Origin of the sequence: Actinomyces sp. 432, assembly GCF_009930875.1 — a bacterium.
Lineage (GTDB): Bacteria > Actinomycetota > Actinomycetes > Actinomycetales > Actinomycetaceae > Actinomyces.
Map to the genome: position 1 here is coordinate 173014 of NZ_CP025249.1, position 461373 is coordinate 634386.

Annotated in this window: 347 protein-coding genes, 12 tRNA genes, 3 rRNA genes, 19 pseudogenes, 1 CRISPR repeat array and 2 riboswitches (2 of these 384 cut by a window edge); of the genes and pseudogenes, 196 read left to right on the top strand and 185 right to left on the bottom strand. The window is 68.9% G+C overall.

Annotated features, from left to right (window positions below):
- From CWT12_RS00755 to CWT12_RS00770, 4 genes are all read left to right on the top strand, one after another.
- Positions 1-1428 carry the 3' portion of a DNA/RNA non-specific endonuclease gene (locus tag CWT12_RS00755; protein ID WP_161923306.1) on the top strand. Its footprint begins 999 nt before the window's first position, so 1428 of the gene's 2427 nt are visible here — the last part of the coding sequence; the start codon falls outside the window, past its left edge; it ends in the stop codon at positions 1426-1428.
- Positions 1429-1462: 34 nt separating this feature from the next.
- The gene (locus tag CWT12_RS13610) at positions 1463-1960 is read left to right on the top strand and encodes a hypothetical protein (protein ID WP_237564228.1); all 498 of its coding nucleotides are present in this window, start codon (positions 1463-1465) and stop codon (positions 1958-1960) included.
- Positions 1961-2506: 546 nt separating this feature from the next.
- Positions 2507-2932 carry a hypothetical protein gene (locus CWT12_RS00765; protein WP_161923307.1) on the top strand — a complete coding sequence of 142 codons (426 nt, stop codon included), beginning with the start codon at positions 2507-2509 and terminating at the stop codon, positions 2930-2932.
- Positions 2933-3269: 337 nt separating this feature from the next.
- A complete protein-coding gene (locus tag CWT12_RS00770) occupies positions 3270-3527 on the top strand; it encodes a hypothetical protein (RefSeq protein WP_161923308.1) in 258 nt (85 codons plus the stop codon).
- 32 nt (positions 3528-3559) lie between these two features.
- On the opposite strand, the gene eccCa is transcribed toward CWT12_RS00770, so the two are convergent.
- From eccCa to CWT12_RS00810, 8 genes are all read right to left on the bottom strand, one after another.
- Complete coding sequence (eccCa, locus tag CWT12_RS00775; protein ID WP_161923309.1) at positions 3560-7561, bottom strand: type VII secretion protein EccCa; 4002 nt, start codon at positions 7559-7561, stop codon at positions 3560-3562.
- Positions 7558-7782 (bottom strand): hypothetical protein, encoded by a 225-nt coding sequence (locus tag CWT12_RS00780; RefSeq protein ID WP_161923310.1) that lies wholly within the window; start codon positions 7780-7782, stop codon positions 7558-7560. Before CWT12_RS00780 ends, eccCa begins: the two co-directional genes overlap by 4 nt.
- Entirely contained in the window at positions 7767-8555 is a 789-nt protein-coding gene (locus CWT12_RS00785) for a hypothetical protein (protein ID WP_161923311.1), read from the bottom strand. The genes CWT12_RS00780 and CWT12_RS00785 overlap by 16 nt, the downstream gene beginning before the upstream one ends.
- Positions 8552-9859, bottom strand: coding sequence for an EsaB/YukD family protein (locus tag CWT12_RS00790; RefSeq protein WP_161923312.1), 1308 nt, complete (start codon positions 9857-9859; stop codon positions 8552-8554). The genes CWT12_RS00785 and CWT12_RS00790 overlap by 4 nt, the downstream gene beginning before the upstream one ends.
- Entirely contained in the window at positions 9856-10170 is a 315-nt protein-coding gene (locus CWT12_RS00795; RefSeq protein WP_161923313.1) for a hypothetical protein, read from the bottom strand. Before CWT12_RS00795 ends, CWT12_RS00790 begins: the two co-directional genes overlap by 4 nt.
- A gap of 72 nt (positions 10171-10242) precedes the next feature.
- On the bottom strand, positions 10243-11103 hold the full coding sequence (locus tag CWT12_RS00800; protein WP_161923314.1) for a hypothetical protein: 861 nt from the start codon (positions 11101-11103) through the stop codon (positions 10243-10245).
- Positions 11104-11310: 207 nt separating this feature from the next.
- A complete protein-coding gene (locus tag CWT12_RS00805) occupies positions 11311-12510 on the bottom strand; it encodes a PTS transporter subunit IIC (RefSeq protein ID WP_161923315.1) in 1200 nt (399 codons plus the stop codon).
- Positions 12511-12824: 314 nt separating this feature from the next.
- Entirely contained in the window at positions 12825-13325 is a 501-nt protein-coding gene (locus CWT12_RS00810; protein ID WP_161923316.1) for a transcription repressor NadR, read from the bottom strand.
- A 637-nt stretch (positions 13326-13962) separates the two neighbouring features.
- On the opposite strand from CWT12_RS00810, the gene nrdH reads away from it, so the two are divergent.
- The 4 genes and pseudogenes from nrdH (at position 13963) to CWT12_RS00830 (ending at position 20230) form a co-directional block, all read left to right on the top strand.
- A complete protein-coding gene (gene nrdH, locus CWT12_RS00815; protein ID WP_161925218.1) occupies positions 13963-14208 on the top strand; it encodes a glutaredoxin-like protein NrdH in 246 nt (81 codons plus the stop codon).
- Between the two features lie 30 nt (positions 14209-14238).
- Positions 14239-14633, top strand: a pseudogene (nrdI, locus tag CWT12_RS00820) (class Ib ribonucleoside-diphosphate reductase assembly flavoprotein NrdI).
- Positions 14618-16783, top strand: a complete 2166-nt coding sequence (gene nrdE, locus CWT12_RS00825; protein WP_161923317.1) for a class 1b ribonucleoside-diphosphate reductase subunit alpha — start codon at positions 14618-14620, stop codon at positions 16781-16783. The pseudogene nrdI and the gene nrdE overlap by 16 nt, the downstream one beginning before the upstream one ends.
- A 2175-nt stretch (positions 16784-18958) precedes the next feature.
- Positions 18959-20230 (top strand): annotated as a pseudogene (locus CWT12_RS00830) (IS256 family transposase).
- Positions 20231-20535: 305 nt separating this feature from the next.
- Here the strand turns inward: CWT12_RS00830 and CWT12_RS00835 are convergent.
- Positions 20536-21678, bottom strand: coding sequence for a bile acid:sodium symporter family protein (locus CWT12_RS00835; RefSeq protein ID WP_161923318.1), 1143 nt, complete (start codon positions 21676-21678; stop codon positions 20536-20538).
- 224 nt (positions 21679-21902) lie between these two features.
- Between CWT12_RS00835 and CWT12_RS00840 the strand changes: the two genes are divergently transcribed.
- Positions 21903-22781, top strand: a complete 879-nt coding sequence (locus tag CWT12_RS00840) for an SMP-30/gluconolactonase/LRE family protein (RefSeq protein WP_161923319.1) — start codon at positions 21903-21905, stop codon at positions 22779-22781.
- 35 nt (positions 22782-22816) lie between these two features.
- On the opposite strand, the gene CWT12_RS00845 is transcribed toward CWT12_RS00840, so the two are convergent.
- Positions 22817-23425: a DUF1269 domain-containing protein gene (locus CWT12_RS00845; RefSeq protein ID WP_161923320.1), complete on the bottom strand. Its 609-nt coding sequence runs from the start codon at positions 23423-23425 to the stop codon at positions 22817-22819.
- A gap of 281 nt (positions 23426-23706) precedes the next feature.
- Here CWT12_RS00845 and CWT12_RS00850 point away from each other — a divergent pair, with 281 nt between their 5' ends.
- Positions 23707-25023, top strand: a complete 1317-nt coding sequence (locus CWT12_RS00850; RefSeq protein WP_161923321.1) for a hemolysin family protein — start codon at positions 23707-23709, stop codon at positions 25021-25023.
- Here the strand turns inward: CWT12_RS00850 and CWT12_RS00855 are convergent.
- Together CWT12_RS00855 and CWT12_RS00860 are read right to left on the bottom strand one after the other, a co-directional pair.
- Positions 25008-25529, bottom strand: coding sequence for a TspO/MBR family protein (locus CWT12_RS00855; RefSeq protein ID WP_202616231.1), 522 nt, complete (start codon positions 25527-25529; stop codon positions 25008-25010). The genes CWT12_RS00850 and CWT12_RS00855 overlap by 16 nt on opposite strands.
- A 210-nt stretch (positions 25530-25739) precedes the next feature.
- Positions 25740-26495 carry a phosphoribulokinase gene (locus tag CWT12_RS00860; protein ID WP_442862536.1) on the bottom strand — a complete coding sequence of 252 codons (756 nt, stop codon included), beginning with the start codon at positions 26493-26495 and terminating at the stop codon, positions 25740-25742.
- Positions 26496-27038: 543 nt separating this feature from the next.
- On the opposite strand from CWT12_RS00860, the gene CWT12_RS00865 reads away from it, so the two are divergent.
- The 3 genes from CWT12_RS00865 to CWT12_RS00875 all read left to right on the top strand — a co-directional run bounded on the left by CWT12_RS00865 (position 27039) and on the right by CWT12_RS00875 (position 30988).
- The gene (locus tag CWT12_RS00865) at positions 27039-28439 is read left to right on the top strand and encodes an amidohydrolase family protein (protein ID WP_202616232.1); all 1401 of its coding nucleotides are present in this window, start codon (positions 27039-27041) and stop codon (positions 28437-28439) included.
- Between the two features lie 242 nt (positions 28440-28681).
- Positions 28682-29269: a hypothetical protein gene (locus CWT12_RS00870; protein ID WP_161923323.1), complete on the top strand. Its 588-nt coding sequence runs from the start codon at positions 28682-28684 to the stop codon at positions 29267-29269.
- Between the two features lie 282 nt (positions 29270-29551).
- Positions 29552-30988: an amidohydrolase gene (locus CWT12_RS00875; protein ID WP_161923324.1), complete on the top strand. Its 1437-nt coding sequence runs from the start codon at positions 29552-29554 to the stop codon at positions 30986-30988.
- Positions 30989-31101: 113 nt separating this feature from the next.
- On the opposite strand, the pseudogene CWT12_RS00880 reads toward CWT12_RS00875, so the two are convergent.
- Both CWT12_RS00880 and CWT12_RS00885 read right to left on the bottom strand, forming a co-directional pair.
- Positions 31102-32852: pseudogene (locus CWT12_RS00880) on the bottom strand (DUF885 domain-containing protein).
- 395 nt (positions 32853-33247) lie between these two features.
- Positions 33248-34048, bottom strand: coding sequence for a TrmB family transcriptional regulator (locus tag CWT12_RS00885; RefSeq protein WP_161923325.1), 801 nt, complete (start codon positions 34046-34048; stop codon positions 33248-33250).
- A gap of 348 nt (positions 34049-34396) precedes the next feature.
- Between CWT12_RS00885 and CWT12_RS00890 the strand changes: the two genes are divergently transcribed.
- A complete protein-coding gene (locus tag CWT12_RS00890) occupies positions 34397-34813 on the top strand; it encodes a DUF2000 domain-containing protein (RefSeq protein ID WP_161923326.1) in 417 nt (138 codons plus the stop codon).
- A gap of 927 nt (positions 34814-35740) precedes the next feature.
- Here the strand turns inward: CWT12_RS00890 and CWT12_RS13615 are convergent.
- The 3 genes and pseudogenes from CWT12_RS13615 to CWT12_RS14490 form a co-directional block, all read right to left on the bottom strand.
- Positions 35741-35884, bottom strand: coding sequence for a hypothetical protein (locus CWT12_RS13615; RefSeq protein ID WP_237564229.1), 144 nt, complete (start codon positions 35882-35884; stop codon positions 35741-35743).
- A 78-nt stretch (positions 35885-35962) separates the two neighbouring features.
- Positions 35963-36064: pseudogene (locus CWT12_RS14235) on the bottom strand (Na+/H+ antiporter NhaC family protein); the annotation flags it as partial.
- Between the two features lie 101 nt (positions 36065-36165).
- Positions 36166-37527 (bottom strand): annotated as a pseudogene (locus tag CWT12_RS14490) (Na+/H+ antiporter NhaC family protein); the annotation flags it as partial.
- A gap of 35 nt (positions 37528-37562) precedes the next feature.
- Here CWT12_RS14490 and nrdF point away from each other — a divergent pair.
- Both nrdF and CWT12_RS00905 read left to right on the top strand, forming a co-directional pair.
- Positions 37563-38537: a class 1b ribonucleoside-diphosphate reductase subunit beta gene (nrdF, locus tag CWT12_RS00900; protein WP_161923327.1), complete on the top strand. Its 975-nt coding sequence runs from the start codon at positions 37563-37565 to the stop codon at positions 38535-38537.
- A gap of 34 nt (positions 38538-38571) precedes the next feature.
- Complete coding sequence (locus tag CWT12_RS00905; protein WP_161923328.1) at positions 38572-39660, top strand: hypothetical protein; 1089 nt, start codon at positions 38572-38574, stop codon at positions 39658-39660.
- Positions 39661-39760: 100 nt separating this feature from the next.
- On the opposite strand, the gene CWT12_RS00910 is transcribed toward CWT12_RS00905, so the two are convergent.
- The 5 genes from CWT12_RS00910 to CWT12_RS00930 form a co-directional block, all read right to left on the bottom strand.
- A complete protein-coding gene (locus tag CWT12_RS00910) occupies positions 39761-40939 on the bottom strand; it encodes an ABC transporter ATP-binding protein (RefSeq protein ID WP_161923329.1) in 1179 nt (392 codons plus the stop codon).
- Between the two features lie 112 nt (positions 40940-41051).
- The gene (locus tag CWT12_RS00915) at positions 41052-42800 is read right to left on the bottom strand and encodes an ABC transporter permease (protein ID WP_161923330.1); all 1749 of its coding nucleotides are present in this window, start codon (positions 42798-42800) and stop codon (positions 41052-41054) included.
- 137 nt (positions 42801-42937) lie between these two features.
- The gene (locus CWT12_RS00920) at positions 42938-44002 is read right to left on the bottom strand and encodes an ABC transporter substrate-binding protein (RefSeq protein WP_161923331.1); all 1065 of its coding nucleotides are present in this window, start codon (positions 44000-44002) and stop codon (positions 42938-42940) included.
- A 222-nt stretch (positions 44003-44224) separates the two neighbouring features.
- Entirely contained in the window at positions 44225-44947 is a 723-nt protein-coding gene (locus CWT12_RS00925) for a response regulator transcription factor (RefSeq protein ID WP_161923332.1), read from the bottom strand.
- Complete coding sequence (locus CWT12_RS00930) at positions 44947-45831, bottom strand: sensor histidine kinase (RefSeq protein WP_161923333.1); 885 nt, start codon at positions 45829-45831, stop codon at positions 44947-44949. Before CWT12_RS00930 ends, CWT12_RS00925 begins: the two co-directional genes overlap by 1 nt.
- Positions 45832-46399: 568 nt before the next feature.
- Here CWT12_RS00930 and CWT12_RS00935 point away from each other — a divergent pair.
- On the top strand, positions 46400-47245 hold the full coding sequence (locus CWT12_RS00935) for a glycosyltransferase (RefSeq protein WP_237564231.1): 846 nt from the start codon (positions 46400-46402) through the stop codon (positions 47243-47245).
- A 99-nt stretch (positions 47246-47344) separates the two neighbouring features.
- On the opposite strand, the gene CWT12_RS00940 is transcribed toward CWT12_RS00935, so the two are convergent.
- Positions 47345-49648 carry a hypothetical protein gene (locus CWT12_RS00940; RefSeq protein WP_237564232.1) on the bottom strand — a complete coding sequence of 768 codons (2304 nt, stop codon included), beginning with the start codon at positions 49646-49648 and terminating at the stop codon, positions 47345-47347.
- Positions 49649-49710: 62 nt separating this feature from the next.
- On the opposite strand from CWT12_RS00940, the gene pheA reads away from it, so the two are divergent.
- Positions 49711-50667, top strand: a complete 957-nt coding sequence (pheA, locus tag CWT12_RS00945; protein ID WP_161923334.1) for a prephenate dehydratase — start codon at positions 49711-49713, stop codon at positions 50665-50667.
- An 82-nt stretch (positions 50668-50749) separates the two neighbouring features.
- Here the strand turns inward: pheA and CWT12_RS00950 are convergent, their stop codons facing one another.
- Positions 50750-51928 (bottom strand): diacylglycerol/lipid kinase family protein, encoded by a 1179-nt coding sequence (locus CWT12_RS00950; protein ID WP_161923335.1) that lies wholly within the window; start codon positions 51926-51928, stop codon positions 50750-50752.
- A gap of 262 nt (positions 51929-52190) precedes the next feature.
- Positions 52191-53138 carry a hydrogen peroxide-inducible genes activator gene (locus CWT12_RS00955; protein ID WP_161923336.1) on the bottom strand — a complete coding sequence of 316 codons (948 nt, stop codon included), beginning with the start codon at positions 53136-53138 and terminating at the stop codon, positions 52191-52193.
- Positions 53139-53296: 158 nt separating this feature from the next.
- Between CWT12_RS00955 and serS the strand changes: the two genes are divergently transcribed.
- The 3 genes from serS to CWT12_RS00970 are packed head-to-tail and all read left to right on the top strand — an operon-like array spanning position 53297 to position 57288.
- On the top strand, positions 53297-54571 hold the full coding sequence (gene serS / locus CWT12_RS00960; protein ID WP_161923337.1) for a serine--tRNA ligase: 1275 nt from the start codon (positions 53297-53299) through the stop codon (positions 54569-54571).
- A gap of 60 nt (positions 54572-54631) precedes the next feature.
- Positions 54632-55645 (top strand): HAD family hydrolase, encoded by a 1014-nt coding sequence (locus CWT12_RS00965; RefSeq protein ID WP_161923338.1) that lies wholly within the window; start codon positions 54632-54634, stop codon positions 55643-55645.
- Entirely contained in the window at positions 55642-57288 is a 1647-nt protein-coding gene (locus CWT12_RS00970; RefSeq protein WP_161923339.1) for an ABC transporter substrate-binding protein, read from the top strand. Before CWT12_RS00965 ends, CWT12_RS00970 begins: the two co-directional genes overlap by 4 nt.
- Positions 57289-57320: 32 nt before the next feature.
- On the opposite strand, the gene CWT12_RS00975 is transcribed toward CWT12_RS00970, so the two are convergent.
- Positions 57321-57869, bottom strand: a complete 549-nt coding sequence (locus tag CWT12_RS00975; RefSeq protein ID WP_161923340.1) for a nitroreductase family protein — start codon at positions 57867-57869, stop codon at positions 57321-57323.
- Between the two features lie 293 nt (positions 57870-58162).
- Between CWT12_RS00975 and CWT12_RS00980 the strand changes: the two genes are divergently transcribed.
- From CWT12_RS00980 to CWT12_RS01055, 15 genes and pseudogenes are all read left to right on the top strand, one after another.
- Entirely contained in the window at positions 58163-58654 is a 492-nt protein-coding gene (locus CWT12_RS00980; protein WP_161923341.1) for a MerR family transcriptional regulator, read from the top strand.
- A gap of 342 nt (positions 58655-58996) precedes the next feature.
- Positions 58997-59887, top strand: coding sequence for an IS5 family transposase (locus CWT12_RS00985; protein ID WP_202616233.1), 891 nt, complete (start codon positions 58997-58999; stop codon positions 59885-59887).
- 238 nt (positions 59888-60125) lie between these two features.
- Entirely contained in the window at positions 60126-60587 is a 462-nt protein-coding gene (locus CWT12_RS00990) for a hypothetical protein (RefSeq protein WP_161923342.1), read from the top strand.
- Between the two features lie 302 nt (positions 60588-60889).
- Positions 60890-62859: pseudogene (locus CWT12_RS14600) on the top strand (DUF6571 family protein).
- A 61-nt stretch (positions 62860-62920) separates the two neighbouring features.
- Positions 62921-63550, top strand: coding sequence for a hypothetical protein (locus tag CWT12_RS01005; protein WP_161923345.1), 630 nt, complete (start codon positions 62921-62923; stop codon positions 63548-63550).
- 50 nt (positions 63551-63600) lie between these two features.
- Positions 63601-64308: a hypothetical protein gene (locus CWT12_RS01010; protein WP_161923346.1), complete on the top strand. Its 708-nt coding sequence runs from the start codon at positions 63601-63603 to the stop codon at positions 64306-64308.
- Positions 64309-64464: 156 nt separating this feature from the next.
- Positions 64465-65373, top strand: a complete 909-nt coding sequence (locus CWT12_RS13620; RefSeq protein ID WP_237564233.1) for a hypothetical protein — start codon at positions 64465-64467, stop codon at positions 65371-65373.
- A gap of 264 nt (positions 65374-65637) precedes the next feature.
- Positions 65638-66090 carry a nitroreductase family protein gene (locus CWT12_RS01020; protein WP_272927770.1) on the top strand — a complete coding sequence of 151 codons (453 nt, stop codon included), beginning with the start codon at positions 65638-65640 and terminating at the stop codon, positions 66088-66090.
- A 94-nt stretch (positions 66091-66184) separates the two neighbouring features.
- Positions 66185-67543, top strand: a complete 1359-nt coding sequence (locus tag CWT12_RS01025) for an AGE family epimerase/isomerase (protein ID WP_161923348.1) — start codon at positions 66185-66187, stop codon at positions 67541-67543.
- Positions 67544-67671: 128 nt separating this feature from the next.
- Positions 67672-67757, top strand: a tRNA-Ser gene (locus CWT12_RS01030).
- A 108-nt stretch (positions 67758-67865) separates the two neighbouring features.
- A tRNA-Ser gene (locus CWT12_RS01035) sits at positions 67866-67955 on the top strand.
- Positions 67956-68187: 232 nt separating this feature from the next.
- A complete protein-coding gene (locus CWT12_RS14245) occupies positions 68188-71796 on the top strand; it encodes a S8 family serine peptidase (RefSeq protein WP_272927759.1) in 3609 nt (1202 codons plus the stop codon).
- A 217-nt stretch (positions 71797-72013) separates the two neighbouring features.
- Positions 72014-72086, top strand: a tRNA-Arg gene (locus CWT12_RS01045).
- 198 nt (positions 72087-72284) lie between these two features.
- Complete coding sequence (gene aqpZ / locus CWT12_RS01050) at positions 72285-73016, top strand: aquaporin Z (RefSeq protein ID WP_161923349.1); 732 nt, start codon at positions 72285-72287, stop codon at positions 73014-73016.
- A gap of 154 nt (positions 73017-73170) precedes the next feature.
- Complete coding sequence (locus tag CWT12_RS01055; RefSeq protein WP_161923350.1) at positions 73171-74616, top strand: GuaB1 family IMP dehydrogenase-related protein; 1446 nt, start codon at positions 73171-73173, stop codon at positions 74614-74616.
- Positions 74617-74717: 101 nt separating this feature from the next.
- On the opposite strand, the gene CWT12_RS01060 is transcribed toward CWT12_RS01055, so the two are convergent.
- The 3 genes from CWT12_RS01060 to CWT12_RS01070 all read right to left on the bottom strand — a co-directional run bounded on the left by CWT12_RS01060 (position 74718) and on the right by CWT12_RS01070 (position 78765).
- Positions 74718-75794 carry a trans-sulfuration enzyme family protein gene (locus CWT12_RS01060; protein WP_442862537.1) on the bottom strand — a complete coding sequence of 359 codons (1077 nt, stop codon included), beginning with the start codon at positions 75792-75794 and terminating at the stop codon, positions 74718-74720.
- 249 nt (positions 75795-76043) lie between these two features.
- A complete protein-coding gene (locus CWT12_RS01065; protein WP_161923351.1) occupies positions 76044-77420 on the bottom strand; it encodes a MalY/PatB family protein in 1377 nt (458 codons plus the stop codon).
- A gap of 538 nt (positions 77421-77958) precedes the next feature.
- Positions 77959-78765: a TetR/AcrR family transcriptional regulator gene (locus CWT12_RS01070; protein ID WP_161923352.1), complete on the bottom strand. Its 807-nt coding sequence runs from the start codon at positions 78763-78765 to the stop codon at positions 77959-77961.
- 215 nt (positions 78766-78980) lie between these two features.
- Here CWT12_RS01070 and CWT12_RS01075 point away from each other — a divergent pair, with 215 nt between their 5' ends.
- The 5 genes from CWT12_RS01075 (at position 78981) to CWT12_RS14250 (ending at position 90042) form a co-directional block, all read left to right on the top strand.
- Positions 78981-79511 carry a YhgE/Pip domain-containing protein gene (locus CWT12_RS01075; protein ID WP_161923353.1) on the top strand — a complete coding sequence of 177 codons (531 nt, stop codon included), beginning with the start codon at positions 78981-78983 and terminating at the stop codon, positions 79509-79511.
- Between the two features lie 2 nt (positions 79512-79513).
- Positions 79514-81889 (top strand): YhgE/Pip domain-containing protein, encoded by a 2376-nt coding sequence (locus CWT12_RS01080; RefSeq protein WP_161923354.1) that lies wholly within the window; start codon positions 79514-79516, stop codon positions 81887-81889.
- A 208-nt stretch (positions 81890-82097) separates the two neighbouring features.
- Complete coding sequence (locus CWT12_RS01085; RefSeq protein ID WP_161923355.1) at positions 82098-83981, top strand: ABC transporter transmembrane domain-containing protein; 1884 nt, start codon at positions 82098-82100, stop codon at positions 83979-83981.
- A complete protein-coding gene (locus tag CWT12_RS01090; RefSeq protein WP_161923356.1) occupies positions 83978-85753 on the top strand; it encodes an ABC transporter ATP-binding protein in 1776 nt (591 codons plus the stop codon). Before CWT12_RS01085 ends, CWT12_RS01090 begins: the two co-directional genes overlap by 4 nt.
- 1052 nt (positions 85754-86805) lie before the next feature.
- The gene (locus CWT12_RS14250; RefSeq protein ID WP_272927760.1) at positions 86806-90042 is read left to right on the top strand and encodes an alpha-amylase family glycosyl hydrolase; all 3237 of its coding nucleotides are present in this window, start codon (positions 86806-86808) and stop codon (positions 90040-90042) included.
- 324 nt (positions 90043-90366) lie between these two features.
- On the opposite strand, the gene CWT12_RS01100 is transcribed toward CWT12_RS14250, so the two are convergent.
- A complete protein-coding gene (locus CWT12_RS01100; protein WP_202616235.1) occupies positions 90367-91482 on the bottom strand; it encodes an ABC transporter permease in 1116 nt (371 codons plus the stop codon).
- A 115-nt stretch (positions 91483-91597) separates the two neighbouring features.
- Between CWT12_RS01100 and CWT12_RS01105 the strand changes: the two genes are divergently transcribed.
- Together CWT12_RS01105 and pulA are read left to right on the top strand one after the other, a co-directional pair.
- Positions 91598-92155, top strand: a complete 558-nt coding sequence (locus CWT12_RS01105; protein WP_161923357.1) for a TetR/AcrR family transcriptional regulator — start codon at positions 91598-91600, stop codon at positions 92153-92155.
- A gap of 200 nt (positions 92156-92355) precedes the next feature.
- Positions 92356-95195 (top strand): annotated as a pseudogene (gene pulA / locus CWT12_RS14605) (pullulanase-type alpha-1,6-glucosidase).
- Between the two features lie 765 nt (positions 95196-95960).
- On the opposite strand, the gene CWT12_RS01115 reads toward pulA, so the two are convergent.
- The 3 genes from CWT12_RS01115 to CWT12_RS01125 form a co-directional block, all read right to left on the bottom strand.
- Positions 95961-96143 (bottom strand): HepT-like ribonuclease domain-containing protein, encoded by a 183-nt coding sequence (locus tag CWT12_RS01115; protein ID WP_161923358.1) that lies wholly within the window; start codon positions 96141-96143, stop codon positions 95961-95963.
- Between the two features lie 190 nt (positions 96144-96333).
- Positions 96334-96819 (bottom strand): nucleotidyltransferase domain-containing protein, encoded by a 486-nt coding sequence (locus CWT12_RS01120; protein ID WP_161923359.1) that lies wholly within the window; start codon positions 96817-96819, stop codon positions 96334-96336.
- A gap of 83 nt (positions 96820-96902) precedes the next feature.
- Positions 96903-98390, bottom strand: coding sequence for a replication-associated recombination protein A (locus CWT12_RS01125; protein ID WP_161923360.1), 1488 nt, complete (start codon positions 98388-98390; stop codon positions 96903-96905).
- A gap of 389 nt (positions 98391-98779) precedes the next feature.
- On the opposite strand from CWT12_RS01125, the gene CWT12_RS01130 reads away from it, so the two are divergent.
- Positions 98780-99739: an SPFH domain-containing protein gene (locus tag CWT12_RS01130; protein WP_161923361.1), complete on the top strand. Its 960-nt coding sequence runs from the start codon at positions 98780-98782 to the stop codon at positions 99737-99739.
- Positions 99740-99765: 26 nt separating this feature from the next.
- Positions 99766-100008, top strand: a complete 243-nt coding sequence (locus CWT12_RS01135; protein ID WP_161923362.1) for a hypothetical protein — start codon at positions 99766-99768, stop codon at positions 100006-100008.
- Positions 100009-100540: 532 nt separating this feature from the next.
- Here CWT12_RS01135 and CWT12_RS01140 read toward each other — a convergent pair.
- The gene (locus tag CWT12_RS01140) at positions 100541-103087 is read right to left on the bottom strand and encodes an ATP-binding cassette domain-containing protein (protein WP_161923363.1); all 2547 of its coding nucleotides are present in this window, start codon (positions 103085-103087) and stop codon (positions 100541-100543) included.
- A 73-nt stretch (positions 103088-103160) separates the two neighbouring features.
- Here CWT12_RS01140 and CWT12_RS01145 point away from each other — a divergent pair, with 73 nt between their 5' ends.
- The 3 genes from CWT12_RS01145 to CWT12_RS01155 all read left to right on the top strand — a co-directional run bounded on the left by CWT12_RS01145 (position 103161) and on the right by CWT12_RS01155 (position 109562).
- Positions 103161-103397 (top strand): helix-turn-helix domain-containing protein, encoded by a 237-nt coding sequence (locus CWT12_RS01145; RefSeq protein ID WP_161923364.1) that lies wholly within the window; start codon positions 103161-103163, stop codon positions 103395-103397.
- A complete protein-coding gene (locus tag CWT12_RS01150; protein WP_237564436.1) occupies positions 103328-103618 on the top strand; it encodes an antitoxin in 291 nt (96 codons plus the stop codon). The genes CWT12_RS01145 and CWT12_RS01150 overlap by 70 nt, the downstream gene beginning before the upstream one ends.
- Before the next feature lie 130 nt (positions 103619-103748).
- The gene (locus tag CWT12_RS01155; RefSeq protein WP_161923366.1) at positions 103749-109562 is read left to right on the top strand and encodes a DEAD/DEAH box helicase; all 5814 of its coding nucleotides are present in this window, start codon (positions 103749-103751) and stop codon (positions 109560-109562) included.
- A gap of 344 nt (positions 109563-109906) precedes the next feature.
- Here the strand turns inward: CWT12_RS01155 and CWT12_RS01160 are convergent, their stop codons facing one another.
- The 5 genes from CWT12_RS01160 to CWT12_RS01180 all read right to left on the bottom strand — a co-directional run bounded on the left by CWT12_RS01160 (position 109907) and on the right by CWT12_RS01180 (position 114433).
- Positions 109907-112477, bottom strand: coding sequence for a (Fe-S)-binding protein (locus tag CWT12_RS01160; RefSeq protein ID WP_161923367.1), 2571 nt, complete (start codon positions 112475-112477; stop codon positions 109907-109909).
- A 565-nt stretch (positions 112478-113042) separates the two neighbouring features.
- Positions 113043-113243, bottom strand: coding sequence for a hypothetical protein (locus CWT12_RS13310; protein WP_202616236.1), 201 nt, complete (start codon positions 113241-113243; stop codon positions 113043-113045).
- Positions 113240-113581: a winged helix-turn-helix domain-containing protein gene (locus CWT12_RS01170; RefSeq protein WP_161923368.1), complete on the bottom strand. Its 342-nt coding sequence runs from the start codon at positions 113579-113581 to the stop codon at positions 113240-113242. Before CWT12_RS01170 ends, CWT12_RS13310 begins: the two co-directional genes overlap by 4 nt.
- Complete coding sequence (locus CWT12_RS01175) at positions 113578-113997, bottom strand: hypothetical protein (protein ID WP_161923369.1); 420 nt, start codon at positions 113995-113997, stop codon at positions 113578-113580. Before CWT12_RS01175 ends, CWT12_RS01170 begins: the two co-directional genes overlap by 4 nt.
- Positions 113998-114094: 97 nt before the next feature.
- Complete coding sequence (locus tag CWT12_RS01180) at positions 114095-114433, bottom strand: hypothetical protein (protein ID WP_161923370.1); 339 nt, start codon at positions 114431-114433, stop codon at positions 114095-114097.
- Between the two features lie 216 nt (positions 114434-114649).
- Here CWT12_RS01180 and CWT12_RS01185 point away from each other — a divergent pair, with 216 nt between their 5' ends.
- The 3 genes from CWT12_RS01185 to CWT12_RS01195 all read left to right on the top strand — a co-directional run bounded on the left by CWT12_RS01185 (position 114650) and on the right by CWT12_RS01195 (position 117184).
- On the top strand, positions 114650-115024 hold the full coding sequence (locus tag CWT12_RS01185; protein ID WP_202616237.1) for a hypothetical protein: 375 nt from the start codon (positions 114650-114652) through the stop codon (positions 115022-115024).
- A gap of 19 nt (positions 115025-115043) precedes the next feature.
- The gene (locus CWT12_RS01190; RefSeq protein ID WP_237564236.1) at positions 115044-115271 is read left to right on the top strand and encodes a phospholipase D-like domain-containing protein; all 228 of its coding nucleotides are present in this window, start codon (positions 115044-115046) and stop codon (positions 115269-115271) included.
- A 323-nt stretch (positions 115272-115594) separates the two neighbouring features.
- Positions 115595-117184 (top strand): hypothetical protein, encoded by a 1590-nt coding sequence (locus CWT12_RS01195; protein ID WP_161923372.1) that lies wholly within the window; start codon positions 115595-115597, stop codon positions 117182-117184.
- A gap of 31 nt (positions 117185-117215) precedes the next feature.
- On the opposite strand, the gene CWT12_RS01200 is transcribed toward CWT12_RS01195, so the two are convergent.
- The 4 genes from CWT12_RS01200 to CWT12_RS01210 all read right to left on the bottom strand — a co-directional run bounded on the left by CWT12_RS01200 (position 117216) and on the right by CWT12_RS01210 (position 121047).
- Positions 117216-118106 (bottom strand): Fic family protein, encoded by an 891-nt coding sequence (locus tag CWT12_RS01200; RefSeq protein WP_161923373.1) that lies wholly within the window; start codon positions 118104-118106, stop codon positions 117216-117218.
- Positions 118107-119519: 1413 nt separating this feature from the next.
- A complete protein-coding gene (locus CWT12_RS13315) occupies positions 119520-120143 on the bottom strand; it encodes a hypothetical protein (protein WP_202616238.1) in 624 nt (207 codons plus the stop codon).
- A gap of 297 nt (positions 120144-120440) precedes the next feature.
- The gene (locus CWT12_RS13320; RefSeq protein WP_202616239.1) at positions 120441-120776 is read right to left on the bottom strand and encodes a hypothetical protein; all 336 of its coding nucleotides are present in this window, start codon (positions 120774-120776) and stop codon (positions 120441-120443) included.
- A gap of 127 nt (positions 120777-120903) precedes the next feature.
- Positions 120904-121047, bottom strand: a complete 144-nt coding sequence (locus tag CWT12_RS01210; RefSeq protein ID WP_161923374.1) for a hypothetical protein — start codon at positions 121045-121047, stop codon at positions 120904-120906.
- Between the two features lie 27 nt (positions 121048-121074).
- On the opposite strand from CWT12_RS01210, the gene CWT12_RS01215 reads away from it, so the two are divergent.
- A complete protein-coding gene (locus CWT12_RS01215; RefSeq protein WP_161923375.1) occupies positions 121075-122274 on the top strand; it encodes a helix-turn-helix domain-containing protein in 1200 nt (399 codons plus the stop codon).
- Positions 122275-122345: 71 nt separating this feature from the next.
- Here CWT12_RS01215 and CWT12_RS01220 read toward each other — a convergent pair whose 3' ends face one another.
- Positions 122346-122639, bottom strand: a complete 294-nt coding sequence (locus CWT12_RS01220; RefSeq protein ID WP_161923376.1) for a DUF4235 domain-containing protein — start codon at positions 122637-122639, stop codon at positions 122346-122348.
- 437 nt (positions 122640-123076) lie between these two features.
- Here CWT12_RS01220 and CWT12_RS01225 point away from each other — a divergent pair, with 437 nt between their 5' ends.
- The 3 genes from CWT12_RS01225 to CWT12_RS01235 all read left to right on the top strand — a co-directional run bounded on the left by CWT12_RS01225 (position 123077) and on the right by CWT12_RS01235 (position 127215).
- The gene (locus CWT12_RS01225; RefSeq protein WP_161923377.1) at positions 123077-124264 is read left to right on the top strand and encodes a thiamine ABC transporter substrate-binding protein; all 1188 of its coding nucleotides are present in this window, start codon (positions 123077-123079) and stop codon (positions 124262-124264) included.
- A gap of 79 nt (positions 124265-124343) precedes the next feature.
- Positions 124344-126089, top strand: coding sequence for an ABC transporter permease (locus CWT12_RS01230; protein ID WP_237564237.1), 1746 nt, complete (start codon positions 124344-124346; stop codon positions 126087-126089).
- A gap of 28 nt (positions 126090-126117) precedes the next feature.
- Complete coding sequence (locus tag CWT12_RS01235) at positions 126118-127215, top strand: ABC transporter ATP-binding protein (RefSeq protein ID WP_161923379.1); 1098 nt, start codon at positions 126118-126120, stop codon at positions 127213-127215.
- Positions 127216-127332: 117 nt separating this feature from the next.
- On the opposite strand, the gene CWT12_RS01240 is transcribed toward CWT12_RS01235, so the two are convergent.
- The gene (locus CWT12_RS01240; protein ID WP_161923380.1) at positions 127333-128814 is read right to left on the bottom strand and encodes a hypothetical protein; all 1482 of its coding nucleotides are present in this window, start codon (positions 128812-128814) and stop codon (positions 127333-127335) included.
- Positions 128815-128905: 91 nt separating this feature from the next.
- On the bottom strand, positions 128906-130471 hold the full coding sequence (locus CWT12_RS01245) for a hypothetical protein (RefSeq protein WP_161923381.1): 1566 nt from the start codon (positions 130469-130471) through the stop codon (positions 128906-128908).
- A 178-nt stretch (positions 130472-130649) separates the two neighbouring features.
- On the opposite strand from CWT12_RS01245, the gene purD reads away from it, so the two are divergent.
- The 6 genes from purD (at position 130650) to purQ (ending at position 135474) form a co-directional block, all read left to right on the top strand.
- The gene (purD, locus tag CWT12_RS01250; RefSeq protein WP_161923382.1) at positions 130650-131903 is read left to right on the top strand and encodes a phosphoribosylamine--glycine ligase; all 1254 of its coding nucleotides are present in this window, start codon (positions 130650-130652) and stop codon (positions 131901-131903) included.
- 58 nt (positions 131904-131961) lie between these two features.
- Complete coding sequence (locus CWT12_RS01255; protein WP_161923383.1) at positions 131962-132918, top strand: phosphoribosylaminoimidazolesuccinocarboxamide synthase; 957 nt, start codon at positions 131962-131964, stop codon at positions 132916-132918.
- Entirely contained in the window at positions 132915-133520 is a 606-nt protein-coding gene (locus tag CWT12_RS01260; RefSeq protein ID WP_161923384.1) for a hypothetical protein, read from the top strand. Before CWT12_RS01255 ends, CWT12_RS01260 begins: the two co-directional genes overlap by 4 nt.
- Positions 133517-134386, top strand: a complete 870-nt coding sequence (locus CWT12_RS13650) for a PsbA protein (protein WP_237564239.1) — start codon at positions 133517-133519, stop codon at positions 134384-134386. Before CWT12_RS01260 ends, CWT12_RS13650 begins: the two co-directional genes overlap by 4 nt.
- 104 nt (positions 134387-134490) lie before the next feature.
- On the top strand, positions 134491-134778 hold the full coding sequence (purS, locus tag CWT12_RS01270; RefSeq protein WP_161923385.1) for a phosphoribosylformylglycinamidine synthase subunit PurS: 288 nt from the start codon (positions 134491-134493) through the stop codon (positions 134776-134778).
- On the top strand, positions 134779-135474 hold the full coding sequence (purQ, locus tag CWT12_RS01275; protein WP_161923386.1) for a phosphoribosylformylglycinamidine synthase subunit PurQ: 696 nt from the start codon (positions 134779-134781) through the stop codon (positions 135472-135474). It abuts the gene before it with no gap.
- A gap of 466 nt (positions 135475-135940) precedes the next feature.
- On the opposite strand, the gene CWT12_RS01280 is transcribed toward purQ, so the two are convergent.
- Positions 135941-137359 (bottom strand): glycosyltransferase, encoded by a 1419-nt coding sequence (locus CWT12_RS01280; protein ID WP_161923387.1) that lies wholly within the window; start codon positions 137357-137359, stop codon positions 135941-135943.
- A 299-nt stretch (positions 137360-137658) separates the two neighbouring features.
- Here CWT12_RS01280 and CWT12_RS01285 point away from each other — a divergent pair, with 299 nt between their 5' ends.
- From CWT12_RS01285 to purL, 3 genes are all read left to right on the top strand, one after another.
- The gene (locus CWT12_RS01285) at positions 137659-138111 is read left to right on the top strand and encodes an NINE protein (RefSeq protein ID WP_161923388.1); all 453 of its coding nucleotides are present in this window, start codon (positions 137659-137661) and stop codon (positions 138109-138111) included.
- A gap of 143 nt (positions 138112-138254) precedes the next feature.
- Positions 138255-138974, top strand: coding sequence for a 2'-5' RNA ligase family protein (locus CWT12_RS01290; RefSeq protein WP_161923389.1), 720 nt, complete (start codon positions 138255-138257; stop codon positions 138972-138974).
- A 249-nt stretch (positions 138975-139223) separates the two neighbouring features.
- Positions 139224-141605 (top strand): phosphoribosylformylglycinamidine synthase subunit PurL, encoded by a 2382-nt coding sequence (purL, locus tag CWT12_RS01295; RefSeq protein WP_161923390.1) that lies wholly within the window; start codon positions 139224-139226, stop codon positions 141603-141605.
- A gap of 868 nt (positions 141606-142473) precedes the next feature.
- Here purL and CWT12_RS01300 read toward each other — a convergent pair.
- Complete coding sequence (locus tag CWT12_RS01300; RefSeq protein ID WP_161923391.1) at positions 142474-142911, bottom strand: hypothetical protein; 438 nt, start codon at positions 142909-142911, stop codon at positions 142474-142476.
- 333 nt (positions 142912-143244) lie between these two features.
- Between CWT12_RS01300 and CWT12_RS01305 the strand changes: the two genes are divergently transcribed.
- The 10 genes and pseudogenes from CWT12_RS01305 (at position 143245) to purM (ending at position 158653) form a co-directional block, all read left to right on the top strand.
- The gene (locus CWT12_RS01305) at positions 143245-143682 is read left to right on the top strand and encodes a cupin domain-containing protein (RefSeq protein WP_161923392.1); all 438 of its coding nucleotides are present in this window, start codon (positions 143245-143247) and stop codon (positions 143680-143682) included.
- Between the two features lie 228 nt (positions 143683-143910).
- Positions 143911-145248 carry an NADP-specific glutamate dehydrogenase gene (gdhA, locus tag CWT12_RS01310; protein ID WP_161923393.1) on the top strand — a complete coding sequence of 446 codons (1338 nt, stop codon included), beginning with the start codon at positions 143911-143913 and terminating at the stop codon, positions 145246-145248.
- Between the two features lie 387 nt (positions 145249-145635).
- The gene (locus CWT12_RS01315) at positions 145636-148029 is read left to right on the top strand and encodes a bifunctional metallophosphatase/5'-nucleotidase (protein WP_161923394.1); all 2394 of its coding nucleotides are present in this window, start codon (positions 145636-145638) and stop codon (positions 148027-148029) included.
- Positions 148026-148397 (top strand): sterol carrier family protein, encoded by a 372-nt coding sequence (locus CWT12_RS01320; protein ID WP_161923395.1) that lies wholly within the window; start codon positions 148026-148028, stop codon positions 148395-148397. Before CWT12_RS01315 ends, CWT12_RS01320 begins: the two co-directional genes overlap by 4 nt.
- Positions 148398-148865: 468 nt before the next feature.
- Positions 148866-149636: a DeoR/GlpR family DNA-binding transcription regulator gene (locus tag CWT12_RS01325; protein WP_161923396.1), complete on the top strand. Its 771-nt coding sequence runs from the start codon at positions 148866-148868 to the stop codon at positions 149634-149636.
- Positions 149633-150664, top strand: coding sequence for a 1-phosphofructokinase family hexose kinase (locus CWT12_RS01330; RefSeq protein ID WP_161923397.1), 1032 nt, complete (start codon positions 149633-149635; stop codon positions 150662-150664). Before CWT12_RS01325 ends, CWT12_RS01330 begins: the two co-directional genes overlap by 4 nt.
- A 131-nt stretch (positions 150665-150795) precedes the next feature.
- Positions 150796-152856 carry a PTS fructose transporter subunit IIABC gene (locus CWT12_RS01335; protein ID WP_161923398.1) on the top strand — a complete coding sequence of 687 codons (2061 nt, stop codon included), beginning with the start codon at positions 150796-150798 and terminating at the stop codon, positions 152854-152856.
- Between the two features lie 393 nt (positions 152857-153249).
- A complete protein-coding gene (locus tag CWT12_RS01340) occupies positions 153250-155571 on the top strand; it encodes a bifunctional metallophosphatase/5'-nucleotidase (RefSeq protein WP_161923399.1) in 2322 nt (773 codons plus the stop codon).
- A 228-nt stretch (positions 155572-155799) separates the two neighbouring features.
- Positions 155800-157493, top strand: a pseudogene (purF, locus tag CWT12_RS01345) (amidophosphoribosyltransferase).
- Positions 157490-158653: a phosphoribosylformylglycinamidine cyclo-ligase gene (purM, locus tag CWT12_RS01350; protein WP_161923400.1), complete on the top strand. Its 1164-nt coding sequence runs from the start codon at positions 157490-157492 to the stop codon at positions 158651-158653. Before purF ends, purM begins: the two are co-directional and overlap by 4 nt.
- A 155-nt stretch (positions 158654-158808) precedes the next feature.
- Here purM and CWT12_RS01355 read toward each other — a convergent pair whose 3' ends face one another.
- The 9 genes from CWT12_RS01355 to CWT12_RS01395 form a co-directional block, all read right to left on the bottom strand.
- The gene (locus CWT12_RS01355; RefSeq protein ID WP_161923401.1) at positions 158809-159024 is read right to left on the bottom strand and encodes a DUF3073 domain-containing protein; all 216 of its coding nucleotides are present in this window, start codon (positions 159022-159024) and stop codon (positions 158809-158811) included.
- A 223-nt stretch (positions 159025-159247) separates the two neighbouring features.
- Complete coding sequence (locus CWT12_RS01360; RefSeq protein ID WP_161923402.1) at positions 159248-159658, bottom strand: hypothetical protein; 411 nt, start codon at positions 159656-159658, stop codon at positions 159248-159250.
- Entirely contained in the window at positions 159651-160115 is a 465-nt protein-coding gene (locus CWT12_RS01365) for a phage holin family protein (RefSeq protein WP_337247902.1), read from the bottom strand. Before CWT12_RS01365 ends, CWT12_RS01360 begins: the two co-directional genes overlap by 8 nt.
- 216 nt (positions 160116-160331) lie before the next feature.
- Positions 160332-162068: an ABC transporter ATP-binding protein gene (locus tag CWT12_RS01370; protein ID WP_161923403.1), complete on the bottom strand. Its 1737-nt coding sequence runs from the start codon at positions 162066-162068 to the stop codon at positions 160332-160334.
- A complete protein-coding gene (locus tag CWT12_RS01375; protein ID WP_237564240.1) occupies positions 162068-164188 on the bottom strand; it encodes an ABC transporter transmembrane domain-containing protein in 2121 nt (706 codons plus the stop codon). Before CWT12_RS01375 ends, CWT12_RS01370 begins: the two co-directional genes overlap by 1 nt.
- 196 nt (positions 164189-164384) lie before the next feature.
- Positions 164385-164996 carry an NAD(P)H-dependent oxidoreductase gene (locus CWT12_RS01380; RefSeq protein WP_161923404.1) on the bottom strand — a complete coding sequence of 204 codons (612 nt, stop codon included), beginning with the start codon at positions 164994-164996 and terminating at the stop codon, positions 164385-164387.
- Positions 164997-165180: 184 nt separating this feature from the next.
- Entirely contained in the window at positions 165181-166395 is a 1215-nt protein-coding gene (locus tag CWT12_RS13655; RefSeq protein WP_337247915.1) for an FtsX-like permease family protein, read from the bottom strand.
- Positions 166325-167731 carry an ABC transporter ATP-binding protein gene (locus CWT12_RS01390; protein ID WP_237564242.1) on the bottom strand — a complete coding sequence of 469 codons (1407 nt, stop codon included), beginning with the start codon at positions 167729-167731 and terminating at the stop codon, positions 166325-166327. Before CWT12_RS01390 ends, CWT12_RS13655 begins: the two co-directional genes overlap by 71 nt.
- Positions 167732-167795: 64 nt before the next feature.
- Entirely contained in the window at positions 167796-168185 is a 390-nt protein-coding gene (locus tag CWT12_RS01395; protein WP_161923406.1) for a metallopeptidase family protein, read from the bottom strand.
- A gap of 264 nt (positions 168186-168449) precedes the next feature.
- On the opposite strand from CWT12_RS01395, the gene CWT12_RS01400 reads away from it, so the two are divergent.
- From CWT12_RS01400 to CWT12_RS01410, 3 genes are all read left to right on the top strand, one after another.
- Positions 168450-168522: transfer RNA gene (locus tag CWT12_RS01400), tRNA-Glu, on the top strand.
- A 25-nt stretch (positions 168523-168547) separates the two neighbouring features.
- Positions 168548-168621 (top strand) — tRNA-Asp (locus CWT12_RS01405).
- Positions 168622-168668: 47 nt separating this feature from the next.
- Positions 168669-168741 (top strand) — tRNA-Phe (locus CWT12_RS01410).
- A 346-nt stretch (positions 168742-169087) separates the two neighbouring features.
- Here the strand turns inward: CWT12_RS01410 and CWT12_RS01415 are convergent.
- From CWT12_RS01415 to CWT12_RS01450, 8 genes are all read right to left on the bottom strand, one after another.
- Complete coding sequence (locus CWT12_RS01415) at positions 169088-169606, bottom strand: LacI family DNA-binding transcriptional regulator (RefSeq protein WP_161923407.1); 519 nt, start codon at positions 169604-169606, stop codon at positions 169088-169090.
- Between the two features lie 23 nt (positions 169607-169629).
- A complete protein-coding gene (locus CWT12_RS01420) occupies positions 169630-170100 on the bottom strand; it encodes a LacI family DNA-binding transcriptional regulator (RefSeq protein WP_161923408.1) in 471 nt (156 codons plus the stop codon).
- Positions 170101-170119: 19 nt separating this feature from the next.
- Entirely contained in the window at positions 170120-171556 is a 1437-nt protein-coding gene (locus tag CWT12_RS01425; RefSeq protein WP_161923409.1) for a GH1 family beta-glucosidase, read from the bottom strand.
- Positions 171553-172485: a carbohydrate ABC transporter permease gene (locus CWT12_RS01430; RefSeq protein WP_161923410.1), complete on the bottom strand. Its 933-nt coding sequence runs from the start codon at positions 172483-172485 to the stop codon at positions 171553-171555. The genes CWT12_RS01425 and CWT12_RS01430 overlap by 4 nt, the downstream gene beginning before the upstream one ends.
- A complete protein-coding gene (locus CWT12_RS01435; RefSeq protein WP_161923411.1) occupies positions 172482-173573 on the bottom strand; it encodes a carbohydrate ABC transporter permease in 1092 nt (363 codons plus the stop codon). Before CWT12_RS01435 ends, CWT12_RS01430 begins: the two co-directional genes overlap by 4 nt.
- Before the next feature lie 107 nt (positions 173574-173680).
- Entirely contained in the window at positions 173681-174967 is a 1287-nt protein-coding gene (locus CWT12_RS01440) for an ABC transporter substrate-binding protein (protein WP_237564243.1), read from the bottom strand.
- A 1001-nt stretch (positions 174968-175968) separates the two neighbouring features.
- Positions 175969-176368: direct repeats of the CRISPR family, unit length 36 nt; unit sequence GCCTCAATGGAGCCCGGTCGTGGAGACCGGGAAGAC.
- 459 nt (positions 176369-176827) lie between these two features.
- Positions 176828-177781, bottom strand: coding sequence for a permease prefix domain 1-containing protein (locus CWT12_RS01445; RefSeq protein ID WP_237564244.1), 954 nt, complete (start codon positions 177779-177781; stop codon positions 176828-176830).
- A 98-nt stretch (positions 177782-177879) separates the two neighbouring features.
- Positions 177880-178233 (bottom strand): PadR family transcriptional regulator, encoded by a 354-nt coding sequence (locus CWT12_RS01450; RefSeq protein ID WP_161923412.1) that lies wholly within the window; start codon positions 178231-178233, stop codon positions 177880-177882.
- A 275-nt stretch (positions 178234-178508) separates the two neighbouring features.
- Between CWT12_RS01450 and CWT12_RS01455 the strand changes: the two genes are divergently transcribed.
- The 4 genes from CWT12_RS01455 to CWT12_RS01470 all read left to right on the top strand — a co-directional run bounded on the left by CWT12_RS01455 (position 178509) and on the right by CWT12_RS01470 (position 182809).
- Positions 178509-180116, top strand: a complete 1608-nt coding sequence (locus CWT12_RS01455; RefSeq protein ID WP_161923413.1) for a mechanosensitive ion channel family protein — start codon at positions 178509-178511, stop codon at positions 180114-180116.
- Positions 180117-180250: 134 nt separating this feature from the next.
- On the top strand, positions 180251-180703 hold the full coding sequence (gene msrB / locus CWT12_RS01460; protein ID WP_161923414.1) for a peptide-methionine (R)-S-oxide reductase MsrB: 453 nt from the start codon (positions 180251-180253) through the stop codon (positions 180701-180703).
- A gap of 62 nt (positions 180704-180765) precedes the next feature.
- Positions 180766-181755 carry an endonuclease/exonuclease/phosphatase family protein gene (locus CWT12_RS01465; RefSeq protein ID WP_161923415.1) on the top strand — a complete coding sequence of 330 codons (990 nt, stop codon included), beginning with the start codon at positions 180766-180768 and terminating at the stop codon, positions 181753-181755.
- 19 nt (positions 181756-181774) lie between these two features.
- A complete protein-coding gene (locus CWT12_RS01470) occupies positions 181775-182809 on the top strand; it encodes an AEC family transporter (RefSeq protein WP_161923416.1) in 1035 nt (344 codons plus the stop codon).
- Between the two features lie 72 nt (positions 182810-182881).
- On the opposite strand, the gene CWT12_RS01475 is transcribed toward CWT12_RS01470, so the two are convergent.
- Positions 182882-183598 (bottom strand): FadR/GntR family transcriptional regulator, encoded by a 717-nt coding sequence (locus CWT12_RS01475; protein WP_161923417.1) that lies wholly within the window; start codon positions 183596-183598, stop codon positions 182882-182884.
- A 217-nt stretch (positions 183599-183815) separates the two neighbouring features.
- Between CWT12_RS01475 and CWT12_RS01480 the strand changes: the two genes are divergently transcribed.
- From CWT12_RS01480 to CWT12_RS01570, 20 genes are all read left to right on the top strand, one after another.
- Positions 183816-184337, top strand: coding sequence for a gluconokinase (locus CWT12_RS01480; protein ID WP_161923418.1), 522 nt, complete (start codon positions 183816-183818; stop codon positions 184335-184337).
- A 50-nt stretch (positions 184338-184387) separates the two neighbouring features.
- Complete coding sequence (locus CWT12_RS01485) at positions 184388-185797, top strand: GntP family permease (RefSeq protein ID WP_161923419.1); 1410 nt, start codon at positions 184388-184390, stop codon at positions 185795-185797.
- Between the two features lie 414 nt (positions 185798-186211).
- Positions 186212-186469, top strand: coding sequence for a GlsB/YeaQ/YmgE family stress response membrane protein (locus CWT12_RS01490; protein ID WP_161923420.1), 258 nt, complete (start codon positions 186212-186214; stop codon positions 186467-186469).
- Between the two features lie 389 nt (positions 186470-186858).
- Positions 186859-187107 carry a hypothetical protein gene (locus CWT12_RS01495; RefSeq protein WP_161923421.1) on the top strand — a complete coding sequence of 83 codons (249 nt, stop codon included), beginning with the start codon at positions 186859-186861 and terminating at the stop codon, positions 187105-187107.
- A 945-nt stretch (positions 187108-188052) separates the two neighbouring features.
- Complete coding sequence (locus CWT12_RS01500; protein ID WP_161923422.1) at positions 188053-189348, top strand: DDE-type integrase/transposase/recombinase; 1296 nt, start codon at positions 188053-188055, stop codon at positions 189346-189348.
- Positions 189349-189732: 384 nt separating this feature from the next.
- Positions 189733-189978 carry a hypothetical protein gene (locus CWT12_RS01505; RefSeq protein ID WP_161923423.1) on the top strand — a complete coding sequence of 82 codons (246 nt, stop codon included), beginning with the start codon at positions 189733-189735 and terminating at the stop codon, positions 189976-189978.
- A 242-nt stretch (positions 189979-190220) separates the two neighbouring features.
- Positions 190221-190421, top strand: coding sequence for a hypothetical protein (locus CWT12_RS01510; protein ID WP_161923424.1), 201 nt, complete (start codon positions 190221-190223; stop codon positions 190419-190421).
- 92 nt (positions 190422-190513) lie between these two features.
- On the top strand, positions 190514-190663 hold the full coding sequence (locus tag CWT12_RS01515) for a hypothetical protein (RefSeq protein WP_161923425.1): 150 nt from the start codon (positions 190514-190516) through the stop codon (positions 190661-190663).
- A gap of 50 nt (positions 190664-190713) precedes the next feature.
- Positions 190714-191091, top strand: a complete 378-nt coding sequence (locus CWT12_RS01520; protein ID WP_161923426.1) for a hypothetical protein — start codon at positions 190714-190716, stop codon at positions 191089-191091.
- 11 nt (positions 191092-191102) lie between these two features.
- Positions 191103-191762, top strand: a complete 660-nt coding sequence (locus tag CWT12_RS01525; RefSeq protein WP_161923427.1) for a single-stranded DNA-binding protein — start codon at positions 191103-191105, stop codon at positions 191760-191762.
- Between the two features lie 12 nt (positions 191763-191774).
- On the top strand, positions 191775-191954 hold the full coding sequence (locus CWT12_RS01530; protein ID WP_161923428.1) for a hypothetical protein: 180 nt from the start codon (positions 191775-191777) through the stop codon (positions 191952-191954).
- Positions 191951-192121: a hypothetical protein gene (locus CWT12_RS01535; protein WP_161923429.1), complete on the top strand. Its 171-nt coding sequence runs from the start codon at positions 191951-191953 to the stop codon at positions 192119-192121. The genes CWT12_RS01530 and CWT12_RS01535 overlap by 4 nt, the downstream gene beginning before the upstream one ends.
- Positions 192118-192900 carry a ParA family protein gene (locus CWT12_RS01540; RefSeq protein ID WP_161923430.1) on the top strand — a complete coding sequence of 261 codons (783 nt, stop codon included), beginning with the start codon at positions 192118-192120 and terminating at the stop codon, positions 192898-192900. The genes CWT12_RS01535 and CWT12_RS01540 overlap by 4 nt, the downstream gene beginning before the upstream one ends.
- Positions 192897-193268 (top strand): hypothetical protein, encoded by a 372-nt coding sequence (locus tag CWT12_RS01545; RefSeq protein WP_161923431.1) that lies wholly within the window; start codon positions 192897-192899, stop codon positions 193266-193268. Before CWT12_RS01540 ends, CWT12_RS01545 begins: the two co-directional genes overlap by 4 nt.
- Positions 193269-193455: 187 nt before the next feature.
- Positions 193456-194295, top strand: a complete 840-nt coding sequence (locus CWT12_RS01550) for a tyrosine-type recombinase/integrase (protein WP_161923432.1) — start codon at positions 193456-193458, stop codon at positions 194293-194295.
- Positions 194296-194911: 616 nt separating this feature from the next.
- The gene (locus tag CWT12_RS13325; protein WP_202616240.1) at positions 194912-195112 is read left to right on the top strand and encodes a hypothetical protein; all 201 of its coding nucleotides are present in this window, start codon (positions 194912-194914) and stop codon (positions 195110-195112) included.
- Between the two features lie 109 nt (positions 195113-195221).
- Complete coding sequence (locus CWT12_RS01555; protein WP_161923433.1) at positions 195222-195671, top strand: helix-turn-helix domain-containing protein; 450 nt, start codon at positions 195222-195224, stop codon at positions 195669-195671.
- Positions 195668-195901, top strand: a complete 234-nt coding sequence (locus tag CWT12_RS01560) for a helix-turn-helix transcriptional regulator (RefSeq protein WP_161923434.1) — start codon at positions 195668-195670, stop codon at positions 195899-195901. The genes CWT12_RS01555 and CWT12_RS01560 overlap by 4 nt, the downstream gene beginning before the upstream one ends.
- 119 nt (positions 195902-196020) lie before the next feature.
- A complete protein-coding gene (locus CWT12_RS01565; protein WP_161923435.1) occupies positions 196021-196440 on the top strand; it encodes a hypothetical protein in 420 nt (139 codons plus the stop codon).
- A 185-nt stretch (positions 196441-196625) separates the two neighbouring features.
- Positions 196626-197186, top strand: a complete 561-nt coding sequence (locus CWT12_RS01570) for a recombinase family protein (protein ID WP_161923436.1) — start codon at positions 196626-196628, stop codon at positions 197184-197186.
- A 399-nt stretch (positions 197187-197585) separates the two neighbouring features.
- On the opposite strand, the gene CWT12_RS01575 is transcribed toward CWT12_RS01570, so the two are convergent.
- Both CWT12_RS01575 and CWT12_RS01580 read right to left on the bottom strand, forming a co-directional pair.
- Positions 197586-198017, bottom strand: a complete 432-nt coding sequence (locus CWT12_RS01575; protein ID WP_161923437.1) for a hypothetical protein — start codon at positions 198015-198017, stop codon at positions 197586-197588.
- 26 nt (positions 198018-198043) lie between these two features.
- Positions 198044-198661: a hypothetical protein gene (locus CWT12_RS01580; RefSeq protein ID WP_161923438.1), complete on the bottom strand. Its 618-nt coding sequence runs from the start codon at positions 198659-198661 to the stop codon at positions 198044-198046.
- A gap of 466 nt (positions 198662-199127) precedes the next feature.
- Between CWT12_RS01580 and CWT12_RS01585 the strand changes: the two genes are divergently transcribed.
- The 3 genes and pseudogenes from CWT12_RS01585 to CWT12_RS14260 all read left to right on the top strand — a co-directional run bounded on the left by CWT12_RS01585 (position 199128) and on the right by CWT12_RS14260 (position 203276).
- Positions 199128-199679, top strand: coding sequence for a hypothetical protein (locus CWT12_RS01585; protein ID WP_161923439.1), 552 nt, complete (start codon positions 199128-199130; stop codon positions 199677-199679).
- Between the two features lie 5 nt (positions 199680-199684).
- A pseudogene (gene mobF, locus CWT12_RS14255) lies at positions 199685-201445 on the top strand (MobF family relaxase); the annotation flags it as partial.
- A 136-nt stretch (positions 201446-201581) separates the two neighbouring features.
- Positions 201582-203276 (top strand): AAA family ATPase, encoded by a 1695-nt coding sequence (locus CWT12_RS14260; protein WP_272927761.1) that lies wholly within the window; start codon positions 201582-201584, stop codon positions 203274-203276.
- A gap of 2 nt (positions 203277-203278) precedes the next feature.
- Here the strand turns inward: CWT12_RS14260 and CWT12_RS01600 are convergent, their stop codons facing one another.
- From CWT12_RS01600 to CWT12_RS01680, 18 genes and pseudogenes are all read right to left on the bottom strand, one after another.
- Entirely contained in the window at positions 203279-203470 is a 192-nt protein-coding gene (locus CWT12_RS01600; protein ID WP_161923442.1) for a hypothetical protein, read from the bottom strand.
- Between the two features lie 47 nt (positions 203471-203517).
- A complete protein-coding gene (locus tag CWT12_RS01605) occupies positions 203518-203913 on the bottom strand; it encodes a hypothetical protein (RefSeq protein ID WP_161923443.1) in 396 nt (131 codons plus the stop codon).
- A 116-nt stretch (positions 203914-204029) separates the two neighbouring features.
- On the bottom strand, positions 204030-204617 hold the full coding sequence (locus tag CWT12_RS01610) for a hypothetical protein (protein WP_161923444.1): 588 nt from the start codon (positions 204615-204617) through the stop codon (positions 204030-204032).
- A complete protein-coding gene (locus tag CWT12_RS01615; RefSeq protein ID WP_202616241.1) occupies positions 204614-204943 on the bottom strand; it encodes a glutaredoxin family protein in 330 nt (109 codons plus the stop codon). The genes CWT12_RS01610 and CWT12_RS01615 overlap by 4 nt, the downstream gene beginning before the upstream one ends.
- Entirely contained in the window at positions 204933-206792 is a 1860-nt protein-coding gene (locus tag CWT12_RS01620) for a type IV secretory system conjugative DNA transfer family protein (RefSeq protein WP_161923445.1), read from the bottom strand. The genes CWT12_RS01615 and CWT12_RS01620 overlap by 11 nt, the downstream gene beginning before the upstream one ends.
- Entirely contained in the window at positions 206785-208287 is a 1503-nt protein-coding gene (locus tag CWT12_RS01625; RefSeq protein WP_161923446.1) for an ATP-binding protein, read from the bottom strand. The genes CWT12_RS01620 and CWT12_RS01625 overlap by 8 nt, the downstream gene beginning before the upstream one ends.
- Positions 208288-208289: 2 nt before the next feature.
- Positions 208290-209744: an SCO6880 family protein gene (locus CWT12_RS14265; protein ID WP_161923447.1), complete on the bottom strand. Its 1455-nt coding sequence runs from the start codon at positions 209742-209744 to the stop codon at positions 208290-208292.
- 13 nt (positions 209745-209757) lie between these two features.
- Positions 209758-210135 (bottom strand): hypothetical protein, encoded by a 378-nt coding sequence (locus CWT12_RS01635; RefSeq protein ID WP_161923448.1) that lies wholly within the window; start codon positions 210133-210135, stop codon positions 209758-209760.
- A 131-nt stretch (positions 210136-210266) separates the two neighbouring features.
- A complete protein-coding gene (locus CWT12_RS01640) occupies positions 210267-210557 on the bottom strand; it encodes a hypothetical protein (RefSeq protein WP_161923449.1) in 291 nt (96 codons plus the stop codon).
- On the bottom strand, positions 210554-212845 hold the full coding sequence (locus CWT12_RS01645) for a hypothetical protein (RefSeq protein ID WP_161923450.1): 2292 nt from the start codon (positions 212843-212845) through the stop codon (positions 210554-210556). The genes CWT12_RS01640 and CWT12_RS01645 overlap by 4 nt, the downstream gene beginning before the upstream one ends.
- Positions 212842-213657 (bottom strand): hypothetical protein, encoded by an 816-nt coding sequence (locus tag CWT12_RS01650; protein WP_161923451.1) that lies wholly within the window; start codon positions 213655-213657, stop codon positions 212842-212844. The genes CWT12_RS01645 and CWT12_RS01650 overlap by 4 nt, the downstream gene beginning before the upstream one ends.
- A gap of 110 nt (positions 213658-213767) precedes the next feature.
- On the bottom strand, positions 213768-214790 hold the full coding sequence (locus CWT12_RS14270) for a C40 family peptidase (protein WP_161923452.1): 1023 nt from the start codon (positions 214788-214790) through the stop codon (positions 213768-213770).
- Positions 214791-214956: 166 nt separating this feature from the next.
- Positions 214957-215832, bottom strand: a complete 876-nt coding sequence (locus tag CWT12_RS01660; protein WP_161923453.1) for a hypothetical protein — start codon at positions 215830-215832, stop codon at positions 214957-214959.
- Positions 215829-216299 (bottom strand): hypothetical protein, encoded by a 471-nt coding sequence (locus tag CWT12_RS13675; RefSeq protein WP_237564245.1) that lies wholly within the window; start codon positions 216297-216299, stop codon positions 215829-215831. The genes CWT12_RS01660 and CWT12_RS13675 overlap by 4 nt, the downstream gene beginning before the upstream one ends.
- A gap of 786 nt (positions 216300-217085) precedes the next feature.
- Positions 217086-217274, bottom strand: a pseudogene (locus CWT12_RS14610) (helix-turn-helix domain-containing protein); the annotation flags it as partial.
- Positions 217271-217558 (bottom strand): hypothetical protein, encoded by a 288-nt coding sequence (locus CWT12_RS01670; protein ID WP_161923455.1) that lies wholly within the window; start codon positions 217556-217558, stop codon positions 217271-217273. The gene CWT12_RS01670 and the pseudogene CWT12_RS14610, both read right to left, overlap by 4 nt.
- Before the next feature lie 29 nt (positions 217559-217587).
- On the bottom strand, positions 217588-217950 hold the full coding sequence (locus CWT12_RS14615; RefSeq protein WP_161923456.1) for a helix-turn-helix domain-containing protein: 363 nt from the start codon (positions 217948-217950) through the stop codon (positions 217588-217590).
- A 364-nt stretch (positions 217951-218314) separates the two neighbouring features.
- Positions 218315-218388: transfer RNA gene (locus tag CWT12_RS01680), tRNA-Lys, on the bottom strand.
- Between the two features lie 310 nt (positions 218389-218698).
- Between CWT12_RS01680 and CWT12_RS01685 the strand changes: the two genes are divergently transcribed.
- From CWT12_RS01685 to CWT12_RS01695, 3 genes are all read left to right on the top strand, one after another.
- Positions 218699-219388, top strand: coding sequence for a hypothetical protein (locus CWT12_RS01685; RefSeq protein WP_161923457.1), 690 nt, complete (start codon positions 218699-218701; stop codon positions 219386-219388).
- A 215-nt stretch (positions 219389-219603) separates the two neighbouring features.
- The gene (locus CWT12_RS01690) at positions 219604-222234 is read left to right on the top strand and encodes an RNA degradosome polyphosphate kinase (RefSeq protein ID WP_161923458.1); all 2631 of its coding nucleotides are present in this window, start codon (positions 219604-219606) and stop codon (positions 222232-222234) included.
- A 17-nt stretch (positions 222235-222251) separates the two neighbouring features.
- On the top strand, positions 222252-223271 hold the full coding sequence (locus tag CWT12_RS01695; RefSeq protein ID WP_161923459.1) for an NUDIX hydrolase: 1020 nt from the start codon (positions 222252-222254) through the stop codon (positions 223269-223271).
- Positions 223272-223674: 403 nt separating this feature from the next.
- On the opposite strand, the gene CWT12_RS01700 is transcribed toward CWT12_RS01695, so the two are convergent.
- The 3 genes from CWT12_RS01700 to CWT12_RS01710 form a co-directional block, all read right to left on the bottom strand.
- Positions 223675-223748, bottom strand: a tRNA-Pro gene (locus CWT12_RS01700).
- A 122-nt stretch (positions 223749-223870) separates the two neighbouring features.
- A complete protein-coding gene (locus CWT12_RS01705; protein WP_161923460.1) occupies positions 223871-224824 on the bottom strand; it encodes a metallophosphoesterase in 954 nt (317 codons plus the stop codon).
- Positions 224825-224831: 7 nt separating this feature from the next.
- Positions 224832-227072, bottom strand: a complete 2241-nt coding sequence (locus CWT12_RS01710; protein ID WP_161923461.1) for a transglycosylase domain-containing protein — start codon at positions 227070-227072, stop codon at positions 224832-224834.
- Between the two features lie 277 nt (positions 227073-227349).
- Here CWT12_RS01710 and CWT12_RS01715 point away from each other — a divergent pair, with 277 nt between their 5' ends.
- Together CWT12_RS01715 and CWT12_RS01720 are read left to right on the top strand one after the other, a co-directional pair.
- A complete protein-coding gene (locus CWT12_RS01715) occupies positions 227350-227673 on the top strand; it encodes a WhiB family transcriptional regulator (protein WP_092534064.1) in 324 nt (107 codons plus the stop codon).
- Positions 227674-227819: 146 nt separating this feature from the next.
- Positions 227820-228008 carry a DUF4177 domain-containing protein gene (locus CWT12_RS01720; RefSeq protein WP_161923462.1) on the top strand — a complete coding sequence of 63 codons (189 nt, stop codon included), beginning with the start codon at positions 227820-227822 and terminating at the stop codon, positions 228006-228008.
- Between the two features lie 246 nt (positions 228009-228254).
- On the opposite strand, the gene CWT12_RS01725 is transcribed toward CWT12_RS01720, so the two are convergent.
- A complete protein-coding gene (locus CWT12_RS01725; protein ID WP_092534071.1) occupies positions 228255-228932 on the bottom strand; it encodes a Crp/Fnr family transcriptional regulator in 678 nt (225 codons plus the stop codon).
- Between the two features lie 116 nt (positions 228933-229048).
- Between CWT12_RS01725 and nth the strand changes: the two genes are divergently transcribed.
- Positions 229049-229771 (top strand): endonuclease III, encoded by a 723-nt coding sequence (gene nth, locus CWT12_RS01730; protein WP_161923463.1) that lies wholly within the window; start codon positions 229049-229051, stop codon positions 229769-229771.
- Here the strand turns inward: nth and CWT12_RS01735 are convergent.
- Positions 229677-230795 (bottom strand): alpha/beta fold hydrolase, encoded by a 1119-nt coding sequence (locus CWT12_RS01735; RefSeq protein WP_161923464.1) that lies wholly within the window; start codon positions 230793-230795, stop codon positions 229677-229679. The two genes, nth and CWT12_RS01735, sit on opposite strands and share 95 nt — an antisense overlap.
- 1007 nt (positions 230796-231802) lie before the next feature.
- Between CWT12_RS01735 and CWT12_RS01740 the strand changes: the two genes are divergently transcribed.
- Positions 231803-232201 carry a class Ib ribonucleoside-diphosphate reductase assembly flavoprotein NrdI gene (locus CWT12_RS01740; protein WP_202616243.1) on the top strand — a complete coding sequence of 133 codons (399 nt, stop codon included), beginning with the start codon at positions 231803-231805 and terminating at the stop codon, positions 232199-232201.
- Between the two features lie 135 nt (positions 232202-232336).
- Here CWT12_RS01740 and CWT12_RS01745 read toward each other — a convergent pair whose 3' ends face one another.
- The 5 genes from CWT12_RS01745 to CWT12_RS01765 all read right to left on the bottom strand — a co-directional run bounded on the left by CWT12_RS01745 (position 232337) and on the right by CWT12_RS01765 (position 235599).
- A complete protein-coding gene (locus tag CWT12_RS01745) occupies positions 232337-232660 on the bottom strand; it encodes a branched-chain amino acid transporter permease (protein WP_161923465.1) in 324 nt (107 codons plus the stop codon).
- On the bottom strand, positions 232660-233373 hold the full coding sequence (locus CWT12_RS01750) for an AzlC family ABC transporter permease (RefSeq protein WP_161925232.1): 714 nt from the start codon (positions 233371-233373) through the stop codon (positions 232660-232662). The genes CWT12_RS01745 and CWT12_RS01750 overlap by 1 nt, the downstream gene beginning before the upstream one ends.
- 151 nt (positions 233374-233524) lie before the next feature.
- A complete protein-coding gene (locus CWT12_RS01755; RefSeq protein WP_237564246.1) occupies positions 233525-233980 on the bottom strand; it encodes a hypothetical protein in 456 nt (151 codons plus the stop codon).
- On the bottom strand, positions 233965-234381 hold the full coding sequence (locus CWT12_RS13330) for a hypothetical protein (protein ID WP_202616244.1): 417 nt from the start codon (positions 234379-234381) through the stop codon (positions 233965-233967). The genes CWT12_RS01755 and CWT12_RS13330 overlap by 16 nt, the downstream gene beginning before the upstream one ends.
- Positions 234382-234582: 201 nt before the next feature.
- On the bottom strand, positions 234583-235599 hold the full coding sequence (locus tag CWT12_RS01765) for a hypothetical protein (protein WP_237564247.1): 1017 nt from the start codon (positions 235597-235599) through the stop codon (positions 234583-234585).
- 408 nt (positions 235600-236007) lie between these two features.
- Between CWT12_RS01765 and CWT12_RS01770 the strand changes: the two genes are divergently transcribed.
- Positions 236008-237513 carry an alpha/beta hydrolase gene (locus CWT12_RS01770; RefSeq protein ID WP_237564248.1) on the top strand — a complete coding sequence of 502 codons (1506 nt, stop codon included), beginning with the start codon at positions 236008-236010 and terminating at the stop codon, positions 237511-237513.
- Positions 237514-237611: 98 nt separating this feature from the next.
- Complete coding sequence (locus CWT12_RS01775) at positions 237612-239150, top strand: hypothetical protein (protein WP_161923467.1); 1539 nt, start codon at positions 237612-237614, stop codon at positions 239148-239150.
- A 309-nt stretch (positions 239151-239459) separates the two neighbouring features.
- Here CWT12_RS01775 and CWT12_RS01780 read toward each other — a convergent pair whose 3' ends face one another.
- The gene (locus tag CWT12_RS01780) at positions 239460-240755 is read right to left on the bottom strand and encodes a DDE-type integrase/transposase/recombinase (RefSeq protein WP_161923422.1); all 1296 of its coding nucleotides are present in this window, start codon (positions 240753-240755) and stop codon (positions 239460-239462) included.
- 393 nt (positions 240756-241148) lie between these two features.
- On the opposite strand from CWT12_RS01780, the gene CWT12_RS01785 reads away from it, so the two are divergent.
- The 12 genes from CWT12_RS01785 (at position 241149) to CWT12_RS01830 (ending at position 263185) form a co-directional block, all read left to right on the top strand.
- Positions 241149-242189 carry a Fic family protein gene (locus CWT12_RS01785; protein WP_161925235.1) on the top strand — a complete coding sequence of 347 codons (1041 nt, stop codon included), beginning with the start codon at positions 241149-241151 and terminating at the stop codon, positions 242187-242189.
- Positions 242190-242456: 267 nt separating this feature from the next.
- Positions 242457-243599, top strand: coding sequence for a cellulose synthase operon protein YhjQ/BcsQ (locus CWT12_RS01790; protein WP_237564250.1), 1143 nt, complete (start codon positions 242457-242459; stop codon positions 243597-243599).
- Complete coding sequence (locus tag CWT12_RS01795) at positions 243593-244909, top strand: TadA family conjugal transfer-associated ATPase (protein WP_161923468.1); 1317 nt, start codon at positions 243593-243595, stop codon at positions 244907-244909. Before CWT12_RS01790 ends, CWT12_RS01795 begins: the two co-directional genes overlap by 7 nt.
- Entirely contained in the window at positions 244906-245550 is a 645-nt protein-coding gene (locus CWT12_RS13680) for a hypothetical protein (RefSeq protein WP_237564251.1), read from the top strand. The genes CWT12_RS01795 and CWT12_RS13680 overlap by 4 nt, the downstream gene beginning before the upstream one ends.
- A gap of 44 nt (positions 245551-245594) precedes the next feature.
- Positions 245595-246146 carry a type II secretion protein F gene (locus tag CWT12_RS13685; protein WP_237564350.1) on the top strand — a complete coding sequence of 184 codons (552 nt, stop codon included), beginning with the start codon at positions 245595-245597 and terminating at the stop codon, positions 246144-246146.
- A 37-nt stretch (positions 246147-246183) separates the two neighbouring features.
- The gene (locus CWT12_RS01805) at positions 246184-248001 is read left to right on the top strand and encodes a DUF7059 domain-containing protein (protein ID WP_161923469.1); all 1818 of its coding nucleotides are present in this window, start codon (positions 246184-246186) and stop codon (positions 247999-248001) included.
- 541 nt (positions 248002-248542) lie between these two features.
- The gene (locus tag CWT12_RS13335; protein WP_202616357.1) at positions 248543-248764 is read left to right on the top strand and encodes a type II toxin-antitoxin system Phd/YefM family antitoxin; all 222 of its coding nucleotides are present in this window, start codon (positions 248543-248545) and stop codon (positions 248762-248764) included.
- Between the two features lie 1670 nt (positions 248765-250434).
- The gene (locus CWT12_RS01810) at positions 250435-258348 is read left to right on the top strand and encodes a DUF5979 domain-containing protein (RefSeq protein WP_161923470.1); all 7914 of its coding nucleotides are present in this window, start codon (positions 250435-250437) and stop codon (positions 258346-258348) included.
- 69 nt (positions 258349-258417) lie between these two features.
- A complete protein-coding gene (locus CWT12_RS01815) occupies positions 258418-260076 on the top strand; it encodes a SpaH/EbpB family LPXTG-anchored major pilin (RefSeq protein ID WP_161923471.1) in 1659 nt (552 codons plus the stop codon).
- A 419-nt stretch (positions 260077-260495) separates the two neighbouring features.
- A complete protein-coding gene (locus tag CWT12_RS01820) occupies positions 260496-261524 on the top strand; it encodes a class C sortase (protein WP_237564252.1) in 1029 nt (342 codons plus the stop codon).
- Positions 261487-262584, top strand: a complete 1098-nt coding sequence (locus CWT12_RS01825) for a phosphatase PAP2 family protein (RefSeq protein ID WP_161923473.1) — start codon at positions 261487-261489, stop codon at positions 262582-262584. The genes CWT12_RS01820 and CWT12_RS01825 overlap by 38 nt, the downstream gene beginning before the upstream one ends.
- An 85-nt stretch (positions 262585-262669) precedes the next feature.
- Positions 262670-263185, top strand: coding sequence for a PH domain-containing protein (locus CWT12_RS01830; RefSeq protein ID WP_161923474.1), 516 nt, complete (start codon positions 262670-262672; stop codon positions 263183-263185).
- Between the two features lie 49 nt (positions 263186-263234).
- On the opposite strand, the gene CWT12_RS01835 is transcribed toward CWT12_RS01830, so the two are convergent.
- Complete coding sequence (locus CWT12_RS01835; RefSeq protein ID WP_337247916.1) at positions 263235-264830, bottom strand: sensor histidine kinase; 1596 nt, start codon at positions 264828-264830, stop codon at positions 263235-263237.
- A gap of 198 nt (positions 264831-265028) precedes the next feature.
- Entirely contained in the window at positions 265029-265760 is a 732-nt protein-coding gene (locus tag CWT12_RS01840) for a response regulator transcription factor (RefSeq protein WP_161923476.1), read from the bottom strand.
- Positions 265761-265971: 211 nt separating this feature from the next.
- Between CWT12_RS01840 and CWT12_RS01845 the strand changes: the two genes are divergently transcribed.
- Positions 265972-267321 (top strand): PAS domain S-box protein, encoded by a 1350-nt coding sequence (locus tag CWT12_RS01845; protein WP_161923477.1) that lies wholly within the window; start codon positions 265972-265974, stop codon positions 267319-267321.
- A 163-nt stretch (positions 267322-267484) separates the two neighbouring features.
- On the top strand, positions 267485-270439 hold the full coding sequence (gene topA, locus CWT12_RS01850; protein WP_161923478.1) for a type I DNA topoisomerase: 2955 nt from the start codon (positions 267485-267487) through the stop codon (positions 270437-270439).
- A 240-nt stretch (positions 270440-270679) separates the two neighbouring features.
- Here topA and CWT12_RS01855 read toward each other — a convergent pair whose 3' ends face one another.
- On the bottom strand, positions 270680-271432 hold the full coding sequence (locus CWT12_RS01855; protein ID WP_161923479.1) for a CPBP family intramembrane glutamic endopeptidase: 753 nt from the start codon (positions 271430-271432) through the stop codon (positions 270680-270682).
- A gap of 1184 nt (positions 271433-272616) precedes the next feature.
- Between CWT12_RS01855 and tmk the strand changes: the two genes are divergently transcribed.
- From tmk to CWT12_RS01865, 3 genes are all read left to right on the top strand, one after another.
- On the top strand, positions 272617-273294 hold the full coding sequence (gene tmk / locus CWT12_RS01860; protein WP_161923480.1) for a dTMP kinase: 678 nt from the start codon (positions 272617-272619) through the stop codon (positions 273292-273294).
- Between the two features lie 343 nt (positions 273295-273637).
- Positions 273638-273841 carry a hypothetical protein gene (locus CWT12_RS13690; protein WP_237564253.1) on the top strand — a complete coding sequence of 68 codons (204 nt, stop codon included), beginning with the start codon at positions 273638-273640 and terminating at the stop codon, positions 273839-273841.
- A complete protein-coding gene (locus CWT12_RS01865; RefSeq protein WP_237564254.1) occupies positions 273838-274902 on the top strand; it encodes a DNA polymerase III subunit delta' in 1065 nt (354 codons plus the stop codon). The genes CWT12_RS13690 and CWT12_RS01865 overlap by 4 nt, the downstream gene beginning before the upstream one ends.
- Before the next feature lie 37 nt (positions 274903-274939).
- Here the strand turns inward: CWT12_RS01865 and CWT12_RS01870 are convergent, their stop codons facing one another.
- Positions 274940-275869 (bottom strand): helix-turn-helix domain-containing protein, encoded by a 930-nt coding sequence (locus CWT12_RS01870; RefSeq protein WP_161923481.1) that lies wholly within the window; start codon positions 275867-275869, stop codon positions 274940-274942.
- Positions 275870-276032: 163 nt separating this feature from the next.
- Between CWT12_RS01870 and CWT12_RS01875 the strand changes: the two genes are divergently transcribed.
- On the top strand, positions 276033-277643 hold the full coding sequence (locus CWT12_RS01875; protein ID WP_161923482.1) for an alpha/beta hydrolase: 1611 nt from the start codon (positions 276033-276035) through the stop codon (positions 277641-277643).
- Positions 277644-277738: 95 nt separating this feature from the next.
- Here CWT12_RS01875 and CWT12_RS01880 read toward each other — a convergent pair whose 3' ends face one another.
- A complete protein-coding gene (locus tag CWT12_RS01880) occupies positions 277739-278821 on the bottom strand; it encodes an asparaginase (RefSeq protein ID WP_161923483.1) in 1083 nt (360 codons plus the stop codon).
- Positions 278822-278943: 122 nt separating this feature from the next.
- Between CWT12_RS01880 and CWT12_RS01885 the strand changes: the two genes are divergently transcribed.
- The 3 genes from CWT12_RS01885 (at position 278944) to CWT12_RS01895 (ending at position 280397) form a co-directional block, all read left to right on the top strand.
- Positions 278944-279016: transfer RNA gene (locus CWT12_RS01885), tRNA-Thr, on the top strand.
- Positions 279017-279182: 166 nt separating this feature from the next.
- Positions 279183-279515, top strand: coding sequence for a histone-like nucleoid-structuring protein Lsr2 (locus CWT12_RS01890; protein ID WP_136194231.1), 333 nt, complete (start codon positions 279183-279185; stop codon positions 279513-279515).
- Positions 279516-279659: 144 nt separating this feature from the next.
- Positions 279660-280397 carry a phosphoglyceromutase gene (locus tag CWT12_RS01895; RefSeq protein ID WP_161923484.1) on the top strand — a complete coding sequence of 246 codons (738 nt, stop codon included), beginning with the start codon at positions 279660-279662 and terminating at the stop codon, positions 280395-280397.
- 181 nt (positions 280398-280578) lie between these two features.
- Here the strand turns inward: CWT12_RS01895 and phoU are convergent, their stop codons facing one another.
- Positions 280579-281238 (bottom strand): phosphate signaling complex protein PhoU, encoded by a 660-nt coding sequence (gene phoU / locus CWT12_RS01900; RefSeq protein WP_161925237.1) that lies wholly within the window; start codon positions 281236-281238, stop codon positions 280579-280581.
- 74 nt (positions 281239-281312) lie between these two features.
- Here phoU and CWT12_RS01905 point away from each other — a divergent pair, with 74 nt between their 5' ends.
- The 5 genes and pseudogenes from CWT12_RS01905 to CWT12_RS01925 all read left to right on the top strand — a co-directional run bounded on the left by CWT12_RS01905 (position 281313) and on the right by CWT12_RS01925 (position 286300).
- Positions 281313-282620, top strand: a complete 1308-nt coding sequence (locus CWT12_RS01905) for a sensor histidine kinase (protein ID WP_161923485.1) — start codon at positions 281313-281315, stop codon at positions 282618-282620.
- Positions 282617-283321 (top strand): response regulator transcription factor, encoded by a 705-nt coding sequence (locus tag CWT12_RS01910; protein ID WP_161923486.1) that lies wholly within the window; start codon positions 282617-282619, stop codon positions 283319-283321. Before CWT12_RS01905 ends, CWT12_RS01910 begins: the two co-directional genes overlap by 4 nt.
- 109 nt (positions 283322-283430) lie before the next feature.
- Positions 283431-283925, top strand: coding sequence for a CarD family transcriptional regulator (locus tag CWT12_RS01915; RefSeq protein ID WP_161923487.1), 495 nt, complete (start codon positions 283431-283433; stop codon positions 283923-283925).
- A gap of 92 nt (positions 283926-284017) precedes the next feature.
- Positions 284018-284800 (top strand): IspD/TarI family cytidylyltransferase, encoded by a 783-nt coding sequence (locus CWT12_RS01920; protein WP_161923488.1) that lies wholly within the window; start codon positions 284018-284020, stop codon positions 284798-284800.
- A gap of 10 nt (positions 284801-284810) precedes the next feature.
- Positions 284811-286300, top strand: a pseudogene (locus CWT12_RS01925) (MFS transporter).
- Positions 286301-286582: 282 nt separating this feature from the next.
- Here the strand turns inward: CWT12_RS01925 and CWT12_RS01930 are convergent.
- The 9 genes from CWT12_RS01930 to CWT12_RS01970 all read right to left on the bottom strand — a co-directional run bounded on the left by CWT12_RS01930 (position 286583) and on the right by CWT12_RS01970 (position 300422).
- The gene (locus tag CWT12_RS01930; RefSeq protein WP_202616245.1) at positions 286583-287020 is read right to left on the bottom strand and encodes an organic hydroperoxide resistance protein; all 438 of its coding nucleotides are present in this window, start codon (positions 287018-287020) and stop codon (positions 286583-286585) included.
- A 125-nt stretch (positions 287021-287145) separates the two neighbouring features.
- Complete coding sequence (locus CWT12_RS01935; protein ID WP_161923489.1) at positions 287146-287622, bottom strand: DUF2218 domain-containing protein; 477 nt, start codon at positions 287620-287622, stop codon at positions 287146-287148.
- Positions 287623-287957: 335 nt separating this feature from the next.
- A complete protein-coding gene (locus tag CWT12_RS01940; RefSeq protein ID WP_161923490.1) occupies positions 287958-290141 on the bottom strand; it encodes a hypothetical protein in 2184 nt (727 codons plus the stop codon).
- A gap of 234 nt (positions 290142-290375) precedes the next feature.
- Positions 290376-292682, bottom strand: coding sequence for an AAA family ATPase (locus CWT12_RS01945; protein WP_161923491.1), 2307 nt, complete (start codon positions 292680-292682; stop codon positions 290376-290378).
- A gap of 1272 nt (positions 292683-293954) precedes the next feature.
- On the bottom strand, positions 293955-294239 hold the full coding sequence (locus CWT12_RS01950; protein ID WP_161923492.1) for a putative quinol monooxygenase: 285 nt from the start codon (positions 294237-294239) through the stop codon (positions 293955-293957).
- A 191-nt stretch (positions 294240-294430) separates the two neighbouring features.
- Positions 294431-296437 carry an ABC transporter ATP-binding protein gene (locus CWT12_RS01955; RefSeq protein ID WP_161923493.1) on the bottom strand — a complete coding sequence of 669 codons (2007 nt, stop codon included), beginning with the start codon at positions 296435-296437 and terminating at the stop codon, positions 294431-294433.
- Between the two features lie 2 nt (positions 296438-296439).
- A complete protein-coding gene (locus CWT12_RS01960) occupies positions 296440-298191 on the bottom strand; it encodes an ABC transporter ATP-binding protein (RefSeq protein ID WP_161923494.1) in 1752 nt (583 codons plus the stop codon).
- Between the two features lie 155 nt (positions 298192-298346).
- Positions 298347-298943, bottom strand: coding sequence for a TMEM175 family protein (locus CWT12_RS01965; RefSeq protein WP_161923495.1), 597 nt, complete (start codon positions 298941-298943; stop codon positions 298347-298349).
- Between the two features lie 237 nt (positions 298944-299180).
- On the bottom strand, positions 299181-300422 hold the full coding sequence (locus CWT12_RS01970) for a PucR family transcriptional regulator (RefSeq protein ID WP_161923496.1): 1242 nt from the start codon (positions 300420-300422) through the stop codon (positions 299181-299183).
- Positions 300423-300577: 155 nt separating this feature from the next.
- On the opposite strand from CWT12_RS01970, the gene CWT12_RS01975 reads away from it, so the two are divergent.
- Positions 300578-301186 carry a DUF1269 domain-containing protein gene (locus CWT12_RS01975; RefSeq protein ID WP_161923497.1) on the top strand — a complete coding sequence of 203 codons (609 nt, stop codon included), beginning with the start codon at positions 300578-300580 and terminating at the stop codon, positions 301184-301186.
- Between the two features lie 48 nt (positions 301187-301234).
- Here the strand turns inward: CWT12_RS01975 and CWT12_RS01980 are convergent, their stop codons facing one another.
- The gene (locus CWT12_RS01980; protein ID WP_237564256.1) at positions 301235-303208 is read right to left on the bottom strand and encodes a prolyl oligopeptidase family serine peptidase; all 1974 of its coding nucleotides are present in this window, start codon (positions 303206-303208) and stop codon (positions 301235-301237) included.
- Positions 303166-303660, bottom strand: coding sequence for a hypothetical protein (locus CWT12_RS13695; protein WP_237564257.1), 495 nt, complete (start codon positions 303658-303660; stop codon positions 303166-303168). Before CWT12_RS13695 ends, CWT12_RS01980 begins: the two co-directional genes overlap by 43 nt.
- 622 nt (positions 303661-304282) lie before the next feature.
- On the opposite strand from CWT12_RS13695, the gene CWT12_RS14275 reads away from it, so the two are divergent.
- Positions 304283-304837: a nucleoside hydrolase-like domain-containing protein gene (locus tag CWT12_RS14275; protein WP_161923498.1), complete on the top strand. Its 555-nt coding sequence runs from the start codon at positions 304283-304285 to the stop codon at positions 304835-304837.
- Positions 304795-305856, top strand: a complete 1062-nt coding sequence (locus CWT12_RS01990; RefSeq protein ID WP_272927771.1) for a nucleoside hydrolase-like domain-containing protein — start codon at positions 304795-304797, stop codon at positions 305854-305856. The genes CWT12_RS14275 and CWT12_RS01990 overlap by 43 nt, the downstream gene beginning before the upstream one ends.
- An 8-nt stretch (positions 305857-305864) precedes the next feature.
- Here the strand turns inward: CWT12_RS01990 and CWT12_RS01995 are convergent, their stop codons facing one another.
- The 8 genes and pseudogenes from CWT12_RS01995 to CWT12_RS02015 form a co-directional block, all read right to left on the bottom strand.
- A complete protein-coding gene (locus CWT12_RS01995) occupies positions 305865-307139 on the bottom strand; it encodes a glycoside hydrolase family 1 protein (protein ID WP_161923499.1) in 1275 nt (424 codons plus the stop codon).
- Between the two features lie 164 nt (positions 307140-307303).
- Positions 307304-308164 carry a CocE/NonD family hydrolase gene (locus CWT12_RS14280; RefSeq protein WP_161923500.1) on the bottom strand — a complete coding sequence of 287 codons (861 nt, stop codon included), beginning with the start codon at positions 308162-308164 and terminating at the stop codon, positions 307304-307306.
- The gene (locus CWT12_RS14285; RefSeq protein ID WP_161923501.1) at positions 308161-309249 is read right to left on the bottom strand and encodes a CocE/NonD family hydrolase; all 1089 of its coding nucleotides are present in this window, start codon (positions 309247-309249) and stop codon (positions 308161-308163) included. The genes CWT12_RS14280 and CWT12_RS14285 overlap by 4 nt, the downstream gene beginning before the upstream one ends.
- 94 nt (positions 309250-309343) lie before the next feature.
- Positions 309344-309601: an alpha-L-rhamnosidase C-terminal domain-containing protein gene (locus CWT12_RS13340; protein WP_202616246.1), complete on the bottom strand. Its 258-nt coding sequence runs from the start codon at positions 309599-309601 to the stop codon at positions 309344-309346.
- Between the two features lie 5 nt (positions 309602-309606).
- Positions 309607-311154 (bottom strand): family 78 glycoside hydrolase catalytic domain, encoded by a 1548-nt coding sequence (locus CWT12_RS13345; RefSeq protein ID WP_202616247.1) that lies wholly within the window; start codon positions 311152-311154, stop codon positions 309607-309609.
- 2 nt (positions 311155-311156) lie between these two features.
- Positions 311157-311531, bottom strand: a complete 375-nt coding sequence (locus CWT12_RS13705; protein WP_272927772.1) for an alpha-L-rhamnosidase N-terminal domain-containing protein — start codon at positions 311529-311531, stop codon at positions 311157-311159.
- Positions 311483-312289 (bottom strand): annotated as a pseudogene (locus CWT12_RS14495) (glycoside hydrolase family 78 protein); the annotation flags it as partial. The pseudogene CWT12_RS14495 and the gene CWT12_RS13705, both read right to left, overlap by 49 nt.
- Positions 312290-312836: 547 nt before the next feature.
- Complete coding sequence (locus tag CWT12_RS02015; RefSeq protein ID WP_161923502.1) at positions 312837-313871, bottom strand: endonuclease domain-containing protein; 1035 nt, start codon at positions 313869-313871, stop codon at positions 312837-312839.
- Positions 313872-314127: 256 nt separating this feature from the next.
- On the opposite strand from CWT12_RS02015, the pseudogene CWT12_RS14620 reads away from it, so the two are divergent.
- Positions 314128-314235: pseudogene (locus CWT12_RS14620) on the top strand (DUF5605 domain-containing protein); the annotation flags it as partial.
- Between the two features lie 270 nt (positions 314236-314505).
- Here CWT12_RS14620 and CWT12_RS02025 read toward each other — a convergent pair.
- The 3 genes from CWT12_RS02025 to CWT12_RS02035 all read right to left on the bottom strand — a co-directional run bounded on the left by CWT12_RS02025 (position 314506) and on the right by CWT12_RS02035 (position 320450).
- Complete coding sequence (locus tag CWT12_RS02025; RefSeq protein ID WP_161923504.1) at positions 314506-316080, bottom strand: glycoside hydrolase family 43 protein; 1575 nt, start codon at positions 316078-316080, stop codon at positions 314506-314508.
- Positions 316081-316238: 158 nt separating this feature from the next.
- Positions 316239-319334, bottom strand: a complete 3096-nt coding sequence (locus tag CWT12_RS02030) for an alpha-L-rhamnosidase (protein ID WP_161923505.1) — start codon at positions 319332-319334, stop codon at positions 316239-316241.
- Positions 319335-319841: 507 nt separating this feature from the next.
- Complete coding sequence (locus CWT12_RS02035) at positions 319842-320450, bottom strand: TetR/AcrR family transcriptional regulator (RefSeq protein ID WP_237564258.1); 609 nt, start codon at positions 320448-320450, stop codon at positions 319842-319844.
- A 419-nt stretch (positions 320451-320869) separates the two neighbouring features.
- On the opposite strand from CWT12_RS02035, the gene CWT12_RS02040 reads away from it, so the two are divergent.
- Together CWT12_RS02040 and CWT12_RS02045 are read left to right on the top strand one after the other, a co-directional pair.
- Positions 320870-322126 (top strand): MFS transporter, encoded by a 1257-nt coding sequence (locus tag CWT12_RS02040; protein ID WP_161923507.1) that lies wholly within the window; start codon positions 320870-320872, stop codon positions 322124-322126.
- A gap of 94 nt (positions 322127-322220) precedes the next feature.
- Positions 322221-323528 (top strand): glycoside hydrolase family 1 protein, encoded by a 1308-nt coding sequence (locus CWT12_RS02045; protein ID WP_161923508.1) that lies wholly within the window; start codon positions 322221-322223, stop codon positions 323526-323528.
- Between the two features lie 567 nt (positions 323529-324095).
- Here CWT12_RS02045 and CWT12_RS02050 read toward each other — a convergent pair.
- The 3 genes from CWT12_RS02050 to CWT12_RS02060 all read right to left on the bottom strand — a co-directional run bounded on the left by CWT12_RS02050 (position 324096) and on the right by CWT12_RS02060 (position 330238).
- The gene (locus CWT12_RS02050; protein WP_161923509.1) at positions 324096-326990 is read right to left on the bottom strand and encodes an alpha-L-rhamnosidase; all 2895 of its coding nucleotides are present in this window, start codon (positions 326988-326990) and stop codon (positions 324096-324098) included.
- 92 nt (positions 326991-327082) lie between these two features.
- The gene (locus CWT12_RS02055) at positions 327083-328627 is read right to left on the bottom strand and encodes a carboxylesterase/lipase family protein (RefSeq protein ID WP_161923510.1); all 1545 of its coding nucleotides are present in this window, start codon (positions 328625-328627) and stop codon (positions 327083-327085) included.
- 105 nt (positions 328628-328732) lie between these two features.
- On the bottom strand, positions 328733-330238 hold the full coding sequence (locus tag CWT12_RS02060; RefSeq protein WP_237564352.1) for an MFS transporter: 1506 nt from the start codon (positions 330236-330238) through the stop codon (positions 328733-328735).
- 236 nt (positions 330239-330474) lie between these two features.
- Here CWT12_RS02060 and CWT12_RS02065 point away from each other — a divergent pair, with 236 nt between their 5' ends.
- The gene (locus tag CWT12_RS02065) at positions 330475-331533 is read left to right on the top strand and encodes a LacI family DNA-binding transcriptional regulator (RefSeq protein WP_161923512.1); all 1059 of its coding nucleotides are present in this window, start codon (positions 330475-330477) and stop codon (positions 331531-331533) included.
- A gap of 80 nt (positions 331534-331613) precedes the next feature.
- Here CWT12_RS02065 and CWT12_RS02070 read toward each other — a convergent pair whose 3' ends face one another.
- The 7 genes from CWT12_RS02070 to CWT12_RS02100 form a co-directional block, all read right to left on the bottom strand.
- On the bottom strand, positions 331614-334751 hold the full coding sequence (locus tag CWT12_RS02070) for a glycosyl hydrolase (protein WP_161923513.1): 3138 nt from the start codon (positions 334749-334751) through the stop codon (positions 331614-331616).
- Positions 334752-334973: 222 nt separating this feature from the next.
- Positions 334974-335789: a class II aldolase/adducin family protein gene (locus tag CWT12_RS02075; protein ID WP_161925240.1), complete on the bottom strand. Its 816-nt coding sequence runs from the start codon at positions 335787-335789 to the stop codon at positions 334974-334976.
- A gap of 102 nt (positions 335790-335891) precedes the next feature.
- The gene (locus CWT12_RS02080) at positions 335892-337004 is read right to left on the bottom strand and encodes an alpha/beta hydrolase (RefSeq protein ID WP_161923514.1); all 1113 of its coding nucleotides are present in this window, start codon (positions 337002-337004) and stop codon (positions 335892-335894) included.
- A gap of 76 nt (positions 337005-337080) precedes the next feature.
- Positions 337081-338646, bottom strand: a complete 1566-nt coding sequence (locus CWT12_RS02085; protein ID WP_161923515.1) for a rhamnulokinase — start codon at positions 338644-338646, stop codon at positions 337081-337083.
- A 14-nt stretch (positions 338647-338660) separates the two neighbouring features.
- Entirely contained in the window at positions 338661-339851 is a 1191-nt protein-coding gene (gene rhaI, locus CWT12_RS02090) for an L-rhamnose isomerase (RefSeq protein WP_161923516.1), read from the bottom strand.
- Positions 339852-339941: 90 nt separating this feature from the next.
- Positions 339942-341231: an MFS transporter gene (locus tag CWT12_RS02095; protein ID WP_161923517.1), complete on the bottom strand. Its 1290-nt coding sequence runs from the start codon at positions 341229-341231 to the stop codon at positions 339942-339944.
- Between the two features lie 43 nt (positions 341232-341274).
- Positions 341275-341679: an L-rhamnose mutarotase gene (locus tag CWT12_RS02100; RefSeq protein WP_161923518.1), complete on the bottom strand. Its 405-nt coding sequence runs from the start codon at positions 341677-341679 to the stop codon at positions 341275-341277.
- A gap of 226 nt (positions 341680-341905) precedes the next feature.
- Here CWT12_RS02100 and CWT12_RS02105 point away from each other — a divergent pair, with 226 nt between their 5' ends.
- From CWT12_RS02105 to CWT12_RS02120, 4 genes are all read left to right on the top strand, one after another.
- Positions 341906-342622 (top strand): hypothetical protein, encoded by a 717-nt coding sequence (locus tag CWT12_RS02105; RefSeq protein ID WP_161923519.1) that lies wholly within the window; start codon positions 341906-341908, stop codon positions 342620-342622.
- 2 nt (positions 342623-342624) lie between these two features.
- Positions 342625-343167 (top strand): hypothetical protein, encoded by a 543-nt coding sequence (locus CWT12_RS02110; protein ID WP_161923520.1) that lies wholly within the window; start codon positions 342625-342627, stop codon positions 343165-343167.
- Between the two features lie 252 nt (positions 343168-343419).
- Positions 343420-344133, top strand: coding sequence for a hypothetical protein (locus CWT12_RS02115; protein WP_161923521.1), 714 nt, complete (start codon positions 343420-343422; stop codon positions 344131-344133).
- A gap of 614 nt (positions 344134-344747) precedes the next feature.
- Positions 344748-345206: a hypothetical protein gene (locus CWT12_RS02120; RefSeq protein ID WP_237564259.1), complete on the top strand. Its 459-nt coding sequence runs from the start codon at positions 344748-344750 to the stop codon at positions 345204-345206.
- A gap of 50 nt (positions 345207-345256) precedes the next feature.
- On the opposite strand, the gene CWT12_RS02125 is transcribed toward CWT12_RS02120, so the two are convergent.
- From CWT12_RS02125 to CWT12_RS02160, 8 genes are all read right to left on the bottom strand, one after another.
- Entirely contained in the window at positions 345257-346066 is an 810-nt protein-coding gene (locus tag CWT12_RS02125; protein ID WP_237564260.1) for a transposase, read from the bottom strand.
- 220 nt (positions 346067-346286) lie between these two features.
- A complete protein-coding gene (locus CWT12_RS02130; RefSeq protein ID WP_337247917.1) occupies positions 346287-347327 on the bottom strand; it encodes a DUF6571 family protein in 1041 nt (346 codons plus the stop codon).
- A gap of 212 nt (positions 347328-347539) precedes the next feature.
- The gene (locus CWT12_RS02135) at positions 347540-348358 is read right to left on the bottom strand and encodes a DUF6571 family protein (protein ID WP_337247918.1); all 819 of its coding nucleotides are present in this window, start codon (positions 348356-348358) and stop codon (positions 347540-347542) included.
- A gap of 504 nt (positions 348359-348862) precedes the next feature.
- Entirely contained in the window at positions 348863-349858 is a 996-nt protein-coding gene (locus CWT12_RS02140; protein ID WP_161923525.1) for a DUF6571 family protein, read from the bottom strand.
- 257 nt (positions 349859-350115) lie between these two features.
- On the bottom strand, positions 350116-351273 hold the full coding sequence (locus CWT12_RS02145; RefSeq protein WP_337247919.1) for a DUF6571 family protein: 1158 nt from the start codon (positions 351271-351273) through the stop codon (positions 350116-350118).
- Positions 351251-353344 carry a DUF6571 family protein gene (locus CWT12_RS02150; protein WP_161923527.1) on the bottom strand — a complete coding sequence of 698 codons (2094 nt, stop codon included), beginning with the start codon at positions 353342-353344 and terminating at the stop codon, positions 351251-351253. The genes CWT12_RS02145 and CWT12_RS02150 overlap by 23 nt, the downstream gene beginning before the upstream one ends.
- 53 nt (positions 353345-353397) lie before the next feature.
- Positions 353398-353772 carry a hypothetical protein gene (locus CWT12_RS02155; protein ID WP_161923528.1) on the bottom strand — a complete coding sequence of 125 codons (375 nt, stop codon included), beginning with the start codon at positions 353770-353772 and terminating at the stop codon, positions 353398-353400.
- Positions 353773-354005: 233 nt separating this feature from the next.
- Positions 354006-354524 carry a flavodoxin gene (locus tag CWT12_RS02160; protein ID WP_161923529.1) on the bottom strand — a complete coding sequence of 173 codons (519 nt, stop codon included), beginning with the start codon at positions 354522-354524 and terminating at the stop codon, positions 354006-354008.
- 224 nt (positions 354525-354748) lie between these two features.
- On the opposite strand from CWT12_RS02160, the gene CWT12_RS02165 reads away from it, so the two are divergent.
- Positions 354749-355771: a LacI family DNA-binding transcriptional regulator gene (locus CWT12_RS02165; protein WP_161923530.1), complete on the top strand. Its 1023-nt coding sequence runs from the start codon at positions 354749-354751 to the stop codon at positions 355769-355771.
- 84 nt (positions 355772-355855) lie between these two features.
- Here CWT12_RS02165 and CWT12_RS02170 read toward each other — a convergent pair whose 3' ends face one another.
- Together CWT12_RS02170 and CWT12_RS02175 are read right to left on the bottom strand one after the other, a co-directional pair.
- Positions 355856-356185 (bottom strand): putative heavy metal-binding protein, encoded by a 330-nt coding sequence (locus tag CWT12_RS02170; RefSeq protein WP_161923531.1) that lies wholly within the window; start codon positions 356183-356185, stop codon positions 355856-355858.
- A gap of 129 nt (positions 356186-356314) precedes the next feature.
- Positions 356315-356833: a SprT-like domain-containing protein gene (locus CWT12_RS02175; protein WP_161923532.1), complete on the bottom strand. Its 519-nt coding sequence runs from the start codon at positions 356831-356833 to the stop codon at positions 356315-356317.
- 118 nt (positions 356834-356951) lie between these two features.
- Between CWT12_RS02175 and CWT12_RS02180 the strand changes: the two genes are divergently transcribed.
- Both CWT12_RS02180 and cls read left to right on the top strand, forming a co-directional pair.
- The gene (locus tag CWT12_RS02180) at positions 356952-358004 is read left to right on the top strand and encodes a hypothetical protein (protein ID WP_202616249.1); all 1053 of its coding nucleotides are present in this window, start codon (positions 356952-356954) and stop codon (positions 358002-358004) included.
- 84 nt (positions 358005-358088) lie between these two features.
- Entirely contained in the window at positions 358089-359606 is a 1518-nt protein-coding gene (gene cls, locus CWT12_RS02185; protein WP_161923533.1) for a cardiolipin synthase, read from the top strand.
- On the opposite strand, the gene CWT12_RS13710 is transcribed toward cls, so the two are convergent.
- The gene (locus CWT12_RS13710) at positions 359564-359770 is read right to left on the bottom strand and encodes a hypothetical protein (protein WP_237564261.1); all 207 of its coding nucleotides are present in this window, start codon (positions 359768-359770) and stop codon (positions 359564-359566) included. The genes cls and CWT12_RS13710 overlap by 43 nt on opposite strands.
- Positions 359771-360295: 525 nt before the next feature.
- On the opposite strand from CWT12_RS13710, the gene CWT12_RS02195 reads away from it, so the two are divergent.
- Together CWT12_RS02195 and CWT12_RS02200 are read left to right on the top strand one after the other, a co-directional pair.
- On the top strand, positions 360296-360634 hold the full coding sequence (locus tag CWT12_RS02195) for a hypothetical protein (RefSeq protein ID WP_161923534.1): 339 nt from the start codon (positions 360296-360298) through the stop codon (positions 360632-360634).
- A 172-nt stretch (positions 360635-360806) separates the two neighbouring features.
- Positions 360807-361286: a hypothetical protein gene (locus tag CWT12_RS02200; RefSeq protein WP_161923535.1), complete on the top strand. Its 480-nt coding sequence runs from the start codon at positions 360807-360809 to the stop codon at positions 361284-361286.
- 143 nt (positions 361287-361429) lie between these two features.
- Here the strand turns inward: CWT12_RS02200 and CWT12_RS02205 are convergent, their stop codons facing one another.
- From CWT12_RS02205 to CWT12_RS02255, 12 genes and pseudogenes are all read right to left on the bottom strand, one after another.
- On the bottom strand, positions 361430-364969 hold the full coding sequence (locus tag CWT12_RS02205) for a DUF3418 domain-containing protein (protein ID WP_442862538.1): 3540 nt from the start codon (positions 364967-364969) through the stop codon (positions 361430-361432).
- A 431-nt stretch (positions 364970-365400) separates the two neighbouring features.
- A pseudogene (locus tag CWT12_RS14625) lies at positions 365401-366243 on the bottom strand (hypothetical protein); the annotation flags it as partial.
- 120 nt (positions 366244-366363) lie between these two features.
- Positions 366364-368274: a BglG family transcription antiterminator gene (locus tag CWT12_RS02210; protein ID WP_161923536.1), complete on the bottom strand. Its 1911-nt coding sequence runs from the start codon at positions 368272-368274 to the stop codon at positions 366364-366366.
- A 6-nt stretch (positions 368275-368280) separates the two neighbouring features.
- Complete coding sequence (locus tag CWT12_RS02215) at positions 368281-368922, bottom strand: AAA family ATPase (protein ID WP_202616250.1); 642 nt, start codon at positions 368920-368922, stop codon at positions 368281-368283.
- 23 nt (positions 368923-368945) lie between these two features.
- Positions 368946-369791, bottom strand: a complete 846-nt coding sequence (locus CWT12_RS02220) for a class II fructose-bisphosphate aldolase (protein ID WP_161923538.1) — start codon at positions 369789-369791, stop codon at positions 368946-368948.
- Positions 369792-369877: 86 nt separating this feature from the next.
- On the bottom strand, positions 369878-370315 hold the full coding sequence (locus CWT12_RS02225) for a hypothetical protein (RefSeq protein WP_161923539.1): 438 nt from the start codon (positions 370313-370315) through the stop codon (positions 369878-369880).
- A gap of 10 nt (positions 370316-370325) precedes the next feature.
- Positions 370326-371618: a PTS sugar transporter subunit IIC gene (locus CWT12_RS02230; protein ID WP_161923540.1), complete on the bottom strand. Its 1293-nt coding sequence runs from the start codon at positions 371616-371618 to the stop codon at positions 370326-370328.
- Positions 371615-371923 (bottom strand): PTS sugar transporter subunit IIB, encoded by a 309-nt coding sequence (locus CWT12_RS02235; RefSeq protein ID WP_161923541.1) that lies wholly within the window; start codon positions 371921-371923, stop codon positions 371615-371617. The genes CWT12_RS02230 and CWT12_RS02235 overlap by 4 nt, the downstream gene beginning before the upstream one ends.
- Positions 371924-371981: 58 nt before the next feature.
- Complete coding sequence (locus CWT12_RS02240; RefSeq protein ID WP_161923542.1) at positions 371982-372437, bottom strand: PTS sugar transporter subunit IIA; 456 nt, start codon at positions 372435-372437, stop codon at positions 371982-371984.
- A gap of 191 nt (positions 372438-372628) precedes the next feature.
- Positions 372629-373453, bottom strand: coding sequence for an alpha/beta hydrolase family protein (locus CWT12_RS02245; protein ID WP_161925242.1), 825 nt, complete (start codon positions 373451-373453; stop codon positions 372629-372631).
- 214 nt (positions 373454-373667) lie between these two features.
- A complete protein-coding gene (locus CWT12_RS02250) occupies positions 373668-374528 on the bottom strand; it encodes a PspA/IM30 family protein (RefSeq protein WP_161923543.1) in 861 nt (286 codons plus the stop codon).
- A gap of 268 nt (positions 374529-374796) precedes the next feature.
- Positions 374797-376989, bottom strand: coding sequence for a TPM domain-containing protein (locus CWT12_RS02255; protein ID WP_161923544.1), 2193 nt, complete (start codon positions 376987-376989; stop codon positions 374797-374799).
- A 178-nt stretch (positions 376990-377167) separates the two neighbouring features.
- Between CWT12_RS02255 and CWT12_RS02260 the strand changes: the two genes are divergently transcribed.
- Positions 377168-378085: a type 1 glutamine amidotransferase gene (locus CWT12_RS02260; RefSeq protein WP_161923545.1), complete on the top strand. Its 918-nt coding sequence runs from the start codon at positions 377168-377170 to the stop codon at positions 378083-378085.
- A 124-nt stretch (positions 378086-378209) separates the two neighbouring features.
- On the opposite strand, the gene CWT12_RS02265 is transcribed toward CWT12_RS02260, so the two are convergent.
- Together CWT12_RS02265 and CWT12_RS02270 are read right to left on the bottom strand one after the other, a co-directional pair.
- On the bottom strand, positions 378210-379184 hold the full coding sequence (locus CWT12_RS02265) for an NADP-dependent oxidoreductase (RefSeq protein WP_161923546.1): 975 nt from the start codon (positions 379182-379184) through the stop codon (positions 378210-378212).
- Positions 379185-379722: 538 nt separating this feature from the next.
- Positions 379723-381434: pseudogene (locus CWT12_RS02270) on the bottom strand (DNA repair helicase XPB).
- 157 nt (positions 381435-381591) lie between these two features.
- On the opposite strand from CWT12_RS02270, the gene CWT12_RS13715 reads away from it, so the two are divergent.
- From CWT12_RS13715 to CWT12_RS02325, 13 genes and pseudogenes are all read left to right on the top strand, one after another.
- Positions 381592-382056, top strand: a complete 465-nt coding sequence (locus CWT12_RS13715; RefSeq protein WP_237564262.1) for a hypothetical protein — start codon at positions 381592-381594, stop codon at positions 382054-382056.
- Between the two features lie 5 nt (positions 382057-382061).
- Positions 382062-382379 carry a hypothetical protein gene (locus tag CWT12_RS13720; protein WP_237564263.1) on the top strand — a complete coding sequence of 106 codons (318 nt, stop codon included), beginning with the start codon at positions 382062-382064 and terminating at the stop codon, positions 382377-382379.
- Positions 382316-383953: a helicase-associated domain-containing protein gene (locus tag CWT12_RS02275; RefSeq protein WP_237564264.1), complete on the top strand. Its 1638-nt coding sequence runs from the start codon at positions 382316-382318 to the stop codon at positions 383951-383953. The genes CWT12_RS13720 and CWT12_RS02275 overlap by 64 nt, the downstream gene beginning before the upstream one ends.
- A gap of 80 nt (positions 383954-384033) precedes the next feature.
- Positions 384034-385287 carry a DUF3027 domain-containing protein gene (locus tag CWT12_RS02280; protein ID WP_237564265.1) on the top strand — a complete coding sequence of 418 codons (1254 nt, stop codon included), beginning with the start codon at positions 384034-384036 and terminating at the stop codon, positions 385285-385287.
- Between the two features lie 112 nt (positions 385288-385399).
- Positions 385400-386872 carry an NCS2 family permease gene (locus tag CWT12_RS02285; RefSeq protein ID WP_161923547.1) on the top strand — a complete coding sequence of 491 codons (1473 nt, stop codon included), beginning with the start codon at positions 385400-385402 and terminating at the stop codon, positions 386870-386872.
- 186 nt (positions 386873-387058) lie between these two features.
- Positions 387059-388386, top strand: a pseudogene (locus tag CWT12_RS02290) (MFS transporter).
- A 168-nt stretch (positions 388387-388554) separates the two neighbouring features.
- Complete coding sequence (locus CWT12_RS02295) at positions 388555-389232, top strand: metal-dependent transcriptional regulator (RefSeq protein WP_161923548.1); 678 nt, start codon at positions 388555-388557, stop codon at positions 389230-389232.
- Positions 389233-389408: 176 nt separating this feature from the next.
- Positions 389409-389554, top strand: a riboswitch (cyclic di-AMP (ydaO/yuaA leader).
- Position 389555: 1 nt separating this feature from the next.
- Positions 389556-390323 (top strand): C40 family peptidase, encoded by a 768-nt coding sequence (locus CWT12_RS02300; RefSeq protein WP_161923549.1) that lies wholly within the window; start codon positions 389556-389558, stop codon positions 390321-390323.
- 367 nt (positions 390324-390690) lie between these two features.
- A riboswitch (cyclic di-AMP (ydaO/yuaA leader) is annotated at positions 390691-390842 on the top strand.
- Between the two features lie 5 nt (positions 390843-390847).
- A complete protein-coding gene (locus tag CWT12_RS02305; protein ID WP_161923550.1) occupies positions 390848-391651 on the top strand; it encodes a C40 family peptidase in 804 nt (267 codons plus the stop codon).
- Between the two features lie 154 nt (positions 391652-391805).
- Positions 391806-392747 carry a universal stress protein gene (locus tag CWT12_RS02310; RefSeq protein ID WP_161923551.1) on the top strand — a complete coding sequence of 314 codons (942 nt, stop codon included), beginning with the start codon at positions 391806-391808 and terminating at the stop codon, positions 392745-392747.
- A 100-nt stretch (positions 392748-392847) separates the two neighbouring features.
- Positions 392848-392920, top strand: a tRNA-Arg gene (locus tag CWT12_RS02315).
- 92 nt (positions 392921-393012) lie between these two features.
- Positions 393013-397188 (top strand): DNA helicase, encoded by a 4176-nt coding sequence (locus CWT12_RS02320; RefSeq protein ID WP_161923552.1) that lies wholly within the window; start codon positions 393013-393015, stop codon positions 397186-397188.
- A 35-nt stretch (positions 397189-397223) separates the two neighbouring features.
- Positions 397224-397421, top strand: coding sequence for a transcriptional regulator (locus CWT12_RS02325; RefSeq protein WP_161923553.1), 198 nt, complete (start codon positions 397224-397226; stop codon positions 397419-397421).
- Positions 397422-398101: 680 nt separating this feature from the next.
- On the opposite strand, the gene CWT12_RS02330 is transcribed toward CWT12_RS02325, so the two are convergent.
- From CWT12_RS02330 to CWT12_RS02345, 4 genes are all read right to left on the bottom strand, one after another.
- Positions 398102-398815: a transposase-like zinc-binding domain-containing protein gene (locus CWT12_RS02330; protein WP_442862539.1), complete on the bottom strand. Its 714-nt coding sequence runs from the start codon at positions 398813-398815 to the stop codon at positions 398102-398104.
- Positions 398816-399083: 268 nt separating this feature from the next.
- Entirely contained in the window at positions 399084-399470 is a 387-nt protein-coding gene (gene mscL / locus CWT12_RS02335) for a large conductance mechanosensitive channel protein MscL (protein WP_161923555.1), read from the bottom strand.
- A gap of 117 nt (positions 399471-399587) precedes the next feature.
- Positions 399588-400286: an RcpC/CpaB family pilus assembly protein gene (locus CWT12_RS02340; protein WP_161923556.1), complete on the bottom strand. Its 699-nt coding sequence runs from the start codon at positions 400284-400286 to the stop codon at positions 399588-399590.
- Positions 400287-400459: 173 nt separating this feature from the next.
- Positions 400460-401128 (bottom strand): 5-formyltetrahydrofolate cyclo-ligase, encoded by a 669-nt coding sequence (locus tag CWT12_RS02345; protein WP_161923557.1) that lies wholly within the window; start codon positions 401126-401128, stop codon positions 400460-400462.
- A gap of 173 nt (positions 401129-401301) precedes the next feature.
- On the opposite strand from CWT12_RS02345, the pseudogene CWT12_RS02350 reads away from it, so the two are divergent.
- The 4 genes and pseudogenes from CWT12_RS02350 (at position 401302) to CWT12_RS02365 (ending at position 404772) form a co-directional block, all read left to right on the top strand.
- Positions 401302-402512: pseudogene (locus tag CWT12_RS02350) on the top strand (molybdopterin molybdotransferase MoeA).
- Positions 402513-402629: 117 nt separating this feature from the next.
- The gene (locus CWT12_RS02355) at positions 402630-403247 is read left to right on the top strand and encodes a GNAT family N-acetyltransferase (protein ID WP_237564266.1); all 618 of its coding nucleotides are present in this window, start codon (positions 402630-402632) and stop codon (positions 403245-403247) included.
- Between the two features lie 129 nt (positions 403248-403376).
- Positions 403377-404603 (top strand): hypothetical protein, encoded by a 1227-nt coding sequence (locus CWT12_RS02360; protein WP_161923558.1) that lies wholly within the window; start codon positions 403377-403379, stop codon positions 404601-404603.
- A gap of 96 nt (positions 404604-404699) precedes the next feature.
- Positions 404700-404772: transfer RNA gene (locus CWT12_RS02365), tRNA-Ala, on the top strand.
- Positions 404773-405724: 952 nt separating this feature from the next.
- Here the strand turns inward: CWT12_RS02365 and CWT12_RS02375 are convergent.
- A complete protein-coding gene (locus tag CWT12_RS02375; protein ID WP_161923560.1) occupies positions 405725-406108 on the bottom strand; it encodes a hypothetical protein in 384 nt (127 codons plus the stop codon).
- A gap of 432 nt (positions 406109-406540) precedes the next feature.
- On the opposite strand from CWT12_RS02375, the gene CWT12_RS02380 reads away from it, so the two are divergent.
- The 3 genes from CWT12_RS02380 (at position 406541) to rrf (ending at position 412256) form a co-directional block, all read left to right on the top strand.
- Positions 406541-408106, top strand: a 16S ribosomal RNA gene (locus tag CWT12_RS02380).
- Between the two features lie 423 nt (positions 408107-408529).
- Positions 408530-411770 (top strand): 23S ribosomal RNA (locus tag CWT12_RS02385).
- 366 nt (positions 411771-412136) lie between these two features.
- A 5S ribosomal RNA gene (gene rrf, locus CWT12_RS02390) occupies positions 412137-412256 on the top strand.
- The 16S, 23S and 5S rRNA genes sit together here, the layout of an rRNA operon.
- A gap of 671 nt (positions 412257-412927) precedes the next feature.
- Here rrf and CWT12_RS02395 read toward each other — a convergent pair.
- Complete coding sequence (locus CWT12_RS02395) at positions 412928-414904, bottom strand: dolichyl-phosphate-mannose--protein mannosyltransferase (RefSeq protein WP_161923561.1); 1977 nt, start codon at positions 414902-414904, stop codon at positions 412928-412930.
- 9 nt (positions 414905-414913) lie between these two features.
- On the opposite strand from CWT12_RS02395, the gene rsmI reads away from it, so the two are divergent.
- The gene (gene rsmI / locus CWT12_RS02400; protein WP_237564267.1) at positions 414914-415870 is read left to right on the top strand and encodes a 16S rRNA (cytidine(1402)-2'-O)-methyltransferase; all 957 of its coding nucleotides are present in this window, start codon (positions 414914-414916) and stop codon (positions 415868-415870) included.
- Positions 415871-415925: 55 nt separating this feature from the next.
- Here rsmI and CWT12_RS02405 read toward each other — a convergent pair whose 3' ends face one another.
- The 3 genes from CWT12_RS02405 to CWT12_RS02415 form a co-directional block, all read right to left on the bottom strand.
- Entirely contained in the window at positions 415926-416684 is a 759-nt protein-coding gene (locus tag CWT12_RS02405) for a hypothetical protein (protein WP_161923562.1), read from the bottom strand.
- A gap of 177 nt (positions 416685-416861) precedes the next feature.
- Complete coding sequence (locus CWT12_RS02410; protein WP_161923563.1) at positions 416862-417503, bottom strand: hypothetical protein; 642 nt, start codon at positions 417501-417503, stop codon at positions 416862-416864.
- A gap of 128 nt (positions 417504-417631) precedes the next feature.
- Entirely contained in the window at positions 417632-418180 is a 549-nt protein-coding gene (locus CWT12_RS02415) for a hypothetical protein (RefSeq protein ID WP_161923564.1), read from the bottom strand.
- A gap of 132 nt (positions 418181-418312) precedes the next feature.
- Between CWT12_RS02415 and metG the strand changes: the two genes are divergently transcribed.
- From metG to CWT12_RS02455, 7 genes and pseudogenes are all read left to right on the top strand, one after another.
- The gene (gene metG, locus CWT12_RS02420) at positions 418313-420163 is read left to right on the top strand and encodes a methionine--tRNA ligase (RefSeq protein ID WP_161923565.1); all 1851 of its coding nucleotides are present in this window, start codon (positions 418313-418315) and stop codon (positions 420161-420163) included.
- Positions 420160-421091: pseudogene (locus CWT12_RS02425) on the top strand (TatD family hydrolase). Before metG ends, CWT12_RS02425 begins: the two are co-directional and overlap by 4 nt.
- A gap of 80 nt (positions 421092-421171) precedes the next feature.
- A pseudogene (locus CWT12_RS02430) lies at positions 421172-422112 on the top strand (G5 domain-containing protein).
- Between the two features lie 344 nt (positions 422113-422456).
- Positions 422457-423299, top strand: coding sequence for a resuscitation-promoting factor (locus tag CWT12_RS14295; RefSeq protein WP_202616252.1), 843 nt, complete (start codon positions 422457-422459; stop codon positions 423297-423299).
- 184 nt (positions 423300-423483) lie between these two features.
- Positions 423484-424461, top strand: coding sequence for a 16S rRNA (adenine(1518)-N(6)/adenine(1519)-N(6))-dimethyltransferase RsmA (gene rsmA / locus CWT12_RS02445; RefSeq protein WP_161923567.1), 978 nt, complete (start codon positions 423484-423486; stop codon positions 424459-424461).
- 56 nt (positions 424462-424517) lie between these two features.
- Positions 424518-425489, top strand: a complete 972-nt coding sequence (locus CWT12_RS02450; RefSeq protein ID WP_161923568.1) for a 4-(cytidine 5'-diphospho)-2-C-methyl-D-erythritol kinase — start codon at positions 424518-424520, stop codon at positions 425487-425489.
- Positions 425489-427336 (top strand): ABC-F family ATP-binding cassette domain-containing protein, encoded by a 1848-nt coding sequence (locus CWT12_RS02455; protein WP_161923569.1) that lies wholly within the window; start codon positions 425489-425491, stop codon positions 427334-427336. Before CWT12_RS02450 ends, CWT12_RS02455 begins: the two co-directional genes overlap by 1 nt.
- Before the next feature lie 103 nt (positions 427337-427439).
- On the opposite strand, the gene CWT12_RS02460 is transcribed toward CWT12_RS02455, so the two are convergent.
- Positions 427440-427952: a hypothetical protein gene (locus CWT12_RS02460; RefSeq protein WP_237564268.1), complete on the bottom strand. Its 513-nt coding sequence runs from the start codon at positions 427950-427952 to the stop codon at positions 427440-427442.
- Between the two features lie 234 nt (positions 427953-428186).
- On the opposite strand from CWT12_RS02460, the gene CWT12_RS02465 reads away from it, so the two are divergent.
- The 4 genes from CWT12_RS02465 (at position 428187) to CWT12_RS02475 (ending at position 431873) form a co-directional block, all read left to right on the top strand.
- Positions 428187-428816: an FHA domain-containing protein gene (locus CWT12_RS02465; RefSeq protein WP_161923570.1), complete on the top strand. Its 630-nt coding sequence runs from the start codon at positions 428187-428189 to the stop codon at positions 428814-428816.
- Positions 428817-429064: 248 nt separating this feature from the next.
- Positions 429065-430024: a hypothetical protein gene (locus CWT12_RS13735; protein WP_237564269.1), complete on the top strand. Its 960-nt coding sequence runs from the start codon at positions 429065-429067 to the stop codon at positions 430022-430024.
- Positions 429943-430401, top strand: a complete 459-nt coding sequence (locus CWT12_RS13740; protein ID WP_237564270.1) for an FHA domain-containing protein — start codon at positions 429943-429945, stop codon at positions 430399-430401. Before CWT12_RS13735 ends, CWT12_RS13740 begins: the two co-directional genes overlap by 82 nt.
- Positions 430398-431873, top strand: a complete 1476-nt coding sequence (locus tag CWT12_RS02475) for a serine/threonine-protein kinase (protein ID WP_442862540.1) — start codon at positions 430398-430400, stop codon at positions 431871-431873. Before CWT12_RS13740 ends, CWT12_RS02475 begins: the two co-directional genes overlap by 4 nt.
- Before the next feature lie 12 nt (positions 431874-431885).
- Here CWT12_RS02475 and CWT12_RS02480 read toward each other — a convergent pair whose 3' ends face one another.
- The 11 genes from CWT12_RS02480 to CWT12_RS02520 all read right to left on the bottom strand — a co-directional run bounded on the left by CWT12_RS02480 (position 431886) and on the right by CWT12_RS02520 (position 447889).
- Entirely contained in the window at positions 431886-432506 is a 621-nt protein-coding gene (locus tag CWT12_RS02480; protein ID WP_161923571.1) for an FHA domain-containing protein, read from the bottom strand.
- A 32-nt stretch (positions 432507-432538) separates the two neighbouring features.
- On the bottom strand, positions 432539-433162 hold the full coding sequence (locus CWT12_RS02485; RefSeq protein WP_161923572.1) for an RDD family protein: 624 nt from the start codon (positions 433160-433162) through the stop codon (positions 432539-432541).
- Between the two features lie 298 nt (positions 433163-433460).
- Positions 433461-435437 (bottom strand): transglutaminase domain-containing protein, encoded by a 1977-nt coding sequence (locus CWT12_RS02490; RefSeq protein WP_237564271.1) that lies wholly within the window; start codon positions 435435-435437, stop codon positions 433461-433463.
- Positions 435434-435988, bottom strand: coding sequence for a DUF58 domain-containing protein (locus CWT12_RS13745; RefSeq protein WP_237564272.1), 555 nt, complete (start codon positions 435986-435988; stop codon positions 435434-435436). Before CWT12_RS13745 ends, CWT12_RS02490 begins: the two co-directional genes overlap by 4 nt.
- On the bottom strand, positions 435928-436722 hold the full coding sequence (locus CWT12_RS13750) for a hypothetical protein (protein WP_237564273.1): 795 nt from the start codon (positions 436720-436722) through the stop codon (positions 435928-435930). Before CWT12_RS13750 ends, CWT12_RS13745 begins: the two co-directional genes overlap by 61 nt.
- An 18-nt stretch (positions 436723-436740) precedes the next feature.
- Positions 436741-437703 carry an AAA family ATPase gene (locus CWT12_RS02500; RefSeq protein WP_161923573.1) on the bottom strand — a complete coding sequence of 321 codons (963 nt, stop codon included), beginning with the start codon at positions 437701-437703 and terminating at the stop codon, positions 436741-436743.
- Positions 437704-437812: 109 nt separating this feature from the next.
- Positions 437813-438538 carry a hypothetical protein gene (locus tag CWT12_RS13755; protein ID WP_237564274.1) on the bottom strand — a complete coding sequence of 242 codons (726 nt, stop codon included), beginning with the start codon at positions 438536-438538 and terminating at the stop codon, positions 437813-437815.
- Between the two features lie 257 nt (positions 438539-438795).
- Positions 438796-443610, bottom strand: coding sequence for a fibronectin type III domain-containing protein (locus CWT12_RS02505; RefSeq protein ID WP_237564275.1), 4815 nt, complete (start codon positions 443608-443610; stop codon positions 438796-438798).
- Between the two features lie 5 nt (positions 443611-443615).
- Positions 443616-444056, bottom strand: a complete 441-nt coding sequence (locus CWT12_RS02510; RefSeq protein ID WP_161923574.1) for an adenylyltransferase/cytidyltransferase family protein — start codon at positions 444054-444056, stop codon at positions 443616-443618.
- Entirely contained in the window at positions 444056-445531 is a 1476-nt protein-coding gene (locus tag CWT12_RS02515; protein ID WP_237564276.1) for a sugar transferase, read from the bottom strand. The genes CWT12_RS02510 and CWT12_RS02515 overlap by 1 nt, the downstream gene beginning before the upstream one ends.
- Positions 445532-447244: 1713 nt before the next feature.
- On the bottom strand, positions 447245-447889 hold the full coding sequence (locus tag CWT12_RS02520; RefSeq protein ID WP_202616301.1) for a TetR/AcrR family transcriptional regulator: 645 nt from the start codon (positions 447887-447889) through the stop codon (positions 447245-447247).
- A gap of 459 nt (positions 447890-448348) precedes the next feature.
- Here CWT12_RS02520 and CWT12_RS02525 point away from each other — a divergent pair, with 459 nt between their 5' ends.
- From CWT12_RS02525 to CWT12_RS02535, 3 genes are read left to right on the top strand one after another with little or no spacing between them, the layout of a single operon-like run.
- Complete coding sequence (locus tag CWT12_RS02525) at positions 448349-451159, top strand: helix-turn-helix transcriptional regulator (RefSeq protein WP_161923576.1); 2811 nt, start codon at positions 448349-448351, stop codon at positions 451157-451159.
- A 46-nt stretch (positions 451160-451205) separates the two neighbouring features.
- Positions 451206-451952 (top strand): CDP-alcohol phosphatidyltransferase family protein, encoded by a 747-nt coding sequence (locus tag CWT12_RS02530; RefSeq protein ID WP_161923577.1) that lies wholly within the window; start codon positions 451206-451208, stop codon positions 451950-451952.
- On the top strand, positions 451949-452836 hold the full coding sequence (locus CWT12_RS02535; protein WP_237564277.1) for a hypothetical protein: 888 nt from the start codon (positions 451949-451951) through the stop codon (positions 452834-452836). The genes CWT12_RS02530 and CWT12_RS02535 overlap by 4 nt, the downstream gene beginning before the upstream one ends.
- Before the next feature lie 72 nt (positions 452837-452908).
- Here CWT12_RS02535 and CWT12_RS02540 read toward each other — a convergent pair whose 3' ends face one another.
- The 3 genes from CWT12_RS02540 to CWT12_RS02550 are packed head-to-tail and all read right to left on the bottom strand — an operon-like array spanning position 452909 to position 456262.
- Entirely contained in the window at positions 452909-454087 is a 1179-nt protein-coding gene (locus tag CWT12_RS02540; protein WP_161923579.1) for a glycosyltransferase family 4 protein, read from the bottom strand.
- Entirely contained in the window at positions 454084-455271 is a 1188-nt protein-coding gene (locus CWT12_RS02545) for a DUF1972 domain-containing protein (RefSeq protein ID WP_161923580.1), read from the bottom strand. The genes CWT12_RS02540 and CWT12_RS02545 overlap by 4 nt, the downstream gene beginning before the upstream one ends.
- The gene (locus tag CWT12_RS02550; RefSeq protein ID WP_161923581.1) at positions 455261-456262 is read right to left on the bottom strand and encodes a glycosyltransferase family 2 protein; all 1002 of its coding nucleotides are present in this window, start codon (positions 456260-456262) and stop codon (positions 455261-455263) included. Before CWT12_RS02550 ends, CWT12_RS02545 begins: the two co-directional genes overlap by 11 nt.
- Before the next feature lie 165 nt (positions 456263-456427).
- Here CWT12_RS02550 and CWT12_RS02555 point away from each other — a divergent pair, with 165 nt between their 5' ends.
- Positions 456428-457387 (top strand): glycosyltransferase family 2 protein, encoded by a 960-nt coding sequence (locus CWT12_RS02555; RefSeq protein WP_161923582.1) that lies wholly within the window; start codon positions 456428-456430, stop codon positions 457385-457387.
- A 6-nt stretch (positions 457388-457393) separates the two neighbouring features.
- Here the strand turns inward: CWT12_RS02555 and CWT12_RS02560 are convergent, their stop codons facing one another.
- Positions 457394-458074: a YveK family protein gene (locus CWT12_RS02560; RefSeq protein ID WP_161923583.1), complete on the bottom strand. Its 681-nt coding sequence runs from the start codon at positions 458072-458074 to the stop codon at positions 457394-457396.
- Positions 458075-458659: 585 nt separating this feature from the next.
- Between CWT12_RS02560 and CWT12_RS02565 the strand changes: the two genes are divergently transcribed.
- The 4 genes from CWT12_RS02565 to CWT12_RS02580 all read left to right on the top strand — a co-directional run.
- A tRNA-Gln gene (locus CWT12_RS02565) sits at positions 458660-458731 on the top strand.
- 141 nt (positions 458732-458872) lie between these two features.
- Entirely contained in the window at positions 458873-459877 is a 1005-nt protein-coding gene (locus CWT12_RS02570; RefSeq protein ID WP_161923584.1) for a bifunctional UDP-N-acetylglucosamine diphosphorylase/glucosamine-1-phosphate N-acetyltransferase GlmU, read from the top strand.
- 77 nt (positions 459878-459954) lie between these two features.
- Positions 459955-460929: a ribose-phosphate diphosphokinase gene (locus CWT12_RS02575; RefSeq protein ID WP_161923585.1), complete on the top strand. Its 975-nt coding sequence runs from the start codon at positions 459955-459957 to the stop codon at positions 460927-460929.
- Positions 460930-461322: 393 nt separating this feature from the next.
- On the top strand, positions 461323-461373 hold the 5' end (the start) of the coding sequence (locus tag CWT12_RS02580) for a LamG-like jellyroll fold domain-containing protein (RefSeq protein ID WP_237564278.1). Its footprint extends 3045 nt past the window's final position; the window shows 51 of its 3096 coding nt (coding positions 1-51); its start codon is at positions 461323-461325; its stop codon lies off the right edge, out of view.

Genomic DNA, 461373 nt, shown 5'->3' on the forward strand with positions numbered 1-461373 from the left:
AGGGCCGCGCGCTGGGCTGCTGTGGTGGGCAAGGTGCTGAACTACCTGGACCCGCTTGGCATAGTGGTGGACATTACGTTGGGCAAGGGCTTCAAGGTTGTTCTGGGCAAAGTTGATCTGGACTTTACTGATCTTGACCTGCCTGGCCGCAGGGGTAGGGCGGACGGCGCCACCGACGCCAGTGTCGACGTCGACGCTCGCACCGATCTGCCTGACACGGGTGTAGATGTTGACGGTGGAGTGCGGAGCTCACGTACCCACGGTGATGGGAGTAATCAGACTCCGGATCTGGACGGGATTGATCTGGGCCGCAGCGACGTGGATGCGCCCGGCACGCGGCGTACCCCGGACATGGACGCCGCTCCTGATGCGCCCGATGCTCCGCATGCACGCGGTGGTGATGGGGGCGACGTGCCGGAGGGCGGCCGTAGGCCGGATGCCGATGCGACGCCCGACGGTGGCAGGGGTCCTGATGGGGATGTGAATCCGGACGGGCGCACCCCCGATGCGGATGCGCCTGATGGGGTGCGTCGGACGCATGACGGTGATGCGGCTTCTGATGGCGGCCGCACGCCGGACGGGGATGGGGCCGCGTCGGATGGGGAGCGCTCGCCGGAGGTCAAGGACTCGCCCGACACCGAGCAGCGCACGCCGGACTATGACCCGGATAAGGATGCGTTCAACCGGGAGCATCGTCCCAGCACGGAGCAGACGGTAAAGGTTGATGCCGACAGTCCGCTGGTGCCTAAGCCGACTAAGCCCTTTGCCAAGGGTGTGGACTTGGAGCCGAACACCTGCTACGAGGTAGAGGGACGCGGAAAGTACTACACCAACGACGCCGGTGAGATTGTGCATGTGGAGGCGGACTCGGCGGTGCAGCGGCAGACGTGGATGGGTCGGACGTCCACGACGATGAATCCGGATTTGAAGGATCCGTTGCCGAATGCGACGTATACGGTGGATGGGAAGTTCCACTATACGACTGATGATTGGGGTCGTACGGTGCGTCTTCAGGTGGATCGTCTGGATGTGGTTGATGCTGATGCGACGTATGAGTCGAGGGCGGTGCAGCGGCGGATAGGCCATTATGGTGATGGTCTGGGTGGTGGCTTCCAGGGTGGTCACCTTGGTGGTAAGCGGTTCGGTGCGCCGCCGGAGGACATTAACGTGGTGCCGATGAAAGAGTCGGTGAACGGTAATCATCCGGGTAGCTTCTATGAGTTGGAGCAGAGGATCGCTGACAACCCGGGCAACTACCGGAACATCGACATCCGTATCGAGTACGACGGACCGCCCGCAAACGCCGACTCAGTGACCAGGCTGGGGGACGTGAACCCGGTAGACAGAGTACCGACGAAGTTTGCGGTTGAGTGGCTCGATGGGAATGGGATGTTGCAGTCAAAGGAGTTCGGAAACGCTAATTCGTAGCCACGTGAGTTAGGCGTAGAGAAAGGTTGAGGGCATGAAGAAAGTCGATCCGGATGAACTCTTTAAGCGCGTTGAACTTGAGTTCCGAGCTTGGCTCGACGAGACTGGCGCGAACAATGCGAGTATTGAGACTAACGGGATTGGTCTCACGCAATCCAAAGTTGCTTGGCTTGTTCGCGACGGTGCCAAAGAGTCGGCGAGGATTCCTTGGGAGTTAAGCTCGCCGCAGGGCGATCTTCGCCGCGCTCAGGTTGTTCCTGGTCGTGGGGCGTGGACGTGGTGTCACTTGTGGATGGATGCGTCTGATGGGGTGTTGCATCAGGAGTGTGATTGGATGCGTGAGCCGGATTTTGGTTCGGTGCCTGCGGGTGCGGGTGAGTACGCGATTGAGCTGGACATCTATCCGCGTGATCCTGAGTATATTCCGGAGTGGCTGGCTGAGCGTGCTGCGGCGTATGAGAAGCGCAAGGCGCGTAATGCTCGTCGTCGTGAGGCGCGTCGTCGTAAGCGTGAGCAGGAGCGCGGCGAGTGAGCTGAAGCGGCGGCGGAATCCTGGTGTGTCCAAATCCATGACAAACACGCTCGGGGGCGTTGACTTCCTGGGAGGAAACGTTGGAATCATGCGGACGCCGGATTGGCTTCGGTGGGTGTAGACGGTGTTTGTCATAGATTGTGACAGGCTCCAGGCGCACACGCCTCCACGGCCACCCACCCTAGGACGGTAAGTCTCGTTGGAGGTGACGGGGGCCAACGCGACCGCGGACCCGATTTGGTGTCCGGATTCGGGACAAGCGGCGGTGCCGGCCTCGGCCGGCGGCAGCAGAACCGCAGAACCGCGTGATTTCAACTACTTCTGCGCAGGGGCCAGGTGGCAGGTGTCTAGGTGTCCCGGAGTCGTTTGTCCGGGTCCCGGACACAAGCTCGGCCCGGAGCGGCTGGAACGCAGCTTGGAAATCGTTTCGGACGATCGTGACGCATGTGACCCCGCTCTGGGATGCGGTGCGTCTTCGTTCGCGGTAGTGTCGTTTTGGTAAACGCCGATGCCAGTTTGACCCGAGCAGAGTAGAGGCAGGAACTCATGACCGAGTGGTCCTTCGAAGCACAGATGCAGGCCGTCGAGGCGCTGTCTGACGCCTGCGCACGCTGGATGCGCTCCGCCCACGTGGAGGAGATGTCCATCGAGGTCCAGGCCGTGGGCACCCGCGCCGGCGTGCGCAGCCGTGCGCTGCGCTCCTCCGGGCTAATGCGCCGCGGCGGTTGGGAGGACAACATCGTGCCACGGGAGGTCGTCGAGCCCGCCGTCAAGGTGCGCATCGCCATGGCCCGGCCCGGCGGCGGAGCCTGGACCAGGGGCGTGTTCACCATGAACAAGCAGGACTACCAGCTGATCTCCGACTTCGACTACGACCACGAACCCGTCCTCAACCCGCCCTACACCCCCGAGGATGTCGCCCAAGAGCTTCAGCTCTTCCCCGCGACCCCAAAGCGACCCCGGAATGGATGAAGCAGAGCCGGTGAGCAGCCCCTACCCTGACTATCCCGTCTCGCCACAGTTTCCCCAGCAGCGGGCCTCGGTGCCGCCCACACAGGCTCAGCCCGTACCCGGCGGCCCATACCCAGCGAACCAGGTGCCGTACCCGGTCCCGCCCGGGACACCGCAGCAGGTGCCGCCCCCGCCCTATGGCGGGCCGTACCACCCGCAGGCGCGGCCCCGGCCAACGGCCGCAATCGCTTGGTTCATGGGGCTATTCGTATTCGGCTTCTATCCCGGCGTCGGAGCGATCATAACGTCGGTCATTATGATCGCCGTTGGCTTGAACTGCCGTAAGGATCCCGAACCTGTGCGGACGAATGGCACGGCCGCCGCGAGCTGGGGAATCAACTATCTACTGGCTACCATCGTGTTCCTCGGTAGCTTCCTTGTGTACTTGTTCGCCTTCATGCCTGATGACGGTTCAGACGACTTCCTACCGTGGGGGCTGCCGGTTCTGGCCTGGCTGCTCATCTCCCTGATCCACGTGATCATCTGCATCGCCTTCGGCGTCCGGGCGAGCCGCGGCAAGGTCGTGCCGTTCCGCGGCATCCCCTTCATCAAGTAGCCGGGCACCCCGGCCTCGGGTCGGCATGAAGCTCACTCGCCGGTCGGCGTGAAGTCGCCGACCTGAACCAGGCGCGGCTTGCGTCCCCGACGCACCCACCAGCCGCGCCCGGGCCGCAGATGCTCCGCCCGCACACCGCCGATAAGCGCGCCCTCGCCGCGGTCACCGTCCATGATCAGGCCGGTCGCCCCGGTGTCCCGCAGCGCCTGCAGCAGCTGGTCGTACAAGGCCCGCGAGGCACCGGCCACCGGCCGGGCCAGCACCACATTCAGGCGCAGATCCCGCGCCGAGGACAAGAACGGGATGACCGGCCCCAGTGGCCCGTTGCCGCCTGAGGACAGGATGTCATAGTCGTCCACCACCAGCACGATCCGCGGCCCTTCCACCGCCTCACCCGCCGCCAGGGCATCGGAGCGGCGCTGCAGCTCCTGCGCGATCGACGCCGACAGCCCGCCGGCCAGCGCCGTCGACGTCGCGTGCCCACCCAGGAACGCCTCCGGGCAGGCCCCGGCCGTCGTCCGCCGCACGTCATAGACGCCCACCACCAGCTCATCGGGCGTGTGCCGCTCCACCAGCGACTCGATCACGCCGCGCAACACAGTGCTCTTGCCGCAGCCCGGATCGCCCAACACCAGTAGATGCGGGTCACGCCCTCCAAGGTCCAAATTGATCGGCGTCATCGTGTCCTGGAACAGTCCCAGCGGCAGTAGCTCCGGTTCCTGCTCACCGTCGGGCAAGTCCGCCGGGTCAATACTCTCCGGCAGCATGCGCACGGGTGCCGGCAGCGGCCCCGACCACGCATCGCCGATCTGCTCCGCCAGCGCCTGCAGGGCCGCACCGACGCCGTCCGACAGGTCGGCATCCTCGACCACCGGCAGCGCCACCTGGGCGAACAGCCTGTCCGTGCGCAGCACCCGGCCCGGCGTATCCGCCCGCAGTGTGGCCGAGAGCTTGCGCGCCACCAGCGAATCCGCCGGATCGTTCAGCCGCAGCTCCAGGCGGGTGCCCACCAGCGACTGCTGCGACATGCGCAGGTCGTTCCCGCGCGACAGCGTCATCACCGCATGCACCCCCAAACCACCGCCACGCCGCAGCACCTCATCCAGCGGGTCCTCCAGCTCCGGGAAGTCCGAGCGCAGCAGCCCCAGACCGTCCACCAGCAGCACCACGTCCGCGCTGGCCAGCTCGGGCAACTCGCCCGCGGCGTGCCGGGCGCGCAGCACCTCCAGGGAGTCGATGTGACGGGCGGCCAGAACCCGCTCGCGCTGGTCCAGCATCGCCACCACCTCCTCCAGTACGCGGCGCATGCGCTCCCGGTCCCCGCGCGTGGCCACCCCGCCCACATTCGGCAGCGCCGCCAGCCGCGACAACCCGCCTCCGGTGGCATCCACCCCGTAGAAGGCGAGCCGATCCGGGGCATGGGTCAGTGCTGCCGCCGTGGCGAGCGTCCACAGGAACGTGGTGCGGCCGCTCTGCGGCGCCCCAACCACGGCCACGTGCCCGCCGCCCACAGTCAGGTCCGCCAGCCACGGCTGCTGGCGCTGGCGGGCGGGATCATCCACCAGCCCCACCGGCACCCTGGGTCCGGGACCTAGAGGGGCGGGCGCCCGCAACCCGACGGCGTCGCGCCGCAAAGGTCCGCCAAGCACGCTCGTCAGCGGCAGACGGGCAGGCAGCGGCTGCAGCCATACCGGCGCCATGGGCTCAGCGGTCCGGCTCAGCTGAGCCACCACGGCATCCACCACCGTCTGCCGTGTGGTGTGCCCCTCCGGGACGACGGCCTGCGCCGCCGTCGGCTCCTCGGCCTCCAGGCCGTTGTACACCGGCAGCAGCAGCGGCACCTGCTCCTCACGGTCGGCAGGGGCGGGCTCGGCCTCCACCTCCTCCACCGGGCCGGAGACGTAGCCGGCCCGGAAGCGCGTGAACACGCTAGTGTCCACCTTCAAGTACCCGTACCCGGGGGAGGCGGGCAGGTGGAATGCATCCGGCACCCCAATCACCGTGGAGGACTCCCCCTCGGTGAAGGTACGTAGGCAGATCCGGTAGGACAGGTAGGTGTCCAGACCCCGCAGCTTGCCGCCCTCAATACGCTGGCTTGACAGCAGCAGATGCACGCCTATGGACCGGCCGATGCGCCCAATCGTCAGCAGCAGGTCCACGAAGTCAGGATTCGCCGTCAGCAGCTCCCCGAACTCGTCGATGATGACGAACAGGTGCGGCATGGGCGCCATCTCCGGATGCTCCTCGCGCAGCCGCCGATAGTGGGCGATATCGGGGGAGGAGCCAGCATCCCGCAGCTGCTTCTGCCGACGCACCACCTCACCGGCGATCGAGGCGCGCGCCCGCTCGATGAGCCCGGCGTCGTCGGCCAGGTTATCCATCAGCCCCACCACGTGCGGCAGGGAGGCGAAGGGCGCGAAGGCGGCGCCACCCTTGTAGTCAACCAAGATCATCGACAGGTCCTCCGGGCCGTGGCCGACGGCGAGCGCAGTCACCAGGGTGCGCAGCAGCTCGGACTTGCCAGAACCGGTCGCGCCCACGCACAGCCCGTGCGGCCCGACCCCCAGCTGGGCCGACTCCTTCAGGTCCAGCAGCACCAGTTCATGGTTGTCATCGGTTCCCAGCGGCACCCGCAGGAAGTCACGGGCCGAGCGGGGCCGCCAGGCCGCGGGCACATCAATGCGCCTGGGATCGTCCACTCCCAGCAGGTCAGCCAGCGAGGTGGCGGAGGTGTCTTCCACTTCCCGCTCGGCGGCCGCCCCCAGCGACAGCGGCGCCAGCGCCCGGCACACGCCCTCAGCGGCCGCCGGGCCCAACTCGTCGGGGGTCACCACGGTGGGCGGGATCGGGGCGGCGTCATTATCGATCCTGCCTGAGGCGTCAGTGACCGGCCGCAGGTCCTCCACCAGCACCGTGCCGTCCTCACGCACCGTCAGCCGCAGCGACGGGTCGGAGGGCTCATCCAGACGGTCGGTGACCAGGTGAAGGACGGTCGCCCCCACGTCCTGCGCCCGCAGGGAGGCGTCGGGGATCGCCAGGGACTGGGCCGGCCCCTCGGCGTCGACGACGGCGAGCAGCCGGGTCCGACGCCGCTGCGCGCCGCCCGTCCCGATTCGCGCCACCTGCGCAGCGGCCTTCGCGGCGGCGGCGATCTCGGGCCGCAGCACCCGCTCCAGGTCCTGCTGGTCCGCCCCCACTCGACGCATCGCCACCGGACCGTCGAAGGCACCATGAATGCGCAGGTGGGGGAGCCGGGCCACGCCCTCCCACACCCGCGCCACGGACTTGTCATAGGCGAGCGCGATGTGCAGGTCCTCCGGGGCGTGATGCACCGCCGCCTGCACCAGCAGGGTGCGGGCCAGGGCGCGGGTGACCTCCCGGGGACCGATCAGTGACACCTCGCCGGCCGCGTCAAGATCAACGGTGGCGGGCATCGCGTACTGCACCGCGTAGCTGTCCACCAAGGTCTGCGCCTCCCGCACCAGCAGGGGATCAGCCTGGGCCACGGCGTCAGAGCGGGGCATGGCTGCGAGCGGATGAGGCAGGTCGGCGGTACCCAGCCGCAGCCGCAGGAAGTCACTATCGGTGCGACGTCGCTCCCAGCGCCGGTCGGGGGAGATCGCCCAGGAGGCCAGCGCCTGCGGGGCGGGGTGGGCCTGGTAGGCGTGCTTGCGCAGCTGACCGGCGGCGGCCTCCAGGACGCCCGCGGCGTCCGCGAGCGAGTCGAGGTAGCGCTCGCGGTGCTCACGGCGTTGGCGGGCCTGCCCGTTACGGCGGGACAAGGTGGCAGCCAGCATGCCGATCATGGTCACGAGCATCACCACCGAGCCGAGGATCGCGAAGATCAGGTTGGACCGCAGCAGCGTCATCATCAGCATGGATGAGCCGGCCCCGGCCAGGGGCAGCATCATCTGGAACGGGAACCCCTGACCCGCGCCGGTATCGGACAGCTGCGGGGGCGCGGGCAGCACCATCGGCTCGGGCAGCTCCAGCGGGCGGTGCAGGCGCCCGGGGCGGTGGACGGTGCGGATCATGCCTCACCTCCCGCAGCGGTTCGTGCAGTGCCTTGCGCAGACCGGGCAGCCGCATCCACTGCGCGCGCGGCCAGTGAGGAGAAGGCGAAGCTGGTAGGACGCCGCAGGGGAGTGGGACCGGGACGCCCCAGCGCGGTGTCATACGGGACTAGCACCTCGTCGGGGTGCAGGCGTGGGATGAGCGGGTGCCCGGGGGAGGTGGCGACTACTGCGTGCAGCACGACGGGAGACCGGCGCTCCAGGCCGGGGCAGCGGGGGCCGTGCCGGGTAGACCGTCAGCGGCGTCGGCCTCAGTGCTCATCACACCGGCCGGGCGGTTGGGCAGGGCATCGTTGAGCACCTTGTTGAGCCTCCCTACGAGTATGCGGCTGCGCTCGACCTCGCGGCGCCGTGCCGGGGACACCAGCACAATCGCGTGGTGAAGCTGGGCAATCTCCGCCAGCGCGGCGGGGGACAGGAGACCGAACTCGGTCAGGCAGGTATCGAAGAAGTGCCCCAGCTCGCGCCGTGCCCTATGCCACGCCTGTAGCGGTGCCATGTCCGCCGACGTGGCCCGCAGGCAGGAAGTCAGGCCATCCGGCCCGCAGCCAGCCGCGCCGCGTAGCACCGGCCCGCTCTCCGCTGGAGGCACCGCGGCGGGCACAGGATCCGCCAGGGGCCAGGAGCGGGAGAAGGGCAGCTGGTCGGCGGCGGAGTCAGGGCCTGGCGATGCGGACAGCAGCAGCGCCGGCGCCCGCCTGGCGCGGGTCAGCGCCCCGGTCAGCTGCAGGGCCACGGTGGTGGCCCCACATGCAGGCACCAACGGCACCACGGCAATACGGCAGGTCAGCGGCAGCGGCTGCGTCAGGTCCCGATGTGTCTGCGCAGCGGCGCGGCGCCACGCAGGCGCCCCGGTCAGCACCAGGGCGCACAGGTCAAGTGGGCGGCGCAGGCGGTCCATAAGGGCGGCGTCTGCGCGGCGCTTTAGCGCGCTCCGCAACTCCGGCGCGGTCATGAGAACAGCCCCAGGAGGTGGGTGAAGAGCCCGTCGAGGCCGCAAAGCAGCGGCACCGTGGCGATGGTGGCCGCCGCCTCCAGCATGTCACCCAGGCGGCGCAGGCGCACGCGGGTCTGATCGGCGCTCTGGTAGAGGGCGGCTGCCGCCAGCACCAGGACGACGACGGCCAGCAGCGCGCCACGCTGCGGCCACGGCAGCGGGGAGGCCAGTATCAGCGGCGCCGGCAGGCAGGCCAGCCACAGCGCAATGACCTCTGCCCGCAGCGGGAAGGCGCGTGAGCGCAGAGCTGCGGCAACCACCACGGCCACGGCCAGCCAGTGAGCCCACGGATCCTCCTGCCGCGCCAGGCTCGCCGTCGCCCATGCCAGCGCGGCTGCTGCCACCAGGCAGGAGACCAGCAGCGAGTCGTGGGCGGCGGACAGGCTGCGCCGGGCACGATCGCGTGGTGGCAGCACCCCGGTCAAGGCCGTGTCATCCAGCCGGGCCGCACCGGAGACCAGCAGCGCGACCCACGGCAGGCAGCCTGCCAGTACCAGCGCGAGCACCGCCAGGACGCCGTGGGCCAGCTTCGTGGTGGGGCTCAGGGCGGCCACAAGCATCCAGACGCCCTCGGCGCCGAGCCCGATGGCGGCTCCCGCGATCCAACCGGGGCGGTCGAGCGCCAGTCCCAGGGCGGCCGTCACCAACAGGACCAGGGCCAGGGCTGCGAGCACCCCGGATTCGGTTCCGATCCTCGCCAGGGTGAGGCTCTGCGCCGCCAGCAGCCCCAGCAGCAGGCAGGCGCCCAGGACGTCGGCGCCCGACGGGCCGGTACCGCCACGCCGGAGCACGACTACGGCGGAGAGCAAAAGCAGGCTCACAAGCGCCACCCAGGTGTGCGCCGTCGGCGTGAGTGCTTGGAGCTCGGGCCAGGTGGCGAGCGCGGTTAGAACGCCGATGAGGATGCCGACCCCGAGCGGACGGTCCGTGCGCCGCCACCTACCGGGATGCGCCTCGGTGAGATCTGCCATGGCCTCGCTCAGGTCGGACACGCGCGCGGGTGGCGGAATCTCGTCGTCGGCCACAACGCGCAAGACCTCGCCGTCGAGCACTTCCTGGGCGGCCAGGTCCAGCTCGGGGTCCACCAGGCGGCCGTCGGCGCGCACAAGGCGCAGCGCCAGCGGGGTGCCGGAGTGGCTGGACTGGTCGCCCAGGAGGGACAGCAGCGTCGGCATCTGAGTGCCGACCGGCTCGGTGGAGGGCACAACCAGCTCGGCCCGCGACCGGTCTGCCACAAGGGTAATGCGGGTGTAGGGGATCATTGCTCTGCTTCCTGGGATGCCTGTGCCGCTGCATCCGTCGGCTGGGGAGGTGCGGGCGCCACGGTGGCGCTGTCCGTGGGGGTACTTGTGCTTCCGCCCGGGGTACTGCGGATCGAGTCCAGGTGCGTGGAGACGTAGGCGTAGCCCACGCAGCCACTGCACGCAAGGGCAGCGACCACGAGTGACGCGATCAGCCGGGGCGCCTGAGCCCGGCTCCTCCCCGGCGTGCGGCCACGTTCCAGGGCGTCGCGCAGGCGCGCATGGTGCACGCGCGCGGAGTCGAGGACCGCCTGCTCGTTCTCACGCGGCATGGGCGTTGTCCACCTGACTGGGTCGGCTGGGCGGCGTCACCGCGCCGCATGCGGTTGGGGCTGGTGCCGGGTTCATCCGACCATCCTTGAGGGGGTTTCGGAGTCGGGGTCCGTGAAGCCCAGGTCTTGCCGGGCGCGCGCACGCTCCCGCTCCCTCTCCTTGGCCCTGAGCGCCTTACGGGTGACGCGGGGTGGGGCGGGTGCCTGCGGCAGGGGCTCGGTGACCGGTTGCTGAGCGGGCTCGGGAGGCGGTGGGGGTGGAGGTGCCGGCTGCGGTGGCACAGCGGGCGGCAGCGGCATGGATGTCGGCTGGGTTGCTTGCGCCGGCACTGCGCGCAGCGCAGGCGGTGTCTTGGCGGGTGAAGGTGCGGTCGTGGCTGGCTCGGCCGGCGTCGGCGTGATCATGGGAGATGCCGGGGGAGCTGCGATCCGCTGCGGCTCGGCGGGCGTCGGCGTGATCATGGGAGATGCCGGGGGAGCCGTGATCCGCTGCGGCTCGGCCGGAGGCTGCGGGGGCGCAGACGCCGCACTCGCCTCCAGGGCTCGGGCGGCCGACGCGTCAAGGTCGTCCAGGGTCCCGCGCGACGGATCCGGGCCCTGCCGGACGTCCAGCACAGCGGCGCCGGCCGCTGCGCCTAGGCGCGCAAGTGGCAGCAGGGAACGCGCCGTCCCGGTGGGGAGCCCGGCGTCGGCGTCGACGGTGCGCAGTCCCAGCAGGCGGCCGCCGACAGCTCTGCCGTACAGGCAGTGGCTCACGAGCTGTGCCAGGAGCAGGCCGAGCGCCCCCAGTACGAGCGCAAGCCTGAGCAGTGCCGGCCCCGGCACAACTAGGCCGACAGCCAGGGGTAGCAGCACGATGGCAAGGTCAATCGCAATACTCTCCGCAACCACCTGCCGCGGTGCCGGTCGGCAGCCGACAGGGAGTGGCGGCATTGCCGCGTATGGAGTCTGTGAGGCCTGTGAGGTCAAGTTCTACCTCCTTCACCCGGGTCAGGGCTGTTTCGGGTGACGCGGGGGCCGCCACCGAATGACAATCGCGTTTCGATTACGAGTATGGCACGGATGTGCTCATAGTCGTATGTGGGGTTGCATGCATTGCCGACGGCGAGCGCGTCGCAGGGTGACGGGGTAGTGGAGAACTCAGGCTGCGGCCAGCGCCATATCGCCGGGGCGGATCCAGCCGCGGGCGCGCATGAACTCGCTGATGGCCAGGGTGAGCACCGCCGGGGCCACGAACTGGAACAGCACGATCGTGGCCAGCAGCTGTCCTGTGGGCATGGCGCTGCTCATGGTCTGCCAGGTCATGATCTGACCGACCAGCCCGGCCGAGCCCATCCCCGAGCCGACGGCGTTGGACTCCAGGTGCAACAAGGCGGTCGCCACCGGCCCGAGCAGCGCCGACGCCAGCGTGGGCGGCACCCAGATAAGTGGTCGGCGCAGGATGTTCGGCATCTGCAGCATGGAGGTGCCCAGGCCCTGCGCCAGCAGCCCGGACCAGCGGTTCTCCCGGAAAGAGGCGACGGCGAAGCCCACCATCTGGGTGGTGCAGCCGATCGTCGCTGCCCCGGCGGCGATGCCGGACAGTCCCAGGATCACGCCGAGGGCCGCCGAGGAGATCGGCAGGGTCAGCACCATCCCCATGATGACGGCGACGATCACGCCCATCAGCAGCGGCTGCCGCTCGGTGCCCCAGTTGACCAGCTGCCCCAGCGCCGTCATGGCGGAGGAGATGGGCGGGCCTACCAGCAGCCCGACGCCGCCGCCCACGACGACGGTGGTCAACGGCGTCACCAGGATGTCCACCGGCGTCCTGCCGGAGACCAGGCGGCCGACCTCGATGGCCACGCACGCCGCCACGAAGGCGCCCAGTGGCTCACCCGGGCCGCGCAGCAGCAGGGCGGTGCTGACGTCGTCGGTCAGGATGGCGCTGCCGGACAGCAGGCCGGACGCCTGGGCGCCGACCTGCCCGACGGCGGCCGCGGAGATGGTGACGAAGGCGTCGGCCCCCAGGCGGCGGGCCGTGCCCAGGCCGATGCCGGCGCCGGTGATTGAGGAGGCCACTCGCCCCATCAGCACGATGAGGCCGCCGACCGTCCCGGGGATGAAGGCTCCGATCTGGGTGAGGATCGTGCCGATGATCAGGGTGGCGAACAGGCCGTGCGCCATGCCGGTCAGGCCCTCGATGAAGAAGCGGTTGCCGAAGGCGCGCAGCCAGTCCAGCGGGCCGTGCCCCTCGGCGGCGGCAGCTGAGTAGGGGGCCGTGGCGGCCTTGCCCGTGGCGGTGTTGTTGCTGGTGGCGGCGGACTTGCTGGCGGGGATGGGCTTGGAGGATGCGGACATGGGGCCTCCCCTGGATGGCGGGACGGCGTGGGAGCGCGCGTCCGCGCTAGGTGTCAAGACACTCAAAGGATAGCCGAGAGCCGTCAGGTGTCATGACACAAGTTGCGTGAGCCGCCTCTCCCGTGCGCGTGGCTAGGGCGTGCGGCTGGGCCAGCGGGGCGGAAAACTGTCCGAAAACGGCACAAACGTCCCGGGGCTACCGTGTCTTACCTCGTGAAACCGCACGATCTCAACGAATCGCCGCCGTCGAACAAGGGGGCGCCGACGCGTTTATGCCGGATTCGGACATTCGCCCTGCGGAGTCAGCCGGGGGATCAGCGCAGAATGCCGAGTTCGCTCAGGCGCGACTCGATGGTGTCCAGCTGTGCCTCGGTGTCGGCCTCGATGGTGTGCGCGTGCCAGCCGTTGGTCAGCTCGGACAGGGTGGAGGACTCGGCCATGCGCTCGAGGAAGAGATCCAGCTCGGCGTGGTTGTGTATGAGCAGGTCCACGGTGATCTGGCCGTACAGGCGGTGCTCGATGATCGTGTCCAGCGCGGTGCCGCCGGCGTCGATGATCGCGGCGAGCTCGGCGGCCACCTGGTCGCGTCCGTGCTGGACGTGGAAGACGCGGCGCGGGCGGGAGCTGGGGCGGGCCAGGACGTAGCCGCGGTTGGTGGCGCGGATGGCGTGGCCGGCGGCGCGCAGCAGGGCGACGTCGCCGACGACGATCTGCCGGGAGACGCCCAGTTGCTCGCCCAGCCAGGCTGCGGCCAGCGGGTTGGTGGCGTCCTTGAGGCGGGCCAGGATCGCCTGCCGGCGCTCGGTTGCGTCCATGGTCGTCTCGCGGTCCTCTCCTTGGTGGGCTCGCTGCCGTGCGGTCGGCCTGTGTGAGGCGGCTCATGGGAACGTAGCACGGTTGAGGGGAAGTTGTGGGGGAGACGGAATGGACTGGGGTGATGAGCGGCGTCGGCGCGGCGGGCAGGCAGTCGCGACACGCCGGGCGCGGGTGCGGTCCGCGAGATTTTTTCTCCGGCCAGTCCCCAGGCTGGGGACTGAGGGCGCGGTGTGACGCAGGGGTGCCTGTGGGTAACTCGGGCCAAGGGGGCGAATTCGTGTCAGACCCCGCGAGACCATGAACTAGCCGATCCGGCGTCGCGTTGCCGCCGTGGCGCCGGGGCGGCGGGCGGGGCGGCTGTGCCCGCTCCACAACCGCATCCACAGCGTCAGGCGCGCTGTCCACAGCTCCGGAGGGTCTATGCACAACAACACGTCAGACACATCATCTTGGGGTGGTGGCGCTCCTCGACCCCCAGGGGTAGTGTTTTGAGCAGCAGGGGCGCTTGCCCTCCCGAGAACTACATGGGTGTGATTACAACCGGGTAGGTTCCCGTCCGCTGGGGCCGCCGGAGTGCACGCGCACCCGAACCATCAACCAACCGCTCCAACTACTCGCTGCCAGGAAGTGACCGACATGGCCATCACCGTCTACTCCAAGCCCAACTGCGTCCAGTGCTCCGCGACCTACCGCGCCCTGGACAAGGCCGGCCTGTCCTACGAGACGGTTGACATCACTCTCGACGCCGAGGCCCTGGAGCAGGTCCGCTCCCTCGGCTACGCGCAGGCTCCCGTGGTCATGGCTGGCGGCGAGCACTGGTCTGGCTTCCGCCCGGACAAGATCAAGGCCCTGGCCGCCGCCGTCGAGGCCGCCGCCATCTGAGTGGGGCCAGGCGTTCGTGAGTGACCGCCCCTGCTCGTCTACTTCTCCTCTACCTCGGAGAACACCAGTCGCTTTGTTGAGCGGCTCGGCTACCCCAGCGCACGCATTCCGCTGCGCCCGGGGATGAGCCGCTGAGCGTTGACGAGGACTACATCCTCGTCGTCCCCACCTACGGTGGTGGCGCCATCAAGGGCGCCGTGCCCAAGCAGGTCATCAAGTTCCTCAACGACCCGCACAACCGGTCGCTGTGCCGCGGCGTCATCGCCTCGGGCAACACCAACTTCGGCGAGGCCTACGGCATCGCCGGCGACATCATCGCCAGCAAGCTCAACGTCCCCTTCCTCTACCGGTACGAGCTGCTCGGCACCCCTACCGACGTCGAACGCGTCAAAGAAGGATTGGACAAGTTTTGGCAGAAACGCTGACGGCCCCGGCGAGCACCGCACCGAAGACCACGGTCTCCCCGGACCTCGACTACCACGCCCTGAACGCCAAGCTGAACCTGTACGACGCGAACGGCATGATCCAGTTCGACGCCGACCGTGAGGCCACGCGCCAGTACTTCCTCCAGCACGTCAACGACAACACCGTCACCTTCCCGTCGCTGGAGGAGAAGCTGGACTACCTGGTGCGGGAGGGCTACTACGAGCAGCAGGTGCTGGACCGCTACCGCCCCGAGTTCGTCAAGTCCGCCTTCAAGGCCGCCTACGCCTACGACTACCGCTTCGAGACCTTCCTGGGCGCCTTCAAGTACTACACCTCCTACACGCTCAAGACCTTCGACGGCAAGCGCTACCTGGAGCGCTTCGAGGACCGCGTCACCATGGTCGCCCTGGCTCTGGGCGACGGCGATGAGTCGCTGGCGCTGGACCTGATCGGTGAGATGATGTCGGGCCGCTTCCAGCCGGCCACCCCCACCTTCCTCAACGAGGGCAAGGCCCAGCGCGGCGAGCCCGTCTCCTGCTTCCTGGTGCGCATCGAGGACAACATGGAGTCGATCTCCCGCGGCATCAACTCCGCCCTGCAGCTGTCCAAGCGGGGCGGCGGCGTGGCTCTGTTGCTGAGCAACCTGCGGGAGATGGGCGCCCCCATCAAGCGCATCGAGAACCAGTCCAGCGGCGTCATCCCGGTGATGAAGCTGCTGGAGGACTCCTTCTCCTACGCCAACCAGCTGGGTGCGCGCCAGGGCGCCGGCGCCGTCTACCTGCACGCCCACCACCCGGACATCCTGCGGTTCCTGGACACCAAGCGGGAGAACGCGGATGAGAAGATCCGTATCAAGACCCTCTCGCTCGGCGTCGTCATCCCGGACATCACCTTCGAGCTGGCCCGTGCGAACGAGGACATGTACCTGTTCAGCCCCTACGACGTCGAGCGCGTCTACGGGATGCCCTTCGCGGACATCAACCTCACCGAGAAGTACCGCGAGCTGGTGGCCGACGAGCGCATCCGCAAGGACAAGATCAACGCCCGCCAGTTCTTCCAGACGCTGGCCGAGATCCAGTTCGAGTCCGGCTACCCCTACGTCATGTTCGAGGACACGGTCAACCGGGCCAACCCGATCAAGGGCAAGGTGGTCATGTCCAACCTGTGCTCGGAGATCCTGCAGGTGTCCGAGCCCAGCGTGCTCAATGAGGACCTGTCCTACGCGCACGTCGGCAAGGACATCTCCTGCAACCTGGGCTCCCTGAACATCGCCAAGACCATGGACTCCCCGGACTTCGCCCGCACCATCCGCACGGCCGTGCGCGGGCTGACCGCGGTCTCCGACCAGACGGAGCTGGAGTCCGTGCCGTCGATCAACCGCGGCAACCGCGAGTCCCACGCGATCGGCCTGGGGCAGATGAACCTGCACGGCTTCCTGGCGCGCGAGCGCATCCACTACGGGTCGGAGGAGGGGCTGGACTTCACCAACGTCTACTTCGCCTCCGTGCTGTTCGCGGCGCTGACCGCCTCGCATGAGCTGGCCGTGGAGCGGGGAGAGACCTTCGTCGGATTCGAGGACTCCAAGTACGCCTCCGGCGAGTTCTTCGACAAGTACCTGACCCAGGACTTCGTCCCGGTCACCGAGCGGGTTCGGGAGGTCTTCGCCGCGTCGTCGGTGCACGTGCCCACGCGCGCGGACTGGGCGGAGCTGGCGGAGAAGATCAAGCGGGACGGCATCTACAACCGCAACCTCCAGGCGGTGCCGCCCACGGGGTCGATCTCCTACATCAACCACTCCACCTCCTCGATTCACCCGATCGTCGCCAAGATCGAGATCCGCAAGGAGGGCAAGATCGGGCGCGTCTACTACCCGGCGCCCTACATGACCAATGACAACCTCGAGTTCTACGAGGACGCCTACGAGATCGGGCCCGAGAAGATCATCGACACCTACGCCGCCGCCACCCAGCACGTGGACCAGGGGCTGAGCCTGACGCTGTTCTTCCCGGACACCGCCACCACCCGCGACGTCAACCGGGCGCAGATCTACGCCTGGCGCAAGGGCATCAAGTCGCTGTACTACATTCGCCTGCGCCAGGCGGCGCTGACCGGCACCGAGGTGGAGGGCTGTGTCTCCTGCATGCTGTAAGGCTGTGCCCGAATGAGGCCGTTGAGTTGAGAGCGCTCCGGTGGTGGCGATTCGGACGTGAAGGCGGCTATCGGGCGAATCCGGTACGCGAAACCCGGCTCGCCCACCGTCCGGAAGGCTGCCGGGTCCACTTCGCAGAGCTACTGCCCTGAGCGGTGCGTGGCTTACTTCGTAAGCGCCAACCGGCGCAGATGCCAGTTTCGTGGCGGGGCTACTCGTCGGCACCGAGGTGGAGGGCTGCGTCTCCTGCATGCCGTGACGCGCGAGTCGCTAGGCGCTCACATGACCGGGAGAGGTGTCAGTGGCCTAAGCCGGGTGTGTTAACTACGCCGGTTCGCGGTCTGCTACGCCGGTTCACCGTTTACTACGTCGGTTCACCGTTTGCTACGCCACTTAGCCGTTTGCTGAAGGCCTCTGAGGTATTCAGCAGGCCGTTAACTAGCGTTGTTAACGGCGAAGTGGCGTAGTAAAGGCGCGGCGGGGTGGTGGGTGCTCGCGGTCGTTTGCGGCGGTAGTGTCGGTGCGGCGGGGACGCCTGGAGGTGACGAGAGCGGTGGTTGCGAGTGTTGCGTGTGATGCAGTTGGGGTGTGTGGGGTTGGTGTGGCGCCTGCCGGGAGGTTACAATTCGGTCTACGGTACAAAGATAGGTGCATTTTGACCCTGACTTTTCTGCATGACTTCGTTGAAAGTTGGTGGCTGGAGGGGGTCTGAGGGGTGTCGGTGGCGCTTGGCTTGTTTTCAACGAAAGGTGGTAGTTTTGGCCTGGTGCCAGTCGGTTCCGTGGGGTGCTTGCGGAGCCGGTGGCGATCCCGGGCCTGGAAGTGGCGGTATGGCGCGGTTTCCAGGGGTAGGGGTCAGGAAGCACCTCGCACCTCAAGGTGCATTAAGACGACTCTGCGGCGGGCGCTTCGAAATCGAGGATCTTGTCAGGAAGCACCTCGCACCTCAAGGTGCATTAAGACACCTTGTTCATGGTCGGGATGATTCGCATGGGGCTCCGTCAGGAAGCACCTCGTACCTCCAGGTGCGTTAGGACTATTTGCGGGTGGCCGCTGTGGTGTGCGGTGTCAAAATTGATGACAAACGCCGCGCGCACCAGCGGACTTCGGTCCGAGCCTGGCATGGTTCCAACGATTCGTTCGTGGCTGCCGGCGTCGTTGGCGCCGTTTGTCATCGATCCGGACACCGCCGGCCGTTGCCCGGTGGATTTCCGTGGCGATGGCGGGCCACTGCGCTTCGTCAGGAAGCACCTCGCACCCTTGCGGGCCTGTTGGTCTTGGGTCTGTGTCGTCGATGCTCACCAGTCGCTTTCGATGCCGGAGCCCAATGATGCGATGTGCTGCCCATGTGCTGACGACTGGCGAATGACGGGCCGACGTGCTTGAGAGCATGGGATGGACATCCAAGATGTGCATGGGCCCGACCCACGCAATACGAAATACGACCTTGGGGTACGTTTCACGACCACCCCGGGGTCGTGAAACGTACCCCAAGGTCGTAAAACGTCACGAAGGTCGTCGAGTCTCCCGCCACGGTCGTGCGGCACGTCGCCTGCAACCGCCAACCGGGGGCCCGACCCTGCCGGACACGTCGGGCACTTCGCCAAGGCCCCGCACTACCTCCCCAGCCCTTACGGCCCCGAACGACTCATTTGTCCGGATCTTCTGGTTCGTGGGAGTGGTGGTTCATCCGGTGGTGGCAGGTGCGCGTCCGGGTGAGTTGGCCTGCGGGGACCGGCGTTTGTGGCGTGCTGACAACGGCGCTTGTGGCGTGCGGGTGCAGACGGTTGGCCTTCGGGGCTGTGCTGGCGCGGTGGTTGGTAATGTTCCGAGGCAGGTCGGTCCGTCTGTTCCGGCCGACGGTTCGTACATTCTCGCGACGGTTCGTATGTTCTGGTCGACGATTCGTACCCTGTGGTGACGGTTCGTACGGTAGGGGTACGTCGCGTCACCGAAAGGTACGAAGCGTCGGTGCAAAGGTACGAACCGTCATGCGAAGTGCCGAACCGTCGCGGGAAGCGCCGAACCCTCACCCCGGGACGCACGGGTGAACCGCCCCAGGCCGCGGGTGGGTCTCGTAGTGTGGTGGCAATTCCCGCGAGGGGTTCCCTGTGGTAGGGGGCATCGTGGGAGCCCAGATTCTCGACCAAGATTCACCAGGAAGGTTCACCCACGATGCCCGAGAACAAGTCTGCCGTGTCCACACTGATCGCGGAAGTCCTTGCGGACCCCGACCTGGCCCACAATGATGTCTTCCGCCGGCTGCTTCAGGCCGGCCTGCAGGACCTCGTGGACGCCGAAGCCTCCGCGGTGATCGGTGCCGACAGGTACGAGCGCACCGAGAGGCGCACCAACCGTCGTAACGGCACCCGTCCCAGAAGGCTGGCGACCACCGCCGGGGAGGTTGACCTGGCCATCCCCAAACTGAGGCAGGGCTCGTTCTTCCCGTCCCTGCTGTCCCCGCGTAAGCGGGTGGACAAGGCCCTGTACGCAGTGATCTGCCAGGCCTGGATCGAGGGTGTGTCCACCCGGAAGGTCGATGACCTGGTTAAGGCCCTGGGCAACGAGTCCGGGATCTGGCAGGGCGACCGTCTCGCGGGTCTGCAAGGACATAGACGAGGGCGTGCACGAGTTCCTGTCCCGACCGTTGGATCACACCTGGTTCCCCTACCTGTTCGTTGACGCCACCTACGTGGACGTAAGGCTGGGCCACCGGGTCGTCTCCCAGGCCCTGGTAGTGGCCACCGGGGTCTCGGCCCAGGGCAGGAGGGAGATCCTGGGCACGGGGCGTCGGGGACGCGGAGACCACGGACTTTTGGACCGCTTTTCTGCGGTCCTTGCGCGAGCGGGGGCTGAAAGTGCCTACCCAGGAGGACCCACAGGGGGTGGTGCTGGTAACCAGCGATGCCCACTGGGGCATCAAGAACGCGGTCAAGGCGATCCTGCCGGGCGCCTCGTGGCAGCGGTGCCGAGTGCACTTCGCCCGCAACATCGGCCTCCAAGCTCGGCTCGGCCCGCTCCAAGCCCGTAAACGCCCTGATTACGACGATCTTCGCTCAGACCACTGGCGAGGCCGTGAAGGACACTTACAAGCAGGTCACAGCCTCTCTGCGTTCCTCGTTCCCTGAGATAGCCGACATGCTGGCCGAGGCCGAGCCGGACCTGACCGCGTTCGCCGCCTTCCCCAGGGAGCACTGGCCCAAGATCTGGTCCAACAACCCCATTGAGCGTCTCAACCGTGAGACCGGGCGCCGCGCGGATGTGGTCCAGGTCTTCCCCGACCGAGACTCCGTCACCAGACTGGTCGGTGCCGTCCTACAGGAGCAGCACGAGGAATGGCAGTACGGCGAACGCCGCTACCTGTCGGAGACCTCCCTGCGCCACCTCACACGGATCCTCCACGAACAAGCCGAAACCACCCACCCCATCATGGCCATCACCGCCTAGAACATTTACACCACACCAAGAGACTTGACCCAGGCCGCGCCCCCTCGCAGTGCTGCGTGGCCCGCACGGTGCCGTGGGCGTGGTCCGTACGTGGTTGTCTTTAGCAGGCCGTCCCGGTCACGCCCCGCCGGCCCGGTCACGCCCCCCGCCAACACGGCCGGACCCCACCGGCCCGGTCACGACCTTGCCGTCCCGAACGTGACCACCACATCGCGGACCGCCCCTGAACACCACACCCGCAAACTGGAAGAGCCGATAAACCGTGGAAGAGACGGCCCTGCCTCGACCGGAGCAGCGCCGGGAGGCTAGTCGTCAACGTCGGCGCGCTCGCGCAATTGGCGGATCGTGGCCAGCGGGTCCTCACCCTCGGGGAAGCCGCGCAGGCGCCAGTACATGGCGAGCACCGAGCCGGTGATCGTGTGCCAGAAAGTCGCCACCGCGCACGGCGCCGCCACCGCGGCGCCGAGGTAGGCGGCGGCCAGGGTGGAGCCGAGTCCGGCGTTCTGCAGGCCGGTCTCAATGGAGATGGTGCGCCGGTCGCGCCGGGATACCCCAATGAGGCGTGCCACCGCATAACCCAGGCCGTAGCCGATGGCGTTCTCGACGGCGATCGCCACGAACATCAGCATCCCGGCGGTGGCGATCAGTGCCTGGCTGCGCGAGACCACTGCGGCCACCACCCCGGCGATGGCAATCACCGACACCCAGGGCATGATCGGCTGAACCCGCGCCACCTGCCGGTGGGCGAACATGTTGAGCAGCAGCCCCGCCCCCACTGGCAGCAGCACGATCTGCACAATGGACAGCGCCATCGACCCCGCGGGCACCTCCATATAGGTACCCGCCAGCCACAGCGTGAGCAGCGGGGTGACCACGGGGGCGAGCATGGTGGACAGCGCGGTCATTGACACGCTCAGGGCGGTGTTGCCCTTGGCCAGGAAGCTGCACACATTGGACGTCGTACCGCCGGGCACGCAGCCGATGAGGATGATGCCAACCTTCAGCTCGTCCGGCAGCGGGACTACGTGCGCGACCGTCCAGCCGACCAGCGGCATCACCGAGAACTGCGAGAGCACGCCGACCACCACCGGCACCGGCCGCCGCGCGATCAGGGTGAAGTCCGGCACCGAAAGGGTCATGCCCATACCCAGCATGGTCACGGCCAGCAGCGGCGTCATGTAGTTGGACAGGGGCACGAAGGTGCTGGGGGAGAAGAAGGCCGCCAGGAAGGCCGCGAACATGATCAGGGGGAAGACGGTGACCGCGATGCGGGCACTGCGTTCCTGACGCGCATCCTCGACGCCGGTGCGCCGGGCCTCGGTGTGCTCGGCGGCGCCGCGCTGGGCGTCGGCACGGTCGGCCTCGTTTCCACCTCCTCGGCGGAGGCCGAGCTGATCGGTGGTGGGCGGCGCGGGCCGCGTGCTGGCGTCTTTGGCAGAGGGGGTCATGGGATCCTCGGAATGCGGGAGGCGGGGTGGGTATCCGCCTTCACGGTAGGTCCCTCCGCGCGCCGACGGCGCCGCAGTCCAACCGGCGGACGGGCGCCTCGGCGCAGTCAGTGGGCGCCCCCGTGCCGCGGTCCGCCGCAGCCTAGGGACGCGGAGGCTCAACGCGTGGGAGTTCGGGCGCCGTGACCGCCACGCACCCGCCCGCACGCGCATACCCTTGACCCATGCGAGCCCAGCGCATCACCGACACCATCGCCTACCACGCCGAGGGCCCCTGCTGGTGGGAGGCCACCGGCCGACTCCGCTTCGTGGACATGCTCGCCGGCGCCGTCGTCGAACTGGACGAGGCCGCCCCGGGCGGGCACCGCCGCCTGCCGGTCGGGTCCGCCGTCGCCTCCGTGATCCGGCCCCGCGTAGGCGGCGGTGCGATCGTCGCCACCGAGCACGGGATCTCCCTGTCCCGCCGCGAGGACCTGAGTGACCTCGCCCCCGCGGCGACGCTTTTCGCGGACCCGGCCGTGCGCACCAACGAGGGCGGCTGCGACCCGGGCGGTCGCTTCTGGATCGGCACCATGCCGTACGCGAAGACGCCCGGCGCCGCCACCATGTACCGCTGGGACGGCCTGGGCACGGAGCCGCTGACCGCCTGGGGCGGCGCCACCATCTGCAACGGGCTCGGCTTCTCGCCCGACTCCCAAACCGCCTACTGGACGGACACGCCCACCGGCACCATCGTCGCCATGGACTACCGGCCCGACGACGCCGACCGCGGCGGCCTGACCGATCCGCGCCCCTTCGTGTCTATCGACCCCGCCGCCGGTCATCCGGACGGGCTTTGCGTGGACGCCGACGGCGGGGTGTGGGTCGCCCTGAACGGCGGGGCGGCCGTGCACCGCTACGGACCCGACGGCGACCTGGACGCCGTCGTCGAGCTGCCGGTGCGGCAGGTCACCGCCTGCACCTTCGGCGGCGACGACTACACAACCCTGTTCATCACCACCTCCCGCGAGAACCTGCCCGACGACGTCGAACCCGCCGCCGGATCGATCTTCGCCGTCGAGCCCGGCGTGCGCGGACTGGCGCCCCTGCCCTTCGGAAAGTAGGGCAGGGGCGCAGCCGGGCGCCGGGCCGGCCCGGTTCAGCCCTGGCGGTGGAAGCGCTCCTTGAGGCGGGCGACGCGCTCGTCCCAGTTCTCCTTGCGCTCCTGCCGACGCTCCTGGCGCATTACGCGCGTCGCCTCGCGGTGGGCGGCCTTGGCGGCCTCCTGCGCCGCCTCCAGCTCCGCCAGTACCTCAGCGGCGGGACGCCGCACCACCACGCCGTCGAGCGGGGCTACCACCCCGTCCAGCACTTCCTCCGCGTACTCGCGCGCCTCGGCAAAGATGGCCGTCGTGCCCGCGGGCAGGCGCGAGCTGAACTCGCCGATGGCGGTCTCGGCACGGTTGACCCGCTCGACGTCGACGAAGCCGCCCGCCAGGGCGCCGGCGCCCCAGCCGAGCAGCATCCCCAGCGGCCCACCCAGGATGCCAACCACCATGCCGATCAGTCCGCCGGAGAACGCGCCGTCGCCGATGCGGGAGTCCGCGCCCTCAGCCAGGTGCAGGTGGCCGTCCGGCTCCCGCTCAGCAATGATCGCGGCAGGGACCGATACCCTGCCCGCCTGCGCCGCCTGCCGGATGTCGCTGAGGGCCTCGTAGGCCTTACTGGACTCCGCGAAGGTGATGACTAGGAAGTTGTGCGCCGTCATGTTTTCCGTCTCCTGTCCGGTAGTGGTTGAGGATCCCCTGAGGATCGATTACGTAGAAAGTAAACAGCTAATGTTGTGCTAGCGCGCCGGAGTTGGAGCTGAATTCAGGGATCTGGAGTGGTTTTCATAGAGTTGGCTCAGTATTATCCGGGCGGCTTCCCGGCATGCTTGAAGAGCACAGTAAGAGACAGGCGGAGACGGGTGTGGTGCACCTTGTGAATTCATGGGTTCGGTGGGGCCGCAATCAGGTCGTAAGAAGGACTGCAGGTAACTATGCGGGTGTGGATCCACTACTGCGCAACTGTCTGCTCGTACTGGCGTTCGTGCTCATTGGCGCCTGTTTCTCCGCGGCGGAGATGGCGCTGGTATCTCTGCGCCCCACCCAGGTCGACGAGCTGGCTCGGCGCGGCCGCTCCGGGAGCGCGGTGAAACGCCTGACCGCTGATTCCAATCAGTTCCTTTCAGCCGTCCAGGTGGGCGTGACGATAACCGGGTTCTTCTCCGCGTCCTTCGGGGCCGCCCAGATCGCCCCTGCGTTGGCGCCCGCCCTGACCGCCGTCGGGGTGGGCGACGCGACCGCTGCCGCGATTGCCTTCGTTGCGGTCACCCTGCTGATCGCGTACCTGTCGGTTGTGGTGGGGGAGCTGGTGCCCAAGCGCATTGCCATGCAGTCGGCCCGGACCGTTGCCCTGGTGGTGGCGCGACCGCTCGCGGCGATCACCGGGGCTCTGCGCCCAGTGATCTGGCTGCTGGGCGCCTCCACCAACGGCCTGCTGCGGCTACTGGGACGCGACCCGGCGGCCCGGACCGACTCCGTGGGTCTTGGCGAGCTACGCACTCTCATCCAGGCGCAGGAGAGCCTGGGGCGGGAGGAGCGGCGGATGGTGGTGGATCTGCTGTCGGTGGGGGAGCGCACGGTGGCTGAGGTGATGACACCGCGCCCCGAGGTTGAGTTCGTTGACGCGGAGCTGCGGTTGGCGCAGGCACGGGCCGCACTGTCCGGTCTGGAGCACTCCCGCTACCCGGTGCGCCGGGGACGGAATGACGACGACGTCGTCGGCTACGTGCACCTGCGCGACCTGATCGCCCCCGCCGACGAGGCGCGCACAGTCGGCCAGATCGCGCGCGACATTCTGCTGCTCCCGGCTACGGTGCCCGTGGTGTCCGCGCTGACGCAGATGCGCGCGGCCAGTGCGCATATCGCCCTGGTTGTGGACGAGTACGGCGGAACCGATGGGATCGTCACGGTGGAGGACGTGGTTGAGGAATTCACCGGGCAGATCGCCGATGAGTATGACCGGGAGGAGCCCGCGGTGGTGAGCCACGACGGCGTCGTCGTAGTCACCGGGCTCATCTCCCGTGCTGACCTTGCCCGGGAACTGGGCCGTGAGCTGCCCGACGGCCCCTTCGACACGCTTGGTGGCTTCATCATGGCCGAGCTGGGGCGGATGCCGAAGGTGGGCGACGTGGTTGCCTGGGAGCGCCTGCGTCTGAAGGTAATTGCGCTGGACGGCCGCCGGGTGGGCAAGGTCGAGGTCGCCTCGCCCGACCCGCCGGCGGGCCGCCCCACCCGCACGCCCCGTCAGGACGCGTGCTGACCGGGCTCGCGCTCGTTTAGCTTCCAAACGGCGCAGGACAGGACTGTCGCGAAGGCGGTCCAGGCCGCGTACGGCGCCAAGACCGCACCGCGCCCCCGGCTCACCTTGAAGACGCGGCGGGTGAGATCCGCGGAACTGGCGGCGAGCACACCCGCCCAGGCGGCGGCGAGCATCGGCTGCTTGGCTCGGAAGAAGGCCCAGCTCCAGCCACCGTTGAGTGCCAGGTTCGTGACGGTTGCCGCCAGAAACCGATTCGCCTCCTTGTTGCTTCCGGTGAGCTCACCAGCCTGCCACAGGTCCGCCAGGGTGAGGCCGGTGGTCGCTGCGAGGTCCGTGTACAGCGTGGTCCAGACGATCGGGAAGACCTCATTGGGTGGGTTCCAGTCGGGCTTCTTGAGGTCCTTGTAGTACTTGCCCCTCGGGTCCGAGGCGGCGGTTCCGGCCGCGGCCGTCGCCGCCACCAGCGCGGATGTGGTCAGCAGTGCTTTCAGCTTCAGGTGTGCCATTTGGTGGCCCTCCATTGTTCCCGCGTACTCGTTTTTCGAGTACTGCTTCATGGAGGTTATTGAGCCGAGGTGAAGGGGAGCCCGGCATGGGCGAACAAGTGCGTGGGTAGGCGCCCGGCAGTCGCGGAGGACCGCCTGGAGCCGGGCTGATGCGTCTGCGCCCGAACATGGCGCCACGCCGTACGGCCGCGCGAGTCCGCGCCGGACCGGTCATGGCCGGGCGTGCAGCTGCCAGATCTCGTCACAGCGGTGCGCGCAGGCGGTCACCAGGCGGGCGTTTGGCAGGTCCACGGTGCGCACCCAGTGGCCGGCGTCGACGGCGCTGCGGCCGAAGTCCTGGTGCCGTGCCACCAGGCGGGTGGCGATTTCGGCCTCGGGGACGTCCAGCAATATCAGTAGGTCGATCCGGGTGCGGGCTCCGGCCCAGCCGCCACGGTCCATGGCCAGGTAGTTGCCCTCGGTGAGTACGACGCCCGACCCGCGCACCAGCGTGCCGGCCGCGACCGGCTCATGCAGGTCCCGCCGGTAAACCGGCACCAGGACGTCTGGGCAGCCGGAGGCGCGCACCCGGTCTAGCGCGGAGAGGTAGCCGGCGACGTCGAAGGTGTCCGGGGCGCCCTTGCGGCCGTGGCGGTCCAGCTGATCCAGGACGGCATTGGACAGGTGGAAGCCGTCCATGGGGACGGTGCCCGCGAGCATGCCACGGTCCCGCAGCTGGTCCTCCAGGGAGGCCGCGAGGGTGGACTTGCCCGACCCGGGTGCGCCGGTGAGTCCCACGATGGTTCGACCTTTGCCGCCGCAGGCCGTGGGGTCGTCGTCAGTGCCGTCGTCGATGCCGTGGGGATGGCTGTGGTGGTCGGGCGTGATCCCGGCCGTGGCGCCGCGCAGGCGGCGCTCCAGGCGGTCCACCAGGTCCGCGAGCAGCACCTCGGCGGATCCGGTGCGGACGATCGGTGAGGCGGGCACAGATCGATTATGACTGATCGCCGCCCGCCCTCCCCACCGAGGTCGGTAAATATGGCGGTGGGAATGCCCGTACGCCGTTGTGTGCACTGCGGCGGCCCAGACACTGTCGATGCCACGGCGACCGACGTTGCTCATATGTGCGATGTTAGCGGCGGGCGCGGGGTGCTGCGGGGAGCGAGGTCCGCGGAAGCGGGTCGGGGCCGGGCGTTGCACGACCCTGGTCCGCATTCCACGACCCTGGTGCGTGTTCCACGACCCCGGGGTGGTCGTGGAACGTACACGAAGGTCGTGCAACTCGCCCGAAGGTCGTGCAACGCCTGTCGGGAAGAGTGCTCAAGCACCCTAAGGCGCCCAATCGCCCGATCGTTAGTCCTCCAACTCCCCTAAGCGCCAAGTCCCGATCCCTCAGCGCCAGAGAGGAGCACATGAGCTGGATTAATGCTGCCGGTCTCACGGTTGCCCAAGGATGGGCCGGCACCGGCCACACCACCGCAGCGTTAGACACCGCTGCGTCCCTCCCCACTCAAGTACCCAGGAGGTCCCATGACGGACTGGATCACCCCGCCGACCGACGGCGGCGAACGCCTCGATGGAACTGGCGCCGCGCTGCTGACCGCGGACCGTATCCTGACCGGACGCCGCGGCGACGCCGCAGGCAGCCTCGAAAGCATCGGCGAGGATGACCCGCAGGGCGGCGCCGTCTTCATCGACGGCACCCGCATCATCGCGGTCGGCCCCGCGGCCGAACTGACCGCCCGACTCGGGGAGCTGGCCACCGCCGCCGGGACCGCGCCCGCGCAGGTGCGCCGCGTCGACCTGCCCGGCACCACCCTCATGCCCGGGCTCATCGAGACCCACGCCCACCTGCCCACCTCCGGCACGGACGTGGAGTACCCCGACTACGGCGCCCACGACGTCGCCCGACTCACGCTGAACGCCGCCCGCTCGGCGCGCGAGCTGATGTCCCTCGGCGTCACCAGCGCGCAGAGCCTGGGCGCCCGCCACTACGTGGACGTCGCCCTGCGCGACGCCATCGAGAACGGCGACCTGCGTGGGCCTCGCATCACCGCCGCCGGCCCCCAGATCACCGTCACCGCCGGCCACGCCCACCACGCGGGCGGCGAGGCGGACGGACTCGATGAGATCCGCCACCAGGTCCGGATCCACCACAAGCGGGGCGTCGACACCATCAAGGCGATGGCCACCGGCGGATTCACCACCTCCGGCTCGGTGCCCTGGCTGGCCCAGTTCAGCCAGGAGGAGCTCACCGTCATGTTCGCCGACGCCCACCGCCTGGGCAAGTGGACCGCCGCCCACGCCCACGGCACCCAGGGCATCGAGCGGGCGGTGCGCGCCGGCGTCGACTACATCGCCCACGCCTCCTTCATCAGCCCCGCCGCCCGCTCCGAACCCGACCCGCACCTGGCCGACGAGATCGCCGCGGCCGGCATCTACGTGGACTGCACCATCACCGCCGAACTGCCCCGCATGATCGAGCGCGACGACACCTTCGCCCCGCCCGTCCGCATGCTGTGGGAGCACGGCGTCAAGATCGTCGCCGGGCACGACGCCGGTATTCCCGGTGTTCCGAACCGGGGTTACGTCGGCGGCCTGGAGGCGCTGGAGTACGTCGGCCTGCCCCGCACGGAGGTGCTGCTCGCCGCCACCTCCCGCGCCGCCGCCGGCATAGGCCTGGCGGGCGTGACCGGCGTGCTCGCCCCTGACTTCGACGCCGACCTGATCGCCGTCGCCGGGGACCCGCGCGATGGGCTGGGCGTATTGCGCGACCTGCGGCTCGTGGTCAGCCGGGGCCGCGAGTTCATTCCGGACCGCGTGCCCGGGCTCGCGCACGACACCGACCTCGACGCCTTCGCCGGGCCGGGCTCGGTGCTCGGCCAGTGGCGGAACCGGGACGTACTGCGCGCCCGCCACCCGGAGGTGTGAGGCTCACGCATCCGCGGCATCGTGCTGGGCTCGGTGGGACTGGATCTGCTGGAGCGGGAGCTGGTGAGTTGACGCGCATCATTTTGGGTCAGGCGCGTCGACGTCGGGATAGGCTCCGGATGACGGTTTGAGACCCGGATTCGGGTGGAGGCGTGCTGCTCGGCTAGGGGCTTCCCCGCCGAGTTCATGCAGTTCCGGAAGGGAGGGCGACGGTGCGCAGGTCATTGAGCCGAGTTCCCGGCATGACGGTCACCGACCTCGTCCCGGTCAACGAGGACGACCCAGGTGGCTCTAACGGCTCACAGTGGGGGCGGGCGCAGGTTTTGGTCAAGTACAACACGGCAGACAACCCCAACATTGTCGTCAATGAGTACATCGCCAACAGAATCGCGATCGCCCTGGGCATCCCCACGCCCCTCGGTGACCTGTGGTTCGACCCGTCGGCCGGCGAACCGGCATGGGTTGTCGCCGAGATAGGGGAGCCGGGAAACCACTTCCCGCCGCCGCAGGAGGCCGCACTGCGCTCCATTCCCGAGAAGACGCGGGCCCTCATGGAGGCATTTGATGCGCTCATCTACAACACTGACCGCCATGAGGAGAACATCCTGGCCGACAACGATGGCCATGCCTGGGTAGTAGACCACGACGGGGCTCTTTTCGGCGACATCAAAGATGACCGGGCGACGGGGCTGCTGAGTACCAAGGATCGCACCGACTACGACCCAATGGGCTTCTGGGGAAATCTGCCTGCTACTTCGGCAGCCAGGGAACGTGCCATCGCCCACATCCGGGAGGGTAAGGGCGTCATCGGGTGGGCGTCGACGACGTAGGATCATTTGCAACGCCACTTCGGGGTTAACAACGCCTGTTAACGGCCTGCTGAAGGGCTGCGAGGTATACAGCAGGCCGTTAAGTAGCGTTGTTAACGTCCAACCGGCGCAGCAGACACCTCACCCGGCACAACCACCACACCCTCGAACCGGAAGAGCCACTTCGACGGGTCTGTGGAGACGGTCGCCGCGCTGACCCGGGCGTGAGCGCATCCCGTTGATCGCGACCGGTGGCCGGAAGAGCCATGGCGGGGGCGGCCTGGCCGCGGCACAATCGGGCCCATGACCCGTCCCGTCCGCGACCTGTCCCGGCCCACCATGCCCTGCTCCGCTGTGCAGGCGCGCATGGCCGAGGAGACCGCCGCCCGCGCCGCGGCGGCGGGCCCCGCCCCGGCACTGCCCGAGGACGTCGGCGCCGAGGCCGGCCTGCGCGCCGAGCTGGCCGAGGCCGTCGACTCCCTCGCGCCGGAGCTGGTGGCGCTGTCGCGGGACCTGCACGCCCACCCGGAGGTCGGCTACGCCGAGCACCACGCGGTCGCCGCCGTCGCCGAACTGCTGCGCGCCCACGGCATTACCCCGAGTGTGGGCGTGTTCGGCATGGATACGGCCCTGCGGGCGGAAATCGGCACCGTCGCCGCGACCGATGCCGCAGAGCACGGGGAGTCGCGAGACGCCGATGAGGCGCAGCCGCCCGCCACCGCCGGCTCCCACGTCCCGACCATGGCGATCCTGGCGGAGTACGACGCCCTGCCCGGCGTCGGCCACGGCTGCGGACACAACGTCATGTGCGCCAACTCGGTGGGCGCCTTCCTCGCGCTGGCCGAGCTTGAACGCCGCCGCCCTGGAGCCCTGCCCGGCCGCGTCATCCTGCAGACCACGCCGGCCGAGGAGTCCGACACCGCCAAGGAGATCCTCGCCCAGCGCGGCATGCTCGACGGCGTCGACGCCGCCATCCAGACCCACGCCTACGCCCACGACCTGGCCGACCAGACCTGGCTGGGGGTGCGCCGCATGAGCGCCGTGTACACCGGTATCCCCTCCCACGCCTCCTCCCAGCCGTTCATGGGGCGCAACGCCCTGGACGCGGCTACTCTGGTGCTTACCGGCCTGGGCCTGCTGCGCCAGCAGATCCTGCCCATGGACCGGGTCCACGCCGTCGTCGACGACGGCGGGCAGGTCGCCAACGTCATCCCCGAGCGCGCCGAGCTCAACCTCATGGTCCGCTCCAAGTATCCCGAGACGCTCAAGGACCTGGTGGGGCGCGTGGAGGACCTGCTGCGCGGGGCGGCGCTGATGACCGGCACGGGGGTGGAGATCATTACCGACGCCAACACCAATGAGATGCCGGTGCGGTCCAACGCCCCGCTGCTTCAGGCCTGGGTGCGTTCCCAGCGGGAGCGCGGCCGCGACCCGCTGCCCGCCGGGGTGGTGACGGAGACGGTTGCGGCGGGCACCGACTTCGGGAACGTGTCGCTGCGCGTGCCCGGCATTCACCCGCTCATCAAGGTCACCGACCGCGACGACGTCGCCCTGCACACCCGCGAGATGGCCGCGGCCGCGGGCTCGCCCACCGGTGACGCCGCCGCCGTCGACGGCGCCTACGGGCTGGCCGCCGTCGCCCTGGACTGGCTTCACGACGCCGAGTTGCGCGACGCCGTGCGCGCCGACTTCGAGGCCGCCGGCGGGGCCGTGGACGTCGCCGGATTCTGGGAGGAGTGAGTCGGGCGACGTCGCGCCGTGGCGGCCCGCCCCTGGATGGGGCGGCCGAAGCCGGGCGCAGCCGATCTGCCACGGTGCGTGCGGCAGGTCCGGGTCCCGGCCCCGGCGGCGCGTTACGCGGCCAGCGCCTCGCGCATGACGTCCAGGCCCACGCTGCCCAGGCGCAGCGCCCGGGTGTGGAAGTCCTTCAGGGACTCCCCGCGGCCCAGCGCCTCGTCGCGGGTCGCCTCCCACAGACGCTGGCCAACCGCGTAGGAGGGCGCCTGCCCCGGGAAGCCCAGGTAGCGGTCCAACTCGAAGCGCAGGAAGGACTCTGTCATCGCCACGTTGCGGCGCAGGAAGACCCAGGCGGAGTCGGCGTCCCAGGCGCCGTCGCCGACGCCGGGCAGCTCGGCCAGCTCCGGCGGGCGCCGCTTGCCCAGGTGCACGCCGATGTCCAGCACCACGCGGGCGGCCCGCAGCCGCTGGGAGTCGAGCACGCCCATGCGGTCGCCGGGGTCGTCCTGGAAGCCGAGGTCGGCCATCAGCTGCTCGGCGTACAGGGCCCAGCCCTCGCCGTGACCGCTGACCCAGCAGGCCAGGCGGCGCCAGGCGTTGAGTTCGTCGCGCACATAGGTCTGCATGCCGACCTGCAGGTGGTGCCCGGGCACGCCCTCATGGAAGACGGTGGTGCGCTCCTGCCAGGCGGCGAAGGTGTCCGTCCCCTCCGGCACGGACCACCACATGCGCCCGGGCCGGGTGAAGTCGTCGCTCGGGCCCGTGTAGTAGATGCCGCCGGTGGCCGACGGCGCGATGCGGCACTCCAGGGTGCGCAGCGGGGCGGGGATGTCGAAGTGGGTGCCGTCCAGCACCGCAATGGCCTCATCCGCGGTGCGCTGCATCCAAGCCTGTAGGGCGGCGGTGCCGTGGATGGTGCGCGCCGGGTCGGCGTTGAGCCGGTCCATGGCCTCGCGCACGCTCACGCCCTCGCCATACAGCTGCGCGGCGATCGCCCGCTGCTCGGCGTCGATGGCTGCCAGCCGCTCGCGGCCCCACTCGTAGGTCTCATCCAGGTCGACTGTGGCACCCAGGAACTGGCGGCTGAAGCGGGCGTAGCGCTCGCGGCCCACGGCGTCCACCTCACCGGCCAGCGGCGCGATCCGTTCGCCCAGGAAGTCGGCAATGCGGGCGTAGGCGGCGCGGGCCTGCGCGGAGGCGTTACGCAGCTCCGCCTGCAGCGACTCGGACAGGGGTGCGCCGTCGGCGGTGGTGGCGGCGTCGATGAGGGCCGTGTAGGAGCTGGAGGACTCCGCCGCCTGGGCTCGGGACTGGTTGATGCAGGCCTCCACCTGGCGGCGGGCGGCCACGTCCCCGCGGCTGGCTGCCAGGCGCAGCGAGTCGGCGTACTCACGCAGGGCCCGCGGCACATCGCGAAGGCAGGCGGCGAAGTCCGCCCAGTCGGCCTCGATGGCGGTGGGCAGGTTGTCGAACAGGTCCCGCAGGTTCTGGATGGGGGAGTCGATGTTGTCCAGGCGGCGCAGCGCCTCGCCGGCCTCGGCGGACTCAATGCTGACGCCCAGCCGCTCGCGCATAGCGGCAACGGTCACCCGGTCGACCGCGTCAACCGGGGCGACCTGCTCCAGCTCGGTGAGTGTGCGGCGGTCCAGCTCGGTCAGCGTCTCGAGCGCCTCGGGGGAGTAGCCGTCCAGTTCGCCGCGGCGGCCGGGCAGGCCCACGGACACGGCGAACTCGGGGACAGGTCCACCAGGCGCTCCACGTAGCGCTCGGCAACGGCATCCACGGCGGTGGGGCGGCGGGTGGAGCCGCCGACGGGCCGGGCCGCAGCGGGCGGCGGGGAGGGGATGTCGGAGGGAGTCTTGGTCATGCGCTGAGACTAGGCCACAGGGAGGTTGTCTCCAGCTCCGGAGAGCTTCGCGATGCGTGCGGCCGCAGACGAAAACGGTCAGCGCGCGCACGGAACCGGGGGCTCCAGATGCGTTCGAGCGGGGCCCGGGCGCGGCGCACGCTTAAGCCTCTTGCCTATCCGGCTTGTCGGCAAGTTTTGCCTGATATTCCAACGTTCATCTATCCAGGGTGAAGGACACCGATCGGCTCCTGCGTGCGCCGAGGCTGCTGGCGCACGCAGGAGCGGTCTCGCCACTCAAACGGATCATCGGTTTCCGCATATTTCCGCGGAATCGCTGGAGCCCCATCGACTCTAAGCGTGCGCCGCCCACGTCAGGGCGGACTCCCTGCGCGGGAGTCTGGGTGGGATTCGGTTCAGTTCAGGGGAGCGTACTTGTCCCGCAGTTTCTGAAGACCGGGGCCGAAGCTCCGCTCCAGTACGTCCCCGTGGCGTGCCAGCATCTCTAACTTGTACAGGTCGTGCCGTACGAGCTCGGTCACGGGCACCACCAGACCGGGGTGGCTGGTCCAGGCGGCGCGCGAGTGCGCCCCGGCGGAGACGTTCCCGGCAACGAGTTCGCGGTCGTCGATCGAGACGACCACCCACCTGCCGCCCAGCCCGGCTGTGACGGTGTCTGTGGCGGGGTGGGGGTGGACGGTCGCACAGTCGAGGTCGATCTCGCCATAACCGACGATGATGATTTCCACGTCGCGGTCTGCGGCCCGACGCAGACTGTCTTCCAGGGCGGGCACGTCCTGCGCCCACAGTTCCGCGAGGATGCGGTGCTGCGCGGCGGCGATGAGTCGGTTGGCCCTCTCGATGATGGCGGCCCGTCCCTGTAGATCCCAGATGGCGCCATCGTGGACGGCATCGGCCGCGAAGGCGGACAAGGACGCCTCGGCGGCATCGAGGCTGTCGTTGAAGCGAGAGCGCAGACGGGAGATGAGTTCGCGCGGCGGCAGCGGCGCGTACATCTGGGGATTGCCGCGGGAGACCTGGACGTAGTCGTCGGCGGCGAGGGAGGCGAGCACCTCGTAGATCTTGGAGCGGGCGATCCCGGCCCGCTTGGCGATGGCATACCCGGTTGCCGGCGCCTCCTCCAGCAGCGCCAGGTAGGCACGAGACTCCCAGTCGGTCATTCCCAGCGCCTGCAACTGCTCCGCCACTGAAACCATGATCCCCGTCCTCCGATCCTCAACTTGGTGCTGGGGCGGAGACGACGCCGCGCCCGCACGATGGCCATCGGTCACGATGCATCGGCCGCAGTGTCTGCCGGTGCGTGACGCGCCTGAGCTGCTCGGGCGGCATCGAGTACCCCGTCGAGCACCCAATCGGGAGCATAGTCACCCCATAAATTGCTCGCATAGTCACCCAATGGGTGACTACTATGTCCCGCGTGGGGCGAGCCCACCCCGGCCTCAGCCTGAAGTCGAGTTGGTATCCCGCTCTACCCAACCGGTTCGCAGGCGGGGGCAAACGCTGCCCGCCTGTCAAATATCGTCAATGCCGCGAGGAGACCCGCTGTGAGTCAGCAGAACTCGACCGCCCGCAAGATCGTCATTGTCATCGCCGAGGGCACCACTGCCGCCAGGGCCGCGAACGCCAGCGCCCTGTTGGCACTGACCATTGGCGCCCGCCACGCGGACCTAATCGGGCCGGATGTGCCCGACGCCGATGGACGTATGCACGCCGGCATCTCCGACACCCCCGTTCCCGTGCTGGTCGCGCCCGCATCCCAGTTGGCCGAACTAGCGCAGGCGCAACCGCCCATCGAGGTCATCGGCTTCACCAAGACGGCGGCCGGGGCGCACACCTATGACAAGTACACCCGCGCGCTCGCGGCCGTCGCCTCCGCGGACCTGGACTACCTGGCCGTGGCGCTTGTCGGCCCGCGCGCACAGGTCACCTCACTGACCGGCTCTCTCCCGCTGTTCCGCTGAGTAAATGGGCGTCCGAGTTCGGCACATTGCCGTTGGCGATTGCTGGTGCTGATCGCGAGGTCGTGTGATTCCAAGGTTCTGCCCGCGGCTGTCGGCGACGTCGGAGTCGTTAATGCTGATCCTGGACAGCGTTGGGCCGACAGGCACGGGACTCGGCGTCAACGGCAGGCCGCGTGGGCGAACAGGCCTCCCACGCGCCCGACGTCACCCCGGATTCCAGCACCGCGCGCCGTTGCTGGGAGAGCTGGTTTGTGTCTGCGGGGGATGACCCACGCCGCCGGGCACGTGCCGGTTGAGCTGATGGGCGTGTTCTTCGGGCGGGATTGGTGCGTACGCCGGTGCAGGGCGGCGGTGTAGGGCAGCTAGGGGCAGAACGGCGTCGTGGGTCGGCGGCGCTGGGCTGACGGTTCGTACCTTTGCACAGACGATTCGTACTTTCTTACAACGGTACGTACCTCTAAGTGCCGAACCGTCGCAAGAAAGTACGAATCGTTGGCCGGAAAGTACGTACCGTCGCGTCAAGGTACGAATCGTCGGCCCGAAGGTACGCCCCGTCAGACGAGCACCCGAGCGCGTCTGCAAGGATATGCCCACAACCACCACCGGGACCTCACCCGCACACCACCACGCCCACAAACGCGACGACCCCCGATCTGGGGGTGTAGTGATCGGCTGTTGTCATCGGTTCAGGTGTGGGGGCGCGCCGAGTAGGCCGACGAGCACTTGGCGGTGGGTGACGATTTACGACCTTGGGGTGCGTTTTACGACCCCGGGGTGGTCGTAAAACGCACCCCAAGGTCGTGATTCGACATCAAGGGCGTCTTGGCGAGCACCGCCGGGAGGATATTCAGGCAGTGGGCGGCACCTGTGGCGGGAAGATCCGGGTCCGGCCTGCCACCCCGCGGTCGGAACGGCCTGGGGTGAACCTCACCGCCGAGTCGCCTGGCGGCTCTCGGAGACGTTGGCGGGCGCGGACGAGGCGTCTCCCGCCGGGCCGATGGGCGGCAGCCATGCGCGCATGGCTAGGGCGAAGCCGATCAGCGCGGCGACGGTGACCGCAACGCCGAGCACCCCGGATCCCGTCGCCGAGAAGGCCACGTATCCGAGTAGCGCCGCGCCCGCGCTGGCACCCGCATAGGGCAGCTGCGTGTTGACGTGGGTGATGTGGTTGCAGCCCGCGCCCGTGCTGGACAGGATCGTCGTGTCCGAAATCGGGGAGCAGTGATCACCCCACACGGCGCCCGCGAGCACGGCCCGAATGCGGGGACCAGCAACTCACCGCCGCCCGCGACCGCCCCCATGATCTCCCCGGCGATCGGCAGGAGAATGCCGAAGGAGCCCCAGGACGTGCCGGTGGCGAAGGCCATTGCGCCCGCGATGATGAACAGCATCGGGATGAGCCATTGGGGCGGCACCGCCGCCGATTCGACGAGCGACCCCAGGTAGGCGCCCGTGCCGAGCTCGGCGATCAGCGCTCCCAGCATCCAGGCGCACAGCAGGATCTCAATGGCGGGGAGCATGGAGCGGGCGCCCTCAATGACACCCCGCGCGGCCGTCTTCGCCTCGAACACCGGGTCTTCGTGCGTGAAGTGGAAGTAGTAGAAGGCCGCGGTCACCAGGCCCAGGACGCCGCCGATATTCAGCGATAGGGCGACGTCGGTATTGGCGAGCATATCGAGAATCGCCCAGGAGCCGGATGCCCGGTGACCCGTGGCGAGGATTCCGCCGACGACGCCGGCCACCAGGACGGCGAAGGGGACGATCAGGGCCCGCCTCGCGCCCGGCTCGTGCCGCGGCAGCGAATCGGTGAGCTGGCCCGGGATCTGCTCGCCTGGGTCGTACAGGCTACCCGTGGCGACGGCGCGGCGCTCTTCACGTCGCATCGCACCGAAGTCGAGCTCCAGGACGACGGTGGCCCACAACAGGATCAGCGCGGCGATGGCGTAGTAGTTCATCCCCGCGGAGCGGATGAATGCACCGGCGTCGGAGGCCTTGATGCCTAGTCCCGCGACGATCGGACCCATGATGCCGATGATCGAGGCCCCCCAGCTGGAGAAGGGGGCCAGCACGGCCACAGGCGCGGAGGAGGAGTCGATGAGGTAGGCGAGCTTGGCCCGCGACACCCGCTGCTGATCGGAGACGGGGCGGGAGACCTGCCCCACGGCCAGCGCGTTGAAGTAGTCGTCAACGAAGATCACGGTCCCCAGCGCCGCCGCGAGGACCTGGGCGCCGCGCCGGGTGCGGACCCGCGTCATCGCCCACTCGGCGAAGGCCTGCGTGCCGCCGGACATCAGCACCAGGGAGGTGATCACGCCGAGCGTCAGCAGGAAGACAAGAATCAGAACGTAGTAGGAGTTGACCGCCCCCTCAGCCCAGAAGATCTGCGAGAAGGCCTCCCAGACCTTGATCAGGGTCCCGGCAATGCCTCCGTCGGCGATCAGCGCGGCGGCGGCAAGAATGCCCACGGCCAGCGAGGTGATGACCTTCTTCGTCCCGATAACCAGCGCGATCGCCAGTAGCGGCGGGACGAGGGACAGTACCGGGTAGGACTCGATCATCAACAGTTCCGTTCTTTGGGTGCCGGGGTGGCACCAGGCTAGGGCATGGGCTGACCGGGACCAGGGGGAACCCGCGTATTCCACCCATAAGCTGCTCCGGCCGCGGGGCATCTCACGTCGGCGCGAGCGGGCGTGCGGCGCCGTCGTCGGTAGCATGAGGGGCCCCAACTGAGCACACCCGGGAGGATCCCATGCCTGAGCCCATCAAGCTCATCGACCGCGTCCAGGCGATCAACTGGAACCGGCTCGTAGACGACAAGGACCTGGAGGTCTGGGACCGGCTCACCGGCAACTTCTGGCTCCCGGAGAAGGTGCCGCTGTCCAATGACGTCCAGTCCTGGGCCACGCTCAACCAGGCCGAGCAGAACATGACCACTCGCGTGTTCACCGGCCTGACTCTGCTGGACACCATTCAGGGCACCGTCGGCGCGGTCTCCCTCATCCCGGATGCCCGCACCCCCCACGAGGAGGCGGTGCTGACCAACATCGCCTTCATGGAGTCGGTGCACGCCCGCTCCTACTCCTCGATCTTCTCCACCCTGATCTCCACCGCCGAGATCGACGAGGCCTTCCGCTGGAGCGAGGAGAACGAGAACCTGCAGCGCAAGGCCCGCATCATCCTGGACTACTACCGCGGTGACGACCCGGAGAAGCGCAAGGTCGCCTCCACCATGCTGGAGTCCTTCCTGTTCTACTCCGGCTTCTACGCCCCCATGTACTGGTCGGCGCACGCCAAGCTCACCAACACCGCCGACCTGATCCGCCTGATCATCCGCGACGAGGCCGTGCACGGCTACTACATCGGCTACAAGTACCAGCTGGCCGTGCGCGAGTCCTCCCCCGAGCGCCAGGCCGAGCTGAAGGACTACACCTTCGAGCTGCTCATGGAGCTGTACGACAACGAGGAGCAGTACACCGAGGACCTCTACGACGAGCTGGGCCTGACCGAGGACGTGAAGAAGTTCCTGCGTTACAACGCCAACAAGGCGCTGATGAACCTCGGCTACGAGGCGCTGTTCCCGGCCGACACCACCGACGTGAACCCGGCGATCCTCGCGGCGCTCTCCCCCAACGCGGACGAGAACCACGACTTCTTCTCCGGCTCCGGCTCCTCCTACGTCATCGGCACCGCGGAGGCCACCCAGGACGAGGACTGGGACTTCTAGCAGGGGCCAGTGAGATGCATCGGGCGTGGATGAGATGAGCGAACCCGCCGCGTCCGCCGCCGGTTCCCGGCCATGGTGGCGCGCGTGGCGTCTGCCCGGCGGGCGGCGTCGGTGGGTGGCCGCCATCTGCTGCCTGGTGGTGGCGACGGCGGTTACCCTGGCGGTGATCTCGTACAACTCGCCGCTGCGTCGGCTGAGTCGGCAGGTGGAGTCCTGGGCCGGCGGCCAGGACGCCGTGCTGAAGGCGACGACGCAGCTCTATCCGGAGTGGCCTGAGCTCCTGCCGGAGCGCCTCGTGGTGGAGGCGGAGATTTGGCCCGAAACGACCGCGGCCGAGGTCTGCGGACTGGCGGATCAGCTCAACGGGCTATTCGACCCCGAGGCCGGCGACGACATCCGCCGCGATCTCAGCCTGCGCCTGACCAGGAGCGGAACCAGCATCGTCTACGAGGACCAGTTGTTTTGGCCGCGATCGTCTGTGGGGCGCGACTGGGAGGCGCCCCACTGCGCCCCGCTGGAGTACGCCTACGACTTGGCGGGCCCGGGCGTGGAGGAGATCGTCGCCAGCCCCGACTCCCTGCGGATCACGCGCGCCGACGCCGACGCGGTCCCGACGGGCCTGGTTGCGCGCGCCCCCGCCGACGCCGGAACAAGGGCGACGGCCACGGATGATGTACGTGTGCGCGGCTGGCAGGTGGAGGTCAGGGCCGACTCGGACAAGACCGTGCCCACAGAGGTTCTGGGCCCCGTCATGGAGGCGCTTCCGGCGAATGACGACGGTCTGGTCTGGCTGGACTCCCAGGGCGATTCCGCAAGCGTTCGGCCCGCCGATTCGGTCGTCAGTCTGACCGCAAGGCGGCTGGAGGACCAACCGGGCGGGCCGACGGTTGAGGAGCAGGCGGCGGCGGTTCTGGCCGCGGCGGAGGGAACGCCGGGGCTGGAGCTGGTCGCCATCTGCGCTTCTAAGTGGCTCGCCGACACGGCGGACGACCCGGATTCCACCGGCAGCTGCGTGTACTTCGATCTCGACGCCGACGGCGCCATCAACCCGGACACGCCCTACCCGCATGGGCTCGCCGACCCGGACGCCCTGTACGCGGCCGCGCAGGCGCTGCGCGACTGAGCGCTAGCGGCGCAGTTTCACGGCGCAGGCGCCGCTGAAAGCCACCGAGAGGAGCATCAGCGGCGGCCCTGCGCACGTGATGGTGTCGAGGACCAACAACTCACTCGCCGGCGTCGGGCAGGACCCAGGCGCGGGAGGCGGCGAAGCCGACGCGCACGACGTCGCCCTCCGCGTGCACCGCGCTCACGTCGGGGTCGGACTCCACGCAGACGATGGTGCCCACCTGCGTCTCCACCTCGTACTCCACGTGGTCGCCGTAGAACACGGTCGACAGCACCCGGCCCATGTCGCCCACGAGCTCGCCCGCACCGGCGGCGGCATCCTGCGCACCGACCTGCTCCAGGCGCACCGACTCCGGGCGCACCACCACGGTGACGGCGTCGCCGTCGCGCACGGCCTCGTGGCAGGCGGCCTCGACGCCGTGCCCCAGCACCTGCACGCCGCACTTGCCCGCGGACACGCTCTGCGCCGTTGCCTGCAGGAAGTTGGCGCGGCCGATGAAGTCAGCTACGAAGGTGGAGGCGGGCCGCCGGTAGATCTCCTCCGGCGTGGCCACCTGCTCGATCCGCCCCGCGTTCATCACCACGATCCGGTCGGACATGGTCATTGCCTCGGACTGGTCGTGGGTGACGTAGATCGAGGTGATGCCCATGCGCTGCTGCAGGCGGCGGATCTCCAGGCGCATGCGCACGCGCAGCTTCGCGTCCAGGTTGGACAGCGGCTCGTCGAACAGCAGCACCTTGGGCTGGACCACCATGGCGCGCGCCAGCGCCACCCGCTGCTGCTGGCCACCGGACAGCTCATTGGGGGCCCGGTCCGCCAGTGAGGTCAGGTTCATGGACGTCAGCGCCACATCCACCTGCTCGCGCATCTCCTCCGCGGGCACGCGCCGCAGCTTCAGGCCGTAGCCGACGTTGTCGCGCACCGACAGGTGCGGGAACAGCGCATAGGACTGGAACACCATGGACATGGGGCGCCGGTTGGGCGGCAGGGACACCATGTTCTGCCCGTCGAGGATGACCTGCCCCTCGGTGGCGTTCTCGAAGCCGGCGATCATGCGCAGCGTGGTGGTCTTACCGCAGCCGGATGGCCCCAGGAAGGTGATGAATTCACCGGGGGCGACGTCCAGGCTCACCCCGTGCACCGCGTACACGTCTTTGCCGCGGTTCGAGAACACCTTGACGACGTCGCGCAGCTCCAGGTGCCCGGTGGGGTCCTCCCGCTTGGGGGTGGCCTGTGCGGAGGGGGCGGTCGATGCGGGGGTGGAGGAAGTGGTCATGTGGGAGCCTCCTTGGCTCTCGCCCCATTGGTCGGGGCGTGGATGGCTGGGTGGATGAGTTCGGGGCCGACGACGCCGCACGGTTCGGTGGGCGCCTGTCTGTGGGTGCCGCTCAGCGCGGCTCGCGTCCCGCGCCGGTGCCGCGAATGAGCAGGTTCAGGCCGCCGATCACGGTCATCACGATCAGGATCAGGATCGTGCAGAAGGCGAAGGCGTTGCCGAAGCGGCCCGCGTCCACCTCCGCCAGGATCTGGGAGGTCATGATCTTGGTGTGCGGGGTGGTGATGAAGATGATCGGGGACAGCGTCGTCATGGAGCGGGCGAAGGCGTAGACCAGACCGGTCAGGAAGGCCGGCCGGATCAGCGGCAGCGTCACCCTGCGGAAGGTCTGCGCGCCCGAGGCGCCCAGCGACGTCGAGGCCTCGTCAATCGCCTTGTCGATCTGCTGCAGGGAGGCGATGCCGGAGCGCTGCCCGGCGGGCATGGAGCGCGCCACGTACACCATGACGATGGCCATGGCACCGCCCGCAATGGCGCTGCCGCCGGCGAGTGGGGCGATGATGTTGACGCCGAACAGCGCCACCGGACGGTTGAAGGTCACCAGGTAGCCGATACCGATGACCGTGCCCGGCACGGCCAGGCCCAGCATGCCCAGGAAGTCGATCAGGGCGGCGCCGCGGCGCATGCGCACCACCACCAGCCAGGCCACGAGCATGCCTAAAATGCCCGCGATCGGGGTGGCGATCAGCGCCAGGATGGTGGTGTCGATCATCGACTCGTTCCCGATGCCGGACAGCAGGTACTCGAAGTGCCGCAGCGTGAAGGAGTTGTTCACGCCGAGGATCTCCACGAAGGCGCCCACTACCACGGCCGCGTACACCGTGACCACCAGTGCCAGCACCGCCACGGAGACGGCCAGCAGGGGGATGCGGGCCACGTTGGCGCGCAGCAGCTCGAAGGAGCCGGTCGGCTTGCCCGTCACCGTCACCGTGGAGGACCGGCCCGACCAGTACCGCTGCAGCAGGAACACCAGCAGGGAGGGCACCAGCAGCACCAGGGAGTAGGCGGCGCCCGCCGCCGTGTTGTACTCGCCGTTGATGGCGATGTAGGCGCGCGAGGCCAGCACCGTGTAGTCCCCGCCGATCACCAGCGGGTTGGCCAGGTCGGCGATCGCCTCGGTGAACAGCAGCAGGAAGGATGCGCCCAGGCCGGGCACCACCATCGGCAGCGTCACCGTGCGGAACACCGTGAACTTGGAGGCGCCCAGGGAGGCCGCCGCCTCCTCCATGGACGGGTCGAGGCTGCGCAGCATGCCCACCAGGTTCATGTAGGCCACCGGGAAGAAGGACAGCGACAGCACCAGGGTCAGCCCCGGCAGTCCGTAGATGTTCCACTCCTGCCCCAGCAGCTGGGTGGAGATGATGCCGTTGCGCCCGAACAGGGTGATGGACGCCGTCGCCACCGCGAAGGGCGGGGATACCACCGGCAGCAGGCAGATCAGGTGGAACAGGCGCTTGCCGCGGAAGGCCACCCGCACCTGCACGTAGGCCAGCAGGAAGCCGACCAGGGTGCCGACGGTGCCCACCACCGTGCCCAGTACGAGCGTGTTCAGGACCGTGGCCCGGTTGGTGCGGGAGGAGGCGAGCTTGCTGAGCACGGCCAGTCCGTCCGCGGACAGCGCCTCGCCCAGGACGCGGCCCAGCGGCAGCAGGACCAGGAAGACGAGGACTAGGAGGACGACGGCGAGGATCGTCGTCGTCACCGGGTCTTGCTTGACCCGGGTGCGGCCACGGGCGGAGGCCTTGGCGGGAGGGGCTTGGGTGAGGGAGGCGGCGGTCATGGGGGTCGCGCTTGAGGTCATGGGTGGTCCTCGGCTGGGTCGGGCGGGGAGTGATCGACGGCGGCCGGCTCCACTGGGGAGCGGTCGCACGGGGCCGGGACGGCCGGTGCGGCACGCACGCTGGCGCGCCCGCACCGGCCGGACCGGCATGCGCCGGGCTACTCCTTGGGCTCGGCGGCGATCTCCTCGTCGAAGCGGGCGGTCAGGTCGGGCTTGGCTGCGGCGGCCGCGGCGAAGTCGTAGTCGATCAGGTTGATGTCGTCCAGGTTCGCCATCTTGTCGCTGGTGTCGGCGTCGGGGTTGGTCAGCACCTGGTAGGAGCCCACCGTCTGGCCGACGTTCTGCCCCTCGGCGGAGATGGCGAAGTCGATGTAGGCCTGGGCGGCCGCCTTGTGGCTGGAGCCCGCCACCAGGGCCACGCCGCCGACCTCATAGCCGGTGCCCTCCTCGGGGAAGGACACGACCAGGTCCGTCATGCCCTCCTCCTGGTACTTCACGCAGTCGTGGGAGAAGACCAGGCCGACGGCGGCCTCGCCGCGCCCGGCGATCTGGCCGGGGGCGGTGCCGGACTTGGAGTACTGCAGCACGTTGTTGTGCAGCCGCTTCATGTAGTCCATGCCGGCGTCCTCGCCACCCAGGCGGGTGACCTGGGTCCACAGGGTGGTGAAGGCGGTGCCGGAGGTGGAGGGGTGGGCCACGGAGATCTGCCCCTTCAGGGCCGGGTCAAGCAGGTCGTCCCAGGAGGCCGGGGCGTCCACGCCCAGCTTGTCCAGCTGGGACTGGTTGGAGCAGAAGCCGAGCGCGCCGATGTAGACGCCGGTCCAGTTGCCGTCGGGGTCCTTGTACTCGGCGGGGATCTTCTCCGCCTCGGGGGAGGTGTAGGCCTCGATCAGGCCCTGATTGACGGCCTCGCCGTAGCCGTCCACCGGGCCGCCGTGCCAGACGTCGAACTCGGGGTTGTCCTTGGCGGAGGCCAGGCGGGCGACGGTCTCGCCCGAGGACAGGCGCACGTAGGTGGCCTTGATGCCGGTGGTCTCGGTGAACTTGTCGGTCCAGGCCTGGCACAGGTCCTCCATCGCGCCGCAGGCGATGGTGATCGGGCCCTCATCGGAGCCGGCGGCCGAGGAGCCGGAGTCGGTGGAGCCGGCGCAGCCGGAGAGGGCGAGGCCGCCGGCCATGACGGCCGCCAGCATTGCGGTGCCGTACCGCGAGAAAGTACGCATGGGAATGCCTTTCGGGAAGTGATGGCGCAGCTGTGCGCCAAGTCACCCCAATCATGCACGGCGGGGACGACGACGGCGATGGAACGACGGTCGCGAACTGTGACAGAGGTGTCATTTTCGCGGGCTGTTCTGGCCGTGTGGGCTGTGCTGGCCCGCCGAGGTCGGTTGAAGTTACGTGCCGAGGTCGGTTCCGTACGGGGGGCTGGTTGTCCTTCGGCCGACTCAGTCCCGGTCCAGCGGAGGCATGCGGTAGCCGCGTCCGCGCACCGCCACGACGACGTCTGCGGGCACGCCATGCGCCTGAAGGTGTCGGCGCAGCCGGTACACGGTGGTGCGCACCATCTCCCGGCCCCCGGAGTCGTCGCTGGTGCCCCACACGTCGTTGAGCAGCTCCTGCCAGGTGACGACGGCGTCGCGCCGCCTGGCCATGGCGGCCAGCAGGCGGGCCTCGGTGTCCGGCAGGGGGATGCTGCGCCCGGACCAGGAGACCCGGCCGGTCGCCGTCGATACGCGCAGGGGTCCATTGGTGATCGCGTCCGGGCCTGAGCCGGAGCGGCGCGTGACCGCCCGGGCCCGCAGCGCCAGCTCGCGGGGAGAGAAGGGCTTGGTGACGTAGTCGTCAGCACCCGCCTCCAGGCCGGCGATCCGGTCGGGCTCGTCACGCATGGCCGTCAGCAGGATGATCGGCACCGGGTTGCCGGTGCCGCGCAGTCGCCGGCACAGGTCGACGCCGGAGCCACCCGGCAGCATCACGTCCAGTACTACCAGGTCGATATCGCGGCTTGAGGCCAGCTCCCAGGCGGTCTCGGCATCGGGCGCCGTCACGCACTCGAAGCCCTGCGTCTCCAGCGCGAAGGAGACCACGTAGAGCATCTGCGGCTCGTCGTCGACTACGAGCGCAACCAGCTTTGGGGCTGGCAGGGCGGGAGGCGAGTCACTCGTCATCACACTGGTGCTCCATTCGCTGCTGCTCCATTCCTGGGGGCCGCATCCGGCTGAGGCGCGCCGGCCTGCATCGCGTCCGGGCGCAACGGCAGCGTCAGGTAGACGGTCGTGCCCCGGGCGGCGATCGTATCTATGAGCACGCGGCCGCCGTGCGCCTCCATGATCCGCTGCGTCACCATCATGCCCAGGCCTGCGCCGCGGCTCGACGGCGCCGTCAGGGGGTTGGAGGTCGCGTAGGGGGTGAAGGCGCGCCGCCGCTCCTGGCGGTTCATGCCGACGCCGTCGTCCATGACTGTGATGAGGGCGTCGTCGGTGTCGGCGCTGATGCGTACGGTCACCGGCGCGCCGTCGCAGTGCCGCAGCGCGTTGGTTACCGCGTTGGCGACCGCCTGGCGCAGCAGTCCGCGGTCGGCCTCCACCCGGACCGGCCGTCCGTGGTCCTCCAGGCGGATCGGGGTGTGCGCGGTGCGGCGCATCTCCTGGATGAGCTCGCGCACGAGGGCGCGCAGCTCGACGCGCTCGCGGCGCAGGGTGCGGACCTCGTGGTCCAGGCGCGCCTCGGTGAGGAAGTCCTCGGCCATCTGGGAGGCGTCGCGGGCGTTGTCGAGGATCGTGGTCACGAAGCGGCGCTGCACCTCGTTGAGGTCGCCGGGGGTCTCCTCGTCCAGCAGCTCGGCGGAGGCGCTGATCAGGGCCAGGGGCGTACGAATCTCGTGGGCGAGGACGTCGCGCGGGGTGCTGCGCCGCTGGGCCTCCTCCCGTAGACGGGCATTGTCCCGGCGGGCAAGCGTCAGCGCCCGGCGCCAACGCACGGCGAGCACCGTGGATACCACTACGGCCGTGACCAGGACCCAGCCGATGGCCACGTTGAGGAAGGTGCGCATGGGTTCCATCATGCCTGCTCGCCGGTACTGGGAATCTCCGGACCAGTGGTGCGCGTCCCGGCGTCGCGCATAGGCGGGGTACGCGCGGGAGCGGGTGGGGTCCGACGGCAGTCCCCGGGGCCCGCCGGGCGGGCCGGACGCGGGGAGGCCGACGGTGGGGACCCGTCGCCTTTGACGTGCCCTTGGACCTGACCATGCCACCTTCCCTCAAAGCGTTCTGTGGCATGTGTCACTAATATGTCTCGGCTCGGGGTGGCAAGACATTTCTGCCGCGGTTACATGGGCGTGATTGGGACCGAGGTCCTCTGACGTACGTTTGACCTGCGAGGACGCGCAAGGACCTGCCGACCCGGGCGTCTAATGACGCCATTCGCCGCGCCTCGGCCCGGCGGGGCGCGGCCCCTTCCGGCAGCATCCGGGTCGGCGTCGTCGGCAGGGCGCGCGGCCGCGAGGGCGTGGGGGTGGAGGGCTGGCGAGTCCCGCTGCACCGCGCGCCGCGAGACTGGACTGCAACTCCGGGGGCCTGTCTTCCCGGCCGACCCGCCTCCGATATGACTACCCTGGGGCCGTGAGCACGACGCCGCCATCTGAGCCGCTCCCCAACCAGCTCCCTGACCAGCGCGTGGCCGTCGTGATTCCGGCTAAGGATGAGGCCGAGCGGATCGCGGCCACGGTACGTGCCTGCCGTGCCATACCCCGGGTTGATCTGGTCGTCGTCGTCGACGACGGCTCCACCGACTCCACCCAGGAACACGCCCGAGCCGCCGGCGCCGTCACCGTTCGGCACGCAGTGTCCCGCGGGAAGGCCTCCGCCATGGAGACCGGGGCGAGCGTCGTCGCCATGCGGGACTATGAGGACGGTCCCGCCCGTCTGCTGCTGTTCATCGACGCGGACCTGGGTGACTCGGCCGCTGCCTGCTCCCAGCTCGTCCCCCCGATTGTGGACGGCGTGGCAGACATGTCCATCGCCGTGCCGCCCAAGCAGGCGGGGGCCGGTGGCCGCGGCCGGGTTGTGCGTGCCGCCCGCGCCGCAATCGCCGCAGCAACCGGGTGGGCGCCCGTAGCCCCGCTGTCGGGGCAGCGCTGCATCACTCGCGCGGCCTATGAGGCGGCCTCGCCGCTCGCGGAGGGATGGGGCGTAGAAGTGGGGCTGAGCATTGATGTGCTTTCCCAGGGCCTGACCGTGATTGAGGTCCCCTGCGATATCACCCACCGCGTCTCCCTGAATGACCGGGCCGGCCGCCTGCACCGCGCGGCCCAGTACAAGGACGTCATGCGCGCGGTGGCCTCCCGGCGCCTGCGCCGCGTCCGCGTCCCCGCGGACAAGCTCGACGACGCCGCTGTGCACGGCCAGATGCCCTTCCGCGCCTACCGCGCCTGGAAGGGTGAGCAGGCACCGGCGGCCGAGGCCTGACCCGGCCCGGGGCGCACCCCGCCCGCGCCCCTCATCGAGTTCGACACAAGTAGTCACGTACCGAGTCCGGCACGAGTTGCACCAGCGCAGCGGGCGGCATCAGCGTCGGCCGACCCACCTGCTCAATAGCAGCGCTGCCAGGGCCGGCAGCGCCGCTGCCGCCGAGAAGAGCAGCATTGTCAGGCCCGAGTCGTTGACGAGAACCTCAAGTACCACCAGCACCGCCAGCCCCCGCAGCGTCGGCCCCGGCCACGCGGGCGTCGCCGCCACCAGCCAGGCATAGGCGCCCACGCCCGCGCGGGCGTCGCGGACCGTCCGCCGCAACCACCAGGCGGCCGCACTGGCCACGCCCACACCGATGACGAGTGCCAGCAGCGCCAACGGGCTGGTGAGGAACGGGGCGGTTAGCGCAGCGGCCTTGCGGACCAGCGTCGCGCCCGCACGCCCATCCACCACCTGGCTCACGAACCCACCCAGGTGGGTGCGCGAGCCTGCGGCGTAGTCCGCGACCGCGAACGCGCCTACCACGCCCACGGTCACCAGCCCCACGCCTAGCCAGCGTCGCAGGCCGAGCCGTACCCCCGCCAACCCGGCCCCCAGGGCCACCAGCGCCGGCAGCAGGGTGAGCGCGCCGCCCACATCGGCCCCCAGCTGCGGTGCGCCGTCCACGGCGAGCGCAATAGCACCCGGAACCCCCACCGCCACCACCACGGCCGCACGTCGGCGCGTATGCGCTGTGGCAAACCGGTCGGCCCCGGCAGCCACGGCCACAAGCAGCGCCCCCGCCGCCAGCGCGAAGGCCGTGTTCGACACCCCGTAGAAGCGCCCGGCCACCACCGCGTTCATCCCCAGTGGCCCGTTGAACCCCAACGGGGCGCCAGCGGCGGCGTCCACCAGGAGCACCACCGGCGCCGACGCCGTCAGCAGCAGTGCGGCGCCAGGCCGCCCGAGCCGTGGCGCCAGGGCCAGCAGGGCGGCCGCCCCGGTCAGCATCCCCGCCGCAGCGGTCGCGGTCACGGCCGCCGCCATAGGCGCCCAGGCGCCGGCCCGCCACCACGGCAGCAGATTCGACAGCCAGATCCCGGCGGGCAGGGCACTCGCCCAGCAGGCGGCCCAGCCTAGGCGCCCCAGTCGCCCGGACTGCGGGTGGCGCAGGCCGACGGCGACGGCGACCAGCACCGCCCCCGTGGCGGCGAGTAGCGCGAGGGTCATCGGGATCACGGCGCGGTTGGAGGCGACGGCGTGGATAGCGTCGTCGGCCAGGGCATCCACGGCGGCGAGGTCCGCGGCGGAGACGGGGCCGGCCGTGCTCGTGGAGGGAGCGGAGGCGCCGGAGGACCCCGAGGCGGGAAGCGCCAGAACTCCACCGGTCAGCCCGGAGGCGGCTACGGCGTCCTGCCCGGCAACGGCTGCCAGCAGAGTCGGCGCCAAGTCCGTCAGCTGAATCAGGCCCCGCCGGTGCGTGGTCGGACCGACCAGGAGCGTGCCGTCACTGCCCCGCGGGGAGGTGGTGCCGGCGGGCAGGACAGCCAGCTGCGGGGAGGGGTCCTGCGGGTCGGCCACGGATACCACTACAACGCGGGCCGGCGCCGTCAGCTCCCTGAGCGCCTGCGCGAGCGCGTGGACTGCCCGCGCCGGCCCCGGTGGGGTGGTTGATGACGCCGATTCGGTGTCGGTGGCCCCCGCCCCGCCCGGTGAGCCCGCGGTACTCATGAGGTCAACCAGGATCAGGTCCGGCTCCGCTGCAGTGCTGGCCGACGCGCGCTCGCCGGCGCTCTCCGTGCCATCGCCCGCCGGGGCGGGTAGCACGCCCGGCTCGGCCGCCTCCGGCGGTCCGGCGGCATTGGTCAGTGCCAGGACCGCACCATCCCCGACGGCGGCGTAGCCGACCCCGGCTGCGTCCAGTGCCGTGGCCAGCGCTCCCGGTTCGGTCCCGTATCCATCGGCCTGCGCCAGCCGTGTCGCCTCCGCCCAGGAGCCGCCGGAGCATGCGGCTTCGGGCCCCGTATGGGACACGTCGGCCCGGGCGCGCATACCGGCGCCGAGAGTGACCCAGCCGTCCGCGGGGCAGGTGTTCTCCCCGATCGTGCGCTGAACCAGGTTCACCGGTGCATTCGCCGCCGCGTACTGCAGCACGGTGGCGGCATCGGCAGCCAGCTGCGGGTCGTCACCCGCAGCAAGCTCGCGCACCGACGCCCATGACAGCTCACTGACCCCGAGCACGAGGAGCGGCGCGGGAGCGGCGGATGCGGCTGGGCCGGGCGCCGCCGGGGCGGCTGACGGGCCGGGCGGCCCCAGCATCACCCCGGTCACCAGCGCCAGCGCCACCAGCACCAGTGCGCGGCGGACCTCCCAGGCCACGCCGCGCAACGGACGCGACCGGATGCGCATGGGCTCGCTCATGCGAGCAGCCTACGTGGGGTGTTCGGGAGCTTCGCCGGGGAATCGCGGGATAGCCTGGGCCCATGACGAGCCCCGCCCCTATCTGGTCCTTTCTCGGCCCCGGCGGCACCTTCTGCGAAACCGCCCTGCGGCAGGTGGCGCCCGCCGACGTCGTCCTCGACCCCTGCCAGGACGTCCCCACGGCCCTCGACCACGTGCGCGACCGCAGTGCCGTCGCCGCCGTAGTTCCCATTGAGAACTCGGTGGAGGGGGGCGTGAATGCCACGCTCGATAACCTCGTGGTTGGTGCCCCCCTGGTGATCGCCGCTGAAATGGCCGTTCCCATTACCTTCGTGCTGGCAGGACGGCCCGGCACCCGCCTGGAGGACGTGCGCGCCATCTCGACCCACCCCCACGCCTGGGCGCAATGCCGTGGATGGGTTCACCAGCACCTGCCCGGCGCCGCCTACATCGAGGGCACTTCCACCTCCGCTCCCGCCCGAGCCCTGGCTGAGGCCGACTCAGCCAAGGCAGCGGGCCTCGAGTACCAGGCCGTGCTGTGCAACCCGCTCGCTGCCGAGCAGTACCACCTGAGCGTCATCGCCGGGGGAGTGGCGGACAACCCCGACGCCGTCACCCGCTTCGTCAAGGTCTCCCGCCCCGGTCGGGTGGGTGAGCCCACGGGAGCGGACAAGACCACCCTGCTGGTGCAGCTGCCACACAACCGGGCCGGCGCGCTGCTGGACATGCTTGAGCAGTTCAGCGTCCGCGGCGTGAACCTGACACGCATCGAGTCCCGGCCCGTCGGAGACTCCCTGGGCCGCTACCGCTTCTCCATTGACGTAGAGGGGCACATCCGCGACGAGCGCGTGCAGGCGGCCTTCATCGGCCTGCACCGCACCTGCCCGTTCATTCGCTTCCTCGGCTCCTACCCGCGGCTGGACTCCCTGCCCGTGGTAGTCCCGGCCGGAACCAGTGACAAGGACTTCGTGGTGGCTCGCTCCTGGGTTGCCGACGTGCTGGAGGGGCGCACTCTCTGACAGGAGCACCCGCTGCGGGGCGCCGCACCCTGGGCTATGCGGGGCGCCGCACCCTGGGCTATGCGGGGCGCCGCACCCTGGGCTATGCGGGGCGCCGCACCCGTAACGCCCCGGGCTGCACGCGTACCCGAACACCGCGCGTGGGGGCCACCAGGTCGCCGTCGACCTCGACGGCGGCGGGCCGGTCCAGCCACACCGTCGCCTCGCGCCCGCGCCGCAGCAGCACTTGGGCGGCACCACCGGTGGAGTAGGACGCCGGCCGCGGCGGCAGCACCTGCCGGGCCAGCGACGCCCAGCCCCACAGGCCGTACAGCGTGTCGATGGCAGCGACGTCGAGCAGGCCGTCGTCCAGGCGCGCATCGGGCAGCAGCGTGATGCCGGCGGGCAGCCGCCCGCCGTTGGCGATCAGCAGGGAGCGAGCCATCATCCGTTCAGTGCGCGTGGCTTGCGGTGGTGCCGGCAATACCACCTGTGCCTCCGGCACGGCGGCGCTCATGCGGCCATTCGCAATGCCCAGCACCAGATCCAGGCGGCGCCGTCCCAGATTCTCCAGTGCGGCGATCCCGTACGCGCCCCAGCTCAGGCGCTCCTTCAGAGCCGGGCGCGTGGAGGCGACCAGGCCGACGTCGAAGCCGATACCGGCCACCACCAGGCACGCGTGCTCGTCGCCAAGCGTCGGCCGCGCCCAACCCTGCGGTGGCTCGGCGACGTCGGCGGCATGGGTATCGACTCCGGCCTGCTCGGCCGCCGGGGCGGTACCGGTGCGGATCCTAGGCCCGCCGTCGGGACCTTGGGAGTTAGCGCCGGGAGCGACGTCCCCGCCGTGGGCGTGCAGCAGGCCCGTGTGCCCAGCGGCCTCGGTGCGTACCCACAGCAGGTCGGTTGGCGCCGCCCGGCCGGACGCCACGATGCGCGCCAGCTCGGCGTGGCGCCGCAGCGGCAGGTTCAGGTTGCGGGCCGCGAGATTGGCAGTTCCCAGCGGCATGATCCCCATCTCGACGCCGGTACCGGCCAGACCCGCAGCCACGGAGCGCACCGTGCCGTCTCCGCCTGCGGCGACCACGAGCCGCGCCCCGGAGGCCACCGCCAGGCGCGCCTGAATGGCACCGGTCTCCCGGGCAGAGGTCTCCAGCCAGATAGTGCGGTAGCCGACGGCATGCAGCGTCTCGCCGAGCACCCGCCGCACTTCCAACGTGGCGGCAGGCTTAGCGGGATTGATGACGACGGCGGCAACCGGCGCCGGGGCAGTGCCGACGGCCATACAACAAGGCTACCGGCCCGTCCCCCGTACGGCCCTGGTTCGTGCGGGGTGGCTGTTGCGGCCCCGGTCGGCGTGGACGGCCACGGGTCCGCAGCCCGCGCCGCCGCGACCCGCGAAGGCCCGGACAGGCCCACGGTAGTCCTGCTCGCAGCGCCACCTCCCGCCCGCCACTAGCACCGCCGATACGAGCACCGGACGCGCAGGAGGCGTAGACAGTACCCGTACCCGGGCCATCTCCAGCAACCGACCTCGGTGGTTATATCTACCGACCTCGGCGGTTATATCTACCGACCTCGGCGAGGGGCAGGCCGGCCTGTCGGGCCAGGCCGGTGATGATGTCCGCCAGCTGCGCGAAGTCGGCGCCGCGTGAGGAAGAGCTGCGGTGCACTAGGCCGATGTGCCGGGTAGGCGCCGGCGTGGCGAAGCGCACTACGGCATATCCCTCCCCGGAGAGCAGGCGCACCGCCCCCTCTGGGATAACCGTGACACCGGCGCCATTGGCGACCATCTGCACCACGGTGGACAGTGTGGTGGCCACTGCGGAGGGCGGGTTGGTGCCGTAGCGCTGGCACAGGGCCAGGGTCTGATCTCGTAGGCAGTTGCCCTCGTCGAGCAGCAGCAGTCGCTGCCCGTCCAACTCGGAGGGGAGGACGTCGTTGCGGCCCACCCACGGGTGGTCAGCAGGAACGAGCGCTACTAGCGGCTCGTCATACATGGGGATGGCCGTGGAGTGAGGCAGGTCGACGTCGGTGCTGATGATGGCCGCATCAAGGCGGCCCTGCGCGAGCATGTCCAGCAGGTCACCGGTGACCATCTCCCGCAACTCGGGGTTCAGCAGGGGCAGCTCCCGGCCGAGCCCGTCAAGGATGAGCGGTACCAGGTAGGGGGCAAGAGTCGGGATGATTCCCAGTCGCAGGGTGCCGGCCAGAGCGGCACCCTGATTGGTGACCGCCTCGTTGAAAGACTCTGCGGCTAGCACGGCCTCACGCGCATAGGGCAGCAGTGCCTGGCCCAGCGGGGTGACCAGGACGCGGCGGGTGGTGCGTTCGACGAGCTCCCCGTCCACGCGCTTCTCCAGCGCGGTGATCGCCTGCGACAAGCTCGGCTGGCTCACGCCCAGGGCCGCCGCAGCCTCACCGAAATGCTGGTGGTCGCACAGCGCGACGAAGGCCCTCAGCTGGGAGAAGGAGGGAAGAGTGGTGGTGGGCATGAGCGGTCCTGAGTCCGTAGCACGATCCGACCGGATGGGTCGGGGGTAGAAATCGGGGTTGGCTTATTGGTATTGACTGTAGATCACGCCCGCACGGTTCTCATGCTGTTTGCGGTCGAGACCCTCTGTGCTGCGGTTGCCTGGTTAGACTCGCCCCCATGATCGATCTGCGTGCGCTTCGTGAGAACCCCGAGCCCTTCCGTGCCAGCCAGCGTGCCCGCGGCGCCGACGTCTCCCTGGTCGACCGCGTCATTGAGGCAGACGAGGCGCGCCGCACCAGCCTTGCCGCTTTCGAGTCCCTGCGCGCCGAGCAGAAAACGGTCTCCCGGTCGGTCGGCAAGGCCGCCACCCCCCAGGAGCGCGAGGCCGCCCTGCGGGGCGCAAAGGAACTGGCCGAGCAGGTCCGCCGGGCGCAGGCTGCTGCCGACGACGCCGCCTCAGAGCTTGACGAGCTCACCTCCCGGTTCCAGAACCTGATCGAGGGCGCCCCCTCCGGCGGCGAGGAGGACTACGTGGTCCTGCGCCATGAGGGCCCCAAGCCGCGCGACTTCGCCGCGGAGGGCTTCGAGCCGGCGGATCACCTGGCGCTCGGCGAGGGCCTGGACATCATCGACACGCGCCGCGGCGCCAAGGTCTCCGGCGCCCGCTTCTACTACCTCAAGGGCTGGGGCATGCGCCTGGAGCTGGCCCTGATGACCGCCGCCCTGGACAAGGCCGTCGAGCACGGCTTCCTCCCCATGACCACCCCCACCCTGGTCACCCCGCAGGTGATGGGGGGTACCGGATTCCTCGGCGCCCACAGCGACGAGATCTACTACCTGCCCGCCGACGACCTGTACCTGACCGGCACCTCCGAGGTTGCCCTGGCCGGCTACCACACCGATGAGATCCTGGACCTGTCCGCTGGGCCCAGGCGGTACATGGGCTGGTCCACCTGCTACCGGCGTGAGGCCGGCGCCGCCGGCAAGGACACCCGCGGCATCATCCGCGTGCACCAGTTCAACAAGGCGGAGATGTTCTCCTACTGCCGTCCCGAGGACGCCGCCGAGGAGCACCAGCGGCTGCTGGCGATGGAGGAGGAGATGCTCGCCCTGGTGGGCCTGCCCTACCGGGTGATCGACACCGCCGCCGGCGACCTGGGCTCCTCCGCCGCCCGCAAGTTCGACTGCGAGGCCTGGCTGCCCACCCAGAACCGCTGGATGGAGGTCACCTCCACCTCCAACTGCACCACCTTCCAGGCGCGGCGGCTGTCCATCCGGGAGCGCCGCGACGGCAAGACCGCGCCCGTGGCCACGCTCAATGGCACCCTGGCCACCACCCGCTGGATGGTCGCGATCCTGGAGAACCAGCAGCGTGCGGACGGGAGCGTCGTCGTGCCGGAGGGCCTGCGCCCCTACCTGGGCGGCCTCGAGGTCATCGAGCCGGTCGCCTGACGTGCGCACCATGTACGGCGATAGCGGGGCGCGTCCCGCCTCCGTCCGGCTGGTCATCTAATGCCGACCCGGAACGACGACGGCGCCCCCCTGATCGGCTCGGCCGCCTGGAACTCCCAGACGGTTGGCGTATACGGGCCCGGATACGACCGCCCACTGTCTCACGACGACTACCACGCGCTCGTGCGCGCCCGCATGGCCGACCTGGACCGCCTGGAGTCCGACGGCGCGGGTCCGGGCGGTCGGGCCCACCTGTTCCCTGATGAGCGGCTGGTGGTGGCCCTGGATGTGGACGGCACCATCCTGGACCTGGACGGCCGCGTCTCCGAGCGTGTTATGGCTTCGATCTCCCGTATGCGCCACTACGGCGTGCAGGTGGTCATCGCCACCGGGCGCGGCATCACCGCCGCCCTGCCGGTGGCCCGCCGGATCGGGCTGACCGACGGGTGGATGGTGTGCGCCAACGGAGCCATAACGCTGCGGATGAACCCGGCCGCCCCGGGTGGCTACGAGGTCGTGGACTCGCGCACCTTCAACCCGGCAAATGCTATTGACGCGCTGCTGGAGGCGGTCCCGGACGGGATCATCGCGGTGGAGGAGCTGGGCGCCGGCTTCCGCGTCTCGCGGCCCTTCCCCGACGGGGAGCTGATTGAGAAGCAGACGGTGGTTCCCCTGGAGGAGCTGCGCCGAGGGGAGGTCACCCGCGTGGTGCTGCGGGCCCCGGGCATGCCGGTGGACGAGTTCAGCGCCGTCGTAGGGCGGGCCGCCCTGCACTCGGTGGAGTACGCGATCGGCTGGACCGCGTGGCTCGACGTCGCCCCGCAGGGCATTACGAAGGCCTCCGCCCTTCAGGCGCTTGTGACCCGGCTAGGCACCGACTCCGGCCACGCCATCGCTGTGGGCGACGGCACCAACGACGTCGAGATGCTGCGGTGGGCGGGCGTCGGGGCCGTAATGGGCTCGGCGCCGCAGTGGGTTAAGGAGCAAGGGGACATCGTTACCGATACGGTATGGCACGATGGTTGCGCGGCCGTGTTGGACGCAATCGTTGAGAGGACTCGGAGGAGCTCATGAGATCGTCGCGGACCGCCCTGCACCGCACCGCCGCCCACCGCACCGCCGCCCACCTCGCCCCCGCAGCGGCGGCGCTGCTGCTGCTCACAGGCGGCCTGACCGCCTGCTCCACGGGCCACGACGTCGATCCCACCGCGTCCTCCACGGACCCCTGTGCGGCGCTGGCCGGCTACGGTACCTTCCCCGACGGCACCACGGTCACCATCGCCACCGCCTTCACCGGTACGGAGGCGGAGCGCTTCGATGCATCCCTGGAGCAGTTCGAGGAGTGCACCGGCATCGACGTGGTCCAGAACGGCTCGGACGATCTGGAGGCGGTGCTGCGGCAGACGCTGGAGGAGCCGGGAGCCGGTGACGATCCGGAGGCGGACCCGGCCGACGCAACGGGTGCGGAGCAGCCGCCGACCGGCACCCTCCTGCCGGATCTGGCGGTGGTTCCCCAACCCGGATTGGTGAGTGATCTGGCCCGTGCCGATGCGCTCGTTGGTATGCCGGACTCGGTTGGTGCGAATGTGGAGCTGGGCTGGGACCGTTCCTGGATGGAGGCGGGATCGGTTGACGGCGTTCTGTACGCCGCCCCGCTCATGGCGTCGGTCAAGTCCTTCGTCTGGTACTCGCCGGTCGCCTTCGCGCAGGCCGGCTACGAGGTGCCTACGACCTGGGATGAGCTGGTTGCGCTCACCGCGCGGATTGCTGCCGACAATGCCGCCGACGGCGATAGCACGTCCGCGGACGGAGACGGCGAGAAGGCCGAGGACGCGCAAGACAGCAGTGCTGAGGAGAGAGGTACCGACGCCGTCTTCACCCCCTGGTGCCTGGGCGCTTCCGACGGCGACTCTACCGGCTGGGTAGTGAGTGATTGGCTGGAGGATGCGCTGCTGGCGACCGGTGGAGTCGGCGCCTATGACGCCTGGGCGGGCCACGCCGTCGCCCTGGATGATGCCTCCGCGGTGGGTGCCCTGGACGCGGTGGGCGACCTGCTCCTGGCCGACGGGCATGTTCCCGGTGGCGGCGTGCAGGCAGTGAATACCACGGTGGAGGAGGCCGGCGCACAGCTGCTGGATGGGTCCTGCTACATGCTGCACGCCTCCTCCGGGTATGAGAACCTGCTGCCCGAGGGGGCCGAGGTCGTCGCCGTCGGTGGTGCCGCGGGCTCAGGTACCGCCGCGACCCAGGCCACGGCCACACCGACGTACGCGGTGACGGGTGGGGTTGTCTCCGCGTTCCTCGTCCCGGGGGTGGCTGACGACGACGCCGGCGCCCCGGTGATCGTAGGCGGCGACTTCCTGGTGCAGCTGTCCGCGGGGGCATCCGCCGCAGGGGAAGGTGCCGGCGGGGCCGATGCCGTTGCGGCGGTAATGACCTACCTGTCCAGCGCCGAGTGGGCGCAGGCACGGGTTGACCTCGGTGGTGTGGCCACCGCCAACCGGAGCGTGGACGCCTCACGGATGCGCTCCGACGTCGCCAGGCGCGCCACTGTGCTGCTGCAGTCGCGTCAGTCCGTGATCCGCTTCGACGCCTCCGACTCGATGCCGTCGGGAGTGGGCACGGACGCTTTGTGGGGAGCTCTGACCCAGTGGACCCGCGGCGAACTGGACTCCAAGGAGGCGCTTGCCCAGGCCGAGGCCGCCTGGCCCGAGTGAGCGGCACCTGGGTGGCGAAGTCAGACGGAGGTCTAGAACCCCTCGTAATGCACGTCGTCCCAGGGCAGGTCGGAGTCGGTGTAGGCAGGCTTAAGCTCGCCCTTCTCTCCGATAGCCACGAGGTTCAGCACCGTGTAGCCGGACGGCACCCCCAACAGCTCGCGGATCTCCTTGTCGGAGGTGTCGTGACGCCCTGTCCTGTTCCGGATCTGTACCCAGCATGCGCCCAGTCCGTACTGTTCTGCGGCAAGCAGTATGTAGGCCGAGGCGATGGCGCCGTCTTCGATCCAGAATTCGGCTTGGCGTGTGTCGGCTGTCTTGACCATCGTCACGATCACGGCGGCCGCGCCCTCCACTTGAGAGCCGCCCAGTGTCTTGCAGGCACCGACTTGCCGAATCATGTCCGGATCCCTCACAACGATGAACTCCACCGCGTCGTGCCCGAAGGAACTCGGTGCCGTCAGGGCCACGCGCATGATTTCTCGGATCACCTCGTCGGCGACGGGCTCGCCGCGGTAGCGTCGTATAGACCTGCGCCGACGGGTGAGTTCGAATAAGTCGTTATCCAAAGTGTCCTCCATAGTGGGTATCGTGTATTTGTGTGTACTGGGTCGGCTGCAGGAGTGGTGTCGCTTAACGCTTCTACCTGGACGGCGGTGAAATTGTTCGCGTTGAAGTAGTTGCCCGCCTGTTCGCCGAGACGCGCTCGGTCACCATCTCGTCGGTGACCCCGTCCTTGATCCGTGCGATGAAGATCTGCCTGTCATGCTGCTCCTTTAGGTGTTGCCGGGCTTGGTGCCCGGCGTCACAAGGGCAGGTGTACACTTGAGACCATGGTCTAAGGCAAGGTCTTGGGGCGGATCGGAGGTGCTTCATGCCGGACGGCAAGACATACACGGTGAAGGATGTGGCTGAACGGACGGGCGTGCCTGAGACCACTCTGCGGTATTACGGAAGGCGCGGTCTGCTCGACTTCGTGGCACGTAATTCAGCGGGCGTGCGCATTTTCACGGAGAACGATTTTGAGGCCCTGTTCATCATCCATACTCTAAAGGAGACTGGCATGTCCCTCGCCAGCATTAAACATTTCATGGATCTATATTTTGAGGGCGATTCGACAATAGCGGAGCGGCGTCGAATGTATGAGGATCAGCGTCATAAGACGCGCATGAAAATTGCTGCGCTGGAGAGTGCGATCGAGATCCTGGAATATAAGTGCTGGTACATGCAGGAGGCTGAGCGGCGTGGTGATGCCTGGTGGTTCAGGCGTCTGTCGGAGCGGGACGTTCCCCAACGAGTTCGCGATTTCTATGCAAAGGTGGGCGGCTACGCCCACGAATCCGCGAAGGGATGCGCGTATATGTAATTCGGTAGCCAGTGGCCGTCGCGACCCGGGCTGACGGTTCTTAGTTTAGATGCGGGCAGCGGCCGGGGTTTCCGGCTGCGTTAGCGAGCAGGCGCTGCCTCCATCAAGCCCGCTGCAGTTCACTGCCTCGGCCGCCTTGCGCGACACCGCGCAACGGTCAGCAGGTGTGACAAGCTCGCCCCGCTACCAGGTGGCCATCGACGTCGTAAGCGTCGACCACTGTATTAGGGCGTGTTGTGTAAGTCGGGGTGGTGTCGGCGTGGTGTGCGGAACAAGGTGAGGCCTTCGGGGTATCACGGGTGGTGTGAAAACAGACCATGACACCTCGAAGGGCCTCGACCGTTGAGTATAGACGCCTACACCCGTCATGACCTGACCGACGCCCAGTGGGGGCTGCTTGAGCCCCTGCTGCCGCGTGAGTCGGGAAGGGGACGGCCCCGGGTGTATCCGTTGTGGGACATGATCAGCGCCATACGGTGGAGAACCCGGGTCGGAGCGCCCTGGCGCGACATACCACCCCACTACGGTCCCTGGTGGTGGGCCTATGCCCTGTACCGCGCCTGGCAACTGGCCAGGATATGGGAGCGCACCGAGGCCGCCCTGGTCGCCCAGGCCGACGCCGAAGGCAAGATCGACTGGCGAGTATCAGTGGACTCCACCACCTGCCGGGCGCACGTGCATGCCGCTGGGGCCCGCAAGGACAGCCCCCAGCAGGTGGACGGGGAGCCCGAGGACCACGCCCTGGGAGTCTCCCGGGGCGGGTGGTCCTCCAAGGTCCCCGCCGCCGTCGACGCCGCCTGCGGCATGCTGGCCGGGGTGCTGCCCGCCGGGCAGGCAGCCGATGCGTCGCTGATGATCCCCGTCCTAGACAAGATATGTGTCCAGCGTCCTGCCGGTGGGCGGCCCCGCACGCGCCCGCAGATGGTGCTGGCCGACAGGGCCTACTCCTCACGCGCGAACCGGGACTGGCTGCGCGCCCACCACATCAAGGCCACCATCCCCATCAAGGCAGACCAGGCCGAAAACCGCCGCGCCAAGGGATCCCGAGGCGGGCGCCCGCCTTCGACCCGGCCGCCTACAAGGACCGCAACGCTGTGGAGCAGTGCTTCGGCCAGCTCAAGCAGAACCGGGCCATGGCCACCAGGTACGACAAACTCGCCGTCCGCTACCAAGCCACCACCCACATCGCCAGCATCGACCACTAGCTCAAACGACTTACATAACACGCCCTAAGCCGCCCGCACGTGACGAACCCGCTGCTCCGGGTAGGGGTTTAGGCCCTGGGTGGGTGGCTGTGTGCCGGGTGGCAAGGCGGCGCTGGTGGTCGCACCTCGCAGCAGGTGTAAAGGTGTGGTAACGTCGCGGTGTCGTACACGTCCTTGCGTGCTGCTCGCCTCTGTTGGCCGGCGGTGCATGGGGGTGGACTTGCTGTATTGTCCGGGCCCTGTCCCGGGGGAGGGAGTGTCTGGTTATGTCTTTGCCTGTCGACTCTGGCGATAATTCGTTGTTGGGCTTTGGATTGTTGGGTGACTCGTCATGGAATCCTAATTTGCCCGACAGCTCGGGCATGGTGGAGAACTTGAAAAAGCAGGCGATTGAGAAGGTCAGGAGTCGGGCGGATTCGGCGCGGGGCGTGCTGGCTGTGAATCCGTCCACGTCGCCGTTGGCTGGGGCTATGCGTGCGGGTGGCGGGGCTATGTCCTTTCCGTCGTCGCAGGTGTCGCCTGCGGTTGGATTGAGCGCGTTCAGCGGTGGATTGTCCGAGGTGTGGTCCTCGCCCCTGGCCGATGACTTCGGTACTGATATTGATACGAGTGTTTCCGCGGTACGCGATGCTGTGGATGATATCTACGAGAAGGCCAATAACGCCTGGTGGGGCCAGGATGATCGGGTTCCCAAGGGTAGCGATGAGGGCAGTTCCAAGTGGAGGTGACCTGTTGCTCCTTGGCGGGGCTCGGATCGGATCAGGCAATAGCGAATGATTAGGGATTAGTGACTGTGACTTATGTGAGTATGGATGCAGACGGCGTGCAGGGTTTCATTGATGCCTTGCAGTCCTGGGTGGATGACGCCGAGGTTGAGCGGTCTGACCTGTATAACCTCAGTAGTAGCTGGGAAGAGGAGCCGGTGGAGGGGGTTGAGGAAAAACTCTCTGTCACTACTCCCTACGCGCTGGGATACACCCGGGCAGGGTCTGGGGACGCCTTTGCGGCGTTTGGTGGCAGGCCGGCGAGTATGGCCGATGCGTTAGGGTCTCTCCAGCAGCTTGTTAATGATCTGCAGACCCGCCTGGATGAGGCGATCGCCATGAACGACAGTGGCATCACTTTTGGCTCTACCGACGGCAGGGTCTGCTACTACCTGCCCGATGGTGTTGAGGACACCACTGCGAACGTCAAGGCCTACAACAGCGGTTCGCTGGGTGACGGCGCCAAGGACGCGGAAGCGCTGCAGCAGGCGATGGGCAGTAAGGACGGTACTGCGGAGGACGGGCGCACCGTCGAGGAGATCCTTGATGAGATGGCTGAGCATCAGGATGTGCCGACCTACGGGGCTGCCGTCGTTCAGGCTTTCGGTGGTGTGGACGGGTACCTCGACAACCTGTTGGAGTTGCAGTGGGACTACAACTCTGTGGACAAGGATGGCGTCCTGCACGTGGACCGGGATGGCCTGGATGAGGCGGTGGACGTGTTGGGGCGGGTGCTGGCGTCGGCAACGCGGTCGGGCAAGGTGCCCGAGGGTTATGACTCCTGGTCGGATGCGATGTATCAGGCGGTAACGGTCAAGGGGCACCGGGGGCGGATGTCGGCGCTGAACGCCCTGATGGCCGTGGATGGGGCGGTGTATGACACAGACACGCTGGTTGATCTGGCCGACCGGATGGAGGACCTGCCCTTCGATGGATCGGCGGCCAGTGCCACCCCGGACTCCTTGCAAGGTTGGTATGACGACGATTACGGGGTGCTTTATGACGAGGGCAAGGCGCTGCGCGATTACTCGATGGATCCCTTGTATGGGGTGACGATGGCCATGGGTAACAATCCTGAGGCTGCCTTCAAGTACCTCAACCCGGATGGGCAGATGAGTGGCGGGCAGTGGGTGCCTGGGAGCAGTCCGAGAAGCGGTGGGAGTTGTTGACGGGGCGGGAGTGGGACAGTGAGGTCGGCCTGGATGGGTTTACCGCCGTCATGGCGGGTAACTCGGCCATGCGTGGCAGCGAGGATGCGGACACCGCCGCCGCGGCCACCTGGGCCGTGGCCAGGTCCATGGAGTTCGCCGTCGACCAGGTGCCCTTCGCGAACTACACCGAGACCATGAAGGAGAACCTGTCCGTCGTGGTGGCCAACACCGCCAAGGAAGGCGTGAACATTGCATCGAGCGGTTCCACTAAGGGACTGGGACTGTACAGCGGTGATGGCAGCAAGACCGATGATGATGCCAAGAGCCTGTATACCACGCTGATTTACCGGGTCATCGATAATGAGAATGCCGCCGCCACCATCACCTCCGCCTTCACCAGTGCCGCCATGGCCGACTACCCCAATGCTGATGATGTGAACCATCTAAGGGCTAAATACCGGACAGTTGGGAATGTGTATGGGTATCTCAACGCGATCGGTAGTGAGCGTCTGACCGACCTTAAGGCGGCCTCGACGGCCGAGCAGAAGGCCGTCAAGGACGCCATGGGCACCATATTTGGCGTGACGACCACCGTCTTGGGTGCTGGTATTGCCGGCCGTGGGGCGAAGCTGGCCTGGGATGTGGGCAAGACCGTGACCAAGCCGATAATGCTCGACCAGCTCGCCCCCGACGACCTGCCCGACGTCGACGGCCCAGTCACGCCCGAATCGACTCGCAGGACGTTGCAGGCCCAGGCCTACGTCGAGGCGGTCAACCAGGGGCTGATAACCGATCCGGAAGCCTTTAGCCCCGATTACCTCCAGGACAGTTCTGGCCAGCCGTACTCCTGGTACGCCACCGATCCCGACGGCACCACCACCTTCAGCCTTGACAACCCGCCAACCAGCGAACAGAAGGACGGTGTCCACGACTGGGCCAATGCCGTTGGTCCCGAACACGACCCCGAAGACGTACTCGGAGAGGCAGATACTGCCATAAATACGGGTATTGGCGAAGGGCGGAGCCTGATCGAGGGTGACAATAAGGAAGGTGAGGACCGTGCAATCACGATCAAGAAGAGCTAGGCAGCCGGGCCGCAGTGCGCGGAGCCTCGTCCGGTGGTGGGGCGGTCTGGCCGTTGTGGCCTTGTGTCTGGTTACGTCCCTGGCGGCGTGTGGTCTTATTGATGGTTCGGATGATCCGACTCGTGCACCGAGCACTCCGCTGGCGGATGAGACTATCTGTGGTGTCTTCCCCAACCAGGACCTCCAGAATACTCTCGGCTTCGACACCTACTGGTACCAGTACAGCACTGGCCCCATAACGAATGTGAAGACCGGCCAGTCCGGAGACCGCTACGAGTGCTATATGCGATCTAACAGTGCCCCCTTCGGGATTCTTGACGTCGGCTACTATATCGGCAGTCAAGTGCTGCCCAGTGCGCAGCCTGCGGTGGAGTTTGACGATATTCCTGTCGAGTACCCCGACACCGCCCGGGAGGTGGCTTTTGAGGGTGTGGAGGGTGAGGGCTGGGTGTGGACCTTTGATGTCAGTATTTATGTGGCCTGGCGGTACGACGACACCCAGGTGCTGCTGGCTCGCCTGACTTATTGGGGTCCGGATGAGGACCTGGATGAGCAGGTGGACAGGCTCCATTCCGTCCTCGAGCCTGCCCTGGCGCGCATCCCCGAACTGGCCTCCGCAACCCCCACCCGCGTCACTGTTCCCTCCCCTACGCCTGAGGCCGAGGATACGGCCACTGGCGCCGATGGCTGACCCTTACCCCCGTACCTATCGCCCTGCGCTGCTAAGGAGAACCGCTCAGCATGCAACCCTCAATCCGCGTACCACGTCTCCGTCCGTACCGTCCGGCCGCCGTCGTGGTGGCGCTGCTGCTGGCTTGTGCGCCTCTGGTGGCGTGCTCGTCGGAGCCTGATGACAGTCCCTTGAGTATTCCTACCTATGATCCGGAGGCTGCGGCGTCTGCGGAGGCGTCGGAGTCCGCGGCCGCCGCTGAGGCGTCCGCGTCGGCTGCTGCTTCCGCGGAGGCCGCTGGCGTGGTGACAGCCGAGTCGCTGTCCACCGACCGCTACCAGGTCACCTCCATCCCCGAGGACCTGGACGAGCTGCAGACCGAGGTACTCAAGGCCTTCATCAACTACGACCAGGCCACGTGGGATGTGTGGTTCACAGGTGCAGGGATCGAAGACACCGAGTCCTTGCTGACCCCTGAAGAGTACGAGAACTTCGTTAACAATTTCAATGCGGCGCAGGATGAAACCACAGATGGTATGGTAAGGGTGGCTGTTTTCTCCGTGTCAATTAGTTCGATCTACGCCTCTGAGCCTAAAGCCGAGGTACTGATATGCGATGATCAGTCTCGCGTAGTTTCATATGATTCTGCTGGCAATGATATCAGTGACCCTAAGACGCAGCAGGGGCGCTACAAGAAGGCAATAACGATGATCTATCGCGATGGTGCATGGATAAAGTCCGGCGGAGAGGCACTGTCCGCCAACGAGTGCGTGGTGTGAGTGATGAATGCCAAGAACAACTTCCGGTTTGTTGCCTCTGTTGCGGTTCTCCTAACCGCAGCCATAATTACGACTTGTCCGGCATCTGCTGACACTGGTAAGGCGACGGATGTTGGTTCGTCGTCTGGTTCGGTTGTGCAGGGTGGGGATGGTTCGGTGACGATTAGTGTCACGGCGACCTCCACGTCGGCCGCCGCTGACGGCTCGGGCGGCAGCCATGGTGGTGGGGTGGTGTCGTGGTCGCAGTCGGTGACCGCGAGCGTGCATCCGGTGTGCTGGTATGAGCGCAGTGGTACCGGGGCGGAGCGGGTGGAGTGGATCGAGTCGGGGAAGGCCGTTGAGTACCTGCGCTTCATCCATGGCGGCTCCTTGGACGAGTACAAGACTCACTTCCCCGACTACGAGTCCTATGCGGACGATACCGAGGGCCATTGGTATGTCCCGACCTGCTTGGAGCAGTACATGGCTGAGGACGATGACCGCGACTTTGCTGAGATTGAAGATGCCTACATGGCCGAGCATGATCCGGTGTATGTGCCCGCGGGCCAGGCTGCCCCGGAGCCGGTGATCGACGGGGCGGCTCTGGCTCAGGCTGCGTGGGATGCGGTGACGATCCCGACCGCCACGATCGGCTACAACCCCATGGTCGGGGACATACAGGCCACGATCGTGGGCTGGGATACCTGGGTGTGGGCCACCGGCGACACCCCCAGGGAAGTGACCGTGACGGCTACAGCGGGTGCCACCACCGCCACAATCACGGCGACGGCTTCGATGCTGACTTTGCAGCCCAAGGACGGCACTGCCAAGTGCACCGGGTTCGGGATCCCGTGGAGTGAGGACAACGACTCCAGGGGTACGGACTGCATGATCGTCTTCAACCGCTCCAGCGCCCACTTCAAGGACAGCACCACCCCCGTGGATGTCAAAGTGTCCTATGCGATCAGCTACACCGCCAGCGACGGGGCTTCGGGCTCGATGGACACCCACACCACCTCCACAACCACCAGCATCCCGGTAGCGGAGATCCAGGCCATCAACACCAGACCAACCACCGAGCCATGAGTGGCCCTCGCTGCCGCCGGCGCCCTGAGCTGGCAGGCGTCGTCCGGGTGCTTAGGTGGTTGCCCGTGAGTAGGGGACTCGGAATAATCGCCGTGACGGCTCAGTTACCACAGGTATGAGCAGTCATGACGCCGCTGTATCTGACGAAGCCCTCCTCGCAGCGCTCTTCACCGATGCCCACACGGCCCGCTCCTTCCGCGACGAGCCGGCGCCGATAGAGCAGGTGCGGCGCGCCTATGACAACGCGCGCTGGGCCCCACGGCCCTGAACTCCCAGCCCATGCGTCTAGATCTGCTCGCCTCGCCCGAGGCGCGCCAGCGCCTCGCTCCGCTGATGGCCGGAATGAACCAGGAACCGGTGCTCAACGCGCCGCTGGCCCTGATCGTCTCCGCCGACCTTGCCCTGGACAAGTCCATGCGCGAGCTCGGTACCTCCGAGCAGATGCTCGCGCGCCTGGCCGGTTCCCTGGAGATGCGTAAGAGCCTGGCTCGCGACTCCGCACTGATCCAGCTCGGCTACCTGGTTCTCGCCCTGCGCGCCGAGGGCCTCGACGTCGGCGTCATGACCGGCGCGGACCTGGCCGGCGTAGACGCCGAGTTCCACGCCGACCGCCCCTGGCAGGCCATCGCCGTCGTCTGCGTCGGGCACGGCGACGCCGACGCCTTCCACCCCCGCGCCGGCCGCCACGAGTTCGACGCCGTCTCCCAGGTGCTCTGAGGCCAGCGGACCGCCTACAGGCCGCCACCCTGCTAACGTTCAGGGTGGCCCGGAGCCAGCAGGCCCGGCCACGACAACGGGTCGAGGAGGACTCATGGGACTGGGATGGTTCGGCGCCCCCGAGCACAACCGCTGGCTTGCCGAGGAGACGCACGCGCTACTGCGTTACGCGCGGGCGGCCAAGGTGCCCGCCGGCTTCGGCTGGATCGGGGACGACGGCGCAGTCGACACCAGCCACCCAGTCGAGCTGTGGATCACCGGCCGCATGACCTTCGCCTTCTCCCTGGGCGCCCTGCTGGGTATCCCCGGCTGCCGCCGCTATGCCGACCACGGAGTGCGCGCCCTCAGCAAGGTGATGCGGGACCATGAGCACGGCGGCTGGTACTCCGCGGTCCGCCACGATCTCGACGCCGACGGCCACGGCGTCCCGGTAGACGCGGATGCCCGCAAGGAGTGCTACCAGCACGCCTTTGTACTGCTGGCCGCCGCGGCTGCGACGGCCGCAAACCGGCCTGGCGCGCACGAACTGCTGCGCGACGCCATGGAGGTACAGAACCGCTACTGGTGGGATGACAGCTACGGGATGCCCACCGAGTCCTACGCCGCCGACTTCACCGCTCCCGAGGACTACCGCGGCATCAATGCCGCCATGCACACCGCGGAGGCATACCTGGCTACCGCGGACGTCACCGGAGACATCACCTGGCTGACCCGTGCCGTCCAGATCATCGACTACGCCGTCAACGTCCAGGCCCGCTCCCACGACTGGCGCATACCCGAGCACTACGACACCAGGTGGAAGCCCCGCCTGGATTACAACCGCGATGCGCCGGCCCACCCCTTCCGGCCCTACGGGGTCACCCCCGGCCACGGGCTGGAGTGGTCGCGCCTGACCGTGCAGGCTCGCGCCGCCCTGGTGGCCCGGTCCCTGCCCACGCCAGACTGGATGCTGGATGCGGCCGAGCAGCTCTTCGATCAGGCCCGCACCGACGGCTGGCGGGTGGACGGAGGCCCCGGCTTCGTCTACACCACAGACTTCGACGGGCGCCCGATTGTGCACGAGCGCATGCACTGGGTGATCTGTGAGGGCGTGTCCGCTGCCGCCGCCATCCGCCAGGCCCTGCTCGACGACGGCCGCGGCGAGATCGACGTCGAGCACTACGAGCACTGCTACCGCTCCTGGATCGACTACGCCGAGGAATACTTAATCAGGGCGCCCGGCGTGTGGACCCACGAGCTGAATCAGGCCAACGAGCCGTCCACCCGCACGTGGGATGGGCACCCGGACATCTACCACGCCCTCCAGATGACACTGGCCGCCCGCGTGCCCGTGTGGCCCACCGTGGGGCAGGCGCTGAGCGAAGGGCGCCTGGACCAGCCCTCCCGTCCCGCGCGTGCGGTTGAGTCGGCGCGAGGCCAGTCGCGGCGGCGGGGCCTGTTCGGTAGAGGATGATCGACGCCGTGAGAGGAGGCACTCGCCCGCCGAGTGTCATCCTCCTGCGCTCCTGGTGCTAACATGCAACCTGTCCGCGGGCGCGTGTGCCTAGGTGCATGTGCTTAGGCGCGTGTGATTCGCGGGCTGGAGAGGTGACAGAGCGGCCGAATGTGGCGGTCTTGAAAACCGCTGTGCGCCTAGCGCACCGGGGGTTCGAATCCCTCCCTCTCCGCTACGGGCGGTGACGAGCCGTCGTCGGCGATGCCTCGCAGGGCAATCGCGGCCGGTCGTTGCCTCACCCCGTGCGCTGGGGTAGGCTCATCGGGCCGATCCGGCAACTGGAGATGTCGCATAGTGGCCTAGTGCGCCTTCCTGCTAAGAAGGTTGGGGATAAAACCCCTCGGGAGTTCGAATCTCCCCATCTCCGCCACACGTTGGAATCCCAACGAAAAGTCCCTGGATTCCGCCTACTCGCGGGAGTGTTCCGGGCGGCATGCGCCGCCTGCGGCCAGTGGGTGCCGACGGCAAGGTGACATGATCCACACGCCGCTTCCCCGCCAAGCTCTTCACCCACAGGGTCTCGGCTGGATAACGTGGGATACGGAGCTTGCTGCTCTGGTTCCGAAAACGCGTTTGCGCTCCCTACCTCAGGAAGAAGAACAGTGCGCCACCGCCCGCGATCCAAACACCCTGAACACCGCACCCGCCGCCCGCTGACTGTGGCGGCTGCCGCCCTGGCGGCAGTGGCCCTACTCGCCCCGGCAGCAGCCGCCCCCACCGCGGACGGCTCCCTTGCCGCCAGCCCCGCAGTCCCCACGATTCCCGACCCGGGCTCCGCCGGCACCAAGATCACTCGTGACATCACCCTGCCGGACGGGACCGATGCCGAAGCCATCGAGAACCGCTGGTTCGTCGAGCTGGCCTCGCCGGCCGTCGCCGCCGGGGGAGACGCAGCGGCCGTAGCCGCCGAGCAGGACCAGCTGGCCGCGGCCATCCGCGACGCGGGTATTGATGCCGCAGTCACCACCGCATACGGAGAACTGTGGAACGGAGTCGCCCTCACCATTGACGACGCCGACATCGACTCCCTGGCCCAGCTGGACGAGGTGGTCTCTATTCAGCCCGTGGTCCGCATCCCGGAGCCTGCTGAGCAGTACACCGCCGACTCCCGCAGCCAGGCCGAGCAGGCTGAGGGGATGCTAACCCCCCAGATGACAACAGCCCTGGACCTGACCGGCGCCGACCTCACCCACACTGAGCTCGGCTACACCGGCGCGGGCGTCAAGATCGGCATCATCGACTCCGGCGTGGACTACGACCACACCGAGTTCGGTGGCACCGGCGCTCCCGGCGCCGAGGCCGCTGAGGGGGACGGCTCCACCAGCTTCCCCAACGCCAAGGTCACCGTCGGCTACGACTTCGTCGGTGACGCCTACGGCGACCCGACCACCGCGGCCAAGGACATGCAGGCCGCCTACAAGCCCGTACCGGACGCCTACCCCGACGACTGCTCCGGCCACGGCACCCACGTAGCGGGAATCGCCGCCGCCCGGGGGACGGCCGGCACCGCAGAGGTCACCGGCGTCGCCCCCGACGCGCAGATCGGCGCCTACCGGGTCTTCGGCTGCCAGGGCAGCTCCGACGCCGAGGTCATGGCTGCCGCGATGCAGCAGGCCGCAGCCGACGGCATGGACGTCATCAACCTGTCCGTCAGCGCCGACTACATGGTCGTCACCGACTACCCCATCACCGCCTCCGCGGAGGCGCTTGCCGCCCAGGGCGTCATCATCACCGCATCCCAGGGCAACGCCGGCGAGGCAGGCGTGTGGAGCCTGAGCGCCCCCGCCGCTGCCCCCCATGTGCTGGCCGCCGGCAGCGTAGACAACACCATCGCGCTCAGCCACTACCTGACCGCCTCCTCCGACTCCGCCGGCACCAGCCGGCAGTTCCTCTACGCAGTCGCCGAGGGCACATCCGCATCCCCCCAGCGCGACGATGACGTCCACTACCCGCTCGTCGCCTCCGGGGACCTGGCGGCAGACGGCGGTGACGAGGCCACCGACCCCTCCCTGCTGTGCCAAGCCGCAGAGGCTGAGGCCTTCGCCGGGAAGATCGTGCTGGTGCGCCGCGGCGGCTGTGACTTCTACACCAAGGCCGCCAACGCGCAGGCCGCCGGCGCCGTCGGCGTAGTGTTCGACAACTCCGCGCCCGGTCAGCTCGGCGTCAGCCTGACCAGCAGCGACGGCAGTGCCATCTCCATTCCCGCCGTCGCCATTGACCAGGCATCCGGGGACGCACTGCGCGCCGAGCTGCGTGACGACTCACAGCTCACCTTCGCCGAGGAGCCTGCGGAATTCAACATCTCCACCGGTGGCAAGGTGTCCGCCTTCTCCTCCTGGGGGCTGAACACCGACCTCGGCCTGAAGCCTGACGTCGTCACCCCAGGCGGCTACATCTGGTCCACCTGGCCGCTGGAGGACGGCGGCTACCGCTCCTCATCCGGCACCTCGATGGCCTCCCCCTACCTGGCCGGCGCGGTGGCCCTCATCCTGCAGGCGCACCCCGAGACCCGCCAGGCCTCCGGTACCGGACCCGTGGACGAGGTCGCCTGGCGGCTGCGCTCCACCGCCACCCCACTGGCCTGGTCTGGGGCCGACGACGCCGCCACGCTAGAGCCCGTCGCGCACCAGGGTGCCGGGCTGATCGACGTCGACGCCGCCATCCGGGCCACCACCGCCGTCAGCGCCTCCGTCCTCAATCTCGGTGAGTCCGAGCACTACCCCGACGGCAACACCCAGGAGGTCACCCTGACCAACCGGGCGGACACAGCCGTCACCTACGCCCTGTCACACACCGACGCCGTCACGGTCACCGGGCCCGCCTCCGCGCCTGAGCGGGGAACCAGTAGCCCGGCGACCGTCTCCACCGACGGCTCCACGATCACGGTGCCGGCCGCAGGCACGGCCACCGTGGCCGTCACGATCACCGCCCCCGCGGACGCCGCCGACGGCGACCTGTACGGTGGCTGGCTTGAGCTCACGCCCGAGGACGGCGCCCAGGGACAAGCCATCCGCATCCCCTACTCCGGGGTGGCCGGCAACCTCGCCGCCGCACAGGTCTTCGGTGACGCCACCGCGATCGTTGACCTGGACGGCAACGCGGTGAACACCGGCCGCTACGTGTTCGGCGACTCCACCCGTACCGCCGAGGGCGCGTACGAGGACCTCCCAGCCGTGCTTGTTGAGCCGCTGATCCCCTTCCGGGGCGCTGTTATGGAGGTCTCCCGGGTATACAACGACGGCACGGTCTCCTTCCTCGGCCCGGCCGACTACGACACCAGCTGGCGCGTGCGCGGGCGCAACATCGCCTTCGTCTGGTCCGGCGGCTACTACGACGCCGACGGCAGCTACCAGCAGGCCCCCACCGGCGACTACCAGCTGACCATCCGCGTGTGCCCGATCGGCGGAGACGGCACACAGGCCTCCGACTGGGCGGCCTGGACCTCCCCGGAGATCTCCATCGACTGGAAGACCGCCGACTACCTGCCCCAGTCCTCCCTGGCGGTAACCGCGCCCGATACGGCCGCTTCCGCCGTGGATGACAACATCTTCACCACCGCCACCGCCCAGGCCGCAGAATCCGGCTATGTGATCGACCTAGGCGATACCTACGACGTGACCAAGGTTCACTACACCCCCGACCAGGAGACAAGCGCCACCCACGCCACGAGCCTGGACGCGCAGGTGTCCCAGGACGGTGAGAACTGGGAACCGGTCGGCATGGTTGAGATCGACCCCACCCGCTGGGCCCCCGCGGTCCTGGAGCTCGACCAGGCGGTACGCGCGCGCTATGTGCGTGTGGACGTGGCCAACACCCGGTCGGGGGAGGAGAACGGCGTTAGTGTCGCCGAGCTGCGCGTCGCCGGCAACAAGTCCCCGGCGGCGCCGGGCGCCGCTTCCAGCACAGGCCCCGGTGCCGGCACGGGGGCGGATCCGAGTGGAACCCACTCCGGGGCGGTCGCCCCGACGGGTGGGGCCGCTGCGCCGTCGTCATCGGGGGCGGGAGCACAACCGTCGGCGAGCGCGCCGAGCAGTCCCGCTGAAACGCAGGCAGCTCACCAGGGGAGTGGTGCGGGGCAGGCAGCGGCGGCAGGGATCGGTAGCCAGTCGCTGGCCCGTACGGGCGCGTATACCGCCTTCGGCCTGGTGGCCCTGGCCCTGGTGCTGGTCGGCTCCGCCATGCTGTGGCTGCGCCGTCACTACCGGCTCTGAAATTCCCGTGAGGTGACCGGTTGATCCGCGCCCGCCTTGGCCGGGGAGGTACCACCCTCCCCGGCCAAGGCGACGGAAGCAGTGCGGTCCCGCTCCCGCCGGAGGCGCGTCCCGGACGTGAACCGGGCGCGGATCACAGCTGTGCCAAGACTCACGGCCCGTCGATTTGTGAGGCGCCGGTTCGCCGGGTAATGTTCCGGACTGTCCGAACCGGATTGCGCCAGTAGCTCAATGGATAGAGCATCTGACTACGGATCAGAAGGTTGGGGGTTCGAGTCCCTTCTGGCGCACTGACGCCCCGTCATCGGCTGAATAGTCGGTGTTGCGGGGCGTTTTCCATGCCCCCAACGGGCATGAGGCGCCGCCCCGGCGGGCTGCCAGGCAGCACACCGCGAGCGGGAGCGCCGTCGGGAAGCCGCCCTAGCAAGGCTCACGCCCGGCTCCCGACCCAGTTACCTGATTCACTTTCACAACTACGAAAGGCCCTCATGGCACCCCTGTCCAAGCGCCTCGGCGCCGAGTTCATCGGCACCTTCTGGCTCGTCTTCGCCGGCTGCGGTTCCGCAGTACTCGCCGCCACCGCCATCACTGACAGCAACTTCCCCGTAGGCATCGGCTACCTCGGCGTGGCCCTGGCCTTCGGCCTGGCCGTGACCACCATGGCCTACGCCGTCGGCGCCATCTCCGGCGGCCACTTCAACCCCGCCGTCACCCTCGGCCTGGCCGTCGCCGGCCGCTTCGCCTGGAAGGACCTGCTGCCCTACTGGTGCATCCAGGTGGTGGGCGGCCTGGTGGGCGGCGGCGTCCTGTACGCCATCGCCTCCGGCTCCAGCAGCTTCGACGTGGCCGCCAACGGCTTCGCGGCCAACGGCTACGGCGACCACTCCCCGCACGGCTACGGCCTGGCCGCCGGCTTCATCTGCGAGCTGGTCATGACCGCGATCTTCCTGATCGTCATCCTCGGCTCCACCGACTCCCGCGCCCCCAAGGGCTTCGCCCCGCTGGCCATCGGCGCCACCCTGACCCTCATCCTGCTGGTCTCCATCCCGGTCACCAACGCCTCCGTCAACCCGGCCCGCTCCATCGCCGTCGCCTTCGAGGCCGGCAACGGCGCCCCCGGGCAGCTGTGGCTGTTCATCGTCGCCCCGCTCCTGGGCGCAGCCATCGCCGGCTTCTGCTACGCCTTCCTGGTAGGTAAGGACCCCGAGCAGGACGCCTGACCGTACCCGCGAGCCGGCCACCCCGGCCCGCGCGCAACGGCCCCTCATCCCCGGCTACTCGTAGCGAGACGGGCATGAGGGGCCGTTCGCTCCCCCGGGCCTGCCGCAGAAATCCCGGGACCGCCGACGGTCCGGGCCGCCTTAGAATCCTTCAGTGAAGTTCCTCAACGGCATGCAGCCCACCTTCGACCTGACGTACGACGACGTATTCATGGTCCCCTCCCGCTCCGCCGTGGGATCACGCACGGGCGTGGACCTGACCACCGACGACGCCACCGGCACCACCATCCCGCTGGTGGTATCCAACATGACCGCCGTCGCCGGCAAGCGCATGGCGGAGACCGTCGCCCGCCGCGGCGGCATCGCCATCATCCCCCAGGACATCCCGCTCGACGTCGTCACCGACACCGTCGCCCAGGTAAAGGCCTCCCACCTCGTCTACGACACCCCGGTGACGGTCAAGCCACACCACACCTGCGGCTACGCCCTGGGCCTGATCCCCAAGCGCGCCCACGGGGCCGCCGTCGTCGTCGACCCGGGTACCAGCGCCCCCATCGGCATGGTGGACATGCGCGACGTGAGCGGCGTGGACCGCTTCACCCAGGTGCGGCGGGTGATGAGCACCGAGCTCGTGACCCTGCCGGAGGGGATCGACCCGCGCGAGGCCTTTGACCGGCTCAAGGCTGCCCGCCGCGCCCTGGCGCCGGTGGTAGGGGCCGACGGTGGCCTAGTGGGCCTGCTCACCCGCTCCGGGGCCGTGCGCTCCACCATCTACCGGCCCGCCGTCGATGCCGCCGGCCGCCTGCGCGTGGGTGCCGCCATCGGCATGAACGGGGACCCCTCCCGCCGCGCGGCCGAACTCGTGGCGGCCGGGGTGGACGTGATCGTCGTCGACACCGCCCACGGCCACCAGGACCGCATGGTGGAGGTGGTGCGGGCCGTGCGCGCCGCCCTGCCCGACGGCTTCCCGATCGTTGCCGGCAACGTGGTCACCGCCGCCGGGGTGCGCGACCTGGTCGACGCCGGCGCCTCCATCGTCAAGGTGGGGGTGGGACCGGGCGCCATGTGCACCACCCGCATGCAGACCGGCGTGGGCCGCCCCCAGTTCTCCGCCGTACTGGAGTGCAGCCGGGAGGCGGTGCGGCTCGGCGCGCACGTGTGGGCCGACGGTGGGGTGCGTCACCCGCGCGACGTCGCCCTGGCGCTCGCGGCCGGCGCCTCCAACGTGATGATCGGCTCCTGGTTCGCCGGGACCCACGAGTCCCCGGGCGACCTGCAGTACGACGCCGACGGCCGCGCCTACAAGGAGAGCTTCGGCATGGCCTCGGCACGGGCGGTGGCGGACCGCACCGAGGGGGAGGACGCCTTCGACCGCGCCCGCAAGGGCTTGTTCGAGGAGGGCATCAGCGCCGGCCGCATGTACCTGGACCCCGAGCGCCCCGGCGTGGAGGACCTGATCGACTCGATCGTTGCGGGCGTGCGCAGCTCCATCACCTACGCCGGCGCCGCCTCCATTCCGGAGTTCCGCGAGCGGGCGATCGTCGGCATCCAGTCGGCCTCCGGCTACCGCGAGGGCGCCCCGGTGCCGGTCAGCTGGTAGCCCTCCCGGCCAGCTCTCACGCCCCTCCCCGCCGAGACCGGCACTTGTAACGTGCCGAGACCGGTAGATATGGCGGCGCACGGTTTGGTCCGCAACGCCGATCACGCCGCCTGTTTGCTCGCCCGGTCCAGCGCCTGCCGCAGGTCGGCGGTCAGATCAGCGGCGTCCTCAATGCCGACGCTCAACCGCAGCAGCTGCTCCGTCAGCCCGTAGGCGGCGCGCGTGTCCGGGGGCACATCCGCATGCGTCTGCACGCTCGGGCACGTCACCAGCGACTCCACCCCGCCGAGCGACTCGGCGAAGGTGAACACCCGCACCCCCTCCAGGAACGCGGCCACGTCGACGCCGTCGGCCAGCTCGAAGGAAACCATGCCGGACCGTCCTGGATACAGCACCCGCGTCACCCGGGCGTCGGCGCGCAGGAAGTCGGCCACCTTCCGGGCGTTGGTCTCATGCCGCTCCATGCGCAGCGACAGCGTCTTCAGCCCCCGCAGCAGCAAGAACGCGTCAAATGGACCCAGCGTTGCCCCGGTCGTGTTCAACTGATACTGGAGTCGCTCACCCAGCGCCGAGTCATTTACGACGACGGCGCCCGCCATGACGTCGTTGTGCCCGGCCAGGTACTTGGTGGCCGAGTACACGGCCACGTCCGCCCCCAGCTCCAGCGGCTGGCAGATCACCGGCGTGTAGAAGGTGTTGTCCACCGCCAGCAGGGCGCCGACCGCGTGCGCCCAGCCGGCCACCCGCGCAATGTCCAGCTCGGTCATCATCGGGTTGGTGGGGGTCTCGATCAACACCAACGCAGCCGGCCGTTGCAGCGCCTCCCGCAGCCCCTCCTCGCCGACCACGAAGTCCACCTCGTAGGCGCCGTCGTCGGCCAGGCAGCTCAAGTACCTGTAGGTGCCGCCGTACAGGTCCTCCAGGGCAACGATCCGCGACCCGTACGGTGCCAGCGTGGTGACCGTCAGCTGCACCGCCGCCATGCCGGAAGCCAGGGCGAAGGCGGCTGCACCGCCGTCGAGCCGGGCCAGCGCGTCCTGCAGGACGTCGCGGGTGGGGGAAGCGGTGCGCGTGTAGTCGTAGCCGGTGGATGCACCCAGGCCCGGGTGCCCGAAGGCAGTCGACAGGTGGATCGGCGTCGTGATGGCGCCGGTGGCCGGGTCGGTGCCGGTGCCCACGTGCGCCAGAACGGTGTCGAGCCGCCAGGGGGCGGGGGATGCGGTCCAGGAGTGATGGTGCTGGATCGGGGCGGTGCGACACTCGGAATGGTCGACGACGGCGGGCCCGGGGACGGCTGCGGGGACTGCGTGGGGCTGGAATCGATGGACATAAGAGCTTTCGGAGTGGGTGTTGGGCGCACTGTGCGCGTTACTTGTGCCGGTCTCGGCATGTCATTGGTGCCGGTCTCGGTGAGATGGGGCGGTGGGTCAGGCGGCGGCGCTGGCGAGCAGGCCGTGCACGGCGATCTCCAGACGGTCCAGCGCCTCATCCAGGGTGGCCCTGGGGCAGGCGATATTCAGCCTGGTGAAGCCGGCGCCGCCCGCGCCGAACAGGGCGCCGTCGTCGAGCCACAGGCCGGCCTCGCGCGTGATGAAGCCGTCCAGCTCATCCGCCGCCAGGCCCGCGGCTTCCAGTAGCCCGGTGCAGTCCAGCCACAGCAGGTAGGTGCCCTCGCAGGGGGAGACCTCGATGCCGGGCACCCGCTCGAGGCGGCGGATGACGTGGCGGCGTGCATACTCGACATGCCGACGCAGGGCGTCGAGCCAGGCGTCGCCGGACTTGTAGGCCGCCTGGCAGGCGGTCAGCCCCAGCGTGTTCGGCTGGGAGTAGCCGACGGCGCCGAGTGCTGTGCGGAAGCGGTCGCGCAGCTCGGGATCGGCTATGAGGATATTGGCCACCTGCAGCCCGGCCAGGTTGAAGGACTTCGACGGCGAGGTGCAGGTCACGGTGCGGGCGGCGGCGTCGGCGGACAGGGAGGCGAAGGGCGTGGTGCGGTACCCGGGCAGGGCGAGATCGGCGTGCACCTCGTCAGAGACCACGAGTACGTCGTGGCGCTCGGCCACCTCGGCCAGGGCCGCCAGCTCGGCGCGGGACCAGACCCGGCCCACCGGGTTGTGCGGGTTGCACAGGAGCAGCAGGCGGGCGCCGGTGCTCGTGAGCACGGCCTCCAGCGTGTCCAGGTCGCGCCGGTAGACGCCGTCGGCGCCGCGCACCAGCGGTGCTGGGGCCACCACGCGCCCCTGCTGCTCGACGACTTCCCGGAACGGGTAGTAGACGGGCTCCTCAATGACGACGGCGTCGCCGGGCTCGGTGAAGGCCCGCACCGCCGTCGCCAGCGCGGGAACGACACCCGGGGTGACGACGTTCCAGGCCGGGTCGATGCGCCAGTCGTAGCGGCGGGCGAACCAGGCGGTCAGGGTGGCGCCATAGGCGGCGTCGGGCTCGGTGTAACCGAAGATGCCGTGCCGCACCCGCCACAGCAGGGCGTTGACGATGCAGGGGGCGGTGGGGTGGTCCATGTCGGCTACCCATAGTGGCAGGGCGGTTTCGGGGCGGCCGCGGTCGGCGGCGAAGTCCCACTTGAGGCTGGCGGTTCCGGTGCGGTCGTGGATGACGTCGAAGGGCGAGGCGGAGGCGTGCGGGGCGAGGTCGGAGGCATCGGGGGCGACGGCGGAAGTCGCGGCGTCGGCCGACGATGAGGCCACGGCTGTGGGCGAGTTGGCGTGCCGGGATTGGTTCGCTGTTGCGGTTGAGACGGACCCGGCGTCGGTGTCCGTGACGACGGTGGGGGCGAAGATGGTCATGGTGCTTCCTGTAAGGCTTGGGGCCGCCATATCGACCGACCTCGGCACGTCATTAGTGCCGGTTTCGATGCGTTACTTGTGCCGGTCTCGGTGGGTTGGGGTGGTGGGTTGGGGTGGGCGCGGTGCGCGCGGGCGCGTGGCGGCGATGAACGGAGGACTGACGGGGCTTGAACGCGGGCCGGACGGATCAGACGACCGCGGAGTACGACGAGCGCCCGCAGGCGGCTCGGACTCTGACCGTTACTCGTGTAAACAGCGACGGCTGGCGCTGTCAGCGCATCTGCATTCGACGCATGCTCTCGGCGCGCACCATCAGGGTACGGGTCGTTGGCGTCGAAGCGATCATGGGGTGAGGGTAGCGGAGCCGACGCTGTGCATGTCAAGGGCGGTCGGGATACGATTTCCCGTCCGGCGCGGGCCGCGTGATGCGCCGGTGGCCGGCAGGCGGGGCCTTGGGGCAGTCAAGCAATGGCGGCTCGTAGGGGCGAATACATGCCGGAGCGCGGGAGCTCCCTCAGCTCCCTTCCTGGCGGCGGGCCTAGGAGGCGCTGGCGCGGGTAACTGGCGTTGACAGGCGGGCCAGCAGCGTTGGCAGAGTCCGTGCTAGGAAGGCAGTCAGGTCCGGTACTTCAGGATGGGTGCCGACCTCAGCAGCCGCTCCCGCTGAGGCATCATCGAGCCCGTCTGACAGCCCCATACGCATTGACCGCACGGCGGTGGCGAGGATGAGCTCGGTGGTGTCCGCAGGGCTGAGCAGGCACTCGCGGCCGATCGAGGCCAGCCCATCGACTAGCACTCCGACCAGGTGCTGCCGGAAGGCGGCGTAGCCCTCGCGTAGGGGGGAGGCCCCGGACGCGTCCTCGGTGCGCGCGATGTAGGCGGCAAACTCATGCTGCAGCAGGAAGACCTCCCGCGAGATCGGCATCGCCCCAAGCAGCCGAGAGGCGAGTTCCGCCAGCCCGGAGGCGAGCTCGGCGTCACTCTCCGGGGCGGAGGAGTCCAGGTCTACCGGCATTGCCCCGGCCACGGAATCGTCGACGAAGTTGACGATGGCCTCCCACTGCTCCTCGGCCAGGCGCTGCACGAAGTGGTCCATGTCGGTGAAGTTGGAGTAGAAGGCCCCGCGGGTGAATCCGGCTCGGGAGCAGATGTCGCCCACCGAGGTGCCGCCGATGCCCTTGTTGGCAATGAGCTCGCGGCCGGCGTCCAGCAGTAGCGCCTGCGTCTGCGCGCGCCGCTCGGACGGGGTGACGCCGATGAGCCGACGCACCGCGGCCCGGCGGGCAGACAAACGCGCGCCCGCCGCCTCGATCAGCTCCTCGGCCTGCTCCCTGCTCTTGCTCATGTCCGGCTCATCATGTCATTTCGGGCCGCTCTGTGTCATTCGCGACATTCTTCGCGGCGGTGTGGAGAGCGTCGTGGGGGACTCGTTGGGCGTCTCCCCGGGTTTGTCCTCCCGGCATCCGGGGTGTTGTCAGGCCCGCCTGATACAGGTCTGTATTGAAGCTGTCGATACAGATGTGTATCGTTAGTGTCCGTGACTCGGGGAGGCGGCTCAAGATGAAGAAACTCAGTGGCTCTCGTATCGCAAACCTGGTAGTGGTGGTGGCGGTGTCCATCGTCCCGCTGCTCTACGCCGGTCTGCTGACGCTCGCCTACCAGAACCCCACCAACCGGCTGGAAGACATCAAGGCCGCCGTCGTCAATGAGGACAGCGCCTATACGGCCACCCTCGCCAGTGGGCAGACCGAGACCCTCAACCTCGGCGCCGACCTCACCGAGGCCCTGACCCACCCCGACGGCGATGAGAACGTCGGCTTCACCTGGGAGCAGATGGACGCCGCCACCGCACAGGCGGACATGAACACGCAGAAGGTCCGCGCCATCCTCTACATTCCGGCCGACTTCTCCCAGGTCGCCTCCCGCGTCGGCTCCGACGACCCCTCCGACGCCGTCACCCAGGAGCTCAGGCTCGTCACCGACGACGGCATCAACTACCTGGCGGGCACCATGGCCGCCACCGTCGCCTCCGAGCTGTCCAACCGCCTGGAGCAGCAGGGGCCGAACGCGTACTGTCCACCCTGCTGCTGAGCGTGTCCACCATCCGCGAGGGGCTCGTGGAGGCCTCCGACGGCGCCACCGCCCTGGCCTCGGGCGCCGCCACCCTGGAGTCGGGCACCACCGACGCCGCCGACGGCGCGGCGCAACTGGCCGACGGCGCCACCACCCTTACGGTCGGCATAAGCGAATTGGCCTCCGGCGCCGTCACTCTTTCCGACGGCTTGACCGTGCTGGCGACCTCCACCTCCGCCGCAGCCGCCGGCTCCCAGCAACTGGCCGACGGCGTGGCGCAGCTATCGGCGGGAGCCTCCTCGGCCGCCTCCGGCGCGAGCACTTTGGCCGATGGTGCGGGCACCCTGGCCGACGGCACCTCCACCCTGGCCTCGGGCGCGGCCACGGTCGACTCCGGCGCCCAGCAGGTATCCACCGGCGCCACCTCGGCGGCTTCCGGGGCCGCCGAGCTGTCCACAGGGGCATCCACACTCTCCACCGGCGCCTCCACCCTGTCCGCCGGCGTGACCGACTACGTCGACGGCGTCGAGCAGGCATACGTGACCCTCAAGGACCGTATCGACCCCGGCGCCGAGCAGGTATCGGCGGGTGCGGACCAGCTGTCGACCAGCGTCGGCTCGGAGACCGACTCCTACAGCGGCGGGCAGGAGACGCTGTACGGCGCCGCCAATGACCTGGCAGCAGGGGCGCAGACCGCGGTCAGCGGGATCGGAGCGTCTACCGACTCGGCTGCCGCCGGCCAGCAGACCCTGTACGGCGCGGTCAACGACTACACCGGCGGGGTCGCCACGGCGCAGGCGGGGGCCGGGCAAGTCGCCGCCGCACTGGCCGGCGCCTATCAGCAGTGCGTGGCCGACCACGGCGAGACCGACACGACCTGCCAGGCGATCACCCAGGCCGCCGGCGGCCTGGGCACCACCGAGGACACGGCCCAGTCCGGCACCGTGCTCGGAGGCCTGAACACCCTGGCCGCCTCCAGCACCAGCGTGACCGGCGCCGTCGGCCAGGTCGCCTCCGGCGCGGAGCAGCTGTCCAGTGGCGCTACCAGCCTGCGCAGCTCCGTGGGAGACGTCGCGACCGGGGCGGAGCAACTGTCCTCCGGCGCCAGCACGCTGGCCGGGGGGCTGGGGTCCGGCAACGATGTCTACAACGCCTCCACCGGCGCCGGCGCCACCCTGACCGGGGTGCTGGCGACCCTCTCGGCCCAGGGCGCGACCCTGACCGCCGGCGCCAATACCCTCAGCAGTGGCGCATCCCAGGTCGCTGCCGGCTCCAGCGACCTCTCCGCCGGGCTGAATACCCTGTCCAGCGGAGCGTCCACGCTCTCCACGGGTACGTCGCAACTGGCCACGGGCGCCGACTCCGTCAACACCGGGGCGCAGAGCCTGCGCACCGGAGCCGGGACGCTGTACAGCGGCCTGGAAACGCTCTCCTCCGGCGCCTCCACCGCGGCCACCTCCTCCCAGACCCTGGCCGACGGCGTAGGCCGCCTGTCCAGTGGCGCCTCCGCCGCCTCCTCCGGTGCGGGCACTCTTTCCGGTGGCCTGGACACCGCCCGCGCCGGATCCTCCGCGCTGGCCACCGGAGCGGGTACCCTGAGCGACGGCATGGGCCGGCTCCAGGACGGGTCTTCCGCGCTGGCCACCGGAGCGGATACCCTCAGCGAGGGCCTGTCGGACGGCGTCGACCAGATCCCCGACTACACCGCCTCGCAGCGGCGCACCATGGCCGATGTGGCTGCGGATGCCGCCAACGTCGACGCTGTCCGTGAGAACGCTGTAGCCAATAACGGCGCCGGCTTCACCCCGATGTTCATGAGCCTGTCCCTCTGGGTCGGCGCCATCGCCCTGTTCCTGGTGCTGCCCGCCCTGGACAAGCGCGACCACGGTGAGCGCTGGTACGCCTCGGCCGTCCGTCCCGCCACTACGGCCGCCCTGCTCGCCGTCGCCCAGGCCGTGGTCATGATGGTTGCGGTCAACGCCGCCGGTGAGATTCACGCCGCCAACCTGGTGGGCCTGTGCGCCATGGCGATCGCTGCGTCGCTGACCTTCGTCGCCGTCAACCAGGCCTGCGTGGCCACGCTCGCCTTCCGCGGCCGCTTCGTGTCCATCATCCTGCTCAGCCTGCAGATCACCTCCATGGGCGCGACCTTCCCGATCGAGACCACGCCGCGCTTCTTCCAGTGGATCCACCCCTACCTGCCGATGAGCTACACCCAGCTGGCCTTCCGCCGCCTGATCGCCGGCGGCGGCGTGGACGGGATCTACTTGAAGACGCTGGCGGTCCTGGCCGTCTGGGCGCTAATCGCGTGGGCGTTCATCCTGCTGGGCGCCCGCCTGCGCCGCGGCCCCAAGCCACTACCCGCCGACAACGCCCTGGCGCCCACGGCGGCGTAAGCGGCGCTCCGGCCGGGTTAGCAGCCCCGGCGCGTGCGCCCGGGTTCCGAGGCCCCCGTTCGCTCTGATGCGAGCTTTTGCACCCTGGTGTATGGCAAATTGCCGCACACCAGGGTGCAAAAGCTCGCAGTAGGAGGCAAGTGTTCGTGGCCGTGGTGAGGGTGGGTGAGGGTGTCGGCCGCAGCCGGGCCACCTAGGCTAGGAGACCGTGTCGATCCCCGTTGCCCGCGCCCCGCGGCGGTGGCCCGCTTTCCTCTCAGTACAAGCGACCCCGCCGCCCGATCTGCCCACCACCCCGGGTGGTCTGCTGCGCGTGGTCACCCGCATGAGCGGGCCCGCCATCGGCTGTGGCGTGTTGGTGACCGCCGCCTCCTACCTGGCGCAGGCGCTCATCCCACTGGCCCTCGGAGACCTGCTCGACGCCGGTCTGGAAGCGGGCCTGACCACGCGGTTGCTGCCCGGGCTGGCCGCGCTGCTAGGCCTGGTGCTGCTCGGCTCACTCACCGCCGGCCTGGAGGACGCCGCCGGATTCGCCGCCTGGGCCGGCGCCTGGAAACCCACCATGCGCGGCCCCGCCCACCGCCTGGGCCTGCGTTCGCGCGCCGTCACCCGCCGGATCGCCAGCGGCGACGTGATCGCCACCATCACTGCCGACTCCGACAATATCGGCGAGCTGATGTACTTCGGCGTCAATGTCATCGGAGCGCTGGTAAGCGTCGTGGCCGTCGGCGTGCTCATGCTGCGCACCTCCGTGGCCCTGGGACTGCTGGTGCTGATCGGGCTGCCACTCGTGCTGGCGCTGGTGGCAGCCTTCGTCCGCCCCCTGAACCGGCGCCTGTCCCGGCAACGTGAGGAGCAGGGTCGCCTGTCCACCATCACCACTGACGCCGTGGCCGGGCTGCGCGTCCTGCGCGGCATCGGCGGTGAGGACGTCTACACCGCCCGCTACGCCGAGGCCTCCCGCCGGGTGCGCGACGCGGGCATTCGCGTCGCCTCCACCCAGGCGCTCCTGGCCACCGTCAAGGCCGGCGCGCCCATGGTGTTCACCGCCGTCGTCGTCGGCGCGGGCGCCCGCGCGGCCCTGACCGGCGCCATCACCCCCGGCCAACTGATCACCTTCTACGGCTACACCGCCTTCCTAGTGGGGCCGCTGGGCGTGATGGCCGACCTGATCCAGTTCTCCACCCGCGCCTGGGTGGGCGCCCGCAAGGTGGCCCGCATTGAGGCGGTCGAGCCACTCACCGACGACGCCGGCATCGTCCCCGGGACGCACCTGGACCCGACCGGCGACCTGACCGACCTCACCTCCGGGGTGGTGCTGCCAGGCGGGCGGATGACCGCCCTGGTGTGCGCCGACCCCGCCCGGGCCGCCTCCCTGGCCGTGCGTCTGGGCCGCGCCGACGACGCCGACGGCCCCGTCGCGCTCGGCGGCACCGATCTGCGGACGGTTCCGCTGGAGGAGGTGCGCCGCACCATCGTCTTCTCCGGCGCCCACGCCGAGGTCTTCGCCGGGACGCTAGCCGAGGAGATCCTCGGCGACGAGATCCCGCTGTCCGGTCCGCGCTCGACCGCCGACGTCATCCGCTCCGGCGCACTGGCCGGCGCCCACGGCGACGAAGGACCCGCCGCTGGAGGAGGTGCGCCGCCACTGACCCCCGCCCAGCGGGAGCGCGCCGAACATGCCCTCGACGTCGCCGCGGCGGGCGACGCCCTGGACTCCCTCGGCGGCCTGGACGGTCAACTCACCGAGAAGGCCCGCAACGTCTCCGGTGGGCAGCGTCAGCGCCTGGCCCTGGCCCGCGCCGTCGCTCGCCGTGCGCCCGTTCTGGTGCTGGTAGAGCCCACCAGTGCCCTGGACTCCCATACCGAGGATCTGGTGGCCCGGCGACTGCGCGAAGACCGCCGCGGACTCACCACCATCGTCGTCACCGCCTCTCCGCTGCTGCTGGGCCGCTGCGATGAAGTGGTGCTGCTCGACGTCGTCGCGGCGCAGGTGCGTGAAATCGCGCGCGGCACCCACCACGAGCTGAGCGCGCTGGACGCCTACCGGGCCGTCGTCGAACGCGGGGTCGAGGCGGGAGGGAGGCAATGAACCGGCGCCTGCCCGTGGCCGACGCCGTTGCCGTACGCCGTCGCGCCCTCGAGTTGATCAGGGAGCACAAGGGCGCCGTGGCCGCCGTAACCACTCTCCAGCTGTTGGCCGCCCTGGCCGCGGTGGGCATCCCGCGGGTGCTCGGAGACATGGTGGATCTGGTGGCAGGCGCCGAGGGCGCTGCGGCCGCCTCCGTGGCCGGGCGGCTGCAGGGGCTCATCGCCGTCGTCATCGCCCTGGCGATAGGAAACGCCGTCCTGACCGGCTGCGGCGAGTACCTGGCCCGCGTACTGGGGGAGCGGGTCTTCGCCGAGCTGCGTGAGCGTCTGGTCGGTTCTGCCATGCACCTGCCGCTGTCGGTGGTCGAGTCCGCCGGCACCGGTGACCTGTTGGGGCGCACCGGCCGCGACCTGGAGTCCATCCGCAACGTCGTCCAGCGGGGTGTCAGCCAGATCCTGGTGATCGTGCTGACGCTGCTTACGATCGTCGTCGCCGCAGTGATCACCTCCCCAAGGCTCAGTCCCGCCATGATCGTGCCGCTGCTGGCTGTGGTGCCGGTGTGGCACTGGTACCTGCGGCATGCGGTGCCCGCCTACCGGGCCATGAACGCCATGTGGGCCGAGGTCGACGGCGTCATCGCCGAAACCGCCGACCAGGCCGACACCGTTGACGCTCACGCGCTCGGGGCGCGCCGCAACCGCATCCTGGATCGCGCCACGATCGAGGTCTGGTCCACCGAGCAGTACACACTTTGGCTGCGCATCGTCCTGCTAACCGCGTTGGGGCTGGGGTCATTCGTGCCGGTGATCGCCGTCGTCGCCTGGGGCGCCTGGTTGGCCGGCCGTGGTGCCGTCACTCTCGGGGCCATAACCACGGTGGCGCTGTACGCCATCCAGTTGCGCACACCCGTTTCGGAGGTGACTTACTGGATCGACTCCCTGCAGTCGGCGGGTGCGGCCATGTCCCGGATCGTGGGTGTGGAATTGGTACGCCCCGACCGGGATGCCACCAGCGGGGCGGTCACGGGTCGGCCACCGCGTGCGCGCGGCGTCTCATACGCCTACCGGCCCGGACACGACGTCCTGCATGACGTCGATCTGGAGCTGATCCCGGGGGAGCGACTGGCCGTGGTCGGCCCGTCCGGCTCGGGCAAGTCCACGCTCGGCCGCATGCTCGCCGGCGTTCACCCGCCCACCCGCGGGCGGGTTACGGTGGGTGACGGTGAGGACGGCGATGGAATCGACCTGACCGCGCTCACGGAGGACGCCCTGCACCGCGAGGTGGCACTCGTGACCCAGGAGCACCACGTCTTCGCCTGCAGCCTGGCGGACAACCTGCGACTGGCGCGCACCGACGCCACCGACGCCGAGCTCAAGCGAGCACTGGAAGTAGTGGGGGCTGATGACTGGGTGGGGGGTCTGTCCGACGGCTTGGAGACCCTTGTCGGCGCCGGCGGCGCGCAGCTGACTCCTGGGCAGGCCCAACAGGTGGCACTGGCTCGCATCGTGCTGATGGACCCGGCCACACTCGTGCTGGATGAGGCCACCAGCCTGTTGGATCCGAGCGTCGCCCGATCCGCCGAGCGCTCGCTGGATGCTGTCCTGGCTGGGCGTACCGTGGTGGCAATCGCTCACCGACTGGACACGGCCGCGGCCGCCGACAGGGTGGCGGTGGTGATTGACGGGCGGATTGTGGAACTCGGTCCGCATGCGGAGTTGCTGGTGGCCGAAGGGGAGTACACCCGCCTCTGGCGCGCCTGGGCCAGCCACTGAGCCGCGCCCGCCTCCCTTCCCTTCCCTTCCCTTCCCCGCGAGACCGGCACTTGTTACGTGCTGAGACCGGCACTTGTAACGTGTCGAGGTCGGTCGGAATGCGTACGCGTTTGGCTCTCACGTACGCGAGGCGGTGTAGGAGGGTGGTCTCGAGGGCACGGAGTGCTCCATGCGTAGGCGGCCGGGCCACAGGCGGCGCTTACCGGTCTCGGTACGTAACTTTGACCGATCTCGGCGGTAATAAGGCTCTTCCGGTTTGTAGGTGTGGTGGTTGGGGTCGGGGCTGTGGTTTGGGTGGTTGTTGTCGGCAGGCGCCGAGCTGGCGAGTACGACCCCGTGATCCCCAGGCCCTCCACGTTCGGGAGGGTTTGGGGCTGATAAGGACGTTCTCGCTGAACCAAGGACGTTCTCGGGCCGAAGAGGACGTACTCGCCGGACCAGGGGCGTCTCGGGCAGGCGAGGTCGTTCTCGGGCGGGCGGTGCTGACTTGCGACGATTCCTTGGGATCATCTGGGTGCCGGACCGGGGGGCCGCGACCATTGACGATACGCCGGTGATCTTGGAGCCCTACTCGACACGCCCCGGGCCAAGACACGACCGCCCGGGCGCCGACCCGACTTGTGCGCCCATGCGCCCCCGGATGACGATTCGGCACTTGGCACCAACGCTTCGGCATGAACAGCGACGGTACGTACCCCTGGGTGCCGAACCGTCACAAGAAGGTACGAACCGCCGACCAGAACATACGAACCCTGACGCGAAGGCACGAACCGTCGCGCCAGCGCACGAGCCCTCAGACCCACACGCCCTCAAGCACCAAGTACCGGTCTCGATGCGTTACAAGTGCCGGTCTCGGTGCGTTACAAGTGCCGGACTCAGCGTGTCACAAGTGCCGGTCTCGGCGTGAAAGGCGGGTGAAATGGTTGCAGTAGTTGCAGGTTGTGGTTTCGTGCCGTAGGCTCGGCGCATCCCCGTCCGATCGGCTTGGATCCGGACATATCCCGCTCTACCCGCCAAGATGCGGGCAGGGGAACTCAGACGAAGGAGTCCTCGTGCGCTTGCAAGACTTGCATGTCGGGTGGCATCGGCGTTCTCGCGACCTCGGTGCCGTCGCCGCGACCACCCTCACCCTGTCCGCCGGAGCCATAGGCCTGGCCGCGCAACCCGCCGCCGCCGTCGCCGACGAGACGGCCCCCGCATCCGTCGCGCTGGTCGGCTCGCTGCAGGATGAGCTCGGTTGCAGCGCCGACTGGGACCCCGCCTGCGACGCCACCGAGCTGACCGACGTCGACGGCGACGGCACCTGGGAGTACACCGCCACGGTGCCCGCCGGCGCCTACGAGATCAAGGTCGCCCTGAACGACTCCTGGGACACCTCCTACGGCAAGAACGGCGGCGCCGACAACATCCCCCTCACCCTCGCCGGCGACGCCGAGCTCACCTTCACCTGGAACCAGGACAACCACCGCATTGGGCTGGTCTCCACCGACCTGACCGGCGACTACACCGACGCCGACGCCGCCCTGGCCGCCGCCCCGGTGCGCCAGGGCACGGCTGAGCAGTTCTACTTCGTTCTCACTGACCGCTTCGCCAACGGCGACACCTCCAACGACGCCGGCGGACTCACCGGCGGCCGCGACATCACCGGCCTGGACCCCACCGACAAGGGCTACTACCACGGCGGCGACATCCAGGGACTGATCGACCACCTGGACTACATCCAAGGCCTGGGCACCACCGCCATCTGGCTTACCCCCTCCTTCACCAACCAGCCCGTCCAGGGCAGTGGGGCGGACGCCTCCGCCGGCTACCACGGCTACTGGATCACCGACTTCACCTCCATCGACCCCCACCTGGGCGGTAACGAGGCACTCGCACAGCTGCGCGACGCCCTCCACGCGCGCGGCATGAAGCTGTACCTGGACATCATCACCAACCACACCGCCGACCTCATCAGCTACGAGGAGGGCACCTACTCCTACGTCGAGACCGCCGACGTGCCCTACACCGACGCCGACGGCAACGTCGTCGACATCTCCGCCCTGGCCGGCCAGGAAGACTTCCCGACCCTCGACGCCGCCACCTCCTTCCCCTACACGCCCGTGCGCAACGGTGACGTCATCCCCGAGGCCCTCAACGACGTCACCCTGTACCACAACCGCGGCGACTCCACATGGACGGGGGAGTCCACCACCATGGGCGACTTCCAGGGCCTGGACGACCTGATGACGGAGAACCCGATCGTCGAGCAGACCTTCGAGGACGTCTACACCGCCTGGATGGACTTCGGCGTGGACGGCTTCCGCATCGACACCGTCAAGCACGTCAACTACGAGTTCTGGCAGGCCTGGACCGCCGCCATCGACGCCCACGCCGAGGCCACCAACCCGGACTTCTTCACCTTCGGCGAGGTCTACGACGCCGACGCCACCAAGACCAGCCCCTACGTGCGCGGCACCGGCATGGACGCCACCCTCGACTTCGCCTTCCAGGCCGCCGCCCAGGGCTTCGCCCGGGGCCGGCCGACGACGAACCTGAGCACTTTCTTCGCCACCGACGACTACTACACGACCACTCACTCCAGCATCTATGCCGAACCCACCTTCCTGGGCAACCACGACATGGGTCGTATCGGCTACCTGCTGGGCGGCGGGGCCGGCAGCGCGGAGCTGCTCACCCGCTCCGAGCTGGCCCACTCGCTGATGCTGCTGACCCGCGGCCAGCCGGTCATCTACTACGGCGACGAGCAGGGCTTCGCCGGCTCCGGCGGGGACAAGGACGCCCGCCAGGATATGTTCGCCACCCAGGTGGACCAGTACGCGACCGAGCAGCTCATCGACGGCACCGTCGCCGGCTCCACCGACCGCTACGACACCGACTCTGCGCTCTACCAGCACATCGCCACTGTGTCCCAGCTGCGCGCCACCTACCCGGCCCTGTCCACCGGCTCCCAGATCGAGCTGTACTCCCAGGACTCCGCCGGCGTATACGCCTTCGCCCGCGTGGACCGCGACGAGAAGATCGAGCACCTGGTCGCCCTGAACAATGCCGGCGAGGACCAGGTGGTCACCTTCACCACCCTCACTCCCGGGGCCGCCTACACCCCGCTGTACGGCACCGAGCAGGCGGTCACGGCCGACGCCGACGGCACGGTCACGCTGACCGTGCCCGCGATGAGCGCCGTCGTGCTGCGCGCCGACGCCACCGTCGCCGCTGCCGAGAACCCCACGGTCGACTTCACCACCGCCTACGGGACGAACCTGTCCGGCTCCACCGCCGAGATCGCCGCCACCACCGCCGCCGGCCGCTGGGCGGAGACCACCTTCTCCTACCGGCCGCTCGGCACCGAGGACTGGACCGTCGTCGGCACCGCCGAGGATGACACCCCGCGCGTGTACGCGGACCTGTCCGCGGTGCCCACCGGCACCGTCCTGGAGGTGCGGGCGGTAACGACCGACGCCGCCGGCAACCGGGCCGCCACCTCCACCCTCGCCGTCGTAGGCGCCGACCTGACCGGCGCCGAGCCCGAGGCCAAGCCGGATGCCCCCATCGACGGCCTCGAGGTCACCATCCCCGGCGACCACAACACCGAGATGGGCTGCATCTCCGACTGGCAGCCCGACTGCGAGCAGGCGCTGCTCACCCAGGACCCGGTCTCCGGCCTGTACACCGGCACCTTCGACATCCCCGCCGGCACCTGGCAGTACAAGGTCGCCATCGGCGGCACCTGGGACGAGAACTACGGCGCCGATGGCGTCCCCGGCGGCGACAACATCTACTACACCACGGACGGCCTAAAGCCCGTCGCCTTCTACTACGACGCCCGCACCCACCTGGTGTGGCACGAGGTCACGGAGCCGCCCGCAGCCGATCCCACCGCGGAGCCCACTGCCGTCCCGTCAGCCACTTCCACGTCGGTGCCCGGCGCGGATCCGAGTGCCGAGGCGACGGCGTCGGCGCAGCCCGGTGCCTCCGCGCAGAGCACCGCGCCCGCGGCGGTCGGGGGAAGCACTGCGCCCGCGGCGGTCGGGGAGAGCACTGCGCCCGCGGCTACGGCGGCTGCCACTGCCCCCGGTGTAACGGCTACGGTCCCCGCAGGCGGCGGTGCGGCGTCGTCGGCGACCGCGACCGTCCCTGCTGAGGGGGCTTCGCCGTCGTCCTCCGCGACACCCGTCGGCGCCACCGGCGCGCTGGCCCGTACCGGAGCCATCGGGGTCATGCCGCTGACCGTGGCCGCTCTGGCGCTGATCGTGGCGGGGGCGCTCCTGCACCGGCGTCGCCGCGCCTGAATCGCGGCGCGCAACAACGCGGGCGGCGCCCGGGACCGAGTGGCTGGTTCCGGGCGCCGCCCGCATCGTTGCCTGCCGCCCACGTCCGCGCTTGCGGCCGGGGTCCTCTACTACGCCGGTTACTGCTCTAGTACGCGCGTTAGGTGTTTGTTGAAGGGGCCCCGGCCCTTCAACAGAGGTCTAACCGGCGTAGTAGACGCCGAAGGGGCGTAGCAAACGCCGGCCGGCCCCGCCAGCGCCGCAACGCCAGCCGGGACGGTCCCGAAGGCACTCGCCTCCGTACCGTCCCGGCGGGTTTGCGTGATGGCTTGCGCGGTCGAGGACTCAGCTCACGCGATCACCACGACCGCGGCGGGCATTGGCGTACGCGCCGACGGCGAGCAGGGCCAGGCCGCAGACGATCCAGGCCGTCAGCACCCATGGGCTCGCCCCCATGCCGGCGCCGTCGAAGTAGGCGGCGGAGCGCAGCCAGGTGCCGGCCGCCCCGACGGGCAGTAGCTGCCCGAATGCTCCCCACCCGCTGGGGAGCCACTGCCACCCGGTGGCGAGGCCGGAGAGCGGGTTGGCCACAAACAGCATGATTACGGCGCCTAGCCCTATGCCGGCATAGCCCATCAGCTCCTGCAGGCCGATCAGCGTCAGGGAGATCGCCGCGATGCCGAGGGTCAGGCCCGCCCACAGCAGCAGGAAGGAGCCGGAGACGGCGCCGAACCAGGTCTGTAGCACGACGGCGACGCACAGCCCGCCAAGTGCGGCGATTGCCGTCGCCCCCAGCACGCGCTTCCACAGAGAAGTGCGCAGTACCAGGCTCAGGATCACGCCCGAGGCCAGGCCCCCGAACACCAGCGGCAGCGCCACCGAGGACAGGGCCACTCCGGCCGGGTCGTCGGCGGGCAGGGGGGCGACGTCGGTTACGGTGACCGCCTGCGAGGTACTCGCCTCCTGCTGGACCTGTGCGAGCGTGGCGGCGTCGGCGCCCTGCGCCTGGGCGGCGGCCACGGCCTGCGCGTCAATCTGCGCCTCCAGTGCGGTGGCGAGGTTGGTCAGCAGTGCGGAGTAGGGGCTGCCCGCGCCGGAGGCGGTTACCACCTCGACTTGCTGGCCCGACTCGTCGGCGGTGATGGCGATCCCGCCGATGGCCTCACGGTTCTCAACCGCGCTGGTCACCGCCTGGGTGTCCTCGACGACGGTCACGTCGAACACTCCGGGTGCGGAGGTCTCCAGCTGAGTCAGCAACTGGTCCTGTGCGGCCTCCGGTGCCGCGAGCGCCAGGGGCAGGTCCTTGGCGCCGGAGCCTATGGACGGCGCCAGGAACGCCAGGAGCATGAGGATGATGACGGCGGGAATGCCGATGGTGGCGAGCAGGAGCCCGCGGTTGGAACGCCGCGGGTCCTGGGGCGCGGCGGGGACCTGCGCCGGGGTGGTTCGTGGGGTGCTCATCGCTTGCTCGATTCTGTAAGTGGAACGATATGCTCCGGATATGTTCCGGAGCGTATCGCTCCGGATGTAGTCTGGGCAAGCCTGCGGGGACATCCGCGGGGAGAGGAGCATCACTATGCGCGTGGACGCCGCCGCCAACCGCGAGGCGATCGTCGAGGCTGCCAAGAACCTATTCGCCGATGTCGGCGTAGACGTCCCCGTCAGGAGGATTGCGGCTCAGGCGGGCGTCGGCATGGGGACGCTGTACCGGCATTTCCCGGACCGGATGAGCCTGGTGGTCGGGGTTGCCGACGCGGTCTACGAGCGCCTGGACGCGGCCGCGGGGCGCTGCGAGCAGGCCTGGGAAACCGCCCCCGAGGCTGCCTGGGCGGGCTTCGTGCACGAGCTGGCAGCGCTGCGGTTGGGGCGGCTGCTGATGCAGGTCGGCGGCAGCTCCGAGCTGTTCGCGGCGGGTGGTCCCGGGCCCGGCCTGCGCGAGCGCGCCCTCACGCGAATCGCGCAGGTGCTTGAGCGCGCGCACGCCGCGGGGCTTGTGCGTCAAGACGTCGACCCCATCCGATTTCAGGTTGGCGTGGTCGAATTATCCCGGCCGCTGGGGGCGGCCGTCGATGAAATGGCCCCCGGCTGGCAGGACTGGCTGGTCGACGTCTACCTGCGGGGGCTGCGACCCTAGGGGCGGGGCCGGTCGAGTGTGCTGTGAGCACTGTGCTGCGCGGCTGCCCTGCGGCTGCCCTGTGGTTGCCGCGCCGCTGTTGCGCGGTGAGGCTGCTGTGAACGACCACTCGGACCACATCGCCGTGGTGTCTTGACAGATGTTGGCTGTTCCTGGAAGCGTCGGGCTAGACTCGCGCCAACAGGCAGGAAGGTGTTCCTATGGCCATCGTCGTCCCGGTGCATCACGACGCCCCGGTCCGCCACGAGCTTCCCGGCGTTGGGGAGGCGCGCGCCTACTGGGTGGATGAGACCACCCTCGCCTGGCCCGCCGACCTGCTGCCGGCGATGGTTGACGTAGGGGCGCTGAGCGCACCCCCGACGGAGGGGGCCACAACCCGCACACCCGTAACCTTCGGGCTCGTGACGTCCCCCGAAGGGGGCGCGCGCATCGTGGACGGGATTTTGGACCGAGGCCCCGGCGGCACGGAGATCCCCCTATCCATCGTCGGCTCCCTGGAGGATCTGCTCGGGGAGGAGGCCATGGCCGCACACCCCGCCCTGCGCGGCTACCTGGCCCTGTCATTGGAGGACGAGTTCGGTGGCCGCAGCGTCGAGCGCGAGGACATAACACTGCTGCTGACCGGTCAGCTGGCGGTGGTGCAGCGTACCTCGGCCTCCACCGGTGGCTGGATCACTGCCTTCACCGGCGTGCAGACCTGGCCCCTGCTCGACCGCCTGTACGCAGGCGCGGCGGCCCGCGACGGCTCGGCCCCGCTCGGCGCCGGCATCGGCCCCGACGGCGCACCCACCTTCGCCCTGTGGGCACCCACCGCCGTCGACGTCGTCCTGCTCGCCTGGCCCACCGGCGACCCGACCGGCTCCGCCCCGCTGGCGGAGGGGGACCCGGTTCGCGTGCCCGCAGGTCGCGCTGACGCCGAGTCCTGGGACGGCCGCTGGGAGGTGGGTGGCCCAGCCGCCACCGCAGCCGGCATCGACGCCGGCGCGCAATACCTGTGGGAGGTGAGCGTGTATGTCCCCTCCACCGGAAAGGTGGAGACGAACCTGGTCACCGATCCCTACTCGCGCGCGCTGACCGTGGACTCGCGCAGGAGCGTCGTCGTCGACCTGGGGCAGCGCGCGCTCAAGCCCTCGAACTGGCGGGAGAACCTGAGCCCCGTCGTCGCCAATGACGCGGCCCGCGCCATCTACGAGCTGCACGTGCGCGACTTCTCCGCCGCCGATGACTCCGTGCCAGAAGAACTGCGCGGTACCTACGCGGCCTTCTCCCTCGCCTCCGCGGGAACCCGTCACCTGCGCAGTCTCGCTGCCGCGGGCATCGACACCCTCCACCTGCTGCCCACCTTCGACTTCTGCTCCGTGCCCGAGGAGCGTGCCGCCCAAAGCGTCCCGGAGATTCCCGCCGACGCCTCCGCGGCCTCGCGCCGCCCACAGGCCGCCATCACCGCCGTCGCCGATCAGGACGCTTACAACTGGGGCTACGACCCCTGGCACTGGTTGGCCCCGAGGGCTCCTACGCGCGGGCGGGCAGGCAGGACGGCGGGGCGCGCGTATACGAGTTCCGGGAGATGGTCGGCGCCATCCACGGCATGGGCCTGCAGGTGGTGCTCGACCAGGTCTTCAACCACACCGGGGCCTCGGGCCAGGATCCGCACAGCGTGCTCGACCGGATCGTGCCCGGCTACTACCACCGGCTGGATGCCGCGGGGAACGTGGAGATGTCCACGTGCTGCAACAACATCGCCACCGAGCACCGCATGGCCGAACGGCTCATGATTGACGCCTGCGTCTCCTGGGTGGTCGACTACCGGGTCGACGGCTTCCGCTTCGACCTGATGGGTTACCACTCACTGGCAACCATGACGCATCTGCAGGAGGCCCTGGCCGAGGTCGCCGATGACGCGGTCGGGCACCGCATCTACCTGTACGGCGAGGGCTGGAACATGGGGGAGGTGGCGAATAACGCCCTGTTCACCCAGGCCACGCAGGGGCAGGCGGGCCTGCTGGGCATTGGCACATTCAACGACCGTGTGCGTGACGCCGTCCACGGCCGCAGCGATGACACCGACCCGCGCGTGCCGCAGGGGCTGGGTAATGGCGAACTGACCGACCCCAACGGCTATGACGACCGCTCCGAGGAGACCAAGCGCAATGACCTGGCCTGGCGCACCGACCTGGTTCGCCTGGCCCTGGCCGGCAACCTGCGGGACTTCGAGCTGCATGCCGCCGGCGCGCAGTGGGTCAGAGGTGAGGAGATCAGCTACGGCGATCAGCCCGCCGCGTACGGGTACGCCCCCACCGACGCCATCAACTACGTCGATGCCCACGACGACGAGACCCTGTTCGACCGGCTCGCCTACAAGCTGCCGCTGGGCACGTCCATGGCCGAGCGCATCCGCATGAACACGCTGTGCCTGGCCACCGTCACGCTCGGGCAGTCACCGTGCTTCTGGGCGGCGGGCACGGAGCTGCTGCGCAGCAAGTCGCTGGACACCGACTCCTACAACTCCGGCGACCACTTCAACGCCATCGACTGGACCGGGCAGGACAACGGTTGGGGCCGCGGCCTGCCGCCGGCCGCCCGCAACTTCGATGCCTGGGTGGTGCAGGCCGGCATCCTCATGCGCGAGGACCTGCGCCCAAGTGCACAGGACATCGCCACCGCCCGGGCGCAGGCGCTCGACCTGCTGCGACTGCGGCGCTCTAGCCACTTGTTCTCCCTGGGGTCGGCCGCGCTGATACGCGAACGGGTGTCCTTCCCGAGCGGCGACTTCGACACGCCCGGGCTGGTGATCATGCTGATAGATGACGGCGCCGGGGCCAGTGACATCGACCCGGACTTGGACGGGCTGCTCGTGGTGATCAACCCCGCCCCCGGAACCGTCGAGCAGCGGGTGGATGCGCTGGTGGACCGCTACTTCGAGCTGAGCGACATCCAGATGGAGGGCGCCGACCCGATCGTGAAGGACACCCGCTTCGACGCGGGCACCGGCACCATCACCATCCCCGGCCGCACCGTCGCCGTCCTGTACGAGCGCTGACCATGCGCACTGGCCCAAGCGCTGGCCACCACCGCCGCCCTTCACCCCTCGCGAGACCGGCACTTGTAACACGCTGAGACCGGCACTTGTGACGTGCTGAGACCGGTTCTTGGTGTTTGAGGGTGTGTGGGTCTGGGGTTCGTGTGTTGTCGGGACGGTGTTGATGTGACGGTTCGTACCTTCGCGTCAGGGTTCGTATGTTCTGGTCGGCGGTTCGTACTTTGTTGTGACGGTTCGGCACCCGGCGGTACGTACCGTCGTTGGAAGTGCCGAAGCGTTGGTGCGAAGTGACGAACCGTCACCCGGTGCGCCCGGGCGAACCGCCAGGTCCGCGCCCGGGCGGTCATCTGCGCTCCGGCGGTCATGCGTGCGCCCGGGGGGCGTGCCGAGTTGGGCACCAAGATCACCGTCGGGCGTCGTCAACGGTCGCGGTCCCTGTTCGGCACCCAGATGATCCCAACGGTCCCAACGAATCGTCCCCGCGAGCCGACACCGCCAGCCCGAGAACGTCCTTGGTTCGGCGAGTACGTCCGCGTAAGCCCGAGAACGTCCTTGGTTCGGCGAGAACGTCCTTTATCAGCCCCAAACCCTCCCGAGGGTGGAGGGCTTGGGGATCACGAGGTCGTATTCGCCAGATCGGCGCCCACCTACCCCAACCACCACACCCTCAAACCGGAAGAGCCAGTTAACGGTTTTCTGAAGGCCTTTGAAGTACACGGCGGACCGCTAACTGGCGTTGCAAACGAAAACACGGCCACGGTCTGGCTAACCCGCGTTGTTGGTGGCCTGCCTGCAGGTAGCGCGGTCCTTGATGAGGCGCTGACGCAGGGAGGTAAGAGCAGTGACGAGTATCAGGAGATCGCGTCGGGCGGTTGCGGCCACAATCTTGGGATCAACCTCCAGGTAGCCATGCGCAATGCGATTGCGTATCCCCTGAGAACGTGCCACTCGCTCTTGCTAGCCTCGTATCGAATATGGGACGGGAGCGAGCCGAGTGCTTCGATGCCTGCTGCCAGCCGAAGCGATATCGCATCGAGCGTCATCGGGTCTGTGAGGTCGCGCTGTGCGTAGGACTGGGCGAGCTCAAGGTGGTGGAGAGCCTCGTCAATGAGCTCAAGCGGTGTCCGGCTTGTTGGGCTCATAGGGGAACCGCCTGTTGTAGGACCCGATCGCGCATATACGGGGCTATGGCGGAGTCAGGGACGACGTCAACCCCGGTTCCGAGGATGCCTTCAAGGCGTGCTTCAAGCTGCGCCAGTTCCATGAGGCTCATGACTCGATCCATGTGGAAAAGCAGGTCGATGTCTGAGCCTTCATGTTCTGCGCCGCTGGCAACGGATCCGAAGACTCTTACGTGGGATCCACCCGCCTCTTTGATGCAGTTGATGACCTCCGTGCGGTGTTCGCGTAACCGACGAGCAAGCGGGGTTGTGCCATGAAAGCGGAGGAGGCGCGACACCTCGGGTTGAGAACGACCGATTTGGTTGGCAATCTCGGTTTGCGTCATGCCTGCGCGATGGGCGGCACGTACTGCAGAGACGAGACGTGCGCGAGCCTCGCGTACGGTCTCGTCGGTTTTCCGGGCGATTGTTGCGAGCTCGGAGGCATGAGAGGGCGCCGACATGACTAGAGTATAGCAATTCTTATATCAGAAGGTAAGTCGAATGTGTGTGACCTGATCGCGTCCGCGCGGCCGTTGGTGAGGCGTCAGTCGTCTGAGCGCAGCTTGGCGCGCAGGTCGTCCCAGTAGGCCAGTCGCTCGCGGATGCGCCGCTCGTGGCCGTGATCGGTGGGCTCGTACAGGCGCTCGCGCTGCTTACGGGGCGGGAGGTCCGCGGGCATGTAGTCGGCGCCGGAGAATCCCTCCGGGGTGTCCGGGTCGTACTGGTAGCCCTCGCCGTAGCCCAGCTCTTTCATCAGGCGGGTCGGCGCGTTCAGGATGTGCGCCGGCGGCATGAGCGAACCGGTTCGCCGCGCCAGCTTCATCGCCCGACCCAGGGCCCGGTAGACACTGATCGACTTCGGCGCCGTCGCCAGGTAGACGACCGCCTGGGCGATGGCCAGCTCACCCTCCGGGGAGCCCAGCCGCTCGTAGGCGTCCCACGCGGCCAGAGTCATCCGCAGCGCGCCGGGATCGGCCATGCCGACATCCTCGGAGGCGAAGCGCACCAGGCGCCGCACGACATACAGCGGGTCCTCCCCACCGGCGAGCATGCGCGCCAGCCAATACAGGGCGGCATCCGGATCGGAGCCGCGCATGGACTTGTGGAGTGCGGAAATGAGGTTGTAGTGCTCCTCGGAGGACTTGTCATACAGGGGCGCGCGGGAGACGACGACGGCGGCCAGGTCCTCCTCATTCAGGTAAATCTGCCCGGTGGTAGCGGCGCCTGCGCGTATGGCGGAGTCCTCGGCCGCGGCCGGCTCCGTGCTCGCAGATCGACCAGCGGGTGCGGTCGCGGCTGGGCTGGTACCGCTGCTCTCCTGTGAGCCCGTCACCCCCTGGGAATCCGCATAGCCGATGACCTGCTCGACCATGCCCAGCAGGTAGCGGCCGTCGCCGTCGGCCATGGCCAACAGTGCGCGGCGGGCGCCGTCGGTCAGGGGGAGCCGGCGCCCGAGCAGCGCCTCGGCGCGGGTGAGGAGCTCGGCGAGGGCGGCGTCGTCGAGCCGGTGCAGCACCAGTACCTGGCAGCGGGACAGAAGCGCCCCGTTGAGCTCGAAGCTGGGGTTCTCGGTGGTGGCGCCCACGAGCACCACGGTGCCGTCCTCCACGTACGGCAGGAAGGAGTCCTGCTGGGCGCGGTTGAAGCGGTGGATCTCGTCGACGAACAGCAGCGTCCCCTGGCCGACCTCGCGGCGACGTGCCGCAGCGGCAAACACCTTGCGCAGGTCGGCTACGCCGGAGAAGGTGGCCGAGACCTGCTCGAACACCAGGCCGGTGCGGTCCGCCAGCAGCCGGGCGATGGTGGTCTTGCCGCAGCCGGGCGGGCCCCACAGGATGATCGAGGCCAGGCGTCCGGCGGCCGCCATTCGTCCCAGCGGGGCGTCCGCGGCCAGCAGATGGTGCTGACCGACTACCTCGTTGAGCGCACGCGGTCGCAGTCGGTCCGCCAGCGGCCGGGTGGGATCGTCGATGATCGGGCCGCCGGCATCGGCCGCGGCGTCGAAGAGCGAGGGGGCGTCCTCCGTACTCATAGCTCCAGGCTACGGGGTGACCCCCGACACCGTCTGCGCGCGGCTACTGCGGCGTCTGCCAGGTGGTGGCGCTGCCCGCACCCTGTTCGCCGTTGTAGGAGCACGGATCCGGGGCGCGGGCTTGGCCAAGGTGGCACTGAATGCACCACTTTAGGGGCCTGTCCGGGGGCGAGTGCTCGGTGATTCTGTGGAATCTGGCTGTTTCTGACAGTGTGGTGCGCGCGATGCGATTGAAAGTGGTGCATCTGGTGACAGGTGTGGGCCTGCCGGTGGGTGGCAGTACGGGAAGGGGCTTGCCGCTGACCAAAAAATAGCTATCATATTGCTATAGCTGTCGCGGGTGTCTGGAGGGTGTCGCCTCCGCCGCAGCGGCAAGAACTGGAGTCATCATGTCCACGGAGCCCCGCGTCCCCACCGCCCAGCAGGAGTCCAGTGCCGTTAAGGGACGAGTGGACATTGTGGAGCGTTCCGCCGCCAGTTCCGGATCCGGTGTGGCGTTCCTGGTGCTGCTCCTGCTGCTGGGGCTGTTCGGCCTGTCTGTCGCGGTCTTTGTTGCAGGCGCTATCGCCGTGGACCAAGGCAATTCAGGTGGGGTGCTGCGTCTGGGCGTAGGTGCGGTGGGCCTGATCATCCCGCTGCTGCTGTTCACCTCCTTCACCATCGTCTCCCCAGGGCAGACCAGCGTGCGCCAGTTCTTCGGCCGCTACATCGGCACCGTGCGCCGTACCGGCCTGGTCCTGGTGCCGCCGGTGACGTCCGGCAAGAAGGTATCCATCAAGGTCCACAACTTCGAGACCAATGAGATCAAGGTCAACGACCTTGATGGCAACCCCGTGGAGATCGCGGCCATTGTCGTCTGGCAGGTGGCCGACACGGCCCGGGCGGTCTTCGCGGTCGAGGAGTACGAGGCCTTCATCAAGGCGCAGGCGGAGTCGGCACTGCGGCACGTGGCCACCACCCACCCCTACGACGAGCCCGGCCCCGGCGAGACCTCCCTGCGTGGCGGCACCGACCTGGTCTCCGCCGAGCTGGCCGAGGAGGTGGCCGCGCGCGTGGCGATCGCCGGACTGGAGATCATCGAAGTGCGCATCTCCTCCCTCGCCTACGCGCCGGAGATCGCCCAGGCGATGCTGCAGCGGCAGCAGGCCGGCGCCGTCATTGCCGCGCGCGAGCAGATCGTCGAGGGTGCGGTCACCATGGTGGATCAGGCCCTCAAGCGGTTGGAGGCCGACGATATCGTCTCCATGGACGACGAACGCCGCGCCCAGATGGTTTCCAACCTGCTGGTGGTGCTCTGCTCCGACCAGCGCACCCAGCCCGTCGTCAACACCGGCTCCCTGTACGCCTGAGGTCGGCTCGGTGACGGAGGGCGCCGATGACGGGCGGTAAGCGCAAGCAGGTCCTGCTGCGGCTCGACCCGGCGGTCCACGCGGCCATCGCCAAGTGGGCCGCCGACGACCTGCGCTCGGTCAATGCGCAGATCGAGATCATCCTGCGGCGCGCCCTCGACGACGCCGGTCGGGGAGTCAAGGCCGCACCCATGCGGGGGAGGGGTCGGCCCCGGAAGGATGCCGGCGTCGGGGACGGCGGTGTCGAGGAGGGCGGTGTCGGGGAATGACGGCGCGCGTGGAGTCGACCGGTGGAGCGACAGCGCAGTCGAGCGCGGCAACGGGGCCGGAGCGGACTCTCGTGGTGTGCCGGAGCTGTGCCACACTCGATGCGCGTATCCCAACGGCTCTCGCTGAGGAGGACCGCCGCTTTGTGGAGGTCATAGCAGTCGACTGGCGGGGCGCAGCCCGGATGCGTGGTCGGGGGTACCGGAATCATGGGTGTCCGGATCTATGACAAACGGGTCCGGCGGCGTCGGTGACTGCGGACGAATCGCTGGAATCATGCGGGTGCCGGATCGGGGCTGGCGGGCATCGGTGGTCGTTTGTCATCGATTTTGACACCGTGTCTCCGGACAGCCGGTTCGCAGACCGCCGGGCGGACAGTGGGGCAAGGCCTGACCCAGGTGCGTCACCTGGTACCAGATACGTCTCCATATAGGAACCGAATTCCTTGCCGAGCTCGTAGTCGGGGCCTCCGGGTGGCAGTTCGACGCCGCGAAGACGGAAGCCGGACGAGAAGCTGTGATAGTCCATTGGCAGTCAGCGCCCGCCGTCTTGAGCCAGATGCTCCGCCAAGTAGCGTCCCGTGATCGAAGCCGGGTCGGCGACCAGCTGCTCCGGAGTGTCGGCGGCGACCACCTGGCCGCCCGCCTCGCCGCCCCCGGGCCCCATGTCGATGACGTAGTCGGAGTTCGCGATCACGTCCAAATCGTGCTCGATCACCACGACCGTCGCACCGGCTCCGATGAGCCGGTCGAACACGTCCAACAGCTCCTGCACGTCCAGGGGGTGCAGGCCGATCGTCGGCTCATCGAACACAAACACCGCATCCTCCTGCCGCCTGCCCATCTCGCTGGCGAGCTTGAGGCGCTGGGCCTCACCACCGGAGAGCGCGGGAGTGTCCTCCCCGAGCGTCAGGTACCCGAGTCCGAGATCATCCAGGACGGAGAGCCTTTCGTGGATCTTCTTACTGCCCGTGAACACCTCCAGGGCCTCGCTGACGTCCATGCCCATCAGCTGCGGCAGCGAGTAAGACTCCATGGAGTGTCGCGGCGTCCAGAGGATCTCCTCGGCGTCTTCGCCGTAGCGCTGTCCACCGCAGTCCGGGCAGGTGATGGTCACATCCGGCAGGAACTGCACGTCGAGGGAGATCTGCCCGGTGCCGTCGCAGGTGGGGCAGCGCAGTGAGCCGGTGTTGTAGGAGAACGCGCCGACCTTCAGGCCCCGCGCCTTGGCGTCATCCGTGCCGGCGAAGGTCTTTCGGAGATGGTCGAGGATGCCGCTGTAGGTGGCGACGGTCGAGCGGATGTTGGTGCCGATGGGTGAGGCGTCGATCAAGTTCGCCCGGCGAATGCCCTCGGCTTCGATGCGCCTGACATGAGCGGGCAGTGCCTGCCCCTCGCACCGGGCCCGGAGGCCGGGGATCAGGCTCTCCAGCACCATGGTGGTCTTGCCGGAGCCAGACACGCCGGTGACCGTGGTCAACCGTCCCTTCGGCACCTCCACGTTCAAGGCGTGGACCGTGTGTATGGGGGCGGTCTCCAACAGGATCGTCCCCAGGTCGAACATCTCGGAACGGTCGGTGCGGCGCCGGCTCAGCAGCTGCGCGCCCTCGGCCAGGAAGGGGGCGATCTTCGACCGCGGATTGCGGCAGACCTCGTCGATGCTGCCCTGAGTAATGACGGTGCCGCCCTGGCTCCCGGCCAGGGGACCCATTTCGATCATGTGGTCCGCCCGCCTGAGGACGCGCACGTCGTGGTCGACGAGCACCACCGAGTTGCCGTCGGCGATCAGACTGTCCACGACCTCCATCAGTCCGTCGATATTCGACGGGTGCAGGCCGATGCTGGGCTCGTCGAGCACGTAGAGCACGCCCGTGGTCTCGTTGCGCACCGCGCGGGCGAGCTGGACCCGCTGCCGCTCACCGGTGGACAGCGTGCTGCTGGCGCGGTCGAGCGCGAGATAACCCAGGCCGAGGTCGTTCAGGCGCCTGGCGTTGTCCAGGAAGGAGGTGATGATGCTGTCCGCCATCGGCCGCATGTCCTCGGGCAGGGTGGCGGGAAGGCCCCGCACCCAGGGAACCAGCGCGTCCAGCGTCATGGCGGTGGCCTGCCCCAAGTTCCTGCCCGCCAGCGTGGTGGAGAGCACCTTGGGACTCAAGCGGGTGCCGCCGCAGTCCGGGCAGTCGGATGCGTGGAGATACTTCTCCACGCGTTTCATGCCCTTCTCATCCTTGACCTTGGACAGTGCGTTCTCCACGGTGTGCACCGCGCTGTAGTAGGTGAAGTCCATTTCGGCGGCCGTGTTGGTCTTCTCGTTGACGTACAGGAAATGCCGCTTCTCGGCGGGGCCGTGGAACACGAGCTCCCGCTCCTGCTCCGTCAGTTCCCGGAACGGAACATCCGTGCGCACACCCATCTCCCGGACGATGTCCTTCATGAGCGACCACATCAGGTTCTGCCAGGGGGCGACGGCGCCCTCGTCGATGGTCAGCGACTCGTCGGGCACCAGGGTCGACTCGTCCACCGTACGCACCGTGCCCGTGCCCGAGCAGGTGGGGCAGGCGCCCTCGGAGTTGAAGGCCATCGCCTCCGCGCCGGGGCCGAAGAACTCCTCCCCGCAGACGGGGCACTTGGTCGGCACCATCAGGGCGACGTCCATGCTCGGCGGGCAGGGGTGCCCATTGGGGCAGCAGTGGCTGCCGAGTCGGGAGAACATCAGCCGCAGGCTGTTGAGCAGCTCCGAGGCCGTGCCGAAGGTGGAGCGCACGCCGGGGATGGCCGGCCGCTGGTGCAGGGCCAGGGCCGCGGGCACATGCCGGACCTCGTCCACGTCCGCACGGCCCGCCTGGGTGATCCGACGGCGCGTGTAGGTGGACAGCGCCTCCAGGTAGCGCCGGGAACCCTCCGCGTAGAGCACCCCCAGTGCCAGGGAGGACTTGCCCGAGCCGGATACGCCGGCGATGGCCACCAGCTTCCCGAGCGGCACCTCGACGTCGATGTTCTTCAGGTTGTGGACGCGGGCGCCGCGCACACTGATGGTGGTGGGGCTGGACCGAGCGGTGCCGGTGGGGGCGGTGGCGGACATGGGGCTCACGCTACGTTGAGTCGCCGACACAAACACCTCCATCGCTTTAGCATCCCTGCTCGATGCTTGGTGCATGAGGCGCTTCGATACCAATGCGGCGCCCGAGCTCATCCGTGCCGCACGACGTGACGTGGGGTTGACGCAGACTCAGTTGGCCGAACGCGCTGGCCTGCGGCAGCCGAGTCTGGCCCAGATGGAGTCGGGCAGGCGCCCCGTATCCGACGAAATGCTGGAACGCACATGGTTTCCGGCACCTCGCGAGACTCGTTCCATGGCGGCTCGGACGCCTATGACGTCGCATCAATGGTGATCATTCGGCTGGCGGCACTGTTCGAGCGCCCCGAGTTCGTGCCGTATCTAACGGCCGTCACTCGCGAGGAGCGGCTGGCGATTAGCACGACGCGGAACATTGCGGGCAACACGGGTTACCGATCCATGAATGACGACCTGTTCTGGGCTGCGGTGACGCAGCGGGTGCCGGAGATTCTGGACCGCCTGACCGAGGAGTCGGCAGGGCCTGAGGACCGCTGACGGGCGAATGGTTCGTGGGGCGCCGCTCCGCTCGACCCAGAGCTGTCCGCCACCGCCGTCCGAGACGGCTGCGGGGTGCGAGCCGAAACGGGACCGGTTAATGTCGGTGGTCGCGCCTATCCTGGCTTCGATGTTGCCGACGCTGCCAGATGAGTTCGCTCCCGCCACGCGCGCCTGGTTTGACGCCGCCTTCCCGGCCGGGCCGACGCCGGTCCAGCGGCGCGCCTGGGCGGCCATTGGCCGCGGCGAGAACGTCCTGGTCATCGCCCCCACCGGCTCCGGTAAGACCCTGGCGGCCTTCCTGTCGGCCATTGACCGCCTCTCCCGGTCCGCGGCGCAGGTGGTCCAGGGCGATGAGCCCGCCCCGGCTGGCGCTACCCCGGCCGGCGCTACCCCGGCCGACGCCGCCCCGGCCGACGCCGCCCCGGACGGCGCCGTACCAGCCGAGCGCCGTCGCACGCGGCAGCCGCGCGGGCGCGGCGTGCGGGTCCTGTACATCTCCCCGCTGAAGGCCCTCGGCGCCGACGTGGAGCGCAACCTGCGCCGCCCCCTGGCCGGCATCACCGCGGCCGCCGAAGACCTGGCCGAGCCCGTCGCCCCCATCACGGTGGGCATGCGCACAGGCGACACCACCCCGGCCGAGCGCCGCCGCCTGCGCACCCGCCCGCCGGACATCCTCATCACCACTCCCGAGTCGCTGTACCTGATGCTCACCAGCGCCGTGCGCGAGACGCTGCGCAGCGTCGAGACCGTCATCGTCGACGAGATCCACTCCTTCGCCGGCCAGAAGCGCGGCACCCACCTGGCCCTATCGCTGGAGCGCCTCGACGAGCTCCTGCCCCGCCCCGCCCAACGCATCGGCCTGTCCGCGACGGTGCGCCCGCGCGCGGAGATCGCCCGCTTCCTGGGCGGCATCCACCCGGTGACCCTCATCGCCGACGACGACGTCCACGCCACCCCCGACGTGACCGTCGCCGTGCCCGTGGCGGATATGGCGCGTGTGCCGGCCACCTGGGACCGCCGCGAGCGGGCACTGCGGGGCACGCCCCACCGCGGCGGGACGGCGGGGGAGGGGATAGGCGCCGGTGGCCGTCTTGCCGGTACGCCTGCGGGTTCCGGCACCGGCGGCAGAAGCGGAAGGCAGGTCTGGCGCAGCGACAGGGCGCTGCGGGCCGCCATGACCGGCCGGGCCTTCGGAGGCCTGAACGCGCTCGCCGCCGACGTCTCCGCCGGTGCGCCGACTGCCGGGCAGGCCACTACCGAAGGACTTGATGCGGATGCGGCATCCGTCGGTAAACGCGACACCGGTGCGGGCGCCCCGGCCCGCATGACGGCCTCCATCTGGCCGCATATCGAGCACGCGCTGCTGGAGCAGATCCTCGCTCACCGCACCACGCTCGTATTCGTCAACTCCCGGGGCGCCTGCGAACGCCTCACCGCCCACCTGAACGAGGACTACGCCGCCTACCTGGCGGAGCGCGGCGCCGCATCCGCCCTGGCGGTAGGAGACCAGGCCACCGCCCCAGGCTCACCGGCCGCCGAAGCTCCGGCCGTCGCGGAGGACGCCGTCACCGCCGCCGTAGCCGCCCCGCAAGCCCCGGACGTCGCAGCCGACCTCGCCGACTCGCACGCCATGGGCGAACCCGGCTACCTGGGCGACGCCGCGGTCCTGATGGACTCCAACCTGCCCGCCATGGGTGAGCCGGTCCGCCACCACGAGTCCTGGGAGATGGGGGCCTCCCAGCACACCCAGCCCCTGCCCGCGGGGGCGCCCGTGATCGCCAAGGCGCACCACGGCTCCGTCTCCAAGGAGCAGCGCCGCGAGGTGGAGGAGGAACTCAAGTCCGGCCGGCTGCGCTGCGTGGTGGCGACCGCCTCCCTGGAACTCGGCATCGACATGGGTGCCATCGACCTGGTCCTCCAGGTGGCGCCCCCGCCGTCGGTCGCCGCCGGATTGCAGCGCGTGGGCCGGGCCGAGCACCGCGTCGGCGGCAGGCCCCGCGGGATTATCTACCCCATCCAACGCACTCAGCTCGTGGACGCCACCGTCGTCGCCGAGGGAATGCGCGCCGGCAGCATCGAGCACACCGCCCTGGTGCCCAACGCCCTGGACGTGCTCGCCCAGCAGACCGTGGCCGCCGTCGCCGTCGAGGACCGCAAAGCCGACGACTGGTACGCCACCGTCACCCGCGCCGCTCCCTACGCGACCCTGCCGCGCAGCGCATTCGACGCGGTCCTGAACCTGCTCGCCGGCGGCTACGCCTCGGCCGGCCTCGCCGACCTGGTCCCGCGGATCGTTTGGGACCGCGCCACCGGGGCGCTCACCGCCCGGCCCGGCGCGCAGCGGCTCGCCGTCGCCGCCTCCGGCACCATCCCCGACCGCGGCCTGTATCCGGTGATGCTGCCGGAGGGTGACGCCGCCGCCGGCCGCCGCCGCGTGGGGGAACTGGACGAGGAGATGGTCAACGAGTCCAGCGTGGGGGACGTGATCACCCTGGGCACCGCCTCCTGGCGCATCCGCCAGATCGAGCCCGACCGCGTAATCGTCGACCCGGCCCCCGGCCGCAGCGCCCGCCTGCCGTTCTGGCACGGCGAGGGGGCGGGCCGCCCGGCGGCCACCGGTGCCGCAAAGGGCGCCTTCCTGCGTCAGGCCGCCGCGGTCCTCGGCGACGGCGGCCTCGCCGACCCGCCGGAACCGGCCCTGACGCAGCGATTGGCGCGCGCCGGCCTGGATGCGAGCGCCCAGGCGAATCTGGTGGCCCTGCTGCGCGAGCAGCGGGCGGCGACCGGCGTCGTCCCCTCCGACACCACCCTGGTGCTGGAGAGCTGCCGCGACGAGAACGGCAGCTGGCGACTGATCCTGCACAGCCCCTTCGGGCGTCGCGTGCATGAGCCCTGGGCCATGGCCGTCAAGGAGCGGGCCCGCCGCATGCTGGGGGTCGACCCGCAGATCGTCACCGCCGACGACGGCATGGTGCTGCAGACCCCGCCCACCGACCGCCCGCCGGGCGCGGAGCTGTTCACCTTCGACGCCGCGCAGATCGAGCAGCTGGTGCGCAGCCGCGTCGACCATACGGCGGTATTCGCCGCCCGCTTCCGCGAATGTGCCGCCCGCGCCCTGCTCATGCCGGCCTCCCACCCCGGCCGTCGCGCCCCGCTGTGGCTGCAACGCATGAAGGCCGGCCAACTGTTGGAGGCCTCCCGCCAGTTCCCCGGCTTCCCCGTGTCGGTGGAGGCGGCGCGCGAATGCCTCCAGGACGTCTGGGACCTGCCCGCGTTGCGTGGCCTCATGGAGCGCCTCGCCGCGGGCACGGCCACGCTGGTGGAGGCGGTGACGCAAACGCCGTCGCCCTTCGCCGGCCCGCTGCTGTTCGGCTACACCGGCGCCTTCCTGTACCAGGAGGACCTGCCACACGCCGAGCGTCGCGCCCAGCTGCTCTCCCTGGACCCCGACGTCGTCGCCGAGCTCGTGGGGGACGGTGGCATCGCCGACCTGCTGGATCAGGAGGTCATGGCGCGGGTCGACTCCGAGCTGCAGCGCCTGGCGCCCGGGCGGCGGGCGCGGGCCGACGCCGAGGGGCTGGCCGACCTGCTGCGCGAGCTGGGCCCGCTTTCGGTCGGCGAGCTCGTGGCACGCTGCCAGGGCGACGATGACGCCGGCGTGCGCGCCGGGCTCGCGGAACTGGAACGGGCGCGGCGCGCCTTCCCCGTGCGCGTGGGTGGGCGCGAGTGCTGGGCCCGCGCGGAGGACGCGGCGATGCTGCGCAGTGCCCTCGGCGTCGCGGTGCCCGACTGGGCACAACGCGACGGCGATGCGGATGCATCCCTCGCTGCGGGAGCGCGCGCTGATGCCTGCGCAGCCCTGGGCGGGCCGGATGCGGCCGACATTTCGCCGAGCCCCGCCACCGTGCCCCGCACACCACTGGCCGACCTGGTGCTGCGCTACGCCCGCACCCACGCCGCGGTGACTGTTGAGGCTACGGCGGAGGCCTTCGGGCTGGGTCCGGCTGTGGCCATTGAGGTACTGCAGGCACTGGTCGACGAGGGCGCCCTCATGCGCCTGGGCGGCGGCGATCAGGCCCGCTGGATGGCGCCCGGCGTGTTCACCAGGGTGCGCAACCGTTCACTGGCCAAGGCCCGCGCCGCCGTGCAGCCGGTGCCGGCCGCGGCCCTGCAGCGGCTCGTGCTGGAGCGCGCCGGCATTACTGCGCGTGCGGAGGAGGCGGGCGCCGTACCAGTGGCGGCGGGGTCGCCGGCAGCGCCCGGTACCGCCGTCGGCAGCGGTGAAATCGGCGTCGGCGTCGCGCCCGGACACGGCGTGGAGGCGCTCGCGGAGGCCATCGTCGCCCTGGAGGGCATATGGCTGTCGGCCGGACTGTGGGAGGCGGTGGTCTTCCCAACCCGGGTCGCCGACTACCGTCCCGCCATGCTGGATGAGCTCATCGGCTCCGGGGAGGTGGTCTGGGTCTGCCGGACACCGGACGGAGCCGGGGCCGGACGGCGGGCCGAAGCGGATGCCGGGGCGGCGGACTCTGCGACGCCCTCCGCCGGGGCCGCCCCGAGGCCACCGGCGACGACCATTCCCCCGGCGGCACCCCGCGACCTGCCGGCCCCGGGCCGGGGTGGTGCCGCGCTGGGCGAGATCGCCTTCTTCCCCTCCGACTCCCCGCTGGCCCCCATGGTCGGTGATCCCGTGGGCAGGGACGAACTAGCGGCGCAGGAGCAGTGGGGACTGGTGCTCGCCGGGCGGCTCACGACCGAGTCCTTCGCGCCGGTGCGTGCGCTCCTCCAGCCGCGGCCGACCGCCGCCCCGCCCCGGCGGGTGCGCAGTCGTCGCGCCCGCCGCTACGGCGGATACCGCACCGGCTACTACACCGGCCGCGCTCGCCCTGCGGGAGCCGCGGGCTCGCCGCAATCGACGCAGCCAACAGCGCCGCCGTCGACTCCGCCCATAGCATCGACATCGTCGACCCCGCCCGCAGCACCGGCGCCGCCGGAATCGAGTCCCCGGCGACAGTCGGCTTCGAACGGCGGCGCTCCCACCTTCGGCAGCACCACGACCTCCCACGACCCGGCACTCGCCGCAGCGCTCGCGACCGCCTCCTGGCGCCGACTCTCCCCACCGCAGGCCACGGCCGAGGAGCAGGCCGTCGCCGACGTCGAATCCCTGCTCGACCGCTACGGCGTCGTCGGCCGGGACGTGGCGCTCGCCGCCGGAGTGCCGGGAGGCATCGGCCCGCTGCTGCCGGTGCTGCGCCGCATGGAGGATGCCGGCGTGGTGGCGCGCGGAGCATTTGTCGAAGGGCTCGGGCCGAGTCAGTTCGCCGACCGAGAGACCGTCGACCGGCTGCGCGCCCTGGCCGTGCGGGATACGGGTGCTGTCGGCAACGGGCGCTCCGAGGTGGCCGACCACCTCGTTGCGTCCGCCGCTGCTGCGTCGAACGAGCCCACGACCGGACGGGAGTCGGCACCCCCACCCGCCGACCGCCCCGAGCCGCCGGTGGTCTTGGACCTGAAGGAGCCCGTGTGCCTCGTGGGCGGCGTCGTCCCCTGGCCCGAGCCGGTACTGCCGCCAGAGTTGGCGGCACGGGCCAGGGATGTCGCAGGCGCCCCAGATGCCGGCGAGTTGCCGCGCCCGGCGGCGCGGCAGGGCACGCGCGTCGTCCTGATCGGTGGGCGGCCGGTGCTGCATGCGGCCGAGCGGCTGCGCGCCCTGACCTGCTACACCACCGAGACGGCGGAGCTGGAACGGGCGCTGAACGCCGTCGTCGCCGCCGAGACCCGCGCCGCGTTGCGAGACACTGCCCGCCCGGGCAAACGCGTGGTGGAGACGCTCAACGGCATCTCCGCACTCGACCGGGTGGTCGGCGACCTGCTTCAGACGGCTGGGCTGGTGCGTGACCCGCGCGGCATGCGCCTGCACATCGACCCCTACCGGAGGTGAGCCGTGCCCGACCCGTGCCCGCTGACCGGAGCCCTTCTCGACTCACCCGTCCGGCCGGGAACAGGCTGGCCGGAGGACCCCGCCGACGCCGGGGCGCTCTCTACTACGCCACTTCGGTGTTGGGAACGCCAGTTAGGGGTTTGCTGAAGGGTTCTGAGGCCTTCAGCAAACGCCTAAAGGGCGTAGCAGACGTTGAACTGGCGTAGTAAACGAGTTCTTCGTGTTCGTGGCTGTGGTGGTTCGGGCCGACGGTTGCGGTGTTGTGGCCGTGTTCGGGTGCGAGAGGGCGTCGTCGGGCCGGAGGAGTGGACGGTGCTGTCGCCGCATCCCCGGCCGGCGGGTCCTCACACGGGGGTCGGCTGCTGGCCGCGGTGGACGGCTTCCAGCATGAGGGTGGCCACGTCCGTGACGCGCACGTCGGCGCCCTCGGAGGCGACGCCGTCGGAGAGCATCGTGGTGCAGAACGGGCAGGCCGTGGCGACCACCTGCGCGCCGGTGCCAATGGCCTCCCGCGAGCGCTCCACCGCGATGCGCGTGCCGATCGACTCCTCCATGAAGGCGCGTGCCCCGCCCCCGCCACAGCAGAAACCGCGGTCCCGGCTGCGCGGCATCTCCACGGTGGTGGCGCCGGTCGCCTCCAGCAGTTCACGCGGCGGGGAGTAGATGCGGTTGTGGCGGCCCAGGTAGCAGGCGTCGTGGTAGGTGACGGTCGGGGCAGTAGGGGATGGGGCGGCGTCCCGCGGGAGGGCGTCTCGGCTACCATCCGCGGCCCTCGTGCCTCGGGCCGCTCCCGCCAGCCCCGCCACGCCTTCGACGCCCTCCCTCGGAGCGCCGCTGGCCCCAGCCCCTGAGGCGGGCTGCGCCGTCGACCCCGCCTGCGGAGGAACGGGGCGCAGCCGGCCCTCGCGCACCAGCCGACTGAGCAGCTGCGTGTAGTGCACCACCTCGTAGTGCCCTCCCACCTGCGGATACTCGCGGGCCAGCGTGTTGAAGCAGTGGGCGCAGGTCACCACGATCTTCTGCGCGCCGACCTCATTGAGCGCCTCGACGTTCTGCGCCGCCAGCGTCTGGAACAGGATCTCGTTGCCGGCGCGGCGGGCCGGGTCGCCGGTGCAGGCCTCGCCGTCGCCCAGGACCGCGAAGGACACCCCCGCGGTGTGCAGCAGCTCGGCGACCGCCCGCGTCGTCTTCTTCGCCCGGTCCTCGTAGGCGCCCGCGCAGCCCACCCAGAACAGGTAGTCGACCTCTTCGGCCGACTCGATGTCCTCACCGATTACCGGCACGTCGAAGTCCAGGCCCTTGGCCCAGTCCATGCGCTTGCGCGCCGCCAGCCCCCAGGGGTTGCCCTTGGACTCCAGCTTGCGGAACATCTGCCCCAGCTCCTTGGGGAAGGCGGAGGCCATGAGCACCTGCTGCCGGCGCAGGTCGATGATGTGGTCCAGGTGCTCAATGTCCACCGGGCACTGGTCCACGCACGCCCCGCAGGTGGTGCAGGACCACAGCACGTCGGCCGGGATCACCTCGTCGGCCAGGGGTGCCGGACGCGTGGCCACGCCCGTCTCAGTGGGGGCGGCCTTGGCGGCCAGGAGGGCGCCCAGTACGTCACCGGTGTGGGCGGTGCCCGCGGCCAGGCCCAGATCGTCGTCGTCCTCCAGGCCGTCGGTCATGCCGGTCAGCCGCCCGAGCGGGCCGCGGGAACCGCGGCGCTGAGCCAGCATCTCATCGGTGACATCGTCGGGCTCGACCCCGAGCGCGCTGGCCGCCCGCAGGTACGGGGCGGCGGCGGCGTGATGGTCGCGCAGGGCCAGGGTGAACAGCTTGGGGGACAGGGGCTTGCCGGTGTTCCACGCCGGGCACAGGTCCTGGCAGCGGCCGCACTCGGTGCAGGTGGAGAAGTCCAGCAGGCCCTTCCAGGTGAAGTCCTCGATGCGCTCCACACCCAGCTTGACCTCGGTGCCGGCCTCCTCGGCGGCCTCCATGGCGGCGTCGAGGTCGTCCAGGGTGTCAGCGGTCAGCGGCCGGCCGTCCGGCAGCAGCAGCGGCTTGGCGGGGCCGAGTGCCTTGGTGCCGTCGGTGTTGCGGCGCGCGTAGAGGTTCACGAAGGCCAGGAAGCGGTGCCAGGCCACGCCCATCGACGGCTGTCGGCCCACCACCACGAACCAGCTCATGGAGATGACGACCTTGATGGTCGCCACCACCGTGATAGCGGCCGCCAGGGTGTTCGCGCCCAGCGGCGCCAACAGCGGGCCGGTCCAGGCGGTCAGTGGGAAGTGGGTCCAGTGGGCCAGGGCGGCGTCGGCCGGGTCGGCGGACAGTGCGAGCTGGGCGTGCTCCAGCATTCGCAGCACCAACACGCAGATCACCACGCCGGCCACGACCGCCTCCACGAAGTGTGCCTGCCCCTGGCTGGAGCCGGCGAAGCGGGAGGTGCGGGTGCGGGTGCCGCCGGCGGAGTCGGCGTTGAAGGGGGGTGCGGCGGCGCGGCGGCGGGTAAGGCGGCGGCGCACCATGATCAGGTGGACGATGCCCGCCAGGCTCAGCCAGGCGATGAGCTCAACCACCCACGCCCACCAGGCCTGGTGGCCCAGCCACGGCAGCTCCCAGTGCGGCCCGGCCAGCACTTGGCCGTAGCCGGTGACCAGGGTCAGGAACAGCAGCGGGAAGCTGGCCATCACCAGCCAGTGCGCGGCCCGGATCCAGGGGCGACCCTTGAAGGCGGTGTGGCCGAGGACCTCGCCGAGCATGCGCGCCAGGCGACGGCCCACCGGGCGCAGGCGCTCGCGGGGGACGGGCCGGCCCACGCCCATGCGGTTGGCGATGGTGCAACAGGCGCGGCCGAATACGAAGACGCCGATCACCGTCGTGACTGCGACGATGATGGTGCACACGACGCGGATGCCCATCAGCCAACTCATGGCGTCAGCCTACGCAAGTGCGCGGCCGCCGGGGTGCAGGCGTCATCAAGGCGCGGCTGGGATGCGAGTGGGATGTGGGTGAAAGGCGCGCCGGGGCGCGGGTGAGGTGGCTGGGGCGGGGCTGGTGGCGGCTCGGGTGTGGGCGGAGGCTGTCGGCGTGGCGGCGGGGTGTCATTGGATGCACCACTTTCAGCGTCGTGACCGCTGCTCGTGCTAACGGCGATCGCGGAATCCTGCGGCTTCGGCGTGATCCTGATGGCGCCGCGATCCGAAAGTGGTGCATTCTGTGACAGGAGTGGGCGTTCACTCAATGGACGGGACGCGGGAAGGCGTCCAGCGAGGGTGCTGGGGCGAACATGGCCGGGGAGGACGGGCGCTGGTTCGGCGGGGCACAGCAGGTGTGGCGCACGCTTAAGAAATGAGTGTGTTGGCGGAAATGGCTTTATTTTGCGGTTTTGAGCAGGCGGTGTATGGCCCTGTGAGGCCTTCTGCGTGCGGCGGGGACGTCGGCGCACATGGGAGACTCCGCGGCGGATTCGGCAGCCTGGGGCGAAATGGCGGAATTTCAGTGAAAAGTCTGGTATTGCGGGAGTCGTGAAGGCGTCTTAAGCGTGCGGCTGGGCAGGTGGCAAGCGCAGATGCCTTGAGCGACACGGCCGGCGGCCATGAGGCCGCCGGCACGCCAGATGTAGGCGGTGTCGCCGGTGTCCACGCCCCGGTTGATAATCGCCGCGTTGAGGTGTGGGCTGGTTGGGGAGCGGGTCATGGCCCGGCGATCGCCTGGAGCGCGGCGAGGTGGGTCTGCCAGCGTGAGCGGCCCTCCTGGGTCAGGGACATCCAGGTGCGGGGCCGCTTGCCCACGTATCCCTTGCGAATGGCGACGATTCCCAGCTCCTCCAGTTGAGAGGCCTGGCGGCTCAGTACCGAGTCGCTGACTTGGAGGGTGTCGCGCAGCGTGGGGAAGTCGGCCTGCTCCACATTGGCCAGGGCGGCTACCAGGGAGAAGCGCACGGGGTGCATCAGCGCGTCAACAAGCTGGTGGCGCGGGTGCTGGGGCGTGTCCCCGGAGGCAGAGGCTGCGGGGTCTGTGGCAGGGCCTGTCATCGGACCTCCCGCAATGCGCCCCACACGGTCACGGCGATTAGCGCCAGGACCGCAATGATGGTGAACCATAGTTCACCGACCCAAAAGACGGTGCTGCCGAATGCTGTCACTCCCCAGACGGCGACCCACGAGAATATGGAGACGCGCCAGCGGCGGGTGAAACCCAGGCTGGCGGCGCGGGCGGTCATGACCATGGCGGCGATGAGCGCGCCGAGCCAGATCAGGAAGACGGTCAAGGGGAGCAGAATCAGCCTCTCGTCGGTGAGGCTGACCAGGTAGATGGCGACGGCCAGCATGGAGCAGAGCGCGCCAAGGCCGATGAGGAAGAAGGCGTAGGGGGTCCCGGCCCCCGAGGCGGCAGCGGTGCCCAGGTGGTCGGCCTGGCGTAGTAGATCGCGCGCCTGCTGGGGACTCACGCTCTGGAACTCTGCGGGATGGGGGCCCGAGGGGTGAAAGTGAGAGTCCGAGGACCCCAGGCCTGTCTGCTGAGGGTCGGCGGGGTGGAGGTCGTGGTCAGGCACAGGAGGTCTCCTTTGTGGCGGGAGTGGGCGTGACTGCGCGGGTGATGACCCAGGGGGTCACCGCACAGGAGATCGTGACGTGGAGTCCTATGACGCCGACGCTGATCATGTCCGCGGAGCCGTGGACGAGGCCTGTGGCGATGGTGGCCAGCAGCGCGAGGGTGGCAATGGCCAGGCCGGCCAGTACCACAGGATGGTGGCGGGAGGCGCGGGATGAGTGAAGGGGCGGGGTCAACGGGACGTGGGCGGCGCCCGCGCTGCCGGGGGTGCCCGGTGTGTGCGGGCCGACGCTCGCGGCGTGGTCGGATATGAGATTCGATTTGGTTCTCATGGGGCGACAGTAGCAAGTACTTTCCAGATCGGCAAGTAGTAACCGAAGAGCGAGTTGTTTCGCAAGGGTGAGGTGGGTTCCCGCCTGGATGCACCCGTGGCGGATCTCGGAACGGGCTCGGCCTCATTGGGTGGTGCTCGTATGCACGCAGGTGGTGGTGGCCGAGGCTGCAGTGGCCCCGTTCATATCTGGACACCTCGGCATGAACAGACACCGATGACTACGCAGACCTCACCCCAGTCCACGGGCGCGACCGCAAGGTCCGGCCAGGATTCCGGCACTGATGCTGCTCCGGCCCTGCCCGAACCCGGGCAGGGCGTGCAGGTGCGGGGCGCCACCTGGGCCGTCACCGACGTGCGCGAGCAGGGCCTGCCCCACAGCCCCGCCGACGATTCTCGCACCGGCCTGGAGCACCTGGTCTCACTGCAATCGTTGGCCGAGGACCGCATGGGTGAGGAACTCACCGTCATCTGGGAGCTGGAGTTCGGCAACTCGATCGTTCCGGACCGCGGCCTGCCCGAGACGATCTCCACCGATGCCTTCGACGACCCGGACACCCTGGGCGCCCACCACCGCGCAGGTCGCGCGTGAGCTCAGGGGTGCCATTGTGATGCGTACGCGGGCCGGTGAGGACGGGAAGCGACCGCGCAATCACGCCAAGTTCTTGGTGGTGGATCACCAGATCGTGGTCGTCACGAGCGCGAATGTGTCCCGCAGCGCGGAGGAACAGAACGTCGAACTCGGGCTGCGCCTGGACGAGCCGCTGCTCGCCCGCGCCATCGAGGACCAGATGCGCGCCCTGGAGCCGCACGTCAACGAGCAGGCAGCTAGCGGCTGAGCGGGGCAGGCAGACGGGCGCCGCGGTCGTACCGGGGCACCATGTCTTGCGAAAGAGGTAGGGGAGTGAGGCGGCAACGCAATCCCCTTACCTTGGTTGGTCCCGTGAGCAGAGGGTTGCCGGCCGGCCACACAGGTGGCAGAAGGTCTAGGTGGTGGGGTACGAGCGTCGAATGTGCGCGCCGGGCCGCCTCAGGTGGTCAGTAACCGGCCTCATCTCCGTAGGCCTGTAGTTCGTGTCGGACCCCCGTGGCAGTGTGATCGTGGGTGGGAGCCGCCGGCCCCTCCCAAGACCCTGACCAGCCGGCGAGAACCGAGGCGATCATGAGCGAGCGCGATGATGTACGTGGCGGCGAGACGCTGTCGCAGGGCGGGGTGTCCCTGGATGACGGGAGCGATAAGAAGGAAACCGACCAGGAACCTGAGCCGCAGAAGAACGAGCCAATGAATCGTGTCGAGAATGACGCTAAGACAGAACAAGTCGACCGCATGCGGCGCTTTCTGAGGCGGTTGAAGGGCGCATTCGCAGCGGAATATGACTCGGTGATAACCCCAGACAATGTGGGCCGAGATAAGACTTTAAGGGAGAAGAGGAGAAGTAAGAGGGATCGGCTTTATAGCCGAAATCTAACTTGGGAACACGGTGGCGATCTTGCCATGATGACGGTGCCTGGCATGCTGGGCCTCTTGGGGTGGACCATATGGTTGTTGGCGAAGGACCTGCCCGAGTCTTCTCTTGAGGTGATGTTCGCGGAGCTGATGGAGATTCGGAGGATCGGCAGACAGTGCCTGGCGGCCACTCCGGACGTGGGCCTGGAGGGACTTAACCAGTGCCCCTTCGGGATGGATCTATCTGTGCCGGCGGGAATGACGCTGGTATCGGGATTATTTGGCGTTGAGTGCGTAATAATTGCGGTATTCGGCTTCCAGTCACGTGCGTCCGTCGGGCGACGCTATCGACGGGAGACGATTATGAATCATGTGTGGCGCGACCCTGGTAGGGCGTTGGTGTTCTGGCTGGTTATGTACTGTTGTGTATGGCTGCCCATTTTCTATGTCTGCCTGGTGTGGACTCCGGGACTGGAGGTGCATCCTGAACGGCCGCTCGGGGTGGCATTGCTATCGATGTGGCCTATTTGGGTTGTCGTGGCGGCGTCGGTTATTACTCCGATTTGGTTATATGGATACGCTGTTAAATATATGTTGAAAGACGTTGAGCGCCGACGTAGGGCAATACGGTGGGAGTATGAGCGGGCTTACCGATTGATTCGGCGCAAGGTTGCGTCAGACCTGGAAGCGCGTGAGGTGGTGCAGGCGCGCGGCAAGGCGGCGCACGTTGGTCGATGGATTGCTTTCGGGTTGATGCTGCTTATTGTTCCGCTACTAGCGGGGGCGTTCGTGTCGTACTCCCCGATGCGGTTTCTTGGGCTGTTTTCTGTGCTGGCTTTGCTTGACGCCTTTTGTGCATATTTTGTCGCCTACGCCTGGAGCTGGGGTCGAGCTCAGAGCATTTTTCTTGTGATCGTATCTGGATTAGCGGGAGTTTTCTGTGCAGTAGTGACGGTCATGTGTTTTATGGTGTATGGGGTAGTGGCTTCTAGTCCGGCAAGTATTCCTGCCGGACTGGCTGTATTCGTGCTGCTTATGCTCGCCTGGTCAGTGGTGATCATGCGTGGCGTCGATGCGGCCAAGCATCCAGTCACTGTGATTCGTGCGCGTCGAGCGATGCGCCGTAGCGATGAGCTGGTGTGGCTGCGCGCGCAGGAGAGAAGACTTGCACTCATGGGGATGGGTGAGAGTGCTGTGAAAGCGCGGCTCGGAGGGCTCCGCCGTGCCGCGTCGCGCAAGCGCCCGTCAAAGCGCTTGCGTGGTGAACGCGTCGAGAGGACGCGTCGAAATGACAAGCGCTGCTGACGGCGCGTCGGAAGCGCTGTCACTGAATGGATCAGCTCATTGGCTCCCCTGATGGGTCGCGTCGCGGATGAAGGAATGCGGACATGACTTCGACGCGGGGACGCACGCCGCGGCCACGCTGTTTCTCGACCAGCCCCATCTTGACCAGGCCGTTGATGTCGCGCGTCACGGTCTTCGAAGTCTTGCTCCGATACGCCTCGGCTAGACCCCGGTTAAGGATTGTTACGTCATCGACTGGGGTCCAAAGGCCGGCGGGCAGGGCCAGCACGAGGTCTCTCATCCTGGTTCGCGCCTGAGTGTGCTGACCATGGAACCGCTCGTGGACGTAGGACTGCCACATGATGGATAACTGCATCTCCTGCACTTGCACGATCTGCTCGCGCAGACCATCCACAAGGCCCTGTGCTGCGTAGTGGATAAAGTCCTCTGCCGGGTAATCGGGGCGTACGCTGGTCTGCTCCAAGATGGAGTAGTACATGTCGCGGGTTTTGTTGTAGTGGTCGGACAAGAGATGGGCGGCGGGTACTGAAACTCCAGCACGTATGAGTAGCTCAAACTCCAGCAGGCGGGACATGCGTCCGTTCCCGTCGCCGAAGGGGTGAATCCAAGTCAGATGCAGGTGGGCCAGCGTGGCGAGTATGAAGGCCATGGGCGTCCGCAGGGCGGGGGCGTCGCTCAACTGGGACAGCTCGTTGTTCAGCCATTCGCATAGACAGTCGACTAGATACTCGCAGTCTTCCGGTGGCGCGCCGCGGTAGCGTCCGACCAGCACATCGTGCGTACGGAACGCACCGGGAACAACGTCTTCGTTCTCCGGCTGACCTACCATCAGGCGAGCGTGTTGATCCTTTAATCGTGTGGCTGACAGCGGCGGGGCGTTGTCGGGCAGGCACTCTTGAATGATGTCGTTGAACAAAGACACTAGGTTCTCGATCTCCTGGCGTTGATACGCACGCGACGGTGGAGTTCTGGCTCGCCCTTCGACGATGTCGCGTACTTCGGCTTCGGTCAGAGTGTTGCCTTCGATGCTGGTTGTGCCGTACGTGCCACGCTCCAGGCTGATCCGGTTGAGTCCCTCTGCGAACGAGGGGGCATGGCCGATCCGGCCAGGTGCTCACATTTTGAGGTGGCCTCGCCTAGCAGAACCCAGGTCCTGGGATTCACTCTGTCCGCTCTGAACCTGAAGGTGATCCATGGATGAGTGCTGGGATAACGCCGATTGGGTGTGGTTGACACGATTATGACCACCTGTTCTGACCAATGACTGTGTCCACTGTGGTGGATGGCGTAACGGGCTGTGGCTGTCGGCGCATGCGGGACCGAGGTGAGTGCCTGCAGCCCCATGAACGTGGCGGTTGGGATGCGGGTGGGAAGGGATTGGGGCAGAACAGGTGCGGGCGTCGGGCCTCACTGACCTGTCTGGCGCTGGCCGACATGACGGGTGTCATGGGTGGTTCGCGTTTGGAGGTCGGCATCCCCCGTGTCCGATTCTGACGCCGACATTCCCGCGCCCGGAAGCAGGGACGCCTGCAACGCTACTTCGGGGTTAACAACGCCTGTTAACGGCCTGCTGAAGGGCTCCGAGGTATACAGCAGGCCGTTAAGTAGCGTTGTTAACGCCCAACCGGCGTAGTAGACGCTTCAGCCACTGCGCCCCGAACATGAAAGAGTCGGGAATCGGTTCGGCTGTGTGGTTTGCGGGGCTGTTGCCGGTGCTCGTGGCGAGGGGCATTGCGTTGTAGGCGGTGGGAGGGGTGCATGGGGTCGGCGGGGGCCGGGATGAGTTGCGGCGCGAGGTAGCTGGAAGCTGGGGCGGGTCATGGTGCGGGGCCGGTCGAGTGAGTTTGCACGCATGCGGTTCGGGCGCGCGACCGGGATCGGCTTGATTCTGCGGTTTGGACTTTGTTGCGGGATGGTTGAGGGGCCTCCAGCGTGCAACGAGGGGTCCGCTGCACGCTGGAGGCTCAGGACCGGATTCTGCTGTTTTGAAGAGATCGGCGGAATCGCAGGAAAAAGTCTAGGAATGCGGGTTGTGAGGGAGGGGTTGTTGCGTGCAGTGTAGCCCCAGTGCCGTCTGGGGAACACGACCGTGGGCACCCGCCCGGAGCCCGGCCCCCAACGCAGCTCCAGCGGCGTTTGGACACAGGCGAATTTCTCGCCCCGCCGAAGCCGATACGCTGCCTGCGCGTCGGTATCACCCGGGTGTGGGGCGGCCTTCTCGTGTCTGGCGGCGATACGCCGCCTGCGCGCTGGTATCACCGGAGTGCCTCATGTCAAGGTGCCCGCGAAAACTTGTTGGTGCCTCATTTGGGATTGCCCGCGAAACTGGGAGGGTCTAGGAGGCTTTCTTGATGCGGATGCCCTTGTGGACGTCGGGTAGGACGCTGGGGAACTGGGCTAGGTAGAGCTGGTCGGTCTTGTCCTTGGCCAGAGCTATGAGCACGTCCTGGAGTTCGCTGATGCGGCGGGTGATGGCGGCAGGGTTTAGCTGGTTGCGGTAGGCGATCAGCTCCTGCTTCTGCTTGTCGGTGAGCACGTCGGTGTCCAGCAGCCGGTCCAGCGGGGTACGGGGAGCGTCGTACAGGCGCTTGCGCTTGCCCTCCTTGTCGGTCCCCCATCCGATGGGCTTCTTGGTAGGGGTCAGGTAGTTGGCCTGCGCGTCCACCAGCACCCACAACCGGTTCAGAACCTCCCGCTCGGCGTCGGTGTCATAGCGGTAGTAGAAGGCGTGGCGGCGTACCAGGTGGTTGTTCTTGGACTCGGGTGGTGGCCTGGTCGTTCTTCGTGTACGGCCGGCCTCGGGCGGGAGTAGATGTCCAGGTCCGCCGCCCACCCGGCCACCCCGTGGCTGGGTGAACTCGCTGCCGCCTGCGAAGTCCATGCCCGTGATAGGGAAGGGGATATCGTCCACAGCCTGGTCCAGGACTGCCCTGATGTGCTTCTCGGCGTTGTTACGCATGGATCGGGTGAAGGCCCCGGCCGGTGAGCATGTCGGTCATGTTCAGGGTCCGGGCGAACTCGCCCTTGAGCGCCGGGCCACAGTGGGCAACGGTATCGACCTCGAAGAACCCAGGGGACTGCACGGGCCTCGCCCGCCGGCCTTGCGGATCCTGACGGGTGTTGCGCAGCAGCGGGCCGGCCTTCGTGGTGCTCTTGCCGCGCAGTTGGTCCTTGGCCCTGGCCGGTGCGAGATAGCGGTCGATGGCCTGTCGCGCTCATCGACTCCAACTCACGCCGCACGTCCTGGCTATAGCGGTCAGTGCCTTCCGCGAGCTCGCCCGCGCCCCTCCAGCAGGTCCAGCAGCAGCGGCATTGATACCTTCAGGTATTTGCCGCACTGTCCGCCGCTGGCCGCCCACACGCGCTGTAAGACCTTCAACGCGTCGTAGGAGTACTTGCGCGCCCTGGTCCTGGGCTCGGGCCTGCCAGCTCCTGGAGGGCGCTTGGCCACCGCCCGCAGGCGCCGCCTGGCGTTATCCCGGCTCCAACCGGTCACCGCGCACACCTCGTCCAGCATCCTCCCCTTGTCCTTCTTGGACGCCTTGGCATACGCCCCTGCGTACTTCCTAGTGATCTCCGCCCTGGCCTGCATTGACAACCCACTCCCCATGCCCACCACGATCCGCGACTCTCGCGGGCAGTTCTAGATGAGGCACCGAACCACTTTCGCGGGCACCTAAGATGAGTCTCGTCGATCACTGGCAACACGCGGGCGCTCCCTATACGCTGCGAGTGCGCAGGCTGATCACCACCGTCTGGGGATTCCCGTCAGCGCAGAGCTGGGAGCGTGCGAGCGCCTGCCAGCGCGCATTCGGGAGCGCCGCAGGCTCCTCGCCGTTGGTGGCGTTGCCACTGAAAAGCATGATCGCAATGGACCCTGGGGAACCATCATGAGCACACACCGGAAGACCGACGACCACCACGAGCCCGACGATCCCGACATCGCCCAGGCGATGCGGGCCCGCCGCCAGGAACTCGGCCTGAGCGTGCTGGAGATGGCTGCACGCGCCGGCGTCTCCGAGCAGACCTGGCGCAACTACGAGGCCGGCCGCACCCAGGTGCGCGGCGACAAGCAGGCGGGCGTGTGGGAGGCCCTCGAATGGGAGCCGCCCATCCACGTGGCCGCCCTGGACGACCTCCGCGCCGCCCTTCGGGGCGGCGCCACGTCGGCTGGCCCGGGCGGCGCGATGCCAATCGGTCCAGGCAGCTTCGGCCCCGGCTTCGACGGCCCGGGCAGCTTCGGCCCCGGCTTCGACGGCCCGGGCGGATTCGGCACCGGCTCCGACGGCCCGGGCAGCTTCGGCCCCGGCTCCGACGGCCCGGGCGGATTCGGCACCGCCTTCGGCGTCCCTGGGTACGACATCCCTGACGATGCCTACGACCCCTTCGAAGGTCTCGACGCGGAGGACCTGGCCGCCCAGGCCGCGGCCGACCTCCCCGTCCCCGACTGGGACGACATCCCTACCGTCCTGTCCGAGGTCTACTCCCAGCGGCTTGCACGCACACTCGGGGAGGACGCCGCCCGCTGCTTCGCCCTGGGGACCTTCCTGTTCGACATGTCCGTAGCCGAGGACCTCGAAGGCTTGGCCTCACTTCCCCGCGGCGCCCACCTGGGCCAGCTCGACGAGACCCACATCGGCTCCACCCTGCCGCAGCTGTGGCTGACCCGCTACGACTACGAGTTCGTCTTCCAGCTGCGCGGCACCGCCCGGGACATGACCCTGCGCCTGACCGACGCCGGCCCTGCGAGCGCTGAGCCGCTGGTACGCACCATGGCCGACGCCATCGTGCTCCATGACATCTTCAACCTCGGCGGTGTCATCGCCGACTCGCGTGGTGCCGGCATCGACGAGGACCGTTGGGAGGCCTGGGTGGACGCCCTGTCCGGCCCGGACCAGCCCGCTCACGCGCTGATCGCCATGGGCCTGGTCCCGCCCGCCGACGCGCCCGATCACTTCAACAACTGGTTCGCGCCGCTGCCGGCCCCCTTCATCCCTGACTGGGACGGCACGCGCGACGGCTCCAGCCCGACGACGGCGCCGGCCGACCCGGGCGACGCCACCGTCACCCCGCTGCGCCGCAGTCACTGACGGCGTTGCTGCCGTAGTCAATGGTGAAGTGACGCAACCGCAGGGGCGGCGATGGGTGTCACTGCCCGCCCTCAGGCCTCCAGCGCGGTCGCTTCGCCCACACCCGGCACGACTCCGCTGCGGCGGGCGTGGATCTTGGCGGCCTGCCGCAGCGTCAGCTGCCGGGTCAGCGTCATGATCGCGCCGGATACCAGGGCGAAGGCAACAACCTCTCCGAGTCGGTAGCTGAGTACCTGATCCTCGTCCTGCGGCGCCGGCTTGCCGGTGACAGCCTTCCACCCCGCGGCCACGGCCCTCTCGGCGATAGCGCTCGAGGCCAGGAGCGAAAGAGCGGATGCGGCTGTCCAACCGAGACTGTTCTTCATGATGACTACCCCCTGAAATCTGCTTGATGACTGGACACCTGATGGCGGCGACGGTAGGCGGGCCGCTCACCGCCCCGCCCCGATCCTGTCACACGGTATAGGGACCATATGCGTGGACTCACCCCACCTCGGGTTTTGCCCGGGTTTTTGCAGCGGCCTCGCAGGCGCTGTTCCGTGCCCCCGTCGGCTCCGGCCCGGAGCATTGGGCCGCGGCGCCCTGCGCAACGCAGCTGGCCGCCGCGCTAAGCTGGCCCCACAACGACAGGGGAGCGCCCCGTCGTCGGCGGGGCCGCCCCGCCCGCGGCCACGGCGCTGAGAGTGCGGGCAGCCGCAGACCCTCGAACCTGCTCCGGTTCGCACCGGCGAAGGAAGTCGAGATCTCCCCGGGCGCACCGACTGCGCCCGGGCCCTCCGGACCACCATCCAGGAGGAACATTATGAGCACCAGGAAGGCCGCCGTCCGCGCCGCCGTGTCACCTCTAACCGCCCCGTCCAACGGCGTCGCGCTTGCCGCATCGACGCGCAGCGCCCACCGGCTTGCCGCCATCCGCCCCAGCCGCCGCGCGCTGCTCACCGGAGGCGCCACCGCCGCCGTCGGCCTGGCGCTCGCGGCCTGCGGCTCCGGGACAGGCGGCTCCGGCACGAGCTCCACGGCCTCGGACGGTACCGTCACCGTCGTCACCTATGACTCCTTCGACCTGCCCGATGAGCTTATCGCCGCCTTCGAGGCCGACACCGGCTACACCCTGGAGATCGCCCGCTCCGGCGACGGCGGCGAGGTCGCCAACAAGCTGATCCTCACCAAGGACGCCCCGCTCGGCGACGCCGTCTTCGGCATCAACAACACCATGGCCTCCCGCATCCTCGCCGAGGGCGTCATCGACACCGACGTCGCCCTGAACCTGCCCGACGGCGCCGCGGACTACCTGGCGCCCTACATCGTCGATGACACCCCCGCGCTCGTGCCCATCGACTTCGGGGAGGTGTGCGTCAACGTCGACACCTTCTGGCTCTCCGACCACGGCCTGGAGGTGCCCGCCATCTTCGAGGACCTGACCGACCCCGCCTACAAGGACATGTTCGTCGCCATCAACCCCACCACCTCCTCCACTGGCATGGCCTTCCTGCTGGCCACCATCGGCCATTTCGGCGAGGACGGCTTCGCCCAGTACTGGAAGGACCTGGTCGCCAACGGCACCAAGATCGACGAGGGCTGGTCGGACGCCTACTACACCGACTTCACCGCCGGCGGCGGGGACGGCGCCTACCCGATCGTCGTCTCCTACTCCTCCTCGCCCGCCGCCACCCTCAACGACGACGGCATCGCCACCACCGCCGCAATGTCGCGCACCGCCACCCGACAGGTCGAGTACGCGGGCGTGCTGGCCGGGGCCGCCAACCCCGACGGCGCCGCCGCCTTCGTGGCCTGGATGCTGTCGCGCGACGTGCAGGAGGCCATCCCCGACGCCATGTACATGTACCCCGTCGACCCCGACGCCGCCCTCGCGGACGACCTCGCAAACTTCGGTGCCACCGCGGAGGATCCGATCGTCGTCGACCCCGACGACATCGCCGCCCACCAGCAGGAATGGCTGACCACCTGGGCCCAGGCCGTTGGCCAGTGACGGTGGGAATGGAGGCCGGCCGGTGACGACGGCGCGTAACAAGTGCCGGTCTGGGCGTGTAACGAGTGCCGGTTTCGGCGTGTTACAAGTGCCGGTCTCGGCGGGGGCACGGGCGACGGCGGGGGAGCGGATCGGCTGGGCCCTCGCCGTCGCCGTCCCGCTGGCCTTCCTCGGCGTGTTCTTCGCCTGGCCGGTGCTGACGCTGCTGGCCCGCGGCCTGGCCCCCGACGGCGCCCTGGACCTGGGTGGCTTCGGCGAGGTGCTGGCCCGTCCGCGCACCTGGCGGGTCATCGGCCAGACCCTCATTCAGGCCACCGCCGCCACCGCCATCTGCGTGGCCCTCGGCATCCCCGGGGCGCTCGTGCTCTACCGGCGCCGCTTCCCCGGCCAGGGCCTGCTGCGGGGCGTGGTCACGGTGCCCTTCGTGCTGCCCAGCGTCGTCGTCGGCACCGCCTTCCACGCCCTGGTGACCACCGGCGGGCCCCTGGGCGGGCTGAATCTGGACGGCACCCGCACCGCCGTGATCGCCGCCCTGGTGTTCTTCAACTACGGCTATGTGGTGCGCAACATCGGCACCATGTGGTGCCGGCTCGACCCGCGCGCCGTGGAGGCGGCCCGCACCCTGGGTGCCTCCCCGTGGCGGGCGTGGCGCACCGTCACCCTGCCGAGCCTGCTGCCCGCCATCGCCTCCGCCGCCGCCACCGTCTTCCTGCTGTGCGCCACCGCCTACGGGGTGGTGCTGGTGCTGGGCGGCACCGGCGCGGGCACCATCGAGACGGAGATCTACCTGCTCACCGCCCGCTACCTGGACCTGCGGGCCGCCGCCGTGCTGTCGGTGGTGCAGCTGGTGGTGATCGCCGCCGCCCTGTGGGTGGGGGAGCGGGCCCGCCGTGCCCGCCAGGCCCACCTGGCGCTGCGCACGGACGTGCCCGCGACGCCGCTGCGCGTCGCCGACGCCCCGGCCCTGGGAGTCACCGCCCTGACCATTTGCGGTCTCCTGGTGGCGCCCATGGCGGTGCTGGTGATCCGCTCGCTGCGACGCGCCGGGCACTGGACGCTCGCCAACTACGCCGACCTGTCCACCACCGGCGGCGACAACGCCCTGCTCGTCTCGGTCTGGGAGGCGGCCGGCAACTCCCTGCGGGTGGCCGCGGCCGCCACGGCGATCGCCCTGACAGTGGGGGTGGCCGTGTGCCTGGTGCTCTCCCGCAATCCGCGGCGCCGCCTGCTGGCTCGCGGCATCGCCCTGTTCGACGCCGTGTTCATGCTGCCGCTGGGGGTGTCCGCGGTGACGGTGGGCTTCGGCTTCCTGATCACTCTGGCCCCGACCGGGCTGACTCGCAGTTGGTGGATCCTGCCGCTGGCGCAGGCGGTGGTCGCCGTGCCGCTGGTGGTGCGCACGCTGCTGCCGGGCGTGCGGGCGATCGACCCGCGCCAGCGGGAGGTCGCGGCCACGCTCGGCGCCGGCCCGGGCCGAGTACTGGCCAGCGTGGACGGGCCGCACCTGCTGCGCGCCGGTGGCCTGGCCGCCGGCTTCGCCCTTGCCACCAGCGTGGGGGAGTTCGGGGCGACGTCGTTCCTCGCCCGCCCGCAGGGGCCGACGCTGCCGGTGGTCGTCTACCGGCTGGTCGGCTCCCCGGGCGCGCAGAACCAGGGCATGGGCCTGGCCGCCGGGGTGGTGCTGGCGGTCGGCGCCGCCGCCCTCATGCTCGCCTGTGAGCGCCTCCAGGCCTCCGCCCGCCGCCCCACCCGCTCCCTCGCCGAGACCGGCACAAGTAACACACTGAGACCGGCACAAGTAACGCACCGAGACCGACACAAATGACGCCCGTCCACAACCCAGGAGAACCCGCATGACCGCTGCCCCTGCGGTTCCCGCGCCCGCCGACTCGGGCCTGAGCGTACGCGACCTGAGCGTCGTCTACCCGGCCGGGCGCGGAGCGGCGCCCCTGACCGCCGTCGACACCGTCTCCCTCGACGTCCCGCGCGGCCAGATCCTCGCCCTGCTCGGGGCCTCCGGCTCCGGCAAGTCCTCGCTGCTGCGCGCCGTCGCCGGCCTGGAGGACATCGCCGTCGGCACCATCACCTGGGATGGGCACGACGTCGTCCCCGTCCCCGTGCACCGGCGCGGCTTCGGGCTGATGTTCCAGGATGGGCAGCTGTTCCCATTCCGCGACGTCGCCGGCAATATCGCCTACGGGCTGGCCGGGTTGCCGCGCCCAGAGCAGGCGCGCCGGGTGGAGGAGGTGCTCGACGTCGTCGGCCTGCCCGGCTACGGGGACCGGGCGGTGACCACCCTGTCCGGCGGGCAGGCGCAGCGCGTCGTCCTCGCCCGCGCCCTGGCGCCCCGCCCGCGGCTGCTGCTCCTGGACGAGCCACTGTCCGCCCTCGACCGCGCCCTGCGCGAGCAACTCGCCACCGACCTGCGCGCCATCCTGAAGGAGCAGGGCACCACCGCGCTGTATGTCACTCACGACCAGGACGAGGCCATGACTGTCGCCGACCGGGTCGGGGTCATGGAGGCCGGTCGGCTCCTACGAGTGGACACCCCGGAGCGGCTGTGGGCCGACCCCGGCAGCGCGCGAGTCGCCCGGTTCCTCGGGTTCGGGCCGCTGCTCGACGCCGACGCCGCCGCACGCCTGGGCTGGTCAGGTCTCCTGGAGGGACGGCCCGGGGAGTTACTGGCGCTGGCGCCCGGCGCACTGACCGCCTACGCCGTCGGCGGCGCGGGCGCGGGCGCCGACGGCGCAATCGGTGCGAGGGGCGGGGCGAGTGTGCGGGTGCCCGTCACCGCGGTGGGAATGCGCGGCGGGCAGCGTGTGATCGGGGTCGAGCTCGCAGGAGAGTCGGTCGTCGCCGTGCTGGGTCCCGACGGCGCTGAGCCGGTGCAGGCTGGGCAGGACGTGAAGGTGCAGCTGGACTCGCGCCGCACCGCGGTAGTACGGGCGTGAGCGCGCGGCTCCGTCATATCTACCGACTTCGGCGGTTATATCTACCGACCTCGGCGGGGGTGGCGGGGCGGCGCGGGGGACGGAGGTGGGGGAGAGCGGGGAGAGCGGGGAAGAGCGTCAGTCGCCTAGGCGGGCGCGCGGGGCCCGCCAGATGCCGAAACGCTCGATCTCGGCCCGCAGCGCCGGCCGGGCGGCGATCTCATCCCATAGCAGCGTCACGCGTCGCATCCGGTCGTCAATGAGCATGACTACCTGGTGCTCGGTGTCGTAGCCGGTCAGCTGCAGGTGGGACATGTCCGCCCAGCGCACGGAGTCGCTGCCCGTGAGCAGCCAGGTGCCGGTGTGATCCCGCCGCCGTCCATGCCACAGAGCGGTCAGCGTGTGCTCGCCGACGAGCACACGCTCCGGCCTGGAGATGTCGCGCGCTGCCTGCGGGTTCCGGGGGAGCGACACCTCCAGGCGTGCGGGCTCATCGGGAACGGCCCAGATCAGGTAGCCGTAGCGGTCGGCCAGGGACTCCGTCTCACCGTTCAGGGGAACGTGTACCGAGGCACACAATTGATCGTAGGCGCGGCGCACCCCGGCGGTGGTCGGGTGCAGCTCGGCGCTGCGGCCGGTCAGGTGCAGGTGACGGTCGAGCGCAGCCAGCTCATCTGCCCCGAACTCATCCAGAGCGGCGTCGACGACGGCGTCCGGCACGGGCAGCGGGTTGTGGATCAGCTGCTCGATGATGCGGCGCAGCAGCATTGCGGTGGGTTCCTGCTGGCCTAGGTGCAGACAGCAGTAGGTGACATCGCGCAGGTCCACGACGCTCAGACCGAGGTCGTCGTACACGTTGAAGGCCCGCAGGGTCTTAAGTGTTTGCTGCGCCAGGGCGTGCATGGCCACGAGCGTGTTTGCCCCCGGCTCGCCGACCGCGCTCAGCAGCACGCGGCCGTCCTCGTTGCAGGGCAGCAGGGCGGGCCGCCTGTCGAGGTACAGGGGCGGGCGCGCCGGCGCCGTCCCGTAGGCGGGCTGAGCGGTCCAGCCCGCGCCAACCAGGTATGGGTCGTCGGTGTCGAATACGTGCCGTACCTCGCCGCGGCGCGGGTCCAGGCGGGTGAGCAGGGCGCGTACGGCATTCCCGGCCTCCTCGCCGTCGAGCCCGTGGACGCGCAGGTTGCCGAGCGTGTGAGTATTGGTGCCGATATAACTGGCCAGGTCCCGGTCCCAGGTGACGCCGGGGCGGGGTACGGGCTGGGCGTCTGTACTCAGTAGCCGAGGGTCTGCGAACAGCTCACCGAGGTGCGCCCAGGCGCGCAGTACGGCCTCGCGCTGTCCCCGCACGGCGATGGTGAGCCTGACGGCGTCGAAGCCGGCGTGCGCCTCGGGCACGGCGACCTCCCCGATGCCGACCTCCACCGGCCGCTGCAACTCTGCACGCAGCGCCCCGCACAGGCGCGCCAGGGTGTCGAGTGCGGCGGGCGGCTCGTCGGCGCCGCCGTAGTCCAGGCTTAGTCCCAGCAGGGCCTGCCCGGGCTCCCGGTCAGCGCTGCGCACCATCCAGTCATGGCCCGCGAAGGACTTCCACTCGTGCTCGGGCTCGACGACGTCGCTCATCTCGGTTCACCTGCCTGACTGCGTGCCTGGATACTGGTTGCGGCCGGGTGCGGCGGGACAAGTGGCCCCGACCGGTTCCGGCGGGGCGCGGTCATTGGATAAGTCCGAAGGTACCGCGCGGCAGGCGCCAGATGCCGCGGCGTTCCAGCTCGGCGCGCAGCCCGGGTCGGGCGGCGACCTCGTCCCAGTACAGGTTGACGGTGCGCAACCGGTCATCGATCAGCTCCAGGTACTGGTCGGAGGGGTCATAGCAGGCCATCACCAGCCGGGTGGAGTCCACCCACCGGTAGCCCATGGAGTGGTCTGGGTGCCAGCGTCGGGGCAGTCCTCGCTGCTCCCACTTGAACTGGTGCGCCTGTATCTGGTGGGCGGTGAGCTTGATGGCGTCGGGGTGGCCGTCGTCGCGCCGGTGCTGTGGCCCGTCATGGAGGAGGATGACGTCGCCTCCGGGCTCGTCGATGTGCTTCCAGAGCAGGTAGCCGGCCTGCTTCGCCAGCGGCTCGGTCTGATCGCGCAGCGGCAGGTGCACCGAGGCACGGATCTGAGCCAGGGCCCGCCGCACGCCGTCGGCGGTCGGCTGCACGTTGCCGGCCCTACCGCTGGTGCGCAGCCGCAGGGCGTCGTCGACCGTCTCGGAGGGGCCGTAAAGCTCCAGCGCCCGCTCGATGAGCGCCTCGGGCACGGGCTGGGGTCGGGCGACGACGGCGTCGTGGACGGCCATCACCTCCTCACCGCCCAGGCGGCCGTCGTTGGTGTTGAGCGCGAAGCAGCAGTAGAAGGCGTCTCGCAGGGTGATGAACTCGTAGCCGAGGCGTGCCTGCATTCCCATCCGGTCCAGCAGGTCGGCGATCAGGGACTGCATGACGAACCCGGCCACATAGGCGTCGGCGCCCGGGGTGGCGGTGGCGGAGAGCACCACGCCGTCGTCGGGCGGGCACAGCACCAGGGCCGGACGCCGGTCGAGGTAGACGGGCGGGCGGGTCGGAGGCGCCGCGGTGGGCGGGTCGGCCGTCCAGCCGACGCCGACCAGGGTGGGATCGTTGGTGATGAATACGTGCCTGACCTCGCCGCGGCGCGGATCCAGGTGGGCGAGCAGCTCACGCGACAGCAGTCGGCCCGCCTCGCCGTCGGGGCCGTGGATGGGCATGTCCGCCAGGTTCATGGCGGTCACGCCCGCATGGGTGGCCAGGTCCCGGTCCCAGGCGTTGACCTGACGGGGGAGCAGCGGCGCATTGGCGGGCAGGTCCGGGCGGGCGAAGAGCTCTCCCAGATGCGTCCAGGCGCCGAGAACGGCGGCGCGGCGGCCGCGGATGCGCAGCCCCAGCATGGACGGCTCCAGCTCGACGGCGACCTCGGGCACCGAGACCTCGCCGACGCCGACCTCGATCGGGCGCTGCAACTCGGCGCGCAGCGCCCCGCACAGGCGGGCGGCGGCGTCCAGACGGGCGGGCGGCTCATCCACCAGGCCGTAGTCGAAGTAGGCGGCCAGCAGCAGCTGCTCGGGGTCGGGATCGGCGAGTACCAGCCAGTCGTGGCCGGCGGCGCTGGCCCAGGAGCCGACGTCGCCGACGTCCGGGGGCGCGACAGGGCTGGGCGCGGGGGAAGCGCTCGCGGTGGGGGCGTTCGCAGGGCTGATGCCGTATCCGCCGTCGCTCATGGGGGTCCTTCCTGCGCCGCGGCCGGGAACCGCGCACACTCGCAGGCTACTCGGGTGAGCCCGCGCCGCCATGGGCAGCGGTGCCCACGGGCGAGTTGCCGACCTCGGCGGGGAACGGCGGGGCTGCTCCGGGACGGATCGACGCGACGGACGGGCGCCGGACGGCTAGGCTGGAGACGTGAAGATCCTGCTGCTGGGGTCCGGCGCGCGCGAGCACGCCCTGGCCCGCGCCCTCGCTTCCGACCCCGCCACCACCGAACTCGTCGTCGCCCCCGGCAACCCCGGCACGGCCGACATCGCCACCAACATCAAGATCGACCCCACCTCCCCGGAGGAGGTGGTGGACCTGGCCACCCAGATGGCCGCCGACCTGGTCGTCGTCGGCCCGGAGGCGCCACTGGTCGCAGGGGTCGCCGACGCCGTCCGTGACGCCGGCATCCCGGTCTTCGGCCCCGGCGCCGAGGCCGCCCAGTTGGAGGGCTCGAAGTCCTTCGCCAAGCGGGTCATGGCATCGGCCGGCGTGCCCACCGCCGACTCAGTGACCTGCACCACCGAGGCCGAACTGGACACCGCCCTGCGTAACTACGACGCCCCCTACGTCGTCAAGGATGACGGCCTGGCCGCCGGCAAGGGCGTGGTAGTCACCTCCGACCTCGAGGCCGCCCTCGCCCACGGGCGCGCCTGCCTGGCGAAGGAGAACGGCACCGTCGTCGTCGAGGACTACCTGGGTGGCCCGGAGGTCTCCCTGTTCTGCGTCTGCGACGGCGCCACCGTCCGCCCACTCGCCCCCGCCCAGGACTTCAAGCGGCTCGGCGACGGCGACGTCGGCCCCAACACCGGCGGCATGGGCGCCTACACGCCGCTGACCTGGGCACCCGATGACCTGACCGAGCAGGTGCTGCGCGAGGTCGCCCAGCCGGTGGTGGACGAGATGGCCCGCCGCGGCACCGCCTTCATCGGCCTGCTTTACTGCGGCCTCGCCCTGACCGACAAGGGCCTGCGCGTGGTCGAGTTCAACGTCCGCTTCGGCGACCCCGAGACCCAGGCCGTCCTGGCCCGCCTCGACTCTCCGCTGGCGCAGCTGCTGCTGGCCGCCGCCACCGGCCGCCTGGCCGAGGTCCCCGCCCCGCGCTGGTCGGAGCAGGCCGCCGTCGACGTCGTCCTGGCCGCCCCCGGCTACCCCGGCACCGTCACCACCGGCGGCCTGATCACCGGCATTCCCGACGCCGAGGCCCTGGACGGCGTCCACGTCCTGCACGCCGGCACCGCCCGCGACGACGACGGCAACCTGGTCGCCTCCGGCGGGCGGGTGCTGTCCGTGGTCGCCCTGGGGGACACGGTCGCCGACGCCCGCGCCCGCGCCTACGAGGCCGTCGCCAAGATTCACCTCGACGGCGCCCAGTACCGCACCGACATCGCCGCCGGGCGCTGAGCCGGCGCAGTTGGCCGTGCCCATCGCCGTCGGCACCAGGCGGTGGCAGGATGGACTCATGAGCGTAACCAGCAGCCCTGACGCCGCCGCCCCGCCGGGAGCCGCACAGTCGCCGTCGGCCCCCGGCCTGCCCGGCTGGAGCCACGTCTCCTCCGGCAAGGTGCGGGACGTATACGCCCCCGCCGGTGCCGGCCCCTGGGCCGGGCGCGACGTGCTGCTTATTGTCGCCTCCGACCGCATCAGCGCCTACGACCACATCCTGTCCACCCCGGTGCCGGACAAGGGCAAGGTGCTCACGGCACTGTCCGTGTGGTGGTTTGAACAGCTGGCCGACATCGTCTCGAGCCACCTGGTGAGCCTGGACGTGCCGGCCGCGGTAGTCGGCCGCGCCATGATCTGCCGCCGCCTGGAGATGTACCCGGTTGAATGCGTCGCTCGCGGCTACCTCACTGGCTCCGGCCTCGCCGAGTACCGCTCCTCCGGCACCGTGTGCGGCCTGTCCCTGCCCGCGGGCCTGACCGAGGCCTCGCGCCTGCCCGAGCCGATCTTCACCCCCGCCGCCAAGGCCGAGCTCGGCGAGCACGATGAGAACGTCTCCTTCGAGCGCGTGGTGGACATGGTCGGCCGCGAGGCGGCCGAGGCGCTGCGCGAGACCACCCTCGCCCTGTACGCCCGCGCCGCCGACATCGCCCGCGACCGCGGCATCATCCTGGCGGACACCAAGTTCGAATTCGGCCAGGACCCCGCCACCGGTGCCCTGATCCTGGGCGACGAGGTTCTCACCCCCGACTCCTCCCGCTTCTGGCCCGCCGACGCCTGGGAACCGGGCCGCCCCACCCCCTCCTTCGACAAGCAGTACGTGCGCGACTGGCTCACCTCCCCAGCATCCGGCTGGGACCGCCGCTCCGGCGAGGCCCCTCCCGCCCTGCCCGACGACGTCGTGCAGCGCACCCGGCAGCGGTACCTGGAGGCCTATGCGCGCCTGACCGGCAAGCCACTGGACCTGGGCGCATGACTGCGCCGATGAGTTCCGGACCCGCCGTCGATGCCCCCGGCACGACCCGCAGCTTCCACCCCGGCCCCGGCTTCGTGATCGCGCTGGTCGCCGTCGGCGCGGTGCTGCTGCTGGCGCTGGCGGCGGCCGTCTCCAGCGCCTTCGGCGCCCGGGGGCTATCCGCCATCCTCGGCGGCGTGGCGCTGGTGATAGTTGGCCTCGGGCTGCTGCTACTGCTGCGCGTGCCCGCGCGAAGCCTCGTCGTCAACGCGCCCCGGCTACGGCTGGAGCGCAATCGGGCGCGGATGGCGCGGCGGCGTGGGACGCAGCAGGCCGCCGCGCCGGGGCGTCCGGAAGAAAATGCGCCGTTGACGGTGCCCGGCACCGACCTGATCATTCCGGACTCCGGCGGGCGTAGGGAGCTGATCACCCTCGACGTCGTGAGCGGGCCGCTGACCACCGCGCTGGCCGCCACCGGTGCGGGGCGGAAGGCCGACGAGCTGCTGGCTGGAACCACTGCGGGAGAGACGATGATCCGGGTTGCCCAGCTGCTCGCGGGCACGCTCGGCTTCCTGCTGCTCGCCCTCGGGCTCGCCTCGATCCTCGGGCAGGTGATCGCGTGACGCCGCTGCGCGACCGGCGCCCGGAGCATGAGCGCGGCCCCGTCGACTGGGGCACTGGGGCACGTGCCTCGGCCTACGCGGGAGACCGTGGCGGATACACGCATGCGGGCGTCGGCGGGGACACCGCGCCAGACGTGGACTGGGGGTCCCCGATCGCCGATGACGCGCCGCGCACACGTCGGAGCGCTCCCGGGACCGATTGGGGCGTAGGACGCGGCCCTGCACCCGTCACCACCGGCACGCCCGGACGGACTCCCTGGCCGCAGGTGGTGCGCCGACAGCGCCTGGCGGGTGTGCTGTTCGCGCTGGCCGGCCTGGCCCTGGCCACCTGGTCCGCGATGCACCTGGCCACCAACGCCGAGGCGGGGCATCCGTGGCTGCCGCCGTGGCTGGTGGTGGTGCTCGGCGGCGCCGGCCTGGTCTCCGCCGCCGGATACCTGGCCTGGGCGGGCGGTACCGCCGTGCGCAATGAGGCCGAGCGATGGGAACCCACGGTCGTGGACGCCGCGGCGGGACTGACCGACGGAACGGTTGACGTGGCCGACCCGCACCACCTGCTGTCGGCCTCAAGCACTGCGGAGCGCGCACTGCCCCCGGGACGGCAGGGCCCGGGCGTGTCCGGCGCGGACGGAGTGCGCGTGGACTCCGGGCCCAAGCCGGTGATGGGCACCTCGACCATGGACCAGTCGGTGCACGCCCCGGCGGGCGTGGCCGGGGCGGTCGGCGGGTTCATGCTCGCAGCCGCAGTGGTGTGCGCGATCCTGGCGCTGGTGCTGGGGACCGAGTGGCTGCTGGGTACCGTGGCGCTGGCGCTCGGCGGCATCCTCGCCGTCCGCCTGGCCGGCGACTGGCTCGGCACGATCTAACCCGCCGAGATCGGTAGAAGTTGCGGGCGCCGCCGGTTTACGTGGTCGCGGGCGGGTAGGCTGAGCCCGGACCCGCTCCCGCCCGACCGCATCCAGGAGGACCGATGGGACGCATCGTCGTCGAGGTCATGCCCAAGCCCGAGATCCTTGACCCGCAGGGCAAGGCCGTCATGGGCAATCTCCCACGCCTGGGATTCGACCAGTTCACCGGCGTGCGCCAGGGCCGGCGCTTCGAACTGACTGTCGAGGGCCCGGTCACCGAGGAGCATCTGGCGGCCGCCGCCGAGGCCGCGGAGAAGCTCCTGTCCAACCCGATCATTGAGGACGTCGTCTCCGTCAGCGCCGCGCCGGCCGACGGCACGGACGCTACATCCAACTCCGAGGAGGCCTGAGTGACCCGCATCGGCGTCATCACCTTCCCCGGCACGCTCGACGACGTCGACGCCGCCCGCGCGGTCCGGCTTGCCGGGGCTGAGCCAGTCTCCCTGTGGCACAAGGACGCGGATCTTCACGGCGTTGACGCCGTGGTGGTTCCGGGCGGCTTCTCCTACGGCGACTACCTGCGCTGCGGCGCAATCGCCCGCTTCGCCCCCGTCATGGATGAGGTCATTGTGGCCGCCGAGCGGGGCATGCCCGTGCTCGGCATCTGCAACGGCTTCCAGGTGCTGACTGAGGCTCACCTGCTGCCCGGAGCGCTCATCCGCAACAACCACCAGAAGTTCATCTGCCGCGAGCAGCGCCTGCGCGTGGAGTCCACCACCACCGCCTGGACCAACCTGTTCGAGGAGGGGGAGGAGATCGTCGTCCCGTTGAAGAACGGCGAGGGCAACTTCATCGCCTCCCCCGACGAGCTGGACCGCCTGGAGGGTGAAGGGCTCGTCGTCTTCCGCTACCTGGACAACCCCAACGGCTCCGCGCGCGACATCGCCGGCGTACGCAACCAGCGCGGCAACGTCGTCGGCCTAATGCCGCACCCCGAGCACGCCGTCGAGCCCGGCTTCGGCCCGGACTCTCCGGCCGGCGCCCGCCAGGGCGTGGACGGGCTGCGCCTATTCCAGTCCGCCATCAGCGCGCTGGTCGGGGCCTGAGCATCACTCCGGTTCCGTTCGGCTCTCATCCACATTGCCTGTGGATAACTTCTTGTGAGCCAGACCTTGCGGGTCGACTGGCCCGGAGTGCGGACGCCGTCGGCGCGAGCGCCGAGGTTGCGGCCACACCGCCGGTAACCGGCTCACTGCCGCGGATGCGCTGCGATTCACTCGGCTCGCGCGCGGCAGTAAAAACGCGTCATTTCAACGATTTGACGGCGCCGTCGGCGTTGCGGTAGTGGGGCGAAAGCGGAGTCGGAGCGAGGCGCCGGGGCGCTCCCTGGATGCGCGGGCCTGCGCCCAGGAGCCAACCCACAGGTTGATCGGCGTCATTTCCGTCGTCTCCCGGGCTGTGCACAAAGCTGTGGAAAATTTCTGTGGATAACCTTGCGGGCGGCCCTGCGCGAGCCTGCCGGGGCAGTTGTGACAGGGGTCTCCCAGGGCCGCCAAAGCCATGTGCTACTGGTCACTCCAGGGCGCGGGCGATGGCGTCCACCAGCTCCAGCAGGTGCCGGTCGGGCAGAAAATCCCGGCGCACCGACTCGTGCGCCGCCAACCCCATGTCACGCGCCCGCTCCGGGAAACGCAGCACATCGGCGACGGCCTGCGCCCATGCGGCCCCATTGGCGGGGTCCACCAGAACGCCGTCGACGCCGTCGTCGATCTGGTCCTGGATACCTCCCACCGCGGAGGCGACCACGGGTGCCTTCTTCCACATGGCCTCAGCCACCGGCAGCCCGAAGGCCTCCACTAGGGAGCGCTGCGTGACCACATTGGCCACCCGCTGAACAGCGTTCACCACGATCGCGTTGACGTCCCGGTCATGCATGGGGATGGCCGCGATGTGCACGCGCGAGGCCACAGAGTCCGGCAGCAGGTCCCAGCGATCCAGCACCTCCCCCAGCACCGCAGCGGATTCAGCGTCGCGGTTGGGATCCGGGTCCGGCCCTACCAGCAGCAGGTGCGCATCTGCGGGCAGCTGGGCGACATTCTCCGCAAAGGCGTCTACCAGCTCCTTGCCGCCCTTCAGACGGTCCCAGCGGGACACCTGGGCGACCACGCGCACTCCCTGTGGCACAGGCAGCCCCGCGCCCGCCAGCGATGGCAGCTCGCCCAGGGAGTCAGGGCGCCCGTCCTCGTGCACGAAGGCCACGGCGTCGAAGGGGGGCTCGCCGTCGAACACACCCGCCAGGCGCGCCACCGACCAGGCCTCATCCAGGTCCAGCACCCGGTTCTTCGGGGAGTCGGGGTTGATCGAGGGGGCAATCACCACGCAGCGCTCAGGTTCCACGAAGGGCGGGCGGTAGTTGGGGCGGGAGACGACCACGAGGTCGACTTCCTCCAGGTAGCGGTCCAGGAAGGCCCACGCGTGCTGGCCGGTGTCGCCAGTGTCCTGGGCGCCCAGGTGGCAGCGCCAGATGACGGTTGCGCCGGCGGCCTTCAGCGCCTTCGCCAGGCCGGCCGTGGGCGGGTCGTGCAAGATCACCACGTCGCCGTCGCGGATCTCGTCGACGACGTTCTCCGCGTTGGAGGCGATGACGTGCTCGTAGATGTCGCGCTGCTTCTCCGCGAGCTTGCCGCCGTCGCCGCGGTCGCCGTGAATGCCGGCGTGCAGGCGCGCAGCGATCGTGTTGAACTCGCGCGGCGCGTCCAGCACCAGCCAGCGGGCGTCGATCCCGATGTCCAGCGCGTAGCCGACCAGCGGGGCGACGATCTCCGCCGGCCCCGACGCCGCTGCCGAGGTGGGAGTGATGGTCCAGACGGTGCGTCCCTCCAAGAGGGTTTGCGCCGCGGTGACGCCGGCACGCAGGCGTCGGGTAGCGACCTCATCCAGGTGGCTCTCGAGGTCCGACAGGGGGAGCGGGGCGACGTCGATGGTTCTCATGTCCCGATACTGCCCCAAACCCGTGTGATGCGCAGCACTTTCGACGGCGTGCCGTGCGCATCGACTTGTCGTGTGGCGCTCAGTCGCCGCTGTGCCCTTGCGCGGCGGGGCGTGAGGGTAGCGGCATAACAAGTGCACGTGGGCTGCGCCGACCCGCAAACGTGCCCTCCGCCCTCGCCGTTTCTGAAGGGAACCTAGTTATGAGCCAGACTCCGAGTACCCCTTACCCAGGCCAGCCGTATTCCGCGCCGCAGCCTGCCGGATACGGGCCGGCTTCTGGCCCGTACGGGCCTGCCGCGATGCCCGGCTATGCGCAAGCGGCGCAGGCTCCTGCCTACGGCAATGGGCAGCCGGGATACAGCCAGCAGCCGTATGCGCAGCAGACGGCGTACCCCAGCCCCGCCTACAACGTCCCGTATGGGCAGGCGGAGTACATGCAGCCCAAGTCGAAGGCCGCGGCGGCGGTGCTGGCCTTCTTCCTCGGCGGCGCCGGCGTGCACAACTTCTACCGTGGACAGACCCGTCGGGGCATCGCTCACCTGTGCCTAATCGTCGCGATGATCGCGCTGTTCGTTATCGGCGGCATCATCATTGTGGCGAATACGGATGACTACGGATACACGCCGGATGGGCCCTCCATCGCGGCCGGATTCACGTTCTTCTTGTCCTGGACCGTCGTTGCTGCTAACAGCATCTGGGCCTTCGTCGAGTTCATCATGATCCTGGTCTCCAACGACGGCAGTCTCGAGTGAAGGCGCGCCGCGTCGTCTCCGCAAGGTAATCACCGCCGAGGTCGGTGGAAGGTACGTGCCGAGGTCGGTAGATGTGGCTGTCCGGGCGGGTTTTGGCGGCGCGGTGATCCGGGTCGGTTACTCTTCCGCTGAAGGAGCCGATTGTGGAGACACTGCATGGGTTCGACGAGCGCGTCGGGGAGTTTCAGGTCAACTCGGTCCCCGGCGAGCCGGTATTCGGGCTGCCCGCGTCGCTGGAGGAGAAGGTGATGCCGCGCGTCGGCGTGCTGCGGCCCTTCTATGGGGACACGATCGCCTACTTCCTCGACGATCGGGTGCGGGAGCTAGCCGGGGAGATCGCACATGACCTCCACGGTCGTTTCGGCGAATCGCTGTCGCGGCCGCTGCCCATTGAGATGGCGCATGTGACGCTCCACGATCTGCATGCCGGCCCGGACCGGGCGCAGGTGTGGCCGCTGGTGGAGGCCGACGCGGGGAAGGCCGCGGAGCTGGTTGCGCGGGCGCGCGCGGTCGGTCCGATCCGCACCAGGTGCACGACGGTCTTCAATCTGGTGAACACGAGCGTCGTCGTCGGGATCAGAGCGGCGGATGAGGACGAGCACCGCAAGCTGCTTTCGGCTCGTGCCCTGTTTGACGAGATCGTCCCCTCCGGGCCGTTCACGCCCCACATCACGCTTGCCTACTACCGGCCGACGGCGCCCACGCCGCTGGCGCCCGGCGCACTGCGCGCCGCGCTCAGCGAGTTCACCGCACGGGTCACGGGCACGCCCGTCATGCTCGCCCCCGAGCGTCTGCACGTACTGCACTTTGACTCGATGGGCAACTACTGGCCGGCTCAGTTGTTGCCCCTGGCGCCGTCGTAGTCCGCGGCCGGGCGCGTGCGCACCGCGTCGGGGCGCACGGGGGTGCAGCGGTGGCTGCGACCAGGAACCGTTAACTCAGCAGGCGGGCGGGGCCTCAGCGGCAACCGGTCTCGGTACGTAACGTCTACCGATCTCGTCATGTAACGTCTACCGACCTCGGCGGAGCTGGAGGAGATGGAATGGAATAGGTGCGAGGCCGCTCCGCCGGGTAACCTCTAACCCGGTTCCACCGCCCACCCAGGAGCAGCCATGTCCGCCGTCGAGCCCAACGCCGTGACCGAACCCGCCCGCCCCGCCGACCACCCCGACACCGTCGCCCACGCCGCAGCGACTCCCGACCAGGCGATGCCCTACCGCGAACTCGGCCTCAAGGACGAGGAATACGACTCAATCAAGACCATCCTCGGTCGCCGTCCCACCGCCGCGGAGCTGGCCATGTACTCGGTGATGTGGTCCGAGCACTGCTCCTACAAGTCCTCCAAGCTCCACCTGCGCCAGTTCGGGGAGAAGACCACGCCCGAGATGCGCGAGCACCTGCTGGTCGGCATGGGGGAGAACGCCGGCGTCGTCGACATCGGCGACGGCTGGGCGGTCACCTACAAGGTCGAGTCCCACAACCACCCCAGCTTCGTCGAGCCCTACCAGGGCGCCGCCACCGGCGTCGGCGGGATCGTGCGCGACATCATCTCCATGGGCGCCCGGCCCGTCGCCGTCATGGACCAGCTGCGCTTCGGCGCCGTCGACCACCCGGACACCGCCCGCGTGGTGCACGGGGTGGTGGCCGGCGTCGGCGGCTACGGCAACTGCCTGGGCCTGCCCAACATTGGCGGCGAGACCGAATTCGACTCCTCCTACCAGGAGAACCCGCTCGTCAACGCCCTGTGCGTGGGCGTGCTGCGGCACGAGGACATCCACCTGGCCAATGCCTCCGGTGCGGGCAACAAGGTGGTCCTCTTCGGCGCCCGCACCGGAGGCGACGGCATCGGCGGGGCGTCCATCCTCGCCTCGGAGTCCTTCGAGGACGGCATGCCCGCCAAGCGGCCCAGCGTGCAGGTGGGCGATCCCTTCATGGAGAAGGTCCTGATCGAATGCTGCCTGGACCTGTTCGCGGCCGACCTGGTGCTCGGCATCCAGGACCTCGGCGCCGCCGGCATCTCCTGCGCCACCAGCGAGCTGGCCTCAAACGGCGACGGCGGCATGCACGTGGACCTGGAGAACGTGCTGCTGCGCGACCCGACCCTGACGGCCGGGGAGATCCTCATGAGCGAGTCCCAGGAGCGGATGATGGCCGTCGTCGCCCCGGACAAGCTCGACGACTTCATGGCGGTGATCGACAAGTGGGACGTCGAGGCCTCCGTGATCGGCGAGGTCAACGGCTCCGGGCGACTCACCATTGACCACTTCGGGGAGCGGATCGTGGACGTCGACCCGCGCACGGTCGCCCACGAGGGGCCGACCTATGACCGCCCCTACGCCCGCCCGGCCTGGCAGGATGCCCTGAACGCCGACACCTCCGATGACCTGCCCCGCCCCGAGACGGTCGCGGAGCTGGCGGAGCAGGTGCGCGCCGTCGTCACCAGCCCCAACCAGGCCTCTGCCGCCTGGGTCACCGACCAGTACGACCGCTTCGTGCGCGGCGCCACCGCCCTGGCTCAGCCTGACGACGCCGGCGTGATCCGCGTGGATGAGGCCACCGGCCGCGGGGTCGCCATTGCCACCGACGCCAACGGCCGTTTCACCAAGCTCGACCCGGCCACCGGCGCCGCGCAGGCGCTGGCCGAGTCCTACCGCAACGTGTGCACCGTGGGCGCCCGCCCGCTGGCCGTCACCGACTGCCTCAACTTCGGCTCCCCGGAGGACCCCGACGCGATGTGGCAGCTGGTCGAGGCGATCACCGGCCTGGCCGACGCCTGCCGCGAGCTGGGCGTGCCCGTCACCGGCGGGAACGTCTCCCTGTACAACTCCCACGGCAAGGTCAAGGGGCTGCCCGACTCCTCCATCAACCCGACCCCCGTGGTGGGTGTGCTCGGCGTGATGGACGACGTGCGCCGCGCCAACCCCTCGGGCTGGCAGGAGGAGGGGCTGGCCATCATCGCCCTGGGCGAGACCCGCGACGAGCTGGACGGTTCGGCCTGGACGCGCGTGGTGCATGATCACCTGGGCGGCCTGCCGCCGCACGTGGACCTGGAGGCCGAGGCCGCGCTCGGGCGCGTGCTGGTGGCGCTGAGCGAGGCGGACCTGCCCGACGGTTCGCGGCTGGTGCGCGCCGCCCATGACCTGTCCACCGGCGGGCTGGTGCAGAGCCTGGTCGATGCCTGCCTGCGCTTCGGCGTCGGCGCGGCCATCGACTTGGCGGCTGTGCCCGGCGACGTCGACGACTTCACCGCGCTGCTGTCCGAGTCCGGTGCCCGCGCCCTGGTGGCGGTGCCCGAGGGCGCCCTGCCGGCGGTGGCCGCTGCGGCCGAGGCGGAGGACGTGGCCTGGGGACGCCTGGGCACCACCGGCGGGGACATGCTCGTAGCCACCGGCACCGATCTACTGGCCGACGGCGGGTCCGGCCGCCCGCTGGTGCTGGACCTGGATGAGCTGCGCGCGGGTGTGGATGCCACCCTGCCGGCGCTGTTCGACTGAGGCCGCCCGGGAGGGCGTTGAGGGAGAGGGTGTTTCGCGAGGGCGTTTAGAACGCCGGTTCGCGGTCTGTTACGCCGGTTCGGGGTCTACTACGCCACTTAGGGGTTTGCTGAATGGCTCGGAAGCCTTCAGTAGGCCGTTAACCGGCGTTGTTAACGGCGAAGTGGCGTAGTAGATGCCCGGAGTGGGGGTGAGCGTCTACGCGTTGCGCTTGGCGGGGTGCTCGTGGTGCCGGGCAGCGGTTGCGGAAATGGTGGTAGGCGCTGTTTCACGACCTTGGGTCGCATTGCACGACCTTGGTGCGTGTTGCACGACCTCCCCGGGGTCGTGGAATGTGCACCAAGGTCGTGGAACGTGTCCCGGGGCCTGCGGTTCGTACGCCTCCGCCGTGGAAATTGGCGTTTGCTGAGAGCACCACGAATCATCCCGGAGACATGTGTGGAGCATCGCGGCTGGTTTGAAGGCTCTTCCGGCTCAGGGGGGTGTGGTGTTGGATTCCGGGGTGGCGGGCGCGTGGGGTAGCCGACGACGTTGGCTATGACGGTTCTGGTATTGGCGTGCCCTCGGTTGCTTGAGGGGGCCGGCCCGCGGTGGCTCTCTGTTGGTGCTCGTTCCGGTGCGTGGCGGCCCGAAGTGTCCAGATCTATGACAAACGAGGTAGGAGGCGGCAGCGACGGCGAACAGAACGTTGGAATCATGCGGGTGTCAGATCGGTACCAGCGGCCGCGAGCGGTGTTTGTCATCAATTTTGACAACCACAGGAGCATCATTCCGCCCCCGCCGCTGGGCACCCGGACACCACCCGCCAGTACCCAACCCACCAGGCACGCGCCACGCCCACAAACCAGGAGAGCCTGATCGGGTGTGATTACACCTCGTACCTGATGCCGATGCTTTCATTGAGGTTGTTGACCAGGTCTCGGATGGCGCGGAGGAGGACGACGCCGAACACGAGATTGACAACCCATCCGCGCGTCCACCAGACGTATTCAATCGGCCACAGCCCGTAAAGGATCGTCCAGGTAACTAGCGAGGCGGTGAGCGTGACGGCGGCCAAGATCGCTCCCCAAATGGCGGCGCGCAGTGCTTCCGTATCCAGAAGGACGAAGCAGGAGACAAGGCCGAGGATGCACAGAAGAATGGTCGAGTTCGAATACGCCTCCGCAATTAGGGCCACCAGGTCAGTGCCGTCGGAGAACTCCTCGTCAAGGCGTAGGACGACCTGCAGCAGCAGCGCCAGAGACCATGCGGCGACCGTCCACCATTCGGCCCGTCGACGTCGTGGAAGTCGGGTTGGCTCCTGCAAGAGGATTGGGTCGACCGATGGCGATCCCCACCGCTTACTGTCGGTGCGGCCGTGGCTGGACGAGGAGGTCCTGGAGCTCGAGGGAGTGGACCTTGAAGAGTCAGTGGCGCTCATACCGGGATCATGCCAGTCGGCGATGCCGGCGGCAGCGTGGACGTACCGAGTGCTGCCGCAGCCTTGGCCGATCTCGGCACGTAACGTCTACCGACCTCGGCACGTAACGTCTACCGATCTCGGTGGGGGATGGGGAGCCCGCTTGGGGCCTGGCTGGAGCGGGGCGGCGCTCCTAGCCTGAGGGTGCGCGGCCGTCCGGGCCGCGGGAGAGGAACCACCATGACCGCCACCACCGACGAATCCGTCTTCGCCGCCGAGAACGTCTTCGGCAAGGGCGAGCTGAACGCCGCCTTCGCCCAGTACTTCATCGGCGATAGCTACCTGAACAACCTCGTCGACGACCCCGACTGCGCCGTCGGCATCCACAACGTCACCTTCTCACCCGGCTGCCGCAACAACTGGCACATCCACCACGCCACCTCCGGCGGCGGCCAGGTGCTCATCTGCACCGCGGGCTCCGGCTGGTACCAGGAGGAGGGGCGCGACGCCGTCTCCCTCGAGCCCGGGGCCGTGGTATTCATCCGTGCCGGTGTCAAGCACTGGCACGGCGCCAAGGCCGACTCCTGGTTCTCCCACATCGCGCTAGCGGTCCCCGGGGAGAACACCTCCAATGAGTGGCTCGAGCCCGTCGACGACGCCGCCTACGCCGCTCTGTGAACGGCTCCTGCAGTACTCGCGGCCCTGATCTCATCCTGCGTCCAACATGGGGTCGAAGCCCGAGATGTTTCGTCTCAGTTACCCCAGGGGTGCGACGCTAGCGCCCAGCGCGGGACGCCCGCTCTGCTCAACGAGGTGCTCCTGCGCCGCTATCGCAACCACGTCAAGCCCCGAGGGCCGCGGTAGGTGATACTGACTGGTGATTCAGACAGGTGAAGGAGATCCCGCATGCAGGATGTTGTCGAGAAGGTTTATGAGCAGGTTGTGGCCCGCAACCACGGTGAGGCCGAGTTCCACCAGGCCGTCCGTGAGGTGCTGGAGTCGCTGGGCCCAGTCATCGCCAAGCACCCCCACTACGCCGAGGATGGCCTCCTGGAGCGCATCGTGGAGCCGGAGCGGCAGATCATGTTCCGTGTGCCGTGGGTGGATGACGCCGGCGCCGTACACGTCAACCGCGGCTTCCGCATCGAGTTCAACTCGGCACTGGGTCCCTACAAGGGAGGCCTGCGCTTCCACCCGAGCGTAAACGCCGGCATCATCAAGTTCCTCGGCTTCGAGCAGATCTTCAAGAACGCCCTGACCGGACAGGGCATCGGCGGCGGCAAGGGCGGCTCCGACTTCGACCCCCACGGCCGCTCCGACGCCGAGGTGATGCGCTTCTGTCAGTCCTTCATGACCGAGCTGTCCCGTCACATCGGCCCCAACACCGACGTCCCCGCCGGTGACATCGGCGTCGGCGGCCGCGAGATCGGCTACCTGTTCGGCCAGTACAAGCGCCTGCGCAACTCCTACGACGCCGGCGTGCTGACCGGCAAGGGCCTGGCCTGGGGCGGCTCCTTGGCGCGCACCCAGGCAACCGGCTACGGCACGGTCCTGTTCGCCCAGTCCATGCTGGCCACCAAGGGTGACTCCCTGGAGGGCAAGAGGGTTGCCGTCTCCGGTGCCGGAAACGTCGCCATCTACGCCATTGAGAAGGCTCAGCAGCTCGGCGCCAAGCCCATCACCTTCTCCGACTCCTCCGGCTACGTGGTCGACGAGGCGGGCGTGGACCTGGAGCTGCTCAAGCAGGTCAAGGAGGTTGAGCGCGGCCGCGTCGCCGACTACGTCTCCCGCCGACCCGGCGCCCGCCTGGTCACCGAGGGCCGTCCTTGGGACGTCCCGGTCGACGTCGCCCTGCCTTGCGCCACTCAGAACGAGCTCGACGCGGACAGCGCCACCACCCTGCTGCGGAACGGCTGTGCGGTAGTCGCCGAGGGGGCCAACATGCCCTCCACGCCGGAGGCCATCGAGGCGTTCCAGGCCGCCGGCATTCTCTACGCTCCCGGCAAGGCCTCCAACGCGGGTGGCGTGGCTACCTCCGCCCTGGAGATGGAGCAGAACGCCGGCCGCACCCGCTGGGACTTCGCCACCGCGGAGGCCAAGCTCACCGGCATCATGGCCGACATCCACGACTCCTGCGTAGAGGCCGCCGAGACCTACGGTCGCCCTGGTGACTACGTCCTGGGCGCCAACGCCGCCGGCTTTACCCGCGTGGCCGACGTCATGATCGCCCACGGCATCGTCTGAGCCTGGGCGCGTCGTGCGCGCCGCTGCTGTTCTGCCGGAATAGCCTCCTCGGCCATTCTGGTAGGCGGGGGTCACCCAATCGGATGAGCCGATCGGCGGTTGCGGCGAGCTGCCGGATCACCCAGACGTCACGGTTCCGGCCACCCGGAGCAGGGAGACGGCGCCCAGCCGCCTGGTTGTAGGCGGCTGGGCGCCGTCGCGTATTCCCGTAATCGTGCGTAAAAGTGTGCCCGCGTGCGGACTCCACCCGGGGTTCATAGGCGGAGGAGTGTTTAACGTCCCAAATTGTCATCATTACTAATTGGTATGTGCTATGGCCCATGGGTGTCCTGACACTTATGGTGGTGTCAATCGTTCGACCGACTGATGATCACCACAAGGACAACCATGAGGCTGCAGCATCTGGTTCGGGCGTCCGTCTCCCTGACGGCCTTCGCTCTTGCAGTTTTTGCCCCCGTGGCGGTGGCTCCACCGGTAGAGGCGGTTGCCGTCACGCCGATCGGCGGCCCGGTGGTCGTGGCCGCCCCCGCCCCCGGAGCGAACGCGGCGGCAGTCCTCGCGGACGACGGTGCGTCCGCGACGATCAACCTGCTGGGGATTGCCGACTTCGGCGGGCATATCGAGCGCGTCTCCACGCAGGCCGAGGGGGCGCTGCTGGTTTCAGAGCCCGGTGCGGTCACGCTGGCCTGTGAGGTCGCGGCCGCGCGCGCCGCCCACCCGGGCACCCTGCTGGTGTCCACCGGGGATAACGTCGGCGGCTCCGCCTACGTCTCCTCGGTGCTGGATGATCAGCCCACCATTGACGTCCTCAATGCCATTGGCCTAGACGTCACTGCTGCCGGCAACCACGAGTTCGACCGGGGCGCTGGCGACCTCTCCTCCCGGCTGCTGGGCGCTTTCGATGCTCCCGTGCTGGCCGCCAATATCACCGGAAACGACGCGCTTAGGGCCGAGGGTGACGGTAACGGCGTGTGGACCACGCAGGTTGACGGGGTCACGGTGGGCTTCGTGGGTGCGGTGACCGACTCGCTGCCCAGCCTGGTGACTAGCGCTGCCCTGGAGGAGGTGGAGGTCGCGGGCCTGGTGGAGACCGTAAACGCCCGCGCCGCCGCACTCAAAGACGGAAATGCTGCCAACGGTGAGGCCGACGTGGTGATCGTCCTGGCCCACGAGGACGCGGCCGCGTTCAGCAACCAGTTCAACGGCTCCGTCGACGCCGTCTTCGGCGGGCACACCCACGACGCTCACGCCGCCGCCATTACCGGCAAGGACGGCAACCGTATCGCCGTGGTCCAGTCGGGCCAGTACGGCGAGTTGCTGGGGAACATCACCCTGTCGGTTGACCGGGACTCCGGCGCCGTGTCCGTGGTGGCCGCCAAGAACATCGACCTGACCGCCTCCAGCTGCGCCTCCGACGCATACGGCGTGCAGGACATCGTCGATCAGGCCGTCCGCGACTCCCGCGTCGCCGGCGCCCGGGTCCTGACCACGCTGAATACGGGCTTCTACCGCGGTACCAACACCGGTTCCGATCCCGGCGCCAACCGCTCCACCGAATCCACCGCCGCCAACGTCATCGCGGACTCCTACCGCGCCTGGCTCACCAATGAGATCCGGCCGGAGGGCGAGCACTACATCGGGTTGATGAACCCCGGCGGCGTGCGCTCGGACTACCTGCTCGGCGAGTTGACCGAGGGGGAGGCCTACACCGTGCAGCCCTTCGGAAACGAGATGGGATACGCCACCTACAGCGGCGCGCAGTTCAAGGCGGTGCTTGCTCAGCAGTGGCAGCCGGGCACGTCTCGGCCGGTACTCATGCTCGGCGTGTCAGACAATGTGCGTGTCTACCTCAACCAGGACGCGGCCGATGAGCTGGAGGAGTACTGGCGGCGCATCTGCGCGGGCGAGCGCACGCTCGAGGAGCTGAGTGACGCCATTGCGGGCGCCCGCGCACGCGTGATCCGCTCCGTCTACGTGGATGACGTGGAACTCGCTGATGACGCCGACGTGGTGGTGGCCTCCAACTCCTTCATGCTCTCCGGCGGTGACGGCTTCACGGTTCTGCGTGAGACTCCCTCCGCCAGCACCGGTGTGCTCGACCGTACGGTGACCGCCGAGTACCTGCGGGCAGGTAGCGCGGTGGCCGCAGACTTGAGCAAGCGGCAGGTAGGGGTCGACCTGGATACGGCAGCCGCCGGCGGCGCCGCCACGGTCCGCTTCACCGGGCTCAGCTTCACCGCCGCCTCCGAGCAGGCCGCTCCGGGCTCCGCCCAGGAGGTAACTGCGACGGTTGCCCTCGCCGATGGCGCCACCCAGCAGCTCACCAGCGCAGTGGTCGATGCGACCATCACTCCCGAGCGCCCAGAGACCGGCACCGCCACACTGAACATTGCCCTCCCGGATGATGTGGCTACCACGGTCTGCCCCGGTGGCGGCGGGCAGGCGGGGCAGACCGTTGACGGAGTCAGCACCGCAGCGGCCTGCGCAGTGGTCTCCTTCACCCTGGTGGCACGCGACGGCACTACTCGCGGTCTTGAGCTCCAGGCACTGGTCTCGGTGGCTGCGGCGGCGCAGTCGCAGGCGGGTGGCCCTGCCAATGGAGCTCAGGTGATTGTTGCGCCTGCGGATGAGCCGGTGCTGGCCAACACCGGAGTGCCTGACTTCCTCGGCTCCATCGGTGCGATGGCTGGACTTCTCCTCGCCGCCGCAGGGCTGGCGTGCTATGCCGTGATTCGCCGCGGGCTGCGGGGGCGCACCGGTGTCGTACCGTCAGACCTGTGAGACGACGTATTGATCCCCCCGTCGGTGCTCAGGCCGTACGCCGGTGGGCGGCCGACACCGCGGCTGGCAACCGCCCTAAGCGGGCCGACACGGCTACCGCCGTGCGCTACACGTTGGAGGAGCTGACCGCCTGCGCTCCGGGACGCGCTGTGGAGGTGCGGGTACCACCGTTCGGTGTGACGCAGGCGGTCTCGGGCACGGTTCACCGCCGCGGCACCCCGCCCAGCGTGGTGGAGACCGATGCCGCCACCTGGCTGGGTCTGGCCACTGGGCGCCTGGGCTGGGAGGACGCCCTGGCCTCCGGTGCCTTGCACGCCTCCGGTGAGCGTTGCGACCTGTCCGCGTATCTGCCGCTGCTGCGCGCGTAGCGCTCGGCGTGGCTGCAGTGACCGCATAGTGCTCGCCGGTGCGCGTGAGCGGAGGCATGGCCGTCGGCGCGCGTGAGCGCTTGGCGGTTGTGGGCGGTGGCTGCCGTCACTGCGTGAGCCGGCCAACCGGTGAATGTCGCCGGGATGCGTCGGCGCAAAAGTGTCCATCTCTCGCCACTTTGAGCGTAGGCCGCAGCGGTGTCTGTCCATTTGCCCAGGTCAGCGGGGTATCCGTTGGAGGCTTGCGGCGCGCTGCCGGTGAAAGTGTGGAGAGATGGACACTTCGTCCGCGCTCGGCTCGTGGTGGGCGGTGCGGCACGGCGCGGGACTGCTCTGCGGATTGGCGCCGCGTCGGCGCCATTGCGCCCGAGCGGACATGGTTTACGACGAATTTCAAGAAGACTCTTCCCAAGTGCGTCCGTTCGGGCATATACTCGTGTCCGAACGGACTTCATGGGGGAGGTGCGGATGAACGCCGAGCAGCGCCAGCAGGACATCGTTGACGCCGTCGCGCGCGAGGGCCGCGTTGCTGTTGCCGATCTGGCCGCCCGTTATGGCGTCACGGTTGAGACCATCCGCCGTGACCTGACTGCCTTGGACCGGGCCGGCGCCCTGCGCAAGGTCCACGGCGGCGCAGTTCCCGCCACTGTCCTGGCCCTGCCGGAAACCGCCGTTGCCGAGCGCGAGCTGCTCGGCGCCAGCGCCAAGCAGGCCATCGCCGCTGCCGCTGTCAGTGCCCTGAAGCTCCGACCCGGCACCACCGTGCTGCTCGATGCCGGCACCACCGTGGGTTGTCTCGCCCGCCTCCTGCCTGAGGGAATGGACTTGCGAGTCATTACCGACTCGGTCCTCACAGCCGCCCTCCTGGCCGGCCGCAGCGACCTGAGCGTACGCATGCTCGGCGGCCAGGTGCGTGGTATCACCCAGGCCACCGTCGGACCCGAGGCGCTGGAGACGCTCGCCACCCTGCGAGTAGCCGTCGCCGTGATGGGGACTAACGGCCTGACCGCCGAGCACGGCCTGTCCACCCCGGATCCGGAGGAGGCTGCCGTCAAGCGCGCCATGGTTCGCGCCGCCAGCCGTGTTGTGGTCCTGGCCGACTCCACCAAGATCGCTCAGGAGCACCTGGTCTCCTTCGCCGACCTGGACGACGTTGACCTGCTGGTCACAGACGCCGCCCTCCCCAGCCCACTGGCCGCCCAACTAGCCGACACAGGAACCGAGGTACTGCTCGCATGATCATCACTCTGACCCCCAACCCCTCACTAGACCGCACCGTCTCACTGGCAGGCGCGCTTGTCCGCGGCGGTGTCAACCGCTTGCAGTCGGTCACTACGGAGCCCGGCGGCAAGGGGCTGAACGTGGCCCGCGTGCTGGCCCACTCCGGCCAGGATGTAACAGCCATCCTGCCGGCGCCCGAACGCGACCCGCTGGTGGCGGCCCTTGAGGTGCTGGACGCGCCCGGTCTGACTCCTGTCACCGTGGATGTGGCCGGTGCGGTGCGCGTGAACACCGCGGTCACCGAGCCCGACGGCACCACCACCAAGCTCAACGAGCCCGGGGCCGTGCTGAGCGCGGCGGAGGTAGACGCCGTGGAGCAGGCCCTGCTCGAGGCGGTGTCCGGTCATGCGCAGTCCGGCACCACTCACTCCGACGATGCAGGCACGGGAGGGGCGCATTCCTGGGCGATCCTGTCCGGCTCGCTGCCGCCTGGCGCCCCCACCGACTGGTACGCGCGGCTGGTCGGGCTGTTGCGACAGGCGGCCCCGGGGCTGCGCATCGCGGTCGATACCTCCGACGCGCCCCTGGCCGCGTTGGCGGCAGCTCTGCCGCAAGCGGCACCGGACCTGATCAAGCCCAATGGAGAGGAGCTCGGGCAGCTCGCCGGACTGCCCGCACAGCGCGCCACCGCGCTGGAGCAGGGCGCCCTGGCCGGCGACTACGCCCCCGTGGCGGAGGCGGCGCGTGTACTCGTGGGTCTTGGGGTGGGGGCGGTAATGGCCACCCTTGGCGGGGCCGGCGCCGTCCTGGTCACCGCCGATGGGGCGTGGCGCGCCACCGCCCCCGAGGTCCCCGTTATCTCCACCGTCGGTGCCGGAGACTCCTCCGTAGCCGGATACATCCTCGCCGATGTGCGAGGCGCAGACGCGCCGGAGCGCCTGGCCGCCGCCATGGCCTACGGCTCCGCCGCTGCCGGACTGCCCGGAACCACGCTGCCCGGACCGGATCACCTGCCCGACCAGGCGGCAGTGGTTGCCCCACTGTGACAGGCCCCGAATCGAACCGATAGACCCGCACGCAACTACCAGTCCTGCGTGAGCCGCCGGCTTGCGCATCCGACCCCAACCCGCCCCGCAGCGGCGGAGCGGTACTCTCAGGAGACAGCAAGGAAAACACCATGTCCCAACCCACCAATTCAGCGAACACGCCGCTGATCGTCCCAGAACTCGTCCGCCTGGACGCGCCTGCGGGCGCCGACAAGCAGGCAGTCATCAACTACCTGGCGGATGTCGTAGCGGCCGCCGGCCGCGCCGACACCAACGAGGGGCTCGCCGCCGACGCGCTGGCCCGCGAGGCCACGGCGCCCACCGGCATCCCCGGCGGCATCGCCATCCCGCACTGCCGCAGCCCGCATGTGCTGGCCCCCTCGCTCGGCTTCGCCCGCCTGACCGAGCCCGTTGACTTCGGCGCCGCCGATGGGCAGGGCGCCGACCTCGTGTTCATGATCGCCGCGCCCGCCGGCGCCGACGACTTCCACCTGCAGCTGCTGGCCAAGCTGGCTCGCGGCCTGATGAAGTCGGAGTTCACCGACGCCCTGCGCGCCGCCGCCACCCCCGAGGACGTCGCCCGCCTGGTCACCGAGCAGGTCCAGCCCGAGCTGCTCGACGGCGGCGCCGCGGCCTCCGCGGGCGCGCCGGCCGCGGGGGAGTCGGCCGCACCCGCGGACACGGGCCGCGTGATCGTCGGTGTCTCCTCCTGCCCCACCGGCATCGCCCACACCTTCATGGCCGCCGAGGCGCTCGAGCAGGCCGGCAAGGAACGTGGCGTCACCGTGCGCATCGAGGGCCAGGGCTCAGGCAAGATCGACTGGCTCGACGCCGAGCTCATCCAGGCTGCCGACGCCGTGATCTTCGCCCACGACCTGCCGGTGAAGGGACTGGAGCGCTTCGCCGGCAAGCCCGTCATCGACGTCGGCGTGAAGGCCGCCGTCAATGACGCCGGCTCGCTGGTGGACCAGGCCCTGGCCGCCATTGACGACCCGGGCGCCAAGCGCGTGACCGCTGCCGCGGGGGGCGAGTCCGAGAGCGAGGAGGAGCACGTCCACTGGGCGCGCCGCCTGCAGCGCTCGGTGATGACCGGCGTGTCCTACATGATCCCCTTCGTGGCCGCGGGCGGTCTGCTCACCGCCCTGGGCTTCCTCTTCGGCGGCTACGACATCACGAACAACGCCGCCAACATCGTCACCGACTCCAGCCTGTGGAACCTGCCCGACCTGGCCAACCCGGACCTGGCCGCCCCCAACGCACTGGGCGGCTCGCCGCTGATGGCCTACATCGGTGCAGTCTTCTTCATGCTCGGCTCCACCGCCATGAACTTCCTGGTACCGGCCCTGGCCGGGTACACGGCCTTCGGCCTGGCCGGACGCCCCGGTATCGCCCCCGGCTTCGCCATGGGTGCGCTGTCGGTGGCCATCGGCGCCGGCTTCATCGGCGGTCTGATCGGCGGCCTGCTCGCCGGCTACATGGCGGCCTGGCTGGCGGGGCTGGACGTGCCCCGCTGGCTGCGCAGCCTGATGCCGGTGGTGATCATCCCGCTGTGCACCACCCTGGTGGTCGGCTCCCTGATGTACATGGTGCTCGGCAACCCGCTGGCCGCGCTGATGAACTGGCTCAGCAACTCGCTGACCTCTATGGCCGGCTCCGGCTCGGCCGTCCTCCTGGGCGTGATCCTCGGCCTGATGATGTGCTTCGACCTGGGTGGCCCGGTCAACAAGGCCGCCTACCTGTTCGCCACGGCCGGCCTGTCGGCGGCCACTGCCGCCTCCTACGAGATCATGGCCGCCGTGATGGCCGCGGGTATGGTCCCGCCGCTGGCTCTGGCCCTGGCCACTACGGTGCGTCCGGGTCTGTTCACCGACGTCGAGCGGGACAATGGGCGGGCCGCCTGGCTGCTCGGGGCGTCCTTCATCTCCGAGGGCGCCATCCCCTTCGCCGCCGCGGACCCGCTGCGCATCATCCCGCCGTCGATGCTGGGCGGCGCCGTCACCGGCGCCCTGTCCATGGCGCTGCACGTGGGCTCGCGCGCCCCGCACGGCGGCATCTTCGTGTTCTTCGCGATCGATAACCTGCTCGGGTTCTTCATCTCGATCATCGCGGGAACGGTTGTCACCGCCATCGGTGTGCTCATCCTCAAGCAGGCGCGGGCCCGCAAGCTCGTGGCGGAAGCCGCCGCCGCCTGATCCCCGCCCACCACCGAGATCGGTTGCTATAACCACCGAGATCGGTAGAAGTTACGTGCCGAGGTCGGTCGATATGGCCGGCCTCGGCACGTTGCTGGGGGTATCGGCGCTAGCGCGGCGCCGACGGCGCAGGACTCTTTGCTACGGATTCGGCGGGTAGCGGCAGGGTTCCGCCTGGAGCTGCCAACGCTCAGGGAAGAGTGCGTCCCACACCTCGGCGCCCGCCGGGATCCGCCCGCTAGACGGCGGCCTTCGCCAGGCGCTCGCCACTTCCTCAAGCCGGGCATTCGCACCTCCCGGACGGTCTCGAAGCATGGCTGCCGGCCCCGCGACGGTGTGAAGTGCCCTACACTTGGCGGGTCTTCCGTCCCCACTAACCTCCCGAGACTGGTCATGCCACACCTATACCGTCGCCTCGCCGCCTTCGCCGCGGCCCTGGCCCTAACCCTCGTCACCCCGGCACTCGTTACCCCGGCCGCTGCCGCGGATCCCGCAGACGCAACCACCACGCTCAATATCCTCGGCATCACCGACCTGCACGGCCACATCGAGACCACGAGCGATGAGCCCGGCGCGGTCACCCTGGCCTGCGAGGTAGCCGCCGCCCGCGCCCGCAACCCCAGTACGCTCTTCGTCTCCAACGGGGACAACGTTGGCGGCAGCGCCTACATCTCCTCGATCCTTGACGACCAGCCCACCATCGACGTCCTCAATGCCATCGGCCTGGATGTCACCAGCGCCGGCAACCACGAGTTCGACAAGGGCATCACTGACCTCGCCGACCGCCTCCTACCCGCCTTCAACGCCCCGATCCTATCCGCGAACGTCACCGGCAACGCCGCCCTGGCCGCCGAGGGCTCCGGCAACGGCACCTGGATCACCGAGGTCGACGGCGTCAGGGTCGGCTTCGTCGGTGTCGTCACAGAGGAGCTGCCCAGTCTGGTGTCCAAGTCCGCGCTTGAGGGCCTCACGGTGTCCGATGCGACCGCCACGGCCAACACGCGCGCCACCGCACTGAAGGACGGCGACGCCGCCAACGGGGAGGCCGACGTGGTCGTGGTCCTGGCCCACGAGGACGCCGCCATCTACGGCAACCAGTTCAACGGCGCCGTCGACGCCGTCGTCGCCGGCCACACCCACGTGCCCTTCGCCGAGGTTGTGAAGTCGACTGACGGCACGGACATCGCCGTCGTCCAGCCCGACCACTACGGCCTCAAGCTCGGCGAGATCTCCCTGACGGTGACCACATCCGCCGACGGCACGAAGGCCGTCACCGCCGCCACCGCCCGCAACCTCGACCTGGCGGAGTCCGACTGCACCACCGACGCCTACGGCGTGGCCGGGATCGTCGCGCAGGCGAAGACGGACTCCGAGGCCGCGGGCAACGAGGTCATCACCACCCTGGGGTCGAGCTTCCTCCGCGGCACCGACACCGGCACGGACTACGGGGCCAACCGCTCCACCGAGTCCACCGCCTCCAACCTCATTGCCACATCCTTCGCCTCCTGGCTGTCCACGGACATCCAGCCGGACGCCGACTACTCGATCGGGCTGATGAACCCCGGCGGTGTGCGCGCCGACTACCTTGCGGGTGAACTCACCTCGGGCCAGGCCTACACGGTGCAGCCCTTCGGCAACGAGATGGCCTACGCCACCTACACGGGCGCGCAGGTAAAGCAGGTGCTCGCCGAGCAGTTCCAACCGACGACCACGCGTGCAGCACTCATGCTCGGAACCTCTGACAACGTGGCGGTCTACCTCGACCAGGACGCCGCCGACCAGCTCGAGGACTACTTCACGCAGATCTCCACCGCTTCCGAGGAGGAGCGGGGTGCGCTCAGTGCGGGCCTCGCAGGTGCCATCGCCGATGCGCGCTCGCGGGTCATCGACGCCGTCTACATCGACGGCGAGCTGCTCGACGACGCAGCGAGCGTCGCCGTCGCCTCCAACACCTTCCTCCTCGCGGGCGGCGACAACTTCACCACCCTGGGTGAGAAGACGATGATCAACACCGGCATCCTCGACCGCACGGTCACCTCCGAGTACCTGATGCGGATCAACCCGGCCACCGCCTCCTACCGCAAGCACCAGGTCGGCTCCTCCATCGCTATCGACGGCGAAGCGGTGACGGCCCGCTTCACCGGGCTCAGCTACTCGGCAACCGCCGAGCAGGGCAGGGGCGATGCCGCCGTCTCCGTCGCCGCCACCGTCACCATGGCCGACGGCAGCGCCCGGACAATCGCCACGAGCGATGTCGACCAGACGGTCACGCCGGGCCTGCCCGAAACCGGCCAGGCCACGCTGACCTTCACGCTCCCCGACGGCGCCGCCACCCAGGCGTGCACGGTAGACGGCGTGAGCGCGACGTGCGCGGTTGTCTCCTTCTCCGTTACGGGCGCCGACGGCTCCAGCGAGACGCTTGCCGTCGCCGCCGAGGTCGTGCTCTCGGGCTCTCCGGAGCCGACGGCGACGCCGAGCCCGGCGGTGGCGCCCAGCGCGGCGGCCACGGTGGGCGAGTCGGCCGGCGCCCCGGCAGGGCCGACCCCCGTGGCGTCGGCGGTGGGAACCACGCGAGCGGCTCCGGGCTCAGCTACTGGGAGCGGCACGCGTGGGGCGCTGGCCCGTACCGGCGTGCCGCTCGCCCTGGGTGCGCTCGCCCTCGGTCTTATGGGCGGTGGCGCCCTGCTGACCTCCCGCCGCCGAGGTCGGGAGTAGTTACGTGCCGAGGTCGGTAGATATGGCCGGCCTCGACGCGTTGGTGCCAGTCTCGGCGCGTAACAAGTGCCGGTTTCGGCGCGTAACAAGTGCCGGTTTCGGTGAGGGGCGCAGGCCGTGTGACAGAATGCGGGCGTGAGCTTTGGTGACCCCGGCCGGACCACCCCGCACTCCGGTGAAGCGCTCGCCCGCCGACGCCCCGATCCGCCGCTCGCCTCCGGGGAGGAGGTGAACGAGGAGTGCGGCGTCTTCGGTGTGTGGGCTCCGGGCGAGGACGCATCCCGCCTGACCTACTTCGGCCTGTATGCCCTCCAGCACCGCGGCCAGGAGGCCGCCGGCATCGCGTCCACCGACGGCAGCAACATCCTGGTATACAAGGACCTCGGCCTCGTGTCCCAAGTGTTCGACGACGGCGCCCTGTCCAGTCTCACCGGCCATCTCGCCGTCGGGCACGTCCGCTACGCCACCCAGGGCGCGGGCACCTGGGAGAACGCCCAGCCGATGCTGGGGCCGGTGGCAGGCTCCACGCTGGCACTGACTCACAACGGCAATCTCACCAACACCCGCGAGCTCATGGAGGCGGTGCACCGCACCAGCGGGGAGGACCTCACCGGCGAACTCGGCCGCGGCTCCTCCACGGACACCGCCGTCATCGCCGCCCTGATGGAGCTGGTATCCCAGCGCGGGCACCTGGATGCCTGGGACTATGACGCCGTCGACGCCGACTCCTCCCTGTACCTCCCGGTGGCCGACGCCGACGCCGCCCCGCCGCTGAGCATCTCGGCCACGGCCCGGCGCGTGCTGCCGCTGTTGCGGGGAGCGTTCTCCCTGGTGTTCATGGACGAGCACACCCTGTACGCCGCCCGGGACCCGTACGGCGTGCGTCCCCTTGTACTCGGTCGCCTGCAGCGCGGCTGGGTGGTCGCCTCCGAGAGCGCCGCCCTGGACATCGTCGGGGCCACGTTCGTCAGGGAGATTGAGCCCGGGGAGCTGATCGAGATCGACGCCGACGGCGTGCGCTCCTCCCGCTTCGCCACCCCCCGCCGGGCCGGCTGCGTATTCGAGTACGTCTACCTGGCCCGCCCGGATACGCGCATCGCCGGCACTTCGGTGATCGCCGCCCGCAACGCCATGGGGGCGGCCCTGGCCCGCGAGCACCCGGTCGACGCCGACCTGGTGATCGCCACCCCGAGTCCGGTACTCCGGCCGCCATCGGCTACGCCCAGGCCTCCGGCATCCCCTACGGGCAGGGCCTGGTGAAGAACACCTACGTCGGCCGCACCTTCATCCAGCCCACCCAGACCCTGCGCCAGCTTGGTATTCGTCTGAAGCTCAACCCGGTGCGGGAGGTCATCGCCGGCAAGCGCCTGGTGGTAGTCGATGACTCGATCGTGCGCGGCAACACCCAGCGCGCCCTGGTGCGCATGCTGCGGGAGGCCGGCGCCGCGCAGGTGCATGTGCGCATCTCCTCCCCGCCGGTGCTGTGGCCGTGCTACTACGGCATCGACTTCGCCACCCGCGCCGAGCTGATCGCCACGGGTATGAGTGTGGAGGAGATCCGTGACTCCATCGGCGCCGATTCCCTCGGCTACCTCTCCGTGGATGGCATGGTCGCCGCCTCGGGGCAGGACGCCGCGTCCCTGTGCACCGCATGCTTCACCGGTGACTACCCGATCGCTCCGCCTGTGCAGGGAGCTGCTGCCGGCGCCCCGGCGGCTACGCGCGTCCCCGGCGTCTACCGGCGCCGCAATGGTGCAGGAACCGGAGCCCCCGTTTTGCGACGGGTGACGCGCCCGGACCTGAGCGCCGGCAGTCCCCACCGGAACCCGGCCGACGCCGCGGCTGCCTCACCCGCGGCCGCAAGTTCTCCGCCGCATGCTGCTGCACTCACCGACCCCGCACCGGAAGGACCCGCCCGATGAGTCAGAGCACACCCCCCGCCGACGCCTCCGCCGCCCCGATCACTTACGCCGCTGCCGGCGTAGACACGGCGGCGGGAGACCGGGCGGTGGAGCTGATGAAGGCCTCGGTTGCCGCCACCATGACCCCCGCCGTAGTCGGAGGAGTGGGCGGTTTCGCCGGGATGATCGATGTCTCGGAACTGCGTGCCTTCCGCCGCCCGCTGCTGGCGACCTCCACCGACGGCGTGGGCACCAAGATCGCTATCGCGCAGGCGCTCGACGTGCACGACACCATCGGGCAGGACCTGGTGGGCATGGTCATTGACGACATTGTGGTGGTCGGTGCCCGCCCCCTGCTCATGACCGACTACATTGCCTGCGGCAAGGTCGTTCCGCAGCGCATTGCAGACATCGTGCGCGGCGTCGCGCAGGCCTGCGCCGCCGTCGGTACGCCGCTTCTGGGCGGGGAGACCGCCGAGCACCCCGGGCTGATGGGGGCGGACGACTACGACGTCGCCGGTGCGGCCACCGGCGTGGTTGAGGCCGACCGGGCCCTTGGCGCGCAGCGGGTGCGTCCCGGGGACGTGCTTGTGGCCCTGGCTGCCTCCGGCCTGCACTCCAATGGCTACTCGCTGGTGCGACGCGTGGTTGACCAGGCGGGCTGGTCCCTGGAGCGTGAGGTGCCCGAGTTCGGCCGCACGCTTGGTGAGGAGCTGCTGGAGCCGACCCGGCTGTACACGCGCATGCTGCTTGACCTGATTGAGCAGGTGGACCCCGCCGACGCCGACCCCGCCGCTCTGCGCATTCGCGCCCTGGCGCACGTCACCGGCGGCGGCCTGGGGGCGAATCTGGCTCGTGTGCTGCCCGCCGGGACGGTGGCCGACGTCGATCGCGGCACCTGGGTGGTGCCCGCGGTGTTCGACGTCGTGCGCCGACTAGGCGCGGTCCCGTGGGACGACCTCGAGAGCACCCTCAACCTGGGGGTCGGCATGGTCGCCGTGGTGGCCGCCGACGCCGTTGGGGATGTTCTGCGCGGGGCCGAGGCTGCAGGCATGCCCGCCTGGGTGCTGGGCGGCGTCAGTGACGCCGCCGACTACGCGCCGCGGGGCCGACTGGTTTCCGGCACCAAGGGCGTTGACGGCGGCAGCGTTGACCTGCACGGGAGCTACCGGGTCGCCTGAGCGGCATCCGAGCGCACCGGAGAGCGTAGGCGCAGGGCGGGGCGGGTGTAACTGCCTCACCGCCGGGCAAGGACGACCACCGGTGCAGCCGCGCCGACGTGCCGCAGATGTACCCGGCGTCGACGACGCCCCGGGCTCACGGAGTGAAGCCCGGGTCAGGCGTCCTCGGCCTCGTCGTCCCAGTCGTCGTTGACGCCGTATTTGGCGGCCAGCTCCTCGTACATGTCCTCGTCGGTTTGAGTGTCGGGGGATGCCGCGGAAGACGCCGTGGCGAGCTCGCGTTCGAGCGCCGCGTAGTCCGTCTCCGGGCTGAAGTACTTGAGCTTGCGGGCGACCTTGGTCGCCTTGGCCTTCTGACGGCCACGCCCCATAGGCTCGACCCCCTCCAACGTGTCTCTGGGCGCGCCAAGGGCGCGCATCAATTGGGCAAATGTGTCGTGGGGCAACCGTACAACGTTGCCGCGCCGGAACACCATTCCGGTGGCAGCACGTCGGGCGTGGTAAGGCCCACGGATGAAGCCACCGATGACGCGGCACGGGGCAGGACGCCGGTCGCGGGCGGCGTCGTGCAGCGAGCCGTTGCCCCGGGACCGGCTAGCGCCGCAGCGCCTTGACCAGGGCGAAGGCGCTCAGGCCCGCCAGCGCTGCGGCCGCGCCGGTAACAATTGCCAGCGCCTGCGGATCGCCGTCGCGGGCATCGGCGAACAGCCTTTGCGCCCGATCAAGCAGTGACGCGCTGTCAGCCTTGGGCGTACTGGCGAGCGGCAGGGGTGCTTCTTGCCCGCGGGCACGCGCCTTGAGATCGGCGGCGGCCGACTGGGCGCGGTCGCGCAGGTCCGTCATCGTGGCTGCGGCGGTGGTGCGCGCCACGGTCTTGAGGGTGCCGGGAGCCAGCCGGAGAGCGAGCTCCTCGACGTCCTCCACCACCGAGGCGCGCAAGGCTACGAGGCGGGCCTCAATCTCCTCCGGCGTGGGGTCCGCGAGGGATGGTTTCTTCTCACTCACTGCTGGTTGCCCTTCTCGAAGCCGGCGGACGCGGCGGACTTGACGGAGTTGAGGTCGCGCTCGAGGGCCCCCTTAGGATCGGGATGTCTGCCCTGGCGGCCTGGAGGCGCTTGGCGCCGATTAGTGCGGCGATGGCGGCCACGATCAGCAGCACGGCTGCAACGATGAGCTTGGCCGCCCATAGCGGCAGAGCCAGGGCGAGGAGCTCGACGAAGGTACTCAGCAGGAAGCCGACCCCGTACATGGCGATGACTCCGCCGACGGCCAGCAGCGCACCGCCCACCCCCATGGTGGTGGCCATGCGCTTGCCCTTGGCCTTGGCCAGGTCGATCTCCCCGTGCACCAGCGCGGAGATGTTCTCCGAGATCCGGTTGACTAGCTCGCTGAGCGTCGGCGTTGCCGCTGCAGAGTCTTGCCGTGGCGGTGCCGACGGGGGCTGGTTGGGCTGCTGGCTCATGGAACCGACCTTCTTGTGCCTGGCGGATGTAACGGCGCGGGGCGGCGGACCCGCCGTTCCCGTTGCTCGGAACAGAATCTCACATGCCAGGCCTGAGCGGCACCTGACTGGCCCCGTCTAGGTGGCTGATTCACTCGTGGGGCGCTGGCGCAGCCCAGCACTGACACCAAGGTGAGGGGACGGCCTGACGCAATCATTGCCGCCCGTTTGACGGGCCTACTCTTGGCTCCAGGCCTCCCACAGGCTCGCATACTCTCCGCCGAGGGCGACCAACTCGTCATGCGTACCCAGCTCCACGATGCGACCCTCCAGCATCACCGCGACCCGATCCGCGTCCTGAGCCGTGTACAGGCGGTGCGCCACCTCGATCACCGTGCGCCCGGCCAGCGCCGTCGACAGTGTCCTCTCCAGGGTCCGAGCCGCGTGCGGGTCGAGCAACGACGTCGCCTCATCCAGGATCAGCGTGTGCGGATCCAGCAGCACCAGTCGTGCCAGCGCCACCTCCTGCGCTTGCGCCGGCGTAAGCGTCAAGTTCCCCGAACCGACCAGCGTGTGCATGCCGTCGGGCAGCTCATCCACCCACTTGCGCGCACCGATAGCGGCGATCGCGTTGGCGATGGTCACGTCGTCGGCCTCCGGGCGGCCCAGGCGCACGTTGTCGGCGATCGTCCCGGCGAACACGTGCTGCTCCTGCGTGACCAGTGCCACGTGCCTACGCAGCTCCGTTTCGGGCAGATCCGTCAGTGGTACGCCACCCACCGTCACGGAACCGGATGTGGGTGGGTTGATGCCGGCCAGCATGCGCCCCAGCGTCGACTTGCCCGACCCGGACGGGCCGACGACGGCGAGCCGCTCACCAGGCACCAGGTCCAGGTCGATCCCGTGGAGCACCTCCAGCCCCTCCCGGTAGGCGAAGCGGACGTCACGTAGACGCATGTGCGTGTCGGCAGGGACGGCCCCGGTGGGGGTGCGGTCGTCCGGCACCTCCTCCACGCCCAGGATGCGCGTGAGCGAGGCCTGGGACACCTGCACCTGGTCAATCCAGTACATCAGCTGGCCAATCGGCTTGCGCAGCTCCATGGCGTACAAGGTCACCGTGGTGATAGCACCTAGGCTCACCCACCCGCGAGACGCCAGAAAACCTCCCCACAGCAGAATCACCACCACCGGGGCCCGCCAGGCCACATCCAGCACCAGGTACAGGCGCACCCGCAGCCAGGCAGTGAACTTCTCCAGGCTCCAGGCCTCCGCGACTGACGCGGCGATGACCTCCTCCCGCCGACGCCCTATCCCCAGCGCGTCAACCGTGAACACATGGTCCACCGTCTCCGAGACGACGCCATTCACCCGCGCATCGGCGGCTGAGCCGGCACGGTAGGCGGGCACCGAGATCGGCAGGTACCAGCGCATCATCGTCCACACCGGCGGGCCCACCACCAGCAGCCCCGCCGCCAGCAGTGGGTTGGACACCGCCGCCGCGGCGATAGTGAAGACAATCGTCACCGTGCACACCATGATCTGGGGCACGCCCACCCGCACCAGGAACTCGATGCGGGAAACGTCATTAGTGGTGCGACCCACCAGGTCGCCGGTGCCCGCGGACTCGACGGCTGACAGCGGCAGGTGCACCACCCGGTTCATCATGCGCTCGCGCAGGTCCGCGAACACGGACTCCCCGAGAGTGCGCGCACGCATCTGCGCAAAGCGGTTGATCATCGCCCCGACGAGCGTGACCAGCACGATCACCAGGACGATCTTGTCCACATAATCGACCGTGGCGGTACCCGCAGACACGCGGGTCACCAGCCGACCCAGCAGCTGCGGGGCCACCAGGGTGGCCAGCACTGCGGCTATCTGCAGCACCAGCACCCACACGAATCGCATGCGGTAGGCGGCCATGATGCCGAAGGTCTTGCGCATGGCCACCTTGCCGGGGGCTACGGGCAGTGCCATCAGGGCTTCACCTCCTCGGTGGGGACGACGGCGTCCTGCTGGAACTGCGCCGTGCCCGCCCCGTGCCGAGACTGCGCCGTGCCCGCCCCGTGCCGAGACTGCGCCGTGCCCGCCCCGTGCCGAGACTGCGCCGTGCCCGCCCCGTGCCGAGACTGCGCCGTGCCCGCCCCGTGCCGAGACTGCGCCGTGCCCGCCCCGTGCCGAGACTGCGCCGTGCCCGCGTCCTGTCCTATCGCGCGGGCTACGACTCCCCGGTAGGCAACAGCGTCCGGATCGCCGGCGCGCGCACGGGTGAGCAGCTCCCGGTGCGGGGCGCGTAGGCGCTCGCGGCCGGTGTGATCGAGGAAGACGACCTCGTCGCAGGCCTCTAGAACCAAGGGCGAGGCGGTTGTGATGACTGTGGTGCTGCCGGACCGGGCGTCGCGCAGGCGACGTGCCACGCGGGCCTCCGTATGCGAGTCCAGCGCACTGGTCGGCTCAACCAGCACCAGTGTGGGCGCCTGCGTAAGCAGTGCCCGAGCCAGGGCGACGCGCTGGCGCTGACCACCGGACAATGACCTGCCGCGCTCGGTGATCATGCCCGCCAGGCCCAGGTCCAGCGAGGACAGGACGTCGTGGGCGTCAGCCACCTCCAAGGCGGCGAGCAGCCGCTCATCGCCGTCCACATGCGTCACCGCTGCGTGCACGTTCTGGTCTACGTCTGCCACCCCAACCCGATCGCGCTCCGCAGCCACCAGGGCAGCAACATCTACCGGCACGGGGGAGGCGGCTCCGCGCGCGTCCAAAGCCTCACGCAGGGTCCCGGTGAACAGTTGCGCCGTGGCCCCGGAGACCACGACGGAGGCGCGCACCTGCGCCAGGGGAAGTTCCGTCAGCGGGCGGCCGGCGAGCGTGACGGCCGGAGCGGCGTCGTCGAAGCGGCCCAGGCGAACGGCCAGCTCGGCGGATACGTCCGGATCCGCCGCCACGAGCGCGGTCATGCGCCCCGCGGCCACGCGCACGCCGGAGCCGGAGTCCAACAGGTCGCCGGCGATCCGCTCCGGGCGGGCCGGATCGAGGACCAGCCGCTCCTCAACCGTGCCGGCCTCGGGCCTGACCGCAAGCAGGCGGGCCAGGCGCCGCACCCCCACCAGGGCGCGCGTGTAGTCCTGCACCGAGTAGGAGAAGACCATCAGGGGCCAGGACAGGTAGGCGGTATAACCGTAGAAGGTCACCAGCTCGCCGGCGGTGATCGCCCCCGTGATCGCCATCCGGGCTGCCGCCCAGACGACGACGGCGACGAACAGCCCTGGCAGCAGCACCTGCAGGCTCATTAGCACCGACTGGGTTCCGGCCACGGCCACGCCGCGGCGCCGCAACTCCTGCGAGGCCTCCTGGTAGCGACGCGCGAACACGTCCTCCCCGCCGATCCCGCGCAGAATCCGCAGCCCGGCAACAGTGTCGGTGGTGATAGTGGTAAGCGCCGACTGGGCCTCGCGCTGCACCGACTGGCGCTGCTGCAGCGGCCGGATGACGGGAGTAACCGCCCATGCCACCAGCGGCATCCCCACCAGCACGATCACACCCAGCCGCACCGACGTGCTCAGCATCACTGCGGCGACCACCAGGAAGGCGCAGGCCGATCCGATCAGCTCCGGAAGCCGCTCGGCAAAATTACCGATGTACTGCGCATCCGAGGCGACAATCGAGGCGACCTCCCCGGAAGACACCTGTCGGGTCAGGCCGGCGCCGGTGGTGGACACCTGGCGGCCGACCAGGCGGCCGATGTCGAAGTTGATCCGCATCCACGCGTGGATGCGGAAGTAAGACAGCATCGTGTCACCCACGGCGTACACGATGAACAGCCCCAGCAGCGTGAGCGCAATCGCCCAGACCCTGGGGTTCAGGCCATGCTCAATGCCGGCGTCCAAGGCGGCACCCAGGAATGAGGGCACAATCGCCTGAATGATGCTGGAGATGATCGCCGCCAAGGTGGCGACGGTCAGCGGCGCGGCGGCGCGCCGTAGCAGCCAGCGCAATAGCCGCCCCGGAGTAATGCCGGAGGGGGGCTGGGGGAGCGGGGCATTCGGTTGCGGCAGGAGCCGCCGGGCGGCGGCGCGGAAGGAACGGGATTGAGGCATCGTGGCATGAGGTTAGCCGCCCACTGGCTCCCGGGCGCAGTAGCCCCATGTGGGAAGAGACGCCTCCCAATGGGGAATAGGCGAAAACGGCACCTGAAATGCCGACCCACCGCCCCGGCGCCGCCAGGCGGCGCCGGGCATGAGACGGGCGGGATGCCCGCCTCCGGTGGAGGCTCTGGCGGTGCTGCGGAAGGTGCTACTGGTAAGTGTCCAGCACGCGCAGCTTGCGTGAAGTCACATAGCGGGCGTAGGCCTTGGCGCGTGCCTCCAGGTCCGCGGTGTGCATCGTCGTCGCCCCCGGGGTGACGAAGGGCTCGAGGTACTCGGTGCCAATGATCACGCTGGTGGCCTGGAAGGGGCGCAGCACGTCGTTCATGGTGTAGCCGGAGGAGGCGGCGTCACGGTCGCGGCGGCGCCGCCGGAACAGCACATCGGTGACCGAGCGGCGGGTGTCGAAGCGCCGATAGTGGGCCGCCACCGCACCGGCGGACACGGCCAGAAGCAGCTCCTTGCCCTGCAGGGCGTCCCCGTTGGTGCCGTAGGCCCAGCCCCACGTCAGGACGTCGTCCTCCCACTTCTTCAGCAAAGGCGGACTGGAGTACCACTGAATCGGGAACTGCAGCACGATTCGATCCGTGCGCTCCAGCAAGTCCTGCTCGGCCTCGACATCGAAGTTGAAGTCGGGGTACAGCGCGTACATGTCTCGGATCTCGACTCCCTCCAGGCCCTCCGCCGCCTGCGCCAGGCGCAGGTTGATGGTGGACTGGCTGAGATCGGGGTGGAAGATGAAGATGGTTGTCTTCGCCATGGCATTCCTCAACAGGTGCGGGCGGGGCCTTTGCTGCCCGGGGCTGGATGCGGCGGGAGCGGGTGGAGGCCACCCGCCTCGGCGCAGAGGCTAAACGGGCATGTAATTGCATCGTAACGGAATCGGGCGGGGTTATGCAGGTGCCCCGCGAGGTTGTGTGGCCGACACGACTTGCGGCATGGCCTCACCAGCTCGGCTCCGGCGTCGCCCCCGGTGCAGAGGCGCCTGCCCGCCTGCCCGTGGGTATAACAGCAATAACCGCTGCGGACAGTATGCCGACGCCGCAGCCGAGCACCAGCAGCAGTGCCAGCTGCCGCCCGGGAATGGCAGGCGCGCCACCGCCCAGTCCGGTCAGCACGTCCTCGGTGGCCCCGGCCAGGAGCAGGCCGACCGCCGCGCCCAGCACGATGCCTGCGGCAGTAGCGAGTGCGAACTCGCACAGAAGCTGCCCGGCGCGCTGGCCGCGGCTCTGTCCGAGCGCCTGCATGAGCGCACCCTCGCCCGTGCGCGCGCGGGTCCCTGCCGCCAGCGCCGCCGCTGCACACAGGCCGCTGAGCGCGCTCGCGCCCGCCATGAGCGTCGGCAGCGCCTCCAGCTGTGCGGTCACCGGTTCCGGGGAGAGCCCCTCCGCGGCGCCGTGCGCGAGGGCGGTGCGCAGTGAGACTGCCTGGGTTGCGCCCGCGCACGCCGCCATGGCGGTGAGCATCGGGGCCACCGCGATGGCTGCCGCGCCGTGTGGATCGGCTGCCAGGTGGCGCAGTGCCAGCCGACCGCTGGAACCGAGGCGCGCCGGCAGGCCCAGTAGGGCTACCAGGGGCTGCAGCACAGTAGGCAGGCCCACCAGTAGGCCGACGAGCAGCGCCCCGGCAGCGAGGCCCAGTATGCCGACGCGGTGGGGCAGGGTGTCCATGCGCCAGGCGACCCCGGTGCCGACAGCACCGATGGCCAGGAGTGCGATGCCGCCGATGCCGCCGACTCTGGGCAGGTCCGCCTGCCGCGACGCAGCCGGGAGCGGGGATGGCGCCGGCCCCGCCGGGAGGCCGGCCGCGTGCAGAGCAGCCGGCAGGGCGCCGACCAGCGTTGCCAGCAGGGTGGAGCCGATGGCCAGCTCCAGCGGCAGCAGCGCCTCATCGGAGTCCCAGGGCACGGTGAGAACCGACGGGATCTCAGCGGAGGGCAGCCGCGATGCCCCCAAGCCGGCGAGCAGCCCGAGCGCGCCGCCCAGCAACCCGATGGTGAGCGCCTGGGCGACTACCGCCCCCAGCAGCATCGGCGTCGGCACCCCATTCGCCTTGAGAAGCGCAAGCGCCCCGGCGCGTCGCCGCAGGCTACTGCTGAACGTCGCGGCTATGACCAGCGCTACCGCCAGCCCTATCAGGATTGCGAACAGCAGGACCAGGGCGCGTCCATATGCGCCGAGCTGCGTCCCGGCCTCGCCGAGGGCCGGGGCCCCGGTGCCGTGACCGCCCGCCGCCACGGTGAAGGCGCCGGCCATGCAGACCGTCGCCGCGGCGGCTACCACCGCGAGCAGAAGTGAGGGACCCGGTCCCATGCGCACGCCGCGCCAGACCACGCGAATCACTGGTAGCCCCAGGGGTTGTTGCGGTCGGCGTTGTCAGTGCCGCCCGTGTCGGTGGAGCGGCTCGGGCGGCGCCCGCCTCCGCCCCGGCGCTCGCCCGGATCATCCCAGTCGTGGGGGGCCGCGTCGTAGGTGCGTGCGTTCCGCCCGGGGCGGGACCGCTCGCCGGTGTCCTCCCAGTCGCGGGACGGTCGCCGCGGGAACGGGCGGGCCTGCGCGCGCTGAGTGGCTGCGCCCAGGCCTCCTCTACCTGCGAGACCTCCCGCTCACCCCCGCCGACGCCGATTCCAGCCCGGGACGGGTCACCCAGGTCGTGCAGCGCGTCCAGGAGCCGATCCCGATCGGGCTGGTTCATCTCGGCTACGACATTGCCGTCGTGCAGGAACAGGACCGTATCCGCCTGGGCGGCAACCTCGGCGTCGTGAGTGGCGACGACGACGCTCTGCTCCAGCTCGTCGACCGCAGTACGCAGAATGCGCAGTACCTGCATCGCGGCCGCCGAGCCGAGGGCTCCGGTCGGCTCGTCGGCGAGCACTACCGCGGGGGCGCCGAGGAGCGCGCGGGCGCAGGCCACGCGCTGCGCCAGTTCCGGGGTCAGCTCGCCGACGCCGTAATCGAGGCGGCCACGCAGGCCGGCGACGTCGACGATCCGGTCCAGGCGCGCCGTGTCAACCTGCCGTCGGGCCAGGGTGAGTGGCAGGGTGATGTTCTCTACGACGCTCAGGGAGGGGACGAGGTTCTGGGACTCGAAGATCAGTCCGATCCGCTCGCGGCGCAGTTGGGTCAGGCGTCGTTGGTTGAGCAGGGAGATCTCCTCGCCGGCAAGGATGATAGTTCCGGAGGTGGGTGTCTCCAGGCCCGCCAGACAGCGCAGTAGGGTGGTCTTGCCGGCACCGGACGGGCCGAGGATGGCGGTCAGGCGCCCGTGTGCCAGATGCGCGTCCACCGACTCCAGGGCGGTGACGGCGCTCTGCTCATCGCCGAAGATCTTGGACAGGTTGCGGGCGGTGATTACCGGATCCCCCACCGGTCCGTGGGCTACCAGCCCCTCTGGGCGGCGGCGGCTCATGCGCGTCTCGCGGCGAGGCGGCGTTGACGAGGTGCTCAGATGGCGTGCCTCGGGCGATGATGGGTCCCCGGGTGCGGCTGTGGTCATAACGGTAGTGTCACATGTAATAGCGGTGGGAGTGAAGCGCATGTGCCCGCGTGGCTGCCGGTTTTTACTCCCAGCCGAGCTCGTGCAGGCGCGTATCCGAGATGCCGAAGTGGTGGGCAACCTCATGAATGACCGTCACCGCCACCTGCTCGACCAGTTCCTGGCGTGAGCTGCACCAGCGTTGCAGTGGTCCTTGGAAGATGAGGATGCGGTCGGGCAGGACCAGGGACCAGCCGGCGTCGCGCTCGGTCAGCGGTACGCCTTCGTACAGGCCCAGCAGTGTGGGCCTGCCGTCTTCGTCGTAGTCCGCGTCGGTGAGCATCTCCGGATCTGGCTCGTCCTCGACCAGCACCACTACGTTGTCCATCTGAGTTGCGAGTTCCTCCGGGATCATCTCCAGGGCGTCCGCCACGGCGGCTTCGAACTCGGTCTCGGACAGGTGCGTCGGGCTCATGTACGGAAGCCTGCCACGGGGGCGCCGTGCGGGCCGTCATAAGGGCCGTCACGTCATACGTGCCGCGGAGAGGGGTGCCCGCAGTCCGCAGGGAAGCCTGCCGACTCCGCGTTCCGGCGTCGGCGTCGGAGGCGGTATCGGTGGTGCGGTGCCGCCTGCTCGAATGCTGGTGAGCAGGCTCACGCCCCGAAGATTTGCGCAGAGACGGTCCGGCCCAATACCGTACATCCCGGTTCGAGGCGCGACGACGCCAAGGGCAACCGGGCCCCCATCGTCTAGCGGCCTAGGACCCCGCCCTTTCACGGCGGTAGCACGGGTTCGAATCCCGTTGGGGGTACGAGTCACGTACAGTGATGAATATTGGCCTCGTGGCGCAGTTGGTTAGCGCGCCGCCCTGTCACGGCGGAGGTCGCGGGTTCAAGTCCCGTCGAGGTCGCGGATGCGGGTCGCTCAGTCGGAAACGGCTGGGCGATCACGCCTCTAGGCTCTGTAGCTCAGTTGGTAGAGCGTTCGACTGAAAATCGAAAGGTCACCGGATCGACGCCGGTCGGAGCCACGGCGATGGCCCTCGGGACTCACAAGGTCCCGGGGGCTTCGCTCATTTTCGGCCCCGCACCGCGACAGGGGTCGCCGGTGTGGGTGGTGGCCTCCGGCGTCGGGGCTGGTATGGCTTTGCACGACACTGCACGACCTTGGTGTGCACTCCACGACCCCGGGTGGTCGTGCAACGCACCCCAAGGTCGTGGAACACGGCCCGAGGTCGTGCAAGACACGGGGGCGGGTCAGCGGCTCGGGACTCGGACGCGTGGGCCGTGCTTCGTCCCGGCTCTGGCCCGGCGCTGTCCCGGGGTGGATCTAGTGGCGTGGTGGCAATTGCGCGACCCCGAGCCCCAGCCGGCTTGTCAGCAGGACTGCCGTACCACCAGCCGGGCCGGCACGAGCACCGGCTGCCCGTCCCAGGTCTCATCCAGGATTGCGCGCAGCATGTCGGTGGCGGCCCGGCCCAAGACATCGGTGGGGTTGTCCACGGAAGTCAGCGGTGGGTCGGCCAGGGCCGCATCCGGCCCGTTGTCGCACGAGACCAGTTTGACGTTGTCTGGTACCTGCAGTCCCCGCTCCCGCCACGCCGCCAGAGCCGCCAGGGCCATCTGGTCGGAGGACGCGAAGACGCCGTCGATCTCACCCGACTCGATCCGCGGTGCCAGAGCCTCGCCGGCCGCGCGCCCCGACTCGACGGTGAAGGCGCCCTCCCGCAGGACCGGATCGATCCCTGCCCTGCCCAGCACCTCGCGGAAGCCCCGGAGGCGGTCGTGAGCGGCCACCATGTCCAGCGGGCCGGTAATAATCGCCGGGCGCTGTACGCCCCGGTCCAGCAGGTGCTCGGCGGCTAGCCTGCCGGCGGAGACGTTGTCCAGGTCCACCCACGAGGCGGGGGAGTTGTGGGCTAGGGGCGCCCAATGAACACCACCGGTAGCTGCACGCCCATGATGGCCTCCACCTGCCCGCTGAAGCGGTGGTGGGAAATGACGATCGCACCATCGACCGAACCGTTGCGCAGGTACTTCGCCGCGCGGCGGCCGTGGCCGGCCTGATCCCCGAAGACCATGACCAGCTGGATATCCGCGGCGTCCAGGTGGTGGGAGATCTCCTGGACCGTCCGAGTCAGGAAGGGGTCGGAGAAGATCAGCTGATCCGGCTCGGGAATGACGACGGCGACGGTTCCGGTGCGGCGTGAGACCAGGGCGCGGGCGGCAGAGTTGGGAATGTATCCCAGTGAGGCGACCGCCGCCCTGACAGCCTTGGTCTTCTTCTCGGTTACACCGGTGTCCCCGCGGACCACGCGCGAGGCGGTGGCGCGAGAGACGCCGGCGGCACGGGCCACATCCTCCAGCGTGATCCTTTCCGATGAGCGCATGCGTGTCTCCGTCCGCGTGTCAGTCCAGTTCAAAACCGTTGTTGCGTACAACCGCTGAGAACCACTCGGCCGAGGCCTTGGGGATTCGCGCGAGTGTGCTGTAATCAACCCGGACGATACCGAAGCGCTTGGTGTAGCCGCGGGCCCACTCGAAGTTGTCCAGCAGCGACCACACCAGGTACCCCTCCACGCGGGCGCCGGCGGCGATGGCATCGTGCACGGCGGTCAGGTGGTCACGGATGTAGGCCAGACGGTCCAGGTCCTTGACTCGCCCGTGCGCGTCGGGCTCATCGCGGTAGGCGGCTCCGTTCTCCGTGATGACAATCGGGATGCCGGCCGCGTTAGGGCCGGCCGTGGAGGTGTACTCGCGGTCCAGCCGCAGCAGTAGCTCATACAGGTCGCGGGGCTCCACCTGCCAGCCCATGTCCGTGACCGGCAGGTCCTGCGGCTCCGCACGGACGTTCTCGGAGCCCACATGCGGTGAGGGCCCCGCCCCCGCCGCCGGCCCGCCGAACATGCGTCCCGGCTCGGGGCCGGCCACGGTCTGGCCGTTGTAGAAGTTCACCCCCAGCACGTCGATGGGTTCGCTGATGGCCTCCATGTCGCCCGCGCGCACCCAGTCGTGGATGTCCGCCCAGGTAGCCATGTCCGCGACGACGTCGGCCGGGTAGCTGCCGTGTATCAGCGCCTCCAGGAACAGCCGGTTCTGGGTGCCGTCCACCCTGCGGGCTGCATCGCGGTCGACGACGCTAGACGGTTCAGCCGGGTGAGTGGGGGAGAAGTTCAGCGTGATGCCGATGCGGGGTCTGCGGCCCGCGGCGGCTGCGGCCTCCCGCAGCGCGCGCACCGCCAGGCCGTGCCCCAGCATGAGGTGGTGCGCCGCGGCCACCGCCTGTGCCGGCTCGTTGACCGCGGGTGCGTGCTCCGCGCCCGCGTAGGACAGGAAGGATGAGCACCAGGGCTCATTCAGCGTGGTCCAGGTGTCCACCTTGCCGCCCAGGCGTGCGTACACGGCCCGGGCGTAGTCGGCGAAGGCCTCGGCGGTGGAGCGGGCGGTCCAGCCGCCCTCCTCCTGCAGGGCCTGCGGCAGGTCCCAGTGGTACAGCGTCAGCCACGGCTCGATGCCGGCCGCGCGCAGGGCGTCGACTAGGTGCGCATAGAAGTCCAGGCCCTTCGCGTTCACTGTGCGCCCGTCGGGCATGACCCGGGCCCAGGACACCGAGAAGCGGTAGGTGGGGTATCCCAGCTCCTTGATGAGGGCGACGTCGTCATCGACCCGGTGGTAGTGATCGCAGGCCACCTCTATGTTGGAGGCGTCATCGATGGCGCCGGGGCGGCGGCACAGGACGTCCCAGATGGAGTCCCCCTTGCCATCCTCGTGGGCGGCGCCCTCGACCTGCGCGGCGGCGGTAGCCACGCCCCAGCGGAATCCGGGCGGGAAGGTGATTGCGGTCATCCCTTGACAGCTCCTTGCATGATGCCGGAGACCAGCTGGCGGCCGGCGAAGACGAACAGGATCAGCAGTGGCACGGTGGCAACGACCACGCCCGCCATGATCAGTGAGTAGTCCTTGAAGTAGGAGGCCTGCAGCAGCTGCAGGGCGACCGGCAGGGTCGGGTTCTTCGCCCCCAGGACGATGAAGGGCCAGAAGAAGTTCGTCCATGAGCCCACGAAGGTGAACAGGGCCAGCATCGACGCCGCGGGCCGGGCCGCCGGCAGTGCCACCGACCAGAAGGTGCGGAACATGGAGGCCCCGTCCACGCGCGCGGCCTCAATCAGCTCGTACGGCAGGGCGTCGCGGATGTACTGGGTCATCCAGAACACGCCGAAAGCGGAGACCATTGCCGGCACAATCACGGCGATCAACTGCCCGGTCCACCCCAGCCTGGCCATCACGATGAACAGCGGGACCACGCCCAGCTGCGCGGGCACGGCCATGGTGGCGATGACGAAGGTCAGCAGGCCGTCTCGCCCCCGGAAGCGGAGCTTGGAGAAGGCGTAGCCGGCCAGCGTGGAGAAGAACACCACCGACACTGACACGACGCCCGAGACGATCAGGGAGTTGATGAAGGCTCCCCGCAGGTCGATGCCGGAGTTGACCACCCGGGTGATGTTGTCGACCAGCTCCCCCTTGGGGAGCAGTGAGGGGATCGGGTGCTTGGCGATCTCGGCGGCGTTGGAGGTGGCCAGCAGGAACGCGAAGTACAGCGGGTAGGCGCTGATCAGGACGGCGGCGATCAGGAAGACGTAGCCCACCGGCCCCGGACGGCGGTCGGGACCGAATCCCCGGTGCGATCCTCTGGCCCGACGGCGAGCGGCGGCGCGGGCCGCCCGCTTGCCCGCGGTCTGCTCGATCATCGCCACCGACGGCTCGTTGCTGCTCATGACAGGGCTCCTTCCTGGACGCGGCTGTTGCCGGCGCGGCGGGCGGCGGTGCGGTGCTGTGCGCGTCGGGGGCGCCGTCGTCGTCCGGATCTGGCGGGATCGGTGCCGGAGGAGGCAATACGCCGGGTGAGCAGGAAGCTGAGGGAGGCGAACAGCAGGATGATCAGGAACAGGATCCAGGCGACCGCTGAGGCCCGGCCGAAGCTCTTCTGCGGTCCCCAGCCCAGCTGGTACAGGTACATGGTCAGCGTCAGCCACTGGTTGTCGGCGCCGCCGTTGCCCATGGTGTCGAACATGCGCGGCTCGTCGAAGATCTGCAGGCCGCCGATGGTGGAGTTGATGACCACGAACATGATCGTGGAGCGCAGCTGGGGGATGGTGACCGACCAGAACTGGCGCATGCGGCCGGCGCCGTCGACCGTGGCGGCCTCATACAGCTCGCGGGGGATGGCCTGCATGGCCGCCAGGATGATCAGGGCGTTGTAGCCGGTCCAGCGGAAGTTGACCATGTTCGCGATTGCGATGTGGGACCAGAAGGCCGAGGCGTGCCAGCCGATCGGGCCGATCCCGACCTGACCGAGGATGGCATTGACCATGCCGGACTGGTCGGCGAAGAGCTTGGAGAAGATGATGGACACGGCCACGGGGGCCACGACGTAGGGCAGCAGCACGCCCATGCGCCAGAAGGTCTTCGCCCGCAGGTTGGTGTGGAGGACGTAGGCGATGAGAATCGCCAGGATGATCTGCGGAACGCTGGAGAGCAGGAAGATGGAGAAGGTGTTGCGCAGGGCGATCCAGAAGTTCGGCTGCTGCAGCACGTTGACGTAGTTGTCCACCCCGGTGAATCCCTGGTCGCCGCCGATCAGGTGCCACTTGTGGAATGAGACCCACGCCGTGTACAGCAGCGGATACAGGCCCGTGATGGCGAAGACTACGAAGAACGGGGCGATGTACAGGTAGGGAGAGACGACGAAGTCGAGCCGCCCCAGCTTGTCGCGTCGGGACATCGAACCACGCCGCTGCGTACGCGTCGGCGGGTTGGGCGCGGGTTCGCGCGAGGCCTTCAAGGGGGTCGCTGCTGGCGTCATTGCCGGTCCTTTCCGGTCAGCGGTGGGGGAGCGGCGGTGGCGCGGTCCGGCACGCAGTGCGTGCAGCCGCGGGCTGCGCCACCGCCGTTGGCTGGTGCGAGCGAGGACTACTCGATTCCGAGTTGGCGGAACTCGCTCAGCGCCTTGTCCCAGGAGGAGTCGGCGTCGTCGGTGCCGTCCACGTCCACGCGCGTGAGGGCGTCGGTGACGACGGTGGTGATGGCAAAGAAGTTCGTGCCCTTGTACGGGGAGACTGCGATCTTCTTGGACATGTCGGAGTAGATCTGGCCGATCGGGGCGTTGTTGAAGAACTCATTGCTGTACTCCAGCAGGGCCGGGTCATCCAGCGCCGCAGTCTGCGAGGGGAAGTTGCCCTTCGTCTGGAAGGCCGTGATCTGCTGCTCGGGGGCCGTCAGCCAGTCGGCCAGGGCCTTGGCCTCCTCCTGGTGCTCGCCCTGGGTGGGGACGGTCAGGTAGGACCCGCCCCAGTTTCCGCCGCCTCCGGGGAAGACCGGGGCCACGTCCCAGCCCTCAACGCCGGCGGCATTGCCCTCGACGACGCCGAGCATCCACGGCGGGCAGAGCATGGTGGCGAAGCCGTCGTTCTGGAAGGCGTTGACCCAGTCCTCGCTCCACTGCGACAGGCCCGCGGACAGTCCGTCCTCGGACTGGTCGAGGATTGTGTCGTAGGTGCTGCGGATGGTGTTGTTGGACTCCAGGGGGATGACGGTGTCGTCGTCGTTCTCGAAGGGGTTCTCGATCTGATTGAGCATGCCCTGGTAGGTGCCGGTCGCGGAGTCGTACCAGGGAATGCCGGTGGCGTCGACGAACTGCTTGCCGACCTTGAAGTAGTTGTCCCAGTCGCCGTCGAGGAGTTCGGCGACTTCCTCGCGGTCGGTGGGCAGGCCGGCCTGCTTGAACAGGTCGGCGCGGTAGCACACGGCCTCCGGGCCGGCGTCGGTGCCGTAGCCGATGAGCTTGCCGTCGGCGGTGGTGGCCGGGGCGGTCTTGAACTCGGGCCAGCGGCCTGTGACCGAGTCGGAGGACAGGTCGACGAACTGGTCGGAGTACTGCATGAGCTCGGGCAGCCAGTCCATCTCGATGGCCTCGACGTCCGCCAGGCCCGAGCCGGCGGCCAGGCGGGTGTTCATGTTGTCGCGTGCCTCGTTGGAGGTGGCGGCCTTCTTCTCTACGACCTTGATGCCCGGGTTCTGCTCCATGTACTCCTCGAGCAGGGCGTCGTAGCCGAACTCGTTGAAGGTGGCGATGGTGAGGGTGATGTTGCCGTCCGCGTCAGCCCCGGAGGATCCGGAGCCTCCCGATCCGCAGCCGACGAGGGCGAGCGCGCCGACGGCGATGACGCCTAGGCCGGCCATTGCCTGCTTCTTGAACACGATGTCTCCTTTTGTGTGGGATGCGTGGCGCACCCGTGCGCCATAAGTGTTCGCTGAGAGCGCTCTCTATATGGCCATCATTGGGTGAGAGCGCTCTCAAGAGGTGGATTAATCATGACACATCTACGCCGCCACGTCCACTTTGGAGGCGGGACGCCCTTGGCGGCCCGCGGCTTCACGTACGTGATCGGCTCGCGCTGCGGGGCGTAAAGAGCGTGGCGTCAAGTTCCGAGCCGCTGACCCGCCCCGTGTCTTGCACGACCTCGGGCCGTGTTCCACGACCTTGGTGTGCGTTGCACGACCCCGGGGTGGTCGTGCAACGCACACCAAGGTCGTGCAGTGTCGCCCAGGGTCGTGCAGTGTCGTGCAGTGTCGTGCGAAGCCGCCCCAGTCCCCGACGCCGGAGGCCACCACCCACACGAGGACCAGGCCAAAGACCGAGTTATCGGCGCTGATGTGTGTGCGGGATCGGAGTTTTTCATTGAAATAGTAGGCCAAACCAGCAATCCGGCAAACCACCATGCGCCCCAACCACACACATTCAATCCGGCAATCTGCTTGCCTGCGGTCGATCGGCGCGGGCCAGTCTTTCGAACCGCAAACAGCCACATGTCCCAGACGCCGCCAACCCCCACCTCTACAACCTCAAACGGGAAGAGCCACTTACGTTCTCCGTGTCCAAATCGATGACAAACACTGCCTACGGCCGCGGGGGCCGATCTGACACCCGCATGATTCCAACGTTCTGTTCGCGGCCGCTGCCGTCTCCTACCTCGTTTGTCATAGATCTGGACATTCCCTGCCCTCGCCTGCCGGATATGTGCCAGCGGCAAGCTGCCCGGCGTCGACGGCGGTCGGCGAGCAGGCGAGCATCCGACACTGCATGCGCTGGACACCACGCCACAGGCCCCATTCCCATGCGGAGAAGCCTGTTTTGCCGCCGCGCTTCAGTGGAGCCCGGGAAGACGATGGGTGGAAGCTGGCCCGCCGCCGGGGCATCTGCCTCAATGGAGCCCGGTCGTGGAGACCGGGAAGACACACCGACGGCGGCACGCCACCAGGCAGATGGGTCGGCCTCAATGGAGCCCGGTCGTGGAGACCGGGAAGACCAGGCTCGGCGTCGACATCAGCCGGCTCGCCTCGTCGTGCCTCAATGGAGCCCGGTCGTGGAGACCGGGAAGACCTGCTCACAGCGCGGGCAGTGGTCCTTGACGTAAATGTCGCCTCAATGGAGCCCGGTCGTGGAGACCGGGAAGACTGATGGGGGTGAGCGGTGATGAGTAAGGCGAGCAAGGCCTCAATGGAGCCCGGTCGTGGAGACCGGGAAGACCGCATGGGCCGTGACGCCGACCTGCACGACGGCGAGCCTCAATGGAGCCCGGTCGTGGAGACCGGGAAGACAGCTCGCTGTTCCTGCCGCAGCGTACCAAGGATCGTGCCTGATCTCGCGAGCGCTGCCATTGAAACGTACAACTCGGCCACGGTGTCCCGCTCGGGGAATGGTGAGAAAACCGTGTCACGCCGCGAACTCGAGCGCTGCCCAGGGAATCGGTGGACACCGGAGCGCTCGCACGCAGTCGGAGTCCTTCGGTCCGGTGACCCTGCGTGTTGATTAACGAGCATGAGGCGTTCCTCCTTGAACTCGCGGTGCGTACACGCGCCAGGCTACCCTCATCGAAACAGCTTCTACCGATACCGGTGATACGGGGACGCTGCGGTACGCGGTTTGTTAGCGGGAGCGCCAGGAGCGCAGGCCGGCCTCACCGGCAGCAATCGCACCGAACAGAGCGCCCGCAATCGGCCAGATCATCCAGCTGATGTCCCAGCTGGAGCCGATGAAGGACCAGGCGAGGTAGATGGCTATGCACCCGATCCAGTACGGACCGGCGATCGCCTCAATGAACGGGTTCTCCTCGGGTTGCGCCAGGTGGGCGCGGCGTCGGCTGGGCGGCCCTCCTCGGTGACGGTCGTGTGCGTCATGGAGGCCCAGGTGGTCGGCAGGAAAATGCGTAGCCCGGCCGCGACCATGAACAGCGTGAGGACCAGGCCCAGCGGTGGTCCGGAGCGGTCGGCTGACTCCTGGAATAGGATGCCTGCCCCTACGGTGGGGATTGGAGCCATGATCCACAGGGCCACGGCGATGCTCAGTGCACGCGATCGCACTCCCTCGTGCTCCAGTCGCAGTCGCGCGGTCCATGATGACACCATCGGACTGCGCGTGAACTTGCCGTCCGTCAGGTGGGTGAGGCCGGTGAAGGCCCGGTGGCGGCGTATCAGCACGGACACCGCCAGTGCCACTACGACGAGCGTCAGAACGAGTCCGAGCGTTGAAGCCTGGTGCTCGTTCAAGGGGATGAGCCCCAGGCCGTCCTTGCCCTGGGATAGGGATGCGCATCCGAACAGCGGTACCGCCGCCAGCACGCAAAGGGCCACGCCATTGCCGAGCAGGGTGCCTGTGCTGCGTCTCGCCTCGGCGAGCGCCTGGGCCTCCGGTAGCGTAATGACGGGGTACTCCGGCGGTGTCGTATCGGGCATGGTGAGAGTCGCGGCGGGCGCGTCGGCGGCCCCCGCTGCCGATGCGTCGCCGGCGCCGCGAATGTCGGGAAGGATGCCGAGCGCGGGTGCCAGCTCCTCCAGGTTTCCGAAGTCAGTGATTACCGAGCCGACCGCCTCGTTGTGCGACTTCCCGGAGGCGACGGCGTCTGCGTAGGCGTCCTCCATCATGGCGTGGAGCTCGCGCTTGGCCTCCAGCAGGCGCGGGGTGGCCGGGTAGGGGGCGAACATGGCCTCGAGGAAGGTGTCGATGGTGTCCATCAGGGTTCCTTGTCTGTCTGGGATCTGTCTGGGGTCTGGCTGGGCGGCTGCGGGCGGGTTGTCTGGTGTGGCCTCTGTCTGGGGCGTTGATTGTGCGGTCAGGGCGACGTCGACGTATCTGGGTTGTGAGTGCGCTGCGCGAAGCGGTCGATGAGGGCCTTGGTGTCCTCCCACTCGGCGAGCTTGCCCGTCAGGTGGGTGTTCCCGGCCTCGGTGAGCCGGTAGTAGGTGCGGGGCTTGCCCGATTCGCTGGTGTCTGCGAAGGAGCTGACCAGCCCTGCCGACTCCAGGCGCTTGAGGGCCGAGTACAGCGTGGTCTGCTTGATCGTGTACTGCCCCTGCGCCACCTCGGCGATGGTCTTGGCGAGTTCGTAGGCGTAGGAGGGGCGGTCGCGTAGCAGCGTGAGGGCGATCAGGTCGATGTAGCCGCGGATGGCGTCGGCGCTAATCATGACGACCTTCCGCGGGGTGCTCTGGCCCTGGGGGTCGGGGCCGGGGTGCGACGCTTGTTCATACGTTCAACGTACTACGACAGACGTAGTACGTCCAGTGGTGTATGTGGCGTGCTTGGGGCAGCCCCTGTTCTTCGGGTACGGGGCTACCGTTGGTCACCGGTTGACGGTGGTGCGGCCATCGCCCGAGTGACCGGAACCGCAGTGATGTGAATGACGACCGTGTCCCGCACCTGCACAGCTCGGGCACAGCGCCGGGTCCTAGTCTTAGGCACATGGCCTTCGCACCCGCGGCAGCAGCCGCATCGCTTCGCGCACTCACTGCCCTTGACGCCGCCGTGAGTGCCGACACCCCAACGGATTCCGCGACCTCCGCGGCCACTGAGGGTGCCGCCGACGCCGCCGAGGCAGTGGTGGAGGCCACTGCGGACGTGTTCTCCCTGGCCTGGCGGGTCGGCCTCGGGGCGCTCATGGGTATCGCGCTGGTGTTCATCCTCGTCGTCGTCCTGCGCACTATGGGCCGCCGCCGGGTGATGTACGCGGAGCTCATTCGCTTCTGCCGCACCCCGATGTACGCGATGGCGGCCCTCGCCGGCGCTTTCATCGGCGGGCAGGTTGCCTTCTTCGACCTCTCCCAGCCGGACTGGGCGCAGTTCGTGCTGCATGCGCTGCTCATCGGCATCATCCTGTCCGCCACCTGGGTGGTGGTGGGCGTGGCCAAGGCGGTGGAGTCCTCCGTTGTGATCGGGGTGCGCTCCCACGGCGACGTCGACCGCACCAAGCGCATCACCACGCAGGCACAGGTGCTGCGGCGCGTAGCCGAGGTCATCATCGTCGTCTGCGGACTAGTCGGGGTGGCGATGACCTTCCCGTCGGCGCGCGTGGCGATGGCCTCGCTGCTGGCCTCAGCCGGACTCGTGTCGGTGGTCGCCGGCCTTGCCGCCCAGTCCACCCTGGGCAACCTCTTCGCGGGAATCCAGTTGGCCACCACCGACGCCATCCGCGTCGACGACGTCGTCGTGGTAAACGAGGAGCAGGGCTTCATCGAGGAGATCACCCTGACCTACGTGGTGGTGCGCGTGTGGGACGGGCGCAGGCTCATCTTCCCCTCCACCTACTTCACCCAGAACCCCTTCGCCAACTGGTCGCGCCGCGGCAACCAGCTGACCGGCACCTTCACCCTCGACCTGGACTGGCGCGCACCGGTCGCGGCCCTGCGCGCAGAGGTGGAGCGGATCCTGTCCGGCTCGGCCGTGTGGGACGGGCGCGTCGCGTCCGTGGACGTCACCGATACCTCCGCGGGTACCGTCACCGTGCGGGTGGCCGTATCTGGAGCGAATAACGCCGACGTGTTCGCCCTCCAGTGCCAGCTGCGCGAGGAGCTGGTTGCCTGGTTGCAGCGCGAGGCGCCCTACGCCCTGCCGCGCACCCGCGTGGAGGTGGACAACGTGGACGTCGCCCACGACCCTACGCCGGAGAAGGTGGCTCGCCTGGCCGAGGAGCTCGTCACCCTGCAGAAGCCGAGCGCCGACGGCGTCGAGCCGGTAGAGGAGGCCACGTCCGTGCAGCGGCCGCTCGCTGACGACCCGATCGAGGCCGCACGCCTGCGCGCGGTCGCCAAGGGACGGGCGAAGCTCCGCCGCGCGCGCCGGGACAAGGTGCGGCGCCGCCGCATCCTCGCCCGCGACGCGGCGCAGTCCGGTGCTTTAGCCGACGGTTCCGGCGTGCCCGCCCGCCCGGTGGACACCGGTGAAGCGACCGGTGTCATCTCTACCCAGGAGCAGCAGGCCTATGCAGATGCCGCCGAGTCCGTATCAGACAAGCCGGGCAAGCTGGGAAAGCTGGGCATGGGCAAGTCCAGCACGGATGCCGACGACGACTGAAGTTCGCGCGCGCGAGCCGTTGTGGCCGGGCGGTGGAGCGTCGCTGGTATTCCCGGCCCAGGCGTTTTTTCAGGTGAGACTATCCACGCCGATGCGGGGTTGTCGGCCCCTTGCCGCGGGGCCAGTATGGGGCCATGACAGCTGAAGGCATTAGCTCCGCCCCGCGCCTTGACCCCACCGTCATCGCTCGCACCGACGCCGAGTGGCGGGCCGTGCTCAGCCCGTTGGAGTACCACGTGCTGCGCGAGGCCGGCACCGAGCGCCCCTATACCGGGGAGCTGCTTGACGAGCACCGCGAGGGCATCTACAGCTGTCGGGCCTGCGGCGCCGAGTTGTTCCGCTCCACTACCAAGTTCGACTCCCACTGCGGGTGGCCCTCCTTCTACGATCCGTCCCGCACCGACGCCGTGGTGCTGTCCACGGACACCTCTCACGGCATGGTGCGCACCGAGGTGCGCTGCGCGGCCTGCAACAGCCACCTCGGGCACGTCTTCGACGACGCCCCCAGCACTCCTACCGGCCAGCGCTACTGCATGAACTCCGTTAGCCTGAGCTTCGAGCCCGACGTGGACTCCACCGAGGCGTAGCCCGACTCAGTGAGCATCCGCGCCGCGGCCAGATGCCGGTAGCGTCCAGTAGGAGGCCCAACGTGCTGCGCGTGCTCACCCTGAACCTTCAGCACTGTCTGCCCGGTGCCGGCGCGGGGGACGGAACAGCCGCGTCGGGCTCGCTGGCCGGTGCCGACATCCGCGACCCCGCCACCGCCCGCGCCGTGCTGACGGCCCTGGCGGAGCAGATCGCCGAGCTTGCCCCCGACGTGGTCGCGTTGCAGGAGGTCGACCTCGGTCAGGTCCGCTCCGGGCGGCTGGACCAGGCGGCAGTCCTGGCCGAGCTGCTCGGGTGGTGCCACCGCCGCTTCGCCGCCGCCTGGGCGGGCCCGGTCACCGGCCTGCGCCGCCGTCCACTGCACTCGGCACTGGCCCGGCCCGCCGACGACGTGCTCGGCCCCGCCCGTGCCGTGTTCGGTCAGGGCCCGGTCGGCTTCGGGAACGCGCTGTTGAGCCGGTATCCCATCACCGCCTGGAGGGTGATGCGGCTGGGCCGCGGTCCGGCCACGCTCCTGCGCCGCGGCAACCCCATCGACCCGCGCTCCTACCGCCTGTTCACCGCCACCGCGCGCAACCTACTGGTCGGTCGACTGGAGCCGCCGGGGGACGTGCTGCCCGGCGTCGGTGTGCTCAACCTGGGCGTCACCCACCTGGCTACCCGCGCCGAGACCGCGCACCGACAGCTGGACTCCGCCTGGGGCGCCTTGACCACACTCCCCGGCCCGCACCTGCTGGCCGGCGACTTCAACCTGTCCACGGAAACGGTGGCCGCGCTCGGCGTCGGCAGACTGCTGGGGGACGGACCTACCTTCCCCGCAGCCAATCCGGTACGTCGCATTGACCACTTCCTCTCCGACCCCCTCGTCGGCGCTCCGCCCCCGACGGCGGGCGAAGCCGCCGTCCCGGAGGCGGGCGCGCCCGGCGGCAGTCTGCCGGCCGGGCCCCGGCTGCGCGCCGTCGGCGGCGGGACCCGCGCCTTCGTCGTCTCCGACCACGCCGGGACCTGGATCGACCTCGAGCCGGTCGACTAAGAGCGGTTGGGGAGAACCAGTGGCTGACGTGGTTGGGGGCCTGGCGGTCTTCGCCGTCGTCATTGCGGTGGGCTGGGTGCTGGTGCGCACCGGGGCCGTGCCCGTGGGGTCCGACACCGTCCTGACCCGCCTGTGCTTCTTCGCCGCCACGCCCGCCCTGCTGATCACCACCCTCGTCGGCGCCGACCTTGCGGCCGTCACCTCGGTGGGCACCGCCGTCGCCGTCGGGGCCGAGCTGCTGGGACTGGCGACCGCCTGGTGCGTGCACCGCCGCCTACTGCACCGCCCGGTGGCCGAGGCGATGATCGGGGCACTTGCCTCCGCCTACGTCAACGCCGCCAATCTGGGCATCCCGGTGCTGGTACTGGTACTCGGTGACGCCACCGCGGTCGCCCCGATCCTGTTGCTGCAACTGTTGGTCCTCACGCCGCTCGCCTTCACTGTGCTGGATGCCGCGACCCGGCGCGGCAGTCCCTCCCGCTTCGCCACCTACACGCTGCCGCTGCGCAACCCACTGGTGCTCGCAGTGCTGGTCGGCGTGCTGGTGAACCTGAGCGGCATGGACCTGGGTGCCTTGCTGCGCGGGCACCTCGCCGAGCTGCTCGACACGCTGGGGCGGATCGCCGTGCCGCTGATGATGCTGTCGCTGGGCATGAGCCTGGCCGCATCCCGGCTGCGGCCGCCGCGGAGCGTGGCCGGCGCGCCGAAGCCCGGGCCGGTCGGGGAGGACGAGGCAACGGGCGGAGCCGTGCCCCGCGTCGTCAACGTTCCGCCCGAGCCGGCGCACGACGCCGCCAGCCGCACCGCACTGCGCTGGGCGGTGGCGTGGAAGCTGCTGGTCGTGCCCGGTCTGGCGGCGGGTCTGGGGCTGGCGGCCGGCCTGCGCGGTGCCGCCCTGTTGATGCCGGTGACGACGGCGTCATTGCCGACGGCGCAGAACGTGTTCATGTACGCCTCCCGTTACGGGGTGGCCAAGCCCCTGGCCCGGGATGCCGTGCTGCTCACGACGGCGGGGTTCGTGCCGGTGGTGCTGGTGGCCGCGGCGGTGCTGTGAACCGTCGGAGCAGGCCCGGCTGTGCGGGCGGCGAGTACGGGTCGCGGGCAGGCGGGCCGCAGCACGGTCGAATCAGGTAGCGAGGAATCCCCGCAGGCCGCGATCCAGCAGTACCTCGCGCACCTCCGCCACGATCTCGCGCATGTGCTGCTCGGCCTGTTCAACCCTGCCCGCGGCGATTGCCTCGGCCAGGCGAACGTGCAGCTCCAAGGCCTGTGGCTTAGGAGACTGCCAGGGCGCGCCGACCAGCCGCGCGCGGCCGCTGAGCACCTCGGCCACCACCTCGGTGAGGGCGGCGAAGGTGTCGTTCTGGCTTGCCGTGAGTACCAGGCTGTGGAAGGCGATATCGGCGTCGAGGTATGAGGCGACGGATCCGGTGCTTCCCTGTTCGCGGATCGTGTTGGCCAGGCGCAGTAGTTCCAGGCGCTGTGCTTCGGTGGCGCGGCGGGCCGCGGCCGCGGCGGCGACGGGCTCTACGGCGGCGCGCAGCTCGGTCAGTGCTCCGAACTTCGGTCCCTCGGGGTCTGCGTCGAGTTGCCAGCGGATTACCAGGGGTGACAGTGCCGCCCAATCGGCAGGTGGCCTTACCACCGCCCCCACGCGGCGGCGGGACTCCACGAGTCCTACCGACTCCAGGGTGCGTACGCAGTCCCGGGCGAGGGTGCGCGAGATGTCGTGCTGGGACTGGATGTCGTCAAGGGTGAGGGACTCTCCTGGTCTGAGCTTGCCGGAGATGATGGCGCGGCCGAGGGCGTCAAGGATGTCGCCGCGTCGGACTGAGGATGTCATGGCCGCTCCCGGGGCAGTGGGTCAGAACGTGTGCGGAGTTGGCTGCGGCGGCCGTTGCCGCGCCGTCGGGCCGGTACCGCCGGAGACTCAGCGGCTCTGGACAAGATGCATGATGCGACGCCCACATAATCAAGGACCTAAGACCTATATAAAGGTAGCACGTAAACCCGCATAATCGTAGTACCCAACGTAGACGACGGAGTCAAAGGAGCCCGCCATGAACCAACCCGTTGAGCACCTCGTCATCATGGGGGTGGCCGGCTGTGGGAAGACCACCGCAGCAGCGAACCTCCACCGCGCGCTGGGCTGGCCCGTGGCCGAGGCCGACGACTTCCACCCGCAGGCGAATATCGACAAGATGTCCAGCGGCATCCCGCTGGACGACGATGACCGGCGTCCCTGGCTCGAGTCCCTGCGCGACTGGATGAGCGAGCAGGCGGCCTCCGGCACGAAGACCATCGTCACCTGCTCCGCGCTGAAGCGGGCCTACCGCGACTTGCTGTCACAGGCGGACGGGCGCGTCTTCTTCATCCACCTGGTTGCCGAGCAGGAGGAACTGCGTGAGCGCATGGAGCGCCGCGCGGGGCACTTCATGCCCCCGGCTCTCCTGCCCTCGCAATTCGCAACCCTCGAGCCCCTGGAGGACGACGAGGATGGCATCACCGTGGTCTCGCGTGCTACGCCCGAGGCAACCTTCGAGGCCATCCTCGCGGCGCTTGAGGCCGCCACGCCGGCCTGACCGTTCTTGTCCCCCGTTCCCCACCCATCTTCGTCATGGAGACATTGACAATGACGCACACAATCCTGGCCGCTGCGGACGCCGTGCCGCACGCGGGCAATGACTTACAGCTGATCCTCGCCGCACTGGTCGGCATCGCCACGATCATCGTTCTGATCGTCTGGACCAAGGTCCACCCCTTCCTGGCGCTCACGCTCGGATCTGCGGTGCTTGCGCTGGTGGCCGGCATCCCCCTGGCCGACACCTTCACGGCATTCACCTCCGGCCTGGGGTCCACCATCGGCGACGTGGGCACACTGATCGCCTTCGGCGCCATCATCGGCAAGCTGCTGATCGACTCCGGCGGCGCGGATCAGATCGTCGACACGATCCTGGACCACACCTCGGCGAGCCGCCTCCCGTGGGCCATGGCGCTGATCGCCTTCGTAGTCGGTATTCCACTGTTCTTCGAGGTGGGGATCGTCCTGCTGATCCCCGTGGTGATGATGGTGGCCCGGCGGGCCCGCCAGCCACTGGTGCTCGTGGGCGTGCCCGCCCTGGCGGGGCTCTCCGCCCTGCACGGCCTGGTGCCCCCGCACCCCGGACCGCTCATCGCCATTGACGCCGTCGGGGCCAACCTCGGCATTACCCTCGGCTTCGGCCTGCTGGTCGCGATCCCCACCGTGATCGTTGCGGGCCCGCTGTCGGCCCGGCTCATGGCCCGCTGGGTGCCGATCGAGGCGCCTGAGCCGCTTGGTGGGAGCGAGCAGCGCGAGCGCAGCGGTGCACGGCCGTCCTTCGGCGTGTCCATCAGCGTTGTGCTGCTGCCGGTGCTGCTGATGCTCATGCGTACGGTGGTCGAGACGTTGGTTGAGACGAAGTCGCCCGACGGCTCCAGTAACCCGCTCGCCCACTTCGCCCTCTTCCTGGGCCAGCCCATTGTTGCCCTGCTGCTGACCGTGCTGGTGGCGATCCTCGTCTTCGGCGTGCGCATGGGCGACACGGCCGATGAGATCTCCGCCCGCGTAGGCGGCGCGCTTGGGCCGATCGCCGGGATCCTGCTGATTGTCGGCGCCGGCGGCGGATTCAAGCAGACGCTGATCGAGTCTGGCATCGCCACGATCATCGCCGGCTGGCTCGAGCAGGCCGCCGTGCCGGCGCTCCTGGCCGGCTGGCTGGTGGCGGTGGCGGTTCGCCTGGCCACCGGATCCGCCACGGTTGCCACGATTACCGCTGCGGGCATCATGGCGCCCCTGGCTTCTGACATGCCGCCGGTGGAGGCGGCCCTGCTGGTGCTGGCGATCGGCGCCGGGTCGGTGTTCCTCTCGCACGTCAACGACGCCGGATTCTGGCTCGTCAAGGAGTACTTCGGTATGACCGTGGGGCAGACCTTCAAGACCTGGTCGCTAATGGAGACGATCCTGTCAGTGACTGCGCTGGTGGTGGTCCTGGTGCTGGCCCTGCTGCTTGGCGTGCTGTAGCGGTTTCCCGCCCATGTGGCCGGGGCTGCTGGCAGACACGGGCGGGGGAGAGAGCGCTCCGCGGGGTAGCTTCCTGCCCCGCGGAGCGCTTTACGGCCCTGTCGCCCTGTTGCCGGTGTGCCCGCGCGGACCGGTGCGCCGCCGAAATGTACGGGGACCCATCCGGTTTCCGGTCCCAGCTGGCGTTCAGGAATCCCGGGAAATACGTGAGCCGCCCGGAAGTATGATCGGCCTGGCATGAGAAGATGATGAATAAAACATGGGCGGGCGATTGCTGTATTGCAAACCGTTGAGAGGGGTCTCACTCCTAGGCAATTCTGGTGTATGTTGCTTCTAGGCGTATAGGCGCCAGTGCTCTGTGTGGCATTATGCCTACGGGCGCGTCGTTCAACTCGACACGAAGGGAAACGCGTCATGGGTGAACTCATCGGGATGGTCATCTTCGGCGGCATCATCGGTGCCCTGGCCAGGCTGATCATGAGGGGGGACCAGAGTCTGTCTATTTTGTGGACAATTGTCCTGGGCGCTGCCGGCGCCTTCGTCGGCGGCTGGCTGGCCGGGATGCTGGGTGTGGCGGACACCCCGGGGATCGACTGGATCCGTTGGCTGCTCTCTCTGGTGGCGGCCATGGTCGCCATTTACGTGTACCTGGCTGTCGCCCGCAGGCGGTGAGCGGCCCGTCGGCAGACGGGGAAGGCAGGGTCGTGGTGAAGTCGCGGAATGCGGCTTCACCACGACCGGTCGCCGGCCTCACCGCAGCGGAAGGACGTTGCAGTGCTGCCGACGGCACCGGAAGGCGCGGTCGGCAGGTGCAGTCGGCTGTCGCTACCGACTAGTGCTGCCGGGCGATCGCCGTATGTGGCGGGGCGGTGGTTTCCGGTCTTACTGCCGTTGCCTGAATGCCGGTTCAACTAATGGGGCGGCTGAATTGTGCCGGTAGGTTCCGTGGCCCCGGCAAGACGTGTATTCTAAAATAGATTCCTGGTGGGTGCGGCGTGAGAGATATGGTAGTGACATTTGTGCTGAATGGTGTGGGCGTTCTATGCGGACTGCTTTCGCTCATGCTCCTTGAAAGCGCTATCGAGCTGGTTGTTGAGGGAGGCTTTGACTCGGCGGTCGCGCTGCTGCTGCTCACGGCCTCGGTGGTCTTTGCGGGGATGGCGTTGGGGGTGCTGCTCGCCTGTGACCGGTCTTGGCGGCAAGGGCCGTCCCAGGAGCGGAGCGCGGGGGCCGACTGCGTGCCGCGTGGACATGCCGTGCCAGCCCGCAATGAGGCGCTCCCGTGGGGTTCGGGCCGCGCCTCGGACTGAAAGGCGCCTACCCTGAGTTGCAGGAATACGCCGACGTCCGCGACTTGCAGCATCAGCCCCGAAACGACCCGCTGCGCCCGGCCGAGTACGTCCTCGCCGGCCCGAGTACGACCTCGCCAGCCCGAGAACGACCTCGTCATCCCCGAAACGACCCGCTGCGTCCGGTCGAGTACGACCTCGCCAGGCCGAGGACGACCTCCGCGCGGTGAAAATGACCTTGCCAGCCCGAGAGCGTCCCCAGTGCGGCGAAGACGTCCTCGCTGGCCCGAGAACGTCCCCAGTGCGGCGAAGACGTCCTCGTGGGCCCGAAACCCTCCACGATGTAGAGGGTGTGGGGCGTATGAGGTCGTATTCGGCTAGCGTCGGGTGGTCGAATACGACCTCACACGCCCGAGAACGACCCTCGAGCACGATCGCCACACCACACTCCTCACCCGTCGCGCCGCCGGGACACGCACGCTATTAACCACTCGGCGAAGCACCGCCGATCCACCCACCAAACCCCAAACGCGAAGATCCCTGCCACCGATCCCAGGTGCTGCGGGGAGGCGTGCCAATGTGCGCGCAGGTCACAGCAGGCCAGTGCCACACACCAGGCTCAACGGGGAGGTACCCACCACTGCGGGGAGGTGAAAACGCCGCTGCGGGTCCCGGTGGTGCCGCGGGGGCCACACACTACTGCGGGGGCATCCACTACTGCGGGGGCGCGGACCGGGCCGGCTCGCCTGTAGGCCCCGCGCGACGGTTCGGCACTTCGCATGACGGTTCGGCACTTCCCGCGACGGTTCGGCACTTGGCACCAACGGTTCGTACCTTTCGGTGACGCTACGTACCCCTACGGTACTGTGTTGTCTCATGACTTCTGGGACTGTTGGATCTCATGACATCTGGGAGTGTCAGAAGTCGTGAGATTCTGGGAGGCCCTGGGTGGGGTTGGGTTGGGGGATGGGCTATGCAGTTTCGCCGTTCAAGCGTCAGCGCATCATTGAGTTCGACTCGCGGGTTGCGGGTGTGAGCGTGGAGGAGTTCTGCCGGCAGGTGGGGGTCTCGAAGTCCTCGTTCTACCGGATCCGTAAGCGGGCCAAGCAGGAGGGGCCGGGGGCGGCGCTGGTCGCCCGTTCCAGGGCGCCGCTGCACCCGGCGCGCCGTTGGGATGAGCGGGTTGATGAGCGTATCGCCCAGGTACGCCGGGAGCTGGTTGCCGACGGGAAGGATGCGGGTCCGTGGTCGGTGTGGTGGGTGCTGTCCGGGGCGGGGGCAAACCCGGCCCCGTCGCGGGCGACTATTGCCAGGCGCATGCGGGCCATGGGGCTGGTGGTCCCGGCGCCACGCAAGCGCCCGCGGGTGTCTTTCAAGCGGTTCACGCGTACCAGCGCTAACGAGCTGTGGCAGCTGGACGGTATCGAGTGGAGTATCCAGGGGCGTGCGGTGACCATCTACCAGGTCATCGATGACTGCTCCAGGGTGCTGGTGGCGCTCAAGGCGGCCTGGGGCGGGGAGACGCATGAGGCCACACGCCAGATCCTGTCCGAGGCGTTCGACTCCTGGGGGCGGCCCGCAGCCATCCTGACCGACAACGGCAGGGCCTTCAACACTCACCGCACCACCGGATTCGGGCGGACAGAGAGGTGGCTGGCCAGCCTGGGGATCCGTCCGATCAGCGGCGCCATCGGTCACCCACAGACCCAGGGCAAGGTCGAAAGCTCCCATAAGCCCCTCCAGCTGTGGCTGGCAGCGCACCCCTACACCACCCTGGAGGACCTAAACGCCGGACTGGTGCACTTCACCGCCTACTACAACACCGAGCGCCAGCACCAGGGGCTGGGAATATCCATAACCCCCATACGCGTGTGGCACCAGGTCCCCCGGGCCCTGCCCAATCCCTCCCCAATCAACCTTGACGCGCTATCCGGGCCGGTGCCGCTGAGCCTGCCGCAGGCTGCCAGCACCGACCCCACCATCACCAGCAGACAGTCCCTGAGCAACGGGACCGTGACCTACAAAGGCCGCATCATCTACGTCGGATCCTTCATGGCCGGCCAGACAATCGAGTTCCGCCAGTACCCCACCCGCCTGGACCTCTACGACCAGGCCGGAACACACTTCGCCGCGATCCCCTGGCCCCAGCCCACCCAGGCCCAGACCCACAGCCGGGCCACCATCAACGCTTCCAAACCACCCAACAGAATCATCAGCAGGCCACCCCGCTCACCCCGCTCCCAACCGTCCCAAAACCCATGAGACTCAACCGTCCCAGAAGTCATGAGACTCAACCGTCCCAGAAGTGTGGAGACAGCACAGTACCCCTACCGTACGAACCGTCACCGAACGGTACGAATCGTCGACCAGAACGTACGAACCGTCGCGAGAACGTACGAGCCGTCAACCACAGGCGCGCGAACCGCGACCAGAACGTACGAATCGTCGGCTAGGCGAGAGTGCCCACCGCCGCTTAGTCCCTCGACCTCCGGGTCGACATCCTCACCGTCACCCGCGCCTGCGGCTCTCATATCGGTCGCCCGAGCATGTGCATACCCGAGCGCGCCTTAGCTGAGTGAGGATTGTCGGCAGTCGGCACGGTATGTGCCGACCCAGTATGTGCCGGCCCGTCGTGAGGTGCCCCCCGTGGGGCTCGAACCCACGACCTTCGGATTAAAAGTCCGCACCCCGGGCCTCGCTCACCTCCTGATCGCGTGGCTCGAGCACATCAGCGTGCTCACCACCCACTGGCTCTGCACACGGGCGGCAGCGTCCCGGCAGTCGCTGCCCCACGAGCTGCGCGGGCTGGCCCGGCTCACCGTTCCCGAGCCGGCCCCGCCCATGATCCCCGCCCACCGCGACCCGTCCGTCGGGCGCCTCCCCCTGGACTGAGGTGACCAACATGACCCGTAGGAATACGCCGACACCCACGACTAGCCGCACTAGTCCGAGTAACCAAACTAGCGCAACTAGTGCATCTAGCGCCGCTAGTCGCGCTATCGGGCGCATGTCTGGGAAGCCGGCATCCGCCACGGCGCCCTCAACCAAGACGCAGACCGACCCCCACCAGAACCGGCAAACCACCATCTACGACTTCCTCAACGACCCTGCAACGAATTGAAGGAGAACCCGCAATGACCACGACCATCACTCTCAACTTCGACCAGCAACTCCTGCTGATGGAAGCACTCGACCAAATGGCCTACGTCGTGCGCGACCGCGTCGCCGACGGAGAGATTGCCATGCAAGACAACCTCCGCAAGATCGAGAAGGTACAGCACCTACTCGAAACTGCGAGCGACGTCCAGGTACTCACCACGAAGGCGGCCGCCTGACATGCGCACACGACGCCCGCACCCCAACTCCCAAACCATCAACCAGGCTCACCAGGAGCTCACGCTCCTGGACATCTAGGAAGCACCCTCCCATGCGCATTCTCATCGTCCTCATCCTCTGTTTGCTTCGCCGCGACGGTGACGGATGGCTGGCATATGACGAAGAGGGCTGCGTCACCGGCCGCACCAACTACGAGGCAGCACGAAACTATTACCGCACGTATTTGGGAGGCACTATCTGATGCCGCCCAGCTCGACCAACAGACAGCAACAGCCGCCAAGGAGCCTAATCATGACCGCAACAACTACTACCCCTGACCTGGACGCGATCCGCGCCCGCCTCAACGCGGCCACAGCAGGCCCCTGGGCGCCCGACCTCGACGGCTACACCGTCCGCGCCGGCAGCTGGCCCATTGCGATCGTCGGCACCAGCCTGGCCGACCTCAGCGTCGACTACGAGGACGACGAGGTCGTGGTGGAGCACACAACCAGGTCCCAAGCCGCCGACATGGATCTGATCACCCACGCACCCGAGGACATCCAGGCCCTCCTCACCGAGATCGACCGCCTCACCGACGCTCTCGAGCAGATCGACGACGTCCTCGCGACCACCCGGTCTGCCGAAGCAGCGGAAGACATCCAAAGCATCGTCAACTACACGATCTTCTAAGGAGACAAGCAATGGCCGGCGATACCGTCATCACGATTATCGGGAATCTGACTGCGGACCCCGAGATGCGCTTCACGCCCTCGGGGGCGGCGGTCGCCTCCTTCACCATCGCCTCCACCCCGCGCAGCTTTGACCGGCAGGCCCAGGAGTGGCGGGACGGGGAGACCCTGTTCATGCGCTGCCAGGTCTGGCGCGACGCTGCGGAGAACGTGGCCGAGTCGCTGACCAAGGGCACCCGCGTGATCGCGCAGGGCCGCCTGGTGCAGCGCTCCTACACCACCCGTGAGGGCGAGAACCGCACGGTGGTGGAGATGCAGGTGGACGAGATCGGCCCGTCGCTGCGCTACGCCAAGGCTCAGGTCACCCGCCAGCCCCGCGGGGGCGGCCAGGGCGGCTTCAACCAGGGCTCTCAGGGCGGCGGCTACAACGCAGGCCAGCAGGGCGGCGGCTACAACGCAGGCCAGCAGGGCGGCGGCTACAACGCAGGCCAGCAGGGCGGATACAGCCAGGGTGGCGGCCAGCAGGGCGGCTACCAGAGCTCCCAGGGCGGTCAGGGCGGATACAGCCAGGGCGGCCAGCAGGGCAGCTACAACGCCCCGGCCGGCGGCGCCGCGGATGACCCCTGGGCCACTGGTGGCGCCACCAGCTTCGGTGACGAGCCCCCGTTCTGAAAGGCGGTGACCATGATCCCCATCATCCTCATCGCCATCCTCGTCATCGGGTGCGCCGCCGCGAATATCGTCGGCATCCGCACCATGCGGTCCATGCCCGCCGACGAACGCCACAGCGCCACAACAGCACTGATCGTGGTCGACGTCGTGGTGCTCAACGCTATGGTCGGCCTCGCCGCCCTCATGCGATGACCGCCACCATCACGGAGATCCGCGCCGCCCTCGACGCCTGCAACCAAGGCGACGCCCGCACCCGCTGGACAGCCCAGCAGCACCTCCGCGACCACGCCGAGGCCTACATCGACCACCTACTCAACGAGCTCGACCAACTCACCGCAACCGAAAGACAATCAATATGACCCAGATCATCGCAGTAGCCAACCAGAAAGGCGGCGTCGGCAAAACCGCCACCACAGTCAACCTCGCCGCCAGGCTCGCGGCCATGGGCCAGCGCGTCCTAGTGATCGACAGCGATCCACAGGGCAACGCCACGGCAATCCTCGACATCGAGCTCGACCACGACAGCCGCACGCTCAACGACGTACTGGTGGCCGTGGCCACCGGCCAGGCCGGCCCAGGCGCCATCACCGCCGCAATCACACCAGCCGGCCCCGCCTGGCCAGGTATCGACGTAGTCCCCGCCGAGCGAGCCCTGGCCGCCCGCGAGGCCGACACCAGCGCCGGCCGCGAGCACATACTGCGCACCGCACTCGACGGCGCCACCAGCGACTACGACGCCGTGCTCATCGACTGCCCACCCTCGCTCGGCGCGCTCACACTAGGGGCGCTGACCGCTGCCTACAGCGTGCTCATAGTCACCGAGGCACGCACGAGCTCCGTCGACGGCGTCGACCAACTCACGGACACCATCAGCACCGTCCGCAAGTACTACAACCAGCACCTACAGACCGCGGGAATCCTCATCAACAAGTGGAGAAGCGACCGGCTCGACCGCGGCGTTTGGAGGGACATCCTCAAGGACACCTATGGCAGCCAGATCATCGATCACCCGCTCCCCGAGCGGGAGATCGTGGCCACCGCGGCCACCAACCGCGTACCGGTCCCCCGCGACGAGGGCCGAGACTACGTGCTCGCCCTCGACGCCGTCGCACGCCACCTCACCCAGGAGACCAAGTGAAGCCACAACCCAGGCCCCGCAAGCCCATGACCATCCCAAAGGCGGCCGGGCCGGACCCCGCCGCCCTCACCATCGGAAGCGACATGACTAGTCGGACTAACTCCGCTCGCCGGACTGGCCGCACTAGCGGAGCTAGCGGGCGGGCAGGGAAGGAGCAGCTGTCACTCTGGATGGACGCAAACGTGCTCGGCCGCGCCCGCACCGCGTGGCGCGCCGAGAGCGTCGCCGACGTCGACCAGCCCTATAGGCACTTCAGCCAGTGGATCGCCGCAGTCATCGAGGAGGCGGTGATTGACTCCGAGCGGCGCCTCAACGAAGGATTGCCCTACAAGCCGACACCCAAGGGACAGATCGGCCGAAGCCAGTAGCCAGCAGCCGACGGCATGGGGCAGGGCACCGCACGTGTGATGCCCGGCCCCATGCCGTGCCACCTCTAGCCCCTCTAGCCCGACTAGTGCAACTAGCCCGACTATCCCCACTAGTCCGACTAGCCCGAATAGTCATCCAGACTGTACCGGCATTGCCGTCAGCCGACTCGAGCGCGGGAATCCGGCCATGGACACGCACACCAGCATTCCCGACCATCCGTCAGCCACCGACCATGTTGACGAGTGGGTGATCGCCATGCGCGCGAAAGGCCTTGCGGCCCGGACCATCACCGAGCGCGCCCGCGTCATCCGCCAGGCCTCCCACACCGCTGGCACCAACCCGGCTTCGCTCATGCCGACCGACATTGAGCGGTTCCTCGCCCGGGCGTCGAGCCCGGGCACCCGCTACACCTACTACAGCGCCGTGCGAGCATGGTGCAGGTGGCTGATCCGCACCGGCCGGCGTGACGACGACCCCACCGATGCCCTGGAGCGGCCCCGCATGCCCGCAGGCCGACCGCGGCCGATCACCCGCGCCCAGCTCGACCACCTCCTAGACCTCGATCTGCGCCCAGACACAAGGACGAAGATCCTCCTAGCGGCGTTCCAGGGGCTGAGGGTGCACGAGATCGCGAAGATACGCGGCGAGGACGTCGACACGGGCCAGGGCACGCTCACCGTCACAGGCAAGGGCGGCCGCACCGACACCCTGCCCCTGCACCCACGCATCGCCGCCGAAGCTGCCAAGCGGCCGGGGAAGGGGTACTGGTTCCCGTCACCAACCCGGCCAGGCCAGCCCATCACCGGCAAGAGCGTCAGCAAGGTCATTGCCGACGCGCTGCACCGCGCAGGCATACAGGCGACCGCACACCAGCTCCGCCACGCCTTCGCCACAGAACTCCTGACCCATGGCGTCGACTCACGTGTCGTACAAGTGCTCATGCGACACGCCTCGCTGGCCACCACCGCCCGCTACCTCAGCGTGAGCCCCGCGCAGCAGCAGGCCGCAATCGGCACCCTACGCTGACCCCGCCTCCCACACGGGAACAGCTTTGGTTACCACCGAGCCCGGTACAGGTAAGCCACTCACCGGCCCGGACTCACTCGCCGCGCGCTGGGGTCCGGTTCGGGTGGCTGGGGATACGGACGGGATGGATCTATGCGCGAGTTTGCGTTGCCGGCCCGCCGAATCGACTGTCGTGTCAACCGATTCCTCTTGCCAGCCGGCCGCCCGGGAACGCATAATGGTGGGGAGCCACCCGGAGCTAACCCGGATGACTCCCCGAGGCAGACGGGTCAGATGAACCACCTGCCGAGGGCATCCACAAGGACACCAATGGCCCGGACCAGATGAGCGAGAGATTCGAAGACTTCGCTCAGCTGCCGGGCCATTCCCTTGCCCTTGCGGACTTTGACATGCCTACCCTTCGGCTTGGACACGGCCCCCACCTCCTCCCTGGCCTCCCTCTTCCCCGGCAAGGACACTGGGTGTTCCGGGAGAAGGTGCCGGAGAAGGCGCCACCAGCCTAACAGCGGCCACCGCCAACAACGCGTGCCAGCACTACGCGGAGCAAGAACCCCTTACTAAATACATCCCAGCGATGTATAATAAAGGTGTCGCGGGGCAACCGAAAGGAGAAGCTGTGGACAAGGACCTGAAGAAGATCCTCAAGGCGGCCGAGAAGGACGGCTACGACATTCGAACAACCAAGCGCGGGCACATCGTCGTCAGCCGCGACGGCCGGAGGGTAACCACCTTCGCCGGCACCGCCTCCGACCGCCGAAGTCTGCGCAACGGCCTGGCCGCGCTCCGGCGCGACGGCTTCGAGTGGCCGCACAAGTAAAGGCGGGCGGCCCGACCGGGACACCCTCCCGAGCCGGGCCACCCGATTGCTTGCGACACACAAAGTATGTCCCGTATTATCTTGGTGTACGCAAATCGAAAGGCATGACATGGAGTACAACGCCATCCTCACCGTCGCTCCCGGCGGTGCCAGCCCGGTCAACGACGATGACGCCATCGACACGATCATGGACGGCCTGACCGACTTCCACCCGTCGGTCAGCCCTGCCAGTGGAGCCCCTGGCGCGTGGGCCGCGACCATCACCTTAGACGCGGCGGACCTGGGGCAGGCGATCACCATCGCCCGCGCCCTCGCCGCACCGCTCGGCGCCCTCGAAGCCATCGAAGTGGTCCCCACCGAGGTCTTCGACCGCCGCGCCGGCATCGACGCCGTCGACAGCCTCGACGCCGTGGGCGTCACCGAGGCCGCCGACGCGCTCGGAATCACCGGCCAGGCCGTCCGCGACCGCATCGCCGCCGGCACCCTCCCCGCCCGCAAGATCGGGCGGAACTGGGCCATCCCCACCGCCGCCCTGCACCACACAAAGGAGGTCGCATGAGCCCCCGCCAGGGACCCGCCGAGGAGTGGACCGCCTCCCAGTGCGCCGAGCACATCGGCGTCAGCCCGCGCACCTGGCGCTCCTACGCGGCCCGCGGCAACGCCGGCGCCCCCGCCCCGAGGCGGCACGTCGGCCGCACCCCCGTATGGGACGCCGACGAAGTCCGCACGTGGGCCGCCAGCCGGCCCGGCCGCGGCAACTGGGGGGCCCGCCCCAGCCGCCAGCAGTAGACGGCGGGAGTAAATCCGCTAGATCAAGCGCAAATCCCCTTGCGTAATACATCCCCGCAATGTATAGTGGAGGTGTCAGGGGCGGAGAGGCCGCCCCGCGAACTCCGAAGGGGTCTCCAATGTCCTGCTACACGCTCAGCGACGAGCACATCAACGTCCTCATCGATGCGGCGATCCGCTACAGCACCGGAGGGCTCACGGTCATCGCCGGCGACGCCGTGATCGACGTCGACCGCAGTAACCGGGACCGCATGGGGCAGGTCCTGCTCGACACCAACGTCGACTCCGTCAACGCCCGCTACAACGAGGACGACGTGCGCATCTACCAGTACCGCGCCCCCCACCACTTCTGGGAGCCGGTGCACGTACTGAAGGCCATCAGCTGCTACGAGTACAACGCCCGCGAGGCGCCCGGCTGGGAAACCTCGGTCGCCGCCGCGTTCTGCCGCTCGCTCCGCGACACCGTGGTCAGCTACCTGCCCGGATACGACGAGGCCCCGTGGGAGATCGATCCCAACACGGTCCCCACCGAGATCTAGCAGCCGCCCTGGGGCGGCCGGCGCGGGGCCGGCCACCCCAGGGGCAACGCGCCGTCTCAAAACCGGCCGAAAAAGAACACCCCACCCGCCAGCCGCGACACGCCGAGCAAACGCTGTCCAAAACCCGTGACCAAAACCCCGACGAGCAGCCGACCGCACGGCCGCCGCCGGCGCACCATAGATCCATGACCACCATCGGCTACGCCCGCGTGTCCACCCCCGGCCAGTCCCTCGACCTCCAGGTCGACGCCCTCGCCGCCGCCGGCGCCCAGACCATCCACACCGACGTGGCATCAGGCGCACTCACCGCCCGGCCCGGCCTCGACGCCGCACTAGCCAGCCTCACGAGCGGGGACACCCTCATCATCTGGCGACTAGACCGGCTAGGCCGCTCCCTAAGCCACCTAGTGGCCACCGTCGACCAGCTCGCAGACGATGGGATCACCCTGCGGTCGCTGCACGAGGCGATCGACACGTCGACGGCCACCGGCCGCCTCACGCTCACGGTCTTCGCGGGCTTGGCGGAGTTCGAGCGGTCGTTGACTGCCGAGCGGACCGCCGCCGGCCTCGCAGCCGCTCGAGCCCGTGGCAAGCGCATCGGCCGCCCCACCGTCTGGACCCCCGAGCGCGACCAGGCCGCCCGGGCGATGCAGGAGGACGGCGCCACACCCACCGAAATCGCCCGCGCAATAGGCGTCAGCCGCGCAAGCGTCTACCGGCATGTACGCCAAGCCACCGACAGCTGAGCTGTAGCCGGGCGGCGCGGTGGAGCCCCCTGCCCACCTGTGGACGCCGCCGGCTATCGCCGGGGCCGGCGGCGACGCACAGGATGGACAGCGGGACCCGCCCGGGGCCGATGGACAGCCCAGCGCCGCCGCGGGCTCCGCCCACGACGCGGCGGCGCGTCCTGACCACAGCCCCTCAGCCAGCACGCCATCGGCACCCTGGTGGGGCTGGGACCGCCTGCACACAGGCCGCACGTCACCAACGGCTCGCAGGCGGTCACAGTCGCGCTTGTACGGCCTGTGCACAGCCTCCCTGCCGTCACGCTGCACCCACCTTCCGTTGATATCGAACCTTACGCAAAAGGCCGGCCACCCAAGACATAGTTCCCGGCTGGCCGGCCATGATTTCTGCGCTGGCGACTACTCACTCTCGACGGCATCGTCGTCGTCATCGTTCCGGCGGCGTAGCACCTTATCGCGCATGCTTCGGCTGAATATCAAGAGCCGTGCTTTTGCATGCTGCCTACGGACTTCCCGCCATCGCTGTTTTCTGAGTGCTTTCCGGCGCGCAAGGGCGGCCGGCTCACGCACCGGCAGCACCGCGCCGTCCGGCCACACTCTCACCCAATCTCCGTTGAGTCTTACGTCTATCGGTCGTTCCGCTTTTCTGGCGAGTCTCAGGAGTCCCGCCGTACTGCCGTCTGTGCGCTCGATCCAGTGGCCCGACCACGGGTCGGTCACCGACGTTCCGTCGACGACATAAATAGGCGTGACCGGGACCGCGCCTTCGACTTCCGGGACCGCGCCCATGTCTTCAATGTCGAAGTCCAGTGTGCGAACTCTGCGCTTCATCAGTCTCTCCTTCCTCGAATACTGCGTTAGCGCGCCGGGCGCAGTTGGCGACGCAGAAGTGATCCCAACGTCGGCATGATCGCAAACGCCATGCCGAACATCACGCAGATGACTACCGCGTACACGTCAATCGCGGGGACTGGCCCGCTAGGCATGTCCGCAATGAGTAACGTTGCCACGGCAATTGCGCCTGGAAGCAAGTGCCAAGCGTTGAATGCCGATAATAGAAGGCCTGCTACCAGCCGGTAGCCGATCAGTGCCACTGCCAGGAAGCCGAGCAGTACGGTGGCGACGCCGGGGATCGTCATCCCGCTAAGCGCCGCGGCCGCCCACACGACGAAATAGGTCAGGTCGCACACGACCGCCATGGCGCTGCCGGCCGGGACATGCCGGCGGGTCAGCACGCGCGGCACCTCGGTGACAGCCCAGACCGCCGCAAACGTCACCCCGACGGCAACGAGGAACGCGTTGTCAATCGCGCCCAATGGTGCACGCACGATGAATTGCTCGGTCAAGGCCAATACTGCTACGGCCCTTATGGCCGCGACCATGACGCGGACGGCGACGGCGATCACCGCGCGGGGACTAATGCCGGCCAGCGGCCGGCGGATGCCTGGTGAAGTGTTCTCGTGTTGTGTGCTCACAACCCCTATATGCGACACCGTCCCGCACGTGCGCGCGAGGTTATCCACAGACCAGGCGGTCAAAAACGGTCCGCGGCGGGCGCGGCGGTCGGCCGCCCACACCGGTCACCACGCGCGCATCGGTCGCCGCCCGCCGTGCTCGCCCAGGGCGGCCGACCGCCGCGCACTAACCACCACCTCACCTCCCAGCCCCTCCCGGACGGCCTCAGCCCGGACCCTCACCACCCAGCAACACCCCACCTACCAGCCAGTCCGAGCTGAGCCCGCCCTACCCACCTCCGCCCGCCTTCCAGCCCCGCCTCACCGCCGCCGCACGCCCATAAGCCCACCTCCTCCTGAGATAAGCAAGGCACATCTGGCACTGCCACGCAAAGGACGCACTTTGGTAGGGGTCACCCGCGCGCACGTGTGCGGGGAGCCGTCGCATATAGGGGGTGAGCCCGGACCGCACCGAAGGAGCCTAAAAGTGACCTACGTCACCTGTACCTGTGCTGTGTGTGGGCAGGCCTTCCTCGCCCGCCGCGCGGACGCCCTGTACTGCTCGGCGGCCTGCGCCGCCCAGGCCCGCGCCCGCCGCCGCAGCCAGGCACGCGAGTGCGCCGGCTGCAAGACGGACTTCGTGCCAGCACGCAACAGCCAGCGGTACTGCACGCCGGCGTGCCGGCGGCGGGCAGAGCGGCGCCGCCGCTACGCCCGGCGACAAGAGGTCGCCGGTAAGAAGGTCAAGCCGACCGGCGCCAGAAACGCTCACAAAACCGGCCAGCTTGCGCATTGCGTCGCGTGCGGAAAAGTATTCGCGCCCGCGCGGTCTACGCAGAAGTACTGCACCGAGGGGTGCCGGCTCGACGCCCGCAAGGTCGCCCGCACGCGGGCCGCCGCCGTCACGCCGGCCGCACGCGCCTGCCAGGCAATAGCAGAATTGCATGCGCCCGACTTGGAAGACATGTGTGTTGAGTGCGGTCATCAATGGCCTTGTGAAACGCACCGGATTGCCACTAAGGGGGGTGGTCGCGCGTGATCACTATGCGGCAGCTCTACGACCGCGGCCGGCCCGGACAGTCAATCGTCGACTATTTGGTCGAGTCCGTGGCCGACGGTCCCGGCGCGCAGCCGGCGGCCGCCTACGGGTCAAGCCGCTATTACACCGACGGCGGCACGCCACCAGGTAGATGGGTCGGCACCGGCATTACTGGACTCGGAGACGACCCGAGCTCAGCGAACCCGGCGCCGGCGAAACTGAGGCCCGGCGATATTGTCTCCGCCGAGCAACTACGCACCCTCATCGAGAAGGGCCGCGACCCGCTCACCGAAAAACCGCTCGGGCGCGCCTTTCCGAAGCACCTCACGGCGCAGGAGCGTGCAGATATTCTACGGCGCGAGCTGCCGAAGAATCTCACCGAGCAGGAGCGTCAGGCCCGCGAGAAACAGATCGACCGGTCCACCTCTAAAGCCGCCGCCGCCCGTGCCGTGCACGCATTCGACCACACCTTTGCCCCACCGAAAAGCGTATCCGTCCTATGGGCGCTCGGCGACCAGGGAATCCGCGAGCAGGTGGAGGCAGCCCACCACGAGGCAATCGCCAAGACCGTGCAGGTTATGGAGGCCGACACAATCCGCACCCGGATCGGGGCCGGTGGCGTATCCCAGGAACTCACGCGCGGCATGGTGGCCGCCGCATTCGACCACTGGGACTCCCGCGCCGGAGACCCCCATTTACACACTCACTTGATTATAGCGAACCGGGTGCAGGCGGCCGAGGATGGAAAGTGGCGCACGCTCGACTCAAACGGCGCCCTGTTCCCCTCCATCGTCGCCCTGTCGGAGGCCTACGACAACTACTTAATGGACTCCCTCAGCGCCCGCCTGGGCGTGTCATTCTCCGCCCGGACTCTCTCGCGCACGGGCCGCACCCAGTACCAGATCGACGGCATCAGCAACGAGCTGATCGAAGAGTTTTCTCAGCGTCATGCCGCCATTGACGCCGCCCGCGATGACGGGGATGCCTCCGGCCACTGGGACAATGACCGGAAAGCGTGGGCGGACACCCGCATGGCGAAGGAGCACCGGCCCCTGTCCCAGCTCACCGCGGACTGGCGCCGCCGGGCCGTCGAGGTCGCCGGCCCGGACCCGCTGCGCGGCGTCGTCGGCCGCCCCCGCCAGGTGCCGGGCACGCCGGCCGGCTGGCCCGGCATGCTCCCGCCGGCCGCCCGCAGCGGCGACGTCACCGACCAGCGCATCGAGGAGATGGCCGACCACGTCGTCGCCGTCCTGCAAAGCGCTAGGCCGTCGTGGTCGGACTGGAACATCAGGGCCGAGGCAGAGCGCACGCTACGGTCCATCAGGTTCGCCACGGCGGCGGACCGCGACGCCCTACGCGTCAGGCTGTGCGCGGCCGCCACCGCCAAGTGCGTGCGCATCGACAGGGTCGACCGCGCCCACACGCCGGCGAGGTGGCGCCGCCCGGACGGCACCAGCCGGTTCGAGCGCGAGCACTCCGCCCTGTGGGTCACCCAGGACCTCCTGGACGCCGAGGACTACCTGCTGCGCGCCTCCCAGGCCGCCGGCGCACCGGCCATCCCCGGCGCGAGGCAGGCGGTGGCCGCCTGGCGCAGCCAGGACGGCAGGCAGCTGCTGCCCGACCAGGCGGCCGCCGTCGCCAAGGTCCTGTCCTCCACCAGCCCAGTCGACGTGCTCATCGGCCCGGCCGGCTCCGGTAAGACCACCACCATGGCCGCCCTGGCCGAAACCTGGCAGGCCCACTACGGGCAGGTCGTGGGCCTGGCCCCTCCGCGGCGGCAGCCGACGTGCTCGGCCAGTCACTCCGCATCCAGACGGCCAACACCGCCCAATGGCTGGTGGCGCAGCAGCACGGCGCCGCCCCCTGCGGGCCGGCCAGCTGGTCATCGTCGACGAGGCATCGATGGCCGCCACCCTGCCCCTGGCCGAGATCGTCTCCCGCGCCAGCGCCGCCGGCGCAAGGGTGCTGCTGGTCGGCGACCCCGACCAGCTCGGCGCCGTCCAGGCCGGCGGCGCCTTCGGCAAGCTCACCCGCCACCACCCCGACCCCGCCACATTGACCACGGTGCACCGCTTCGCCGACGAGTGGCAGGCGCAGGCGTCGCTGCTGCTGCGTGCAGGCGACGCCTCCGTGCTGCGCGCCTACGACGAGCACGACTGCGTCACATCCGGTGAGCGCGAGGAAGTCATCGAGGCCGCCTATCGGGCATGGCGGGCCGACGTCGACGCCGGAGTCGACTCCATCATGATCGCCGCCGACAACCACACCGTCGCCGAACTCAACGAGCGCGCCCGCACCGACCTGAAGGCGGACGGCAAGGTCGGTGGCCGCGAGGTGGCCCTGCACGACAAGACCCACGCCTCGGCCGGCGACCGTATCGTCACCCGCCGCAACGCCCACCACCTGGGCGTCGGCGACCACAAGGTGCACAACGGGGCCGCCTGGGACGTCGTCGCCGCCCGCGCCGACGGCTCCCTGCTGGTCACCCCGGCCGCAGACCCCACCGCCGCCGCGATCAGCCTGCCGGCCGCATACGTCGCCGCCGACGTCGAGCTCGCCTACGCCACCACCGTCCACCGGTCCCAGGGGCGCACCGTCGACCGGGCACACGCCATCGTCGACTCAACGCTCACCCGCCAGGGCCTGTACGTGGCAATGAGCCGGGCGCGCGGCGCCAACATCGCGCACGTGGTCGTCGACGACCCCCAGCCCGACACCGCCGACATCGGCGATGTGGGCAGCAGCACGCCGACCGATGCGCTGGCCGTCATGGCCGAGATCCTGCGCCGCGACGGCGCCGACCGCACCGCCCGCGAGTCCGCCGCCGACGCCAACGAGCGGGCCAACACGGTGCGCCAGCTCGCCAACGAGTACGACACCATCACCAGCGGCGACGGCGGCCACGTCCGCGAAGATCGCCGCTGGGACCAGCGGCTACCCCGCCTCATCCCGCAAGAGCAGCACGAGCAGCTGCGCAAGGACCCCCACTATGAGGCCCTGCTGGAGCTCATGCAGGCGCGCGACGGCGGCCAGTTCAACCTGCGTGACCTCGTGCCGGCCCTGCTCGCCCAGGCGCCGCTGGACCCCGATCGTCCCGTCCAGGACCTCGCCGACAGGATCATTCAGAACACGCCCATGAGTGAGGAGACCGGCGGCGGAACCTACATCGCCGGGCTGATCCAGCCCGGGTGGGCGCGCACGCCGGACGCCCAGCGCGCACTGCGTGAGCGGGCCGACCGCATCAACGCCCGCGCCGCCCACGTACTCGCCACAGCGCTGCGTGAGCGCCAGCCCTGGACACGCGCCCTCGGCGTACCACCGACCGATCCGCGCCGCCGCGCCGCCTGGCTGCAGGCGGCCACCGCTGTGGCCGCATACCGCGACCTGTACGCCGTCACCGACGGCACGCACGGTGACTCCCCGCACATGGACCCCCTCGGCGTGCGCCCCATCAGCGGCGAGCAAGAGACCAAGTTCCAGGCAACGCGTCGGCAGATCGCCGCCTGGAGGCTTGCGGAGGCCCGCCGTATCGCAGACGAGGCCGCCCGGCCCGACACCGACCCCGCCCCGGCCCCGGACCAGCGGCCCGAGATGTGACCTCAGGCCCGGCGGCGCACCGGCAGGGCCTCGGCGAGGCGCAGCAGCCGGCCCAGGTCATCCGGCACGCGCTCGTCCTCACGCACCCCCTGCTCTGTGGCCAGCGTCGTCGTGGCCACCAGCCGCGGCATACCACCGACCGTCAGCTGCGCCCCGGGCAGCACCCACACCTGCACCGGCTCGGCCGGCTCCATCACCACAGTGGAGCCCGGCCCGGCCACACCACGCCCCGCCCGCGCGATCAGTCGTGCGCGGTCACCGGCCGCAGCCGCGCCACCCGCCAGAACCAGCTGGGCGCCAGGAGCGCCGGCCACACGCCCGCCCGGCTCGCTCCGGCACGCGCCCCAGCATCGCACCGGCTGGTCCGTCCACCCCGCGGCGATCGCCGACGCCCCGGCACCACGCTCACGACCGTGCCAGGGGCATCATCCACCCACTGGATGCGGGCCGGCTCGCGGCCCACGTACTCGATCTCGCGCGCGCCGTGCAGGTCCAGCAGCTCCAGCCACGTCTGCGCCACCGGCAGGCCCGGCGTCACGCGCTCGGCGCCCTCGACGCGCATGGGCCGCAGCCCGCTGCCCTCAGGCAGGGCAGTGCCGACCGTCAGGTGCTCCCAGCAGTGCGGGCAGCCCTGCACCGCCTCCCACTGTGCGCGCCGTTGCCTCAGCCGGCCCGGCACACCCGTCAGGTCAAGGTCCTGGGTGTGGCCGCATTGCCACAGCAGCCGGACCGTCGACCAATCCGGTGCGGCCGTCAGGACCGACCCGGGTCCCAGTCCCGCGCCTGCCGCTGGTAGGCCTGATAGGCCCTCTCCTGCCCCTTGATCCACGTGTCCGCCAGCCTGCCGTGCTCGTCGATGTCCTTCGCCCACGACTGTAGCGCCGCATCATGCGACACGGGGTCATGGCGGGTCCGGCACGCCAGCCCGGCGAAGTACTCGCGCAGCTCCTGCCGGACGAATGCGAGGTCGCGGTGCCAGGCGACCATCACAGACCCGCCCATATCCGGGGACAGCGCCGACCGGTAGGACTGGCGCAGCGCGTCCAGCATCCGGATTGCGGCCTCATGCTGCTCCCAGCACGCCGGCACCGTGCTGGAGTCCCACCTGTAGCATGCGACCAGGCGGCCGACCCACAGTCGCAGTGCTGCGAGCTCGCTCGCCCGCTGCGCCGGCGTCAGTGACCACCAGTCCACCAGGCCCGTGATCGCCGGCGCACCGGCCGGTGGGCCGGCGGGGGCCTGCTGGTCGTCGTCACCGGCCGCCGGCTCCGGGGCCGATGCTACGAGTTCGTCGACCTGCCACTCCCAATCCTCGCCGGGCTCAGACTCGTTGGGGGTCATGCTCTGACCGCCTCCCTGTCCCGGTCCATGGTGCGGCTCATGTCCATCTCCCGCTCCTGCCTCTCGCGGGCGACGGCGTCAATCTGGTCGGGGCGGTAGCCCGACCACACGCGGCCGTCGGCGGCCACGACCGGCAGCTGCCTGGCGCCGATCTGCTCCGCCAGCCGCCTCGCCTCCCGGTCCGCCGCCGCATCCTGGCGCACGTCCAGCACCTGCGCCTCAATGCCTCGCTGCTGCAGCCGCCGCTGCGTGGCAGTGCACTGGAAGCAGTTGGCAGTGCCGTACACAGTCACCATTACCGGGTCCCCTTCCTGATCATCTGACACGGTCCCACTCCGACTGAGGCTGTGGGGGAGGCGGCGGGGGCGCGGCTGTCGCCTGCGCGGGCCGGCGCTGCCGCTCCGCCCGCCGGGTCGCCCGGGTGGTCAGCCACCCCTCGACCCGGCCCATACGGCGTCCATCAGGTGCCCCGGCGGGCGTCAGTGTCGCGGTGTCGACGCGGTCCATGATCAGCGCGGGCGCGCCGGCCTTGATCAGCAGCATCTTGCCGCGCTCCAGCGCGTGCACCTCGCCGCGCGACAGGACCGGCTCGCGCTGCTCGGACAGCGAGGTCGACACCGGGCCGCGGCCGGTCTGCGTGGTGCGCCGCGACACCGTCCGCTCACCCAGGGCGGCGGAGATCTCCGACAGCGTCGACTCCCTCGTGATCCCGCCCATCACGATCTTCACGGTCGCGCTGTCCCAAATAGCAGCGGCGGTCTGGGCACCCCACCGCGCCTCAGACTGTGCTCTGCTTTGCTCGACCACCACGGTGAGGATGCCCGAGCCACCGCCGGCGCTCATCATCGACGGCAGGCTCGGCAGCTCCGCAATGTTATTCAGCTCGTCGAGCACGAGCGCAACCGGTGGGCACAGCCTGTTGCCGGGGGAGTGGTTCGCGACCTGCTGGGCGACTGCGTAGACCTCCTCGATCAGCGCGGCCACAATCGGCGCCGCAGCCGCCCGAGAGTCCCCCACCACATACAGCGTGCCCCGGGCGGCCAAGAAGGCGGCGATGTCGAGCTCCTGACCGGGCGCCGGGGACAGTGCCTCACGCACCGTGGGGTCCATAAGCGGCAGCGCCACGCACGAGCTGATGGTCGCCCAAATGTTGGACACCGTACGCTTGTCGCCCAGCATCTGCGCCTCCAGCTGCTCACCCCATGCCGCAGACGCGCCGCCGGCCGCCTTGAGCACATTCACCGCCGCCTTGGACTGTTGGTGGTCGGCGCACCAGCGTGCGAGCGTGTCCACGCCCGCGCCGGAGATCGCCGCCGCGTGCAGCAGCGCCGCCAGGGCGCTGTGCGCATTCGCCTGCCAGAAGTCCGCGTTTTCCGTACCCTTCGCGGCGTTGGCGACCAGCGCACTGGCGCGGCGCAGCGCCGTGGTCGGGTCCTGGCAGCCCGAGGTCAGCGACCAGCGCAGCCGACCCGACACACCGGTCAAGTCCTCCACGCGGACGGCCGGGGCGAACACGGCCACCGGCCCGAGCATCGCCCGCTCATCCATGGTCTCCACCGCCAGCTCCGTGCGCACCGACGTGGCCACCACCGGCCCCGTCCAACCCAGCAGGATCGGGATGATCAGCTGATGCGTCTTGCCCGACCTCGACGGGGAGGAGATCGCCACCGAGTCCTCACAGGGCAGCCACACATCACCGTACGGTGTGGTGCCGACAATCACGCCCAGGTCCCGGGCGGTCGGGTGCTCCAGGTCCGGGCGCAGCCAGATCATCGCGGCGACCGCCGCCGCCGAGAAGTGCCGGCGCACGTCGCGGGCCGTGGCCAGGCCGTGGCCGCCGGCCGGCCGCAGCCGGCCACCACCCAGCCGCCCCCGCAACCGCACCACCAACGCCACCACACCAGCCACCACGACACCGAAGATCAGCACCGCCAGTGCCCAGAAGGCGCCGGTGCTCATGCCATCGGCATCCCACGCGCGCGCCGGCGGCCGGCCCACCATCATCCACAGTACCGCAGCCACCGGCGACCGCCTGGGCGTGCACGCGCCTCCCAAGCACGCCAAGCGAGCCGCCAGCCACAGCGAGACGCCCGCCGCCACCACCACTCCGGCCAGCACACCGGCCAGCAGTGCGCCGCCCGCATCCTGAGACCTGCCACTATCGCGGTCACTCATCGCGGCCTCCCATTGCATCGTCGGTGTCAGTCAGGGCCGCCTCCCACGGCGTGCGGTAATGGGCAACCGCGTAATACCGCTGCCCGATCATCCACAGCCCCGTCCCCTGGTTGAATCTCGGCACCATCGCCGCACCCACGTGATTCAGCCCCAGACGCTCGGTCGTCCTGCGCAACTGGTCGGCCTCCTGCCGGTACACGACCCGCGTCGACGTGTCTGCTATCAAGCCCTCGGCCAGGGCACGCTCCCGTGAGCCCTCCGGGCCGGCCGCGTCAGAGTCCGACAGCCGATGCAGCACCACGACGTTCGCGATGCCCCACCTTCTGGCGAGCTTCCACTCATCCGCCATCCGTCCCAGCAACCCGGGACTCGACATCAACCTTGACGCCTCGTCGTAGATCATGAACCGCTTGCCCAGGTCCCCGCCGCGTACGGCGGCCTCGACCCAGGCCTGCGCGCAGGTCATCACCAGTGGCACGCCCTTGTCGCCGTCACTGAAACCGGCCAACGACACCGACACCATCGGGGCGGCCGGGTCGAACTGGGACGTCGACGGGCCGTCGAACAGGCCGGCCACATCCCCGCGGATCATGCCCTGCAAGTACAGGCCGGCCCGGCGGCCCATGCGCATCATCTCCGCCCGATCGGGCACGCCCGCGGGCAGCTCGCACCCGTCGGTAGGGGCCAGCAGCTCCTCCACCACCACCGGCAGCAATACCTCGCCGCCGCGGCCGGTGGCGCGGTCCAGCGCGGCCGCCAGGGCGGTCTGGTCCCGCTCATCCAGCCGGCTTCCCGCCAGTGTCTCCAGCAGTGCCTCCAGCAGCTGGAGGCGCTGCTTGCGGACCATCCGCCGCCACCCCTCATCATCCACGATGTGCCCGTTCTCGTCGCGGTCGGGGCGCCGGCCCTCATCCAGCGGATTGATCCTCTCCCGGCTGGCGCCGCCAACCTGGATCACGGTCCCGCCCACCGCCTCCACGACACCCGTCCACTCGCCCTTCACGTCACCGGGGATGAAGGTCCGGTACCCGGCGGCGACACCACGCAGCGCCAGGCACTTCACCAGCGCGGACTTGCCCGTGCCTATCACGCCGGCGACCGTGATGTTCGGATTCGTAAGCAAACCACGCCGATACAACACGAACGGGTCGAAGCTGAACGCCCGGTTGCTCATGATGTCCCGGCCGATCACCAGCCCCTGGGCGCCGAGGCCGTCGTCCACAATGAACGGGTATGCAGTGCGCAGGACCTTGGTAGTGGCCCGCTCGGTCTCCGCCGTGGCCTCGCGCAGCTGCCGGCCGCTGCGCGCCCGCCGCTCACCCAGCCGGGGCAGGTAATCCCCCTCCCACAGTGCCTTCTCCGCCTTGCGCTGTGCGGCCGCGCCGGCCCTCTCCTGGGCGGCCAGGTCCCGGCGGCGGTCACGCTCGGCGGCCACGCGCCGCCGACGCTGCTTCGAGGTCTCCTCGCCAATAACCAGCGATGCAATCCGGGGCATGATCAGCTCACCTTCAGTCCAAGGGGCAAGACTGCTGCGTCGAAGAGCTCATCCTGCTGCCCGATCATCGTGTCCACCCGCAACACGGACCGCCCCGCGGCCGCACGGGTGGCCTCGAAGGCGCGTCCCAGGCCCTCCTTCGAGGCAGCTGCAATCACGACCAGGGCGACGTGGTCGGCGTCCGTCCACCCCGAGTCCAGCTCGGTCAGGTGCTCATCGACAGCCTGCCGGTCGCGGGCCTGGAGCACGGTCTCGGTACGGCCCAGCTTCTGCCGCTCGACGACCGCGTTAGCCTCGTCGTTAGCGTCGTGCTCCGCAGCCCGGACCGCCTTGTCGGTGCGCACCGGCTCATAGATGTGCGTGAGCGTCATCCTGACCCCCGGCACCATCAGCAGGCCGTGCAGGAGCCCAGGTGCTACGGGCCGGCGAGGCCAGCCCACCCGCATCACCTTGTGCCAGCCCGAATCAGTCCTCATATGTGTCCAGTGGGCCTCAACCGCCATAGGGCCCGCCTCGTCCAGCGCTCCGATCATCTCCGGGTGCCGCTCCAGCTGCACGGATCTGGCAGGGTCGTAGGCGGCCCGGATGATCAGGGCCAGCTCGTCCGGCCCGAGCCAGCCCGCCGGCTCCAGGCCCGCCGCCGGCAGAGCCTCCTCCACCACGTGCATGCGCGACCGCATCACGGCGGCAGCACCCGTCATACCGCCCCCGTGGTCACGAATCGCCGTCTTCACCTTCTCCAGGTCCAAGACGATCGTGATCGTGGACCGGTGCACCTCCGTGGCCGCCGACAGGTCCGCCAGCAGCGCCTCATAGGACACGCGGGCCGGGGACCCCTCCGGGGCCTTAGTGGGCCAGCGGCGCCAGTGCTCCCTGGCCCCCACGCTCGCGTCCGGGTCCGACCGCACCGTCGTCTGGATCCGCCTGATCCCGCCGGACTGGCCGACCGTGCCAAGGAACGCCGCCCAACCATTAACCCTGCTGGCCTGCTCGTCGTCGTCGACCACCATGAACTGGCCGTGCGTCACCGCGATCGTCGCCGCCAATGTCTTCGCCGACGGGTCGTGGACGAAGACGGCGCCGGTGGCCTCGTCGACCACCTGACGCAGGCGGGCGCGGGAGCCGGGCAGCGCCAGCGTGCCCGCAGGGCGGGTCCGCCACACCGGCCGGACGTACCGGCGCTGCCCCGCCACCCCGCGCCCCACCCACGCCGCCGCAACCGGCACATAGCCCACCAGCGGCTTGCCGGACACGGGAACGAGTGCCGCAGCCGCCAGCCCCACCCACAGCGGGGACGTGATCAGCGGCCCGGCCGGCAGACCCAGCCCGATCATCCCGCCGACCGCCGCCACACCCGCCGCCAGCAGGCACAAGCACTGGGCGCCGCTCAGGCCCAGCAGCACGCCACGCGTCGACCGCCGTGGGAAAACCTCGCTAACACCGGCTACGTCACTCATCACCATTCACCCATCAGAAATTGGAACCCGCCTCGGCGAAGAAGCCGACCAGCTCGGCCGACCCGCCAATCACCGCTCCTCCGACGAACGCCGCAGCGATGCCGAGCTTCGCCTGCGTCCCACGGTGGCCCAAATCGAACCAATGCCCAACAACCCAAATGCTCGCTGCGCCGATCACCGACATCACCATCAGCACGATGCCGAGCGCCTGGAACCCGCCGACAGCCTCAATCAATGGCCCCATGAAGGGGAAGTAGTCCCAGTTGATCGTGATGTTCGGCGTGTAACCACTGCCGTTGCCCGTGCCCGCAGTAGCGCCGTCCGTGGCCCCGTCCGTCGTCAGGTCCGTCGCCAGCCCGGCTGCCGCCAGACCGATATTCACCAAGCTCATGGGTGCTCCTCCAATGTAGGGAAACTCGTGCCGGCCCGGGCGGGCCGGCCTCAACCCCTATATGCGACGGTGCCCCGCACACGCGCACACACCGCGCATGTGCGGGGCACCCCCCGACTACGCTCGCCGGCTCACCCGCCCGACAGCGTGCCGATGACCCACCCGATCCAGCCCGGCAGCGCCATGGCCACCACCGGCACCAGCAGCGAGCCGGCCACCGCGAGCCTCCCCGCCTTCGCCACGCCACCCAGCCCGGTGGCGTGACCACCAGCCCACAGGACCGCGCCCAGGATCACGCCCGCCGTGGCCGCCACCAGCACCACCGCCTGCACCCCACCAATCAGCGCGAACAGGCCCGTGATCTCCTCCCACAATCCCACGTCCGGCAGCAGCACGCGCGCCGGCACACTCACCAGCATCACGACACCTCCCAGCCAGGGATGTCATCCTCCAGCGCACCGTGCCCGAAGCCACCGCCATACATACGCGGCACCGGGCTCGGCAGCCGCCGGCCGGCCCCATCGCGACGCGTCGACATCGCCCGCGCACGGCCGACGAGGTCATTGAGCTTCTCGGGCACACCACGCCGCCCGGACGAGCTGCTCTGCGCCGGGCCACCGTCCCCGCCGCGCGACGGCACCGAGGACGGTGCCGACGGCGAGGCCGCAGTGCCACCGGACGCGGCCGACGGTGACGGTACTGTCCGGCCCACGCCGGCACCCCTGCGGCCCACGGGCGCAGGCCGACCACGGCCCGCGCCAGTGCCCGCCGGCTGCGCACCCGCCGGGACCGTCTGGCCACTCGCACCCTCCGCCACAGACGGCGCCTGCACCCGGTCCCCAGCAGCAGGCTCAGACTCCGCAGGAGCCTCCGCCGGGGCGGGCTCGGCCGCCCACGCGCCCACCTGCCCGCCAGCGGGCTCACCGACCGACGCTACCGGCGCCTCCGCCGGCGCCTTGCCCTCCCCAGCGGCCGACTGGCTGGCCGGCTCCGCCTGCGCGGCGGCATGACCGGGCGCCTGCCCCGGCGCCTGGGCGGCGGACTGCTCCTGACCGATCGTCTGACCGGCCGCGCCCTCGACTCCCGTGCCGCGTGCGCCAGCCGTCGCAGAGGCAGCCTCCGACGTCGCCCCCGAGGTGGACGAGGCCGACGCCGCGCCGCCAGCCTCAGCACCAGCACCAGCACCAGCACCGGCACCAGCACCGGCACCAGCACCGGCGCCCGCACCCGCGATGCCGCCGACCGCGGCCGCGGCCACGGCAAGCACCGTCTTGGTGGTCTGCCCGACCACCTCGCCGCCACGCTCGACGCCGCCCTGCACCGACCCCTGCATGTACGCGATCGATTCTTCGCCGAGGAAGTCGAGGAACTTGAAGCACACCCACGGCGCGAACATGGCCAGCAGCACCATCGCCACACCCACAGCCAGGTCACCCAACCAGGCGACCACGCCCAGGCCCTCAGCGCCGAAGTCCCCAATACGGTCCGCGAGGATCGTCAGCCCCAGACCCAGGACAACGATCACGCCCAACTTGCACACGACCAGCGCCAGCAGCCAGGAGATCACCTGCCGCGGCCACCGCCGCGACGTGCGCGCCGCCAGCCCGCTCATCGCCAGCGGCAGAACCACCGTGCACGCATACAGCGACAGCTCACGCAGCACCAGCGTAATGACCAGCCCAATGCCCGCGATCACCGTCACGATCGCGAGGATGACGAACACCAGCATCAGCACGCCCACACCAACACCCAGGTCCATCGCGGCCGCAACCGCGCGCAGCGTCGCCGGCGACCACAAGTCCGTGATCGCCGACTCCAGGTCGCTAACCTGGGCCTCCAGGTCCCCGGCCATCGCCACACACAGCCGGTCAACCGCCGTGCTAATCGCGGCCAGGATCGGGATCGCCACCATCGTGCCCGCAGTCGCCGCCGTCGCACCCACAGCCGCCTGCCGCAACCCCTGCAACGGCCGACCACGCACCGCAGACGACGCAAGCTGCCAAAAAGCGAGTAGCAGTGTCAGTGGTATCGCTATCGCGAAAAGCTTGCCCGCCCACGTCCACACAAACTCCGCATCCAAATCCGCGCTCGTCAGTGCAAAGGCGAACTGAACCAGCGCCGACAGCAGCCAGGCCGCCGCAGACCCCAGCGTCGTGACGAGCCAGTCAGCGACCGAGCCCATCACCGCCTCAATCGCCTCCGGGATACTCATCCCAACCAAGTCACCGACCGTGGACACCACATTGCCGACATCCTCGGCAAGATCCTGGACCCCCTCGACCAGGTCCGACGCCTTGTCCTCCAGCCATCCGCCGACACCGCTGAGCGTGTCACCCACGCCGCTGCCGGCATCCTCCGACAGCTCACCCGGCGCACCCGCGGTCCCTCCACCTGCGGAGTCCTCCCCGCTGTCCTTCGGCACCACACCCGACTCGCCCGACCCGTAGGCACCGGGTGTCTTGTCCTCGACCCGGCCCGACGGCTGCCGGTCCTCACCCCACGTGCCCTCGAGCGGCACGCGGTCACCGCCAGACAGGGCATCATCCTCGTCGGCCTTATCGACGACGCCGCCGAACTTGTCTCCGTCCGCCACTTCGTCGGCGTACGCGGGCGACGTCAAGCCCACGCCCACCACCAGCACGAGCGGCACCAGCAGGGGCAGCAGCAACCGCCACCAGAGCCGCGACCGCGAGCCCGTCGTCGTGGTCACGAGCCCTCCCCATCACGGGTCTGCCCGACGATGCCGATCAGGGAGCAGTAGTCGCCGTCCGGGCAGTGCACCAGGATGTGCGCCCCAGTCGTCACCGTCCGCTTCCAGCCAGCCACGTCATCGACCGCCTGCACCTCCGTCGTCAGATCCGCCCACACGTTGTACTGGTAGATCCCCTCCGACCTGTTGCGGATAACCTGCAGGTAGGCGTTGTCGCCGATATCAGCGTGCAGGTCCTCGTTCGACAATGTCTCCACGCGCGTAATGTCGATCGCGTCGTGCTGCCTCGCGTCCACGCGATACGCCAGCTCATCCAGATCCACGGACTTGGACACCGCGCCCCGCAAAGCGTCATGCACCTCGGCACCCAGTGGGCCGTCCGTGCCATCCATGCCGGCCAGCATCTCCGTGGTGATCCGGTCCGCCTCAGCCATCAGATCCTCAGGCTGGTACTCCGAGTAGTCATACCCCAGCGCCGCACGCACAGACGCCGCAAAGACCGCCGGGTCCTTGGTCCTCGCGTACTGCGACTCGCCCAGCCTGGGCAGGCCGGCCCCATAGTCCACGCCCGTGCTGGACCGCACGTCCTGGCTGTCCCCCGGAGGGGCCGACGGCAGCCCCGTCGGAACACCCAGCGTCGGCACAACCGCCGCGCCAGCGGTCGGCTCGTCGCCGCCAGCGACGACGCGCCCGGCCGCCGACCGCTGCCCAATCACCACCCCCAGCGCGAGCACCAGCACCACCGCAAGCAGCCCCATCACCGCCTTACCCCTCCAGGTAAAGCCGTCGAAGAACCTCCTGATAGCACCCATCCGCGGCGCCTCCCTCCAAGTCGCTGATCGCTGGTCGGTCTCGCCCCCTTATATGCGACAGGCCCCCGCACACACGCGGGCGGCGAGCCGTCAGGGAACCCAGCCGGTCACTATTCGATCACGCGAATGTACTTCGGCGCGCCGTACACAGGTATGCGCACCACGCCCTGAGCCGGCGTCTGCGCACCCACCAGCTCACCACCACCCAGGTAGATCGCGACGTGCCCCGGCCACCACATAATGTCCCCAGCCACAGCATCCATCGGCGACACCTCCCGCCCGGCCAGCCGCTGCGCCTCCGACGAGTGCGGCAGCTCCACACCGATCCGCCGATACGCGCCCTGCACCAGCCCAGAGCAATCCCACGCATCCGGCCCCTCAGCACCCCACACATACGCATCACCCACCTGCTGCAGCGCAAACGTCACCACCTCGGTGCGCTTCTCGTCCAGGCCCGCCGGCACACCACCCGACGCCAAGCCACCCGCGCAACGCACCGTCGACAGCACCGACAACAACGACCGCGCCACCGGCTCCCACCGCGCATACGCGTCAGGCAGCGCCGACACCTGCACCGCCTGAGCCGCCCCCGCAACACTCATCGACTCCCAACCAGACACGCCCGCCAAACGGTCGTAGAACGTCGCCGCGGACGTAGCCGGGTCCATGATCTCCTCCACCGACCCCCACCCGGCGCTCGGACGCTGCTGAAACAAACCAATACTGTCCCAGTCCGACCCCACACCATCATGAGGCAGCCTCATCGACTCCACCACCACCGCCCGCGCCGACTCCCACGCCGCAGGCGACATCACCCCACCCGAGTACGAGTAGCTGCCGTCGTTGGCCAGATTGCGTAACGCCGACTCCGTCAGCGCAGTCGCCAGCGCAACGACCTGCGCCTGCCGCCCCATGCCCTGCCCCGCCTGCACCACAACCGCAGCATTACGCACCTGCACCTCATCCAGCGTCACCTCCACGCCCAACGCATCCACCGCCGACACCGACGCCCCACCCGTATCACACACCACCGACGAGCCGCCCGCAGCCGCCGACCGCTGCTGATCACCCAGCAGCGCCACGCCCAGCATGCCAGCCACCGGCACCAAAGGCGCCCCCAGCACCAGACCCACCACCAGCACACCAACCAGCACCCGCCGCCCCGACGACGAGGCCGAGCCCGACGCGGAGCCAGAGGACGCTGACACAGGAGTACTCACGCCCCCTATATGCGACACTCCCCCGCACACACGCAGCCGGGCGGCGCACCAGGCGCACCGCCCGGGCGTCGCGCCAGCACTATGCGGCAGCCACCGCGGCCGTGATCGTAGGTGCCCCCAACAGCACCTCCACCAGCCACGCCTCCTGCGCCGGCGAGAGCTCCCGGCCGTCACGCAGGGCCAGCGTCACCGCAGACCCCGCACCCAGCCGCCGCGACCCCGTCACAATACTCATCCACGCACCCGCCGCCCCCGGCGAGACCCCAAGCTCACGCAGCCGACCGTCCTCAGCGTCCGCCCGCGCCCGCGTATGCCGCCGATCACGCTCACCACCCACCGCCAGCTCCAGGATCCGCCACGTCCCCAGCCACGCAGACTCAGGCCGCACACCCAACGCCACCAGCAGAGCCACCACCGACTCCAGTGTCGGCCCGAGATCCGACGGGCGCACCTCACCAGGCCAGCCCCCATCTGCCCACGCCCACGGCTGCTCAGCCTCCGCAAGCACCGACGACTGATCCAGCTCCTCCGGGACCGCCAGGTCCTCCAAGCCCACAACCGGCCGCACACCAACACGCTCCACCAACCGACGCAGATTGCCATCCCCAGTCAGACCGCCCAGCCGATCCAGCAGCCACTCCCGCTGCAACACGCCCAAAGCGTGCCGACAAACCCAGCCCCACACGTCCGCCCCCGGGTGCGCCCCAGCCCAATCCAGCAGATCCTCCGACCGCGTCAGCACCACCAGCCGCACCGCGTCAGTCATCTCCTCCAAGCCCCACCGCCGTGAGTGCCAGCGCCGCGCGGTCGCCTCACACAGGCCACACGCCACGCGCCAGCCCAGCACCGACTCCCAACCCAGCCGGTCATCCAGCACCACCCGGACGGCAGCCACCAGCCCATCCGAGGCCTCAAGCCCACCAACAGCGCCAAGCTCGTCGACGTCGATCATCATTGCGGCCTCCTCTGTGATCGTCTCGCGCTCCTAGCTACACGCTTTTGTGCCCTGGCGTGCACCCTATCGCGCAGCACCGACACGTCAACACCCGTCTCAAGCAGCTCCCGAGTCGCCTGCGCCTGATCCAGCCGCGACGCATCCGGCAGCTCCGCCACCACCTGCGCCCAAGCCTCCGCCCACCGCGGATCAACGTCGCGCCGCTCCGGTTCGGCGATCGCCTCCGACCGCCGACGCGTCGCGTCCTGACGCTCCGCCTCCGACCGCCGGCCATCGGCGTCAGCCCGCGGAGCCAGCGCCGGATCAACGTTGTCGCGCAACCGGTACGCCACCAACGAGCTCATCCGGCGAACCGGCTCCGACGGAGGCGGAGCATCCAGCACCCCCCGGATCGCAGCCGGCGTCCAACCAGCCCGCAGGCGCTCCACCAGCAGACCCGCCACCAGCGCGGCACCATCAGCGTCCATCGCCCGCATCCACCCCGGCAAGCACGCCGCCAGCAACCGACCCACATCCGCCCGAGCGACATCGTCCGACCGTGCGGCAACAGGTGCCGCACCGGCAGGCTCGGCCATGGGACCATCGTCCCCAGAGGTGGGACTATCGTCCCGCTCTTCGACCGCTGGCGGCGACGATGCGCCAACAGGCACAACCCCGGCCAACTCCCAGGAGACCGCCGAAAACACCTTAGACGGCACCGGCGGCCCGCCGTCGGCCGACCGTGCGGCAACAGGTGCCGCACGGTGCCCAGCACCAGGCGGCGAGCCCACCGACGGAGCCGCCGGCGTCGCCGGGGACGATACCGACCGGGCCGAGGGCGCAGCCCCGGCCCACCCGTCATCGCCGGCCCGCTCCACCCGACCAGACCCGACCCGCACCAGCTCCGAACCGATCGCCGCTGGTGACGTCACCTCATCGGTTAGGTCAGGTCTGGTGGTTCTAATGACGGTTCCTATATGCAACCGGCCAGTACTGGCCGGTTGCGAGCGGCCACTACTGGCCGGTTGCGCAACCGGCCGATCTGGCCTCTTGCGCAACCGGCCAGATTGGCCTGTTGCCGGAATCGCAGGCGAAACCGACTGCCCCGCATTCGGGCCTGTGGAAAACTCCTCCGGCTCATCCTCGCAACCGGCCAGATTGGCCTGTTGCCGAGATTCCAACGAATTCTCCAACCCGACACCAATGTGCAGCCGGTACCCATTCGACCTCCGACCGCGCGTCGACGACCGACGAACAACCGTCAACAACCCGAGCTCCTGAAGCGTCCGAACATGCCGACGCACCGTCCGCTCACCCATCTCGCAACGCTCAGCAATCACGCTCTGAGACGGCCAGCAGTAACCACTGTCATCAGCCTGATCAGCCAACGCAGCCAACACCAGCTTCGGGTAAGGACCAATACCCCTAACCAGCCACGCCCACGTCGACGCCAGATGACTCACGACCGGTCAACTCCGTCCACGTCCAACGCAAGCGACACCTCAGTGCCCGGGTACGGGGCGTCAGGACCCGCCGGCCTAGCCGAAAGCAGGCCCGACTCCGACAACCGAGCAAAGCACTTCGCCAGCGTGTCACTCGACACCTCAACCTGCTCAGCCAAGCGATCCAGGTCGACGATCGCGACGCCGTCAGGCTGGGCGTTATCCGCCACCGACACCAGCACCAACCGATCCATGGGCCTCACGCCCCGAACCTTCATAGCCCACGCCAAAGCCTTGAAACTCATTCAATACACCCCCTTCCATCAACTCGCGCTCACCACGGTAGCTTGTCCTGCCCCGGAAGCTCAGACGATGTAGAGCCCGCCGACGCGGTCGCATGGTCGGTCCGTGCTGGCGACGGCCACGACAACACCGGCTGCCCCGGCGGCGGGCTATCAGCCGACGGCGGCATCGACGCCGAGTCATCCGGCGAGGCGACAGACGGCCGCAGCAACGCCTCAATGGCGGACTTCCGGAAGCGCACTCGGCCGGACGGGTAGCGCACGCACTCGAGGAGTCCGCTGCGCGCCCACCGCCACAGCGTGTTGCGCGTCAGTCCTGAGTCTGGGAACTCCTGCACAACTTCAGCTGCTGATAGCAACGGATCGGTGTGGTTGTGCTCTGACGTTTCACTCATGGATCACAGGATGCATCAGTTCAAGAACCACCGCAAGCATCACTTGAACCGTGGCGTTTCATCAGTTACGCTAGTTCCATGAGTTCACAAGCGCTGCCAACTGTGCTAGACGGCTTTGATGCGGCCGTCGGCTTCACCGTGCAGCAGCATCTCTTCGCGCACGGTCTCACGCGTGCGCAGCTCGGGCAGATGCTCGGCGTGCCTGGTCAGAGCGTCTCTAACCGGCTGCGCGGCAAGGTCCGCTGGACCGCCGGCGATCTCGCCATTACGGCGGCGGCGTGCGGCGTCGACGTTGCCGACCTCTACCCGACCCGTACGGCGGACGGGTGGCAGCCGGCCCCCTTCGTGCCGGCCCGGCGTGAGGTGCCCCCCGTGGGGCTCGAACCCACGACCTTCGGATTAAAAGTCCGCAGCTCTGACCAACTGAGCTAGAGGGGCGCGCCTTCGGCCGGGAGCAGAGCCCGTACGCCGTCGGCGTCGCCAGCATAGCGGATGACGGCCTAAGCGCACCCAGGCCCGTCTGGGTCGCCCGCTGCTGCCTCCCGGTGCGCCCGCTGCGCCTGACGGGCGCCATCTAGGAGTTCCAGGCTCACACTGCACACCGCTGCTCCTTGCGCAACAATGGGACAGGCGCTGCGGCGCCCGCCGACTGCACTGCCAAGTCCGGCACCACTAACGCATACAGTCTGCGTGTCCTGCCGCCACCCGGGAACCGCCCGGAACTCATCCGGAATCGCTAGGAGGTCCTATGGCCCGCCAGTTCCATCGCCCCGCCCGGCTCGACCCCGAGGCCGCCGAGAACATTGAGGGCGGCACGGACACCGCCGTCGCCTCTGAGCTTGCTCACCGTGCCGCGCAGGCCCTGATCGGCGGCTTCCCGGAAGACGCCCCGGAAACAGACGCCTCCGTGGAGCGGATCACTCGCAGCGGCGTTGTCACGGCCGTCGCCTCCCACGGAGTGGACGCGGTCGCCGAGCTCTGGGCGGACTCGCCCGCCACCACCCTGCCGGGCACGCTCTGGCGTCTGTTCCTCGTGCGGGAGTGGATTCGGCGCGACCCGGAGCTGGTCGAACGGCGTTACGTCACCGTCGTGGACCTGGCTGCCATCGCAAATGAGCCCGAGGCGGCCGCCGCACGGCTCCGGCTCGACGCGGCCCTGGAAGACGCCCGGCGCGTTCCCTCCGCGGAGCAGGTGCGGGCCGCGATCGACGCCGTACTCGCAGGTCGCGCCGAAGACTCCGTACCCGGGCTGGTCCCCGTGCTGTCCGGAACCGCCGACTTCTTGCGGGCGCTTGCCGCAGGCAGCGATTCCACCTGGATCGACGACGACGCCGACGAGCTCGCCCACCCGGTTACTCGCCGGGACTCGGCCCTGCTCGCCACCGCTGAAGAACTGACGGAGGCGGCGCGGCGCGCCGGCGCCGGCCTCCTGGACTGACTTGGCGCGTGGCGCCGGGCGGATGAGCCGCAGCCGGGCTCCGGGGCCCGCGCGCGGCGGCGCGGGCCAACCACGGTGCGCGACAGGATCGGGTCCTCCCCGGGGCCCGCGCGCGGTGGGCGCGGGCCAGCGCCCCAGCGCCAGGGGTCGGTGTCCCATGGTTCATTGGCGCGGTTCACTGCCCGATCCGAGGCGGGACGTGGGACGATTCACCTATGACGACGCCAGACCCCGATGCGACCCCCTCCACGACCTCAGCGCCTCTGGCCTCCTTCCTCGGCGGATGGGCCCGCGCGCAGGCGCGGCACGCCGCCGCACCGGGGCCTGCGTCGATGCTTTCAGGAGAGGGCAGCGCCCCGACGAGTCCCTCGGCCGCATCCGCCGACGGCTCCGGCGCCGGGCTCAGCGACCAGGAGATCATTGAGGACCACGTCATCGAGTCCGCCGATCCGCGCGACTTCGCCGACGATGCCGGACCCCAGTACGAGGACGAGGACTTCGACGAGCAGGTTTCCGACGTCGGGGATGCGCGCTCCGCGTCTGGTGGCATCGCGCAGGTCTCACCCCCCGGCGCCAACGACCAGACGGGTTTCCTGGACTCCGACGACGCCGAGGGCGAGCCCGGCCCGGAGCCGACCGCCGTCGCCCCACTCGCCGCGGACGGCGATTCCGGCTCTCCCGGCGTTGCGTCGGCCGACTCAGCGGCGGGCACAGAGGCCGACCCGGAGTCAGAGCTGCCACCCCTGGATTCGTTCACCGATCGCTTCGCCGACCGGGAACTGACGTGGCTGGACTTCAACCAGCGGGTACTGGAACAGGCCGAGGACCAGGAGCTGCAACTGCTGGAGCGCGCCTGGTTCGCGGCGATCTTCTCCTCCAACCTTGACGAGTTCTACATGGTGCGGGTGGCCGGGCTGATGCGCCGCATCAAGGCCGGCATCACGCCGGTGCGTGCCTCCGGCCTGGACGCCCACCAAGTGGTTGCGGCCATCACCGAGCGTGCTAAGGAGCTCACGGCCCGGCAGGCGGCCCTTTTCCAGGAGGACATCCGCCCAAAGCTCGCTGAGCACAACATTGAGATCCTCGACTGGGACCAGCTGAGCCCGGAGCAGGCGGAGAAGATAACCCGCTACTTCCGCCACCAGATCTTCCCGGTGCTTACGCCACTGGCGGTGGATCCCTCCCACCCCTTCCCCTACATCTCCGGCCTGTCGCTGAACCTGGCGGTGCTGCTGCGCAACCCGCGCTCCGGCAAGGAGCACTTCGCCCGCGTCAAGGTGCCGCAGTCGCTGCCCCGCCTGATCACCGTGCCCGGGCGGGAGCTCGACCCCAAGAACAAGCAGGCGGGCACGGCCTTCATACCCATCGAGATTGTCATCGCCCAGCACCTGGATCACCTCTTCCCGGGGATGGACATCCTTGAGCACCACCTGTTCCGGGTGACCCGCAACGAGAACCTCGAGGTGGAGGAGGACGACGCCGAGAACCTCCTGAAGGCCATGGAGAAGGAGCTCGAGCGCCGCCGCTTCGGTGCGAGCGTGCGCCTGGAGGTGGAGGACACCATCAGTCCCTTCGTGCGCCGCTACCTGGTGCGTGCCCTGAACCTGCATGATGACGACGTCTTCGAGCTGCCGGCGCCGCTGGACCTGACCAGCCTCAACCAGCTGCACGACCTGGATATCCCAGAGCTGAAGTATCCGCGCTTCGTGCCGGTCACAGCGGCCGGCCTGGCCCCCCAGGAGTCCAGCACTCCCGGGGATATCTTCGCCGCCATGCGCGAGCACGACGTGCTGCTGCACCACCCTTACGACTCCTTCTCCACCTCAGTGCAGGAGTTCATCTCCCAGGCGGCAGCCGACCCCAAGGTTCTGGCAATCAAGCAGACCCTGTACCGCACCAGTGGGGACTCCCCGATCGTCGACGCCCTGATTGAGGCCGCCGAGGCTGGCAAGCAGGTGGTGGCGATCGTGGAGATCAAGGCCCGTTTTGACGAGGAGAACAACATCTCCTGGGCCCGCAAGCTTGAGCGCGCCGGGGTGCACGTCGTCTACGGCATGGTGGGGCTCAAGACCCACTGCAAGCTGCTGCTGGTGGTGCGCCAGGAGTCTGACGGGCTGCGCCGCTACTGCCACGTCGGTACCGGGAACTACCACCCCAAGACCGCTCGTGGGTACGAGGACCTGGGCCTGCTTACCTGCGACCGGGATGTGGCCCAGGACCTGACCACGCTGTTCAACCAGCTGTCCGGCTACGCCCCCCGCGCCCGCTTCCGCCGCCTGCTGGTGGCTCCCCGCACCGTGCGCGACGGGCTTATTGAGCGCATTGACCGGGAGATCGCCAACAAGCGGGCCGGCAAGCCCGCCTGGATCCGCATCAAGGTCAACTCAATCATTGATGAGGCCTGCATTGACGCCCTGTACCGGGCCAGCCGTGCCGGAGTCGCCGTCGACATCGTGGTGCGCGGCATCTGCGGCCTGCGGGCCGACGTGCCCGGGCTGAGTGATAACATCCGGGTTCGCTCGATCCTGGGCCGCTACCTGGAGCACTCCCGCATCTACGCCTTCTGCAACGACGGTGACACTGACCTGTTCATCGGCTCGGCGGACCTGATGCACCGTAACCTCGACCGGCGGGTGGAGGCGCTCGTGCGGATCACCGATCCCGTCATGATCGGTCAGCTGGAATGGTTGGTCACCCACGCGGCCAGCGACGACGTCTCCTCCTGGTGGCTGGAGCCGGACGGCACCTGGACTCGCCATACCCATGACGCCGAGGGCAACCGGCTCGAGGACATCCAGACGACGCTGATGACCTGGGCGCGCTCGCGGCTGCGGGGCGCCCACTGACGGGCGGGGCGGCTGAGATGGCAGACAAGTCCAACGGGAAGATGACTGTCCGTGCTGCGGGTGCGCTCGTCTGGCGCGAGGAGAACGGGCATCTGGAGGTACTGCTGGTGCACCGCCCCAGCTACAACGACTGGTCCTTTCCCAAGGGCAAGGTGGAGCCGGGGGAGTCGGTGCGCACCTGCGCGGTGCGTGAGGTCGCGGAGGAGACTGGTCTTCAGGTTGCCCTGGGGCAGCCGCTGGACACGGTCCGCTACCGGCTGCCCGACGGCTCCCGCAAGGAGGTCCGGTACTGGGCTGCCCGCGAGCTTGCGGATGACTCCCCGGCGCTGCGCGCGCGTACGCCGGTGACTCCAGCCGACGCGGCGGAGATCGACGGCGTCGAGTGGGTCCGCTCGAAGAAGGCCCGCGCACTGCTCACCCATTCGGCCGACCGAGATCTACTGGGCTCCCTGGTGGACCTGTGGGAGGACGGCAAGCTGGATACGTGGACCTTTGTGCTGGTGCGGCATGCTCGTGCCGTCAAGCGTTCGGTGTGGAATCGCCCCAAGGAGCGGGACGCCGAGGCCGATGAGGCCACTCGTCCGCTGACTAAGGATCAGGGTGAGGTGCGTGCACGTGCGCTTGTGCCGGTGCTTGCCGCGTACGGTGTCGCCCAGGTGATCACCAGCCCATGGCGGCGCTGCTATGACACGGTCGCGCCGTACGCGCAGGCGGCGGGTGCTGACCTGGCTGCCGAGCCTGCGCTGACGGAGGCTGCGCATGCCCTCAAGCCGAAGGCGGCGCGCAAGGTGGTCTCCAAGGTACTGCGGCGTCGCGATGTTCCGGTCGCTGTGTGTACCCACCGCCCGGTGCTGCCCACGGTCATGGAGGCCATTTCCGACTACGCCCCCGGCAAGCTCCTAAGGTCGGTCCCGGATCAGGATCCGTGGCTCAAGACCGGGGAGATTATGGTGGTGCACATGGCGCGTAGGCCGCGTGGCAAGATTCGCGCCGTCGCGATTGAGAAGCAGCGTCCGATGCTGTCTGAGGGCCGCTGACGCCCCTGCCGCATCGGTGCCGGTGGAGAAACAGGCGCCGTGACCTTGAAGGACGTCGGGCCGGAGAGCGCCAGTCGGCGCGATGGCCGCTCGTGGCGGCTTGTGTTGGAGCCCGGGGCCCGTCGCGGCCCGACGCCTTGATAAGGGTAATACATGCGCCTGGCTGAGCGCCGCGCGTACGCCCGCCGCGGATTCCAGGCACTCTTCGTGCTTGAGGGTGTGGCGGCTCGGGTCGGGTGCTACGCCGGTTAGGCGCTTGTTGAAGGGCTGCGGAGCCGATGCAGCCTCGGACGCCTCACGAGCGAGCTCGCGGGCGTCCTCGTCGTCGGGGTATTCGGCCTGGCGGCCTCTTACTCCCTCCTCTGCGAAGGTCTCATGAGCAAGCTCATGGACCTTCTTATCGTCGGGGTGGCGGGATTTGAACCCACGACCTCTTCGTCCCGAACGAAGCGCGCTACCAAACTGCGCCACACCCCGTGTGCGGGAAGACTATATCCGTCGTTCCGCCGGTGTGGGAAATCGTGTGCCTGAGGGGTCGGTCACCTGTTGTACTTCACGGGCGTGGAAGTGCACGTCTCGCGGCTCTCCTCGCAGCAGGTTCAGGCCGCCGGGCGCAGCGTGAGCAGGGTGGCCTCCGGGCGGCAAGCCACACGTACCGGGGTGTACGGGCTCGTGCCCAGTCCGGCGGAAACATGCAGGAACATGCGGTCACCGCCGCTGGCTCCGGGGCGCGCTCCCGGCCAGGAGGACAGGCCCGACGCACGGCCCCGGTCGAGATCGCAGTTCGTCACCAGGGCCCCGTACCAGGGCAGGCACAACTGGCCGCCGTGCGTGTGACCGGCGAAGGTAAGCCCGACCCCGTCGGCCGTCATCGCGTCCAGCACGCGCCGGTAAGGCGCATGCGCCAGCCCCAGCCGCAGTGGCCGACCGGCGAAGTCGCGTACAGCGGCGGCGTCGGGTGCCGGTGCAGGGGCGGGGAAGGCGTCCCGGTTCACGTGCGGATCGTCGACCCCCACCGCTTCAATACGACGCGCGCCTACAGTGATCGTGCCGCGCGCATTGGTCAGGTCGGCCCAGCCGCCTGCCGCCTGCAGGTCGCGCACTTCCTGCCAGGGGAGCCCCTCAATGGCGGCCTCCTGTGCAGGATCATCCCCAGCGCGCGGGTCCCGGCGCAGGTAGCGGGTGGGCAGCTTGAACACCGTGGTGCGGTAGTCGTGATCTCCCATGACGAAGGCCCCGGGCAGGTGCAGGAAGGGCTCCAAGGCGCGCCCCAGTGGCTCCAGCCCGCTGGCGAAGGAGAGGTTGTCGCCGGTGTTGACGACGACGTCGGGGTGGGTGTCCGCCAGGCTCCGCACCCAGTCGACGCGCGCCTCGGTGCGGTCGGTCAGGTGCAGGTCTGCCAGGTGCAGGATCCTGAGCGGCTGCTCTCCTGCTGCCAGTACGGGCACGTCCACGCGGCGCAGCACCGGCATGCGCGCCTCGATCAGGGCATATCCGAGCAGGCCGACGCCGGCAGTCAGACCGCCTAGCAGGGCGGTGCGGGCAGCGCGCATATGTCAGTCAGTCCTCATCGTCGGACTCGTCGTCCGAGTTGTCCCGCGAGTCGTCTCCGCCGTTCTGGTGCTGACTCTGCTGGCCGCTGCCCGAGGTCTGCCGTGTCTGCGCGGAATCATCGGAGCTGCCGCTGGATGCGCTCGGTGCGCCGGAGCCGAGGCTCACCTGGTTGAAGCCCTCAACCGGCTCGCCGGCCAGGGCCGCCTCCATGTACATCTTGAACATGGGCGCGGGCAGGTCGGCTCCGTACATGGTGGCGTAGTAGCGCCCGCCGATGTACTGGTGGTTCATCGCGTAGTAGCGGTCGGAGTGCCCGGCCCAGATAGCGGTTGCCAGCTGCGGGGTGTAGCCGATGAACCAGGCGTTGTCCATTTCGTCGGTGGTGCCGGTCTTCCCGGCCGTGGGGCGCCCGCTCAGCGCTGCGGCCGTGCCGGTACCCTTGCTGGCCAGCACTGACTGAAGGGTGATGGTCACCTGGTCCGCAGCGGTGGCGGTTATGACCTGCTTGCAGCCGGCCGACGGCGTGCTCATCTCGTTGCCGTCGGCGTCGGTGATGGAGTCGATAGCAATGGGCGTGCAGTACACGCCGTGAGCGGCGAAGGTCGCGTAGGCGTTGGCCATGGCCAGCGGGGTGGCCTCAGTGCCACCGAGCACCACCGACGGGTAGGGGTCCACCGGGTCCCCGTTGGCCTTGGTCACGCCCATATCGGCCGCCAGCTGGGTTACGGAGCACACATCCATCTGCACCAGCATTTCCGCGTAGCCGACGTTGATGGACAGGGCCGTGTTGTCCACCACTGAGTGGCGGCCGTTCTCGCCCGGGTTGGCGTTCTTCGGCGTCCAGGGCTCGGGGTGGAGGTCAGGGTCGCAGGAGATGTTCCACTCGTAGGAGCCGAAGGTACGCGGCGTGGTGTTGGTGACTGCGTACCCGGAGCGCCCCTCCTGGTACCACTGGGCCAGGGCGAAGGTCTTGAAGGCAGATCCCGGCTGGAAGCCGTTGGACTCCATGCCGCCGTGCAGGTAGTCCGCCGAGTAGGAGATCTGGGTGGCGGTGGGGTCGGAGCCGGTGGTGTCGCCGTAGTTGGTGTTCTGGGACATGGCCAGGATCCGGCCGGTGCCGGGCTCGATCGATACCAGTGCCGTCTTGACGTCCGACGGGTCACCGGTGGGCACGTAGGCCTGCACCGCGGCGTCCGCGGCCTCCTGCTTGGCGGTGTCCAGCGTGGTGGTGATCTCCAGCCCGCCGCGCAGCAGCAGCTGGCGCCGCTCGGTCTCGGTGGCGCCGAAGATGTCGGAGTTCTCGATCTCGCCCACCACGTACTCGCAGAAGTAGGCGGCCGAGCCGGCGGCCCCGCAGCCGCCCACCGAATCGGTAACCTTCAGCAGGTCCGCGACCTGGGTGTCCAGCCCGGCCTGGTACTCCTCGGCTGTGATGAACTCCTCCTCGTACATCTTCTCCAGCACCCAGTCCATGCGGGACTTCGCCTTGTCCGGGTACTGGACGGGGTCGTACATGCCGGGGGCGTTGGTCAGGCCTGCCAGCAGCGCGGCCTCGGGGATCGACAAGTCCTTGGCCGAGTGGGAGAAGTAGTGCCGTGCGGAAGCCTCCACGCCGTAGGTGGAGGGGCCGAATGAGGCGATGTTTAGGTAGCCCTCGAGGATCTGCTGCTTGGAGTACTTCTGCTCGACGGTGAGGGCGTACTTGATCTCGCGGAGCTTGCGGGCCACGGTCGGTGCCTTGGCGGCTGCGATCGCGGCGTCGTCGTCACTCTGCAGGCCCGCCTCAATGAGGATATTGCGGACGTACTGCTGGGTGAGGGTAGAGGCGCCCTGGGAGCCGCCGCTGGCATTGGAGACGACGGCGCGGACGATGCCCGCAGGGTCGACGCCCTTGTGCTGGTAGAAGCGCTGGTCCTCCACGGCCACGATGGCGTTGCTCATATTCGGGGAGATGTCATCCAGGGAGACGACGATGCGGTTCTCAGCGTAGAACTGCGTGATCTGGCTGCCGTCGGAGGCCTTGATCACCGAGACCTGGCTGGGCTCGAGGATGTTGAAGTCATCGGGGAGCTCATCGAACATCTGGGCCGAGGCCTTGGTGATCGCGGAGGCAACCCCGACCGCCGGCATGGCGAAGCCCGCGGCGAGCACACCGCCCGCGCCAGACAGGAGCAGGAACACCAGCAGCATCGCCACGACCTGGGCGGGGGAGGACAGCGACCTGCCGCGGGAGGATGACTTCGACATGTGCCCACACTACGGCCAAATGGCCTCTCATTGCAGTGGGCCACGACGCTATCTGGCTGGAAAACGTCTTAGAAGCGAAGGCGAGCACCGCGGCTTCGGCCTGTCGCAGGGCTGAGCCGCTTCGGGGTGATGGGCGTCGGATGACGCTCGGGGCGGGGGCGCAGCGCCGGTGGTGCCCGGGGAGGGAGACCGATTTGGCAAATGACCATCGGTTGGCATACCGTCTAGGTGTGATGCGGCTGACATTGTAGTCGGCTGTGGAGGCAGGGAGTGAAAAATGACGAGCGACCAGACCTGGGCGGCACGCGCGGCATGTGCAAGTGTTCCACCTGACCGGCTCTTCGGAAAAGGGGCCGAGCAGCGCGACGCCCGTTCGCTGTGCTTCACCTGCCCGGTGCGCATGGAGTGCCTGGCGGAGGCGCTGGACTCCGAGCTCAGCTTCGGCGTGTGGGGCGGGCTGACCGAGCGTGAGCGCCGCGCGCTACTGCGGCGGTTCCCCGAGGTCACCGACTGGAGTGAATGGCTGCGCCGCGAGGATGACGAGCTCGTTGCGGAGATCCACGCGCGGCGGGCGCCCCGCATCCTGGCGCGCGTGCGCTGAGCCGGCGGCTCCGGTGCAGCCTTATACGGGCTGATACGGGCTTTTACGGGGTCGGTGGCCCGGGACCTGCAGATTGTGCGCACGCTCTGCTGCGTGAACCCGCCGTCGCCGGCGCCCGCCGTGGGTACGTCCGCTAGGCTCGGGGCATGACCGAAGCGAATAGCAGTTCCCCGGGCGTCACCCGGTGGGAGTACGCAACTATCCCCCTGCTCGTCCACTCCACCAAGCAGATTCTTGACCAGTGGGGTGCCGACGGCTGGGAGCTCGTGCAGGTAGTTCCCGGCCCATCCGGTTCGGAGAACCTGGTCGCCTACCTCAAGCGGCCGCTGGCCTGAGCGCCCTGTGCGGGGTGCCGTCCCGACGGCGCCGCTCGGTTGCCCGGGAGGCTGACTTCGCCGGGCTCCCGCACGGCGGTCGTAGCCGTTTCCGCCACCTATCCTGTCGGCGGTGTTCTGGGGTCATTGCCTCAGTCAGGGCAGCCTGAACGCCGGAGCCAACACTTCACCAGCGTTGGCTCCGGCGTTCAGGCTGCCCGGTGCAGGTTGCCCGCAGGTGCGGGGGAGTCAGCGGGCGCGGGGGAGTCAGCGGGCGCGGCGGCGCAGGCGGTCGACGTCGAGCAGCGTGACGGCGCGGCCCTCCAGGCGGATCCAACCGCGCGAGACGAACTCGGCCAGCGACTTGTTGACTGTCTCGCGGGAGGCGCCGACCAGTTGGGCGAGCTCCTCCTGAGTGAGGTCGTGCGGAACGTGTACGCCGTCCTCCGTGGATGAGCCGAAGCGGTCCGCGAGATCCAGGAGGGCCTTGGCGACGCGGCCGGGCACGTCGGAGAAGACCAGGTCTGCCAGTGCCGTGTTGGTGCGACGCAGTCGCTGTGCCAGCGCGCGCAGCATGTCCTTGGCCAGCGTGGGGTGCGTCTCGATGAAGCTCATCAGCTGGGTGTGCTCCAGCGCCAGCAGATCGGTTGGGGCGACTGCGGTGGCCGTGGTGGAACGCGGGCCCGGATCGAAGAGCGTCAGCTCACCGACTACCTCGCCGGGGCCGAGTACCGCCAGCAGGTTCTCGCGTCCGTCGGCGGATGCATGGCCGAGCTTGATCTTGCCGGACAGGAGGATGTACAGGCGATCGCCCGGGTCGCCCTCATTGAAGAGGATCTCGCCGCGGCGCAGGGTGGTCTGCGTCATCATGTTGCGCAGCTCTTCTCGCTCCTGAGGAGTCATGCCCTCGAAGAGCGGAATTCTGGAGATGATGCTGTCTTCCACGAAGGTCCTCCTGTGGTGTCGTCTGGCGGGCCCGGGGACGAACGGGGCCTCATGCCTCATATCCTAGCCACGGCTTGTGACCTGTGGCACGCCGACGTGCATTGTAGTCTCACTGTGTGCCAGGTCAAACTGTTCAGCAGCCGGGGACGCCGGAAGGCGGCGCCTCCGGCACCGATATTTCCCAGGCCCCTGCGCAAGCCCATGCGGCGCTTGCCCAGCGGGCCGCCGCCGTCGACGACGTGCTCACCCGCCTGTACCCAGACGCCGGCTGCACCCTGGACCACGACAGCCCTTTCCAGCTGCTGGTGGCCACGGTCCTGTCCGCGCAGACCACCGACGCCCGCGTCAACACCATCACCCCGGCGTTGTTCTCCCGCTACCCGGACGCTGCCGCGCTGGCCGGTGCCGACCGGGCGGACTTGGAGATGCGCCTGCGTCCGCTGGGAATGCAGCGCACGCGTGCGTCCCGCCTGATCGCGCTGGGCGGCGACCTGGTGGCGGAGCACCACGGGGAGGTGCCGGCCGACCGGGAGGCGCTGGTGGCGCTGCCCGGCGTGGGGCGCAAGACCGCCAATGTGGTGCTGGGCAATGCGTTTGGTATACCTGCGATCACCGTCGATACGCATGTCGGCCGGCTGTCACGCCGCCTGGGGTGGACGACGGCAAGCGACCCGGTAGCTGTTGAGCGCGACCTCTCCGCCCTGTGGGAGCCGTCCCGCTGGACTGATGGTTGTCACCGCCTGATCATGCACGGGAGGACGGTCTGCCGCGCCCGCGCCCCCCGCTGCGAGGCATGCGCCGTGAACGCAGTTGGGATGTGCCCCCGGGTCGGCGTATGAATGAGGGGCGGCGCGGCCTGCGGAGCGCCAGGCGTGGCTTGTCCGGGGCCTGCGGCGTCGGGTCCACTCGCCGGGGCGGCGCCGTCAATTGGGTGAGGAAGGGCAGCAGTACGTCCACCAGCGCCTCGGGTGCCTCTTCCTGCGGGAAGTGCCCCACGCCATGGATCGTCACCTGCTGCAGCGCGCCGGCCACGTGGTGGGTGTCGCGTGCGTGCGCCCTGGCGGGCTGAACCGGGTCGAACTCTCCCTGTACCGATAGCACCGGGACCGTCGTCGGTCGATTCAGTGCCGCTGCCTCGGCGCGCGTGAGGGTGGATCGGCGCGTGCTCTCAAGGGCCGACCGCGCCGCGCCGGGGCGCGCCAGTAGGGCTGCGTAATACTCGGCGGCCTCGGTGACCAACGGGCGCGTGGCGGGGGCCGACCAAGAGCCCAGCAGGCGTTCCACGCCGACCGTCGTCCGCAGTCTGCGCTCCGGCAGGAGTGGGGCCTTGAGGAACAGGTGCTGCACGGTCGAGCCCATGACGGAGCGCATGGGTAGCGACCGCACGGCCGCTGGGTGCGGGGCCCCGATCGGAATCAGACCCACAGTGAGCTCCGGCTCCAGATTCGCCAGGGTCCAGCCCACCTGGCCGCCGAGTCCTGTGCCCACGACGACGGCGTGGTCATGCCCCAGCGCCCGCACCACGGCGGCTACGTCCTGGGCGAGGGTGACCAGGTCGTAGCCCGACGGCGGGCGGTCGGAGCCGCCGAATCCCCTTAGGTCAAGTGCGGCTACGCGGTGACCGGCGTCTGCGAGGGGCGGGATAACGTGACGCCAGGTCCACCAGCACTCGGGGAAGCCATGCAGTAGCAGAACCAGCGGTCCGGCGGGTGCGGAGGAAGCGACGGTGGATGCCGGTGAGCTCGCTGGGGGAACGGTTTCAAGCGGTATCTCCGGGCCCGCTAAAACAACGTGGAAGCGGGTGCCGCCGGCGGTGATATGGCGGTGCACCCAGGGCCCGGGGCGAGTCACAGTGGCTTGCACAACGGCAGCCTACTGGTTACGCGGGAGTATGCGCGCGGCCTGTCGAGCTGTCGGCTGCGTCGGTGCGCAACCGCGGCCGGCCTTGGTTGTGCGGTGTGGTGCGAGTGGTGGGCGGCTTTGCTCGGGTTGTGGGCGGTGTGCGCGTCTGGGTGGGTTGGCGTGCTGGGAGTGGTGGTTGTGGCGTGCCGGGAGTGGCGGCTGGTGGTTGGGGCTGTGCTGGCGCGGTGGTTCGTATGCCCATGGTTGGCGGTTCGTGTGTTCTGGCCGGTGGTTCGCGTGCCCATGGTTGGCGGTTCGTACCTGGTGGTGACGGTTCGTACGTTCTGGTCGACGATTCGTACCTGGTGGTGACGGTTCGTACCGTAGGGGTACGTAGCGTCACCGGAAGGTACGAACCGTTGGTGCCAAGTGCCGAACCGTCGCGGGAAGTGCCGAAGCGTCGCGGGAAGTGCCGAAGCGTCGCGCGGGGCGCACGAGCGGGCCGGCCCGGTCCGCGCCCCCGCAGTAGTGGATGCCCCCGCAGTAGTGTGTGGCCCCCGCGGCACCACCGGGACCCGCAGCGGCGTTTTCACCTCCCCGCAGTGGTGGGTGCCTCCCCGTTGAGCCTGGTGTGTGGCACTGGCCTGCTGTGACCTGCGCGCGCATGGGCACGCCTCCCCGCAGCACCTGGGGTCGGTGGCAGGATCGCTGGAACCGCGGGATTGCTGGAACCGCGGGATTGCTGGCCGGTGTCGTCGGTGGCTGTCGTCCCGGTTCGGGAGCCGGGTGGTCTCAACGATTTCTACCATTTGCCCGGGGCCGCCAACACGGCCGGACCCGCAGCCCCGCGCACGACCCCGCCGAAGCGAACGCGACCGCCACACTACGGCATGACCCCAACCACTATACCCACAAACCGGCAGGGGCACCTCAAACCGGAAGGACCGGTATTAGGTGCCACTGCCGATTGCGCGTCGGCCATGACGGATGTAACGTTGATGCGGCCTCATTGTGAATGACGGTTGTAAATGTCGACGATGAATGCGTGTGAGGGAAAAATGGCGCCGAAGATCGTGTATGCGTCCAAGGCGGGAAACGTGCAGAAGGTAGTTGAGCGGCTCGGGCTTCTGCCCGATGCCCTCAAGATCGTAGACGGCACTGAGCGCCTGGATGGTGAGTACGTATTGTTCACCTACACGGTCGGCAAGGGGCAGATTCCTAAGCCCGTGAAGGCGTTCCTCGAGTCGAATCCGGGGATTGTGGCCGTGGTGGGAAGCGGAAGCAAGGCCAAGAGCCACGTAGAAACATTCAATTTCGCGGCTAAGCGCGTAAGCGAAACCTATGATGTGCCAGTTATCGCCAAGCTGAACGGCGTGGGCACCAGTGAAGATCTCGACACGATTCGTGCGGGTCTGGCGGCGCTCTAGCCGAGTGGTGCCGGACGGTGCTGAGTTGCGTGGCGTCGGGTGGCGCTCTAGCCGAGTGATGCCGGGTGAATCTGGTGTCGATATCGGCGTCGTCGGTGCCGGTGGCCGGTGCGCGTCCGGGCCGGCGCACCCGGGTCAGCTCAGCAGCAGACTGGCCGCCACATAGACGGCGGTGCCGCCGATCAGCGAGAGCCCCAGGGATCTGCGCCACAGGTGCAGTCCTGCGGTGGTGCCGATGCCCGCAAGGGCGGGCAGCCAGGTTGCGGGGGCGCCAGTTACCCCATCGAGCGTATAGGCCACCAGCACGATCATGACGCCGAGCGGCATGGCGTCGCCGAGGAACCCCACCAACGGCATGCGCCCGCGCCCGCGCAGCAGCACGAACGGAGCAACACGGCAGGCGAAGGTTATGGCGGCCACCGCCGCAACGGCCCCGGCCAGTTGGGGATCGGTGAGCATCAGCTTCCACCTCTGCTCGCCGGGGCTCTGTTCGCGTGGACCCGCCACGCATACAGGGTTATGAGTGCGGCTGCAAGGGTACCCAGCGCGCTTAGAAGAGCCGCGGACCCACCTACCAGCAGCCCGACTCCTCCGGCCACGAATCCACTGAGTAAAACGGCCAGATCGGGGTGCGCCTTCCAATTCTCGATGGCAAGAATCACGAACAGTGAAGTGAGCACGAAGCCGAGCAGCTCCACGCGCTCCCCGATAAGTGAAGCCAGGCCGGTTCCCGCCAGAGCACCTGCCGTCGTCCCGGTGATCCAGGCGGAATGGCTCAAGGCTTCCACGACGACGATATAGCGCCCACTCATTGCGGCCCGGTCGCGCGAGGCGAGCAGGGCGTACACCTCGTCGGTGATGGCGTGGATTGCGTACAGGCGGGTGAGCGGGCGGTCGCGGACCCGATTCAGTGGAAAGCCCAGCCCGTAGAAGACGTGACGGCCGGAGACGAACAGGGTGGAGGCGGCGATCGCCGCTAGTGGCTGGCCGGTGCCCGCCAGTGGGACCAGCAGCATCTGCATGGTTCCCGAGTAGATGACCAAGCTCCACACCGGCGCCCACCACCATGCCAGGCCCTGTGCCACCAGCAGCAGCCCGGCGGCCAGTCCGAGCGTGATGTAGCCGATCATGATCGGCAGTGCGTCTCTTGCGGCATCGCGCGCACTGACCATGGGCAGCGGCTCGCGTGCCGACGCCGACGCCGCGGGGGAGGGAACGCTGGGAGCGGTCACCGCCCCAGGCTAGATGCTGTCAGGCCGGGGCGTTCAAGCGGACTTCATGGTGAGATCAGAATCGTCCCGCGTCCAACGGCGAGACGCCGACTCAGGCGCGGCGCACCCGGTCGATGATCTCCTGCTCGCGGCGGCCCGCCCGGCGGGCCTGGTGCGAGACCACACCGACCATGATCATGAACAGCCCGAAGGCGATGAACTTGCCGCTGATGGCGTCGGCCCACCAATATGCTGAAAGTGTGGCGCCTAGGCTCGAGTGAGCGGTAAGGCGGTCCAGCAGCGGGCCCACCGCATCGTTCATAGCGGCAGGCGCGACTAGGAACGGCAGGCCCGCCAAAACGGATATGACGCCTACTACGAAGGACCCCAGGCTGGATCGGCTGGCGGTCCACAGCGCGAAGGCGAGCGCGGCGGCTCCCGCAGCCAGCTCCAGCAGCGCGCGCACAGATAGACCGAAGCGCATCGGGGTGGCCCCGTCGACGGCCGCGGCGGCGCCGTCGTGGAGGAAGTACCAGGCCAGGGGCAGTGCGACTACCCATACCAGCACGCCGGCCCAGTGGGCGGCGGCGCGGGACTTCGGATGGCCGACGACGCTTGATCCCTCCAGCAGGATGTCGTCTTCCGAGCGTGGTTCGTCGGCGGCCGGTTCGGCGTCGGGGGCTGCGGGCGCCGACGCAGCGGGTCGGCTGTGGGGGCGGACCCGGGTGTGGGTGGCACCGGGGCTGGGGCGGGATCGGGCGCGGGTGGTGCTGGGGTCGGGGCGTGCGGGGGCTGAACCGCCTCGTCGGCCGGATCAGCGCTCGACGTGGTCAGGGAGGCGGCTGGGGTGGAGGAGTCCGCGGAATCGTGCGGGGCGGCCGCTAGCTCCCAGGCGGCGGACTCGGCCCGGTCCGCCGCTGTGGCGTGGTCCTCGGGGTCGCGTCCGGCGGCGTTGGTGTCGGTGCTCATCTGAACCTCCTTGTCCGCCACGGTAATGGCGCCGCCACCGTGCGCTGGGAGGCGTGCCGGGAGGCGATTCGAAGTAGACCGACCTGGGACTGGCGGACTCGTCTAGGCCTCCTACTGCGGTAGTAGTGAAAAGCTGACAGCCGAATGCCTCGACTCGTCTGTCGGGCGTTGGGAGGGCGGGAGCCTTTGACCGACCGGTAGTCAGGCCCGGGAGTAGGGCACTCCGTGCGGTGGCGTGGTCTCCTCCCGGGAGCGCAGTTCTGCCAGCTCCCGTATGCGGCCCTCGCGCCGGGCCAGGTGCGCGCCCCAGCCGACGCTGACCAGCACGATTCCCGTCAGCAGGAGTCCCGCCCCGGTCGGGTCGTTAGGTAGCAGCCGCTGTGCCAGCGCGTGCCCGGGCAGCTGCGGCCAGATATGAGCCAGCAGGCTCGGCACTGAGGCCAGTACGAGCAATATTCCGGTGGCCCGGGCGCCCAGCGTGGAGCGGCCTGCGAACGCCGCCCCGACCACCAGCAGGATCAGCGCCAAGGTGGGGCCGAGCACCGCCCCGCCCAGGGGCTCATCCGGGGAAACCAGGCGGGCGTATCCGGTGGAAATGAGCGTGAGGGCGAGACCCGTGGTCACGATCGTGAACGGGAGGGAGAACGCATGGTCGCGGCGCCGCGACGGGGGTGCCGCCGGGGTGACGCCCGGCGTCTTGTCGTGGGCGCTGAGCCTGACGGACAGGCGTGCATCGGCGCGCCCGGCGCGACGTGCCAGCCGCATTCCCCAGGAACCGCCCAGTAGCAGTGCTGCGACGATGAGCACCGCCCCGCTGGGGATCAGTGTGCGCGCCCAGGCGAAGGGGGCGGCGGTGGCGCGACCCGGGATAGACACGATTGCCATCTGCGCCGCCAGGGCGACGATCCCGCCGACCAGGCCGCCCAATGAGGAACGCAGTGCAAACAACCACTGGGCCAGCGCCGAGACCACGAGCGCGAGCAGCGCAAACAGCGCGATACGCGGCAGCTGACCCGCTTCGGACGCGGCTGCGGCTACCCCCGTCAGAGCGAGTATTGCAGGTGGCAGTACTGCGCCGACGGCGGCCGTCAGCAGATAGTCGCTGCGACGAGACCGCGGTGCCTGCTGGGTGCTTTCTGTGCCGGGCGCGGAGGTCTGCGGCGCGGGCGCAGCTCGCCCCGATGACGGCGTCGCGGGGGAGGAGTTGTCTTGCGTCACATTTGGATTTTAGACGATCGCCCGACGGGCGGCGCCGGCACGCTGGCAGATGCACTGGGGCCGGTGGGCCCGCAGGGGCCCCGCCGGGCCGCGGGCGGGCCGGGCGCCGTCGCCCGGGTGCCGACCCGGCCGGCTGGCCCTGCCGCGGGCGGGAGGAGGGGCGCTCATACCGCTGGATGAGCGCGCGCCGGGTGCGTATCGGTCAGCGGGCGGATTCGGTGGGTGCCGACGCCATCTACCTTTTAGTTCATGAGAACGAAAATGATTCACAATAGGGCTGTCGTTCCACTGGCGGCCGTGGCTGCCGCCTGCCTGCTCGCGTCGGCATGCGCCGTCGGCGGCGCGGATTCGGCGCCGTCGGGAGGCCGGACGGCCCCCGTTCCGGTTGATGCGTCGGACAGTCCGCCCGTGCCCGCGGGACTGGAGGCCTTTTACGGGCAGAAGCCCGATTGGCACAGCTGCGACGACGACGCCGCCTTCCAGTGCGCCACCGTGAAGGTGCCCCTGGACTATGACGCTCCCGCAGGGAAGACGATCAGCCTGGCGGTGAAGAAGCTGCCCTCAACCTCAGGAAACCCGATTGGCACGCTGCTGACCAATCCGGGCGGTCCCGGAGGCAGCGGATTGGAGTACGTGTCGCAGGAGGGCGTGTTCTCCGACGCGCTGCGAGCCGGCTACGACATCCTGGGCTTCGACCCGCGCGGTGTGGGCGAGTCAACCCCCCTGACCTGCCTGAGCCCGCAGGAGATCGAGGAGGCGGCGCGCGGCGCCCTTGAGGCCGGTGAGCCGACCCCGGCCGCACAGCCCCAGGAGGACACCGCGCAGGAGGAAATGGCGGCCGAGAGCGCGCAGGACTCCGAGCAGGCGGCCGCGGAGCTGGCCGCCAGGTGCGAGCAGTACTCACCCGTCCCCGAGATCATCGATCACATGGACACCGCCTCAGTGGCGCGCGACCTGGACGTGCTACGAGCGCTCTCGGGCGACAATCGCCTGCACTACCTCGGCACCTCCTACGGCACCTACTTGGGGGCCCGCTACGCCGAGCTGTTCCCGGAGAACGTCGGGCGCATGGTGCTGGACAGCGCCCAGGACCCCGCGCAGGAGAACGCCGACAACGTCGTGCAGCAGGCCGAGGCCATTGAAAAGAGCCTGCACGCCTATGTGGAGCACTGTCAGGCCGGCACGGACTGCCCGCTCACCGGCGGCGTCGCCTCGGGTGTGGAGCAGATCGGGCAGCTGATCCAGCGGGCCACCGCCACGCCCCTGCCCAGCACCGTGGGTGAGGACGTGGACGGGGAGACGCTGACCAGCACGCTGGTGGACCTGATGTATGACAACAGCGCCTGGGACCTTCTCACCGCGGCCCTCACCCCGGCGATCAACAACGGTGACGGCACCGCGCTGGCAGTGATCGCAAACCCGGATCTGGTCGATGCGGAGGCAGACCCCGCGGAACTGGCTCAAAAGCAGGCGCGGGAGGCAGCGAACCAGTACGCCATCAGCGCCGTCGACTGCCTGGACTACCCGGTGCGGGGCGATGAGCCGCAATGGGACGCCCAGGCAGAGGAGATCAAGCGGGTGGCACCCATCCTGGGCGAGGGCCTCGGGTACGCGGATGCGTTCTGCCAGGGCTGGGGGCATCACACCGATCACCAGCCCGGACAGATCCGCGCAACGGGGGCCGCGCCGATACTCGTCGTCGGCATAACCGGCGACCCGGCAACCCCGTACCAGTGGTCCCAGGCCCTGGTCAAGCAGCTCGACTCCGCCCGCCTGCTGACCGTCCAGGGCAACGGGCACGGCGCCTATATGCGCAAGGGCGAATGCGTGGACAACGCAATCGACGCCTACCTGCTGCGCGGGGAGCTGCCGCACAAGGACCTGACCTGTGCCGAGCAGGTGCAGCAGTACTGAGGGCGTACACGCCGCAAGGCGGGCACGGGAAGACCCCTGGCCCGCCCCGGGTGGGCAAACGCATGCAGCCTGAATCCAGAATGAAAGCGAGCCAGAAAATGACTAAAACCGATCCGACCGCATGGTCCCTGTCACGTCGTTCCGCCGTCGCCGCCATGGGTGCGGCCCTCCTGCTGCCCCTGGCCGCCTGCGCCGGCTCACCGGGTGCGGGAAGCAGGACGACGACGCCGAGCCCGTCCGCTCCCGATCCTGGCGCGGGGGCGCAGAACCCCCTGGCCTCACTGACCGGCACGCCGTCGTTGTCCGCCGAGCAGTACGAGACGATGGTGGAGGGCATCGCCAACTGGGTTACGCGCGCCTGGCCGCTCATGGGGCCGGTGTGGCCCGGGGTTGACTACACCCGGCACCGGATCATCGCCCTGCAGGTGGATGAACAGTTCAAGGCCACCCGGGCCTGGGTGATTTCCACCGCGGGGCACCGGGAGCTCAAGGCCGCCGAGTTTGCGGACATTGAACCGCCGTCCTCATACGGCAAGGTGGAGTTCGAGGGGCAGCCGTCGATCACCCTCAACCTGGGGCAGGCCGCGGCGGCCAGCAATGGCCCGGGGCACGGTGAGGAGACGACGGCGAGCGGGAACGCCACGCCCTCGATCGCCGCGACCGGTTCGTCCGCCCCCACCGCGGATCTGACTGACCCGGCCACCTTCGCCTTCGCCCTGATGACCCACGAGCTGGTGCACTTCTACTATCAGGGCGAGATCAACGTCTCTGCCTCAAGCAGTCGGGACACTCCCTACCCGTACCAGGCCCGTCCGCGCACACTGCGGCGCATGCTGCTGGACCGCCTGCGCCTGGCCGCCACCGATCCTGGCAAGCGCGCCGAGCACCTGGGACACGCCCGCCACTGGCTGGACACCTGGAAGTCGGAGTTCGCCCAGGAGGCGCAGGACATCCACCACTACGACATCGCCGAGGGCGTGGCCCGGTATGTGGAGTACATGGCCCTGTCCATCCAGGCGGACCAGTCCGCGGAGCAGTTGCAGGCGCGGCAGGCCCCGCTGCTGCAGGAGGAGTCGCTGGATGTGTCGGTTGACGTGGAGTCCTACGCCTTCGGCTTCGTCACCGGGGTGCTGCTGGACGCCACCGGGCCGGGCTGGAAGAGCGGCTTCTACGCCGGCGGCAAGACGCTCACCGAGTTGCTCCTGGAAGACGTGAGCCCCGTGCCCGAGGACGTCGATCCCGTGGTTAGCGGCAAGGTAGATGAACTGATCAAGGAGTCCGAGGAGTACACCGGCCCGGACATCAGGAAAATCGACGCCGCCGAGGCGGACACCTCCGTGGCCTACTTGCGTGTGCACGAGTACGGGGAGATCGGGTACGGGGGCTCCTTCGCCTACAAGGACAAGGTGGTGCTCACCACTACCATCCTGGTGCTCGACGTCGAGGGACACAACTTGCAGGTGCTCGGGGTGCCGACCTTCACCGGCACGGACCGGGAGGTGCTGACCATTCCCCTTATGGGCGCGCCCCACAGCTATGCCAATGGCGTGCTGACGGTTGAAGGGGAGGAGATCACCGGGACCATCAAGGCCGAGAAGGCCATCGAGAGCGGGAGGGAGGTGTTCATCGCGAAGTGACGGACGGTAGTCGAGCGCTGTGCGTACTGCCCTGACGCTGCTAAAAAGGGGGATACATGGGGCTCGACTTCCGACGTGTGTGCGCCCGCCTCCTGACGGTTCGTGTTTGGGGCTGTGCTGTCGCGGCGGTTCGTATGTTCTGGCCGGCGGTTCGCGGGCACTGGTTGACGGTTCGTACCTGGTGGTGACGGTTCGTACGTTCCGGTCGACGATTCGTACCTGGTGGTGACGGTTCGTACCGTAGGGGTACTGTGCTGTCTCCACACTTCTGGGACGGTTGAGTCTCATGACTTCTGGGACGGTTGAGTCTCATGGGTTTTGGGACGGTTGGGAGCGGGGTGAGCGGGGTGGCCTGCTGATGATTCTGTTGGGTGGTTTGGAAGCGTTGATGGTGGCCCGGCTGTGGGTCTGGGCCTGGGTGGGCTGGGGCCAGGGGATCGCGGCGAAGTGTGTTCCGGCCTGGTCGTAGAGGTCCAGGCGGGTGGGGTACTGGCGGAACTCGATTGTCTGGCCGGCCATGAAGGATCCGACGTAGATGATGCGGCCTTTGTAGGTCACGGTCCCGTTGCTCAGGGACTGTCTGCTGGTGATGGTGGGGTCGGTGCTGGCAGCCTGCGGCAGGCTCAGCGGCACCGGCCCGGATAGCGCGTCAAGGTTGATTGGGGAGGGATTGGGCAGGGCCCGGGGGACCTGGTGCCACACGCGTATGGGGGTTATGGATATTCCCAGCCCCTGGTGCTGGCGCTCGGTGTTGTAGTAGGCGGTGAAGTGCACCAGTCCGGCGTTTAGGTCCTCCAGGGTGGTGTAGGGGTGCGCTGCCAGCCACAGCTGGAGGGGCTTATGGGAGCTTTCGACCTTGCCCTGGGTCTGTGGGTGACCGATGGCGCCGCTGATCGGACGGATCCCCAGGCTGGCCAGCCACCTCTCTGTCCGCCCGAATCCGGTGGTGCGGTGAGTGTTGAAGGCCCTGCCGTTGTCGGTCAGGATGGCTGCGGGCCGCCCCCAGGAGTCGAACGCCTCGGACAGGATCTGGCGTGTGGCCTCATGCGTCTCCCCGCCCCAGGCCGCCTTGAGCGCCACCAGCACCCTGGAGCAGTCATCGATGACCTGGTAGATGGTCACCGCACGCCCCTGGATACTCCACTCGATACCGTCCAGCTGCCACAGCTCGTTAGCGCTGGTACGCGTGAACCGCTTGAAAGACACCCGCGGGCGCTTGCGTGGCGCCGGGACCACCAGCCCCATGGCCCGCATGCGCCTGGCAATAGTCGCCCGCGACGGGGCCGGGTTTGCCCCCGCCCCGGACAGCACCCACCACACCGACCACGGACCCGCATCCTTCCCGTCGGCAACCAGCTCCCGGCGTACCTGGGCGATACGCTCATCAACCCGCTCATCCCAACGGCGCGCCGGGTGCAGCGGCGCCCTGGAACGGGCGACCAGCGCCGCCCCCGGCCCCTCCTGCTTGGCCCGCTTACGGATCCGGTAGAACGAGGACTTCGAGACCCCCACCTGCCGGCAGAACTCCTCCACGCTCACACCCGCAACCCGCGAGTCGAACTCAATGATGCGCTGACGCTTGAACGGCGAAACTGCATAGCCCATCCCCCAACCCAACCCCACCCAGGGCCTCCCAGAATCTCACGACTTCTGACACTCCCAGATGTCATGAGATCCAACAGTCCCAGAAGTCATGAGACAACACAGTACCGTAGGGGTACGTATCGTCACCGAAAGGTACGAACCGTCGGCGCAAAGGTACGAACCGTCATGCGAAGTGCCGAACCGCCAACATGCAGAGGACGACGAGCACAAGCCCACGGGCACCACCACCTAGTCCGAATACAACTTGGCAGTCGAGTTGTCGGGGCGGGCGGGATACTGTCGGCGGCGGGCGTGGTGCTGGCTGCCTTCGCAGGCTCGTGGCCCGGGGCTCGCGGTTGCGCGTCGGCTTGTGGCGGGCTCGGCCCGCACGCATACAGTGGCCCCGTGGTCAGCATGGGAGTGTCGATCGGCCCGCCTGCCGGAGGGAGTCCCGAACGGGGACACGACGCGGACGACGCCGCCCGGCCATGCAGCAACACCTCTCCGCCCGCCGACGCCCGCCCCAGCAGTGTTACGCGCCCGGCCCGCCCCAGCAGTGCCATGCGCCCGGCCCGCCCCAGCCCTGTCGCCCGGGCGCTGGAGGCCCTCGCAGCCGACGACCGCGTCAAGCGCGCCGAGGAGGCCCTGCGCGAGGCCTCCACCGAGCTGCGCTGGCACCAGGCGCTGCGCCGTCGCTGGCGGGAGGCCCGGGCCGAGTCCGCCATCCGGAGTGCCATCGCCTCAGCCGCAGTTGAGGGTGCGGTCCTGCCCACCGGGGTACTACGTGAGGCCGTCGCCGACCGGTCCCTGACCGAGGCCACCACCGGGGACCCGTCGCTTGACGCCGCAGCCGGACTATGGCGCGCCGGCGTGCGGCTGGACGAATGGATGCCCGATCTGCGCGGAAGCACCCGCCCCGCCCAGCCCAGTCCCCGCACCTTACTGGCAACACTCCACCGCGACGTGGCCGGACCACTGGCCGCCTCCGGGCGCATACCCCTGAACGCCGTCGCGGTCCCGCGCCGTCCGGGCACGGCCCCGCTTGAGGGCGGACCCGGCACCACCCCCGACGGCGAGGCGCTGCGTGCCCGGCTCGACGCACTGCTCGAGCTCATAGACACCCCCGGAGCCCCGGCACTTGTACGTGCCGCCATCGTCCACGCGGAAATGATCGCGATCCGCCCCTTCGCCGCCGGCAACGCCGCTGTCGGCCGACTGCTGGTGCACCACCTGATTACTCGCGACGGCCTGGAGCCCACCGGGGTGGCTGTCACCGACCAGTACGCCGGGCGCGCTCCCGGCGCCTACGCCGATGCGGCCGCGGCCTACGCATCCGGCCAGCCCGACGGCGTGATCGCGTGGATCGTGTGGCAGGCGGAAGCGATCCTGGTGGGCATTCAGGAGGCGCACAGCATCTGCAACGCCATCCTGGCTGGAACCACTGAGCTGCGCTGAGCCTGATCCCGCCGGGGCCGGTTGTGCTGCTACGGGCCGTGCGGCCGCGGGCAGTGCGGCGACGAGGCGCGCTGCTACCGGGGCACATCGCCTGAGCCCGCGGTGGCCTCCACGCACACTCAGCCCTCCGCTGTCCCCAGGCACCCTTGAGAGCAGCCGCTGGCGGGCCCATCCACAGGCGCCGAGCGGGAGGGGCGCGCAAGGCGGCACCCTGTTCGGGACCGCCCGGGCACCACGCCGCGGGCCGGAGCCCTCAAGGAGAGCCATATGGACGCCGCTACCGCACCACTCGCCCCCAATGTGCGGGTACTCCTGGTCACCCCCGGTGTCTTCGACGTCGCCCAGGCGGCCGCCGCACCCATGGACCGGATACCGGAGGCATTTCCCGCGGAGGTTGTGCAGGCCTGCACCGGAGTGGCGCCGGTGCTGGCCGATCCCCGCGAAGCCCCGGGCGCCGCGGCGCAAAAGCTGCTCGCCGAACCCGCGGTAACGGCCGTCGTGCTGGTCGCCCCGGAGGGCCTGGCCCCGCCCCCCACCGAACCGGGGGTCATGCCCGCCGACCTGAATCGCTGCTGTGAACCGGACGGCGCCGACCACCTGATAGCTCTGCTGCTCACCGCCCAGCACCCGCCACGGGCCCGAGTTGTCGCCGCGACCGGCGCCCGCGGCGGACTCGGCGTCAGCACATTCCTCCTCCACCTGGCACGCGCCTGCCACGCCCGCGGGAAACGAGTCGCGATCGTAGACGCCGACCCCGCCGGCAGCCTGGGCCTGCTCATGGGAGACGGCGTGCTGCCCGGGCTGCGCTGGGCAGACCTGCCCGCCAACGAAGTCGCTTTCCGCCCGGAGAGACTCGTAACCGCCCTACCGGAGTGGCTGGGCATGCCCGTGCTGACCGGCGACGGCCGGGGCGGTGCCAGTGGGCATGAGCAGCTGCGGCCCGCCGTGGACGCGCTGCGCGCCGAGCACGACCTGGTGATGATCGACCTCCCCCGCGGCGGCCTCCCGCCTGCGGACGCCACCATCCTGCTCATGTCCGGACTGGACCTGCGCTCGGCGGTAGCCGCAGAGGCACTCGCTGCGCGGCTGAAGGCGCTGGGGCAAGAGCGCGCGGAGCAGGCCGGGCTCGGCGGCCCACAAACGCTCGCCCCCGGCCCGGCACCGGGCACGCCCACCAAGGTGTACACGGTGGTACGCAAGACCGGCGAAGACGTCACGCCCGACGAGCTCGCGCTCATGACCCGCACCGAGATCGCCGCCATCATCCCGCATGAGCGCGCCGTCGCCCAGCGCATCGCCCGCGGCGATGACCCGACCCGCGGTCGCGGCGCCCTGCGCTCCCAGGCGCGGGCAGTCGCCGATCGGCTACTGGACCTGGCCCACAACCCGCCCGAGGACGCGCAATGGTAGCCGTCCCCGCTCCAGCCGGCCGTTCCGCGGATGCGGCTGAACCCGGCCGGGCTGACGAGGAGCTGTCCCGGGTCCGCGGTGCCCTCGCCCGCGGAGCCAGCCTTGACGCCGCACTCGGCTCCGGCGCCGCCCCGACCACCGGTGCGGGCGGCCTGGCACGCCTCACCCGGCAGGTGCGCGCCGACGTCGCGGGCGCTGGCCCTGTGCTGCAGCCGCTGCTGGAGCTCGACGGCGTCACCGACGTGCTCGTAGGCGCCGGCCGTACGTGGATTGACCGCGGGCGGGGGCTCGAAGCGGTAGCCGAGGCCCGGCTGCCCGAGGACCAGGTGCGGGCACTGGCGGTGCGCATGGCCGCAGCCTGTGGCCGCCGCCTGGACGATGCCAGCCCGATCGTGGACGTCACCCTGCCCGACGGCACCCGCCTGAACGCGGTCCTGCCACCGCTGAGCGCCGACGGCACTCTCATCTGCCTGCGCACCAAGCGGCGCCGCGCCTACACCGTCCCCGAGCTGGCCGCCGCGGGCACGATCGCCCCCGGGCTGGACGCGGTCCTCACCGCCCTGGTGGCACGCCGGGCCAACTGCCTGGTCACCGGCGCCACCGGCACCGGCAAGACCACCCTGCTGGCCGCCCTGCTGGGGCTGGTACCGGCCGACGAGCGGATCGTATGCATTGAGGAGGCCAGTGAACTGCGCCCCGACCACCCGCACGTCATCCACCTGCAGGAGCGTGGGGAGAACGTCCAGGGAGTCGGGGCCGTCCCCATGACCACACTCGTGCGCACAGCCCTGCGCATGCGCCCGGACCGTATCGTCCTCGGCGAGTGCCGCGGCCCGGAGGTCCGCGACGTACTGACCGCCCTGAACACCGGTCACGAGGGCGGCTGGGCCACCCTGCACGCCAACTCGCCCGCCGACGTCCCCGCCCGCCTTACCGCGCTCGGCGCCCTGGCCGGCCTGGATGAGGGTGCCGTGGCCGCGCAAGCCGTCAGTGCGCTCGACGCCGTCGTCCACCTGCGCCGGCAGGCCCGCCCGGGCACGACCTCACTGCGCCTGGTCACCGCGATCGGTGTGCTGGAACGGGCCGGGGACCGGATGCGCTGCCGGGACGCACTCGTCATAGGCTCCAACGGCCAGGTGACAGCCGGTCCCGGCGTGGACCGCCTAGCGCAGCGCATCGGGGAGGCACCCGTGGCCGCTGCACTGGGCTCGGGGGTAGTCCCGCGGCCACCAGCGGCGCCGGGCCCCACGGCTGTGGTCGGTGCCGACGCGGCACCCGCGCAGGCGCGCCCGCGCAGGAGCCGACGATGAGCGGCGCGCAAGTACTGGCCGGGCTGCTGGTGGCACTGGCCGCCGCCGTGATCCTGCTGCCGGCCCGCCGCGAGCCCCCGGCCGCCCTGGGCGCCAACCACGCCGGGCGACTGGCCCGCCCCACCCGCTCCAGGGCGCATGACCTAGACCTCAGCCTGGTGCTGACAGAGGTGTCCACCCTCCTGCGCGCAGGCGCCACCCCGCAGCGCGCCTGGGCACGAGCCCTGCAACGCGCCGGGGTGGAGGAGGGCACTGAGCCCGACGACGACGGCGTGCCACCCGCACTCCTCGCCCTGGCCCGGGAGCCACCCGACAGCTGGCTGCCCCACCGGCACGAGGGACGCTGGCGCTGGCGCCCGCCGCTGCCGGGGCGCCGCGCCCGCAGCGCACGCCGTCGCCTCACCGCGGCCGCCGTCCCCGGGGCGGTAGCCGCCTGCCGCCTGACCACGGCACTCGGCGCCCCACTGGCAGGGGTACTGGAGGCGGTGGCCGGAGGAGTAGCGGAATCCGGGCGTGCGGATGACTCGCGCCGTACCGCCCTGTCCGGGCCGCGCTCAACCGCCCGGCTGCTCGCCCTGCTTCCTCCGGTGGGACTGCTGCTCGGCACCGCTATCGGCGCCCACCCGGGCAGATCCTGCTAGACGGCGGTTTGGGCAGCACCCTGGGGGTGGTCGGCGTGATTCTGATGGGAGTCGGGCACTGGCTGACCACGCGACTCGTCACCGCGGCGGCCACCGCCACGGACGGCGTGGACGAGGCACTGGTGCTCGACCTGGCCGGGGCGGCGCTCGCGGCCGGGGCGTCGGTGCCCGGAGCGCTGCAGGCGCTGGGGCAGGCACTGGATGATGAGGAGCTGAGCGTGGTTGGGAGAGCCCTGCTGCTGGGAGCCGACTGGCAGGAGGCGTGGCGCGCCGGGCGTGAGGCGGAGGACGAAGGCGAGGGCGCACAGCGCAGGCGTGCACGCCGGCACTGGTGGGGCCGGGCGGCGAACCGGCGCCACACCCGGCTCGAGGCGTGCCTGCGGCCCGGTTGGGAGGACGGCGCCTCGCCTGCGCCGCTGCTGGCCGGCACGGCAGCGTCATTGCGGGCCGGCCGGCAGGCGGCGGACGAGGAGGCCGCCGAGCGGCTGGCGGTCCGGCTGGTGCTGCCACTGGGGACCTGCTTCCTGCCTGCCTTCATCATTTTGGGCATCGTCCCGGTGGTGATGAGTGTAGGTATGGACATGTTCGCCGGCTGAGCCCGGGCGGCGGGGCGCTGCGCGGTACGGTCACCCCATGACCGACGCCGCACCCGCCCAGCCTGCCGCGCCAGAGCCCACGCAACGGGAGGCGTCCCCCACCCCACCGCCGGTGCTTACCCCCACCCCGCCGCCAGTGCTTACCTCCGCCCCACCGCCAGTGCTTACCCCCGCCCCACCGCCAGTGCTTACCCCCGCCCCACCGCCCGTGGCCACCAGGGCGCAGGCGGCGGCCTTGCGCGCAGACCTGGAGGACTCCGGCTGGGGCGTTGACGCCGTCGCACGGCTGCTCGGCCCTGCGGCCGATGCGGCACTGCGCCGGGAACAGCGCTACCCCGCTCTACGGCGCGTGCGGCAAGTGCTCAATGACGCACGCGCAGGTACCGAGGCGGAGACCAGCACCGTCCCCGTGGCAGTGCTCACCGCACTGTTCATGCTGGGGGAGCCGGTCTACGCGGCCGAGCTGGATGCCGCCCTGCCGCGTACCGGTGCCGCCGGTGCCCGCGCTATCGGACTCGTCGTCGGCGCCGACCCCCAGGCAGGGGGAGGGGAGCCCCTGGGCGGCAACCCGGCGCAGACCGGGGGTGGTACGGCGGCGCAGAACGAGCGCGTGTGGGCGGTTGTAGACCTGCGACCCCACGAGGCGCGCGACGACGTTGGCGAAGTGCGCTGGTGGGTCGCCTCCGACGTGGGTGAGCTGGTGTCACAGGGACAACTCGCCCCCGATCACGTCCTGGGCATTGGCGGCGCCGGGCTGACCCTGGCATCCCTGACTCCGCGCACACCCGTCACCAGGGCCCTGGACCTGGGCTGCGGCTGTGGTATCCAGACCCTGTACCTGCTGCGGCACGCGGAGCGCGTCGTCGCCACTGACATCTCCGCACGGGCGCTGGCCTTCACCGCCTTCAATGCCGCCCTGGCCGGCACCGACCCCGAGCGCTTGGAGCTGCGGCACGGATCATTCCTCGAGCCAGTCACCGGGGACACCTTCGACTTGATCGCCACCAACCCGCCCTTCGTCATCACCCCGCCCGCTGTCCGGGATGCAGGCCTGCCGCTCATGGAGTACCGCGACGCCGGTGGCCCGGTCCTGCCCGTGCTACTGCCAGCACTAGGAGCTCATATGAGTCCCGGCGGCACGGCAGTCATGCTCGGGAACTGGGAGCACCACGATGGTCAGGACTGGCGTGAGCGCGTGGAGGGCTGGCTGCCCGATGGCATCGACGCCTGGGTGATTGAGCGGGAGGTGCAGGACCCGGTCGAGTACGCCACCATGTGGCTGCGCGACGGTGGCACCACCCCCGAGCGCGACCGGCCCGGCTTCGAGGCCGCCCTGGGTGCGTGGATTGACGACTTCGCCGCCCGGGGGGTTCAGGGAATCGGCTTCGGCTATGTAGTACTGCACCGTCCCGGTGACGGTGACGCGGGCGGGGCGCCCTGGCGGGTGCTGGAGGAGATCGGCACGCGGCCGAGCGCACCGCTGGGGCCGCACGTGGCCCAGGTGGTGCGCTCACGCAGCCTCCTTGCCGCCATGAGCGACGCGGAGGTCATGGAGCTGCACCCCGTAGTCGCCCCCGACGTCACCGAGGAGCGCCACCTGCGTCCCGGCAGCAGCGAGCCCAGCGTGATCCTGCTGCGTCAGGGCGGTGGCTTTGCCCGGACGGTACGGGCCGATACCGCGCTGGCGGCACTGGTGGAGGTGGCCGACGGCGAGCTGAGCGTGAGGCAGATCGCCACCGCCGTGGCGGCGCTTACCGATGCCGACGCCGAGGCCCTCAAGACACGCATGGCGGCCGGCGCGCGCAGCCTGCTGGCCGACGGACTGCTGCTTTGGGGGTCGGGCGATTCCAGATGAGGCACCGAACCACTTTTGCGGACACCTGAGATGAGTCTCGTCGTGGGCTTGCCGATCGTGCGACTGTGTCCTCATAATGGTGGGGAGCCGAGCGGGCGGGACCGCCCGACTCCCCGGAGACATCCGGGATGTTGATCTCAGCGGCCTAGCAGGACGCTGAGCAGAGCCGCAAGGGCCCAGATCATCGGCGGAATGCTTTCGACTACAGTCCGCCAGATCTGGGCCTTTTGCTTGCTCTTCAACCCCTTGGGCGCCTTGGCCTGGTGGCGTCGGCGCTTCCGGTTCTTCGACATGCCCAGAGCTCACCTCCTCTCGGTGCACACTCCCCGGCAGAGACTTCTGCGTTGATCCGGGGTTGCGCCGTGGAGGCACTGCCATCATCGCACGGATGTGACGCGCGGTAGTCCGTTCATGGCGGGTACCGCATGCGTGCCGCTGGCTCGGCGTACAGGCGAATCGCGGCCGGTGCACGGCCCGGTCCAGATAAGGAGCTGGTCTGGATGGTTGGACCAACCAAGCCAGGCGGGGGACGCTTGTAAGCATGAGCAACGGTGAAGGTTCAGCAGGCGTAACCCGTCTGTCGGCGCTGCTGGCGGAGGTGGAAGGCGGTGCCACGGTGAACATCGCCCGCGGGTCACGAACTGTTGCACGACTGGTCTCAATCGCTAACGGAGAGCGCGAGTTCGGGTTCGGCGACGAGTTCCTGGAAGCTGTTCATCAAGTACCGCATAGGCAAGCTGCTCGGCGCGGGGCCCTGGCTTGACGTGTTTGAAGGAGACGCCGCGAGGCTTGGTATGGGGGTGCTAGCAACGGCCTGGCAGTACGCCTGGCTGAGTGTCTAGTTGGAGCGGGCGCATCGCGATCCCTGCGACTGCATGATGCTGCGCAGACGATAACCGAGTCGCTGACCCTGGTCACCGCTGATTCTGCATCCTCGGGGGCCGCCCGGTCTCAAGACCCTGTGACGAGGGGGTGGGGGAACGGGGCCAGCATGGTCGAGTCGGTCTCCCGGTATCCGACGGTGTATCAAGCCCCGGGCAACGCTCGTACGCGCGGTTGGGACGCCGATTCCGGTCGAATCGTTCTTCTGACCGGTGGAGGTGGCGGTCAACTCTGGCGTCGCCGAGGTCGTCTGCCTGCCGATATGCCGACCGCTGCCAGGCTTGCTGTCGGAAGGTATGCCGCTGTGGACGGAGGTCGGGGTTGTCGGCAGTGGTGGCAAATGAGCCCGATGCGTTGACGGACGTGAATGAAACGTTGTAATCATGTGAGTGCCGGGCTGCGCCTGATGTGTGTGGCGGTTGCCCCGGACCGTCACAATCGCCTATGGGTTCCTAGCGAGAGGGCGTCCCGAAGCCGGGATGGGTCGCATCTGCTGTGTCTAGGCGGCAGCTAGTCAGGTAGTTGTGTCGATGGCTCCCTATAAGGCACGCGGTTCGGCGCGTCTGCCCCGCGACCTGTTGTAGGAGGGGGCGGTTTGTAGTCCAGAGCGGATGAGCCGTCGAGCCAGCGCACGGATGCCCCGCACTACGCCCCGCCACGCGGACCCCGGGGCGGTCTGGTTTCCCCTGACATCTGCTACGTCCCCTTGCTGGACGATCCGTCTGAACCGCCTTCAGGGTCGTCGTTGAGCGCGTGCTTCAGAAATTGGCCGCTCCGGTAGTGGGTCAGCAGGCGGATGGGGGCCGCCGCCGGGCGACGTGGTGCGTAATCCTGAGTTCCGGGGTGGTCGTCCAACGTCCTTGTGGCAACTCGTCGCATCCCGCAACGAGGGTGGCGCAGTCTGCCGACGATGTGTCTATGGAACTGGAGGCAGATCGTCACCAGACCGTTGTGCTTGCCAGGCTGAAGTGTAGATTGTGCTTGAAATGTTGCTGCATAGACAGTCAATCGTGCGTCAGACGGAGCCTGGGCCGGGTACTGTGTATGACCTGCGAGACCAATGTTGCTCGCGAATCTTCCTCTATCGGTCGTTTATACATGGAGAAGCCGTCAATGCGTCACGCCGCACCCCTCCGTTCGAGGCGAGCGCCTTATCGCTTTAAGTCCGCCGCGGTGCTCACAGTGCTGGCAATGTTCGCCAGCGCCTTCATTGGCGGCGTAGTACTGCCAGTCCAGCCGACTGCCCGGGCCGCTGAGGCTGATATTGTCCTAGGCCAGGCTACGGCCGTCCAGCGTGACGTGCGGACAAGTGTCTACCCGACACCCGCGGAGGCGTACGAGAAATCCTGTGTGAGGTACTCGCCGCAGGGTGCTGGTTACTCCACCGGGAGTGTAACCTCATCTAGCGGCGAGTTTGCCTCTTTCGGCTACGGGTATAAGCAATATAATAGCTGCCCACCAACGTACTCAGCCGATCTACAGAGTACCGTTGGGCTGCGGCCTGAGAGGACGGATAGCGTCCCTGCCGGCACTCCCTTCCTGGTGGCCACCATGCGGCACGGCAACAACCCGGTGATCGGAATCGGTGGTCGTCCGGTCACCGTTGTCGACGGCGTGATGGAAATCCAGCTCGGCGAAGTTAAGTCAACCTTCCCCTGGACGCTGACTGAGACCAATAACACCTGCCGCTCCACCTTCGACGCCGAGGGGCGCTATGTCGCTGACGGTAGCGGCGCCTATGCATATGACAAGAATGGTAAGATCGGTCCTCGGGCAACCGGTGCATGGTATGGCAATGACTGGTACTGGTACTCTGACTTTCACTATGCATACAATCGCACTGGTAGCCTCGTCTCTTTTGTCGACGGTGACGAATCCGCGCGAGGTGACAGCGGGGCCGCTATCTATGACGAGTTTGGCCGCTCCTGCGAGGATGATGTACTGGAGGTGAACTCCGCCCTCCCAGGCTCCTACGGATACACTGTGGACGGCATCACCTATAAGCTTAAGCTGTGGGGATTTGTCAATAATGGCGATAACTCGGTTTGCTCCACTGATCTGGCGGGGAAGCCGGTTGAGCGTACTTTCGTAACCAAGGAGGGTGAGGAGACTTTCGGCTGCCTGTACGGCTCTATGGAGCAGGCCCGAGCAGTCACCTTCGCCAAGTACGTCACCACCGATCCTTCGCTTGAGGGTTCAATCAATGAGATACCTACTTTCGACTTCGAGAATGCCTCCGCCGCAGGGTCGGTGGCGCTCCCGGAGTGGGGTGACATCAACTCCCTAACTCCCACCGGCTGGGGTGTCGCTGGTACCGTTACGGATCCGCGCACCTATGAGTTGCTAGCCCCGGATGACGAGGCAGCAGTCAGGGAGAACATAACCAACCCGGTTACGCAAACTTCCTCGGGCTGGCAGCTGGCCGGTGTTGAGTGCCGGACTGAGGACGGAGTATTGCTGCACCGGGATGGCGGGGTCTTCACTGACGTCGCCCTCGACCGAGCAACAAACACCCTGGACCTGGACAGCACTCAATTGGCTCAGGACCAGAGGAACACCGCCATCACCTGTACCTGGCACAACGAGTACGTCGGCCGCTCCCAGCTCACCCTGGTCAAGGAAATCGACGGCATGACCTTCCCCGCCGTCAGTGAGAAGAACTGGACCCTGACGGCCACCCCCACCCAGACCTCCGAGGAGGGCGCCGCCTTCCCCTACCGGACCATCTCCGGCCTGTCCGGCGAGGATTCCGTGACCGGCCAGTGGACCCGCTCGGGCACCTACACCCTGTCTGAGGCCACCACCGGCAACGTCGAGGGCTTCTCCCAGCAGGGAGACTGGCAATGCGTGAACCAGAACGGCGACGCCGTCTCCGTCACCGACTCCCAGGTCACCCTCGCTCCCAACCAGCGTGTCACCTGCACCGTCACCAACACCTTCAAGACCGGCTCCATCCAGATCAACAAGGCCGTCTCCGATCCCGACGGCGGCCTGACCGATCAGGACAAGACCTTCACGGGCACCTACGACTGCGGCAGCGCCAACGGCCGGGACTTCACCGGCACCTGGTCCGCCACCACTTCCAAGCCCGCCGTCATCTCCGGCCTGCCCGTGGGTGCCAGCTGCGCCATCACCGAGGACGCCCCCAGCGGCGACCTCAAGGACGACTCCTACGAGTGGACCACCCCCCGCATCGACAACTCGTCGGTCGTGGTTCCCACCGCCCCGGCCGCGGGCCAGGTGAACGTCACCAACACCATCGTCCGCAACACCGGCACCATCAACGTCAACAAGGTCGTCGAGCCGGAAGACGAGACCGCCGCGGGCGGCTGGACCGGCTCGCCAGACCGCACCTTCGCGGTGTCCTACACCTGCGACGGCGACGGCGGCTCCGGCACGCTGGACGTCTCCACCGGAACCCCCGCGACGCTCACCGTCCCCGCGGGTACCAACTGCTCCTTCTCCGAGGCCGCCCCCGAGACCGCGGACGGCGACTTCAAGGACTCCTCCTACGAGTGGACGGGCGCGGGCAGCTTCGACAACTCCAGCGTCACTGCCGGCAAGGACTCTTCCGACTCCATTACCGTCACCAACACCTACAAGCGCGTGCTGGTCGACCTGAAGCTCGCCAAGCGCGTGGACGGCGAGGGCTACAACGGCGGTGACGCCACCTTCGCCATCGACTACGACTGCGGTGCCGACTACGCCGGCACAGTGAACGTCGCCAACGGCGCCACCAGCACCGTGCAGGTACCCCGCGGCGCCCTGTGCACCGTCTCCGAGCCCGCCGCCTCCCTGAACGAGGACCTGCTCGCCGACGCCTACGACTGGGGCGCCCCCAGCTACGAGGGCCTCGACGCCGCCGAGGGCACCATGGTCAGCGCGGCCGACGGCGGCAAGACTGTCACCGTCGTCAACCCCACCGAGGCCGCCTGGGGCAAGGTGGCTGTCACCAAGAACGTCGAGCCCGATGCCGGCCCCGTGACCGCGGGCACGACCTTCCCGGTCACCGTCACCTGTGACGCACCCGCCCAGGGCGAGACCGAGAACTACACCGGCACCTTTGACCTGTCGGCCACCGGCTCCACCGCCACCGGCACCACGCCGTACATTGCCGCCGGCGCTAACTGCACCGTCAGCGAGACCGCGCCCACCGGCTCCGAGGGCCTGACCGACGCCTCCTACAAGTGGAACGCCGGCCCCGATGACCAGACCGTCACCGTCCAGGGCGACCGCACCGAGCAGGTCACCGTCACCAACACCTGGCAGCGCGACTACGGTGACTTCACCATCACCAAGCAGCTGACCGACCTGGACGGCCAGGGCGCCGACAACACCTACACCGGCACCTGGACCTGCACGCACCCCGGCGACGACGACGCCACCGGCACCTGGTCGGTGACCGGCTCCGGCGCCGCCACGCTGAACGTCACCTCCGGGCCCGCCACCGCTAACGGAACCAGCGCCGCCGTGCTGCTGGGCTCCACCTGCACGGTCACCGAGGACGATCCCGGCGCCCCCAGCGCCGCCGACTCCTCCTACGTGTTCTCCACCGCCGGCGCCACCTCCGGCCCGGTCACAATTGACCCGGACACCCGCACCGGCAACGTGGACGTCACCAACGTCGTCGCCCGCACCACCGGCGGGCTGACCATCACCAAGAGCGTGGAGGGCGCCGAGGCCGGCGCCGGCTTCCAGGACACCGACTTCACCTTCAACTACACCTGCACGCCGCTCAGCGGCGAGGCCATCAGCGGCACCGCCACCGTGCGGGCCGGCCAGGTAACCGAGCCCATCACCGGCATCCCCGAGGGCTCGTCCTGCACGGTCACTGAGAACACGGACGCCCTCCCCGCCGCCATCGACCCCTACCGCTGGGACGGAGACGGCACATCCATGACCGCCACGCCGTCGAGTGGGGCGAGTGTGTCCGCGGACGGCGCGAGCATCACCTTCACCATGCCCGGCGGCGAGGACGCGGGCGTGGCCGTGGCCGCCACCAACACCATGAGTGAGCGCTACGGCTCCATCCAGGTCACCAAGACCGTGGCTGACGGCAGCGACAGCATAAAGACGAATGGCTTCACCGGCGCCGGGGAGAAGCTCTTCCCCATCACCGTCACCTGCGACGGCGCCCAGGCCTACTCCGGGTCCCTCGCCGACGGCGAGACCATTACGGTCAGCGACATCCCGCTCGGCCAGACCTGCACGGTCACCGAGGGCACCATCAGCGGCGGCCTGGCAGACGGCTCCTACGCCTGGGGCGCGCCCACCATCACCGACCCGGTCACCGTCACCAGCGAGGACGCCTCCTCCGGCACCGTCACCGTCACCAACACCATTGAGCGCGTGCGCGCCGACGTGAACCTGAGCAAGGTGCTCTCCGGCGAGCTGGCCACCCAGTTCGGCGCCGACAACACCTACTCCGGCACCTTCACCTGCACCCATGAGGGTGACGCCGACGTGACCGGCACCTGGAGCGTGGAAGGCGCCGGCAAGGCCGCCATCACCTACGACGGCGGCCAGGCCCCGTTCGTCGACTCCACCTGCACGCCCACCGAGGACCTGGACGCCTCCGGCGCCCCGGACACCGACCCCTCCTTCTCCTGGGGCGAGCCCACCCACGACGCCGCCACCGTGACGGCGGACGGGACCGCCACCATGACGGTCACTAACACCGTGAACCGCGACATGGGTTCCCTGACCGCTGCGAAGACGGTCAGCGGGGAGACGAACGGGCTTAAGGACAGCCAGACCTTCACCCTGAACGCCACCTGCACCGCACCCGGCGTGGACGGGGAGCTCACCGCCACCGCCACCGTGGCGGACGGCGATACCGGCGTCGCCTTCGACCGGGAGATCCCGGCCGGCTGGACCTGCGTCATCAGTGAGGTCACACCCACCCAGGACCAGCTCAAGGACTCCTCCTACGCCTGGGACATGGTCACGGTCTTCCCCGACGAGGTCACCGTCACCAAGGGTGAGACCGTGGAGGTGGCCGCCACCAACACGATCCGGCGCGTCACCTCCTCCCTGAGCCTGAACAAGGCCTACGGGAATGGCCTGTCCGACGGTGTCGTCGTGGACGACTCCTTCTCCGGCGACATCGCCTGCCACTACGACGACGCCCAGGGCACCAGCCAGGACTGGAGCCTGACCTGGACCGCCGACGGCGCAGGCGCAGCCACCATCGACGGCCTGCCGGAGGACGGCCTGCCGCTGGGCACCGTCTGCTCCGCCACCGAGGAGGCTCCCACCCAGGACCAGTTGAAGGACATCTCCTACCGTTGGGCCGAGCCGACCGTCTCCGACCCGGTCACCATCGGGGCGGACGCCGCCGCGAACACGCTCACCGTCACCAACGACGCCGAGCGCGCCGCCCAGCCGCTCACCGTCACCAAGGCCTACGCCGGCATCGACGGCGCCCTGAACGACGGCGCCACCGTGCACGGCGGATGGTCCTGCACCCAGGCGGACGGCAGCGAGGTCGGCGGACGCTGGGAGCTGCCCGCCACGGGCGGCGCCACCACTATCGCCACCGGCGCCACCGGCGCCACCGTGTACGCGGGCGCCGACTGCACCCTCACCGAGGACACGCCCATCGACACCGCCGGGCTGAAGGACGTCTCCTACGCGTGGAACAACCCCGTCTACGATGTCGCCGCCGATGGGCAGGCCTTCACCGACGGCAACACGCTGACTGGCATTGCCCAGGACTCCGACCCGGTGCTGCGGGTAACCAACTCCACCGAGCGCATCTACGGCGCCCTGGCCATCAACAAGCTCGTCGAAGGGCTCGACGGCGTCACCGCGGCCGAATCCAACACCTACGCGGGCACCTGGTCCTGCACCGCCCCTGACGGCACCGGCAACGAGGGCACCTGGCGGGTCACCGGCGGCGGCAGCGCCACCCTGACCGGCGACTACACGCAGATCCTGGTCGGCTCGGCCTGCACGGTCACCGAGACCGGCCGCCCGACCACCCCGGTGGTCGGCGACCCGTCCTACCAGTGGACCGACCCCGAGCTCGACGGCGACTACGGCACCGTCACCCAGGCGCAGACCATCGCCCGGGAGGCCACCTCCACCGCGGAGGTCACCAATGCCGCCGCGCAGCGCCTCTTGGCCACCGGCTTCACCGTCAACAAGGCCATCTCCGGGGCCACCGACGGCGCCACCGGTGAGGGATACACGGTGGACTACACCTGCACCGCCGGCCAGGACACCTTCACCGGCACCCTCACCCTGCCCGCCGACGGCACTGCCGTCGCCGTGGAGGGCGTGCCCGTGGGCGCCACCTGCACCCTTACCGAGGCGGCCCCCGGGGACGACGCCCTCGCCGCGCCCGCGGACGGCTCCTTCACCTGGACCGACCCCATGACCTACGCGGTCGAGGGCGCTGACGCCGACACCTCCACCCCCGGAGCGGTCACCTTCACCCTGCCCGCCGGGGCTGACGCCGCCGTGGCTGCCACGGTCACCAACGACGTCGTCCCGCACGCCGGCGTGAACAAGACCTTCACGGGCACCACCAAGCACCTGGACGCCGACGGCAACTGGACCGGCGAGACCTGGGACGTCACCTACGAGGTGAGCGTCACCAACCCCTCGCAGGTGCAGGGCCTCACCTATGACCTGGTGGACACCCCGACCGTCCCCGAGGGCACCACGCTGAACTCCATCACCGTCACCGGCGGTGCCCTGGAGGACGCGCTCACCCAGGAGGCCGGGCCCGTGACCGTGGTCGAAGGTGCGGCGCTGCCGGCCGGCGCCACCCACACCTACACCGTGGTGCTGAACGTGACCGCGCCGGACACCGGCGTACCCGGCGTCGAGGCGGACCAGTGCAGCGCGCAGGCCGCCACCGACGGCAACGCCATCCACAACACCGCCACCGTCACCTCTGGCGAGGTCACCGACACCGCCGAGGACTGCGGCGACGTGCCCACCAACCCGAAGTTCTCGGCACGCAAGGACGGCGTTGACGTGGTCCGCAACGGGGACACCTACACCGCCACCTACACGGTGACGGTGGAGAACACCTCCCGGGCCGACAGCCAGATCATCGCCGACGTCACCGACGCTCCGGCACTGCCGCAGACCGCCAAGATCACCGGCGTCGCCGTACTGGAGAACGGGGAGACCGCCGCGGACGCCCGGATTCCCGGCATCACCGACGGCGTGCTGGACGGGCCCATCACCCTGGCCCGGGCCGGCTCCGGCCCCGTGCTGGCCGGCGGTACCGCCGGTGAGGACGGTGCCGTCACCGGTGGCGGCACTCGCGTGATCACCGTCCAGGTGAGCTTCACCGTGGACTCCGCCGCCGCGGACTTCGAGGACACCGACTACCAGTGCGGCCACGAGCGCGCCGATGGCGCCCCCGCCGGCCTGGTCAACACCACCGCCATGACGGGCGACACCGACGGCGATGCCAACAACACCGCCTGCCTGGACCTCACGCCCCGGCTGACCACATCCAAGTCCGTCGCCACAACCGGCGTGGGAACCACCTCCAGCTTCGACGTCTCCTACACCATCACGGTGACCAACGAGGGCGAGCTGGCCCAGTCCACCGGGCTGCTGAGAGACAAGCCGGACTTCGCGCCCGGCCTGGATATCGAGCGCGTGACCGTGACCGCCCCCGGCGGGGAGCCGGTCGCAGCCGAGCCCGACGCGGAGGGCTACTACACCGTCACCGACGGCGACGTGATCGCACCCGGGCAGACGGCCCAGTACACGATCACCGTCACGGTGAGCGTGGACCCGAGCAACGCTGACTACTCGGAGGAGCTGCTGGAGTGCTCCGTGGAGGCGGACGGCACCCGCACCCCCGGCCACGGCCTGTTCAACGAGGTCTACCCGACCGACGGGCGCGACGCCTCCGGGCGCTCGGACAACACCGCGTGCGAGCCGGTCACCCCGGATGCCGGCAAACGCATCATCACGCTGCGCAAGACCGGCACCCAGGTGCAGGCGGACGGCACCACTAACCTGCCCGGCGCCGAGTTCGACATCTACGACGTCGACCCGAGCGCGGATGGTGCCACCCCGATCGCGGGCGGCGTGAGCGTGGACCCGGTGGACGGCTCCCTGTTCACCTCCGCGGGATTGCCCATCAACCGCGACTACTGGGTGGTTGAGACCAAGGCGCCCGCCGGGCACAGCCTGCTGCCGCGGCCCATCCAGTTCCACCTGAGTGTGGACGCCGATGGCAACACCACCATCACGCTCGCGCAGACCAACCTGACGTCGGACACCATCAAAGTGATCCCCGCCGTCACCGACGCCGACGGCAACGTCATCACCGCCATCGGCATCAACATTCACGATGTCGAGACCGGCACGCTGCCCCTGTCGGGCGGCCGCGGAATCGGCGTGTACGTGGCCTGGGCCGGCCTGCTGCTCACCGCGGCACTGGTCCTGACCATCACCCAGACTTCTCGACGTCGGGCCCGTAGGGCCTGAACCGCCGGGAACAGCCAGGGGCCAACCGGGCAGCCGGGTAACCCACAACCACATCAACGAGGAGAACCCATGTCATCCCTCACCAGGCGCCGTTGCGCTGGCCTCGCCGCGGCGGTGGCCCTTGCAATCGGTGGTGCGGTCGCGGCGCCCGTCGCCACGGCTGCCCCGGTGTCGGCCATTATTGCCGCCGACACGACCGAAACGGTCAACACGGCCACGATTGACGCCAATGCGACGTCGACTCTGACCATCCACAAGCTCTCGCAGACCGAGTCCAACGGCACCAGCGCTGGCAACGGCTTGGAGGACTCCAGCGCCACCGGCGACCCGGTCTCCGGCGTCACCTTCACCGTCACCAAGCTCAACTTCGATCTGACCACCCAGGCTGGCTGGCAGGCACTCGCCGATCTGAACGGTAGCGCTGCGGCAGCTGCCGACTACAAGACCAGCACCGTTTACACGGACACGACCAACGGTTCTGGCCTGGCCACGTTCTCGGACCTGCCGGTGGGTGCCTACCTGGTTTCAGAGTCGTCGACCCCGGCGAACGTCACCCCGGCGGAGGACTTCATCGTCACCCTGCCGATGACCGACCCGACCGACCAGGCGGCTTGGAACTACGACGTCCACGTCTACCCGAAGAACTCTATCGTTGACTCCAAAAAGGAGGTCAGCGATGTCACGTCGCCGTCGGTTGGCGACACGGTGACCTACACGATCAAGGCGGACGTGCCCAAGCTTGACGTTGCCGGTGGCGCCACGATCAAGAACTACCAGATTGTTGACCCGCTTGACCCCCGTCTGGACTACTCGGACACGACTGTCTCCATGATTGGAGAGGGCGCGGTGTCCCTCGCTGAGGGTACGGACTACAGCATCGTCTCCGCCGCCGGCGCGGACGGTAAGACCTACGTGACCGTCACCTTTACCGAGGCCGGCCGCAAGAAGATTGCGGAGGCCCGCGACGCCGGTGACGCCAGCACCCAGGTGCAGGTGGTCATCAACGCCGTCGTTAAGGAGATCAGCAGTGGCTCCAGCGCGATCAGCAACGAGGCCTACCTGATCCCCAACGACTCACAGACCAGCTGGGATCCCGAGCGTCCGACCCCCGACGTTCCCGGTGAGCCCAGCGACGAGGTCAACTCCTACTTCGGCAAGGTGGCGATCACGAAGACCGGTACCGACAACGCTGAGGCTGCGAAGTACGCCGGTGCGCAGTTCCAGGTCTACCAGTGCACGCCGACCGGCGCCTCCCAGGGCGGCGTGGTCAAGCGCGCCGACGCCGGCATTAAAGGTGACGCGCTGACTGCAACTGAGGTAGTTGGCGGCACCGCCACTGCCGAAACTGCCACCTTCACTACCGGCTCGGACGGCACCGTGACCATCGACGGCCTCCAGACGAACGACTTCATCAACAACGCCGACGTCGCCAGCCCGGACTGGTACTGCCTGGTGGAGACCAAGGCACCCGAGGGCTACGAGCTCCAGAATGGTGTGATTACCTTCCAGGTGCTGAAGGCCAATGTCATCGCCAACACTGACGCGGACGGGAACGTCCTGGCCTACACCCTGGACGTGACGGTCACCGATGTTCCCTCCAACGCCGGCTTCCGCCTGCCGCTGACCGGTGCCAACGGGATCCTGTTCGTAACCGTCGCCGGCATTCTGCTGGTCGCTGGTGCGGTGCTGCTCGCGGTGTACAACAAGCGCCGCAGCGCCGAGGGCTGAGCAGCGAACGCGTAGGCGCAGTGCCTGATCGCTAACGCATCTCCAATACGCGCGGCGGCGTGTACGAATCGGATGACTCCGGGCGTACACGCCGCCGCCGTCACCAAGACGTATCTTCTAATGCCGCTCCCGGTCCCATAGGATTCCGAGTTGAGTGGCGAGCCGCCGCGCTGATAGAGGCATGCTCTTGGCTCAGCGTTTCCGGGCTCATGCCGATTCATAAGCGAGTTATAAGGAAGAATATGGGCCAGACGCCTACAGTCGTAGATCTTTTGGATGCGCCGCCCCGGGACGACGCTAGCTCCGGATACTCCGCCAGTGCGCAAGGTGGCGGTGCCCAACCCCCAGAGAAGTCTGGCGGCCGCCCGAGTGGAACGGCCAACCGCGGTAACTCCCTTATCAGTCTGCTTCCCTTCATCTTGGCACTGGCTGGTGCCCTTGTGCTGGCATATCCGGTCCTGGCCACACAACACAACAATGCCCGCCAGCAGGCGATCGCCGATCAGTACCAGGCACAGATGGACTCTGTAAGTCCTGACGTGCTTGCCGCCGAGCTGGCCAGTGCAGATGCGTACAATCAGGAACTCGCCTCCTCGCCGATCCTCGACCCCTGGCTCGACCAGCAGCGCCCCGACACCCCCCAGTACCAGGCCTACCTGGCCGAGCTGGACCTGGACGAGGTCATGGCCCAGATTGTCATCCCCAAGATTCACGTGGACCTGCCGATTTACCACGGCACCGATGCCGATACCCTCGCTCACGGAGTGGGCCATCTCTTCGGCACTGCTCTGCCCGTGGGCGGTACCTCCACTCACTCCGTGCTCACCGGCCACACCGGTCTGGGGTCAGCCACCCTCTTTGATGACCTAACCGAGCTGGAGGAGGGAGACGCCTTCTACATCACTGTTGCCGGCCGTACGCTCAAGTATGAGGTCAACGACATCCGGGTCGTGCTGCCTACTGAAACTGAGTCGTTGAATAAGGTCCCTGGGGAGGACCTGGTCACTCTGATCACCTGCACCCCCTACGGAATCAACACCCACCGCTTGCTTGTTACTGGCACGCGCGTGCCGATGGACCCGGTGCAGGCGGCGGCAGAGAAGGCGGCGGCTACGCCTGCACCTATGCGACCGTGGATGCTATGGCTGATCGGGGCAGTTGTCTTGATCCTTTCAGTTCTTGCAGTATCCGCCGGGCGTGCGGCGTGGCGCCACGCGAAGCGCAGGCAGGTTGCGGGTGCTGAGGCTCGGACTGAGCCTGCGGCGCACGGAGACATCACTTCCGTACCTACAGGCGAGGGCACGGTTCCGGAGGATCTAACCGAGTTCCTGTCCCCCTACCTGGAGGCGATGAAGGATCAGCGTAAGCCTTCAGCTGGTACGCAGGATAAAGCCGTATCATCCGGGCCTAATGACGAATCCCAATCTCCGTCCGGAAAGCATCCCTGACGGCGCCCGGCGCCCCGGCGCCGCCCCGCGCCAGGGCGGGCGGCTGCGGCTCCTTGCGGGTGTGCTCGCCCTCGGCTGCTTCGCGGGCGTTATCGGGGTCTGGTGGCTCTCGGTGGCGAACCCGACCGGTCAGGCCATGGAGCAGGCGGCCTTCGCCGGCTCGTTGATAGGGGCGCGCTTCGTCTCCGACCACGCCCGCAGCCTGCTGCACATAGTCTCCCTCCCCGCAGCGATCGGGCTCGTGCTGGTAGTACTGGTGGGAGCCCTATGGCGGGGCAGCAGGCGCAGGGCACTGTGGGCGGCGACCGCCGTCGTCGCCATCAATCTCTCCACCCAGGTGCTGAAGTACCTGGTCCTGTGGCGCCCGGACTACGGGCTGTCCCAGCGGTTCGGCGGTATGAACACCCTGCCCTCCGGGCACACCGCGGTGGCGGCTTCCGCCGCGGTCGCCCTCATCCTGGTCACCCGGCCTCAGTGGCGCTCGGGCGCGGCCGGGGCGGGGGCCCTACTGGCCGCCGCCATGGGCTACTCGACGCTCGTGTGCCAGTGGCATCGCCCCGGAGACGTAATCGCCGCCCTGCTGCTGGCAACCGCATGGGGCTCCCTGGCGGTCGCCGGCGGCGCCTGGGCGGATGAGGAGGAGACCACAGCGGAGCCTGCCCGGACCCAGCAGGCCAGCACCCTGCGGGGACCCGCAACCGGACAGCCCCTACCCCCGCAGGCCGTCCTCCCGCAGGCGCCGGCGCCTCGCCGCCGCATGCCGGGACGCGCGCTCGGGCAACGCACGCCCGGCGCTGCCATCCTGCTCGGGCTCGGCATCCTCGCGGGTGCCGCGGCCCTGGTGCTGGCGGTGCTCAACTGGCAAGGCGTCATGGCTGCAGGCGGAACACCCACCCCCGCCACCATTCAGGCCCTGGGCCGTACCGGCACGTTCATCGCCTACGCGGCCGGGGCTGTGGGAACTGTCGCCGTGGCCTGCACGGGCATGGGGGCGCTCGCCCTGCTCACCCCGCGGGAGGCCGGACAGGGCGGGGCGCTAACGCGCCCGTACGCGGGGTAGCGACCGTGCGCCCGGGCGCGTGCTCGCGAGGCGGGGCCTCGCCCGAGTGACGGTGCGCAGCAGCGGCGGGTGGCACACTGGGGTTATGGCTCTACCCCAGAAGCATCTCAGCAAGGACGAGGTTGTTGTGCGTCACATGCGCACGCACCCAAAGGTCCTGCTGTGGCGCATCATCGTTCTCCTCACCCTGCTCACCGCCGGTGTGGTGGCATCCGTGCTACTGCCGGACGCCGATTGGCGTACCGGCGTGGTGATCGCCCTGTGGGTCGTCATCCTGGTGGCCTTGGTCCCTCTTTTCATCCTGCCCTGGCTGCGCTGGTTGGCGACTACCTACACCGTCACCTCCAAGCGTGTTATCACCCGCGCCGGCATCCTCAACAAAACTGGCCACGATCTACCCCTTTCCCGCATCTCAGACGTCCAGCAGGAGCGGACCATCACCGACCGCCTATTCGGTTGCGGCAGCCTCTCCCTGCAGACCAGTGCGGATGAGCCCCTCGTGCTAGTGGACGTTCCCGATGTGGAAATGGTGCAGGTGGAGATCGCCAACCTCCTCTTCCACGACGTCGAGGGCGCTATCAACGCCGATCCCGACGACTGAGCTCGTGCGGCGCGTGGATGTGCCCGCGGGGCCGACGCCCGGCAGCGCACTATGACGGCAGGGAAGTCGGCAGCGTCACCGTGAAGGTGGTGCCGTGATCCTCGGCGCCGGTACGCGAGTCCACGGTCAGGCTGCCGTGGTGCGACTGCACAATCGCCAGCGCGATACTCATGCCCAGGCCGGTGGAGCCGGTGCGTCGTTCCCTGGAGGCGTCACCCCTGGCGAAGCGCTCAAACAGGCGCTCACGCACGGTCGGATCAATGCCCGGACCGTCGTCGGCAACCTTGATCACCAGCGTATCGCCGTCGCCGCGGGAGAGGATGACTTGCACGTGGCTGCCAGCAGGCGTGTGCACGCGGGCATTGGCCAGCAGGTTAACCATCACCTGCCGCAGCCGCGCCTCATCGCCTACAACCAGCGTCGGCTCGGGCACGAATTCCTCCGCGGCCTGCTGGGACAGCCCGGCAGGCGGCTCAAGAACTGCCAGATCCAGGTCCCACACGTGCTCGGGGCCGGCGGCGCGCGCATCAGCGACCGTGTCAAGCAGAATCTCCACTAGATCGACTTCCGCGTGCTCCAGATCGCGCCCGGCATCCAGGCGGGCCAGTAGCAGCAGGTCCTCCACCAGTGCCGTCATCCGCACCGACTCCGAGTGCACGCGCTCCAGGGCGTGCACGGCCTCCTCCGGCAGCACGGCGTCGGCGCCGCTACGCTGAATCAACTCGGTGTAGCCGCGAATGGAGGCCAACGGTGTGCGCAGCTCATGCGAGGCGTCGGCAACGAACTGGCGCACCTGCGTCTCACTGCGCTGACGCGCCGTCAGTGCCTCATCAACATGCCCCAGCAGGGTGTTCAGGGCATTGCCGACCTGCCCGACCTCCTGGGAGGAGGCAACGTCGACGGCGTCGACCCGCTCGCGAATGCTTACTTCGCCGCGCGCGAGCGGCTGCGAGGCAACCCGCTCAGCCGTGCCTGCGACTCGCTCCAGCGGAGCCAGCGCCGTCCGCACCAGCGCCCTGCCCGCCAGCGCGGCGATCACCGCCCCGATGATGGCGATCAGGAGCTGCGCCAGCAGCTGGGCGCGGACCAGCTTCTCATCACTGCTGGTGGACAGGCCCGTTACTACTACATCTCCGCTGGCGGAGTCCTCGGTGACCAGCACGCGGTAGTCTCCCAGCGAACCGACCGACACCGTTACCGGCTCCCCGGTGACCTCCAGCGACAACAGGGCCTGGCACTCCGCATCGGTGAGTATGCGGTAGTTGCCGTCGTCGTCGATGTAGCCCGCCTTGACGGTGGAGACGGCCGAACCGGTTGCGCCTCCCGCGCCTGCGGAAGCGTCGGCGTCACTGCCGCCACCGCGCTCACCGGAGGCGATCACCGTTAGGGTGCCGGTGGACTGGCCGACCGCATCCAGGCCGATAGGTACGGCGTTGCTGGGGGCTGCCGACCGCGAATCGTCATCCCCGGGGGACTGGGGGCTGGAGGACAGCCTCGGATCCTGGACCGGGGCGGCGCCCACGGGGGCGGCCGCCTGACGGCGGGCGGCGACCCGCTCGGAGGCCGCCGCGAGCTGCTCGTCCAGGCGATCGGTCAGTGCGTGGCGCAGCAAAAGTGTGGACAGCGCCCCGATGCTGCCGGCCATGACCAGGACGATGCCGATAACGCCGGCCACGAGCCGGGTTCGCAGACTGCGGGGTGCCAGCTGCCGTCGGCCGAGCGGGCCGCTTGCGGCGCCCGCCCCAGCCCCTCCGGAGGCGCGCCGACAGCGCCACCCGCCCTTGGGGGTGCCGTCGGAGTTGCTGGCAGAGTTGCTAGCGGTCCGCATGTGTGCCCGCCGCGGCTACTGGCCGGCAGCCGGCTTGAGCACGTAGCCGACTCCACGCATAGTGTGGATCATGGGCTCGCGGCCCTTGTCGATCTTGCGGCGCAGGTAGGAGATGTACAACTCCACGATGTTGGCCTGCCCGCCGAAGTCGTAGTTCCAAACGCGGTCGAGGATCTGCGGCTTGGACAGCACACGGCGCGGGTTGCGCATCAGGTAGCGCAGCAGCTCGAACTCGGTGGCGGTCAGGCGGATCTCGTCATCGCCGCGCCACACCTCGTGAGAGTCCTCATCCATGCGCAGGTCGCCGACCTCCAGCACGTTGGCGGGCTTGTCGGCGCCGGCACCGGAGCGCCGCAGCAGGGCGCGCAGCCGGGCGACGACCTCCTCCAGGGAGAAGGGCTTGGTGACATAGTCGTCGCCTCCGGCGGTGAGCCCCGCCACGCGGTCCTCGACGGCGTCCTTGGCGGTCAGGAACAGGACGGGAACGGTGGGCTGGTGGCCGTGGATACGGCGCATGACCTCCATGCCGTCGAAGTCGGGCAGCATGATGTCCAGTACGACAACGTCCGGGTCGATCTCCTGGGCAACGCGGACCGCGGCCCGGCCGGTGCCGGCGGTGGTCACCTCCCAGCCCTCATAGCGCAGTGCGGAGGCGAGCAGATCGGCGAGGGTCTGCTCGTCGTCTACAACTAGCACGCGTATGGGGGAGCCGTCAGGGCGGGTGAGGGTCTCGGCGGAGGTGCTCATGCGCTTCATTGAACACGCCTATTCTGTGGTGAACCTGTGAGCTGTGAGGGGGGGCACCTCAGCGGTGTGACCGTCTTCCGCAACGCAAGTTCGTTATATGCCGAACTCATGTGGCAGCATGGGTGAAGAGGCTGGTTGGGTCGAACCCTGATCGTCCGGCGCAGCATCCAGCCACAGGATCCCCTTTGTCAACCAATCCCGCGGGAGCGTAATGGACTACGTCGATGGTAACGAGCGCCGATTCGGTGCCGAGGACCTTTTCTTCTCAACCACAGATGCTAAGGGTATCATCCGCAGCACAAACCGGGTGTTCGACACGCTGTCCCGGTACAGTGCCGAGCAACTCGTCGGTGCTCCGCACAACATCATCCGTCATGACGACATGCCGGCGGGCGCTTTCCGGCTCATGTGGGATGAACTCGAGCAGGGACGTCCCGCCTGCGTCTACGTGCTGAACCGGGCCAAGGACGGCCTGGACTACTGGGTCTTCGCCACCGTGGCGCCCTTGTCCGAGGGCTACCTATCGGTACGTGTACGCCCGAGCAACCATGCCCTGTTCACCCCGGTCAAGCAGATGTACGCCCGGGTGCGCGCCGCTGAACGCGAGTACGCCGCGCAGGGGCACAGTCGTCGCGAGGTCGGACAATACGGTGCCCAACTCCTGAGCGAAGAGCTGAGTGAGGCGCACTTCCGCGGGCTTTACCCCTTCGCCAGGGCTGCTCTGCCACGGGAGCTGGCGCTGCTGGTGGCAGAGGGAGTAAAGGTTCCGGTCCGCACCGCATCCGACAGTCCCATGTCCACCATTCTGTCCGCCATGGCCGCGATTGAGCGGGACACCGACGAACTGGTCCAGCAACTCGGCGAATATCAAGACCTCATCAATAGCCTGGGATCATGGTCGACGGGGGTCCGATCCATAACCGACCGTGCCGACCGGGTGGGTTCCATGGTCACGGAGGCGACCAGTCCCGACCGGGAGTCCTCGGTGCCCGCAGTCTCCGCGCGGGTCAGGGAACGCAGCGCTCGAGCCGTTGAGCTGCTGCAGCAGCTCAACGGCTCCCTGGCAGCTTTGTATGAGATGGCGTCCGAGGTGCGTTTCCGCGCATCACTGATGCGCCTGCACACCTTGATGACGGGCGTCTTTGCCGCCGCGGTTCTTGATGGGGAGGACAGCGACTCCAGCACGGCGATCGGCGACCTCGCCGAGGCGCTTCTGGCAGATCTGGAGCCGTTGGTGCCATCGTGCCAGAACGCCGCGGATCTGGTGGAGCGCCTGGATACGGACATGCGTTCGGTAGTGTCCGATCTGGACCGGATCAATCGCCCGTTTCAGCGTTGGATTCGCGCCCTCCAGGACGAGGGCGCGCTGCCGCTGGATGAGGATGTTGATGTCCAGGCGCTTCTTCATGAGGCGGTGGAGCTGAGCGATACGGGGTTCCCGGAGACGTCCTCCCTGGCTGAATTGGCGGCCAAGGCGCGTGGTGCAGTCGTTACCCTGGATGCGTCCGCTATCCGCGACCGCGTGGCGACGGTCCGCGAGGCGCTGGCAAGAATGCCTTGAGTCATAGTGGTCGTCGCGACACCGTTGTGTTGCTGTCAACTGAGATACGTTAACCTCACCATGGGTCGGGTCCCATCCCGCTCCCGCCGTCACCTCTGAGGGAGCGTGGCGGTCGTGACGTCTCACCCCAGGGTGTCCATGGTCTGCATAAGAAAGGTCGCTTGTGTCCACCAAGCTCGTCATCGTCGAGTCCCCCAACAAGGTCCGCTCCATTGCCGGATACCTGGGCAAGGACTTCGACGTCGAGGCCTCGGTCGGCCATATTCGTGACCTGGCCCAGCCGTCCGAGCTGCCCGCAGCCGAGAAGAAGGGCCCGTACAGCAAGTTCGCTGTCGACGTAACCGACGGATTCAAGCCCTACTACGTGGTCAACCCAGACAAGAAAAAGACGGTCACGCAGCTGCGCAAGGCCCTCAAGGACGCCGACGAGCTCTACCTGGCCACCGATGATGACCGCGAGGGGGAGGCCATCGCCTGGCACCTGCTGGAGGTGCTCAAGCCCAAGGTGCCGGTCAAGCGCATGACCTTCACCGAGATCACCAAGGAGGCAGTCACCCGCGCCCTGAGCAACACGCGTGACCTGGACACGCACCGGGTGGACGCCCAGGAGACCCGCCGCATCCTGGACCGGCTGGTCGGCTACGAGGTCAGCCCCGTGCTGTGGCGCAAGGTGCGTGCCGGCCTGTCCGCCGGGCGCGTGCAGTCGGTGGCCACGCGCCTGGTGGTCGAGCGTGAGCGCGAGCGCATGGCCTTCAAGCCCGCCGGCTACTGGGGAGTGGAGGCCCAGCTGTCCACCGACCTGGCCGCCGGCAGCTCACTGCGGCCCACCGCGGTGGACAGCTCGTTCACTGCGCGCCTGACCGCCCTGGACGGACGGCGCGTGGCCACAGGACGTGACTTCACCGACGCCGGGGTACTGCGGCCTGCCGCCGTCAAGGCGGGAACCGTGCACCTGCACGAGGGGGCCGCTCGCGCCGTCGCCGACGCCATCACCCGCGCCGTGCCGCGCGTTGCCGAGGTGGAGGACAAGCCCTACCGGCGGCGCCCGGCGGCACCCTTCACCACCTCCACCCTGCAGCAGGAGGCGAGCCGCAAGCTGCGCATGAACCCGCGCGAGACCATGCGGGTGGCGCAGGCCCTGTATGAGAACGGCTTCATCACTTACATGCGTACCGACTCCACGGTGCTGTCCGGGCAGGCCGTCGCCGCCGCTCGCAGTCAGGTGGCCGAGCTGTACGGCGCGGAGTACGTCGCGCCGAAGCCGCGCGTGTACGCCACCAAGACCAAGGGTGCCCAGGAGGCCCACGAGGCGATCCGGCCCGCCGGCGACCACTTCCGCACCCCCGCCCAGGTGTCCGGCCAGCTTACCGGCGCCCAGTTCCGACTGTACGAGCTGATCTGGCGGCGCACGGTCGCCTCCCAGATGGCCGATGCCACCGGCTCCACGGCTACCGTGCGGGTGGACGTGCCGCTGCGCCCCGCGGACGGCGGCTCCCGCGATGCCGGCATTACCTTCAGCACTGCCTCCCTCAGCGCCTCGGGCACAGTCATCACCTTCCGTGGCTTCCTGGCCGCATACGAGGAGGGGCGTGATGCTGAGCGCTACGAGTCGGAGAACACGCCCGCGGTGGCGGGCAGCGCCGATGCCGCTGCGGCGGGTGAGGGCGCCGGAGCCGGCGGGGCCGCCGCCGCGAAGGCGGGCAAGGACCGGGAGGTGCGCCTGCCGGCCATGATCGCCGGGCAGGAGCTGGCCGCACTGGCTGCCGAGGCCGCCGGGCACGAGACCACGCCGCCGCCCCGCTACACGGAGGCCTCCCTGGTCAAGGCCCTGGAGGAGCGGGAGATCGGCCGGCCGTCCACGTACGCCTCCATCATGTCCACCATCTCCGACCGCGGTTACGTTGAGCACCGTGGCCAGGCACTGGTGCCCACCTGGCTGGCCTTCGCGGTTACCCGGCTGCTGGAAGAGAACTTCAGCGAGCTGGTCGATTACGACTTCACCGCCTCCATGGAGGCAGACCTGGACCGTATCGCCTCCGGCGAGGAGGACCGGGTCGACTGGCTCACCCACTTCTACTACGGGCCGCAGGGGCAGGCGGGTGCGGGCGTGAACGACGCTGCGGCGTCGGGACCGGCGCCCGCGGCAGCGGGGCCTGCGGGGGAGAGCCAGGGGCTCAAGGCCCTGGTTGACGGGCTGGGTGAGATCGATGCCCGCGCCGTCAACTCTATTGACATCGGTGAGGGCATCACCCTGCGCGTGGGCCGCTACGGGCCCTACCTGGAGGACGCCGAGGGCAAACGCGCCAATGTGCCCGGCGATCTGGCGCCCGACGAGCTAACCGTGGCCAAGGCGCAGGAGTTGTTCATCCGCGCTGCCGATGACGGGCGCGAACTCGGCACCGACCCGTCCACCGGGCACACCATCGTGGCTAAGGATGGCCGTTACGGCCCCTATGTCACCGAGATCCTGCCTGAGCCGGAGACCGGTGAGGCGGAGGCTGCGGCCGGCTCGGCGTCGTCGAGGAGCGGTGCCAAGACTGCCCGCCGGGCCCGGAAGGGACCCAAGCCGCGTACTGCCTCACTGTTTAAGTCGATGGACTTGGCCACCGTTACCTTGGAACAGGCCCTCGACTTGTTGAGCCTGCCGCGCGTGGTTGGCCAGGACGCCGAAGGTGTTGACATCACGGCGCAGAACGGTCGCTACGGGCCCTACCTGAAGCGGGGCACTGACTCGCGCTCCTTGGAGAGCGAGGAGCAGCTGTTCACGGTGACCCTGGAGCAGGCGCTGGAGCTGTTCGCCCAGCCCAAGCGGCGCCGTGGTCAGGCGGCTGCCCGCGGCCCCCTGCGGGAACTCGGCACCGATCCGGCCACGGGGCGTCCGGTGGTGATCAAGGACGGCCGCTTCGGCCCGTACTTCACCGATGGGGAGACGAACGTGACGCTGCGTCGTGATGATGACCCGGCCACGGTCACTCCCGAGCGCGCCTATGAGCTGCTGGCGGAGAAGCGCGCTAAGGGGCCGGCCAAGAAGCGCACTACCCGTAAGACCACGGCGAAGAGAACCACTGCCAAGAGGCCGACCGCGAAGAAGTCCACCACCAGTAAAACGAGCGGCTGAATCAGGCTGCCTGGCTCGCCGGCTCACCGCACTTTGGGGTGTGGTTGCGGCGGGGTTGCCCGGGAGTCGGTCGGATCGGTGGACATCCTGGCTGAGACTTCAGCAGCCGCTCCGGACGTGCTGTCATGAAAAACGGTGCGAGTCGGGACGCCTCCGAATAATGCGGCAGCCTGTGACCCGACTCCGGCCACAGGCTGCAATGTGGGCGCCGCTGAGGACGCCTTGGCTTGTTAGGCGCTGTTAGGCGCTCTGAGAAGGTGCAATCGCCTCCTGCTTCCGCCTCTTGAGGATGAGGACGAGCGTGATGACGAATTCAACCACCGTAAGCGCCCCCATGGCGATGCTGATGGCAGGAATCTTCACGGGCGCATCACTCAGAAGGATGTAGTCCCACAGGAAGTGGGCGGTTACCAGCAGGCCGATGCTCTTGGTGTAGTCGTACATGAGCGCGTAGAACAGTCCGGCGATGAAGGTTGACACCAGCTGCGACAGTGTGCCGGTCAGGGGCTGCCCGGCGAGGATATTCACCGCGTGGAGCAGGCTGAACATGGTTGCGGAGACGAGCAGGGCGCCGTTGACGCGCCTGCCGTTGGGCTCACCCAAGTAGGCGGTGTAAAGGACGCGGCGGAACATTGTCTCCTCTGCAAGTCCCACCAGGAACGCCACCGCCAGCGGCGTCATGAATGCGGCGCTCAGCTGCCCGTTAGTCAGTAGGTAGTAGGCCGCCATGCCGACGACCGGCACAAAGATCACCAGGAAGAGCGTGTAGCTCCTCGGACCGGTGGGAGCGGGCAGCTGCTTTCGCAGAGCGAGGAAGCAGCCGACCGCGCCCAGGGCCAGCAGGCAGAAGAACGGAAGCATGGCCCTCGCATAACCGGGATCGTTGTAACTCGTGTTGAAGAGGTGGCGAACGGTCAGGTTCGCGATCCCCATGGCGAGGATGTAGAGGAGGGAGGATTTGAGCGCGGCGCGCGCGGTGTCGGTCTTTGGCATAGTGCCTCCTTATAGCATCTGTTAGTTGGTCATTGGAAATCGGGTTCCAACTCGAAGATTTCGTGGGGTTCCTCCGGTTTGTGGGTGTGGTGGTTCGCCGTTTGGTGGCTGGTGCGCGTGCCTGGGTGGGTTGGCGTGCTGGGTGTGGCGGTTGTGGCGTGCCGGGAGTGGCGGCTGGTGTTCGGGGCTGTGCTGGCGCGGTGGTTCGTATGCCCGTGGTTGGCGGTTCGTACGTTCTGGCCGGTGGTTCGCGTGCCCATGGTTGACGGTTCCTGGTGGTGACGGTTCGTACGTTCTGGTCGACGGTTCGTACCTGGTGGTGACGGTTCGTACGTTCTGGTCGACGATTCGTACCTGGTGGTGACGGTTCGTACGGTAGGGGTACGTAGCGTCACCGAAAGGTACGAAGCGTCGGTGCAAAGGTACGAACCGTCATGCGAAGTGCCGAACCGTCGCGAGAAGTGCGGAAGCGTCGCGCGGGGCGTACGCACGAACCGGCCCGGTCCGCGCCCTTCACAGCGGTGTACTGCTCCACTCCGGTGATCACCTCCCCGTAGTGCCTGGGGTGCGGTAGCAGAGTCGCTGGAGCTACTGGCCGGCGCCGTCAGCGGTTGCCGCCCCGGTCCAGGTGCCGCATGGCCTCAATGATTTCGGCGATTTGTCAATGCCTTCAACACGGCCGGAGCCGTCGGCCCGAGCACCGCGCTTGTCTACTTGGACCATCTGCGTGCGCCTATGGGCAGATCCGGGGAGGCATGGCTGGTTCAGGTAGGTGCGGCTGGTTCAGACAGACATGGCTGTTCCAGCCAGGCGCGGGCCAGGCAGCCGCGCCCTGGACACCGCCCGACCTCACTCCCGGCGCGCTCACACCGGACGAGCTGCAATAGCGGCTCTTTGAGTCCGAGGCTTGGGGTTTGCGGCTCGGCGTGAGCCCAGCCACCGTATGGAGTTCTACGTGCCGGCCTTTTGCGGCAGCGGTAGAGGCGCGCCAGCGTGCACGCGCTGGTGTCATGGAATGCACCACTTTGGGACTCACTGCCGTCGGTCCCGCTGGCTGTGTGCGCGGAATCGTGCGGTTTGTCGGATTCGGAAGAGGATCCGCAGTCGGAAAGTGGTGCATTTTATGACAGGGACAGGGCGGGGACCAGCCCTGTCCTGGCACGGTCTGCGGCTACCCTGACGCCGTGAACTTGTCCGCTTTCGCCCCGGTGCCGCCTGCGCACGCCTATCCCGGCCTGTTCGTCTCCTTCGAGGGCGGTGACGGAGTCGGCAAGACCACCCAGATCGAGCTGCTGAGCGAGGCGCTGGGCAAGTCCGGTATCGCCCACCGGCGCACACGTGAGCCCGGCGGCACCGAACTCGGTGCACAGATCCGTCGGCTGCTGCTCCACGGCGGTGAAGTGAGCCCGCGGGCGGAGGCCCTGCTGTATGCCGCCGACCGCGCCCACCACGTCGACTCGGTCGTGCGTCCCGCGCTCGCTCGTGGTGAGGTGGTACTGACCGACCGCTATTTGGATTCCTCAATCGCCTACCAGGGCGCCGCTCGGGCGCTCGGTCCCCAGGAGGTGCGCGACCTGTCCCTGTGGGCTGTCGAGGGTCTCCTGCCGGATCTGACCATCCTGCTAGATGCCGAGCCTTTCGTCGGCGCCGCACGCGCCGGCGCGCGCGGGCCGAGCGATCGCCTGGAGCAGGAGCCAGTCGCCTTTCACTCCGCACTGCGCGAGCAGTTCCTGGTACTGGCGCGGCAGGAGCCCGAACGCATCAAGGTCGTTGACGCCGACCGGCCTGTGGAAGAGGTGGCCGCCGAGGTGTCCGGACTAGTTGAGGGGCTCATTGCCGTCCATGGGGCGGGGCGCAGCTGAAGGCCTTCCGCGCCCTCTCCCGCCGAGGTCGGTGGACGTTACGTGCCGAGGTCGGTAGACGTAACGTCAAAAATGATGACAAACGGGGGCGTCGACGTCCACGACGCTCTTGAAAATGGCGAAACCATGCGGGTGCCGAACCGCTGTGAGCGGCCACGCGAGTCGTTTGTCATCGATTTTGACACCTAGGCCGTTCGGCGGGACGTGAAGGTCGGTCGATCTGTCCGCCGAGGCAGGTGCTGGTGGGCTTTGTGGCTAAACGTGTCGGCGGTTGCCGTTAGCCTGGTGCCGTGATCCAGTCTTTGACGCCCGCCGCGGAGAACGCAACCAGGTGGTGCCTCGGATGAGCGTGTGGGCCGATGTCGTCGGCCAGGAGAAGGTGGTCGCCGCCTTCCAAGCTGCCGCGGAGGCCGCACGCATGAGTGTTGCCGCCCGCGGCGCGGCTGCCGACGCCGCACGCGTGGCTGCTGGTACTCGGGGGGTGATTCCAGCCCCGCTGAAATCGGCATCACCGACTCGGCCGGCGCTGTCGATACGTCGGCCATGACCCACGCCTGGTTGGTGACCGGGCCGCCCGGCTCCGGCCGGAGCGTCGCCGCCCGCGCCTTCGCAGCAGCCCTGCAGTGCACCGGGGAAGTACCCGGCTGCGGGGTGTGCAAGGCCTGCCGCGATGTGATGAGTGGCGCCCACCCGGATGTGGTGCGCATGGCCACCGAGAAGCTCCTGATCACGATGGACGAGGTCAAGACGCTGATTGGGGAAGCGCAGCGCCGTCCCTGGACCGGCCGGTGGCGGGTGATCCTGGTGGAGGACGCCGACCGTATGGCCGAGCGCACCACCAACGTGCTGCTGAAGTCCATTGAGGAGCCGCCCCCGCAGACCGTATGGATCCTGTGCACGCCCAGCGCCGACGATGTACTACCCACCATCCGCTCCCGCTGCCGGCTGGTGACGCTGCGCGTTCCGCCCGCCGACGCCGTGGCCGAGCTGCTGGTGCGCCGCGACGGCGCCGACCCGGAGCTGGCGGCCCGCGCCGCCCGCGCCAGCCAGTCCCACATCGGGCTCGCCCGCCACCTGGCCACCGACGCCGGCGCCTGGGAGCGGCGGCGTCGGCTGCTGCTCGCCCCCGTCTCCCTGCGCAGCGTCGGGGACGCGGTGCTCGCCGCGGCCGACCTGGTGGACGCCGCCGAGGAGGAGGCGAAGACGGCCACCGCTGAGCGGGACGCCGCCGAGAAGTCGGCGCTGCTGCGCGCCCTCGGCCTGGAGGACGGTGCGCGCGTGCCGCCGTCGCTGCGGGCTCAGGTACGTCAGCTGGAGGAGGACCAGAAGCGGCGCGCCCGGCGGGCCCGCACCGACGTGCTCGACCGGGCCATGATTGACCTGCTGTCCTTCTACCGGGACGTGCTCGCGGTCCAGCTTGGCAGCGACGTGGAGCAGGTCAACATCGACCTTGCCGAGGCCGTCTCACAGGTGGCCGCCGCTACCGTACCGCGCCAGTCGCTGGCGCGCATCGGTGCCATTGAGGAGTGCCGTGAGCGGCTGCGGTCCAACGCCGCGGTGCTGCTGGCGGTCGAGTCGCTCATGGTGCAGCTGCGCCCCCAGGCCTGAGCACCGCAGGGGCGCGCCGATTCCGCCCGTGGCAGGTCTAGCGCGGCTCGGCCGTGGCGGTATCCGCCGGCGCCAGCTCGGTGGCCGCCCAGGAAGACAGCAGCCGCAACGCCTCCGCGCTCGCGCTGCCCGGTTCCACCCCGTACACGAGCATGCTCATGCCGGGGGTGGTCGCCATGGCGGCGGACTCGTAGCACAGGTGAATCTCCCCGACGATCGGGTGGTTCACGACCTTCTCGTTGCGGCACACGTAGCGGACGTCGTGGCGCGCCCACAGGTCGGAGAACTCCCGGCTGCGCGTGGACAGCTCCCCGATGAGTGCCTGCAGGCACGGGTCGGTCGGGTCCTCGCCGGCGCGCAGCCGCAGCATCGCCACCAGGTCCTCTGCGCCTGTCTGCCAGTTGGGGAAGAATTCCCGTGCACGCGGGTCCAGGAAGATGAAGCGGGCCATGCTCGGATGCTCGGCTGCTACCTCCGGGATCGGGTCCACGAACATGGGGTGGTACAGCGCCCGTGCCATCGTGTTGGCCGCCACGTAGTCTCCCGAACCGTTGCGCACCGCAGCAGGCATGGGCATCGCGTCCAGCAGCCACTGGGTGTCCGGCCGTATGGTGCAGCTGTTGGCGCGCCCGCGCCGACGCCGTATCCGCCCCATAGGGGTGACGGTGCGGGCTAGGTCGATGAGGTGCTGGCGCTCGGCGTCATCCAGCAGCAGCGCGGAGGCGAGCGCTTCCAGCACCTCATCGGAGGCGCCGGCTGCATTGCCCCGCTCCAGGCGCGTGTAGTAGTCCACGCTCACCCCTGCGAGCATGGCGACCTCCTCGCGGCGCAGCCCGGGTACGCGGCGGCGCCCGCCGACGACGGGTAGGCCCACCATCTGCGGCTGCACCTTGGCCCGACGCGTGGTTAGGAAGTCCTTCAACTCAGCGCGGGCGTCGGCGGGCATGGGGGAGGACGACTGGCTCATGCAAGCAAGGTTAGACGCCAGATGTAGGGCGAGGCAGGCCCGCCCAGGCCCTGTCAGGCGTTTCGGCACGACGCTGGGGCGAGCCTAACGGCTGGGTCGCAATGGGGAGGAATCCACCTTGCACAGTCAGGGCCGCTTGAGCACGTAACCGTAGGCTGCACGCGTGAGTACTCATTCGGGACGCCCCCGCCGCGTTCTCGCGGCTCTCACCGTCGTCCTCACCGCGACTGGCCTGGCCGCGTGCGCGGTGCTGCTTCCCGCCACTGATGTCAGCCCCTCCGCGGCGGCCCGGGCGACCGACGCCGCCGCCTCGGTGCCCGCCGGCCTGGAGGACTTCTACTCCCAAGACGTCGACTGGTATCCGTGCGTTGATACGGGCATGGCCGAGGCCGAGGGCGCCGCCGACTTCACCTGCGCCTATGCGAGCGTGCCGCTGGACTACTCCGATCCGAGCGGGCGGCGCATTGATATCGCGATGAAGCGCCGTGCCGCCACTGGCACCGCGATCGGCAGCCTGTTCATCAATCCGGGCGGACCGGGAGGGTCGGGTGTCAGCCTGGTGGAGTCCGCGGAGGGCTACTTCTCAGACGCCCTGATGCGGTCATACGACGTGATCGGCTTTGACCCGCGGGGCGTGGGCAGCTCCACCGCCATCGACTGCCTGACCGATGCCGAGCTGGATGAGGAGCGCGCTGGGTCGGGGGACCAGGCGAGTGCGGGCAGCGAGGCGTCGGACGCCGCTGCTGCCCAGGACGCGGTGGCGGAGTATGTCGAGTGGTACGAGGGCAAGTGCGCGGCGAACACTCCCGCTGACCTGCTGGACCACGTCGACACGGTCTCTGCGGCCCGGGACTTGGACGTGCTGCGCGCCGTCATTGGCGAGGACCTGCTGACTTACCTCGGCTATTCCTACGGAACATACCTAGGCGCCACCTACGCCGAGCTCTTCCCCAGCAACGTGGGCCGCATGGTCCTCGATGGCGCAATCGACCCGACTCTCAGCGCCGGGGAGGTCACCTTGGGGCAAGCGGCTGGCTTTGAGAAGGCGCTGCGCGCTTATGTGGAGGACTGCCTCAGTGGCAATAAGTGCCCGTTGCGGGGCGATGTTGATGCCGGCGTCTCCCAGATCCAGGACTTCCTGCAAGTCACTGCGGATGCGCCGATTCCGACTTCCGACCCGGACCGGCCCCTGACCTATTCGCTCGCGGAGTCTGCGATTTTGGGGATCATGTATCAGTCGGAGTCATGGTCGGTGCTGAGTGAGGGGCTGGACCAGGCGATGAATCATGACGACGGCTCGGTGCTGCTGCGCGTCGCCGATCTGTTCGCCTCCCGGCAAAGTGACGGCACCTACAGAGGCAATGGCAATGAGGCGATCAATGCCATCAACTGCCTGGACTATCCCGTGGTCGGCGACGCCGACAGCTGGGAGGCGGAGCGCGAGCAGCTTGAGGCGATCTCTCCGACCTTTGGCGCGGACCTGGGTTATTCCGACCTGTACTGCAGTGTCTGGGGGCATGCGTCCAGCCGGGAGCGCGCCGAGATTCACGCCTCCGGCGCCGCCCCGATCCTGGTGGTGGGCACCACCGGTGACCCGGCCACGCCTTATGCGTGGTCGCAGGCCCTCAGTGAGCAGCTGGAGGACGGCCATCTGGTCACCTGGAGGGGTAATGGGCACACCGCCTACGGGCGAGCGGACGCCTGCGTGGCCGATGCCGTTGACAACTACCTGCTGGCGGGCGTCCTGCCGGAGGAGGGGCTGACCTGCGGCTGAGCGCCTGCCGGGAGCCTGCGGGGCAGGCCGGCAGGGCAGGCCCGCGTGCCAGAGTGCCGACGGCGGGTGGCCGGGGCGCATTGGCGGCGGGCGTTTCAGTGGCGGGTGGCCGGCGCCGTGAGCTCTCCGGCCAGGTCTCGGCCCATCCACTTCCCCAGCTCGGCACCGCGCAGCCCCTGGGAGGCGAGGAACTGCAGCTTCGCATAGGCGGCCTCAAGCGTCATGTCGCCGCTGCCGACGGCGCCGGCCTGTGCCGCGCCCGCGCCGGCGGCATAGCGCCCGAGCGCCACCTCTCCCTGAGGGCACTGCGAGGCGATCACCACCGTGACCCCGTCCCGGACCGCCTGGGCCAGCACGTTGACCGGGCCGTCCGCGGCCGCGGGCAGGTTCCCCACGCCGAATGCACGCACGATCACGGCCACGGGAGCTGGTGTCAGTGCGGCCTTCAGGCGCGCGGAGCTGAGCCCTGGTGCCATGTCGATTACCGGCACGTCGTGGGCAGTGTAGGGCAGTGGCGCGGACCAGCCGACACCGGTGCGCGGGGCGCGGGGCGACCAGTGCCAGGGCGCGCCGGCGACGGCGAGCGGGGGCGTGTTTGGTGACTCGAAGCCCTGTAGCGACCAGGTGGAAGTCTTCGTGGCCCGGTTCCCGGCCAGGAGGCGGCCGCCGAAGAAAAGGTGTACCCCGCGGGGCGCGCCCTGGGTGAGCGCGTATACGGCTCCGGTGAGGTTTGCGGCGGCGTCGGAGTCGGTTGCGCCCAGCGGCAGCTGCGAACCGGTGACCACGACCGGTTGCTCGAGGTCGATAAGTGCATAGGACAGCGCAGAGGCCGTATAGGCCATGGTGTCGGTGCCGTGCAGCACGACGAATGCGTCTGCGCAGCCGGCGTGGCGCTGTACGTCGTCAATGACTTGCTGCCAGGTGTACGGGGTGGTCTCCGCGGAGTCAAGCAGGGGTTGCAGGGTGGTGAGCGAGTATGTTGCTCCGGGCGCCGACGACGTTCCCGGGGCAGGTGATTGTGGTGACGGTGGGATGGTCGGAGGTCTCGTGCATACGGTCTCGGTGAATCCTGGAATCAGCCTGGGCAGCCAGCCTCCGAGGTCGGCGCCGGGCTGGAGCCCGCGGGGCGAATCGATCATGCCGATGGTGCCGCCGGCGTAGGTGAAGTGGATGTGCATATGGCCAGGGTACGCAGCTCTGGGTCCGCTTTTGTGCTGCAAACCACCTCACGTGATTGGGCTGCCGGATTGCGTGTCCCGGCCTTCACGCGGTAGCGTGCGTGTCGCCGCTGCGGCGGCAGGCCACCTTAGCTCAGTCGGCAGAGCGATTCACTCGTAATGAATAGGTCGTGGGTTCGATTCCCACAGGTGGCTCTGAGCTTTCGCCTCCCCCAGGGGTTCGTTCAACGCTGAAACATACTCCGACTTGCCGGTTATTGGATTTCCTTGCTTCAATTGGCCATATATGCCTATCCTGTTACCCGGGATGATCCCGCGCTAGAGGCGGGGCCCGCATATGTCTGTGGCAAGGAGGACCAATATGGCACAGAAGACCCAAATTGTGCTTGTGGATGACATCGACGGCTCTGAGGCGACTCAGACCATTACCTTTGCTCTCGATGGCGTCACTTACGAGATCGACCTCAACGAGGAGCACGCCGCCGCCCTGCGCGAGTCGATCGAGGAGTGGACCGTGAAGGCGCGCCGCCGCGGCGGACGCCGCACGCTGCGCCGTCGCCCGCCGACGGGCGTCACCCAGAAGATTCGTGAGTGGGCGCGTGCCAACGGCTACGAGGTCTCGGACCGCGGGCGTATCCCCGCCCCGGTCCGTGAGGCCTACATGGCGGCTAACAACCCCAGCAACAACGGCTGACCTGGGCGTTTCACGCCCACCCGGGCGCGGTGCCGCGGCGTATTCGCCCGGCGCCGACGCCGAAGGCACGTTTTCCGGGCCCCTGGGTCCTTTTTAGGACCCAGGGGCCTGGTGGCACCCGGCCCGTCCTGGCACAATGTCCTCATGGCTTACACCCTTGTGCTGCTCCGCCACGGCGAGAGCGATTGGAATGCTAAGAACCTGTTCACCGGCTGGGTGGACGTCGCGCTGTCGGAGAAGGGGCGTGCCGAGGCCGTCCACGGCGGTGAGCTCCTCAAGGAGGCCGGCGTCCTGCCCGATAAGCTCTTCACCTCCGTGCTGCGTCGCGCCATCATGACGGCGAACCTCGCCCTGGATGCCGCTGACCGCCACTGGATCCCGGTGGAGCGGCACTGGCGCCTGAACGAGCGCCACTACGGCGCCCTGCAGGGTAAGAACAAGAAGGAGATTCGCGAGCAGTACGGCGACGAGCAGTTCATGCTGTGGCGCCGCTCCTATGATGTGCCGCCGCCGGCCATTGAGCTCGGCTCCGAGTTCTCCCAGGACGCCGACCCGCGCTACGCCGGCGAGCCGATTCCCGCCACCGAGTGCCTGAAAGACGTCCTGGCCCGGCTGCTGCCGTACTGGGAGGAGACCATCGTCCCGGAGATCAAGACCGGTAAGACGGTCATGATCGCCGCCCACGGTAACTCGCTGCGTGCCATCGTCAAGCACCTTGATGACATCTCCGATGAGGACATCGCCGGCGTCAACATTCCCACCGGTATTCCGCTCGTCTACGAGCTCGACGAGGAGACCCTGAAGCCCATCAAGAAGGGCGGACGCTACCTGGACCCCGAGGCCGAGGCGAAGATCGCCGCGGTCGCCAACCAGGGTAAGTGAGCCTGCGCGCCGTCCACTAGGACCTGCGCAGCCCGCTACGGGCATCCGGCTCCGCGCGTGCAACTTGCAGCACCCGGAGCGCCCGACCCTGAACTCTGGGTATCCGATTCTGAATCCGATTCTGGGCACCAGCAATGGCGGCGGGGCGGGTGGCGTGACTAACGCGCCCCCGCCCCGCCGCCTACGCCTCGGAGGGGCCGGGCACCGTGATCCCTGAAACCAGGTAGGCCATGCGCCGGGCAACCGACGTCGAGTGGTCCCCAAAGCGCTCCAGGAAGCGCCCCATGAGCACCGCGTCCACTACCTGCTGGCGGGATAGCTCGATGGCCGGATCGAGAATCATCTGGAACGACTCCCGGTGCAGCGCATCCAGCTCGGCGTCGCGGCGCTGGATCGCGGCGGCCAGCTCCAGGTCCTGGGTCTCAATGAGAGTGCACACGTCCCGGCCCGCACGCACGGCGGCGTCGGCCATTTTCACCATCAGGCCGAGGACGGGCTCGGGCACGGGCGCCTGCGGGTAGCGGCCACGGGCGATGGCCGCGACGTGGCGGGCCAGGTCTCCCTGCCGCTCCAGGGTCTGGGCCATGCGCAGGGCGGAGATGACATTGCGCAGGTCCCGGTCCACCGGCTGCTGCCGGGCCAGCAGCATCACGCACATGTCGTCGATGTCGCGCTGGAGGTCGTTTATGCGCTCGTCGGCGTCGATGACCTGCTCGGCGACGATGATGTCCCCGGTGCGCAGCGACTCGGCGGCGCGCTCGATGGCGGTGGCCACCTGCGCCGCCATTGACGCCAGATCCGTGCCCAGCTGTTTCAGTTCCTGGTTGAAGATGTCGCGCACGTTTAGCCTCTTCCCCGTCACGGCCGCGGAGCCGGGCTCGCGGAGCACCCGGCTACACCTCTACCCTAGGGGGCGTGGGAACCGTTTGGCTGATCATCGCGGTTGCCGTCGCGGGTGTCGCGGCCGGCGCCGCGGCGGGACTCGCCCTGGGGCACGCCACCCGTGACGCCCACGGCGACGGGATAGTCGCCGGATCCACCCTCGAGCGCGACGGCCTGATCCCCATCCTTGCGGCGCTGGGATCCGTAGTCGTGCTCCTCGACGACGACGGCGAGGTCCTGCGCGCCTCCGCGGCCGCCTACACCTACAACATCGTGCACGACGATGAGGTCAGTGAACCGCAAGTCGCCGAGATGGTGGAGCGCGTGCGCAGCACCGGGAAGGCCGCTGAAGCCGAGATCACGGTGGCACGCGGGCGCGTCGTCGGAGCGGGCAACTTCCACCTGCAGATCCGCGTGGCCGGCATCGGCCGCGGTCGGGTGCTGGTGCTGATTGAGGACCGCACGGCGGCCCGCCGCGTGGAGGACATGCGCCGAGACTTCGTCGTCAACGCCTCCCACGAGCTAAAGACGCCAGTCGGGGCGATCTCGCTGCTGGCGGAGACGGTGCGCGAGAACGCGGACGATCCAGCGCTGGTCGCCGACTACGCCGAGCGGATGAGCCGGGAGTCTCGGCGCCTGGAGCTGCTGGTGGGTGACATCATTGAGCTCTCCCGCCTGCAGGACGGCGACGCGCTGGTCGAACCCGAGGACGTCAGCGTTGATGAGGTGGTGGTGGACGCCCTGGATCGGGTGCGGGTGGAGGCGGACGCCAAGGAGGTGGCCCTCGTGTCCGGCGGCGTGGAGGATCTGCACGTACTCGGTGACGCCTCGCTGTTGGTGACCGCCGTCAGCAACCTGCTGGACAACGCGATCCGCTACTCCGACCCGCGCACGCGTGTGAGCGTGGGCCTGAGTGTGGACACTGACGATCCGGAACTGGTGCGCATCGCCGTCGTCGACCAGGGGATCGGGATCCCCAAGGAGGCGCAGGAGCGCGTATTCGAACGGTTCTACCGGGTGGACAAGGCCCGGTCCCGGGCTACCGGAGGCACCGGGCTGGGGCTGTCGATCGTCAAGCATGTTGCGGCCGATCACGGCGGCACCGTGGAGCTGTGGTCAACACCCGGCAGGGGCAGCACCTTCACCTTGGTGCTGCCGCGGCACCGGACCGCGGCGGAGGTGGCGGGGCCTGCCCCCGAGGCGGTCCAGGCCGTGGCCAGGGGTGCTGCCGGAGCCTCCTTCGCGGCTATCGCCGCGATCTCCGACGCGCCCGCCCCGCGCGAGGCGCACACCCCACCCCCCGCAACGCCGGGCGCTGAACCGGAGGAGGAACGTCGATGACCCGCATCCTGCTGGTGGAGGACGAGGAGAACTACCGGGAGCCGTTGGCGCTTAATCTGCGGCGCGACGGCTTCGAGGTGGTGGAGGCGCAGGACGGCGCGGCCGCTGTGCGCCGCTTCGAATCCGCCGCGAGCCCGGACGGCCCCGGTCCCATCGACCTGGTTCTGCTGGACCTCATGCTGCCGCGCATGTCCGGTGCGGAGGTATGCCGACGGATCCGGCGCAGCTCCCGCGTCCCCGTCATCATGCTCACGGCGCGGGACGCGGAGATGGACAAGATCGCCGGGCTGGAGCTCGGCGCGGATGACTACGTCACCAAGCCCTACTCCTACAGGGAGCTCATTGCCCGGGTGCACGCAGTGCTTCGGCGCACCGCGGAGGAGGCTCCGGAGGAGTCGGTGCTCACTGCGGGGCGCGTGACCATGGATGTGGGCCGCCATGAAGTGAGCGTGGACGGGCAACTGGTCGCCATGCCCAAGCGTGAGTTCGAGCTGCTTGAGCTCTTCTTGCGCCACCCCGACCACGTGCTCACCCGCGGCCAGATCATTGAGCGCCTGTGGGGTGCTAACTATGTGGGGGACACCAAGACACTTGACGTCCATGTCAAAAGGATCCGCGCCAAGATCGAGGAGGACCCGAGCTCCCCGAGGCTCCTGACCACGGTTCGCGGCGTGGGCTACCGCCTCGTTGCCGGGGCCTGACTCGCCGCCACCGGTTGCGCCGCACTCCCATGTGAGCTAGCTCCCCGGTCTTCGGGAGTCATTACCTGATAAACTATTACCCCGCGATTAATCTGGAGTGACCTCACACATGACATTCGAAGTCGGCGAGACCGTTGTCTATCCCCACCACGGAGCGGCTCGGATCATTGATATCCGTCAGCGCAAGGTCAGGGGCGAGGAGAAGACCTATCTGCAGCTCGAGGTCGCGCAGGGTGACCTGACGATCCTGGTCCCGGCGGACAGCGTCGACCTCATCGGGGTACGTGACGTGGTAGACGAGTCCGGGCTGGAGCGCGTGTTCGAGGTGCTGCGGGCCCCGCTGACGGAGGAGCCCACCAACTGGTCGCGGCGTTTCAAGGCCAATCAGGAGAAGATCGCCTCCGGTGACGTCATCAAGGTGGCTGAGGTCGTGCGCGACCTGTCCCGCCGGGACACCGACCGAGGCTTGTCAGCGGGGGAGAAGCGCATGCTCGCCAAGGCCCGCCAGATCCTCGTATCCGAGCTCGCCCTCGCGCAGAAGACCGCCGAGGAGGAGGCCGAGAACACCCTTGACGAGGTCCTCGGCTCCGGCACGGCCGCCTGACGCTCCTACTCCACCCGGCGCGGGCCGGTCCCCGCGGGATCGGCATTGCCTGATGCGCCGGGAGGAAGATACCCGCTGGTAGGGTCCCGTACATGCCGGACGCAAGCACAGGATCCGCCGTCGCCGTACTCACCGCCGCCGGCTCGGGCACCAGGCTAGGCGCCCGGGGGCCGAAGGCGCTGGTGGAGGTTGGCGGCGAGTCGCTGCTGCACCGCGCCGCCCGCGGCCTGCTCGAGTCCGAGAGCCTCGACCACATCACCATCACCGCCCCGGACACCCAGGTGGAGCGCTTCACTGCGGAGGTGGCGGACATGGGCGGGGACGGGCAGATCACAGTAGTCGCCGGCTCACCAGCGTCCCGGCAGGCGTCGGTCGCGCTCGGACTAGCGGCGGCACTCGCAGCCCGCCCCGGCGCCGAGGTCGTGTTAGTGCATGACGCCGCCCGCGCACTGACACCGCCCGAGCTGATCCGCCGCGTCGTTGCCGCCGTGCGCGCCGGGCACGACGCCGTCGTCCCCGGCCTGCCCGTGGTTGACACAGTCAAGGAGATCGACGGTGCCGGGCCGGAGCCGGCCGGGGAGCAGGTTCGTGGTATCGAGGTCGACTACGTCGTCGGCACGCCGGACCGTGCGCGGCTGCGCGCCATCCAGACTCCGCAGGGCTTCACGCGCAGCACCCTGGAGGCGGCGCACCGCCTGGGCGCCGACGTCGCCGGAGATGAGGCGCGGGCGGCACGGGATGACGCCTCCCTCGTTGAGGCCATGGGGAAGCGCGTCATCGTCGTGGCGGGAGACCCGCTCGCCCTGAAAGTGACCACGCCACTGGATCTGGCCCTCGCTCGGATTCTCGCCCGCCGGGAGCCGGTACAGCCGTAGGCTCGGAGGCATGCGGCCACATGTACCGGGACGGGACTCAGAACTCGGCTCAGCGCTCAGCTCCACCGGTGGAGTGGGTCGCGGCTACAACACGTCCGCGCGTGCGAAACTGCTGACGTGGCCAGTGCTTGCCTGGGGGCTGTGGGACTGGGGCTCGGCGGCCTTCAACGCAGTGATCACCACCTTCGTCTTCTCGGTCTACCTGACCAGTGCCCCCTTCGGTGACCCTGCTGATAGTGAGTCCGCGCTGTCGGTGGGGCTGACCATTGCGGGAGCCTGCATCGCCCTGCTGGCCCCCGTGACCGGGCAGCGCTCCGATCGCGCCGGCCGCAGCGTGTTCTGGCTCGGCGTCTACACGGCGATCGTCGTTGCGGTCAGCGCCGCCCTGTATTTTGTGCTGCCCGAGCCTGGGTACCTGTGGCTGGGCATCACGCTGCTAGGGGTCGGCAACGTGTTCTTCGAGTTGGCGTCCGTCAACTACAACGGGCTGCTCTCGCGCCTTGCCACCAAGGATCGGGTCGGTGCCGTCTCCGGGCTCGGCTGGGGGATGGGGTACCTCGGGGGATCGTGCTGCTGCTGATCCTGTACGTCGGTTTTATCAGCCCGGAGGTCGGCTGGTTCGGGGTGACCGACCAGGACGGCATGGATGTGCGCGTGTCGATGCTCGTCTCCGCCGGCTGGTTCGGTCTGTGCGCGATTCCGGTGCTGGTTACCCAGTCAGGCAAGCGGGCTTGGCGGCGGTGGGCAGCTATCGAGGACACCGACTACGGTGCGGCCCGTTCGCTGGCCGGGCTGGAGGCCGAGCCGGCAGACCCGGTGCAGGCACCGCCGCGGATTATGCGCCACGAGTCCCTGGTGGCCTCCTACAAGCACCTGTGGCGTACCCTCGTGGGACTGTACCGTACCCATCCGGAGGTGCTGTGGTTCCTGCTGGCCGCCGCTGTCTTCCGTGACGGGCTGGCCGGGGTCTTCACCTACGGCGGGATCATTGCCCAGAACACCTTTGGCTTCTCCCCTGCGGACGTGATTGTGTTCGCCGTGGCGGCCAACGTAGTCGCCGGTGTTGCAACCATCGCCGCCGGGCGACTGGATGACCTGCTGGGGCCGCGTCGGGTCATCATTGGGGCGCTTGTCATTTTGGTGGTCGCCGGGTTGCTGGTATTTCTGCTGCACGCGGCGGGGGCACGCGTCTTCTGGGTGCTGGGACTTGTGCTCTCCGGCTGCGTGGGCCCGGCGCAGTCGGCGGCGCGCTCGTTTCTGGCACGGCTAGTACCGCAGGGACGCGAGGGCGAGATCTTCGGTCTTTACGCCACCACCGGGCGGGCCGTGTCCTTCATGGCGCCGGCGATGTACGGCGGATCGATCTGGCTGGGGACCCGGATCATGGGCGGCGGCGCCGGCTATTGGGGCATCCTCGGCATTGTCACGGTGCTCGCTGTGGGGTTGCTGCTCATGCTGCGAGTGCACGACCCCTCGGGCCGCATCAGCGTTGGCGAGTGACGCCGCCCCCGCATATACGCGCATGGCCTGAGACTCTCAGTGGTGTCGTCGTCCCGGCTGAGCGGCCCCGCACGCTTACGAGTGCCACCAGCTCCTAGCCACGGGGAGTTTTGCCCGTTATTTCAACGTTCTCATATTTTGGACGAAAACGCGGATGTGCTCCTGCGTGCGCCGCCGTCGGCGGCGCACGCAGGAGCACATTGACAATGTTGACTCAATCGAGTTTTCCGCCTGATTCCGCGGAATTGGTGATCGACCCTGAGGGCTGAGCGTGCGGCGGAGTCAGTCGTCGGAGACGGTGATGGTCACCGGGATGTTGCCCCGAGTGGCGTTGGAGTAGGGGCACACCTGGTGGGCCGCCTCTGCCAGAGCCTGAGCCGCATCATGCGGCTGGGCGGGAATGACAACCTCCAACTCGACGGCCAGGCCGTAGCCGCCCTCACCGTTGGAGCCCATGGAGACTCGGGCACCGACGCTGGAGTCGCCCAGTTCGGCCTTCTGCATGCGGGCTACACCCTGCAGGGCGGAGTGGAAGCAGGCGGCGTAGCCGGCGGCGAACAGCTCCTCCGGGTTGGGCAGGTTGGCTCCGGAGCCGCCCATCTCCTTCGGGATAGCCAGGTCGGTGTCGATGCGGCCGGTGGTGGAGGCGACGTGGCCGTTGCGGCCGTCGCCAGAGGCCAGGGCCTCGATGGTGTAAATCGGGGTGATGGCGTCGGACATGGTGGACCTTCTTATGTGGGAGTTGTGCTTGACCGTGTCGGGCCTATAGCCGACCGGGCATGGGCACAGTATGGATGCTTGTTGGAAGCCAGGTGGGAACTTCGCCCGGGAACCCGGAGTCGGCGTCAGGCGCGCAGGTCCGGGAAGTCCTCGGCCGCGTCGGATGCGCCCTCACGCGCCGCACGGTCCTCGTACTCGGTGCGCAGGCGGTCCAGGTCCTCCTTGGTCAGGGGGCCCTGCGTAGTGCCGTCGGAGCCGTCCTGGCGCTTCCAGGACACGGCCAGCCCGTCCTCGTAGCCGAAACGGGCCAGGTGCCGACCGGCAACCTCTTCCAGGCGCGGCAGCTCCTGGGCCGAGGCCGACAGGGTCAGGACGAGTGCGCCCTCCTCGCAAGCCAGGTCCACGATGCCGGCCACGGTCCCCTCGCGGTTGAACACCAGGTGACCGGTGGAGTCAGCTCCATTCCACTCGCCGTCGATCTTGCGGCTCATGTGGCTGACCAGGCGGCGGCCGTAGTCTGCCGGCTTATCGGTCGCTACACGCGCCACGGAGCGGGAGTCGAAATCGGGAGTTCCATTTGCGTTTACTGAATTAGCGGTCATGAGACGAGGCTAGCCACGTGCCTTAGCCTCGCCTAGCCTTATCGCTCGCGGCTGAGTGCCCGGTTTGATGGCCCGTACCGGGAATACGGCGAGTACTTCAGGCGAGGGACTCATAGCCGCGGCCTGGTGCCGCTGAGCGTGCAGGGGCTGCGTCGGTGATGGTGCCCGAGCGACCCCCCGGCGCCGAGCGGCCGCCGAGCGTGCAGGGGTCGCGCCCATGGGAAACGTAAACGCGCTGAACGCGTGGAGCGGCCGCCGAGCGCGCAGGGGCCGCGTGTACCCGGGCAGGCGGCGGCCCGCCCACTGAATGCGCCTCCCCTTGGCGGTGTCCGCCCCTAAATCAGGCCGCACACTACGAGCTGCTCCTTGGTTGGGTGCTTGGCGCTGTCCACGGCGTCGCGCTCGTAGACGAGTACCACGGTTCCGGGCGCTGGCACCAGGTATCCGCTGCTGACAAGCGGGATATCGTTCGCGGCGACGAAGTCTTCCGGGGAGGCGACCTGGCCGAGGCCCAGGTGCAGCACGACCTTCTCGTTCAGGTCGAGGACGTCCAGGCCCGAGTGCTCAAGGTTCTTCTTCACGATTAGTGTGTCAAAGTAGCCGCGGCCCGTGGCCTGCTCCGTCAGGTCCCCGGCGGAGTACACCTGCTCCGTCATGGGGTCGAATACGACCGAAAGGGCCGGGCGGTAAGAGCGGTAGGCGTAAGCCTCCGGATCGCGGATGCCGAGTGTGCTCGCGGCGTTGGGGGAGATGGGGCGGTCCAAGTCCCCCAGCGTCACCGGCTGCGTGTCGGCATCGACCCCGGAAAGGGTGTCGAGGCTGACCGCCTCAATAGAGTATCCGAGTGATTCGGCGTCGAATCGAGTGCCAAGGCTCTCGCGGACCGCCGCGGGATCGCTGAAGCGCACGGTCCAACCATCCACGATGGCGATGCCGGTGTGATCCCGGTGGCTGTATACAGGAACGATGCCTTCCACGGTTCTGCTCGCTCCGGGGTCGGTATCCGGGGCCACGGTTACCTCGCACCACGTGGCGTTTTCAGAAATCGTGCTGGGGTCTGTGCACTTGGCTCCAAGAATTAGGGTCGAGTGCCCACCCTGAAGGAAGGGCGAATCGATCCGGGGCGTACCGGGACCCGAACCGCGCGCATACTCCGGCCTTTGTGCGCCGCTCTGATCGCTGCCGGCGCCGCGGTCCGGAAGCTCGGCCACGACGCTCCCATCGCTTAAGGACAGGACTTCGGCGCCCGCCGTGACTACGTGATCGGTGATCTGGAATGGGACCGCTGAGCCCCGCCAGTCCACGACGGTTCGCTCAAAGGTGACCTCACCGGTGGCGGTGTCCAGCGAGACGAACAGGCTTCCGTCGACCCCGGCGTAGACGATCACCAGGTGGGCGCGATCCGGCGACAGCGCCGCGTGGCAATGCACCTGCTCTTCTTCGCCGCAGGGCGGATCATTCAAGGCGAGGTGCGTGGTATGCGCCTTGCGGCGGTAGGACCATGTGGTTTCGCCGGTGCTGGGGTCCAGGCCCTCGGCGCCGTGTTCGGTGATGGCAATTGGCCCGGCCGAACCCGGGATGATGCCGTGGATCCGGTCCTCGGCTCGACGATCGAATACGCGTTGCCAAGTGAATTGGCTGCCGAGCGTCTCAGGCACGGGCTGTCCGGCCGCGGCGGCTACTTGGACCGACTGCGACACATAGACTCGGGCCGGTGCCGCTAGGGCTGTTACCGCTAGACCGACAGTCAGAATCATGGCGATCATCGCGGGCCAGTCCGCGCGCGGGCGCCTGAGTGTGCGACGCCGTACCCCGGGGGCCGCCACACTGGCTGCGCGCAGAAGCACTCCGGCCACTGCGCCCACTCCTAGTCCGGCGACGGCGACGGCATACTGCAATAGCACCGGGTAAGGGAGCCCGATGTCTTCCGACTGCTGCCACCACGATCTGCCGAGCAAGTAGGCGCTGATGGCGGGCGGTGCCGCCAGCAGAACCGTCATGAGCGCCATGGGCGCGTGCCTCCAGCGAGGACTCGCGCGAAGATCCTCCGCCATAGAAACGGCCGCTGCCCAGAAGATCGGGGCGAGGGCTGCCAGGATCAGGATGAAGGATATGTCATCAATGGGCATTAGACCGATCAACGACCAGCAGGCGGCGACGATAAGCAGCATGCCCAACAGCAGCGCAGCCCGGACGCTGCGTCCGATGAATGGCCTTCGCCCGCCTTCTGGGAGCGTACTCATCGTTATCCAAATGGCCGGGGCGAGAAGAATTAGGACCAGAATGAGCCCGGCATCCGGTTGCAGCCTCTCCGGGAGTTCCGTATTGACGGTGATCCCGCGGCGCGCCCAGACTCCGGCAGTCCCTGCGATGGCGGCGGTAAGTAATCCGCCGGCCCGCAGTCCGCGCAGGAAGCCGGTGCGCTGGGCCTGGCCTCGGACCAGGTTCCTGCGCGGGGACCGCGAGCGGGTCCTGGCCGGGGAGGGCGTGGCGTCGTCGTCGGCGGGGGAGGTGCGCATGCTACCAGGGTGGCAGGAGGCGCCGCCCCGGCCATGGGGCGCACTGCCCGCGGGCGGGCGTGGCGAGTCGGCCTGGGGCGGCCGACACCGCCACCCACGGCCGCCGGCACGCCATCTGCCCCGGCCCCGCGGCCCGAGCGCCTACGGAAGTGCAGGCAAGGGCTCTGCACTGCCGCGGCGCTCGGTGCGCGCGCCCAGCGGACACGGGGCTCGCGCCCGCAGGACGGGATGGCATCACACGTTGGTTATACCCAGGTGGTCCAGCAGGCCGGGCATGTTGATGCCGACCCCGTCCGCGGGGGTGCGCACCACGTACGCGGCGATGGTGGCCTGCGGGTCGGGGCCGAGAGCGGCCTGCACGTGGGCGAACTCCTCGGGCAGTCGGGCCCTCGTTCCGGCGTAGACCCGTTCCAGCGCGCTGCGCAGCCGACGGCGGGTGCGGTACTGGTCGTACTTGACCTTCACCATGTACTGACGGGCGTCTGCGAGTACTACACCTTCCACGGGGTGGTCCTGGCTGGCCAGCGCATCGTCGTGTAGCACCTGGTCCAGTTCGACGCGGGAGCCCGCAGTGGCGAGCACCTCCACGCTTGCCAGGCCGAGCCCGGCCAGCTCCCCCATCAGCTCGTCGCGGCGGTGGAAGGCAAAGCTGTTGTCAATGACTGCCAGGGCCGTGACCCCGGGGCGGTGTGACTCGTCCACAAGGTGGGGGTCGTTGGCCAGCGTGACCTCCAGAGCCACTGACACGTCATGATCGGACAGGAAGTCGATGAGTCGCCGACGCGCCTCACCGGCCACTACCCGCTCCACCGCCTGGGCCGCGGCCTGGCCGTAGCCGGTGTCCCCGGCCTTGGACCACACCCGCAGGTCCCCGTCCAGGGCGAACATGATCCCGAGGAACCCATTGACCTTGCGGGTCAGGGTCACGGGATACGTGAGATCGTCCAGGGTGGTGCCGCGCTCGCCGACGTTGAAGAACTTGTCGAACCCGCGGCCCACTACCTTCCCGTCGCGCACGAACAGCCCGCGGGCGGTGGAGGTCAGCTCGTCCCAGTTGCCCGTGTAGAAGGCCCGCCGGGTGAAGATGTAGGACACCACCCCGTCAGGTCCTTCCCGTCGACGGATGTCCGGGTGGGCTTCCAGACGGGCGACGACGCCGTCGGCACAGCCGGTATCAGCGGCGGAGTCCTCGTCGTCGCGGTACTCCTGGACGCGGACCTCCAGGGCACCGCCCTTCCCGGCCCGCAGGCGGGCCACGCGCAGCGCGCCGCCCTCCTCCACCCGGTTCTCCAGGTTGTAGACGCCCGCCACGGCGTCGGCAGGGGCGGGTTGGCTGTCATGCTTGCCGTTGCGGTGCCCGTGGAGCTGGACCACCTGCCCGCCCTCCAGGACCAGGAGCTCATCGACGTGGTCGTAGGTGGATCGGCCCGAGTAGGTCAGGGCCCTTTGGGAGGTTCCGTAGACGAACTCGTTGTCCACCAGGTGCGCCAGGCCACAGCCCGACTGCCTCCCCGCCAGGGCGCGCTCCAGCGCCGCCTGAGTGACACCGCCGTGAGTGACCACGCAGACGGTGTCACAGCCGTGGACACGGAAGGTGCACAGGGGCACGGTACGCCGCAGCAGATCCAGGATGTCACGGTCGCCGTAGCGGGTCCTGATCTGCTCGTGGCTCGTGCCGGTCCGAGCGGACGGCTTGCCGGTACGGTGGATGAGCTCGAGCATCCGCAGCTCGTGATTGCCTTGGACCAGCACCACTCGGGTGGGATCCAGGGCGCGCACCTGCTCGAATACGCCCAGTGCGTCAGGCCCGCGGTCGAACAGGTCACCGGCGAACACGATAACCTCACCGTCTGGGGTGTCGGCCAGCGCCCGGGACAGGGCGCGGGAGCACGACTGCACGTCACCGATGACTGTCACGCCCCGCGCGGAGAGCATGACGTCCTCCCCGGAGAGCAGGCCGGTGCCGGTGCCGGTGCCGGTGGCTGCCGGCTCGGGGGCGCCAGTGGCTGGGGCGGCAGCGACGTCGGCTACGTCATCCGCGTAGGAGAAGAACCTGGCCACAGCGGCCGCGTCATCGGGGCTGATTCGCTCGATGCCCCTCACCACGGCGTTGCCCTGGGCGCGCAGGAGCATGCGCTCTAGGGCGGACTCGTCCAGCCGGTTGGGCCCTCGGGTGATGTTGCGCCGACGCAGCTCGGCGTCGCTGATGCCCTCCTGGCAGTCCACCAGGCCTACCCGGTAGTGGTGGCGCAGCGCCAGCTCACGCCACTGGTTCTGCTCCTTGGAGCTCAGATTGGTGGAGTCGACGACGACCGTCGCTCCACGGGCCATGCGCGCCTCGGCGGCGTCGAACACCATCCGCCAGATCATCTTGTCTGCGCCACCCAGCAGCGAGGTGGCACCGTCCAGGGTCATGGCGCGCGGGTACACCAGCTCGCGGAACTGATCGGCGGAGACCACCTGGTCCTCCAGCCCGTGGCTACGTACCCAGGTGGTCTTGCCGCACCCGGGCGCCCCTCTCATCAGCAGCAACCGCCGCATTGTCTTGTTCTCCTTCCTGTTGGTACTTCATCTCGACTTCCTGTTATCTGCCGACCCGTTCGTGCTGCCCTGCCTGCGTACCTGTGCCGGTGCCCCCGCGAGGCCAGGAGGGCCTGCGGGCCGACGGGGACCGGGCAGGCCCCTGGACCGGCTGGCTGCGGGCGGTGTGGGCGCCGGGTTCTGCCGGTTCCTGGCGGGGAGCAGGGTCGCCGACGCCGTTTCGCGCCGCGCAGGTCCGCTCTGGGGCTTGGGGTGCCTGGGGCACACGCACAGTCGGCGGGCGTCACCGCCCCCGGCCGGGGGAGCCTTGGGAGTGCTCGGGACCACGCCACGGGCGCCGGAGTTGTCAGTGCGACAGACCAGCGCCGCCCCCGGAAGGGCAGTCACTCACGGAAGATGGAACGCCCAGGGGGACCTGCTGTGTGATGCCCGCCGACCACTCGCACACGGTGTCGCAAGGCGTGGGCGCCTGCGGTGCGGGGGCCGGGGAACGGGTCAACTGCGCTGTCGTCGCGGATTCAACGGTTTTCGTCCCCACGTGGCTGCAATGCGCACGTCACTCCGGCGCCGCTTGACATGGAGCAGCGGCGCTGGAGACATTGAGGATGACGAGAACACGGGCCATTTATACATCCTTGACGACTTGGGGACAAGAGGCGTTCCCGGCGCGGGGTGGCCGGGGCGGAGGCAGGAGAGGCGTCGTCGTCGACGGGGTCGGGGTGATCCCGCTCCGGACCGGCGACGACCGGGCTGGCCGGTAGCCGACGCAGATTCCCGGGTACCGGGGTTGAAAGGGTTATTCCCCCGGAACTGCGCGGTCGTCCGCGCTCGCAGTTCCGCGCGCCCGGTCCCGACCGCCTTACTTCCCACATGTAGGAGAAAGGACGGAAACATGACTCTCAAACGCGCAGTGGCCCTGTATGCGCTCCAGGACGCCTACGGGCGCGGCGGCCTCGGCCTGGAGGGGTGCATCAGTCTGGTCGAGAACATGGGCGCCCGGGTTCGACGGATACATGACACATCCGGTTCTTCGTGTTGGCGAGTGCGGTGGGTTGGCTGGTTGCGGTGCTCGCCGCTACCTGGCGAACCGTTGTCCAAGCACACGAGCCGTCCGCACCCGCAACGGCGCCGACGACGTTCCTGCCTGCCCGAACACGACCGCATCAGCGCGAGACGACCCCCCGCGCCCGAACACGGCCACCAATTGTCAATCCCCAGCCGGCACCATCACGCCTCAAACCGGGAGAGCCGTATGCCCTGGGGCGATGGAAATCAGGCCGGCTCGTACTGGACGATGGCCGGATCGCTGGTCGTTAGGGCGATCAGCTGCGGGATGAGCGTGGTGAAGTGCGCGGAGGCGTTGTGCGCCTCGATGGCGGTGTCGTCGGCCCACGTCTCCAGGAAGGTGAGGGTAGTGGCGTCGTCGCGGGCGCGCAGCAGCTCGTAGGAGACGTTGCCAGACTCCGCGCGTGAGGCCTCCACAAGCTGACGGGCCTTGGCGGTGAACTCGTCGACGGCGTCGGGCCGGACGGCGAACGTGGCGATGATGTGGATCATGGGAGCCTCCTCGTGCATGGGTACAGCTGCCGACAGTGCGGCTGTGTCATTACTACCGACCTCGGCACGTAACGTCTACCGACCTCGGTAGGTAACGTCTACCGACCTCGGTGAAGGGGGACTGCGGGGTGCTTCCTGGGGCACCCCGGGGTTACCCCTGCCGCTCCAGGGCGACTCCAGTTCGTCCTGGTCTACTCCAGTTCGAAGGCGCCGGTGTAGAGCTGGTAGTAGGTGCCGCGCTGCTCGATGAGCTGGTCGTGGTTGCCGCGCTCGATGATGCGGCCGTGGTCCAGCACCATGATCGCGTCGGAGTTGCGCACCGTGGACAGCCGGTGCGCAATCACGAACACCGTCCGCCCCCGCATGAGGTTGTCCATGCCGGCCTGCACCAGTGCCTCGGTGCGGGTGTCGATGGAGCTGGTGGCCTCATCCAGGATCATCACCGGCGGGTCGGCGACGGCGGCGCGGGCGATCGACAGCAGCTGAGCCTGTCCCTGGGACAGGCTCGAGCTATCGCCCGAGATCACCGTCTGGTACCCCTGGGGCAGACGGCGGATGAAGCCGTCGGCGTTGGCCAGCTTGGCCGCCTCGATGCACTCCTCGTCGGTGGCGTCCAGGCGCCCGTAGCGGATGTTGTCCATGACCGTGCCGGTGAACAGGCGCACGTCCTGGAGCACCACGCCCAGCGAGCGGCGCAGGTCTGCCTTGGCGATCTTGTTGATGTTGATGCCGTCGTAGCGGATCTTGCCGTCGTCGATGTCGTAGAAGCGGTTGATCAGGTTGGTGATCGTGGTCTTCCCGGCGCCGGTGGCGCCCACGAAGGCGATCTTCTGCCCGGGCTTGGCCCACAGGGAGACGTCGTGGAGGACCTCCTTGACGCCGTCGTAGGAGAAGTCCACGTGCTTCATGACGATCTCGCCCCGCAGCCGCGTGTAGGTGACGGTGCCATCCGCCTGGTGGGGGTGGCGCCAGGCCCACACGTCGGTCTTGCGGTCGGCGGGCTGGACACCGCCGTCGGCCGTCTCGACGGCGTCGACCAGGCCCACATACCCGCCGTCCTGCTCGGGCTGCTCATCGATGAGCGCGAAGACTCGGCCGGCGCCGGCCAGGCCCATGGCGATCAGCGCCACCTGCTGAGAGGCCTGGTTGATGGTCTGGGACAGCTGCCGCACCATCGTCAGGTAGGAGACGATGATGCCGACGGTGATGGTGCCCATGCCGGCGAAGCCGATGTTGGTGACCTGCAGCTGAATGAGCAGGCCGCCAACCAAGGCGATCAGCACGTACAGCAGGTTGCCGAGGTTGCCCATGACGGGGCCGAGGATGTTGCCGTACTGGTTGGCCTTCTCCGAGTCGGAGAACAGCTGTCGGTTCAGGGCGTCGAAGTCGGCCTTGGCGGCCTCCTCGTGATTGAAGACCTGGACGACCTTCTGCCCGCCCATTATCTCCTCGATGAAGCCCTCCTCGGTGGCCAGTGACTGCTGCTGGGCGACCATGTACTGCGAGGACTTCCCGCCCAGGCTGCGGGTGGCGGCGACCATGATGGCGGCCACGACCAGTACCAGGATCGTCAGCCAGAGGCTGTAGTAGAGCATCATCGCCAGCATCGCCCCGAGCGTCAGGCCGGACTGAATGAGCGTGGGCACCGACTGGCCGATCAGCTGGCGCACGGCGTCGGTGTCATTGGTGTAGGTCGACATGATCGCGCCGTGGGCGTGGGTGTCGAAGTACTTGATCGGCAGGGACTGCATACGGTCGAACATGTCGTCGCGCATGTGCTTGAGCGAGCCCTGCGTGACCACCGCCATGATGCGTGAGTACAGGAAGCTGGTGATCACCCCGAGGGCGTAGACCACGCCCATGGCGGTGATAATCCGCACCAGCGTGGGCATGACGGCGTCTAGGCCCGCGCTCAGGCCGGGGGTGATCACCTCGTCGACCACCCGCTGCATGAAGATGGAGGCGACCGTGGATGCCACCGAGGCGATCACGATGCTGATGGCGACGACGATCAGCTGCCACGGGTAGTAGTGGAAGACATAGGCCAGCAGCCGACGCGCCGGGCGGTCGATGTGCGGCAGGTCGTGCGGGTCAGACTGGCCATCGGGGTGCTGTGCGGTGGCGCTGGCCTCGACGACGGCCTCCGGCTGCTCGGCGTCGGGACGCTCCTCGGGCCGGTCGGTGCGGTTGCGCGCCATGATCACGCCACCTCCTGTTCCTGACTGGTGCGATTCTGCGACTCGTAGATCTGCTGGTACTCGCCGCCCAGGGCCATCAGCTCCGCATGGGTGCCGCGCTCCAGGATGCGGCCGTCGTCGAGCACGATGATCTGATCGGCGTGCTCAACGGAGGAGAGCCGCTGGGCGATGATGATCTTGGTGGTGTCGGGGATCTCCTGGTCGAAGGCCCGGCGGATCAGGGCGTCCGTGCGGGTGTCGACGGCGGAGGTCGAGTCGTCCAGGATCAGGATCCGCGGCTTCTTCAGCAGGGCGCGGGCGATGCACAGGCGCTGCTTCTGCCCGCCGGAGACGTTGGTGCCGCCCTGTTCGATGCGGGTGTCGTAGCCGTCGGGGAACTGACGGATGAACTCGTCGGCCTGGGCCAGCTCGCAGGCGCGGACGAGCTGGGCGTCGGTGGCCTCCGGGTCGCCCCAGCGCAGGTTGTCCTTGATGGTGCCGGCGAACAGGACGTTCTTCTGCAGCACGACGGCGACGGCGTCACGCAGGGACTCCAAGTCGTACTCGCGCACGTCGACGCCGCCGACGCTCACCCGTCCGGAGGTGACGTCGTACAGGCGGGAGATTAGCTGGATGAGTGTGGTCTTAGCCGAGCCGGTGCCGCCGACGATCCCCAGGGTGGAGCCCGATGGGATGGTCAGATCGATGTCGTGCAGAACGTCGGCCTGGGCATCGGCGGAGTAGCGGAAGGAGACGCCCTCGAAGCGGACCTCGCCGTCGGGAACCTCGGTGCGGCCGTCGGCGGGGGAGGTGAGGGTGGGGCGGTGCTCGATGACCTCGGCGATACGGTTGGCGGACTCCACCGACATCGACACCATCACGAAGATGAAGGCGAGCATCATCATCGAGGCCAGGATCTGCACGCCATAGGTCATCAGCGAGGAGAACTCGCCGGTGGTCAGCTCGGTACCGCCGCTGCCTACTACCACCCGGGCGCCCAGGTAGTTGACCAGCATCAGCGACACATAGATGAAGAAGACCATGATCGGGCCGTTGAGCGCCAGGATCTTCTCGGCGTAGGTGAAGTCCTTACGCACCTGCTGGGAGGCGGCGCGGAACTTCGTCTTCTCGTGCTCCTCGGTGACGAAGGACTTCACCACCCGGATCGCGGAGACGTTCTCCTGCACCGAGTTGTTCAGGGCGTCGTACTTCTTGAAGATCCGCCTGAAGATCGGGAACACGTAGGCGGCCAGGCCGATCAGCGCGCCCCCGAGCAGCGGCAGCATGATGATGAAGATGAGCGCCAGCCGGGCGTTGATCGTGAGCGTCATGATGATGGAGAAGATGACCATCAGCGGGACGCGCACGGCCACGCGGATGATCATCTGGTAGGCGTTCTGCACGTTGGTGACGTCGGTGGTCATGCGGGTGACCAGCGACGACGTCGAAAAGCGGTCGATGTCCGCGAAGGAGAACTCCTGCACCCGGTAGAACAGGTCCTGGCGCAGGTTGCGGGCCAGGCCGGCGGCCGCCGTGGCGGCGCGCACTCCGGACATGACGCCGCACACGAGCGAGATGAGTGCCATGACCACCAGAACCAGGCCGATGCGCAGGATCGGGCCCATGGAGCTGCCGGTGAGGGTGTCGATGAGCTCGGCCATCAGCAGTGGCAGGACGCACTCCAGCCCGGCCTCGCCCACCATGAACAGCGGCGCCTGCAGTGACGGCCTGCGGTACTCGCGCAGGCTGCGCAGGAGGGTACGTACGGTCTTCACAGGGGTCTTTTACCAGCTTCCCGGTAGATTAGGTAGTGGCCGATCGACGTGATCTGTGGCCAACGGGGACAATGGCAATCCTGCTACTGGCTTGGGCACGCAGGTTCTACTGATCGTGGCGAATAGGTGGCGACTCCGGGCTGCCGCATGAGTGCTCAGTCTCCGCGCCGCTGCAGGTAGGCGACCAGGCTGATGGCGATGCCTCCCAGCAGCGCCACTGTCATCACGCGCGGCACCCAGACTGCCGCCAGCACCAGCCCCAGGATCTGGATTGCCCACTCCGCCGGCGCCAGGGCCCGGCGCTCACGGAGCAGCGGAACCAGCGCCTGATTGTTCGGGTCGGCGGCCCGCAGTGAATGGTGCACGGCGACGCGACTGACGGAGGTCAGCAGGAAGACCAGGCCGTAGAGCACCTGTGCGGTGCTGTTGCCCGGATTCTGGGCGACCAGCGTCGTGGTGTACGGGAAGAACGAGGCGAAGAAGAGCAGCAGCAGGCTCAGGCCCACTGTCGTGCGGGTTACCAAAACGGCCGGGTCCCACTCGTAGTGAATGCGCGCCCACAGCAGGCCCAGCCAGGCGAAGGAGACCGTATAGGCCAGCAACTCGTTGCGCAGTTGCCACAGCCCCGCAGGGCTGACCACCTCGGGCTGAGGCAGGTCCAGGATGAGGATGGTGATGATGATGGCAAGGACCGCGTCCATGAAGGCGGCGAGCCTCTCCTTGCCCATAGTTACGGGCGGCTTCTTGACCATGCGATTTCCTCCGGGGGTCTACTGCGCCGGTTCGCCGTCTACTACGTCACTTGGGTGTCTGCTGAATGGCTGTGGGCTGTTCAGCAAAGGTCTAACCGGCGTACCTAACGGTGAAGTAGCGTAGTAGACGACTGGCGACGGGCGCGGATGGGGGCGGCTAAGCGGAAGTACTCGGGGCGGGCAGTCCGATGAACGCCGTCCTCGGCCGCGGTCGTCCCAGTCGGCGCGGGTGGCCGGTCAGGGCGTCACCGGGTCGGCGGCATCGGGAATCCATGCCAGCAGGTCGAGTGCCAGGGCGATGTCGGTTCGGTGCCCCTCTAAACCGTCCGGAAGCATGCCGACCGCTTGGGCAATGCGGTAGTTGACCGTATTGCGGTGAACGTAGAGGCGTTCAGCAGTGACGCTTCCGTTCTCACCTGCTGCCAAATAGTGGCGCAGGGTGAAGCGCAGCCGCTCCGCGTCCGCGGTCCCGCCTGCCAGTGGGCCGAGCGTGGCTCCGAGCCAGCGTCGGGTGTGTTCCGGGCTGTGCAGCATGAAGGTCAGTGGCGCTACCTCGCTGTAATCTGCCGCTCTGGGTCCGTTCCCCGACGCGCTGACCACTCTGAACGCCGCCGTGGCCTGCTCATAGGTTCGCACAAAACCGGTGATGCCCCACTCCGGCTGCCCGAAGGCACCGACCAGGGATTCGTCCTTACGGATCTGCTCCGCCCAGTGCTGCTGGGCGGGCTGCGACTGGCAGGAGGACCACAGGGCCGCCGTGTCCTCCGCCAAGTTCACGACCAGCGTCCTTTCGGTCGGCAATGTCTCACGTAGCCGTCGCTCCAATCCGCTGATCGCCTCGTCGAAGTCATATTTGGTCCGCACCACGGCGGCAATATTCCAGGAACTCACCGGATACCCGAGCAGGCGGGAGGCCACTGCGCCGTCGGTGACCTCACCGTCCAGGACCGAACGGAGACGTGCCTGGAGGGCCGCGTCGCTGCGCTGCTGACGGCGTTGCCGCCGCTCGATGAAGGCTCCCACCGTTTTGCGGTGCCGCGCCGCGAGCTGAGCCAGCACGACGTCGACCAGGGGCGGCAGCACCTGCGACGTCATGCCGGCGGGCAGCACCTCTACCGCCGTGGACACCACATCCCTGACGAACACCCTACTGGCATTGAGGAACACGGACTCGACGACGTCTGCCGCGGCACCCCGGTCCGCCAAGTGCTGGACGATCTCCTCCGTCGCGGCGAGCAAGGGGTCCTGCCCGGAGGTCTCCAGCAGGAGCGTAGTGCTGAGTGACTGAAAGGAACCTTTGGTTACCTCGGTGGTCAGTCTTCGCAGCTCGGCGTCGACCACCAGGTCCGGCAGGTCGCGTGCAACTTGTCTAAGAGTTGCGGCGGCCTCGCTGTCTGCACGGTTGGTGAGCCTTCGTACGAACTCGTGGCGCAGCTGCTCGGGAAGTCCCAGCGGCTCCGGTGCGGCGTCGGGAATCATGACGAAAACTGTGCGCGCAACGCGCGCCTTGTGCAAGTTGCACGACGGCATGGGCGAATTCTGGTCGCGGGACCATGGCTGTTACGGGATGCGGCCGGTTGACTGTTCACCGAACGCGCGGTGAGGGACGCCGTGCGTCACGGAAGGAGCAGAACATGACCGACCATAACTTCGCCGTCGTCACCTTCACGGAGTCGAGCAAGGCCTATGAGACGCTGAGCGACCTGCGCGGGGCCTCCCGTGAGGGGCGCATCGGCGTCGCCTCGGCGATCATTGCGGAGCGCGAGCCCGACGGCCGCCTGCACCTGGCGGAGGGCAGCGACGCGGTCATCGGCGCCGGAGCAAGCACCGGCGGCCTGGTGGGCATGTTCGTCGGCATTCTCGGTGGCCCGCTGGGCGTGCTGCTCGGCTGGGGCACCGGCGCGTTGGTTGGATCCATCGCTGACAGCAAGCGGCTGGGCCGCAACGAGACCATCGTCGGCGAGTTCAGCTCCCGTCTGCCCGCGGGCACGACGGCGATCCTCGCAGAGGTGAACGAGGTGACGCCGGAGGTACTGGACGGGTTGGCCGCGTCCCAAGACGGCGTCGTCCTGCGGCGTGCCGCCGTGGACGTACTTGCCGAGCTGGAGGCGGCCGAGGCTGCCGCGGAAGCTGCGGACAAGGAGGCCAGCCGCGTCATGCGCGAGCAGCGCCGTCAGGAGCGCAAGGACTCCTGGGATGAGCGTGTCGCCCGCCTCAAGGCGCGCTTCCAGCGTAAGAACTGATGTCCTGCTGTAGGGAGGGCGGTGCCGGGCGCACTCCTCTGCGCCCTATTACGAGCCGGGGTGCACGTCCTCGCCGGCGGCCGTCCGCCAGGCGAAGGTGTGGATGAGCGCGCTGGTGGCGGCCCGCTGGGCGGATATCGCCGTGCCGGCGTGCCCGCCCTCGCTCTGCTCCACATAGCCGACTTGAAGGCCCAGTTCGCGCATCCGGTAGGCCATGGCGCGGGCGTGCGCGGGGTGCACGCGGTCGTCGGCGGTGGAGGTGAGCAGCAGCAGCGGGGGATACTCCCGCCCCGGCACCAGGGCGTGGAAGGGGGACAGGGACCGCATGGTCTCCCATTCGTCGGGATTGTCTGGGTCCCCGAACTCGGAGCGCCACATGGCGCCGGTCAGCAGCCGCGTGTACCGCTCCAGGTCCAGCAGTGGCGCCTCCGCGATTGCCCCGCCGATCAGCTCGGGGTGGCAGGTGAGCATCTCACCCGCGAGCAGCCCGCCCGCGCTGGCGCCGTGCACCACCAGCTGCTTCGCGGTGGTCACCCCGCGGTCGATCAGGGAGCGCGCCACCGCCGCGAAGTCCTCCACCACCCGCCTCCGGCCCTGGCCGGTGCCCGCCAGGTGCCAGCTGGGACCGTACTCGCCGCCGCCACGGGTGCAGGCCACCACGTAGGTGCCACCCCGCTCCAGCCAGGCCTTCCCGGTCAGTGGCTGGTAGCAGGGCGTCTGGCTGGTGCCGAAGGCGCCATAGCCGTACAGCAGGGTCGGGCCTGGCGATGGCTCCCGCTCCGGAGACCCCGCCGCGGGCGTGCTCGCAGCCAGAACCGGTGTCGTCCCGTCGGCGCCGGTGCCTGCATCCGCTCCGGTGCGTTGCCGACCGATCTGGAAGTAGGGCACGCGCGTGCCGTCCGCGCTGACCGCAGCGTGCTGGCTGACCCGCACTCCGCGGGCGTCGAAGCGGGCGGGCGCCTGCCGCAGCACCGACATACCGGTCACCTCGCCCGCCTCGGTCAGGCGGGCGAGCGTGAGCGTGGGCGGGGTGGCCCACCCCGAGGCGGAGATGAACAGGTAGTCGGTGTCCCGCTGCCGCACCGCCTGCGCGCTCACCTCCAGCAGGGGGCGGCCCGGCCGCAGCTCGGTGAGGTCCGGGGCCGCGGCGACCTCGGCTTCACTCGGGCGGTAGGCGGCCCCGGTCAGGTCGACCCAGTGGTGGTGCCATCCGCCCCGGCCGACGGCGGGCTCGCCCGCCTCCGGCTCACGCTGCGACGGCGGCGTGCACACCTCCAGCCGACCGGCGACGTCGTCCAGCACCGTGAGCACCAGGTGGTGGCGGGTCCAGGTGGCGGCGGACAGGAAGGACGAGGACGTGGGGGCGAACAGCACCTCCAGCCCGTCGCGCTCGCCGCGCAGCCACTGATCCAGTGGAGCGCCCAGCAGCACGCCCGCCTCGTAGCGTTCCCCCGACACCTCCCAGGGTTCACGCAGCTGGATCGTCAGCCATTGCGCCCCCACGCCGACGGAGGCCGACGGTGGCGCCTCGATCCGGATCGCGCCCGCGGGCACGCCCTCGCCGTCGGCCACAAGCGCCCGCCGCGCCTCCGCCTCGCCGACGGGCACGACGGCGTCATCGGGCAGCCACCACACGCGGGTGTCACCCAGGCCGCCCATGCTCATGAGCCAGGTACGGCCCCACGCATCGCAACTGGCCCGGGTGACGATCGCATCCGCGGCGCCGGTGATCAGCACCTCGGCGTCCCGGGGCCCCTGCCCACGGCGCAGGCGACGAGCCTGGCGCGGCAGTCCGGCTGGCGACAGCGACCCGGCACCGAAGTCGTCCGAAAGCAGGCAGGTGTCGCCGTCGGCGCCCCACGTCAGCGTGCCCTTGGACAGGGGCTTGCGGAAGCCGCCCTCGGCCGTCCCCAGAAAGCGCCGCTCGTCCAGATCGAATTCCTCGGTGAAGGTGGCGTCCGTCCCGCCGTCGGACAGGCTCACCAGGGCGCGGCGCCCTGCCAGCGGGCCGATTTGCAGCACCTGCGCCCCGCCCAGGCCAGGTCGTGGCCGCGCCGACGGCGCTCGGCATCCAGGTCGAGCAGCACCTCCCACTCGGTGGCGGAGGCGTCGTCGGGGCGCGGCGGGCGGGAGGGTGCCCCGGCCGCGTATGACGCCCAGGTGGTGCGCCGCCACACTCCGCGGGGGTGCTCCGGGGAGGTCCAGAAGTTGTAGACCATGCCGACGGCCTCGGTGACTGCGGGAATGCGGTCCGGGGAGTCGAGTATCTCCTGAAGGTCCTGAGTCAGGCGCAGGTAATCGACGTCGTCGGTGAAGGCGGAGACCGTCTCATCCGTCCGTGCCGCCGCCCAGGCCAGGGCCTGCTCGCCGGTTGGCTCGTCCAACCAGGCGGGCACCGGCGGCAGTTCGCGCGCCTCGGTGGGGTCCGGCGGCGCGGAGTCGTCTGCACGGGGCGGGGCGTCGGTGCGATCCACCGGCCCATTGCAGCACATCCCGGGCCGGTGGCGTAGCCTGCCCGCTGCCCGGGCGGGGCCATCGACGCCGCGGGGTGAACCTCCAGGACGCCGGTTAACCGTCGAGGACCTCGCCGCCGGCGCGCGCTGATAGCAGTGCAGTAGCGTGCGGGGAACGCCGAAGCCCGGCCCTGACGGGTAATAACCCGACCTGTCTTGTGCCTATTTGGCTTGCCAGCCAGATCCGCCGCGGGCACAATAGAGGGGAGCCACCCGGCAGCAACCCGGATGACTCCCCGACGTAAGCGGCTCAGCTGAACCACTTACTGAGGGCATCCGTCAGGACACCTACGGCCCGGACCAGGCGAGCGATGTCGTTAATTATCTCGCTCACCTGCCGGGCCGTAATCCTGTCCTTCCGGACCTTGGCGTGTCGGCCTTTCGGTTTGGACACGGCCCCCACCTCCTCCCTAACTTCCTTCTTCCCCGGCTGTCAGGACAGTGGTGTTCCGGGAGAAGGTGCCGGAGAAGGCGGGTTCAGTGTAGCTGCGGGCACAGACGCATATCGGTGCGGGCGTCCTAATGGGCCGTTCAGGCGTCGTCGAGATCTCGCAGCGAACCGCGCATGTGGCACGCTGGGGCCATGCGCAAGGAAGCCTTCCCGCGGGCCGACTGGCCCCGCGTCGTGGTCACGACCGACCCCGAGCTGGATGACCTGAACTCCATGATCCGCCTGCTCACCCACGCCGCCGAGATCGACCTGTGTGGGCTGGTGTACGCGGGCAGCAAGTTCCACTACGCCGGCGACCCCGCCCGCGGCATCGCCTCCCACCGCTGGCCCGCCCCCGGTGACAGGCTCCACATCGACGAGGCCATCGACGCCTACGCCCAAGTGGAGGACACCTTGCGCGTGCACGACCCCCGCTTCCCCACCGCCGCCCACCTGCGCTCCCTGGTGCGCATGGGCAACATCACCGCCGAAGGGGAGATGGACGAAGACACCCCCGGCTCAACGCTCATCGCCGATCTGCTGCGGGACATCGCGCTGACCCCGGACGCCGCCACCGGCGAGGGCGGCGCGCTGCTGGACGCCGCCCGCCCCTGTTCATCCAGGCCTGGGGCGGCATCTCCACCTTTGCCCGCGCCCTGCGCACCCTGGAAGAGGAACTCGGAGGCCGGGAGGACTGGCCGACGCTGAAGCAGCGGGTGCTGGACCGGGTGGTGCTGTCCTCCTTCGGGGAGCAGGACTCCACCCTGAGTGAATACATCCGGCCGCGCTGGCCCGGCCTGGAGCACCGCGAGGTCGCCACCCGCGCCTGGGGATACACCACCCGGGACGTGCTGCTCCCCGCGGACCTCGAGCTCGTTGGCCCGCAGTGGACGCGCGAGAACGTCAGCGCCCGCGGGCCCCTGGGGGCCGCCTACCGGGTGTGGGGCGACGGGCGGCGCATGGCCGCCGACTTCGACCCCGAGGACTACTTCGGCGAGACGGGCAAGACCGAGGCGCAGCTGCGCGCGGAGGGCTACCGGGTGTGGTGCCCGGTGCAGGAGGCGGGTTCTTTCATCTCCGAGGGCGACACCTCCAACTTCACCCTGCTGATCCCCAGCGGCCTGCACTCCTGGGAGGACGCCACCTTCGGCGGCTGGGGCGGCCGCCAGGTCCCCCACCCGCAGCTGCCCGACACGCTCACCTCCGACATGCGCTTCGACCTGCCCGGCCTGCCCCAGCCCGACTACCCCCAACAGGTGGTCGACCACGCCGCCGACGGCTCCGCCCCGCCCGAGTACCACATGACCCGCTGGTGGCGGGCCCTGCAGAACGAGTTCGCCGCCCGCCTGACCTGGTCGGTGACGCCACGCTACGAGGACGCCAACCACCCGCCGGCCGTCGTCGTCGAGCACCCCGACGGCGGCAGTGGGCTGGTGCGCCGCGTGCGCCCCGGCGAGGTGGTTACCCTGACCGCCACCGCCACCGCCACCGACCCCGACGGCGACCACGTGCTGCTGCGCTGGTGGGCCTACCCGGAGGCCGGGCCGAATCCCTGCCCGACGCCGCCGCGCATCCAGGACGACGGCGCCGGCACCGCCGTCGTCACCGTCCCCGCCCAGGCGCGCCCCGGCCAGGCGATCCACCTGATCGTCGAGGGCACCGACACCGGCACCCCGCCGCTGACCCGCTACCAGCGCGTGGTGCTGGAGGTCGCGAACGCAGGCTAAGCCAGGAGTCAGGCGCCGGGCTCGAGCGAGGCGGCATTCTTCGCGGCGATCCGCCCCAGCCAGGCCAGGGAGGGCTTGGGCATGCGGGCGAAGTCGCGCTCGCGGTCCACGGCGATCAGCCCGAAAGTCGGCTCCCAGCGGCCCCACTCATAGTTGTCCAGCAGTGACCAGTGGCAGTAGCCGCGTACATCCGCGCCGTCGGCCACGGCCGCGATCAGGCCGCGCAGCGCCTCGGTGGTGTAGGCGATGCGGCGGGCGTCATCGGAGGTGGCGATGCCGTTCTCGGTGACCAGCAGGGGCTTGCCGTAGCGCTCCCAGTAGCGGCGCAGGTTGATGCCCAGCGCGTCGGGACGGTAGGCCCAGCCGGTCAGCGTGTTCTCGGGCGAGTCGGGGTGCGGGACGGGGCCGGAGGCGTCCACCGGCTGGGAGGTGTAGGCCTGCACGCCGATGAAGTCGTCCTCGCCGGTGGCGTCCAGGTAGACGCCCTCCCACTGGTGGAAGACCCGCTCGAACGCCTCATCATTACCGGGGGTGGAGGTGAAGGCCTGGGCGGCGATCGCCCAGCCGACCTGCGCCTGCGGCACGGTCTGGCGCAGCACGGCACGGGCGGCGGCGTGCATGGCGATCAGCTTGGGTGCCAGCTCGAGCGACGGGGCGGGCAGGGCGGCCATCTGCTCGGTGGGCGCGGCCGCCTCGACGTCGTCGGCCCCATGTTCGGCGTTACCAGCCGCCACGCCCCCGGCCGGAGCGCGCTCCGTCCCGGGGTTCTCGCCGATCACGGCGGTCAGGCCGCTCATCAGGTTCAGGATGTTGGGCTCGTTGATGGTGATGATCCAGCGCACGTCGTGCAGGATCTCGGAGACTTGGCGTACGTAGGCGGCGAAGCGGTCGGCGGCGTCGGCGCGCTGGATGCCGCCGCCGAGCGTGAACCACAGCGGGCAGGTGAAGTGGTGCAGGGTGATGATCGGCTCCAGGCCGTACTCGTGGCAGGCGTCGATCATGTCCCGGTAGTGCAGCAGGGCGGCGCGGGAGAAGTCGCCGTCGGCCGGCTCGATGCGAGCCCACTCGATGGAGAAGCGGTAAGCCTTCAATCCGCCCGCGGCGGCCAGGCGGATGTCCTCGCGGTAGCGGTGGAAGGAGTCGCAGGCGGAGCCGGACTTCTCCGGCAGCAAACCGGCGGGGGAGTGCTCCACGGCCCAGAAGTCTGAGGCGATGTTGTCGCCCTCCACCTGATGGGCGGCGGTGGAGGCGCCCCAGATGAAGTCGTCGCGCAGGATGGTCATGGCTGGTCCTTTTGCTGAGGTGAATGGCGCAGTGGTCAGTGTCCAACGGGAGCGGACCGCATTGCGCCGCTTCGACCGAATTCGGCACGTTACTTCTACCGAACTCGGCACGTTACTTCTACCGAACTCGGCACGTTACTTCTACCGAACTCGGCACGTTACTTCTACCGAACTCGGTGAGGGGGAGCGGCGGGGTGAGCCGTCAGATCGACGGTGGTGACGACGACGGCGCTGGGGTGGTCGGCGTCGTGCAGCACCCGCATGGCCACCGGGGCGCCGTCGGCCGGGTCGGCCACGCTGTAGCGCGGCCAGTTGGAGCCGGCCAGGTCCAGGCGCAGGCGGTGTCCGGCCGGCAGGTGCACGCCGGTGGCCCACATGTCCACCTCCGCCTCCACGGGCTCGCCCGGTGTGAGCGGGTCGCGCCGATCCAGGCCGGCGTGGGCGCTGAGCCGCAGCACGCCGTCGGTCAGCAGGGTGGAGGTGCCGTCCGGGGCCACGTCGGTCAGGGCGGCGTGCAGGTGGGCGTCGACGGCGTCGGCCGCCACCCAGGCCTCAAGCCGCACCGGCCCGAGGATCGTCACCGGCTCGGTCAGCGGCGCACTGGTGAACACCGCGACGTCCCCGCGAGCCTCAACATCGCGCTGGTCGTGCGGGCCGGCGTCCTCCGGCGGCCCCATGAGCATCTGGCCGCCCGCGGTGGGCACCGGATCCGCGGGGTCATGCACCCAGGCGGTGAAGCCCGGAGCAGCCTCATGGGCGGACCGTTCCCGCGGCGAGACCGCATCGGCCGCTCCGCTCGTGACACCGTCGGACTGTGCGGCGGGTTCAATCCGCCCCTCTCCTGGGGCGTCCAGTATCCCGCCCGAGCCCAGGTGCCAAGCCTGTTCGACGGCGTCGGGGGCGGGCCAGGCGGGCAGGTCGATCCACCGGTCCGCGCCCATGATGTAAACGCGTACCGGGTCGCGGGGCAGCCGCGCCGCCGCCTGCGCGTCCCCGAGCACCGCCTTCCAGAAGTCCAGGCTCAACTCGCCCAGGCCGACGTCGTCGATGCCGCCGCCGGGAAGTCGCGCCCGGCCAGGTGCCCGTCGAAGGTCAGGTGAGTCCAGGGGCCGATGACCAGGCGTACGTCGCCGGGGCGTCCCCGCGCCGCCGCACCGGCGGCCATGGCCGTGAAGTTGCGCAGGGTGCCGCCCTGGAACAGGTCGTACCAACCGGACATGTGCAGCGTCGGCACGTCCAAGTCGGCCAGGGCACCAGTCGGGTAGGCGACGGATTCCCAGTAGGCGTCGTGCAGCGGATGGTTCACCCAGTCCACCACGTGCCCGCCGGCCCGGTGCGCGGCCGCCAGATCGCGTGCCGCCTGCCCGATCCCGACCCGCTTTAGATATGGGGTGAAGTCCTCCACCGGCTCGGGCAGTGTCTCCTGCGGGGCGTCCGCGCGACCGTCGCGCCACAGCCCGGTGCGTACCTGCTGGCGCGCCCACTCATACGACGGACCCTCCAGCAGCACACCGCCGCGCATGGCCAGGTCATCGTCATAGGTGGAGGGAGACACCCAGGCGGTCATGCCCGCCAGGTTCTCGACGCTCGCCAGGGCAGCGGTGAACTGGGTGGTGGTCAGGTAGGAGTTGCCGAAGGTGATCACCCTCCCGTCGCACCAGGGCAGTGCGGCCAGTGCCGTCCGTGTGGCCACGCCGTCGGCGGCCTCATCGAAGTAGAAGCGGAAGCCGCCGTCGGAGATGTCCGTGCCGCGACAGGCCTGGGCGACCACCGCAAAACCCGCGGCGACGGCCCGATCCAGGCTCACGCCCGCCTGCATGCCCAGCACCCCCGCCATGAGGCCGGGCGTGGCCGGGTCCGCGCCCGTGACTTCGGCGACCATGGGGCGCCAGGCGCCGAAGTAGGGGCAGCGGGTCAGCAGCGCCGGGTGGGCGGCGTCGTCATCGGGACGCACGACGTCGGCGCGCAGCACGGTCCCGTCCGGCATCGGGACCTCCAGTACCTCGTGGATGGCGCGGGAGGCGGGTCCGTCCGCAGCGGGCAGCTTCAGGGCGGCGCGCACGGAGGCCGGGATGGCGGTGGCCCGGGTGTTTTCAGGGCCATCGGTCATGAGCACTACTCCTGTCCGCGGTCGGTTGTCGGCTACTCCGGTGAGGTCGGCGTGGCAGCGGCTTCGGCTCGCACGCCGGCCCACTGGCTCTGCCTCAGGCCACCAGGTGGTGGCGGCCGTGGGACAGCTCGATGGGTTCCTCGCCCTCCCGGCCCGGCAGCGTGACGCGTGCGCTCGCCCCGACCGGGACGACGACGTCGACCTCCAGCCGCCCCTGCCCGGCCGCTGCCGCCTGCGAGGTGATCTCGTGTCCGGCCTCGTCCACCAGCCGCCAGGCCACGGCCGCCCAGCCGTAGGGGGTGCGGTGCACGGACTCGGCGTGGGTCAGGCCCCCGCCCGGGGCCGGGGCCACCTCGATCACTCGGTAGCCGGGGCCGCGGGAGCCATGCCCGCGACGCTGCGCTGCAGCCAGGCCGCCACCGCGCCCAGGGCGTAGTGGTTGAAGCTGGTCATGTCGCCGGGGTTGATGCTTCCGTCGGGCAGCATGGAGTCCCAGCGCTCCCAGGTGGTGGTGGCGCCCATGGTGACCGTGTACAGCCAGCTCGGGCACGTCGTCGTCAGCAGCAGCCGGTAGGCGGCATCGACGTGGCCGGTGGCGCTAAGCGCGCCGGTGAGCACGGGCGTGCCCGCGAAGCCGGTGGACACGTGCCCGCCGGAGGCCTCCACCAGCTCCGCCAGGCGGTTGCCGGCGACCTCGCGGTTGCCCTCCGATCCGGTCAGGTCGAAGGTGATCGCCAGGGCGTAGGCGGTCTGGGTGTCTGAGGTCATGCGCCCAGCGCCGTCGGTGAAGCGGGCGCGGAAGCCCTCCCCGATCGCCTCCGCCAGGGCGGCGTAGTGCGTGGCGTCCTCCTCATTGCCGAGCACCTGCGCCCAGCGTGCCACGATCCGGGCCGACTGGGCGAAGAAGGCCGTGGCCACCAGGTGTGGCTCGGTCATCGCCTGCATGGGGTTGTCCGGCGGGGCGGAGGGGTCGAGCCAGTCGCCCAGCTGCATGCCGGAGTCCCACACGTGGTCATCCGCGGCCAGGGAGTCCACCAGATCCACCCACGCCTTGGCGGAGTCATACTGCTGCGCGAGCAGGTCCCGGTCGCCGGTGGCCCGGAACAGCTCCCACGGCACCACGGTGGCGGCGTCGCCCCACACGGCGGCGGGCCGCGGCGGCGTCCACAGGCCGCCCGGAACAACGGGCACGTACCAGGGCACGGTGCCATGCGCCTGCTGCTCGATGGCCAGGTCCGCCAGCCAGGAGGACAGCAGCCCGGTGCAGCCGTAGTGGAAGGCAGCGGTGGGGGCGAAGGCCTGGATGTCACCGGTCCAGCCCAGACGCTCGTCGCGCTGCGGGCAGTCGGTGGGCAGGGCGACGAAGTTGTCCCGCATGGACCAGCGCGAGTTCTCATGCAGGCGATTCACTCGGGCGTCCGAGCATTCGAAGGCACCCAGCCGCTCCATGGAGGTGTGCACGACGACGGCGGTGATCGCCCCGGCCTCGATGTCCCGCTTGGCGGCCGCCGCCCCGCCCGGCCAGCCCGAGACGTCTGCGTAGCGGAAGCCGTGGATGGTGAAAGCCGGCTCCCACTCCTCCACGCCGTCGCCGGCCAGGGTGTAGCGGTCGGTGGCGGTGGCGCCGCGCAGTGGGCGCGTGCCTAACTGGCCGTGCTCGAGCACCTCGGCGTGCCGCAAGGTGATGGTGGTGCCGGCCGGGCCGGCCACGCGAATGCGCAGGCGGCCGGAAATGTTCTGGCCGAAGTCGATCAGCGCCCGCTCCGGGGAGGTCTCGATCTCAGCCTCCCCGATGCGCATCGCCCACCGCTCCTGCACGGTGACCGCCACCGGGAGCAGGGTCTCCTGCGCGCGCACCGGGGCATCGACCGGCATGATCAGCCGCTCGGCGTCGGAGTCGCCCACCGCTACCGGTGACCAGGCGTCGTCGTCGAAGCCGGGGCGGACCAGCCGGGAGTGGTCAGGCGGGCATCGACTGTCTCGCCGTCGTACAGGCCGGTGAACAGGATCTCGCCCGCGCCGGCCCGCCACTCGGGGCCGGTGGCGACGGTGCTGCGGCTGCCGTCGGCGTGGGTGAGCTCGAGCTGGATGATGGCGGCGACGTCGTCGCCATACAGGTTGCGGTAGCCGCCGTCGAAGCCGATGTGTCCGCGGTACCAGCCGTCTGCCAGCTGCGCGCCGAGCGCATGAGTGCCGACGCCATCGCCGGCGGGGAGTGGTCCAGGAGTTGGGTGGTGACGTCGTAGGTGCGTGCGACCAGCCGCTGCCCGTACACGGTCCAACCGGGCACCAGCTCGTCGGTGCCGACACGGCCGCCATCGAGCTCGGCGCGAATGAGCCCGTGGGCGCTGACATAGGCGCGGGCGGAAACCACCGGGCGGTCGACCCTGAACTCGTGGCGTACACGCGGCGGGCGGCGGTCGCTATCGGGGTTCTCCGGCCAGGCGGGGCCCACCGGCAGGGCCTGCCAGTCGGCGGCATCCAGCAGGCCGGCCTCGTAGACGGCGGGCTCTGACCATCCGGTGGTGGCGGGCACCGCAGTGGCCGGGGTGGTGGCGGAGGCGGCGACGGCGACCGAGCCGGTCACGCGTACCCGCACCACTACCCGCTCGCGGGATGCCAGCGCGACGGCGGGCCAGGCGGTCAGGACGCCGTCGGCGGTGGCCAGCGGGAGTGTTTGCGGGCTGCCGAGTGGGTTGCCGGCGGGATCGGTGCGGGTGAGCTCCACCTCGGCGTCGGTGGGGGACCAGCCTGCTGGGGCGGTGGGGATTTCCCAGGACAGGCGGGGGGTGGGGGAGGCTCCGCCCAGGACGTCACCGGGCAGGTACTGCTCGAACTTGAGGTGGGTGGGGGCGGTCAGCTCGCCGACGGGGTCGGGCAGGGCGGCGGCGGTGATCGCAGCCTCGGGGATGGAGGGGTGGGCAGCGGGGAGGGTGCCGTCGGGTTGGGACAACGAGACTTCGGGTAGTGGGGCATTTGGTGAGGCCGAAGTAGCGTGCTGCTGCGGCGAGGGGGACGTCTGCGATGTCTGCACTGACACGATGTGGCTCCGTCTGCGGTGACGAGGGGCGGGTGTTGAAACGACTCAAAGAATAATTGCCGGGGTGGGCGCAGTCAACGGGGACGGCGAGCCGTCCGCGGCCGCCACCACCGCCTTCCCGAGTACGTCCTCGGCGGCTCGGGTACGACCGCGTGAGCCCCAGGACGACCTCCGCGCCCACCTGAAGACAACCTCGGCGCGGCGAGTACGTCCTTGTTCGCCCGAGCACGACCTCGGCGCGGCGAAAACGTCCTCATCAGCCCGAAACCCTCCACGATGTGGAGGGTTTGGGGAGTACGAGGTCGTATTCGGCTGGTGTGGGGTGGTCGAGTACGACCTCGTGAGCCCGAATACGCCCTCATCGGCCCGAATACGACCCTGTGTGCTTGCTCGACTACGTCCTCATGAGCCCCAAAACGACCTCGGCGTGGCGAATACGTCCTCGTGCGCCCGAGTACGTCCTCGGGCGGGCAAACATGTCATCGCCCGGCCGAGAACGACCTTTTTACCCGCGCGGGTGCTCGCCGCGATTGATACTCGACCCGCGCTACTCCCACAGCCCGGGAACGCGGCGGGCACGCAGCGTCACGCTCGGCGGCATGCGCTCCATGATTCTCGCGGTCAGCCGCTCTTCGTCGTTGAGGTCCGCGTACGTCACCCGTATGAATGACCATCCCATGGCGCCGATGGCGTCCTGCCGGAGCTTCTCCTCCCAGAGGTCGTCATTCAAGCTGTACTTGCTGCGGCCGTCGAACTCGATCGCCAACCGCAGGTCCGGCCAGGCGAAATCGAGGAAGCGGTGGCCGTCGGCGTCGAGCATGATTTCGTGCTGCAACTCCGGCCCGGGCAACCCGAGCGCCACGACCAGACGCCGCGTCAGGCTCTCGCCTGGCGACTCCGAGAATGGGCTCGCCATGGCAGCGACGGCGCGAGCGCGCACCGCTCCCCGCCGTGGGCCTTCCGCCCCAACCGCCGCCAGCAGCTGGGGACGAACGCGCTCCCACTTTGCCTTCGCCTGCTGCGGGCTGAATCGGTCGGGTTGGCACAGCGCACGCATGGCCGAATCGACGATTGTGATCGACTCTCGCGCAGGCAGGTCGAAGGCGCAGTCGACCGCCGTTCTCAGCAGGGACGTGACCGGGAGCCCGTTGACCACTTCTACATCATCGGCCTGCAGCCGGGACCGACGCCGCCGCAGGCTGATCGCACGACCCGCCCCGGATGGGTGCGGGAGGTTCCCGTCCGTGAAGGCGACCGGAGCCAAGGGAAGCCGGGTGCGCTTGGGATTCGTGGGCACTGCGATGCGAATATCGGTCTCGCCATGGCGCAGCCACAGTCCGTGCACGAGTGCCGCCGCCTCGTGGGTGAGTACTACTGCGGATCTGGCCGAGTGCACGGCGGCCACACACCGGGCCAGGCCGACCTCGCGCTGCTGCGCCCACACCGCCCGCCCGGGAGTCGGAAGCAAGGCGACGCCGGGAGCGATCTGCACACGGGTGTCACCGGCACGGGACCTGCTGGGGCGCCCGGCATAAGTGAACTCAATCGTGGGCAGCGGGGGTGGCGCGGGGATGGTGTCCATGAACTGATGCTCGGACAGTTGCGGCTTTCGCGCACGCGGGGACCGCCGACTCTCCACAGGTGTTGGGCGAGCCCTGCGACGAGGATGAATTGTGGACTCCGGCGGCGCGTATTGCGGACTGATGACCCGCAGCCCTCCACGACGCCGTCGGCCGCGGATGGGGGGAGAACTACCCGCCGACCTTTCGGCACTGCCCAGCCCTTTCGGACCGCGGTTACGGTGCCGGAGCGCCGCTTAGCGGCGAGCGGAAGTCGGCGACACGTGGAACATGACGATCGAGCAGGCGGCCGCTGGGGTGAACGGCAGGGCCTACGTGCCGCTTCCGAGCCGCCCTTGGATGGCGGCGCGGGTGCGCTGCGACTGAATCGGCGGGTGTTCTTGCGCCTGCAGCAGCCGGGCTGAGCCAGGTAGATCCGCGTTTTGTTGGTATTGCGCGGAATTGTCAGTTGGGCTGGAGTTGGGTGATAGTGCTCCAGTGCGCAACGGGCACCTCGGCGCGCACAGGAGGCAACCCACGGCCGCTAACGGTTTCGGTAGAACCGCGGAATCGTGTGGACTGTGGGAATGGGCCTTGCGGAGACGTGCACAGCCGTACAGCCGTCAACCGGGCTCATCCTGCCCGAGCCTGACGTGTCTACAGCGGTTGGTAAATGAAGCGCTCAATGGTTGCCGTGCCGCTTACGGCGCGCACGCCCACGACCCGCCCGGTGAAGCCGCCGGCGACCTCGGTGGACAGGTAGCGGCCGTCCAGCCGGCCCAGCTCTATGTCTCGCCCATCCACGCTCACGCCCAGCACCAGTTCGTCGGGCACGCGCTGGCCGAAGAATCCCGACTCCGGGAGCTGCGCGCTCACCCACATCCGCAACGCCCGTCCCTGCGGCGCCTCCATGTACTCCGCAGCCAATTCGCCAAGAGTCTGTTCAAACGGCGCCGCGGTCGCCACGGCCACGGCACGGTCCCCGTCCCAGCGCACGGCGGCCCGGTGACCGGGGTCCAAGTACACGCAGAGCTCGACGGCGGCGCCCGGCTCCACCACCAGTTCCGCCTCGGCGCGCCAGGCGGCGTCGCGGCAGCGGGTAGCCAGCAGCGGGCGCGGCGCGGCGTCGTCGCCGGGCGCGGTGAGCCTCAGTCTCCCGGCCTCGTTGCGCGCCAGTGCGGCACGGGCGAGCCCGCCCGGGGAGACCCACTGGTCGGGCAGATCCCAGGGAGCGTCGGCGTCGGCCACCGGACCCGGCCGACCGCGCAGCTCATCGGTGAAGGCGTGCGTGGAGGAGGCGTCGCGCGCGGCGATCGCCTCCGCGTAGCGGTCCTCGACGACGACCGGCCAGTCCCCCTCCCAGTGGGCGCCGACCAGGAAGGTCTCCCGGCCGTTGACGTGATACCCGGGGAAGGGCTCCAGCTGGCGAATGCCCAGGTGCACCATGGCGAAGCGCGCCCCGTCCCATCCGTCGGCGTCGAGGGGCACCAGGTCGGCGTGCCCGGTGGCCTGCACCGGATGGTCGGTGGAGCGGTGGGTGAGGATCGGGTTGCCGGGGTGCTCCTCCCACGGGCCGGTCAGCTCGCGGGCGCGCGCCATGGTCACGCAGTGCCCGATGCCGGTGCCGCCCTCGGCCAGCAGCAGGTACCACCAACCGCGGCGGCGGTACAGGTGCGGCCCCTCCGCGTCGCGCATGCCCGTGCCCTGCCACAACTCGACCGCCTCGCCCAGGCGTCGGCCGGTGCCCGGGTCGATCGGCACCGAGCGCAGCGTGGATACCGCGGTGCCGGTCTCGAAGGACACTCCGCGCCAGCTCAGGTGGCAGACGCCCTCCTCGTCCCAGCACAGGTCCGGGTCGATGCCCGGGGTGTCGGGCACTTCCACCGGGTCGGACCAGTCGGCGGCGGGATCTGTGGTGCGCACGATGCGCTGGCTCAGCGGGTCCTGCCCCATATTGGTGACGATCACGTAGAAGACGCCGTCGTGGTGGCGGATGGTGGGGGCGAAGGTGCCCTGGGAGCCGGCGTCGCCTCCCGGCAGCGGCAGGGCGGAGGGGCGGGCGTAGGCGTGACCGACCTGCTCCCAGTGCACCAGGTCGGCGGAGCGGTGCACGGGCACGCCCGGCAGGTACTCGAAGCTGGAGTTGACCAGCCAGAAAGCTCCGTCCACGCGGCAGATGGACGGATCCGGGTAGTAGCCCGGCAGAATCGGGCGGGCGGACCGGGTGGGCACGGTGTCCTCCTTTGACGCGGCGTTCTACTTCGGGCGCTGGGGGTGGTGGTCCGAGAGGACACGGGGCGCCTCGGACCACCGCCATATCTACCGGTCTCGGTGTGTAACTAATGCCGGTCTCGGTGTGTTACAAGTGCCGGTCTCGGCGGGAGTGGGGGTTAGCCGCGCTGGGCGGCGGGGACCTGGGGTGCGTTCGGCGCCACTTCGGCGATGACGGCGTCAAGCGCGGCCTTTACCGCCTCCATGCCGGGAATGAAGCCGTACATGGTGGCAGCTCCGGGCACGACCCGCGCCGTCGAATCGAGCTCATGGGTGAGGAATCCGGTGAGCGTGGCCGCCGGGTCCGCCATGTAGGCGCCGTGCTTGCCGCGCACCGCCTCCACCGCGCGCTCCCAGGCCGCATCATCGTCCATCAGGTCCCGTACCGTCCGGATCTCTCCGTTACCGTCGCGCAGCTGCGCGGGCAACGCCACCGTGCGCTCATGCAGCCCGTGGCCGAGCACCTCCGGCGCCACACCGGGCAGCACCAGCTCGGCACTCGCCCCCACCGGCACCTGCACGCTCACGTGCAGCGTGTCGCCGTCGAGCTCCCAGGCGGTGCGGGCGGTGCCCAGCGGCAGTCGCCGCACCACGCTCGCGGAGGTGAAGCCGTGGCCCACCTGCGGGGCCACCCGCAGCGCGCGCCCGCCGACGTCGACCACGTCCAGGCCGGCCAGGTCCGTAATCAGCCACTGGGTTACGGCGCCCAGGGCGTAGTGGTTGAAGCTCGTCATCTCCCCGGGGTTGATGTCCCCGTTGGGCAGCATGGAGTCCCAGCGCTCCCAGATGGTGGTGGCGCCCATGGTCACCGGGTACAGCCAGCTGGGGCACTCCCGCTCCAGGATGAGCCGGGCCGCCGTGGCCGCCTGGCCGCCCTTGACCAGCGCCGTCGGCACCAGCGGGGTGCCGACGAAGCCGGTGGAGATCCGGAAGGACCGCAGCCGCACCAGGTCCGCCAGGCGCTGCCCCGCCCCGGTCACGCGCCGCGGCGTGTCCAGCAGATCCCAGGCCAGTGCCTGGGCGTAGACGGTGGCGCAGTCGGACAGGATCAGCCCGTCGGCGGTGACGTAGGCGTCCAGGTACGCTTCCCGCACGCTCGCGGCCAGTGCCTCGTAGTGGGCGGCGCGCTCGGCGTTGCCGAGGATCGCCCAGGCGCGAGCGGTGATGTCCGCGCTGCGGGCGAAGTAGGCGGTGGCCACCACATCCGGGTCGGCCTTGGCGGCGCCCGGGTTGTCCGGCGGGGCGTCGGGGTCCAGCCAGTCGCCGAACTGGAAGCCGCCCCGCCACAGGTGCGAGTCCCCGGCCACGGCGGCGACGCCGTCGACGAAGCAGCTCATCGCCTCCACGCTGGCGGCCAGCACCGCCGGGTTCCCGGTGGCCTCATATACCGCCCAGGGCACCAGGGTGATGGCGTCGCCCCAGGCACACGTGAGCTTGTTGCCCTCCAGCACATCGGGGGAGACCACCGGCAGGGCGCCGTCCGGGGTCTGGGCGGCGGCCAGGTCCCTCGTCCAGGAGTTCAGGAAGGCGGCGGCGTCGTACAGACTCAGGGCGGTGGGGGCGAAGACGCCGATGTCCCCGGTCCAGCCCAGGCGCTCGTCGCGCTGCGGGCAGTCGGTGGGGACGGTGATGAAGTTGTCGATGGCGGACCAGCGGGTGTTCTCCACCAGCTTGTTCACGAGCGGCTGGGAGCTGGTGAACCAGGCGGACCGATCCATGCCTGCGGAGACCACGCGCGCCGTGAGGGAGGCGAGCAGCGCGTCGTCGTCGCCGGGGAAGCCCTCGACCTCCACATAGCGGAAGCCGTGCTGGGTCAGAGTGGGGGCGAAGATCTCGGGTCGTTCGGCGGTGCCGGTTCCGGCCAGGGTGACGCGGTCGGTGCACTCCGCATTGCGCAGCGGGCGCGTGCCCAGCTCGCCGTGCTCCAGCACCTCGGCGTGGCGCAGGGTGATCACGTCCCCCGCCTGGCCGCCGGGCACCGTCAGGCGCACGTGCCCGGTGAGGTTCTGCCCCAGGTCCACCACGCGTCTGTTCGACGGCGTGGTGATCACCTCCACGGGCCGCACCTCGCCGACGACGGTGGGCAGGGGCAGCGTGGTCGGCTCCAGCGCCGCCTCGGGCAGGTCGAGGACGGCGACCGGGGATTCGGCCTCCGCCTCACCCAGCGCGGGCAGGCGCAGGTCGGTGGACTGGCCGTTGTACAGGTCGTTGGCGGTGATATTGGAGGGCCGCCAGGCCCAGCCGCCGTCCGTGCCGACGACGGTCGTGCTCGCGCCGTCGCTCAACTCCACCTGGGCCAGCAGCCAAAGGTCCTGGCCGTAGACGGCCTCGCGCATGTTCCAGGTGAGGTGGCCGCGGTACCAGCCGTTGCCCAGGACGACGGCGAGTTCGTGCTCACCGGGGGTCAGGACGGTGGTGACGTCGTGCGTCTGCACCAGGATGCGTCGGGAGTACTCGGTCCAGCCCGGGGCGAGCTCGTCGGTGCCTACCTTGACGCCGTCTATGAAGGCCTCGTAGGTGCCGCCGGCGGTCAGGTGCAGGCGGGCGGCGGTGGTGCCGGCGGGGACGGTGATGCGGCGCACCATCACCGGTGCCGGATCGGTGCGCCGGTTGCCGGGGGCGGTGATGGGGCGGGCGGTCCAGTCGTCGCGTTCCAGCAGCCCGGTCTCGACGACGGCGGGCGCCGACCAGGGGGACCAGACTCCGTCCTCCCCGGCAACGCGCACCCGCCAGGCGGCGCTCTCACGCGACTTCAGCGGCGGGGCGGGCCAGGGGACGAACAGGGAGTCCGGGCCGTCCAGGGCGAGCACCTCGGGGGCTCCGGGCAGGGCGCCGACGCGGCCGCGGACCACCTCGATCTCGGCGTGGGCCTGGGCCCAGCCGGCGGGGGCGGACGGCACTTCCCAAGACAGCGCCGGGGTGGGGCCGGTGCCGCCGAGGACGGGTCGGTCGGGGCGGTGGTGGTCCACGCGCAGGCCGACCGGAGCGGTGAGAGCGCCGACCGGATCGGTGACCTCCGGCGCGGGGACGGTGAGAAGGTTGGCGTTGGGGGAGAGGGAGCCGGCAGGACTGTCGGCCGTGGTCCGCTTGATGTCCGTGCCAATGGAGTCGGCTGAGCGCCTCGGGGACGTGGGGCTGTCACCTGCGGGGAATGCGGCGCTGCCGCCTGCGCCCCCGGCGGGGGAGGCGGATTGATTTGAACGGTGTGCGGGCATGAGGCTCTCCGGGTCTTCGTTGAACCGTTTCACGGATTGGGGTGAGCGTATGCGGGCTGCGGGGATTCGTCAACCGTAGCGCATGTGCGGTCGAGCGCCTCCGGCCTTGGGCGGCGGTGCTTGTGTCCTCCCGCGTACTGCACGACCCTGGGCGACGTTAAACGACCTTGGTGCCTGTTCCACGACCCCGGGGTGGTCGTGGAACAGGCACCAAGGTCGTGGAGTATCACCAAGGTCGTGGAATGCGCACAGGGTGAATCATTAGCGGCGTCCCGCTGAAGGACTATCACCAAGGTCGTGGAATGGGGGTGCAAGAGACGGCTGTCAGTCCCATGCCGGACAACGTCAAGCCCGATCTGGCCTGGTTGGGCGCAGCACCACTTGCTGCCGCGTGCTGCTCAGATGTGAGTCGCTCCGTGTGTGGCCGCTCGGTGCGGGGAGGATCCACGCCGTTGGCGCCAGGATCGCGGAGACTCGGGCGGGGCGGTGGCTCCGGCTACCGGGTGGCTAGGCCTTGCGCAGGCGCTCGGCGAAGTCTCGCACCACGGCCGCCATGTCCACGCTGCGGTCCAGCAGCCACTCCGCCTGCACGCCCTCAATGAGCGCCACAAGCTGCGTGGCGGCCAGATCCAGGTCCACGTCTTCGCGCAGTCGCCCCGCCTCGTGCTCGCCCTCCAGGTCTGCGCGTACCGCCGCCCGGAAGCGACGTGTGAGGCCAACGATGTAGTCGTGTGCGGGGTGCTCGGGATTGACCGCCTCGGCGCGCATGACGGCGTCGAGCTGGATGAGGCCCGGAATGGTGGCGTTGTGCTCCATGACCAGCGGGAGGGCCTCCAGCAGGCCGTGCTCGGTGAACAGCCCCGCGCGCCACTCGGACTCGGTCTCCTCGCGTCGTTTAAGGACCGCCTCAAGCAGCTTCTCCTTGCTGCCGAAGTGGTGGCGCAGCAGGGTATGGCTGACCCCTACGGCGTCGGCGATCTGCCGCAGGGAGAGGTTGTTGTAGCCCTGCTCGGCGAAGACCTCCATGGCGGCGTCGGCGATGGCGGCGCGGCGTCGTTCCCCGTTGGCATAGCGCGTGCGCCCGTCGGGCGGGGCGACGGCGTCTGAGTCGGACACGGTCAACCTCATCTCCGGGCAAGTCGCGGTTCTCGGGCGCGCGGGCCCGGCGGGTGGAGCCGGGTCCGCCACAAGCCTAGACGATTGGTTTCTGGGGCCTGGCGGCCGTATCGCCGGGGACTGTTGGTGACTTGCGTTGACTCACCGCGACCCGCGAGGAGAACCTAGACCGTATTGGAAGTGATTTAAATCTTGACCAACATGGTGCATGTTGGGATATGGTGTTGACCGCAAGGCGCCGCGGGCTCCGTGGGCGCACCATCGCCGGCACTGTCGCCGGCCGCATATCAAGGACGATTGATGACTACCCCACCCAGTACCAGGCGTGAAGGCGCCGGCGCCCCCACGCCTCCACCGCCGTCGACGGCGCCTATGTGCAGCAGGCGGCCGAAGACGGGTATCCCGCCGGCGGCGCGGCGATGAGTCCGGAGGACGAGGAGGCGGCGCGCATAACCGCCAAGTTCGGCAACCCGCGCAAGACGATCTGGCTGGTCCTCGTCGCCGCCATCGGCGGATACATCATGATGATGGGCATGGGCACGGCTCTCCAGCTGCGCCTCAGCGTCATCAACGAGGACCTCGCCACCCTGGTCTACTCGCGCGCCACCTCCCTGTCCGCGCTGCTCATGCTCGCCGTGGTTCCGATCGTAGGGGCCCTGAGTGACCGCACTCTTTCGCGGTTCGGCCGCCGTCGCCCCTGGATCGTCGGCGGCTACCTTGTCGCTTTCCTGTGCTTCCTCATCATCGGCTACTCGACGAGTTCCATCGTCATCATCGCGGCCTACGTCATCGGTATCGCCTCCGCCCAGGCGGGCTTCAATGCCTATTCCGTCATCCCCGTAGAGGGCGTTCCCGGAAACATGCGCGGACGCATCATGGGCTTCATGGGCCTGTGCGGCGCGCTCGCGATGAGTGCAGGCTCCTACATCGCAGGCGCCCTCGTTGACATCTCCACCGTCCTGCTGATGACCGTGCCCCCGAGCCTCGCGATCATCTGCGCCCTGCCGCTCCTGTTCCTCTACCGGGACCCGCGCCACGGCCCCGAGGAGATCCCCCAGGGCGGCCCGCTGGACATGTTCGCCCACATGTTCGTCAATCCGGTCAAGCACCCGAACTTCGGCATCGTCTGGCTCTCCCGCTTCCTCGCCGGCGCCGGCATGGCCGCCTTCCTCGGCTTCTTCGTCCTCTACCTCATCATCGGCCTGCACATGACTCCGGCCGAGGCCGGCGCCCAGGCGGGGCACCTGTCCCTCATGAGCGCCCCCGTCTCCATCATTGTCTTCATCGGCTCCGGCTGGATCTCCGACAAGCTCGGCATGCTCAGGCCCCTCGTGGCCCTCGCCGCCATCATCATGGCGGCCGGCCTGATCATCGCCGCCACCTCCACCACCATCGCAGGTTTCACCGTCGCCTGGATGGTCTTCGCCGTCGGCCAGCCGATGTACCTCACCGTGGATCTCGCCCTGTGCGCCAAGGTGCTGCCCAACGAGGCTGACGCCGGCAAGGACATGGCCGTCTTCGGCCTCGCACTCAACCTCGGAAACGTGCTTGTGCCGGCCGTTGCCCCGACGCTGCTCGGTCCCGCGTCAAACAACTACCCGTTGTTGTGGGGCACGGCTGCTGCGCTCGTCTTCGCAGGCGCCCTGCTCATGCCGCTCGTCAGGGGCGTCAAGTAGGCGGGCCGGCCCCACCACGCAACCTGCCGCAGCGTCCGGCCCCCGGCTCTCCCGCAGCACTAACCAGCCAACACACCACGGAGATAATCACCTCATGACTTCCCCTGCATCCTCGCCGGCACCCGCCGCCGGCTCCTCTGCTGCAACCCGCACCACCCCCTTCCCGGAGGGATTCCTCTGGGGCACCGCCACCGCCTCCCACCAGGTGGAGGGCGGCAACACCAACAACGACGTCTGGCTGTACGAGCACGTACCGAACACCATGTACGCCGAGTCCTCCGGTGACGCCTGCGACCACTACACCCGGTACCGGGAGGACATCGCCCTGCTCGCCTCCCTGGGACTGAACTCCTACCGCTTCTCCCTGGAGTGGAGCCGCATCGAGCCGGCCGAGGGGGAGTTCTCCGCCGTAGCCATCGCGCACTACCGCGACATGCTGCGCGCCTGCCGCGAGCACGGGCTGACCCCGATCGTCACCTACCACCACTTCACCTCCCCGCAGTGGCTCATCGCCCGCGGCGGCTGGGAGGACGCCGACACACCCGCCCTGTTCGCCCGCTACTGCCGCCGCGTCACCGAGGAGCTCGGCGACCTGTTCGACATCGCCTGCACCATGAACGAGCCCAACCTCGCCATCCTGCTAGGGGAGATGGGCATGTGCGAGCGCGAGCCGGCCCAGCGGCTCGGCAACCCCACTTGGGAGGGCGCCGCCCGTGCCCTGGGGACGACGGCGGACAAGGTCGCCGGCTTCCAGCTCTCGGCCACGCCGCAGGCCTACGAGATCAAGTGCGCCGCCCACAAGGCGGCGGTTGAGGCCATCAAGGCCGTCAAGCCCGAGATGCAGGTCGGCTGGACCCTGGCCAACTCCGACTTCCACGCGGCCCCAGGCGGCGAGGACCGGGTGGCGCGCATGAACGAGGAGAACAACCTGCGCTACCTGCGCGTAAGCGAGGGCGACGACTTCGTCGGGCTGCAGACCTACAACCGCACGGTGCTCGGCCCCAACGGCCCGGTCCCGCCCGAGGAGGGCGCAGTGCTCAACCAGGGCGGGGAGGAGATCTGGCCCTGGGCGATCGGCGCCGTGGTCCGCCAGGCCTGGGACGCGGTGCAGATGCCGATCTACGTCACCGAGAACGGGCTGAACACGGAGGACGACACCCAGCGGGTGGACTTCCTGCGCACCGCCATCGGTGAGGTTGGCGCCGCGATCGCCGACGGGGTGGACGTGCGCGGCTACATGTGCTGGTCCGCCATGGACAACTTCGAGTGGATCTTCGGCTACGGCCCCAAGTTCGGCATCATTGCCGTCGACCGGGATACGCAGGCGCGTACCCCCAAGCCCAGCGCCCATGTGCTGGGGGAGATCGCCCAGTCCAACGGGGCGGTCCTGGACTGGAACTGAGATGGTCGGCCCGGCCATCTACGGGTGGTCGGGCCGCCTCGCGTTCCGCGCCGAGGTCGGTCGAAATAACCGCCGAGGTCGGTAGTAGTTACGCATCGAGGTCGGTAGATATGGCGGCTGCGCCCGTCCTCGGATTGCGTGGTCCTAGAGGAAGTGCAGCGTCGCCAGGCAGCAAGAAGGGCGAGGACCTCGTCGTCCTCGCCCCGTGTTTTCCGTGGCCTCAGGGCCGTCGCGGGAATGCCCGCGGGGTGATCCGCCTCAGGCGGTCACCGGTTGCAGTCACTTTCAGCGCTGCTCGTTCTCGGCGGCAATAGCGCGCTCGAGCTCGCGCTCGCGGGCGGCAGCGGCACGGACGGCCAGATCGATGTCGAAGAACATGTGCGGTTCCTTTCGGTTGAGTTCTCCCGGCCGGTTCTCCGACCGGGGCCGGCTGGCTGTTCCTGCCGACGCCCATAAATGTACCGATCGGTAGGCGCCCGATCCAGTCCTGCGAGTGTGCAGTCTGTCATGCTTTCAGTAACGACATGAAACTGGTTGCGGCCGGTGTGCGTGGTGCGTCCGCGGCGGTTACGCGACCAGCACCGTGCGCCCACTGGCCAGCTCGCGAACGTTGCCGTCGGGCGTCGCCAGCTCACCGGTGACCCCGGCCGGCAGGGTGATCTCGTAACGCACCGGCGTCCCCGCGGCGGGTGAGTCCGCCCCGGCGGCCCCGAGCGCCTCGCCGTCGGCGCGCTCCCAGGCGACCTCCACCCTGCCGAAGGGCGTGTCCCGGTGCGCACGCGCCCAGGACACCGGCCCGTCGGTCAGCGGCGCCACCCGCACGCGCCGGTAGCCGGGCTCGGTGGGGGCGATCCCGCCCAGGCGCCGGAACAGCCAGTCGTCCACGCAGCCGAAGGCGTAGTGGTTGAAGCTCATCGCCCCCACGGTGCCGTCCGGGGCGACGGCGTCCCAAGACTCCCAGATCGTCGTGGCCCCCTCGGCCACCTCATACAGCCAGGAGGGCACCGTGTCCTGCATGAGCACCGCCCAGGCCACGTCGGCGTTTCCGGACTCGACCAGTACGTCGAGCAGGAACGGTACCGACAGGAAGCCGGTGTCCAGGTGGTCGCCCGCCTGGTGCACGAGCCGCACCAGCCGGTCCGCCACGGCCCGACGCCGCGCGCCGCCGTCCGGATCATCGGCCGCGACGATGCCGAAGGCGAGGGAGAGCACGTACATGCCCTGCAGGTCCGGGGTCATGGCGCCATCGGCACCGATGTACTCCGCGGCCACCGCGGCACGCACCGCCTCCCAGCGCTCCCGATAGGCGGCGGCGTCGCCCGCATACCCGAGCACCCGCGCCACCTCGGCCAGCGTGCGCAGTGCCTCGGCGTGGAAGGCGGCGCCGACGAACTCGCTGGTCAGGTGCGGCGCCGTCATGATCGCGTCCGGTGCCCCACTGTCCAGGGTGGAGGGCGCCAGCCAGTCGCCGAAGTGCATGCGCGAGTTCCACAGCAGTCGCTGCCGGGCGGCGGTGGCGTCGTCGAGCGCCTCCCAGCCGGCGGTGCGGTCCGTGTCCTCCCAGTCGGAGCCGCGCAGGCGGGGTGGCAGCTCGGTGGCGGCCTGGCGGGACTGCAGCTGAACCCAGGCCTGCATGGCCGGGTAGTTGGCCCGCAGGGTGTCGACGTCGCCGTAGCGCTCCCACAGGGCCAGCGGCACGCGGATGACCGCGTCGCCCCAGCCGGCGGCGGCGGTGATGCCGCCGATGCCGGGCTGCCCCTCCATGGCCGCCTGGCGGGGTGCGAAGGGGGAGATGATGACCACGCGGCCGTCGTCGAGCTGGTCGGCACGGACGTTACGCAGCCAGCGGGCCAGGAAGGTGTGCACCTGGGCGTTGTTGGTGGCCGCCGGGGCGAAGACCTGGATGTCGCCGGTCCAGCCGACGCGCTCCCGCTGGGGGCAGTCGGTGGGGATGGACAGGAAGTTGGCGCGCTGGGACCACACCGTGTTGGCGTGCAGCCGGGTCAGGCGCTCGTCGGAGCAGGCGAAGTCGCCCGCCGGCTCCAGGTCCGAGCCGACGACGACGGCGACCGCATCCCTTGTGCGCAGCTCGCCGGGGTAGCCGGTCACCCGGGCGTAGCGGAAGCCGTGGAAGGTGAAGGTCGGCTCGTAGACCTCGGGGGCCTGCGGCGTGCCCGTGCCGGCCAGGATCCAGACGTCGCGCTGGTCCTTGTTCGGCCCCTGCACGTTGGAGAAGAAGTTTCCGTCGGCGGCCAGGTGCTCGGAGTGCTCCAGGGTGATCTCGGTGCCGGCCGGGCCGACGGCGCGCAGCCGCACGCGCCCGGCGATCACCTGCCCGAAGTCCAGCACCGTCTCCCCGGCCGGGGTGGTGATCACCCGGGCGGCGGGCAGCTCCGCCAGGCGCCGCACCGGCTCGCCCCGGAAGGGCTCCAGGGCGGTGGCCGGGTCGAGCTCGGAGGTCGGGACGATGCGCACTGGGTCCCAGCCCGAGTCGTCGAAACCGGGACAGTCCCAACCGGCGACGGCGGCGGCCAGCCGGTCGTCGCGCCTTTCGCCGACCATGATGTCGCTGTAGCGCAGCGGCCCGGAGGTGGTGCCGCGGGCGGTGGCGTCCGGCCCCCAGGTCTGGTGGGCGCCGTCGGCGCGGGTGACCGACAGCTGCCACCAGCCGCGCAGCAGGGTGCCGTACTGGCCGGACTCTCCGGTGATGGTGGCTCGGCCGGCGAACCAGCCGTCGCCGAGGCGCAGGCCGAGGGTGTGAGGCCGGGGTGCTCCGGCGGGGTCGGCGAGGGCCGCGGTGACGTCGTGGACCTCGAACTCGGTGTAGGTGTGGTAGCTGGTCCAGCCCGGTGCCAGCACCGTGTCGCCTACCGGGGTGCCGTCGATGCTCGCCTCGATCACGCCCTGGGCGCTCAAGTACAGGCGGGCACGGGTGATGGGGGCGTCCTCGGCGTCGGCGCGGGGCAGGTCCTGGCGGATGAGCTTGACCGGGTGCAGCCGCTCGCCGGCGGGTTGGGGGTCGCGCGGGGCGAACAGGGTGGCGAAGGAGGCCGGCGGCTCCAGTTCCACCGGCGTCTGGGCGGGTTCCACCCAGTCGGCGACGACGCCGGCCCCGTCCAGCAGGGAGGTGGAGAAGGATGCCTCGGCCCAGGGCGAGGGTGCGGAGTCGGAGTCGGTCCAGATGCGTACCCGCCAGGAGTAGTCCGTGTCCGAATCTAGGGGCTCACCGGCGTAGGGCAGCCAGGGCGAGGCGGGCGGGTCGGGGACCTGAACGCGGCCGGTGGCCCAGACCGGCGGTGTGAGCGCGATGCCGGTGGCCGGGTCGAGGCGGCGCACTTCGACTTCGTAGGCGGTCGCGGGTGCCTCGCCGGGTACCTGCCAGGACAGTACCGGCCGCGGCACCGCCACTCCGAGCGGGGCGTGCTGGTGGTCGACGGTCAGGTTGACGGGGGCGGCGGGCATGGAACTCCTTTGTTCGGCAGTGGCGTGTCAAGGCGGAGTGTTGCGAGGCCTGCGGCAACGGAGAGTGCCACTGTGGCCGACTGTGCGCCGGCTCAGTCCTCGTAGAAATGCATATCCGCCCAAATGTTCATCAGTTCCCGGCGGTCGAGGCGCTCGGTGCGGGTGATTCGATCGTATATGCGCACCGGCGAGTCGGCGCCTTCGAAACGGGGCCAATCACTGTTGGGCTCCCCGGTCTTGATGAAGGACACCCAATCGCCGTGAATGGTTTGCGTCATTCTCGTGAACAGATTGGCCGACTCCCCCCGCAGCATCATACGTGAGAAGTGGTGGTCGGGTTTTTCAAACACGAAAGGGAGCTCGAATGCGTGGGAGGCGCCCATCCCCGTCTCGTAGCCGGCAGCGGTTATCAACTCATAGCGGTACATCCAAACGTCATTGGTGTGCCTCTTTTGCGCCGAGGCCGTTCTGATCGCGGGCATCTCGAAGGCGTAGTCGGTAGCGAACCTGATGAAGGGTTCGGTGTCGAATCCGCGCGCATCTCCGATGGCGGGGGTCGCGGATGCGGCGGTCCGGAACGCCTCGCGGGCACGTTGGGACTGCTTGTGGTAGTACCAGGCGATCGGCGGGAGGCGATCCGCGCAGTCGTTCTTCTCCAGCATTTGCGCAATCATGCTCCAGCTGTTGGGGAAACCGGTGTTCTCCGGATGGACGAACATGGTGCCCTCGTGCATATTGGTGCCGATCATCAACGGGATGCCGTCGGCCGAGCCCTGCGCGATGGCCTCAAGGGGGCGCAGCGGCATGAGGTCGTCCTGAACCGGTCCGGGCAGGAACATCCCGGGATTCTTGTACTGGTGTCTGGCGGTTACGTACTCGTGTCCGTTCAGGAACAGGCGCGGGTCCTCGGTGTGCAGTCGGTGCAGGTCAGCGGTGCTCCAATGCATGCCCTCCAGGAAAAGGTCGATGTTCTCCCTCGCCGTCCGGTGCGTCATCACGCAGTTCGGCAAACCGCTCTCGACGATCGCCCGGGTGAAGGTGCCTCTGGCGCCGGGGCACGCCAGCATGTTGATGACGGAGGAGCCGCCGGCCGATTCTCCGCCGATGGTGATTCGGTCCGGATCTCCCCCGAACGCCTCCACATTCTCTCGGATCCAGTTCAGGGCCAGAATCTGATCCGACAGTCCGCAGTTGGAGTCTGTGTCATCGCATCCCGGATATGTGGTGAAATCGTAGAAACCAAGTACGTTCGTGCGATAATTAAATGAGAAGAACAAAATGCCGTCGCGGACGAAGGCCTCGCCCCGATACATCTCGTCGGATGAGCTCCCCGTGTTGTAGCCGCCTCCGTATATCCAGACGAAGACCGGGAGACGGTCTCCGCTTAGGGGGCGCTGCACGTTGACCGTCAGACAGTCCTCCCGTCCCACCACGGCGCCGTTGTTGTACTGCACCGGGCAGGCTCCGTAGTCTCTCGCGTCCAGGACGCCGTCCCAGGGGGTGACCGGCACCGCGCGCTTCAGACGCAGCGGGCCGACCGGAGGCTGCGCGTAGGGGATGCCGAGGTAGTCGACTCGGTCTCCCCTACGCGTGCCGCGTACGGTGCCGGAGGTAGTGTGTACAAGATGCTCTGCCATGTCCTGACTCCTGGTTGTGTGGTGCGGCCGGCCCGTCGGGTCGATGCGCATGCGCCGTGGATCGTTGAGGATGTTCGCGGGATCGGCGGCGAGCCGTCTCCTCGGCTACGCGGCCGGGGCGTCCGCCGCGTTCCTGGATTTGAGTGCCGCTAGATCGCGCTCGAGCCGGAAGAAGAAGGCCAGCATGAGGAACACGATCAGGAACAGCCCGAACGGGATCCAGTTGTAGATGAGTTCGACGGCGGTGGTCACCGTGGCGGGCTGGCGCACACCCTCCAGATCCAGGGCGCCATCGAATCCCGACGCCGACAGCACCCACCCGAAGACCGCCGTGCCAAGCCCCATGCCGATCTTCTGGGCCGCGGACATGCCCGCATTGCCCATGCCCACGGCGTCGATGCCGGTCCGGAGCCTGCCGTACGTCAGGGTGTCGGCGACGATGCCCATCGCCATACCGCCGGCCATTCCCATACCGGCACCCTTGAGGATATTGTATACGATCATTGCGGGAACGTTGAAGGCGAACAGGCCGAAGCCCAAATAGCCTGCCATGGAGACCGCAATTCCGGCGATGTAGACCTTCTCCTTGCCGAACCGCGCCATGAGGAACGGGGTGGCGAACATGATGGCGAACTGCGCAATGGTGCCTGAGTTCGACAGCCAGCCGTACTGGGTCATATCATAGAAGACATACAGGCAGTAGTAGATGCCTCCCACCGCGTTGAAGATGATGGCAAAGAATATCGCCAGCATGGCGATGGACATCATCACCCAGTACCTGTTGGTGAGCAGCGCCTTGACCGTGGTCCAAAACCCCGCGCCGTCGGTGGACGCCGTGGGCTCGGGCTGGGTGCCGCCGCCTTCGTGCACGCGCTCCTTTGTGGTGAATACGCAGATGAGCGCGAACAGGACCATGGCCGCGCAGAAGCACAGCATGGTCAGGGTGTAGGCCTGCTGGGTGTTGGGATTGGCGGCGTCGGATGAGAACCTCGCCAGCATGGTCACAAATACCGCGTTGACAATGACATTGCCGAGCGTTTGGAAGATCTGTTGGATGTTTCCCAGCAGACCCCGCTCGTAGGAGTTGCGCGTCATCAGCGAGATCATCGAGTAGAACGGAACGAGCATCGAGGTCAGAAAGACGGCATTGACCGCGTTGTACATGACGAACACGTACACGTATTTCACGGCGCCGGGCCAGTTGGGCGGCACCAGGAAGAGCAGCATGACCGCCACGGCGAATGGTATGCAGACTCGCAGCAGCCAACTGCGTGCCTTGCCCATCTTCGACTTCGTGCGGTCGACGAGCCGTCCGACGATGATGTCCGAGACGCCGTCGAACAGCTTCGAGACGGCGATAATGGTGGAAATGACGGCTGCGTCGAGCAGCGCCACGTTTGTGAAGTATACGGTTAGGAATGAGCCGATTATTCCATTGATGGCGTTGATCCCCAGCTGGCCGGAGCCGTATCCCACGCGCTCGACCCAGCTGAGCCGGGCGTCGGGATCATCGTGAGGTGTTGCGAGTGATGTCGCCATAGAGGTGTTCTCCTTTGAACTGGTTGCAGGCAGGGGGTGCGCGGGCATGGCGTCGGTAGGTGCGTCGCGCATCAAGTGGGGCTGATGGGCGCGGCGACACGCGCGGGCGCGCACGCGGTGGAGGAATCATCCATTGATTCGTTCCAATCTTAGGATTGACACGAGGTTACACGGGTAACCACAAGGTTCACGATAGAGTGTCTGCCGCGCGGGTGCAAGTGTGGCGTCTCGAACAGGGTGCCCAGGGCCGTCGGTGGACTCCAAAGCTGCGCGACGCCCCACGCGCCGGCGAGGTTTCCCGCAAACAGATGGAGGCATGGATGGCCCGGGTGCTCAGCAGCGATGTGGCGCGGCGTGCCGGCGTCTCTCGCGCCACCGTCAGCTACGTCCTCAACCGCCGCCCCGACAAGACGATCTCCGAGCAGACACGACGTCGCGTCATCGAGGCGGCGCGGGAGCTCGGCTACATCCCATCGGCTGCGGGCGCCGCGCTGGGCTCGGGACGGTCCCAGGTGGTGCTGTTGCGCGACTCGGGACACATACCGTCGCAGGGGCAAGAGGTGCTTCCGCTGGGATCCCTGGCCGGGCTACTGCGCGACGCCCTGGCCCGCGAGGTTCACTCCTGGGGCATGACCCTCGTCTCCTGCGGTTCGGATACGCCTATCGCCGATGTGCTCAAACACGTGGATCCCGCACTCGTCATAGCCCCGGGGGGCCTGGACGAGGACGAGGCGGATGTGGTCGCCGCGGTGGGCGCGTCCGTGGTGGACCGCGACGAGCGGGGCGGTCCGCTTTCAGATCTCGTGCTTGGCCGATTGCCGGTCCTGCAGGTGCAGTACCTGGCTGAACACGGCCTGCGCGCCCCCGCCTATCTGACCACGCGCATGCCCGGGCTCGAGCCTCTGGTCGCCTCTCGCAGGCGGGCCGTTTTGACCGCCTGCGGGCAGGAGGGGCTTCCCGTCCCGCGCGAGTACGCCGTCGGCCCTCTGGACGAGGATGCGGTTGCCGAGTTCACGGGGGTTCTGCACGACTGGTCACAAGCCGGAGTTGACGCCGTGGTCTGCTTCAACGATCTGCATGCGGGTCTGGCACTTGCCGCCGCCAGGGGCGCCGGGCTGCGCGTGCCCGGCGAACTGGCGGTGATCGGGGCGGACGATGAGGTGCTGGGCAGGTTCCTCGATCCGCCGCTGACCACGGTGGCTCCCGATATGGTGGCCTTCGCGCAGTACCTGGCGGCTCGGGCGCGGGCAGTGCTCGATGGGACAGAAGTACCCGCTGTCCCCACCACGCTGGCACGGGTGATCGAGCGTGCCACTGTGCCCGCACCCCGATTTCCCGGCCCCCAGACGTGTCGAGACCGGCACTAACGACGTGTCGAGACCGGCACTAACGACGGGGCCAAGGCCGGTTACGCGCGCCTCCCGGCCTGCGGGGCGACGGGCGACTTTCAGCTCCGGGCGAGCAGGCGCACCGGGCCGAGTAGGCCGTAGCTGCGCACCGGCACGTCGTGCGTGGCCTCAGCCTTGCCGCTGAGGGCGGCGGAGATGTCCGGGATGGTCTCGTAGTAGCCGCGGGCGCGCAGCCGGTTGGACAGCGATGAGGACACGCGCACGACGACGTCGTTGCCGCCCGGGTGCAGCAGGCCGGTCACGTCCACGCGGGGCGCCGAGGTGTCGAAACCGATCGGTGCGCCGCCGTTGATGCTCACCGATCCCAGGCCGCCACACACGTCGCCCAGGTCGAGGACCAGGCGTCCCGCGGGCACCGCCGCGAGGGTGAACGTGGTGCGGTACTCGCCCACACCGGACACCTCCGGGCCCACTCTGTCCAGGTCCTTCCACGGCTCCAGTGCGCTGGCGCCTGCCCGCAGCCGGGTGGTGACGGTGGTGGGGAGTACCTCGCGGGTCACGTAGCCCAGGCCGCGGTCCTCCTCGATCAGTTCATCGGGGCCGGCGTCCCAGGAGTCCACCGTGATCTCCCAGTCGGGCAGCTCGACGACGACGGCGTCGTCCGCGCGCCGAGTGCCTGCGGTCCCTGAGGGGCCGGCTTCGCCGGTGGCGGCAGGGGCGGAGCGGTCAAGGGTGATGATGGCGGCCTCGCCGGGGCGCAGGCGGACCGGGACGACGGTGACATCGGAGCGATCCGGCCCGATCGGCTCGGCGTGGGCATCGCCCAGCTCGTGGAACCGGCCGCTCCACTGGTCCAGCCAATAGGCCGTGCCGGCGCCGGGCAGGTGCAAGGCCACCTCGGTGTCCTGCCCGGTCTCATACAGGAAGTGGTAGACGTACACGTGGGTCAGGTCCCCGTCGATGCGCTCGTAGGCGAGTACGTTCTGGTTCGGGACGTCGAACTCGTGGTAGCCGACGAGCCCGAGGCTCCGCAGCGCCTCGACAGTATGGGCGGGGTCGTCGATCTTGGCCACACTCGGCAGCGCCTTGAGGGCGGTCATGGTCGTGGCCAGTTCCTCGTCTCGCCCGTCGCGCCCGGGCGTGCGGGCGGCCGCGGCCGCATAGTGGAAGTACTCGCCGGTCTCCAGCCGCTTCAGCTCGCTAGCCCCGTTGACGATCAATACCCGCAGGCCCGCGCGCGCCCAGTCGAGCAGCCGGGCGGCGACGTCGGCGTCGAGCGCCTCCTGGTAGACCACCAGGGCCTGGTAGCCGGGCCCGTCCGGCTGGACGACGCCGTCGGCGAAGGTCATGTCCTCACGCAGCAGCAGTGAGCCGTCGAAGAACTCGTATCCCCAGCCGGCGTCCTGCATGCCCAGGTCCCGCCACCAGTGATTCTGGCGGTTGCGCATCCACATGGTCCCGTAGGCGACCTCATCGGGTATGCGCGTGTCCCCGTCGTAGAACATCATGCCGGAGGAGTTGTCGGTGAAGTGGTCGGTGCGCAGGATGCCGACGTCGATGCGGGGGCGGCCCCGACGCAGCACCTGCTGCATGCGCCCGACGGCCCGATTCCACAGCGGATAGAACTCCGCGGCGGGCTGGCGCGTGTCGAAGCGCTCGGAGAACATGGGCAGCATGCCCTCGTGACCGGGCCACTCGGTGGTCCCCGCGGCACCCGCCGGGCTGGACCAGCCGTGCAGGACGGTCTTGGTGATGCCGGCCGCCAGCTGCGTGTTGATGATCTGGTCGTAGAAGCGGTGGGGCAGCATGTGGTTGCGGGTGGTGGCTCCGGTCTCGGAGGAGTACTGCTTGCCCAGCAGGTGGGCGGGTCCCGCCATGAGCCGGTAGGCGTCGATCTGCGCGCCGAACTCCAGGGACTCGGCCTCGATGCCGTCGACGGCCGCGCCCGGGCGGGTCAGCTCGAAGGGCAGCCCGTAGGAGATCTCCGCGCGCAGCGAGATGCCGTACTCGTGCAGGAACTGCGCGAAGGGCTGGAGCATGTGCTCGATGTACAGGTCGGTGAGTGTGGCCACGTAGTCGTGGCGGACCTTGGTCACCTCGACGCCGTGGGCGGCGTCGGGCTCGAAGCGATAGCGGGTGGACACGGCCATCAGTGGTGCCGACCGGGTGAGCAGCGGCAACCAGGGGGTGATGTCGTAGCCGCGGCGGTTGCGGAACTCCTCGGCCACGCAGCGGCCCCAGAACATGCCGCCTTCGCCCCAGGTGTTCAGCTCGAGGGAGTCCATGTACATCTGTGCGCGCGGGTTGCGGGCGATGTCTGCCTTCAGGCCGTCGGTGAGGACGACGTCGCGCCAGTAGTCGATCACGGCGTCGACGCCGTCGCGATCCAGGTAGTTGACCGTGTAGTTGACGCTCGCTGACGGGCTCGCGGTCTGCCCGGTCCCGTGCATCCAGAACACGAACAGCCGCCAGTCACGTGAGTCCGGCGGAGTCCAGTCCAGTGCCTCGGCCCCCTCATGTCCGCTCACGTGGGCGGTCAGGTCGGTGAGGGTGTCGACGTCGAGGATCGGCGCGGGCTGCTGGGCGGCGGGGGAGGCGGCTCCGGTCGGGCCGACGGTGCCGGGTGCGGCGTCGTCGGACGCGTCGACGTGATCCGGGACGACGACGCCGGCCACGGCCGCGACGAAGTGCTGCCGCTTCGGGGCCACCCGGGATCCCGGCAGCCCGCCGGCGCCGTGATCGGCGTCGAGATCGATGCGCGGCAAAGGGCCCGAGCGGGCGCCGCGGACGGATTCATGGGCGACGTTGAGCTCCTGGGCGGCCGCGGGATCGTCCGGAGTGATGGTGGGCAGATTCGCGTTGGACCAGTTGGTGCCGGAGGTGAAGGAGAAGGACATGCCACGGGCGGTGGTCTCGGCGACGATCATGTGCGAGTCGTGGGTCCACTCCTCGCTGCCCCAGCCGTAGCGGGTCTCGTCGATGTTCTCCTCGGGCATGGCCAGGAACTCCATGCCGCCGAAGCCGAGGCGATGGGCCGCGGCGATCTCGCGGCGGATGGTGGCGTCGGTGTGCAGCCCCTCCGCTAGCCACCAGCGCAGTTCCGGCCGGTACTCGATCGGCGGCTCGGCGATGGCGGCCCGCAGCGCGTCCAACGCGGGTGACAGAGTGGGCCCTGCGGCGGGGACCGTGTTGCGCGCATCCTCGCCGGTGAAGGGCGCCCTGGCGGCTTCGGTCATGGGGTTCTCCTTTGAAGTCCTCTTAGAAAAGTGTCCGAATTCGGCACGAACGCGCCTACGCCGCTGAAACGCTATGTGCAGGCCGTTGGAATCATGCGATTTCTACCCCGGCGTTGTGGGCACTCGATGCCGTTCATGCCGAATTCGGACAAGCTGGGCACCGCGTCGTAACTTCGACCGGTCTCGGTGTGTTACTTGTGCCGGTCTCGGGGAAGAAGCGGGTCAGAACAGGTCGGTGTCGACGTTGAAGGCCTCGACCACCGCGTGCAGCTCGGCGTCGGTCACGCCCTCGCCCAGGCCGCCGGCCATGATGTTGCGGACCTCGTACATCGCACCGGTCTCGGCGTACTCGACCTTGTCGACGGCGGCCAGGGGGGCGACGTCGGAGCGGACCATGATGCCGTGCTTGGACCACAGCACGATCACGTGGTCGCGCAGGGCGCGCACGTTGTTCTCCATGAGGGTGGCCGATCCGGGCACCATGAAGTCGAGCACCTCGATGCCCTGGGGGAGCTGGACGATCGTCTCGGGCTCCCAGCGCAGGATGCGGCGGTTGAAGTCCGCCGTGTTGCGGATGTCCTTGATGTGGCTGAGCTGGACCAGGTAGGGCGGCTGGGCGTGGATGACGGCCTGGAAGTCCACGCCGCGCTGCGACACCTGGTCGTTGTGGACCGCCAGGTGGGAGTTGAACTCGCTGGTGGGGCGCACGTAGGCGCGGTCGGGGTGGGTGTACCAGGTGCCGGTTACGCCCCCCTCGTCCACGACGAAGGCGGAGACATTCGCCTCCGGGGACTCGGCGACGTCGCGCAGGCGGCAGCCCGAGCCGGTCACCAGGACGGTGCGGCCGGCCAGCGCGGGGGCGGGTAGCGGCAGCTCGGTGCCGGGGACGACCTGCGGGAAACGGTCGGTCAGCCTCAGTTGATCGGCTGAGGCCTTCAAGGACACGGAGATGTTGCCGGCGCCGGCCTCGACGGCGCCCATGTGGTCCAGGCGGCGTCCGGCGGCACCCATCTGGGCGAGGATCTCCGACAGGGGCATGGTGGTCACGGTGAATCGTCCTTTCGGTGTTTGTTTCTGGGGAGTTGTTGGTAGATGGCTGGTTGGTGCGGAGCCCGTCGACGGCGGTCGCGGTTGCTGGTTTTAGCCGCGGCCCAGCCGGGCCGCGAAGCGGTCGAGGCTGGCGGCAGTCAGGGGGCTGCCGACGGCGTTGAGGTGCCCGTGGGGCACACCCGCGCAGGTGAGCACCTCGACATCGGCTCCCGCTTGCCGGAGCTGGCGGGCGAAGGCCTCGCCGGAGGCGCGCAGGTCGTCGTTCTCGCAGTTCTCGATGTAGGTGGCCGGCCAGCCCTCCAGCCGGGCGGCGTCCAGGTCCCCGGGGAAGGCGTAGGCGGGTGCGTCCGCGTCGAGCGGGGCGCCGAGGTAGTTGGTGTTCATCGCCGCCATCACGTCGGTGGGTAACCGCAGAATCTGCGGCATCTGCTCCAGCCGCGCCGCCAGCTCCGGGCTGGGGGTGGGCCAGAGCCCGCCGTGGGCCACTGGGTAGGCGAGCAGCGCCTGCCAGGGGGCAGCGCCGTCGTCGACGCCGTGCAGCGTCACCCCGGCGGCCAGGTTCCCGCCCGCGCTGGCACCGCCGACGGCGATGCGGGCGGCGTCGATGCCGATCTCGGTGGCGTGGTCACGCACCCACCGGTAGGCGGCGTAGGCGTCGTCGTGCGGGACCGGGTAGTGGATGCCGCCGGTGCACAGCCGGTAGAAGACCGAGACGACGATCGCGCCGGTGCGGGTGGCCAGGCCCCGGGCGACGGCGTCGGCCTCCGGCATGTCCAGGTCACCGCCGATGAAGGCGCCGCCGTGGTACCACACCAGTCCGGCCCGCAGGCCCGTATCCGTGGCCGGCGAGGGCGTGGGCGGGGCCCAGCCGGGTTCGGGGCGGTAGATGCGCACCGGTATCGGCCCGTGCGGGCCGGGCAGCTCGCAGTCCTCGACGGCGGCGCGGGTGGGCTCCGGCTCCCCGAAGGGTGCTTCCCATGCCTCCATAGCGGCCAAGGCCTCCGCGGCGAAGGGCGCCCCGGCGGCCGCGGCGGGATCGGCGGTAGCCAGGTCCTCGGCGCGCGGCGCCGGGAAATCGGCGATCAGGTGCAAGCGCTCGGCATAGGGCGGCAGGAAGCCGCCGGCCAGCGGCGCCACGGGCACGCCGTCGCGGGTGGTGGTGGGCTGCGGCGTCGATGGGGCGGCGCCGGGAGCATCGGTCATGATCTTCTCCGTGGGAAGTGGTGGATGGTGCGGTGGGGTGCGCTGGTGGTGCCCGTACCCCGCGGGGCCGGTGCGCTCAGCCGAACAGCTGGCGCTCGGCGGCGTCCCAGCCGGCGGCCGCGGCCGGGTCGGGGGCGTACTCGGTGATGTCGCAGGAGGCGCGCACCAGCTTTCGCAGCGCGGTCAGGTCGCCCTCGATCAGCCCGGCACCGCGGGCGGCGACGACGATATTGCCCAGGGCGGTGCCCTCGGCGGGCCCGGCCACCACCTTCAGCCCGGTCGCATCCGCAGCCAACTGGCACAACAGGCGGTTGCTGATGCCGCCCCCGACCATGTGCAGCACACCGACGTGCTTGCCGGAAAGCTCGCTCGCCTCGCGCACCGCGCGCCGGTAGGCCAAGGCCAGGGAGTCGTCGATGCAACGCACGTACTCGCCGACGCTGCGCGGGCGCGGCTGGCCCGTGCGGATGGCGTAGTCGTCGATGCGGGCGGCCATGTCGCCGGGGTCGAAGAAGACCGGGTCGTTGATGTCGACGACGGTGCGCAGCGGGTCGGCGGCCGCGGCGGCGGCGTCCAGCTCCCGGTAGGACAGCTCCAGACCCTGCTCGCGCCAGGTGCGCACGGCCTCGTTGAACACCCACAGCCCCATGACGTTCTTCAGGTAGCGCACGGTGCCGTCCACCCCGAGCTCATTGGTGAAGTTGGCCCGCCGGGAGGCCTCGGTGAGCACCGGCGCGTCCAGCTCCAGCCCCACCAGTGACCAGGTGCCGCAGGAGATGTAGGCGAAGTCGCTTCCGGCCGCGGGCACGGCCGCCACCGCGGAGGCGGTGTCGTGGGAGCCGACGGCCACCACCGGCGTCGGGGCGCCGTCGGGTCCGAAGACGTCGACGACGTCGCGGCGCACCGGGCCGACGACGGTGCCCGCCTCGACGACGCCCGGCAGTACGCCGTCCAGGTCGAGCCCCAGGTCGGTGCGCAGCCGCTGAAGCAGTGGCGCGGACCAGGTGCGCTCGCGGGCGTCGACGAGGCCGGTGGTGGAGGCGTTGGTGATCTCGGCGACCGGCCTGCCGGTGAGCCAATAGGTGAGCAGATCGGGCAGCAGCAGCATGGTGCGCTGGGCGGAGCCGGCACCCGGGGCCGCCGGGGCGACTTCGCCGTCGGCCGGAGCGGCGGCGTGTGGCAGGCCGCCGTCGCGCGACTCGGCCACCAGCTGGAAGATGGTGTTGAAGTCCTGTACCTGCAGGCCGTTGACGGCGTACATGTCGGCAGCGGGGATGGCCGCGAAGACCTCTGCCGGTACGCCCCGGGTACGGGGGCAGCGGTAGGAGGCCACCTGACCGGCCAGCAGGCCGCCCGGGCCGAGCAGTCCGTAGTCGACGCCCCAGGTGTCGATACCGACAGCGGACAGCGGGCCGACGTCGCGCACGGCGGCGAGCAGTCCCTGGCGGATCTCATCCCACAGGTGCAGCACATCCCAGAACAGGCGCTCGCCGTCCGGGCCCGGCAGGGGGATGGGGCCGTTGGTGAAGCGGCGCGTCTCGGTCAGCTCGATGCGGCCGTCGGCGATGGTGCCGACCATGACGCGCCCGGAGGAGGCGCCCAGGTCGACGGCCCCGACGTGGATGGGGCGGGCGTTGGTCATGGTCGGCACCTCTCTCAGGCTCCCCAGCCGGCGGCGGTGCCGCCGACGCGCTCGGAGCGGACCTTGTCCAGGTAGCCGGACTCCAGGAAGGCCTTCATCGGGTCGGGGGCCAGTCCCTGGGACTCGCGCAGCTCCGCCAGCAGCGGGCGCACGTCGGTGTTGTAGGCGTCAACCAGGATGTCGTTGGCGGCCAGAACATCGCCGGCGCGCTGCGCCTGGTCGAGGGCCTCACGGTCCACCAGGAGTGCCTTGGTGGTCGCCTCCTGCACGTTGGTGGCGGAGCGGATCTCGCCGGGGATCTTCTCCTCCAGGTTGTGGCACTGGTCGAGCATGAAGTTGACCCCCGAGTCGGGTGCCAGCGCACCGGCGGCGACGATCTCGTTCATGATGCGGAACAGCTGGTAGGGGTCGGCGGCGCCCACAATCAGGTCGTCGTCGGCGTAGAAGCGTGAGTTGAAGTCGAAGGCGCCCAGGCGGCCCAGCCGCAGCAGCTGCGCGACGATGAACTCGATGTTGGTGCCGGGGGCGTGGTGCCCGGTGTCGAGGACGACCTTGGCGCGGTCTCCCAGTGCCAGGCAGTGCACCAGGGAGGTGCCCCAGTCCGGCACGTCGGTGTGGTAGAAGGCCGGCTCGAAGAACTTGTACTCCAGCACCAGCTCCTGATCGTCGTCGAGGGCGGCGTAGATCTCCGCGAGGGAGTCCGCCAGGCGGTCCTGGCGGGCGCGGATCGAGTCCTGACCGGGGTAGTTGGTGCCGTCGGCCAGCCAGATCTTCAGAGCCGGCGAGCCGGTGGCGCGCATGATGTCGATGCACTCCAGGTGGTGGTCGATCGCCTTGCGGCGGATCCGCTCATTGGAGTTGGTCAGGGAGCCGAGCTTGTAGTCCTCGTCCTGGAAGACGTTGGAGTTGATGTTGCCGATGGTGACGCCCTGGTCCTCGGCGTGAGCGCGCAGCGCCTCGTAGTCGTCGACCTTGTCCCACGGGATGTGCAGGGAGACCCGGGGGGTGACGCCGGTGTACTGGTTGACCTGGGCGACGTCGTCGATCTTCTCGAACGGGTCGCGGGGCACGCCGGCGGTGGTGAAGACGCGGAAGCGGGTGCCGGAGTTGCCGAAGGCCCAGCTGGGTAGCTCGATCGACTGGGTCTGCAGCAGGCTGCGGGCCTCATCACTGAGGTCGGATAGCGAGGGGGTGTTGCCGGTCATGGTTTCTCTCCGTTTCGTGAGGGTGGATGGATGCTGGTGGTCCTGTGGTTGGTTCCGTGAGGCGGTGGTTGGTGGTTGCTGTGCCGGCTCTCAGGCGTTGGCGTTGGTGACGCGCTCGCCGTAGCGTTCCAGCTCGATGTCTTCCAGGGACTTGCCCTGGGTCTTGGGAGCGCCGATGGTGCCCACCAGGGTGGAGACCACGAGGAAGCCGATGAGGATGAGGCCGTCGATCATCAGACCGTTCTCCCACTTGAGGATGACCGGGAAGATCAGGGAGATCAGTCCGGAGGCGAGCCGTACCGCGAAGAAGACAATGCCCTGGGCGGCCGAGCGGTACGGGGTGGCGAAGAGCTCTGGTGACCACACCGAGTAGAAGGCCTGGGCGGACGGGCCGGCGGACAGGCCCCAGATGATGGTGTACGCGAAGGCGGTCCAGGCGGCGTCGGAGGGGCCGAACACCAGGATGATCCAGGAGAGGATAGCCGCCAGGCCGCCGACCAGATAGTGCCAGCGGTAGGGGACGCGGTCCACCAGGTTCATGAAGATGAACGTGGAGATGATGACGAAGCCCCACGACAGCATGGAGAACAGGTCGGTTTGGATGGTCTCGTAGCCCATGGAGCCGAGAATGGTGGGCAGGAAGATGCCGTTCTGGGAGGCGGCCTGGTTCCAGCAGGTGTAGATGACGGCCAGGAAGATGAGCGCGGTGATGTTGACGCGGCGGTTGAACAGCTTGCGGAACGCCGTCCACATCGACGGCGGCTTGGCCTGTGCCCCGCCCTTGGCATTCTGCCAGGTTTCGGACTCCTCCAAGCCCTGCCGGATGTACCAGGTGACCAGGGCGATCACGACCAGGTGAGCGAAGACGATGCGGCTGCCGAGCAGGCCCAGCGGCGCGAGTGCCGCGGCCAGGCCGAAGCCGATGAACGGGCCGAATGACCAGGCCAGCTGAGTGGCTCCGATGTGCTTGCCGCGTTGACCGGTGGGGGCGAATTCGGCGATGTAGGTCCAGCCGGCGGGGACGGAAGCACCCACCGCCAGGCCGACGATTACGAAGCCCGTGAACAGCATGGGCAGGTTGACGGTGAAGACGACGATCAGGCCGCCTAGCGCGTACAGCAGCAGGTCGTAGGTGTAAATGAACTTGCGCCCGTACTTGTCGCACAGGGGGCCGCCGATCAGCGCGCCGATGGCGGCGCCGAAGGCGTTGGAGCTGAAGGCTGCAAGGAGCCCGGCGATGGTGCCGTCGTCGTCGGGGAAGTAGGCGGCGCTCCAGAAGCCGAGCGAGGTGGCGATGGCGATGATGGAGCCGGAGTCGATGTAGTTGGACATGGAGACGGCGGCGGTCGCCTTCCAGCCGGTTAGTGGCTTACGTGCCACGGGTTCCTCCTTGAGTCGTGGGGGATGGGGTGGGGCGGGGGCGTCAGGGAAGATAGAAGTACTGGGGCAGGATCTCGTTGGTGCCGCCGTCGGGCTGGACGAAGTACTGGGCCATCTCCGCCTGCCAGCGGGTGTTGACCTCTTCATCGTTCATGGCGGCCTGGGCGGCGTCGACGTCGTCGGATTCGAAGTAGCCGACGACGAGCCCGTCCCCGGGGCGCAGGAACAGCGAGTAGTTGCGCCATCCGCAGCGAGTCAGGGCCTGGCGCATCTCCTCCCACACGTGCTGGTGGACCGCGACGTACTCGGTGAGCCGGTCCGGGCGCACGTGCAGCAGGAAGCAGCAGCGGTGGGGGGAACGGGCGGAGGTCGTGCTGAGTAGGTCGATGAGAGCCGCAGGCTCGACGACGCCCGCAGGGAGGGCATCGGTGGTGGGGGAGTCGGTCATGGAACGTCCTTGTTCGGGTCGAGCGCCGTGGTTATCGCGGTGCAGGTCAACGGCGTGAACCGTTTCAACGCAATCGACTGTAGTCCGTTGGCTGGGTGTTCGTCAAGGCGCGGGCGGGAACTGCCGGGTTCGGTCGTTGCTTGCGCGCGACATGCTGGCGTGCGAGGCTTTGTAACGTCCTGATGACGTTGCCCTTATGTCGGCCAGTACATGCGAGGAGCTGCCCATGCATCATTTCCTGAGTTTCCCGACCGGCTCGTCCGGGCTCGGCTCGTCCGGGCTGCGCCGTGCCGCCGCGGGTGCTGCGGCGTTGCTGCTGGCGTGTGGGCCTTTGGTGGCGTGCTCGCAGGACCCTGGCGGTGGTGCCTCGGGGGTTCCGGCTTATGATCCGGGGGCGGCTGCCTCGGCCAGGGCCTCGGAGTCGGCCGCAGCGGCCCAGGCATCTGCGTCGGCTGCGGCTTCTGCGGAGGCTGCTGGTGTGGTGACGGCGGAGTCGCTGTCCACCGACCGCTACCAGGTCACCTCCATCCCCGAGGACCTGGACGAGCTGCAGACCGAGGTCCTGAGGGCCTTCGTCCACTACGACCAGGTCACCTGGAACATCTGGTTCACCCGCACCGGCGTAGAGAACGCCCAACCCCTCATGACCACAGAGGCATACCAAAGACTCACGAACGGTCTTGAGGAACTCGGCGATGGGCATACCGATGGGACAGTCAGAGTTTCAGTTGAGGCGGTTACCGTCCTTGCCTATATGCAGGCGCAGGTCGTGATCTGCGGCGACCAGTCTGATCTCATTTCCTATGATGAGGACGGAAATGACATCAGTAATCCGGAGACCCTCCAAGGGCGTTATGGGACCGTTATTGCCATGGTGTATGAGGATGGGGTTTGGAAGGAATCGGATGAGGCAACTCTGACTGTAAACGAATGTGTGGTGTGAGAATGGTGGGCTTCAAGGGGCGATTGCTGTCAATAGCTTACGTCATGGTACTGTTATTTGCTGTGTCGGTCGGTATTGTTCCAGCCGCTTATGCAAAAGAGATACAAGACGTCCATGCCGGTTCTGGTTCGTCTGCTGGTTCGGTTGCCCAGGGCGGGGATGGTTCGGTGACGATGATGGTCACAGCGACCTCCACGTCGGCCGCGGCGGATGGGTCGGCTGGTTCTGGTGGTGGTGCTTCGGCGTGGTCGCAGTCGGTGACCGCCACGGTGCATCCGGTGTGCTGGTACACGCAGAGTAGTGCTGGCGCGGAGAAGGTGAAGTGGCTGGAGTCTCCGGATGGCGCCGCGTTCGGCCTGTTCGGCCGCAATAACAACAACGACGACCCGGAGGGGCTGGAGGAGCAGGAGACGCGTAGCCCCGACTGTGAGTCCTGTGCGGACGGTGTCGCGGGCTACTGGTGCGTGGTGTCCTGTTCCTCGGAGCTGGTGGATGGTGGCGGCCTGCACGACAAGTCCCGCATGAGGTCCCCTCGTCCTGCGTGAGGCTCCCTCTTTTCGGGAGCACGGGCGCGGGCCCGACGCCCCATTTGGTTGGCCGACTAGTACGTTTGGCTTGACGGCAACGGCCCGGCAGGGGCGCCGGCGCTCACGCACAGGGACAACAGGAGCAGCGGAGGCGCTGAAGCCGCCTCCGCCGGCCCCGGTCGGCTTGCGCACACGCCGGGGGCGTGCGAGGCTTTGTAACGTCCTGATGACGTTGCCCTTATGTTGGCCAGTACGTGCGAGGAGCTGCCCATGCATCATTTCCTGAGTTTCCCGACCGGCTCGTCCGGGCTGCGCCGTGCCGCTGCGGGTGCTGCGGCGCTGCTGCTGGCTTGCGGGCCTTTGGTGGCGTGCTCGCAGGACCCTGGCGGTGGTGCCTCGGGGGTTCCGGCCTACGATCCGGAGGCGGCTGCCTCGGCCAGGGCCTCGGAGTCGGCGGCGGCGGCCGAGGCGTCTGCGTCGGCTGCGGCTTCTGCTGAGGCTGCTGGTGTGGTGACGGCGGAGTCGCTGTCCACGGAGCGGCATGTGATCACGTCGATCCCTGAGGGCCTGGACGAGCTGCAGACCGAGGTCCTGAGGGCCTTCGTCCACTACGACCAGGTCACCTGGAACATCTGGTTCACCCGCACCGGCATCGAGGATGCCCAACCCCTCATGACCGCGGAGGAGTACCAGGCGTTTACGGACTACTTTGAAGAAGGCGCCGCAGGCAGGACCGACGGTACGGTGAGGGTCGCGGTGACGTCGGTGTACTTGACGTCGCTGGATGCTGTGCGGCCCGAAGCCGTGGTTGAGGTCTGTGCCGACCAGACCGACCTGGTGAAGTATGACGCTGAGGGCAATGACATCAGTGATCCTGAGACGTTTCAGGTGCGGCGCATTATCCGCGTCACCATGGTGTACGAGGACGGCACCTGGAAGGAAGCCTCCGAGGGAACCCTGTCGATCAACGAGTGCACGGTGTGAGCCCCATGCGGCAGACAACTCGAAAGCTAGCCGCGCTGGCGGGCGCAGCGCTCCTGTTAGCCACATCATTCGTAATCACGACTCCAGCGCACGCAGCCTGGCTGGATGATGGCGCTACCAATGGTTCGTCTTCCGGTTCGGTTGCCCAGGGCGGGGATGGCTCGGTGACGATAAGTGTCACGGCAACCTCCACGTCGGCCGCCGCTGACGGCTCGGGCGGCAGCCCTGGTGGTGGGGCGGTGTCGTGGTCGCAGTCGGTGACTACTACGGTGCAGCCGATGTGCTGGCATATTCCCTTTAGGACGGGCGAGGAAACCGCTAGCTTGTTGGAGTCGGACGCTACCATCTATAACGTCACCCGTTTTAGTGGTCATACGCTGGAAGAGTATCGTTCTCGTTTCCCGGATTACGAGTCTCATGCGTCCGACTCAGAGGGGTATTGGTACATTCCCCAGTGCTCTCCCGAGTATTACAGGGGGGATGATCTTGCGGACTTCAGCGCGCTGTCAAAGAGTTGGGTTGAGAGGAACATGGCTGTATGGGTTCCTGCTGGTAGTTCGCCCCCGGAGCCCGAAATAGATGGTGAGACGTTGGCGCGGGCTGCGTGGGATGCGGTGACGATCCCGACCGCCACGATCGGCTACAACCCCATGGTCGGGGACATGCAGGCCACGATCGTGGGCTGGGATACCTGGGTGTGGGCTACCGGCGACACCCCCAGGGAAGTGACCGTGACGGCTACAGCGGGTGCCACCACCGCCACAATCACGGCGACGGCTTCGATGCTGACTTTGCAGCCCAAGGACGGCACCGCCAAGTGCACCGGGTTCGGCATCCCGTGGAGCCAGGACAACGACTCCAGGGGCACGGACTGCAAGATAATCTTCAACCGCTCCAGCGCCCACTTCAAGGACGGCACCACTCCGGTGGATGTCAAAGTGTCCTACGCGATCAACTACACCGCCAGCGACGGAGCCACCGGAACCATGGACACCCACACCACCTCCACAACCACCACCATCCCGGTAGCCGAGATCCAGACCCTCAACACCAGACCCACCACCGAACCATGAGTAGCCCTTCCCTGCTCTATCTGTAAGAGCAGGGAACTCGGCTTGTTGTTTCACCAGTCGCCGCCGTAGTGTTCATGAGAGTTATTCGTGGGGTGTATGTGAAGGTGAGGGCGAGTACGGCGGTGATGGTTGTCGGGAAGGTTTTGATTGGTCTTCGGTAGCCGGTGTGTAGGACGCGCCAGGTCTTGATGTTGGCGATGGCTCTGTCGACCATATAGCGGATTACGGTTTATGGAGCTGTTTTGTATCTTGTCGCTCTCGCGCTGGGGCTGTCCGGGCTGCTTCCTGACCGGGGTGGTCATGCCCAGCCCGATATAGTCCTTGTCCCCGATACGGAGGGCAGCAGTGGCGCTCTCGGGCAGGTGGTCGGGCGGGACATTCAGCATGCCGCTGGCGCGCAGCGCGCCGGCGGCATGCACGGATCCGGGCAGCGGGTCGGAGACCCAGGCGATCGCCCCGGAGGGGGTGCAGGCGACCTGGACGTTCAGCCCGGTGGTGCGGTACTTGGAGGAGAACAGTCCTGGAGTGTCCTTCCAGTCCCAGGTTTTCAGCACGGTGCCGTCAATGATCAGCACCTGGGTGGGGTCGATGTCCTCCACCGCGGGCGCGTTGTCTGCCAGGGCATCGGCGATGAGAGCGGTGTAGGAGCTGATGATGCGGGAGACGGTGGGCTGGGAGACGTCGAAGGACTCCGCCAGGACCTGCTGGGTGAGGTTGTGGCGCAGCGCCATGACCGTTAGCTTGACCCGCTGGTACAGGCCCAGGGCCCGGCTGCCGACCTTGGGCAGCTCACCGTGCTTGTGTAGGGCGGCGCACAGGTCGGCGAGCTGGTGGCGGTCAAGCTTCGTGCTAGCATTCATAACCGGCGGCTCGTTCTTAGAGGATATTCGATGGACAAACGAATCCTCGCAGGAACGAGCCGCCCTAGCACACACCCGCCACACGCGCGTGTCACAAATCCCCCACACCCCCATGAATAACCCTCCAGGGCGACTGCACCCAGGTGTGCATGCGTATCGCGTCGCAACGTAACGGCGTGCTGCAAAAATGCGGCACTCAGGACAAGAGCTTTAGGTGGTCTCATTTGATAACTTTGGCTGCCTGTCCCTCGTCGTAGCCAAGGCTGTAGCCAGCATCAATCTCGGTGTCGAGCATGTGCATGGTGGGATCGTTGACTAGCGTTCTCCAGTTCATATAGCCCTGTGCGGCGTCGGGGGCCATGGGATCAGACGCGGTGATGGTGGGTTTCCCGTCGACCTCGGTGTAGAAGGAGAATGGGCCTCCGTTGTTGCCGGTAGCAGCCGCCTCCATGGTGGCGTCGCTGAGCAGGCCGTAGTTCGCAGCATCAACGTAGGCCTGAGCACGCAGCACGGTCCTGATATCAGCGACGTCGATGGTGTCGGAAGTACTGTCGCCCGCTCGCAGCTCAGCAATGCCATCGAGATAACCCGTGGTCATGCCCGCATGCTGGTATCTTCCTAGTAATGTCTCGCCAGGGTCGGTTGCCGTGGGCATCTTTGAGTCGATCTGGTAGTGGTGGTAGCCGAGCATGGCGGTAACCAGTGTGTCGGCGGCGTTCTCATCGTCGATGACGCGGTACAGGACGGTCTCGAACTGTGTGTCAGTGACCAGGCCGGACAGACCATATACGCTGCTGACTTCCAAAGATCCGCCGTTGGCCAGACCTGCGATTTCGTCTGGGCTGTTGGCGAGCAGGGCGGCGAGGTTCTGCTTCACGGTCTCGGTGTAGTCCTTGAGGGGTACCTGCCCGACGGCGAACTCAATCGACCTTGCCGTTGCCCAGGTTGCCGCGGCTGAGGTCTCCTCGTCCTGACTGCCGCGCATGGTTGAGGAGACGGCCATGGCGGCAGTGAGTTCTTCCAGGCTGCTGGAGTTCCAGCGCCCTTCTTCGAGCGCCTCCCACCGCTCGGCAGTCTCCTTCCCCGGCACCCACCGCCCGTCGGTCATCTCGCCGTCGGGGGTGAGGTAGTCCAAGGCGGCCTGGGCATTCGCCTGGTCGTCCTGGCCTGCGGCGCTGGGGTTGAACCCGGGGATGCCCAGGGCGCTCTGATCCGCCCGCAGCGAGCACCCCGCCAAAGGGGCGCAGGCTAATAACAGCACCAACAGTAGACCTGCTGGCCGACGCTGGCGCGAGAGGGCTGCGCGGGCCTGGGGTCGCGTGCCGGGTAATTCCCTGTATCGGTGCGGAGCAGTTGTGGGTGCTAGAAACACTGCGGAAGCGATGAGGCTCAAGAATGCCCGGGCCCAAACATCGCGAGGCGAGCCGAGGGGCTGCGAGGTCAGCATACCTGGTAGACGAGAGGCGGGCAGATTCATTTGGTGATCTTTGCCGCCTGGCCCTGGTCATACCCTGCGTTAGTGTTGACCATCGCGTTGTCGATGCTGTCCATGGTGGAATCGTTGACTTGCCGCTGCCAGGAAATGTACTCATGGGCGGCATCGGGTGTTATGGGGTCGGGGGCGGTGATGGTGGGTTGTCCGTCGGCCTCGGTGTAGAAGGAGAATGGTCCTCCGTTGTTACCGGTGGCGGCCGCCTCGATAGTGGTGTCTTTGAGTAAACCGTAGTTCGCAGCATCAACGTAGGCCTGAGCACGCAGCACGGTCCTGATATCGGTGACGTCGATGGTGTCTAGACGGTTATTACCTGCGCGTAGTTCGGCGATGCCGTCGAGGTAGCCCATGGTCTGCGCGGCGGACTGATACTGCCCGAGCAGGGTTGTTTTGGGGTCGGCGGACATGGGCATCTTCTCGTCGATTTGGTTGTGGTGGTATTGGAGCATCGTGGTCACCAGTGTGTCGGCGGCGTTCTCATCGTCGATGACGCGGTACAGGACGGTCTCGAACTGCGTGTCAGTGACCAGGCCGGACAGGTCATAGCCCGGTGGACTAGCGTCCAAGGAATCGCCGCTGGCCAAGCCGGCTAGTTCCTTCGGGCTGTTGGCGAGCAGGGCGGCGAGATTCTGCTTCATGGTGCTGGTGTAGTCCTTAAGGGGTACCTGGCCGACAGCGAACTCCATTGATTTGGCGACTATCCACGTGGCCTTTGCGGCGGTTTGCTCGTCTTGGTCGGTGCGCATAGTTGAGGAGACGGCCATGGCGGCAGTGAGCGCCTCGAGTCCGGCAGGGCCCAGTTACGGTCGGTGAGTGTCTCCCACCGCTGTTGGGTCTGTTCACCCGGCATCCACTTCCCGTCGCTGGTCTCGCCATCGGGAGTGAGGTAGTCCAAGGCGGCCTTAGCGTTGGTCTGGTCGTTGCTGCTCGTGGCGCTGGGGTTGAACCCGGGGATGTCCAGGCCGTTGTGGTCCGCCTCCAGCGAGCAACCCACCAAAGACACACAAAACACCAGCAACAGCACAAGCATGGCTGCGCTCGGGTGGCATCGCCGCGAGAGGGCTACGCGAGTAAAGAGTCGCATAATAGGTGTCCTCCTCGCGGCTCGGTGCGGTGGTGGGTGCCGGCTGCCCGCACCAACCCCGAATGCGGTTTCAGGTCTGGATGAAGAAAGGTGCGCGCGGCAAATGCCGGGAGCGATACGAGGTTGACCACGCCAAGGCGCGTCTGCGTACGCATCTCGCGTCGCAACGTGACGACGTGCTGCAAAAATGCCGCACTTAGGACAAGAAGATTAGATAGACTCATTTGATGACTTTGGCTGCCTGTCCCTCGTCGTAGCCAAAGTTGTAGCCGTTGGTGATCCTGACATCAAGACCGTCCATGGTGGCGTCTTCGACTAGTCGGTCCCAACGCATGTATTCGTGGGCGGCATCGGGTGTTATGGGGTCGGGGGCGGTGATGGTGGGTTGCCCGTCGACCTCGGTGTAGAAGGAGAAGGGAGCACCGTTGTTGCCGGTGGCGGCCGCCTCCATGGTGGCGGCGCTGAGCAGGCCGTAGTTCGCGGCATCAACGTAGGCCTGGGCTCGCAGCACGGTCCTGATATCGGCCCCATCGACAGTGTCCGGAGTGTTGTCGCCCGCCCGCAGCTCGGCAATGCCATCGAGGTAGCCTACGCTCCTTGCGGCAAACTGATACTGCCCAAGTAGGAGAGCTTCAGGGTCGGTTGCCGTAGTCATCTTTGAGTCGATCTGATTGTGGTGGTATTCGAGCATGGTCGCGACCAGTGTGTCGGCGGCGGTCTCATCGTCGATGACACGGTACAGGACGGTCTCGAACTGTGCGTCAGTCACGAGGCCAGACAGACCGTATACGTTAACTCCTTCGAGTGAACCGCCGCGCGCCATGTCGGCGATCTCGTCAGGGCAGTTGCCGAGCAGGACGGCGAGGTTCTGTTTCGTTGTATCGGTGTAATTCTCGAGCGGTAGCTGGTTGACGACGAAGTCAATCGACCTTCCGGTAACCCACGTCGCCGCGGCCGAATTGTCGTCATCCTGGCTGGTGCGCAGGGTCGACGCCGCTGCCATAGCAGCAGTGAGCTCCTCGAGTCCGGCAGGGTTCCAATCGCCTTCGTCGAGCGTCTCCCACCGCTGTTGGGCCTGTTCCCCCGGCACCCACTTCCCGTCGCTGATCTCACCATCAGGGCTGAGATACTCCAAAGCGGCCTGGGCATTCGCCTGGTCGTCCTGGCCCGCGGCGCTGGGACTGAACCCGGGGATACCCAGGGCGCTCTGATCCACCCCCAGCGAGCACCCCGCCAAAGGGACACAGGCCAATAACAGCACCAACAGTAGACCTGCTGGCCGACGCTGGCGCGAGAGGGCTGCGCGAGACTGGGGTCGCGTGCCGGGTAATTCCCTGTGTCGGTGCGGAGCAGTTGTGAGCGCCAGACACACTGCGGAAGCGATGACGCTCAAGAATACCCAGGCCCAAACACCGCGAGACGAGCCGAGGGGCTGCGAGGTCAGCATACCTGGTAGACGAGAGGCAGGCAGATTCATTTGGTGATCTTCGCGCCATGGCCCTGCTTGCGGCCTGTTTGATCGCCCGTTGCGATAGTGATGTCAAGACTGTTCATGACGGAGTCGTGGACCAGGTCTTCCCAGTTTATGTATTCGTGGGCGGCTTGTGGTGTCATGGGGTCGGGTGCGGTGATGGTGGGTTGCCCGTCGACCTCGGTGTAGAAGGAGAATGGCCCTCCGTTGTTGCCGGTGGCAGCCGCCTCCATGGTGGCGTCGCTGAGCAGGCCGTAGTTAGCGGCATCAACATAGGCCTGGGCTCGCAGTACCGTGTCGATATCGGCCCCATCGACAGTGTCCGGAGTGTTGTCGCCCGCACGCAGCTCGGCAATGCCATCGAGGTAGCCCATGGTCATGGCTGCGTTCCTGTAGTTCCCGCGTAGGGTGGCCTCGAGGTTCGTGGCCGTAGGCATGTTGGAACCGACTTGGTCGTGGTGGTATTGGAGCATCGTGGTCACCAGTGTGTCGGCGGCGTTCTCATCGTCGATGACGCGGTACAGGACGGTCTCGAACTGCGTGTCAGTGACCAGGCCGGACAGGTCATAGCCCGGTGGACTAGCGTCCAAGGAATCGCCGCTGGCCAAGCCGGCTAGCTCCTTCGGGCTGTTGGCGAGCAGGGCGGCGAGATTCTGCTTCATGGTGTCGGTGTAGTCCTTAAGGGGTACCTGGCCGACAGCGAACTCCATTGATTTGGCGACTATCCACGTGGCCTTTGCGGCGGTTTGCTCGTCTTGGTCGGTGCGCATGGTTGAGACTGCGGCCATGGCGGCAGTGAGTTCCTCCAGGGAGGTGGAGTTCCAGTGGCCTTCTTCGAGCGCCTCCCACCGCTGTTGGGTCTGTTCACCCGGCATCCACTTCCCGTCGCTGGTCTCGCCATCGGGAGTGAGGTAGTCCAAAGCGGCCCTAGCGTTGGTCTGGTCACTGCTTGCGGTGCCTGGATCAAGACCAGGAATGTCCAGTTCGCTTCCGAAATAATGCGCGCACGCCACCAAAGGCGCGCATGCCAGTAGTAGCGTCATCAGTGCAGCCGGCAGACGGCGCCTGGGGCGGGGTGTGCTTGCTTCGGATCGCATAATAAGAGAGTTCCTCATAACGCCTACGTGTTCTGCTGGCTCATTTGATGACCTTTGCGCCATGGCCCTGCTTGCGGCCTGTTTGATCACCCGCTTCGATATTGACGTCAAGACTGTCCATGACGGAGTCGTGGACCAGGTCTTCCCAGTTTATGTATTCGTGGGCGGCTTGTGGTGTCATGGGGTCGGGTGCGGTGATGGTGGGTTGCCCGTCGGCCTCGGTGTAGAAGGAGAATGGCCCTCCGTTGTTGCCGGTGGCGGCCGCCTCCATGGTGGCGTCGCTGAGCAGGCCGTAGTTCGCGGCATCAACATAGGCCTGGGCTCGCAGTACCGTGTCGATATCGGCCCCATCGACAGTGTCCGGAGTGTTCCAATCCTTGGTTAGCTGGTCAACGATAATGGGTCTGGCGACGGTGGAGCCGGTGCTGTACAGCAGCGGGCCAGCTACCGCCAGACTGGTCCCTCCGGTCATTGCGCCGACCCCGGCGCCCAGTACCGTAGAGAACACGCTCAGTGCGGTTCCCATATTGGACTTGGTGTTGGCCCGCGCGGCGCTGTTGTCACCTGCACGTAGCTCGGCAATGCCATCAAGATAGCCCATGGTTGCGGCTGCATCCTTGTACTGTACGGCAAGGGTCGTTCCGGGATCCGTGGATGTGGACATTTCGGAGTCGATTCTGCTGTGGTGGTACTGGCCCATGGCAGCGGCCAGGGTGCCGGTTGCGTTCTCGTCATCGATGATGCGGTACAGCAAGGTCTCGAACTCCGCATCGGTGACTAGGCCAGACAACCCATAGCGCTGATCGGTTTCCAGAGAGCCGTCTTTGGCCAGGCCTGCGAGTTCTTTGGGGCTGTTGCCGAGCAGAACCGCGAGGTTCTGTTTCATGGTGGCGGTGAAATCTGCTTCCTCAACGTCGTTGACGAAGAAGGGGATGGCCTGCGCGGTCATCCAGGTGGCGCGCTCGGCCGCGTCGGCCGGCGCGTTGGGGTCGCCGTCAGCGCCCCGGTAGGCGGAGGCAGCGGCCGTGGCCGCGCTCAACCCGTCCAGCCCGGTACCACCGTGGAAGTCCCAGTCGCGCTGCCTGAGCATCTCCCAACGCTTCTCGATCTCGGCGTCATTTGTGCCATCACTGGTGAGATAGTTCAAGGAGGCCTCGGAGTTGGAACCCATGGCGGTCAGCACGCCGGCCAACGGGTCCGCCGTATAGAACTCACCATTCACGAACGGTGGCGCACCGGCGAAGGGGACCGAGGCCGGGTCGATGTCCTCAAGATTGTCCGAGAGCACACCAAGAAACCCTGTACCGTACGCGGTATCCGGTACTGACAACAGCGCATTGAGGGCCGTCATCGGGTTCTCAAGCTGCGGCTGAATGACCGTCGGATCGACGGCGTTGGCGAAGTCGGCAGCGAGCCCCGCCCCACCGGCCTGATCCTGGCTGGCGGCGGCCAGGATGTGCGCGAGAGTCTCCAACGACTTGGTGAACCGCTCGCCACCATCGTCCCCGTCATAGCCGACCTGATAATGCCCGTCTAACGCGTAGACGAGCTGCAGGTACTCCTCGGTGCCCAGCGCGTCGACGAACGCCGCCCCATAGATCGGGATGTCTTGGTGCTTGTTGATTTGGTCGAGGATTTGTTCGGGGGTGCGGCCTTGGGAGGAGGTGCCGTTGGCGAGTGCTTCTTGGAGCTCTGTGGCCTCGGCTTTGGCTGTTTCGACTGAGCCGGTGTTGTAGGCGTGGACGTTGGCCACGGTGTCAGTGTTGCGCCAGTAGGCGGCCTCGTCGGTGGTGCCTGGTGGTGGGTCGGGCAGGTAGTAGGACAGGGTGCCGTCGGGGTTGGTCATGGTGATGCCGGACTCGTTTATGTCGATGGCCTCCTGGCGGCGCGAGCGCAGCTGGTCGGCCAGGTCGCGCATGGCTGATGCGTAGGCTGCCAGGGTTCCCGATCCGGGTCCCGGTATTAGGAAGCCGGGCAGGGACTCGGTCGCGTCGGCCACGGACTGGACCGGGTCGTGGTAGTAGGCGCTGGTCTGGTTGATGCTGCTGCGCTCGTAGTCGATCGCTTTGGCGCGGTCTTCCAGGTTGTCGACGACGGTTTGCATCTTGTCAGTGTCGATCTTGATGAAGGCCATGGGGCTGCGGCTCCTTGCTTCGCGTGCGGTTCACAGGCGCGGGGCGGGAGGTACTAGGAACTGGGCCAGACGGCCAGGGCGGAGTCCTCGGGAACCACGCCCAGCCCGGCGTCGTAGAAGGCGTTCTCCGCGTCGGTCAGGTCCGAGACGATGTCACCGATCGCGTCGTAGGCGCCGGAGTCGGCCGCATCGATCTTGGTGCGGTAGTCATCGGCCACCGGTGAGGTCCACACCTCATCGCTCAGCCCGGCGTCGAAGGTCTCGCTGTTGTGGGTGGCGGAGTCCGTGGTGGAGGTGAATTCCTGGGCGTCCAGGCGGTGGCGTGACCCCACCGCGTAGGACTTGATTTCCTGGATCGCCTCCAGCTTCCTGTTGGGGACCATGCGGACGTCAACGTCGTCTGCATCATGGGTGGGGGAGTGCGGCATTAAAGGGGCCTCGGCTCTCGGGGCGTACCGGACAGGAGCGCGCGCGGGCGGTGCGCCGCCCACGCAACAACGGCCTCAACCTACCCCACACATCACGCCCGTGTCACGATACTGCAAGTGTGGCCGCCAGCCGCACGCTGGCACAGGCGGGCGACTACCCGCCGACGCCGATCGGACGGGACGTCGGCCTCGCGGCCGGGCAACGTCTGACGCTGTCGGGACTCGCTGGAGCCTTATGCCGCGACCCCGAGCCCCTCCAGCCAGCGGCGCACGCCGTCGGCGCTGGTGCTCACCTCCAGGCGGGTCCCCGGCTTCCAGTCACCCGTGCCGGCCAGAGCGGCGAGGTCGCGTGCGCTGGCGCCTACTGGCGAGGAGAAGGACGTGCAGAACGGCACCACGATCTTGCCGGTGAAGTCGTTATTCCGTACGAAGTCGCCCAAAACCCAGGAGGCCTCGCCCCACCATATGGGGTATCCGACCAGCACGGTGTCGTAGTCGGTGAAGCCGTCGGGGGCGTCCTGCACCAGCGGCACATGCCGCAGGCTCCGATCAACGTGCTCCCGCGAGACCCGGCTGCGCGGATCGTTGTAGTCCAGATCCGGCTCGGAGTAGGGCTCGGCGGGAGTAAGCACGAAGGCGTCGGCTCTGAGCGCCCGCGTGAGGGTCTCCGCCACGCGCCGGGTGTGCCCGTGGGCGGAGTAGTGGACGACGAGCGTCTTGGGTCGGGACTCAGGGGTGTTACTGGCGGTCATCTTTGAACTCCAATCAGTCGGGAACTGATTATACGGTTGGTTCGCTGTCTATTGGTGACGTGCTCCTCGGGCGCCGACTGGCGACGACTGGGCCTTGCCTGCGGCGTCCGTGCCGACAACCTGGAAAGATGACTCATGGCCGCGACTGAGCCGCGCGGCCGCGATCACACCTGGCAGCGAGCAGCGGGACGGCTCGGACGTCCCCGGTAGCAGAAGGAGCGAACATGGCACGTCCCTCGGTGCGTGACGTCGCCGAACGGGCGGGAGTCTCGGTAGGCACCGTCTCTCATGTCCTGAACCATCCCGAGCGTGTCGCCCAGCCAACGATCGACCGTGTGCGCGCCGCCATCAACGAGCTCGGCTTCGTGCGTTCTGAAACCGCGCGTCGCCTGCGCCACGGTGGTTCGTCACTGGTGGGCGTGCTTGTCCACGACATCTCCAACCCCTTCTTCACCGAGGCTGCCCGCGGCATTGAGGACCGGCTGCGCGCGGACGGCCGCGTGCCAATGCTCGGCTCCACCGACTCCGACCCCGAGCGTGAGCATCAGCTCATGAGCCTGCTGGCCGGCATGGACGTCCACGGGGTGATCATCACCCCCTCGGCCTCCACCCTCGACAACCTCGCCGTTCTGGCCGGCCGCGGCATCCGGGTGGTGCTCATGGATCACCCGCCGATCTCCGCCGAGCTGTCCACCGTGTCCGGGGACGACGTCGCCGGCGCTCGCGCGGCAGCGGCTCACCTGATCGAGCTAGGACACCGCCGCATCGGGTTCGTCAACGGCCCACTGACGGTGCGGCAGGCCGTCGACCGGCGCGACGGCGTCGTCGCCGCGCTGGCCGGGGCGGGCCTGGACCCGGCTGAAGCGCTAACTGAAATCGAGGCCGTCAGTGGTGGCCAGGGATTCACGGCGGATGCGGGCGCAGTCGGGGCGGCCACCTTGCTGGATGGGCAGACGCCGCCGACGGCGCTGCTGTGCGCAAACGACCAGCTGGCCATCGGCGCCATGCGGGAAGTCCGTCGCCGCGGCCTGAGCATTCCAGACGACGTCGCCATCGTCGGGTATGACGACATCTCTGTTGCCGCGGAACTCATCACCCCGCTGACCAGCGTGCGTCAGCCTATGCGGGAGATGGGGGCGGCCGCGGCCGACCTGCTACTGTCCCACGACCCCGCGGTAAGGCACATCACCTTCCCGCCGCGGCTGGTGGTACGCGAATCCACCGTGGGCGGGCAGCCGCGGTCGTGATCAGCGCCGCCCGCTCCCTCCACCGCTAGGCACGGCACTGGTGCAGGGGTGGTCGGCGTCGAAGACCGCCCGCCTACCGGGGCCTTACTGGGGACGGGAGAAGCGCACCGCGGTGCCGGAGGCGGTCACCATCAGCATGCCGTTGTCACTGCCGAGGGCCTCGTAGTCGATGTCCACCCCTACCACGCCCTCCGCGCCGAGCTCCTGCGCGCGCTGCACCATCTCCGCCAGCGCCGTCTCCCGGGCCTGAATCAACTCGTTCTCATAGGCCTGGGAGCGGCCGCCCACCACGTTACGGATACCGGCGGCAAAGTCCTTGAACATGTTCACGCCCGCAATCGTCTCTCCGCATACGACGCGCAGGTACTGGGTGACGGGGTAGCCCTCAACGGTGGGGGTGGTGGTGACAATCATCGGTTCGCTCCTGAATACTCGCGGGCGGAAACAGGCCGGACAGGTCCTGCCTGCGCGATTCTGCGGCACCGCGTCCACCGCGGGGTCATCCCCGTGGAGGATTCGGCGTCGTCACCTGGGATGAACGGCTCAACCCCGCATACTCTCCAGACGCGCCAGGGCCCGGGCGTATCCCGGACTGATCTCCTGCGGGCTTACGGGCACGCCGTCGTAGGACCAGGCCAGCAGGTGGGCTGCGCTGAAGCCGCGAGCGCAGCGGGAGCACGAGCAGGGCAGCGCCGGGCGGCGCATCCGGTCAACGGTGTGACCGGCAGGACAGGTACCGACCCAGCGGCCCGGCACGCGCGGCGCCCGCTCGCTGACCAGCCGCCGGCCACTGGCGCCGATCCTGCGGGCCTCTGCGCGCCAGACGGCGTCGTGCCCGTGGGCGGCTCCCACGCGGGCGTGGGCGATCTCGTGCAGCACCGTCTCACGTACCTCTGCCTCGTCATACAGTGCCATCAGCTGCCGGGACAGGGTGATGCGCCGACGGGAGTGGTCGGTTAGGCCGGCGCGCCGTCGTGCCCGGTCCAGGGAAACCGACCAGTCGCCCACCCCGTGCTCGGCCATGAGCAGCCGGGCCAGCGGGAGCACCTCGGACAGATTCATGCGATGAGCGTAGACGATCGACTGTCAGGACCGTCGCCCCGCCATGTGAGCTCCGGCGCTGTGGCAACCGGGGGCGGGTAACTGCGTCATCCGCAAAGGCTGTGGCAGCATTACTTCAATGTCACGCTCCGCCGACCGACCGACGCGCCGCTCACCGCAAGGCACACCGCGCCGCACCTCCTCCGGCCACCGGGCGGCATCGGACCGGCGGCGCGCGCCCGCATCCGCTCGCGGCACGCGGCTGGCCGATGCGGCTCGCGCCGGGGGGCGTTCCGCCCGCACGCCTCACCCCGGTAGAACCCGCGGGCGGCGCAAGCCCCGCCGCATCGGTTCCGTAGGCATCTTCCTCAGCTCATTCCTGATCACGCTGCTGCTTGGCCTACTGGTCATGAATGCCCTTGACACCCCGCCGTCTCCGTCACCGCCCGCCGCCCCCACCGAGCCCACTCCCATCACGCGTGACATGACCGGCTTTGACGCGGGCCTCATCATCGACGACGACGTCTTCTACGACTCGACCACCATGACCAGCGCCGAGATCGCCGCATTCATCACCGCGGCGAACGAGGGCTGCCAGACCGGAGCAGACGGCACCCCCTGCCTGGCGGACGCCACTTTCGACACCGAGGACCGCGAGGCCACCACCGCCTGCCCCGGCGGGTACACCGCCGCGAAGGGGCAGACGGCGGCCGAAATCATCTCCCAGGTGGCTGACTCCTGCGACATCAACCCGCGCGTACTGCTAGTGCTGCTGCATAAGGAGCAGGGGCTGCTGACCGCGTCCGGTTCGGGCCTGACCGCTCGCCGCTACGAGGCGGCCGCCGGCTACGCCTGCCCCGACGGGCAGGAGTGCGACTCCGAGTACGCGGGATTCTTCCGCCAGGTATACGGTGCCGCCTCCCAGTTCCAGACCTACCGGCTCGATCCCCACCGATTCGAGGTGGTTGCGGGTACGACGACGCAGCTCGCGTATTCGCCCGACGCACAGTGCGGAACCGGCGAGCTGACGGTTGCCAATCAGGCGACTGCGGGCCTGTACAACTACACGCCCTACCTGGCCAACGCAGCCGCCGCCTCCGGCGGTGATGACTGCACCAGCTGGGGAAACTGGAACTTCTACGGCTACTACCGCGCGCTCTTCGGAGACCCGACGCCATCGACTGCGCAGTGACACGCTGCGGGCCTCCGCCTCAGGGGCGCCGGGCACCAGGCGCGCCGATGCGCCGGGTTACGGCGACGTGTGAGGATTACTGATATGGAGTGGCACCCAGTACTGACGACTGCGTGGGTCGTCCTGGAGTACGTGATCAAGTTCGCGGCGCTGGGAACTGTCCCGGAGAACCGCCGCCCGTCGTCGTCCACCGCCTGGCTGCTGCTGATCTTCCTACTGCCTGTTGTGGGCCTGCCGCTGTACGTGTTCCTGGGCAGCCCCTGGGTGCACGGCAAGCGCTACCAGCAGCAGCTGGAGGCCAATACGGCGGTCAATGAGTTCACTGCGGGCATGCCCGACGCTCCGGCCGGTGCGCGCCCCTCACCCCACTTAGGCTCGGTGCTGCGCATGAACCGCAAGCTCACCGGCCTACCCTGCGTCACTGGTGAGGTCGTGGCCCTGCACTCAGACTCGGCGGAGACCTACGCGGCCATGGCCCGTCTGATCGACACCGCCCAGAATCACGTCCACGTGGAGTTCTACATCCAGAGCTGGGATGAGGTCACCGACGTCTTCTACTCCGCGCTCGCCCGTGCCGCCGCCCGCGGAGTGACCGTGCGGCTGCTGGTGGACCACCTCGGCTCACGGAAGTACCCCGGCTGGAAGGACTTCGGCAGGCGGCTGTCCGAGGCCGGGATCAAATGGCGCCTGATGATGCCGCTGCTGCCGCACAAACGCCGCTTCCGGCGTCCCGACCTGCGCAACCACCGCAAGGTTCTCACCGTTGACGGTGAGCGCGCCTTCATCGGCTCGCACAACATCATCGACCCCACTTACCGGCTGCGCTCCAACATTCGTGCTGGACGGACCTGGGCGGATCTGTCTGTGGAGGTAACGGGGGACATCGTGGTGGAGGCGGAGACGGTCTTCGCCATGGACTGGTTCTTCGAATCCGGCGAGGTGCTACAGGTGCAGGACGCGCTTCCGGGCGCGCCGGACGTGACCGAGGTGCTGGAGCGCCGCCCCCCGGTAGGTACCCCCTCTCCGCAGCCGGGACGCCCCGAGGCGGTTGTCAACGCCATGCAATTGGTGCCCTCCGGACCCGGCTACCCCACCGAGCCCAATCTGCGCATGTTCCTGTCCCTGATACAGAACGCCACCCGGCGCGTATCCATCACCAGTCCCTACTTCATCCCCGACGAGGCGCTGCTGGCGGCCATGACCACGGCGGCCTACCGGGGGGTGGACGTGGAGCTGTTCGTCGGCAAGGAGTCCGACCACCTCATCGTCAACCATGCTCAGCGCTCCTACTATGGGGCACTGCTCGCTGCCGGCGTGCGCATCTACCGCTACCCGGCCCCAACCGTCCTGCACGCCAAGTACATGACGGTCGACGGCGAGGTCGGCGTCATCGGCAGCGCCAACATGGACTTCCGCTCCTTCGCCCTGAACTACGAGATGATGCTGCTCGCCTTTGGCGGCGACCTGGATGCCCTGCTGCGCGCCAATGACGCCTACTACCGCCGTGTGTCCACCGAGCTGACCGTTGAGGAGTGGGCCAAGGAGCCATGGTGGCGGCGCTACATCGACAACGTGTGCCGGCTGGTGTCCGCGGTCCTGTGACGGCGCCCTGCGCGCCGTCCAGCGGCGGCGTGCGCGTCCCCCTGCGCGGGCTCGGGGTCACCACGGTCAGTGAGCTCCAGGGACGAGCCCGCACGCATGAGCCGGGACAGCACCTCCGGGTCGACCACCACCCCGTCGGCCGCCACCACGTCCAGGCTCCGCATGAAGTCGCGACTCGGCCGACGCGTTCCTTGAGCAGGTAGCCGACACCGCCCGCACCGGCATCGGGGCCATCCATCCAGCAGCTAATGCAAGTACGGGCCCAGCCACGTAGGCGGACAGGACAACAACGGGCAGCCCTGGATAAGCGGCACGCAGGTCGATGGCGGCGCGGACAGTGGGCGGTCCCGCAGGCGCCCCACCAGCCGACATCTCAGCAGCCCGGCACTAGACCCCGGCGATCGACATCACCGCACTCCGGCGCGTAATCACGCTGCCCGGGCGGCGTCGGGCGGACGTTGCCGCCGTCGATGCGGCCCTGGAACGACTGGGGGTGACCGGCCAGGACCGCCACCTGCCCCACGAACTCAGCGGCGGGGAGCGGCAGCGGGTCGCCTCATGGCTGTGATACCGGGCGGTGACGCCGTCGGCCGAGCCGTTCTGCACACTCGAGGGGCGGGCGCGACGCAATGATGCACCTACTGCTAGCCGACCTGCGGCGTCACGCCTCCTCCTAGACCTGGGCCTGCGTGGTCGCGGTTGTGGCCGGGGCGTGCGTATCCGGCCAATTCATGGTCATGCGCGGCTCGCTGTTGTCTGCGTCCGCGGCCACCGGCGTCAACCAGTGGGGCGTTCCCATCCGCAGCGACATGACCGATGCCGCCCACACGGTGAGTGCGTTCATCATCGTCTCCGTGGTGCTGGCGACGGCAGCGGTACTCACTTCGACGGCCGGGCTCGTGATCGCTCAGCATCAGCGGGGCCATGGACTGTGGCGGTTGCCGGGTGAGTGCCGCGTGGCGGTGTGCCTCAACGCGCGGCAGAAGCCCCGCGGGGGTGCGGAGATGCTCGCTAGTTGTCAAAATTGATGACAAACACCCGCCCTGCACTCCGGGCCTGATCTGGTACCCGCATGATTCCAAGGTTTTTTCGCGGACGTCGACGCCCGCCTACCTCGTTTGTCATCGTTTAGGACACTCCAGGCGCCTGTCCGGCAGAATCCGCGCCGACGGCGACCCGCATAATCTAGGCTGCGCTGCTATGAGTGACGCTCCACGTACCGGCCTGTTCTCCTGGCTCTTCGGACGCGATAAGTCCAAGGCCACGTCGGCGCCCGCGCCCATCGTCGACGCAGTCAGGGGCAACACCGCCGCTGCGAGCATGCCCGCCGGGGCGGATACCGGCATCGGGGCGGCCGAAGTCTCAGCCGAGGAACTGGATCTCATCACCAGTGGTCAGCCGATAGCGGCGATCAAGGCCTACCGCGAGCGGACCGGACTGGGCCTGAAGGCCGCCAAGACCGCGATTGACGCGGCGTCCGCTGAACTCGCGGCGGGCCGCGCCCCGGCCGTCGCCTCCCCAGCCGCCGGACCTTCCTCCTCTTTCCCGCCACCGAACCCGGACGAGATCGAGTTGGCAGCAGCCGGAAAGCCGATAGCGGCGATCAAGGCCTACCGCGAACGCACCGGGGCCGACCTGAAGACCGCCAAGACCGCCATAGACGCGATCAGTGCTAACTAGAGGCGGGGCTATTCAGGCGGTCAGGAAATGCCGCCATAGACGCGATCAATGCCGACTGAACACGTGAACTGGTCATAGGCGAGACCGCCGTGCAGACATCTGCACGGGCCCCACATGCGCGGGCCCCGCGGGACCGGCTCCGCTCATATCTTCGCCAGCAGCTTGCTGATGCGCTGCACGCTGACCTTGCGGGCGGTGCCGAGCGTCTGCGCGAACAGGCTCACGCGCAACTCCTCGATCAGCCAGCGCGCCTCGACCAGCGCGGCCTCCCGCTCGGGGTCCGCCGGAAGCGCCGCGGCCCGGGCCCGGGCATCGGATAAAAGCTGCTCGGCCTGCTCTACCTGGTAGGCGAGTGCCGCATCCTGGCTGGGGGAGGACTCCGCCTTGGACACCCGCATCGCCAGCGCTCTCAAGTACCGGGGCAGGTGCGGGAGCTGCTCCGGCGGGGTGGCGGCGATGAAACCGTCCTTCACCAGCGCCGCCGCATGCTCGCGCACCTGCTGCAGCGTATTCAGCAGCGCTAGCGAGGTGTGGGCCGACACCTCCCGCTCCACCTCCCGCTGGGCGGCCAGTGTCTTGGCGGCGATCTGCGCTACGCGGTAGACCTCATCCTCCAGCTCCTGCCGCAAGACGGCCACCAGCTCCTCGAACACTGCCTCCTCCCGCACGCCCGCCAGGGAGGTGCGCCGCGCGGCAGCCCACCGACCGGCAACCACCCGGGCGGCAGCCAGCTGCATGTCCTCCACCAGCGCCTCGGTGCTCCGGTAGGGGCTGGCCGCCAGCGTCAGCGTCTCCGTGGGGTTCCACCGGGAGGTGATGCGGGCCGTGGGCAGGGCGGTACGCGCCAGCACCAGCGCCGTCACTCCAGCACCGTGCGCGCGCTCCTGGGCGACGGCGTCGGGCAGGATCCGCAGATCCGCGCGGCGCGCACCGGTAGCCACCAGGGCCGGGTAGCCGCGCACCACCAGCCCTGCCGTGCCCGGGGTCTCAATTGTGGCCGGAATGGTGGAGCGATCCGGGCCCTCCAGGCCGGTGACGCCCTTGGGCCAGTCCGTCAGCCCCGCGCGCTCGGCCAGGCCCGGCCCGACGCTGCGCATCCCCTTCGCACCACCGCTCGACGCTCCCGTGGCGTGACCGCCGACGCCGCCCCGGGCGCTTCCCGGCGCGACCGTGCCCGCGCCGCGCCGCTTGCCACGCCCGCCTCGGCGTCGCCCCTGCGTCCGCTGCGCATCAGCCATGGCCTGCGCGATCGCCCCGTGTACGGCGTCGCGCACAGCCGCCTCGGTGCGGCCCGCCTGACGGCGCTGCAACAACACCAGGTCCTTGTCCCGATCCAGCTCCCGGCCAGCGCCGTCCACCGCCACGAAGGCCATGCGCAGGTGGTCGGGCAGCCGCTCGGCGGCCTCCTCCCAGTCGGCCTCGGTGATCTCCACTTGCCGCAACCGCAGCACCGCATCCGCGAAGGCCTCGCGGAAGGGTACCTGCGGCGCCGACGGCGCCCCCGCGCCCCCGGCCGCACCAGTCACCTCCCGGCGGATCGCCTCCCACACCTGCGCCCCGACGTCGGGCGCGGGCACCAGCGCACGACGCACCCGCTTGGGCAGGGCGCGGATGGTGTCCACCACCAGCTCGGGCCGCAGCCCGGGAACCAGCCAGTCAAAGCCCGACGGCTCCAGGCGCCCCAGCACCTCCACCGGAACCAGCACGCTCACCCCGTCATTTGGGGCACCCGGCTCGAAGACGTACTCCAGGCCGAGAGTGAGATCCCCCTGTGCCCAGGTGTCGGGGTAGCCGGCGGTGTCGTCCCCGCCGGGCAGCAGCAGCTCGCGGGTGAAGTCGAACAGGTCGGGACGGTTGTGGCGCTCCCGCTTCCACCAGGCGTCGAAGTCGTTCGCGCCGTAGACGTCGTCGGGTAGGCGGTCGTCGTAGAAGTCGAACAGGGCCTCGTCGCCGGCCAGCAGCCCGTGCTCCCGGCGTCGCTGCTCGACGTCGGCCAGCTCCTCCAGCAGCGCCCGGTTACGCTCCACGAACCCGTGCCGGGCGTGCCAGCCGCCCTCCACCAGCCCGGAGCGGATGAACATCTCCCGCGCCAACTCGCGCGCATCGGCCGTACCCACCGAGGCGAGCGTGGCAGGGCGGTCGGCCACCAGCGTCATCCCGTACAGCAGCAGCTTCTCGTGCACCATCGCGGCGCCGCGGCGCGTGGACCAGTACGGCTCCCCGTACACGCGGTGCAGCAGCCCAGCCGCCCCGGCCGCCTCCTCGATCCAGCGGGCGTCCACCTTGGCGACGGTGCGCGCGAACAAGCGGGAGGTCTCCACCAGCTCCGCCGTCATCACCCAGTCGTAGCTCTTGCGCCGCAGCCCCGAGCCCGGCCAGATCACGAAGTGGCTGCCGCGCGCGCCCGCATACTCGCGGCGGCGCTCATCCCAGGTACCCACGTTGGAAAGCAGTCCCACCAGCAGGGAGCGGTGGATGGCGTCGGCGCTGGGCGTGTCCGCACTGCGCCCCAGGGCGACGACGGCGGCCGCCACGTCCCCGTGGGCGATGGTTGCCGCCTGCGTGCCCGGCTCCAGGCCGGCGGCGGCCGCGCGCACGGCGCTCGCGGTGGGCAGGTCCACGGGGGCGGCGGCGAGCCCCAGCGGGCGGGCGAGCTGCCGCAGCTGGTTGTACACGTCCTGCCACTCGCGCACCCGCAGGTAGTGGAGGAACTCGGCCCGGCACATGCGCCGGAAGGCGGAGCCGGACAGGTCGCGCTGCTGGGTGCGCAGGTAGCGCCACAGGTTCAGATAGGTCAGGAAGTCACTGGTCGGCTCGGCGAAGCGCCGGTGCAGGGCGTCGGCCGCCTCCTGGTGGTCGGCCGGGCGCTCGCGCACGTCCTGCATGGACAGCGCAGCCACGATCACCATGACCTCGCTGACGCAGCCGAGCTCACCGGCCTGAAGCAGCATGCGCCCCAGCCGCGGGTCGATGGGCAGGCGGGCCAGGCGCCGGCCCACTTCGGTCAGACGTGGCCCGCCGACGCTGCCGCCCCGGCCGCTCCGCCGTCGCCGTCCGGTTCCGGCGCCGGCCGTCTCGATGGCGCCGATCTCGCCCAGCAGCTGGAGGCCGTCGCGTACGGCGCGGGAGTCGGGGGCGTCCAGGAAGGGAAAGTCCTGCACGTCCCCCAGACCGAGCGCGGCCATTTGCAGAATCACCGAGGCCAGGGAGGTGCGCAGGATCTCCGGTTCGGTGTACTCCGGGCGCGATTCGAAGTCGGTCTGGGAGTACAGGCGGATGGCGATGCCGTCGGCGACGCGTCCGCACCGCCCGGAGCGCTGGTTGGCGCTGGCCCGACTGATCGGCTCGATCGGCAGGCGCTGCACCTTGGTGCGGTTGGAGTAGCGGGATATGCGCGCCAGCCCGGGGTCGATGACGTAGCGGATGCCGGGCACGGTCAGGGAGGTCTCGGCCACGTTGGTGGCCAGCACGATGCGGCGGCAGGCGTGCGCCTCGAACACGCGGTGCTGCTCGGCGGCGGACAGGCGGGAGAACAGCGGCACCACCTCGACCGCGCCGGGCGTGGCGGTGCGCCCGTGCGGCGTGTAGCGCGGCCCCAGATGGTCAATGAGGGCCGACTCGGTGTCGCGAATGTCCCGCTCACCGGCCAGGAAGACCAGGATGTCGCCGCTGCCGGCCGCCATGAGCTCGTCGACGGCGTCGAGGATGCCGGTGACCTGGTCGCGCTCGGTCTCTGGCGCGGGGGCGTAGCCCCGGTGCCCTGACGTCCCCGGGCGGCGGGGGAGGAGTCCTGGGCGCCGGAGATGGTGGCGGCAGCATCGGGGTCCGCGGGGTCCGGCACGAGCGGTCGGTAGCGGATCTCCACCGGGTAGGTGCGCCCGGACACCTCGATCACCGGCGCCGGTGATCGGGAGGGCCCCGCCGGGCGGCTGGAACTGTCGGGGCGGGTGGCGGCGTCGGCGCGGCCGCCTCCGGCGGGTGGGGCCTCCTGCGCGGCGGGCGGAGGGTCCTGTGCGGCGGGCGCGGCCTGGCCGAAGTGGGCGGCGAAGCGCTCGGAGTCGATGGTGGCGGAGGTGATGATGACCTTCAGGTCCGGGCGCTGGGGGAGGAGCCGGGCCAGGTAGCCGAGGATGAAGTCGATGTTGAGGCTGCGCTCGTGCGCCTCATCCACGATGATCGTGTCGTAGCGGCGCAGCAGCGGGTCGGACTGGATCTCCGCCAGCAGGATGCCGTCGGTCATGAGCTTGACCAGTGTGCCCGGGCCGGTCTCCTCGGTGAAGCGCACCTGGTAGCCGACCACGCCGTCCGGGCCGATGGGGGTGGACAGCTCGTAGGCGATGCGTTCGGCCACCGAGCGGGCGGCGATGCGGCGCGGCTGGGTATGACCGATCATGCCGGTGATGCCGCGGCCGAGCTCGAGGCAGATCTTGGGCAGCTGGGTGGTCTTGCCGGAGCCGGTCTCGCCGGCCACGATCACTACCTGGTTATCGCGAATGGCGGCGGCGATCTCCTCGCGGCGGGCGCTTACGGGCAGTTCCTCCGGGTAGGTGATCACCGGGACGGCGGCGCGGCGGGACTCGAGCTGCTCGGGGGTGAAGCCCCGCCACTGGCGCCGGCCGCGCCCGCGGCGGGCCCCTCGTGAACGCCGCCCTCTCCTGCCATCGCCGTTGTTGCTGCCGGCTTCAGGGCGGTCCGCGCGCCGGGTTGGTCGCTCGTTGTCACTCATCAGGCCGCCTATTGTCCCCCATCCCCGTTCATCCCCGCCCCTCCCCTCACCGAGGTCGGTCGATCTTACGTGCCGAGGTCGGTCGATATGGGGTGGAGACGCCGACATCATCCTCGTTGCGCGTGATTTCCTGGCGCTAGACGCGCGCGAATGCCCGAGGACGCTCGCAGCTGTCACGTATTGCACCACTTTCCACTCGGTCGGGTTCGGGACGCGACAGCACAGCCGCATGAATCCGCGGCTTTGGCAGGGAGGATGAGCATCCGGGCACGCGAATGTGGTGCATCTAGTGACAGGGACGTGCCTGGTTGTCCCGCGACACAACAGACCACGGCAAACACCCCGCCCGGCTCAGAGCATGTCCAGCATGGTGGCCACGAAGGCGTCGTAGGAGTCGGCCGCGGCCAGGCGGGCGACCTTGGCGGGATCCACCAGCGCCTTGATCACGGCGTCGAACACATCCCCGAAGGCGTCCCGGCTGTCAGCGGACAGGCACAGCATGGCGATGAGCTTGACCGGCGTGCCGCCCCAGTCGACGGGACGGTCGGCCAGGCACACGGCAATCGCGGTGCGCGCGGCGGTCATCTCGATCGTGTGCGGGATCGCGGCACCGGAGGCGAAGGCCGTGGTCGATAACCGCTCCCGCTCCTTGACCTGATCGAGAAACTCCGGGCCAACAGCACCGGCACGGGCGAGCAGACTCGCCGCGGTTTCCAGGGCCGTATCGCGATCCTGCCCGCCCGGGATCCGGGTGAACAACTCCGGCTCCATCACCGTGGTCAGCCACGCGGCGGCCTTGAAGCGCTTGTGGCCGGCAGCAATGTTCGCCGTCATCTCCCGAATCCGCTCCAGGTCTGCGTCCGTGAGCAGCAGCCCCGTCCGGATCACCGGCACATCGGGCGCACGGGGCAGCGGCACCGTCGTGACAATCAGGTCGGCAGACAGGTCGGGCCCGACGTCCTCGACATCCGTGATCACCCGGTCCACGCGCCCGGTTCCCGCCACCGCGGCCTCCACGGCGTGTGCCAGGGAGACGTGGACATCGTAGTAGCGGGGGACGACGACGGCGACGGCAACCTCGTCGTCCTGCGCATGCATGGACAGCAGGCGCCCGCCCACGTGGAAGGCGATGAAGCCGATCTCGTCCTCACTGACCTCGATACCGGTCTCCAGCTGAATATGCCGGGCGATGAACACGGCCAGCTCATGTACCAGCGGGTGAGTGTTCTTCACAGACTGCCCCACGGGAATCCGCGCCGAGCCATGCTGCGCGGCCCGCTGCACCAGGCTGCGCACATGCATGGCGAGAAAAGCGATGAAACGCTCGTCGGACAAGTCCACCAGGTAGTTGTTGTTGAGCTTCGCAACGATCCGGGTGACCATGGCCAGGTAGTGCTCGTCGAGGAAGGCCCTGACCTCCGGGCTGGACGTCTCCTCCGGATAGGCGGGGGCGGCCTTGGTCAGCAGCAGGAGCGCCAGGTAGGCGACCTCCCGCTCCGGCACCTGCACCCCGAAGACTCTCGCCACCAGTTCGCTCACCGCACGGGACACCGGGGCGAGTGCGTCATCGGGCGTCAGGCGGGAAGCGTCCACGGAGCGCCCATGTCGCACCCGGTCCACCATGATGGCGATGTGGGCGACCAGTTCGTCGGCCGTCCACTCGTTGATGGAAAGCTGAAAGTCATCCAGTACCTCACGCAGCTGCTTCTTGAAGCCGAGCAGTTCCGGCTCCTGGAGACGGTGAGCGACTTCTTCGACGTCGATGAACTGGGGCCGGCGCACGGCGGCCCCAGTGAGGATGCGCCGCATGAGGCGGCGCTGCGCGGGCTCCTCTCCCTGAAGCGACAGCCGCTCGTGGTCGCGGGCCAGACGTAGGCCGAACTGGGCCACCAGCGGCCGGGCCTTGCCCAGGTCGGCCTCGATCGTGGACTCGGATACGTGCAGCTGTTCCGCCAGGTCAAATACGCTCACTGGACCCTGGGCGGCGACCAGCACGCGCAGGATGTGTGCCAGCCGGGCCTCAGGACCGTCGTCCCGAGGCCCGGCCGGCGCCGGCCGTAGGCGTACCCGCGCTAAGGCGCACGCATCCAGGCGGTAGCCGGAGTGCGATGAGGCGATCACCCGCCCGTAGTGCTCACTGGCGGCGGTCACGTAGTTGCGGATGGTGCGGGTGGACACTCCCAACCGCGCCGCGAGCTCGCCGGAGGAGAAGGGACGTGGCTCCTCGGAGAGGATCTGCAGCAGATCCTCGAAACTCGTCATGACGGTTCAGCTCCGTGCGGCGATCCAGTCGAGGATCGCCTTATGATCAACGGCGTCCAGGTCCGTGGCGTCCACCTCCAGCAGTTCGCCGAGCCGGAAGGTGTCGTATCCGCGCGTGGTGCAGCGCCGGTAGAACTCCTCACGGGTCAGCAGGCCGCTGGCCCTGCTGCGATCCGTGAGCGAGTCGCCGCGATGGTACCGGTCGACGATGTGGCCCAGATGCCGTGAGGGATCCAGGTCTCGCCGCTGCTGGCGTTCAAACAGCACCTCCAGGTCGGCGGTCAGGCGGATTGTCAGCGCGGTGGCGCCGTGGCGCTCGCACAGCGTCTGCAGCGTCGGCAGCTGCTTCACGCTGAACGGGTAATCGGACAGCACCATCGGACCGTGTGAGTCGTCATGCATGACCCTACTGCGCGGGGCAGGACTCAACGCGGCTTCAATCTCATCGAAGAAGATCCCTAGTGCTCTGCGCTCCAGGGCCTGCTTCTGCTCGAGGTCGTCGAACCCGTGCTCCTCCCACAGCTTCTCCTTGATGTCGTCAATGGACACCTGCGTGCAGCCCGGGAAGCGTTCCCTTATACGCGCGCACAAGTAGCTCTTGCCGGTGCCGGGCAGGCCCGCGACCAGGACCAGGATTGCTCCCCTCACCGCAGCCTCGTAGTCCGCCGGGTTCATTCGGGACGACGCCCCATGAACAGCGCGATCTTGTGGGCGACGATCTCGCCGACGACGTCGTTGCAGGGCACGATGTTGTTGCGCAGTGAGCTGTTGACCTTGGTGGCCCCGAATGTCTCCTGCGCTTTGCGGGTCCAGCCGACCAGCAGCTCGGTGCCGACGTTGAACTTGCGGATGCCCTTGGCGGTCAGCTCGGGGTAATCCGCCTCGTCTACGCCGGTGCCGCCATGTACCACCAGGGGCACGTCGACGGCGTTGTTGATGCGGCCCAGCAGGTCCAGGTCGATCCGGGTCTTCGACTTGAACTGGCCGTGGTTGGTGCCGATGCTGACGGCGAGCGCGTCGCAGTCGACCTCGGCTAGGAACTGCTGGGCCTCCTCCGGCTGGGTGTACTTGCCCTCACGGTTGCGGATGCCCTCCTCGGTGCCGCCGATGGTGCCGATCTCTGCTTCCACGGAGACCCCGTGCTCGTGGGCGAAGGCGACGACGCGGCGCGACTTGGCCACGTTCTCGGTGAAGGGCAGCTGGGAGCCGTCAAACATGACCGAGGAGTACCCGGCCGCGATGGCGTTGCGGATATCGGTCAGGTCGGTGGCGTGGTCCAGGTGCAGGGCGACGTCGACGATCTCGTCCTCGGCCATCGCCCGGCACACCGCCACCAGGTTCTTCATGCCCACATAGCGGGCGGTGCCGGGCGAGGTCTGGATGATGATCGGGGAGCCCAGATCGCGGGCGGCGCGAATCATGGCTGGGACCATTTCTAAGTTGTGGGCGTTGAAGGCGCCGACGGTGTAACCCACGCGCTGGGCCTCGGCGAGCATCGGGGTGATGGGGATATACATTGGTTGTTTCCTTTTGGGACTTGACGGGTGAACGATTACTGCGGGCTACCGCGGGCGATGCGCCCTGTGCGCGGCGCGGCGCATGCTTAGAACTGCGAGCGCATGACTCGCTTTGACAGGGCGGTCAGCTCGTCGAGCTTCACGGTCCACTGCTGGATGGCGGCGTCGTCGCGGGCCTTGGCTGCCTGCTTCAACTGGTCGTTGTAAAGCGTGAGCAGGCCGTTGTAGGCCGGGCCGAACTGCTCGCGGATCGCCATGGAGGCCTCGTAGCTGCCGATGGCGGCGGTGGCATCGCCCAGTTCCTGCTGGACGCCGCCGAGTTCGTTGAGGAGTTTGATCCGCGCCTCTGGATCGGCCTGTTCCTCAAGTTGTGCGGCCAGTGCGGCGGCGCGTTCGCGCAGGGCCTCCTGGTCGTCGGCGGCGGGTGCCGCGGGGCTCGCGGCGGGCTTGCCTGCCTCGACGGCGTCGGCGGGCTGCGCGGACCGGCGCTCATCCTGGCTGCGGTTTCTGCGGAATAGTCTCATCTCGTAGGCCTCACAGTGCGTTCATGATCGGGCGGACGATGTAGGCGAACAGCAGTCCGGCGGTGATGGTGTCGACGTCGGTCGCGGACAGGTTGGGGAAGCCCAGGTTCATGAAGGTGGTCACCAACAGCGCCGGCAGCAGCGTGATGAACAGGCCATGCACCACGCCGCCGATGATGGCGCCGCGGCGCCCGCCGACGGTGTTGCCGAAGATGCCGGCGGTGCCGCCCGCGAAGAAGTTCGTGAGCATGCCGGGCACGATCACCGCGAAACCGACGGCCGGAAGGGCCACCATGGCGATCAGGGTGCCGATCGTGGTGGTGATGAAGCCGATGACCACCGCGTTTGGGGCGTAGGGGAACAGCACCGGGCAGTCCAGCGCGGGTTTGGAGTCGGGCACCAGCTTCATGGAGATGCCGCGGAAGGCGGGGACGATCTCGCCCAGCAGCAGCCGCACACCGGCCATCAGCACGTAGACGCCGACGACGAACTGGATGGACTGCAGGAAGGCGTACATCATGTAGTTCATGGTGCCGACGTCGTCCGCCACCGGTTCGGGGCCGGCCACTGCCGCGACGATCAGGAACAGGGGAGTCATCACCACGGCGAGGGACATGTAGGTGTCCTGCAGGAACTCCAGCGAGCGGGGGAGCTTGATGTCCTCCGTGGAGGGCTGCTTCTCGACGTTGCGCTTGCGCACGAGCCAGGCGACTCCCGCCTCTACGAGGTAACCGATGGTGCAGAAGTGCCCCAGTGCGATCGCGTCGTTGCCGGTGATGCGGCGCACGATGGGCTGCGCCAGGGCGGGCATGGCGACGCAGAAGAAGCCGCCCACCACGCTGGCGGCCAGGATGAGCCCGGCGCCGCGCAGTCCGGCGGCGTAGCCGAAGATGACGGTCATGGTGGACATCCACAGCAGGGCTTGGCCGGTGAGGAAGATGTACTTCCACGGCGTGAAGCGCGCCAGCAGGATGTTGACGATGAAAATGCCTAGGAACGCCAGTGCGATCTGTCCGCCCAGGCCCATGTTGTTGGTGGCGTAGCCGTTGACGGCCTCAATGCTCGGCACGATTCCGGTGGTGTGGAATGCCGCCTGGAACATCACGCCGAAGTAGGTCAGCGTGGTGACCAGCACGGCGGATCCCGCCGAGAGCACGTAGAAGCCGAGAATGGTCTTGAACGTGCCCATGATGACTGCGCCGACGCCCTTTTTCTGCAGGATGAGGCCGAGCATGGCGATCAGGCCGATGATGATCCCGGCCTGGGTGAGGACGTTGTTGATAATCCAGTTGATTACGCTCATGCCTGGGCCGCCTTCTCCTGCACGACCGGGAGGAGCTTGGCGGCAATCTCGGTCTTGTCTACGATGTTCTTCAGGAACACGAACGAGATGCCGGGGTCGAGCTCGTACTTCTCGATCGTGGGCTTGAAGTTCTCCGCGGAGACGATGATGTCCGCGCGCACGCCAGGAATCCCGGAGATGGCCTCGTGTCCGAGGTTGGCGCGGACGCCCGCGGCGGTGAGGACCTCTTCGGCCTCCATCTGGCAGGCCAGGCTGCTGCCGAGCCCGGCGCCGCAGATGAAGTAGATGTCGAGTGGTCTGGTCATGGGATACTCCTTCGTGTCTTGACCTTGTGGCGTGAGATGGGATGCGGCGAGAACGGGGTCAGCGGCCGCCACGGAGGATTCGCTGGAACTCTGCGACGGTGCCGGCTGCTACCAGCCGTTCCTGCAGAGGCCGATTGCCTGCAATGGCAACGAATTCCCGGAGTGCTTTGAGGTGGGAGTCGTCATCGACGGCCGCCAGGCAGAAGACAATGTCGACGGGGTCGTTCTCCGGATGGTTGAAACTGACGGGGTCCGCCAGGGTCATGACGCTCATCGCCTGGCGCACCACTCCCGTCTCGGGCCGCGCGTGAGCGAGGACCAGATGTGGCGAGAGCACGATGTACGGGCCGAACCGGTCGACGGCGTCGATCATTGAGTCGACATATGCCGCGGTGATGGAGCCGTCCGCGAGAAGCGGCTGGGCAACTGCGGCAATCGCCTGCTGCCAGGTCGCCACGTGCTGGTGGATGATCACGTGATCATCGGTGATCAGGTCGGTCAGTGCTGTGCTCATGCGTTTGGTCCTCCGTGCGCATGAGTATCGAAGCGAGCGGTGTGAGCTGGCCAACAGAAGTTTTTCCGCCTTGGGGGCGCCCTGGCGGAAAAGCAGGCGGCGTCCGTGCGCTCGGAGATTCCAACCGACCTCGGTGCGTAACGTCTACCGACCTCGGCGGGGCGGGAGGGCGCGCAGGTGCGCGGCGTGGCTCACCGCAGGCGGCGGGTCACCCACTCGGTACTCAGGCGGGCGATCTCGTTTGCGGCGTCGTCTCCCTCTGCCTGCACCTGATGCAGGCGGCTGCCTTCGGGCAGCAGCGGGAATGCGGCAGCAGCGGCCTCGGCGGTGTCGGGCATCTCCTCGCTCAGAGCACCGTGCAGCATAAGGATGGGCCAGGGCAGGTCCGCCATGGTCTTATCGGGCGACTGGAGCGAGACATCGGCGAGAGTCTCCTTGCTCACTACGTCCCACTCGCGTGAGTTCGGGTTGTCATCGGGTAGGCGTGTAAGCCCGTGCCGGTCCAGTTCGTCGAGCTGCTCGGGGGAGAAGACGTTCTCCCACAGGATCGACTGCGGGCCGACTACGGCTCCGGCGACTACTGCGGTGCGCACCTGTGCGGGGCGGGCGAGTAGGGCGGCGGTGGCGCCGAAGCCGTTGGCGTGGATCGCCTGGCGGACGTAACCGCGGTTGGCAAGCCAGGCGGATACCGCTTGGAGGTCCTCGATCTCGCCGGCGAGGGTGATCACGTCGTCGTCGGACTCGCCCAGCCCGGAGAAGTCGAACTGGAGCGTGGCCAGGCCCGCGCGTCGGTACTGCTCCGCCAGCTTGTCCAGACGGTGCTCCAAGCCGTGCTGGTCGGTGAGGAAGTCGTGGGCGAGGATGACAACGCCTTCCTCGCGCGGCTCGACTGCCTGACCGCTGCGTATGGCGGCGTCATCGAATGCGTCAGGGTCGAATGGGGCGGCGCCATCGGGCAGGCGCATCGTGGCGGCTAGGTTGATGCCACGGGCAGTGTCGATGCGCAGATTGGCCATGGCTCCCATGGCTTCAAGTTAGGTCAAGGCCTCCCGTAAGTCACGGGTGCAGGGCCTGTGACCAGGCCGATTGCGCTGCCAGCGTGATGATGCCGACTCAGCGTCAGCTGCGGACTGGATGGCCGAGGCGACGTCGGCGCCCGTCCTATGAGGGAGGACGGGCGCCGACGCGCGAGCCGGTATGAGGCCGTCGCACGGCCTGCCCGGCACGGGCTCAGTAGGAGGAGGCGCCGTCGTCGGTCTCGGCGTCCTGCGCGCCCTCGCCGCCCTTAGCGCCTTCGGCCTTGAGCGCCTCGAAAGCGGCGTCGACATCCCCATCGGTGATCTGCGCAGCGGCGGGAGCGCCGGGCAGCGCGGTGTTGTTGCCGGCCTTCAGCGCAGCCAGCCGGGCCTCGGCCTCCAGCTGCTGGTCGGCGGACTCCAGCTCGGCGAACTGGGCCTCCAGGGAGGCTCCGGCAATCTCCATCTGCCCGGCGGCCTGAGCCTCGACGCGGCGCACCTGGTCCTCGTAGCGGGCGAGCTCGCTGGTGGGATCCATGACGTTGATCGAGCGGATCGCGCCCTGGACCTTCACCTGCGCCTCGGCGTTCTTCTGCCGGGCGACCAGCTGGTCGCGCTTGGACTGGAGCTCACTGAGCTTGGCCTCCATCTGCTGCAGGCCGGTCTTGAGCTGATCGACGACCTGCTGCTGGGAGGCGATCATCGGCTCGGCCTGCTTGGCCTCGTTCTCGGCGGTGATCTGCTTGGTCAGCGCGATCTTCGCCAGCGAGTCCCACTTGTCGGCCCCGGCGGCGTCCCCGCCCGCGCGCAGCTCGTCGGCCTTACGGGAGGCGGCCAGCGCCTTGTTGCCCCAGTCCCTGGCCTCGGCCAGGTCCGCGTCGTGGTCCTTCTCCGCCAGCCGCAGGTTGCCGATCGTCTGGGCGACGGCGTCGCGCGCCTCGGCGATGGACGCCTTGTAGTCGCGCACCAGCTGGTCGAGCATCTTCTCCGGATCCTCGGCGCGGTCGATGAGGGCGTTGATGTTGGCGCGGGTGAGCTGGGCGATGCGGCCCAGGATCGACTGCTTCTCAGCCATGTGTTTCCCTTCGTCATGCTCGCCCGGTGGGCGAGGCGTCGGTGTGCGATTATCCGCACGGACTGTATGTGCTGACTATGAGCGCGCTCCGCGCGGCCGCGACTGCTCAAGAGCTGGGGTCGGCCGCACAGTACCGGAGTCATACTTCCAGGAAACGACGCCGCGTTCCTGCACAATGACGGGTTTCACCGTGAGGATCACCGATCCGGTCAGGTCCCGGCCCATGGCGCTCAACGTGGCGGTTCGGCTTGCGGGTAGGGCGGTCGGCTCAGAAGCGGCCGCCGCCACCGCCGAAGCCGCCGCCACGGCCGCCCCCGAAGGAACCCCCTCCGCCGCCGCCGAAGCCGCCTCCGCGGCGGCCGCCAGGAGAGCCTCCTCGCGGGCCACTGAATCCACCACTGAATCCACCACTGAATCCGCCGCCGCGCGGCGGATGCGGCGGGCGCGGGCCCGTGCCCCAGCCGCCATAGTTGCGGCCGCCGCCCAGCAGGATGCCACCGAGCACCAGCGACCCCAGGTCGATGCCGCCCTGACTGGATGAGCCACCGGAGCCGGGGCCCCAGGAGCCGGACCGGCGCACGTCCGCCTCTGCCAGGGCCTGCGCCTGCGCCACCAGCGACTCCCCGGAGGCGACCTCGGCCAGCGCCGCCGCCGGGTCGGTGTTCTGCATGGAGGTGGCTGCGGCGGCGTGCCGGGAGGCCTCTGCCAGGGCGGTGCGCGCGGGAGAGCCGACGGCGCCGCGGTAGCTGGTGATGTAGGAGGTCACGGCGGAGATCTGTGAGTTGAGTCGACCCAGGCGCGACACCAGCGAGGCGCGGGCACGCGAGTCGTTCTCCTCCTTCGCCCGTGCCGGTGCCAGGGCGGCGTCAAGTGCCGACTCCGCGCGTTCCAGGTGGTCCAGGGCAGCCAGCGGGTCGCCGTCGGGATTTGCGGCAGCACGGCCCTGCGCTACCGCCGCCTCGGCGTCGGCCACCAGCGGCTGCAGCGATGCCGCGGGCACCTGTCCCGCCAGCCGCCGAGCATCCACCAGGTCGGCGGAGATGGAGGCGATAGCCGCCTCCAGGTCGGCGTCGGCCCGCTCCAGCCGCTCGCGCACACCGCTCACCTGCCCGGCCAGATCGCCCGCCTGGGCGATCGAGGCCTGGGCGATGCGCACCTGCTCGACGGCGGTGGACTGGTTGCCGGAGTCCACGCTGGCGCGGGCCTGGTCCAGCGCGGTTCGGCCCGCATCAACCAGCTTGCGGGCGCGCGCGGGCGCCTCGGAGACGGAGCTGAGCGCACTGTCCGGGTAACTGGCGTGCAGGGTGACCAGCAGCGTGTCGGCCGCGGTGATGGCCTGCTCCGCCTCGTCGGCCCGCTGGGCGGTCTCCGCAATGGAGCGGGGCAGGTTCTCCTCAATGCCGCGCCGCTCCTTGAAGGCCGCCTCCTGCGCCTGGATGGCGGCAGTGGCCTCGTCGCAGCGGGACAGGATCTCCTGGCACAGCTGCCGCTGGCGGGCCTCGTCCCCGGGGGCGTCGTCCAGCTGGCCGCGCAGCTCGAAGGCCCGTGCCACCTGCTCCTGGGCGGTGGCCAGGGCGGCGGTGAAGGCGTCGGTGGCGGACAGGCCGAACTGGGCCTGCGCGTAGGACAGCTCCTCGGCGGCCGAGCGCACGGCGTCGTCGGTGCTCACCAGGGTGGAGCCGGCGCGGGTGCGCAGCTGCTCCAGGGGCTCGGCGGGCTGGACGGCGTTGCCGGCGCCCTTCTTCCGCTTGCGGCTGCGGTTGTAGGCGACGGCGCCCACGGCGCCCGCGCCGAGGACGGCGACGCCCACCCCCAGGGCGGTGCCCGAGCTGCCCGAACTGGAGCCGGCGGCTTCCGCGATGGCGGTCACGGCGCCGTCGTAGTCCCCGCTCGACAGGGCCTGCCGGATGTCGCCACGTACGGACTCGAGCTTGGAGTCACTCCACACCGAGTCGTCGGCCGAGCCGCCGAAGGCGAAGCTGTTGGCGCCATCAGCGGGCAGATTGATCACCAGCAGCAGGTCGGTGGTGCCGAACCCGGAGGCTTCCCAGGCCTTGGCGGCGTACTGCTCGGCGGTCTGGGACTCATCGCTCATGGTGACGATCCACAGGCCAATGCCGTCCCCGGCCAACTGGTCGACCGCCTGCTGCGCCGCGTCGTCGTCGAGGATGCCGGCGTCGTCCGTGACATGGCTCGCGATGCGGGTCGAGACCTCGGCCGGGACGGTGCTAGCGGCGCGGCCGATGGAGGCAGCGGCGAAGGTGTGGGGCCCGGCCTGCGGTGCGGCGGTCGCCGTTGGTACGGCTGCGGTCGCGGCTATGCCGCCGAGCAGCGCGGCGCCTAGCACGATTCGGATGGCGCGGCGCGCAGCGGGCACGCTTGAGCGCGGCGCAGCTCCGCGGGCCCCGCGAAAGCCGCCGGAAGCGGTGGCGCCCGTGAACGGGCTTACATTTGATCGCATCGGGAACATCGTCCCCGGCGAGGAGGATGACGGCAAGCGGTTTCGCCCCTGGCACGTCAGTTCAGGTGACCCGGGGCGCAGCTCAACCGCCTCTGGGCGGGAGGAGACTGCGCGGCCAGCGGCCGGCACGTAAGGCCTCAGGTTTGCGCAGGCTGCGCTCGCGGCTTCAATAGTCCCCATGACCAAAGCCGCCGTTCCAGCCGCAGCGAGGGTTCTTCCCTCCGCCGCCGGCATGACCGTTACAGTGATTGAACCCGAGCCGCAGGCGCCCATCGGCCGCCTGCGCGAGTGGCTGACCGCGGAGGGCCTCACTGTGCGCATGGTGCGTCCCGAGGCCGGGGATCGGCTGCCGGACCTGGACGAGTTGGGCGACGGCCTGGTGGTGCTCGGCGGCCCCATGAGCGCCCACGCCGAGGCCGACCACCCCTGGATCGCCGCGCTGCGCGACCTGTTGCACAGCGTTGTAGAGGCGCAGGTGCCTGCCGTCGCCATCTGCCTGGGCGCCCAGATCGCCGCCGAGGCCATCGGCGGCGCTACCGCCGCTCCGTCGCCGCATGGCACCGAGCGCGGCGTCGTGGAGCTGGAGCTGACCGCGGACGCCTTCACCGACCCGCTGTTCTCGGAGATCGTCGACGAGTCCGTGCGCGCTGCCGTGCGTGCGGGCATCCCCACCCACGACGGCACCCGGCTGCCGGTGCTCGTCTCCCACGACGACGGCGTCGTGAGCCTGCCCGAGACGGCCACGCTGCTGGCGTCCTCCGCGGGCGCCCCGGTGCAGGCCTGGCGTGCCGGCCGTCTGCTGGCGCTCCAGCACCACCCGGAATCCACGCCCGAGCGAATGGAGCGCGTGGAGTCGCGCACAACCGCGTGGAAGCTGGGCGCGGTTGCCGACGTGGAGGAGCTGAGCCGCCTTTCCGACGCTGATCTTCCTGCCGAGGCGCTGGCCGCCGGCCGGCGCGTGCGCGCCGACGCGGAGCGGGCCGAGCCTGTGGTGCAGGCGTTTGGGCGGGCGCTCGCCCGCGTGCTGGCGCGTCAGGTCCGCGCGCATCGCCTGCGCAGCGCCTCTTCGGATGTTCGAGCCGATGTTGACGCCTGAGCTGATGTTGGCTAGCTGTTTCCGGGACCGGGTCGTTTGCGGCAAGACAGGTTGACGCTCACGGCGCGGCCTTCTCGTCGTTCTCGTGCCGAGTCCGTGACGCGCGCGCTCGGGTGCCGGCCGGTCAGCTGATGTCGACGAGGACCTTGCCTTCTCCGTGCCCGGTCTCGACCAGGGCGTGTGCCTGGGCGATCTCGCCCAGGGGGAAGCGGGCCCGGATCACCGGGTTCAGCAGGCCAGCATCGACCAGCGCGGCTACCTGGTCCAGCGCCGTCCGGCTGGGCTTGACTGACAGGAACACGATGCTCGGCCCGGGAAGGATCTTGCTGATGACGCTCGCGGCGATGCCGGCGGGTGAGGTTGTGACCATCCGGCCCGTGCGTGCGAGCGTACGGCGCAGGGCCCACAGGCTCTGGCCGGTTGTGTCGAGGACCGCGTCGTAGTGGCCGGTAAGCCCGGACCACTGGGCCGGGTCGGGATCGAACCGGGACTCGGCGCCGAGCTGCTGAAGCAGCGCCTCGTGGGGCGCCGAGCTGATGGTGTCCACGATCGCTCCGCGCGCGCGGGCCACCTGGACCGCGGCGCTGCCTACGCCACCGGCCCCACCCACTACCAGCAGGCGGGAGCCCTCCCTGACTTTCAGCTCCTCCAGCGCCTGCCATGCCGTCACGGACACCAGGGGGAGCGCAGCCAGGTCGGCAAGCTCGTGAGAGGCCGGAGCTGGAGCTGCCAGGTCAGCGGATACGGCGATCTGGGTGGCGGCGGTGCCGTGCTTACCGAGTTGGTCCGTGCCCAGAAACCCCCACACCCGCTGCCCGGGGGAGAAGTCAGAGACCTGCTGGCCAACATCGGTTACCTCACCGCTGAAATCCAGCCCGGTTGGCTGGGGCAGGTGGCGACCGGTCATGAACTTGCTCTGCCCAGCTCGGGCGCTGGTGTCGATTCGGTTTACGCTAATCGCGGCGACCCTGACGACAAGCTCGCCCTGTCCCGCCGACGGGGCAGGGCCGTCGACGACGCTCAGCACCTCGGCCGGGCCGAAGCGTTCGTACTGGGCGGCCACGATGGTGCCGCCGTCTGTGCCAGGTTGGGCAGCCATGTTCTTCTCCTAGTGAGATGTGGGTGAAAGTGGCTGGACGAGCTCGTGGTTGGGCAGCCGCCTAGCTATGGACGCTCCTCCACGCGCCGACGCAGCCTGACTGAGATGCACTCGGCCCTGCAGGTGACCTGCCATCGGCTGCGGGTGCCACGATGCCCCTGCGGAAGGCCGCGCAGCGCCAACCTGCCCCGCGCCCGCGCGTCAAGGGTCCCAAAAGTGACCATCTCTCGCCACTTTCCCCCGACACGTCCCGGCAGCCGCCCGCTCGTAGCGGAGTATTCCGCATTCTGGCGCCACATGCTTGTAGCGCTCCCCGCGGCCGATTCTTCAAAGTGGCGAGAGATGGACACTTTTAGCGCAGCGTGCCCCTGAACTGAGTCCAAATTGGGGTCCGGGACAACAGGCACGCTTCCTGGCAGGCAGCAGGAGGCGGTCACCGGTTTGCCAAGAGGCGTAGCCGACCGTTCCGCACACGCCCTCACACCGTCGGGCAAACCAGCACCCACCACACCCACAAACCAGAGGAGCCCCGTAACGGTTACCTGAGGTCACGCAGCCCTTCCAGGTCCTCGGCGTCTACGACCTCGTAGGCATAGCCCTGCTCGGCGAGGAAGCGCTGCCGGTGCGCGGCGAACTCCTGGTCCACCGTGTCCCGGGCAACCACCGTGTAGAAGTGCGCCTGCCGCCCATCTTCCTTGGGACGCACGATCCGTCCCAGCCGCTGCGCCTCCTCCTGCCGCGATCCGAAGGAGCCAGACACCTGCACCGCCACCGAGGCGCCGGGCAGGTCGATGGAGAAGTTGGCAACCTTGGAGACCACCAGCGTGCTCACCTCCCCGGAGCGGAAGGCGTCGTAAAGGCGCTGGCGCTCGCGCACCGTGGTCGACCCGGTAATCAGCGGCGCCCCAGGTGCTCGGCCAGCTCCTCCAACTGGTCCACGTACTGGCCGATCACCAGCGTCGACTCCCCGGCGTGCCGGGCCAGCAGGCCCTCGACAATCCGCAGCTTCGCCGGCGTGGATGCGGCCAGCCGGTAGCGCTCGTCGGCCTCTGCGGTGGCGTAGGTCATCCGCTCCCCGGCATCCAGGGTGAGTCGCACCTCCGTGCACACGGCCGGGGCGATCCAGCCCTGGTGCTCCAGGTCCTTCCAGGGGGCGTCGTAGCGCTTGGGGCCGATCAGCGAGAACACCTCATCCTCGCGTCCATCCTCCCGCACCAGCGTGGCCGTCAGCCCCAGCCGGCGGCGCGCCTGCAGATCCGCCGTCATGCGGAAGATCGGGGCGGGCAGCAGGTGCACCTCGTCGTAGACGATCAGCCCCCAGTCGCGGGCGTCCAGCAGGTCCAGGTGCGGGTAGATGCCCTTCCGCTTGGTGGTCAGCACCTGGTAGGTGGCGATCGTGACCGGGCGGATCTCCTTGCGCGAGCCGGAGTACTCGCCGATCTCATCCTCGGTCAGGGAGGTGAAGCGCAGCAGCTCCTGCTTCCACTGGCGCGCCGAGACGGCGTTGGTCACCAGGATCAGCGTGGTGGTGGAGGAGCGGGCCATAGCGGCCGCCCCCACCAGGGTCTTGCCGGCCCCGCACGGCAGCACTACGACGCCGGAGCCTCCCGCCCAGAAGGCGTCCACCGCCTGGGCCTGGTAGGGGCGCAGGGCGAAGGCGCCCTCGACTCCCGCCGCCACGTCCTCCGCGGAGTCCTTGAGCGTGATCGGGTGCGCCTCGCCATCGACGTAACCGGCCAGGTCCTCCGCCGGCCATCCCAGCTTGATCAGCTCCTGCTTGAGGTGCCCGCGCTCGGAGGGGTGCACCACCATGTCCGCGTCGCCCAGCCGCGCCCCCAGCAGGCCCTTGGTGCGCTTGGAGCGCATGACCTCCGCCAGGACGGGGGCGTCCGTGGCGTGCAGCACCAGCCCGTGTGCCGGGTCGGTCACCAGCTGCAGCCGACCGTAGCGCCCCATGGTCTCGGCGATCTCCGTCAGCAGCGAATGCGGCACCGGGAACCGGGAGTAGGTGATGAGGACGTGGACCACCGTCTCCGCGTCCAGGCCGGCAGCGCGCGCATTCCACAGGGCCAGCGGCGTAATCCGGTAGGTGTGAATGTGCTCGGGGGCGCGCTCGAGCTCGGCGAAGGGTGCGATGGCGCGGCGGGCGTCGGCGGCGTCGGGGTGGGCGACCTCCAGCAGGACGGTCTTGTCGCTCTGGACGATCAGGGGGCCGTCGGGCAGGGCGGGGGAGCGGCGGGAGTCTGGCATGGCGGGAGTATCGCAAGGGCGCGGCGTCCGGCGCCGTGACGCAGCAGACGCCTTCACCGGCAGCGGAGCGACGCCTGCGGCCCGCTCCGGGCGAAACTGTCTAAGAACAGCATGATCCCGAGCGATTCGGCGGTCTGCCGACGGTAGATTAAAGCGGATGAGCACGCAGCATCCGGGCGCCGGGCGGCCCGCGCCCGCGGCCGGCGCCACGGCCGAGCAGCTGGCCGCCCACTTGACGGCCCTGCCTGACCGCGACGTCGCCGCCCTCCTTGCCGCCCGCCCCGACCTGGTCTCCCCGCCCTCTTCATCGTTTACGGCCCTCGCTGCCCGTGCCGGCGCCCGCCCCAGCGTCGAGACTGCTCTGCGTGACCTGGACTCCGTCACCGTGGCTGTTGCCGAGGCGGCAGTAGCCCTGAGCTCAACCGATCCCGTGCTTCTTGGCCACGCCCTGTGGCTCAGCGCCAATGACGTCGCCGCCCGCCTGGCCGTGCTGACCCGACTGGCCCTGGTCATACAGGCTGGCCCCGTGCCTGGGCTCGTGGACGCATTCGGCCCGTACCCGTTCGGGCTCGGGCCGTGGGCCGGCGGCCCGCTCACCGAAGATCAGCTTCCGCCCCGCTGACCGACTTGGAGCAGCAGGCGCAGGACGATCCGAGCATTGCCGTGCTCAAGGCGCTGGCCTGGGGCCCGCCGGTCGGCACCCTCGGCGCCGGGCACCGGTCCGCCGGCGCCTCCGAGCTGGTGGCGCGCGGCTGGCTGGAACGCAGTTCCGACTCGGCCGGGCGCACGCGCTTCATCCTGCCGCGTGAAGTCGGCCTAGCCCTGCGCGGGGGCGCCTGGTCCGCACGCCGCTGGTGGCCCCGGGCAGTGACGATTTGGACGTGCTGGCCCCGGAGGCCATCGCTGCCGAGGCCACCAGTCACGCGGAGGAGGTGGTTCGCCTGACCCGCGAGCTGCTGACCGAGTGGGGGCGCGAAGGCGGCCAGATACTGCGCACCGGTGGCGTGGGCGTGCGCGCGCTCGACCGCACCGCCGCCGCCCTAGGGCTGGAGCGCACCGCGGCCGCCACCATCATCGAGCTCGCCGCAGCGGCGGACTTGCTCGGCCTGGACGAGGCCGGCGCCGCCTGGGTACCCGCAAGCACGGCATCCGCGTGGCTGGAGGCAGAGCTGCCCGAGCAGTGGGCAGCGCTCGCGGTCGGCTGGGCCGCCTCGGCGCGCACTCCCTGGCTGGTCGGTACTCGCTCCGACGACGGCGTCCTAAGGCCGGTTCTGGGCACCGACGTGGAGGCCGCCTGGGCGGGCAGGCTCCGGCGCCGCATCCTCACGCTGCTCGCATCACTGCCCGAGGGAACCGCCGTGGACGCGCCGTGGGTGCGCGATGCGCTCACCTTCGCCCGTCCCCGCCGCCAAATCCCCGACGGGGCCGTTACGGCCGTGCTTGCCGAGGCGGAATTGCTCGGCCTGACCGGCGGCGGAGCGCTCAGCCGCGCCGGAGGGGTCCTCGCCTCCTCGTCGCAGGTTCCAGCGGTGGGGGACACCGACGCCGCTGACGCGGCCCCCACCGATGAGACGGCCCCGCCGGCGGAGACCAATGGGCAGGTGCTGGCGGCACTCGAGCACGCTTTGGCTGCGGACCTGCCCGCCGACGTTGGCATCCTCCTGGTGCAGTCTGACCTGACCGCGATCGTCCCCGGCCGTCCCAGCCGCGCCCTCACCCAGGCCCTGGAACGAAGCAGCGTGGTGGAGTCGCGCGGCGGTGCGCTGACGGTCCGCTTCACCCCCGAGTCAGTGCGTCGCGCCCTGGATGCCGGCTGGTCTGCCGAAGAGCTGGTCCAGAGGTTGTCCCGGTTCAGCCCCAGTCCGCTGCCCAGCGCGTTGCGGGTCCTGATCGATGATGCCGCCCGCCGTCACGGCGCGGTGCGCGTGCGCGAGGTCGCCAGTGTCCTGCGCGTGGCTGATGCTGCCGTGGCCGCGGGGATCGTCGCCGACGCCGCGCTCAAGCACCTTGGATTGGATGAGGTGGCGCCCGGTGTCATTGTGTCCGCGGCGCCCGCCGGGGTGGTGCTGCGCGAGTTGCGTGCCACCGGGCTGGCCCCGGTGCTGGAGGATGGGCAGGGTCGGCTGTTGGTCTCCGAGCGTGCCGGTGTTGGCCGCCGGGCTCCCGCCCCGGCACCGGCGCGCCCGGGAAATGAGCACGCGGTCAGCCGCCGCCGTCCCGGACGCCGTGAGCTGGCCGCCCTGGTCGGCCGCCTGCGCGCGGGGGAGGAGGCGCGCCGCACCTCGGATGGCGGCGCGGCGGCTGCCACCGACCCGGTGTATGCGTTGGCACTGCTGCGTCAGGCGCGGGCCTCGCGGGCGCGGGTGCGGCTGCGCCTGGCCGGTTCCGACGGCACCCAGCAGGAGCGCACCGTGCGGGTGCTCGCCGTAGAACCCGGCCGGGTGCGCCTGGCCGACCTGGTACGGGAGACCGAGCTGACCGTCGCCGTCCACCGGATCGTCACGCTCGAAATCCTCTGAAGAGCCCGTGGCCGCGGCCTCTGCTGCGCCGGGACCCGGCGGAGGCAGCCGGGGCTGGACCTGCCGCTTACACTGGAACCGTGATTGACGCAGCGACTCAGACGTCGAAGAGCCCGGCGAGCGGAGCAACAGCGCCTGCGGATGCGGCCGCGGCAAGCGCCCGCCCGGGCGCCCTGCCGACGGCGGCGCAGCGTGCAGCCGCCGCCAAGGACAAGGTCCTGACCTCCAAGGCAGCGATCGAGGCCGCCCGGGCCGCACTGGGTGAGATCACCGAACCGGTCAGCGTCGGCCAGTACGCCGCCTCTCGTCAGCTGGACAAGCGGCTGATCACCCACCTGTTCGAATGCAACCTCGCCGGCTACCGCGGTTGGCGCTGGGCCGTAACCATGACCCGCCCGCCCCGCGGACGCACCGCCACCATCTGTGAACTGGAGCTGCTGCCCGGAGAGGACGCCCTGCTCGCCCCCGCCTGGGTGCCGTGGGCGGACCGGCTGCAGCCCGGGGATGCCTCCCGCTCCGACCGGCTGCCCCGGCGCGAGACCGATGAGCGGCTCGAGCCGGGCTGGGAGGCCACCGGTGACGAGGGGGACGCCGTCGCCCTGGACGAGCTCGACCTGGGGCGCGCCCGCGTGCTGTCCGCCGAGGGCTACCGCCGCGCCGCCCAGCGCTGGTACGACGGCGACCACGGCCCCGACGCCGATGGCGTGCGCAAGGCCCACGCCACCTGTGCCACCTGCGGCTTCCTGCTGCCGATGGCCGGGCGCCTGCGCAATACCTTCGGCGTGTGCGCCAACGAGTGGGCCGCCGATGACGGCCGCGTCGTCTCCCTGGACCACGGCTGCGGCGCCCACTCGGAAACCGACCTGCCCGATCAGGGCCCGGAATGGCCCGTCGCGCCCTCGCGCCTGGACGACGCCGCCATGGAGCAGCTGGGCACCAACGGCACGGACCTGCGCGGCGGGCGCAGCCGCGCCGAGCTCAGCGACCAGGAGGCGGCACCGCAGGACCAGCCCGCAGCCGATCAGACCGAGGCCCCGGAGGCCACCATCTCCTCCCGGCCCACCGCGAAGGCCGCACGCGACTCCCGTGAGTCGGTTGCCGCGCGGGACTCCGCGGCGGAGTCGACGGCCCCTGACCCGTCCCCGGCCCAGTCGCCGGAGGAGCCGGGGCAGGAGCCGGAGGCCACGGCGGCCTCGCGGCGCGCCGCTTCAGCTCGCGACGCCGTCGCCGACCTGGCCCGCGAACAGCACTCCCACCACGACGCCGCCGCCCAGCCAAACGCCGCAGCCGACGCCCTGGCTGCGCTTGAGGCCTCGCTGCCGAAGCGTTCTTGAGCCCTCCGGCGCCCGTCGGAGGCTGGTCCGGCCTGCGGGGCGGCCCTGTCCGGTGTCCCAAGAGGCGACCTGGGTTTCCAGGTTGCGGCTGCGTCTGGGACAATCACGCCACGTGACCACACATACCCCAGCTCCCACAACGTCAGCAGCGGCCGGGGCGGCGGATTCCCGCAACGCGATCGACCGCTTCTTCCACATAACCGAGCGCGGCTCCACGGTGGCGCGTGAAGTGCGTGGCGGCATCGTCACGTTCTTCACGATGGCCTACATCCTGGTGCTGAACCCGCTGGTGCTGTCCACACCGCACGAGGGGATCGCCCCGCTGGGCACGCCCGAGCAGATTGCCGCCGGCACCGCATTCATCGCAGGCATCATCACGATCCTCATGGGCCTGCTGGCCAACTACCCCATGGCGCTGGCCGCCGGCCTGGGTATCAACGCGATGATCGCCTACACCCTGGTCGGCATGAACGGCATGACCTACGCCGACGCCATGGGCCTGGTGGTGATTGAGGGAGTCATCATCCTGCTACTGGTGCTTACCGGCTTCCGCGAGGCGGTGTTCAAGGCCGTCCCGGCGGACATCAAGACCGCCATCTCGGTGGGCATCGGCCTGTTCATCGCCCTGATCGGCCTGGTGGACGCCAAGGTCGTCCGCGCCGGCGGCACCCCGCTGGAGCTCGGCCTGGGCGGCTCCCTGCAGGGCTGGCCGGTGCTGGTGTTCCTGTTTGGACTGTTCCTGATCCTGGTGCTGCACGTGCGCAAGGTGCGCGGCTCCATCCTCATCGGCATCGTCGCCTCCACCATCCTGGCGGCCCTTATCGAGGCCTTCGCGCACCTGGGGGCATTCGACGCGGAGACCAACCCCACCGGCTGGTCGCTGTCCATCCCCGCCCTGGAGGGCGCCCCCGTCGAGTTGCCGAGCCTGGCCACGCTCGGCCAGTTCAGCCTTCTCGGCAGCGTGGAGAAGGTCGGCGTCGTCTCCGTGGTGCTGCTGGTCTTCTCCCTCATGCTCGCCGACTTCTTCGACACCATGGGCACCATGGTTGCCATTGGCGCGGAGGGTGACCTGCTGGATGAGAACGGCAACCCGCCGCACACCCGCGAGATCCTCGTCGTCGACTCCCTGGGCGCGATCGCGGGCGGCGCCGGCGGCGTCTCCTCCAACACCTCCTACATCGAGTCGGCTGCGGGCGTCGGTGAGGGCGCTCGCACCGGCCTGGCCTCAATCGTCACCGGGGTGCTGTTCCTGGCCAGCATGTTCATCGCCCCGGTCGTCTCCATGGTGCCTTACGAGGCGGCCACCCCGGCGCTGGTGGTCGTCGGCTTCCTGATGATGACCCAGGTGACGGATATCGACTGGAAGACCCCGGAGATCGCCCTGCCGGCCTTCATCACCATAATCATGATGCCGTTCTCCTACTCCATCACCAACGGCATTGGCGCGGGCTTCGTCTCCTACCTGGTAGTCCAGATGGCACGCGGCCGGGTCAAGGACATCCACCCGCTGATGTGGGTCGCCTCGGTGCTGTTCGTCATCTACTTCACGCTCGAGCCCATCAAGGCGATCCTGGGCGTGGGCTGACGGCCGGTGCCGGGCACCGGGCGAGCGCCCGGCGCGCATGGGGCGGGGGCGACGACGCGGCTACGGTCACGTCGTCGCCCCTGTCTGTGCTTGGTGTACAGACGTACAATTGACCGCTTCCAAAAATGCGCGCATCCCAGCGGGTGCGCCCGTCGTCACACATTCCACCGGAGTGAACTCCCCACCGTGAGCAACACCTTTGAGTCGCTTAAGTTCCACAACTATCGGATCTGGTTCTTCGCCGCGCTGGTTGCCAACACCGGCACGTGGATGCAGCGGGTGGCCCAGGACTGGCTGGTGCTGCGGATCCTGACTGATGACTCAGCCTCCGCCACGGGTATTACGACGGCGCTCCAGTTCCTGCCGGCCATGCTGTTCAGCGCCCATGCCGGGCTGATTGCGGACCGGGTGGACCAGCGCAAGTTCTTGATGGTTACCCAGTCAGCCATGGGGGCGGTGTCCCTGGCACTGGCGGTAGACGTCCTAGCCGGCCACGCGGCGCTGTGGCATGTGTACCTGGCTGCCTTCGCGACCGGACTCGGATCCGCCTATGACGCCCCGGCGCGCCAGATCTTCGTAGCCCGCATGGTGCCTGCGGAGAACCTGGCCAACGCCGTCGGGCTGAACTCCGCGTCCTTCAATGCCGCCCGGCTACTGGGCCCGGCGGCCAGCGGACTGGTAATCGCCTGGGTCGGGCCGGGCTGGGTGTTCCTCGTAAACGCCCTGACCTTCCTGTTCCCGGCGCTGGCGCTGGCCACCATGCGCCTGTCCGAGTTGTACGACGTACCGCGTGCCAAGCGCGCCAAGGGGCAGCTGCGGGCCGGCCTGGCCTATATCCGCCACCGCACGGACATCATCGTCATTATCGCGATCATTTCGGTCGTCTCCATGTTCACCCTCAACTTCCAGGTGACCATGGCCGCGATGGTGCGCTCGACCTTTGATATGGAGTCCGATGCCTACGGCACCGTCTCCTCAGTCTTCGCGGTCGGCTCCCTGGCGGGAGCGCTGTGGGCGGCACGCCGGAAGTCGCCGCGGGTGCGCACCCTGGTGGTGGCCTCCTTCTTCCTGGGGTGTTCACGATCCTGATGGCGCTTGCGCCCAGCTATGAGCTGTTCGCGGCCTCCACGATCCCGGTGGGGCTGTGCGTGCTTACGGTGCTCACCAGCGCCAACCAGACCGTCCAGCTGAATACGGAGCCCGCGATGCGCGGGCGGGTGATGAGCATTTACATGATGTTCTTCCTCGGCACCACGCCGATCGGGGCTCCGGTCATGGGGTGGGTGTCGGACCAGTGGGGGCCTCGCATCTCGATTCTGGCCGGTGGTGTGGCCGCGATCCTCGCATCCGTGGCCGCCGGCATCTGGGCGCGGCGCCACTGGCACATCGACTTCGCCTATTCCTCCACCCGCCCCTTCCTGACCACGGTCGGCCCGCGCGAGCGCGCCGGCCTGGCCGGGGGAGGAGGGGGCGAGCAGGCGGCTGCCGACGGCGCGCCGGACTCGCGCGAGTGAAACGGCTCGCCCGGCGTCGTCCACAGTGCCCGCGCGCCTAGGGCGGCGCCCAGTGGGTGGTGGCTCAGCGAGACGTCGATATCCTGTTTGGACACGCGTGCACGTCCCACAGCCGGGCTGCTGCCGGGGCATGCGGCATTGGGTAGCGACCATCGGAGGAGACACCAGATGAGTGAGCTGATCGACACCACCGAGATGTACCTGAAGTCCGTGTACGAGCTTGAGGAAGATGGCGTACTTCCGCTGCGCGCGCGGATTGTGGAGCGGTTGGGGCACTCCGGCCCAACCGTGTCGCAGACGGTTGCCCGCATGGAGCGTAGCGGGCTTATCTGGGTCGCTGATGACCGCTCCCTGCAACTGACAGATGAGGGTCGGCGACGTGCCACCGAGGTTATTCGCAAACACCGCCTTGCTGAAAGGCTGTTGCTGGATGTGGTCGGAGTAGACCGCAGGCTCGTACATGACGAGGCTTGCCGGTGGGAGCACGTAATGAGCGAGCAGGTCGAGGACCGCCTGGCGGCGATACTCGATGACATCTCGACCGACCCCTTCGGCAATCCGATTCCGGAGCGGGTTCCCACGCTTCCTTCGCCTGCTGCGGCTGAGATCAGCGCCGAGCGGCTGGTTCGCGATGGTCGCTCCGACGCTGTCATTACGCGTGTAGGCGAGCCGATCCAGGCCGATGTAGAGCTGATCGCCCGGTTCGAGGATGCCGATCTGCATGCCGGCACACCGGTGCGGCTGACATCCACCGTCGGAGGCATTCGGGTTGCTCGTCAGGATGATGAGTCGGCCTCGGCACTGCTGCAGGGCTCCCTCACCCGCCACCTGTTCCTGAAGCGTTGATACCGCGGGCGAAGTACTCGCATGCGCTCTCCTTGCGTGGGGGATTCCACAGCCTTGAGGGTGGGGAGAAGTGTCCATTGACGCGGGAACTCCACTACCTTGGAGTCCGCGTTCGGCAATCCGACCGTGGAGAGGCCCGCAGAGCCCAAGCCTGCCGGTGCGAGCCCTCCCCTCCCAGCGATCTTTTTCGGCAGGCCCGGGGGAACCACTTTTCCGGCCGCAGCCACTCGGTGGCGGCCTCGGGGTGAAGCCCGCGTGACGCGGGCCGGGCCTCTCCCGCCCGAACCCGACAGCTAACCTCGGCGGCTCACTAGGAGAATTAATTGACTACAAACGTCAAGGCTCGTCACCGCAAGGCTGCTCGCCCGCTGACCCCGTTGACGGATGCTGCTCCGGTTGCACGTCGGGGACTTGCTGTAGCCGCAAGCTCCGGCCTGGCGCTGACCATGATCGCCTCCGGTGCGAACGCCGCCGGAGACGACGACGCCATCAGTGAGTCCGCCGGCGCCCTCGGGGAAGCCGGCGTAGCCGTACTGGCTAGTGATGCGCGCGAGGTTGTGACCACGAACGCGGCGATTGCGGCAGCTTCGGATGCCGCCTGGGGCTCCGACATAACCGAGGTCGACGCTGTTACCGCCGCCGCCCCGGTCGTTGAGGAGGAAGCCGACGAGGAGGCGGACTCCTCCGCCGACGCAACCGCGGACTCCGAGGCCACGCAGGCCGATGAGGCGGCCGCCGCAAGCGCTCCCGCCGGGCAGGGCACCTCCGGGCAGGGCATGGTCGCGCTGGCCATGCAGTACGTCGGAACCCCCTACGTCTGGGGCGCGTCAGGCCCGTCCGCCTTCGACTGCTCCGGTCTGGTGTCCTACGTCTACGGCCAGTACGGGATCTCCATCCCGCACCAGTCGGGCCAGATCCGCGCGGTCGGCACCCCGATCTCAGCGGCAGAGGCACGGCCCGGCGACATCCTGTGGTGGTCCGGACACGTGGCCCTCTACGCGGGCGACGGCATGATGGTTGACGCCTCCCCGTCCACAGGCGTGTCCTACCACGCCGTCTACTCGGGAGCCACCTACCTGCGCGTGGGCTGACTCGCCGTTCCCCCTGAGGCCTCCCTGGGCCTGAGGCGGCTGCATCATTCGCGTATTCACGTACGCGTCGGCCTCCGGTGCCGCCCCGCTCCTAAGCTCTCAGGAGCGGGGCGCCTGCGTTCATGCGTGAACTCTGCATGTGGCTCGACTCGGCAACCGAGTGGGTCTAGCTGCGCCTGGCCAGGCTGGAGCACGCGAACCCTCGCCGTGCCTGGTCAACCGCCGCAAGCAGCATGTGCCACTTGTCACGGCGATGTGTGTGATCTCCCCGTGACGGCTACCGGCGACCTCGGGTAACGTATCCACCGTTGCGGAGCTCAAAGGGCCGCAGCACCGGGGACGGGGCTCAATCCTGCCGCTTGCCCCCGGTTGTCATATCCCACATACATGGCAGGAACGGGGGAACCAAACGCGGCTTCGGCCCCCGCCGGAGCCTTGGGGTGAAGCCCGCGCGACGCGGGCCGGGCGTCTCCAGTCCGAACCCGACAGCTCACCTCGTAGGCATCTCAGAGGAGAACCACTACATGACAACAAGCACCTCGGCTCGGCATCGCAAGGCTGCTCGCCCGCTGACCCCGATGACCTCTGTGGCCCCGGTTGCCCGTCGCGGCTTCGCCGTTGCTGCATCCTCAGGCCTCGCGCTGGGCATGATCGCCTCCGGCGCCTCCGCTGCAAACACCAACGAGGCCGCACAGTCCGCCGGCTCGCTCGAGACTCAGGGAGTGGGGGCGCTCGCCGCTGAGGCGCGCACCGTGGTCTCCACCAACGAGTCCGTGCAGGTCGCCGCCTCCGTCGTCGTGCCCAACGACGTCGAGACCGTTGACGCCCCGACTGCCGAGGCCCCCGTCGTTGAGGTCGAGGAAGAGCCGGAGCCGGAGGCCACTGCTGAAGCGGATGCGGTAGTCGAGACCGCTAACGCGGCTGCCGCTGACACGGACACCACGGCGGAGGCCGCGGCCACGACCACCGCAAGCCCCGCTGCGGCGAACCCCTCGGGTTCCTCGGTAGTCTCCATCGCCATGCAGTACACGGGCATGGCTTACATCTGGGGCTCCAACTCCCCGGCTAACGGCGGATTCGACTGCTCCGGCCTGGTCCAGTACGTCTACTCCCAGGTCGGCATCTCCCTGCCCCGCACTTCTTACGCGCAGGGCGCCTCCGGCACGGTCGTGTCCGCCGCGCAGGCGCAGCCGGGTGACATCGTCTACTACGGCGGCCACGTCGGCATCTACGCCGGTGGCGGCATGATGATTGACGCGGGGACGCCGGCGACCGGCGTGTCCTACCGCGCGGTCTACGGTTCGCCGCAGTACGTGCGCGTGGGCTGAGCTAGCAGCTGACTCGCTCCACCTTGTGGGGCGGCCGGTCACCGTGCCGGCCGCCCCCACATGCTATTTTCAAAACGTGGTTTGGAACACGCTCGCCCACGGGGCAAAATGAGTGTGGTCGAGTTACAGGCGCTCGCAGAAAGGGGCACAACCCATGGCTGAAGACAAGGTCGTCCTCGTCGGAGTTGACGGCTCACCCGAATCCCTGGAGGCGGTCGACTGGGCGGTCGACCGCGCCGCCTGCAACGGCTGGCGCGTTCACATCCTGTGCGCCTACTCCCTCCCGTCCTTTACTACGGCCTCCCTTGACGGGGGGTACGCCGCACTGGACGACTCCGCAGTACGTGCCGGTGCCGAGGCCGTGGTCAACGAGGCGGTGGCACGTACGCAGGACCGGGGCGTGACCGTGACCAGCTCACTGGAAACCGGTGACCCCGCCGGGGTGCTGGTCGACTTGTCCGCGGATGCAGCCCTCGCCGTCGTTGGTACCCGCGGGGGCGGCGGCTTCGCCGACCGGCTGCTTGGGACCGTGTCCTCCGCCCTGCCCGCCCACAGCCACTGCCCGGCGGTGGTCGTGCCGCGGCACACGGAAGGTTCCGCCTTCACCCCGGTCAGGCGCATCGTAGTTGGCGTGGACGGCTCGGACTCGGCCCGCAAGGCTCTGAAGTGGGCGGTGCGCGAGGCTGACGCCTGGGGTGCTGAGCTGACGGCGATTGCGGCCGTCCCCATGGCCTCCGGCGCCGGGGCGCTTGCTTGGCTGCCCGCCGCCGTGGACCGTGAGCAGGTGCTGACCGACGTGCGCTCCGGCTTGGACCGGGCCATCGCCGAGGCCACCGAGGGGTACCCCGACGTGGTGGTGCGGCGCCACGCGCTGGACGGAAACGCAGCTGAACTCATGTCTGAGTTCTCCACCGCCGTCGACCTGGTGGTGGTCGGGTCCCGCGGCCGCGGCGGCTTCTCCGGTCTGCTGCTCGGTTCGGTCAGCCAGGCGGTACTGTCGCACGCCTCCTGTCCCGTCATGGTGGTTCCGGCCCGTACCCGGGATGAGGACGTCCGGGTCGGCCGTAACCAGACGATTCCCTGGTCGCGGGCCTGAGCGCCGCCGGAAGGGGTGCGGCTGGAGCGGAGGCCTCCGGCCGCACCCCGACGGTACTCACCGCCGTACGATCAGGTAGGATCGCAGCCGTCCTCAGCCGGCCCTCGTAGCTCAGGGGATAGAGCACCGCTCTCCTAAAGCGGGTGTCGCGCGTTCGAATCGCGCCGGGGGCACTCGAATGCAACCAATGTTCCGGCATGCTAGTGACGGCGCTTCCGGTGCGTCGGCACCGTCCGGGGCGGCGGGGCGGATATCGTGCGGGGATATGACGCCTTCACTGTTTTCTCTGGGCCGCAACCGGCGCGACGCCGGGTCGCGGGCACGTGACTCCGAGGGCGCCGACCGGCCCGAGCCGCCAACGACTGTTGCGCCCGAGCAGCCGGATGACACCCCGCCGGAGGACTCCGACCGCAGGGCACGCATTGATGAGGCACTGGCTGCCTGGCGGCAGGAGCTTGCCGACCTCGGGGGGACCTCCAGCCTCGACGCATTCTCCGAGCGCGATGGCATTGTTGACTTGACGGCCGCGCATCCCTCGGGGCTGGCCCAGCTGTACGCAGGCCGACCCACCCACCTGGGCAGCCTCGTGCGTGAGCGCGTTGCCCTCGGCGTCGCCCGCCAGTCCCTGCGCGAGCTGGTCGGCCGAACCGACCAGCTCTCCAGGCGATTCGGTGTTGCCCCCGTTTACCTGGCCATCGGCGTCGCCGGCTGGACCGAGCCGGTATCCGGCGCCGATGATGCGGACGTCCCTGCCGACCCGGACTCCTTGGGCGGTAGCTCCGCTGACCCTTCCGTCCACGCCGCGACCGTTGCCGGACCGCCGGCAGCCGTGCGTTCGGTGCGCGCCCCCGTGCTGCTGCGACCGGTGCGCCTGTCCAGTGCCGGCGCCGACGCCTCCCTCACCCTGGACCGCTCGATCGAGGTGAACCCGGTCCTGACCCGGGCACTGCGCCGACACGGCTGTGCGGCGGACGTGAATGTCGTCGCCCGTGCCACCTTGGCGGATGACGGCTTCACTCCGCGCGACGCCCTGAGCTCCATCGGCGCGCTGGGCCGGGAGTACCTGCCCGGCTTCGAGATCCACGAGCGCCTGGTAGTGGGAGCCTTCGTACACCCAGGGCAGGCGCTGGTGGAGGATTTCGACGCCACCATTGACCGGGCGCGCACCTCCGCACTCGTGGCGGCCGTCGCTGGCGACGCCGCTGCCCGCGCGGCCCTGGACGTCACCCTGCCCCAGCCGGATCCTTCCGACCGGGCACCGGAGCGGGAACGCGGCGTCGGCGACCTGGATCCCGCCCAGCTCGACGCCGTCGAGGCGGTTGGCACTGGTGCCTCACTACTACTGGACGCCCCTCCTGGATCCGACGTCGCCGCCACCCTCGCCGCCGTGATGGCGGACGCCGCCGCCCTGGGCCGCACGGTGCTGCACGTGCCCGCCACTAGCGCTGACGGGCATGCCGTTGCTGACGCGTTGCGCGAGCTCGGCCTGGGCTCCATCGTGCTGGACCTGACAGAGGATCCCGCTTGGCGGCGCCACGCCGCCGAGGGCATCAAGGCCGCCATGGGTGTGAACGTGCCGGATCTGGACGTGACCGCCATCGTCGGTATGCGCAGTCGGCTGAGCTCCGTGCGTGACAAGCTCTCCCGGTACGTCACTGCCCTGCATACGCCGCGCGAGCCGTGGGGGGCCTCAGCCTACGACGCGCTTCAACAACTTGCCGAGCTCACCTCCGGGCGGGTGCGTGCGCGCACCAGTGCCCGCGTTGTGGCAGGCCGCCTGGAGCGCCTGGATGCCCCCGGCCGCGAGCGTGCCGCGGAACTGCTTCACCGCGCCCACGCGCTCGGCCTGTTCACCAGCTCCCTGGCCGACTCCGCCTGGAACGGCATGGTGGTTGACGACGTCGACGACGCTACCGACGCGCTGGCACGGCTTACTCGGCTCGCTGACGAGCTCCTGCCCGCGGTGCGCGAGCAGGTGGCCGCTGCGGCGGACTCCACTGGGATCACCCGGGCGATTACGCTCGCGCAGTGGTGTGAGCAGCTGGAGATGCTCGACGGGGTGCGCGACTCCCTCGATGTCTTCCTCCCCGAGGTCTTCGAGCGCTCCGCCGCCGATATGGTCATCGCCACCGCGTCCAAGCAGTGGCGCCAGGAGCACCGCGTAGAGATGGGGCGGTCCACCAGGCGCCGGTTCACCAAGCAGGCCAAGGACCTGGTGCGTCCCGGCCGGGAGGTCGCCGACCTGCACGGGGAGCTGGTCAAAGTGCAGCAGCGCCGGGAGGTGTGGCGCCGCTACGACCCGGACGGGGGCTGGCCCCACCTGCCGCAGGGCCTGGATGAGATGCAGCGCGTGGCTGCCCGTGCACGCGAGGCGGTTTCCGCACTGCAGCCCGTGATCGGTGCGGACAACTCCCTGATGGACCTGCCGCTGGTGGACCTGGAGGAGCGCTCCCGCGTCCTGGCGGCCGACGACGTCACGGTCCACAAGCTGCCGGACATCAATCGGGTCACGACCGCCCTGGATGACCTGGGACTCATCCCGCTGCTGGATGACTTGGCGTCCCGGCAGGTGGAGCCGGAGCAGATCGACGATGAGCTCGCCTACTGCTGGTGGTCATCCCTCCTGGCGCAAGTCATGCGTGAGGACCCCGACCTGGGCGGACTGGACGCGGATGCCCTCAATGACCTGGCCGTGTCCTTGCGGGAGTTGGATGCCGCTCAGGCGGACTCCTTGGCCGGCCCGGTGGCCCAGGCCTGCGCACGCCGCGTGCGGGAGGCGGTCGACGCCGACAAGGACGCCGCCCGCAGCCTGTACCGGGCGCTGTCCCTGGAGGAGGGGATGTCGCTGCGCGATGTCATCGCCTCGCACCCCATCGCCATGGTTGCCAAGCCGGTGTGGATCATTCCGCCCACGCTGGTGCCGCAGGTATTCGCTGCCGACGCAGTGGTGGACCTGGCCATTCTGGACGCATCCACGAATGTGCCGGTCTCCCAGGTGATTCCCGCCTTCGTGCGCGCGGAGCAGGTGCTTGTGGTCGGCGACCCCAGGCGCGCTGCTTCTGGGCTGGCAGCCGAACTGGGCCCGCACCTGCCGCAGGTTACGCTGCCCACGGGCCGCAACACCTTGGACGCGGAGATCGCCGCGTTCCTTGCCGCGAACGGCTATGACGACGTCGTGGAGGCAATTCCGGCGCCGCCCGGGCGCTCGCGTCTGTCGCTGGAGCTGGTTGAGGGGCGTGGCATGCCGGCACCGGGCCGTACCGCCGTGGAGTCGGTGCCGGCCGAGGTCAGCCGGGTGGTGGACCTGGTTATTGATCACGCGCTGACTCGTCCCGAGCAGTCGCTCGGTGTGATCGCCCTGAACGCGCGCCACGCGGAGGAGATCCGCCGCGCGACGGCCGCCGCCGTTGTTGGCTCGCCCGCCCTGGCCGACTACTTCGAGACCGGTGTGTCCGAGCCATTCGTCGTCGTCGACTTGGGGGAGGCGCGCTCCCTGCGCCGCGATCAGATAATCGTCTCTGTCGGCTACGCGAAGACTCCGCACGGCCGCACCATTCACAGCTTTGGTGCGGTCAGTGATATCGGCGGCATGGTGGGGCTGGTTGAGGCCCTGTGCGCCTCCCGCGGGGGCACTCAGATTGTGTCCTGCCTGGGTCCGGATGACATCGACGCCGGGCGTCTGCACGCGCCCGGTGCCCGCCTGCTGCGCGAGGTGCTGGTGCACGCCGCCGACTCCGGCAGGCAGTATCCGCAGCAGGAGGAGGTCGCCCCGGAGCGCCTGCTCGTGGAACTGGCCGAGCACCTGTGGCGTAAGGGCCTGGTGGTTGTGCCCCGCTACGGCATTGAGGGCGGCGTGCGCATTCCCTTGGCGATCGGTCACCCGGATCTGCCGGGGGAGCTACTCGTCGCGGTGCTCACCGACGACGTCGACTACGTGGCGCAGCCGAGCCTGCGGCGGCGGGACCGGCACTGGATCGAACGCTTGCAGCAGCGCGGCTGGCACGTGCACACGGCGTACTCGGCAGGTGTATTCGTCGATGTTGAGACGGAGGCGAAGAAGATCGAGGCGCAGGTGCTGGCGGTGCTGGCCTCCCGCACCGAACCGGTCAGGGGCGCGCCACCGCTGCCCGAGCGCCCGGGGGAGGACGATCCGCTGGTGGAGTCGGCTTCTACCGATCCGGGGACCGCGGCTGATGCGGCCCCACGCGGCGACTCACCGGAGCCGCCCCGGCGGGGCGATCGTCCGCCGATCGCCCAGGGGCTGCCGTTGCAGGCCTATTCCGACGATCAGCTCGACGAGCTGGTTGCCTGGATCCGCTCCGACGGCGTGGAGCGTACCGCGGCCGAGGAGACTGAGGAGCTTCGCCAGGCGCTGGCCCTGAGTCGGCGTGGTTCCGGGATTGACGCGGTGCTGGCCAACGCGGTTCGGCGGACCCGGTGAGCGATTCCTCAGGGTCGCGCCGGAGGCGACGCGTCGTGGCGCTGTCACCCCAGGACGCCGCCCGGGTTGCCCAGGGCGAGTTGCCGCAGGCGCAGGCGGAGGCAGAGCGCCGCCGCGGCGTTGACGCGCTCAGTGGCGCCCGTGCCCGCGATGGCGGTGTGCTAGGACGGGAATCATCCGATCATGCCAACGATGCCCGCCTACTGCGGGAGGTGCCGCCGCACTGGGGCTGAGCCTGCGTACCGGTTGACGCGGCGCCCGCAACGCCTTCCCTTCCGGTTCGTGCCGCCAGGTACCCCAACCGGAACAGCCGGTCATGGGCCTGAGGGTTATCGGCGCGAATGTGTGTGTGGTTCGGGCGTGTCGTGTGTTCTAGCTGGTTGGTCCGGCCCGGCCTTTGGGGGTCCTGAGGCCTTCTTCGGGGGTGGGGGTGGTGCCCCATCCTGCGGGGTGCGTACTGGCGGTAGTGGTGGCCTCCGGCGTCGGGGACTGGGCGGCTTTGCATGACACTGCACGACACTGCACGACCCTGGGTGATACTGCACGACCTTGGTGCGTCCTCCACGACCCCGGGGTGGTCGTGCAACGTACACCAAGGTCGTGGAACGCGGCCCGAGGTCGTGCAAGACACGGGGCGGGTAAGCGGTCCGGGCGCCGGATGCGTGTGCCGTGCTTCGTCCCGGCTTTGTCCCGGCGCCGTCCCGGGGTGGATCTAGTGGCGTGGTGGCAGTTGCGGGGTTGTCGGCGCGAGTGTGTGTGCGGTTGGTGCGTGTCGCGGTGTTCTAGCTGGTTCGTCCGGCCCAGCCTTCGCGGGTCCCGAGGTCTTCCTCTGGGGATGGGTGTTGTACCACCGCCTGGGGCCGGTGCGGGCGGCGGTTTCGGGGCCCTGCTCGGCGGTGGTGCGCTGGTTCAGTCAGCACCGGTACAGGGTGGTGTGGTCGCTCAGGGCTACCAGCCACCCGGTGGCCTGCTCGGTGGTGGAGATGCTCAGCAGCTTGCGGGAGTGGCGTAGTAGGGCCTTGCCGGGGGTGGTCTTGGGGCGCAGTGTCAGGTCTCGGACGGTGTCGCGGTGTACGTGGATCAGGCACCGCTGGATGGGGGTGCCCGGCCAGGTGGCGGCGATGGCCTTTAGGGCGCCGCCGGCCCCGTCGGTGGTTGCCAGGTCGGGCGGGGCCAGGTCGGCTAGCAGCGCCTGGTAGGCCGCAGCGCTCTCGGACGCGGCCCACTGCCAGGCGATCACGTGTGTGGGACTGCGGGCTACCAGGAGCACCCATTTGTGGGCCAGCCACATCCCGTCGATGAAGACCTGGGAGTGCACCTGGCCGGTAGCCGGCGGCTTGGGGACGGGGACGTCCCAGCACCAGGCCGTCCGGCGGCCAAACGCCCTGTCGCTACCGCCGGCGGCGTCGGCCTGGGACCGGCTGCCGGTCGCCCAGTCGATGAACTCGCCCAGCACCGCCTGCTCGGCCCCACCCGGCGAGAGCGGGCGCGGCGCGGTGGTTGAGGACCGGCAGGCGGTGCACTTCCACCGCCTGGTGCCTGCGGCGGTGCGGCCGGACTTCTTCATCGGGGTCTGGCAGATCGGGCAGAGCCTTGCTCGTGGGGACCGTGTTCTCACGGCACGCACATCTACCCGCGAATGTCAAGCACCGCCCCGGATTAACCTCCCAAACCATAATCACCCCGACTTTCCCGCACCACACCAGCCAAAACCCCGATCTTAAGCACCACGTTCGCGCCGATAACTCGGGCCTGATGCAGCTGGAGTCGGCGCCGCGGGTGCGGAGAGGAGCCGGTCAGCAGAAGAAAAGTGGTGCCCGCCGCATTGGCGGGCACCACTTCAGTGCAGATAGGGCTGTCGCTGCCGGCCCAGTGCGAGCAGCAGCGAGCACGGCTCAGGACTGGCGCTGCTGGAGCAGGTCGCGGATCTCCGTGAGCACCTCGACGTCGGTCGGCTCGGCGGGCTTGTCCTCCGCCTCCTTCTTCAGGCGTGCGGTGAGCCGGTTCATCGGCGCCACTACGCAGAAGTAGACCGCGGCGGCTACGAGCAGGAAGTTGACGATGGCGGTGATGATGATGCCCGGCTGGATCGGGTCGGAGCCGTTGATGGAGAACTGCAGCACGGAGTCGAAGTTCGGCTGCTTCACCAGGGCGCCGACGATGCCCATGATGACATCGGTGATGGCCTGCACGATCGGGGCGAAGGCACCACCGATGATGACGGCGACGGCCAGTTCGAGGACATTGCCCTGGGCGATGAACTCCTTGAATCCCTTGAGCATGGGGAACCTTTCGTTGTCGAGCGAGGGTGTGGAACTGCCACCCGCGGAGGTCATGAAGCGGAAACGGCGCAGCGCTCGGGAGACGGGCCGCAACCGCGTGGCGTAGGGGCGGCGGTGTCATGGGCTCAGCACGATGCCGAGCGCACCATTCGTGGCCGCGCCGACGATTAGACTAGCGTCCACAGCGGGAACAGCAAGGGTAACGAGTGTGACCTTCGTCCGGGTGCTCCATTGACTGTTGTCTCCCTCCACCTGGGTCAGCACCACCCGTGCGCCCGAGCAGATGACTGCGGTCGGGTCACCGGCCGCAGTCCCGTCCGGCGCTGTGGCGCCCCGTTGCGCCACTACGTCGACCCTGGCCCCCGGTTCGGCCAGTTGTGCGCCGACGTCGACCGGCACTTGGACCAGGCGCTCTGACGGCGCCAGGTCGGCGGCCAGGGAGGCGCTGGTCATGGAGGTGGTCAGAATCGTCCCCTCCTCCAGGGCGATCGCGGCGCGTGTGCCCACGATCTCCGGCCCGACCAGGCCGCTCCCGGGCAGCGCCGACTGTTCCACCGCGCGCACCTCAATGTCCGCTTCCGTGAGAATCGTGCCGGCGCTGACGTGTCGCGCGGCGACGAGAACCTCCTGCTGCCCTGCCGGCGCGGGCCGCAGCACCCCCAGCGCGGCGATCACGGCGGCACCCAGGCAGATGGCTACGACCAGGTGGCGGTGGCGCCACAGCAGTAGCGAGGGACGCGGCGGGCGGCGGCGCGCCGGCTTCTGACTGCGTTCGGCCTGGTGGGTGCGGGGGCGCTGACGGCGGAGCTGAGGCATATGCACACGGTGGCATCCGTGAGCTGTGCGCGCAGCCGCCCTGTGAACGCGGGACTCGCGGGGTGTCGCCTACCGCGGTTGTGGATGGCGGGCAGGACTGCCGGGTGGTGCCGGCAGGCGGAAGACCACTGGCGTAGGAAGCGGATGTGATTGCGCCGCCGTCGGCATGGCGGTCAGTCTCGGTGGTGATCGGCGGCCCCGCCGGCGAATGCGGATCCCTCCAGCAGGAACCACTCGTCGGGTGTGATGACCGCGTCTACGGGGGCGTCGTGCGGCTGGCCGGGCAGCGGCTGGGTTACCAGCTCGTCGTCGTGGACCACGGCGAAGATCGGTGTTCCCCTGCGTCTCAGAGGCAGCACTCGGTCATACCAGCCGCCCCCCTGTCCCAGGCGGCGGCCGGAGCGGTCGACCGCGAGCGCCGGAACGATCACGGCCTCGGCGTCGGCGATGGCGGTGGCGGGCAGTACCTCGCCGCTCGGCTCCGGCGGGCGCCCGGGAGAGCGCTCGGCCAGGTCGGCCACCCCGCGGAAATAGCCCCAGGAGCGGGTCAGCTGCGGGCCGAGCACCGGTAGCAGCACTGCGGTGCCTGTTCCCTCCAGCTGCTCCAGCAGCAGCCGGGTGCAGGGCTCATGCGACACCGACACGTAGGCGGCTACGGTGCTCATGCCGGCGATGGCTTGCAGGATGTGCGCGGTCAGCTGCTGGCAGGTGGAGTTGTGGCCGTGCTCGGGATGACGGTGGTGCGTGGCCCGGTGGCGGCGCAGTACTTGGCGCAGCTGCTCCTTGGCGTCGCTGGCCGCCAGGGAACTGGTGTCTGGCAGGACGCGTGCCTGAGTGCTCATGGCAGCATTGTCGCAGTTACGGGCGGGGGAGTGTAGGCGCAGACCGGGGTGTTGTCCCCATAGGCCCGGCTGGGTTTCATTCGGTGGTCCACCACCGGGGCGCCCGCTGCAGACGGGTAGCCTGGTCCGGTAGGCCCGTAGCCGGGACTCGGGCCGGAGGAGGACAAGCCCCCATGCGTACCGTTGCCGAGCACCTGGCCGCCTGCTTGGAGATCGCCCGGGCCGCGGCGCCCCTGGACGTGGTTCTCCTGGATGCGGTGGGTTGCGTCTTGGCCGAGGACGTAGTTGCCGATATTGATCTTCCGGCAGTCGACCTGGCCGGGCTGGACGGGTATGCGGTCGCCGCCGCCGACGTCGCCGCTGCCTCCGCGGACTCGCCCGCCGCCTTGGAGGTGATGGACGCCGTCCGGGCCGGGGACATGCGCCCCACGCGCCTGGTGGCGGGTGCGGCCATTCTGATCGACTCCGGCGCGCCCCTGCCGCTGGGAGCCGACGCCGTCGTGCCGTGGATGGACACGGACCGTGGCCACTCGCGGGTGCAGGTGCAGGCGGCGGTGGCAGCCGGGGACAACGTGCGCCGTCGTGCTGAGGATGTGCAGGCGGGCACCACGGTCCTGCCGCAGGGATCGCGCGTCTCGGCGCGGCAGATCGCGCTGCTGGCCGGTATTGGCCGGCACCGGGTCAAGGTGCATCCGGCGCCCAGGGTGGTGATCGTGTCCATTGGCGACGAGCTCGTCGAGCCCGATCATGCGCGCGACGCCGGAGACGTATACGACGCCAACGGGCACGCGCTCGCCTGCGCGGTGACCGACGCAGGCGGACAGGCCTTCCGGGTGGCGGCGGTGCCCGACGACCTGGGTGCACTGGCCGAGACCATCGAGGACCAGCTCGTGCGCGCGGACGTGCTGATCACCACCGGCGGGTTGAGCGTCGGACAGGGGATACGGTCAAGGATGTACTGGCGCCTTTGGGTACGGTGCGTTTTGACGCCGTGGCCATGTCGCCGGGGCGGCAGCTGGGCGTGGGCACGGTTGAGGGCACCCCGATTTTCTGCCTGCCCGGTGACCCGGTAAGCGCGCAGATCGCCTTCGAGACCTTCATCCGCCCGGTGCTGCGGCAGATCGCGGGGTGGCAGGATCTCCATCGCGCGTCCGTGCCGGCGACGATATCCTCCGGCTGGCACTCTCCGGCCCGTAAACGGCAGTTCGTGCCGGTGCATCTGACCGGTTCGCCGGCACGTGGATATGCCGCCCGGCCGACGGCGCAGCCGGGGGCCAGTCGACTGCTGGGTCTGGCGAAGGCCAATGCGATCGCCGTCGTGCCGGAGGACACCCAGACTGTGGTGTCCGGGGACACGTTGCACTGTCTGCTACTTGACGCCTGAGCGGCGGGAGCAGCAGTGGCAAACGGTTGTCGCGGCGGCCTTGGCGATCTGGGTGGTCTGGCTGGGTGGGTAGGCAGCGGCGGTTTGTGGGGGCGGCGGCGTCGTTTTCCGTGGCCGGTGCGCTTGACCGAGTCCGCGGTGACGGCGCGCTCGCTGGCACGCGGGCCGAGCACGGTGAGTCTGCGCCCCGTGCGGGTCGGCGATGAGGCGCAGTGGCAGCGGCTGCGCCTGGCCGACGACGCCCGCCTGACGCCCTGGGAGGCGACGCTGCCGCCAGGCAGCCCCGACGTGCTGGGGTCCTTTCGGGAGTACGCGCGTACCCAGAATCGGCTGGCGCGCAGAGGCGAGGCGATGCCCTTCGTGCTGGAGGTCGATGGCGCGTTGGCGGGGCAGGTGTCAGTCTCATCGATCCGGTGGGGCGCGCTGGAGTGCGCGAATGTCGGCTACTGGATCGGGGCGCCGTGGGAGGGGCGCGGCGTGATGACGCTTGCGGTGGCGATGGTGCTGGACCATTTGCTCGGGCCGCAGGTGGGGCTGCATCGCGTGGAGATCGACGTCAGGCCGGACAACGCCCGCAGCCTGGCTGTGTGCAGGCGGCTCGGGCTGCGGGAGGAGGGGGTGCAGCGGGGGCTGATGTACATCAATGGCGCCTGGGAGGATCATGTTGTATTCGCCGTCGTCGCCGAGGACCGCGTAGCCGAAGCGGGATTTGTGAGTCGATTGGGACGAATGTGAAAACTGAGGCGTGACGGGTGGGCCTAGCTCACACCGCAAAGAATTTGCGGCTAAAACGCGGGCGCAATTCCTGCCAACACGCCGGGTAAGTGCCCTAAATCCGGGTGCCCGCCCCTTTACGGTTGAGCCGTGGGAATCGAGACGTGGGCGCTGGTCGTGCTCGTAACGGTTCTCGCCGTGTACCTGCTGCCGTTCCTGGTAGGGCGCCGCGAGGCGATGGGGATGGCCAATGCCGAGGACCGCTACTCCTCTGGGCTGCGGCTTCTCGCAACGGGAAGCGCAGCCGCCGCGGAGGGTGGCTGCTGCGGTGGGCACACCACGATTTTTCGACGCCGACCGGAGGTGAGGGCGATGAATCGGCCCGAGGTCAGGAATGTGCGCGCGCTGCGCAAGGAGCGTGAGCTGCAACGCGTGCGTGCTGCGCATGAGCGCAGCCGCGAGCGGCGCCGGGTGGCCGCCTCGCACCGCGCCACGGTCGCGCTCATCCTGCTGGGCGTCACCGTCGGCGTCCTCGTGGTCGCCGGGGTGACCGCGATGCCTTGGTGGCCCGTGCTCGCTCCCGCCGGCCTGCTGGGTGTGTCAGCGGTTGCGGGGCGCCGGGCGGCTCGTGCCTCCGCCGTATCCGATCTGCGTGAGCGTCGGCGGATTGTTGCGCTCGAGCGTGAGCTGACCACGCTGACCGGCGGTGCCGCCGGGCGCCGCCTGGTTGCGGATGAGCCGGCGGAGTCCGGGACGGCGGTGAGGCCCCGTGCAGAGGCCGAGACGGCTGAGCAGGGTGAGGACCGGCATGCGTCGGCTGCCGGCGCCGATGCGCCGCTGTCCGGTGAGCTGGATGCCGGGCTCGCGGAGCAGGGGGCGGCTGATCCGGCGGCCCAGGCGGATGCGGCTGATGCGGTAGATACGGCCGGCTCAGGGGGCGGCGCGGTGGATGAGGCGCCTCTGCCAGCCGCTGAGGCTGACGCGGCCGACCAGGAGCTCGAGGCGGGAGACGAGCGGGATGATGCGGCTCCCGCACTCGCGGTTGCGCCGCCTGCGCCGCGCGGCCCGGCTTCCGCGCCCAAGGTGAGCGGCCGCGCCGGTCATGCTGGGGCTGGTGATGTTAAGGCCCCGGCGACTCCGCCTCAGGGCTGGCATCCGGTTAGCGTCCCGGCGCCTACTTACACTCTGGCGGCGCCGGCTCCGCGCCGCAGCTACGAGCCCCCGGCGGAGCCGGCATTCGATTCCGCCCCGGTTCCGGAACGTCCTCGCAATGTGCGTACCTACCCCACCGCCGACATCGATGCGGGTGCTGACGAGCCGGTATTCCACCCCATCGATCTGGAGGCGGTGCTCGAACGACGCCGCGCAGGTGCCTGAGCCCGCTGGCCCGCTGGCTCAGGCGCCGGTGTTGCGTGTCACTGCTGTGCGATTTGCGGGCGGCCACGGTTACGGTGCTACGATCAGTCCTACTCCGGGGCTATGGCGCAGTTGGTAGCGCGTCTCGTTCGCAATGAGAAGGTCGGGGGTTCGAATCCCCCTAGCTCCACCCTGTGATGCGGCGGCGTCCCACCCGGGATTCGGGTGGGACGCCGCCGCATCTCATGCAGTCGGTTGCAGCCGGTGCTGAGTGCGGGGCTCGGCGGTTACTGGTTGGCGGGGCGGGCGCTCGGTGGTGAGGCCTGCTGCCGACCCCCACGAGCCTCGCCGTCGTGATTGCCGTCGTGGTCGCTGTCGGTATGGCGGGCCCGAGCCTGTGGGGCTGATGTGCGGGCGGTTAGCGTGCCCCTCTCCGCTGGTAGTGCGCCGGGCCTTTTGCAACGCCACTTCGGCGTCAGCAACGCTAGTTGCCTGCCTGCTGTATGCCTTGCAGCCCTTCAGCAGGCCGTTAACCGGCGTTGTTAACCCCGAAGTGGCGTAGCAGGCCACCGCAGCACACAGCCACACAGCAGAATCGCGGCCAGCGGTCCCCTCACCGCCGGCCCCTCCGTAGGCGCAGGCGCCTACCCGCGACCCGGCGAACCGACCCCGCACCCCCAAACCTGACGAGACCCGGTACTTCGCCCGACTCCGGTAAGGGGGAGACGCTGCGACGCAGGCGGATCAGCCAGTACAAATCGATGAGGGCGATCGTTGCATTCATACCGACCGCGGGCCAGACGCCGAGGACGAGGTTGTAAGCCGTGGCGATGAGGGAGCCGGCTAGGTTCAGCCTCCGGAAGGTTCGCTGATTGGCTACCACCAGGGAGACGATGACGAGGCCCGATCCGGCCCATCCAACGATCTCCAGGACTGTGCGGGTTTCCACTGGAACTCCTGGACGTGCCCGGCTGGTCAATGCGCGTGCACTGGTCGAGTTTGAACACCTCGTTGCCGGGACGGCCGAGGCTAGTCGGGGCGCCCCACGTCTGGCAAGGCACGCATTAGTGAAATTCGCGCCTGATCGCCCGTCGGCCGTATCGGGTGCGGTTGGGAGCTTCCGGCGAGGTGCTCGTTGGTGCCTAGCTGGTGGAACGGCCGGGAACGGTGTCCGGGGTGAGTTCATGCCAGGACAGGCTGAGGTTCTCGAGCGGGATCAAGGCGTCGTAGATCGCATCCGCTCCGGACTGGATGCCATCGGCGACGTCCTGCCCACCGGAGACGATGTCCAAAGCGCATGGATCGTCGGGTACAGGGAGTACCACCCACCCGCCGGAGCCGCGAGTACCGCCGGAGCCGGCCGGAAGCCGTGCAAGTAGCCGTTCCACCGCGCGGGCGGCAAGGCGGGGTGAGCGGTGGGAGACGACCAACCTGAGTGTCGCCCTTGCGGTCGGATCTTCCCGCCGCCACAACCAGTCGTAGTCCACGGTGTAGCGCTTGCTGTCGGGCTTGCGGCTGGGAGCCATGGGCTGAAACTACCCCTGGAGCGAGCCGATCTGCGTGTCCGCGGTGTACTGGCGAGTTGGGGAGGCCGGGCAGTATCGCTCCAGGGTGCTGGACGTCACTGCCGCACGGTTTGACGTGATCCGTCGGGGTGTGCGTAAAGTACTCCCCGCCGCGGCGAACGCCGGAAGGTGTGAGCAGCGGTTAGGAGCAGTTACCAGGCTCGGTTGGCGCCTTAGAAGCGTCGGCATGAGACTCTGGCGAGACGGGGATCACTGATCTCGGGCTTGACGGAGGAACGCGGGTCTGGATAAGCTACTCCGGTGCCTTGAGAGAGGGCCTGGCCTTGCAGCCGGTGAATCTCTTCTGGGTGTGTTGTTTGGGATCTCGATAGTGTGTCGTGTTTGTTTGTTTGGTTGGTGTTTTTTGTTGGTTTCTTTGTTTGGTTTTTGTTTTGTTTGGAGAGTTTGATCCTGGCTCAGGACGAACGCTGGCGGCGTGCTTAACACATGCAAGTCGAACGGGCTGGTTCTGGTTTTTGCTGGGGTTGGTTAGTGGCGAACGGGTGAGTAACACGTGAGTGACCTGCCCTCTTCTCCTGGATAACTGCTTGAAAGGGCGGCTAATACGGGGTGGTCTGGCCTGCCTGCATGGGTGGGTTGGTATAGGTTCAATCGTTTGGTTGTTCTGGTGGGGGATGGGCTCGCGGCCTATCAGCTTGTTGGTGGGGTGATGGCTTACCAAGGCTTTGACGGGTAGCCGGCCTGAGAGGGTGGACGGCCACACTGGGACTGAGATACGGCCCAGACTCCTGCGGGAGGCAGCAGTGGGGAATATTGCACAATGGGCGGAAGCCTGATGCAGCGACGCCGCGTGAGGGATGGAGGCCTTCGGGTTGTGAACCTCTTTTTCCGGTGGTGAAGGCCTGCTCCTTTGTGGGTGGGCTGACGGTAGCCGGGTTAGGAAGCGCCGGCTAACTACGTGCCAGCAGCCGCGGTAATACGTAGGGCGCGAGCGTTGTCCGGAATTACTGGGCGTAAAGGGCTTGTAGGCGGCTGGTCGCGTCTGCCGTGAAATTCCCTGGCTTAACTGGGGGCTTGCGGTGGGTACGGGCTGGCTTGAGCGCAGTAGGGGAGGCTGGAACTCCTGGTGTAGCGGTGGAATGCGCAGATATCAGGAGGAACACCGGTGGCGAAGGCGGGTCTCTGGGCTGTTGCTGACGCTGAGGAGCGAAAGCGTGGGGAGCGAACAGGATTAGATACCCTGGTAGTCCACGCCGTAAACGTTGGGCACTGGGTGTGGGGGTCCTTTTCCGGGGCGTCCGCGCCGTAGCTAACGCGTTAAGTGCCCCGCCTGGGGAGTACGGCCGCAAGGCTAAAACTCAAAGGAATTGACGGGGGCCCGCACAAGCGGCGGAGCATGCGGATTAATTCGATGCAACGCGAAGAACCTTACCAAGGCTTGACATGGGCTGGTTGCTGCCGGAGACGGTGGTTCCCCTGCTGCTTGTTGTGGCTGGGGCCGGCCTGCAGGTGGTGCATGGTTGTCGTCAGCTCGTGTCGTGAGATGTTGGGTTAAGTCCCGCAACGAGCGCAACCCCTGTCTCGTGTTGCCAGCACTTCGGGTGGGGACTCGCGGGAGACTGCCGGGGTGAACTCGGAGGAGGGTGGGGATGACGTCAAATCATCATGCCCCTTATGTCTTGGGCTTCACGCATGCTACAATGGCCGGTACAGTGGGTTGCGATGCCGCGAGGCGGGGCGAATCCCTTAAAGCCGGTCTCAGTTCGGATCGGTGCCTGCAACTCGGCACCGTGAAGTTGGAGTCGCTAGTAATCGCGGATCAGCAACGCCGCGGTGAATACGTTCTCGGGCCTTGTACACACCGCCCGTCACGTCATGAAAGCCGGTGACGCCCGAAGCCCGTGGCCCTGTGGGGAGCGGTCGAAGGCGGGGCTGGTGATTGGGACGAAGTCGTAACAAGGTAGCCGTACCGGAAGGTGCGGCTGGATCACCTCCTTTCTAGGGAGTCTTCTTGGCGCCGGCCGGGCAGGCAAGCATCCTTCCTGTGGCTCGTCGTTGTCGTGCTTGGGGTCTTGCTGGGCTGGTGCCTGGTGGGGCCTGGTGGCGGCGGCGGGCTGGGGGTGGGGCTCCTTGGCTGCTTCTTGCTCTCCCTGTGCTGGGGGGTGGGGGGTGGCTGGGGGGTGGCATGCTGTCGGGCTCCGGGGCTGCGCGCCCTGGTTGTGCCTGGGTCCTGCTGGTGCCGGCTTGGCTGGTGGTGGTGGGGCTGTGGGCTGGCTGGTTGTGAACTGTATAGCGGACGCGAGTGTTTCGAGTGTTTGCTTGTTTTGTTTTGTCTTGCTTTTGTGGTTGCTGTGTTTTGCTGTGGCTCGCGCGCGGTCCTGGTGGCGCCGTCTGGTGCTGGCGGGGGTGCGCGGGTGGTTTTGTGTTGTTTTTATGGGCGTTCGGTGGATGCCTTGGCACCAGGGGCCGATGAAGGACGTGGCGGCCTGCGATATGCCTCGGGGAGCCGGCTTGCGGGCTGTGATCCGAGGGTTTCCGAATGGGGGTACCCGGCACGGGTTGTGCCGTGTCACTCGTTCCTGAATTCATAGGGGGCGGGGGGTTACGCGGGGAAGTGAAACATCTCAGTACCCGTAGGAGAAGATATTCCGTTAGTAGTGGCGAGCGAAGGCGGATGAGGCTAAACCGTGGTCGTGTGACTACCCGGCAGGGGTTGCGGCTGCGGGGTTGTGGGGCGTGCCTGGGGCCTGCTGCCGTGGGCCCGCGTGCTTTGCTGGTGGGTAGCCGGATCCTCTGGGAAGGGGGCCGTAGAGGGTGATAGCCCCGTAGGCTGAACCTGCTGGTGGCGCGTGGGGCGTGTTTTTCCCCTTTTTGTAGCGTGGGGTCCGTGGAGTCCTGCGTGAGTCTGCCAGGACCACCTGGCTGCCTAAATACTTCCTGGTGACCGATAGCGGATCAGTACCGTGAGGGAATGGTGAAAAGTACCCCGGGAGGGGAGTGAAATAGTACCTGAAACCGGGCGCCTGCAAGCCGTCAGGGCCTGTCCCGCCGCTCTTTTGGGCGTGTGGGGCGGGTGGTGGCGTGCCTTTTGAAGAATGAGCCTGCGAGTCAGGGCGTGTCGCGAGGTTAACCCGTTGTGGGGAGCCGTAGCGAGGGCGAGTCCTAGGTTGGGCGTTTAGTGGCGCGTTCTGGACCCGAAGCGGGGTGATCTACCCATGGCCAGGTTGAGGCACGTGTAAGAGCGTGTGGAGGACCGAACCCACCTCGGTTGAAAACGGGGGGGATGAGCTGTGGGTAGGGGTGAAAGGCCAATCAGACTCCGTGATAGCTGGTTCTCCCCGAAATGCATTTAGGTGCAGCGTCGCGTGTTCCCGTGCGGAGGTAGAGCACTGGTTGGCTGAGGGGCCTTACTGGGTTACTGATGCCAGTCAAACTCCGAATGCCGTTTTCGGGGTCAGCGCGGCAGTGAGACTGCGGGGGATAAGCTTCGTGGTCGAGGGGGAAACAGCCCAGATCGCCGGCTAAGGCCCCTAAGTGTACGCTAAGTGGGAAAGGATGTGCGGTCGCGGTGACAGCCAGGAGGTTGGCTCAGAAGCAGCCATCCTTGAAAGAGTGCGTAATAGCTCACTGGTCGAGTGGTCGTGCGCCGACAATGTAGCGGGGCTCAAGCGTACCGCCGAAGCCGCGGGCCCGGGTGCCGCTGTTGCGTGGTGCCTGGGCGGTAGGGGAGCGTCCTGCGCCGGGTGAAGCCCGGGGGTGACCGTTCGGGTGGACGGCGTGGGAGTGAGAATGCAGGCATGAGTAGCGAGACCGGGGTGGGATTCCCCGGCGCCGTATGACCAAGGGTTCCAGGGGCAGGTTCGTCCTCCCTGGGTGAGTCGGGGCCTAAGGCGAGGCCGACAGGCGTAGTCGATGGATGACGGGTTGATATTCCCGTACCGGCGGTCCACCGCCAGTGCTGACGCGCGGGTGCTAACCCACGCCCTTGCGCCCCCCTTTTTTTCCTGCTGCCGGGTGGCTGGTCCTTCGGGGCCGGCCGGCCGGGGCGGGTGTGGGGGGTGGTTTGGGGTCTGGGGGTCCTCCGTGCTGGTAGGCAAGCGTGTTAACAGGGGTGACGCACTAGGGTAGCCCGGCGGGGCTTATGGCTTGTCCCGTTCAAGCGTGTGGCCCGGCGCCCAGGTAAATCCGGGCGCCGCGCCCTGCCTCCCTGTTGTGGGGGTGGGGCTGGGTGAGGCGTGATGGTGACCCTGCCTGTTGGGGTGGGGGATAGTGGGGTGATCCTGTGGTGCCTAGAAAAGCCTCGGCGCGAGGTGGTCCGCCGCCCGTACCCAATAACCGACACAGGTGGTCGGGCAGAGTATGCCCAGGCGGGCGAGTTAATCGTGGTTAAGGAACTCGGCAAAATGCCCCCGTAACTTCGGGAGAAGGGGGGCCCGGGCCCTGAAGCCCCGTTGCGGGCTAGGGGTGAGGGTCGCAGTGACCAGGGAGGAGCGACTGTTTACTAAAAACACAGGTCCGTGCGAAGCCGTAAGGCGATGTATACGGACTGACGCCTGCCCGGTGCTGGAAGGTTAAGGGGATCCGTCAGCGCCACGTCCTCGTGGTGTGAAGCGGTGAGCCCAAGCCCCAGTAAACGGCGGTGGTAACTATAACCATCCTAAGGTAGCGAAATTCCTTGTCGGGTAAGTTCCGACCTGCACGAATGGCGTAACGACTCCTCCACTGTCTCAACCACGAGCTCGGCGAAATTGCATTACGAGTAAAGATGCTCGTTACGCGCAGAAGGACGGAAAGACCCCGGGACCTTTACTATAGCTTGGTATTGGCGCCCGCCATGGCTTGTGCAGGATAGGTGGGAGACTGTGAGGCCGGCACGCTAGTGCTGGCGGAGTCGCTGTTGGGATACCACTCTGGCTGTGGCGTGCGCCTGAACCTCGGCCCGTGATCCGGGCCAGGGACAGTGCCTGGTGGGTAGTTTAACTGGGGCGGTTGCCTCCTAAAGAGTAACGGAGGCGCTCAAAGGTTCTCTCAGCCTGGTCGGCAACCAGGTGTCGAGTGCAAGCGCACAAGAGGGCCTGACTGCGAGACCGACGGGTCGAGCAGGCACGAAAGTGGGAGCTAGTGATCCGGCGATCCCGTGTGGGTGGGTCGTCGCTCAACGGATAAAAGGTACCCCGGGGATAACAGGCTGATCCTGCCCAAGAGTCCATATCGACGGCATGGTTTGGCACCTCGATGTCGGCTCGTCGCATCCTGGGGCTGGAGCAGGTCCCAAGGGTTGGGCTGTTCGCCCATTAAAGCGGTACGCGAGCTGGGTTTAGAACGTCGTGAGACAGTTCGGTCCCTATCCTCTGCGCGCGCAGGAGACTTGAGGAGGCCTGTCCCTAGTACGAGAGGACCGGGACGGACGAACCTCTGGTGCGCCAGTTGTCCCGCCAGGGGCACGGCTGGTTGGCTACGTTCGGGCCGGGTAACCGCTGAAGGCATCTAAGCGGGAAACCGTCTCCAAGATAAGGTCTCCGCGCGCCCCCGCCCGGGGGGCGCGGAAGGCTCCCAGTAGACTACTGGGTCGATAGGCCAGGCGTGGAAGCAGGCAGCCCCACCAAGCGGGTGAACCTGCTGCGAGCTGACTGGTACTAACAACAGCCGAACACAACACAAAAAACCAACCCCACACAAGCAGGCCACGTGCAGGGCAGGCAGCACAAGCACGCACGCACGCACTCAACCCACCCCCATGCCCGGGGGGCGTCCGCTGTACGGTCCACGACCAGCCAAGCCCACCACGCCGGGCACAACACACGCCGCAACCAGGCACCCCCAACCCCCCCCGAGACAACGGGGCGGGCCGGGTGCGGGGGTGTGGCGGGACACGAGCATAGAGGAACCACGACACCCAGCACCCCACCCGGCCAGCACCACGGCACGGGGGGATGCTGGCTGGGGTACGACACCGGACCCAAACCACCCCGCACAGTGGGGGGCAGGCACGCAGGCTAGTGCGTGTGGCTGGGGGCGGGCGGGTCGTGCCGGTGGTCACAGCGGGGGAGACAACGCCCGGACCCATTTCCGAACCCGGAAGCTAAGCCCCCCAGCGCCAATGGTACTGCCCCCGACAGGCGGGCGGGAGAGTAGGACGCCGCCGGCACACCCACCCACCCACAACCACACACACAACCCCAGGGCGATCAGGTCGCTTGGGGAGGCCCTCGGCTCGGGCGGCCGCGCGAGTTGCGGCACGAGTTGCCTGCTATAGGCCTTGAACCATGGGTTGGGCTAGCCGTTCCTTTGATTCCCTCTGAGATCGTTCACAGCCGAATGACTCTCTGTGTTCGCTTTGACCGTTTCTATCGGCGCGGGCTCTATTGGCTCGTAGAGTGTCGGCGCAAGTAGTAGCCGAGCTTCCCGAACAAATACGCTCGAGCCGTTCTCTCCTCGTGTTAGCGGGGCGCATGACGAGCTGCGAGGCTCCGCGGAGGGGCCTCGGTCGTGTTGGACGGTATTCGGGTCGCAAGGATCAGTGATTGACCCGGCTGGGAGCCATGTGCAGGCGTGGTAAGCGGTGCCGTCTCGAGCGGCAGGCGGGGTGATGGCGCTCGTTACGCACCCTCAGCGGGGTGGGGGTCCCCTTTGCCACGGGCACCGGAACAGACATCGGGACTGACCCCAGGCGGCGCGGTCTGCTGCTCATCAACCCCGCCCGGCGCTCGGCCCTTTCAGGGCCGAGCGCCGGGCGAGTACGCGGGCTCGATTTGCCATTAGCGCGGCGCACCGACTCCAGGCGGCCTGAGCCGCCTTAGATCATCGCCCTTCGAGCAGTCAGACCCAAGACTCCAACCACATGTGCCAGAGCCAGAACGTGTAGGGCACAGTCTTACCAGTCCATATCGGTGACCACAGCAAGGCGAACGTTGCCGCAGTCACTAGGAGGCTGCCAATAAGAGCGACGCCTTCGGAGCGTACCCGCCATGTCGGAACGCCGGTCCAGGTGGACGGCAGGTGAATGCGGCCCGGACGCAAACCGAAACCGAAGAAGGACGCCACCGGGCCCCGGGGCCACGGGCGCCCCGGGCCGACACGCCCCTCGGCCAGCAACTGCGCCTCACGCCGGGCCAGCACCGAGCCGGGCACGGGCCTGAGCAAGCCTGCAACCGAGCCGACGGACAGGACCAGGATCAGCACCACACACGGAACGAAGGCCACGGTGTAGAAGGTGAAGATGGTCCGCTTGGAGTAGATGAACCACGGCAGGTACAGGCCGACGTAGCCGATCAGGGGGACCCAGATGCGCCAGTCTCGATTGCGGGCGCCGAGCACCACGACGGCGAATGGCAGTGCCAGCACCGCGCCCCACCAGATGGGGATGTTGCCGATCGAGGTGATGGCCTGGATGCAACGGTCTGAGCCGCAGTCCGCACCAGACATCTCCTGCTCACTGAGCCAGTAGAACGACGTCGGCCGCAACTGCAAGAGCCAGCCGATCGGTTTGGACATGTATGGATGCTCGCTGTCCAGTTGGACGTGGAAGTTGTACATCGACAGGTGATACTCAAGCAGGCTGTTGAGTGCATCCGGCAACCACCCGCGCGCTACAGACCCCTGCTCGGCCCGCTGCACCTGCGCCCAATCCCGGTAGGCGCCGTCGTGCAGGAACCACGATCCCCAGCCGGCGACCAGGTACACGACGAAGGCCACCGGCACCAGACGAATGAAGTCACCCACGCCCCGCGCGACAAGACCCTCCAGGAACCAGGCCCTAGCCTGCACCCGCCGCAGCGCCTGGGTATCCCACGCGACCACGAGGACTCCAACCGCCGCCAACAGGTAGGCTCCCGACCACTTGATTGAGCAGGTCAGGCCCAACATGAGCCCGGTCGCCAGTAGCCACGGACGCAAATGCGCTCGGGGCGCTCTAAAATCCGGGAGTGTGCCCGCGAGGTCCGCAGCCAGCCGCGCCCGCGACCACTCGCGATCACGAACCAGGCAGTACAGCGCGGCGGTGGCGAACAGGCCGATGAAAATGTCCAGCAGACCGATGCGGGACTCGGTTATCCCGACGCCGTCGATGGCCAGTAGTAGGCCTGCCAAGCCCGCCAGCAGCGGAGAACGAGTCAGTCGCAGCGTCAGGCGCGCCAATATGATTACCGTCAGTATGCCCGCCAGCGCAGGCATGAAACGCCACCCGAAAGGCGAATCCGCCCCGAATATCTGCATTCCCAGGCCGATCAGCCACTTCCCCAGCTGCGGGTGGACCACATAGCTTGGTTCCGTTGTCAATGCGGAGAAGTCTCCGCGGGCGAACAGCTCATTGGCGTCGTCAGACCACGTCGACTCGTACCCGTTGTGCCACAGCGCATAACCGTCCTTGACGTAGTAAATCTCGTCAAACATGAGCTGATGCGGGTGTCCCAGCCCAACCAGCCGGGTGAACGCAGCCACTACACCCGCCACAACCGTGGCTATCCAGCCATTAACTCGCACCTGCCGAGGCAAGGGTGCGCCCTCGACCGGCTCCAGGCCCAGCAGGGAGCGCAGCTGATCCTCGCTGCGCGGTGCTGCCGGATCGGCGTCAATACCCAGGACAGCAGGGGGATAGGCGCTTAGCGGGGCGCCACTGGCGCAGGCGCCCGCGTCGGACGCCGCAGAATCGTCTACCGGGGCGCCGTCGGCCGGCTGGGTCTGCAGCCTCGACTCGGCCGCCTGGGAAGACGCGTCAGGGTGAGCGAGCAAACTGGGATCATCCGGTGAAGCAGCACAGGGTGAAGTCACGTCTGCGAGTCTATGGCGGCCCGTCATACTGAGGCCATGAATAACGACATGAGCGACGCCACCCCGCCCGCCGGGGTTGCGAACGCCGCGCCACCCGCGCAGGCGGACCCAGAACCGCCGGACCGCGCCGCACCACAGCCGGGAGTGATTACTCTGGCCGCCACCCCGATCGGAAACGTGGCCGACGCCTCTGCCCGCCTGCGCGCCGCCCTGGAGCAGGCCGAGGTGGTGGCCGCAGAGGACACACGCCGCCTATTCGCCCTCGCTCACCGCATGGGAGCACGTGTCACCGGGCGGGTATTGGCATTCCACGAGCACAATGAGGCGGACAGAATCCCGGAACTGCTGGAGGCCGCCCGCGCGGGGCAATCGGTACTAGTCGTGTCCGACGCCGGCATGCCCGGGATCTCCGACCCGGGTTTCCGGCTCGTTGTGGCTGCCGCCGGTGCCGACGTACCTGTGACCGTGGCGCCGGGGCCGTCCGCAGTGCTCGCCGCCCTGGTGCTGTCCGGCCTTGCCAGCGACCGCTTCACCTTTGAGGGATTCCTTCCGCGCAAGGCCGGTGACAGACGCCGAGCCCTGGCTGAACTCGCCGATCAGCCGCGCACCATGGTGTTCCTGGAATCGCCTCGCCGAACTCACGAGACGCTGCTCGCCATGGCGGAGGCCTTCGGCGCGGACCGGCGAGCCGCCTTGTGCCGCGAGCTGACCAAGACGCATGAGGAGGTGCGGCGGGCAAGCCTGGGTGAATTGGCGGACGCCACCGCCGCGGGTGTGCTAGGAGAAGTCGTGCTGGTAGTCGCGGGCGCGCCGCCACGCCGGGTTGACGTGGCAACCGCTGCCGCCCAGGCGCTGCGCCTCGCCGCAGGAGGCATGCGGCTCAAGGCAGCGGCCGCCCAGGTGGCCTCCCAGGCGGGCGCTCGCCCGAACGAGGTCTACCGGGCCGCCCTCGCAGCGCGCGCCGCAGGAACGGGCCCCGCGGCCGAAGCCTGATCAGGCGCTTAAGGAGCGACAACTGGGCGGAGGAGGCCTCCCGGAGTGCCAGGTGTCAGGAGCCCTGCTCGCCATCGGGTGGAGTGAGGGGACGGTAAACCACTTGCTGGGGTGCGAAGCCGTAACTGTTGGGCGCCGGCGGGTTCGCGGCAGGCGGCGCCGGCGTAGCTGGAGGCGGCATGGTTGCCGACGGGGCACTAGGCGGCTGTGGCGATGCGTATGCGCCCGGGGCCGGTGCCGTCGCGTCCGGGTGAACGGCGCCGGCGTCCGGGGGAAAGGCCGTGAATGCCGGCGCGCCCGCATGGCCTGGCGCGAAGAGCCGGGAAACGACCATGCGTGAGCGCTTGCGCCTGCGCAGTATCAGCCAGACTGCTCCGCCCGTCGTGATGGCAGCCCCCGCCAAGGCGAAGGGGATGGAGGTAAGTGCGAGCCGGGCGCTGCTATCCCATTCCGGGGAGACGTTGGAGACGTTGATGGTGATTGTGTCGTCGCCGGTGCAGGCAACCGTGTAGGTACCGGCGTCGTTGGAGCGGAATCTCAGCACCTGCGGCGGCTGTCCACTCTTGCGATCGGGCTGATAAACATCCAGGACCGTATCTGCGGGGTCGCTGACCGTACAGGTGGTATCGGCATCTTCCGAATAGAAGCCGTACTCGGTGTCCGCGAGCAGGATCAGCGCGGTCGGTGTGCCGTCACCCTCCACGTCTACCGCGTTCTTCTCCAGCACGCTCGGCGCCGTCTGCACCGCGGTGACGAATAAACCGATCCCCACGAGCAGCGTGACCACGCCCGCGATCGTCAGGATACGCGGCACCTTCAGGGACGGTAGGCCATCTGAGTCCACCCCCCGGGGCGGCTGCGGTGAGCCACCGCCAACCGGGCCGGGCTGATTCCACACCGTCACGTCTGCCACCTCGGATTCATGTTGCGGTCACGGCGCTGCTTCGCCTACGAATTCTACGTTTGACTGCAGCCTACTGCCCCTGGCGACTCAGAATCCGGGACGCCCGGAGAAGGGCGCGGAGGACTGGGCCTGTAGCGCCCGCTTATTGTGCGCGCTGCGGGCAACCAGCCAGATGACCCCGGCGATGGTCAGGGGCAGGCCCACGACGAGCAGGCCCACAACCAGGAAGATGCTGAACACGCTGTGCATGATGGCCTGAGCGTCGATGAGCTCACCGAAGTAAACGTCCTCTCCGGGGACGTCAGTCGTGCACGTGACCGTGTAGTCGCCGGACACGCCTGCCTCAACAACCCCGAACAGTCGCCGCTCATTGACAGTGACGTTAGACGACGGCCCGCTCACCTCCGCCTCCGTGCCGTCCGCGGCGGTCACGGTGCACTGCGAGTCCCCGTTACCGTACAGGCCGTACACAGCCGTAGGCTCGAGCTGCACCGCGGTCGATCCATTGGCGGAAATCGGCTGCAGGCCGCCCACGGTTCGGGCCGCCATACCCGTGAACACCACGATGAGCACAACTGCGGCCACAATCAGCAGCACGCCGGACAGCAGCAGGATCAGTGGTCCCTTACGTCCCTTCGCGGCCGGTGCGGCAGGGCCGAAAGGGTTGGTAGGGCCTGCGCCCTGGGGCGCGTGCGCGTAGGGGGAGCCGGGAGAAGGGTGATTGGCCATGGGTTACTCCTGTGTGGTAGGCGCCGGTCGATGCGGCAGCACGCTCACGATACGTGCCGTGTCGCCCGCGGGGCCTCCGTGAGCGACGCGAGACGTTGTGGGGAAGCAGGTCGACGTTGGCGCGCCGACTAATCCCGGACGACTTCCCGGGTGGTTGCGGCGGGGCCGCGCCGGTTCAGCCTGACGCGCCTATTGCCGATAAAGTGCCAAAGGCCCCCGAGCGTAGCCAGCGGCAGTCCGATGAGGCCCATACAGGTGGCGGCGATCACTCCCCACCAACCGCAGTCGACGATCCGGAGGTCGACCAGGCGCCCCACCGATATCCTCCGCCCGGAGCACGTGAAGGTGTGATCGCCGGTCGCCTCGACCTCGATCACTCCGAGAATCCGATGATCGGCCACTGGCGTCTCCTCCGACGGCGGAAGGACCGCGACTTCCTCCCCGTCCGGCCCGGTGACGGTGCAGTCGGCGGTTCCGGTATCCCACAGTCCATATGTTGTCTGGCCGTCAAGGCGCACAGTGGTCTCGCCAGCCGAATCCAGCTCCAGCACCCGCAGGTCCCTGATGGGGTGTTTCATGGGCAGGCAGATGACCAGCGCGGCCAGCGCCACCAGGCACAGGACTACGCCGATGCGCAACAGGACTCGCGGTGCTCCTAACGCGGGCGGTCGGGGCATCGCGATCTCCTCCAAGGTCGATGACGCACACCTAGCGTGCTCGTCGCCGCCACCATAGGGGTGCCGGAGCCGCAAACACAGGGGGAGAACAACCCGGGGCGCCCCCGGCCGCCAGAACGGATAGGCTGCCCCATGAGCCGTATCCTCTCCGCCGTCGCCTGGCCCTATGCCAACGGTCCCCGCCACATCGGACACGTCGCCGGATTCGGCGTCCCCTCCGACGTCTTCTCCCGCTACATGCGCATGGCCGGCCACGACGTCCTCATGGTTTCCGGCACTGACGAGCACGGCACCCCCATCCTGGTGGCCGCCGACGAGGAGGGAATCAGCCCGCGCGAGCTGGCAGACCGCAACAACCGGCTCATCGTTGAGGACCTGGTGGCTCTGGGCCTGTCCTACGACCTGTTCACCCGCACCACCGTCGGCAACCACTACCGAGTGGTGCAGGACATGTTCCGCACCGTGCGAGACAACGGCTACATGGTCGAGCAGGTCACCCGCTCCGCGATCTCGCCCTCCACCGGCCGCACCCTGCCCGACCGCTACATCGAGGGAACCTGCCCGATCTGTGGCTCGGCCGGCGCCCGCGGCGACCAGTGCGACACCTGCGGCAACCAGCTCGACCCCACCGACCTGATCGACCCCCACTCCCGCATCAACGGGGAGACCCCCGAGTTCGTGGAGTCCTCCCACTGGTTCCTGGACCTGCCCGCCCTGGCCGACGCGCTGGGTGTCTGGCTGGACGAGCGGGAGGCCTCCGGCGCCTGGCGGCCCAACGTCATCCGCTTCTCCAAGAACATCCTGGCGGAGATCCGCCCGCGCGCCATGACCCGCGACATCGACTGGGGCATCCCCATCCCCGGCTGGGAGGACCAGCCCAACAAGCGCCTGTACGTGTGGTTCGACGCCGTCATCGGCTACCTGTCGGCCTCCATCGAGTGGGCGCGCCGCAGCGGCGACCCCGACGCCTGGCGCCAGTGGTGGAACGACCCGCAGGCCCTGTCCTACTACTTCATGGGCAAGGACAACATCGTCTTCCACTCCCAGATCTGGCCCGCCGAGCTGCTCGGCTACAACGGCCAGGGCGATCGCGGCGGCGAGAGCGGCGAAATGGGGGCGCTGAACCTGCCCACGGAGGTCGTCTCCAGCGAGTTCCTGACCATGGAGGGCCGCAAGTTCTCCTCCTCCCACGGCATCGTCATCTACGTGCGCGACTTCCTGGCCCGCTACCAGGCCGACGCCCTGCGCTACTTCATCTGCGCCGCCGGCCCCGAGACAGCCGACGCCGACTTCACCTGGGCGGAGTTCGTACGCCGCACCAACGGCGAGCTGGTGGCCGGCTGGGGCAACCTGGTCAACCGCACCGCCGCCATGATCCACAAGCGCTTCGGCGCCATCCCCGCGCCCGGCGAGCTGGAGGACGTGGACCGGGCCCTGCTGGACGTCGTCGACGCCGGTTTCGCCACCGTCGGCGACCTGATCCGCCACCACCGGCAGAAGGCCGCGCTCGCCGAGGCCATGCGGCTGGTGGGTGAGGCGAACAAGTACATTGCCGACACCGAGCCCTTCAAGCTCAAGGGGGAGGAGGGCAGCCCCGCCCATCGGCGCCTGGCCACCGTGCTGCACACGCTCGCCCAGGTGGTGGCCGACCTGAACCTCATGCTCTCCCCGTTCCTGCCGCACGCCGCCAACGACGTCGACCGCGTCATGGGCGGCGACGGCGCCCTCGCCCCCATGCCCCACATCGAGGAGGTGGACGAGCTCGACCCGCAGGTGCTGCCCGATGCCTTCGCCGGGCGGACCGGCTACCCGATCATCACCGGCGACTACACCGGCGTGCCCACGTGGGAGCGCCACGCCGTGGTGGTCGGCACTCCGATCGCCAAGCCGAGGCCCGTCTTCGTCAAGCTCGACGAGGGCATCGTGGAGGAGGAGCTGGCCCGCTACGCCGGTTCCCAGCCCGACGACGTCACCGGCGCATGAGCCGCAAGCACCGCGACCGCTCCTGGCCGCCCGCCGACGCCGTCGCGCCCCTGGCGGTGCCCGTCACCGACAACCACACCCACCTGCCCGTTCCCGGAGAGGTCGCCGCCGGGCCCGGTGCCGACGCGCCGCTGGACGCCGTCGAACTGGTAGCCCGGGCGGCCGCAGTCGGAGTCACCGGCATCATCACCTCCGCATGCGAAACGCCCACCTGGACGCCGAGCCTCGCCCTGGCGCGCGAGCTTCCCGGCGTACGGGTCGCCCTGGCCGTCCACCCCAACGAGGCCGTCGCCCACGCCGGGGTGCGGGAGATCGGCCCCGACGGCCTGGAACCCGTGCACCGGCCCCACCACGACGAGTCCCTCGATGAGGCCATGAGCCGACTGGAGGCCCAGGTGCGCGGCAACCGGGACGTCGTCGCCGCCGTCGGGGAGACCGGCATGGACCTGTTCCGCACCGGCCCGCGCGGTGCCGCCGTCCAGCGTGACGCCTTCCGCGACCACATCGCCCTGGCGAAGGAGCTGGACCTGCCGCTGCAGATCCACGACCGCGACGCCCACGCCGAATGCGTCGAGATTCTTGAGGCCGACGGCGCCCCCACGCGGACCGTCTTCCACTGCTTCAGCGGGGAGTGGCCCTGGCCGAGGCCTGCGCTGAGCACGGCTGGTACGCCTCCGTGGCCGGGCCCATCACCTACCCGGCTAACGACGAGCTGCGTTCGGCCATCGCGGCCGTGCCCGACGAGCTGCTGCTGGTGGAGACCGACGCCCCCTACCTGCCTCCGGGGCGCTGGCGCGGCCGCCCCAACGGCTCCTACCTGATGCCCGACACGGTGCGTTTTCTCGCACAATTGCGCGGCATGAGCGAGGCGGATATGGGCGTGGTGCTGGAGCGCAACACCGCTCAGGTCTACGGCATATGGCTGTGAAATGGGTCAGGTCATGTTGCTGAGGTGACGCGTAGTCGGTTAGCGTGATCAGCAGTTGTCAACCGTTAGGAAGAATTCCCGTGGGTCGTCACTCCCAGAGCAGTTCCTTGAGCACAACCCTGGTTGAGCTCGGAGCCCTAGCCTCGAAGAGCCTCACTAGCACTACTGAAGCGCATGGCCGCCGCCGCGCCGCAGGTCCGGCGAAGACCTCCGTATCCCCGGTGATGTACCGCGCGGGCGGGGTGGCCGCAGCCTTCTCACTGGCGGTTTCAGGCGGCGCCTACGCCGCTACTCAGTTCGGCGAGTCGGACATCGCCCCCTCACCGAGTCGCAGGCGCGCATGCAGGCGTTCTCAGCCTCGGGCCAGGACGTGGCCGAGGGCCTGGTAGTTGGCGGTGACGTGGCCGAGGTCTCGTCGCTCACCGAGGACGTGACCGACGAGTTCGAGCAGGTGGAGAAGGAGACCGACTCCCTCGCCGAGGGCGAGACCGAGGTGGAGACCGAGGGAGTCAACGGGGTCACCCGGGTGGTGTACCGGGTGACAAGCGTGGGCGGCAAGGAGATCGCCCGCGAGGTGGTCTCCCGTGCGGTGGTCAGCGAGCGGGTTGACGAGGTGGTGCTGGTCGGCACCGGCAGCGCCGACACGACCGACTCCTCAAGCTCGGAGGGCACTTCCAGCACCACCACCACCGCAACGGCCTCCGGTGACGGCACCACAGCCGCCTCGGCGCAGTCCATCGCCAAGTCGATGATGTCCTCCTACGGCTGGGACGACTCCCAGTTCAGTTGCCTGGTCAGCCTGTGGAACCGCGAGTCCGGCTGGAACTACCAGGCCCAGAACCCCTCCTCCGGCGCCTACGGCATTCCGCAGTCGCTACCGGGCTCCAAGATGAGCTCGGTGGCCTCCGACTGGGCCACCAACCCCACCACTCAGATCACCTGGGGGCTGGGCTACATCTCCGAGCGCTACGGCAGCCCCTGCTCCGCCTGGGCGCACTCGGAGTCCACCGGCTGGTACTGACCGCCACAGCCGCGGCCGCGTACCGGCCTCGGCGGGTGCACCCGCGGGAACTGCTGCGCGGCGCACGCGCCCCTCACACCCCTGCCGTGAGCGGCACCATGCAGGAATGCAGGCCACGCCTCACATGCCGCGCGACCCCGCTACACGTCGCCGCGGCGCCCGGCAAGTCCATGCGGTTCCGCCCGGGCCGCCCCGGAGCGGCGTGGGGCATACGCCAACTCGTGACCTATGTCATTGCCGGGCCTTGTGGGCTTCGTTAGCGTGAAGTCCGGTAGGCACCGAGATCACGAGACGAGATCACGAGATCAGTGGTTCGGTGGCTGCCGCCACCGAGAAAGGACCCCATGACACCCGTCAAAGATCTGCTCAAACCCGGCCTGCTACGTGCCGGAGGCGTGGCCGCGGCCCTGGCCCTGTCCGTCTCGGGCGGTGCCTACGCCGCAGTACAGGCTGTCGCCCCGGGCGGTGACGTCGAGACCCTGCCGGAGACCGTCGTCGTGGCCTCGGCGGCAAGCGCGGACATCACCGCCGGGAACGTCGCTGCGGGAGAGGGTACGGACCTGGTGGTCGGCGGTGACCAGACCACGGTCTCCGCGGTCGCCGAGGACGTGACGGAGGAGTTCGGACGGGTAGAGCAGCAGACCGACTCCCTGCCCGATGGCGAGACGAAGGTGGAGACCAAGGGTGTGGCGGGAGTCACGCGAGTGGTCTACCAGGTAACGAGCGTGGACGGCAAGGAGATCGCGCGTGAGGTGGTCTCCCGGGCGGTCGTAACCGAACGGGTCGACGAGGTCGTGCTGGTAGGCACCGGCAGCGTCGCGGATGACGCCGCCACCGCATCCACCGACGCCGCCACGGGATCCACCGGCGGCACCAGCGGGGGCGGCGCCACGGCATCGGGCTCGGGATCCTCCGGCGGCTCCACCGGAAGCAGCTCCTCCGCCGGTGACGACTCGGTATGGGCGGCCCTGGCCCAGTGCGAGTCCGGCGGTAACCCCACCACCAACACCGGGAACGGCTTCTACGGCCTGTACCAGTTCTCCCTGTCCACCTGGCGGGCCATGGGCGGGACCGGCTACCCGCATGAGGCCGACACCGCCACCCAGACCGCCATGGCCAAGAAGCTCCAGGCCCAGGCAGGCTGGGGGCAGTGGCCGCACTGCGCCGCCCAGCTCGGCCTACTCTGACCGGAGCCGACGCACCGCGCGGTAGCGCCGCCCGCCACCTGATACATCCCCGCCGCCGCGGGGTGCTGATGGGTCGCGGCGTCCCCGCCGCCGTGGGGTGCTGATGGGTCGCGGCGTCCCCGCCGCCGTGGGGTGCTGATGGGTCGCGGCGTCCCCGCCGCCGCTCCTGACATAGGCTGGGCCCGTGCCCACGCCCGACACCAGCGAGCCCGCCCCCGGATTGCTCGGCCCCGCCGACATTCGGCGCCTCGCCGCAGCGCTGGAATTACGACCAGCTAAGTCCCGCGGGCAGAACTTCGTTCACGACTCCGGCACAGTGCGTCGCATCGTGCGCCTGGCCGGGGTCCAGTCGGGGGAGACCGTGCTGGAGGTCGGTCCCGGGCTCGGCTCCCTGACACTGGCACTACTTGAGACGGGTGCGCGCGTAATCGCCGTCGAGGTCGACCCCGTACTGGCCCGCGCCCTGCCGCTCACCGTTGCGAGCCGCTTGCCAGCCGCCGCGGATCACCTGGCCGTACTCGCCGCCGACGCCCTGACCATCTGCAGCCCCGAGACGCTGCCGCTACCGGATGGCGCCGCCCCACCCACCCGGCTGGTCGCCAATCTGCCCTACAACGTGGCCGTCCCCGTGCTGCTCACCGTGCTGGCGGCCCTACCAGGCCTGCGCACCGCCACCGTCATGGTGCAGGCGGAGGTCGCCGACCGGCTCGCCGCCGCCCCGGGCTCACGCACCTACGGGGTGCCCAGCGTCAAGGCCGCCTGGTACGGCACCGTGCGCCGGGACGCCCGCATCGGTCGCAGCGTCTTCTGGCCCGTCCCCAACGTCGACTCCGCGGTCGTCACCCTCACCCGCCGCGAGCCCCCGGCCACCACCGCCACCCGCGCACAGGTATTCGCCGTCATCGACGCTGCCTTCGCCCAGAGGCGCAAAACCCTCCGCAAGGCCCTGGCGCCCCTGGCGGGCGGCCCCGAGCAGGTGGAGGCGGCCGCCCGCGCAGTCGGCATCGACCCGTCTACCCGCGGAGAACAACTCGACGTCACCGCATTCGCCGCCCTCGCCCAGGCCCTCGTCGATACCGGGATGCCAGCGCCGGACCCAGAGCCCCTAATCGCCCCTCAGCGGCCGCCGCGCGGCACAGCAAACACCGGGAGCCAGACATGAGCCCTGACATGCACCCAGGTACTAACTCAGGCATGAGTTCAGGCATGAATTCAGGCATGAGTTCACTGCATGCCGTCCCCGGAGCCGGCGGGGCCCCGCGCCCACCCCGTTCCGGTTCATCCACCCAGGTGCGAGTGGAGGCACCCGGAAAGGTCAATCTGTTCCTGTCCGTCGGCGCACCTGCCGCCGACGGCTACCATCCCCTGACCACCGTCTTCCAGGCCGTACGGCTGATCGAGACCGTCACCGCCCGTCGGCAGGCCGCTGATCTGCACGGCGCCATCACCCTCACCCTGGAAGAGCCCTACGCCGGTGTGCCGTCGGACGCCGCCAACCTGGCCGTGCGTGCCGCCACCCTGCTGGCCCAGACCACCGGAGTGGGCGACGGCGTCGACCTGCTGCTGCGCAAGCGCGTCCCCGCGGCCGGCGGCATGGCGGGAGGCTCCGCCGACGCCGCCGCCGCCCTGCTGGCCTGCAACGCGCTGTGGGGCACCGGTCTGAGCCAGGCGGAGCTGGCGGGCCTCGCGGCCGAACTGGGGGCGGACGTGCCCTTCACGCTGGTGGGTGCCACCGCCGTCGGACACGGCCGCGGCGACCGGCTAACCCCGCTAATGGCACGCGGCACCTACCACTGGGTGTTCGCAACGTCCGCGCAGGGCCTGTCCACCCCCGCCGTCTTCCGCCGCTTCGACGAACTCGTCCCGGGCGCCACGGCTCCCGCAGACGTGCCGGCGGCCCTGACCGCGGCTCTGCGCGACGGCGACCCGTTCTCCCTGGCCGACGCACTGCACAACGACTTGCAGGCGGCCGCGCTAGACCTGCGCCCGCAACTGGCGGATATCATCGCGGCGGCCGAGTCCGCCGGCGCCCTGCGCGCCATCGTCTCCGGATCCGGCCCTACGATCGCCGCGCTGGCACCCGATCCTGCCGCTGCCATGCGCGTAGCCAACGCCCTGACCGCGTCCGGACTGGTCGACCAGGCCCTGCGCGTGGACGCCCCCGTAGCCGGGGCCCGGGTGGTGGGCTGATGGCGCATCTGCTCGGCGTCGAGTCCGTCCGCGTCACAGTCGGTCCCCGCATACTGCTCGACGCAGTCAGCCTGGGGATCGAGGACGGGGAGCGCATCGGCGTGCTCGGCCCCAACGGCGCCGGCAAATCCACCCTGCTAGCGCTCCTGGCGGGCGCCCGCACCCCCGACGCCGGTCGCGTCACGCGCGCCGGGGATACGCGAGCCGTCATGCTCACCCAGGCCGATCGGTTCGCGCCCGGCGCCACCGTGCGCAGCGCCGTACACGGTGAGGCTCCCGAGCACCAGTGGGCCTCCGACCCGGCGGTGCGCGACATCCACGCCGGGCTGCTGGCCGACCTCGACCTGGACGCCCCGGTCGCATCCCTCTCCGGCGGGCAGCGCCGCCGCGTGGCCCTGGCGGCAACCCTGACCGCCGACGCCGAGCTGGTCATCCTCGACGAGCCCACCAACCACCTGGATGTGGAGGGCGTGGACTGGCTCGCCCGCCACTTGTCCGCCCGCTTCTCCCGCCGGCGCGACGCAGGCGCCCTGGTTACCGTCACCCACGACCGCTGGTTCCTGGACGCCGTATGCAACCACGTGTGGGAGGTGGTACCCGGCGTCGACCCCGGCGGCAGCCGCCCCCAGGTACCCGGGCGGGTGGAGACCTACGACGGCGGTTACGCCGCCTATGTGCTGGCCCGTGCCGAGCGCGCCCGCCAGGCCGCGGCCGCCGCGGAGAAGCGGGAGAACCTGCTGCGCAAGGAACTGGCCTGGCTGCGGCGCGGCGCCCCCGCCCGCACCTCTAAGCCGCGTTTCCGTATCGACGCCGCCGAGGCCCTCATCGCCGATGTGCCACCGCCGCGCGATACCGTGGAACTGACCGCGATGGCCACCGCCCGGCTGGGCAAGAAGGTCATCGAGCTGGAGGACGTGAGCGTGGAGTTCACGGATGCCACCGCGCCCGATGGCAGGCGAAAGGTGCTCAGTGGCGTGACCTGGCGGTTGGCCCCGGGTGAGCGCGTCGGCGTCGTCGGTGTAAACGGTGCCGGCAAGACTACGCTGCTACGGCTGCTGGAGGGCACGCAGGCCCCCACCCGGGGAGGGGTGGTGCGGGGCAAGACGGTGGCGGTCGCCACTCTGTCACAGACCACCCATGAGCTCGATCCGCTGGCCGGTGCACGAGTGGTTGACGCCGTCGCCATGGTTGGCGAGCGGGTGACGGTTGGTGGGAAGGAGCTCACCGCCGCCCAGCTGGTAGAGCGCCTGGGATTCACCCGCTCACGGGCCTGGACGCGGGTGGGGGAGATCTCAGGTGGTGAACGGCGCCGCCTGCAGCTGCTGCGGCTGCTGATGGGGCAGCCGAACGTCCTGCTGCTGGATGAGCCCACCAACGACCTGGACACCGACACCCTCACCGCCGTGGAGGACCTGCTGGATACCTTCCCCGGCACCCTCGTGGTGGTTTCCCACGACCGCTACTTGCTGGAACGCGTCACGGACCACCAGATCGCCCTGCTCGGTGACGGGACTATTCGTGACCTGCCCGGGGGAGTGGAGCAGTACCTGCAACTGCGCCGTGAGGCGGAAGCGGATGCTGAAGCGGCAGCCCGGAGCGCCCCTCCGGCCCCGGAGCGCAATGGCGCCGCCGTGCATGCCGCCCGCAAGCAGCTGGCAAGCATCGAGCGCCGCCTGGACCGGACCACCTCGCACATAGACGACTTGCACCGCCGCATGGAGCAGGCCTCCGCGCAGCTGCGAGTCGACGAGCTGACCGAGCTGGGGAGGCAACTGGCGCAGGCCGAGTCCGAGCAGGCCGACCTGGAGGCCCAATGGCTGCAAGCCGCTGAGGCCGCTGAGTACTGAGGCAACGGAGGAGCACCCGGGCCGCAGCGGGCGTGCGGGCCCGGCGCGAGCAGAACGCCGATACCGGCTCGGCGGCTGGAGCAAGCCGTCCGTCCGGGGCGGCTCAGCTCTCCGGCGTTCGCGGCAGGGCCTCCACGGGGGCGACTACGTGGCCAAGAGCGACCATGTCATCCAGCGCGGAGGCGACAATCTCCGGAGTGGCCTTCCAGGCCTTCATGACCAGGTCGACCGGGACCGTCGGCAGGCCCGCCATGCGCAGGACGACGATGGCACTGGGACGATCGGTCGTGCCTGCCTCGGTGTCTTCAGAGACGGCCTGGAAGCCGGCCATTCGCGGTGCCGGCCGCAGCCGCTGGGGCTCGTGCGGACGCGGCAGCAGCTCGGCGATCAGGGCGCGCTGGGTGGCGCGACGCCCCTCCTTGGAGCCGTCGTCCTGAGCAATCACCAGGCTGAGGTCGACGGCGAAGATCTGGTGCCCTCCCTCGCCTACGTGCAGCAGCCGGGCCAGGGCCGTGCCCCGTTCGGTGCGTCGCAGCTCCTCCAGGAGATTCGCGAAGGCGGCCCGCCACTGCGGGCCGGTCATGTCCAAGAGCAGACTGCGGGTCTGCGCTTCCATACGGGCCCATCCCGGTGGGGGAACTCAGGGATGACGACCCAGCTCCCCGGATCCGGGGTGACAGCGATCTGCATTGTGCTACTCCTTTAACAGACCTGTGCAATATAGCCGACTCCGCAAGACCTATGCTGTCGCTGTGGCCGCATCCGCACCCTCTCCGCTTCCAGCCTCCCGGATTAGGCGCGTGATTGCCGGCGTGGTGGACATCGCGCTCATCGCAGCTATGGGGTACTGGTGCCGCTGCCGCCGGCCGCTCGCCTAGCCGCGGGCACCGCCGTGGCCGGGCTGATGATCCTGCTCCAGGCGCGTTCGGGCGCAAGCCCCGGGCAGGCGCTGGTCTCCGTGCGCTTGCGGAGGGCGATTCGGCCCACGGACCCGCCGGGGCGGGCCGCGGTAGAGCGCGCCTGGCTGTTCGCCCTGGCGGCGCTGCCAACCTTCGGGGTGCTCCCCGTGGTTATGGTCATGAGCACTGACGACGGCGGCTGGCGGCGCACTTGGTATGACCGCATGGCGGGCACGGTTGTCATAGCCAAGGAGCGCGACCCTGTGCCGGTGCAACTGGTTACGGCTAACGGGCACCTGCTGACCGTTACGCAGCCGACGGTACTGGGCCGGGCGCCGGACCCGCTTCCCGGCAGGGCCAGCCGCCTACTGCCGAGCTTCCAGGACGATCCCTCGGTCTCCAAGACCCATGCGCTGCTGGAGCCCGCGCGCAGCGGTATGCGCGTGACTGACCTGAACTCCACAAACGGCACGCACGCGGAGGACTCCCAGGGCATCCATCGGCTGCGCCCCGGACAGGCGCAGGTCGTTGAACGGGGGCGGCGGGTGTACTTCGGGGACACCGAGTGCGTGATTCGGTGAAGGCCCTCCGCTGGGCCGCAGCGCCCTCCGCATGGGCTCCGCATGAGGGCGTGGGCTCTTCCGGGTGGCTGGAGGGTCGCCTCTACCCTCCTGCGTGGACGATCCTGTACGCGCGACCCGGGATGCCTGAAGGGGTGGTGATGAATTCCGCTGAGCAAGGCGATTGGCGGCTGCGTCCGTCTGTGAGACACTGCCCGAAAGCGCGGCGATTGCTCGGCGCTGTCTAGACACCTGTTGAAGGAGAAAACGTGACCGACAAGAGCGCCGAACGCGAGACGCTGTGGTTGGAAGGGACGTGGAGTGCTGCGGTTACGCCGCGGGGGGCACTGCTGCTGCCGCAGTCTGTCCCCGAGGAGCTGGTCGCCGGGTTGTGGCGGTTGCTGCGAGATGAAGGTGGGTCCCTAACTGCCATCCTTGATCGTCTTGTGATGGGAACTGGAGGTCACCTCTCACGTATCCCGGACTTCGGCCTGGTCATCCTGGAGAAGTCAGGTACCCACTTGGCGCTGCGGGGCACGCCCCGCCTTGAAATAGACGGTCAGGGCTTTGACGCCGCAGGTGTGGCAACTTGGATGGAGTCCTTCATCCCCGGTGAGGCGAATATCGTGCTAGCGGCACCCGAGGAGCCGGGCACGGTGGGTCGGCCCGTCGTCGACGCCGTGGTGCGGGCCTCCCGCCTGGAGCTGCGAGTCCCTACCGATGCTGACACCGCCGGCACCGCGGCGGCACACGCCGATCACGGCAGCGCTGCGCAAGCTCCCGCGGCGGAGGCGCGCGCCGAGGCCGCGGCGCCTGCAGCCCCACCCCGGGAGCCCGAGGAGCGCGTAGCCGCACCTGCGGCCGGGCAGGAGACGGCGCCGGAGGCCCTCGATCCCGCCCCGGAGATCGCGCCGGAGGCGGCGGCTGAGGCTCCGGCGGGGACCGCGGCAGAGCCCGACACGGCCGAGCTCGCTCCGGTGGAGTCGGATGACCAGGCCGACGTCCCCGGGGACCACGACGGCTGGACGGTGGCGGACCTGCCCGAGGAGCTAGTCGATGAGCTTGGCAGCATGCTGCCGGAGCCGGAGCCCCGGGGGAAGCCCCGGAGGAGGTCGGCACTGAGGTTCCCGACACTGAGGCCACACGCATGGCACTGTCCGTCATCTGCCCCTCGGGACACGCCAACCCCACCAACTACGTCAGCTGCCGCGAGTGCGGTGCCGAGCTGACCCAGCCGGCGCGGATCATCGCCTGCCCGCCGCTGGGGCGGGTACGCGCCTCCTCTGGGGGTGAAGTCGTCCTCGACCGGCCCGTGCTAATTGGTCGCGAGCCCGCCTCGGAGCGCGTAAGCGAGCTCAATGGCGCAGCACCGGCCCTGATCACTGTGCCCAGCCCGGAGCAAGTGATCTCCCGCAACCACCTGCTCATCCAGCTGGATGAGTGGTCGGTGCTGGCCCGCAGTCTGTCGTCCAGCAACGGCACGGTGCTACGACGCGACGGCGCCTCCCCGATGCGCATGTCCTCCACGGAGCCGGTGCTGCTACGCAGTGGTGACATACTCGACCTGGGTGACGGACAGTCGCTCCTGCTGGAGGATCTGCCGTGACCACGGACCATGAGAGCTCTCCACCGCCGATCCCAGGATTCACCTACATGCGGGACCTGGGGGCAGGGGGCTACTCACGGGTCTATATGTACGAGCAGCACATGCCGCAGCGGGAAGTCGCCGTAAAGATCATGAACTGCGGCGTAAGCGGCGGCCCGGCCTCACGCTTCGAGTCCGAGGCCAACCTGATGGCGCGGGTATCCTCCCATCCGGCGATCCTATCGATCTATGGAGCGGGCACCGCGGCGGACGGCCGCCTGTTCCTGGTGATGGAGTACTGCCCGCCGCCGCAGCTGAGCATGGTCCTGCGGCGCGGACCGCTCAGCGTTGCGGACGCCTTGAGCACCACCATACAGATCGCCGGAGCAGTCGAGTCCGCGCACCGAGTCGGTATCGTGCACCGGGATATCAAGCCCGCCAACATCCTGTTCACCGCCTACCGCCGTCCCGTGCTGTCGGACTTCGGGATCTCCGCCATGAGCGGTCCGCGCGGCGAAGATGACGAGCTGCGTGGTATGAGCGTCCCCTGGGCTCCGCCCGAGCAACTGGTCGGCTCGCACTCGGCAGACCCCGCGTCCGACATTTACTCACTGGCGGCAACCGCATACGCCATGCTTACCGGACGCAGCCCGTTCGAGATTCCCGATGCCTCCGACTCGGTGTACGAGTTATCCCGCCGCATCATCAAGGACTCGCTGCCGCCATTGGGCCGCCAGGATGCGCCGCCGTCCCTTTACCGCGTGCTCAGCGTCGCCATGGCCAAGGACCCCGCCCGCCGGTACCCGACGGCGCTGGCATTCGCCCGCGCGCTGCAGCAGGTGGAGGCAGAACTGGGACTGCCGATGACAGCGGTGGACCTGTTCCACGCGGCGACGGACGCTGAGACTACCCATGATGACGACCTGCTGGAGGACACCAATGCCACCCGCCTGGGAGTGTTCGAGCCGGTGGCCGAGGCGGTCACACACGTCCCGGCAGTCGATATCGACGCTGGGGACGACGGAGAGCATGACGTCGGCACCGGGCGCTCGCGGCTGCTGATCGGGGCGACAGCGGTAGTTGTCACAGCGGTCGCGGTGACAGGCGCCGTCCTAGCCTCGCGCATGGCCGAGCACAGTCGGCCGGCGGCCACCTTCGCCACGCTGGCGCCCGCCGCCAGCGCGGATCCGCTCGGGGCATCCGTGTCCCCGCCACGCGGCCTGGTCGGCGCCCTGTCTGAGGACGGGAGCACCGTCACCTTCAGCTGGGAGGCGCCCGAGGACGAGTGGGACGGAAGCTTCCTGTTCCGCGAGGACGTGGCCGGGGGCACCGACGCCGCCATGCAGTCTACGCAGGCGACGACGGTCCAGCTGCCCGCGCGCCAGGGAAGTACGTGTATCGAGGTTTACTCCGTGCGCGCGGACGGCAGGACCTCCGCTGCCGCGGCGGCCTGCGTGGATACGACGTCGGCAGGGTCTGCCGAGACGGGCTAGAGCACGGCGTAGTCAGCCCTCAATGCGGTACGCGGCCCTCCCGAGGAGCAGTACTGACCCGATCGGTGCGGGTGCCGGCACCCCGGGCTGCGTCTGCTTAACAGTGCCACGCTGGTCTATGCGTGTGCCGTTGGTGGAGTGCAGATCGGTGACCCACAGGCCACCGGGAACAGGCGCGACAGCGGCATGGGTCTTGGAGATGGATCGTGTCGCATCGACCAGGGATACGCGTGTTGCCTGCGGGTAGTCGGAGATATTCTGTGGATCCCGGCCCACCACCGCGGGGGTGGTTAGCCGAATCGGCGACCCACCGTTTGTGGGTACCAGCCGGATGCCCACTGTCTCCGGCTCGGGCTTGCGGTGATGGGCGTGGCGCCGGCGTCGTGTCCCCGGCGCGCTGCCTGAGGCGTCGGGGGAAGAATCAGGTGCCGGGACCGGCTGGGAGGGGTCGGCCGCATGGGAGTTGTGGTCCCCGGCTACGTCCTCAGCATGGCCGCCGGTTGCGGTAGGAGCATCATTGGTGGTGGAGTCCAGTGGCATCGGCACGGAGGACCAGGGTACCGAGTCGATGATCTCGGAGCGGGTATTCAGCGCGGTGGACGCAGCACGAGCACTGTCGACAGTGTCGACCACCTCCATGATCGGACTGCCAGAAGGCGCGAATGCTAAGCGGCCGTCGGAGAACGGACCGCGCCGGCCGGCGCGGGCGGTGCGCGAGTCCGGGGCGTGTCCGCAGTCGGCTGGGAGACGCGGCAGGTGCGCTGCTGAATCAGCCTCACACCTGTTAGCTGGTCATGCCAGCCGCGTCCTTGCGGGTCCTTGGCAGCGGTGTGCATGAGCACGATGGCGCCGATGCCGAGTGTCGGCACCACGCAGATGAAGGTCAGATCGGCGTGGAGGAACAGCGCCAGGCCCGCGGGGCGCCCGGTACGCTCCGAGACCAGCCGTACGCCCAGCGCGCGTCCGCCCGGGCTCCAACCGGTCCGTCCCAGCACCACCTCGCGCACTGTCAGCACGATCACGATTGCCAGTAGCAGGGCGGCCACCCAACCGACGTCGGCCACCAGGCGCACCAGGGCGGCGATCATCCCGCTCACGGCCGTACCGGCAGCCAGATCGATCAGGCCGGCAAGGACGCGCGCGCGGACCGGGGCGGGAACGCCGACACTGGTGGGCGCAGGCGTGGCCGTGCCTACGCGGCCGTAGGGGCTCCTGGCAGCGCCAGTACCCGTCGGGGCGGGTGCCGCCGAGCCACTCCTGGCACGACGTGATGCGGAAGTGGTTGTCATCACGAGCCTGTCCTCCTCGAAGTACGTGTCCGCCGCCCACGTCCGGCTGGCCGAAACAGCGAGCGCGGCGAAAGCCTGGCCAGCAGGCCGCGCCACCGGGGACGGTCGGATGCCATCACCGGAACGATGGCGTCGGCTGATTTCCAGACTTGGTTCAGATCGTACGATGATGGGTCTCCGGCGGCGAATACCTGGGCGTCGATCGCACGCGCGAAGCGGGGCAGGTCTGCCCGAGGAAAACCGGTTGCCAGCTGCGCCGCGGCCTCCCTGCGTGTCAGCCCGGCCGGGGCGCTGCTACCTAGATCGCGCGCCCGGTCAACCACCTCGTCCCAGGCCCCAGCGCCCGCTCCACGCCGTCGCGGCGCCGACGCCGGGCCCGTCGCAGCGCCTTGGCTGCGAGAATTGCCGCTAGTAGCAGGAGGGCGCCCGCGGCGGCCCCAATAGCCGCCACGAATGCGGTGGGCAGGCCCGCGTTCCGGTCCTCCTCCGACCCGTCCCGGTCGTCGTCCTCGTAGACGGGAGGCAGCTCAGCCGGGTCCTGCTGGGGCAGCGGCGGCTGCAGCACCTGCGGCTCGGGATTGGAGACCTTGCGTGCGTTCTGCTGCTGCGGCACCTGGTCCCGCTCGGGAGTGACATCGAAGCTCACCCAGCCGACTTGCTCGAAGGCCACCTCAACCCAGGCGCTGACATCCTCCCCGGTGACGTCGGTGGCGTCCCCGTCGGTCGTCGGGTCGAAGCCCATGACCACCCGGGCCGGAATGCCCAGTGAGCGGCACATGAGCATCATGAGCACCGCGTATTGCTCATCGTCTCCCACCAGGGAGTCCGCGGCGACCATGTCGGCTAGGCGGGCCGCACCGTGGCCGGGCTCTGAGGGGGTCTTGGTGCCGTCGGAGTAGTAGCCGGTGCGCAGCGCCCGCTGCAGGGCGCGGATCTGGTTGAGCGGCTCCGACTCCGAGCCGACCAGCGAGCGTGCCAGCGCCTGAACCGAGGCCGGTACGTCCTCCACGGAGCCAAGACTGACGTCCGCCAGCGACAGCTGGGTCAGGTCGGCGTCCGACGGCGTGGCGGGAACCTTGACGTCCTCAGTCAAGACGTCCTCGGCGGCCAGCCTGGCGGTGACCAGACCGGTGGAGGAGAAGGTGTCGTAGAAGAGGGAATCGCTGATAGCCTCTGCCCGTGCTCCCGCGGGCGTGATGGACAGCGTGTCCGTAACAGTAGGTACCCACGGGTAGGTGTAGCCGTCCAGGACGAATGTGACGGTTGTGGGGCCAGGCCCGCTCCCGGAAGCGGTTGTAGCAGCGCCGGAATCGGGCTCCGGCACCAGTGGCGTGCCCCGACCGATGCGCTGGAAATGGGCGCCGCGCCCAGAGGCCTGGCTGATGCGCGCAGACAGGCCGTCGTAGGAGTCGAGTGCGGCAATACGGATCCGGGCGCCGTCGGGCAGGTCGGAGACCGTCATCAGCGTGGTGGAGGCGAGTTGCGTCTCCAGGGTGCGTACCAGGGAGAGAGGAGTGGCGTATTCGGTCAGGTCTAGCGGCGGGCTGAAGGCGTCGCGTAGGACCGCGCGGGCGTGCGGGGCGGCGGGCGCGGAAATGGCGACCACGAGCGTGATGGCCGCCAGCAGCGCCCCTGCACGGGCGGCACCGCGGCGCGCCCCTGTGGTCACGCCCGCATCGGTTTCCTCCAAGACCTCGGCTACCTGGTCGTGCCGGCCCCACTGCGCCGCCAGCGCCCACAGTCCCAGCACGCCAGCAGCCAGTACCGCGCCGACCACGGCAGGCAGCGGCGTGGCCGTATCACCCCAGGCGATGGCGACCGCCGCCTCCGCCAGGACCGTGAACCCGGCCAGGTGGAGCCGTCCCGCGTAGACGGCACGGGTCGCCAGCACGCCGCAGGCCAAGCCCGTCAGCCACGGCAGGGTAGTCATCGCGGAGAAAGCAGTCAGCGGCAGGGGCAGGGTCAGCGCATCACGCCACACCGTCACCGTGGCCGCCAGGACCTCGTAAACGCCACTCAGATCGTGGGCGACATCCGGCAGCAGCCAGGGAGCCAGCAGCACGTGCACGGCCGCCGTAATGGCGAGCGTGGGCAGGGCGGACAGCCGGGCGCGGGCGCTGACCAGGCCGATCAACACGCCCAGGGCCACGGCACAGGCACCGACCGCGACACCGATTATGGAGCCGAAGGGGACGATGAAGGGGATCGTGCCGATCAGCAGGAGCACGGTGATCAGTGCCTGGTAGAGGCCTTTCTTAGCCCGCGAGGTACTCATACAGCCTCCCGCATCACCAGGGGCAGTGCCTCCAGGCGGTCGATGTCGAACGCGGTCAGCCCGCTCAGGGCATGGCGCCCCAGCGGCCGGGAGCCGCAGCGCAGTGCAATCGCCACCGTGTCCACCGGGGTGGCGGTGCGCACGCGCCCCAGCACTGAGTCATCACAACGCTGGCCGGTTACGAGCACCAGTACGGAGGCCTCGGAGTGGCGGGTGGTGGCGTGGCGGGCCAGTTCGTCGCAGCCGTACGCGCCCGGCGTCTCCTCCAGCAGGCAAGAGGCGTCTAGCATGCGCAGGCCGGTGATAGTGGGCAGTGCCCCGGCCTGGGTGAGCAGGGAGACCTCCCGGCCGTCGGCAATCGCGTTCAGCGCCAGCGAGCAGGCCACGGATACGGCCGTCTCGAAGTCCTCATCGGTCTCGTAGACGTCCGGGAGCGTGTCCAGGAGCACAAGCAGGCTCGCCCGGTGCGTCTCCTCGAACTGACGGACCATTAGCCTGCCGGTGCGGGCGGTGGTGCGCCAGTGGACGTTACGCCGGTCGTCCCCGGGCACGTAGTCGCGCAGGGCGTGGAATGAGACGTCCGAGCTTGACAGCTCCTGGGTGACGGCCCCTCGACGTCGCGCATGATGCCGCGCAGCGTGACTCCCAGCCGGATGGTGCGGGGGTGGATGTGCACCAGCTGCGCCTCGGTGTGGTTGCGCTCGCGGCGCAGCAGCCCCACCGGGTCCGAACGCACGGAGACGACCGGTCCTACGGTGACGACACTGCGGCGGGCCGTGGGCAGGATGAAGCCACGCTCATGCTCCGCACCCGGGCGCAGCGTGGGCACCGCGAACACCGCTCCAGCGGTGCCCACGGGCATCTCCATGCGGGTGGGCAGTAGGAGGCGTCCGGTTGGATTACGCACCGACAGGTGAACAATCGCGTTGTCACCCACGGTGACGCGCCGTTCCAGCAGGTCGTGGGAGACGGTGTGGCCCCCGCGTGGCAGCAGCCAGAGCCAGGCGGTGGCGACGACGGAGCCAAGCACCGCGGCGGCCGCCCACGCCTCCTGCCAGCCCAGCCGGAACCCGCCGGCGGCGGCCAGGACCAGCAGCATCACGCAGGCCCAGCCCGTGCGCGTCACCACCCCCGCGCCGCGAGTCACTGCCACAACTGCTTGGTGACCGGGCAGTTCAGCGGTTACGGAACGCAGGCGCGTAGCTGCACGGCGGCAGGCCCGCAGCGCGGTCTGGAGGACGGACACGGCGGGTGATGCCTGCGAGGTCGGGGCCGAGCTGGTCATGGGGTCTCGTTCGCGGGCTCAGCGGGTAGTGGGGGCGGAGACGTCGGTCAGGGCGCGGGTGATCACCCCGGCTGCGGTGGCACCGGAGAACTCGGCGTCGGGGTCCATGACCAGTCGGTGCGCCCACACCACCTCCGCCAGCTCCTTGACGTCATCGGGCAGCACGTAGGGGCGCCCCTGGGCGGCGGCCCATACGCGCGTGACGCGTGCCATGGCGATGGCGCCGCGGGTGGACACACCCAGCAGTGTGTCGGGGGACTCGCGGGTGGCCTCCACCAGGGCGCCGATGTAGTCCAAGATCGAGTCCTCCACGTGGTTCTGGGCAGCGATGTCAGCCATGGAGGCGATCGCGCCGGAGGTGATCACGGTGTCCAGGCCGCGGGACCGGTCGGGTTTGTCTGATCCAGCCAAGATGCGGGTCAGGGCCTCGCGGCTGGGGTAGCCGATGGACGTCTTCATCAGGAAGCGGTCCAACTGCGCCTCGGGGAGGCGGTAGGTGCCGGCCTGCTCCACCGGGTTCTGGGTGGCGATGACCATGAAGGGTCGTCCGGTCTCGTGGCGGACGCCGTCGACGGTGACCGTGGACTCCTCCATCACCTCAAGCAGGGCCGACTGGGTCTTGGGGGAGGCCCGGTTGATCTCGTCGGCCAGGACCACGGAGGCGAAGATCGGACCCGGGTGGAACTCCCAGGCGGTGGTCTTCTGGTTGAAGATGGTCACGCCGGTGATATCGGACGGCAGGAGGTCCGGGGTGAACTGGATACGCGAGTGGCTGCCCTGCACGCTGGCCGCCAGGGCTCGCGCCAGGGCTGTCTTGCCGGTGCCGGGCGCGTCCTCCAGCAGGAGGTGTCCCTCGGAGAGCATGGTGGTCAGCGCCAGTCGGATTACGTCTTTTTTGCCGAGCAGCGCCTCGCCGACATTGTCTACTACCTTGTTAAAGGTCTCGGCGAACCAGGTCGCGTTCTCCTGGGTCATGGACATGTGGTGGGGTTCTCCTTAATGAGGTTCGGTCCGTGTCATGGTAATTTGCACGGAGACCACAGGCTGCGTCTGTGACGCAACCGAGTTGGATAGATGAATGACTCATGATCTACTGCTGCGTGCAGGTGATCTGTCGATCAGCGTTCGGGCTGCGGTGGGGGAACACGTGGCGGCCGCCGCCCTGGGAGTCAACCGTGAAGGACCCGGTGTAGTTCTTGGTCTGTCCGTCTGCGGTATCGCGGTAGTCGTAGTTGCAAGAAACTGTGCTGTCAGGATTGAAGCCCGACACGTCTACCACGATCTTCCAGCAGCGATTCGCCGCGAAGCCGGTCTCATTGAGATCCTGCTGCGTGCAAGTGGACTCGGGGACGGAGGTGTTGATCATGAACGTTTTCTGGGTGCCGACTGCAACAGACGGCTTGGGCAGGGTGACCGCGTTTGAACGCACCGTGGCCGAGGCGATGGACTCCTGGTCATCGACAACCACACGGGCCTCCACGTAGTAGGTGGCGCCGGGAGTCAGGCCGGAGAAGGAGGTGTTGTCATCGTCCCAGCCCTTTACCTGGTTCCCGGCGGAGTCGACGAGCCGGTACTCGATCTCCAGCTCGCCTGCACGCCAGCCGTTGTTATCGGCGGCGAGAGTGGAGGGCGTGGTCACCCTGATCTGGCTGGTGCCATTGGCCGCAGCCACCGGTGCCGACGGTGCCTTGGGCTTGCCGGTGATGCGGAAGCTCGTTGAGCCGGTTGCGGAGGTGGATGAGCCCGCCTGGTTCTCGGCCTTCACCGTGACTGAAACGCTGTGCGTGCCGGTGCCCAGGGATACCGGTACGGTCACTGAGGTACTGGAACCGGCCTGAACGGTCTGTACCACTGATCCGGTAATTGACACGGTGTATGTGACTGCGTTTCCGTTTGCTGCAGCGCTGCCCCAACTGATGTTCAGCTTGCTTCCGCTTCCGTCCCAGCTCACACTGGGCCTGCCCGGGGTACCTGGGGCGCTGTAGGCGGTGGCCGTTGCGCCGGATGAGACCCAAGCGGACTGGCCGGAGCCGGAAACTACCGCACGCACGCGGGCGGTGTAACTGCCCGGCTTCAATGAGCGGAACGCCGCCGAGGTCCCGGACACCGCCTGGCTGGAAACCACACTGCCGTCCTGCAACAGCTGTACCTCGTAGGTGATGGAAACCCCGCTGATGGGGCGGCGGCGCCCCAGGAGACCGTCACGGAGGCGTTCCCGCCACTGAGGTTAACGCCGGTGGGTGCGTCTGGGGTGACGGTCAGCGTCACCGGGGCCGAGGCGGCCGAGGGGGCGGATGCGCCCACCGCGTTGGTGGCCACCACCTGGAAGGAGTAGGTGCCGCCGGGCGTCAGGCCGGTGGCGGCGCAGGGGGAGCCGGCGCAGTTCCAGGAGCCTGCCCCGCCGGTCTCGGTGAGCGTGTACCCGGTGATCGGCGAGCCGTTATCCGCTCCCGGTGTCCATGACACGTTCATAGCACTGATGCCGGATGGGCTGGCGGACACGCCGGTGGGTGCGTCCGGTACCGCGGTGACGGTAACCGTGACCGTGCCGGTTACCGCGCGCGCGGCGGAGCCGGTGGCGTCCAGTGCCTCGTAGACCACTACCAGGCGGCCGACGAAGCCGGCTCCGGGGGTGATAGTGAGGGTGGTTCCGGAGGCGGTCACTTCTCCCGTGCCGGAGGTGACCTGCGGCGAGCCGGACAAGGTGATCGGCTGATCAGGGAACGGGTTGGTTACCAGCGTGGCGACGTCGATGCTCACGGGGGAGCCGTCGGAGGAGAGAGTGGCCGGCGCGGTCGTCATGAGTGGCCGGCTGGACTCGGTGACCTGCAGCGGCAGCTCGCCGGTGACCGGCTCATTGTTCCCGTCGTCCACCGTCACCGGCAGCGCGGCGGTGGTTCCCACGGCCGTGCCGGCGTCGGCGGCTACCGTGACGGTGGAGCCGGAAAGCGACGTCGTGAAGCCGGCGGGGGCGGAGCCGATCGAGAAGGACAGCTCGTCGCCGTCGGCGTCCTGCGTCATGGCGGACAGCTCCGCGGTGACCGCATCCTCGCCTGCGGCCACCGAGATCCCGGTGGGAGTGAATACGGGAGGCGTGTTGGAGGTTGCCTCCACCACCACCGGCAGGGTGAGGGTGGAGGACAGGGCGGCGTCCCCCGCGGAGTCGGTCACCGTCAGGGTCACGGACGTCTGCCCGGAGAAGCCTTCAGCCGGTGTCAGGTCCAGGCCCTCACCGCCATTGGTGACCGCGGCCGTGTCCAGCCCGGTGCCGGTGCGCACTGTGGAGGCATCGGTGATGGTGGGGGTCGTATCGGCGTGGGTGAGGATGTAGTCGGCCAGGTTCACGGCGGTGGTGGTATCCGCCGGAATTCGCACCGGGATCGCGGTCGAGTCCAGTCGTGGGCGCAGGTCCTGCCGCGATGGCACCACGATGACGGCATTGCCGGTAAGCCCGTCCTGGTCGGTGATCGTGTACAGCACCAGGCGCTGTTCGCTGCCGACGGTGACTCGGATCGAGGAGTCGATCACCTCGGCCCGTGTGTCCTCGGTGGTAACGGTCAGGTCCCAGGGGGAGCCGTCGGCGTCCTGGTCATTGTCCAGCACGGAGACGAGCGCCATGCCGTCCGCGTCCACCTGGTCCACCGTCACGTAGTCGTCCACGCCGATCGGGCTGAGCAGGGGGGCGTCGACGAGCACCTGGAAGGTGATGGTGCCCACGTCGATACCTCCCTCCCCGTCGGAGACCCGGTAGTGAGCCGTGTAGACCCCCTCCTCGCGGGGCAGCTCGGCCACCACGCGCCCGGAGCGCACGGACAGGGTGAGCGCCGGGTCATCACTGACGGGGGTGTCATCCAGGGTGAGCGGATCGCCGTCGGCGTCGAAGTCATTGGAGACGACATCCGTGACGACGGTACGGTCGGGCTGGGCCACCACCAGGTCGTCGGTGGCTACGGGGGCGGTGTTCGTGGTTGGCGCCGCGGCCACGCCCACGCGCACGGTCCCGGTGGAGCGGGCCTCGAAGCGGTCCTTCACCGTGTAGGTGAAGGTGTCGGTGCCGCTGGTGCCCTCGTGCGGGGTGTAGGTCAGGTAGGTGGAGGAGGCCTCGACGGTTCCCGACGTCGGGGCCTGGTCCAGCCCGACCAGGCTCACCGAGTCGCCGTCGGGATCAATGCCGTCCAGCGGCACGGTGATCGTCACCGCGGAGCCGGCCACCGTGCTCGCCTCCAGGTTCTGCGGGCTGGGGGCGGCGTTGGCGGCGTCGTCACGCGCGCGAACCTCAATGTCTATCTGGCCGGAGGCGGTCTGCCCGGCCGTGTCCGCAATGGTGTAGGACAGAGTGGTGCGGCCCGGAGTATCCGCGGCCTTGAAACGCACCACGTCTCCGCTGGTCCAGGCGGTGCCCAGATCCGCGCCGGCCACGCCGAGCTCATCGGCCACACTCAGCGCCAGGCCCGAGGGGGAGGTGTCATTGTCCAGCACCGAGATGGTCACCACGTCCCCCACGCGCACGATGGCGGAGTCGGCGCCGGCGATCGGCATCTGCAGCTCGGCGGTGGTAACCGGAACGACGGTCATGTGACCGGTGGCGGAGGCGGTCCCGTTGGAGACGGTGTACTCCACTTCCACGCTCTGCCCGATCGTTCCGGCCGCGGACACCTGCAGCAGCGAGTGGTCCACGACGGTCACGGTGACGCCCGAGTCGTAGGGCGCGCTCGCTGACTGCAGCACCAGGATCCCGCCGGCCGGATCGAAGTCATTACTCAGCGGAGCCACCGTGGTGGAGCCGCCTTCGCGCAGCAGGGCGGTGTCATTCTCGGTCACCGGGGGCACATCCGGGTCCGCCGGCTCGACGACGTCGATCCTCACGATCCCGTGGGAGACGGCTGAGCCGGAGGTGACGTCGTAAGTGATGTAGTAGGTGTCCGCGTGCTCGGCCGTGAAGGTGAAGGTGCCGGCCTGCTGGTTCACCTCCAGGCTCGTCCCGGCGGGCGCCTCCTGCAAGCCCGCCAGGATCAGCGGGTCGCCCGTGGGGGAGACGTCGTTATCCAGTGGGGAGACCACGGTGGAGGCTCCGGAGACCACGCGCACGTGATCGGCGTTGGCCACCGGTGCGACGGACTCCGCTGCCTGCACGTCCACGTTGATGGTCCCGGATGCGGCCTGCTGGCCGTCGGAAACCACCACGGTGAGCGTGCGGGTACCCGGCGTGCTGATCGTGTCCCGCACGTTGACCGTGCCCTCGTTGGTGGTGCGCACGTCGAAGCCCTCGCCCTGGGCGGATACCAGGTAGAGGGTGTCGCCGTCGGGATCGAGCCAGTTGCCGAGCACGTCCAGGGAGCCGGAGGCGTCCGCGGCGATCACCAGTGTGGGGGTGGAGGTCTGCTCGGGCGCCGCGTTGACGCTCCAGTCGTGGACCTCCACCGTGGCGACGGCGGAATCGGCGCCACCGCGTCCGTCCGACGCGGTATAGGGGATCGTGTAGGTGCCCGTGGCGTCCGGTGGGGTGTCGATGCGCAGCGCCAACCCGGACTGGGCGGAGGTGACCTGAGCCGTGCCCGTGTCACCGGCCTCGGCGGTCAGTACGTCCCCGTCCGGGTCGGAGTCGTTGGCGAGCACCGGCAGCACCGTGGAGCGGCCCGGACGCACCCCGAAGGAATCGTCATTGGCCTGCGGCGGGTGATTCTCCTCGGTGCGCTCGGGCTGGGACTGGGAGTCGGAGGTCTCCGCCGAATCGTCCTTGTCATCTGCCTGGTCATCCGTCTGGGAGGTGATGTCGGTCCAGTCCTCCACCAGCACCAGGTTCTCATCGGGAAGCCATACCGTGCCGTGGGTGATGTCGTTCAGGACGATCGCATCCCGGTTGACGCGGAAGACGGGCCGGGAGGAGGATGCCAGGGCGGCGTCACTGACGGATTCGGTGTCGCCTCCGCACTGCCGCAGGAAGTGCCCCGAACCGGACCAGGCGCCGTAGAGGCAGTCTCCCAGGCGCACCGGCTGAGCGGGTACGCCGACGGCGGCCTCGTCGTCGGCGGAGGCGGGGACGGTGGTGATCGGCGAGCCGTCCAGGGGAACGGACATCAGGGCGGTGCGAGAGGCGACCAGGACCGCGTCCGCGTCGGGGCCGGGTTGCTGAAGTACCAGTCCCGAGGCCCCCAGGTCCGTGGTGGAGCCTCCGGGCAGGTGCAGGATGCCGGTGCCGCGCTCCAGGACCACGGCGCGGCTCCCGACGGCGGTTATGGCCAGGTCCGTGGCATCGGTCAGGTTCAGTGTGCGCGTGGAGGACTTGCCCCAGCCGGAGGCCTCGACGGGAACGGTAGTCAGGGTGCCGGTCTTGGCGGAGACCGCGTGCAGCGACCCGTCGGTGCCGGCCACGGCCACCGCTCCGGGGGCGTCCTCGATCAGGGTGGGCGCGGCCGTCAGCAGGTCGACGGCGCCGACGGTGGTGCCGGTGACCGTGCCGGCGCCGGAGTCCACGGCGAAGACTCGATCGGCGCCCTGGAGCACGCTCACGCTACTGGGCAGCTGCGTACCGGCGGACAGCGCCACCGCGGTCGGATCCACTGAGGCGACTGCGCCCGCCGCCAGGTCGGGCACCAGCACGTTCTCACCGCTCTGGGTGACGTCGAAGTCCGCCGATGCGGTGCGGATGGAGCCGTCGATCTGCTTCGACGGGTAGTTGAGCCTGGCTACCAGGTGCTCGCTGGTGCTGGTGACCCATACGCCGCCGTCGTTCAGGGAGACGTCCGCTTGCGGGACGCCGTCATGCATCCAGGCGGCTGTTCCCAGGGTGAGTGCTGCCAGGCCGGCCAGGGCGGCGGAAAGGCGCTTGCGCCGCTGCCGGGACAGGTCCCGGCGTCCCAGGCGGCGTAGCTTCATCGGTGCGGGCACGCCCTTCATCTGGCGGCGGTTCCGGAGTGTGAGGCGACCTCCTGCGCGAGCATGCGGCGCAGCATGCTGGAGGACGTCGTGGGCGTGTAGGGCAGGTAGACGACGGTGGCGCCCACCTCTGCCATCTGCTGCTCCAGCAGGTCTCCCTTCTCGGTGTCCTGCCAGTCGGTGCCCTTGAACAGGATGTCGAAGGGCTCACGCTGCCAGGCCAGGCGCTTGTCCTGGTCGAAGTCCGGCACCACGGCGTCCACGACCCGCAGCGCGGCAACCAGCGCCATGCGCTCGTCGTGGGGGACGATCGGGGCGCGGCCCTTCATGCGCTCCAGGGACTCGTCGGTTGCCACGCCGGCGATCAGGCGGTCGCAGCGGGTGGCGGCCGCGCTGAGGATGTTGAGATGCCCGATGTGCAGCATGTCAAAGCCGCCGGGTACGTATCCGGTGATCATCAGTACGCTCCCTTGCCGCCGACGACGGCCTTGAAGGTTGACAGGAAAATGCTGGCGTCCAGGCGGGCGCCCCGGTTCTCGACGTAGTGCCGGTCCAGCGCGACCGTGGTGTCCCATGAAAGGTCCGAGCGTCCCGATACCTGCCACAGGCCAGTAAGACCGGGCTTGACCAGAAGGCGGCGGCGGGCCTCGGCGTCGTACTCGGCCACCTCGCTGGGAAGCGCCGGGCGCGGGCCCACCAGGCTCATCTCGCCACGCACCACATTGATCAGCTGTGGCAGCTCGTCGATGGAGGTGCGGCGGATGAAGCGGCCCACGCGGGTGATACGCGGATCGGTTCGATTCTTGAACAGAACCTCGTTGCCCGCGTCACCGCCGGCCTTGACCACGGCCTCGCGACGGGCGTCCGAGTCGGTTCGCATCGAGCGCAGCTTCCAGAGCGTGAAGGGCGAGCCGTCCTGGCCCACTCGGGTCTGGCGGTAGAAGGCAGGGCCGGGGGAGTCCAGGCGGACGGCAATGGCGGCCGCAGCCAAGAGCGGGGAGAAGAGCACGAGCAGCACGGTGCCTGCGGTCCGGTCGAAGATCTCCTTGGCGAGCAGGCGGGTGCGGCGCAGGCTCACGTCGATCAGGCCGGTCCAGCCGTGCGTAACCGGCAGTCCCCGCATGCGCCCCGGAACCACGTCCTGCAGGCCGGGGGCGACCACGAGCCGAGCACCGGTTGAGGTCAGGCCGCGCATGAGGGTTACGAGGTCGTCCGGGCTCACGCCCCCGAGCGTCATAACGACGTCGATGCGCTCGGAGGTGATCATCGCGTTCGTCTCCTCCACGCTGCCGAGGCGGGCGGCGGCATGGGAGCGATTGGTGCTGGAGGAGACGTAGCCCACAATGAGGAAGCCGTCCGCGGGGTGGGAGCGCAGGTCGCGCAGGATGGGCTCGGCGCCGGGGCCCATGACGATGAGGGTGCGCCGTAGGCCGCGCCCCTCCGTGCGCCGTGCCCGCAGCCACCGACTCTCGGTGTATCTGCCGAGGAGGGACAGGGTCAGCTGGGCGCACAGCGGCACGAGCACAGACAGCGCCGAAAGCTGCGGAGTGAGCAGTTGGGCCAGTAGGAGTGCCACCGGAGCGGTTACCGCAGCGGCCAGGGTGACGCGGCCGGCGCCCGAGCGGGCCTGGTCCACGACGTCGACCCCCAGCGCCCCTGCCATCCAGGCGATCGCCACCATCAGTGCGCCGACGATGAAGGCGTGCAGCAGCCGCAGGGGCTCCCAGGCCAGGCAGATGGCGGCGACCCAGATCGGCAGCACTACGGCAGTGAGGTCACCGAGGAACACCCATGACAGCAGGTCCTGACGCATGGTGGGCCAGGCCGTGAACAGTGGGGACTCCAGTGGCGGCAGAAATCGAGCCTTGCCGCCGGACCGCTCCCGCTGCCCAGCGGGCTGCGGGGTGGGGGCTGCGCTGAGCGGGCTGGTCAAGACGACTCCAATGACTTTACTGCCGTTGCTGGAAGAAACTTGTGATGGAAGCGCCGAGCGCTGCTAAAAGTCCCGACATAGTCCGCCGTCGTGCTGTGCTTGGCGCTGAGCGCGGGCTTTTTCATCGAGCTCTCTGGTCAATCTACTACCTATTTTCAGCCGGTGGGGGAGAACGTGAACAGGTACACAGAAACCGGGTCCGGGATGCGTATCCGTGACGGCTCCGCCGCGGTGGTGGCCACGGGGTGGGTGGCGCGTCAGCAGGTCCGCGATCCGCGCGATAGCGCGGATGCGCCCGGGGTCGCCGGTGAGGGAGTGGTGGGCTACGGAATGTAAAGAATTGGGCATGCGTATGAGATTGATGTGATAATTCTGAGACGATTATTGGCGGTCGGCATCGCTGAGCGGCAGCATATGAGGGTCGTGCGTCACATTGGGCAACATTTCCGTTACAATCGACAGTGATTCGTAATCCTTCGGCGTTCAGGGTACCGCCGCCTGCGCAGTGCTCCCAGAGTGCTTCCCCGGCCCGCCTCGTCGACCGCCTACTTGGACGGCGTCCGTCCACTTGGACCGCGTACCCGCCGCTTGTGCTAGGCGGCGGATTGGGAGGCAATGGGCCTGTCGACTGCGTCCCCGTGTGCCAGCGGTAGTGCTTCTTTGTGCGTGCTCGTTCTCCTGCTGCCAGCTTCAGCCTGGCTCGCCCAGCCGCATACTTGGACCGTGTCTCTTCGCTTGGACCGCGTTTGTCCAGTTGGATCGTCTGCGACTGCCTCTGCGGCGGCCCAAGTACGAGTAGACGTCGGCGATCCCGAAGGCGGCTGCTGACTGGTTCGTTTGCTAGCCCATCTGGCTTGCGGGTGTCGTGGTTCGCAGGGTGTTGGCTTGTACGTGTGTGGGCCTGGGTGGGTTGGCCTGCGGGGAGCGGCGCTTGCGGCGTGCGGGGAGCGGTGGTTGGTGCTTGGGCCTGTGCTGACGCGGCTGATTGCGTGTTCTGGTCGACGGTTCGTACGTTCCGGCGCGACGGTTCGTACCTCGTGGCGACGGTTCGTACGTTCTGGTCGACGATTCGTACCCTGTGGTGACGGTGCGGTAGGGGTACGTAGCGTCACCGAAAGGTACGAACCGTTGGTGCCAAGTGCCGAACCGTCATGCGAAGTGCCGAAGCGTCGCAAGGGGGCCGTGCCGCCGCGCGGGAAGTGCCGATGTGTCACCCCCGGGGGTGCGCGAGCGAGTCGGCCCGGTCCACGCCCCTCGCAGTATCGCGTGGCCCGCACGTCGCCGTGGGTGTGGTCCGTACGTGGTTGTCTGTAGCCGGCCGACGCCGACGCCGCCCGCACGGCGCCGTGGGGGTGGCACTCAGGCCCCGCCTCGCCCTCAAAGCGGAACTGCCCAGGGGTCGGCTTGCTAGACGCAAGCAGAGAGCGCGAGCGGCAGCGAGCGGTGGATCGGATTCATGGAGCGTCCCTTCTGAGCGTGGGGCATCGGGAAGGTGGGAGTGCTCTGCGGGTGTGGTGGGGATGCCTCGGAGGGCGTGGTGGGGATGCCCCGGAGGGGGTGGTGACGGTGTTCTTGCGGGTGCGGTGGAACCCCTTGTGAAGCGCGGAGCACCAGGCGCTGATCCCGGTACAAGCTGCGGGGCGGCGTCTCCGGATCGGAGTCGGCAGGACCTGGAATGCTTTGGCGGGGCGGGTGGGTCTGGTCCGTGCGGGGTTATGCGCCGGTTTCGGGGGTACCGCGCAGCGTTGGATTGGGGGTCATAGCCCGCAGCCCGTTCCACGCGAGATTGACCATGTGAGCGGCGACCTCCTCCTTGCTCATCGCCGGGTTGTCCAGCCACCACTGTGAGGGCATCGCCACGATTCCAACCAGCATCTGCGCATACAGCGGAGCGGTGCGCGGATTGATTCCGTGGGCGGAGAAGTGCGTGGCCAGCAGGCCGGAGACCTGGATGGCGACGTCGGCCAGCAGGGTGGAGTAGGTGTCCGAGCCGTGGTTGTCGGCCGTGGCGTGGAAACTGTTGGAGGACAGGATGCGGAACCCGTCGGAGGATTCCTCGATGTAGGTCAACAGGGCCAGCGCGGCGCGCTCAACGATCACCGAGGCGGAGGAGGAGGACTCCAGGGCTCGGGTGATGGTGGTGTAAATGGCCGTGAGCTCGCGGTCCACGATGACCGCGTAGAGGCCTTCCTTTCCGCCGAAGTGCTCGTAGACCACCGGTTTGGAGACCTTTGCGCGATTGGCGATCTCCTCGATGCTGGTGGCCTCGAAGCCCTTCTTGGCGAACAGGGAGCGGGCGACGGTGATCAGTTGTTCGCGCCGCTCGGACGCGCTCATCCGGGTGCGCTTGGAGGCCATACTGCTCATCACTGCTTATATGTGCTCACCCGGTGCGGACCGGGCTTGGGTCGGGGTGGCGGCTACGCCGACGGAAACGCTGGTAACAACCTGCAAACAGTCAGGTTAGGCTTCCGCGTGTAGCAGTCGGAGTCTAGCATGCGACGTCGGTCCTGGCCGGGGTGGGGCGGGACTGCGAGCTTTATGCAACACGCTAGCCATGACCTGCGGAGATGGCGTGGTCGTGGCCGGTTCGGCGGCCGGAGGGTGTCAGACGGCGAGGCCTTCAGGCGCGTGGCGGCGGGCCCTGCGGGTGCGTGGCGGCAGGGCCGGTCGGTGTGGGGGCTGCGCCCGGCCGTGTCGATGTGAGTCCCGGGCGCAATCCTGCTAGGGTGACAACCTAGTAACGCATCGGCAGTGTTGGTGTAACGACATTCCTGGGTCGTAGCAGCGCCGCCATGGCTTCCGAGAGGAGACGATGTGCACGCACTCGGTCGGCGGCGCCTCATCGCGCGCGAGATTGCGGAGCGCCTGAACCGCGGCCTGGGCTCATTGTGCCTGGTTGCGGCGCCGTCAGTCCCCGGGGTCTGGTCACTCGGTCCCACGCTTGCGGCTGACGTGACTGGACTCCAGCAAGACGTACGCGTCATTGAGGTGGACGTGGCCGTGGCCGCCGCGCTCTTGCTCACTCGTCCTGAGCTCGGCCTCGCGGATGCCCTGCTGATCGCCTCCGTCAACCAAGTGTTTGAGGACCTGTGCGCGGACCCAGAGGATACCCGCCTGCGTGGACAGCTGGAACGCCTGCGCAATGCGGTCCAGGACGCGTCGAGCTTCCCCGCGCGGGCAGAGGCTGCAGGCGCTTTCGCCGCCGCATGCCGGCGTCCGACGCTGATAACCATTGTGGCCGACCGGGTGTGCGAGGACCTCCCCGCGGAGTACCTGCGGCAGGTAACGGCGGCGATTGCCGCCACCCCGGTGGCGATCGTGGTGCTGGTCCCGCAAGGCGTCAGCGTGGCCCCTGCGGTCCCGCCCTGCTTCTCCATGTCAATAAGCAGGCTGGAGCCCGACGACGCCAGGGCGCTCCTGGTCGCCGAGACCGGGGTCTACGTGGACCCCGCGGTGGCGGGCCGGATTTGCCGCAGTGCGGAAGGCCGGATCGCGGATATCCGCGCGCTGGGAGTCAGCCTGACCGGGGAGCAGCTGGCGGGACGCGAACTTCCCCAGCGCATGCCGGCAGCATCGGCGCAGACACTCCGCACAGTCGCCGAGCAGATCAACACCCTGCCCCAGGAGGAGCGCAATGCGCTGGTCGCCCTGCACCTGCAACTGGTTCCTGACGCAGACGTGGTCCGCCGTATCGCCGGCACGGAGCCACCGCAGGGTCTGACGGACCTGCTGCCCGGCATGGATCCCGCCCGTGAGCTCCCAACTGTGACGACGAGTGCCGTCGTCGAGACGGCGACGCGCGAGGCAGTGCGTGACCTGCACGCCACCCTGGCGGACGCCTATGCCGCTGGCAGCCCCGAGCGCTCCTGGCACCGCGTCAACGCTGGTACGGCCGACGCGGATGACCGGGACCGCCTGCTCGCCCTCGCCGACTCCGAGCTGCAGCGGGGCAGCCTCAGCCTCGCCGGGCGGATCATCCAGGCCCTGGGCCGAAAGCCCGCGGGACACAGTGCGCCGCCCGCTCATGCGGCCGCTCTGGGCCGGTTGCAGGGGCAGCTGGCCCTACAGCTGGGTTGCACACTGACCGCGGCCTCCCGCCTGTACGAGGCGATGGGACGGCCCGGGATGTCTCCCGAGGAGGAGACGGATGTCATCGCAGGCTATATCGCTGCGCGCGGCTGTGAGGGCCTGAGCGTGGGCGAGGACGGCAGGCTGGTTGCGCGTCTCCAGGAACTCGGAGCCACGGCCCCCGCGCATGCCGCGCGCTGCCTGGTCCTGCTTGCCGCCCAGGAGTACATCGCGGGTGAGGTGGAGGGCCCCGGGCACTATCTGCGCGCGGCGGCCCAGCTGCTTCAAGCCGCTGGGGCCGGGACCGCCGACCCGGCCGCCGCGGATGTGCTCGTCCTGGCCCGCGCGCTCCTGGCCCGGGTAGAGGGACGACCCGATGAGGCTGCGCAGCTGCTGGGCGAAGGGACGTCCGCGGTTATTCCCGCTGACACGCCTCGGGGAGACGTCGCCAAATGGGCGCAGGCCGTCATATGCGCGCTGATGGTCGCGGCGCAGGCGCCGGACGAACGCCCCGCAGTGGTGGACTCGGCCCTGGCACTGCTCGACGGCGTCAGCCCGTTCTACGACTCCCAGGCGGTGGCTGTCCGGGCGGTACTGGCCGCCAGGCGGGGCTGGACTCGCCCGGAGCAGGAGGAGCTGGAGGGCGATTGCTACCGAGTCCCGTTACGGGTCGGACTCGCCGGCATGGGAATGACAATGGTTGCGCACAGCGCCATGCTGTTCGGCGGCAGTGCCACCGTATCCACCTGGCGCTCCGCCATGGCACACGCACTGCCCAGATCGAGTGCCTCACCGCAGCAGTTGTGGGTGAGCGTGCTTGAGGCTGCCTCACGCCTGGCCGACGGCGACGGGACTCTGGCCGGGCTCCTGCTCGGCCCTGTAGTCGCGGCGCGCGTGCCGCGGGAACGGCTGCGCGCGGTTTGGTCGAGCATCATCGACATGGTGCTGATCGAACCCGCGCTGCTGCAGCGCGTGCCCGGCCTGACGGACTGGCTCAGCGCGCGGACCGGACAACCCCTGCAGGCCGACCCCGATGACCGGCTGCTCGCTGTGCTGCTGGCCGACGACGCCCAGGCGGTGCCGCTGATCTCCGGCCTGGTCCTGGACACGGTTTGGTCCGGCAACGCGGTCCAGCAGGTGCGCGCCCACATGGCCTGCGCTGCACGGCTTAGGCGCAGCCCCGGGCTGGATGTCACCGAACTGGCAGTCGCCACCGATGCCTCTTCGTCGGCAGCTGTCCTGGAGGGCCGCGCCGCGGAGCTCGCTGACGTAAATGGCATCGTGTTCTGGCGGCGCGTCGCCCGTCGCGCGGCGGAGGACGCGCACGCCTGGGCGGTGCCGGGGCCGACTCCTCTCGCCCCGGTGCTGACTGACACGGAGCTACGCGTCGCGCGACTGGCGGCCCAAGGCAAACGCAATAAGGAGATCGCCGCCGAACTGTACATGGCGGTGCGCACCGTCGAGCTGCGCCTGACCGGTGTTTACCGCGCGCTGGGGATTGCCGGGCGCCGGGAACTGCCCAAGGCGCTTGCCGCGCACGGCCTCGTCGACGGCTGAGCGTGCTAGCTTGTTACGCTGTTGCACTACTGATTGGAGCTCTTGTATGAGTGCTTCGGCGCCTCAGGCCGGCACCCGTCCCACGATCCGGGAGAACCTCCGCTCCCTGGCCTCGGCGCAGAAGGCGAAGGCGGGGGCACCGCTGTACTCGCGCCTAGTCAACCGGCCGGTGGGACGGTTGCTGGCGGCAATAGCGCACCGCCTGGGCATGACTCCGGACCAGGTGACGGCGATCTCCGCCTGCTGCACCTATGCCGGCATTGTGCTGCTGGCCACTTGGAGTCCGTCCCTGCTCGCGTGCGTGGCCACATCCCTGCTGCTGATGCTCGGCTACGCGCTGGACTCCGCCGACGGCCAGCTGGCGCGGCTGCGCCACGGCGGCTCGAAGGCGGGGGAGTGGCTGGACCACGTGGCCGACGTGATCAAGCTGTCCACGATTCACGGTGCCATCGCCATTGGGCTGTTCCGCTTCGGCGAATTGCCGACGCCGGCGCTGCTACTGGTGCCGCTGGCCTTCGGCGCGGTACAGAACATCCACTTCTTCAGCTACATCCTCACTTACCAGCTGCGCTACGCCGGCGGCACACCGCTGGCCAAGGACGAGGGCCGCGCGGGTGTGCTGAAGTCACTGCTTTCCGTGCCCACCGACTACGGACTGCTGTGCCTGGTGCTGGCGCTGCGCTTCGTGCCGACGGCGTTCCTGTGGGTGTACGGGCTCATGCTCATCGGCTACGCGGGCTATGTGCTCCTGGCACTGCCCAAATGGTACCTGGAACTGCGAGGCCAACGGTGACTTCTTTACTGTCCCCTCTCCGCCTGGTTGCCGGCCCCAAGGCGCTGCTGGTCTACACCGGCCGCCAGGACGGCCTCGGCAACCGGGTGCGGGCGCTGCTGTCGGCGCAGGTCCTGGCCGAGCGAGAAGGGCGCGAACTTCTCTACGTGTGGGGGACGGACCGCTACTTCGGCCCGGCCATGGATGAGCTCTGGCACTTCAGTGCCGGGAGCCGCGTTCCCCGCTGGGCGTCTCGGGCCGTCTCGCCGATCCACCGCTTCTACGGTCCCGGTGCCACGACGATCACAGGGTCCATGCGCGGGGAGCGCCTGTGGCAGATCCGCTCCGGCGGGCAGCCGATCACCTGGGACGCCGATATGCGCCCGTGGACCGAGGAGTTCCGTGCCCTCACGCCGGTTGACGCGATCGCCGAGCGGGTCGGGCGAGTCTTTGACGACTCGCTGCGCGGGCGGCGCTACGTGGGGGTGCAGGTACGCTCCCACGCAGTTTCCCACGCCAAGACCCTGCAGTCCTCCCCGGTGGAGTGGTTCGAGCAGCGTATGCGCGCAGTGCGCGGCCGCTTCCCCGACGTCGGCTTCTACCTGTCATGTGACACCACCGAGGCGCAGGAACACCTTATGAGCCGGTTCGGCGGCTGCGTCGCCCTTAGTGACAAGGGCGGCTACAACACCACTGCGGGCGTGCGCTCGGCAATCGTCGACCTGTACCTGCTGGCCTCCTCCCAGCACTTCATCGCCCCCGCGTACTCGAGCTTCCCGGAACTGGCGATACACCTGGCGAATCACGCCATGACCTTCGAGCGCCCCGACCAGCCGCTGGTGGAGGAGCTGCGCCTGGGCTCCGGACTGGTACGTGACCCACTCAGGCCCGCGCTACGCAGCTGACCGGCGGGCTCATGGCCGACGCTGGGAGAGTGCAGCCGCCGCGCCGAAGCGGCAGCCGACTGCGTCCAGGGCTTACGCGGTTATCAGGCCTGCGACCTCCGCGGTCATGGCGGCACGGTAGCCGACGACACTGAAGCGGGACTGCGCCTCCTGCGCCGCTCGGAGGGCCAGACGCGCGGCGAGCTCGGGACTAGCGGCCAGGTCTGCCAGCGCAGTCGCGAGCGCCTGAGGATCGTCCGGGGGCACGAGCAGGCCGGTGACGCCGTCGTCGACCACCTCATTCAGACCCTGCACCCCGCAGGCCACCAACGGGCGGGCGGCGTGCATCGCCTCCACGGCCGTGTTGCCGAAGGGCTCCTGCCGCGAGGGGACGACGACCACATCCGCCCGGTCGAGTACCGGCCACGTCGGGTGGACGTAACCGAGGAAGTCGGCGTGCCCGGCCAGGTCTGGCGCGGCGGCCCGCTCGCGCAGCTGCGCCTCATACCACTCGTAGCCGGGGAAGATCGAGCCGGCCACCTCCAGGGAGGCGTCCGTTCCGCGTGCCCGCAGCAGCGCGACCGCCTCCAGGAGCACGTCCACGCCCTTACGCGGGGACAGCCTGCCCACCATGGCGATGCGCAGGGGCGCAAGGGGGTCGCGTACCCGCAGCGGGGTCGGCGGCTGCGGCGGGCCCGCCACGCCGTTGTGCACCACCCGGGTGCGTCCGGCCAGCAGCGGCTGCGCGGACAGCAGTGCGCGCCGGGCCGCCTCGGAGTTGGCCACGATCCGGGTGGAGGCGAGCAGCGGCGCGTTCAGTCCCGCACGGATGAGCAGGTGCTGGGTGTCCTCGGCCTCGTGCACGTGGCAGAGCACGGGGATGCCGGCTGCGCGTCCCGCCAGCGGCCACCACGGGATCGTCACCGTATTGGCCAGCAGCAGGTCGGCGCCACAGGCCTTGACCAGGCCGCGCAGCCGGGCGAGTTCGCCGGGCGCCCGCGCCGCCAGGCCCGCCAGGCCGCGGGGACTCAGCAGTGCCTTGCGCAGTACGGTGAAGGGGACGACGGCGACGCGCGCTCCTACACCCTTGAGCACCGGGACGAGCGGGCCGTCGGCGGGCAGGGCGACGTTGACGCGGTAGCCGGACTCGATCAGCCCGGTGATGGTCTCCACCAGCTGCCAGTCCGAGCCGTACAGGTCCGGGGATGGGTGGGCTACCAGCACCAGGGGAGAGGCGGGTGAGCCGGCGCGGGACGAGGCGGGAGCACTCATGCGGGGAACGCCCCCGTCCTGCGGCCGGAGGGACGCCGATGTAGCGGCCCCTGCTCGGCCAGGCGTCGGCACAGCGCCTCGTAGCGATCGGTTACCTGCTCCCAGTCGTACAGGGCGGCCCGGCCGCGGGATAGCTCCCCGCGGTGTGCCTGCGCATCCGGATCGGCCTCCGCGGAGCCGACCAGGGCGGTGACGTCAGCGGCCGTGCCCCAGTAGCGTCCGGCGTCGCCGAGGACCTCCCGGTTGAAGGACACGTCGAAGGCGTCCACGGCGGCCCCCGCGCCGATGGCCCGCAGCAGTGAGGGGTTGGTGCCTCCCACGGAGTGCCCGTGGTAGTAGATGAGGGCTCCCGCGTACAGCTGGTCCAGCAAATCCTGGTCCCAGACGCCGCCGAGCAGGCGGACACGGATATCGGCCAGCTGCTCGATCCGGGCCGTGTATTCGTTGGCGTAGGGGGCCGAGCCGACGACTACGAGCGGCAGGCGTGCCTGCGAGCGGACGTAGCCGTCCACGATCACGTCCACGTGGTTCTCGATCTCGAAGCGGGCCACTACCAGGTGGAACCCTCCGGCTTGCAGCCCCAGCTCGGCCAGGCGGTCGGTGCCGACGGCGATCTGCGGCGCCCCGTAGGCGATCAGGTCCGTATCCGCCTTGAACTCATCGGCGTAGTAGTCGGCGATGCCCTGGGCGTCGGCGATCAGCGCGTCCGAGTAGCGCACCGCCAGCGCCTCGGCCGCCCGGTAGTAGCGCCTGCCCGTAGGTCCCCACTTGCCGCGCCGCCACTCCAGGCCGTCCACGTGGGTGGCCACGGGGATGCGGGCGGCGCGCAGGGCCGGCAGGAAGGGGGAGTTGGCTGCGTTGAAGACGATGGCGACGTCCGGGTGCACGCGTGCCAGCAGGTGACGTATCGACAGCGCCGTGTGGGAGAGCGTCTCCAGGGAGCGCTTCCTCAGGGCCGGCAGTTCCACCACCCGCATGCCCTGGTGCAGGCGGGGCAGCGGCGTGTCCGGTTCGGGGTTGCGGGAGTAGACGAGTACCTGGTGGCCCCGCTCGGCCAGGCGGCGACCGACCTCCTCGATGGCGGTTTCGAAGCCCCCGTAGCGTGCGGGCACGCCGCGGGTGCCGAGCATGGCGATGCGCAGTCGGTCGGGCCGCGGGACGGAGGCGGTGGAATCAGCGGTCATTAGGCCTCTCTCGTTGGGTGAAGCGTTCCCGGTGGACGAGCCGCAGCCCGTCGATTGCCCCGCGCACGGCGGGCACCAGAGTGGTGGTGGGGTGGGTGAGTAGCTGGCGGCGGCCGCCGCGCAGGAGGATCCGCCAGGACTCCTGGGGGGTGCGCCGCACCCAGCGGGCCAGTTCCCCGCGGCGCGCCCAGCGGGTGCCCAGCAGCAGCCGGTTGCGGACGTTCCAGTAGTAATAGGCGGCCGAGTGGCGCTGCCCGCCTGAGCGTTCACCCGAATCGGTGCCGACCGCATCGTCAGGGGCCGTCGGCTCACGGCTGGGGCGCTGCGTGCCGCCCTCCACATGGCGGGCGACGATATCGGTGTCGTTGAGCAGGCGCCCGCCGGCGGCCAGCACGCGCAGGGAGAAGTCGACGTCCTCCCAGTACAGGAAGTAGTCCTCCGCCAGGCCGCCGGCTGCCTCCCACAGCCGACGGGAGACCGCGAGGCAGGCGCCGGTCAGCCACTCCGCGTGCCGGTGCCCCGCGACCAGGGCGGCCTGCGGGGACCGGGTGGCGCCGTCGGTCAGGTCCACGCGATACCCGTAGAAGACCGGATCATCGGCGGCGTCGACGATCAGGGGGGCCACGAGCGTCATCGGATCCGCCTGCACATGCGCCACAAGCGCGGCGAGCTGATCGGGGGCGATGGTCGCGTCCGGGTTGAGGATGACGAATGTATCGGCGCCGGCGTCGAGCGCGGCCCGGATTCCCCGGTTCACCCCGGCGCCGAAGCCCAGGTTGGCGTCGGGAAGTACCGTCAGCCAGCCATGGGTACGCGCCTGGGAGATGACGGCGGCGCGCTCGGCGGGTGTCGTCGCGTTGTCCACGACCACTACCCTGGGCGCCCCACCCCTGGCGAAAGCGCCGGGGGAGAGGGGGACGAGGTTAGTCTCCAAAAGCTCGTGCGATCCGTAGTTGACGACGATGACTGCCGTGGAGGAGAGGTCTGTCATGCCAGCCGTGTCTTCTTGAGCGAGTCCAGTTGGGGGTGCGACGGCCGGTACAAAGATGGTGCCTCAGCCGGACCATGCACTTTGGGCGATGGTACTATGCCGGGGCCATGCACGAGTGGTCTGCGCGCTAGGTGGACTACCCCCCGTGATTCATTGGGAGCCCCCATGCCCGCACAGCCGATCAGCCTGGACGTGGCGGTGTGTACATATAGGCGGCCCGAGGGCGTGGCGGAGCTGGTGCCGCAGCTGCTGGCACAGCTCGATGGTGTAGAGGAGCTCCTGGACGGCGGCAGTGCCCGGGTGGTGGTTGTGGATAACGATGCCGCAGGAAGCGCCCGTGACCGTCTTGCCGGTCAGGCTCAGGTCGGAGAGCGGCTGCACGTGGTGGTGGAACCCGAGCCGGGACTGTCTGCGGCACGCAACCGCGCCCTGCGCGAGGCCTCCGGCCGGGATCTGCTGGTCTTCATTGACGACGACGAGCGGCCGCGCGAGGGGTGGCTGGCCTCGCTGGTGACGACGTACCGGCAGACGGGGGCGGCCGCGGTGACGGGGCCGGTGGAGCCGGTTTTTGAGCAGCGCCCGGATCCGTGGGTGGCATCTGCGCCGGTGTTCCGCCGGGTGCGTCGCCCCAGCGGGACACCCGTTCACAGTGCGGCCACCAACAACCTGCTGCTGGACCTAGTAGTGGTGCGCCTACTGGGCCTCGAATTTGATCCGCGCTTTGCTTTCACCGGCGGTGAGGACACTTTCTTCACCCGTGCGCTGGCCGCCCGCGCCGGTGCACTGATTTGGTGCGACGAGGCCGTGGTGACCGAGTCGATTCCCTCCGAGCGGGCCAGGCGCGAGTGGGTTCTCAACCGGGCCCGACGCAACGCCGAGACCTGGGCGTGGGTGCGGCTGCTGGATGCCAGTGGTCCGCGGCGCGCCGGGCGCCGCCTGGAGTTCGCCGCCCGGGGCGCCCTGCTGTGGCTGATCGGCTCGGCTCGCGCCCTGGCTTCCCTGGGCGCGAGCAGTGACCGCCAGGCGCGCCGGGCGCAGCATGAGCACCGTGCCGCGGGTGGCCGTGGCATCCTGCGGGCGACGCTGCGCGGGCCGACGACGGCGCCGTACGCGCGCACTCGCTAGTCGTGCTCAGCCCAGCCGGGTGCTGCCGATGCCGTCCCGGATAATGGTGGTGTCCTCGGCCGTAACTGGCCCCTCGCCGTCCGCTTCTTCAGACTTACGGTGCGAGTAGTTGATCGCCAGCGCCACGGCCAGCCCGGTGGCCCCGCCGAGGATACCGCCGTAGAGCGTGTTTCGCTTTCGTGAAGGTGCGGACGGCGACGCGGGAAGGGAGGCAGTGTCGACATCCGTGAGATTGAGGGAGGCCTCTTCCTGGACCCGTACCGAGAGCGTGCCTATGATCTTGCGAATCGCCTCGATCTCGGCTGCGGCTATTCGTTGTGCTCTCTCTGGGGATGGGGCCTTGGCTGACACTTCAATTATCAGGCTATTCTCCGTGTTTGACACGGAGACCGACTGCTCAATCTCGGCCTTGTCGATACCGGTGGACTCGGAGACCTCGGTAAGCACCGAGTCGGAGGTGCCGATCTTTACCAGGGTGGGCATAACGGCGGTGATGATCGTGTTTGCGGACGTCACGCTGCTCGCGCCGCTGTTGCCCTCCGCGGCTACGAGGCCGCTGGCCGTGGAGACGTACACGGGTGAGCCCAGCGCGGCGAGGCCCAGCCCGATGAGGGCCCCAATGACGGTGTGAATAAGAATTAGGGGGGCGTGTTTCCACAGTAGGGTAAGGATGTCGTCCGTGTACATGGTGCCCCTTAACGTCTGATTATTGGATCTGCCGCCCGGCGGATTCCCAAGCATCTGGATGGATAGTGTGTACAGGCGCGGCGAGAGGCGAAGGCGGCTCCGATGCGCCCATCGTCGCATGCCGAGCAGGAGTTGGCCGTTGAGCGGGCCCGCTGTCTGGGGTGATTCTACAACGTGGACCGGCGCGATCGGGGCCGGTTCGGGGGATCTCACCTCCGTGATCTCGTTTACCTCAATGTCTGTGCGCCTCAGTGCCCGTGAAGGCTGTGGGCGCAGTATACAGGATTGTTGCCGAGCCGGCGCCGGTTTGCTGAAGGTTGATCTGCGAGGGGCACAAGATGGTCGCGGTTGAGTGTCAATAGCTGATTCGTCTCGGCGATATAGCCGGTTGGTGCCATGGATCGGTGTTGTTACGCGGTGCGTGCGGCGTGCGCTCGGCCACGGCGGCGCCGGTGGCAGTACCTGTGCGACTGGCTGCGGGTGACCGCCTCGTGCGGGCGGCGCCGACGGGCGCGGGGCCAAGCCTGCGTCAGAGTATGAGAAACTATCCCGGCGCCCGGCCGCTGGTCTGGTCGGCAGCGCTCTTCCGCCCTGGTGTAGAGGCAGCACGCAGGCCTTTGGAGCCTTGAGGCCCGGGTTCGAATCCTGGGGGCGGAGCGGGAGGTCGCCTTGAGGCGAGCTCTTGTGGCACAGGGGCGCGCAAGTCGGGTTGGGACCTGGTGCGGGGCGACGTAGGATGAGGCCGCCGGGCCGCCAGCGGCCTTGGACCCACCTTGAGTTCCACTGAGAAGAGGACCCGTGGCTTCCACATCCCCCGCCGCCGTTATCGTCATGGCTGCCGGCAAGGGCACCCGTATGCGCTCATCCCTGCCCAAGGTGCTGCACCGCATCGGAGGGCGCAGCTTGCTGGAGCACGCAGTAGTCGCCGCTCGCGGGATCGCACCGCAGCACCTGGTGGTCGTGGTGCGCCACCAGCGTGATGCCGTAGTGGCACAGCTTGCAGAGTTCGCCCCGGATGCGCTGCCCGCAGACCAGGACGAGATCCCGGGTACGGGCCGCGCCGTCGCCTGTGGGCTGGCAGCTCTGCCGGATGACCTGGCTGGCCCGGTTGTGGTTACCAGCGGTGACGTGCCGCTCCTGGACACCGCCACTGTGCGTGCCCTCGTGCGTCAGCACGCCGAGCACGGCGATGCCGTAACCGTACTCACCACTGTGCTGGACGACCCTACCGGGTACGGGCGCATCCTGCGTGATGACGCCGGCGCCGTGACCGGAATCGTCGAGCAGCGCGATGCCACGCCGGAGCAGCTCGCGGTTAGCGAGGTCAACGCCGGCGTGTACGTGTTCGACGCGGCCCACCTGCGCCACGCCCTAACCACCCTGGGTACGGACAACGATCAGGGAGAGGTCTACCTCACCGACGTGGTAGCCCACGCCTACCGTGAGGGACGCGCCACCTCCGCACTGCCCGTCACCGACCACTGGCTGGTCGAGGGTTGCAACGATCGCGCTCAGCTCGCAGCCCTCGGCGCAGAGCTGAATCGGCGTGTGCTTGCGAACTGGATGGAACAGGGCGTCAGCGTGGTCGACCCGGCCGGAACCTGGGTGGACGTCACCGTCGAGCTCGCCCGGGACGTCCGCCTGGAGCCGGGCGCCATACTGCGCGGCTCCACCCGGGTGGGCGAGGGTGCCGTCGTCGGCCCCTACGCGGTGCTGACCGACGCCAACATCCCGGCGGGAGCCGTCGTAGCCCCCTTCACCCTGCTAGGCGGGGAGCCGGCGCCCGTCGGGGTGACCGCCTGAGCGGTCCCACTGCCGCGCGCAAGAACCACGAGCCCAGAATCACCGGACTGCACCGGCCACGAGAGAGGAACCACGTCATGACCGGCATCATCACCAAGGGCGAGAAGCGGCTCGTCGTCGTCTCGGGGCGGGCCCACCCGCAGCTCGCCCAGGACGTGGCCGCGGAGCTCGGCACCGAGGTGCTGTCCTCGACGGCCTACGACTTCGCCAACGGTGAGACCTACGTGCGCTTCAACGAGTCCGTGCGCGGCTGCGACGTGTTCGTCATGCAGTCTCACGGGGACCGCGTCAATGACTGGCTCATGGAGCAGCTGATCATGGTGGATGCGCTTAAGCGCGCCTCTGCCAAGCGCATCACCGTGGTCGCCCCCTTCTACCCCTACGCCCGGCAGGACAAGAAGCACCTGGGGCGCGAGCCCATTTCCGCCCGGCTGGTGGCCGACCTGTACAAGACCGCCGGCGCAGACCGCATCATGAGTGTGGACCTGCACTCCAGCCAGGAGCAGGGCTTCTTCGACGGGCCCTGGGACCACCTGTGGGCCCAGCCGGTGCTGGTGGACTACATCCGCAGGCGCGTCGACCTGTCCGCCACCGCCGTGGTCTCCCCGGACGCCGGTCGTATCCGCGTCGCCGAGCGCTGGGCGAATGCTCTGGGCGGGGCGCCGCTGGCATTCGTCCACAAGACCCGCGACGTCACTCGGCCCAACGAGTCCGTGGCCAACCGCGTGGTCGGTGACGTGGAGGGGCGCTCGTGCGTGCTCGTGGACGACATGATCGACACCGGCGGGACCATAGCCAAGGCGGTGCAGGTACTGCTCGCCTCCGGCGCCAAGGACGTGATCGTAGCCGCCACGCACGGGGTGCTCTCCGGTCCCGCCGTCGAGCGCCTGTCCGGCTGCGGCGCCCGCGAGGTCGTGGTCACCGACACCCTTCCCATCGCGCCCGGAAAGCGCTTCGACTCCCTGACCGTGCTGCCGATCGCGCCGCTGCTGGCGCGGGCCATCAAGGCCGTCTTCGACGACGGCTCGGTGACCAGCCTGTTCGAGTCGTAGGAATACGCCCAGCCCGGCGAGCCGTGGCTCGCGCCGCGGTTAGCTGCGCCCGGACGGCGATCACGAACTGGGGTTTGGTGCAGGGCTCCGACATGCCGGCCGTTATTAGACAGTGCTGAACGACGCGTATTTGCAACGTGATGTTGTCGACTGAGCCCGGATCCGGCGCTGCACCACATCCTTCCTCCCGATATCCTCCTAGTGGACGTCTGGCCATTTGTTTCCCAATTGATAATCGGAGGAATCGTGAATGTGTCTCGGGTCACTCGCGGTCTCGCTGCCGTCGTGACTATTTTGTGCCTAGCTCTCGCGCCGGCGCTGGTTTCTAATGAGGCCCTAGCCGCGGTTGACCAAGCATCGGGGCGGATCCAGTCGAATTTCACGGCCCAGCCGTTGCCCACCGTTCAGGTTGACGGTGTGGTCTGGGATCAGCTCGTCGTGGGT

What these genes read in the sequence shown, in the direction of transcription:
- CWT12_RS02255 (WP_161923544.1), bottom strand. Translation starts at nt 376,989, where the DNA reads ATGCGATCAAATGTAAGCCCGTTCACGGGCGCCACCGCTTCCGGCGGC.
- CWT12_RS13750 (WP_237564273.1), bottom strand. Translation starts at nt 436,722, where the DNA reads ATGACCAGCTCGGCCCCGACCTCGCAGGCATCACCCGCCGTGTCCGTC.
- CWT12_RS01495 (WP_161923421.1), top strand. Translation starts at nt 186,859, where the DNA reads ATGCTCCTTGAAAGCGCTATCGAGCTGGTTGTTGAGGGAGGCTTTGAC.
- CWT12_RS00785 (WP_161923311.1), bottom strand. Translation starts at nt 8,555, where the DNA reads ATGACCGCGCCGGAGTTGCGGAGCGCGCTAAAGCGCCGCGCAGACGCC.
- serS (WP_161923337.1), top strand. Translation starts at nt 53,297, where the DNA reads ATGATCGATCTGCGTGCGCTTCGTGAGAACCCCGAGCCCTTCCGTGCC.
- CWT12_RS01140 (WP_161923363.1), bottom strand. Translation starts at nt 103,087, where the DNA reads ATGTCCGCCACCGCCCCCACCGGCACCGCTCGGTCCAGCCCCACCACC.
- CWT12_RS02015 (WP_161923502.1), bottom strand. Translation starts at nt 313,871, where the DNA reads ATGGACACCATCCCCGCGCCACCCCCGCTGCCCACGATTGAGTTCACT.
- CWT12_RS00955 (WP_161923336.1), bottom strand. Translation starts at nt 53,138, where the DNA reads ATGCCCACCACCACTCTTCCCTCCTTCTCCCAGCTGAGGGCCTTCGTC.
- CWT12_RS01125 (WP_161923360.1), bottom strand. Translation starts at nt 98,390, where the DNA reads ATGAGTACGGAGGACGCCCCCTCGCTCTTCGACGCCGCGGCCGATGCC.
- CWT12_RS00790 (WP_161923312.1), bottom strand. Translation starts at nt 9,859, where the DNA reads ATGATCCCCTACACCCGCATTACCCTTGTGGCAGACCGGTCGCGGGCC.
- CWT12_RS01480 (WP_161923418.1), top strand. Translation starts at nt 183,816, where the DNA reads ATGAACCAACCCGTTGAGCACCTCGTCATCATGGGGGTGGCCGGCTGT.
- CWT12_RS02105 (WP_161923519.1), top strand. Translation starts at nt 341,906, where the DNA reads ATGCATCATTTCCTGAGTTTCCCGACCGGCTCGTCCGGGCTCGGCTCG.
- CWT12_RS01830 (WP_161923474.1), top strand. Translation starts at nt 262,670, where the DNA reads ATGGCTCTACCCCAGAAGCATCTCAGCAAGGACGAGGTTGTTGTGCGT.
- CWT12_RS01235 (WP_161923379.1), top strand. Translation starts at nt 126,118, where the DNA reads ATGACCGCTGCCCCTGCGGTTCCCGCGCCCGCCGACTCGGGCCTGAGC.
- CWT12_RS14615 (WP_161923456.1), bottom strand. Translation starts at nt 217,950, where the DNA reads ATGAGTGAAACGTCAGAGCACAACCACACCGATCCGTTGCTATCAGCA.
- CWT12_RS13315 (WP_202616238.1), bottom strand. Translation starts at nt 120,143, where the DNA reads ATGCGTAACAACGCCGAGAAGCACATCAGGGCAGTCCTGGACCAGGCT.
- CWT12_RS13330 (WP_202616244.1), bottom strand. Translation starts at nt 234,381, where the DNA reads ATGAGCACCGACACCAACGCCGCCGGACGCGACCCCGAGGACCACGCC.
- CWT12_RS02340 (WP_161923556.1), bottom strand. Translation starts at nt 400,286, where the DNA reads ATGCCTCAGCTCCGCCGTCAGCGCCCCCGCACCCACCAGGCCGAACGC.
- CWT12_RS01500 (WP_161923422.1), top strand. Translation starts at nt 188,053, where the DNA reads ATGGGCTATGCAGTTTCGCCGTTCAAGCGTCAGCGCATCATTGAGTTC.
- CWT12_RS01940 (WP_161923490.1), bottom strand. Translation starts at nt 290,141, where the DNA reads ATGCGCACCTCCCCCGCCGACGACGACGCCACGCCCTCCCCGGCCAGG.
- CWT12_RS01880 (WP_161923483.1), bottom strand. Translation starts at nt 278,821, where the DNA reads ATGCACATCCACTTCACCTACGCCGGCGGCACCATCGGCATGATCGAT.
- CWT12_RS02500 (WP_161923573.1), bottom strand. Translation starts at nt 437,703, where the DNA reads ATGTCCATGACCCAGGAGAACGCGACCTGGTTCGCCGAGACCTTTAAC.
- CWT12_RS00925 (WP_161923332.1), bottom strand. Translation starts at nt 44,947, where the DNA reads ATGACGAGTGACTCGCCTCCCGCCCTGCCAGCCCCAAAGCTGGTTGCG.
- CWT12_RS01195 (WP_161923372.1), top strand. Translation starts at nt 115,595, where the DNA reads ATGAGCGAGCGCGATGATGTACGTGGCGGCGAGACGCTGTCGCAGGGC.
- CWT12_RS02395 (WP_161923561.1), bottom strand. Translation starts at nt 414,904, where the DNA reads ATGACGGGCCGCCATAGACTCGCAGACGTGACTTCACCCTGTGCTGCT.
- eccCa (WP_161923309.1), bottom strand. Translation starts at nt 7,561, where the DNA reads ATGATCCGCACCGTCCACCGCCCCGGGCGCCTGCACCGCCCGCTGGAG.
- CWT12_RS02250 (WP_161923543.1), bottom strand. Translation starts at nt 374,528, where the DNA reads ATGGCTGAGAAGCAGTCGATCCTGGGCCGCATCGCCCAGCTCACCCGC.
- CWT12_RS01325 (WP_161923396.1), top strand. Translation starts at nt 148,866, where the DNA reads ATGAACGCCGAGCAGCGCCAGCAGGACATCGTTGACGCCGTCGCGCGC.
- CWT12_RS01600 (WP_161923442.1), bottom strand. Translation starts at nt 203,470, where the DNA reads ATGGAGCCGGCCGAGCCGGTGCAGGTGTGGGTGCTGCCCGGGGCGCAG.
- CWT12_RS01610 (WP_161923444.1), bottom strand. Translation starts at nt 204,617, where the DNA reads ATGACCCCCAACGAGTCTGAGCCCGGCGAGGATTGGGAGTGGCAGGTC.
- CWT12_RS13715 (WP_237564262.1), top strand. Translation starts at nt 381,592, where the DNA reads ATGAGCACGCAGCATCCGGGCGCCGGGCGGCCCGCGCCCGCGGCCGGC.
- CWT12_RS01945 (WP_161923491.1), bottom strand. Translation starts at nt 292,682, where the DNA reads ATGCGGCGGTTGCTGCTGATGAGAGGGGCGCCCGGGTGCGGCAAGACC.
- CWT12_RS13740 (WP_237564270.1), top strand. Translation starts at nt 429,943, where the DNA reads ATGGCACTGTCCGTCATCTGCCCCTCGGGACACGCCAACCCCACCAAC.
- CWT12_RS00920 (WP_161923331.1), bottom strand. Translation starts at nt 44,002, where the DNA reads ATGCGTACTTTCTCGCGGTACGGCACCGCAATGCTGGCGGCCGTCATG.
- CWT12_RS02510 (WP_161923574.1), bottom strand. Translation starts at nt 444,056, where the DNA reads ATGATCACCGGATACGTACCCGGCGGCTTTGACATGCTGCACATCGGG.
- CWT12_RS02030 (WP_161923505.1), bottom strand. Translation starts at nt 319,334, where the DNA reads ATGCCCGCACACCGTTCAAATCAATCCGCCTCCCCCGCCGGGGGCGCA.
- CWT12_RS01420 (WP_161923408.1), bottom strand. Translation starts at nt 170,100, where the DNA reads ATGCGCTCATCGGAAAGGATCACGCTGGAGGATGTGGCCCGTGCCGCC.
- CWT12_RS01225 (WP_161923377.1), top strand. Translation starts at nt 123,077, where the DNA reads ATGAGCACCAGGAAGGCCGCCGTCCGCGCCGCCGTGTCACCTCTAACC.
- CWT12_RS14265 (WP_161923447.1), bottom strand. Translation starts at nt 209,744, where the DNA reads ATGAGTGACGTAGCCGGTGTTAGCGAGGTTTTCCCACGGCGGTCGACG.
- CWT12_RS01745 (WP_161923465.1), bottom strand. Translation starts at nt 232,660, where the DNA reads ATGCTCACCGATCCCCAACTGGCCGGGGCCGTTGCGGCGGTGGCCGCC.
- CWT12_RS01155 (WP_161923366.1), top strand. Translation starts at nt 103,749, where the DNA reads ATGTTGCCGACGCTGCCAGATGAGTTCGCTCCCGCCACGCGCGCCTGG.
- CWT12_RS01825 (WP_161923473.1), top strand. Translation starts at nt 261,487, where the DNA reads ATGACGAATCCCAATCTCCGTCCGGAAAGCATCCCTGACGGCGCCCGG.
- CWT12_RS01025 (WP_161923348.1), top strand. Translation starts at nt 66,185, where the DNA reads ATGGGACTGGGATGGTTCGGCGCCCCCGAGCACAACCGCTGGCTTGCC.
- CWT12_RS01560 (WP_161923434.1), top strand. Translation starts at nt 195,668, where the DNA reads ATGAGCCCCCGCCAGGGACCCGCCGAGGAGTGGACCGCCTCCCAGTGC.
- CWT12_RS14275 (WP_161923498.1), top strand. Translation starts at nt 304,283, where the DNA reads ATGCGCAAGGAAGCCTTCCCGCGGGCCGACTGGCCCCGCGTCGTGGTC.
- CWT12_RS01090 (WP_161923356.1), top strand. Translation starts at nt 83,978, where the DNA reads ATGAACCGGCGCCTGCCCGTGGCCGACGCCGTTGCCGTACGCCGTCGC.
- CWT12_RS01330 (WP_161923397.1), top strand. Translation starts at nt 149,633, where the DNA reads ATGATCATCACTCTGACCCCCAACCCCTCACTAGACCGCACCGTCTCA.
- CWT12_RS01455 (WP_161923413.1), top strand. Translation starts at nt 178,509, where the DNA reads ATGGCCTTCGCACCCGCGGCAGCAGCCGCATCGCTTCGCGCACTCACT.
- CWT12_RS01540 (WP_161923430.1), top strand. Translation starts at nt 192,118, where the DNA reads ATGACCCAGATCATCGCAGTAGCCAACCAGAAAGGCGGCGTCGGCAAA.
- CWT12_RS00810 (WP_161923316.1), bottom strand. Translation starts at nt 13,325, where the DNA reads ATGGACGCAACCGAGCGCCGGCAGGCGATCCTGGCCCGCCTCAAGGAC.
- CWT12_RS01635 (WP_161923448.1), bottom strand. Translation starts at nt 210,135, where the DNA reads ATGAGCTTGGTGAATATCGGTCTGGCGGCAGCCGGGCTGGCGACGGAC.
- CWT12_RS01710 (WP_161923461.1), bottom strand. Translation starts at nt 227,072, where the DNA reads ATGTCGAAGTCATCCTCCCGCGGCAGGTCGCTGTCCTCCCCCGCCCAG.
- CWT12_RS01260 (WP_161923384.1), top strand. Translation starts at nt 132,915, where the DNA reads ATGACTGCGCCGATGAGTTCCGGACCCGCCGTCGATGCCCCCGGCACG.
- CWT12_RS01280 (WP_161923387.1), bottom strand. Translation starts at nt 137,359, where the DNA reads ATGAGAACCATCGACGTCGCCCCGCTCCCCCTGTCGGACCTCGAGAGC.
- CWT12_RS01535 (WP_161923429.1), top strand. Translation starts at nt 191,951, where the DNA reads ATGACCGCCACCATCACGGAGATCCGCGCCGCCCTCGACGCCTGCAAC.
- CWT12_RS14295 (WP_202616252.1), top strand. Translation starts at nt 422,457, where the DNA reads ATGACACCCGTCAAAGATCTGCTCAAACCCGGCCTGCTACGTGCCGGA.
- CWT12_RS01445 (WP_237564244.1), bottom strand. Translation starts at nt 177,781, where the DNA reads ATGGACACCATCGACACCTTCCTCGAGGCCATGTTCGCCCCCTACCCG.
- CWT12_RS02155 (WP_161923528.1), bottom strand. Translation starts at nt 353,772, where the DNA reads ATGCCGCACTCCCCCACCCATGATGCAGACGACGTTGACGTCCGCATG.
- CWT12_RS13335 (WP_202616357.1), top strand. Translation starts at nt 248,543, where the DNA reads ATGAGCAACGGTGAAGGTTCAGCAGGCGTAACCCGTCTGTCGGCGCTG.
- CWT12_RS02205 (WP_442862538.1), bottom strand. Translation starts at nt 364,969, where the DNA reads ATGGCGGCCGGCAGCGGCGACATCCTGGTCTTCCTGGCCGGTGAGCGG.
- CWT12_RS00875 (WP_161923324.1), top strand. Translation starts at nt 29,552, where the DNA reads ATGACCCGTCCCGTCCGCGACCTGTCCCGGCCCACCATGCCCTGCTCC.
- CWT12_RS02050 (WP_161923509.1), bottom strand. Translation starts at nt 326,990, where the DNA reads ATGCCCGCCGCCCCCGTCAACCTGACCGTCGACCACCAGCACGCCCCG.
- CWT12_RS01395 (WP_161923406.1), bottom strand. Translation starts at nt 168,185, where the DNA reads ATGAGCCCGACGCACCTGTCCGAGACCGAGTTCGAAGCCGCCGTGGCG.
- CWT12_RS01100 (WP_202616235.1), bottom strand. Translation starts at nt 91,482, where the DNA reads ATGAGCACCCCACGAACCACCCCGGCGCAGGTCCCCGCCGCGCCCCAG.
- CWT12_RS02260 (WP_161923545.1), top strand. Translation starts at nt 377,168, where the DNA reads ATGACCAAAGCCGCCGTTCCAGCCGCAGCGAGGGTTCTTCCCTCCGCC.
- CWT12_RS02240 (WP_161923542.1), bottom strand. Translation starts at nt 372,437, where the DNA reads ATGAGCACAGCACTGACCGACCTGATCACCGATGATCACGTGATCATC.
- CWT12_RS01650 (WP_161923451.1), bottom strand. Translation starts at nt 213,657, where the DNA reads ATGGGTGCTATCAGGAGGTTCTTCGACGGCTTTACCTGGAGGGGTAAG.
- CWT12_RS13320 (WP_202616239.1), bottom strand. Translation starts at nt 120,776, where the DNA reads ATGCAGGCCAGGGCGGAGATCACTAGGAAGTACGCAGGGGCGTATGCC.
- CWT12_RS01970 (WP_161923496.1), bottom strand. Translation starts at nt 300,422, where the DNA reads ATGATTCCCGACGCCGCACCGGAGCCGCTGGGACTTCCCGAGCAGCTG.
- CWT12_RS00865 (WP_202616232.1), top strand. Translation starts at nt 27,039, where the DNA reads ATGACGGACTGGATCACCCCGCCGACCGACGGCGGCGAACGCCTCGAT.
- CWT12_RS02460 (WP_237564268.1), bottom strand. Translation starts at nt 427,952, where the DNA reads ATGGAAGCGCAGACCCGCAGTCTGCTCTTGGACATGACCGGCCCGCAG.
- CWT12_RS00980 (WP_161923341.1), top strand. Translation starts at nt 58,163, where the DNA reads ATGCCGGACGGCAAGACATACACGGTGAAGGATGTGGCTGAACGGACG.
- CWT12_RS01435 (WP_161923411.1), bottom strand. Translation starts at nt 173,573, where the DNA reads ATGACGCCAGCAGCGACCCCCTTGAAGGCCTCGCGCGAACCCGCGCCC.
- CWT12_RS01120 (WP_161923359.1), bottom strand. Translation starts at nt 96,819, where the DNA reads ATGTCGGCGCCCTCTCATGCCTCCGAGCTCGCAACAATCGCCCGGAAA.
- CWT12_RS01550 (WP_161923432.1), top strand. Translation starts at nt 193,456, where the DNA reads ATGGACACGCACACCAGCATTCCCGACCATCCGTCAGCCACCGACCAT.
- CWT12_RS01810 (WP_161923470.1), top strand. Translation starts at nt 250,435, where the DNA reads ATGCGGCACGGCAACAACCCGGTGATCGGAATCGGTGGTCGTCCGGTC.
- rhaI (WP_161923516.1), bottom strand. Translation starts at nt 339,851, where the DNA reads ATGACCGGCAACACCCCCTCGCTATCCGACCTCAGTGATGAGGCCCGC.
- CWT12_RS02310 (WP_161923551.1), top strand. Translation starts at nt 391,806, where the DNA reads ATGGCTGAAGACAAGGTCGTCCTCGTCGGAGTTGACGGCTCACCCGAA.
- CWT12_RS00800 (WP_161923314.1), bottom strand. Translation starts at nt 11,103, where the DNA reads ATGCCGCCACTCCCTGTCGGCTGCCGACCGGCACCGCGGCAGGTGGTT.
- CWT12_RS02070 (WP_161923513.1), bottom strand. Translation starts at nt 334,751, where the DNA reads ATGACCGAAGCCGCCAGGGCGCCCTTCACCGGCGAGGATGCGCGCAAC.
- CWT12_RS01785 (WP_161925235.1), top strand. Translation starts at nt 241,149, where the DNA reads ATGGGAGTGTCGATCGGCCCGCCTGCCGGAGGGAGTCCCGAACGGGGA.
- CWT12_RS01930 (WP_202616245.1), bottom strand. Translation starts at nt 287,020, where the DNA reads ATGTCCGACGCCATCACCCCGATTTACACCATCGAGGCCCTGGCCTCT.
- CWT12_RS02110 (WP_161923520.1), top strand. Translation starts at nt 342,625, where the DNA reads ATGGTGGGCTTCAAGGGGCGATTGCTGTCAATAGCTTACGTCATGGTA.
- CWT12_RS01920 (WP_161923488.1), top strand. Translation starts at nt 284,018, where the DNA reads ATGCCGGACGCAAGCACAGGATCCGCCGTCGCCGTACTCACCGCCGCC.
- CWT12_RS02150 (WP_161923527.1), bottom strand. Translation starts at nt 353,344, where the DNA reads ATGGCCTTCATCAAGATCGACACTGACAAGATGCAAACCGTCGTCGAC.
- CWT12_RS00885 (WP_161923325.1), bottom strand. Translation starts at nt 34,048, where the DNA reads ATGGTTTCAGTGGCGGAGCAGTTGCAGGCGCTGGGAATGACCGACTGG.
- CWT12_RS02040 (WP_161923507.1), top strand. Translation starts at nt 320,870, where the DNA reads ATGAGTCCGGAGGACGAGGAGGCGGCGCGCATAACCGCCAAGTTCGGC.
- CWT12_RS02410 (WP_161923563.1), bottom strand. Translation starts at nt 417,503, where the DNA reads ATGGCCAATCACCCTTCTCCCGGCTCCCCCTACGCGCACGCGCCCCAG.
- mscL (WP_161923555.1), bottom strand. Translation starts at nt 399,470, where the DNA reads ATGCTCAAGGGATTCAAGGAGTTCATCGCCCAGGGCAATGTCCTCGAA.
- CWT12_RS01220 (WP_161923376.1), bottom strand. Translation starts at nt 122,639, where the DNA reads ATGAAGAACAGTCTCGGTTGGACAGCCGCATCCGCTCTTTCGCTCCTG.
- CWT12_RS01915 (WP_161923487.1), top strand. Translation starts at nt 283,431, where the DNA reads ATGACATTCGAAGTCGGCGAGACCGTTGTCTATCCCCACCACGGAGCG.
- CWT12_RS01570 (WP_161923436.1), top strand. Translation starts at nt 196,626, where the DNA reads ATGACCACCATCGGCTACGCCCGCGTGTCCACCCCCGGCCAGTCCCTC.
- CWT12_RS01425 (WP_161923409.1), bottom strand. Translation starts at nt 171,556, where the DNA reads ATGACCGCAATCACCTTCCCGCCCGGATTCCGCTGGGGCGTGGCTACC.
- CWT12_RS01335 (WP_161923398.1), top strand. Translation starts at nt 150,796, where the DNA reads ATGTCCCAACCCACCAATTCAGCGAACACGCCGCTGATCGTCCCAGAA.
- CWT12_RS00845 (WP_161923320.1), bottom strand. Translation starts at nt 23,425, where the DNA reads ATGACGGCGCACAACTTCCTAGTCATCACCTTCGCGGAGTCCAGTAAG.
- CWT12_RS02170 (WP_161923531.1), bottom strand. Translation starts at nt 356,185, where the DNA reads ATGATTGTCACCACCACCCCCACCGTTGAGGGCTACCCCGTCACCCAG.
- rsmI (WP_237564267.1), top strand. Translation starts at nt 414,914, where the DNA reads ATGAATAACGACATGAGCGACGCCACCCCGCCCGCCGGGGTTGCGAAC.
- CWT12_RS01865 (WP_237564254.1), top strand. Translation starts at nt 273,838, where the DNA reads ATGACCCACGCCTGGTTGGTGACCGGGCCGCCCGGCTCCGGCCGGAGC.
- CWT12_RS02305 (WP_161923550.1), top strand. Translation starts at nt 390,848, where the DNA reads ATGACAACAAGCACCTCGGCTCGGCATCGCAAGGCTGCTCGCCCGCTG.
- CWT12_RS02100 (WP_161923518.1), bottom strand. Translation starts at nt 341,679, where the DNA reads ATGACCGACTCCCCCACCACCGATGCCCTCCCTGCGGGCGTCGTCGAG.
- CWT12_RS01695 (WP_161923459.1), top strand. Translation starts at nt 222,252, where the DNA reads ATGGCAGACAAGTCCAACGGGAAGATGACTGTCCGTGCTGCGGGTGCG.
- CWT12_RS01790 (WP_237564250.1), top strand. Translation starts at nt 242,457, where the DNA reads ATGGACGCCGCTACCGCACCACTCGCCCCCAATGTGCGGGTACTCCTG.
- CWT12_RS02165 (WP_161923530.1), top strand. Translation starts at nt 354,749, where the DNA reads ATGGCACGTCCCTCGGTGCGTGACGTCGCCGAACGGGCGGGAGTCTCG.
- CWT12_RS02265 (WP_161923546.1), bottom strand. Translation starts at nt 379,184, where the DNA reads ATGGCTGCCCAACCTGGCACAGACGGCGGCACCATCGTGGCCGCCCAG.
- CWT12_RS00855 (WP_202616231.1), bottom strand. Translation starts at nt 25,529, where the DNA reads ATGGCACACCTGAAGCTGAAAGCACTGCTGACCACATCCGCGCTGGTG.
- CWT12_RS01530 (WP_161923428.1), top strand. Translation starts at nt 191,775, where the DNA reads ATGATCCCCATCATCCTCATCGCCATCCTCGTCATCGGGTGCGCCGCC.
- CWT12_RS01995 (WP_161923499.1), bottom strand. Translation starts at nt 307,139, where the DNA reads ATGACCATCCTGCGCGACGACTTCATCTGGGGCGCCTCCACCGCCGCC.
- CWT12_RS01105 (WP_161923357.1), top strand. Translation starts at nt 91,598, where the DNA reads ATGCGCGTGGACGCCGCCGCCAACCGCGAGGCGATCGTCGAGGCTGCC.
- CWT12_RS01525 (WP_161923427.1), top strand. Translation starts at nt 191,103, where the DNA reads ATGGCCGGCGATACCGTCATCACGATTATCGGGAATCTGACTGCGGAC.
- CWT12_RS01775 (WP_161923467.1), top strand. Translation starts at nt 237,612, where the DNA reads ATGACTAAAACCGATCCGACCGCATGGTCCCTGTCACGTCGTTCCGCC.
- CWT12_RS00805 (WP_161923315.1), bottom strand. Translation starts at nt 12,510, where the DNA reads ATGTCCGCATCCTCCAAGCCCATCCCCGCCAGCAAGTCCGCCGCCACC.
- CWT12_RS13610 (WP_237564228.1), top strand. Translation starts at nt 1,463, where the DNA reads ATGAAGAAAGTCGATCCGGATGAACTCTTTAAGCGCGTTGAACTTGAG.
- CWT12_RS01355 (WP_161923401.1), bottom strand. Translation starts at nt 159,024, where the DNA reads ATGGGGCGTGGCCGTCAGAAGGCCAAGGCGACCAAGGTCGCCCGCAAG.
- CWT12_RS01135 (WP_161923362.1), top strand. Translation starts at nt 99,766, where the DNA reads ATGACGGGCGGTAAGCGCAAGCAGGTCCTGCTGCGGCTCGACCCGGCG.
- CWT12_RS01955 (WP_161923493.1), bottom strand. Translation starts at nt 296,437, where the DNA reads ATGGCGCGCAACCGCACCGACCGGCCCGAGGAGCGTCCCGACGCCGAG.
- CWT12_RS02080 (WP_161923514.1), bottom strand. Translation starts at nt 337,004, where the DNA reads ATGACCGATGCTCCCGGCGCCGCCCCATCGACGCCGCAGCCCACCACC.
- CWT12_RS00975 (WP_161923340.1), bottom strand. Translation starts at nt 57,869, where the DNA reads ATGGAGGACACTTTGGATAACGACTTATTCGAACTCACCCGTCGGCGC.
- CWT12_RS02075 (WP_161925240.1), bottom strand. Translation starts at nt 335,789, where the DNA reads ATGCCCCTGTCGGAGATCCTCGCCCAGATGGGTGCCGCCGGACGCCGC.
- CWT12_RS00905 (WP_161923328.1), top strand. Translation starts at nt 38,572, where the DNA reads ATGAGCGAACCCGCCGCGTCCGCCGCCGGTTCCCGGCCATGGTGGCGC.
- CWT12_RS01145 (WP_161923364.1), top strand. Translation starts at nt 103,161, where the DNA reads ATGAGGCGCTTCGATACCAATGCGGCGCCCGAGCTCATCCGTGCCGCA.
- CWT12_RS02200 (WP_161923535.1), top strand. Translation starts at nt 360,807, where the DNA reads ATGAGTGACGCTCCACGTACCGGCCTGTTCTCCTGGCTCTTCGGACGC.
- CWT12_RS00765 (WP_161923307.1), top strand. Translation starts at nt 2,507, where the DNA reads ATGACCGAGTGGTCCTTCGAAGCACAGATGCAGGCCGTCGAGGCGCTG.
- CWT12_RS02245 (WP_161925242.1), bottom strand. Translation starts at nt 373,453, where the DNA reads ATGGCCAATCTGCGCATCGACACTGCCCGTGGCATCAACCTAGCCGCC.
- CWT12_RS02055 (WP_161923510.1), bottom strand. Translation starts at nt 328,627, where the DNA reads ATGGCAGAGCATCTTGTACACACTACCTCCGGCACCGTACGCGGCACG.
- CWT12_RS00910 (WP_161923329.1), bottom strand. Translation starts at nt 40,939, where the DNA reads ATGACCACTTCCTCCACCCCCGCATCGACCGCCCCCTCCGCACAGGCC.
- CWT12_RS02490 (WP_237564271.1), bottom strand. Translation starts at nt 435,437, where the DNA reads ATGAGTACCTCGCGGGCTAAGAAAGGCCTCTACCAGGCACTGATCACC.
- CWT12_RS13310 (WP_202616236.1), bottom strand. Translation starts at nt 113,243, where the DNA reads ATGACCCGCTCCCCAACCAGCCCACACCTCAACGCGGCGATTATCAAC.
- CWT12_RS02225 (WP_161923539.1), bottom strand. Translation starts at nt 370,315, where the DNA reads ATGAGACTATTCCGCAGAAACCGCAGCCAGGATGAGCGCCGGTCCGCG.
- CWT12_RS00835 (WP_161923318.1), bottom strand. Translation starts at nt 21,678, where the DNA reads ATGACCCCCTCTGCCAAAGACGCCAGCACGCGGCCCGCGCCGCCCACC.
- CWT12_RS02540 (WP_161923579.1), bottom strand. Translation starts at nt 454,087, where the DNA reads ATGAGTGCTCCCGCCTCGTCCCGCGCCGGCTCACCCGCCTCTCCCCTG.
- CWT12_RS00940 (WP_237564232.1), bottom strand. Translation starts at nt 49,648, where the DNA reads ATGAGCGAGCCCATGCGCATCCGGTCGCGTCCGTTGCGCGGCGTGGCC.
- CWT12_RS02295 (WP_161923548.1), top strand. Translation starts at nt 388,555, where the DNA reads ATGAGTGAGCTGATCGACACCACCGAGATGTACCTGAAGTCCGTGTAC.
- CWT12_RS02520 (WP_202616301.1), bottom strand. Translation starts at nt 447,889, where the DNA reads ATGGCCTCCAAGCGCACCCGGATGAGCGCGTCCGAGCGGCGCGAACAA.
- CWT12_RS01620 (WP_161923445.1), bottom strand. Translation starts at nt 206,792, where the DNA reads ATGAGTGACCGCGATAGTGGCAGGTCTCAGGATGCGGGCGGCGCACTG.
- pheA (WP_161923334.1), top strand. Translation starts at nt 49,711, where the DNA reads ATGACGAGCCCCGCCCCTATCTGGTCCTTTCTCGGCCCCGGCGGCACC.
- CWT12_RS01845 (WP_161923477.1), top strand. Translation starts at nt 265,972, where the DNA reads ATGGACTACGTCGATGGTAACGAGCGCCGATTCGGTGCCGAGGACCTT.
- CWT12_RS01365 (WP_337247902.1), bottom strand. Translation starts at nt 160,115, where the DNA reads ATGAGCCAGCAGCCCAACCAGCCCCCGTCGGCACCGCCACGGCAAGAC.
- CWT12_RS02530 (WP_161923577.1), top strand. Translation starts at nt 451,206, where the DNA reads ATGAGTGCTTCGGCGCCTCAGGCCGGCACCCGTCCCACGATCCGGGAG.
- CWT12_RS13680 (WP_237564251.1), top strand. Translation starts at nt 244,906, where the DNA reads ATGAGCGGCGCGCAAGTACTGGCCGGGCTGCTGGTGGCACTGGCCGCC.
- CWT12_RS02415 (WP_161923564.1), bottom strand. Translation starts at nt 418,180, where the DNA reads ATGCCCCGACCGCCCGCGTTAGGAGCACCGCGAGTCCTGTTGCGCATC.
- CWT12_RS01065 (WP_161923351.1), bottom strand. Translation starts at nt 77,420, where the DNA reads ATGACCATCTTCGCCCCCACCGTCGTCACGGACACCGACGCCGGGTCC.
- CWT12_RS01685 (WP_161923457.1), top strand. Translation starts at nt 218,699, where the DNA reads ATGGCCCGCCAGTTCCATCGCCCCGCCCGGCTCGACCCCGAGGCCGCC.
- CWT12_RS13690 (WP_237564253.1), top strand. Translation starts at nt 273,638, where the DNA reads ATGAGCGTGTGGGCCGATGTCGTCGGCCAGGAGAAGGTGGTCGCCGCC.
- CWT12_RS01750 (WP_161925232.1), bottom strand. Translation starts at nt 233,373, where the DNA reads ATGGTCAGTGCGCGCGATGCCGCAAGAGACGCACTGCCGATCATGATC.
- CWT12_RS00950 (WP_161923335.1), bottom strand. Translation starts at nt 51,928, where the DNA reads ATGGCCGTCGGCACTGCCCCGGCGCCGGTTGCCGCCGTCGTCATCAAT.
- CWT12_RS02450 (WP_161923568.1), top strand. Translation starts at nt 424,518, where the DNA reads ATGAGTTCACTGCATGCCGTCCCCGGAGCCGGCGGGGCCCCGCGCCCA.
- CWT12_RS01180 (WP_161923370.1), bottom strand. Translation starts at nt 114,433, where the DNA reads ATGAGAACCAAATCGAATCTCATATCCGACCACGCCGCGAGCGTCGGC.
- CWT12_RS00965 (WP_161923338.1), top strand. Translation starts at nt 54,632, where the DNA reads ATGCCGACCCGGAACGACGACGGCGCCCCCCTGATCGGCTCGGCCGCC.
- CWT12_RS01010 (WP_161923346.1), top strand. Translation starts at nt 63,601, where the DNA reads ATGCAACCCTCAATCCGCGTACCACGTCTCCGTCCGTACCGTCCGGCC.
- CWT12_RS02375 (WP_161923560.1), bottom strand. Translation starts at nt 406,108, where the DNA reads ATGGCTCCCAGCCGCAAGCCCGACAGCAAGCGCTACACCGTGGACTAC.
- CWT12_RS02065 (WP_161923512.1), top strand. Translation starts at nt 330,475, where the DNA reads ATGGAGGCATGGATGGCCCGGGTGCTCAGCAGCGATGTGGCGCGGCGT.
- CWT12_RS13685 (WP_237564350.1), top strand. Translation starts at nt 245,595, where the DNA reads ATGGGAGTCGGGCACTGGCTGACCACGCGACTCGTCACCGCGGCGGCC.
- gdhA (WP_161923393.1), top strand. Translation starts at nt 143,911, where the DNA reads ATGCAGGATGTTGTCGAGAAGGTTTATGAGCAGGTTGTGGCCCGCAAC.
- CWT12_RS01910 (WP_161923486.1), top strand. Translation starts at nt 282,617, where the DNA reads ATGACCCGCATCCTGCTGGTGGAGGACGAGGAGAACTACCGGGAGCCG.
- CWT12_RS01515 (WP_161923425.1), top strand. Translation starts at nt 190,514, where the DNA reads ATGCGCATTCTCATCGTCCTCATCCTCTGTTTGCTTCGCCGCGACGGT.
- CWT12_RS01720 (WP_161923462.1), top strand. Translation starts at nt 227,820, where the DNA reads ATGACCGAAGCGAATAGCAGTTCCCCGGGCGTCACCCGGTGGGAGTAC.
- CWT12_RS02485 (WP_161923572.1), bottom strand. Translation starts at nt 433,162, where the DNA reads ATGACAACCACTTCCGCATCACGTCGTGCCAGGAGTGGCTCGGCGGCA.
- CWT12_RS01625 (WP_161923446.1), bottom strand. Translation starts at nt 208,287, where the DNA reads ATGCCCCGGATTGCATCGCTGGTTATTGGCGAGGAGACCTCGAAGCAG.
- CWT12_RS02230 (WP_161923540.1), bottom strand. Translation starts at nt 371,618, where the DNA reads ATGAGCGTAATCAACTGGATTATCAACAACGTCCTCACCCAGGCCGGG.
- CWT12_RS01475 (WP_161923417.1), bottom strand. Translation starts at nt 183,598, where the DNA reads ATGACATCCTCAGTCCGACGCGGCGACATCCTTGACGCCCTCGGCCGC.
- CWT12_RS01840 (WP_161923476.1), bottom strand. Translation starts at nt 265,760, where the DNA reads ATGAGCACCTCCGCCGAGACCCTCACCCGCCCTGACGGCTCCCCCATA.
- CWT12_RS01315 (WP_161923394.1), top strand. Translation starts at nt 145,636, where the DNA reads ATGAGGCTGCAGCATCTGGTTCGGGCGTCCGTCTCCCTGACGGCCTTC.
- CWT12_RS01430 (WP_161923410.1), bottom strand. Translation starts at nt 172,485, where the DNA reads ATGAGCAGCAACGAGCCGTCGGTGGCGATGATCGAGCAGACCGCGGGC.
- CWT12_RS00870 (WP_161923323.1), top strand. Translation starts at nt 28,682, where the DNA reads ATGACGGTCACCGACCTCGTCCCGGTCAACGAGGACGACCCAGGTGGC.
- CWT12_RS01805 (WP_161923469.1), top strand. Translation starts at nt 246,184, where the DNA reads ATGACCGACGCCGCACCCGCCCAGCCTGCCGCGCCAGAGCCCACGCAA.
- CWT12_RS02455 (WP_161923569.1), top strand. Translation starts at nt 425,489, where the DNA reads ATGGCGCATCTGCTCGGCGTCGAGTCCGTCCGCGTCACAGTCGGTCCC.
- CWT12_RS01075 (WP_161923353.1), top strand. Translation starts at nt 78,981, where the DNA reads ATGAAGAAACTCAGTGGCTCTCGTATCGCAAACCTGGTAGTGGTGGTG.
- metG (WP_161923565.1), top strand. Translation starts at nt 418,313, where the DNA reads ATGAGCCGTATCCTCTCCGCCGTCGCCTGGCCCTATGCCAACGGTCCC.
- CWT12_RS01660 (WP_161923453.1), bottom strand. Translation starts at nt 215,832, where the DNA reads ATGATGATCGACGTCGACGAGCTTGGCGCTGTTGGTGGGCTTGAGGCC.
- CWT12_RS01150 (WP_237564436.1), top strand. Translation starts at nt 103,328, where the DNA reads ATGGTTTCCGGCACCTCGCGAGACTCGTTCCATGGCGGCTCGGACGCC.
- CWT12_RS01575 (WP_161923437.1), bottom strand. Translation starts at nt 198,017, where the DNA reads ATGAAGCGCAGAGTTCGCACACTGGACTTCGACATTGAAGACATGGGC.
- CWT12_RS02220 (WP_161923538.1), bottom strand. Translation starts at nt 369,791, where the DNA reads ATGTATATCCCCATCACCCCGATGCTCGCCGAGGCCCAGCGCGTGGGT.
- CWT12_RS01185 (WP_202616237.1), top strand. Translation starts at nt 114,650, where the DNA reads ATGACTACGCAGACCTCACCCCAGTCCACGGGCGCGACCGCAAGGTCC.
- CWT12_RS02210 (WP_161923536.1), bottom strand. Translation starts at nt 368,274, where the DNA reads ATGACGAGTTTCGAGGATCTGCTGCAGATCCTCTCCGAGGAGCCACGT.
- CWT12_RS01130 (WP_161923361.1), top strand. Translation starts at nt 98,780, where the DNA reads ATGTCCACGGAGCCCCGCGTCCCCACCGCCCAGCAGGAGTCCAGTGCC.
- CWT12_RS01950 (WP_161923492.1), bottom strand. Translation starts at nt 294,239, where the DNA reads ATGATCCACATCATCGCCACGTTCGCCGTCCGGCCCGACGCCGTCGAC.
- CWT12_RS01070 (WP_161923352.1), bottom strand. Translation starts at nt 78,765, where the DNA reads ATGAGCAAGAGCAGGGAGCAGGCCGAGGAGCTGATCGAGGCGGCGGGC.
- CWT12_RS01305 (WP_161923392.1), top strand. Translation starts at nt 143,245, where the DNA reads ATGACCGCCACCACCGACGAATCCGTCTTCGCCGCCGAGAACGTCTTC.
- CWT12_RS01450 (WP_161923412.1), bottom strand. Translation starts at nt 178,233, where the DNA reads ATGATTAGCGCCGACGCCATCCGCGGCTACATCGACCTGATCGCCCTC.
- CWT12_RS01715 (WP_092534064.1), top strand. Translation starts at nt 227,350, where the DNA reads ATGACGAGCGACCAGACCTGGGCGGCACGCGCGGCATGTGCAAGTGTT.
- CWT12_RS02320 (WP_161923552.1), top strand. Translation starts at nt 393,013, where the DNA reads ATGACGCCTTCACTGTTTTCTCTGGGCCGCAACCGGCGCGACGCCGGG.
- CWT12_RS01740 (WP_202616243.1), top strand. Translation starts at nt 231,803, where the DNA reads ATGTCGACGATGAATGCGTGTGAGGGAAAAATGGCGCCGAAGATCGTG.
- CWT12_RS01975 (WP_161923497.1), top strand. Translation starts at nt 300,578, where the DNA reads ATGACCGACCATAACTTCGCCGTCGTCACCTTCACGGAGTCGAGCAAG.
- CWT12_RS02345 (WP_161923557.1), bottom strand. Translation starts at nt 401,128, where the DNA reads ATGAGCACTCAGGCACGCGTCCTGCCAGACACCAGTTCCCTGGCGGCC.
- CWT12_RS02550 (WP_161923581.1), bottom strand. Translation starts at nt 456,262, where the DNA reads ATGACAGACCTCTCCTCCACGGCAGTCATCGTCGTCAACTACGGATCG.
- purM (WP_161923400.1), top strand. Translation starts at nt 157,490, where the DNA reads ATGAGTCAGAGCACACCCCCCGCCGACGCCTCCGCCGCCCCGATCACT.
- CWT12_RS01170 (WP_161923368.1), bottom strand. Translation starts at nt 113,581, where the DNA reads ATGACAGGCCCTGCCACAGACCCCGCAGCCTCTGCCTCCGGGGACACG.
- CWT12_RS01520 (WP_161923426.1), top strand. Translation starts at nt 190,714, where the DNA reads ATGACCGCAACAACTACTACCCCTGACCTGGACGCGATCCGCGCCCGC.
- msrB (WP_161923414.1), top strand. Translation starts at nt 180,251, where the DNA reads ATGACAGCTGAAGGCATTAGCTCCGCCCCGCGCCTTGACCCCACCGTC.
- CWT12_RS01555 (WP_161923433.1), top strand. Translation starts at nt 195,222, where the DNA reads ATGGAGTACAACGCCATCCTCACCGTCGCTCCCGGCGGTGCCAGCCCG.
- CWT12_RS00915 (WP_161923330.1), bottom strand. Translation starts at nt 42,800, where the DNA reads ATGACCTCAAGCGCGACCCCCATGACCGCCGCCTCCCTCACCCAAGCC.
- CWT12_RS01690 (WP_161923458.1), top strand. Translation starts at nt 219,604, where the DNA reads ATGACGACGCCAGACCCCGATGCGACCCCCTCCACGACCTCAGCGCCT.
- aqpZ (WP_161923349.1), top strand. Translation starts at nt 72,285, where the DNA reads ATGGCACCCCTGTCCAAGCGCCTCGGCGCCGAGTTCATCGGCACCTTC.
- CWT12_RS02125 (WP_237564260.1), bottom strand. Translation starts at nt 346,066, where the DNA reads ATGAATGCTAGCACGAAGCTTGACCGCCACCAGCTCGCCGACCTGTGC.
- CWT12_RS01490 (WP_161923420.1), top strand. Translation starts at nt 186,212, where the DNA reads ATGGGTGAACTCATCGGGATGGTCATCTTCGGCGGCATCATCGGTGCC.
- CWT12_RS00930 (WP_161923333.1), bottom strand. Translation starts at nt 45,831, where the DNA reads ATGCGCACCTTCCTCAACGTGGCCATCGGCTGGGTCCTGGTCACGGCC.
- CWT12_RS01210 (WP_161923374.1), bottom strand. Translation starts at nt 121,047, where the DNA reads ATGCTTTTCAGTGGCAACGCCACCAACGGCGAGGAGCCTGCGGCGCTC.
- CWT12_RS01375 (WP_237564240.1), bottom strand. Translation starts at nt 164,188, where the DNA reads ATGCCTCAATCCCGTTCCTTCCGCGCCGCCGCCCGGCGGCTCCTGCCG.
- CWT12_RS01815 (WP_161923471.1), top strand. Translation starts at nt 258,418, where the DNA reads ATGTCATCCCTCACCAGGCGCCGTTGCGCTGGCCTCGCCGCGGCGGTG.
- CWT12_RS01890 (WP_136194231.1), top strand. Translation starts at nt 279,183, where the DNA reads ATGGCACAGAAGACCCAAATTGTGCTTGTGGATGACATCGACGGCTCT.
- CWT12_RS00795 (WP_161923313.1), bottom strand. Translation starts at nt 10,170, where the DNA reads ATGCCGCGTGAGAACGAGCAGGCGGTCCTCGACTCCGCGCGCGTGCAC.
- CWT12_RS14260 (WP_272927761.1), top strand. Translation starts at nt 201,582, where the DNA reads ATGGCCGCCACCCTGCCCCTGGCCGAGATCGTCTCCCGCGCCAGCGCC.
- CWT12_RS01160 (WP_161923367.1), bottom strand. Translation starts at nt 112,477, where the DNA reads ATGAGTTGGCTGATGGGCATCCGCGTCGTGTGCACCATCATCGTCGCA.
- CWT12_RS02235 (WP_161923541.1), bottom strand. Translation starts at nt 371,923, where the DNA reads ATGACCAGACCACTCGACATCTACTTCATCTGCGGCGCCGGGCTCGGC.
- CWT12_RS02145 (WP_337247919.1), bottom strand. Translation starts at nt 351,273, where the DNA reads ATGGCGCAAAGGTCATCAAATGAGCCAGCAGAACACGTAGGCGTTATG.
- CWT12_RS13710 (WP_237564261.1), bottom strand. Translation starts at nt 359,770, where the DNA reads ATGCGGAGCCTGGACGTGGTGGCGGCCGACGGGGTGGTGGTCGACCCG.
- CWT12_RS02575 (WP_161923585.1), top strand. Translation starts at nt 459,955, where the DNA reads ATGACCGGCATCATCACCAAGGGCGAGAAGCGGCTCGTCGTCGTCTCG.
- CWT12_RS02545 (WP_161923580.1), bottom strand. Translation starts at nt 455,271, where the DNA reads ATGACCGCTGATTCCACCGCCTCCGTCCCGCGGCCCGACCGACTGCGC.
- CWT12_RS01855 (WP_161923479.1), bottom strand. Translation starts at nt 271,432, where the DNA reads ATGCCAAAGACCGACACCGCGCGCGCCGCGCTCAAATCCTCCCTCCTC.
- CWT12_RS02555 (WP_161923582.1), top strand. Translation starts at nt 456,428, where the DNA reads ATGCCCGCACAGCCGATCAGCCTGGACGTGGCGGTGTGTACATATAGG.
- CWT12_RS02060 (WP_237564352.1), bottom strand. Translation starts at nt 330,238, where the DNA reads ATGCGCGACGCACCTACCGACGCCATGCCCGCGCACCCCCTGCCTGCA.
- CWT12_RS02560 (WP_161923583.1), bottom strand. Translation starts at nt 458,074, where the DNA reads ATGTACACGGACGACATCCTTACCCTACTGTGGAAACACGCCCCCCTA.
- nrdF (WP_161923327.1), top strand. Translation starts at nt 37,563, where the DNA reads ATGCCTGAGCCCATCAAGCTCATCGACCGCGTCCAGGCGATCAACTGG.
- CWT12_RS01190 (WP_237564236.1), top strand. Translation starts at nt 115,044, where the DNA reads ATGCGTACGCGGGCCGGTGAGGACGGGAAGCGACCGCGCAATCACGCC.
- CWT12_RS01380 (WP_161923404.1), bottom strand. Translation starts at nt 164,996, where the DNA reads ATGGCGAAGACAACCATCTTCATCTTCCACCCCGATCTCAGCCAGTCC.
- CWT12_RS01895 (WP_161923484.1), top strand. Translation starts at nt 279,660, where the DNA reads ATGGCTTACACCCTTGTGCTGCTCCGCCACGGCGAGAGCGATTGGAAT.
- purL (WP_161923390.1), top strand. Translation starts at nt 139,224, where the DNA reads ATGTCCGCCGTCGAGCCCAACGCCGTGACCGAACCCGCCCGCCCCGCC.
- CWT12_RS01935 (WP_161923489.1), bottom strand. Translation starts at nt 287,622, where the DNA reads ATGACCGCTAATTCAGTAAACGCAAATGGAACTCCCGATTTCGACTCC.
- CWT12_RS00990 (WP_161923342.1), top strand. Translation starts at nt 60,126, where the DNA reads ATGTCTTTGCCTGTCGACTCTGGCGATAATTCGTTGTTGGGCTTTGGA.
- CWT12_RS02175 (WP_161923532.1), bottom strand. Translation starts at nt 356,833, where the DNA reads ATGAATCTGTCCGAGGTGCTCCCGCTGGCCCGGCTGCTCATGGCCGAG.
- CWT12_RS01215 (WP_161923375.1), top strand. Translation starts at nt 121,075, where the DNA reads ATGAGCACACACCGGAAGACCGACGACCACCACGAGCCCGACGATCCC.
- CWT12_RS01780 (WP_161923422.1), bottom strand. Translation starts at nt 240,755, where the DNA reads ATGGGCTATGCAGTTTCGCCGTTCAAGCGTCAGCGCATCATTGAGTTC.
- CWT12_RS01965 (WP_161923495.1), bottom strand. Translation starts at nt 298,943, where the DNA reads ATGGTCAAGAAGCCGCCCGTAACTATGGGCAAGGAGAGGCTCGCCGCC.
- CWT12_RS00840 (WP_161923319.1), top strand. Translation starts at nt 21,903, where the DNA reads ATGCGAGCCCAGCGCATCACCGACACCATCGCCTACCACGCCGAGGGC.
- CWT12_RS01485 (WP_161923419.1), top strand. Translation starts at nt 184,388, where the DNA reads ATGACGCACACAATCCTGGCCGCTGCGGACGCCGTGCCGCACGCGGGC.
- CWT12_RS02085 (WP_161923515.1), bottom strand. Translation starts at nt 338,646, where the DNA reads ATGACCAACGCCCGCCCCATCCACGTCGGGGCCGTCGACCTGGGCGCC.
- CWT12_RS01285 (WP_161923388.1), top strand. Translation starts at nt 137,659, where the DNA reads ATGCCCGGCTATGCGCAAGCGGCGCAGGCTCCTGCCTACGGCAATGGG.
- CWT12_RS02180 (WP_202616249.1), top strand. Translation starts at nt 356,952, where the DNA reads ATGTCACGCTCCGCCGACCGACCGACGCGCCGCTCACCGCAAGGCACA.
- CWT12_RS01565 (WP_161923435.1), top strand. Translation starts at nt 196,021, where the DNA reads ATGTCCTGCTACACGCTCAGCGACGAGCACATCAACGTCCTCATCGAT.
- purS (WP_161923385.1), top strand. Translation starts at nt 134,491, where the DNA reads ATGGGACGCATCGTCGTCGAGGTCATGCCCAAGCCCGAGATCCTTGAC.
- CWT12_RS01370 (WP_161923403.1), bottom strand. Translation starts at nt 162,068, where the DNA reads ATGGCACTGCCCGTAGCCCCCGGCAAGGTGGCCATGCGCAAGACCTTC.
- CWT12_RS01240 (WP_161923380.1), bottom strand. Translation starts at nt 128,814, where the DNA reads ATGAGCGACGTCGTCGAGCCCGAGCACGAGTGGAAGTCCTTCGCGGGC.
- nrdH (WP_161925218.1), top strand. Translation starts at nt 13,963, where the DNA reads ATGGCCATCACCGTCTACTCCAAGCCCAACTGCGTCCAGTGCTCCGCG.
- CWT12_RS01510 (WP_161923424.1), top strand. Translation starts at nt 190,221, where the DNA reads ATGACCACGACCATCACTCTCAACTTCGACCAGCAACTCCTGCTGATG.
- CWT12_RS01835 (WP_337247916.1), bottom strand. Translation starts at nt 264,830, where the DNA reads ATGGCCGGCAGCATCGGGGCGCTGTCCACACTTTTGCTGCGCCACGCA.
- cls (WP_161923533.1), top strand. Translation starts at nt 358,089, where the DNA reads ATGGAGTGGCACCCAGTACTGACGACTGCGTGGGTCGTCCTGGAGTAC.
- CWT12_RS00970 (WP_161923339.1), top strand. Translation starts at nt 55,642, where the DNA reads ATGAGATCGTCGCGGACCGCCCTGCACCGCACCGCCGCCCACCGCACC.
- CWT12_RS01795 (WP_161923468.1), top strand. Translation starts at nt 243,593, where the DNA reads ATGGTAGCCGTCCCCGCTCCAGCCGGCCGTTCCGCGGATGCGGCTGAA.
- CWT12_RS01670 (WP_161923455.1), bottom strand. Translation starts at nt 217,558, where the DNA reads ATGAGTTTCAAGGCTTTGGCGTGGGCTATGAAGGTTCGGGGCGTGAGG.
- CWT12_RS02115 (WP_161923521.1), top strand. Translation starts at nt 343,420, where the DNA reads ATGCATCATTTCCTGAGTTTCCCGACCGGCTCGTCCGGGCTGCGCCGT.
- CWT12_RS01390 (WP_237564242.1), bottom strand. Translation starts at nt 167,731, where the DNA reads ATGACCACAGCCGCACCCGGGGACCCATCATCGCCCGAGGCACGCCAT.
- CWT12_RS01245 (WP_161923381.1), bottom strand. Translation starts at nt 130,471, where the DNA reads ATGAGCGACGGCGGATACGGCATCAGCCCTGCGAACGCCCCCACCGCG.
- CWT12_RS02045 (WP_161923508.1), top strand. Translation starts at nt 322,221, where the DNA reads ATGACTTCCCCTGCATCCTCGCCGGCACCCGCCGCCGGCTCCTCTGCT.
- CWT12_RS13675 (WP_237564245.1), bottom strand. Translation starts at nt 216,299, where the DNA reads ATGGACGCTGATGGTGCCGCGCTGGTGGCGGGTCTGCTGGTGGAGCGC.
- CWT12_RS01870 (WP_161923481.1), bottom strand. Translation starts at nt 275,869, where the DNA reads ATGAGCCAGTCGTCCTCCCCCATGCCCGCCGACGCCCGCGCTGAGTTG.
- CWT12_RS01705 (WP_161923460.1), bottom strand. Translation starts at nt 224,824, where the DNA reads ATGCGCGCTGCCCGCACCGCCCTGCTAGGCGGTCTGACTGCCGGCGTC.
- CWT12_RS01255 (WP_161923383.1), top strand. Translation starts at nt 131,962, where the DNA reads ATGAGCGTAACCAGCAGCCCTGACGCCGCCGCCCCGCCGGGAGCCGCA.
- CWT12_RS02160 (WP_161923529.1), bottom strand. Translation starts at nt 354,524, where the DNA reads ATGACCGCCAGTAACACCCCTGAGTCCCGACCCAAGACGCTCGTCGTC.
- CWT12_RS01340 (WP_161923399.1), top strand. Translation starts at nt 153,250, where the DNA reads ATGCCACACCTATACCGTCGCCTCGCCGCCTTCGCCGCGGCCCTGGCC.
- CWT12_RS14285 (WP_161923501.1), bottom strand. Translation starts at nt 309,249, where the DNA reads ATGACCGATGGCCCTGAAAACACCCGGGCCACCGCCATCCCGGCCTCC.